Source organism: Pantoea sp. JZ29 (assembly GCF_035190385.1).
GTDB classification, from domain to species: domain Bacteria; phylum Pseudomonadota; class Gammaproteobacteria; order Enterobacterales; family Enterobacteriaceae; genus Pantoea; species Pantoea stewartii.
The window spans coordinates 2,247,735-2,709,107 of sequence record NZ_CP045241.1 but is presented as its reverse complement, the minus strand read 5'-3'; the positions used below and the strand labels follow the sequence as shown (position 1 = coordinate 2,709,107).

At 53.6% G+C, this 461,373-nt stretch carries 411 protein-coding genes, 3 tRNA genes, 1 other RNA gene, 14 pseudogenes and 1 other annotated feature (2 of these 430 running past the window's edge); of the genes and pseudogenes, 242 read left to right on the top strand and 187 right to left on the bottom strand.

All coding sequences use genetic code 11. The features are described 5' to 3' along the window. Together GC090_RS12575 and GC090_RS12570 are read right to left on the bottom strand one after the other, a co-directional pair. A protein-coding gene (locus GC090_RS12575; protein ID WP_133745147.1) for a hypothetical protein crosses the window boundary here: on the bottom strand, positions 1-52 show its start. 131 nt of this gene lie to the left of the window's left edge; the window shows 52 of its 183 coding nt (coding positions 1-52); it begins with the start codon at positions 50-52; its stop codon lies beyond the left edge, outside the window. Positions 53-135: 83 nt separating this feature from the next. After that, entirely contained in the window at positions 136-2,055 is a 1,920-nt protein-coding gene (locus tag GC090_RS12570; protein WP_324019971.1) for a methyl-accepting chemotaxis protein, read from the bottom strand. A gap of 1,782 nt (positions 2,056-3,837) precedes the next feature. Between GC090_RS12570 and GC090_RS12565 the strand changes: the two genes are divergently transcribed. From GC090_RS12565 to ycgZ (GC090_RS12550), 4 genes and pseudogenes are all read left to right on the top strand, one after another. Then, positions 3,838-4,005: a con-10 family general stress protein gene (locus tag GC090_RS12565; protein WP_033738455.1), complete on the top strand. Its 168-nt coding sequence runs from the start codon at positions 3,838-3,840 to the stop codon at positions 4,003-4,005. Positions 4,006-4,131: 126 nt separating this feature from the next. Continuing rightward, positions 4,132-4,390 (top strand): annotated as a pseudogene (locus GC090_RS12560) (hypothetical protein). Between the two features lie 240 nt (positions 4,391-4,630). Further along, positions 4,631-5,470, top strand: coding sequence for an MBL fold metallo-hydrolase (locus tag GC090_RS12555; RefSeq protein ID WP_324019969.1), 840 nt, complete (start codon positions 4,631-4,633; stop codon positions 5,468-5,470). Positions 5,471-5,835: 365 nt separating this feature from the next. Next, positions 5,836-6,057 carry a regulatory protein YcgZ gene (ycgZ, locus tag GC090_RS12550; protein ID WP_162835474.1) on the top strand — a complete coding sequence of 74 codons (222 nt, stop codon included), beginning with the start codon at positions 5,836-5,838 and terminating at the stop codon, positions 6,055-6,057. A gap of 327 nt (positions 6,058-6,384) precedes the next feature. On the opposite strand, the gene GC090_RS12545 is transcribed toward ycgZ (GC090_RS12550), so the two are convergent. Together GC090_RS12545 and GC090_RS12540 are read right to left on the bottom strand one after the other, a co-directional pair. After that, on the bottom strand, positions 6,385-7,194 hold the full coding sequence (locus GC090_RS12545; protein ID WP_324019968.1) for a Brp/Blh family beta-carotene 15,15'-dioxygenase: 810 nt from the start codon (positions 7,192-7,194) through the stop codon (positions 6,385-6,387). Next, positions 7,191-7,904, bottom strand: a complete 714-nt coding sequence (locus tag GC090_RS12540; RefSeq protein WP_039340894.1) for a bacteriorhodopsin — start codon at positions 7,902-7,904, stop codon at positions 7,191-7,193. Before GC090_RS12540 ends, GC090_RS12545 begins: the two co-directional genes overlap by 4 nt. 912 nt (positions 7,905-8,816) lie before the next feature. Here GC090_RS12540 and GC090_RS12535 point away from each other — a divergent pair. Next, positions 8,817-9,224: a nuclear transport factor 2 family protein gene (locus tag GC090_RS12535; protein ID WP_324019966.1), complete on the top strand. Its 408-nt coding sequence runs from the start codon at positions 8,817-8,819 to the stop codon at positions 9,222-9,224. 221 nt (positions 9,225-9,445) lie between these two features. Here GC090_RS12535 and GC090_RS12530 read toward each other — a convergent pair whose 3' ends face one another. Further along, positions 9,446-10,189 carry an SDR family oxidoreductase gene (locus GC090_RS12530; RefSeq protein WP_205956347.1) on the bottom strand — a complete coding sequence of 248 codons (744 nt, stop codon included), beginning with the start codon at positions 10,187-10,189 and terminating at the stop codon, positions 9,446-9,448. Positions 10,190-10,349: 160 nt separating this feature from the next. Next, positions 10,350-11,201 (bottom strand): LysR family transcriptional regulator, encoded by an 852-nt coding sequence (locus GC090_RS12525; RefSeq protein WP_162286851.1) that lies wholly within the window; start codon positions 11,199-11,201, stop codon positions 10,350-10,352. A 174-nt stretch (positions 11,202-11,375) separates the two neighbouring features. On the opposite strand from GC090_RS12525, the gene GC090_RS12520 reads away from it, so the two are divergent. Further along, the gene (locus GC090_RS12520) at positions 11,376-11,780 is read left to right on the top strand and encodes a TetR family transcriptional regulator C-terminal domain-containing protein (protein WP_239001196.1); all 405 of its coding nucleotides are present in this window, start codon (positions 11,376-11,378) and stop codon (positions 11,778-11,780) included. A 159-nt stretch (positions 11,781-11,939) separates the two neighbouring features. Here the strand turns inward: GC090_RS12520 and GC090_RS12515 are convergent, their stop codons facing one another. The 8 genes from GC090_RS12515 to GC090_RS12475 form a co-directional block, all read right to left on the bottom strand. Then, positions 11,940-12,434 carry a GNAT family N-acetyltransferase gene (locus tag GC090_RS12515; protein WP_072209163.1) on the bottom strand — a complete coding sequence of 165 codons (495 nt, stop codon included), beginning with the start codon at positions 12,432-12,434 and terminating at the stop codon, positions 11,940-11,942. 278 nt (positions 12,435-12,712) lie between these two features. Continuing rightward, positions 12,713-13,987 carry an MFS transporter gene (locus GC090_RS12510; RefSeq protein WP_324019960.1) on the bottom strand — a complete coding sequence of 425 codons (1,275 nt, stop codon included), beginning with the start codon at positions 13,985-13,987 and terminating at the stop codon, positions 12,713-12,715. Then, the gene (locus GC090_RS12505; RefSeq protein WP_324019958.1) at positions 13,962-15,032 is read right to left on the bottom strand and encodes an amidohydrolase family protein; all 1,071 of its coding nucleotides are present in this window, start codon (positions 15,030-15,032) and stop codon (positions 13,962-13,964) included. Before GC090_RS12505 ends, GC090_RS12510 begins: the two co-directional genes overlap by 26 nt. A 609-nt stretch (positions 15,033-15,641) precedes the next feature. Beyond that, positions 15,642-16,586: a cytochrome d ubiquinol oxidase subunit II gene (locus GC090_RS12495; RefSeq protein WP_324019957.1), complete on the bottom strand. Its 945-nt coding sequence runs from the start codon at positions 16,584-16,586 to the stop codon at positions 15,642-15,644. Next, complete coding sequence (locus tag GC090_RS12490; RefSeq protein ID WP_324019955.1) at positions 16,583-17,944, bottom strand: cytochrome ubiquinol oxidase subunit I; 1,362 nt, start codon at positions 17,942-17,944, stop codon at positions 16,583-16,585. Before GC090_RS12490 ends, GC090_RS12495 begins: the two co-directional genes overlap by 4 nt. After that, positions 17,944-18,297, bottom strand: a complete 354-nt coding sequence (locus GC090_RS12485) for a DUF1641 domain-containing protein (protein ID WP_110267641.1) — start codon at positions 18,295-18,297, stop codon at positions 17,944-17,946. The genes GC090_RS12490 and GC090_RS12485 overlap by 1 nt, the downstream gene beginning before the upstream one ends. An 858-nt stretch (positions 18,298-19,155) precedes the next feature. Beyond that, positions 19,156-19,482 (bottom strand): four-helix bundle copper-binding protein, encoded by a 327-nt coding sequence (locus tag GC090_RS12480; RefSeq protein WP_110267640.1) that lies wholly within the window; start codon positions 19,480-19,482, stop codon positions 19,156-19,158. A gap of 327 nt (positions 19,483-19,809) precedes the next feature. Continuing rightward, complete coding sequence (locus GC090_RS12475) at positions 19,810-20,868, bottom strand: SDR family oxidoreductase (protein ID WP_324019953.1); 1,059 nt, start codon at positions 20,866-20,868, stop codon at positions 19,810-19,812. A gap of 98 nt (positions 20,869-20,966) precedes the next feature. On the opposite strand from GC090_RS12475, the gene GC090_RS12470 reads away from it, so the two are divergent. Further along, positions 20,967-21,857, top strand: coding sequence for a LysR family transcriptional regulator (locus GC090_RS12470; RefSeq protein WP_324019952.1), 891 nt, complete (start codon positions 20,967-20,969; stop codon positions 21,855-21,857). A gap of 155 nt (positions 21,858-22,012) precedes the next feature. Beyond that, positions 22,013-22,963: a bifunctional helix-turn-helix transcriptional regulator/GNAT family N-acetyltransferase gene (locus GC090_RS12465; protein WP_324019951.1), complete on the top strand. Its 951-nt coding sequence runs from the start codon at positions 22,013-22,015 to the stop codon at positions 22,961-22,963. A gap of 107 nt (positions 22,964-23,070) precedes the next feature. On the opposite strand, the gene GC090_RS12460 is transcribed toward GC090_RS12465, so the two are convergent. After that, entirely contained in the window at positions 23,071-23,493 is a 423-nt protein-coding gene (locus GC090_RS12460) for a MarR family winged helix-turn-helix transcriptional regulator (RefSeq protein WP_324019950.1), read from the bottom strand. 198 nt (positions 23,494-23,691) lie between these two features. Between GC090_RS12460 and GC090_RS12455 the strand changes: the two genes are divergently transcribed. From GC090_RS12455 to GC090_RS12435, 5 genes are all read left to right on the top strand, one after another. Then, the gene (locus tag GC090_RS12455) at positions 23,692-24,255 is read left to right on the top strand and encodes a non-oxidative hydroxyarylic acid decarboxylases subunit B (protein ID WP_033738417.1); all 564 of its coding nucleotides are present in this window, start codon (positions 23,692-23,694) and stop codon (positions 24,253-24,255) included. 33 nt (positions 24,256-24,288) lie between these two features. Then, entirely contained in the window at positions 24,289-25,716 is a 1,428-nt protein-coding gene (locus tag GC090_RS12450; protein ID WP_205950050.1) for a non-oxidative hydroxyarylic acid decarboxylases subunit C, read from the top strand. 9 nt (positions 25,717-25,725) lie between these two features. Beyond that, positions 25,726-25,953 carry a non-oxidative hydroxyarylic acid decarboxylases subunit D gene (locus GC090_RS12445; RefSeq protein WP_072021682.1) on the top strand — a complete coding sequence of 76 codons (228 nt, stop codon included), beginning with the start codon at positions 25,726-25,728 and terminating at the stop codon, positions 25,951-25,953. An 846-nt stretch (positions 25,954-26,799) separates the two neighbouring features. After that, a complete protein-coding gene (locus GC090_RS12440) occupies positions 26,800-28,323 on the top strand; it encodes a diguanylate cyclase (protein ID WP_324021597.1) in 1,524 nt (507 codons plus the stop codon). Between the two features lie 465 nt (positions 28,324-28,788). Further along, positions 28,789-29,946 carry an epoxide hydrolase family protein gene (locus tag GC090_RS12435; RefSeq protein ID WP_324019949.1) on the top strand — a complete coding sequence of 386 codons (1,158 nt, stop codon included), beginning with the start codon at positions 28,789-28,791 and terminating at the stop codon, positions 29,944-29,946. 353 nt (positions 29,947-30,299) lie between these two features. On the opposite strand, the gene GC090_RS12430 is transcribed toward GC090_RS12435, so the two are convergent. Both GC090_RS12430 and GC090_RS12425 read right to left on the bottom strand, forming a co-directional pair. After that, positions 30,300-30,749: an NUDIX hydrolase gene (locus GC090_RS12430; protein WP_033738410.1), complete on the bottom strand. Its 450-nt coding sequence runs from the start codon at positions 30,747-30,749 to the stop codon at positions 30,300-30,302. A gap of 45 nt (positions 30,750-30,794) precedes the next feature. Then, positions 30,795-31,376, bottom strand: a complete 582-nt coding sequence (locus GC090_RS12425; protein ID WP_185199849.1) for a DUF6886 family protein — start codon at positions 31,374-31,376, stop codon at positions 30,795-30,797. Positions 31,377-32,236: 860 nt separating this feature from the next. Between GC090_RS12425 and GC090_RS12420 the strand changes: the two genes are divergently transcribed. The 3 genes from GC090_RS12420 to GC090_RS12410 all read left to right on the top strand — a co-directional run bounded on the left by GC090_RS12420 (position 32,237) and on the right by GC090_RS12410 (position 34,442). Further along, positions 32,237-32,509, top strand: a complete 273-nt coding sequence (locus GC090_RS12420; protein WP_054633985.1) for a hypothetical protein — start codon at positions 32,237-32,239, stop codon at positions 32,507-32,509. A 528-nt stretch (positions 32,510-33,037) separates the two neighbouring features. After that, positions 33,038-33,508 (top strand): DUF1203 domain-containing protein, encoded by a 471-nt coding sequence (locus tag GC090_RS12415; RefSeq protein WP_205951758.1) that lies wholly within the window; start codon positions 33,038-33,040, stop codon positions 33,506-33,508. Between the two features lie 37 nt (positions 33,509-33,545). Further along, the gene (locus tag GC090_RS12410; protein ID WP_324019948.1) at positions 33,546-34,442 is read left to right on the top strand and encodes a DMT family transporter; all 897 of its coding nucleotides are present in this window, start codon (positions 33,546-33,548) and stop codon (positions 34,440-34,442) included. A gap of 151 nt (positions 34,443-34,593) precedes the next feature. Here the strand turns inward: GC090_RS12410 and GC090_RS12405 are convergent, their stop codons facing one another. Further along, positions 34,594-35,190, bottom strand: a complete 597-nt coding sequence (locus tag GC090_RS12405; RefSeq protein ID WP_324019947.1) for a TetR/AcrR family transcriptional regulator — start codon at positions 35,188-35,190, stop codon at positions 34,594-34,596. A 53-nt stretch (positions 35,191-35,243) separates the two neighbouring features. On the opposite strand from GC090_RS12405, the gene GC090_RS12400 reads away from it, so the two are divergent. Then, positions 35,244-36,140, top strand: a complete 897-nt coding sequence (locus tag GC090_RS12400) for a DMT family transporter (RefSeq protein ID WP_324019946.1) — start codon at positions 35,244-35,246, stop codon at positions 36,138-36,140. 193 nt (positions 36,141-36,333) lie between these two features. Here GC090_RS12400 and GC090_RS12395 read toward each other — a convergent pair whose 3' ends face one another. Further along, the gene (locus GC090_RS12395; protein WP_324019944.1) at positions 36,334-37,167 is read right to left on the bottom strand and encodes an oxidoreductase; all 834 of its coding nucleotides are present in this window, start codon (positions 37,165-37,167) and stop codon (positions 36,334-36,336) included. 102 nt (positions 37,168-37,269) lie between these two features. Between GC090_RS12395 and GC090_RS12390 the strand changes: the two genes are divergently transcribed. Continuing rightward, positions 37,270-38,190, top strand: coding sequence for an AraC family transcriptional regulator (locus tag GC090_RS12390; RefSeq protein ID WP_054633979.1), 921 nt, complete (start codon positions 37,270-37,272; stop codon positions 38,188-38,190). Positions 38,191-38,276: 86 nt separating this feature from the next. Here the strand turns inward: GC090_RS12390 and GC090_RS12385 are convergent, their stop codons facing one another. Next, a complete protein-coding gene (locus GC090_RS12385; RefSeq protein ID WP_033738408.1) occupies positions 38,277-38,828 on the bottom strand; it encodes a GNAT family N-acetyltransferase in 552 nt (183 codons plus the stop codon). Positions 38,829-39,136: 308 nt separating this feature from the next. Between GC090_RS12385 and GC090_RS12380 the strand changes: the two genes are divergently transcribed. After that, entirely contained in the window at positions 39,137-39,712 is a 576-nt protein-coding gene (locus tag GC090_RS12380) for a YceI family protein (protein WP_324019940.1), read from the top strand. Positions 39,713-39,740: 28 nt separating this feature from the next. Here the strand turns inward: GC090_RS12380 and GC090_RS12375 are convergent, their stop codons facing one another. Genes GC090_RS12375 through GC090_RS12360 form a run of 4 tightly spaced genes read right to left on the bottom strand, consistent with a single transcriptional unit; the run spans position 39,741 to position 42,231 of the window. Beyond that, positions 39,741-40,547: an anti-sigma factor family protein gene (locus tag GC090_RS12375; protein WP_058702771.1), complete on the bottom strand. Its 807-nt coding sequence runs from the start codon at positions 40,545-40,547 to the stop codon at positions 39,741-39,743. Further along, positions 40,544-41,101, bottom strand: a complete 558-nt coding sequence (locus tag GC090_RS12370; RefSeq protein ID WP_033738459.1) for a sigma-70 family RNA polymerase sigma factor — start codon at positions 41,099-41,101, stop codon at positions 40,544-40,546. The genes GC090_RS12375 and GC090_RS12370 overlap by 4 nt, the downstream gene beginning before the upstream one ends. Further along, entirely contained in the window at positions 41,082-41,633 is a 552-nt protein-coding gene (locus tag GC090_RS12365) for a tetratricopeptide repeat protein (protein WP_054633976.1), read from the bottom strand. The genes GC090_RS12370 and GC090_RS12365 overlap by 20 nt, the downstream gene beginning before the upstream one ends. Positions 41,634-41,646: 13 nt before the next feature. Next, on the bottom strand, positions 41,647-42,231 hold the full coding sequence (locus GC090_RS12360; RefSeq protein WP_324019937.1) for a cytochrome b: 585 nt from the start codon (positions 42,229-42,231) through the stop codon (positions 41,647-41,649). A 220-nt stretch (positions 42,232-42,451) separates the two neighbouring features. Between GC090_RS12360 and GC090_RS12355 the strand changes: the two genes are divergently transcribed. The 4 genes from GC090_RS12355 (at position 42,452) to GC090_RS12340 (ending at position 45,692) form a co-directional block, all read left to right on the top strand. Continuing rightward, positions 42,452-43,420, top strand: a complete 969-nt coding sequence (locus GC090_RS12355) for a D-2-hydroxyacid dehydrogenase family protein (RefSeq protein ID WP_324019935.1) — start codon at positions 42,452-42,454, stop codon at positions 43,418-43,420. A 314-nt stretch (positions 43,421-43,734) separates the two neighbouring features. Next, on the top strand, positions 43,735-44,064 hold the full coding sequence (locus GC090_RS12350; protein ID WP_162286869.1) for a DHCW motif cupin fold protein: 330 nt from the start codon (positions 43,735-43,737) through the stop codon (positions 44,062-44,064). Positions 44,065-44,278: 214 nt separating this feature from the next. Then, positions 44,279-44,734, top strand: coding sequence for a GNAT family N-acetyltransferase (locus tag GC090_RS12345; protein ID WP_324019932.1), 456 nt, complete (start codon positions 44,279-44,281; stop codon positions 44,732-44,734). 391 nt (positions 44,735-45,125) lie between these two features. Then, positions 45,126-45,692: a hypothetical protein gene (locus GC090_RS12340; RefSeq protein WP_039340829.1), complete on the top strand. Its 567-nt coding sequence runs from the start codon at positions 45,126-45,128 to the stop codon at positions 45,690-45,692. Between the two features lie 780 nt (positions 45,693-46,472). Here the strand turns inward: GC090_RS12340 and GC090_RS12335 are convergent. The 5 genes from GC090_RS12335 to GC090_RS12315 form a co-directional block, all read right to left on the bottom strand. Continuing rightward, the gene (locus GC090_RS12335; protein WP_133745163.1) at positions 46,473-46,778 is read right to left on the bottom strand and encodes a hypothetical protein; all 306 of its coding nucleotides are present in this window, start codon (positions 46,776-46,778) and stop codon (positions 46,473-46,475) included. 19 nt (positions 46,779-46,797) lie between these two features. Continuing rightward, positions 46,798-48,342 carry a methyl-accepting chemotaxis protein gene (locus GC090_RS12330; protein WP_324019930.1) on the bottom strand — a complete coding sequence of 515 codons (1,545 nt, stop codon included), beginning with the start codon at positions 48,340-48,342 and terminating at the stop codon, positions 46,798-46,800. 374 nt (positions 48,343-48,716) lie between these two features. After that, entirely contained in the window at positions 48,717-48,896 is a 180-nt protein-coding gene (locus GC090_RS12325; RefSeq protein ID WP_324019929.1) for a hypothetical protein, read from the bottom strand. Between the two features lie 170 nt (positions 48,897-49,066). Next, positions 49,067-50,611: a methyl-accepting chemotaxis protein gene (locus GC090_RS12320; protein WP_324019928.1), complete on the bottom strand. Its 1,545-nt coding sequence runs from the start codon at positions 50,609-50,611 to the stop codon at positions 49,067-49,069. A gap of 632 nt (positions 50,612-51,243) precedes the next feature. Then, on the bottom strand, positions 51,244-52,410 hold the full coding sequence (locus GC090_RS12315; protein ID WP_324019926.1) for a methyl-accepting chemotaxis protein: 1,167 nt from the start codon (positions 52,408-52,410) through the stop codon (positions 51,244-51,246). A 391-nt stretch (positions 52,411-52,801) separates the two neighbouring features. Here GC090_RS12315 and GC090_RS12310 point away from each other — a divergent pair, with 391 nt between their 5' ends. Then, positions 52,802-53,377: a histidine phosphatase family protein gene (locus GC090_RS12310; RefSeq protein WP_324019925.1), complete on the top strand. Its 576-nt coding sequence runs from the start codon at positions 52,802-52,804 to the stop codon at positions 53,375-53,377. Between the two features lie 152 nt (positions 53,378-53,529). Here GC090_RS12310 and GC090_RS12305 read toward each other — a convergent pair whose 3' ends face one another. Beyond that, on the bottom strand, positions 53,530-55,104 hold the full coding sequence (locus GC090_RS12305; protein WP_324019924.1) for a methyl-accepting chemotaxis protein: 1,575 nt from the start codon (positions 55,102-55,104) through the stop codon (positions 53,530-53,532). A 659-nt stretch (positions 55,105-55,763) separates the two neighbouring features. On the opposite strand from GC090_RS12305, the gene GC090_RS12300 reads away from it, so the two are divergent. From GC090_RS12300 to GC090_RS12280, 5 genes are all read left to right on the top strand, one after another. Next, complete coding sequence (locus GC090_RS12300; protein WP_324019923.1) at positions 55,764-57,008, top strand: sensor domain-containing phosphodiesterase; 1,245 nt, start codon at positions 55,764-55,766, stop codon at positions 57,006-57,008. 933 nt (positions 57,009-57,941) lie between these two features. Next, positions 57,942-59,075, top strand: a complete 1,134-nt coding sequence (locus tag GC090_RS12295; RefSeq protein ID WP_033741031.1) for a glutathione-independent formaldehyde dehydrogenase — start codon at positions 57,942-57,944, stop codon at positions 59,073-59,075. A gap of 715 nt (positions 59,076-59,790) precedes the next feature. Continuing rightward, complete coding sequence (gene fdhF, locus GC090_RS12290) at positions 59,791-62,757, top strand: formate dehydrogenase subunit alpha (RefSeq protein ID WP_394514797.1); 2,967 nt, start codon at positions 59,791-59,793, stop codon at positions 62,755-62,757. Continuing rightward, positions 62,757-63,239, top strand: coding sequence for a helical membrane plugin domain-containing protein (locus tag GC090_RS12285; protein ID WP_039340755.1), 483 nt, complete (start codon positions 62,757-62,759; stop codon positions 63,237-63,239). The genes fdhF and GC090_RS12285 overlap by 1 nt, the downstream gene beginning before the upstream one ends. Before the next feature lie 814 nt (positions 63,240-64,053). Further along, complete coding sequence (locus GC090_RS12280) at positions 64,054-65,637, top strand: APC family permease (protein WP_039340752.1); 1,584 nt, start codon at positions 64,054-64,056, stop codon at positions 65,635-65,637. 219 nt (positions 65,638-65,856) lie between these two features. Here GC090_RS12280 and GC090_RS12275 read toward each other — a convergent pair whose 3' ends face one another. The 4 genes from GC090_RS12275 to GC090_RS12260 all read right to left on the bottom strand — a co-directional run bounded on the left by GC090_RS12275 (position 65,857) and on the right by GC090_RS12260 (position 69,445). Continuing rightward, positions 65,857-66,105 (bottom strand): DUF2543 family protein, encoded by a 249-nt coding sequence (locus GC090_RS12275; RefSeq protein ID WP_006119678.1) that lies wholly within the window; start codon positions 66,103-66,105, stop codon positions 65,857-65,859. A gap of 107 nt (positions 66,106-66,212) precedes the next feature. Then, entirely contained in the window at positions 66,213-66,905 is a 693-nt protein-coding gene (locus tag GC090_RS12270) for a haloacid dehalogenase type II (protein WP_324019920.1), read from the bottom strand. A 160-nt stretch (positions 66,906-67,065) separates the two neighbouring features. Further along, the gene (locus GC090_RS12265) at positions 67,066-68,544 is read right to left on the bottom strand and encodes a SulP family inorganic anion transporter (protein ID WP_324019919.1); all 1,479 of its coding nucleotides are present in this window, start codon (positions 68,542-68,544) and stop codon (positions 67,066-67,068) included. Positions 68,545-69,184: 640 nt separating this feature from the next. Further along, the gene (locus GC090_RS12260) at positions 69,185-69,445 is read right to left on the bottom strand and encodes a hypothetical protein (protein ID WP_006119675.1); all 261 of its coding nucleotides are present in this window, start codon (positions 69,443-69,445) and stop codon (positions 69,185-69,187) included. Positions 69,446-69,800: 355 nt separating this feature from the next. Between GC090_RS12260 and GC090_RS12255 the strand changes: the two genes are divergently transcribed. Continuing rightward, a complete protein-coding gene (locus tag GC090_RS12255; RefSeq protein WP_072209174.1) occupies positions 69,801-70,004 on the top strand; it encodes a hypothetical protein in 204 nt (67 codons plus the stop codon). A 257-nt stretch (positions 70,005-70,261) separates the two neighbouring features. Here GC090_RS12255 and GC090_RS12250 read toward each other — a convergent pair whose 3' ends face one another. Together GC090_RS12250 and ycgZ (GC090_RS12245) are read right to left on the bottom strand one after the other, a co-directional pair. Beyond that, entirely contained in the window at positions 70,262-70,537 is a 276-nt protein-coding gene (locus GC090_RS12250; RefSeq protein ID WP_039340736.1) for a hypothetical protein, read from the bottom strand. Positions 70,538-70,627: 90 nt separating this feature from the next. After that, positions 70,628-70,861, bottom strand: coding sequence for a regulatory protein YcgZ (gene ycgZ, locus GC090_RS12245; protein ID WP_006119672.1), 234 nt, complete (start codon positions 70,859-70,861; stop codon positions 70,628-70,630). Between the two features lie 499 nt (positions 70,862-71,360). Between ycgZ (GC090_RS12245) and GC090_RS12240 the strand changes: the two genes are divergently transcribed. Beyond that, positions 71,361-71,858 (top strand): glutathione peroxidase, encoded by a 498-nt coding sequence (locus GC090_RS12240; protein ID WP_205955235.1) that lies wholly within the window; start codon positions 71,361-71,363, stop codon positions 71,856-71,858. Between the two features lie 103 nt (positions 71,859-71,961). Here GC090_RS12240 and GC090_RS12235 read toward each other — a convergent pair whose 3' ends face one another. Together GC090_RS12235 and GC090_RS12230 are read right to left on the bottom strand one after the other, a co-directional pair. Then, positions 71,962-73,386 (bottom strand): alpha,alpha-trehalose-phosphate synthase (UDP-forming), encoded by a 1,425-nt coding sequence (locus GC090_RS12235; RefSeq protein ID WP_054633963.1) that lies wholly within the window; start codon positions 73,384-73,386, stop codon positions 71,962-71,964. Positions 73,387-73,504: 118 nt separating this feature from the next. Next, positions 73,505-74,056, bottom strand: a complete 552-nt coding sequence (locus tag GC090_RS12230) for a GNAT family N-acetyltransferase (protein WP_054633930.1) — start codon at positions 74,054-74,056, stop codon at positions 73,505-73,507. Positions 74,057-74,743: 687 nt separating this feature from the next. Here GC090_RS12230 and GC090_RS12225 point away from each other — a divergent pair. Further along, entirely contained in the window at positions 74,744-75,862 is a 1,119-nt protein-coding gene (locus GC090_RS12225) for an alkene reductase (protein ID WP_054633929.1), read from the top strand. 14 nt (positions 75,863-75,876) lie between these two features. Then, a complete protein-coding gene (locus GC090_RS12220) occupies positions 75,877-76,191 on the top strand; it encodes an ArsR/SmtB family transcription factor (protein ID WP_006119667.1) in 315 nt (104 codons plus the stop codon). 308 nt (positions 76,192-76,499) lie between these two features. Here GC090_RS12220 and GC090_RS12215 read toward each other — a convergent pair whose 3' ends face one another. Then, positions 76,500-78,044, bottom strand: a complete 1,545-nt coding sequence (locus GC090_RS12215; protein ID WP_033741048.1) for a methyl-accepting chemotaxis protein — start codon at positions 78,042-78,044, stop codon at positions 76,500-76,502. Positions 78,045-78,630: 586 nt separating this feature from the next. Between GC090_RS12215 and GC090_RS12210 the strand changes: the two genes are divergently transcribed. From GC090_RS12210 to GC090_RS12170, 9 genes and pseudogenes are all read left to right on the top strand, one after another. After that, positions 78,631-80,595, top strand: coding sequence for a methyl-accepting chemotaxis protein (locus GC090_RS12210; RefSeq protein WP_324019907.1), 1,965 nt, complete (start codon positions 78,631-78,633; stop codon positions 80,593-80,595). 616 nt (positions 80,596-81,211) lie between these two features. Continuing rightward, positions 81,212-81,376: pseudogene (locus GC090_RS12205) on the top strand (Arm DNA-binding domain-containing protein); the annotation flags it as partial. Positions 81,377-81,390: 14 nt separating this feature from the next. Next, a pseudogene (locus GC090_RS12200) lies at positions 81,391-81,718 on the top strand (GNAT family N-acetyltransferase); the annotation flags it as partial. Between the two features lie 153 nt (positions 81,719-81,871). Continuing rightward, positions 81,872-82,957: a DNA cytosine methyltransferase gene (locus GC090_RS12195; protein WP_039079238.1), complete on the top strand. Its 1,086-nt coding sequence runs from the start codon at positions 81,872-81,874 to the stop codon at positions 82,955-82,957. A gap of 9 nt (positions 82,958-82,966) precedes the next feature. Further along, positions 82,967-85,732 (top strand): hypothetical protein, encoded by a 2,766-nt coding sequence (locus tag GC090_RS12190; protein WP_324019906.1) that lies wholly within the window; start codon positions 82,967-82,969, stop codon positions 85,730-85,732. Between the two features lie 44 nt (positions 85,733-85,776). Beyond that, a complete protein-coding gene (locus tag GC090_RS12185) occupies positions 85,777-88,557 on the top strand; it encodes a kinetochore protein (protein WP_324019905.1) in 2,781 nt (926 codons plus the stop codon). Positions 88,558-88,571: 14 nt separating this feature from the next. Next, complete coding sequence (locus GC090_RS12180; protein WP_324021593.1) at positions 88,572-94,520, top strand: DEAD/DEAH box helicase; 5,949 nt, start codon at positions 88,572-88,574, stop codon at positions 94,518-94,520. 7 nt (positions 94,521-94,527) lie between these two features. Next, positions 94,528-95,676 carry a PD-(D/E)XK nuclease family protein gene (locus GC090_RS12175; protein WP_324019904.1) on the top strand — a complete coding sequence of 383 codons (1,149 nt, stop codon included), beginning with the start codon at positions 94,528-94,530 and terminating at the stop codon, positions 95,674-95,676. A gap of 81 nt (positions 95,677-95,757) precedes the next feature. Continuing rightward, positions 95,758-95,880: pseudogene (locus GC090_RS12170) on the top strand (IS3 family transposase); the annotation flags it as partial. A 242-nt stretch (positions 95,881-96,122) separates the two neighbouring features. Here the strand turns inward: GC090_RS12170 and GC090_RS12165 are convergent. From GC090_RS12165 to GC090_RS12155, 3 genes are read right to left on the bottom strand one after another with little or no spacing between them, the layout of a single operon-like run. After that, positions 96,123-96,458: a hypothetical protein gene (locus GC090_RS12165; protein ID WP_039079234.1), complete on the bottom strand. Its 336-nt coding sequence runs from the start codon at positions 96,456-96,458 to the stop codon at positions 96,123-96,125. 35 nt (positions 96,459-96,493) lie between these two features. Continuing rightward, on the bottom strand, positions 96,494-96,853 hold the full coding sequence (locus GC090_RS12160) for an acyl-CoA dehydrogenase (protein WP_105685859.1): 360 nt from the start codon (positions 96,851-96,853) through the stop codon (positions 96,494-96,496). A 14-nt stretch (positions 96,854-96,867) separates the two neighbouring features. Continuing rightward, positions 96,868-97,395 (bottom strand): hypothetical protein, encoded by a 528-nt coding sequence (locus GC090_RS12155; RefSeq protein WP_079497751.1) that lies wholly within the window; start codon positions 97,393-97,395, stop codon positions 96,868-96,870. A 177-nt stretch (positions 97,396-97,572) separates the two neighbouring features. Between GC090_RS12155 and GC090_RS12150 the strand changes: the two genes are divergently transcribed. From GC090_RS12150 to GC090_RS12130, 5 genes are all read left to right on the top strand, one after another. Further along, positions 97,573-97,950: a type II toxin-antitoxin system RelB family anti-toxin gene (locus tag GC090_RS12150; protein ID WP_370447805.1), complete on the top strand. Its 378-nt coding sequence runs from the start codon at positions 97,573-97,575 to the stop codon at positions 97,948-97,950. A 238-nt stretch (positions 97,951-98,188) separates the two neighbouring features. After that, positions 98,189-98,608: a DUF2787 family protein gene (locus tag GC090_RS12145; protein WP_039079231.1), complete on the top strand. Its 420-nt coding sequence runs from the start codon at positions 98,189-98,191 to the stop codon at positions 98,606-98,608. Positions 98,609-98,728: 120 nt separating this feature from the next. After that, a complete protein-coding gene (locus GC090_RS12140; RefSeq protein WP_324021591.1) occupies positions 98,729-99,190 on the top strand; it encodes a hypothetical protein in 462 nt (153 codons plus the stop codon). Positions 99,191-99,192: 2 nt separating this feature from the next. Then, complete coding sequence (gene radC / locus GC090_RS12135; protein ID WP_253458924.1) at positions 99,193-99,645, top strand: RadC family protein; 453 nt, start codon at positions 99,193-99,195, stop codon at positions 99,643-99,645. Positions 99,646-99,691: 46 nt separating this feature from the next. Further along, positions 99,692-100,624, top strand: coding sequence for a tyrosine-type recombinase/integrase (locus GC090_RS12130; protein ID WP_324019903.1), 933 nt, complete (start codon positions 99,692-99,694; stop codon positions 100,622-100,624). Positions 100,625-100,664: 40 nt separating this feature from the next. On the opposite strand, the gene GC090_RS12125 is transcribed toward GC090_RS12130, so the two are convergent. Continuing rightward, on the bottom strand, positions 100,665-101,192 hold the full coding sequence (locus GC090_RS12125; RefSeq protein ID WP_324019902.1) for a hypothetical protein: 528 nt from the start codon (positions 101,190-101,192) through the stop codon (positions 100,665-100,667). Positions 101,193-101,467: 275 nt separating this feature from the next. On the opposite strand from GC090_RS12125, the gene GC090_RS12120 reads away from it, so the two are divergent. The 3 genes and pseudogenes from GC090_RS12120 to GC090_RS23270 all read left to right on the top strand — a co-directional run bounded on the left by GC090_RS12120 (position 101,468) and on the right by GC090_RS23270 (position 104,398). After that, on the top strand, positions 101,468-101,674 hold the full coding sequence (locus tag GC090_RS12120) for a helix-turn-helix transcriptional regulator (RefSeq protein WP_071957260.1): 207 nt from the start codon (positions 101,468-101,470) through the stop codon (positions 101,672-101,674). Further along, positions 101,671-102,549 (top strand): hypothetical protein, encoded by an 879-nt coding sequence (locus GC090_RS12115; RefSeq protein ID WP_324019901.1) that lies wholly within the window; start codon positions 101,671-101,673, stop codon positions 102,547-102,549. Before GC090_RS12120 ends, GC090_RS12115 begins: the two co-directional genes overlap by 4 nt. 68 nt (positions 102,550-102,617) lie before the next feature. Beyond that, a pseudogene (locus GC090_RS23270) lies at positions 102,618-104,398 on the top strand (DUF927 domain-containing protein). A gap of 54 nt (positions 104,399-104,452) precedes the next feature. Here the strand turns inward: GC090_RS23270 and GC090_RS12100 are convergent. Further along, positions 104,453-105,175 (bottom strand): hypothetical protein, encoded by a 723-nt coding sequence (locus GC090_RS12100; RefSeq protein ID WP_226052492.1) that lies wholly within the window; start codon positions 105,173-105,175, stop codon positions 104,453-104,455. A gap of 45 nt (positions 105,176-105,220) precedes the next feature. Further along, complete coding sequence (locus tag GC090_RS12095) at positions 105,221-105,673, bottom strand: hypothetical protein (protein WP_017460037.1); 453 nt, start codon at positions 105,671-105,673, stop codon at positions 105,221-105,223. Between the two features lie 1,050 nt (positions 105,674-106,723). Between GC090_RS12095 and GC090_RS12090 the strand changes: the two genes are divergently transcribed. Further along, positions 106,724-108,196 carry a hypothetical protein gene (locus GC090_RS12090; RefSeq protein ID WP_324019897.1) on the top strand — a complete coding sequence of 491 codons (1,473 nt, stop codon included), beginning with the start codon at positions 106,724-106,726 and terminating at the stop codon, positions 108,194-108,196. A 407-nt stretch (positions 108,197-108,603) separates the two neighbouring features. Here the strand turns inward: GC090_RS12090 and GC090_RS12085 are convergent, their stop codons facing one another. After that, the gene (locus tag GC090_RS12085; RefSeq protein WP_324019896.1) at positions 108,604-109,767 is read right to left on the bottom strand and encodes an alpha/beta fold hydrolase; all 1,164 of its coding nucleotides are present in this window, start codon (positions 109,765-109,767) and stop codon (positions 108,604-108,606) included. 51 nt (positions 109,768-109,818) lie between these two features. Between GC090_RS12085 and GC090_RS12080 the strand changes: the two genes are divergently transcribed. Then, on the top strand, positions 109,819-110,775 hold the full coding sequence (locus GC090_RS12080; protein WP_324019895.1) for a LysR family transcriptional regulator: 957 nt from the start codon (positions 109,819-109,821) through the stop codon (positions 110,773-110,775). A gap of 644 nt (positions 110,776-111,419) precedes the next feature. Here GC090_RS12080 and GC090_RS12075 read toward each other — a convergent pair. Both GC090_RS12075 and chrA read right to left on the bottom strand, forming a co-directional pair. After that, entirely contained in the window at positions 111,420-112,250 is an 831-nt protein-coding gene (locus GC090_RS12075; protein ID WP_324019894.1) for a hypothetical protein, read from the bottom strand. Positions 112,251-112,594: 344 nt separating this feature from the next. After that, the gene (chrA, locus tag GC090_RS12070) at positions 112,595-113,806 is read right to left on the bottom strand and encodes a chromate efflux transporter (RefSeq protein ID WP_324019893.1); all 1,212 of its coding nucleotides are present in this window, start codon (positions 113,804-113,806) and stop codon (positions 112,595-112,597) included. A 454-nt stretch (positions 113,807-114,260) separates the two neighbouring features. Between chrA and GC090_RS12065 the strand changes: the two genes are divergently transcribed. The 4 genes from GC090_RS12065 (at position 114,261) to GC090_RS12050 (ending at position 115,837) form a co-directional block, all read left to right on the top strand. Beyond that, positions 114,261-114,428, top strand: a complete 168-nt coding sequence (locus GC090_RS12065) for a hypothetical protein (protein ID WP_186369852.1) — start codon at positions 114,261-114,263, stop codon at positions 114,426-114,428. After that, complete coding sequence (locus GC090_RS12060) at positions 114,425-114,724, top strand: S-(hydroxymethyl)glutathione dehydrogenase (RefSeq protein WP_324019892.1); 300 nt, start codon at positions 114,425-114,427, stop codon at positions 114,722-114,724. Before GC090_RS12065 ends, GC090_RS12060 begins: the two co-directional genes overlap by 4 nt. Positions 114,725-114,868: 144 nt before the next feature. Next, positions 114,869-115,132 (top strand): S-(hydroxymethyl)glutathione dehydrogenase, encoded by a 264-nt coding sequence (locus GC090_RS12055; protein WP_324019890.1) that lies wholly within the window; start codon positions 114,869-114,871, stop codon positions 115,130-115,132. An 18-nt stretch (positions 115,133-115,150) separates the two neighbouring features. Beyond that, positions 115,151-115,837, top strand: a complete 687-nt coding sequence (locus GC090_RS12050) for a hypothetical protein (RefSeq protein WP_324019889.1) — start codon at positions 115,151-115,153, stop codon at positions 115,835-115,837. 232 nt (positions 115,838-116,069) lie between these two features. Here GC090_RS12050 and GC090_RS23265 read toward each other — a convergent pair. The 4 genes and pseudogenes from GC090_RS23265 to pth form a co-directional block, all read right to left on the bottom strand. Next, positions 116,070-116,165 (bottom strand): annotated as a pseudogene (locus tag GC090_RS23265) (hypothetical protein); the annotation flags it as partial. 180 nt (positions 116,166-116,345) lie between these two features. Next, entirely contained in the window at positions 116,346-117,539 is a 1,194-nt protein-coding gene (locus GC090_RS12040; RefSeq protein ID WP_088237658.1) for a tyrosine-type recombinase/integrase, read from the bottom strand. Between the two features lie 214 nt (positions 117,540-117,753). Further along, positions 117,754-118,845, bottom strand: a complete 1,092-nt coding sequence (ychF, locus tag GC090_RS12035) for a redox-regulated ATPase YchF (protein ID WP_033741049.1) — start codon at positions 118,843-118,845, stop codon at positions 117,754-117,756. Positions 118,846-118,952: 107 nt separating this feature from the next. Next, positions 118,953-119,540, bottom strand: coding sequence for an aminoacyl-tRNA hydrolase (gene pth, locus GC090_RS12030; protein ID WP_033741051.1), 588 nt, complete (start codon positions 119,538-119,540; stop codon positions 118,953-118,955). A gap of 258 nt (positions 119,541-119,798) precedes the next feature. Between pth and ychH the strand changes: the two genes are divergently transcribed. Next, entirely contained in the window at positions 119,799-120,074 is a 276-nt protein-coding gene (gene ychH / locus GC090_RS12025) for a stress-induced protein YchH (protein ID WP_033741052.1), read from the top strand. On the opposite strand, the gene GC090_RS12020 is transcribed toward ychH, so the two are convergent. The 4 genes from GC090_RS12020 to lolB form a co-directional block, all read right to left on the bottom strand. After that, a complete protein-coding gene (locus GC090_RS12020) occupies positions 120,075-121,223 on the bottom strand; it encodes a GGDEF domain-containing protein (RefSeq protein WP_324019885.1) in 1,149 nt (382 codons plus the stop codon). 220 nt (positions 121,224-121,443) lie between these two features. Next, positions 121,444-122,391 carry a ribose-phosphate diphosphokinase gene (prs, locus tag GC090_RS12015; RefSeq protein WP_324019883.1) on the bottom strand — a complete coding sequence of 316 codons (948 nt, stop codon included), beginning with the start codon at positions 122,389-122,391 and terminating at the stop codon, positions 121,444-121,446. 136 nt (positions 122,392-122,527) lie between these two features. Continuing rightward, positions 122,528-123,385, bottom strand: coding sequence for a 4-(cytidine 5'-diphospho)-2-C-methyl-D-erythritol kinase (gene ispE / locus GC090_RS12010; RefSeq protein WP_324019882.1), 858 nt, complete (start codon positions 123,383-123,385; stop codon positions 122,528-122,530). Beyond that, on the bottom strand, positions 123,382-124,008 hold the full coding sequence (lolB, locus tag GC090_RS12005) for a lipoprotein insertase outer membrane protein LolB (RefSeq protein ID WP_324021589.1): 627 nt from the start codon (positions 124,006-124,008) through the stop codon (positions 123,382-123,384). Before lolB ends, ispE begins: the two co-directional genes overlap by 4 nt. A gap of 216 nt (positions 124,009-124,224) precedes the next feature. Between lolB and hemA the strand changes: the two genes are divergently transcribed. Genes hemA through kdsA form a run of 6 tightly spaced genes read left to right on the top strand, consistent with a single transcriptional unit; the run spans position 124,225 to position 129,563 of the window. Beyond that, positions 124,225-125,481 carry a glutamyl-tRNA reductase gene (gene hemA / locus GC090_RS12000; RefSeq protein ID WP_033741057.1) on the top strand — a complete coding sequence of 419 codons (1,257 nt, stop codon included), beginning with the start codon at positions 124,225-124,227 and terminating at the stop codon, positions 125,479-125,481. Between the two features lie 42 nt (positions 125,482-125,523). Next, the gene (gene prfA, locus GC090_RS11995; protein WP_006118903.1) at positions 125,524-126,606 is read left to right on the top strand and encodes a peptide chain release factor 1; all 1,083 of its coding nucleotides are present in this window, start codon (positions 125,524-125,526) and stop codon (positions 126,604-126,606) included. After that, positions 126,606-127,448 carry a peptide chain release factor N(5)-glutamine methyltransferase gene (gene prmC, locus GC090_RS11990; RefSeq protein WP_006118904.1) on the top strand — a complete coding sequence of 281 codons (843 nt, stop codon included), beginning with the start codon at positions 126,606-126,608 and terminating at the stop codon, positions 127,446-127,448. Before prfA ends, prmC begins: the two co-directional genes overlap by 1 nt. A gap of 30 nt (positions 127,449-127,478) precedes the next feature. Then, complete coding sequence (locus tag GC090_RS11985) at positions 127,479-127,877, top strand: SirB2 family protein (RefSeq protein WP_039340706.1); 399 nt, start codon at positions 127,479-127,481, stop codon at positions 127,875-127,877. Then, on the top strand, positions 127,874-128,683 hold the full coding sequence (gene sirB1 / locus GC090_RS11980; RefSeq protein WP_033741062.1) for an invasion regulator SirB1: 810 nt from the start codon (positions 127,874-127,876) through the stop codon (positions 128,681-128,683). The genes GC090_RS11985 and sirB1 overlap by 4 nt, the downstream gene beginning before the upstream one ends. Before the next feature lie 25 nt (positions 128,684-128,708). Beyond that, complete coding sequence (gene kdsA, locus GC090_RS11975; protein ID WP_324019879.1) at positions 128,709-129,563, top strand: 3-deoxy-8-phosphooctulonate synthase; 855 nt, start codon at positions 128,709-128,711, stop codon at positions 129,561-129,563. 65 nt (positions 129,564-129,628) lie between these two features. On the opposite strand, the gene chaA is transcribed toward kdsA, so the two are convergent. Further along, entirely contained in the window at positions 129,629-130,720 is a 1,092-nt protein-coding gene (gene chaA, locus GC090_RS11970) for a sodium-potassium/proton antiporter ChaA (RefSeq protein WP_006118908.1), read from the bottom strand. Positions 130,721-131,085: 365 nt separating this feature from the next. Between chaA and chaB the strand changes: the two genes are divergently transcribed. Beyond that, complete coding sequence (gene chaB / locus GC090_RS11965; protein WP_006118909.1) at positions 131,086-131,316, top strand: putative cation transport regulator ChaB; 231 nt, start codon at positions 131,086-131,088, stop codon at positions 131,314-131,316. Between the two features lie 427 nt (positions 131,317-131,743). After that, entirely contained in the window at positions 131,744-132,418 is a 675-nt protein-coding gene (locus tag GC090_RS11960; protein ID WP_162835475.1) for a gamma-glutamylcyclotransferase, read from the top strand. 29 nt (positions 132,419-132,447) lie between these two features. Here GC090_RS11960 and GC090_RS11955 read toward each other — a convergent pair whose 3' ends face one another. Genes GC090_RS11955 through icmH form a run of 7 tightly spaced genes read right to left on the bottom strand, consistent with a single transcriptional unit; the run spans position 132,448 to position 140,826 of the window. Next, positions 132,448-133,854 (bottom strand): serine/threonine protein kinase, encoded by a 1,407-nt coding sequence (locus tag GC090_RS11955; RefSeq protein WP_039340703.1) that lies wholly within the window; start codon positions 133,852-133,854, stop codon positions 132,448-132,450. A gap of 44 nt (positions 133,855-133,898) precedes the next feature. Further along, positions 133,899-134,840 carry a hypothetical protein gene (locus tag GC090_RS11950; RefSeq protein ID WP_324019875.1) on the bottom strand — a complete coding sequence of 314 codons (942 nt, stop codon included), beginning with the start codon at positions 134,838-134,840 and terminating at the stop codon, positions 133,899-133,901. 10 nt (positions 134,841-134,850) lie between these two features. Next, a complete protein-coding gene (locus GC090_RS11945) occupies positions 134,851-135,630 on the bottom strand; it encodes a PP2C family protein-serine/threonine phosphatase (protein WP_006118913.1) in 780 nt (259 codons plus the stop codon). Then, positions 135,627-136,754, bottom strand: a complete 1,128-nt coding sequence (tagH, locus tag GC090_RS11940; protein ID WP_039340694.1) for a type VI secretion system-associated FHA domain protein TagH — start codon at positions 136,752-136,754, stop codon at positions 135,627-135,629. Before tagH ends, GC090_RS11945 begins: the two co-directional genes overlap by 4 nt. A gap of 34 nt (positions 136,755-136,788) precedes the next feature. After that, the gene (gene tagF, locus GC090_RS11935) at positions 136,789-137,487 is read right to left on the bottom strand and encodes a type VI secretion system-associated protein TagF (protein WP_006118915.1); all 699 of its coding nucleotides are present in this window, start codon (positions 137,485-137,487) and stop codon (positions 136,789-136,791) included. 13 nt (positions 137,488-137,500) lie between these two features. Continuing rightward, entirely contained in the window at positions 137,501-139,609 is a 2,109-nt protein-coding gene (tssM, locus tag GC090_RS11930; RefSeq protein ID WP_033741079.1) for a type VI secretion system membrane subunit TssM, read from the bottom strand. Further along, a complete protein-coding gene (gene icmH, locus GC090_RS11925) occupies positions 139,609-140,826 on the bottom strand; it encodes a type IVB secretion system protein IcmH/DotU (RefSeq protein WP_033741082.1) in 1,218 nt (405 codons plus the stop codon). The genes tssM and icmH overlap by 1 nt, the downstream gene beginning before the upstream one ends. A 109-nt stretch (positions 140,827-140,935) precedes the next feature. Here icmH and GC090_RS11920 point away from each other — a divergent pair, with 109 nt between their 5' ends. From GC090_RS11920 to cobA, 8 genes are all read left to right on the top strand, one after another. Continuing rightward, positions 140,936-141,133 carry a hypothetical protein gene (locus tag GC090_RS11920; RefSeq protein WP_155489648.1) on the top strand — a complete coding sequence of 66 codons (198 nt, stop codon included), beginning with the start codon at positions 140,936-140,938 and terminating at the stop codon, positions 141,131-141,133. Positions 141,134-141,777: 644 nt separating this feature from the next. Further along, positions 141,778-143,001 (top strand): nitrate regulatory protein, encoded by a 1,224-nt coding sequence (locus GC090_RS11915; RefSeq protein WP_039340692.1) that lies wholly within the window; start codon positions 141,778-141,780, stop codon positions 142,999-143,001. A 260-nt stretch (positions 143,002-143,261) separates the two neighbouring features. Beyond that, entirely contained in the window at positions 143,262-144,524 is a 1,263-nt protein-coding gene (locus tag GC090_RS11910; RefSeq protein WP_033741083.1) for a CmpA/NrtA family ABC transporter substrate-binding protein, read from the top strand. Continuing rightward, complete coding sequence (gene ntrB / locus GC090_RS11905; protein WP_006118920.1) at positions 144,524-145,396, top strand: nitrate ABC transporter permease; 873 nt, start codon at positions 144,524-144,526, stop codon at positions 145,394-145,396. Before GC090_RS11910 ends, ntrB begins: the two co-directional genes overlap by 1 nt. A 10-nt stretch (positions 145,397-145,406) precedes the next feature. Then, positions 145,407-146,195 carry an ABC transporter ATP-binding protein gene (locus GC090_RS11900; RefSeq protein ID WP_033741085.1) on the top strand — a complete coding sequence of 263 codons (789 nt, stop codon included), beginning with the start codon at positions 145,407-145,409 and terminating at the stop codon, positions 146,193-146,195. A gap of 10 nt (positions 146,196-146,205) precedes the next feature. Further along, a complete protein-coding gene (gene nirB / locus GC090_RS11895) occupies positions 146,206-150,279 on the top strand; it encodes a nitrite reductase large subunit NirB (protein WP_324019873.1) in 4,074 nt (1,357 codons plus the stop codon). Then, on the top strand, positions 150,276-152,897 hold the full coding sequence (locus GC090_RS11890) for a nitrate reductase (protein ID WP_324019871.1): 2,622 nt from the start codon (positions 150,276-150,278) through the stop codon (positions 152,895-152,897). The genes nirB and GC090_RS11890 overlap by 4 nt, the downstream gene beginning before the upstream one ends. Continuing rightward, positions 152,894-153,724 (top strand): uroporphyrinogen-III C-methyltransferase, encoded by an 831-nt coding sequence (cobA, locus tag GC090_RS11885; RefSeq protein ID WP_324019870.1) that lies wholly within the window; start codon positions 152,894-152,896, stop codon positions 153,722-153,724. The genes GC090_RS11890 and cobA overlap by 4 nt, the downstream gene beginning before the upstream one ends. 33 nt (positions 153,725-153,757) lie before the next feature. Here cobA and GC090_RS11880 read toward each other — a convergent pair whose 3' ends face one another. After that, positions 153,758-154,570 carry a DeoR/GlpR family DNA-binding transcription regulator gene (locus GC090_RS11880; protein WP_006118925.1) on the bottom strand — a complete coding sequence of 271 codons (813 nt, stop codon included), beginning with the start codon at positions 154,568-154,570 and terminating at the stop codon, positions 153,758-153,760. A 342-nt stretch (positions 154,571-154,912) separates the two neighbouring features. Between GC090_RS11880 and GC090_RS11875 the strand changes: the two genes are divergently transcribed. The 8 genes and pseudogenes from GC090_RS11875 (at position 154,913) to GC090_RS11840 (ending at position 163,423) form a co-directional block, all read left to right on the top strand. Then, positions 154,913-155,710, top strand: a complete 798-nt coding sequence (locus GC090_RS11875) for a GolD/DthD family dehydrogenase (RefSeq protein WP_006118926.1) — start codon at positions 154,913-154,915, stop codon at positions 155,708-155,710. A 55-nt stretch (positions 155,711-155,765) separates the two neighbouring features. Next, the gene (locus GC090_RS11870) at positions 155,766-156,701 is read left to right on the top strand and encodes a D-ribose ABC transporter substrate-binding protein (RefSeq protein WP_033741095.1); all 936 of its coding nucleotides are present in this window, start codon (positions 155,766-155,768) and stop codon (positions 156,699-156,701) included. A gap of 44 nt (positions 156,702-156,745) precedes the next feature. Next, positions 156,746-157,357 carry a DUF2291 family protein gene (locus GC090_RS11865; RefSeq protein ID WP_324019866.1) on the top strand — a complete coding sequence of 204 codons (612 nt, stop codon included), beginning with the start codon at positions 156,746-156,748 and terminating at the stop codon, positions 157,355-157,357. Positions 157,358-157,367: 10 nt separating this feature from the next. Further along, positions 157,368-158,894, top strand: coding sequence for a sugar ABC transporter ATP-binding protein (locus tag GC090_RS11860; RefSeq protein ID WP_058701713.1), 1,527 nt, complete (start codon positions 157,368-157,370; stop codon positions 158,892-158,894). A 16-nt stretch (positions 158,895-158,910) separates the two neighbouring features. After that, the gene (locus GC090_RS11855) at positions 158,911-159,978 is read left to right on the top strand and encodes an ABC transporter permease (protein WP_006118931.1); all 1,068 of its coding nucleotides are present in this window, start codon (positions 158,911-158,913) and stop codon (positions 159,976-159,978) included. Positions 159,979-159,990: 12 nt separating this feature from the next. Next, a pseudogene (locus tag GC090_RS11850) lies at positions 159,991-160,784 on the top strand (SDR family oxidoreductase). Between the two features lie 164 nt (positions 160,785-160,948). Next, on the top strand, positions 160,949-162,421 hold the full coding sequence (locus GC090_RS11845) for a YchO/YchP family invasin (protein ID WP_324021587.1): 1,473 nt from the start codon (positions 160,949-160,951) through the stop codon (positions 162,419-162,421). Positions 162,422-162,517: 96 nt separating this feature from the next. Further along, positions 162,518-163,423, top strand: a complete 906-nt coding sequence (locus tag GC090_RS11840) for a bestrophin family protein (RefSeq protein ID WP_033741099.1) — start codon at positions 162,518-162,520, stop codon at positions 163,421-163,423. A gap of 68 nt (positions 163,424-163,491) precedes the next feature. Here GC090_RS11840 and GC090_RS11835 read toward each other — a convergent pair whose 3' ends face one another. Further along, a complete protein-coding gene (locus GC090_RS11835) occupies positions 163,492-164,583 on the bottom strand; it encodes a porin (RefSeq protein WP_033741100.1) in 1,092 nt (363 codons plus the stop codon). Between the two features lie 877 nt (positions 164,584-165,460). Between GC090_RS11835 and GC090_RS11830 the strand changes: the two genes are divergently transcribed. From GC090_RS11830 to spy, 6 genes are all read left to right on the top strand, one after another. After that, the gene (locus tag GC090_RS11830) at positions 165,461-166,681 is read left to right on the top strand and encodes an aspartate aminotransferase family protein (protein WP_324019862.1); all 1,221 of its coding nucleotides are present in this window, start codon (positions 165,461-165,463) and stop codon (positions 166,679-166,681) included. Beyond that, positions 166,678-167,709 (top strand): arginine N-succinyltransferase, encoded by a 1,032-nt coding sequence (astA, locus tag GC090_RS11825; protein ID WP_033741105.1) that lies wholly within the window; start codon positions 166,678-166,680, stop codon positions 167,707-167,709. Before GC090_RS11830 ends, astA begins: the two co-directional genes overlap by 4 nt. Further along, a complete protein-coding gene (astD, locus tag GC090_RS11820; RefSeq protein WP_324019860.1) occupies positions 167,706-169,175 on the top strand; it encodes a succinylglutamate-semialdehyde dehydrogenase in 1,470 nt (489 codons plus the stop codon). Before astA ends, astD begins: the two co-directional genes overlap by 4 nt. Further along, positions 169,172-170,497: an N-succinylarginine dihydrolase gene (gene astB / locus GC090_RS11815; protein ID WP_324019859.1), complete on the top strand. Its 1,326-nt coding sequence runs from the start codon at positions 169,172-169,174 to the stop codon at positions 170,495-170,497. The genes astD and astB overlap by 4 nt, the downstream gene beginning before the upstream one ends. A gap of 49 nt (positions 170,498-170,546) precedes the next feature. Further along, positions 170,547-171,542 (top strand): succinylglutamate desuccinylase, encoded by a 996-nt coding sequence (astE, locus tag GC090_RS11810; protein ID WP_054633910.1) that lies wholly within the window; start codon positions 170,547-170,549, stop codon positions 171,540-171,542. 290 nt (positions 171,543-171,832) lie between these two features. Further along, entirely contained in the window at positions 171,833-172,321 is a 489-nt protein-coding gene (gene spy / locus GC090_RS11805; RefSeq protein WP_006118940.1) for an ATP-independent periplasmic protein-refolding chaperone Spy, read from the top strand. Between the two features lie 199 nt (positions 172,322-172,520). On the opposite strand, the gene cho is transcribed toward spy, so the two are convergent. From cho to GC090_RS11785, 4 genes and pseudogenes are all read right to left on the bottom strand, one after another. Then, positions 172,521-173,384, bottom strand: a complete 864-nt coding sequence (gene cho, locus GC090_RS11800) for an excinuclease Cho (protein ID WP_006118941.1) — start codon at positions 173,382-173,384, stop codon at positions 172,521-172,523. Between the two features lie 67 nt (positions 173,385-173,451). Next, a pseudogene (yddG, locus tag GC090_RS11795) lies at positions 173,452-174,333 on the bottom strand (aromatic amino acid DMT transporter YddG). A 51-nt stretch (positions 174,334-174,384) separates the two neighbouring features. After that, on the bottom strand, positions 174,385-175,209 hold the full coding sequence (nadE, locus tag GC090_RS11790; protein WP_033741113.1) for an NAD(+) synthase: 825 nt from the start codon (positions 175,207-175,209) through the stop codon (positions 174,385-174,387). Positions 175,210-175,337: 128 nt separating this feature from the next. Next, the gene (locus GC090_RS11785; protein ID WP_324019854.1) at positions 175,338-176,528 is read right to left on the bottom strand and encodes a multidrug effflux MFS transporter; all 1,191 of its coding nucleotides are present in this window, start codon (positions 176,526-176,528) and stop codon (positions 175,338-175,340) included. A 244-nt stretch (positions 176,529-176,772) separates the two neighbouring features. On the opposite strand from GC090_RS11785, the gene osmE reads away from it, so the two are divergent. Continuing rightward, entirely contained in the window at positions 176,773-177,108 is a 336-nt protein-coding gene (gene osmE, locus GC090_RS11780; protein ID WP_006118944.1) for an osmotically-inducible lipoprotein OsmE, read from the top strand. Between the two features lie 53 nt (positions 177,109-177,161). Here the strand turns inward: osmE and GC090_RS11775 are convergent, their stop codons facing one another. From GC090_RS11775 to hxpB, 4 genes are all read right to left on the bottom strand, one after another. Continuing rightward, on the bottom strand, positions 177,162-177,572 hold the full coding sequence (locus tag GC090_RS11775) for a DUF6515 family protein (protein ID WP_277281936.1): 411 nt from the start codon (positions 177,570-177,572) through the stop codon (positions 177,162-177,164). Between the two features lie 192 nt (positions 177,573-177,764). Beyond that, positions 177,765-179,156, bottom strand: a complete 1,392-nt coding sequence (locus GC090_RS11770) for an L-cystine transporter (RefSeq protein ID WP_006118946.1) — start codon at positions 179,154-179,156, stop codon at positions 177,765-177,767. A gap of 149 nt (positions 179,157-179,305) precedes the next feature. Further along, entirely contained in the window at positions 179,306-179,896 is a 591-nt protein-coding gene (locus GC090_RS11765) for a metal-dependent hydrolase (protein WP_033741117.1), read from the bottom strand. A gap of 130 nt (positions 179,897-180,026) precedes the next feature. Further along, a complete protein-coding gene (gene hxpB / locus GC090_RS11760; protein WP_039340657.1) occupies positions 180,027-180,695 on the bottom strand; it encodes a hexitol phosphatase HxpB in 669 nt (222 codons plus the stop codon). Positions 180,696-180,848: 153 nt separating this feature from the next. Here hxpB and GC090_RS11755 point away from each other — a divergent pair, with 153 nt between their 5' ends. Then, positions 180,849-181,385 carry a YniB family protein gene (locus tag GC090_RS11755; RefSeq protein ID WP_039340653.1) on the top strand — a complete coding sequence of 179 codons (537 nt, stop codon included), beginning with the start codon at positions 180,849-180,851 and terminating at the stop codon, positions 181,383-181,385. A 4-nt stretch (positions 181,386-181,389) separates the two neighbouring features. On the opposite strand, the gene GC090_RS11750 is transcribed toward GC090_RS11755, so the two are convergent. Together GC090_RS11750 and ghoS are read right to left on the bottom strand one after the other, a co-directional pair. After that, positions 181,390-182,283 (bottom strand): fructosamine kinase family protein, encoded by an 894-nt coding sequence (locus GC090_RS11750; protein ID WP_324019852.1) that lies wholly within the window; start codon positions 182,281-182,283, stop codon positions 181,390-181,392. A gap of 79 nt (positions 182,284-182,362) precedes the next feature. After that, positions 182,363-182,665 (bottom strand): type V toxin-antitoxin system endoribonuclease antitoxin GhoS, encoded by a 303-nt coding sequence (gene ghoS / locus GC090_RS11745; RefSeq protein ID WP_006118951.1) that lies wholly within the window; start codon positions 182,663-182,665, stop codon positions 182,363-182,365. Positions 182,666-183,016: 351 nt separating this feature from the next. Between ghoS and GC090_RS11740 the strand changes: the two genes are divergently transcribed. The 15 genes from GC090_RS11740 to GC090_RS11670 all read left to right on the top strand — a co-directional run bounded on the left by GC090_RS11740 (position 183,017) and on the right by GC090_RS11670 (position 196,710). Continuing rightward, a complete protein-coding gene (locus tag GC090_RS11740) occupies positions 183,017-183,778 on the top strand; it encodes a DUF481 domain-containing protein (RefSeq protein WP_006118952.1) in 762 nt (253 codons plus the stop codon). Between the two features lie 247 nt (positions 183,779-184,025). Then, positions 184,026-185,954 (top strand): threonine--tRNA ligase, encoded by a 1,929-nt coding sequence (thrS, locus tag GC090_RS11735; RefSeq protein WP_006118953.1) that lies wholly within the window; start codon positions 184,026-184,028, stop codon positions 185,952-185,954. A gap of 3 nt (positions 185,955-185,957) precedes the next feature. Further along, positions 185,958-186,509, top strand: a complete 552-nt coding sequence (gene infC / locus GC090_RS11730) for a translation initiation factor IF-3 (RefSeq protein ID WP_006118954.1) — start codon at positions 185,958-185,960, stop codon at positions 186,507-186,509. Positions 186,510-186,609: 100 nt separating this feature from the next. Beyond that, positions 186,610-186,807, top strand: a complete 198-nt coding sequence (gene rpmI, locus GC090_RS11725; RefSeq protein WP_006118955.1) for a 50S ribosomal protein L35 — start codon at positions 186,610-186,612, stop codon at positions 186,805-186,807. A 44-nt stretch (positions 186,808-186,851) separates the two neighbouring features. Beyond that, on the top strand, positions 186,852-187,208 hold the full coding sequence (rplT, locus tag GC090_RS11720) for a 50S ribosomal protein L20 (protein ID WP_006118956.1): 357 nt from the start codon (positions 186,852-186,854) through the stop codon (positions 187,206-187,208). A gap of 116 nt (positions 187,209-187,324) precedes the next feature. After that, positions 187,325-187,450: a sequence feature (Phe leader region), on the top strand. Further along, complete coding sequence (pheM, locus tag GC090_RS11715) at positions 187,330-187,374, top strand: pheST operon leader peptide PheM (RefSeq protein WP_106120997.1); 45 nt, start codon at positions 187,330-187,332, stop codon at positions 187,372-187,374. (Overlaps the previous feature by 45 nt.) A gap of 71 nt (positions 187,451-187,521) precedes the next feature. Beyond that, the gene (gene pheS / locus GC090_RS11710; RefSeq protein WP_033741123.1) at positions 187,522-188,505 is read left to right on the top strand and encodes a phenylalanine--tRNA ligase subunit alpha; all 984 of its coding nucleotides are present in this window, start codon (positions 187,522-187,524) and stop codon (positions 188,503-188,505) included. Between the two features lie 14 nt (positions 188,506-188,519). Beyond that, the gene (gene pheT / locus GC090_RS11705; RefSeq protein ID WP_324019845.1) at positions 188,520-190,907 is read left to right on the top strand and encodes a phenylalanine--tRNA ligase subunit beta; all 2,388 of its coding nucleotides are present in this window, start codon (positions 188,520-188,522) and stop codon (positions 190,905-190,907) included. A 4-nt stretch (positions 190,908-190,911) separates the two neighbouring features. After that, positions 190,912-191,214 (top strand): integration host factor subunit alpha, encoded by a 303-nt coding sequence (ihfA, locus tag GC090_RS11700; protein WP_006118960.1) that lies wholly within the window; start codon positions 190,912-190,914, stop codon positions 191,212-191,214. A 98-nt stretch (positions 191,215-191,312) separates the two neighbouring features. Beyond that, positions 191,313-192,320 (top strand): vitamin B12 ABC transporter permease BtuC, encoded by a 1,008-nt coding sequence (btuC, locus tag GC090_RS11695; RefSeq protein ID WP_039340645.1) that lies wholly within the window; start codon positions 191,313-191,315, stop codon positions 192,318-192,320. A gap of 15 nt (positions 192,321-192,335) precedes the next feature. Then, positions 192,336-192,881 carry a glutathione peroxidase gene (locus GC090_RS11690; RefSeq protein WP_039340642.1) on the top strand — a complete coding sequence of 182 codons (546 nt, stop codon included), beginning with the start codon at positions 192,336-192,338 and terminating at the stop codon, positions 192,879-192,881. Beyond that, positions 192,882-193,631 (top strand): vitamin B12 ABC transporter ATP-binding protein BtuD, encoded by a 750-nt coding sequence (gene btuD, locus GC090_RS11685; RefSeq protein ID WP_058701725.1) that lies wholly within the window; start codon positions 192,882-192,884, stop codon positions 193,629-193,631. A gap of 66 nt (positions 193,632-193,697) precedes the next feature. Then, a complete protein-coding gene (locus GC090_RS11680; RefSeq protein ID WP_033741136.1) occupies positions 193,698-194,156 on the top strand; it encodes an NlpC/P60 family protein in 459 nt (152 codons plus the stop codon). 291 nt (positions 194,157-194,447) lie between these two features. Then, complete coding sequence (locus tag GC090_RS11675; protein ID WP_006118964.1) at positions 194,448-195,182, top strand: EAL domain-containing protein; 735 nt, start codon at positions 194,448-194,450, stop codon at positions 195,180-195,182. Between the two features lie 91 nt (positions 195,183-195,273). Then, positions 195,274-196,710: a protein adenylyltransferase SelO gene (locus tag GC090_RS11670; protein ID WP_324019839.1), complete on the top strand. Its 1,437-nt coding sequence runs from the start codon at positions 195,274-195,276 to the stop codon at positions 196,708-196,710. 1 nt (position 196,711) lies between these two features. Here GC090_RS11670 and GC090_RS11665 read toward each other — a convergent pair whose 3' ends face one another. Together GC090_RS11665 and GC090_RS11660 are read right to left on the bottom strand one after the other, a co-directional pair. Beyond that, complete coding sequence (locus GC090_RS11665) at positions 196,712-197,758, bottom strand: 3-deoxy-7-phosphoheptulonate synthase (protein ID WP_033741140.1); 1,047 nt, start codon at positions 197,756-197,758, stop codon at positions 196,712-196,714. Between the two features lie 151 nt (positions 197,759-197,909). After that, positions 197,910-198,737 (bottom strand): posphoenolpyruvate synthetase regulatory kinase/phosphorylase PpsR, encoded by an 828-nt coding sequence (locus GC090_RS11660; protein WP_006118966.1) that lies wholly within the window; start codon positions 198,735-198,737, stop codon positions 197,910-197,912. A gap of 439 nt (positions 198,738-199,176) precedes the next feature. Here GC090_RS11660 and ppsA point away from each other — a divergent pair. Next, positions 199,177-201,560 (top strand): annotated as a pseudogene (gene ppsA / locus GC090_RS11655) (phosphoenolpyruvate synthase). Positions 201,561-201,764: 204 nt separating this feature from the next. On the opposite strand, the gene rprA reads toward ppsA, so the two are convergent. Both rprA and ydiK read right to left on the bottom strand, forming a co-directional pair. Then, positions 201,765-201,874: antisense sRNA RprA (rprA, locus tag GC090_RS11650), an RNA gene on the bottom strand. 259 nt (positions 201,875-202,133) lie between these two features. Continuing rightward, a complete protein-coding gene (ydiK, locus tag GC090_RS11645; protein ID WP_006118968.1) occupies positions 202,134-203,228 on the bottom strand; it encodes an AI-2E family transporter YdiK in 1,095 nt (364 codons plus the stop codon). Between the two features lie 207 nt (positions 203,229-203,435). Here ydiK and GC090_RS11640 point away from each other — a divergent pair, with 207 nt between their 5' ends. Next, a complete protein-coding gene (locus GC090_RS11640; protein ID WP_033741143.1) occupies positions 203,436-206,489 on the top strand; it encodes a D-2-hydroxyglutarate dehydrogenase YdiJ in 3,054 nt (1,017 codons plus the stop codon). 30 nt (positions 206,490-206,519) lie between these two features. On the opposite strand, the gene GC090_RS11635 is transcribed toward GC090_RS11640, so the two are convergent. Further along, on the bottom strand, positions 206,520-206,924 hold the full coding sequence (locus GC090_RS11635; protein ID WP_006118970.1) for a hypothetical protein: 405 nt from the start codon (positions 206,922-206,924) through the stop codon (positions 206,520-206,522). Positions 206,925-207,315: 391 nt separating this feature from the next. Between GC090_RS11635 and sufA the strand changes: the two genes are divergently transcribed. Genes sufA through GC090_RS11600 form a run of 7 tightly spaced genes read left to right on the top strand, consistent with a single transcriptional unit; the run spans position 207,316 to position 213,915 of the window. After that, a complete protein-coding gene (sufA, locus tag GC090_RS11630) occupies positions 207,316-207,690 on the top strand; it encodes a Fe-S cluster assembly scaffold SufA (protein ID WP_006118971.1) in 375 nt (124 codons plus the stop codon). 7 nt (positions 207,691-207,697) lie between these two features. Beyond that, complete coding sequence (gene sufB, locus GC090_RS11625) at positions 207,698-209,191, top strand: Fe-S cluster assembly protein SufB (protein ID WP_033741147.1); 1,494 nt, start codon at positions 207,698-207,700, stop codon at positions 209,189-209,191. Between the two features lie 46 nt (positions 209,192-209,237). Further along, the gene (sufC, locus tag GC090_RS11620) at positions 209,238-209,984 is read left to right on the top strand and encodes a Fe-S cluster assembly ATPase SufC (RefSeq protein ID WP_006118973.1); all 747 of its coding nucleotides are present in this window, start codon (positions 209,238-209,240) and stop codon (positions 209,982-209,984) included. Continuing rightward, positions 209,959-211,236 carry a Fe-S cluster assembly protein SufD gene (sufD, locus tag GC090_RS11615; RefSeq protein ID WP_006118974.1) on the top strand — a complete coding sequence of 426 codons (1,278 nt, stop codon included), beginning with the start codon at positions 209,959-209,961 and terminating at the stop codon, positions 211,234-211,236. Before sufC ends, sufD begins: the two co-directional genes overlap by 26 nt. Further along, positions 211,236-212,459 (top strand): cysteine desulfurase SufS, encoded by a 1,224-nt coding sequence (gene sufS, locus GC090_RS11610; RefSeq protein ID WP_054633960.1) that lies wholly within the window; start codon positions 211,236-211,238, stop codon positions 212,457-212,459. The genes sufD and sufS overlap by 1 nt, the downstream gene beginning before the upstream one ends. A gap of 21 nt (positions 212,460-212,480) precedes the next feature. Then, the gene (gene sufE, locus GC090_RS11605) at positions 212,481-212,897 is read left to right on the top strand and encodes a cysteine desulfuration protein SufE (RefSeq protein ID WP_006118976.1); all 417 of its coding nucleotides are present in this window, start codon (positions 212,481-212,483) and stop codon (positions 212,895-212,897) included. A gap of 55 nt (positions 212,898-212,952) precedes the next feature. Further along, on the top strand, positions 212,953-213,915 hold the full coding sequence (locus GC090_RS11600; RefSeq protein WP_324019829.1) for a L,D-transpeptidase family protein: 963 nt from the start codon (positions 212,953-212,955) through the stop codon (positions 213,913-213,915). Positions 213,916-214,159: 244 nt separating this feature from the next. Here GC090_RS11600 and GC090_RS11595 read toward each other — a convergent pair whose 3' ends face one another. From GC090_RS11595 to GC090_RS11570, 6 genes are all read right to left on the bottom strand, one after another. Then, the gene (locus GC090_RS11595) at positions 214,160-214,396 is read right to left on the bottom strand and encodes a major outer membrane lipoprotein (RefSeq protein ID WP_006118977.1); all 237 of its coding nucleotides are present in this window, start codon (positions 214,394-214,396) and stop codon (positions 214,160-214,162) included. A gap of 306 nt (positions 214,397-214,702) precedes the next feature. After that, positions 214,703-216,115, bottom strand: a complete 1,413-nt coding sequence (gene pykF / locus GC090_RS11590; RefSeq protein WP_033741152.1) for a pyruvate kinase PykF — start codon at positions 216,113-216,115, stop codon at positions 214,703-214,705. Positions 216,116-216,459: 344 nt separating this feature from the next. Next, positions 216,460-216,536: transfer RNA gene (locus tag GC090_RS11585), tRNA-Val, on the bottom strand. Positions 216,537-216,546: 10 nt separating this feature from the next. Beyond that, a tRNA-Val gene (locus GC090_RS11580) sits at positions 216,547-216,623 on the bottom strand. 3 nt (positions 216,624-216,626) lie between these two features. Then, positions 216,627-216,703 (bottom strand) — tRNA-Val (locus GC090_RS11575). Between the two features lie 152 nt (positions 216,704-216,855). After that, positions 216,856-218,229 carry an MATE family efflux transporter gene (locus GC090_RS11570; RefSeq protein ID WP_006118979.1) on the bottom strand — a complete coding sequence of 458 codons (1,374 nt, stop codon included), beginning with the start codon at positions 218,227-218,229 and terminating at the stop codon, positions 216,856-216,858. A gap of 193 nt (positions 218,230-218,422) precedes the next feature. On the opposite strand from GC090_RS11570, the gene GC090_RS11565 reads away from it, so the two are divergent. Then, the gene (locus tag GC090_RS11565; protein ID WP_033741155.1) at positions 218,423-219,091 is read left to right on the top strand and encodes a riboflavin synthase; all 669 of its coding nucleotides are present in this window, start codon (positions 218,423-218,425) and stop codon (positions 219,089-219,091) included. 186 nt (positions 219,092-219,277) lie between these two features. Here GC090_RS11565 and cfa read toward each other — a convergent pair whose 3' ends face one another. Beyond that, entirely contained in the window at positions 219,278-220,426 is a 1,149-nt protein-coding gene (cfa, locus tag GC090_RS11560) for a cyclopropane fatty acyl phospholipid synthase (protein WP_033741158.1), read from the bottom strand. 284 nt (positions 220,427-220,710) lie between these two features. After that, a complete protein-coding gene (gene punC, locus GC090_RS11555; RefSeq protein WP_324019824.1) occupies positions 220,711-221,913 on the bottom strand; it encodes a purine nucleoside transporter PunC in 1,203 nt (400 codons plus the stop codon). A gap of 108 nt (positions 221,914-222,021) precedes the next feature. On the opposite strand from punC, the gene punR reads away from it, so the two are divergent. Then, on the top strand, positions 222,022-222,927 hold the full coding sequence (gene punR, locus GC090_RS11550; RefSeq protein ID WP_110267577.1) for a DNA-binding transcriptional activator PunR: 906 nt from the start codon (positions 222,022-222,024) through the stop codon (positions 222,925-222,927). Here punR and purR read toward each other — a convergent pair. Continuing rightward, positions 222,924-223,949, bottom strand: a complete 1,026-nt coding sequence (purR, locus tag GC090_RS11545) for an HTH-type transcriptional repressor PurR (RefSeq protein WP_006118983.1) — start codon at positions 223,947-223,949, stop codon at positions 222,924-222,926. The two genes, punR and purR, sit on opposite strands and share 4 nt — an antisense overlap. A gap of 282 nt (positions 223,950-224,231) precedes the next feature. On the opposite strand from purR, the gene GC090_RS11540 reads away from it, so the two are divergent. Further along, the gene (locus tag GC090_RS11540; protein ID WP_324019823.1) at positions 224,232-224,321 is read left to right on the top strand and encodes a cytochrome bd-I oxidase subunit CydH; all 90 of its coding nucleotides are present in this window, start codon (positions 224,232-224,234) and stop codon (positions 224,319-224,321) included. Between the two features lie 283 nt (positions 224,322-224,604). Here GC090_RS11540 and GC090_RS11535 read toward each other — a convergent pair whose 3' ends face one another. Continuing rightward, the gene (locus GC090_RS11535) at positions 224,605-225,423 is read right to left on the bottom strand and encodes a C40 family peptidase (protein WP_324019821.1); all 819 of its coding nucleotides are present in this window, start codon (positions 225,421-225,423) and stop codon (positions 224,605-224,607) included. A gap of 364 nt (positions 225,424-225,787) precedes the next feature. Here GC090_RS11535 and GC090_RS11530 point away from each other — a divergent pair, with 364 nt between their 5' ends. Further along, positions 225,788-226,123 (top strand): Grx4 family monothiol glutaredoxin, encoded by a 336-nt coding sequence (locus GC090_RS11530; RefSeq protein ID WP_170317969.1) that lies wholly within the window; start codon positions 225,788-225,790, stop codon positions 226,121-226,123. Positions 226,124-226,161: 38 nt separating this feature from the next. On the opposite strand, the gene rnt is transcribed toward GC090_RS11530, so the two are convergent. The 4 genes from rnt to GC090_RS11510 form a co-directional block, all read right to left on the bottom strand. After that, on the bottom strand, positions 226,162-226,833 hold the full coding sequence (gene rnt / locus GC090_RS11525; RefSeq protein ID WP_006118986.1) for a ribonuclease T: 672 nt from the start codon (positions 226,831-226,833) through the stop codon (positions 226,162-226,164). A gap of 122 nt (positions 226,834-226,955) precedes the next feature. Then, a complete protein-coding gene (gene gloA, locus GC090_RS11520; protein ID WP_033741163.1) occupies positions 226,956-227,363 on the bottom strand; it encodes a lactoylglutathione lyase in 408 nt (135 codons plus the stop codon). Positions 227,364-227,476: 113 nt separating this feature from the next. Next, positions 227,477-228,574, bottom strand: coding sequence for an alkene reductase (locus GC090_RS11515; RefSeq protein WP_039340582.1), 1,098 nt, complete (start codon positions 228,572-228,574; stop codon positions 227,477-227,479). A 46-nt stretch (positions 228,575-228,620) separates the two neighbouring features. Further along, the gene (locus GC090_RS11510; protein WP_006118989.1) at positions 228,621-229,223 is read right to left on the bottom strand and encodes a TetR/AcrR family transcriptional regulator; all 603 of its coding nucleotides are present in this window, start codon (positions 229,221-229,223) and stop codon (positions 228,621-228,623) included. Positions 229,224-229,347: 124 nt separating this feature from the next. Here GC090_RS11510 and GC090_RS11505 point away from each other — a divergent pair, with 124 nt between their 5' ends. The 4 genes from GC090_RS11505 to GC090_RS11490 all read left to right on the top strand — a co-directional run bounded on the left by GC090_RS11505 (position 229,348) and on the right by GC090_RS11490 (position 231,811). Beyond that, positions 229,348-229,638 carry a DUF1289 domain-containing protein gene (locus GC090_RS11505; protein ID WP_191091045.1) on the top strand — a complete coding sequence of 97 codons (291 nt, stop codon included), beginning with the start codon at positions 229,348-229,350 and terminating at the stop codon, positions 229,636-229,638. Positions 229,639-229,703: 65 nt separating this feature from the next. Beyond that, positions 229,704-230,600 carry an aldo/keto reductase gene (locus GC090_RS11500; protein WP_324019817.1) on the top strand — a complete coding sequence of 299 codons (897 nt, stop codon included), beginning with the start codon at positions 229,704-229,706 and terminating at the stop codon, positions 230,598-230,600. Positions 230,601-230,682: 82 nt separating this feature from the next. Further along, complete coding sequence (gene sodC, locus GC090_RS11495) at positions 230,683-231,201, top strand: superoxide dismutase family protein (protein WP_058702003.1); 519 nt, start codon at positions 230,683-230,685, stop codon at positions 231,199-231,201. Between the two features lie 142 nt (positions 231,202-231,343). After that, positions 231,344-231,811 (top strand): hypothetical protein, encoded by a 468-nt coding sequence (locus GC090_RS11490; protein ID WP_039340576.1) that lies wholly within the window; start codon positions 231,344-231,346, stop codon positions 231,809-231,811. Here GC090_RS11490 and GC090_RS11485 read toward each other — a convergent pair whose 3' ends face one another. From GC090_RS11485 to GC090_RS11475, 3 genes are read right to left on the bottom strand one after another with little or no spacing between them, the layout of a single operon-like run. Then, the gene (locus GC090_RS11485) at positions 231,812-233,812 is read right to left on the bottom strand and encodes an FUSC family protein (protein ID WP_324019816.1); all 2,001 of its coding nucleotides are present in this window, start codon (positions 233,810-233,812) and stop codon (positions 231,812-231,814) included. Then, complete coding sequence (locus GC090_RS11480; RefSeq protein ID WP_203232187.1) at positions 233,809-234,666, bottom strand: efflux RND transporter periplasmic adaptor subunit; 858 nt, start codon at positions 234,664-234,666, stop codon at positions 233,809-233,811. The genes GC090_RS11485 and GC090_RS11480 overlap by 4 nt, the downstream gene beginning before the upstream one ends. Before the next feature lie 5 nt (positions 234,667-234,671). Continuing rightward, positions 234,672-234,914: a DUF1656 domain-containing protein gene (locus GC090_RS11475; protein WP_324019814.1), complete on the bottom strand. Its 243-nt coding sequence runs from the start codon at positions 234,912-234,914 to the stop codon at positions 234,672-234,674. 143 nt (positions 234,915-235,057) lie between these two features. Between GC090_RS11475 and slyA the strand changes: the two genes are divergently transcribed. Further along, positions 235,058-235,495 carry a transcriptional regulator SlyA gene (gene slyA / locus GC090_RS11470; protein WP_006118997.1) on the top strand — a complete coding sequence of 146 codons (438 nt, stop codon included), beginning with the start codon at positions 235,058-235,060 and terminating at the stop codon, positions 235,493-235,495. Positions 235,496-235,541: 46 nt separating this feature from the next. Here the strand turns inward: slyA and slyB are convergent, their stop codons facing one another. Continuing rightward, positions 235,542-236,009 carry an outer membrane lipoprotein SlyB gene (gene slyB, locus GC090_RS11465; RefSeq protein WP_006118998.1) on the bottom strand — a complete coding sequence of 156 codons (468 nt, stop codon included), beginning with the start codon at positions 236,007-236,009 and terminating at the stop codon, positions 235,542-235,544. A 282-nt stretch (positions 236,010-236,291) separates the two neighbouring features. Between slyB and anmK the strand changes: the two genes are divergently transcribed. After that, positions 236,292-237,413, top strand: coding sequence for an anhydro-N-acetylmuramic acid kinase (gene anmK, locus GC090_RS11460; RefSeq protein WP_006118999.1), 1,122 nt, complete (start codon positions 236,292-236,294; stop codon positions 237,411-237,413). A 49-nt stretch (positions 237,414-237,462) separates the two neighbouring features. Here the strand turns inward: anmK and GC090_RS11455 are convergent, their stop codons facing one another. Together GC090_RS11455 and GC090_RS11450 are read right to left on the bottom strand one after the other, a co-directional pair. Continuing rightward, positions 237,463-237,696 carry a DUF4060 family protein gene (locus GC090_RS11455; RefSeq protein WP_006119000.1) on the bottom strand — a complete coding sequence of 78 codons (234 nt, stop codon included), beginning with the start codon at positions 237,694-237,696 and terminating at the stop codon, positions 237,463-237,465. Between the two features lie 228 nt (positions 237,697-237,924). Beyond that, complete coding sequence (locus tag GC090_RS11450; protein ID WP_006119001.1) at positions 237,925-239,136, bottom strand: diguanylate phosphodiesterase; 1,212 nt, start codon at positions 239,134-239,136, stop codon at positions 237,925-237,927. Positions 239,137-239,837: 701 nt separating this feature from the next. Between GC090_RS11450 and GC090_RS11445 the strand changes: the two genes are divergently transcribed. Further along, positions 239,838-240,113, top strand: a complete 276-nt coding sequence (locus GC090_RS11445) for a hypothetical protein (protein ID WP_058708763.1) — start codon at positions 239,838-239,840, stop codon at positions 240,111-240,113. Between the two features lie 171 nt (positions 240,114-240,284). Here the strand turns inward: GC090_RS11445 and GC090_RS11440 are convergent, their stop codons facing one another. The 6 genes from GC090_RS11440 to GC090_RS11415 all read right to left on the bottom strand — a co-directional run bounded on the left by GC090_RS11440 (position 240,285) and on the right by GC090_RS11415 (position 251,054). Beyond that, positions 240,285-241,049, bottom strand: coding sequence for a meso-2,3-butanediol dehydrogenase (locus tag GC090_RS11440; protein WP_033741178.1), 765 nt, complete (start codon positions 241,047-241,049; stop codon positions 240,285-240,287). A gap of 138 nt (positions 241,050-241,187) precedes the next feature. Next, positions 241,188-243,260 (bottom strand): glycogen debranching protein GlgX, encoded by a 2,073-nt coding sequence (gene glgX / locus GC090_RS11435; protein WP_324019809.1) that lies wholly within the window; start codon positions 243,258-243,260, stop codon positions 241,188-241,190. Positions 243,261-243,319: 59 nt separating this feature from the next. After that, positions 243,320-245,851, bottom strand: coding sequence for a malto-oligosyltrehalose synthase (gene treY / locus GC090_RS11430; RefSeq protein ID WP_324019808.1), 2,532 nt, complete (start codon positions 245,849-245,851; stop codon positions 243,320-243,322). After that, positions 245,848-247,635 (bottom strand): malto-oligosyltrehalose trehalohydrolase, encoded by a 1,788-nt coding sequence (gene treZ / locus GC090_RS11425; protein ID WP_324019807.1) that lies wholly within the window; start codon positions 247,633-247,635, stop codon positions 245,848-245,850. The genes treY and treZ overlap by 4 nt, the downstream gene beginning before the upstream one ends. A 465-nt stretch (positions 247,636-248,100) precedes the next feature. Continuing rightward, positions 248,101-250,365 carry a catalase HPII gene (gene katE, locus GC090_RS11420; RefSeq protein ID WP_033741189.1) on the bottom strand — a complete coding sequence of 755 codons (2,265 nt, stop codon included), beginning with the start codon at positions 250,363-250,365 and terminating at the stop codon, positions 248,101-248,103. 512 nt (positions 250,366-250,877) lie between these two features. Further along, a complete protein-coding gene (locus GC090_RS11415; protein ID WP_072021692.1) occupies positions 250,878-251,054 on the bottom strand; it encodes a con-10 family general stress protein in 177 nt (58 codons plus the stop codon). Between the two features lie 326 nt (positions 251,055-251,380). On the opposite strand from GC090_RS11415, the gene GC090_RS11410 reads away from it, so the two are divergent. Then, the gene (locus tag GC090_RS11410; RefSeq protein ID WP_039340548.1) at positions 251,381-252,349 is read left to right on the top strand and encodes a UV damage endonuclease UvsE; all 969 of its coding nucleotides are present in this window, start codon (positions 251,381-251,383) and stop codon (positions 252,347-252,349) included. Positions 252,350-252,395: 46 nt separating this feature from the next. Here the strand turns inward: GC090_RS11410 and GC090_RS11405 are convergent, their stop codons facing one another. After that, entirely contained in the window at positions 252,396-253,253 is an 858-nt protein-coding gene (locus tag GC090_RS11405; protein ID WP_039340546.1) for a manganese catalase family protein, read from the bottom strand. 237 nt (positions 253,254-253,490) lie between these two features. Continuing rightward, positions 253,491-253,748 (bottom strand): biofilm development regulator YmgB/AriR family protein, encoded by a 258-nt coding sequence (locus tag GC090_RS11400; protein WP_033741464.1) that lies wholly within the window; start codon positions 253,746-253,748, stop codon positions 253,491-253,493. 589 nt (positions 253,749-254,337) lie between these two features. Between GC090_RS11400 and GC090_RS11395 the strand changes: the two genes are divergently transcribed. Then, entirely contained in the window at positions 254,338-254,562 is a 225-nt protein-coding gene (locus GC090_RS11395; RefSeq protein ID WP_110267569.1) for a hypothetical protein, read from the top strand. 248 nt (positions 254,563-254,810) lie between these two features. Here the strand turns inward: GC090_RS11395 and GC090_RS11390 are convergent, their stop codons facing one another. Next, the gene (locus tag GC090_RS11390; protein ID WP_324019802.1) at positions 254,811-255,599 is read right to left on the bottom strand and encodes a BPL-N domain-containing protein; all 789 of its coding nucleotides are present in this window, start codon (positions 255,597-255,599) and stop codon (positions 254,811-254,813) included. A gap of 228 nt (positions 255,600-255,827) precedes the next feature. Beyond that, a complete protein-coding gene (gene bla / locus GC090_RS11385) occupies positions 255,828-256,709 on the bottom strand; it encodes a class A beta-lactamase (protein ID WP_052133179.1) in 882 nt (293 codons plus the stop codon). A gap of 271 nt (positions 256,710-256,980) precedes the next feature. Between bla and GC090_RS11380 the strand changes: the two are divergent. Further along, a pseudogene (locus GC090_RS11380) lies at positions 256,981-257,846 on the top strand (LysR family transcriptional regulator). A 213-nt stretch (positions 257,847-258,059) separates the two neighbouring features. On the opposite strand, the gene GC090_RS11375 reads toward GC090_RS11380, so the two are convergent. Continuing rightward, entirely contained in the window at positions 258,060-258,347 is a 288-nt protein-coding gene (locus GC090_RS11375) for a helix-turn-helix transcriptional regulator (RefSeq protein WP_110267565.1), read from the bottom strand. A 663-nt stretch (positions 258,348-259,010) separates the two neighbouring features. Between GC090_RS11375 and umuD the strand changes: the two genes are divergently transcribed. The 5 genes from umuD (at position 259,011) to GC090_RS11350 (ending at position 262,800) form a co-directional block, all read left to right on the top strand. Beyond that, the gene (umuD, locus tag GC090_RS11370; protein ID WP_033741198.1) at positions 259,011-259,430 is read left to right on the top strand and encodes a translesion error-prone DNA polymerase V autoproteolytic subunit; all 420 of its coding nucleotides are present in this window, start codon (positions 259,011-259,013) and stop codon (positions 259,428-259,430) included. A 2-nt stretch (positions 259,431-259,432) separates the two neighbouring features. After that, positions 259,433-260,698 carry a translesion error-prone DNA polymerase V subunit UmuC gene (gene umuC, locus GC090_RS11365; protein WP_033741199.1) on the top strand — a complete coding sequence of 422 codons (1,266 nt, stop codon included), beginning with the start codon at positions 259,433-259,435 and terminating at the stop codon, positions 260,696-260,698. Between the two features lie 127 nt (positions 260,699-260,825). Beyond that, on the top strand, positions 260,826-261,671 hold the full coding sequence (hchA, locus tag GC090_RS11360) for a glyoxalase III HchA (protein WP_033741201.1): 846 nt from the start codon (positions 260,826-260,828) through the stop codon (positions 261,669-261,671). 140 nt (positions 261,672-261,811) lie between these two features. Next, positions 261,812-262,453, top strand: a complete 642-nt coding sequence (locus tag GC090_RS11355) for a TetR/AcrR family transcriptional regulator (protein ID WP_369974372.1) — start codon at positions 261,812-261,814, stop codon at positions 262,451-262,453. A gap of 143 nt (positions 262,454-262,596) precedes the next feature. After that, the gene (locus tag GC090_RS11350; RefSeq protein WP_033741206.1) at positions 262,597-262,800 is read left to right on the top strand and encodes a hypothetical protein; all 204 of its coding nucleotides are present in this window, start codon (positions 262,597-262,599) and stop codon (positions 262,798-262,800) included. A 144-nt stretch (positions 262,801-262,944) separates the two neighbouring features. On the opposite strand, the gene ycgZ (GC090_RS11345) is transcribed toward GC090_RS11350, so the two are convergent. The 4 genes from ycgZ (GC090_RS11345) to GC090_RS11330 form a co-directional block, all read right to left on the bottom strand. Further along, the gene (gene ycgZ / locus GC090_RS11345; RefSeq protein ID WP_033741208.1) at positions 262,945-263,184 is read right to left on the bottom strand and encodes a regulatory protein YcgZ; all 240 of its coding nucleotides are present in this window, start codon (positions 263,182-263,184) and stop codon (positions 262,945-262,947) included. 227 nt (positions 263,185-263,411) lie between these two features. Beyond that, entirely contained in the window at positions 263,412-263,681 is a 270-nt protein-coding gene (locus tag GC090_RS11340; protein ID WP_324019795.1) for a hypothetical protein, read from the bottom strand. A 563-nt stretch (positions 263,682-264,244) separates the two neighbouring features. Next, positions 264,245-264,472, bottom strand: a complete 228-nt coding sequence (locus tag GC090_RS11335) for a YgdI/YgdR family lipoprotein (RefSeq protein WP_033741210.1) — start codon at positions 264,470-264,472, stop codon at positions 264,245-264,247. Positions 264,473-264,503: 31 nt separating this feature from the next. Next, positions 264,504-264,737 (bottom strand): YgdI/YgdR family lipoprotein, encoded by a 234-nt coding sequence (locus tag GC090_RS11330; protein ID WP_033741212.1) that lies wholly within the window; start codon positions 264,735-264,737, stop codon positions 264,504-264,506. Positions 264,738-264,957: 220 nt separating this feature from the next. On the opposite strand from GC090_RS11330, the gene uraH reads away from it, so the two are divergent. From uraH to pdxY, 5 genes are all read left to right on the top strand, one after another. Beyond that, positions 264,958-265,374 (top strand): hydroxyisourate hydrolase, encoded by a 417-nt coding sequence (gene uraH, locus GC090_RS11325; protein WP_006119009.1) that lies wholly within the window; start codon positions 264,958-264,960, stop codon positions 265,372-265,374. A gap of 275 nt (positions 265,375-265,649) precedes the next feature. Next, on the top strand, positions 265,650-265,964 hold the full coding sequence (locus GC090_RS11320; RefSeq protein WP_006119010.1) for an MliC family protein: 315 nt from the start codon (positions 265,650-265,652) through the stop codon (positions 265,962-265,964). Positions 265,965-265,987: 23 nt separating this feature from the next. Then, complete coding sequence (gene pdxH, locus GC090_RS11315) at positions 265,988-266,644, top strand: pyridoxamine 5'-phosphate oxidase (protein WP_033741468.1); 657 nt, start codon at positions 265,988-265,990, stop codon at positions 266,642-266,644. Positions 266,645-266,780: 136 nt separating this feature from the next. Then, a complete protein-coding gene (gene tyrS, locus GC090_RS11310) occupies positions 266,781-268,055 on the top strand; it encodes a tyrosine--tRNA ligase (protein WP_324019790.1) in 1,275 nt (424 codons plus the stop codon). A gap of 56 nt (positions 268,056-268,111) precedes the next feature. After that, a complete protein-coding gene (gene pdxY, locus GC090_RS11305; protein ID WP_324019788.1) occupies positions 268,112-268,972 on the top strand; it encodes a pyridoxal kinase PdxY in 861 nt (286 codons plus the stop codon). Between the two features lie 29 nt (positions 268,973-269,001). On the opposite strand, the gene gstA is transcribed toward pdxY, so the two are convergent. Beyond that, complete coding sequence (gstA, locus tag GC090_RS11300; protein WP_324021579.1) at positions 269,002-269,607, bottom strand: glutathione transferase GstA; 606 nt, start codon at positions 269,605-269,607, stop codon at positions 269,002-269,004. Positions 269,608-269,760: 153 nt separating this feature from the next. Further along, complete coding sequence (gene dtpA / locus GC090_RS11295; RefSeq protein WP_033741223.1) at positions 269,761-271,245, bottom strand: dipeptide/tripeptide permease DtpA; 1,485 nt, start codon at positions 271,243-271,245, stop codon at positions 269,761-269,763. 597 nt (positions 271,246-271,842) lie between these two features. Here dtpA and GC090_RS11290 point away from each other — a divergent pair. After that, the gene (locus tag GC090_RS11290; RefSeq protein WP_324019786.1) at positions 271,843-272,547 is read left to right on the top strand and encodes a CTP synthase C-terminal region-related (seleno)protein; all 705 of its coding nucleotides are present in this window, start codon (positions 271,843-271,845) and stop codon (positions 272,545-272,547) included. Between the two features lie 43 nt (positions 272,548-272,590). On the opposite strand, the gene nth is transcribed toward GC090_RS11290, so the two are convergent. The 9 genes from nth to ydgT all read right to left on the bottom strand — a co-directional run bounded on the left by nth (position 272,591) and on the right by ydgT (position 280,170). Next, a complete protein-coding gene (gene nth / locus GC090_RS11285) occupies positions 272,591-273,223 on the bottom strand; it encodes an endonuclease III (RefSeq protein ID WP_006119017.1) in 633 nt (210 codons plus the stop codon). After that, entirely contained in the window at positions 273,220-273,924 is a 705-nt protein-coding gene (locus GC090_RS11280) for an electron transport complex subunit E (protein ID WP_054633871.1), read from the bottom strand. The genes nth and GC090_RS11280 overlap by 4 nt, the downstream gene beginning before the upstream one ends. Continuing rightward, entirely contained in the window at positions 273,917-274,549 is a 633-nt protein-coding gene (gene rsxG, locus GC090_RS11275; protein ID WP_006119019.1) for an electron transport complex subunit RsxG, read from the bottom strand. The genes GC090_RS11280 and rsxG overlap by 8 nt, the downstream gene beginning before the upstream one ends. A gap of 3 nt (positions 274,550-274,552) precedes the next feature. Further along, the gene (rsxD, locus tag GC090_RS11270; protein ID WP_164481876.1) at positions 274,553-275,611 is read right to left on the bottom strand and encodes an electron transport complex subunit RsxD; all 1,059 of its coding nucleotides are present in this window, start codon (positions 275,609-275,611) and stop codon (positions 274,553-274,555) included. Continuing rightward, on the bottom strand, positions 275,612-278,128 hold the full coding sequence (gene rsxC, locus GC090_RS11265; RefSeq protein ID WP_324019779.1) for an electron transport complex subunit RsxC: 2,517 nt from the start codon (positions 278,126-278,128) through the stop codon (positions 275,612-275,614). Continuing rightward, entirely contained in the window at positions 278,121-278,699 is a 579-nt protein-coding gene (gene rsxB / locus GC090_RS11260) for an electron transport complex subunit RsxB (RefSeq protein WP_033741239.1), read from the bottom strand. Before rsxB ends, rsxC begins: the two co-directional genes overlap by 8 nt. Continuing rightward, on the bottom strand, positions 278,699-279,280 hold the full coding sequence (rsxA, locus tag GC090_RS11255) for an electron transport complex subunit RsxA (RefSeq protein WP_013025663.1): 582 nt from the start codon (positions 279,278-279,280) through the stop codon (positions 278,699-278,701). The genes rsxB and rsxA overlap by 1 nt, the downstream gene beginning before the upstream one ends. 123 nt (positions 279,281-279,403) lie before the next feature. Beyond that, entirely contained in the window at positions 279,404-279,847 is a 444-nt protein-coding gene (locus GC090_RS11250) for a DUF2569 domain-containing protein (RefSeq protein ID WP_033741245.1), read from the bottom strand. A gap of 107 nt (positions 279,848-279,954) precedes the next feature. Continuing rightward, positions 279,955-280,170: a transcription modulator YdgT gene (gene ydgT, locus GC090_RS11245; protein WP_033741248.1), complete on the bottom strand. Its 216-nt coding sequence runs from the start codon at positions 280,168-280,170 to the stop codon at positions 279,955-279,957. Between the two features lie 665 nt (positions 280,171-280,835). On the opposite strand from ydgT, the gene ytfQ reads away from it, so the two are divergent. From ytfQ to yjfF, 4 genes are read left to right on the top strand one after another with little or no spacing between them, the layout of a single operon-like run. After that, the gene (gene ytfQ, locus GC090_RS11240) at positions 280,836-281,792 is read left to right on the top strand and encodes a galactofuranose ABC transporter, galactofuranose-binding protein YtfQ (RefSeq protein WP_033741249.1); all 957 of its coding nucleotides are present in this window, start codon (positions 280,836-280,838) and stop codon (positions 281,790-281,792) included. Between the two features lie 54 nt (positions 281,793-281,846). After that, positions 281,847-283,367 carry a sugar ABC transporter ATP-binding protein gene (locus GC090_RS11235; RefSeq protein ID WP_205950115.1) on the top strand — a complete coding sequence of 507 codons (1,521 nt, stop codon included), beginning with the start codon at positions 281,847-281,849 and terminating at the stop codon, positions 283,365-283,367. After that, the gene (ytfT, locus tag GC090_RS11230) at positions 283,360-284,376 is read left to right on the top strand and encodes a galactofuranose ABC transporter, ATP-binding protein YtfT (RefSeq protein WP_324019775.1); all 1,017 of its coding nucleotides are present in this window, start codon (positions 283,360-283,362) and stop codon (positions 284,374-284,376) included. The genes GC090_RS11235 and ytfT overlap by 8 nt, the downstream gene beginning before the upstream one ends. Beyond that, complete coding sequence (gene yjfF, locus GC090_RS11225) at positions 284,373-285,356, top strand: galactofuranose ABC transporter, permease protein YjfF (protein WP_033741251.1); 984 nt, start codon at positions 284,373-284,375, stop codon at positions 285,354-285,356. Before ytfT ends, yjfF begins: the two co-directional genes overlap by 4 nt. Positions 285,357-285,567: 211 nt before the next feature. Here the strand turns inward: yjfF and GC090_RS11220 are convergent, their stop codons facing one another. The 5 genes from GC090_RS11220 to GC090_RS11200 form a co-directional block, all read right to left on the bottom strand. Then, a complete protein-coding gene (locus tag GC090_RS11220; protein ID WP_324019774.1) occupies positions 285,568-287,220 on the bottom strand; it encodes a methyl-accepting chemotaxis protein in 1,653 nt (550 codons plus the stop codon). 490 nt (positions 287,221-287,710) lie between these two features. Further along, a complete protein-coding gene (locus tag GC090_RS11215; RefSeq protein WP_033741252.1) occupies positions 287,711-288,214 on the bottom strand; it encodes an Lrp/AsnC family transcriptional regulator in 504 nt (167 codons plus the stop codon). A gap of 15 nt (positions 288,215-288,229) precedes the next feature. Further along, positions 288,230-289,591, bottom strand: coding sequence for an aspartate aminotransferase family protein (locus tag GC090_RS11210; protein WP_324019772.1), 1,362 nt, complete (start codon positions 289,589-289,591; stop codon positions 288,230-288,232). 14 nt (positions 289,592-289,605) lie between these two features. Next, on the bottom strand, positions 289,606-290,655 hold the full coding sequence (locus GC090_RS11205) for a phosphotransferase (RefSeq protein WP_324019771.1): 1,050 nt from the start codon (positions 290,653-290,655) through the stop codon (positions 289,606-289,608). 24 nt (positions 290,656-290,679) lie between these two features. Next, a complete protein-coding gene (locus GC090_RS11200; RefSeq protein ID WP_054633862.1) occupies positions 290,680-291,345 on the bottom strand; it encodes a haloacid dehalogenase type II in 666 nt (221 codons plus the stop codon). A gap of 267 nt (positions 291,346-291,612) precedes the next feature. Between GC090_RS11200 and GC090_RS11195 the strand changes: the two genes are divergently transcribed. After that, positions 291,613-292,095, top strand: a complete 483-nt coding sequence (locus tag GC090_RS11195; RefSeq protein WP_033741260.1) for a cold-shock protein — start codon at positions 291,613-291,615, stop codon at positions 292,093-292,095. A 243-nt stretch (positions 292,096-292,338) separates the two neighbouring features. Next, positions 292,339-292,878 (top strand): DUF2058 domain-containing protein, encoded by a 540-nt coding sequence (locus GC090_RS11190; RefSeq protein WP_033741262.1) that lies wholly within the window; start codon positions 292,339-292,341, stop codon positions 292,876-292,878. A 75-nt stretch (positions 292,879-292,953) separates the two neighbouring features. Here GC090_RS11190 and GC090_RS11185 read toward each other — a convergent pair whose 3' ends face one another. Together GC090_RS11185 and GC090_RS11180 are read right to left on the bottom strand one after the other, a co-directional pair. Continuing rightward, complete coding sequence (locus GC090_RS11185; protein WP_324019769.1) at positions 292,954-293,640, bottom strand: RluA family pseudouridine synthase; 687 nt, start codon at positions 293,638-293,640, stop codon at positions 292,954-292,956. 118 nt (positions 293,641-293,758) lie between these two features. Then, on the bottom strand, positions 293,759-293,890 hold the full coding sequence (locus GC090_RS11180; RefSeq protein ID WP_269751026.1) for a hypothetical protein: 132 nt from the start codon (positions 293,888-293,890) through the stop codon (positions 293,759-293,761). 287 nt (positions 293,891-294,177) lie between these two features. Between GC090_RS11180 and GC090_RS11175 the strand changes: the two genes are divergently transcribed. The 3 genes from GC090_RS11175 (at position 294,178) to GC090_RS11165 (ending at position 297,232) form a co-directional block, all read left to right on the top strand. After that, positions 294,178-294,852 (top strand): hypothetical protein, encoded by a 675-nt coding sequence (locus GC090_RS11175; RefSeq protein ID WP_324021577.1) that lies wholly within the window; start codon positions 294,178-294,180, stop codon positions 294,850-294,852. Positions 294,853-295,029: 177 nt separating this feature from the next. Beyond that, positions 295,030-295,653: a protein phosphatase CheZ gene (locus GC090_RS11170; RefSeq protein ID WP_033741267.1), complete on the top strand. Its 624-nt coding sequence runs from the start codon at positions 295,030-295,032 to the stop codon at positions 295,651-295,653. A 511-nt stretch (positions 295,654-296,164) separates the two neighbouring features. After that, complete coding sequence (locus GC090_RS11165) at positions 296,165-297,232, top strand: mechanosensitive ion channel family protein (RefSeq protein WP_172912632.1); 1,068 nt, start codon at positions 296,165-296,167, stop codon at positions 297,230-297,232. A gap of 317 nt (positions 297,233-297,549) precedes the next feature. Here the strand turns inward: GC090_RS11165 and GC090_RS11160 are convergent, their stop codons facing one another. Continuing rightward, positions 297,550-299,094 (bottom strand): methyl-accepting chemotaxis protein, encoded by a 1,545-nt coding sequence (locus GC090_RS11160; protein WP_324019768.1) that lies wholly within the window; start codon positions 299,092-299,094, stop codon positions 297,550-297,552. A 286-nt stretch (positions 299,095-299,380) separates the two neighbouring features. On the opposite strand from GC090_RS11160, the gene GC090_RS11155 reads away from it, so the two are divergent. From GC090_RS11155 to GC090_RS11135, 5 genes are all read left to right on the top strand, one after another. Beyond that, on the top strand, positions 299,381-300,811 hold the full coding sequence (locus GC090_RS11155) for a purine-cytosine permease family protein (protein WP_324021575.1): 1,431 nt from the start codon (positions 299,381-299,383) through the stop codon (positions 300,809-300,811). A gap of 585 nt (positions 300,812-301,396) precedes the next feature. Continuing rightward, positions 301,397-302,941 (top strand): methyl-accepting chemotaxis protein, encoded by a 1,545-nt coding sequence (locus GC090_RS11150; protein WP_162285660.1) that lies wholly within the window; start codon positions 301,397-301,399, stop codon positions 302,939-302,941. Positions 302,942-304,198: 1,257 nt separating this feature from the next. Continuing rightward, entirely contained in the window at positions 304,199-305,854 is a 1,656-nt protein-coding gene (locus GC090_RS11145; protein ID WP_324019767.1) for a methyl-accepting chemotaxis protein, read from the top strand. A 427-nt stretch (positions 305,855-306,281) separates the two neighbouring features. Beyond that, on the top strand, positions 306,282-306,980 hold the full coding sequence (locus GC090_RS11140) for a hypothetical protein (RefSeq protein WP_324019766.1): 699 nt from the start codon (positions 306,282-306,284) through the stop codon (positions 306,978-306,980). Positions 306,981-307,824: 844 nt separating this feature from the next. Further along, the gene (locus GC090_RS11135; RefSeq protein WP_324019765.1) at positions 307,825-309,081 is read left to right on the top strand and encodes an MFS transporter; all 1,257 of its coding nucleotides are present in this window, start codon (positions 307,825-307,827) and stop codon (positions 309,079-309,081) included. Between the two features lie 359 nt (positions 309,082-309,440). Here the strand turns inward: GC090_RS11135 and GC090_RS11130 are convergent, their stop codons facing one another. Continuing rightward, positions 309,441-310,514 (bottom strand): LacI family DNA-binding transcriptional regulator, encoded by a 1,074-nt coding sequence (locus tag GC090_RS11130; protein WP_033741281.1) that lies wholly within the window; start codon positions 310,512-310,514, stop codon positions 309,441-309,443. Between the two features lie 196 nt (positions 310,515-310,710). Between GC090_RS11130 and GC090_RS11125 the strand changes: the two genes are divergently transcribed. From GC090_RS11125 to GC090_RS11110, 4 genes are all read left to right on the top strand, one after another. Continuing rightward, positions 310,711-311,880, top strand: coding sequence for a Gfo/Idh/MocA family protein (locus GC090_RS11125; RefSeq protein ID WP_058709183.1), 1,170 nt, complete (start codon positions 310,711-310,713; stop codon positions 311,878-311,880). A 10-nt stretch (positions 311,881-311,890) separates the two neighbouring features. After that, positions 311,891-312,955 carry a Gfo/Idh/MocA family protein gene (locus tag GC090_RS11120; RefSeq protein WP_324019764.1) on the top strand — a complete coding sequence of 355 codons (1,065 nt, stop codon included), beginning with the start codon at positions 311,891-311,893 and terminating at the stop codon, positions 312,953-312,955. A gap of 99 nt (positions 312,956-313,054) precedes the next feature. After that, positions 313,055-314,605, top strand: coding sequence for an MFS transporter (locus tag GC090_RS11115; RefSeq protein ID WP_058709181.1), 1,551 nt, complete (start codon positions 313,055-313,057; stop codon positions 314,603-314,605). 400 nt (positions 314,606-315,005) lie between these two features. Next, positions 315,006-317,336 carry an FdhF/YdeP family oxidoreductase gene (locus tag GC090_RS11110; RefSeq protein ID WP_324019762.1) on the top strand — a complete coding sequence of 777 codons (2,331 nt, stop codon included), beginning with the start codon at positions 315,006-315,008 and terminating at the stop codon, positions 317,334-317,336. Positions 317,337-317,761: 425 nt separating this feature from the next. Here the strand turns inward: GC090_RS11110 and GC090_RS11105 are convergent, their stop codons facing one another. Both GC090_RS11105 and GC090_RS11100 read right to left on the bottom strand, forming a co-directional pair. Beyond that, positions 317,762-318,421 carry a hypothetical protein gene (locus tag GC090_RS11105; RefSeq protein ID WP_324019761.1) on the bottom strand — a complete coding sequence of 220 codons (660 nt, stop codon included), beginning with the start codon at positions 318,419-318,421 and terminating at the stop codon, positions 317,762-317,764. Between the two features lie 141 nt (positions 318,422-318,562). Then, positions 318,563-318,730, bottom strand: coding sequence for a con-10 family general stress protein (locus GC090_RS11100; protein ID WP_006119050.1), 168 nt, complete (start codon positions 318,728-318,730; stop codon positions 318,563-318,565). A 1,182-nt stretch (positions 318,731-319,912) separates the two neighbouring features. On the opposite strand from GC090_RS11100, the gene GC090_RS11095 reads away from it, so the two are divergent. Then, complete coding sequence (locus GC090_RS11095) at positions 319,913-320,080, top strand: con-10 family general stress protein (RefSeq protein ID WP_006119054.1); 168 nt, start codon at positions 319,913-319,915, stop codon at positions 320,078-320,080. Positions 320,081-320,319: 239 nt separating this feature from the next. Here the strand turns inward: GC090_RS11095 and GC090_RS11090 are convergent, their stop codons facing one another. The 3 genes from GC090_RS11090 to GC090_RS11080 form a co-directional block, all read right to left on the bottom strand. After that, positions 320,320-321,348 carry a methionine synthase gene (locus GC090_RS11090; protein WP_324019760.1) on the bottom strand — a complete coding sequence of 343 codons (1,029 nt, stop codon included), beginning with the start codon at positions 321,346-321,348 and terminating at the stop codon, positions 320,320-320,322. Positions 321,349-321,374: 26 nt separating this feature from the next. Further along, the gene (locus GC090_RS11085; protein WP_033741287.1) at positions 321,375-322,358 is read right to left on the bottom strand and encodes a DUF1852 domain-containing protein; all 984 of its coding nucleotides are present in this window, start codon (positions 322,356-322,358) and stop codon (positions 321,375-321,377) included. 502 nt (positions 322,359-322,860) lie between these two features. Beyond that, entirely contained in the window at positions 322,861-323,763 is a 903-nt protein-coding gene (locus GC090_RS11080; RefSeq protein ID WP_039340470.1) for an AraC family transcriptional regulator, read from the bottom strand. A 114-nt stretch (positions 323,764-323,877) separates the two neighbouring features. Here GC090_RS11080 and GC090_RS11075 point away from each other — a divergent pair, with 114 nt between their 5' ends. From GC090_RS11075 to GC090_RS11060, 4 genes are all read left to right on the top strand, one after another. Next, positions 323,878-324,762: an SDR family oxidoreductase gene (locus tag GC090_RS11075; protein ID WP_324019759.1), complete on the top strand. Its 885-nt coding sequence runs from the start codon at positions 323,878-323,880 to the stop codon at positions 324,760-324,762. 73 nt (positions 324,763-324,835) lie between these two features. Then, positions 324,836-325,663 (top strand): MBL fold metallo-hydrolase, encoded by an 828-nt coding sequence (locus tag GC090_RS11070; RefSeq protein WP_324019758.1) that lies wholly within the window; start codon positions 324,836-324,838, stop codon positions 325,661-325,663. Between the two features lie 62 nt (positions 325,664-325,725). Then, entirely contained in the window at positions 325,726-326,163 is a 438-nt protein-coding gene (locus GC090_RS11065) for a bifunctional diaminohydroxyphosphoribosylaminopyrimidine deaminase/5-amino-6-(5-phosphoribosylamino)uracil reductase RibD (protein WP_416381885.1), read from the top strand. A 240-nt stretch (positions 326,164-326,403) separates the two neighbouring features. Beyond that, positions 326,404-327,399: a hypothetical protein gene (locus GC090_RS11060; RefSeq protein ID WP_324019755.1), complete on the top strand. Its 996-nt coding sequence runs from the start codon at positions 326,404-326,406 to the stop codon at positions 327,397-327,399. Between the two features lie 262 nt (positions 327,400-327,661). On the opposite strand, the gene araA is transcribed toward GC090_RS11060, so the two are convergent. Together araA and GC090_RS11050 are read right to left on the bottom strand one after the other, a co-directional pair. Next, positions 327,662-329,152 (bottom strand): L-arabinose isomerase, encoded by a 1,491-nt coding sequence (gene araA / locus GC090_RS11055; RefSeq protein ID WP_033741297.1) that lies wholly within the window; start codon positions 329,150-329,152, stop codon positions 327,662-327,664. A 12-nt stretch (positions 329,153-329,164) separates the two neighbouring features. Further along, entirely contained in the window at positions 329,165-330,850 is a 1,686-nt protein-coding gene (locus GC090_RS11050; RefSeq protein WP_324019753.1) for a ribulokinase, read from the bottom strand. A 365-nt stretch (positions 330,851-331,215) separates the two neighbouring features. On the opposite strand from GC090_RS11050, the gene GC090_RS11045 reads away from it, so the two are divergent. The 5 genes from GC090_RS11045 (at position 331,216) to GC090_RS11025 (ending at position 336,946) form a co-directional block, all read left to right on the top strand. After that, complete coding sequence (locus GC090_RS11045) at positions 331,216-332,199, top strand: arabinose ABC transporter substrate-binding protein (protein ID WP_006119064.1); 984 nt, start codon at positions 331,216-331,218, stop codon at positions 332,197-332,199. Between the two features lie 118 nt (positions 332,200-332,317). Next, positions 332,318-333,838, top strand: a complete 1,521-nt coding sequence (gene araG, locus GC090_RS11040; protein ID WP_324019750.1) for an L-arabinose ABC transporter ATP-binding protein AraG — start codon at positions 332,318-332,320, stop codon at positions 333,836-333,838. 12 nt (positions 333,839-333,850) lie between these two features. Further along, positions 333,851-334,837 (top strand): L-arabinose ABC transporter permease AraH, encoded by a 987-nt coding sequence (gene araH, locus GC090_RS11035; protein WP_324019749.1) that lies wholly within the window; start codon positions 333,851-333,853, stop codon positions 334,835-334,837. A 72-nt stretch (positions 334,838-334,909) separates the two neighbouring features. Beyond that, positions 334,910-335,827, top strand: a complete 918-nt coding sequence (gene araC / locus GC090_RS11030) for an arabinose operon transcriptional regulator AraC (protein ID WP_006119067.1) — start codon at positions 334,910-334,912, stop codon at positions 335,825-335,827. Positions 335,828-335,905: 78 nt separating this feature from the next. Continuing rightward, positions 335,906-336,946, top strand: a complete 1,041-nt coding sequence (locus GC090_RS11025) for an oxidoreductase (RefSeq protein ID WP_039340457.1) — start codon at positions 335,906-335,908, stop codon at positions 336,944-336,946. Positions 336,947-336,994: 48 nt separating this feature from the next. On the opposite strand, the gene add is transcribed toward GC090_RS11025, so the two are convergent. From add to manA, 3 genes are all read right to left on the bottom strand, one after another. Then, positions 336,995-337,990, bottom strand: a complete 996-nt coding sequence (add, locus tag GC090_RS11020; RefSeq protein ID WP_039340455.1) for an adenosine deaminase — start codon at positions 337,988-337,990, stop codon at positions 336,995-336,997. Positions 337,991-338,217: 227 nt separating this feature from the next. Continuing rightward, positions 338,218-339,717, bottom strand: a complete 1,500-nt coding sequence (locus tag GC090_RS11015) for a YdgA family protein (protein ID WP_006119074.1) — start codon at positions 339,715-339,717, stop codon at positions 338,218-338,220. Between the two features lie 121 nt (positions 339,718-339,838). After that, on the bottom strand, positions 339,839-341,014 hold the full coding sequence (gene manA / locus GC090_RS11010; RefSeq protein WP_058701959.1) for a mannose-6-phosphate isomerase: 1,176 nt from the start codon (positions 341,012-341,014) through the stop codon (positions 339,839-339,841). A 191-nt stretch (positions 341,015-341,205) separates the two neighbouring features. Here manA and fumC point away from each other — a divergent pair, with 191 nt between their 5' ends. Continuing rightward, the gene (fumC, locus tag GC090_RS11005) at positions 341,206-342,603 is read left to right on the top strand and encodes a class II fumarate hydratase (RefSeq protein ID WP_006119076.1); all 1,398 of its coding nucleotides are present in this window, start codon (positions 341,206-341,208) and stop codon (positions 342,601-342,603) included. A 34-nt stretch (positions 342,604-342,637) separates the two neighbouring features. Here the strand turns inward: fumC and tus are convergent, their stop codons facing one another. The 4 genes from tus to fetA all read right to left on the bottom strand — a co-directional run bounded on the left by tus (position 342,638) and on the right by fetA (position 346,265). Beyond that, complete coding sequence (gene tus, locus GC090_RS11000; RefSeq protein WP_226376250.1) at positions 342,638-343,540, bottom strand: DNA replication terminus site-binding protein; 903 nt, start codon at positions 343,538-343,540, stop codon at positions 342,638-342,640. 353 nt (positions 343,541-343,893) lie between these two features. Continuing rightward, positions 343,894-344,511 carry an undecaprenyl-diphosphatase gene (locus GC090_RS10995; protein WP_006119078.1) on the bottom strand — a complete coding sequence of 206 codons (618 nt, stop codon included), beginning with the start codon at positions 344,509-344,511 and terminating at the stop codon, positions 343,894-343,896. A gap of 328 nt (positions 344,512-344,839) precedes the next feature. Continuing rightward, positions 344,840-345,610: an iron efflux ABC transporter permease subunit FetB gene (gene fetB, locus GC090_RS10990; RefSeq protein WP_058709169.1), complete on the bottom strand. Its 771-nt coding sequence runs from the start codon at positions 345,608-345,610 to the stop codon at positions 344,840-344,842. Beyond that, positions 345,588-346,265, bottom strand: coding sequence for an iron efflux ABC transporter ATP-binding subunit FetA (gene fetA / locus GC090_RS10985; RefSeq protein ID WP_262959174.1), 678 nt, complete (start codon positions 346,263-346,265; stop codon positions 345,588-345,590). Before fetA ends, fetB begins: the two co-directional genes overlap by 23 nt. 246 nt (positions 346,266-346,511) lie before the next feature. Between fetA and GC090_RS10980 the strand changes: the two genes are divergently transcribed. The 3 genes from GC090_RS10980 to GC090_RS10970 all read left to right on the top strand — a co-directional run bounded on the left by GC090_RS10980 (position 346,512) and on the right by GC090_RS10970 (position 348,637). Then, complete coding sequence (locus tag GC090_RS10980) at positions 346,512-346,784, top strand: hypothetical protein (protein WP_324019743.1); 273 nt, start codon at positions 346,512-346,514, stop codon at positions 346,782-346,784. After that, entirely contained in the window at positions 346,771-347,955 is a 1,185-nt protein-coding gene (locus tag GC090_RS10975; RefSeq protein WP_324019742.1) for an MFS transporter, read from the top strand. Before GC090_RS10980 ends, GC090_RS10975 begins: the two co-directional genes overlap by 14 nt. Before the next feature lie 187 nt (positions 347,956-348,142). After that, on the top strand, positions 348,143-348,637 hold the full coding sequence (locus GC090_RS10970) for an RrF2 family transcriptional regulator (protein WP_006119082.1): 495 nt from the start codon (positions 348,143-348,145) through the stop codon (positions 348,635-348,637). A 127-nt stretch (positions 348,638-348,764) separates the two neighbouring features. On the opposite strand, the gene oqxB is transcribed toward GC090_RS10970, so the two are convergent. Beyond that, a complete protein-coding gene (oqxB, locus tag GC090_RS10965; RefSeq protein WP_058701955.1) occupies positions 348,765-351,920 on the bottom strand; it encodes a multidrug efflux RND transporter permease subunit OqxB in 3,156 nt (1,051 codons plus the stop codon). A 12-nt stretch (positions 351,921-351,932) separates the two neighbouring features. Continuing rightward, the gene (locus GC090_RS10960) at positions 351,933-353,045 is read right to left on the bottom strand and encodes an efflux RND transporter periplasmic adaptor subunit (RefSeq protein WP_416381884.1); all 1,113 of its coding nucleotides are present in this window, start codon (positions 353,043-353,045) and stop codon (positions 351,933-351,935) included. Between the two features lie 359 nt (positions 353,046-353,404). Here GC090_RS10960 and GC090_RS10955 point away from each other — a divergent pair, with 359 nt between their 5' ends. From GC090_RS10955 to GC090_RS10945, 3 genes are all read left to right on the top strand, one after another. Further along, positions 353,405-353,752 carry a helix-turn-helix domain-containing protein gene (locus GC090_RS10955; protein ID WP_006119087.1) on the top strand — a complete coding sequence of 116 codons (348 nt, stop codon included), beginning with the start codon at positions 353,405-353,407 and terminating at the stop codon, positions 353,750-353,752. A 90-nt stretch (positions 353,753-353,842) separates the two neighbouring features. Continuing rightward, positions 353,843-354,280: a ribonuclease domain-containing protein gene (locus tag GC090_RS10950; protein WP_006119088.1), complete on the top strand. Its 438-nt coding sequence runs from the start codon at positions 353,843-353,845 to the stop codon at positions 354,278-354,280. Positions 354,281-354,282: 2 nt separating this feature from the next. Beyond that, positions 354,283-354,546, top strand: a complete 264-nt coding sequence (locus GC090_RS10945) for a barstar family protein (RefSeq protein ID WP_033741324.1) — start codon at positions 354,283-354,285, stop codon at positions 354,544-354,546. Here GC090_RS10945 and GC090_RS10940 read toward each other — a convergent pair. The 4 genes from GC090_RS10940 to GC090_RS10925 all read right to left on the bottom strand — a co-directional run bounded on the left by GC090_RS10940 (position 354,543) and on the right by GC090_RS10925 (position 362,562). Beyond that, complete coding sequence (locus tag GC090_RS10940; protein ID WP_324019735.1) at positions 354,543-356,918, bottom strand: virulence factor SrfC family protein; 2,376 nt, start codon at positions 356,916-356,918, stop codon at positions 354,543-354,545. The two genes, GC090_RS10945 and GC090_RS10940, sit on opposite strands and share 4 nt — an antisense overlap. After that, on the bottom strand, positions 356,915-359,878 hold the full coding sequence (locus GC090_RS10935) for a virulence factor SrfB (protein ID WP_324019734.1): 2,964 nt from the start codon (positions 359,876-359,878) through the stop codon (positions 356,915-356,917). Before GC090_RS10935 ends, GC090_RS10940 begins: the two co-directional genes overlap by 4 nt. Positions 359,879-359,880: 2 nt before the next feature. Further along, positions 359,881-361,224, bottom strand: a complete 1,344-nt coding sequence (locus GC090_RS10930; protein ID WP_324019733.1) for an SrfA family protein — start codon at positions 361,222-361,224, stop codon at positions 359,881-359,883. A 162-nt stretch (positions 361,225-361,386) separates the two neighbouring features. Beyond that, the gene (locus GC090_RS10925) at positions 361,387-362,562 is read right to left on the bottom strand and encodes a benzoate/H(+) symporter BenE family transporter (protein WP_324019732.1); all 1,176 of its coding nucleotides are present in this window, start codon (positions 362,560-362,562) and stop codon (positions 361,387-361,389) included. 92 nt (positions 362,563-362,654) lie between these two features. Between GC090_RS10925 and GC090_RS10920 the strand changes: the two genes are divergently transcribed. Both GC090_RS10920 and GC090_RS10915 read left to right on the top strand, forming a co-directional pair. Then, the gene (locus GC090_RS10920) at positions 362,655-363,200 is read left to right on the top strand and encodes a helix-turn-helix domain-containing protein (RefSeq protein ID WP_033741332.1); all 546 of its coding nucleotides are present in this window, start codon (positions 362,655-362,657) and stop codon (positions 363,198-363,200) included. 194 nt (positions 363,201-363,394) lie between these two features. After that, positions 363,395-363,952, top strand: a complete 558-nt coding sequence (locus GC090_RS10915; RefSeq protein ID WP_039340433.1) for an isochorismatase family protein — start codon at positions 363,395-363,397, stop codon at positions 363,950-363,952. 107 nt (positions 363,953-364,059) lie between these two features. Here GC090_RS10915 and GC090_RS10910 read toward each other — a convergent pair whose 3' ends face one another. Beyond that, complete coding sequence (locus GC090_RS10910) at positions 364,060-364,311, bottom strand: PIN domain-containing protein (protein ID WP_185199467.1); 252 nt, start codon at positions 364,309-364,311, stop codon at positions 364,060-364,062. A 76-nt stretch (positions 364,312-364,387) separates the two neighbouring features. Continuing rightward, positions 364,388-364,750, bottom strand: a pseudogene (locus GC090_RS10905) (TonB-dependent siderophore receptor); the annotation flags it as partial. A 457-nt stretch (positions 364,751-365,207) separates the two neighbouring features. Here GC090_RS10905 and GC090_RS10900 point away from each other — a divergent pair. Together GC090_RS10900 and GC090_RS10895 are read left to right on the top strand one after the other, a co-directional pair. Beyond that, positions 365,208-366,059 carry an NAD(P)-dependent oxidoreductase gene (locus GC090_RS10900; RefSeq protein WP_226375699.1) on the top strand — a complete coding sequence of 284 codons (852 nt, stop codon included), beginning with the start codon at positions 365,208-365,210 and terminating at the stop codon, positions 366,057-366,059. Then, positions 366,056-366,838, top strand: coding sequence for an AraC family transcriptional regulator (locus GC090_RS10895; protein WP_324019730.1), 783 nt, complete (start codon positions 366,056-366,058; stop codon positions 366,836-366,838). The genes GC090_RS10900 and GC090_RS10895 overlap by 4 nt, the downstream gene beginning before the upstream one ends. Here the strand turns inward: GC090_RS10895 and leuA are convergent. Continuing rightward, entirely contained in the window at positions 366,759-368,474 is a 1,716-nt protein-coding gene (leuA, locus tag GC090_RS10890) for a 2-isopropylmalate synthase (RefSeq protein ID WP_324019729.1), read from the bottom strand. The genes GC090_RS10895 and leuA overlap by 80 nt on opposite strands. A gap of 185 nt (positions 368,475-368,659) precedes the next feature. On the opposite strand from leuA, the gene GC090_RS10885 reads away from it, so the two are divergent. From GC090_RS10885 to GC090_RS10795, 19 genes are all read left to right on the top strand, one after another. Beyond that, entirely contained in the window at positions 368,660-369,682 is a 1,023-nt protein-coding gene (locus GC090_RS10885; RefSeq protein WP_324019728.1) for a dipeptidase, read from the top strand. A 139-nt stretch (positions 369,683-369,821) separates the two neighbouring features. Further along, entirely contained in the window at positions 369,822-369,893 is a 72-nt protein-coding gene (gene pqqA, locus GC090_RS10880) for a pyrroloquinoline quinone precursor peptide PqqA (protein ID WP_009090272.1), read from the top strand. A gap of 52 nt (positions 369,894-369,945) precedes the next feature. Then, positions 369,946-370,872, top strand: a complete 927-nt coding sequence (pqqB, locus tag GC090_RS10875; protein ID WP_033741347.1) for a pyrroloquinoline quinone biosynthesis protein PqqB — start codon at positions 369,946-369,948, stop codon at positions 370,870-370,872. After that, positions 370,866-371,621 (top strand): pyrroloquinoline-quinone synthase PqqC, encoded by a 756-nt coding sequence (gene pqqC / locus GC090_RS10870; protein ID WP_033741349.1) that lies wholly within the window; start codon positions 370,866-370,868, stop codon positions 371,619-371,621. Before pqqB ends, pqqC begins: the two co-directional genes overlap by 7 nt. A gap of 2 nt (positions 371,622-371,623) precedes the next feature. Then, positions 371,624-371,902: a pyrroloquinoline quinone biosynthesis peptide chaperone PqqD gene (gene pqqD, locus GC090_RS10865; protein ID WP_033741351.1), complete on the top strand. Its 279-nt coding sequence runs from the start codon at positions 371,624-371,626 to the stop codon at positions 371,900-371,902. Continuing rightward, positions 371,889-373,031 carry a pyrroloquinoline quinone biosynthesis protein PqqE gene (gene pqqE, locus GC090_RS10860; RefSeq protein ID WP_058701944.1) on the top strand — a complete coding sequence of 381 codons (1,143 nt, stop codon included), beginning with the start codon at positions 371,889-371,891 and terminating at the stop codon, positions 373,029-373,031. Before pqqD ends, pqqE begins: the two co-directional genes overlap by 14 nt. Beyond that, positions 373,031-375,292 carry a pyrroloquinoline quinone biosynthesis protein PqqF gene (gene pqqF / locus GC090_RS10855; protein ID WP_324019725.1) on the top strand — a complete coding sequence of 754 codons (2,262 nt, stop codon included), beginning with the start codon at positions 373,031-373,033 and terminating at the stop codon, positions 375,290-375,292. Before pqqE ends, pqqF begins: the two co-directional genes overlap by 1 nt. A 118-nt stretch (positions 375,293-375,410) precedes the next feature. Continuing rightward, on the top strand, positions 375,411-375,995 hold the full coding sequence (locus GC090_RS10850) for a YceI family protein (RefSeq protein ID WP_039340419.1): 585 nt from the start codon (positions 375,411-375,413) through the stop codon (positions 375,993-375,995). Positions 375,996-376,519: 524 nt separating this feature from the next. Then, on the top strand, positions 376,520-377,500 hold the full coding sequence (locus GC090_RS10845; protein ID WP_058709155.1) for a 6-phosphofructokinase: 981 nt from the start codon (positions 376,520-376,522) through the stop codon (positions 377,498-377,500). A gap of 9 nt (positions 377,501-377,509) precedes the next feature. Further along, positions 377,510-377,824: a PTS sugar transporter subunit IIB gene (locus GC090_RS10840; RefSeq protein WP_033741363.1), complete on the top strand. Its 315-nt coding sequence runs from the start codon at positions 377,510-377,512 to the stop codon at positions 377,822-377,824. Then, entirely contained in the window at positions 377,817-379,184 is a 1,368-nt protein-coding gene (locus GC090_RS10835) for a PTS sugar transporter subunit IIC (RefSeq protein ID WP_033741366.1), read from the top strand. The genes GC090_RS10840 and GC090_RS10835 overlap by 8 nt, the downstream gene beginning before the upstream one ends. Continuing rightward, complete coding sequence (locus GC090_RS10830) at positions 379,171-380,013, top strand: class II fructose-bisphosphate aldolase (protein WP_058701942.1); 843 nt, start codon at positions 379,171-379,173, stop codon at positions 380,011-380,013. The genes GC090_RS10835 and GC090_RS10830 overlap by 14 nt, the downstream gene beginning before the upstream one ends. Before the next feature lie 63 nt (positions 380,014-380,076). Next, positions 380,077-380,346, top strand: coding sequence for a hypothetical protein (locus GC090_RS10825; protein WP_039340416.1), 270 nt, complete (start codon positions 380,077-380,079; stop codon positions 380,344-380,346). 9 nt (positions 380,347-380,355) lie between these two features. Further along, the gene (locus GC090_RS10820) at positions 380,356-380,793 is read left to right on the top strand and encodes a PTS sugar transporter subunit IIA (protein WP_033741369.1); all 438 of its coding nucleotides are present in this window, start codon (positions 380,356-380,358) and stop codon (positions 380,791-380,793) included. After that, the gene (locus GC090_RS10815) at positions 380,790-381,431 is read left to right on the top strand and encodes a P-loop nucleotide/nucleoside kinase family protein (RefSeq protein WP_039340414.1); all 642 of its coding nucleotides are present in this window, start codon (positions 380,790-380,792) and stop codon (positions 381,429-381,431) included. The genes GC090_RS10820 and GC090_RS10815 overlap by 4 nt, the downstream gene beginning before the upstream one ends. Then, on the top strand, positions 381,382-381,813 hold the full coding sequence (locus tag GC090_RS10810; protein WP_033741374.1) for a thiol-disulfide oxidoreductase DCC family protein: 432 nt from the start codon (positions 381,382-381,384) through the stop codon (positions 381,811-381,813). Before GC090_RS10815 ends, GC090_RS10810 begins: the two co-directional genes overlap by 50 nt. Before the next feature lie 151 nt (positions 381,814-381,964). Further along, a complete protein-coding gene (locus GC090_RS10805) occupies positions 381,965-382,372 on the top strand; it encodes a DUF2231 domain-containing protein (protein WP_006119106.1) in 408 nt (135 codons plus the stop codon). A gap of 12 nt (positions 382,373-382,384) precedes the next feature. Beyond that, on the top strand, positions 382,385-383,686 hold the full coding sequence (locus tag GC090_RS10800; RefSeq protein WP_110267525.1) for a PQQ-dependent sugar dehydrogenase: 1,302 nt from the start codon (positions 382,385-382,387) through the stop codon (positions 383,684-383,686). Positions 383,687-384,314: 628 nt separating this feature from the next. Then, positions 384,315-384,944, top strand: coding sequence for a DapH/DapD/GlmU-related protein (locus GC090_RS10795; protein ID WP_324019723.1), 630 nt, complete (start codon positions 384,315-384,317; stop codon positions 384,942-384,944). A 49-nt stretch (positions 384,945-384,993) separates the two neighbouring features. Here the strand turns inward: GC090_RS10795 and GC090_RS10790 are convergent, their stop codons facing one another. Next, complete coding sequence (locus tag GC090_RS10790; RefSeq protein ID WP_324019721.1) at positions 384,994-386,460, bottom strand: catalase; 1,467 nt, start codon at positions 386,458-386,460, stop codon at positions 384,994-384,996. Positions 386,461-386,839: 379 nt separating this feature from the next. Here GC090_RS10790 and GC090_RS23260 point away from each other — a divergent pair. The 3 genes and pseudogenes from GC090_RS23260 to GC090_RS10780 all read left to right on the top strand — a co-directional run bounded on the left by GC090_RS23260 (position 386,840) and on the right by GC090_RS10780 (position 388,016). Then, a pseudogene (locus GC090_RS23260) lies at positions 386,840-387,274 on the top strand (STM2901 family protein). Between the two features lie 4 nt (positions 387,275-387,278). Then, positions 387,279-387,602 carry a DUF1493 family protein gene (locus GC090_RS10785; protein WP_263758014.1) on the top strand — a complete coding sequence of 108 codons (324 nt, stop codon included), beginning with the start codon at positions 387,279-387,281 and terminating at the stop codon, positions 387,600-387,602. Positions 387,603-387,617: 15 nt separating this feature from the next. After that, positions 387,618-388,016, top strand: a complete 399-nt coding sequence (locus GC090_RS10780; RefSeq protein WP_324019717.1) for an N-acetyltransferase — start codon at positions 387,618-387,620, stop codon at positions 388,014-388,016. Positions 388,017-388,097: 81 nt separating this feature from the next. Here the strand turns inward: GC090_RS10780 and GC090_RS10775 are convergent, their stop codons facing one another. From GC090_RS10775 to GC090_RS10750, 6 genes are all read right to left on the bottom strand, one after another. Beyond that, complete coding sequence (locus tag GC090_RS10775) at positions 388,098-389,129, bottom strand: NADPH-dependent curcumin/dihydrocurcumin reductase (protein ID WP_033741384.1); 1,032 nt, start codon at positions 389,127-389,129, stop codon at positions 388,098-388,100. Positions 389,130-389,488: 359 nt separating this feature from the next. Next, positions 389,489-390,610, bottom strand: coding sequence for an NAD(P)/FAD-dependent oxidoreductase (locus tag GC090_RS10770; protein WP_375124032.1), 1,122 nt, complete (start codon positions 390,608-390,610; stop codon positions 389,489-389,491). A gap of 28 nt (positions 390,611-390,638) precedes the next feature. Beyond that, positions 390,639-391,712 (bottom strand): Gfo/Idh/MocA family protein, encoded by a 1,074-nt coding sequence (locus GC090_RS10765; protein WP_205955287.1) that lies wholly within the window; start codon positions 391,710-391,712, stop codon positions 390,639-390,641. Continuing rightward, complete coding sequence (locus GC090_RS10760; protein WP_039340407.1) at positions 391,712-392,458, bottom strand: amino acid ABC transporter ATP-binding protein; 747 nt, start codon at positions 392,456-392,458, stop codon at positions 391,712-391,714. Before GC090_RS10760 ends, GC090_RS10765 begins: the two co-directional genes overlap by 1 nt. 1 nt (position 392,459) lies before the next feature. Beyond that, on the bottom strand, positions 392,460-393,266 hold the full coding sequence (locus tag GC090_RS10755) for an amino acid ABC transporter permease (RefSeq protein ID WP_058708169.1): 807 nt from the start codon (positions 393,264-393,266) through the stop codon (positions 392,460-392,462). A gap of 75 nt (positions 393,267-393,341) precedes the next feature. After that, positions 393,342-394,163: an ABC transporter substrate-binding protein gene (locus GC090_RS10750; protein ID WP_324019711.1), complete on the bottom strand. Its 822-nt coding sequence runs from the start codon at positions 394,161-394,163 to the stop codon at positions 393,342-393,344. 194 nt (positions 394,164-394,357) lie between these two features. Here GC090_RS10750 and GC090_RS10745 point away from each other — a divergent pair, with 194 nt between their 5' ends. From GC090_RS10745 to GC090_RS10735, 3 genes are all read left to right on the top strand, one after another. Next, entirely contained in the window at positions 394,358-395,467 is a 1,110-nt protein-coding gene (locus GC090_RS10745; protein WP_050504965.1) for a LacI family DNA-binding transcriptional regulator, read from the top strand. Positions 395,468-395,761: 294 nt separating this feature from the next. After that, positions 395,762-397,084 (top strand): methyl-accepting chemotaxis protein, encoded by a 1,323-nt coding sequence (locus tag GC090_RS10740; protein ID WP_324019708.1) that lies wholly within the window; start codon positions 395,762-395,764, stop codon positions 397,082-397,084. A 116-nt stretch (positions 397,085-397,200) separates the two neighbouring features. Continuing rightward, positions 397,201-398,997: a sensor domain-containing diguanylate cyclase gene (locus tag GC090_RS10735; protein WP_324019706.1), complete on the top strand. Its 1,797-nt coding sequence runs from the start codon at positions 397,201-397,203 to the stop codon at positions 398,995-398,997. A gap of 76 nt (positions 398,998-399,073) precedes the next feature. On the opposite strand, the gene iraP is transcribed toward GC090_RS10735, so the two are convergent. Together iraP and GC090_RS10725 are read right to left on the bottom strand one after the other, a co-directional pair. Further along, positions 399,074-399,418: an anti-adapter protein IraP gene (iraP, locus tag GC090_RS10730; RefSeq protein ID WP_033741400.1), complete on the bottom strand. Its 345-nt coding sequence runs from the start codon at positions 399,416-399,418 to the stop codon at positions 399,074-399,076. Between the two features lie 167 nt (positions 399,419-399,585). Beyond that, positions 399,586-400,080 carry a MarR family winged helix-turn-helix transcriptional regulator gene (locus tag GC090_RS10725; RefSeq protein WP_033741402.1) on the bottom strand — a complete coding sequence of 165 codons (495 nt, stop codon included), beginning with the start codon at positions 400,078-400,080 and terminating at the stop codon, positions 399,586-399,588. A gap of 250 nt (positions 400,081-400,330) precedes the next feature. On the opposite strand from GC090_RS10725, the gene GC090_RS10720 reads away from it, so the two are divergent. The 8 genes from GC090_RS10720 (at position 400,331) to GC090_RS10685 (ending at position 408,700) form a co-directional block, all read left to right on the top strand. After that, entirely contained in the window at positions 400,331-401,875 is a 1,545-nt protein-coding gene (locus GC090_RS10720; protein ID WP_324019704.1) for a methyl-accepting chemotaxis protein, read from the top strand. Between the two features lie 263 nt (positions 401,876-402,138). After that, positions 402,139-402,423, top strand: coding sequence for a hypothetical protein (locus tag GC090_RS10715; RefSeq protein ID WP_134814917.1), 285 nt, complete (start codon positions 402,139-402,141; stop codon positions 402,421-402,423). Positions 402,424-402,447: 24 nt separating this feature from the next. Next, on the top strand, positions 402,448-402,648 hold the full coding sequence (locus GC090_RS10710; protein WP_033741409.1) for a hypothetical protein: 201 nt from the start codon (positions 402,448-402,450) through the stop codon (positions 402,646-402,648). 150 nt (positions 402,649-402,798) lie between these two features. Next, positions 402,799-403,074, top strand: coding sequence for a hypothetical protein (locus tag GC090_RS10705; RefSeq protein WP_133745223.1), 276 nt, complete (start codon positions 402,799-402,801; stop codon positions 403,072-403,074). A 369-nt stretch (positions 403,075-403,443) separates the two neighbouring features. Continuing rightward, on the top strand, positions 403,444-403,638 hold the full coding sequence (locus GC090_RS10700; protein ID WP_033741481.1) for a con-10 family general stress protein: 195 nt from the start codon (positions 403,444-403,446) through the stop codon (positions 403,636-403,638). A 697-nt stretch (positions 403,639-404,335) separates the two neighbouring features. After that, a complete protein-coding gene (locus GC090_RS10695) occupies positions 404,336-404,470 on the top strand; it encodes a hypothetical protein (protein WP_324019703.1) in 135 nt (44 codons plus the stop codon). 285 nt (positions 404,471-404,755) lie between these two features. Continuing rightward, positions 404,756-406,420, top strand: coding sequence for a methyl-accepting chemotaxis protein (locus GC090_RS10690; protein WP_282498773.1), 1,665 nt, complete (start codon positions 404,756-404,758; stop codon positions 406,418-406,420). A gap of 222 nt (positions 406,421-406,642) precedes the next feature. Then, positions 406,643-408,700, top strand: a complete 2,058-nt coding sequence (locus GC090_RS10685; RefSeq protein ID WP_033741412.1) for a putative bifunctional diguanylate cyclase/phosphodiesterase — start codon at positions 406,643-406,645, stop codon at positions 408,698-408,700. A 97-nt stretch (positions 408,701-408,797) separates the two neighbouring features. Here the strand turns inward: GC090_RS10685 and GC090_RS10680 are convergent, their stop codons facing one another. Further along, a complete protein-coding gene (locus GC090_RS10680; RefSeq protein ID WP_033741414.1) occupies positions 408,798-409,361 on the bottom strand; it encodes a DUF4142 domain-containing protein in 564 nt (187 codons plus the stop codon). 767 nt (positions 409,362-410,128) lie between these two features. Here GC090_RS10680 and GC090_RS10675 point away from each other — a divergent pair. Continuing rightward, a complete protein-coding gene (locus tag GC090_RS10675) occupies positions 410,129-410,764 on the top strand; it encodes a DUF2268 domain-containing putative Zn-dependent protease (protein ID WP_324019702.1) in 636 nt (211 codons plus the stop codon). A gap of 266 nt (positions 410,765-411,030) precedes the next feature. Beyond that, a complete protein-coding gene (locus GC090_RS10670) occupies positions 411,031-411,270 on the top strand; it encodes an XRE family transcriptional regulator (RefSeq protein ID WP_033741417.1) in 240 nt (79 codons plus the stop codon). A 274-nt stretch (positions 411,271-411,544) separates the two neighbouring features. Here the strand turns inward: GC090_RS10670 and GC090_RS10665 are convergent, their stop codons facing one another. Together GC090_RS10665 and GC090_RS10660 are read right to left on the bottom strand one after the other, a co-directional pair. Then, on the bottom strand, positions 411,545-411,886 hold the full coding sequence (locus GC090_RS10665) for a hypothetical protein (RefSeq protein WP_235318765.1): 342 nt from the start codon (positions 411,884-411,886) through the stop codon (positions 411,545-411,547). Next, positions 411,879-413,423, bottom strand: coding sequence for a methyl-accepting chemotaxis protein (locus GC090_RS10660; protein WP_058701927.1), 1,545 nt, complete (start codon positions 413,421-413,423; stop codon positions 411,879-411,881). The genes GC090_RS10665 and GC090_RS10660 overlap by 8 nt, the downstream gene beginning before the upstream one ends. Before the next feature lie 825 nt (positions 413,424-414,248). Between GC090_RS10660 and GC090_RS10655 the strand changes: the two genes are divergently transcribed. From GC090_RS10655 to GC090_RS10645, 3 genes are all read left to right on the top strand, one after another. After that, a complete protein-coding gene (locus GC090_RS10655; RefSeq protein ID WP_324019701.1) occupies positions 414,249-415,145 on the top strand; it encodes an alpha/beta fold hydrolase in 897 nt (298 codons plus the stop codon). Between the two features lie 445 nt (positions 415,146-415,590). Continuing rightward, on the top strand, positions 415,591-415,881 hold the full coding sequence (locus GC090_RS10650; protein ID WP_324019700.1) for a glutathione S-transferase N-terminal domain-containing protein: 291 nt from the start codon (positions 415,591-415,593) through the stop codon (positions 415,879-415,881). Then, entirely contained in the window at positions 415,881-416,219 is a 339-nt protein-coding gene (locus GC090_RS10645) for a glutathione S-transferase family protein (protein WP_324019699.1), read from the top strand. Before GC090_RS10650 ends, GC090_RS10645 begins: the two co-directional genes overlap by 1 nt. Before the next feature lie 52 nt (positions 416,220-416,271). Here the strand turns inward: GC090_RS10645 and GC090_RS10640 are convergent, their stop codons facing one another. Both GC090_RS10640 and GC090_RS10635 read right to left on the bottom strand, forming a co-directional pair. Continuing rightward, positions 416,272-417,861 (bottom strand): rhamnogalacturonan lyase B N-terminal domain-containing protein, encoded by a 1,590-nt coding sequence (locus GC090_RS10640; RefSeq protein WP_324019698.1) that lies wholly within the window; start codon positions 417,859-417,861, stop codon positions 416,272-416,274. A gap of 24 nt (positions 417,862-417,885) precedes the next feature. Beyond that, the gene (locus tag GC090_RS10635) at positions 417,886-419,103 is read right to left on the bottom strand and encodes a pectate lyase family protein (protein ID WP_054633787.1); all 1,218 of its coding nucleotides are present in this window, start codon (positions 419,101-419,103) and stop codon (positions 417,886-417,888) included. A 723-nt stretch (positions 419,104-419,826) separates the two neighbouring features. Between GC090_RS10635 and GC090_RS10630 the strand changes: the two genes are divergently transcribed. Further along, positions 419,827-421,488 carry a methyl-accepting chemotaxis protein gene (locus GC090_RS10630; protein WP_324019697.1) on the top strand — a complete coding sequence of 554 codons (1,662 nt, stop codon included), beginning with the start codon at positions 419,827-419,829 and terminating at the stop codon, positions 421,486-421,488. Positions 421,489-421,657: 169 nt separating this feature from the next. On the opposite strand, the gene GC090_RS10625 is transcribed toward GC090_RS10630, so the two are convergent. Together GC090_RS10625 and GC090_RS10620 are read right to left on the bottom strand one after the other, a co-directional pair. After that, positions 421,658-422,119 (bottom strand): helix-turn-helix domain-containing protein, encoded by a 462-nt coding sequence (locus GC090_RS10625; RefSeq protein ID WP_233255757.1) that lies wholly within the window; start codon positions 422,117-422,119, stop codon positions 421,658-421,660. Positions 422,120-422,194: 75 nt separating this feature from the next. Then, positions 422,195-422,428 (bottom strand): annotated as a pseudogene (locus GC090_RS10620) (AraC family transcriptional regulator); the annotation flags it as partial. Positions 422,429-422,527: 99 nt separating this feature from the next. Between GC090_RS10620 and GC090_RS10615 the strand changes: the two are divergent. Then, a complete protein-coding gene (locus GC090_RS10615; protein WP_324021568.1) occupies positions 422,528-422,914 on the top strand; it encodes a nuclear transport factor 2 family protein in 387 nt (128 codons plus the stop codon). A gap of 187 nt (positions 422,915-423,101) precedes the next feature. Here the strand turns inward: GC090_RS10615 and GC090_RS10610 are convergent, their stop codons facing one another. After that, entirely contained in the window at positions 423,102-423,398 is a 297-nt protein-coding gene (locus GC090_RS10610) for an NIPSNAP family protein (protein WP_039340383.1), read from the bottom strand. A gap of 342 nt (positions 423,399-423,740) precedes the next feature. Further along, a complete protein-coding gene (locus tag GC090_RS10605; RefSeq protein ID WP_172912474.1) occupies positions 423,741-424,472 on the bottom strand; it encodes an SDR family NAD(P)-dependent oxidoreductase in 732 nt (243 codons plus the stop codon). Positions 424,473-424,571: 99 nt separating this feature from the next. On the opposite strand from GC090_RS10605, the gene GC090_RS10600 reads away from it, so the two are divergent. The 9 genes from GC090_RS10600 (at position 424,572) to GC090_RS10560 (ending at position 432,486) form a co-directional block, all read left to right on the top strand. After that, a complete protein-coding gene (locus tag GC090_RS10600; protein ID WP_033741436.1) occupies positions 424,572-424,952 on the top strand; it encodes a winged helix-turn-helix transcriptional regulator in 381 nt (126 codons plus the stop codon). Between the two features lie 290 nt (positions 424,953-425,242). After that, on the top strand, positions 425,243-425,776 hold the full coding sequence (locus GC090_RS10595) for a GNAT family N-acetyltransferase (protein WP_324019696.1): 534 nt from the start codon (positions 425,243-425,245) through the stop codon (positions 425,774-425,776). Positions 425,777-426,268: 492 nt separating this feature from the next. Then, positions 426,269-427,126 carry a MurR/RpiR family transcriptional regulator gene (locus GC090_RS10590; protein ID WP_039340377.1) on the top strand — a complete coding sequence of 286 codons (858 nt, stop codon included), beginning with the start codon at positions 426,269-426,271 and terminating at the stop codon, positions 427,124-427,126. Between the two features lie 129 nt (positions 427,127-427,255). Beyond that, entirely contained in the window at positions 427,256-428,584 is a 1,329-nt protein-coding gene (locus GC090_RS10585) for an aspartate aminotransferase family protein (protein WP_324019695.1), read from the top strand. Continuing rightward, positions 428,584-429,135, top strand: coding sequence for a carboxymuconolactone decarboxylase family protein (locus tag GC090_RS10580; RefSeq protein WP_324021566.1), 552 nt, complete (start codon positions 428,584-428,586; stop codon positions 429,133-429,135). Before GC090_RS10585 ends, GC090_RS10580 begins: the two co-directional genes overlap by 1 nt. Before the next feature lie 125 nt (positions 429,136-429,260). Continuing rightward, positions 429,261-430,013: a glutamine ABC transporter substrate-binding protein GlnH gene (glnH, locus tag GC090_RS10575; RefSeq protein ID WP_324019694.1), complete on the top strand. Its 753-nt coding sequence runs from the start codon at positions 429,261-429,263 to the stop codon at positions 430,011-430,013. 50 nt (positions 430,014-430,063) lie between these two features. Next, positions 430,064-430,720, top strand: a complete 657-nt coding sequence (glnP, locus tag GC090_RS10570) for a glutamine ABC transporter permease GlnP (protein ID WP_324019693.1) — start codon at positions 430,064-430,066, stop codon at positions 430,718-430,720. A gap of 2 nt (positions 430,721-430,722) precedes the next feature. Continuing rightward, positions 430,723-431,445, top strand: coding sequence for a glutamine ABC transporter ATP-binding protein GlnQ (glnQ, locus tag GC090_RS10565; protein ID WP_039341571.1), 723 nt, complete (start codon positions 430,723-430,725; stop codon positions 431,443-431,445). A gap of 21 nt (positions 431,446-431,466) precedes the next feature. After that, a complete protein-coding gene (locus tag GC090_RS10560) occupies positions 431,467-432,486 on the top strand; it encodes an acyl-CoA--6-aminopenicillanic acid acyl-transferase (RefSeq protein ID WP_039340373.1) in 1,020 nt (339 codons plus the stop codon). Between the two features lie 406 nt (positions 432,487-432,892). Here the strand turns inward: GC090_RS10560 and GC090_RS10555 are convergent, their stop codons facing one another. Together GC090_RS10555 and GC090_RS10550 are read right to left on the bottom strand one after the other, a co-directional pair. Beyond that, a complete protein-coding gene (locus GC090_RS10555; protein ID WP_324019692.1) occupies positions 432,893-433,870 on the bottom strand; it encodes an alpha/beta hydrolase in 978 nt (325 codons plus the stop codon). A gap of 12 nt (positions 433,871-433,882) precedes the next feature. Continuing rightward, the gene (locus tag GC090_RS10550) at positions 433,883-434,764 is read right to left on the bottom strand and encodes an MBL fold metallo-hydrolase (RefSeq protein ID WP_039340371.1); all 882 of its coding nucleotides are present in this window, start codon (positions 434,762-434,764) and stop codon (positions 433,883-433,885) included. A gap of 116 nt (positions 434,765-434,880) precedes the next feature. Here GC090_RS10550 and GC090_RS10545 point away from each other — a divergent pair, with 116 nt between their 5' ends. Then, positions 434,881-435,792: a LysR family transcriptional regulator gene (locus GC090_RS10545; protein WP_324019691.1), complete on the top strand. Its 912-nt coding sequence runs from the start codon at positions 434,881-434,883 to the stop codon at positions 435,790-435,792. A 506-nt stretch (positions 435,793-436,298) separates the two neighbouring features. Here GC090_RS10545 and GC090_RS10540 read toward each other — a convergent pair. After that, a pseudogene (locus GC090_RS10540) lies at positions 436,299-436,747 on the bottom strand (GNAT family N-acetyltransferase). 343 nt (positions 436,748-437,090) lie between these two features. Between GC090_RS10540 and GC090_RS10535 the strand changes: the two are divergent. Then, positions 437,091-438,755, top strand: coding sequence for a methyl-accepting chemotaxis protein (locus GC090_RS10535; RefSeq protein WP_324019690.1), 1,665 nt, complete (start codon positions 437,091-437,093; stop codon positions 438,753-438,755). 262 nt (positions 438,756-439,017) lie between these two features. On the opposite strand, the gene GC090_RS10530 is transcribed toward GC090_RS10535, so the two are convergent. The 3 genes from GC090_RS10530 to GC090_RS10520 all read right to left on the bottom strand — a co-directional run bounded on the left by GC090_RS10530 (position 439,018) and on the right by GC090_RS10520 (position 440,904). Next, on the bottom strand, positions 439,018-439,467 hold the full coding sequence (locus tag GC090_RS10530) for a DUF6386 family protein (protein ID WP_033741444.1): 450 nt from the start codon (positions 439,465-439,467) through the stop codon (positions 439,018-439,020). 663 nt (positions 439,468-440,130) lie between these two features. After that, positions 440,131-440,691, bottom strand: coding sequence for a cytochrome b/b6 domain-containing protein (locus tag GC090_RS10525; RefSeq protein ID WP_172912485.1), 561 nt, complete (start codon positions 440,689-440,691; stop codon positions 440,131-440,133). A gap of 54 nt (positions 440,692-440,745) precedes the next feature. Beyond that, positions 440,746-440,904 carry a hypothetical protein gene (locus tag GC090_RS10520; protein ID WP_164481930.1) on the bottom strand — a complete coding sequence of 53 codons (159 nt, stop codon included), beginning with the start codon at positions 440,902-440,904 and terminating at the stop codon, positions 440,746-440,748. A 128-nt stretch (positions 440,905-441,032) separates the two neighbouring features. Here GC090_RS10520 and GC090_RS10515 point away from each other — a divergent pair, with 128 nt between their 5' ends. Both GC090_RS10515 and GC090_RS10510 read left to right on the top strand, forming a co-directional pair. Continuing rightward, positions 441,033-441,653 (top strand): hypothetical protein, encoded by a 621-nt coding sequence (locus GC090_RS10515; RefSeq protein WP_324019689.1) that lies wholly within the window; start codon positions 441,033-441,035, stop codon positions 441,651-441,653. Between the two features lie 998 nt (positions 441,654-442,651). Next, positions 442,652-442,894 (top strand): hypothetical protein, encoded by a 243-nt coding sequence (locus tag GC090_RS10510; RefSeq protein WP_033741624.1) that lies wholly within the window; start codon positions 442,652-442,654, stop codon positions 442,892-442,894. A 125-nt stretch (positions 442,895-443,019) separates the two neighbouring features. On the opposite strand, the gene GC090_RS10505 is transcribed toward GC090_RS10510, so the two are convergent. After that, complete coding sequence (locus tag GC090_RS10505) at positions 443,020-444,210, bottom strand: sugar efflux transporter (protein ID WP_164481933.1); 1,191 nt, start codon at positions 444,208-444,210, stop codon at positions 443,020-443,022. A gap of 407 nt (positions 444,211-444,617) precedes the next feature. Between GC090_RS10505 and GC090_RS10500 the strand changes: the two genes are divergently transcribed. Further along, a complete protein-coding gene (locus tag GC090_RS10500; protein WP_205956441.1) occupies positions 444,618-445,436 on the top strand; it encodes an AraC family transcriptional regulator in 819 nt (272 codons plus the stop codon). Between the two features lie 74 nt (positions 445,437-445,510). Next, positions 445,511-445,873 (top strand): cupin domain-containing protein, encoded by a 363-nt coding sequence (locus GC090_RS10495; RefSeq protein ID WP_164481935.1) that lies wholly within the window; start codon positions 445,511-445,513, stop codon positions 445,871-445,873. A 525-nt stretch (positions 445,874-446,398) separates the two neighbouring features. On the opposite strand, the gene GC090_RS10490 is transcribed toward GC090_RS10495, so the two are convergent. Further along, on the bottom strand, positions 446,399-447,982 hold the full coding sequence (locus GC090_RS10490; RefSeq protein ID WP_324019688.1) for a methyl-accepting chemotaxis protein: 1,584 nt from the start codon (positions 447,980-447,982) through the stop codon (positions 446,399-446,401). A gap of 1,174 nt (positions 447,983-449,156) precedes the next feature. Here GC090_RS10490 and GC090_RS10485 point away from each other — a divergent pair. From GC090_RS10485 to GC090_RS10455, 7 genes are all read left to right on the top strand, one after another. Then, complete coding sequence (locus tag GC090_RS10485; RefSeq protein ID WP_324019687.1) at positions 449,157-450,776, top strand: methyl-accepting chemotaxis protein; 1,620 nt, start codon at positions 449,157-449,159, stop codon at positions 450,774-450,776. Then, positions 450,773-451,798: a substrate-binding domain-containing protein gene (locus GC090_RS10480; RefSeq protein WP_324019686.1), complete on the top strand. Its 1,026-nt coding sequence runs from the start codon at positions 450,773-450,775 to the stop codon at positions 451,796-451,798. Before GC090_RS10485 ends, GC090_RS10480 begins: the two co-directional genes overlap by 4 nt. A gap of 255 nt (positions 451,799-452,053) precedes the next feature. Then, a complete protein-coding gene (locus GC090_RS10475) occupies positions 452,054-452,317 on the top strand; it encodes a hypothetical protein (RefSeq protein ID WP_324019685.1) in 264 nt (87 codons plus the stop codon). Positions 452,318-452,710: 393 nt separating this feature from the next. Next, positions 452,711-453,733, top strand: coding sequence for a LacI family DNA-binding transcriptional regulator (locus tag GC090_RS10470; RefSeq protein ID WP_324019684.1), 1,023 nt, complete (start codon positions 452,711-452,713; stop codon positions 453,731-453,733). Positions 453,734-453,946: 213 nt separating this feature from the next. Next, entirely contained in the window at positions 453,947-454,870 is a 924-nt protein-coding gene (locus GC090_RS10465; RefSeq protein ID WP_110267507.1) for a TIM barrel protein, read from the top strand. Positions 454,871-454,881: 11 nt separating this feature from the next. Beyond that, positions 454,882-456,051, top strand: a complete 1,170-nt coding sequence (locus tag GC090_RS10460; protein ID WP_185199444.1) for a Gfo/Idh/MocA family protein — start codon at positions 454,882-454,884, stop codon at positions 456,049-456,051. Between the two features lie 115 nt (positions 456,052-456,166). Further along, positions 456,167-457,057 carry a sugar phosphate isomerase/epimerase family protein gene (locus GC090_RS10455; RefSeq protein ID WP_039340362.1) on the top strand — a complete coding sequence of 297 codons (891 nt, stop codon included), beginning with the start codon at positions 456,167-456,169 and terminating at the stop codon, positions 457,055-457,057. A 207-nt stretch (positions 457,058-457,264) separates the two neighbouring features. Here GC090_RS10455 and GC090_RS10450 read toward each other — a convergent pair whose 3' ends face one another. Beyond that, entirely contained in the window at positions 457,265-458,161 is an 897-nt protein-coding gene (locus tag GC090_RS10450) for a LysR family transcriptional regulator (protein ID WP_033742190.1), read from the bottom strand. Between the two features lie 376 nt (positions 458,162-458,537). Between GC090_RS10450 and GC090_RS10445 the strand changes: the two genes are divergently transcribed. The 3 genes from GC090_RS10445 to GC090_RS10435 are packed head-to-tail and all read left to right on the top strand — an operon-like array spanning position 458,538 to position 460,802. Next, positions 458,538-459,221 (top strand): nucleoside recognition domain-containing protein, encoded by a 684-nt coding sequence (locus tag GC090_RS10445; RefSeq protein ID WP_324019683.1) that lies wholly within the window; start codon positions 458,538-458,540, stop codon positions 459,219-459,221. Further along, positions 459,214-459,681: a YjiG family protein gene (locus tag GC090_RS10440; protein WP_033741638.1), complete on the top strand. Its 468-nt coding sequence runs from the start codon at positions 459,214-459,216 to the stop codon at positions 459,679-459,681. The genes GC090_RS10445 and GC090_RS10440 overlap by 8 nt, the downstream gene beginning before the upstream one ends. Positions 459,682-459,698: 17 nt before the next feature. Beyond that, on the top strand, positions 459,699-460,802 hold the full coding sequence (locus GC090_RS10435; protein ID WP_324019682.1) for a M20 peptidase aminoacylase family protein: 1,104 nt from the start codon (positions 459,699-459,701) through the stop codon (positions 460,800-460,802). Positions 460,803-460,922: 120 nt separating this feature from the next. Here GC090_RS10435 and GC090_RS10430 read toward each other — a convergent pair whose 3' ends face one another. Beyond that, on the bottom strand, positions 460,923-461,373 hold the final stretch of the coding sequence (locus tag GC090_RS10430; RefSeq protein WP_324019681.1) for a GlxA family transcriptional regulator. Its footprint extends 521 nt past the window's final position; the window shows 451 of its 972 coding nt (coding positions 522-972); the start codon falls outside the window, past its right edge; it ends in the stop codon at positions 460,923-460,925.

The window sequence follows — 461,373 nt, the reverse complement described above, 5'->3', positions numbered from 1 at the left end:
CGGCTGCCTCACCAACGATAATGTGAGCGGTATGCATTTTATTTTCAGTCACGTATCCTCCCGATGCCGTCAGGCGCATCAACCCTTGCTGAGGCGCGTCACACACAGCGCCCCAGCACGGCCTTGCGTTATGCCTTAAAATGTCTCCCAGTTGGCGTCTGAGGTTTTCACTGAAGCCGGAATGTGCCGACTGCGCGCGATCACCGGAGCGCTGGTCACGGTCATTGAAGAGGGCGCCGGTAACCGAAATACGGCCACGGTTTTTTCAAGTTCCAGCGCCTGATCCTCCAGGCTGCTGGCCGCCGCAGATGACTCCTCAACCAGCGCAGCATTCTGTTGCGTCGTGGTATCCATTTCCGTCATCGCCTGCGCTATCTGGGTAATGCCCCGGTTCTGCTCGTCAGACGCGGCAGCGATTTCGCCCATAATATCTCTGACCTGCGTGACGGATTTGACGATATCTCCCATGGTATTACCGGCACGGTTAACCAGTTCGGTACCGTTGTTTACGCGCTCCAGGGATTCCCGAATGAGTGCCTCAATTTCTTTTGCCGCAACAGAGCTGCGCTGTGCCAGGCTACGTACTTCACCTGCTACCACAGCAAAGCCGCGTCCCTGTTCGCCTGCCCGTGCCGCCTCGACCGCGGCATTCAACGCCAGAATGTTCGTCTGGAAAGCAATACCGTTAATGACAGTGATGATTTCTCCAATTTTGCCCGAGCTCTGACTTATCCCACCCATCGTGGCGATCACGTCGCTGATAATTTCCCCGCCACGGCTGGCGTTATGTGATGCTTCGGTAGCCAACTGGCTGGCATGATGGGCGTTCTCAGCATTCTGTTTTACGGTTGAGGTCAGCTCTTCCATACTGGCAGCGGTCTCTACAACGGCTGCGGACTGCTGTTCTGTTCGTGAGGAAAGGTCAGTATTACCTGCTGCAATTTCAGAGGAGGCGCGAGCTACGCTGTTCACACCGTCACGGACTTTCGAAATGATAGTGCGCAGACTGTGATTCATGGCACCGACGGCGGTCATCAGTTCGCCCAGTTCATCAGTACGCGAACTGGTTATTTCTGACGTCAGGTCGCCTGCTGAAATGCGTTTTGCTGAAGAAAGCGTCTCTTTCAGGGGAACGGTAATGCTACGGGTCATTCTCCAGGCGACAACAAGGCTAAGAATAATACAGGTAATCGTGGTGAAACCTATCTGCCAGAGGGCGGTATGTATGTACTCTTCAGCCATCTGAGACTGGAAGAAAGCCAAATCTGTCATGGACTGATTAAGTTTGCCTGCGGCGGCCGTCATGTCGTCTGAGGCGTGTTTCTCTGCGTTAACGGCAAGAAGATAGTTGTTCAACAGCACAGGGCCGGACGTTGTTTTTTGCTCCACTTCGGCTAACAAGGTAGTGAATTCTGAAGCGGACGGACCGGACAGCTGGGTCTTAAGCGATGACAGGGTATCCCTGATGCCAGCAAATTTATCCAGCGATGACGAATCTGGCGTTTTAATAAATGCCTGCACATAAAACGCGGCCTGTTCGATCTTCAGGCTCAGCGTGAGCAGTTGAGCAGCAGCGTCAGCAGGAACGGACGTCTGTCGGGCAGCCAGTTTTTCTGACAGCGCGGCCAGTTCCAGGCGGTTCAGTTCATTCAAGGAGAGGACGGTTTTGTCTGTACTCGCAAGAAAAGTCTGCCGTTTCTCCCGATACTGATTCAGGGCAACGCTGAGAACAGAAAGCTTTTCACGCCCGGCCGTGGACCAGGAGTAGTGCTCAAGGCTTTGCCGTAAACCCGAAAGCTGGTTCATTGCCTCGCCATTGATTTCGATAAACTTCGTCTCACGAGTATACTGAAAAAGTGTGCGGTTAAGCCGGGCTTTAGCCAGTGAATCCAGCATTTGTACGGTAATGTCACGTTTGGCAGAGTTCTCTTTGATATTTAAAAAACATTTGAGCGCCAGCGAAGAGATAATCAGTGAGGCAAGAATAACTAACAGAAAACCCAGAACCAGTTTCCCGCCTATCTTTAAATTGTAAAAGCTTTTTATAATTTTCATTTAATTAACCCTGTGTTGAACGTTACCCCGAGCCTTAGGTTTTCTCAGGCGGTAATCGTATATCGGCACAAAAGATACATTCCTTATGCTTCTTTTGTTTTTTATCTGCCATTTTTAACTTTCTATGATTTTGATCAATTTTATTGTTCTTTCTCCACAGGTTGAAAATCATGGCGTTAACTATTGCTCGCGTTACCATCTGTATTCTAACTGTGTTTTTTAAACGAGGCGGGATATCGCTGGGGCACGTATTACCTTTACAGGTAAAAAGGGCAGTGTGCTTTTTTGAGGTTGAAATACAGGCTAAGCCTTTTCACACGAAACAGAGTAGAGAAGGTGTCAATGGTGCCGGAAAAGGCGTAGTAAAGACAGGCTAAGTGCGTGTACGGTTATTTCTGTTAAATAAATTTCAAAAACATCCTGACTCGCTTAATCATTCCCACGTCAGCTCTTTTTAACCAAAGCAATTGCCCGTTTACTTTTCAGGAGCATTTAATATTGCAGTAGACTTGTAAAAAGTCCGGCAGATAATCCTGAGTGGTATTACCGCCTCGTTTGCAACGCTCAGGCATCAGTACAATAATAATTTAACGTGGGTGCCTGCTGGCGCCTACAGCTAAAGTAGCCTGGAACTGTTTAGTTGGTTCACCCCCGCTATTGAGTGGGGGCGTTTTTTTACTTCGGCCCAGGGCTGGCGCAGCATCTGTATTATCTTTGCGATGAAGAAGCTGACGCGCAGGATGAATAATATCCGCAGGAATGTCTGATTAAATTCGCTGAAGCAGGAATCTCACAGGGAGGCTTATGATGTTACCTATAAATAAAAATCGCAGTTTTCAACCAGACATGGGCGATTCTTAGTGAAATCACAAGCCAGCCTCAGTGGGCTTAAACCGAAACTGCCGATATGTGGCAATAGCATCGTCTGGGCGTGAGCCCGTGACTCAGACATGGCAGGTTTCGTTTCGGACGGGTAAAGCGTTAACCCCCGATTACGCCTGATACAGGGCGGCCAGCGTCAATCGTTCTGTAAAAGGATGTTAACGTTAAATGCCACTCTCTTTTTGTCGAGCCCCGAACGTCTTTTTAGGATGTGTAGCTGAATGTCCGCCACCGCCACGGCGCTTATCTCTATTTTCTTAACCCCTCTCCGCCAGTCCTTGCCGGCTAAGAATAGCGTATAAGGTTTTTTAAAGTACCAGTGAGAACTATTTTTCATGACCGCTACTTTTATTCGCATCGGATAGCGCTTTAACTTTACCCGGTAATAATTCTTTTATTGAAGACGGTTAATGGGCAAATTTGTACAACAATCCTGATTCCTGTACAAAATAATGGCGGCGGCTTTTGAGAGTAATCTTATAAACGTGTCAAGCATCCGGAAGAAAGCGAAAACCTAACGGTAAAGCACCATAAAACATCGGGCGTGTCATGCGTGTATGACAATGAGCATAAGTGAGATGGAAAAAGGGTTAGCAAATAATTGTCTGGATTTTTTCAGGCGGGAAAATTTCCTTAAGAAATAATTCAGGAAGGTGGGTAATAATCAATGATTCACAACCCGCTGTTCTGTTTGTTTTTTCTTTAACCGTGGGACGAAGTGAGGGTAAGAAACGGAGAGAAAGCGTTAAGCCGGATGCGAGATTTGTATAAGGTTGCCCCGTAAAATCCTCAGAAAGAATTCCCGTCACGCTTGCAGTATTAAAAAAGTTTTATAGCCTTACAATGCCATGCTTAGCATGGAAATGAAGCATGTAACTTTTACTTTTAGGAGGAAATATCATGACTGAACATCGTGGCGGTTCCGGTAATTTCGCTGAAGATAAAGAGAAAGCTTCTGAAGCCGGCAAAAAAGGCGGCCAGCATAGCGGCGGTAACTTCAAGAACGACCGCGAAAAAGCCTCTGAAGCAGGTAAGAAAGGTGGACAAAACAGCCATCGTGGCTCCTGATTCACTTTAATTAAAGGACAGACTGGGGAGCAGGGAGCGCTCCATGAACAACGCCCGTTGAACGCTGCTGTTATTCGTAGAGATCCTTCTTTTATGTTTATCACTGGCCGCAAGGGTGATTAATCTGTGAAAGTAAAAACGTTACTTGATCTGTTTATTCATGACCTCTCTGACGTTTACAGTGCTGAAAAGCAAATTTCGCGCCTTGATCAGATTATTGATGCCCGCGATAAACGTCGCATTGTTCATCTGAAATGCCACGCTCTGGAGGGAGTGGTTGCAGACGCGCATTGCGCTTGCCTCTCCACTCGGCCTGAAAGAAGCATCACAACGGCGTGAGGAGAGGCTTGAAGAGGAAAAATCCACCGATGTAAAACTCAGCTGAGCAACACTAACGATAGCCAGGCCGGAGGCGCTTCGTTCCCCATGCACTGCTTATTCCTCATGTACGTTCTGAGCGCCAGGCATCGTGCATTCCGACGGCTGTCTGCCTGTGCTTCTTTTGTTTCAAACACGTGCGTTATCAGGAACAGCCATTCATCTCATGCTCTCAGAGCCTTCAGTCATACAGGTTTCCAGATACCGCCTGTCTGAACGTTTACAACATTTTAAAGCTGGGTAAATTATGAAAATTCATCATCTTAATTGTGGATGTATGTGCCCGGTGGGCGGAGCGCTGTTTGATGGTTTCAGTAAAGGCCTTTATGCCCATCTGGTGTGCCATTGCCTGCTGATAGAAACAGATCGACACGGTCTGGTCCTGGTCGATACCGGTTTTGGACGGGATGATATGCGCCACCCAGAAAAACGTCTTTCTGGCTTTTTTCGGTTGCTGAACAATATTCAAAGGCGGGAAGCCCTCACTGCACGCTCCCGCATTGAGGCGCTGGGATTCAATACTAACGATGTGCGTCACATCGTTCTTACTCATCTTGATTTTGACCATGCTGGGGGGCTCACTGATTTCCCTGGCGCTCAGGTACATCTGCTACAAACCGAGATTGATACATCACAACAGCGGCACAGTTGGCTGGCCCGCGAACGCTATCGGCCCGGTCAGTGGACCGGCCTTTCTGGCTGGACAGGCTATCAGGTTCAGGGAGAGCAATGGTACGGCTTTGATGCCGTAACCGCACTCAAAGGCCTTCCCGCTGAAATTCTGCTTGTGCCACTGCCCGGCCATACGCAAGGCCATGCCGGTATTGCAGTCAGTCGGTCGGAAGGGTGGTTGCTTCACGGCGGCGACGCCTGGTTCTATCGGGGCGAGATGGCGCTGCAGGATCCTCATTGTACGCCAGGGCTACGTTTCTATCAGTGGATGATGGCCATGGATAACGAAGCCAGAAAGCGTACACAACAGCAGCTTCGTGCGTTGTTGAGTCAGCATCACCAGGATATCACCTTCTTTTGCAGCCATGATGCGAAACAACTTAATGCCCTGAATCCCGGGCCGGAAAAAGAGTGATCATTCCCGATCACCTTTAACGTGTTAAGCAGGGCATTTTCAATGTGAAAGAGAAAATGTCGCTGCGATTAGCGTGTCGGTAACATCATTCTTTCTCTCATCTCGCAGAATTCAGAACCAGTTCAGGAATGCTGTGGTGTCGGTGGTGAGCCCACCCGGGATCAGGACTGAAAAGCCTGTCAGATTCTCGTGAGATCAGCCAGGATGGAGGCAAAAGCACGTTTTGCAAAAGAAAACGAGCGTTTCCAAAAATACACCTGTACAGCGGACCATCAAGTCTATAACTTTACCGACACGTAATAGTTAACTCATTAAATATTTCCCCAGAGCCGACATTGTATAAAAACTCGTCCAGACCCGACGCCATGAGCGCCATTGCCCGCTACTTTGAAAGCGCGTCACTGCCTACGCAGCAAGAAACGCTGGGCAGCATTGCATCCGAAATACTTCGAGCAGGAAAAAGCCTGAACCGCACGGCTATTTGCAGCAAACTCGTCCGACGCCTGGAGCTGGCAGGAAGTGCAGAAGAAGAACAGCATTACCGTGAACTGCTGGGTCTCTTGTTCGGTCGTAAATCAGGTAACTGATCCGTTAAGGTTGCCAGGCCAAACCTGAATATCTGTCCTTGCCTGCTGATTCCTTGTATCACCTTCACTGCCTGTGCCGCTGTAAACCCCTGGCGGCATTGGCGTCATTCTGACTGAAGCGCACCGCTTCACATGCGGCTCTCCCGGAAAGCGAACAGTGATCCTCGCGTGATAGCGGTATTGCGTGCGTGCAGCTATGCAGCGATTTTCAGCGGAGCCTTAAACCGGTTTGCTGGGAAGCCACAGTAACTGTCTTTCGCGGGGGCATCCTGCAAGAGGAGGGACGCTTCTGCGTGTTTCCGGCGGGGACTGCGCACATTAAGTTCACTATTCATGGCTACCTGGCTCGAAGTAGGGCGTAACCAGCATATGGGGAATAGCGAGTGAAGCGAGCGCAGCAAACAGCGATTTAATGTCTGCGTCACTGGACGGATACATCATACAGGTTGTCACCGCCGCCAGCAGGATCGCTCCTGCAAACACCGGCCAGGTCGCATAAAGGTAGCCTGTGTAATGCGCATAGCCCAGCTGAAGACGGCGTAACCGGGTTTGTGGCAGGGCATGCAGAATCAAAAATCCCATAGAAAAGCCGACAAAAGGCGGAAGGAGCAGCAGCGCCAGCGTCCCGGTCATGAGCCGCACATCGTGACGACTCACGCCGGTAATGAGCAGGCTAATGGCACAAAGTGCGCCGGCAATCGCCATGCATAACGTCACTGAGCCGGGCAGAGTGGGTGCCAGCCCTGCATGGTGAAGAATGATGTTGTATTCTCGCGGGTGAAAGAGGGCCGGCGTCGCTATCATGCTGACGCCTCTGGCCAGACGTTCGGTTATCGCTCCCTTTGGGGCATCCTCAAGGGCAAAATGCAGCGCAGATGCCAGCAAGAAACCGGGTAATGCCAGTGCCGGAGACCAGTGCCACCAGAACAGGCAAAGCAGAATGATCACGCCATAAGCAGCCAGAAAGGGCACCTTACGTCCGCGTTTTACTACTGCCAGATCGCTGGCACCGTGAGCCATGCCAATAACACCTATTGCGACAATGGCAAAAATCAACTGCACGGGCATCGGACTGAAAGAGGCAGCCAGCGCTGCCCCCCAAAGTCCTGTCCAGCCGGCAATCTGCCGCAGAGTCATACCCGCACAGCACCATCAAAGGTGGTATGGCGCAGCGCTTTTTCAAGACTGGACGCCGCGTAAAAGGCGTAAAACACCTTGGCGATGATATCAAGAACCAGGAACGCCCATACGGACGCAGGATCGGTGATGATTTTTAATCCTTCCGGACCGACAAGGAAAACGATGGGGTAGATGAACCAGACCACCGTCAGCAATGCGACGTTTTTGTTGTAAGCCTCTGCCATCGCCCTGCCGCGCTCAGCGGCAATCGTGCGTAACGGTCCCCAAAGAAGGTAAACCACGCCAAGAAACGCAGCACATGACCAGAGATACCAGACCCATTTAGCGGCGAACGTTTCCGCCAGCGAAGAGACCAGACCGGTGATAATCATCATCACATCCAGAATGATGATGGCTGTTAAAAACCCGCCCATTTCACCCGGTTTACTCTGCTCATGAAAGGCAACCATAACAAGCCCTGCCAGTAAAACAGGCGTGGTGACAGACCAGTCAGCATAGCGGGCGAGATAAACGATGCTGCCACTCTCTGTGGCCAGATTTCCGAAACCAAAGGCCATGGCCAGATAAGCGGTGGCGGCAATAAAAGGCACTGAGGCATGCATTAACGTGTGATGTCGAAAGGGAAAGGTTTTTTTGCCTGTGGCATAAATTACCAGTGACGCAATTGCCATGACCGAAAACCCGATCAAAAATGCGGTTTGATCCATAATACTGTCTCCTTGCACAGACGCCTTTACAGGACCGTTTGTGCTGCCATAAATTGAAATGAGTCGTTATATTCCGAATGAGAATATGCCTGAAGTATATGGCAACCTGTTCAAAGCGCGAGTGACTGAAGCGTATTTCAAAAACGGCTGGAGAAACAGGTTGAATAAATGCTTTTATATTCGGCACTGGCCAGGCGAGAAATGTAAAGAGCTGTTTCACCGGTTTTCACTTTTAACAGTTTGCGTCCATCAATAAAAGATTTTCAGGTATTTTTTGCCTTTATTATTAATGGTTTATTTGTAAATAGTGATTTTGTGGAAAAGGAGAATAAATAACCCGAAAGGAACAGAATTATATTTTTCGCTAGAGAAAATAGAATGGTGTACTAAGCGCGGGATAAGATTTTCAGAGGGCGTTAACCTGCCGCTATTAAAGAGCTTGTAGTATAATCACTGTTAGTGACTATATGGCTGACGCAATCCCCTTTCTCTGTGACGGAATACGCTGGCATTACATTGCTGTTAAGTCAGTCAGCTCACTATTACAATAAGCTGCATTTCATCTCAGAGAGAGCGGTAAAAGCGATTATGCGGCGTTACCCTGTGGAGGGATTATCCAGAATAACTCGCCCGGCATGACTAAATGTTTTTTCAGAACAAAGCGAACAGGTCTGGAAAGCGGTTCGTCTTCATTTTGCCTGAATAAAACCGCGTTAATGATCGCGACATTATCTCAAGTGACGAGGTAAAGGGGAAACCGCCCGCGTTATGCAACATGCTCTTCGAAACACGATCACGTCAGTGACCCGAGTTTTGACCTGCACCATATAACCGCATCTGCAGATAAGCCGCTTGCCGGAACACTAAATTAATCTTGAGGGCCTGGGCTTCAGTTAACGGGAGTGACACTTTATGACGACGCCAACACCTCAGGCTGTAGTCGAAACCTTCTTTCATCGTATCGCCACCTCAGAGGCGGTGAGCGAGATCGCTGAACTGGTCAGTGAAAAGGTGGACTGGCTTATCGCCGGTAATACACAAGTGGTTCCCTGGATTGGGCGTAAAAAAGGCAGAACAGGTGTGGCCGAATTCTATGCGCAAATCCGGGAGCAGACGACGTCAGAAAAGTTCGACATCAACGACATTCTTATCAACGGCAACCACGTCGTCGCCACGGGCGAGCTTGCCACGCGCGTTAAAAAAAACGGTAAGTTAATTGAGACCGAATTTGTACTCGATATGTACATCGAACAGGGGCTCATTACGCGTTTCCGTATGTTTGAGGACAGCTACGCCGTGTCGGAAGCCTGTCGTGAGTGAGAAGCCTCATCCGGTACGAGGAGAGAGAGGCGGCACGACCAGCAGGCGCAATACGGATGAGACCGGACGCAAAAGCGCCCCGCAGCATTCGCGGGGCTTCTTCCTTTACGGTGAAGGATGCGCATCTTTCATGGGCCCACGGCTTCCGTCAGGGAAGCAATGGAGAAGATGGCATGTTTCTTGTGCCCCTGCCGACATTCCAGCTTGTCTCAGGGCAATGGTCAAAAGTCTATTGCGGTGGGACGTATAACGATTTCGTTGATGTCGATGGCTTCTGGCTGGCTGATTGCAAACGCGATGGTTTCAGCCAGTTTTTCTGCCGGGATAGCCGTTTCGTGTATCTTTCTGACCTGCTCTGCTACGGCAGGATCTGTCACGCTTCCCGGTAAATCCGTATCAACCGGTCCGGGCGAAATAATCGTGCTGCGAATATTGTATGGCGTCATTTCCATACGCAGGCCCTCTGATATAGCCCGTACCGCAAATTTAGTCGCTGAATAAACAGCCGTAGTAGGGCGAACACGCAGGCCAGCTACAGAAGACACGTTAATGATATGGCCGCTTTTCTGGTCTTTCATAAAGGGCAGGGCTGCAGCAATGCCATACAGCGTGCCTTTAAGATTGATATCAATAGCCTTTTCCCAGTCCTCTACCCGCAACTGGTCCAGTCGTGAATTGGGCATAATACCCGCGTTGTTAATCAGCACATCAATCCTGCCGAACGTGTTTACAGCTGTCTTAATCAGTTTTTCGGCATCCTGACGGTTTGACACGTCCATCTGCACGACTTCTGCTTTTCCGCCCGCCCGAGTCAGTTCATCCGCCAGAGCAGTCAGCTTTTCAAGACGACGGGCGCCCAGCACGACACTCGCGCCTGCGGCGCTTAAAAGCCGGGCAGTGGCTTCACCAATACCGCTGCTGGCACCGGTGATAACAATGACTTTTCCACTCATATTACTGTTCATAGAAGATTACCTTTACTGGGTTACCGGAAATGACGAGAGAACCTGAACGGGTCGGGTAATAAACACCGGGTTTATTACCCGTCTTCAGAGTCAGGGAGAGTATAGGAGGCTGCAACGCTGTGTGATATTCCAGATTATCACCTGCTCAGTATGCAAAAATTCACAAGCTACAGGCAGGCTCAAGGCAGCCTTTAAGGAAGTCAAGGACAGTACTGATGCGTCTCGCATACCGGACATCTTCATGAACGCTCAACCAGATGTCCTGAATGAGAACCGGGCCATCGGGATCTGTCGGCACAAGGTGATATTCTTTCGCCAGGTATTCGGGTAACAGCGCTATACCGGCATGGCCAGCCGCCGTAATAGCCTGTATACGTAAATCATTACTGAAGAACACAACTTTCAGCCCCGCGCACTGCGCTTTAAGCCAGGCCTGCTGTGGCGTCTCTGTCACGTCCTCATCGTAAGCGATGACGCTCCGTTCTCCTGGTGCGGCGAGATATTCTGCACTGCCGTAAAGCCTGAACTTAACCTGGCCAACGCGCTGCGTACGAACGGCAGACTCAATGGGGCGGACCATACTGATGGTTATGTCTGCCTCACGACGGGTAAGTGAAAGACGTTCTTTGGTCACCAGGAGACTCAGGCGAAGACCCGGGTGATCCTGACGGAGACTTCCAACGTAAGGGGCTATAAAAGCACCAATGAAAGCCGGAGGAGCAGCAACCACTACGTCACCTTCTGCAACATCCTGTTCAGCACTGGAGTAACGTTCCAGTGAGTAGGCTGCCGCATTCATCTGTTCTCCGTAACGTGCTATCTGATGCCCGTCTTCCGTCAGAACATAGGCCCGCGGCCGACGGTCAACCAGCCTGAGATTAACCGACGCTTCAAGTGAGGCTATCCGTCGGGCAATGGTTGCATGATCGACGCCCAGTTTTTTTGCCGCAGAGGCAAGCGAGCCAGTCTGGGCAAAGGTTGAAAAATAGCGCAGATCTTCCCAGTCAAACATAAGGCCTCTCAATACCGGTAAATCAAACTAAGGGTAAAAAGCGATAACTTGCGACATGCCTTTGCTGCAAGGCAAGACATCGTAACGGTGCATAAGACGGCCCCTGCAACTGAAAGGTAGCCGGAAAAAGCGTAAAAAACAGCGTTGTTAAACGGTTTTTTTGCCTCTGGTCAGATGAACGATTGTCTGTGGGACGACAACCTCGCTCCGCGCGAAGCCATTGAACTGGCGTTGCGCCGTTCGGTAACTATGCAGACAGAGCAGGGGCACCCAAGCGGTTGCCTTATCGCGTTATCCGTCAATACCTGTTCGCCCGGGCATGAGCATATCCGTAAGCTTCTTGAAGCACGCCGCAACCGTATCCGCGAAGGGTTCCTGAAATGCGTTCTCAAAGCAACAGGCTCGGGCGAACTGGCTGCAGACACGAATGCACAGGCACTGGCCAGGTATCTGCACAGCGTTGAAACAGGTCTGTCAACCGAAGCGCGTGATGGTGCAACAGGCGAGGAACTGAATGCCGCAGTAACCTTCGCGATGAAGGCCTGGGACGCCAGTCGTTTGCAGCATGTTAATGAGTGAGGGCGTGAGGTTGTTTTAGTCTGCTTTTGGTACAGCGCGGACATCTGCATCCTTCATCGACTGCTATGCGCGGAAATGTGACGTTCGCAGTTGCTCTTTCAGGTGACAGTGAGCGTTGTTCAATTGATGGCAAGTGTATCAACTAAGGGAGCGATCTGGTTATGCTGTATCGCTTAATGCCAGCTGGCTCAGGCTCGCCCCATGCAGATAGTAATTTACGATCTTGTCATTTATTCTGCCGCCCAGAGACTGATAAAAACGGTTAGCGTCAGAATTAGATTTCTCAGCGTTCCAGCTGAGGCTATGGCATTCGTGTTTAAGCGCAAGCATGGCTATAAAGCGCATCATCGATTTACCGATACCTTTACTTCGAGCGTCCCTGGAAACATAGAGCTCTTTAATGTGCAACTGACTGCTGTATCGGGGAGAAGGGAAAAGCAGGCTGCAACAGGCCAGTCCAGTAATGCTATTGTCGCTGTGAGCCTTGATTACCATGGTTCCGGAAAGCGGGTTAAACAAAAAATTACGGAGATAATCCTTCATCAGCGATTCATGAATTGTTCCCTTGCCATAATAATGTTCTTCCATTTCAGTAAAAATGGTTACCATGGATTCCCATTCCTCAGGTGGACATAATGCTACCTTTACTTCCATGTTTATTCCCTTTCGTTAATTCAGTATCGTGGTCGCCAGGGGACATTTTCGCGCATCAATCTGCATTATTACCAGAACTTCAGGCTGGCTGGCAGATTTGCAGGGGCGGCTTTGTCATTCAGAAAGGCCCGCTCGTTTCTCTCTTGATTGTCCCGATGTGTCGATTGTGGCTCTTTCTCAGTTGTTTAAAAAAGTCTTTAAAGAGCGAGGAGAGCCCATTACATACTAAAAAAAGCACGACCAAAACAGTCGTGCCTTATCAGGCTTAAAGAAAAGGGCTATTGCAGCTTAATGCCTTTCGTTTCGGGTGCCATCCACACCACAACCATTGCGGCGATAAAGGCCAGAACCGTGGTCGCCAGCCCTGCGGTAAATCCCCCTATGCTGGCAACATAGCCAATAAGTAGCGGTGCAATAAACCCACCTAAGCGACCACCGTTATAAGCCAGGCCCATTAAAAAGCCGCGTGACTGTGTGTCGCCAATAATCTCGGCAAGGAAGGGCCCGGAGCCGGCAAAAATACCGTTTACACCAAACCCCGCCATAAAGATGGCTGCCATCAGAACCAGTGGCTGGCTTGTCGCCAGATACAGGCCGACTGCCACAGCGCCGATAAACAGGTAGAGCAAAAACATGGGCCTGCGCCCCCATTTATCTGCCAGGAGTGAAAACACAAGGAAGCCGGCAATCGCACCTGTTTGCAAGGCCAGTACAAATTTCAGGCTGTGCAGGAAATCAAGGTGCTTCACTTCACGTAGATAGGTGGGCGTCCAGGTAAAAACACCCCAGAACAGGTACTGAATGAAAAAAATAAAGGTAAAGGCCAGCAACAGTCCCTTTAGATTCGTTTTGCCCGACCGCGCCGTCTGGGTCGGTCTGTGAGCCCGTTCCCGCTGGCGTGCCAGCCACACTGGCGATTCAGGCGTGATATAGGCAATGACCATCATGATAAAAACCGGCAAGGCGCCAATCATGAAAAGGTATCGCCATCCGCCGTTTTCCAGTTTGCCTGTCATCGCCGTGACCAGTGCCGTCAGCCCAATCGCTAAAATGGCCCCCACCGGCAAACCCATTTGCATCAGTGCACCACCCCGGGCACGGCGTTCAGGGCGCCACGTTTCGGCGATGAGCGCTGCCCCCGAGGTCCACATCCCACCCATTCCCAGTGCCCCGCAAAATCGCAGCAAAGCAAAAGTTTGTTGATGATGGGAAAAGGCCAGCAGTCCTGAGAAAAGCGAATAGATCGTAATACAAACGAAAGCGGTTCTGACTCGTCCGATTTTGTCGGCGACCATCCCGAACAGAATGCCGCCAATGATCTGTCCGCCAGCCGTGGTGCTGATAAACAGACCCAGTTCAGTTTTGCTGACAGCAAATACCACGCCAAGCACAGGCAATAAAAGCGAGAGCAAAAATGAGTCATAGCTTTCAAAAGCCCACCCGAGCCCACCCAGCGCGAGCGTTCGTTTTTCTGCCGATGTTTGAGAGAGCGTCAGGCTGGCTTCATTCTGTTCCAGTGGATGAGCCTCATGCGGTCTTGATTTGATATTCATCAGCATTCTCCAGGGAAGATAAGCGATAGCTCAACGCTGCGGTGCGCCAGAAAAGGTGTGCTTTTTCGTCGGCAGACACGTGTTCAGCCAGCCGTTTGCAGGCGTTCCAGAGCACGCCATAGCTGAACATGCCTTTGTCGACCGGGAAATTGCTGGCAAACATACAGCGTGTGACGCCGAACGTTTCGACCAGCGTTTCAAACAGTGGCCGCCAGGCGAGAGAGAGCGTCAGCGAGTCCGGTGGTGTGGCGTTTTGTGCGAAGGGAAAGCCCATGACAGTCATGCCAAAGCCGCTGATCTTCATGCTGACGTTTGGTCGTTCAGCCAGAGCGGTAATAGCGTTTTGCCACGCCTGAAAGGCGGTATCCCTTTTGCCAGCATAAGGCCCCGTGCCGATCGGCCCGCCGCAGTGGTCCACAATGATATGAAGATCGGGTAGCGCATCTGCCAGCGCAATAATGTCATCAAGCTGGGTGTGGTAAACCCAGACATCCAGCGAGAGTCCGTTCCGGACAAGGCAGGCTGCGCCTTTGCGAAATGCGGTAGTGGTGGCAAGGCCAGCATGCGGTGTGACAGGGCTTGATACGACGCGGGGATCACTGTGCCAGGCAAGCGGATTACGCATTCCTCGTAAACGTCCCCCTGAGCGCGCCATCATGAATTCAATGACGGGTTGCAGGTCATCTCCTGCCAGCAGACTGGCACCACCTACAATCGCTTCGCAGCCTGCTGCCTTACCATAATGGCCACTGTCAAACATAGCGGCAGCGCCGCTCGCGAACTCAACCTCACCCACGGGCCTGAAAGCTTCAGGTCCGTTACAGCGCAGCATAGAACGGCACTGCACATAAACCGTTGACAGAACCCGGTGTCCGGACTGCTCAATATCGTGGCTGAACTCAGGAACCAGATAACGTCCTGACTGGCGATCCCATAAGTGGTGATGAGCATCCACTATCGTTAGATCGGGCATCAACGCGTTTTCGTGATGCCGTGCCAGCCAGTTTTCTCTGACAGGCAAATGCGGTGCGTTAACTGTCTCCATCGCTTCCCCTTATGCTTTGTAACCGAACCCAATCTGACGTTGCTGACAGGGCTCGGGAGCCAGTCTGCACGCAATGCGAGGTTTACAGAGTAAAACTGTGTTTTACAGAATAAATTGACTATAGAGTCATCGCCCAGCGGCAAGCCAGCAAAAAGAGGATGTTAATTGTGTAAATAAGATGTTAATCACAAATAGCCTGTCTTAACGTCAAAGCCGCGTTTTTAGCGCGTTGTTACCGCGCAATGTGTACGGGTCAATCAGTACACGTGATAACCCTGTCAGCTGCAGGTTTTAGGCAGAACATCGCGAAGGAGCGCCTGCACCGGGCATAAAGGGAGAACCGACACTTCCGGGGGCATTACGATGCTGATAGCTACACGCGTCTGGCTGGAATACTGTATTTAACCGGAGGGTTATGTCATGCCGCGTACTTATAAACAGGTAAGACGGGATAGATGGGCGTTTTTCGGTAATGGAAACGGCAAGAAAGCGAATCGATGAAATCGATAGTGCACCGGTTAACCTCATCGCGCAACGCAGCGAATGTGTTAAGGCTGCCGCAGCGTTCAGTTCGTGCGCCAGAACGTATCCATCAGGTTATCCGTGGGATCATTTGACCCGTCCCCGAAAAACCCAGAAAGCCCAGCTATTGTAGGCCAGTGTCAGGGGCATAATGATGGCGATGCCTGCCAACAAGAAATACTGGCCGGAGGCACCTGACGAGGCGTCAGACAGCGTTAACGTACCAGGAATCAGCCATGGATACATGCCGGTCATCAGGGTGATAAACGTGAACGTCACCATCAGCAGCGCAAAAATTAACGGCGATAAAGCGGCGTTACTTTTCAACTTCACGATCAGCCCTGCCCAGCAGAGTGCGACAAGCGCGAGGCTTATTTTTCCGGGAAGCGTTGAGAGGGCTTTCTGCCAGGGGGCAGGTAAATACGCTATGTTAAAAATGAAAAACAGGAAAGTCAGCCCCAGTAACCACCCACTCAGTTGCCTCGCACGTATGTTTGCCTGATCGCCCACGCGCCAGCGTATCCAGCAACAGGCCAGCAGGCTGTTAATCCATACCATGCCCAGGCCACTGATTAATGCATATGCCGACAGCCAGCTAGATTCGGTTTGACCCGGTAAACCGCTCACCAGTAAGCCGGCCATGTAGCCCTGCAAAAAACCGGCCGCAAACGATGCGATAAAAAGGACGAAATCAAGCCAGCGCTTAACGCGAGATGAAGCCTGACCGCGGTATTCCAGCGCCAGCGCACGGCCAAAGAGGGAGAAAAACATCAGAAACAGCGGAACATAGATAGCATTAAAGATCCGACTGTAGGCCGCGGGAAATAATGCTAAAAGCGCACCCGCGGTCAGGACAAGCCAGGTTTCATTAGCATCCCACACAGGCAGGATGGACTGGACCAGGCGGCGGCGATCCTGCTCATTATCAAAAAAAAGAATAACGGAACCGACGCCCAGATCGGTTCCGTCCAGCAAGAGGTAGATGAGTAACGAAAAGGCTACCGTGGCGGCGGACAGATCATCGAGACTCATGAAGAGGCCTCCGTGCTGATTTCGTCGCTGAGCGCATGACTGTCGAACGAATTAACGAGGCGTAAGAAATAGTAGATTCCCAGGCCAAAGACCAGAGAATACACCCCGATGATGCCGGTGAAAGAGAAGATGACGGTCGATAAGGAAAGGGGAGCAATACTTTGGTCGGTACGTAATAACCCGTAGATCGTCCAGGGCTGACGGCCCACCTCAGTCACGATCCAGCCTGCGAGCAGGGCAATAAAGCCAGCGGGCGTCAGGCACACAACCCACTTCATCAACCGGCGCGGCCACAGCGCGCGCCGGTAACGCAGCCAGAGCGCGGTCAGGCTGGTCACAAAAATAATGAGCCCCATACCTACCATCACGCGGAAGGCAAAAAAGACCGGCCAGACCGGCGGCTGTTGATCAGGCTGGAATTCGCTCAGGCTTTTAATGTGCCCGGTGAGGTTATGGCGCAAATAAAGTGAGGCCACTGTCGGGATCGCCACTTCTGTGTGGTTAACCTGCGCTTTTTGATCGGGCAGGGCGAAAAGGCGTAAAGGCTCCCCCTCACCCTGAGGCGGCCTGCGCCAGCTGCCTTCAATTGCAGCCAGTTTAGCAGGCTGGTAGTCACGGGTTTTTTCGCCCTGCAGATCGCCCGTTACGATTTGCAGCGGCATAGCAATCAGCAGCAGCCAGAGGGACCATGACATCACACATTTCGCGGCAAGGTCGGCGGGTTGCTTAAGTAACCGCCATGCACTGGCCCCGGCAGTCACGCAAAAACTCGCAATAAGAGAGGCCAGCACCATATGCGTAAACCGCAGTGGAAACGAGGGAGAGAAGACGATGCTTATCCAGCTCCTGGCATGGAAAATGCCATGCTCATCGCGGAGATAGCCAACAGGCGTTTGCATCCAGGAGTTGGCGGCAAGGATCCAGAATGCGCTGAGGAAAGCCCCTAACGCGACCAGGCAGGTTACAACGAAGTGCAGTTTTGGGTTTATTTTACCCATACCAAATAACATCACGCCGGTCAGGCCTGACTCCAGGAAAAACGCCACCAGGATTTCATAAAACATCAGCGGGCCCATGACGCCACCCACTTTATGAGCAAAGGGGCTCCAGTTGGTACCAAACTGGAATTCCATGACCACACCCGAGACGGCACCCACTGCAACCGTGAGCGAAAAGACACGCATCCAGAACTGAAGCGCCTGCCAGTGGTGTGAACGGCGGTAGCGTAACCAGGCTCCTTCCAGCAAAACAATGATCAGGCCAAGCCCCAGGGTAAACGCCGCCAGCACAATGTGCATGCCTATCGTCAACGCAAACTGCGCGCGCGATAGCAAGAGTACGATTTCGGATTCAGGCATCAGCTTCGCTGACCACGGTAACGGCTGACACCGTTTCCAGACGATTGTCGGCTCTCCTGGCCCGACGCGCACATGTCTTGCCGGGCCGGTTTTATCTCCCGCCGTAACGTTTCGTCTTTCATTAACCTGATGATGTGCTCATCAGCCCGTCCTGCCATCTGCGCCGTTTTTGCGGCATGAACGATGACTAACACCACCGGATTAAACGCCCCGGACGGAATCGTTACCTGCGGCTCAAAGCGCCGTAACCGCTTCTGCACGGCATTGCGCACACCAGGCGGATGCGGGTCGTTGACTGGCTGCGCATAAATCGATGTGTGGCTATCGGCCTTGCCCGTGACAGGACGCAGCAAACCCTGTCGATGTCTGCTTCCCCGCAACCAGACAGAGCATCTGCTTGCCGTATGCCCGGTGCGGGAAAATTCCGCGCCAGGTCTGGCGGTTCGGCGATAAGAATGTCGCTGGACAGGCCGCCTGTTCAGGGGGCAGGGGGTAACACGGCCGACGCCTGACGGCTGTTCCGCATCGCAGACAGAGGAGTATGTTTCCATCGTATTCGCCTTTCTGACCAACAGGCCCGTGCGCTGAAAGGGTGACTCGCTGTTGCGCATAAACGGACCGGGTAATTTACTCAACGTTTTTTAAATTAGCTGTCAGACGGGAATAAAGCAGGCGAACCGGCAGACTGAATGAATGAAAAACCGCCGTCAAAGATAACAGTCAGAAATTTTTAATAACTGTAAACAGTCAGTTAGCGCAGCTGGATAGACGCTCGGGAATAATCTTAATTTTAGTCATGAGTGGGATGATCACGTTACCGCTTACTCCTGAAATAACAGGCTGCAATAAACGAAGCGCAGACGCTGATCTATTCGTTTGCCGCTGTGCTCTGAATGGTTATTCCAAATGGATTTTGATTCATAAAAGAATACATGTGCTGTAGAAAGTCAGGTAATGACAGAATTTCAACGCTACAGCTTACAACTCCTGTATCCTGTGCCAGTCCTTTTAAAATGATTTTATGCACGCATTAAACCTGTCACCGTGCAGAACGTATCAGACAGGGCCTGGCAACCGGTAAACTGAGTCGGCGAGTCATGCAGGATAGCGTTGGCGCGACTTGAGCGAGGTGACATCAGCTTCAGGCTGAATATTCACTCTGATCCTTTACCTTTATAAAAACCCGCCAAAGCGGGCCTGATAATCTGTCCTCATGCGGCCATCTTCCTGCAGTGTTCAGCACACTGGTGACAGGCTCTGGCGCAGTCCTGACAATGGTCATGTTTGTGCTGACCACATTCATCGCTACACCGCTGACAGACCTCCGCACAGAGCTGACAAAGCGCTGACGCAAATTCGCTATTAAGCGTCATAAACTGCGCGGCAAGACGACATATATTGGCACATTGCATATCCAGTTTTATGCACGTGCGCATCATATCGACATTTTCTTCTTCAAGGCATGAGGCGGCACAATGGTCGCATGCGGCTGCACACAAATAACAAGCCTCAATACAGCTTTTGTATTCATCACGCATAATATCTCCTTAGTTAAGGTGGATTAATAAGCATGAAGAAGATGGCTGTTTATTCAAGGCTGAAATGACGCAATAACCGGTTATACAGGCTACATGGTTGACTTCCGGTGAATTATTCATGGGTGCTTAATTCCGTTATGCCGCGACGGACATAAAACGACGATTAACGTCAAAGAGGGGATAACGCCCGTGCGTCATAATCAACGCACAGGCATCATCAGCGGTTTGCTAAGCCCGCATTTTTTATACGACGGATCTGTTCCCGCGCAAGGGCGTCCCGACTGCCCACTTTTGTTTATTCCGGCCGGAACCCGCGGCGGTCAGCGATTAAGGAATTATGCGGGCAGCTCTGAACTGTCTGAACAGACGGAAGAACATCTCATCTGTTGCCTGCATGCCCCGAAATCCTGCACGGCGCAACTTACTGCCATCGCCGAACATGTCGTAATCCCAGCTAAAAACAAAGTCTGCGAACTGCCCGTCGTTCAGCTTCAGAATGTCAGATTCTGCCAGACGCTTGCTCAGCGCAAGTTCACGCCAGACTGAGCGGTAATCTTTGAACATACGCTCAAACGACACTCTCACGGGCGGTGCGCATTCAATCTCAAACCAACGCGCAATCAACGGCCAGAGTTCAGCCCAGCGCCAGACATCGCCGTTGTTGACGTTGAACGCCTGGTTTGAGGCAGCGGGTGAGGTGGCTGCCCAGAGCGTTGCATCAGCGAGTAAACCTGCATCCGTAAAATCAACGATGCTGCCCCAGGTCTGCGGTGATCCCGGAAAACGGAGCGGGAGATTCAGCGACTGACAAAGTGAAGCATACAGCGCGATGCTCAGTGCAAGATTCATGGTATTACCGGGCACGTTACTGCCTACTACGCCCGGCCTGACAGCATTCCATCGCCATAACCGTCCACGTTGATAATCGCTGAGCCACGTCAGTTGAGCCGCATTGAATTCAGCGCCAGCAACGCCAGGATCGCTTTCACGCGCAGGCGTTTTAAAGGGACCAAGATGTGCGCCATACACTTTATAACCCTGCATCAGGCTTACCGTTTTTAACGATGCCACGGTATCAATGTTGGACACCAGATTACGCAGCATGGTGACGTTGGGTTCCACCATTTCGGCCCAGTTGGCCGCGTTAAGCCAGGCACTGTAAAAAATATGCGTGACATGCGTTAACGGCTGCAGCGCACGTGCGGCCTGCCCGGCATCCCGTAAATCTACGGTGACAACGTGTAGGTTTTGGAGATGCGGCGATGGGTTACGGCTCAGGCCAATCACCTCCCAGTCATTTTGCAGCAGCGTGTTAACGAGCTGACGCCCGACAATGCCACTGGCTCCCGCGACCAGCGCGACGTTTTTCGTTTGCAGCGTATTCATGCATTTTCTCCAGATAAGGTGACGGGAGAGAGTGTGATATATTCATTTTTTTGCGCATATCCCCCTTAACTGATGGCACTTATAAGTGAAATCATTAAATGAACAACAAGCTTAACGCGATGGCGACGTTCCTGCGGGTCGCTGAGGCAGGCTCCTTTTCCGCCGCTGCACGCCTGATCGGCATGAAACAGTCTGCCGTGAGTCAGCAGATTGCCGCACTGGAAGCAGAGCTGGGTGTGGTGTTATTTCGCCGGACAACGCGCGTTATGATGCTCACTGAGCAGGGAGAGAGGTACAGACGCGACATCAAACCTTTGCTGGATGCCATACGGGAAGCAGAGAGGGCGCTCAATCCCGGGGATCAGCAGTGGCAGGGCACGGTGCGCGTGCAGTTGCCCAGCGGCTTAGGGCGCCTTTTTCTTCCCCATCTTCTGGCGCTCCAGAAATCGCACGCCGGATTACATCTTGAGCTTTCCCTTGATGATCGTATTGCCGACCTGGTCAGTGAAGGGGTAGATGTTGCGGTGCGGCTGGCGGGCAAACCGCCAGACTTACATGCGGTACGCATGCTGGGCCGCGTGACATCCGGGCTTTATGCGGCGCCGGGATTTAAACAAATTCATTCAGTTGATGAGCTGACGCAGTTGCCTCATATCCGGTTCAGCGGTCTCGCGCTGGACAGGCCTCTGCAGTTAGTTTCAGGAGAGGAGGCAATCGAATTAGAGGTGAACACCGTTTTTCGGGCCAACACCAGCGAAGGGCTCATCGCTGCTATTCAGGCAGGTATCGGGATCGGGGGCATTCAGCATCCGCTGGCAACGGAAGGGCTGGCGTCGGGGTTACTGGTTCCTGTCCTGCCGACATGGCGACTCCCGGACAGGTTTCTTTATGCGATTTTTCCTGATGCTCGTTTTATTCCCCCGAGCGTCAGGGGCGTTGTGGATGTGATCGCGCAGTTACTTCCTCAACTGGTGGGTATACACAGTTAAGCCTGGTCCGTTCAGACGAGCACTGAGCGGGTCAGAAAGCGTTTTAGTCTGCGCCAGCCGCACAGCCGCACAGCCGCACAGCCGCGTAGCAAGATTGACAGGATCTCCCGCCATATGGTTGTATAATACAACTATATCGTAAAGGGTCTACGCTGATGAACATAGCCTCAAACACCATTAACACTATCCGCGTTGCATCACGTCTGATGGTGCGCGAACTGGGCTTTATGAATCAGACCCTGGCGGCAACCGATTATTCAGCGTCTGCCATTCATACCTTACTCGAAGCAGAAGCAAAAGGGTGCGTGACCGCGTCCCAGTTGGTAGAGACGCTGGGGCTTGAGAAATCCAGCGTGAGTCGCCTGCTCACTAAACTCGTCGAGGCCGGTGAGCTGGATGAAGCCCCGTCCGCGTATGATGGCAGAACGAAATACCTGCGGCTCACAGACAATGGGATAAAGACCGTGGGGGCGATTAATCAGTATGCTGATGAGCGGGTCGCCGCTGCGCTGAGAAAGCTTGACCTTGCGCGACAGCACACTGTCTCACTGGGGCTGTCATCCTACGCCCGCGCACTCAAAGCCTGTCGTGAAAACACAGAGCTTGATGAACACAGCCATGTGAGCATCGTCACTGGCTACCAGCCGGGCATGGCAGGCCGCATTACGGAGATGCATGGCCGTTACTATGCCAGAGAGCACAATTTCGGTGCCTTTTTCGAAGCAAAGGTCGCAGCGGGCCTTGCCGATTTTACGGGACGTCTCGGTAATGAAGGCAACCAGATCTGGCTGGCAGTCATGAACGATCGTATCGTTGGCTCTGTGGCCATTGATGGTGAAGATCTCAGGAACAATGAGGCGCATCTGCGCTGGTTCATTCTTGACGATGACTGCCGGGGCAGCGGCCTCGGTCGAAAACTGATGGCAACGGCGATGGCGTTTTGCGATGAGCAGAAGTTCTCTGCGGTGCAGCTATGGACCTTTAATAAGCTAACGGCGGCAAGGCGCTTATACGAGTCATTCAGGTTTGAATTATCGAAAGAGTGGGAAGGGGATCAATGGGGCAGCACGATTACGGAACAGCAATTTACCCGCAAAATCCGCTAACCGCGCCGTAAATATTCCCAGGCGGCGAAGATGGCCCTGGTGGTTTGTCATTCCGCTGCGGGTACGACCCGGCGGTTAAACCTGTTTCTGAAAAGGAAAGGATGCTTTCAGGAAACAGGATTTTTTAACATGATCTTCAGAAGGCTGATGACGTCGTTTTGTTCATTTTTTTCTAACCTGTTCAGAAAATGGGAATCAACGCGTTCAGCTATCGGTGCCGCAGTTTTAAGCATCTCTTCGCCCTGAACCGTCAGCGTAATAAATCTACGACGTTTGTCTTTTTTTCCCTCTGCACGATTGATCAGTCCCTTACGTTCCATTCGAACAAGCAGTTCTGCCAGCGTAGCCTTTGAACTCAACGCCGCCTCCATTAAGTCCAGTTGTTCGATTCCTGGTTGAGCATGAACGGCTGACAGAACAGCGAACTGCTGCTTTGTCAGAAAGGGCATCTTTTCCTGCCATAAGGCGGTATGTTCCTGAAGAAGTTTCCGCGTCAGATGAAAGAAAAGGTTGCTCAAGTCTTTGTGCATTAAGGTTTATTCCTGATTTTTTACCCGCAGTGTCCTGCTAATGTTAAATCATTATTCCCTCCGTTCAACACTCTTTGTCGGCAGACATAAAAGATAACGCTGATAATAGTAACTATAGAAATCAATTGACTTTCAGGGCGTGCCTGGCGTACCGTCAATTTCATTCGTACACGAACATTATTTTAATGAGGCAGTCAGATGAGAATTGTCATCGGTATGACGGGAGCCACAGGCGCGCCTTTAGGGGTTGCGCTGCTCAGGGTTTTACAGGAAATCAGCGAGGTTGAAACGCATCTGATCTTGAGCAAGTGGGCTAAAACCACAATTGAACTTGAAACGCCTTTTTCATCGCGTGAGGTGATGAATATGGCTGATGTCGTGCACGGTCCTGCCGACCAGGCCGCTACCCTCTCGTCAGGCTCTTTTCACACCGATGGGATGGTGATTATTCCCTGCAGTATGAAAACGTTAGCTGGCATTCGCATCGGATACGCGGAAGGGCTCATTGGACGGGCTGCTGACGTCATCATTAAAGAAGGCAGAAAACTTGTCCTGGTTCCCAGAGAGACGCCTCTCAGTCCTCTTCATCTTGAAAATATGCTGGCCCTCTCCCGTCTTGGCGTCGCTATGGTTCCGCCAATGCCCGCTTTTTATAACCACCCCAAAACTATTGATGATGTGATCGATCATGTCGTCGCCCGCGTTCTCGACCAGTTTGGAATTGCCTCGCCAAAGGCAAATCGCTGGAAAGGCCTCAACTAGTCTTTAGAAATTTCTGAGTATGGAGAGTGAATAATGGCGTTTGATGACCTACGTAGTTTCCTGAAGGCGCTGGACGAACAGGGCCAGCTTCTTGAAATTGATGAAGAGGTGTTGCCCGAACCGGATATCGCCGCCGCGGCAAATGCGACAGGGCGAATGGGTGAAGGCGCACCGGCCCTCTCGTTTAAAAAAATTAAGGGTTACCATCATGCTCATGTCGTGATGAACACCATCGGTTCCTGGCAAAACCATGCCATTTCGCTGGGCCTCCCACTGAATACACCAGTGAAACAGCAGATAGACGAATTCATTCGCCGCTGGGAAACGTTTCCTGTGGCTCCAGAAAGGCGCGCCAATGCGCCCTGGTCAGAAAATACCGTTGAGGGTGAAGAGATCAACCTCTTCGACATCCTTCCACTGTTCCGCTTAAACGATGGCGATGGCGGTTTCTATCTTGATAAGGCCTGCGTAGTTTCACGTGACCCACTTGACCCGGAACATTTCGGGAAGCAAAACGTTGGAATTTACCGGATGGAGGTGAAAGGTAAACGCAAACTCGGGCTGCAGCCCGTGCCGATGCACGATATTGCACTTCATCTTCACAAGGCGGAAGAACGTGGCGAAGATTTGCCCGTGGCTATCTCGCTGGGCAATGACCCCGTTATCACGCTGATGGGAGCCACGCCGCTGAAATACGATCAGTCAGAATATGAAATGGCAGGTGCATTACGCGAAAGCCCGTACCCCATCGCGACGGCCCCTTTGACAGGCTTTGATGTGCCATGGGGATCGGAAGTCATTCTTGAAGGCGTGATTGAGGGCCGCAAACGTGAGATTGAAGGACCGTTTGGCGAATTTACCGGTCACTATTCCGGCGGTCGCAAGATGACGGTTGTGCGGATTGATAAAGTCTCCTACCGCACTAAGCCCATATTCGAATCCTTGTATCTGGGCATGCCCTGGACCGAAATTGACTATCTGATAGGCCCGGCAACCTGCGTCCCTCTGTATCAACAATTGAAAGCGGATTTCCCCGAGGTGCAGGCTGTAAACGCCATGTACACGCACGGTTTACTGGCCATTATTTCTACTAAGAAACGCTATGGTGGGTTTGCCCGTGCGGTAGGGCTACGGGCGATGACGACGCCGCATGGTCTGGGCTACGTCAAGATGGTGATCATGGTCGATGAAGATGTCGATCCCTTTAACCTGCCTCAGGTGATGTGGGCCCTGTCTTCCAAGGTCAATCCAAAAGGCGATCTCGTTCAGTTGCCAAACATGTCCGTACTGGAACTGGACCCGGGCTCTAGTCCCGCAGGGATAACAGATAAACTTGTGATCGATGCGACGACACCGGTCGCACCCGATATACGCGGCCACTACAGTCAGCCGGTAAAAGACCTGCCAGAAACATCACTCTGGGTTGAGAAGTTAACGGCCCTGTTATCAAATCGCGGTTAAGGAGAGAGTATGATTTGTCCACGTTGTGCTGATGAGCACATTGAAATGATGGCAACATCGCCTGTTGAGGGTGTATGGACGGTACAGCAGTGTCAGCATTGCCTGTACACATGGCGCAGCACAGAGCCGGCCAGAAGAACGGAGCGGGAACATTATCCTGACGCTTTCCGGATGACCCAACATGATATTGATACGGCGCCGGAAGTCCCGTCTGTACCTCCTCTGTTAACCCGGTAATTTCCTTTATGGCGGGCCCAGGCCCGCTATGAATGATTTGCCACGTTAAACCTGCTTCATTTCTGTTACTGAATCAAAAAATTATTTGATGACATGACGTTGTACTGCGGTGATATTAAGTGGGTGAAATTAATAATCGGCAGGCGCAAGCAGTAAGCTTAGGGCACGTTAACAGTAATCGTCACCGGGGCCGGTGTCAGCTTCACACGGCAGTAACGATCACAGGAATATAAAGCGGCTGGTTCACATGACTAAATTAAAAAAGGACTATTTTGCTGTGGTGTTACCGTGTAGCTGACGAAGACCAAAAGGGTGCCCGAAGGCTTCCCAGCCTGAGAGGGTTATCTTCAGCGCTCTGGATTTACCCAGACGGCTCAGTCATCTCCATGAGATAAAAGCCTCCAGAAGAGCGGAACCGAGTGGACATGAAAGGTGATACTGACGCTCGGTCAAGTCGAGGCACATACGATGATTCCCTTCCCATTAGTCCGGAATTTCTGTTCCCTGTTGTTCTAACCAACGATGCCCTGTGTCTGTCAGCACATCGCGCTGGCTTTCCCCGCTGGCAATCAGTCCACGGTTAAGCATCCCTTTTCGTGACTCATCTGCGTTTCTGGCTTTTTGACAAACAGCCTGGACTCTCTCCAGTCCGGCGGGCAATACAGGGGAGACTCAAATGATAAAAGCCTTGCAAAGGCAGTTGAGATGTTCGCCCGCCCAGGGAGGTCTGGTCAAACCTCAGAAAGCTTTTAAAATCGTCCACCTGCTATATCCTTAAGTGTTTCTAATACCTTCCGGAGTCATGCCTTCTTGAATCAGTTACCCGATAACGTATCTTCCCCGCTGATGCGGACATCGCTTGGCCGTAGCCTGGCTGTATTTTTACTCGTTACGGCCCTGTCGGTTGTCGGTATTAACGCGTGGTCTCTCTGGAATGACTGGCGCCTCAAACTTTCTGAGCGGGAGGAAGGCGCGCGTAATCTTTCCGTCTCACTTGCCAGGCAGGCCGAAGACGCGTTTCTTCAGGTGGACATCACTCTTAGCGACGCAGTGAGGCAACTTACGCTGAACGGACCGGAGTATGCTTCCACGTCAGCATTTAAAGCGCAAATCCACGAGCAGCAGGGAAAGCTTCCCCAACTGCACGGTTTGTTTATCTATGACAAACAAGGTAACTGGGTCGCGACGTCAGGCAGCTTCGTGCCGGTAAAGGCAACTAATGCTGACCGGGACTATTTTATCTGGCACCGCACGCATGCTGATACAGGGATTCATATCAGTCACGTAATCCGAAGCCGCTCAACGGGCGATTTGGTCATACCGGTATCGGTCCGGCTGAATGATGCCGCCGGCAATTTTGCAGGGGTTGCGCTGGCGACCGTGAAGGTGGATTATTTTCGGCAGTTCTACAGTTACTACAGCCTGGGCAAGCGGGATATGCTGGCGCTTATCCTTGCCGACACGTCCGTGCTTTACATTCGTCCTTTACCCGATTCCTATATCAACCGCAGCCTTTCCTCAAGCCCGCTGTTCAGGAGCGTGCTTAAAAATTCTGACAGCGGCAGTGCGTCATGGCGCTCTGCGCTTGACGGTGTGGAGCGGATATTTGGTTATGCCCGGCTGGAGCGGTATCCACTGATTGTGACGGCAGGATATGACCGGGACGAAGCCCGGGCTGAGTGGATATCTGAAAACCTGATCGATTTAGCACTCAATGTCGTGCTGCTGTTTGTCATCACCGGGATGGGGTTATTTATGCTGAGACAGGTCAGAGTCAATGTAAAAAACCAGCTGGAGCTGACGCTGGTCAGGGATGAACTTACCGGCATTAACCATACGCTCCAGTCACTGGCACTGGTGGATGGCCTGACGGGACTGGCTAACCGCAGGCAGTTTGATGTGCTGCTGGAAAGGAATCTGAAACGCTCGGCTGAGTCAGGTGAACCGCTGTCGCTGATTATGGTGGATATTGACTACTTCAAGCGCTACAACGATACGTACGGGCACGTGACGGGCGATGAATGTCTGAAAAAAGTAGGTGTTGCCCTTAAGAGCGTTATTCATCGCAGTGACGATATCGTGGCCCGTTACGGTGGAGAGGAGTTTGCTGTCATCCTGCCAAATACCAGTCAGGCTGATGCACTGAAAGTGGCGCAACGGGCGGTGCAGGCCGTGTCCGATGCCGGACTGGTGCATAAAGCAACCGCTGTAGAGGGCGGGACCGTAACTGTCAGCGCCGGGTGCGGGACGATAACCGCCAGGGGAGACGCCAGTGAGGCAGAAAGACTAAAAGAGCAGGCTGATAACGCGCTTTATCAAGCCAAGCGAAACGGAAGAAACCGCGCCCACAGTGGAAACAGTCAGTCCTGAAAGTATGGGGTTTAAGTTGTTCAGCGTCGATCGTCTGCCTGAGCCACGCAAAGACATATACGGGTTATTTCAATCCGGCAGCGACCAGAAATCCACTGGGTTACAAACCTGTTTCCACACAACGCAGCCCAGACTTCGCTAAAGAAACTATGAAAATCTTTCGTTATCCAGAAAGTCCGGTGCACATCCATTAATTCCTGAAGTGACAACGTCTGCTTCTGACACAAAGCGGAAAGGCTGACTGAGATGAGGGTCCGCTTTGAGCGAAAAGCGGACACGCGCAGTCAGCCGACAGTAGAGAGTTTGCTAATGAAGCCGCGTATTCATTTACAGGGAGCAGGTCAGCTAATTGAGTTGAACGTCCGCTATGCTCCTGGAGCAGGCAGAAAGATATCGGCAAATATCTTTAGCAGTTAAAATTTTACTCTCAGGGTCAGCGTGCATACCTTAAGGAGACTAATCTTTATGAAAGCAGAACGTTTCGTAATTGATATCCCTCAGAGTCAGCTTGATGATCTCGACCGAAGGCTTACAGAGACCCGCTGGCCACGTACAAGCAATGATGATAGCTGGGGAAAAGGTGTACCTTCGCAATTTTTAAAACCGCTTATAGAGTACTGGCATGACCGTTTTAACTGGCGTGAACAGGAAGCTTCCCTGAACCAACTCCCTCATTTTTGCGCAGAAATTGAGGGGCACCGTATCCACTTTATTCATGTTCGTGGGAAGGGAAAGTCGGCCATTCCGCTTATAATGACACATGGCTGGCCAGATTCATTTACCCGCTACACAAAGTTAATCCCCTTTCTGACAGATCCGGCCCGATATGGCGGGCTGGAAAGTGATACCTTCGACGTTATCATTCCCTCCGTACCGGGATTTGTTTTTTCACAAACTCATTCAGGCCAGAGCCTTAACAATGCTGAAGTTGCCCGTCTCTGGTTCAGACTGATGACCGAAGTCCTTGGCTATCAGTCCTTCTGTGCTGCTGGTGGCGACATCGGTTCCGGTATTACGCGCTACCTGGCCTCTCTCTATCCTTCCCACATCAGAGCAATTCATCTGACTGACGTTGGGATCCTTCGGGAACTGTTATCGCTGAAAGATACGGAATACCTGACGGAGGAGGAGCAGTTATATCGAAGCAGAGCCTCAGCATGGTTTGCTGAAGAATCAGCATATATGGCACTTCAGGCGACGCGGCCCCGCACGCTTGCATACGCGCTTAACGATTCACCAGCAGGTCTGGCTGCATGGATTACGGAAAAGTATGTCGCCTGGAGCGGGGGTGATGGGGACCTGTTCAGTCACTTTAGCCCTGAAGACATCCTCACCAATATTTCGTTGTACTGGCTGACCGACAGTACAGAAACGGCTGCGGCGATGTACAGACAAAATGCGCGAACACTTCCAGCTTTGACTACTACGTCTGTTCCTGTAGGGCTATGCTGTTTTCCATCCGATATATTGCCACCACCAAAAAGCTGGGTAGAAAAACATTACAACCTATGCCACTGGACTGAAATGCCGCGGGGAGGCCATTTTGCAGCGATGGAAGAACCTGCGCTTTACACTGAAGATGTAAAACTCTTTTTCCGTACTTACAGAAGCGCCATTGGTTGAATAACAGAAGAGCTGGCCAGCAAAAAAACAGTAAGCAATGACCGTTAAATCTGAAGGGTGTCACCTCAGACAAAACCCAAACTGTTTCCGGAAGACTTACCCTGGCTATCTTCAAGTGCAAAAGCTTTTGATTGGAATTTTCATTATGGCAGATGAATCTGACCCAGACTAAGGGGAGCTGGATGCCCACTTCTGGCACGAAGCGGGATATTCCCTGCTTCTTGCTTAGCCTTCAGTCTACCCGTTCTTTTCCAACGCTAACCATCCGGGGCTTAGGGCAAATGCTGAACTCTCTTCCCTGACGCTTTGCTGTACCAGCTTTATCTGACTAAGTACTTAATCAGTCTTTAAAGTCAGTTGCCGCGATTCACAAAGTAGTTTATGTACGTTAAATATTCGTTGTTCATCGGCGAAGGCAACTTTCTTGCAGAGAAAAATTCAAGCGCAAGTCCTTCTCTGGGGTCGTTGACTAACTCCCCGGACCAACTGTCAGTGAAGTAAAGTGCGGTAATGACATTAATTTCGTCCCGGTTGTGCAGAATGAAACTATAATTCTGCCCTGAAAAAACTTTCAGAAAGTGAAGGCAATGAATATCAATATTGGTCTCTTCTTTTACTTCCCTTAACGCAGTCTGTTCAAGTGATTCTCCCGGTTCAAGCAAGCCGCCCGGCAATCCCCAGGTAGAGTCTTTGCGCTGCTGAAGTAAAATTTTGCCATCATTCCGGACAATGATGACGTTGGCACCCGCAAGCAAAAGCATACGATGGCCGATGATGCTGCGCATCTCAGAGACATAGTCCATATAAACTCCATAATGAGAAAAACAAGCCTGACTGCACAGGCAGCGTCACACAATTACCTGACGGCCTGGTTTTGAATGAGTCCACCCAGGCTTCCCCCAGTCCTGGGCGTTCCTGAGTCTTATGCCGCTCGCGTGCAGCGTGGATTGCCAGATACTTTTCAGGGGCGTCAGCCTGTCCATAACGCGAAGACCAATATTCCTGTCCGTAAGTTCGGTGGGAAGGCTTGAAAAGCATTTAAGGCCGACAGGTACAACTTCTTCAGGACATACCCACATCCCGACCTCACCTGTAGGTTCAAAACCTGCGGTAGGCAGTTCATACCTGAAAATCTGTCCGAGGTTAAACCGCGAAAGCCATGTCTGCTCTATGCAGGCTATAGCCGATGAGCTGATCATATTACCCATCCACAATTCTCTGTCCTCGCGTGTGGTTTCCGCGACAGGCCAATAAACAATGCGAGGGCATTCGCGTGGAAACAGATACAAAAGCTCATAAGCTTCGGCGGTAGCCCATATGAGTGAACCGTTCAGCCATTCCTGACCTGCCGGTCTGTCAACACGAACCTTTAAGGGGCGAGGTCTGAAGACAGCGATGTCGGGGTTATCACTGAAATGAAACAGGCGCATTCAGAAGTCCATTTAAAGTAGACGATGTATGATGAATTCATCATTCTATGTTGGAAAAGTTTTATTTAGATGAATACGTCAATGACGGTTTAAGCCACAACTTCTGAAAGATGTGCTGCATTTACCGTGAGAAATTGTGCTGCTACGTCCAGATCCTCTTGTGCAATGCCTGAGTAACTAAACTGAACTTCAGTCTGAAGAGGGATGATGAATCATAAGGTTAATTAGGATAGTTGGCTTAAGGTCCGCTTTGAGCGAATAGCGGACGCGCGCAGTTAGCCGAGAGTAGCTGAAGAATTTGTGAATGAAGCCGCGTATTCATTTACAGGAAGCAGGTCACGGTGATTCTGCAATAGAGACATAATCCTTTCCTTTTTTAAGGAGTAACTGAGGGAACAGGCTTCAGATCTGATACGGGGTTGTTGCCCGGCGAAGCAAAATACATTTTAAACGTTCGCTTCTGACGCCGTGCGGACCACACAGGTGAATGCACAAAGGACAGGACTTATCTGAATTTAATCCGGTTCAAAGGGGATAGTGATGCTCATCTTAAAGAGAAGAACTCACCTTATCGAAAGCACAAAGCCTTTATGAGAGCGCTTTTATCATGGCCCTGAGTTGATGTGCCTGATCACTGTCACCATTTGATTGCTACCCGTTAGCAACATATTCTTACTGTCTTTAATAACCCGTATTATCAAACTGACATATAAGCATTCTTGAATAACAGAGGCGCATCGGAGCCTGACGCTGAGAGCGTGCCTACTGTGTTTCTGAAGGTTTTATGATGATGTTTCTGGATTCGCTGAGCGCTGTCAGAGCCATCAGCATTCTGTTTACTTTAGCTGAGAGGAATCGTTATGCCTGTATCTGTCATGAAGTCTGCCGTTAAAACCGCAGCGTTAGCCGCAGTCGTACTGGCTGGCCTGCAGGGCGCTACGTTTGCAAAAGATCTGCCTTCCCGCGCGATGCCTGGGCTCGATTCAGTCAAAGATACGTCTGCTCAAAAAACCGATGTCTCGACCAGTGAAAACGCGGTTAAACTGGCTGCGTGGCATCACCATCTGGAAATTAACCCAGGTTGTAATGATCCTTCTTCAGGTCTGGGTTGTACTGACGATGACAACGCATAACGCATAAAATCTGCAGGCACCCTTTACCATTGTGGTGTCTGCACCCTCTAAAAAAATTCAGCCTGCTTTACCCTGCGTTCATCTCATCTCATCTCATCTCATCGCATCTCATCTCATCGCATCAACTGCGCCTTTGTCAGTTCATGGAGGATTTTTGCGTGTTCAAACAAATTCAGGATGTCAGCTGACCGTACCGACAATGCGTTTTCATACTCCGGGTGGCATTACCATGCTTTTGACCTGGCGGACAGTCGCAATCACTGTGAGCCTGCCAGGCAGCTGCCTGCACTTGATGATGTCGTTTGTGATGCGTCAGGTTACCGACCGGCTGACCAAGCCGACCTGTGAGTGGCTTGTAGCAGACACATGCGTTTGAATGCCAGCATTCCCTCTGATTCCTTCGCCTTTTACCACGGCTTTAACGTAACCCTTCCTCAATCCTGTATGCAGTATTTCCCTGTCCGAAAACAGCGAGCAGTTCCCGTCAATAAAAAGGTACTGTCATTCTGACCAACACGGGAGGCGAAAATGAACTACAAAATTTCGGGGCTGGATGCGGGACAGTTCGTCCATCTTTTTGGCCAGGACGAACACTATTTAACTTTCCACGGTGCTGTAAGAGTCAAGGTCGAGAGTTGCCCAGGGTATCCCGACAGAATCTCGCTGCGCGATATTCCTGCCGGTGAAACAGCGATTCTGATCAACCATACCTATCAGCCCGCAAATACACCTTACCATGGCTCTCATGCCATCTATCTGTGGGAGGGATGTACGGAGCAGGGCATATATCTCAATAACATACCGGAAGTGATGAGCCACAGACTTCTTTCCCTCAGAGCCTATAGTGAAAACCATCTTATGGTAAAAGCTGAAATCTGTCAGGGCGATGCAGCGGAACAATGGCTGAATCATTTTTTCGACGATCCTGTCGTAAGTTATATTCATTTCCACTACGCAAAACGGGGATGTTACGCCTGTCTTGCCGAACGTGTTCTGTAAATGAGCATGCCGTTTGGGATCGGTCAGGGAAAACCAGATGAAGATTTCTGATGTTGTCAGGCTTGTTTTACTGGCCGCGGTGTGGGGTTCAAGTTTTCTGTTTATGAGAATAGCTGTGCCCGCCTTTGGGTCCATTAACGTGGCTTTTTTACGCGTACTATTAGGATTTACGGGGCTTGCCGCCGTCGTCCTGTTCAACAGGCAATTACAGACGTTCAATGGGAAACTGAGGGCAACGCTGGTGCTCGGCATCATCAATTCCGGTCTTCCTTTTCTGATGTACTGTATTGCGGCGAGATGGCTCCCGACGGGCTACTCCGCATTGTTTAACGCGACAGCGCCGATGATGGGAGCACTTATCGGGTACTGCTTTTTTGGGGAAGTCATCACCGTAAGAAAATTGATGGGAATATTAACGGGTCTGGCGGGAATAATGCTTATAAGCAGTCCTGCTTTCTCTGGTTTAGGCGGAATGTTTATAGCAGGCGCGCTGGCCTGTCTGGTGGCGACAACCTGTTACGGACTTGCGGGTTATCTTACCAGACGATGGATTACCGAGCGGGGAGGGCTCGATCCGCTTCTGGTCGCACCTGGAAGTCAGGCTGGGGCATCCGTTTTTTTGTTCCCCTTTTTTGGCTGGAACCTGTTTTCAGCAGTTACCGTTAACTGGTTTCAGCCTTGGGTATGGAGCAGCGTAGTCGCGCTGGGCTTAATCTGTACTGCGCTGGCGTACATTTTGTATTTCAGGCTTATTGCAGATACGGGGCCTCTGAAATCTCTTACGGTCACATTTATTATCCCTCCCTTTGCCTGCTTGTGGGGCTATCTTGCGCTTAACGAGAAAATTGGAGAGAAATTTATTGCAGGCGCCTGCCTCATCGGCATTGCGGTCTGGATGGTGGCGTTTTCGGGCAGAAAGAGGCAGACCTCATAACGGGAATATTTCTGCAATGCCGTACAAAGTGCCTGGCGGCGTAAACCGGCTTTTACCGCAAGGTGCCTTTTGTGAGAGTCCGCCCTGTATCAGGCCCGGCGATGCGGTTAGCCATACTGTCCCGTCAGCTGTTTTGACGGACTGTAACGCTTTAAACAGCGTCAGGTTCAGCAAAAAGAAGGTCTGGTAGCGTTTGCATCAAAAAATCATAAGGAGAAAGGCTACGCGCTATGCGAATACGGATCATCACGCCTTCATAACTGTGAATAACCAGCATTGCCGCGCTTTCCGGAGACATGCGTGGCGATAATGTCTGAGACTGCTGAGCGTCAGTAAAGATGTTAATCAGATCGCGCTCCCAGGCGCTAAAAATTGCCAGCAGCTTCTCACGCATTTTTTCACTGTGTACAGCGCCCGTCTGACCTATAATTCCTGCCAGACAGCCGCCTGCTTCGGGTTCACGCTCAATATATTCCTTGTGTCCGCTCAGCCAGTTTATCAGACGCTGGCGGGGAACAAGCGCTGTATTCAGCAGTGTATTTTCCCGGAGTGCGTCAAACGTCTTGATATAGACGTCAAGGGCGGCACAGGCAAATTCTTCTTTGCTGGAGAAGAGATTATAAAATGATCCTTTAGGCATTCCTGCTTCACCAAGAATAGTGGTAATACCACTACCTTCATATCCTTCCCTCATGAAAACCCTTACACCGGCATTTAAAAGACGTTTGCGCGTATCACTCTTTGCCATAATAATTAGACCGTTCTACTTTTTTCTAAAACTATAGCGAACAAGGATAAGAGATGCCACTGTTTAAAACCGCCAGCAGGCACAGTCTGGGGATAAGCATGGTGTGCCTTTCAGCCGTCATGTGGAGTTCAGCAGGTTTCTTCGTGAGAATGCTCGATATGAACACGTGGGCAATGGTCGCATGGCGGTCACTGTTTGCTTTTCTGTCACTGGTTCTTCTGCTGGCGTTGGGTGGGTATTTGCGCCGTTTTGCATTTCGTCATGATGTGGGTATAAAAGGTCTGATCACGGCTGCCATCATGGCGGTTTCTATGTTTTGTTACGTAGCGGCATTGAAACTCACCAGTGTTGCTGGTGTGATGACGGTTTATGCCACCATTCCCTTTTTTGCCATGGGGCTGGGTTGGCTGATACAGAAGAAAAAAATAACAAAGCGCGCGCTTATTTCTGCGGCACTGAGTCTCATGGGGGTCATTGTTATGGCGACCTCTGCCTCAGGTACGGGCGATATGGCGGGTAACGCACTGGCACTCATGATGACGGCCGGTTTTGCCGCCAGCATCGTGATGTCCGGGACATGGCCGGATATGAATCTGCCGGCAGTTACGGCACTGGCGTGCGCACTCTGCGGTGCATTCTGTTTTATAATGATGCCGCAGGGCCTTCCACTTCCCGGTTTACGTGACATGGTATGGTTATGTGCTTTTGCGCTGGCCACGCAGAGTCTGAGTTATCTCCTTTTCATGGCAGGTAGTCGGTATATTAACCCCGCTGAAGCCAGCCTTATTGCGCAAACTGATATTGTGCTGGGGCCTTTATGGGTCTGGATCTTCTTCAGTGAATTACCGCCCAGCAATACATTACTGGGCGGGGCAATAACCTTCATTGCGGTAACGGGTTACCTTGCAGGTGAGTATTACCTGAAGACAAGAGCAGCTTCGAAAAACTAATCGTTTTCGTATTTAACAGCGCCTCATTTTGGATTCCAGGTCTGATTCTGGCACAAAGCTATAGAACAATATCAACGCCCGGGAATAATGGAAATTATCTTCACTCCCGGGTAACCCCTTTATCATACGCACCATCCATCTGTGATGGCTGACCGTCTCAACAGCCACCACAGGGATGTGTTTCAGCAACGAATTAGCCATCTGTTGAAAGTGTCAGGGATTCCCACTGTTCGATTTCATGATGCAAAGCGGCGAGCTTTTGCCGCACCAACGTTAATGCATCACTGCCTAACAACAAGTGCGCGGGTGGGCTCTGGCTTTCAATCAACGTCAGAATCGCCTGCGCTGCTTTTACGGGATCGCCGGGCTGATTTCCGCTTTTTTCCTGGCGCGCCTGGCGAATGGGGTCAAATAACGTGTCATAGTCCGGGAGGGTGCGGGCACTGCGTGACATTGAGCGACCGGCCCAGTCGGTGCGAAACGAGCCGGGTGCGACCGCGGTGACTTTTACATTAAACGGGGCCAGTTCCTTACCTAAGGTTTCTGATATGCCTTCCAGCGCAAATTTGCTGCCGCAGTAATAGCTGATACCGGGCAGGGTGATAAAACCACCCATTGACGTGATATTGATGATGTGACCGCAGCGTCGCTGACGCATCTCTGGCAGGACGGCTTTTATCATCGCCACTGCGCCAAACACATTTACGTCAAACTGGCGGCGCATTTCTTCCAGCGAGGATTCTTCCAGAATGCCTTCATGACCATAACCAGCATTGTTTACCAGGACATCAACAGGACCAACGGTAGCGACTATCTCCTTAACGGTCTCAGCAATTCGCTCAACGTCTGTCACGTCAAGCAGGCGACCAAATGCCCGCTGCGCATCAAGCGCTTCAAATGCCTGTAATGCGTCAGGGTTGCGCACGGTTCCGATGACCCGATGGCCCGCAAGCAGGGCTTCCTTCGCCAGGGCAAGACCAAAGCCACTACTTACACCGGTGATAAAAATCGTTTTTGCAGATGTCATAATTTATTCCCATGCAGTAAAAGCTGCATGATATTCTCTGCACCGATGGATTTTCAGGCCATATCTTCTGGTTTTATTGCCTGATTTTATGAGGGTGCGATAATGTCCGACATGATTACACGGGTAAAAACACTGGCCGTTCAGGAAGGGTACAACCTTACTGCGCTGCCCGATGTGAGAATTTTGCGCGCCAACCGCCCGCTTGCCAGAACCCCTGTGCTCTATGATCCCGGCCTTGTCATTGTCTGCCAGGGCCGTAAACGCGGTTATTTCGGTCAAAAGACTTATCTGTACGATGAACAGCACTATCTTGCCGTCTCAGTCCCCGTGCCCTTTACCATGGAAACTGACGCATCGGCAGACCATCCGCTACTGGCTATATATATTCATCTGGATTTTCAGCTTGCTGCGGAACTGATGCTGCAGATTGAGCAGCATGGTGCACCGCAACTTTCCGCCGCGCCTGAGAGCATGATATCGAGCCCGATGGATGACACGATAAAAACGGCTGTGTTACGTGTGCTTGACGTGCTGGAGAATCCCGCAGAAGCCGCCATTCTGGGGCACGGGAGGATGCGCGAACTCTATTTTCGTGTATTAACCGGCGCGCAGGGCAACGCAATGCGCGCGGCGCTGGCTTTACAAGGTCAGTTCGGCAAAATCGGCAAAGCCTTACGGCGTATCCATGCTACTTATGCTGATCCTTTAACGCTCACGCAACTGGCGGCGGAAAGCGGTATGAGCGTGCCGACCTTTCATCACCACTTTAAAGCCATAACCCAGCTGCCGCCGATGCAGTATGTAAAATCAGTTCGCCTGCATCAGGCGCGAATGCTGATGGTCCGTCAGCAGCTCACTGCCGCCGCCGCGAGCTACGCCGTTGGCTACGAGAGCCCGTCGCAGTTTAATCGCGAGTTCAAACGGCTGTTTGGCCTGCCACCGGCAGAAGAGATAAAGCGTATGCAACGTAATTTCGCCTTTCCGCCTTTGCAGCAAAACTCTGCATTTGTGTCATCGCACTGAAGCTGTGATGGCATCGCTGACGAGATGCAAAATGAGCAGGTAGAAAACCGCTCTTTTTCTGATTTATCAGTCATATTTAAGCCGTGCTAATACCGGTAGATAACCGTATCATCAATCCGCCCCAGACTATCGAGGCGTTCGTTAACCAGTCTGGCTTCGGGTTTGAAACCGCACTTTAACGCAACAGACTGACTGCGTACGTTACGTCCTGCCGTACGAATTTCGATTCGCTTTGCCTGAAAAAAATCGGCGGCCATGTTTGTGACCAGCTTACAAGCTTCAGACATAATGCCTTTACCCCACATATCAGTGGCGAGCCAGTAGCCGATTTCATAATAAGGAATCGCGCGATTCCTGATAAATAAGCTAATACAGCCTGAGAGGTCATCTGACTGACGATCAATGATTAAAAACTTATATTCAACGTTGTCATTCAGGAAATTCCCGGCCGCCTCCGCCATATTTTTCTCAACAGCATTCAGAGAGTGAAAACCGGGAGACCAGAGCAGGAATTCATGATGAAGGGAACTAAATGCATTCAGTTTTTGCTGCATTTCTTCCGTACGACTCATGTCCGGGGCGATCAGATAAAAGGTTTCATGCTGCCGAAAATTAAGGGGAATATCATCCAGGTACATAACTCATCTCCTGAACTCAGATTAATTTTCTTTCTTATCACAAGCGATGAAGATCTGCATCCGCTTCAGATAACAGGTTGAGCAACCTCCACGCCGGACGCCGCGCCAACAACCCGCTCACAGCGGAAAGACGCTCGCGCATCGCAAAAAACCGCCGCACTATCCTGCATCTACCTCACATAACCGTGCCGCTTCCCCATCCAAATGCGATCTCCGGCCTCACGAATGTTATATAACTGTAAGTATTAATCGAATAACGTTGTCACCTGGCGCGTTAACGCGTTATCTGTTTACTGGAGAAGCCTGCTATGACGCGCGCTGTTTCTTTTTTGGTTGCTGGAGTACTGCTGAGTCCGTTCGCCCATGCGGCCCCGCTTTACTACACGATTTCCACGCCTGACACGGCAATAGGGCTGTCATGGCATGCCTTTGGCGGGATGTCGCATGCGAAACTGACGGGTGTGACCGGCGAGGTGACGCTGAACCCGGCGAATGAGCTGGATAATCATGTCCGGGTCACCATTCCGGTTTCCACGCTAATCGCCTCAAACAATCTGCTGACCTATCAGCTTAAAAGCAGCATGTTTTTTGATGCGCCGCGCTATCCCAATATCGTCTTCACCAGCACCCGCATCGTGGCGCGCGGCAACGGTAAATACCAGCTTTTTGGTGCGTTAGCGGTGAAGGACGTCCAGCGACCGGTGATCCTTGACGCGACGATGGAAGAGCATGATCGCACCGCAGAGACTGGCGACAGGATCTCGCTGCATGCGATGACCACGATCTCGCGCTCGGCCTACCATATGGATCGCTTTACCTCGCTGGTGGATGACAGGGTAACCATTACTATCGATATTCAGGCAGAGGCCAGCCATGTCCCCTGAACGCGCCTGGCTAACTGCCGCGTGGTGGTCAGGCGTTAAGCGCGGTTTTCAGGGCACTGGCGCTGGCGGATAACTCCCCGGCCGGATTGCGGCCAATCAGAACAAACTGGTAGCCGCGGTGATGCCACCACACCAGGCGCATATCATGGCGCTGTTCGCGCTCAAGCCCGGTTGAGGTCGGATGCGCATCGGGGGAAATGCACAGCGCCATCGGGCCATATTCCGCATGGATCCAGGCAATCTGCGCAATTGACGTACTGTCATAGCGTAGCATGCGCACCATTTTTAACTCTGCGTCGGGCAGCGTGAGCTGCTGCGTATTCAAATGCAGACCGATATCCTGTGCCGTGCGGGCCAGGCCATGCTGCAAGGCGGCAGGGGAGTTATCGGCATCCAGCAGGGTTTCTGCGCTGTAGAGCGACATGTACTGCGCTTCAAGATCGCGAATCTTCTCACTCTCACTCAGCGCGGTTTTGCCGGGGCGCGCCAGATAACCCAGTCCCGAGCCGATCAGCAGAAAACTCAGCGAGGCGGCGATCAGTGAACGACGACTGACGCCCGTAGTGGACGTCATTTTGGGTTCAGGCGTGGGGGGAGCTGAGAGCGCATCCAGCTGGCGCCGCATGTTGGCTTCCGGGGCTTTGTCCAGTAACGGCGCAAAGGCCGCCTCAAAGTCGAGCTGGCTTTTCATCAGTTCATCAATGCGCTCAGCCAGATCAGAATCCGTCTCCAGCAGCGCTTCGAGCCTGCGCGCGTCAGCCGGATCCATCTCGCCATCCAGCCAGGCGACCAGGGCTTCGTCGCTGTACGGAGGCGTAAATTGCGACGTGTTCATGAGCGTTTCTCCTTTGCGGCATCCCTATCATCAAACGACCTGGCCAGCGCCGAACGCGCGGTGGCCAGCCTGCTCATGATGGTGCCGACAGGCACGGCCAGCGTCTCTGCGGCTTCCTGGTAGGTAAAGCCTTCTACATAGACCAGAAACACGGTATTACGCTGGGCTTCCGGTAGCGCACTGACGCGCTGCATGATTTTCTGAAAATGCAGGCGTTTTTCATCACGTTCCTGCGCGTCCGGGGCCAGCAGTTCGTCACTGTCAACAAAGCCCTGTCCCAGCCGCACGCGGCGGGCGCGCAGATCAGAAATCCAGATGGAGTGAAGGATCGTGAACAGCCAGCGATCGATGCGCGTGCCGGGCGTATACTGCGCGCTCTTTTCGAGCGCGCGAACGCAGGTCGACTGTACCAGCTCTTCGGCAACGTCGTGGTTTCGGGACAGCACCAGGCCGTAGCGCCACAGGCGCGTCAGATGGGCAGCAAGCTGCTGACGAACTTCGCTGGTCGTAATATCACTGTCCTCGCATTGCGTATCAGGATTCCGGATGGCCAGCAATGGCGGCCTGCAAATCACGATACTCCTCGCAGCCCGTTCCGCACAGGCGGGCGAGAGTATTTAACTGCGCTTTCGCCAGGTCGGGACGACCTTTAATCAGCCACGCTTCGCCGAGATATTCACGTACTTTGGCATAGCGTGGATTGAGCGCCAGCGAACGCTGATAATACCCGATACCTTCATCGGTTCGCCCGAGTTTTCGGGTGGCATAGCCGCGGTAATTCCAGGCCTCGGCGGTGTCAGGCTGTTTCAGCTTGTCCAGCAGCGTCAGCGCGGCCTGGTACTCGCCTTTTTTCGCCAGATGATAGGCATAACGGGTTTTGTCTTCGTCAGTCAGACGCGCCGATTTATCGGGGACGCACTGTTTACGCTTGCTGTCATAAACCTGCCCATGCGGACAGTCCGGGATCGTACTGTTGGTGCTGTCATCCCCTGCGGCCAGCGCGGGTGCGGTGTGGATAACCAGCAGCAGCGCCGGAACCCATAGTTTACGGCCTGTATTATGCAGTATCGATGCAATGTTTTTCATGGCAGAGCTCCAGTTAACAGAACGGGCGAACGGGCAGCATGCGACGCAGCACGTTATCGCGGAAAACAAAGTGATGAAGCAGGTCGGCCAGGGCATGAAACGCGGCCAGAACGATCAGCGCCCAGGCGATGGTGTTATGCCATTCCCTCAATGAATGTTTAAACAGGGGATCGACATGGACCCGCCCGCTCAGCCCGAAGAGGCCGAAAAAGTGAAACGGCTCCTGCTGTGCCCAGCGGAACAGAAAGCCCAATACAACCTGCGTGAACAGCAACAGACAGCGCGCGCCGTGCACGCAGTGAGACAGAATGGATGCCGGACGGGATATCGACGCCGCAGGCAGGGCATAACGCAGCGAGCATTGACTCATCACCCGCCAGACCGGACGAACCACCATCACCATCACCAGCGCCAGCAAAATACCGCAGGACATGTGCACTGACTGTAAGCCTTTCCTGAGCGGCGTGCCGCGCTCCAGCCATTGCCAGATGTGGGCGCTGGCGAATAAAAAGAGGAGGCTGGCGGCGGTGATCCAATGCAGCGCCAGAGTCAGCCGGTCATCGTGCTGTCGGGGCTTTACGGGTTGAGCATGAATCATGACGTGGGTTCTCTCGTTCAGGTTTCTGCTGAGTAAACGTGCGTCCTGCGATTTCTATTCACTCTTTTTTTCGCAACCCGTTGGCAGGGTCCGCCTTGCTCAAAAGCGTGGACAGAATGCGGCGAAGCCGATTGACGAAACCCTGTTGATGTTTTAATGATGTAAGACTGCTTACAGGCGGCAGTGAAAAGCGAATCCGACTCTTGAGGCGCGCGTAACGATGACGATACCGGTATGTATTCCCGACGATTATCAACTGGCTACGGCAGGACTGGACTGCCTGAAACGCCATCCGGCCTTTCACTGTACCGCCGTTGGGGATATCCATTGCGATCCCGCCACCGCTGAAGCGCTGGCAAGTGCTCAGGCCCTGATCCTGATTCGCGAGCGCACCACCATTGACGAGGCGTTCTTACAGCGCACGCCCCAACTGAAGCTGATCAGCCAGACCGGCAAGATCGCCCGCAATATCGATCTTGCAGCCTGTTCCCGGGCTGGCGTGGCGGTGGTGGAAGGCGTGGGTTCGCCCGTTGCGCCGGCAGAGCTGACATGGCTGTTAATCATGGCGGCCCGAAGGAAGTTCGTACAGGCCGTTAACGCTATGCGTGCCGGACACTGGCAGGCAGAACTGGGGCAGGGTGTACACAAACAGACGTTAGGGATTCTGGGCTACGGCAAAATCGGCAAGCGTATTGCGGCTTACGCCCGCGCGTTTGGCATGCAGGTGCAGATTTGGGGCAGCGATCGCGCCCGACAGGAAGCGCAGCAAGAAGGCTTAATCGTGCCAGCCAGCCGTGAGGCGTTTTTTGCGACCAGCGATGTGATCACTGTTCATCAGCGGCTGGTGGCCGCCACCGAGGGAAACATCACGCTGAGCGACCTGGTGCAGATGAAGCCCGATGCGTTGTTTGTGAACACCAGCCGGGCAGAGCTGGTGGCAGAGGGCGCCCTGCTGAGCGCGCTCCGGCAGGGCCGTCCAGGATTTGCCGCACTGGATGTCTTTGAGGCAGAGCCCCTTTACGAGCCGGCGCATCCAGTGTTATCGATGCCCAACGTACTTTGCACGCCCCACATCGGCTATGTTGAAAAGGACAGTTACACGCTTTATTTCCGCACCGCGTTTGACAATGTGGTGCGTTTTTTCCAGGGTGACACAAGCCACGTGATCAACCCTGAGGCGCTGGATTAAACGCAATTTGCTGCGCTAAACCGTTACGTGGACGCAGTGTCAATACGTGCGGGTGTTCAGGGAAAAGATAACACGTTTAAGAAAGCTAAACAGAAAGCCGGAAAGTGATAAAGCCATCCGCTGATCCGTTTAACTATCGCCAGGTTTGTCATCGATTCCACTCGTATTCACGGCTCACATACCCGAGCGCGGTAGGAAATGTTTTAATGGCCTGAAGCTGAAGCGTCGCGTTTACTGAGCCAGCCGTTATCTGCCTGCTCCACTTTAAATACCCCAGGTGACGTCACTCACCCTCGCGAATAAGGCATAAAAAAATGAAGATGGAAAATATCCCTTTTGGCACAACCGACTGGTCACAGATCGAGGAAGAACGCCATGAAGGTGAATGCGGCTTCGCGCTCTGGCGTGTGGCAAAGTTTGGCGCTATCCGGGTCAGAATGGTTGAGTACTCTCCGGGTTATGTCGCCGATCACTGGTGTTTAAAAGGTCACATTCTTCTGTGCCTGAAAGGCGAAATGACCACGGAACTGGACGATGGACGAGTGTTTGTCTTGACGCCTGGCATGAGCTATCAGGTGGCGGACAATGCCGAAGCGCATCGCTCGACGACAATGCAGGGCGCAACGCTGTTTATCGTTGATTGAAGGGAGGTAGGGTGATTTTCTTGTTGTACGCCAGTAAAGGGGGAAGCGCGTTTTTTAAACGTGAGACCGGTTGTTGAAATAATGCGCCAGAACCCGGCATGGAGCACAACAGGTGATGGCCTGCGTCATTAATCATGTGCTGAGTCAGACAAACAATATAAACAGGTCTGAAATATCGTGATGATTTCATCAGACGAAAATGAAAAGGACTATCATGTTCTACCTGTCAGAAATAAATAAAGATGACGCTGCGTTAGCCTGCCTGGTAAGTGAACTTGATGCGTTTCAACGCGCGCTTTATCCTGCAGAAAGTCATCATTGCCTGGACCTTTCCCCCGTCAGTAATAAGAAACTGCGCTGCGTCATTGCGCGTGATGCTAATGGGCTGCCCGCTGGTTGTGGCACTTTACTTCTTCAGGACGGCAACGTAGGCGAAATTAAACGGGTTTACATTCGTCCAGAATATCGGGGGCGCCAACTCGGCGAGCAAATTCTGGCCTCACTTGAAAAATTCGCGTCAGAGAACAGCTGTTATCAGCTACGCCTTGAAACCGGCATTCATCAACAGCCCGCTATAGCGCTGTATCGTCGATGCGGCTACAGGCTTTGTGAGGCTTTCCCTCCCTATATCAGCGATCCTTTAAGCGTGTATATGTGCAAGGACCTGTAGAAGTACGGCTTACACTTCATCTCTCCGCTTTTATAACGCGCGGTGACATCTTGAGCGTTTGTCGAGGGAACGGCGTTGCAACTGAGGGTAAATAATTCAGGGAAGACGGTGCAGTAACCGATTTGTAACCCCGCCATGTTTGCCTGTAAAGGTGGTCGTTCCCCTCTGCCGGGGTAATATCTGCTGCTCTGGCACTGTATCTAATACAAGGTTCGCGAGGAAGGTGTCGCTTGTCTGACGCATAAATGTTTGTGCGGTGGCAGAAGCGGACGTTTCTGACCTGCTTATGTAGTTGTTTGGGGCGCGCAGTCTGCTCACCCTGTCCCGGTTGCCTTGCTCACCCTCGCTCTGCGTCTATGCTTTTTCATTTAAGCTTTACAGGTAAAGTAAAATGCTTCCTTCTTCCGATCCTCAGATGTTGCTGCTGCTCTACTTTGTTTTGCCTGTCTGGCTTATTGCTGGGTTTGCGGACTGGCTTTGTCACAGAGCCACTGATATCGAAACCACCACCGGTCTGAAAGAAACCTATATTCATATTCTGATGTTTCTGGAGATGGGCCTGCCCTTACTCGCGGCCCTCTTTTTAGAGGTAAACGCGTTAGTCATTGCGTTTATGATAGTGCTGTTTTTCTGCCATGAGGCAACAGCGCTGTGGGATGTGACTTATGCTGTGACCGCCAGGCGGGTCTCACCGGTTGAGCAGCATGTGCACAGTTTTTTGGAAATGCTACCTTTAGTGGCGCTTCTGCTGGTGGTTTCCCGTCACTGGCCGCAGTTTTTGGCACTGTTTGGTTTCGGTGAAGAATCTGCACGATTTGAACTTAAACTCAGAGCAGACCCGTTGCCAGGCCACTATATCGTGGCTGTGCTTACAGGAATAGTGGTGCTTGAATTGCTGCCTTACCTTGAAGAGTACTGGCGCGGCAAAAAAGCAAAACAGCGCACACGAAACATCTGACCTGCCATCTGATACATCAGTCGTCCTGATGCACTAAGCGGCGTCCGCTCAGACGCTTAAAGCCGTCGTTTGTTTAATCCTGCCTTGTCGGTATCCGGGGTGCCGATAAGCGTGGCGCAACCGTTATGACGCTGACGTGTTTCGTTGCGCTTCAGGGGGAATTTCACTGGGGTTCATGTGGGGTGCAAAGAGGAGCGGGAAGTCACAGTGTAAGGAAGATGAGCAGCAATGCGCGCGCTTTATGTTTGAAAAATGCCCGGCCAGCACGGGAGTCAAGGTGCTCATACCGCTATTGATGACGATGCCGCACGGAGTCTTGATGTAGTCAAATCTGGAAGCGTAATGCGCCCACAGGGAGGGATTCACATGCTGGTGCTGTACAGCGGGGGCAGGCGCCTGGCGCAAGCAGAGACAATGCCGTGTCATCGTCAGCCACGGCAGGCTTCGGTGTACCCGACTGTCAGCGAATGCTGCCGGTCCGGAAATGGCGACTAACGCAAATGATAAGAATAGTCCGCCCGGTGAGCCGGTAATGTCTGTTTATTCAGTCCGGTCCAGGGCGTCTTCTGACCGTGAAGAAACACACTACAGGATCGGACAGGCCGGAGGCAGGAAAGGGCAGGGGAAGTCAGGTGCGGGGGCTGTCTGGCAGACATTATGCCTGTAAAAAAAAGCCCGTCGGCATAAACGCGACGGGCCAGCCCGAAGGCGATAAGTATCTTTCTGACAACAACCACATCATCACATCAGAGTTAACTCGCACTTCATGACAGGCATATTTCAGCCCGCGTCAGGTTTCGGCTTCTCCGTTGTTTCTTTTGCGGCCTGACGGGAAAGACAGTGAATAAAGTTTCCCAGTATGGCGACTGAACTGACGATACCCAGCAGATCTGCCGTGAGCAGCAAATCAGTACGCGCCAGGCGATCAATAAGACCGGACTGTGCCAGAAAGGGCTCAATGTCCTTAACCATTCGCAGCAGATGATGGAGATTGTTGGCAAAGGTATCCGGGCTGCTGTAGTCACCACTTTTCAGTTGCGTAAAAAGTACATCAACATCTGCTTTTAGTCTCAGGACGAGAGTCATGTACTCGATGTCATCCTTTTCAGACACGGAATGCCTCCACCATGCTGCGCAGGGCATGCGCCTGCTCAGAGAGGGAGCGGGATGCCGACGATGACTCCTCGACCAGCGCCGCGTTGTTCTGCGTCACGCCGTCCATCTGGCTCACCGCCACGCTGACCTGCGAAATCCCCTGCATCTGCTCCGACGAGGCCAGCGCAATCGTGTCCATGGATTCAGCCAGTTCACCGACCATATCCACGATTTTCAGGATGCTCTGCCCGGTGCCAGTGGCAACCTCCACGCCGCTTTCCACCTGGCTCACGGCCTGTTCAATCAGGGCCTTGATGTCCTTCGCTGCCGTGGCGCTGCGCTGCGCCAGCGTACGGACCTCACCGGCCACCACGGCGAAGCCGCGACCTTCCTCCCCGGCGCGCGCCGCTTCAACGGCGGCGTTCAGCGCCAGGATATTGGTCTGGAACGCGATGCTCTCAATCACCGATGTAATATCCCGGACCTTCAGCGCACTTGCCTGAATGTTATGCATCGTCTCCGTCATGTCAGTGACCTTTGCCTTGTCGGCGTCGACCGTGCGCGCGGTTTCGCGGGCGGACTCCGCAGTCTGCTGCGCACCGGCAGTATTGCTCTTCACTGTGGCGGTCAGCTGCTCCATGCTGGCGGCGGTTTCCTGCAGCGCGGCGGCCTGTTCTTCGGTGCGGGATGACAGTTCGGTGTTCCCCTGAGCAATTTCGTCGGCGGCCAGGGCCACGGAGGCGGCGGCATCCTTGATCTGCGATACCAGGCCGCGCAGGTTGGCCTGCATGCTGTCCAGCGAGGCCAGCAGGCTGGTTGTGTCGTTGCGGCGAAGGGCGACGGGGGTGGTCAGGTCACCTGCGGCGATGCTGGCAGCCAGCGTCTGCGCCTGAGCGGGCTCACCGCCGAGCTGACGCATCAGTACCCGGATAATCACCAGGCAGGCGCCTGTCCCCACGAGCACAGAGGCTGTAGCGAACACTATCAGCATAAGAGAAGAGCGTGCGGCTGAGGCGCTGCTTTCTTTTACGGCGCTCTGGCTGTTGTGTTGCTGTATATCCGTCATGTCGCTGAGAGCACTGAGCAGCTTGTTTTGTACAGGCCGGACATTATTGATAAGGAAGGCAGCTGTCTCTCTGTCGTGGTTAGCGACCGCCATCTGGGCGGCCTCATCAAGAATTTTAAACGTGGGTGGGCTCGTGTCAGAAATACGCTTCATCGCCTCCCGGCCAGCCGGCGTAGAATCGGACTGCATTATGTCGCTCAGCGCCTGCTGGTTGGCCATAAACAGATCCTTTTGCTTTTGCAGGCGAGCCAGCTCAGGTTTCATTGCGTCAGGCGTGCTGAGGAGGGCGATATTTCTGACCGCCACGCCCATGTCCCGCACACTGGTGAACATCGCCTGGGCAAGCTGGTATTTCTTCATCTTTATGTTGACGGTGTCCTCCATACGATCGCGCGCGGTATAGAGCGCATGAACGCCAATTCCTGAGCAAAAAATAAACAGAACGATGAGCAGGCCGAAGCCTGCGGCAAGGCGGGTTGATATTTTCATCGGTTTTTCTCGTTATGTAGAGTAGCGCTGGTGTGTATTAGTCTTTTCAAAACGTAAAGTAAAATCGTGAACATTTTATATTTATTTGATCATTAGTGCTTATTTTGTGCCAAAAAAGATAAGAAAGATCTGAAATTTTGAGAGGCTGATCCCTTTCTGACCGGTAATCTGGCTTTTCGCGCTGACAGTTACAGTGGTGCTACGCTGTCGATGAGGCCGTGCAACCATGAAGTGACGAGTCAATCATCCCGCACGTCTGACAACAAAAGCCCACCGGCATGAACAACGGCGGGCCAGGCAAAGACGATGTACTTTTTTCTGGCAACGATCATGCCACGCAGCGCCGTGAACTCGCTCTGGGTGACAGAGGTCTTTCAGACTGAGTCAACGTCACCCGGGTCTTTTGGCGACTGTCTGGCGTGACGAGCCAGACAGTCCATAAAGTTCCCGATTATCTCCACGGCATGTGTGATGGCCAGCAGGTCCGCCATCAGCATGACATCCGTATGCAGCAGCATCTCCGTGACGCCGGGCTTGCTGAGCATGGGTTTCATCTCTTTTACTTTGTCTATCAGGTACCCCCCAGTTGTTAACGAAGGTATCCGGACTGGCGTAACGACCGCTTCTGAGCTGCGTTAATATGACGTCAACATCAGCCTTCATCGCCCTGATGGCAGCCACACAGGACTGTTCATCCTGCGGCGAGGGGGAAGATAAATCATGGTCAGACACGGAACGCCTCCACCATGCCGCGCAGGGCGTGCGCCTGCTCAGAGAGGGAGCGGGATGCCGACGATGACTCCTCGACCAGCGCCGCGTTGTTCTGCGTCACGCCGTCCATCTGGCTCACCGCCACGCTGACCTGCGAAATCCCCTGCATCTGCTCCGACGAGGCCAGCGCAATCGTGTCCATGGATTCGGCCAGTTCACCGACCATATCCACGATTTTCAGGATGCTCTGCCCGGTGCCAGTGGCAACCTCCACGCCGCTTTCCACCTGGCTCACGGCCTGTTCAATCAGGGCCTTGATGTCCTTCGCTGCCGTGGCGCTGCGCTGCGCCAGCGTACGGACCTCACCGGCCACCACGGCGAAGCCGCGACCTTCCTCACCGGCGCGCGCCGCTTCAACGGCGGCGTTCAGCGCCAGGATATTGGTCTGGAACGCAATGCTCTCAATCACCGACGTAATATCCCGGACCTTCAGCGCACTTGCCTGAATGTTATGCATCGTCTCCGTCATGTCAGTGACCTTTGCCTTGTCGGCGTCGACCGTCCGCGCGGTCTCGCGGGCAGACTCCGCAGTCTGCTGCGCACCGGCAGTATTGCTCTTCACCGTGGCGGTCAGCTGCTCCATGCTGGCGGCGGTTTCCTGCAGCGCGGCGGCCTGTTCTTCGGTGCGGGAAGAGAGTTCTGTATTACCTTTGGCGATTTCGTCGGCGGCCAGGGCCACGGAGGCGGCGGCATCCTTGATCTGCGACACCAGGCCGCGCAGGTTGGCCTGCATGCTGTCCAGCGAGGCCAGCAGGCTGGTTGTGTCGTTGCGGCGAAGGGCGACGGGGGTGGTCAGGTCACCTGCGGCGATGCTGGCAGCCAGCGTCTGCGCCTGAGCGGGCTCACCGCCCAGCTGACGCATCAGCAGCCGGGTAATGAAAACACCGGTGCCTGCCGCAACAAGCACGGATGCGACAGCGAGCAACATCAGGATGAGTGAGGCATGTGCGATGGCGGCACTGTTTTGTTCTCCGGATGTGACGCTGACCTTCTTCTGTATTTTTACCAGGTCAGTAAGGGCGCTGAGCATCCTGTCCTGAACCGGATTGACCTCTTTTGCAAGATAGTCAATAAAGGCCTTGTCCTGATTGGCGAGTCCGAGCTGTCTGGCATTTTCAAAAACGGTAAAAAAAGCGTTCTGAGCGTCGTTCAGTCTTTTCAGCGCTTCCTGACCCGCTGGCGTTGAGTCTGCTTCCATGATCTGATGCATTTCTGCAAGGCTGGTCAGAAAGTCGGCTTTACTCTTCTGCATGAGTACATCAGCAGGTTTCATGTCTTCAGGAGCGCTGAGCAGGCCGAGTGTCCTCACCGAGATGGCCATGTCTTTCAGTTCACTGAGCATGAGGGTGGCAAGCTGGCTTTTTTTCATTTTGTAACGAACAACATCATCCAGGCTTTCACGCGCTTTAATCAGGGCATGAAGCGCAGTGCCAGTACATAGGGCAGACAGGAGGATAAGAAGGCCGAAACCGGCAGCAAGGCGGGTGGAAATTTTCATGCGCTCTCTCTGTTAAGTTTTTATTTTGTTGTGTTTTTAGTTACTAACCACAATTTACTATCGGCACACCGCTCCGCTTGCTCCACACTTGTTTTGTTAAATTAATATTTCACTTTCCACCCGCAGCCCTCTGACACAGGACTGAGCGAACGTCGCTGGGCGGCGTGCTGTAACGGATCACGCCTTCGCCTGACGCTGTGCTCTTTAACCCTTCTGCGTCCGTTTTCCGGGGACTGAACCCTCTCTGTACGTTAATGCCTGTGCCACATTTGGCGCGTCGAAAATGTTGGCGCACTGTAGGCTGAACGCTCTCCTGCTCCCCGCCAGCGTCTGACAGGCTGTCTGGCCGGACACCGGAAGCGCCGTGAAGCGTAAGCGCTCTTCCTGCCTGCACGCCCTTTGATACAGCCCATAAAACAAGCAAAATCCAGTCCATATTTTGTCTCATCGCGCGTTAACACATATTCACCGATGACCAGGCCCGGTTTTGGACCCGTAGTAGAGGCAGTAAAGGGTATGATGCGCAATTCAGTCCGAGCCCGGCAAAATGGGATGTTGTGTTGAGTAGTGGGCACACTCCCCGGAAGCCAACCAGAAAGTGTGCGATGAAACTGAAGGGTGCAGTGGTGATTTTAAAGGCGCGAAGAGGCATCCAGCCGGATCTGCAGACGGCTTATGTTTTCGGTTATCTCCGCGGTTCTGTCGGCCAGCTCGCGGATTTCGCTGGCAATAACAGAAAACCCTCGTCCCTGCACGCCGGCTCTGGCGGCCTCAATGCTGGCATTCAGTGAGATGAGTTTGATCTGAGCGGCAATATTGGCATTTTCAGAGACTAAATCAGCGATCTCACTGACAGAGGCTGATGCCTCATCTCTTCGCTGGCGTTCATGCTCAGCCTGAACCTCCTGGTCTTTCAGCGTCTGTATATCGATCAGCGCCCCGACCGCCCGCAAAGGTATACCCTCTTTGTCCCGTCGGGTCTGCCCACGTGCACGGAACCACCGGTAATTGCCGTTTTTGAGTTTAACGCGGTATTCAACGTCATAACCTGTTGCGCCCGAATGGTCGTTAAGGTGTTTGATAAAGGCATCCAGCGTGTGCTGACTGTCGTCGGGATGGAGACGGGAAGCCCAGCTGTCAATCACATCAGGAAACTCTTCAACGGTTTCGAATCCAAGCAGTTTTCTGAACTGTGGGGACCACCAGAAAACGTTATTCGGATGTAAAGGGTCACCATTGATGATCTGCAGGTCCCAGAGCCCGTCATTCAGCATTTCACGCGACAGGTTGAAGCGGGTCATGACAATGTCATATTCGCTTTCGTGCGCCACGTCCTCACTGATGTTCAGCAACGTACCTGTCAGCCTCTGGTTATGGCCGTCAGCGCCGCGCTCACGTTTAACGGCTACCTGAAACCATTCGTAGCTGCCGCCTGCCGTCATAAAACGGCATTTATGGGTCACACCGGAAGCGGCAGATGGCTGAACGGTTCGTAAAAGCTGTCTGAAATGACTTTTGTCTTCATCATGAACAAGCGAGCAAAGCGCCGAGAGAGTCAGGATATTGTTGCCCCCTTGCGGCAAACTAAACGGCGTGGCAGATGAAATCCAGAGCGGAGTGCTGTCGGTGATGTCTTTCCCCTCACAGACCCACAAGAACTCTGGCAGCAGAGTCAAAAAACTGTCCAGACGATCGGATAACGTCCCGCATGGCGGCGCTTCTTCGACGGGCACTTCCTGACGTGGCGGTAAAATGACTTCTGGCGCGGGCGGGGATTTCCTGAATAATTTGCCTAACATAACTGCTCCCTGTGATTAAAATTAATTACAGACAGGTTATCGGCCATGTTGCAGGATGCATAAGTCAGCTAAATGATTAAATTTTCTACTGTTTAGCCGGGCAGCTTTGTCTGCAGATCATGTATGCTAACGCCTGAATGAGGCTTTTTTTCGCGGGCCGGTCTCTTACAACGCAGAGAAGGGAAACGGGGCAGGCCTTATAATCACAGACCGCCGCCAAAAAATATTCGCGCCTGGCAGACGCAATACAGCCGATAAATCTGACCACATCAACCGCGATATTTCGCCAGTCTTTTGCTTTTGCCGTCTTACCCATCATTTACCCCTGGTTATTACAGGCCCACGTGAAGTAGGTTATCCACTCCGCCATCATCGCCAACAGGAAACCCGGATGAAAAACGTTTTCGCGCTGTTGTTTGGTCTTGCAACACTTATCCCGTTGAAGGCTTCGGCTGACAATACATTTGTGTTTTTCCGTCATGGCGAAAAGCCCGACAACGCCAGCGGGCAACTGACCTGCAAAGGGCTGAATCGCGCCCTGAAACTGCCGAGGGTATTGCTCAGCCGCTACGGCAATCCCGATGCGCTTTATGCCTCGGCACCAAAAGAGGATAAAACCGGCAGTTCACTGCGCCCGCTTTCAACCCTTATTCCTCTGGCGGTACAGGTTTCTCAACCCGTCATACTGCGTTTTCACGCCGACAAGCCCAATAAGCTGGTCGCGGATCTGCTGGCAGAAAAAGCGGTGCCTCTGACGTTTATCTCATGGGAACACAAAAATCTGGTGACCGCTGCGCGCAGGCTGGTTGAAAAAACGGGTGGGGATGCCGGGCAGGTGCCGGACTGGTCAGCAACCGATTTCGATTCTGTCTATGTGGTGAAAATTGACGACAATCAGCATTTTAAATCCTTTAAACAGGATGCCGAGGGACTGAATGGCGTTTCATCTGACTGTCCTGACCGGTAGAAATGAATGCGCAGGTGGTTTGACATGAAAGCCTGTAACGAAGCCGCTAAAAGACAGCGATGCCTGATGGCTGAGAAACGGGAAAGGGGAGAGCTGAGAGCGGCGCGTTGAGCATGAAAGAGGCCAGCATCTGCATCTGGCCTCTGTCGGGGTCAGACCCTGAACGTTTCCACAATCGCCTGGAGCGCATGCGCCTGATCAGACAGACCGTGAGACGCGGTGGAAGATTCCTCAACCAGGGCCGCGTTATTTTGCGTGACGCCATCCATCTGACTGACAGCGATGCTGACCTGCGAAATACCCTGCATCTGCTCAGTCGATGCCAGTGAAATCTCATCCATGGCGGACGCCAGTGAGCCGACCATACCGACAATCTTCAGAATACTTTCCCCCGTTCCCTGTGCGACGCCCACGCCGCTTTCCACCTGCGTAACCGCCTGCTCAATGAGCTGCTTGATGTCACGGGCTGCCGTCGCACTGCGCTGCGCCAGTGTTCTGACCTCCCCCGCAACGACCGCAAAACCCCGGCCATCTTCACCGGCGCGCGCGGCTTCTACGGCGGCATTGAGCGCCAGAATATTAGTCTGGAAGGCGATGCTTTCAATCACGGCGATGATGTCGCGAACTTTAAGCGCACTGGCCGAAATCGTGTGCATAGTATCCGACATTTTCTGCACGTCAGTTTCCCCCTTACGTGCCAGCAATGCGGTCTCACGGGCAGACTCGGCGGTCTTCTGCGCACTGGCGGCATTGTTTTTCACCGTTGTCGTCAGCTCCTCCATACTGGCGGCCGTTTCCTGTAACGCGGCGGCCTGCTGTTCGGTTCGGGAAGACAGCTCGGTATTGCCTCGTGAGATTTCATCGGCCGCCAGCGAGACGGAAGCGGATGAGGCTTTAATCTGCGATACCAGGTCACGCAGGTTGTCCTGCATGCCTGCCAGTGAGGCCATCAGGCTGAAAGCATCATCGCGGCGAAGTTTAACCGGCGTACTCAGATCGCCGGCGGCAATGGCGGCGGCCAGCGCCTGTGCCTGGGCGGGTTCTGCGCCCAATTGTTTCTTGATACGGCGCGTAATCAGCCAGCTCATGACAAAGCCCAGAGCGATAAACACCACGGTGAGTACGCTCAGCGACAGGAACACGCCTGCGAGCCCCGTTTCGGTCTTCACTGCCGTACCGCCGGTCACACGATCCTGATAAGCCACCATATCGCTGACGGCTGAGCGGTAGTTCGCCAGGTCCGCCAGTAGCGCGTTGTCGATATGTTCACGGAAGGCATTGCCGTCCTGTTGCAGGGCTCGCGTCGCACTGGCCTTGAAAGACGGCGATGACGTTTCGATTTTTTTCAAAAAGTCAGAGGCTTCATCCACTTCGCTGAGATTAATACCCGGAATGGTACGCGCTCCGTTAATCAGCGTGCGGAAGTGGGCGGTGGTGTCATCACTGTTTTGTTGTAATGCCGCAAATTTTGCAGCGATATCCTGTATGGATGCGTGCCTGTCACCCGAGGATGCCGCCAGAAGCAGCGTAGTTTGCTGTGCAACGTTGTCCTTAATGGTCTGTAAGGTGCGTAAATCATTCAGTCGGGCCACCGTCAGCTTCTGCTGATCTCTGACCGTACTGAGCTTGATACCGGCAAAAAGGGTAATACACACGCCGAGCATGATGACGGTCAGGAAAGCCGCGTTGAGCATCATGTTGAGTGACATTTTTCCTGGTCTGAACATAAGGTTCTCCATAAGAATTGTTTCCGATAATGCTGCAAAAAGGTTATCGGCAGGCCCGGCCAGACAAGGAATAATTTACATAGTCAGTCTCTGTCTTTACAAAACCTACCTGCGTGCCGGCTTGTTCAGGATGAAGCAAGGTAGCGGTAGCACCGCGTTTTTGCTGCGGGGACAAGCCAGTCTGCCGTGACGGTGTCCCTCGTCTTCCCGGGGCGTTTGTCAGTGACACGCCACGCAGGACGAAAAAATTTCGCCCCAGCCCGATCATCACGGTCAATGCGCCGCCTGGCTGCGGCTCTTCAGCTGCCTGTCAGCAAGGCAGGGCAGGGGCTTAGCGGGGATCATGCGAGGTGATTCGCAACTGAAAAGCATAAATCACTACGGTTCGCTTGTTTAATGCCGATAACACGATCACAGCGCAAGTGCTGGCAGAAGAATGAAAGGCAAAACGTCCGGCGTTTCCCGACGTGCAGCAATATGATGCGGCCGTCTCACGGCGGCTCAACCTTTCATGACTGACTGAAAGAGAGGGTGACGGCAGACATTCCGCCAGCGCGCCTTTTTCAGATATGAAACCTCGTCATTTTATGAGGACTTAACGACTAATCGATCACCCATAACGGCCGGATGAAAACACGCGGCAGGTTGCAGACACCTGAATGAACACGAAAAGAAAAAATGCGACATTGCATACCTGCTTTAAGAAACGGCTTCAGGCCGGTGAATTTACGCCTTATTTTCAGCCGATTGTGTCGCTCGAGGATGAGCGGGTAGTCGGCTTTGAAATGCTGGCCCGCCGCGTTTTACCGGACGGGCTTATTATCCCGCCCGATCAATTCATTCCCGAAATGGAACGTCAGGGCCTGCTGAATGAACTGACCGCCGTCCTGTTAACTCAGGGCATTCTGACCGCAGGCACCTGGCCCGAACAGCAGTTTTTATCGGTTAATGTTTCGCCTTCCCAACTGAAGGGCCGTCATCTGCCTGACATCATCAAGCACGTGGCAAATCAGTACGCCTTCAGTTTGCCCAGGCTCAAGATAGAAATCACCGAAACGGCCCTGATAGATGATGTGGATTCTGCGCGTGCGCAGATTGATTACCTTTCAGAGATGGGCTGCATGATTGCAATGGATGACTTTGGCACCGGCTTCTCAAGCCTGGCCTGGCTCATTCAGCTTCCTGCCACCACACTCAAAATCGACAGCAGTTTCATTCGCTCAATGCTGCACCAAAAGGACAGTCGCAAGATTGTTTCCAGCGTTGTCGGCCTGGGACGCAGCCTGGATATGGATGTGATCGCCGAAGGGGTTGAAACAGAGGAAGAAGCGGAAATGCTGCGTAAGATAGGCTGCACCTATGCGCAGGGCTATTTATTCGGCAAGCCGCTGACCGCAGATGAGACGCATGCGTTGTTACTCACCCGACCGGGCAAAAAATTTCATCGCAGGGTACAACGCATGTCTCTCGATCAGCGTGCGCATCAGATCTCGTCCATGTACGCTGCGCCCGGGACCTCCATCTGTTTCCTCAACACGGATCTCCGGATCGTGGATGCCAGTGAGACCTTCGCCGAACGCGTCTGCTGGGAGCTGGACGATCTCATCGACCGTTATATCTATGAAGTCATCCCTTCGGAGGCGGATAAACTGTTATGGCTTCAGGACTTCCGCGAAAAAGGGCTGCCTTACCCGCCTTATGAAGTGACGCTGCCGGGCGGTCGAATTGATCTGGTTATCATTACCCGGGTGGAAGATGAAGCCAAAGACTTGCTGGGCTTCTGTGTGTTCGGTATCGACATCAGTAGCCGGATGGGCACAGAACACCCTGTGGAACAGGATTTTTCCGCTAAACAGCAGGGCGCGGAAAGTAAGATATTGCCGGGACGTTCAAAACCCAGCTGAATGGGCACGCTGCCGCATCGTAAAAACCTGCGCCCCCGCAGGCACCTCATCGGATGGGGCAGGCCGGAGATCACTTACCTGCTGTCATCTCTCTGCCTGATAGCGTTGTGCACGTTTATGTCTGCACACCGGTCTGACCCGCCAGACCGGCTCAGCACCGAAGGAAAAAACCGTTAGCACACAGGCAGGATCAGTGTATTGCCTGAATCTGTATTGACAGAGTAAGCATCCGGCAGTCTGTAATTAAAGCCCGGCGGGAACGGGCCACAAGCGCGAATACTGCCATGATAAATTAACACGCAGAAAGGTAATATAAGCCAGGCCGTGATAATCCCCTGCCGGGCATAATGCGCAACCTGTGAAAAATAAACACGATTTTCTGTCAGACATAAGGAATTCATGTTTTCGGATACCGTCTGTAATTAATCTGTTCAGGTTTACGGCATTGCTGTGCATTAAATCAGCAGGCGGCTTCGCTTTTCTCCTTTGTAACTTCCGTTCACATAATCACCTTCTCAGATAAGTCATTGTAAAAAAAGTCTAAGTTATTTTTATTTGAATTAATTTTCACGATGAGCAGCAATTTTATTTATCTCAGTTACGCTTTTAAGACTGATTTAAAAAGAACATGAAGGCAAATCTTAACCACGAAGGAGAAATGTATCGCAGGTCATTCCAGAGGGAATCTGTCATTATTCCGCCGTAGTTAAATTTGTCGGAAATATCCGAAAACATTGCGCAACCCTAATTATTTTAAAAACAGGGCAGGCAATCACGCTTTTTAGTCACGCGTATTTTAAGCGAACGGCCTCTTTCCACAGCGAACGCACGATTAGCGTCAGGCTGATTAACCAGCCCAGAAAATCCGATGCCGCTCGCCGTCCCGGTCAGGGCCGGTGGGCGCCAAATCATCCATGACCCGAGGGGAAAAATATGAAAGCAGTCGTTTATAACGGACCATACGATGTGTCAGTAAAAGACGTGCCCGATGCCAAAATTGAGCGTCCCACGGATGTTCTGGTTCGTATCACCACCACCAATATTTGCGGATCTGATCTTCATATGTACGAAGGGCGTACCAGCTTCGAACAGGGCCGTATCCTGGGCCATGAAAATCTGGGGCAGGTGGTAGAGATCGGCAGCGGTGTGGAGCGCGTGAAAGTCGGAGATTATGTCTGCCTGCCTTTCAACGTCGGCTGCGGATTCTGCGAAAACTGTGAAAAAGGGCTGACAGGCTTCTGCCTGACGACCAATCCAGGCACGGCAGGGGCGGCGTACGGCTTTGCCGAAATGGGGCCCTGGTCTGGTGGTCAGGCAGAATTATTGCGCGTACCCTTTGCCGATTTTAACTGCCTGGTGCTGCCACCCGATGCGGTTGAAAAGGAAGACGATTACGTCATGCTGTCTGATATTTTTCCCACCGGCTGGCATGCCACTGAACTGGCGGGGCTCAAACCCGGTGAAAGTGTGGCTATCTATGGCGCTGGGCCGGTAGGACTGATGGCGGCGCATTCGGCGATTATCAAGGGTGCCTCCGAAGTGTACGTCGTGGACACGCACGCCGACAGGCTGGCGCTGGCTGAAAAACTCGGTGCCATTGCCATTAATGCCACCGGGGCCGATGCGGTAAATAAAATCCTCGACCTGACGGATGGCCGGGGCACCGATTGTGGCTGCGAATGTGTGGGATATCAGTGCTGTAACAAACATGGGGTTGAAGATAACGCCGACACCATGAACAGCCTGGTGGCCTCCACCAAAGCGACGGGCGGCATTGGCGTGGTGGGCGTGTTTGTGCCACAGGATCCCGGTGCTGCCACCGATCTGGCGAAAGAAGGTAAAATGCCTTTCGACTTCGGCAGCTTCTGGTTTAAAGGCCAGTCTGTCCGCACTGGTCAGGCAAACGTCAAAGCCTATAACCGCCAGCTGGCGCGTCTGATCGCGCAGGACAAAGCGAAGCCGGGACAAATCATTTCCCACCGACTACAGCTGACAGAAGCCGCAGAGGGCTATAAACATTTTGACAACCGCGACAGCGGGTGGACAAAAGTGATTTTAAAACCCTGAATAATTCGCAGTTAACCGGGCCGCCGCAGTCTGGGATCTCGTCTGAGTACGGGGGACCGGACTGTTGGCGGTTAAAGACGGCCCCTGTGGTTAGCTGACTGACCGATGACGTTTTATCTCAACAGCATGGCTGGCAAAGTACGAGGCCGCCTCGCCTTCACCGTGCCAGCGTAAGTCACAGCCCATACCTGCTGTGGAAAGGTCTGGTACAGAGCGGCGTTTATAACGCGAGAGAAACGTGAATATAATCGTTTGGCATCCGAAAGTGTGCACCGAAAAAACGCGGGTCTGTTATATGATGGCGCTACGTCATTTTACTGGCTTTATTTTAGCGAAAAAAAACCGCCGGCGCGGCGGTTAAGTGAAACAGTGAAATTCGGTTTGGGGGAAACCTGTCGCTAAGTTAATTTCACAAAATATTTTTTCGCAAGCGTAAGCGGCAACCAAAAACTATTAGGAAGGGAGCAAAAAAAATAATTTAAGAGTTTTCCTGGTGGCTGGCTGCCTGTTTCATATTCCGTTGGTATAAGAATCCTGTTTCCGATATTGCGCTTACACTTTGTTACCCCTTTTCCCTCAAATTCTCCTGCCGTCTCGCCTGATTTATCGACTGTGCACAACTAGTTTTAACAGGAAATAAAAATTACCTGGCCTTTATACAGGCAGAAAGCCGATGACCGCGTATCCCATCCGCGAAAAGAAAAAAGGTAAAATCATGGAAACATGCACCATTGTCTACAACGGGGAACGGCTGTCAGGTCAGGCAGGTTTGCCCCTGATTGATTTTCTCGAACTGCACGGCAAAAAACTGCCGCATGTCTGTTATCACCCCGCTCTGAAGCCACTGGAAACCTGTGATGTCTGTTGGGTAGAGCATGCGGGCAAACTGGTGCGGGGATGTACGCTAGAAACCGTGCACGACATGGTGGTGAGCAGTGTAGATCCGCAGGCGCAGGCGGCGCAGGAAGAGGGCATGGACCGCGTTTTAGCGCGCCATGAACTTTACTGTACGGTATGCGAACACAATACCGGCGACTGCACCTTACACAACGCGGTCAGCGATATGGCGATACCGATTCAGTATTATCCCTATGAGCGTAAACCTGCGGAAAAAGACCATACCAACCCCTTTTATACTTACGATCCTGACCAGTGTATCCTCTGTGGTCGCTGTGTAGAGGCATGCCAGAACGTCGAGGTAAACGAAACGCTGTCTATCGATTACACCGCCGACCATCCCCGCGTATTGTGGGACGGTGGCGAGCGCATAGCCGGATCAAGCTGTGTGAGCTGCGGCCATTGCGTTACCGTTTGCCCCTGCAATGCGCTGCTGGAAAAAACGATGCAGCCCAATGCCGGTCCCTTCACCAATATGCCGGAAACCGTTAAACGTCCGCTGATTGACGTGGTTAAAAAACTGGAAAACAGCATCGGCGCGGGACCCGTTACCGGTGTTTCACTGATCGATATGGCGATGCGCCAGTCTGAAATTAAAAAAACGAAAACGGTCTGCACTTATTGTGGCGTAGGCTGCAGTTTTGAAATGTGGACGCGTGATCGCCACATCTTAAAAGTGCAGCCGGTTGCAGATGCACCCGCAAACGGCATTTCAACCTGTGTAAAAGGCAAGTTTGGCTGGGATTTTGTGAATGATCCGCACCGCCTGACTACCCCGCTTATCCGTGAGCAGGGGCGCTTTCGTCCCGCCAGTTGGGATGAAGCGCTGGCGGTTATCGTCCAGCGCCTGACGCAGATTCATCGACAGTCGGGCGGCAACAGCATCGGCTTTATCGGTTCCAGTAAAGCCAGTAATGAAGAAGCCTATCTGACACAAAAAATCGCCCGTTTAATCTTTGGCACCAACAATGTCGATAACTCCTCCCGCTATTGTCAAAACCCTGCCACCCAGGGATTGTTCCGGACCGTCGGCCATGGGGGCGACGCGGGAACCATCAAGGATATGCAGCAGGCGTCGCTGATCATTATCGTCGGCAGCAACATTGCAGAAAATCACCCGGTCATTGCCTCCCATATCAAACAGTCCCATAAACATCACGGGCAGCAGCTTCTCGTTGTGGATCCCCGTCGCCATGAAATGGCTGAGCGCGCGGATCTGTACCTGCGGATTAAGCCGGGTTATGACATGGTGTGGGCATCGGCGATGGCGCGTTACATGTTCGATCACGGCTATGCCGATGAGGCCTTTCTTGCCGAAAAGGTCAATAACGTCGCCGAGTTTCGGGCGTCGCTGGCACCTTTCACGCTCGACTATGCCAGTCAGTTAACCGGTCTGAGCGTGCAGGAACTGACGAACGCGGCAGAAATGATAGGCCAGGCCAAAAGCGCCTGTCTGTTGTGGGCGATGGGCATTACGCAGCACAGTCACGGTTCGGATACCAGCACCGCACTCTCGAATCTGCTGCTGGTGACCGGCAACTATGGTAAGCCAGGCACCGGCGGGTATCCCATGCGCGGCCACAATAATGTGCAGGGGGCCAGTGATTTTGGCTGCCTGAGTAATGTCTATCCCGGCTATGAAAGCGTCACCGATCCGGCCGTGCGGCAAAAATGGGCGGCGGCCTGGGGCGTCGATCCGGAAGCGCTTTCGGCGGAAGAGGGCGCAGATAATTACCGGATGATCGAGCAGGCGCATCAGGGCACGCTGAAAGCGATGTACATCATTGGTGAGGAAACGGCATTTGCGGATGCGCATTCCACAAAAGTCCATGAGGCGTTCAGTCGTCTCGATTTTATGGTGGTGCAGGATATCTTTATGAGCCGGACGGCAGAATTTGCGGATGTCGTGTTGCCTGCCTGCCCGAGCGTCGAAAAAGAGGGGACGTTTGTGAACACCGAACGGCGTATTCAGCGCTTTTACGAGGTGCTACCGCCCTTAGGCGACAGTCGTCCCGACTGGCGGATACTGACCGAACTCGCCAGCCGTCTGGGCCATCCCTGGTATTATCAGCATCCCGCCGACATTATGGCGGAAGCGGCGCGCATCGCCGGTATCTTTGCCGGCGTCAGCTATGACCGGCTGGCGGGCTGGCAGTCACAGCTCTGGCCTGTCAGCGCCGACGGCAGTAGCACGCCGTTGCTCTATACCGACGGTTTTCACTTCCCCGATGGCAAAGCGCGGCTTTATCCGTTGCAGTGGGAAGCGCCTGCCGAGGAGAGCGATGCCCATTATGATCTGCTGCTTAACAACGGCCGCATGCTGGAGCATTTTCAGGCCACCAACCAGACGGGGGCGGGGGGACGAATCACCTCGCTGTCGCCTCACTGGTACGTTGAAATCAGCCCCGCACTGGCGCAGGAGCGTCACTTGCAGGAAGGCGACTGGGTCAGACTGACGTCACGGCGCGGTGCGCTTGAGGTGCCGGTGATCATTACTGAACGCGTGGCAGGTAATATCCTTTTTATCCCGATACATCATGGTAAGCCGGGCGTAAACGGACTCACGGGGGATCATCACGATCCAGACGTGCAGACGCCAGCCTATAAAGAAATTGCCATTCGCCTGGAGAAGCTGGCGCGTCCTCCTCACGCTTCACCGCTGCCGTCGCACAATTTTCGCCATGGGCACCGCACGCCGCGCGATCATCTGCCCGTTGAGGATAAATGGCGTCAGCCAGGTTATACGCTGCCGCCTGAACACACCGCCCATCCGGAGAAGTTTTAATGGCTGAACCGCTAAAGTATGACGTGCCGCCCACGCGCACCGAGCCCACAGCAAACGAAGCCCTTGCCACGCTGCTGGAAAGCCTTCACCAACATGGCTTCCTGCGTCTGGCTACAGATATCGTCAATGCCAATACCCAGATTGCCGGAGTGCTGGTTGACGGCCTGAACCAGCCTGGAGCGCTTAATGCCATGCAGAATCTGTCCCTGGTCTTTAAGGCGCTGGCAACGATTCCCCCCGAAGAGTTCAATCCTGTGCTGTTGGGGATCGTTAATGCCGCAAAAGCGATGCGGGGGGCCGGACTGGCCGGGGAAGACAAAAGCGCACCCGGCATCCGCGGCATCATCCGATTACTGAAAGATGAAGAGTTATGGCGCGGGATTAAACCGGCTCTGGCAGGCGTCCGCGCGTTTGGACGTGAGATGAAACAGCCGTCTGAAAAACCGATCAGCCGGTATAGTGGGAAGCCTACCCAAAGTTGAGTATCGGGTAACGGTGGCTTTCCCGGGAGCCTGTTGTGCCGGTAATCCAGCCCGGACGGGCTGGATTACCGGATCCGTTCAGGACGCTGGCAACAGGCGCAAAATGTGCCCGTTTAATAAAGATGATTCACTGACATCCGCTGTTTAAATAAGGGCACCGCACTGCGCCATTTTCTCACTTATTCTCCCTTCATGTTGCGGACAGGGTATTAACACACCATCAGCGGGCCAGATAAAAAAGTTCTGTGCCGCCTGACCAATCTGTTTTTATTCCCGGCAGGCCAGAACACATCTTTACGTGTCGGCCTGGTGCAAAAAACGCCGTCTGTGACTGCCCGCTCTTATTGATCGTATTAATGAGGATGAGGAAAGCCTGTTTTTGCGTCTGACGTTCCCGGATCGGATGGCCCGGCAAAATGCGAACGGCGGGCGTACAAAGCCTGACTAAGGCAGGGCAAGAAGGTAGGCGCGTCAGTTTCTCAGGGGGCTGTTTCACCGGCTTTCAGGCTCAGAGGCGTCCAAAACTGTGTCATGACTTTTTTACCGGTGACGGAATGTTTCAATTACCTTCACAATATATTTTTCGGATCATTGCAGTGCGCCTTGCACCGTGATCTCCTGCTTAATTTTGCCCTGATTGTCGACAGATCTGTTTATTTCCGTAGAAAGCATCGCCTGAAACCCTTTATCGCCTGCTTATGTGAACCAGAATGTTTCTTACATAAACCATCACGACAGTAAAATAGTGCTGGCACACAATATGCTTTATTCCCACGCACAACATCTAATAATCAAAATCATACAGGGGCATATTATGGCGTCCACGGGACTTAAAAAGAAATTAGGATTGGTCGATCTGTCGTTACTGGGCATCGGCTCCATGATCGGGTCGGGCTGGCTGTATGCCGCCCTTAACAGCTCCGGTTATGCAGGCAGCCATACCGGCTGGGCCTGGGTGCTGGGTGCGGTGATTGTGCTGATGATTGGCCTGGTTTACGCCGAGCTCTCCTCGGCGTTGCCGCGCGCAGGCGGTTTTGTGCGCTATCCCAACTATTCGCACGGCAATATCGTCGGCTTTGTCATTGGTGTCAGTTCTCTGCTGGCGTATACCAGCACCGCCGGAGTGGAAGTGGAGGCCGTTCGTCAGTACGCGATTTACTGGTGGCCTGCCCTGGGGCATACGGACGGCAGCCCAACGGGATTAGGGTTTGTGGTGCAGATTGGGCTACTGGTGGTATTTTTCCTGCTTAACTACTGGAGCGTGAGTTTCTTTGGTCGTGTGAATACCATTGTTACCACCTTCAAATTTATCGTGCCGGTACTGACCATCATTACGCTCCTGCTTTACTTTCATGCGCCGAATCTTGACGTTCCGCCAGCACCGCCGGGCGGGGCGCATGGTGTTTTTAGCTCGCTGACGGGGGCAGGGATTGTCTTTGCCTATCTTGGTTTTCGCCAGGCCGTGGATTTTGCGAGTGAAGCCAAAAACCCACAGCGCAACGTACCGCTGGCGATTGGTATTGCCATTGCTGTCAGCTTCGTGATTTACCTGGCCCTGCAGTATGCCTTTATGGGCGCGGTGCCGGCCGATTTACTGTCACAACATGGCTGGGCCGGGCTGAAGCAGGTGTTCCAGTCGCCCTATGCCGATTTAGCGCGCAGCCTGGGACTGACCTGGCTGATTAACCTGATTCTTATCGACGCCGTGATTTCTCCGGCCGGAACCGGCAACATCTATCTGGCGGGGGCTGCGCGCGTGCTGTTTGCCTGGGCGCGTAACGGTCATCTGTTTAAAGTGTTTGGTGAAGTGGATGCAAAATCGGGCGTACCACGCGGCGCATTGTGGTTATCGCTGCTGCTGGCCATCGCCTGGACGCTGCCTTCTGAGTTTCAGGTCTGGGGCGGATTAATCGGTGCGGTCACCTCGGCCACCGTCTTTACCTATATGCCGGGCCCGATCACGCTGGGCGCATTTCGTCGTCACCTGCCGGACATGCAGCGCCCGTTTCGCCTGCCGATAGCCGGGCTGCTCAGTCCGCTGGCGTTTGTAGCCAGTACGCTCCTGATTTACTGGAGCGGCTGGTCGGTCAATGAGATTCTTATCCCGATCCTGATTATTGCCTGGGTCGCTTACGCCGTCTTTGGTAAGAAGAACAGCGAATTCAGTCAGGATCTGCGTTGCGCCTGGTGGCTGCTGGCTTACTACATTGTGGTGATGGTGATTTCCATGCTCGGTACCTACGGCGGGAGCGGCGTGATTAGCACGCCATTCGACATGATCCTTATCATTGTCGCATCCCTGGTCTGCTACTTTTGGGGCGTAAGCGCCAGCCTGGCGAAACCTAATATTACCAATGAGGAGGAGGAGTCGGTATCCTTCGGCAAACACGCGTCCTAGCGTTTATCGTCTGCGCCTGTGCCCGGCACAGGTGCAGTTTTTCATGACGGCGCTCCGTGTGACATTCACTTTCTTGACCGCCCACATCAGGCATTGTGCCGTTCCTCTTGCTCCTGCTGAGTGTGAAAAATCCTTTTTTTGAGTCCATATATTAAAAGAAACAGAAAGCGGACAGGCAGCCCATAAAACTGATGCACGGACGTGCATCAGTTATCGACATTAGTCCTCATTGCCCCATTGATTCAGAAAGGTGGCGATCTCGTCAATACGCGCCGCATCAATGCCTGCCTCGGCGGCCATCTCCTGCTGCGCGTCTTCGCTGATCGCTTCGTTATTCATCAGCCGGGTAATCAGTAACTGGAAGTAGTGCGCCAGCGCATCATGTTCTGACTCGCTGACCGGCGTTGCTGTTTCTGCCGCGTATTCTTCAGCAATGTCATAATACTTGAGTGGAACATCAGGGGTCATATCAGGTCCTCAGGGAAAGTGCTTACTGCTTTCAGGCGGCGATCATAGCAGGGTTGCGTGGGTTTTTCTGCCCTGCGGGCTGTCGTTACCGCGGGGCAGGTTCTGTTTCACCGGTGAGTGAACACAGCGGCAAGCGCGCCAATATCCCTGACGATCACATCGGGTTCAGGCGCCAACGGGAAAGGCGTTTGTCCCGGCCGCGCGATAAAGGCGGTTTTCATCCCCGCGCGCTTCGCACCGCCGACATCCCAGCCGTGCGCGGCTACCATCATGCATGATGTGGCTGGCTGTTTCATTTCATCCATTGCCCAGCGATAAACGCGCAAATCCGGCTTATAGACCTGTAATGACTCGACGCTGAGCACCCGGCTGAAAAAAGAGCTTAGCCCCGCCTGACTGAGTTGTTTTTCAGCCAGCGCCTGTGACGAGTTCGTCAACGCCACCAGCGACAGGCCGTGCGATTTTAATGCGGATAAACCCTCAGCAACGTCAGGAAAAGCCGGCATGGCCGATAAGGCGTCAGCCAGCGAAGTAGCGTCAGGTAAAGGCGTGATCCCATAGCGTTCGGCGGTCATCTGCAGCACGGCTTCTGCGATATCACCAAAGCTGTGCCAGCTGCCTGTGACGGATTCCACCAGCGAGTAATGCAGCAGCGAAGTGAACCAGGCTTCTGCGCGTTCGGGTTTATTGCCCAGGCGACGCACCACACAGGCTTTTAACGGCGCGGTATCCAGGAGGGTTTCATTGACATCAAAAAAAAGCGTGTGGGTATCTTTACGGGTGACAGTCGTGTCTGTCATTTGACCTCCGTTAACCGTTGAATATAAACAGACGGTACAGTAACGCCCATCTGGTCAGGCTTAAGCGTAGAAGGCCCATCCGAAACACTCAACTGCGGGAAAGCGTGGCGCGTCTGGCCACGCCTCCAGTGGCTGGGACCCACAGCCCCAGCCCTGTTTCTCAGTGACCGTTCATCAGTCTTTCAACCTCGTCAGGTTTGTCATGCACGCCGAAGCGGTCAACCAAAGTTTGCGTTGCCGCATTCATTCCCCGCAGCCCGACCTCCGTGCCTTCCCGCCGGAACTTGATCACGATGCGGTCCAGCGCGCTCACTGACGTGATGTCCCAGAAATGTGCATGGGTGACATCAATAATGACGCGTTCCACCTCTTCGCTGACGTCAAAATGGCGGGTGAAGCGATCGGACGAGGCAAAAAAGACCTGGCCCGTCACGGTATAAATTCGTGTGTTGCCTTGCCGTTCAGAGGACACCGCCATAAAGCGCGCCACTTTAGTGGCAAAGTTCAGCGAGGCAATCAGTACGCCGATCAGCACACCCAGCGCCAGGTTGTGAGTGGCGACCACAACGACGACGGTGGCCAGCATCACCACGCTGGTGGACATGGGATGGGTGCGCAGGTTGGCAATCGACTGCCAGGAGAAGGTTCCTACAGATACCATAATCATCACGGCGACCAGGGCTGCCATCGGGATCTGAGACACCCACTGGCGCAGAAAGACTACCATCAGCAGTAACACCACGCCCGCCGTCAGGGTGGACAACCGTCCCCGGCCGCCTGACTTCACGTTAATCACCGACTGACCAATCATGGCGCAGCCCGCCATACCGCCAATAAAGGCGGTACAGATGTTGGCGATCCCTTGCGCTTTGCACTCGCGGTTTTTATCGCTGCCTGTATCGGTCATGTCATCCACGATGGTGGCGGTCATCATCGACTCCAGCAATCCCACCACAGCCAGGCCTGCGGCGTAAGGCAGGATGATCAGCAGGGTGTGAAAATTCAGCGGAATGTCCGGGATCAGAAACACGGGCAGGCTGTCGGGCAGCCTGCCCATATCGCCGACGGTGCGCACATCCAGATGGAGCCATACAGAGATTGCAGTCAGAACAATAATGCAGACCAGGGGGGAAGGGATGGCTTTGGTGATCCGGGGGAAAAGATAAATGATGCCGAGCCCGGCAGCGGTCAGGGCATAAACCTGCCAGCTCACATGAGTCAGTTCCGGCAACTGGGCCATAAATATCAGGATGGCCAGCGCGTTGACGAAGCCGGTCACCACCGAGCGGGAAACGTAGCGCATCAGACTGCCTAACCTGAGATAGCCTGCCAGCAACTGCAGAAGGCCGGTCAGCACGGAGGTCGCCAGCAGATACTGCAAGCCGTGCTCTTTAACCAGCGTGACCATCAGCAGCGCCATCGCACCGGTGGTCGACGAAATCATCGCCGGTCGGCCACCGAGAAAGGCCATAACGAAGGGAATACAGAACGCGGAGTAGAGTCCGACCTGGGGATCTACGCCAGCAATAATCGAAAAGGCGATCGCTTCTGGAATAAGGGCGAGCGCGACCACAATACCGGCAAGGACGTCACCCCGGACGTTACCCAGCCAGTCCTTACGCGTCGAGGACAGCAACATATTGATTTCTCAGTTTTTTAGATGAAAGTAAGCCCATGCGGGCAAAATTTAGTGATGCAAAAGCACATCCGCAGTCGGGATGTTATTGCGTGCGCGATCGGTTAAGCCGGTGCGCCAGGGAAGGGGGAAAACTCAGGGTGGCGTAAGACGCATGATGGTAATTCTCCTTTACGGCCATAAGGGGCTTTAAGGAAGGACATTCCTGCCCGGACGCGATGTCCGGGGCAGACGGCGATGCCTGTCAGGGGGCAAAATGGTGCTTTCCTGAGCAGAACAGCGACTCACTATAAACAAAACGACACGCAGGTCAACGTTAAATCGTCCTGCGTATTTCTGACAGGCTGCAAAGTCAACCCGAAAGTGAGTGTCAGGGGAACACAGTGAGGAAAGGGGGCGGTCGTACTTGAAAGAAAGCGCCGCGCGTCGTCAGCCGGCTGTATCCGCGTGTTTGACGCGATCGTTTCGTTTACAGAACGTGTTTTGACCGCACGAGGAGCAAAAGACAACACCGTGGTTATGCGCAACATGCCGTGAAGTGTCATCCCTGACAGTATCTCCGGCCGGTACGCGCTCGCGCGAGACCGATGAGGTTATCTCGTATCGTCGTCTTCCGGCCGGGGCCGGACTACGTCCATTGGCGTTATTTCTTTTCTTCGTTCAGGCCTGCAAGTGTCTGCAGGTAGGGCACTGGCTGCTTTACGAGACCGGGCGTTAAAAATGCTCTTAGCCATGTTCTGGCTTCCAGGATTTTACTCAGGCGATCGTCGCTGCAATTGTCTGTTGCCATGCGTCTCAGTTCATTCATCAGAGAAGTAATGTTTATTTCCCTGTCAGCCAGCGCCAGGTGCAATGCTGCTTCGCCAATAATGACGTGGCCTTTCTCGTCGTCTTGAAGTAACACGGTCAATCCTCCATAAGTACGATTTATGACAACCTCACCACTGACTGTAGTCGTCCCCGCAGATAATGCCTGCTTAAAATATTCAGCACTTACTCTGTTCTGTCCTGATGCGCTCAAAAACAGGTACGCGTAACCCAGGCCAGGTCTGTTATTCGTGCGTTAAAGGGAACATAATGGCACTGCGACCGGAAGGGAGAAAATCTTTTTCATTTAAAGTTATTACGGTTAGCGTAATCTCTTCGGGTGTTCAGTTTCATTTGCACTGTCTTAACCTGAAAGCGCAAGAAAGAGCCAGGGTTGGGTGGTGGGGTGAAAAGTGATAAACTGTATGTTTATACACCTGCCGGGAGGACGATTGAAAAACAATGAGCACGATATTTCACAAGAGGTGCTTGCTCTGGTAGGCAGAACCGTCAGCCAGCTCCTGAGACGGGAGGGCACTGTCATGCCTGAAGACCTGACGAGGGCCTTGCAGACGATGAGTGAACATAGCGTAGAGGCAAAAACGCGCGCGGACTGCGGTGAACTCATTATCCGGCTTATGAAAAAGATGCATTAATATCCGCTTCACGTCAGGCATCTTCTTATCTGCGTCGCAGTTGGGCCTGTCCCCGTAAGCTACGTGCGCAGAATATCGGGCCTTACTCTCTCTGGTGTCGTTCTGGTCACGGTAATACGAAACGTTTTGTCTTCCAGAAAGCCTTGCCTGGCAGGGATAGCGCTTCAACGCTGTTTTCATCCCCAAACAGACAGCCTGCTTGTGTCGTTAATCGTAAATGACTTGCTTTGACAGACGTGTATAACGCTGAGACACGATCAGTTCCGTGAGGTTTCATCGGCATCTTGTGACAGATGGGCGGCATGATCATCGTCCCTGTCATCAGGAGAGCGACGGGCGGCCATATCGGCTTTAATTTCACTGATGGCCATGCTTACTGCGCGGCTTTTCTCTTCGCTGTCAGAAGAACGCATGATGGCATCAAGATTTTCCAGCACGCTCTTGAATGTGACGCTGCCCTGATCCTCAAGGGATGCCAGGGCAGCCTCTCCAATGAGTGTGTCACGGAGTTTTTCATCTTTACTGTATGTCATTATTACTCTCTGAATAAGTTTTGCCTGCCCGGCTGTCGTGTATATCAGCCACTGTGCCGCAAAGTCCCTTTCAGAAGGTTCCAGCCAGTATCAGAACAGAAGGCGCAACAGTTCCTGCAGGTGTTCTTCTTCCTGAGGAGAAGAAACATGGCTCATACGTTCAATGAGCGACTTGCAAAGCGCTTTGCGGTTCAGCGTACGACCTGCTCTGAGTATTTCAACCACAACAACGCCCAACGTTTCCTGCTGAGAGGGCAGTGATGCGCGGCTGAAGAAGGATGAAACATCTTTACTTACGCCAGTTACGGGCAGTCTGTGTTGCATAAGTTTCTCCATTGTACAGTTATTATGCTGAGTGTATAGATCTAAGTTATACAACAAATCAGTCATTGTACAGGTTTATTTTGGGTTCTGATTTTTAGAGGTCAAATCATCAGGTTTCAAAGTAACTGATCGCCCAATGACGTTGGGAGAAACGGACAGGATGAGCCAGACAGCCGCTCTGATGGGACAGTCAACAAACGCCTGTAAACATGGGGGCCGGGCCTTTTTTCTTCTTAACGCGACATCGTTCCGCTGTACATCGCTGGTTTAATGACAGGCGTATTTCTCTGTTATGCTTTGGCCACGTCTTTTTAAATACCCTGGCCAGTGTTATCCCTGGCTAAGCGCGAAGAGGGTGTGCCATAAAACGGGTTGGCCGGGTCACATCCTGTTGCCAGCGCCTTCGCCGCCGATCAAAAGTCGGCTTGCCGGGCCCCTGTGTTGTTATGTACGGCGCGCCAGTCCTGGCGGTAAATGTTTTTTCTCTGAGGATTACACTATGACGGCCTTTTATCAACTCAGTGCTACCCGTTTACATGGCGAGCGCATTACGATGGCCGACTACGCTGGCAAGGTGGTGTTGGTGGTGAATACCGCCAGTCATTGTGGCTTCACGCCCCAATATGCAGGCCTGGAAGCGCTTTACAAAAAGTATGTCGATCAGGGGCTGGTGGTACTGGGCTTTCCCTGCAACCAGTTCGGCAGGCAGGAACCCGGTAATGCCGACGATATCGCACAGACCTGCCATATTAACTATGGCGTGAGCTTCCCGATGTTCGAGAAAGTCGAGGTCAACGGCGCCGCAGCGCACCCGGTGTTTCGTTTCCTGAAACAGGCATTGCCTGGTGTGCTGGGTGGACGGATTAAGTGGAATTTCACTAAGTTTCTGATCGCGCGTGATGGTAAACCGCTCAGACGATTTGCCCCCATCACTTCTCCTGAAAAAATGGAAGCTGCGATTGTTGCCGCGCTGGAAAGCACAGCGGCTGTGATTTGAAGCGTTGATCTGAGTGCCAGCAAAGGACAGCGACCCTGTCAGGTTGTCTGCCGTGCCGCAACCGGCGCCAGGAGGCTGACTGGCGCAGCGTTTGCCTGTCACCTCAGTAGCGCACCCGGCTGCTGCTCAGACGCAACGCGGGCGCGGCTGCCATAACCGGGCCCGGAAGGACCGGCATGCCGCCCAGCACAGACAGAAATGCCTCTGCCCAGTGATGGCTGTCATGCAGATGTAACCCCTTCATCAGGCGCGCGTGCAGGTGTCGCCGTTCACGCAGCGGCATCAGCAGAGCACTGTGAATGGCATCGGCCATGGCATCCGGATCGTAGGGATTGACGATAAGCGCGCCGTCCATCTGCTCCGCCGCGCCCGCGAACTGTGACAGGATCAACACACCCGGGTTTTCCGGATCCTGCAGGGCCACATACATCTTCGCCATCAGACTCATGCCTGACATCAGGGGCGTGACCAGCGCGACGCGTGAGGCACGATAAATACCCGCCTGCTCCTCACGGCTGTAGGCATGCGTCAGGCAATTCACGGGATACCAGTTCATCATGCCATGCACGCCATTACATTCTCCGCACAGGGTTTCTAACGTGTGCGTGACAGCCGCTGCCCGGTCCGCGTAGCCCGCAGCAGGCGGGGCCAGTTGCAGCAGGGTAATATTTTTTTGATAGACGGCATGTTTGCGCAGTAACACTTCTACCGCGCTGATGCGGTAAGGCAGTCCGGCGCTTTCATCAAGATGACCGCCGCTCAGAACGGTGTTTTCCGGTAAGCTTTCACGACACTGCATTTCCATAAACGCACAGCTGTTGCTGTCACGCAGGCAGCGCACATCATCCAGATCGATCCCGACAGGAAAGACGCCGAGCTTTACAATCCGCCCCTGCACGCGAACGCTGTCTACGCTCAGGCGCTCGGTGCGGAATTCGCTTTCCAGCCAGACGATAAAGTTGTTCAGGTCCTGAACGGTCTGAAAGCCGAGCAAATCACAGCACAGCAGCGACTGTGTGAGCCAGCGCCAGTCGGGTATCGCCTCAAACATCGTGCCTGAGGGAAAGGGCTGGTGCAGGAAAAAGCCCACAGGATTAGTCAGTCCGGCCTCACGAAGGTAATGGGCGCAGCCCAGCAGATGGTAATCCTGTATCCAGATGGTGTCATCGGGCATAGCGTTATCACAGATGACCCGCGCATAGGCTTCGTTAATCTTTTTGTATTCCCGATAGCCGTCAGCAGAAAAGCGGGCCAAATCCGGACGCTGGTGGAAAACCGGCCACAATCCCTGATGAACATAATGGTGATAACCCTCTTTCACTTCGGCGGAAGACAGAGGAAAGGTCAGCGTTTCATAAGGGCCTTTCTGCTGAATGCTCAGCGGCCTTGGTGCATCAGAAGGCAGCACTGTCGTCTCACCATCCCAGCTTATCCAGAGTCCGCCGTGGCGGGAAAGCAGGCCTTCATAAATTGCAGACAGCGTGGAACGTTGTGAATGATTATGTGATACCAGGATAAAACCTGACATGGTGTTTTCCTTATGGGCGGGCAGGGCATCAGTTGCCGTGCCCGGCGTCCAGCCGTTATCGGGTTGAGGTCGGATGAAAAACTGCAGCAGGCCACACATGGCAAAGCGTCCTGTCCGCTTAATGGTGGTGGGCGCGGTCAGCGCTCAACGAGTCGCTCAGGCCGTAAGGCGCAACCGCCCTGAGATAAAGACCCGGCAGAGAGGCATGGCAAATGAATCCGTTGCGTTCAAGAAAGTCCTGGGCGCTGTCGCTCAGTGCAATAATGCGATGACAGCCACTGGCGCCAGGGTGGGTCAGACAGCAGTGGAGCAGCCAGGATCCCAGCCCGATATAGCGATACTCTGGCGAGATAAACAGGTCCTGTATAACCCAGGTTTCGGCCATATCGGTAACGACCCGCGCAAAACCGATCTGCCGGGTATGACGATAGAGGCCAAAGCAAAGACTGCTGTTCAACGCCAGCGTCAGCAGACGTGCATCGGGAATAGCCGAACCCAGCCACTGGGCAATCAGCCGCGGATTGAGCATGGACGGATCGGTGTTGACCTCCATCGTCTCTCTGAACCATTTACGGGGAGAAAGCAGGCGCAGCCGCTGCTGCTCGGCAAGATCCGCAATCACGGCATCACCACAAACCGGCAGGAAAGAGGCCGCATTCACACATTTCATCAACGGTTTCCTTTTACATGGGCGCCTCAGCGCCCGGTGCCGTTGATTTAAGCGCCCGGCGTGTAAAAGTGGCGTAAAAAAGATCGGGTGCGGTGTAAAAAGGGTGCAAAGGAAAGGGTGAAGACATGGGGGCATGAGCCAGTGAAGAAGCCCCCGTGGCGCAAAGATTACGTGCCGTCGTATCCCCAGCCTGATATATCCCTGTCTTCTCTCCTGAAAAGGGCGGCATGCATACGCTGAGGACGGGACAGACAAGCAATGTTATGTGAAGGCGACTCGCCTTCGTCTCTGCCCGAGCTGTACCGCAGGTCGCGTTTCAGGTGACCGGTTCTGACGATTTAACAGGGTATAAAGCGGCTATCTTCTGCTTTACGCGCCGATCTGCCATTGTTTTGCTGCGTTCATCATCCAGGCTGCTGCACGCGTTCATACTGCGCTGATAAAGGGCAGTGAGGGATTTTCCTACCGGCGGAGTGATGCTGATTTTTGCCGCAAAAAAGCCGAAACAGCCACCATCAGCCCGGTCGTTCCGCCGTGAGGATAACGGTAACGCTTAGGTGAAGGGCGCGGTGAAGGCAATCTGGCAGAGTCATCATGACAACGGGAGATAACCGCACACATTACATATTTACAAATTTAAATGTGTAAATATAATGCCGACCCTGTTTCTTTTTAAGGATGTTAATTATGTCGTCTCTTTTCACGCCCCTGACGCTGGGTGATCTCACGTTGCGTAACCGCATTGCGCTTCCACCCCTGACCCGTTGCCGTAGCGAGCAGCCGGGCAACATTCCCGGCACGATGATGGTGGAGTACTATCGCCAGCGTGCCAGCGCGGGCTTCATGATTACCGAAGGTACGCAAATTGAACCGCGCGGGCAGGGCTATGCCTGGACGCCTGGCATTCACAGCGACGCACAAATTGCGGGATGGCGAAACGTCACCGACGCTGTGCATGCAGAGGGCGGAACGCTCTTTTGCCAGCTCTGGCACGTGGGCCGCGTATCGCACAATGCGTTGCAGCCCGGTAAACAGCCGCCTGTTGCTCCTTCCGCCGTTGCCGCCAGCGGCGTACGGGTCTTTATTGAAACCGGACCTGGTGCCGGTATGCTGACGGAACCCAGCATGCCGCGCGAACTGACCACATCGGAAGTCAAAGCGATTGTGGCGATGTACCGCACGGCAGCAGAGAACGCGAAAAAAGCCGGTTTTGACGGTGTCGAGCTGCATGCCGCCAACGGTTATCTGATCAATCAGTTTATTTCTGAACACACCAATTTCCGTACCGATGAATATGGCGGCTCCCTTGATAACCGCCTGCGCTTCCTGCGTGAAGTCACCGAAGCGGTGAGTGCGGTATTTGGCAGTCACCGTGTCGGCGTACGTTTCGCGCCATTGTTCTCAAGCACAGAGGAAGAACGCGTTTATCTGGGGCTGGTTGAACGCGATCCGCATGCTACCTACATTCGTGCTGCGCAGATGCTAAACGAGCTTGAAACTGGCTATCTGTCTATCGCCGAAGCGGACTGGGACAACAGTCCGGAGATGCCCGAAAGCTTCCGTATTGCGTTGCGTGAAACCTTCCGTTCCCCCATCATGTATTCCGGACGTTATACCAGGGAAAAGGCCGAACGTATGCTGGAAAAGGGATGGGGCGATCTGTTTGGCTTCGGGCGCACGTTTATCGCTAACCCGGATTTACCGGCGCGTTTCAAAATGGGCTACCCGCTGAACAACGCGGATCCTGCCTCACTGTATGGTGGAAGTGAGAAAGGCTATACTGACTACCCTTTCTATTCTGCTTGAGGTTCTGAGACGGCATGACACCTGAAAATGCCATTAAATTACTGGCTAACCCGACACGGGTTGCGGTGCTCAAATGGCTTAAACGCCCTGACGAAGCCTTTGCTGACTATTCTCAGCTGTATCCCTTCGATCAGTACGGTGTCTGTGCCAGTCTTATTCAGGACAAAGCGGGCCTCTCGCAGCCCGCCACCTCGTTATGTCTGAAAGCGCTGCATGATGCCGGCCTGCTTGAGGCAAGCAAGGTCGGTAAATGGACATACTATCGCCGGCGTGAAGAGGCGGTTCATGAGATGAATACGTCAATTATCCAGGCCCTGCAGGATCTGTAGGCGGCTTGTCAACGACAGTCATACGGACGTCCGGTAACGCTGCGTTGTGGCACATCAGGACATGCATGAAAATCAGCGCCAGGCTCACGCATTTCGCTGGCGAGGAAGAGAGGGCGCATGAGCGCCACTCTCTTTTACCGTTGCGACGTTTAGGGCAGCCTGAATAAGTCACGATACAAAGCGCCATCCCTTCGCAACACGCGCCGGAATTTGTCGCAGATACCACAGCCTGTGAACCTGCGCCAGGCGGATGTGATTGCCCCTGTACCTTCCTGATGAAGCCTGGAACGCGGGCGTTACCTGAATGTTCAGACGCTAAACGATCCAACAATCTGTCGTAATGTTTGGGCCTGTTCAGACAGCGAACGGGAGGCCATTGACGATTCCTGGACCAGCGCCGCGTTATTCTGTGTGACGCCGTCCATCTGATTCACTGCCACGCTGACTTCTGAAATTCCCTGCAGCTGTTCAGAAGAGGCCCGGGCAATCGAGTCCATCCCTTCAGCCAGGTCGCTGACCATACTCATGACCTTCAGGACGCTCTGCCCGGTTAGCGCGGCAATTTCTACGCCGCTGTCAACGTGTGCGACGGCCTGTTCAATCAGACGCTTGATGTCTTTCGCGGCCGTGGCACTACGCTGGGCAAGTGTCCGCACCTCACCAGCCACGACGGCGAATCCGCGACCATCTTCACCTGCACGCGCGGCTTCCACGGCGGCATTCAACGCCAGGATGTTGGTCTGAAAAGCGATGCTTTCAATCACGGACGTAATATCACGGACCTTGACTGCGCTCTCATGGATGTTGTGCATGGTATCGGTCATGTGGCTGACCTTGGACTTGTCGGCGTTAACGGTCTCTGCTGTTGCCCGGGCAGATTCAGCGGTCTGCTGCGCACCGGCTGTGTTGCTCTTCACCGTGCTGGTGAGCTGCTCCATGCTGGCGGCGGTCTGCTGCAGTGCGGCAGCCTGCTGCTCGGTTCGTGATGAGAGTTCTGTATTTCCCCGGTCGATTTCATCGGCCGCCAGCGCAACGGACGCGGAGGCGTCTTTAATCTGCAACACGATCCCGCGCAGTCTGGCTTGCATCGCGTCGAGAGACGCCATGAGGCTGCGGTCATCATTTTTTCGCAGTTGAACCGTTGAGGTCAGATTCCCTTGTGAAATAGCGTAAGCGAGCCGTTGCGCTGTAACCGGCTCACCGCCGAGTTCACGCATAATCTTGCGAATCAGGTAACTTCCCGTCAGCAAGCCCAAAATGACCGCAATGCCCAGCAGAACCAGCAAAATAATATAGGCCTGCTCCGTTGTCTTACTGTTCTGACTGACGGCATTATCAGAGCGCTGAGTGAGCACTTCGCCCATTGAGGTGAGTCCGTCAATCAGGGGGTTCTGGGCTGGTCTGACGGTATCAAGAAGAAATTTCACTGTTGCTGCGTTATTTTTCCCCAATGCCAGAGGAACAGTATTACTGAAGGAGTCCAGGGCATTTTTTTGACTCTTTTCGATTGCCTCAAACGCTTTTTTTTCCTCGTTACTGCCCGACTGGTCAATCATCTGGCCCAGTTGAGAACTGCTGTCAACAAACCGGGCTTTTAATTTTTCAAGACGAGCGGATTGCTCTTCAAGACCTTTTTCATCTGTAAATAAGGACAGATTCCTTACCGTGATTGCCATATCACGCTGAATAAGTGTCAGGTCTGTGATTAATTTTGTTTTCTTCATATCACCCTGAACAATGGCTTCAAGGGTGTTTTTAGACTGGTATAAAGAATGAATGGCTACCACTATGCACAGGGAGAAAAAAATGATTAACGTGCCAAAACCCAAACCGAGCCGTGTTGCGATCTTCATAAATCTATCCTGATAAAGGGAGAGGGGGACGGTGATCTTTCGGCACAGACAGACCAACCTTTATCGAAACCAGGACAATTAAATGTAAGAAAACACGTCATGGGAATTTCAGGAAAAATTAAATTCTGTCAACGAGTTAAGACGCATTATTCATAGGTTTTTCTTATATCCCTCCCGTCATCAAAGCATCGGCAAATCGCAGTAAAAAAGTCATGTCTTCCCCTCTGTCGTACGGCGTGACGGGTTTTAGAATGACTAAACAGAAGGGCAGATCACTGCGCTGGCCATGAAGGCGTCCGGGCGGAAAGGGCGCGGCGGTTCTGTGCGCATCTTAACTGCGGGCAGGCATCCCAATGAAAATGCAGAGAACCAGCCTGTCGCAACCGTCGCCCTGTCCAGCACTGACCCATCAATAACAATAATCGCAGTAATTGTTGAAGCAATTGCCTCCTGTGTCGATAACGCATGCTCAGCTCAATGTTGGGGCTGAACCTGAAGCGTCAAAGCTGATTATTACTCAGTCATTTGTGTGCTTTTTTACGACACCAGTACGTGCATTCCTTTTAATTACAGTGGAAACAACAATATGTCTGTCATCAAGACAATGACCAGAAGCTTAACCGGTTCACGTTTTGCGGGGGGATCTCAGCCCGCCAACGGGATCTTTAACTGTGAAAGCTTACCCACTTCGCTCTCTGCAGCAGGCCTCAGCAGTCGTGCTGCGGGTATTTTGCTGACGTTTGTGCCGCCAGAGGCCGATTTTCATAAGGTCAGTCAGGCATGGCAACGCTTTACATCAACAGATTTGACCGTCATTACGCTCTCCTCTAACGGAGCGCTCAGCGCCAGCGGCAAGCAAACAACGTACTGCAAAGGCGACGGGCAGGAAGGCAGCTGGCTCTGGTTACCCCGCAACCTGATTGCAGAGCATGAAACACATGTGGTCGATCTGCACCTTCACGATACCCACACGGCGACGGACCGCATTCGTGCCATCCAGGATGAGCTGGCTGCGTTGAGGCTGAGCATGCCGCTCTCTGCTGACCGTACCTTTGCCATGATTTACTGTGACGGGCTGTCTGCATCGGAAGGGTTTTTAATGCAGGCCTGGTATAATACGGGCCGCTTTCCCTGCCTGGCAATCGGCGGATCCGCCGGTGGACGCGTCACCTTTGACGGGACATGGATTGGCGCTGGCGGGCGTGTACTGCAAGGGAAAGCCGTTATTGTTTTCTGCAAAATGGCGGCGGGTAAGTCCTTTTCACCCTTTAAGAGTCAGAACTTCGAGCCACTGAACAAGAGCTGGCTGATTGCCGAGGCGGATCCGGTTAAGCGTACCCTGACTTCCGTGTTCAACCCACAGGGGCAGCAACAGCCCTTCACCCAGGCACTGGCTGAACATCTGGGCTGCAATGAACAGCAGCTGACGGAGCGTCTGAAAGGTTTAACGTTTGCGGTGAAGGTAGGTGACGCGTATTTCATTCGTTCTGTAGCGAAGATGGACAGCCACAGTGTACATTTTTTTTGCGATCTGGAGTTTGGCGATCGGCTTTACTTAATGCGTGAAACCGATTTTAAACAGGCTACGCTGCGGGACTGGCAGGCCTTTACGCAACGTCACGGCAAACCGGCGGCGGTCCTGATGAATGACTGCATACTGCGCCGACAGGGCAATCCCGATAAGCTGCACGATGCGCATTTCTTTAAAGGCATCCCGGCGGCCGGGTTCTCCAGCTTTGGTGAAATTCTGGGCGTACCGATCAATCAGACTTTGTCTGCACTTGTATTCTTCAATCATAACGTAAACGCCATGGCGCAATTTCCGGTGGAATATGCCAGCTATGCCGCGCACTATGCGCAGCGCGCGTTACGTCGCTGGGAAGCGCTAAACCGCGTCCAGTCGGGCGTGCTGGCTCGCGTGGTGAACTATCAGCAGGAGTTGGCACCTATCGTTCAGGCGCTGCCGGTACTTGAGGCGGCAACCCAGAGCCAGAGCGAAGCGTTGTCGATGGCCGAAAGCAGCATTCGCGCTATCAGCACTCTCGCCAAAGAAAGCCAGCAGGCACAAGGGCGCTTGGGGGGCGGGCTGGACGATCTGGAAGCGATATCTAACGGCATCAACGTTATTACGCACGGCATCAGCAATATCGCTTTCCAGACCAATATTCTGGCGCTCAATGCCGCTGTCGAGGCTGCACGCGCGGGGGAAGCTGGCAGAGGATTTGCCGTTGTGGCAGGGGAAGTTCGCCGTCTGGCGCAATCCTCGAAAGAGCAGGCTGAAGCGACTGCAAGCAACATTAATGATGCGGTCGACACGATCTCGCGTATCCGCGATGTCGCGACAAACACGGTACAAACCGCGACGGACATGGCAGACCGCAGTATCCAGGCTGCCGATGCGATTGCCGCCATGAGCGATCGAAGCCGTCATGAACGGGCAGGGATGGCGAAACAGCTGGATAATCTGCGCACCTTAACGGCAGGTATGGATGCGATGCAGGAAGCGGTCGCCGAGCTGAAAGTGCTGCAGACACTTTCAGCGTCACGGTAAATCACTGCTGGCGCCGCGACCAGGAAGGCCCTGCGCCAGTCTCTGTTAAGCAGGGATAACAACTGAGGTGATGGCAACGTGAACCTGGGCTTTCTTGTTGTTATTTATCACACCTCGTCAGGTTGCTTATTAGCCGCCTTATTTTCAAGACGGAAAATTCAGCCTACGTTGCGTTTGATCCTCAATGTCTTAGTGGCTTTTTTCAAACCTGTTCTGTGAAGCTTTAAAACGAAAAAGCCACGCATTCGCGTGGCTTTCACAACCTTGTTCACTCACGTGCAGTTTGTTTTAACTACAGGGATTAGACGTTGAACTGTGATTGTGTTTTTATGCTGTTGATTTTTATTGTTTTATGTTATTTAATTTTTATTTGTACTCATTTTTATACTCATTTATGTGTTGGCTCACATTCGTAATGCGAAGGTCGTGGGTTCGGCTCCTATTATCGGTACTATTTCAAACTCTTCTCAAGTCAATTGAAATCAACTAAAAGCCCGTATGATGCGGTTTATGGCCCGTACCTTATCTCTGTTATCAACTGGACTCAACCGAAATCAAATCATAGTTGGGGGCATAAGTGGCGATATTCTGTGTTCGGTTTTGGGAGATGCCCCCAATGAAGCTTAATGCTTGACAAGTCGATACCACTAAATCTAGAGACAAAGCCTACAAACAATCGGATGGCGATGGTTTGTATTTTGAGGGTGTCCCCTCTGGTTCCAGATACAGCCGCATGAAATATCGCTTCGACGGGAAAGAGAAGCGCATGGCCTTTGGTGTGTAATGGCTTACTAGTCGCTGGCTTCCTGCGCTGTAACAATAAATACTGCCCCCGTGCGCCTTTGTCGCAATATGTCTTACCCGATTCCCCTTCTGGTGCTGGGACGCCTGGAGATGGATAAATCGCTACATGGGCAAGGTATGGGGCTGGCACTGATATGTAACGCCGAGTTGCGGGTAATACAGGTGGCGGAACCATTGGTATTCACGGGACGCTGGTTGATGCGTTGTCTGACGAAGCGCGGGAGTTTTATCTGCGGGGAGGGGCTGAGCCGTTGCCGATGGATCGATGTTGCTGATGGGGGATTTGGTGGGAAGCGCTATCAGAAGAACGGCCATTTAGTAATACCTTAACAACAAAAACACCACTTCCCCCTCAAAAGCTAAGTATATTGATGTAAGATTCTTTACACAGGGGTATAATCTTTCTCTATGATTTTATGGAAAATTAACAACCAGTTACGGTTTGTTAGATGAAGATATTTGGTATGGGCGTATGAGCAGTGTTTTTGAGAGAGAGAACGATAATATTCGGGTACTTTCACTTTTCTCCGGTTGTGGTGGTATGGATTTTGGAATTACCTCAGCTGGTGGAGACATCGTCTTTGCCAACGATGTTGTAGAGAATGCCTGCAAAACATTAGTGAACTATTTCCCCGATAGTGATATCAGGCATAGTGATATCTCTCAAATTCTGTCTTTTCCGGATGTTGATATTGTTGTTGGAGGCTATCCCTGCCAGTCATTTTCAATGGCAGGTAACAGAAAACCTAACAATGACGACAGAACAAACCTTTATAAACACTTTCTACGGGTATTAGAGACTGTTCAGCCGAAGTATTTTGTTGCTGAAAATGTTTCGGGCTTGAAACATTTAGGGGCAGGTAGCTTTCTGGAACAACAGCTCACGGCATATAAAGCTGCCGGGTACCAAGTCAGCTATCATATGGTAAACGCCAGGGCTTACGGCGTGCCTCAGTCGCGCAAGCGTTTGTTTATTATTGGCGTCAGAAACGATCTGGGGCAATACTTTGAATTTCCTGCTGAAACACATGGCAAAGCGACAAAAAAGAATCCTCATTTAAAACCCTATGTTTCACATGGTGAGGCTATTAAGGATTTACCACTATGGCCTGAAGGTGAGTTTTACGAACGACCACATGATCCTGAAGGGCATTTCTCATGGTATTTCATGTCCCGAAATCGTAAAGCTCTATGGGACAGCCCTGCTTACACCGTCGTAGCTAACTGGCGTCATGTGACACTACATCCTGCCAGCCCGGTGATGAAGTTAACATGGTCAAACCTGGAGGATGGCTGGAAGCAGCGCTGGGACTTTTCTGATGAATATGAGCATCTAATTGTTGATACTTCTCGTCCCAAACTGGAACAGGCAAGGCGGTTATCATGGCGGGAATGTGCACGAATACAAACTTTTCCACAGGGTTTTGAGCCTGTAGGAGACGTCGAGTCAAAATTTACCCAAATTGGTAATGCTGTTCCTCCACTACTGGCTGAGGTACTTTTTCGGCATTTATTTTCTGGTGCTGGTTTGAAAAAGATGACAGCGAACGGTAATTAGGTGGTGAGTATGGATGATTCTTTCCCGGTTACTTTAGAAGAATGGAATGCTGAACTAGTAAAGATCGTCTTTCTTGAGTCTTCGCATACGGGCTCGACTTTAAGCCGAATTGATACTACGGGACGCATTTTTGAGCAACTTGCAGGTCCACGTAGCAAAGAGGATGCTAAGCGAAGTTTCCTGATTTCGTTTGGAAAAAAAGCGTCTAAAATCCAGGATGCTCTCAGGGATGAGTCACAATTAGACATTTTAGCGCAAATAAAAGGATACCCTACTTATTTTGCAATTTTATATTTAACATTACTTGCTGCCAGTGCTGATGATGAAACACATGACGAAGGAGATTTTCGGGTTCGATTTTCTGTGCTGCTTGGCTTTGATAGAAATAAAAAATTTGTCTTTACTGAATTACCCAACTTATGGGAAAGGTTAGAAAGATGGAGTAGTAAAAGACAGAACTGTACCCGTTTAATCTTGCCAAGGCCATCAAAACATGAAAGATTGATTGGGTATTCCAAGAGAATTGCTTTTCCCTGCTACAAAGATGAAGTCTTTTTACGGAATATACTCATCGATAATAACTTAGATAACCATTCAACTTTTGAAGCAGTTAATAAGGTAGTACATCAATATATATCTTATTTTAGTGAAGTTTTTAACCAAGAATTTATTGAGTTCAGAACATTACTTTCAAAGGCTGCCATGCGGCAGGCCTATGATTCTCCTTTTTGGGGTGCTGTTCGTGATATCACTGTACATACAGAGAGAGAACAACTCAAAGAGAATGGTAAGTATTGTATTCACATGGAGTTTAATGATTCAGGTAATCCAGAGATTTATCTTCTCATGGATGACGCTGCTGCTACAGCCTCAGAAATCCAGCATTATTACTCCTTGTCTAATGAAATAGAGAACTATGATAATATATATTACGAACGAGATATAGGCACCACATTAAACTCCCTAGATTTATTATTAAAAAAACGGAAGGGTTATTTCTATAAGTCACGAGTGGGAGTCGCACTGCGGTCTGGGTGTTTGCCGCTTTTTCGTGATGATTTTTTTCATATTAGTTCAGAAGGAGAATATTATGATAATTCTCCAATCTATTTAATACTTCATCATAAATATGCAGACAGTATTTTCACTGTCTTGAAGAAGGTTGGCGAAAGAGTACAACGTCGGGATATTAAATCTACCAAATGGTCGATAGTTTCTTCCGATGAAGTTGGCAGGCAAACGCTGGATAAGATAGCCCGTTTGTTACCAGAAGAAGCCCGTCGTTTTCTAATACAGGGATGGCAGCCTGCTCGACCTCGTATGTCAGGTGCAGCGCGATTTGGGCAGGCTATACTGCTTAACCCTGCCAGTACACCGATAATTCATATGCCTGAAGTACTAAGAGGATGCTATGTCATTAGCAATAAAGACGGAGAAGAATTAACTCATGGCTCTCTATCTCGGGGGGCTGAAGGATTATTCATTCCACCAGAGAAGTTGATGGAAATATCTGGTCAGGCATTTTGTCGCTATGAACTTACGTTAGAGCATTCAGATATCCCAGTAAATTTAGATGTACACGTGTTAGATCACGCGCCTTACGCCACCTATTGTAAAATTACAGAGCCACATGATTGGCTTACTGATGGACCATCGGGAGTATTAATGGCGTTAGGGGATACGGCAGTGATCCCCCCACTGAAACGCGAAGAAATAACACTATTGAGTGGTGCTCAGATGTTATGGCAGTATGAAAATTGCCTTCCTGTAACATGTCAGTATACCGAGTTACATGATATACCCGCAGCATTTGACTGGCTCGCTGAGGCGCTGGCCTTGCGTTTTCAACGTCGTAGCACATTGCCTTTTAGTGAATTAAAACAACATATTGGAACCCTGTCACAGGTAACGAGGATACCCGAGTGGCAATTGCGTCGCATGCTCTTTGCCGCTGGCTGGCTTTGTGTAGTACAACGACGCCATGCGCCATATTCGTTAGTCTCATTGGCTGAAAGAACCATTTCCATTGATGTCACTGAGCAGGGAATTGTTGCCCGAATTCTGGGGATGTTTACAAGAAGTGAACGTAATCTTCTCCAAGAAGCACTTAATAACGATGAGCGAATAGGGCGTCGGTTGGTTGAGGATAAAGGTTGTTCAATGGGTTGTATTGAATTGCATCTATCAGCCAGAGAGCGGGTTCATGCTTTCATTGAACAGTTTGGGTTACGTTTGGTTAGTCACGACGATTTCCCCGTAAATGCTTTGAGCGGAGTATTGCTGCCGCTGTCTCAAATGCAGTTTATCCCGGCTTTACCCCCGGAACTCCATGTGTCGCTATGGCAAGCTGAAAAATACCAATGGTCAGAAGAACAGCGGCTTACTCAAACGGCTAATAATCTATTGATACGGTGTCAGGAAAAACAGCGTTATCGTTATTTTATTCGGCAGAACACCGGATACTGGCAAACCGATAGCTTCTCCTGGGCATTAATGGCTCAGATGATATGTTCAGGAGAAACGGTTGGCGTGCAAAAGGGCGATACTGACTGGTGCTGGTCAACGAAAATCTTTGCGTTACCGCCCTCCATTTTACAGTGGTGGATCCATGTTGCCCGTGGATGCTTGTCGATAACAGATAATGGTGGTTACTTATTTGCAGGAGGGAAATTTCCACTCTGGGACAATGTAATGGTCTTCCCTTCCTGCCAACGCGCGTTGGAACGACGGAACAGAGCGCTGACAACACGCAAGCTGCGTAGAACCTTACAGTAATTTTACAGAATCAGGTGGTTCAGGTGGTAAGGAGAACGTTTAACATGGCTAACAAGAAAAGTATTATTAGCGACCGGCTGGGCCAAATGTACAGCTTCGGTACAGAATCCCATGAATTGATCAGATGCTTGCAAGAGTGCAAGCAAAGGCTCACCAGAAATGGCGCTAAAGCAGATAATTTACCGAAAGGACCAGAGAAAAGGTTACATTTTCTCCGTACGTTACCACCTAAGGCCAAACTTGTTGTGTCTGATTGGCTTCGTGAAAATTTAACGTTTTCTGAACAAAATGACCCACAAATTGTTCTTAGAGATCTGCTAGAAGCAGAAAGTAATGCGGAAGATATTGAACTCTGTAAACCGTTATGGCGCACTATTCTAGGATTCTATATTTCTTCTGACTGCCCTGAAATTATAACGAAATTCCTGAATGGTGAAGAAATAGATTTACCCCAACATGGTGTATCTGACTCTTCGACAATTAATTTCATTGATGAAGACATTGAACATTGTGCCTTAATTAGTCAGGGTAAAGAAATTCCTAAGCCAGAGCGCACTATTCCGCTGTTTGTTGGGGGATTGGTTGACGCACTCAGGGGAACGCGAACAGCCGATAATCGATGGCGGACAAAGCTGTCAGAACATTCTTTACCGATGGCGCGAAAATTGGGTGAACTTATCGATCAGTTTGAAGCCAGTTACGACCTTAAAACAATGGATGGTACCAGTGTAATACAGGCTCCTCCCGTTGTTTCCAAAGAAATCGACAGTTCGATGGACGAAGTTATATTCATTGGAAAAGTGTTAGCGTTAACCGCGACCGGCGCTTTTTTTGTTATGCCGATTAGTCTGTTAATTAATGGCAACCTACGAGACCTCCCGGAGGAACTGGTAAAAGATCTTTTCCCCCATGGAGGTGAAGCCATTGGTTTTGAAAGCTATTTCAGTAAAAAATTTACTCGTGGTGAAATAGCAATATGGAAAGCCCGATATCAGCCGTCTGATAAACCCGCGCAGTATGTTATTACTGACTACCTGTCGCGCGTTTATCCTGTCGTTGCGCTGCCTCATGCCTCTGATGAGCCTGATGCTGTCAGAGAATGGTTACTGACCCGCTACCAGCCGCAAAACGATACGGCGGTCATTTTTCACCTAAGTGATGGTGTATCCCTAAGATTACCGGGTGACTTGTCTGATCCTAAAAAATATGACTTTGATATGCCACTAGAGAGTTATCGTCAGGTTCCTCAGACACTACTTGGTACTCATGCCCTCAGGGTGATCACTGAACTCCCTCAGGTGAGTAAAAAATATGATTGCGCTGAAGCCAGCACATGGATCAAACGCCTGCTTAAACGAACTGATTCAGCAAAAGATTTCCCTCAATTCAGTAAAGGGCAGCTACAAAATTTAACCCATTTTATTGCTGAACATGAGTCTGATAATGAGGCATCCTATCTTCGTGCAGTATCTCACCTAGAACAGATAGCAGATACAAGATCCTTTCTTAACGATACGACTCAACAGTTATTGGCTTTACCTGAAGTTGAAGCGCAAATTAATATTGAGAAACAAGAAATACTGACTCGTTACGAAGAAGAACAGTACCAGATTAAACAATCAATAAAGGTATTATCTGAAAAGAAAATACAGCTTGAAAATGAAATCGACGACCAGAAGAAAAAACTGAAAAAAGAGACCGATCGTATTAATAAAGCGCTACGTCAGCAAGAAAATGAACTGGAACAACGGATTAAAAAGACCTTCGAAGCTGCATCTCAAGCGGGAATTGAAACGCTGGCCCAGACAGCGTTACTGCGGGCGATAATCAAAAATGAAACAGTGCAGGAACAAGCTGCCCAACGACGAATAGCACCAGAATCTGTAGCCGAATCAGCAAATTCTAATTTTCCATTAGCAGAGACGAATGCCCTGACTCGCAAACATCAACTATCATCGGCTATCGAAAAACAGGCTCTGGCGACGGGACTAAGTGAATCTTTATTATCCAGCCTGATTGCTGCTGCGAGTGTTACACCCGCAGTCGGATTGATGGGAAAACAGACGAAAGAGACTATCGCCTCACTAGCGAACCTCTTAGCCGGGAATGTTTGGGGAGAAGTATCGGTACATAGCGATCATTTTAGCTTCAGTGATTTAATGAACTCCCCCACATTGATCCGCTTATCCGGCGATACTAATACCATGACGCTAGGCGATTTTTTGACCCATCAACAAGAGGCAGGGCTGGCGAGCATCGTTGAATTGCGTGGTTTTAACCGCACTCCTCCAGAAACGCTGCTACCTGAACTCCAGGAGTGTTTATTCAGAACTCGCCATCCTGCCGCATGCAGTTGGACGGATCGGCGGCAGGCTCTACGACATTTGCCCATCCGACACCCGATACTTTTTTTACTCACATTCACCACCGGGAAAAGCACGTTTCCATTACAGGCTCCTCTTGCTTACCAGTTACCCCTGTTTCTTGCAGAAAATATATGGTCGGATGAGCGGACATTTGAGCAAAATACTGACATCACGCCTTCTCGTATTACCCTTGAACTATGGAAGACAATCTATGTGGACAAGCCCCAGCCAGAGTACCAAGCTTGTGCGCCAAGGGAAGTACTAAAAGCAGCGCTACTCTCTTTACTTCCTGATGAACAAGCACAAGCTGTTGCCCGTCTGGCTTATGGCCTAGGCCGTAGTACGGCACAAGATATTGCGACCACGATTGACGCTCTTGCCCCGGAGTTAGGGCCATATGTTCAGGAAATGACTACCGGTGAATCTGCAAGCGTACTTGAGACCCTTTTCCAGTTATAAGCAAAGGATTAATGATGAATAACCCACTGGAAACATTTGAATCAATAAGAGATTTTTATATTTCGTACCTTGAAACGGCCTTCCGTATTGGTTCATCAGACATACAGACTGAACGGCGAGCGTTACTGGAACAGCAAGGGACATTATGCGCCGATCTATTTCTTGAGCCGATGCCCCGATATCAGAACTATGGCTTAACTATCAGTGAATTACGAAATGATGCTCATGGTCAGACATGGTTGCCAGGGTTTAATGTGCAACAAAGGGCGGCATTCATCGACCTCTGTTTAGGTGGACTTCTGCCCCGCAATAAAACGGATTCAACTAAGGGACGTTTTAATCTTTATACCCATCAACTGGACATGCTGAAAAGAGGGGTACAGCCAGGGAAACCGGGCATTGTCACCTCCGGAACCGGCTCCGGTAAAACCGAATCATTTTTACTGCCGGTTCTGGCACAAATCGCGAAAGAAGCCACCGGTTGGCCTCAAAGTCCTGCGTTGAAGCACTGGCAACCGTGGTGGCATAAGGTAGCGGATAAACAGCCCAGCTTCATGCGCGAGCATGAGGCCGCTGCACGTCCGAAAGCGGTACGCGCGCTGATCCTCTACCCGATGAATGCCCTGGTAGAAGATCAACTGGTACGTATGCGACGGGCACTGGATTCTAGGGAAGCTCATGGTGTCATGGATGAGCATTTTGGCGGCAACCGAATCTTTTTTGGGCGTTATACCAGCGCAACTAAAGTAACTGGCTGGCTCAAACATCCCCGACTCAGTGAAGAAAAAAATGAGAAAAAGCGCGTGGCTAAAAAAATCACTGAGCTACGTGAGTATATGCACTTAACGGAAGAGACCCATCAGGAGGCGGTACGACAAGCGCAGCAGGACAAGGATAACGAATTATCGTTTAATTTCCCCCGAACCGCTGGCGGAGAGGTTCTCAGCCGCTGGGAAATGCAAAAGACACCGCCCGATATTCTGATCACCAACACCAGCATGCTCTCAACGATGTTGGTTCGCGAGGTGGATGATCCTATTTTTGAGCAAACTCGACAGTGGATTGAGCGCGATCCTGATGCCTATTTTTATCTTATTCTTGACGAACTTCATCTACAGCGAGGAACCGCCGGTACTGAAGTCAGCTACTTACTTAAACATTTAATCAACCGGCTAGGGCTGGATCAGGATAAACACCGACACAAATTGCGTATTCTGGCCTCCAGCGCCTCTTTACCCGTTGAAGGGTCTGAAGGTGATCAAAGCGTCGAATATTTATGGGGGATGTTTGGTCAGCGGGGATTATCTTCAGGTGCCTCTTCCAGCGACTGGAAAGAATGTATTATCAAAGGTGACACCCTTCCCCCGGGCAATATGTCTCTTTTCCAGGGGGATCTGGAGGTGTTTTATCACGCAGTGCTTAAGTTACAGCAAGCACCACTTACCTCATTACAACACTGGCAGAATGTCGCCCGCAGCATGGGAATGACAGCCAGTGATGCCTCTACAGAACAACTAGCGCAACGTGTCGTTTTACAGGCAGCCAACCTGCTTGAAAGTGGCTGCTATACGGACGATCATTATCCGAGAGCTACGTCAATCAAAATGCTTAGTTCACGCCTTTTTAACGCCCAACCCCATAGTGACAAAGCGCTCCAGGCATTAATCTGGTTACGCTCGACTGAGGGAGACTGGCCGCAATGGTTTTCACATGCCTTTCCTGATGATATCGGTGCGCCACGTTTCCGCGCTCATGCTTTTTTGCGCGCTCTTGAGGGGTTATATGTCGCGCCATTGCCCGTCCCCAGCGCTGCATCTGCGCAAGAAATTAATCACAGATATTTTGGCGATCTTACCGTGGAGTCTGGCTTACGTTACGGCAAAGATAAAAAATCACGGCGTGTCGAATTACTCTATTGTGAATGTTGCGGTAATCTCTTTTTGGGGGGTAAACCTTCGGTCTTTTCCGGTTCAGAAAGTCGAATTGAACTTTTACCCAACGACCCTGATACGGAACAACTGCCGGAACACGCAAAATCAGTCATGGTTGAACGCCGATCTGCTGAAGAATACGCGCTATTTATGCCCGTGGTCGAACGTTTCTGGCCGAAAGGAGATGAGGAGCTAAACAGCGACAATGACAATACTTTTGGTACTTGGGTAAAAGCCAGCTACGATCCATTTACCGCCACTATTCAACACCCAGTATCGCTCTTAAAACCGCTACCGGAAAACCATATCGCGGGCTGGTTCTATTACGTCAAACCCGGTGAATTTGCCTCCTCGGAAAGAGGCCAGTCATCCAGCCAGTCACCGGGAACGGCACTACCTTTTCAGTGTCCGGCATGTGGTACATCCTACAAATACGGCAAAGGTAAGCTCTCCCCTATCCGTAGCTTTCGCGTCGGTTTTTCGAAAACGACACAGCTACTGGCCAGCTCGCTAATGGCGGAACTACAGCGATCGGGTAACCGTGAGCAACTGGTAACGTTTTCAGACAGTCGTCAGGATGCTGCCAGGGCGGCGCTCGATCTGGAATCGGGTCATCATGACGATGTCAGACGAGAAATTGTTGTCCATTCGCTACAGTCCATTGCGGCTGATAAACTGTCCCATAGCCAACTAAAAATACGCCAGGCAGAGATAGAGAACCGGAACAAGACACTGATTAACCTCAACGTAAGGTCGGATGAGGAAGAAGATGAATTGGATCAACTTGCTGATGAACGCAAGAAAATAAGAGGGTTATTATCAAAGCCTGAAGCTGACAGCATACCTCTACGTGAAATCCTCGAACCTGAATCACCGGATGCAGGTCAACCTCTTGGCCTGCTGTTAAGGGCGCAGGTAGATGCAGGTATTCACCCTTCCGATCGTACTGGCATCGCGCCTGTTCCCGATCCTGAAAAACATGAAGAAGGCACGCTGACCTTTGCATGGCAACAGCTCTTTGAAAAGAACGCGCAGGGGACGTGGTGCTGGAAGGCGCTTCCATCCTATGAAGAGAACCTGCTTGTGGCACGACAGGAGATTTCACGCGATTTAAAACGGCTGGTGGGGGAAAGCGTATTCAGTAAAACCTACTTCGCGCTTGAAGAGTCCGGTTGGGGTTATCCCTGCCTTCCCATTACCGGAAACGACTCACGGGAACATCTCGCGATTTATGACGCAATGTTTCGTGTGTTGGCGGACGCGTACCGGGTTACCCCTTCACAATATACAAAGCCAGAAACCCCATGGAGTTCAGCGCGCGATGTCAATCGTAGAAACCGTCTGTACCGCTTTACGCAGGAGATATGCCAGCGTTCAGGAGGCGAGCCTTTATCTTTAATTGATAGTTTTCTCCGGCGACTGGAGCTGGCGGGTCATCAGGGCGGTATTATTGATATTGGCAAAATGCACTTTCGGCTGGCGGAACCTACCGATCGCGTCTGGCGCTGCTCTCGTTGTGGACGTATACACATGCACACCGGCGCGGGAATCTGTACTCGCTGCTACTCTCCTTTACCAGAAACGCCGTGCAGCGAGGCAAAAACGCTCCAGATGCAACACTATCTTGGCAAACGTCTCTCACATTCTTCTGGTATTCACCGGATGCGCTCAGAGGAACTGACTGGAATGACCGAAAATCCGGCGGCAAGGCTACGCCGGTTTAAAGGTATTCTGATTGCCGATGACGATGATATTTTACCGGAAGGAATGAAAGATTTTGAGCCCGATCGAGATCTTGACCGGGCAGCTCGCGTAGTAGATGTGCTTTCCGTAACCACAACCATGGAAGTGGGCGTGGATATCGGTGATTTACGTGCGGTATTTCAGGCCAACATGCCGCCACAGCGCTTTAATTATCAACAGCGTGTCGGACGTGCCGGACGACGTGGACAAGCGTTTTCATTCGTATTAACCGCCTGTCGCAGCAAGAGTCACGATCTGTTTTACTTCCGCTATCCGGAAAAAATTACCGGCGACCTCCCTCCGCCACCGTTTCTGACCACAAAGCTGGAAATGATCTGTCAGAGACTGGTACGAAAAATCTGGCTGGTGTCGGCATTCAAATGGTTAAGGCAGCAAACGGAAAAAGCCGATCACCCATGGCCGGTTGACGACTACGCACACGTCCCTGATAACCACGGTGAGTTTTTCCCGGTGCACTGGCTGAAAGACAACCAAACGGACTGGCTGCCAAAAATCCGGCAGGCTATCGAAGCAACCATCCTGGCGCGCGATGAATTTGCCCGGACCAGCACACAGCAAAACCCCCATTTGTTCCAGAAAATTATTCAGCCTTTGACGCCGGAACAGCTGATTCAGGATATCAAAGCCGTACTGAACGACAGCGCGATGGAGGCGAAAGGGCTGGCAGAAGCGCTGGCGGAACACGGTAAATTCCCAATGTATGGCATGCCGACCCGATCACGCCTTTTGCTGACAAGGCCTGTCAGCACAGGTGAAAAAGAAATTGAATTTGCCAGCATGGATCGCGATCTGGATATTGCGATACAGGAATTTGCCCCCGGAAAAATTCTGGTTCAGGATAAACGACGCTACTTTACAGCAGGTTATAGTGGAATGCTTAAACAGAACAGAAAAAATCCACGATCATTTTATTCAAATGCCTGCGAACCGGGTGAACTCAGAACAATGACCGCCTGTCCGGTGTGCAACATCTGGGCACCGGCAAACTCTCTGGCCACCGAATGTACTATCTGCGGTGCCCTTATGGAGAAGGCAGAGCGCTATCAATGCTATGTTCCTTATGGATTTATCACCACGCTGGAACCAAAATCGGCCAAAGAGGATTTTGATCAGATCCTGACCACAGCCAGTCGTGTATCAATTGCAGAAGCCTACACTTTTTCTGCAACGCCAGAGCCTGATGTTAATGTGGCGATACAGCTTCAGCCACAAACGTGTCTGCACCGCCTGAATCGGGGAATTTATACCGATAAAACATGGCGTGGTTTCAGCGCAACACAGGGGAGCCTATCGGTCCCTTTCAGAAAGGAGGGGACTTACCAGCCGCTTTGGGCGAACCGGGTTTGGATGGATAGTCAAATTATTGAGGCCGACTTGTTAGTTAAAAACCGCTTTACCGATCGGGGAGAAACCCGAAATACATTTTATCTTGCAGCGCCTAAAGTGACTGATCTACTTGCACTGATGGTTGCCCAAACCCCGCCGGGTCTCCGGCTACAGTATTCCACTCTAACTCCGGCATTCAGAGCTGCTGCGCTCTCGGCGTCTTTTATCATTGTTAACTATGCATCAAAAGAGCTACTGGATATTGATCCTGAAGAAATCGAAATTCTGGAACCCCGCGTTCAAATGCTGAAAAACGGTAAGTCGGTACCGGTTCTGCAAATGGCCGATCGCCTGGTTAATGGTTCAGGGTTATGTGAACGGCTACAGCAGAAGGGCGCATCCGGTTCTCTCATTATCCTTGAGGTCATGAAGAATATTTTAAATAACAAAACGGCCTACCCGCTGGCTGAGTTCCTGCAATCCGATCATCGCGAACGATGCTTTCAAGGGTGTTATCACTGCCTGCACCGATACGGAAACCAGCCGTATCACGGATTGCTGGACTGGCGTCTGGGACTGGATGTTATTCAACTTCTTCTGGATCAAACCTATAGCGCCGGGCTTAACGGTGATTTTACCTCTCCGGGCGTGGCTGACTGGCCGGTAAATGCCCTACGATTAGCCAAAGAGGCCGCTTCGCTATACAGCGACAGTGACGTAAAAGTGATGGGGAATATACCCTTGATACGCACCGGGGCCGAGCGCTGGGCCGCCGTACTACATCCCTTCTGGGACCCCGATGCTGCATTTGCTGCAAACCCCGAACTTGAGGCATTTTCATATGAGGTGGACGTAGACGCTACGAATACTTTTGCATTGTCCCGCCGAATGGGGACTGAAATGGCAAAATTACGGACTCAGGCGTCCTCATTTCAGGAGTGATGATGCAATGAATGAAATGACGCTATCGCGTACTCGTCCGGTACTTCCTTCGCTGTTGGGGTGTTTCGCCGTTTGCCCGGCGAAATACCTGCTGGAAAGTGAAGCCCATTCTTACGCTCGTTTACCGCTGCATCCGGGAGTGATTCTGGGCCAAGTAATACATCAACGCGTCAATTCAGTGATTCACAGGGAGGCTACTTTCGAGAATTATACTCTCAGGCAACTGGAAAATGATTTTACGATCGCGCTGGCAGCCAATCGACGCGCCGGGCCGGTAGCAAACTGGATATATGACCGTCACGGTGTTGCCGGGCTGGTGTCGCGCCAAATGCTTGTTACCCAGATCCGCTACGTAAGATCGCTTCCGCCGCCTGTTTTCGTAAAAGGGATTCCTGCACATGAAAAAACATTACCCGTTGGCCGGGAGGTTATGCTGACCAGCAATGATTTCGATATGCATGGGCGGGCCGATCTCATATATCAGGAGCGACCCGATCGGTTAAACGTAGTTGATTTTAAAACCGGAAAGGTAACAGACGAACAAAACCAGCCGAAAGAAGCAAACCTGTTACAGGTTGCGGCCTATGGCATAATGGTAAAAGAGCGAGCACCTGATATAAACATTGGGTTAGTTCTGACGGGGAGCCGTGATAGCTGGGAAGGGACACTGAATACAGACCTGATTGAAAGGGTCACTATGATTATCAAAAATATTAATCGACTTTTGCCACGAAATATCCCACTTTCAGTATATCAGCTTGCTTGTCCTGGCACGTACTGCTCCCATTGTTCCTGCCGTTGCTCGTGCCCCGGTTGGACAGAACAGCTACGCAAGCAGATGCAACCGTCTCTTTCTGATTATCAGCATGGCGGAATCGATATCAGCGGGAAATTACTTGAAGTGGAAAGCGACGAGCATTTTCTTACGCTGAAGATCCTACTACCCGATAGTTCAGTTGTTAAGGTCTTTCGTGTGCCTTCCAGCATCATCTCAGAACCAACGGAAATAACAGGAAAAAAAATCGCACTGTACGGATTAAATACCTTTAGCGAGACATCAAAAGAATATTTTCCCCGCAACTTCTATGTCATCAATATGCAGGATACAAGAAGATCGGCGTTTCAGTTTCACTGGCAAAGTGAAGGAAATAATTAAATCTGGGGAAAACGCTTACCTTAAACAACGCTTGCTGTTCCTACCCGTCATATATTGACGTTCGGCCAGCGGTGATTACTCATGACAAAACCAGCATCGACCAGCAAAATGGCCCGTAAACAGTACACACCCTAATTCCTCGATGAAGCCCTGAAACCGGCTGAGCGTATTGGTATCGCTGCCTCTGCCCGTGAACTCAGCCTGTGACCTTGCTCCCTTTTGATTGATACTTAATGTCTGTATATAGCACGTAGCGCACATATAGAGTTAATTAAGTTAGCGCGTCGGAACAACGGCGGTCATTGATTGGGCATAGTCCCCAGCATTCCTAGTGTATAGCATGAATGTCTTCGGCAGTTGTGCCCATCTGAATCAATCCCATCCACCGGTCCAATTCTAAAAAAAGATCCTCTTCTTTTCGCTTGGCATCCTTTGCCGTTTAACTATCATAAGCCATATACATTTATATAAAACTGCCCTTTGCCATCTTCTACTTTTTGTACCCGATACGTAATAGGCAATGAGTCTTTCATATTTGGTTTGGCGAAAGTCAAATCAGCGGCGCACTGGTAAACATCAAGACTCGACTCATGGCTTACCGTTCTGACGTTTTCGACTGAAATCCGCACATCCTTATCAAGTGTCATTCCTTTCTCTATCGTTTTCCGTGCTATATCTACGACCAGGTTCTTAGCGTCATCACTGTTGCATTTTGGCGTCTTATCACCGCAACCGACCATTAAACCAGCTGCTATCAACACCAGAAGTATGTTTATTTTCATTTATTGTTTCCCTTCAATTCAAAGTGGTTGTCTTGTTACTTTTTCTTGTATTGGCCATCCATTAAACCCGACGCAGAAGCTCCGCAGTAACCTTCACAACCACGAGTCATAACGCTGGCCTTACCGTTATTCATTTCACTGAGCACAGCAACACACTGGCTGGAACTATCATTCCAGATCCAACGGCGTTTCTGATCCTCACCAGCAGCTATTTGTTGTACTGTACCTTCCATGTTGCAGGTTCCTGACCCATCTTTGGCTGATGCGTTGATGCTAAACTCCGCATTACCGTTCCCTGGCTTTAGCGTTAAAACTGCACCGGGCTTAGCGTATTGAGCTGCGATAACCGGGAGGGCTAAGGTTGTCAGTACTAATGCAGCCACTATTCTCTTCATCATTAAATTCCTTGTTAGCTTATACGAATGTTTTTGGTTATTTTCCCCAGTGCCAGCGGCCTGCGTTTTTCCACAAAGAAATACACAACGTTGAAAGCTGATTTACGGTGATTCCCCCGACCCAGGGAGGGCCAGTTACGGAATGATTCGATCTGTTCTTCTGAATAGGGCGTGTCAGAGAAGTCAAACAGTACAAGCAGTGCTTTGCCGTCGTGCTTCATCAACTTCTTCACTTCCGTGCTGTTTACGGTTGCGGAGACATTGGAACGAGCTGCTGTTGGCTTACGGACTGCAAACTCAACGGCCACATCGTCAATCACAAAGTCAATGAAACCATGCCCGGATACCGTTCCAGGTAGCCTGCTTTTAACTTCTGGCGAGACGTTATCCGCAAACCAACCCAGTAAATAGCAACGTACTAATGGCAGTAATTCCCGCTCGCTGCATTCATTCAGACGCAGTGTTTTGACAAATTCACGCCGGTAAAGGGAGCTGAAAAAGTACTCAAAGCAATCCGTTATCTCAGTAATGGTGGTTGCCACAATGTTCCCCTTTCTATCCATCTTTGTTCTAAGGCTCATCTGCTGGTCACTCAGCTCGTCAGTCTTAGTCTTGTTTGGTCTGTAAGTGAGTATTTATTGGATTTTAAGGTCATTAGTGATGTTCATGCAAGAGTAAAAAAGACCCAAACTTCCGCTTATGGACGGACGGGAGAATAAATGATGGTTAAACTGGTGGCAGATTCAGCTGATAAGCTGGTAGGACAGCGTATTCAGAGCAGACGTAAAGAAGCCGGGTTAACCGCAGCTGAACTTGCAGAAATTATCGATATATCTCAGCAACAACTTTCCCGCTATGAACGAGGAACGAATAAGATCAATGTTGCGCATTTAGTAAAAATTGCAGTGTCTCTAAAGACACCAATAAGTTGGTTCTTTATTGATTGCATGGATGATCTGAATGTTTCTAATATCCCGTCTGACTATCTATCTGGGCTTGATAAAGAATTAAAACAACGCCTCGATCAAGTCTGGAACAAATTGGATTACGGCAAAAGGAAAAGCCTTCTCCTGTTTTTAGATGAATTCATAAAATAAATTTAGAATTGGTTTCTGAGTGAAACTAATTGCTTTATAAGTATATTCCTGGTAAAATGTCATTACTGGATAGTGTCATATTATTCAGTAACTGATGCATAAACTAATAGCCAACTTAGCTTTTCAATTTATATCCCTTCTGGCGGGAGGACGTCCATCGTCTGAAAAGTCAGTGCGGGTTAGGGTTAATTAGTGTTTGTGTCATCAACCCAAACGCATATTTACCGGAATAAATACAATGAATATTATCCGTCAGGAAGGGCTGTCCATGCCCGTAAGTCAGGAACTTATTAATATTATACTGGCTGAACTCAGTAAAAAGCCGCCAGTTAAACCGAATATTCGTGCTGTCACATTGCTGTTCAAAGATATCAATTACAGTGCTGAGAATGGTGGTTTTCACCCGGTCGAAATAAGGCTTATCTCCCGCAACGATGAATGGTATTTCGATTACATCACTGACTTCAAATATATGGGGACAGACCCGGAGCTCGAAAAGGAAATCGATATCAGCTGGAGCCAGCGCTATGTCTTCCTGTCCTATGCCGGTGATTTACCCCCAGGGGAAGGGCGCGACATTTTTGCACTCTGGCAGAGAAATTTCGTTCATTACCACTTCCTGAATATCTACACCCTCACCGTTATGTGGGAAAGCTAATCCCGCCACACTGACAGCTAATTATTGATGGAGACATTATCTGTGACTGCTAACAGAGGGATACACGCGTCTGTACAGGGAGAGCTTGACTGTCTTTGCGGCGCGTACTGTGTGGTGAATATGCTGAGCTGGCTGTATGACGGTCGGGTGAAGCGAAAACCACTCATGAACCGACTTCTTCAGACCTATCAGCAACGCTGGCCTTTGCATGAATGGCTGACCGAAGGGATAGATGAAAACCGGCTCGACTGGCTGATTACGCAGGTACTCCGTAAAGGCCACTACCACCGCCAGTTTCCGGTCCAAATCAGCAAACCTTTCGAGGGCAGTCGCGGCCTTGTGGAAGGGCGGGTTTTCAGTGAAATGAGGCGGTTTCTGGCGGTCACAGACCACTCCCGTCTTATTATGCTCAGCGACCAGTTTCACTGGTCCCTTGTCACCAGAATGGACGAAGAAACGCTCTGGTTCTTCGACAGCAACGGGCGAACCTCCATGCCCCGCAAAGCCTTCTCCTTACGTGCTGGCGCCGCGCGGCGCCAGTTGTTTCCCGAAGCCATTTACTTCATCGAACGGGAGTTCTGAACATGACGACGTTTACCCTCCGTGAAACCCGCATCCTGGACCAGGCCCGCGACATTATCAGCCGGTGCTACCAGCGTGGCGTTCAGCTTTGCTCCCCTGATGATGTACGGCGGTGCGTGATGTATGAAATGGCCCTGCTGGAGCATGAGGAGTTTGGCATCATCCTGCTCGATAACCAGCACCAGTTTCTGCATCGAGAAATGCTGTTCAGGGGCTCGTTAAATACGGTCAGCGTTTATCCCCGTGAGGTTATTAAGCGGGTACTCAGGCATAACGCTGCTGCTGTCATCCTTGTGCATAACCACCCCAGCGGCGAGGCTGAACCCAGTAAGTGCGATATCCAGATAACTAAGCGGCTACAGGAGCTACTGCAAATGCTGGATGTACGGTTACTTGACCACTTTATTGTGGCCGGGACGGAGACGGTGTCACTGGCTGAGCGAGGGCTGGTGTGATGCAGACAGTTACCTGGTTTAATACATGTTATAACAGGTTAAACGCATGAGAAGGGCTGCGCTGCACCAGGTCGCGCCGGTGGTCGAAACCACCGTGCTGGACGCCTATATCAGCGGTCTTGCCCCGTCGGGACGGAGGGGAATCACCAGCCTGTTAAACCGCAGCGCCAGCATACTTAAACGCGGTGCGGATGCGGCCAGTTATCCCTGGGAGCAATTTAGCTTCGCTGCCGTCGCTAAAGTACGTGCGGCACTGCTGGATGACGGTTACGCTGTGTCGTCGGTTAACATGGCGTTGTCAGCACTCCGGGGCATAGCGCAGACGGCCTTTAACCTCAGTTGCCTGGAGGCGGACACCCTTGCCCGTATCCGGGCAGTTAAGCGCGTTAATGGCGATAACCAGCGCAAGGGAAGGGCACTCAGCCGGGAGGAGGTTCGTGCACTCGTTCAGGCCGCTAAACGGCATCCGCAGCGTATCCGCTGCTGCCGTGATGTCGCCATTGTAATGACCCTATGCGGCGCGGGTTTGCGGGCCGGGGAACTGGTCAGCCTTGAGTGCCGGGACTATGACAATGGCATTCTTACAGTGAGGCAGGGGAAGGGGCGTAAATACCGGGAGATATACGTTGCGGCAGCGGTAGATAAAGCCATCCGCGCATGGATTAAAGCCAATGGCACGAAAGAGGCCGGGGATGCATTGTTTAACCGCATTCAGCGCAACGGCAGGGTTGCCAGCCAGCCGCTGACAACGACCGGTTTAACCGGCATCCTGGAGCAGTTACAGCATGATGCTGGCATAGCGTGGTTTACTCCTCACGACATGCGGCGCACCTTCATTACACGCTTGTTAGAACAAGGCGTGGATATTAACACCGTACGCCAGCTGGCAGGGCACAGTGACATATCCACAACTACCCGTTATGACTGCCGTGATGAAAGGATGAAAACACATGCAAGTCAGCAACTGAAATGCTGTTAATAGCTAATATAGTTCGTCCTGTAACTGGTGCCGCGCGAAACTAACGCACACTTTTAGCTCCCGGCCTTCTTTTTCGTTGTCCGCGCTCGTTCAGTTCCACCAGGTGTTCTCTCAGCAGTTGGGTGGGCTGCCCATCACGGGTAATAAGTGCAGTCACATCACGGTTAAGCCAGCGTGATGGCTTCCGGACTGCGGCAGTCAGAGGCTTATCTGCGAACAGGTCATCCGGGGTGGGAAATTGCGCCCGATTGAAATAAGCCACCATCTGTGCTGTTGTGCTGCCGTTATTTTTTAGCGTAGTTATGCGCTGGTAAATGCCATATAGGGTCTGGGCTTTAACCGTTTTTGGGGGAGGCAGGATATCGTACAGGGGATGGTTTTCGAGGGACTTTTCAAGCAGGTTATAGGCCAATTCAATGCAGTAGCTCACGGTTATATTCAGCGGTTCACCACTCTTTTTATCTTCTTCTGCCCAGTCAGGATAGAGCTGCGAAGCAATTATTCTCAGCTTTCTTAGGGAATCTGCTCCAATTTCAGGATAAATTGGTATTAAATTCTCCTCGGACATAATACTAGCCCCTTCATTAGTGGGTTATTCTGATTTTATTTTTCAACAATATGCTGCATCAATCACCAAGTGGCCTGAGAAAAAAATTATAAATATTTATTCATAAAAATCAAATGATTAACTTTTTGGATTTTTTACCTGATTTTTTCTCAAAACATTGATGTTTAATCCGCAAACGATTGCTCTGGATGGGATTGATCTATTCTTACTTTTTACCTACGGAACCCCCTAAAAACCATGGTTTAGGATACTCCCATCAGATTTCAGGAGGAACCATGGCAATAAAACGTGTTTTGAAAATTCATGATGTCTTGTACCGCTGTGGCATTTCAAGATCATCTGTTTATAGATTAATGTCTAAAGGACACTTTCCTTCGCAGCTTCGTCTGTCACCAGAAGGTCGTAGTGTCGGTTGGCTCGAAGAAGACATAGAAACATGGATTTCTGGCCGTAAGTCTGTCAACGATGGAAAATTCATATGAAAATTCTATCAGCGAAGAGAAAAGGAGCGGTGATTCAGCATCCAGATAACCTGCGATTTAAGAAGCTTGAAAAAGAGATTAAAAGGCTGCTTCCTAAGTTTGAGACTATCAATGATGCCTGCGAAGAAAAATCAAAGCGTATTAAATCATTACGAAATACTGGAAGGCGGCTGGATAAAAGGGTCTATCTAAAACTGGCAATAAAGCTTGAAAATTGTTGGCCTGGAGAACCTTGTGGAAGTGCTGCATGTCCCGAATGCTTTAGACGACACCGGTTGGAAATAATTGGAGAGGTACTTCGTTTATGTAATAAACACAAGAAATGGCGAAGTGCGACCCTGATTTTCTATCAGGATGCGTTTAGTGATGATCAATTATTAAAATGGAGACTCGATACATTAATAGCACGACTTAAACGTTGGTTAAAAGAGTGCGGTTTTTCTGCAATGGTGATTGGCGGGTTTGAAATGGATTTTCATATGGATATTAATAAATGGGTGCCGCATTTTCATCTCATTATTCAAAATGACAAACAGGCTATTAGAAACCTTCGTGCCAGGATGAAAAATAAGAGGAATATGAATACGCGTAAAAATGTAATAAACCGCCCTATGCTCGTGAGTAACTTAAAAAACCCTGTACGACAGGTGAGTTATCGGTTTAAAGCTATCTGGTGGCGAGTCGAATCAATACAGTATGATGATTATTATATACAAGGGGGTAAGGAAAGAAAAAGGAAGCGCTGGACAAAAAAGTATCGTCTGCTGAGTAAGCAACATGCTGATTCTCTTCTTATGTTAGATTCTCTTGGGATCGCAGAGTTAACCTTTATGTATAAGGTGAGGAAGTATGGTGATCATTTGATAATGAAGTGAGAAAATAATTTATTGGCGAATGAGCCAATTGCATAATATTTCGGTCGTTATTCAAAAAATAATCTCGTATGAAAAATCATACTGGGGATCCCGTTCGCCATAATTATGATTCTAATCATAGTAATGGTGAGGGGGTCTTTAAATACAATATAGGAAAGCAAATGAAAAAATATAAAGAGAAATTAAATCAAAAAGAAGAAGTGTTATTTGTTAAATTACTGGCGCGCACAAGGATTTCCGAATTATGCCCGGTTGCATACCGGCTTATTAAGGTAACTGATTCGCAAGGGCTGGAGTCAACTCGTGTACTTATCCCTTCGGCAGCGTTAGTGAGTGTTCTGGAGTTGAAAAAAAACTTACTAAAATTTGGACACAATCCTGATGTTAGTAAAGAATATTGGGTTCGGGCCCATCAAGAAATTGTCAAGGAAACAGATAAAATAATCACATTGTGTTATAAACCTGGTTTTTATGGTGATGCTTATTTACGCGCTAATGATAAAATTATTGGCAACGTTAAAGGGGATAAACCAATATTACACCCCAACGCGAGAAATCATTTACCAGCCGAAGAAAAACTGGGAACATTAAAATTATGGAAAATGAATGTCGCTCCATATGCACTATATAGCTCGCGTATTATGTTGGCTGTGTGCTGCGGATTTTCAGGTTTTCTCCTTAAGCTTTCAGGTATGGAAGGGGTGGGTTTCATTTGTGGGGGATGAGTAGTATAGGAAAAACGTCCAGTGCCTACATGCTGGCATCATTAGCAGGATCACCTAAAGATGTTGTCGTACTGTGGAACAATACGGATAAAGGGCTTGAGGAGATTGCCGTGGCCCATAACGACAGCTACCTAGTTCTCGATGAGTCGAAGCTGTTAGATAAAGACGTACTGGCAGCTGCTAAGATTATGCAAAACCGTGTGTATACGCTTTCCGGAGGGAAAGGGAAAACACGCTCTGCAATGTATGAGAACAAAGTTGCTGAATGGCAGGTAAGTATTTTCAGTACGGGTGAGTGCAGTCTTCAACAACTTGCTGCTTCCGGGAACGTTGAGCGCCTTGAAGGCGAAAATGTGCGTGTAATCGACGTTAATGCAGATGCTGGTGCTGAAATGGGGATCTTCGAATCACTGCCAGATGATGTCAATTCCAGTAACGAACTTGTTCATGCGATCAAGGATGCAACTCACCGCTATTATGGCAGTGCCAAACCTGCCTTTCTCAAGCGCCTGGTGGCTGATATTCGGGACGATCGTGAAAACGTGAAGCGGAAGCTTGAAAAAGGGATTGAGTTCTTTCTGGATAAGCACAAGGTAGATCGTAACTCCGGCATTCAGGTGCGTATCGCCAAACGTTTTGCAATCGCTTATGTAGCAGGTTCCATTGCTGTGAAATATGGTGTTTTGCCCTTTACAAAGCAGGAGATCATGAAAGGGATCTCAACCTGCTACCAGGATTCTCTTAAGGTAGTTTTGTCTGAACCTGAAATAACCAAACCCCTAATGGGTAACTCGTTGAATGCAATTATTGATTTTTGCAAAAAGGGTGATCTTTTAAATCTGATTGGAAATGATCGCGTAACCCAAACGGCGATTAAAAAGTCACCGGTCATTATCCATAAAGTTAAAGGTCGGGCCGTATATGCAGTTGATAAGTATCTGTTACATAACTGCTTGCCGAAATCTCAGCGCAAAGGCATCCTGATGCTATTAACAAAGCAAGGGGTATTATTATCCGATGCGAATAAGGATTACAGTACTATTCAGATTGTCTATAAGCGTAAGCAAGTTGGTCGTCGCTACTGTTTTATCTGCAAAAAGCTTGATAAGCTTATTGAAGAATAATTTTACAATATGGTAAGGGCTTAAAGGAGTGGCTTATAACCACTCCTTTTTACCTCAAAGCATTTCTTCGCCATCACGCAAAGCTACGATCCCCAGATACAGGCAAATTGGCACGGTTTTGCGATAGGCTGGACCTTGCAGATCATAAGCAATCCATGCTCCAGATATAGCCCATAGAATGGGTCCTAAGCTATTAATCCATGGGTTACGCTTGAGTAACTCTTTGACGAGTTGTTTTGCCGCCTCCCTTCCAATCATCTGAGCGATGAGACTGACGATAATGGTTTCTACGATCCCAAGTGCAATTTTAGGACCAAGGATCTGAAATACAATAGGCAAAATTGCCACTTTGCCATTCTTTTTGATATGGGAGATTATCTCCTCTCTGTCAATATCACCTACCCCCAGCTCATTGAAACATTTTGATAATTCTTCTGGCGTCTTGCTTAATAGTTCCTTCTCAACAACGGAGAGCACCAGCTTTTCAAGTTTTGATTCTATCGAGCCGCCGACTTTAACATTGACCTTTAGTTTTTTGCATACATCATCAATGATCTCCGTGGCTGGAATAGAACCTTCCCCATTAATTAAATGCCTCTTCAGATAAGCCAAATCGGAAGAACCGAAGTATTTTATTTGTGTGTCAATAAGTGATATTAATTCAGCATGCAATGCTGGATTGTTTTGATATGCAGATAATAGTGTTTTTCTGCGCTTATCGTTTGTGAAAGATACATAGCTATCCAGAGTGGCTGATATGTAGTTAAAGTCTTCCAAAGTACATTTCTCTAAAACTCCCTTCATATTTGCTCGCTTTTTAAGTTAAAAATCTTTCAGGTTGATATCGAAATAGGGCGTCAATATCAGCTCTTCAAATAAATTATATTCGTGGTGCGGAACCTTAACAAAAGTTGAGTTGTGATTAGGTGTCCACCATTTCTCGACGCCATAATACGCCTCTCTGGCATTGGCTTTGTGGATCAGCCGGAATGGTCTGTCCATCCAACCATCACTGTGTTTTGTGAAATAGTTAACCGGGCCAGTGAACTGACCAAGCAGGTATACACCCTGATTACCGTGAGTCAGGTAGAAGTAATCACCAATCGGAGCGTTTACAAACTCCTCTGCTTGGCTGACGGAAGACTGCCCTTTACCAGCGGTCGTGCGGTGAATGTAGACGAGCTTTTCATCAATACATTCGACCATATCCAGGAATGAGAACTCCTTCCAGCCATGTGACAGCTTCCAGAAATTGGGCATCAAATCGGTATTCATAGGCCTCTTAACCTGACGTTGTAAGTGATCGCAATCTGTTGAAATACGCGTTGATCATGATGACCATTCTGACGCTGAATACCCATGATCGCAACAAGGTTTGTTGATGAGCTTTTCACTGAAATCGTTCAAAGAGGATATCGGGAGGGTATGTAGATGCGTTAACTCGCCTAGTTGCTGAAAATGGGTGATCAACACTACTCAGCACTGGCAGGCCAACCATGGCGAAAACATTTGGCGCTTTGGAAAAAGTGATTGAGTGATTTAGTGATTGCGGCTTTGTAGGCGAACCTGGTCTCTGACTGTGCAATTCTGCATTCAGCGCTGAGCCGGGTTGCGGTTCTTCAACAGTAATTCATAAGCAAGGGGCTGTATTCCGCTTCGTCATCAGTCTGTTGTATGGCGACCAGCCCGGCAGATTCACAGGCCAGTTACTTCGCTGATTGATTGTCTAACAGGCAGAACCGAAATGAGTGATCTGCAAAAAATCATCCTTCCAGACCGTCCAACGTTGTCGAATTTTGGTGTGGCGGATCGGCAAACTACCGGTATCGTTTTGGGTCAGATCTACACCTCGTATAATGGTAGGGGAAAACCGACGATGGCTTTCCCTGACTCTGACAGTTGCAAGGATCAGCGGTTTAGAGCAAATTCGAGGTTTCAAAAGAATAAAATCCAGAAAATAACATGTATCAACAACCGCTGTGGAATAGTACCGGGAGGAAGTTGCACCGCTTAATAACCGGTAACGTTTTACGTATCCGCTAATCCCATTCTGGCTAAGCTGATATTTATTCGCTATTTGCGTCTACAAGGTATATAGACGTATCTATTATGCTCTATATACACTCTATCTCTGTATTATTGTATATATGTCATTACATACTATAGCCATTATCCAGTATCAGCTATCATGAGGCTCCAGCCTCCAATATTATTATCATCTAATAACCATCTGAACCTTGTTGGGTTCACGTAAGGTTTGAGTAATTCAGCTGTAAATAAATGGGGGCAGGGCATGGGGCTTTGATCTCTATATACAGGTGAATTATGAAGCCATACATTACGTACAACAATATTCTTGTCACAGATTCAACGCTGAATTATTTCAAAGAAGTTGTTTTCAGTATCCCTTATAATGGTGTGCCAAGTCTACGGCGCCCTTTTTATCGTAATATTGCAGCATTTCTCCAGCACGTTATTTGTGTTGCTACCTGTAGTCGCAAGAACAGGAAAAAAGCAAAGATTAAGGCCAATAAAAAATGGTCTTATTCTGTGCCAGTACCCTTTGAGCTGGGTAGGGCGAAACTCCCTGGAGTATTCAAGAAAAGTGGGCCGACCAATGAGCGTGCAATGGAGGCACTGGCAAGCGCGGGAATTATCAAACTAACCGGGTATTCCAATGCTCAACGCTCATGCCGGGAATATGCTATTTCTCAGCGTTTTCTGCGTAAATTGTTTGGCAACGACCGCGAGGCATACCTTAGCCGTCAGGATCGTTTCCATTACCTGACGGATATTTTTACCAAACGTAAAAGTTACTCATTTGATGAACTGATTGGGATTGCCATTGATCGTGGGCAGAACGCTAAACATCAGCAGTCTAAACGCGATATCCCTAACGCCGCCTTCAGGGAGCTGATAGTGAGTGTCTGGAACAACCTTGAGCCGCTTGAAATCAATCTGGATGAACTGCTGGATTACTATAACGAGAATCCCACGAAGAAGAACAAAATTTTCATTTTCAACTTCCTATCGCGACTGGCTGAAACAGGCGTGGATTTGGTGAAGGAATCGCCGTTAACGGTTTCTTACAGGCAATCGTATAAAACCGCGTACATCGGCGGGAGATCCTTTGAGGTTGGCACAGGCTTCCAGACTCTACCGTCTAAAATGAAGTGGGCGTGTCTGGCTCGTGGTCACAACTATGACATCAAGGGATGCCAGCTTGAGATACTAAGGCATGAGCTGCTTAGTATTGGCATTTCGGCCAAGTCGCTGGAGGTGCTGAAAACTCAATATATCTGCCGGGTATTGCGTATTGCGGAAAATCTGGTGAAGCAATTTCGGTTTTCCAGTGTATTCAATGCCGGTGTTGTTACCCTATCACTTAGATCCAGCACAAGACGCTTGTTGAATCGTGAATTAGGTGAGGCAGAAGCTGAAAGAGTACTTAAACGCTGGAAACGCCTTCTGAAGCCTTTAAGAAATGATCTGGCTTTATTACTGGATCATTATGAAGGCACTGCTAAAACCAATCATTACGGTAAATGCGTTACCAATGCGGTAGGGCAGCCCTTCAACATCACCTGGAAAGATATGGCGTCACATAAACGTTGGAAGTCGGATGTGATGCGCCGGAAGTTGTTGTCGCACATGTTACAGGGGCTGGAAAGCCGGGCTGTATACGATTACGTCATCAGCCACAAGGGGGTATGTGCACTGGAGCACGATGGGTTTGTTTCATACGAAGAAGTAACTGACTGGTCTCATCCATATCTTTTGATTGAGAAAAAACATTAAAGGGCCATTCAGTTAGCTGAGGCTCATCACCGGTTGATAAATTCAGCGTGATGACCTCTTGCCCAAGGATCAGCATAGTCAGATACAAGGAACGTCTGCTCTGAGCGATCAGCGGACGTCCGGATCAGAATACTAAGAAGCTGAACGCAGGTCTTCTGACGAGGCTCTGGTATCCTCCACCATTACTCGTCTGCTCATATATCTTACAGGCGTCCCGACAGATCGTGATTTCAGCCCTATTTAGCAAAACGGCAGAGCTGATAGGCTCTGCCGAACCGTCAGGGGCGGTGTTCTGAGCCTGTGGCTGGAGCCAATGACAAGACTGCATCTACAACCGGCCCTGACTTGTTATGTTTTACTGCATATGAATATCTTCATCAGTAAGTTCTATCCATCTTTAATAGCATTCAGACAATCCCTGATGGGTTTGAAATGCGTATCCGCCAGCCCTTGTCCGCACCCTGCTCCATAACCTGCGTGGCGATACCGTGCTCAACGCGTTGAGTGCCGTCATCTGAAGTCGTCGTCAGCGACCAGTCGATGAGAGCGAGAACGAGATCACCAGCAGAGATGAGAGTACGTATCTGGTTCCTGATAACCGGCCGTGATGCTGTGAGCGTGATTAAAGCCATCCGTAGTGCTTCAGGATTACTTTCAATGACAGCACCATCAGTCATTTTCATGGTGGCGCGGTTACTGAAAACAGACATTAAGTTATCAATTTTTCCCTCATTAAATGCTTCATCAAAGGCGGCGATGGTTTCACCAGGTGAGTGATAAACCGCGGCACTCTTTTCAATCGATGCAGCGAAGGCAGATATGCAACTGGCGATCTCACCGGGTGATTCAAGCGGTGAAAGGTGTCCCGTACCGGGAATAATATACATCGCTGCGTGAGGAATACGGGGTAGCAACTCTCTTTGCAAAGTTTGCGGGGTATCGACCCGGTCCAGTTCTCCTGAGATGACTCTGACCGGAACATTAATGGAGGCGACTTCCCGGGTGATGTCTTCGCTGATCGCTACACCGGGCCAGCCTGCTTTGGCTCCGGCTGACGCTCTTAAACTGTCCTCGATGACCTGCTCTCGAAGCGCGGGTCTGAGCGGCCGCGCCGTCAGGACATTGTCGATGACAAACCCGACTGATTCGCGGCTGTTATAGGCGCTGGATAGTCTGTCGCGCTCCTCTGAGGAAAGCAGCATGGGGGAAGGTGGGGAGGGTGCAATGAGAACCAGACCCTCAAGCCCTTCGGGCTGGCGCGATGCCATCAATTGGGCGACCTTTCCCCCCATCGAATGGCCTACCAGAATGTAGCGTTTAAGCTCAAGCGCCGAAATAACGCCTTCGGCATCCCGTGCAAGGTCTTCAATCCTGTATCCGGATTCGGGAGCATCTGACAAGCCCCAGCCACGATGATCGATGGCAACCGTGCGGTAGCGGTCTGGTAAATGACCTGTCACGCTCTCCCATGTACGGGATGAGCCGCCATAATAGTGTAAAAAAACCAGCGCAAGTTCACCGCTGCCCTGTAGCTGTACATTGATACCCGTATTGTTCACGTTAATTTTCATCGTTTCACACCTCCTGAGGAATGAAAACAATGTTAATTACAGCCTCAATTAATGATAATCCGTGAAATTATATCGATAGACGATACTCAAATTATCGAATGGCGGGATTTAATGGACAGATTTATCAGCATGCAGATTTTCATGGCGGCAGTGGAAGAGGGAAGTTTTGCGGCGGCCGCAAGACGTTTTAAGCTTTCAGCGGCAATGGCAGGAAAACATGTCAGTGCTATCGAATCCGATTTAAATGCCCGGCTTATTCAGCGTTCAACGCGCCGTCTGAGCCTGACGGATGTGGGGCAGCGATATTATGAACGTTGCAAAGTTATTCTTGAGGCTGTGGAAGATGCGAACAGAGAAGCGAGAGATGTCCAGGCGACACCGCGAGGGTTACTTCGCATTGCTGCGCCGGTCGCCTTCGGTGCAATGCATCTTGGAGCGATCGTGTCACGCTATCTGGAACAATTTCCGGAGGTCAGTCTGGATGTTGTGCTTGAAGATAAATTCGCAGACCTGCTTGAAAATCGAATTGATGTTGCCATCAGGGTTGGGAGACTTGACGATCCGTCGCTGGTTACCCGGCGGCTGGCGCCCTGCAAGATGGTTTTATGTGCATCACCAGAGTATCTGAAAAAACATGGCACACCAGAGACGCCGGAAGATATTTCCCACGCGCCGCGTCTGGCGTTCAGCCAGGCGGTTTCAGCGGGAGACTGGACAATTTGCGACCCTGCGGGCAGTTTGCACCGTATCGAAAGTGCATGCCGAATCACGTCCAATAATATTCAGTTGCTTCTGGAATCCGCCCTGGCCGGAACAGGCATAGCATATGGTCCCAGTTTTGTTTTTTGTGAGCATATAAAACAGGGCAGACTAATTGAGCTGCTGCCAGGGTACAAGACAACGGAACTTACCATTCAGGCAGTGTATCCCAGTGCGATCCGCATTCCTTTCAAGGTTCGTAGCTTTGTAGATTTCATTGCCGAAGCTTTAAGAGATACACAGCTGTAAAGAGAGAAAAAATGAAATATACGTTCAGTAATGTCAGCTATTGGCACAAAGCAGACTAACGCCAAGCTAATGTTCGCAAAGAGCGAACAACGGAGATTGCTAACAACGCTCTATGTGAAATTACAGGGAGCAGGTCACACCGATGAGACAATCGTCGATAGATTTTACAAATGATATGGACGGCCAAGACGCTATTGTGGATGACAAATACTTTGGCGAACACTAGGATTTATCAAACAGTTTTAGGTTAAACATGCAAAACTCGCTTACAGGCCTTCCCTACTGAAGATAACCCCTTGTGGCGTCGTAGACAACCAACTGAGAAGAAATCCCAATGATATGAGGCCGAAAAAAAGATATTCGATGTGATCAAAACTTTTTGGAAAATTTTTGGGTAGTGGAAAGAGCTTCAATGGCATGATAAGTATAGGAAAAGGTAACTGCATGAAGTTGAGCGAGGGAGTAACTTACTCAGTCACGATAGTTAAAAAATCTGTAGATATGAATAAGTAGAGGTTTTTTGTCAAAAAATTGGTGGCCGGCGAGGATTCGAACCTCATATCCCCTTCCAATAGATTCAGCATCTAAACCTATTGGAAGGCCCTTCAGAATTGCTTCTGAAGGGACCCAGGGAGCTTTACCGATTAAGCCAACCAGCCATTATATGCGACTCTTAATCTATCAACTTCCTTCTTATCTTGCAAGTAATTATTTATTAGTGTTTTTGTAATTGCGTTGTCTTTCCGAGGGTTATTAATATGCTTATATTTTTTGCAAAGTGATTCCACTACTTCTTCAATATCTAACATTTTTTGACAGATATCATGCGCGACCTGTTGGCACGCTTGAGAATAGAGAATTACGTCTCGTATAGTTAATTCAAATTCCTTGTTGACTTGATGATTGTATTTTATTTTCATTTTTTTTAAATCAGATTCTGAAAACCTGCCTTCCCAAATGCTCGCCTCAGTCATACCATGAGCATTAATATTACGGACAAGCCTAAAGTAATCCAGTAATTTCAAGTCTAGTTCATCTATATAGATTGATAGATCTCTTTGATTTAAATTGGGGTGTGTGACCTCCCCTTTTATTTTATTCACATGCGCATGTTGGATGGCTCTACGTAGTAAATCTAACCCATTAAAATTAAATGATCGATCATCGTCATATATTTTTTTTGATAATGAAATGTAGTCATTCAAAAATGATTCCAGACAACTATGGATAAATGCAATGTGGCTCTGCGTGACGAAGAGAGAGGTTCTATCTATTTCTAAATGCGCTATTTTTAGCTTGGCGTTTTTATGTTTTTTACATAAAGATTCAATTCGATCAATGTCAGTGCAGCCAGATTCATTCTTGCAAAGAAGTTCCTTTACTGCTACATCAATCAAAATTAAATGAGGGTTTATTGTACCTAAAAGCTTCCTGAACTTTGTTTCGATAAATCGTGGCTGAATACTTTCTTTCATCGTTAATTCTTCCTGTGTCGAGATTAATTTAAAAGTGAACTATAAAGGTAAGATTCGTCAAACGTACGCAATAATGGCCAGTAAGTATGGTTGGGGCAGCCGTAATCAAGCTTGACAGAAGGTACATAATGCATTGGCACTTTCCTTGTTTCGCTTTAACTCGCGTTGGACCGAAAAATAATACGGGTAGGGTTTCATTAATACTTATCAACACGCCGCAAATTTTGCAACGTCCGCTTCTGGCACGGAGCGGACAGAAAGCAAGTTTATAAGGTCTGCTGCGAGCGCGAGGTAGGCGTTATACTGAGGCGCTTCTCACTCACCCTGTCAATCCTCTCGGAACCTTAAAGCGAAAGCGTTCCATTTAACAACCAGCCCGTGAGACCACTGCACACTACGACGAGCCATGGCGGCATCTTCCAGAACAGCAGAGCGACCAGTGCCACGAGTGCAAGGCCGAAGTCTTGCGGTGTGTGAATCGCACTAGTCCATACTGGTTGATAGAGAGCTGCCAGCAGCAGGCCAACCACAGCCGCATTAATACCCATTAAGGCCGCCTGCGTACGGGTATTACGGCGCACACTTTCCCAGAACGGCAACGCCCCCACAATCAGCAGAAAGGACGGAGCGAAAATTGCCATCAGACAGACTATCCCTCCTAACCAGCCTGAAGGGAACTGGTTCATTGAAGCTCCAAGAAAAGCCGCAAATGTGAACAAAGGACCGGGAACCGCCTGAGCAGCGCCATAGCCTGCAAGAAATGTGTCATTGCTAACCCAGCCGGAAGGCACAACTTCAGCTTGCAGCAATGGAAGTACAACATGCCCACCGCCAAAAACCAGAGATCCGGTTCGGTAGAAAGTTTCCACCATTAACAGAGTCTGATTTGGGAATATCGCAGTCAGCAATGGCGAACCTGCCAACAGCACAAAAAACAGCATGAGCCAGAACAGTCCAACGTGACGTCGTATGGATACAGGCAACGGGTTATGTTCCATTAGTTGTAGTGGCCTGAACAGCAACAAGCCAATGACAGCTGCAATAACGATGACACCCACCTGTCCCCAGACCGAAGGAACAAGAAGGACAAAGCAGGTCGCCGCCACCATGACAGTAATACGAGGTGCATCAGGACAGAGATTACGAGCCATACCCCATACAGCCTGCGCAACCACCGCTACAGCCGCAACCTTAAGTCCGTGCAACACACCAGTTGGTATCGCATCACCGTAATGGGTAATTCCCAGCGCAAAGAGGATGAGCGCAACTGCGGAGGGCAGAGTGAAACCGGCCCATGCTGCAAGTGCACCGGTATAACCGGACCGGGACAAGCCGAGTGCAATACCGACCTGGCTGCTTGCCGGGCCGGGAAGGAATTGGCACAGAGCGACCAAATCTGCATAGCTGCGCTCTGTCAGCCACTGTCGTCGCGTGACAAACTCATCACGGAAGTAACCCAAATGGGCAATCGGGCCACCGAAGGAGGTCAGGCCTAGTCGGAGGAAGATCAGAAACACAGCCCATGAGTTGCTGTCAGTTTTGATATCATCAGTCATTGCCGCATCCGAATCTCTGTTTCTGATTTAGTCGATTTATCATAATCGGACTAAGATCTCGAAACAGTATAATTAATCTAAGTTATTACCTTCATCCATTGATTTATGCTTCGTACATTTAAAACGTCCAGTTCTGGCACTGAGCGAACCAGCCCGAAGATCGATGTCCGCTGTGAGCGAGAAGCGGAAGTAGTCACTTTTATTGTCTGTGGACTGCCCCCACAACAGTGACTACAGAAACAGTTGCAATTCACCTCGCACTCACTGACCAGCAGCGCTGTGTTGCAGCTAATGCAATCAAAGCCTGAAAAAATTTCTGAGAAATGCAAATAACTTCAATGATATTATATACAAAGAAAAACGTCGGGTAGCCGGGGTAAAGTCCGGGTGTCACTGACCCCCGAACCGCTGCGCGGTACAAAGCATAAACATTCGGTATTCCAAAGGGTAAATTATGAACACAGAAAAAAACAAACAACCCAACCAAAATAAGAAGCATGAAGGTTTTGCTCAGGATGGGCTGGATACATCTAAAGCAAAAAGATTGTTAGAAACAGTACAAAAGTCATCGAATGAGCAAAGCGGTCAACAAAAAAGCAGCAATAAAGGTGATGATAAGTGAATAAAGAAAATCTGCTTTACCTAAAAAACAGCCTCGAAATAATAATGGGGATAAGTAGCTGGCAGCCTACTTACCTACAGCTTGAACAAATACAAATAGAACTCATCGCATCATCCGAAACGTTGGATGCAAGAAACATATCAAAAATCGTACACAGAATTTATGATAAGCCAATAGAATTAATCATCATTAAAGGCCTAAATACAGCCGCAGCAATGTCGGCTCTTCTAAAAATACAAGAACTCGAAAATGAGTTAAAGAAAATAAAACACCAAAATGATAAAAAAACAAAATAACCAATTTGGTAAAGATATGAATCCGCGTCTTCATATAGAGGTATCTCTAAATGATGGACTAGATACATCAAAAGCCAAGCGATTATTAGAAGAAGCACTAAAGAAACCAACAGTTATAGATAGTAAAAAACAGGACGACAAATAATGCATATATCATTCAATTTATTTCTTTTCAAGAAGGTGATTGAAGAAGAGCTTAATATCGTTGAGTGGAACCCAAATACAGAGCAACTTGGGGAAATGAGGAACGAAATTTTAAAACTTAATGGAGATGAAGATATTTTTGAAGTAGAGAAAATAGTTTCCAGTATATACAAAAAACCAATAAAACAGATGCTTTTCAATGGCTTAGATACATCAAGGGCTAGCTCACTTCTTGCAAAGATAAATGCTCTTCCAAACAAATAATAAAAGAGAAAAACATGAATGCATGAGATCATTGAAGGTCAGAAAAAGGAAATTAATGAGCTATATAGTAACTACACTACTATGCTCATCTCCTTCTTAAATGAAGAATGTCTCTTTGATGATGTTCACTCTGCCGGAGAGTCACTTTTTAGTTATCTTGAACAATGTACAGCACAAAATAATTCAACAGAAAACCTCAAGGAATCCACTTGGAATCAATGGCTTGCGGAAACATGCATTGATGTTCTTGAGTTAATATCCCAGCATTATAAGACCTATAGAACGCAAAAGAATGATAACACGTTATCACCGAGTTCAACGGCTTTTGCGGCGATGCAACGACTGGTCAAAAGTTATGATCGTGAAAAAGCGAAACTAATTCGCGAACAATTTAAAAAAATGAATCTGCCAGTCTATGGATTCGATAAAAATGGAAAAAGCCATATGACAAAAACACATGAAAGATGGGCTGCATTTTGTTTTGGGATATTTTTCATTGTATTTTTACTAGTTGTAGCAATATTTATTCCAACCCCTTCGCAATTTCAATATACCCTTTTCAGAATTGTACTATCGCTGGCTGCCGCAGGGTTCACAACTTTTGTCCCTGGTTTTATTGAAGTTAAGTTTTCAACCTGGTTAAGAGCCGGTGGCGCCCTTGCAATATTTGCTGTTGTGTATTGGATAGCTCCAGCTGCGTTATAAAATATGGTTCGCATAATGACGTTATGCTAAAGAGGCCGCTGCGGGAGAGATTTTCGCAGTGGCCTTTTCTACATATGGACATTTCTAACAAGCCAGTAATTAGACATTTTCACTGAGCTTTGACAATCTATGTAGTAGTAAAGTTGTAATGTCCGTTCTGGGCTAAGTTAAGATGTCCGTCAGGTAGATTTACCCTCAAGGGATTCTGATGACGGCTCATGCAGCGGAGTTTTTTACTTTGGATGAAGTTAACCGACTCAAAATCATTCAGGATGTCGTCGACCGGCGTCTGACCACGCAGATCGCCGCGCAGCACTTGGGTATCTCTTGTCAGCTATATCAAGCTAGGGCATGTGAAAATTTCGGCGGCTTGATAGTGATGCTTAATTGAGGTTAATCAACATCTGTTATTTATGCTCTACATGCAATGTAGGTAGAATTATAGATTATTTTAAATAATCAAAAATTTATTATATTAATCAATGATGAAACACCAATGCATCAGCGTTTATGAAACATCAACATCGATGTCAGTGCTGCTTACCCATCCATCAAGCTTATCAGCCCATTCCTGCATCATCACTTTACGCTCATCAAGATACGTCGCATGGTTGTAAGTGCGGCGAACATTGTTGGTATCAGCGTGCGCAAGCTGAGCCTCGATAGCATCAGGCCGATAGCCCATCTCGTTTAAACGGGTACTTCCTGTAGTTCTGGTTGCATGTGGACTATAAGTTCCGCTCCAGCCGAGGCTTTTAAGTAGCTGACGCAGCGAGTGTGATGTCATCGGGCCACGTGGGTTATCTCGTCCCGGAAAAAGGTGCTGTCGATGCCCGGTTAATCCCTGTAGCGTTTTGAGCATGTTGACGGCTTGAGAGGGGAGGGGAATAACATGTTCCCTACGAGCTTTCATGCGCGTCGCCGGTATGGTCCATAGCGCATTATCGAGATCGAATTCTGCCCATTCAGCTTCGGTGACTTCGGCTGGCCGCGCCAGCGTCCACCACATTAGCCACATGCAATAGTTAACCTGATATGAGCCGCGACTGTTATCAAAACAGCTTAATAGCTTCCCGATTTGCTGTGGATTCAATGCCTGTTTATGCTGTGTCTTATTCGCCGGAAGCGCCTTGCGTACAGGCCAGACAGGATCGCTGTCAGCTCTAAGCGTTGCCACTGCCAACTCGAAAACCGATGAAATGGTACGTCGGGCTTCAGCAGCAACAGTCGGAGCGCCGCGTTTAGCGGTTTCCTGAAGAATTTTAAGAATGTGGTGTGGTGTGATCTCTCTGACAGGGAGCTTACCGATTGCGGGGAAAACCACACGTTCAAGCATATCCAGTCGGCGTGTTTTGGTAATTTCGGCCCAGTCTTTCATCTGCAACCACTCTTTGGCGATCAGCTCAAAGGTGTTAGAAGCATCATTGACCTTGCGGATCTTATCTAACTGACGAGCCTGTGTCGGGCTAACTCCATCTGCGACTTGCCTACGCGCTTGCTCGCATTTCTCGCGAGCTTCGGCGAGCTTTATCGCTGGATACTCACCCAACGCAAACATGCTTGATTTACCGTTGAGTTTAAATCGATAGCGCCATGCCTTTTTGCCATTGGGTTTCACTTCGAGGTAGAGACCATTAAAGTCATTGAGTCGATAGAGTTTTTCTTTCGGCCTGGCAGTGCGGCATTGCGTATCAGTGAGCATAGCGGGTCCTTGACTATTTCTTATACCGTTATTGTACTCACCTAAAATGATAATGGAAACGGATTGTACTCATCTATGTACTCATTTTAGACTGCGCTCTCATGAGATCACATGAGACAATGTGGAATAAAAAATCCACGCAAGTGCGTGGATTTTAGAGGGTTTTGTGAGCTTCATGAGATGTTATGAAACCTCATGAGACAACAAAACTTATTTAGACGTTAAACAAGAAATTCATCACATCGCCATCTTTAACGATGTACTCTTTGCCTTCTGAACGCATCTTGCCCGCTTCTTTCGCGCCTTGCTCACCCTTATAGGTAATAAAGTCTTCAAACGCGATCGTTTGTGCGCGAATAAAGCCTTTCTCGAAGTCGGTGTGGATTTTACCGGCGGCCTGTGGGGCGGTGGCGCCAACAGGGATAGTCCATGCGCGTACTTCTTTGACGCCGGCGGTGAAATAGGTCTGCAGATTCAGCAGTGCGTAACCGGCACGAATCACGCGGTTCAGGCCTGGCTCTTCGATGCCCAGCTCGGCCATAAACTCGTCACGATCTTCGTCTTCCAGTTCGGCGATATCAGATTCGACAGAGGCGCAGACTGGCACAACGACAGAACCTTCTTTGGCGGCGATTTCGCGCACTTTATCCAGGTACGGGTTGTTTTCAAAGCCATCTTCATTGACGTTAGCAATGTACATCGTGGGCTTAAGCGTCAGGAAGCTCAGATAGCGCAGGGCGGCTTTGTCCTCATCGGTCAGATCCAGCGCGCGCAGCATGCCCGCGTTTTCCAGATGAGGCAGACATTTCTCCAGCGCCGCCTGTTCCGCTTTCGCGTCTTTATCGCCGCCTTTAGCTTTTTTCTGCACGCGCTGCAGTGCACGTTCACAGGTGTCCAGATCCGCCAGCGCCAGCTCGGTGTTGATGGTTTCGATATCATCAGCCGGATCGACTTTATTATTCACGTGGATAATATTGTCGTTTTCAAAGCAGCGAACCACGTGGCCGATCGCTTCGGTTTCACGGATATTGGTCAGGAACTGGTTGCCCAGGCCTTCACCTTTTGATGCACCTTTTACCAGACCGGCGATATCGACGAATTCCATGGTAGTCGGAACCACGCGCTGTGGCTTGACGATCTCGGACAGCTGATCCAGACGCAGGTCAGGCATAGGTACAACGCCCGTGTTGGGTTCAATGGTGCAGAAGGGGAAGTTCGCCGCTTCAATACCCGCTTTTGTCAGCGCGTTAAACAGAGTGGATTTACCGACATTTGGCAGGCCCACGATACCGCATTTGAATCCCATGGTTTAATACCCTTTATAGCTGGATGGGCAACGCCTGAACGCAGGCGCCGCCGGAAACGTAAGATAATTTTCGCGCATTATACACAGATTCGCGACAATCGGGGCGATTAGACAGGCTTAAAGGCATGCAGGCGGTTCATTGCCTTAATGCGATCTTCCTTCAGCCACAGTTCGGTGCAGCGCGCTGCTTCATCAATGGCGTCATCGATCAGCTTTTGCTCGCTGGCGGGCGGTTTGCCTAACACAAATCCGGTCACTTTGTTGCGGTCACCGGGATGGCCGATGCCGATGCGCAGACGATGAAAGTTATTATTATTGCCCAGCTTGCTGATGATGTCTTTCAGGCCGTTATGACCGCCGTGACCGCCGCCTTGTTTGAATTTCGCAATGCCCGGTGGCAGATCGAGTTCATCGTGCGCCACTAAAATTTCTTCGGGCGCAATACGGTAGAAGGTCGCCATCGCCGCGACCGCTTTGCCGCTGAGGTTCATAAAGGTGGTGGGCACCAGCAGTCGGACATCTTCGCCCGCCAGCGCCAGTCGCGCCGTATAACCGAAAAATTTGGCTTCTTCTTTTAACGACTGATTGTGCCGCTCAGCCAGCAAATCCAGATACCACGCACCCGCGTTATGGCGCGTGGCGGCATATTCCGCACCGGGATTCGCCAGGCCGACAATCAGTTTAATGCTGCTCACAAGGAATATCCTGCTGTTATCACCAAAGGGCAGTAGTTTACTGTGCCAGGCTGCGGATCACAAAGTGTGAGCCACGAATTATTAGTGTCGGTGATTAATTGTTTTTCATCTAAATCAATAAGCTGTAATTATGCTTTGGTCACACTTATCCTGTTCTGAGTGTGACGAAGTGCACAAATTAGCCTGCTGTCATTGCCTAAACTACTGACAGGTTAACATTGTGTGCGCTCATCGGACCGCACCGTCAGGAGGTGAAAGATGAAACGTCATCACTCACGTATGGCAGGAAATGCCTTAATGGCACTGGGCTTAGTGACCATGGTACTCGGCGTTGGTTTTTCGATTATTAACCAACTTCCCTCTTTAAATCTGCCGCAGATACTGGCGCAGGGGGCGATGTTTGGGATTTTCTTTGGCGCACTGTTATGGCTGGCTGGTGCCTGTATTAGCGGTCGTGAAAAAGTCGAAGATCGCTATTACTGGGAGCGGCATTATGGCGATAAACGCTGCCGCCGCAGCCACCACTCGTCATAATCACGTTCCCGGCAACGTCAGGCAGGGTTGGGTTCGGTTTCTGCCTTTGGCTTTTGCCTGATAGAGCGCTTTGTCAGCCAGCGCCATCAGTTCGCCAAAATCAATGTGGCGATTGTCGGCGGTAGAGAAGCCAATGCTGACGGAATAGGGAATCTGCCCCGGTCGGGAAAGGTGGATCGCCTGGCGCACCTGCTCGCACCAGACGTTAGCCTGCGCTGACATCATCGGCAGAAGGGCGGCAAATTCTTCGCCGCCCAGTCGCGCAAAGCGCGCCCCTTCAGGCAACATGCCGGACACACGGTGACTGAAATCAATCAGAACCTGGTCGCCCTGATGATGCCCGTAGCGGTCATTAATGCCTTTAAAATGGTCCAGATCGAATAACACCACCGTCAGCGCTTTATTCTGCTTCTGACAGGCTTTAATCATCACCTCGGCGTCGGTAAACAGGGCACGACGGTTCCAGATATTGGTCAGGGGATCGTGCAGTGAAGCCGCTTTCAGCGCATTGCGCGTCCGCTCATTGACCATCGCCAGAATCGTCACGGTAAACCCAATGACAAACAGCATGGATTCCATAATCACATAGACGGAGAAATTCGATCCGCTTATCGCGCCCTGAACGCCAACCGGGCGGGAATTATCCAGAAATATGCGAGCCACATGGAATATCAGGTGAATCCAGAGCAGGAGCTGGGCAGGCCAGAACGTTGCATCCATATTGCGCCGCGCCAGCCAGAGAAAATAGATAAGCGCTCCGGTATACCCGATGCAGAGCAGGCAGAGCACCAGTACGCGCAGCGATAAGCTGTAATAAAATCCCGGAATCAGGCAGAGCAGTGACCAGATCAGCGCCCCGACCAGACCACTCATCCCCGGCTGCTTACCGCAAAAGGTGCGAAACGCGCTGAACAATCCCCCGTAAGCCAGCATAAGCAACACGTTGCTCATGGCCACCGGTAAAAACTGATAGCCCTGGCTGCGCAGGCTACTGAGAATAAAGGCGACCAGCGTCAGTAAAATGGCCACGCAAACATAGCCCAGCGTGCGATCGTAATGCGAACCGACCCAGGCAAATGCCAGGATCAGACTCATAAACCCCAGTACGTAGAGTTCGCAAATAAATAACGTATAGACGTCGAGGTTCATAGTGGAAAACGATCGCAATAAAAAGTGCGGGCAAAGTACCACTCAACGCAGAATGGCAAAAGAGCAGATAAGATAATTTCAGCGAAAGAGTTTTTCGTAGTAAGCGTGACAATAACGGCGGTGACTCATAACGAAAATTTCTGTGAATCAAGCAGCTTTGTCGGAAGGGGAGAGGTACAGACAAAAGAAAAGGCCGGACAGCGTGTCCGGCCTGCGAAGATTAGTGTTCGAACATTGCCGAAATGGACTCTTCGTTACTGATGCGGCGAATGGCTTCGGCCAGCATGCCTGACAGCGTCAGGGTACGGACGTTTGGCAGCGACTTCATCTCTTCGGATAACGGAATGGTGTCACACACGATAACCTGATCGATGACAGATTTACGTAAGTTTTCCACCGCGTTACCGGAGAAGATAGGGTGCGTCGCGTACGCGAACACGCGCTTGGCACCGCGCTCTTTCAGCGCTTCCGCGGCTTTGCACAGTGTGCCGCCGGTGTCGATCATGTCATCGACCAGCACACAGTCACGGCCCGCAACGTCACCAATGATATGCATGACCTGAGAAATGTTCGCACGCGGGCGACGTTTGTCGATGATGGCCATATCGGTGTCGTTCAGCAGTTTCGCAATAGCACGGGCACGAACCACGCCGCCAATGTCAGGCGAAACAACAATCGGGTTTTCCAGGCCAATCTGTAACATATCCTCCAGCAGAATGGGACTGCCGAAGACGTTATCAACCGGGACGTCGAAGAAGCCCTGGATCTGCTCAGCGTGCAGGTCAACCGTTAAAACACGGTCAACGCCGACGCTGGAAAGAAAGTCAGCCACGACTTTGGCGGTAATAGGCACACGCGCAGAACGCACGCGGCGGTCCTGACGGGCATAACCAAAGTAGGGGATAACAGCGGTAATACGACCAGCTGAAGCACGACGCAGCGCGTCGACCATCACGACCAGTTCCATCAAATTATCATTGGTGGGAGCACAGGTGGACTGGATGATGAAAATATCACCACCGCGTACATTTTCATTAATTTGTACGCTTACTTCGCCATCACTGAAACGACCGACAGCGGCGTCGCCCAGGCTGGTGTAAAGGCGGTTGGCAATACGTTGTGCTAGTTCCGGGGTGGCGTTACCAGCAAAAAGCTTCATATCAGGCACGAGAAGAACCTCAGGCTTTGCGTCCAGAGAATGAACGTCATGACAGTAACCGGCGAATACTGTCGTGATCGTTCACACGGGTATGTGAGTGCGAAACGTGCTGTATCTGGAACAGGGTGACACAGTCACGCTATCGCTAATCGCCTTGCAGAGTGCGCTGTAACGGCGAGACGTTAACGCCTCGGGCTACAAAACCGCGCACCCATGACGGGGCAAGTTCCAGCACCTGGCGAGCAGCGTACTCGGTGTCAAATTCAGCAAACACACAAGCACCTGTCCCTGTCAGGCGCGACGGCGCGTATTCTAGCAGCCATGAAACAAGCTCATCAACCTCACGAAAACGTTTTCTTACTACTGATTCGCAATCGTTAAGAAAGGGGGCCTGTAAAAGTGCTGATAAAGTGCGCACGGGCGTGTCACGGGGGAGTGCCGGATCGTTAAAGACCACCGGCGTGGCCACGCTGACGCCGGGATGGGCAACAAGATACCATTTTTCGGCAGGCGATGCGGGAGAAAGCACCTCGCCGACCCCTTCGGCGAAGGCGGCGTGCCCTTTAACGAACACCGGGACATCCGCACCCAGTTTCACGCCCATCTGTGCCAGTTCCGTCGGCGAAAAACCGGTTTTCCAGAGATGATTAAGCGCCACCAGAACCGTAGCGGCGTCAGAAGAACCGCCACCCAGTCCACCGCCCATTGGCAAACGCTTTTCAATGGCGATCCGCGCACCCGCCTGCGCCGGCAGCGTTCCCTTCTCGCGGGCAGCCGCCTTAAGCATGTCGGCGGCACGCACGATCAGGTTTTCAGCATCCGGCACGCCGGACACGGGCGTGAGAAGGGTAATGGCATCGCTCTGATCGGGAACAATCTCCAGACTGTCGCCATAATCCAGAAACTGAAACAGGGTTTGCAGGTTATGGTAACCGTCCGCCCGGCGCCCGGTGATGTACAAAAAAAGGTTCAGTTTTGCCGGAGCAGGCCAGGTGGTGATCATTTCAGCGTCCAGCTATCCATACGTAACTTGATGCGCTGATCGCCTTCTTTCAGCTCCAGGCTGGCGGGCAGCGCAGGGGTGACGTTGCTGTAGTAGCCGGCGATGGTCACCTGCCAGGTCTGGCCATCATGCTGATAGTTCAGGCTGCGCAACTGATACTGATCGTTAAGCTGGTAGTCGGTCGCATCGCCCGGCAGGCCCATCATCCACTGGCGCAGGTTGGTCAGCGGAATATCCATGCCGGTCAGCTGCGAGATCATCTTCTGCGCATCGTTGCTGACATAGCGTTTGCCCTGGCTATCCACGATCTGCACCACAGAACCCTGCGCATCAAGCTGCAGTTCTGTGCTGCCTAACGGGTTGGTTAACAGCAGACGATAACGGTCAGGTGCGGTCTGCTGCCAGTTGAAGCGGGCATAGACTTTTTGTTTGTCCGACAGATAGGCGAACGCGCCGCGCGTCTGGTACTGCGTCACTTTACTGACCGCTTGCTGATGATGTTGCCATTGGGGTGCAGTGGCGCTCGGGCCGGGACCTTGTGGTTTATTGATGCTACAGGCAGCCAGCAGAACAGCACCGGCCAGGGGTAAAAGGCGCAACAGATTGCGTGGGGAAGTAAGCATCAAGTGGTCATCTCCTCGGACTCATTTTTCATTGGTAACAGGTAACGCTAACCATCCGCATTTTAACCGTCAATGCTGTTATACGGCAAAATCGCTATGATCGGCTTAATCTTATTACAGTCATAGCCTTTGTATGGCTTTTCTTGATCTGCTGCATCTTGTAGAATGCGCTTCACAAAACCCTGACATTATTGGGACAACCCAACCTAAATCGCCATGACGCTGCTCGCTCTCGGAATCAATCACAAAACTGCACCCATTGCTCTGCGCGAACGCGTCGCGTTCGGGCCGGAGTCGCTGGAACAGGCCTTAGACAGCCTGTTATCCCAGCCCATGGTGCAGAGTGGCGTCGTGCTCTCCACCTGTAACCGAACCGAACTCTACCTGAGTGTAGAGCAACAGGTCGATCTGCAGGAACGTCTGGTGCGCTGGCTGTGTGACTATCACCAGCTTGATGAAGAGGATGTACGTAACAGCCTCTACTGGCATCAGGACAATGAGGCCGTCAGTCATCTTATGCGCGTCGCCAGCGGGCTGGATTCGCTGGTGCTGGGCGAGCCGCAGATTTTAGGTCAGGTGAAAAAAGCCTTTGCCGATTCGCAGCGCGGTCATGCACTGAGCAGTGAACTGGAACGTATGTTCCAGAAAACCTTCTCGGTTGCCAAGCGCGTGCGTACGGAAACGGAGATCGGCGCGAACGCCGTTTCCGTTGCCTTTGCCGCCTGTACGCTGGCGCGGCAGATCTTTGAGTCCCTCTCCACCGTCAACGTGTTACTGGTTGGCGCGGGAGAAACCATTGAGCTGGTGGCGCGTCATCTGAGCGAACATCAGGTCAAAAAACTGATTATTGCCAACCGTACCCGCGAACGCGCGGACGCGCTGGCGAAAGAAGTGGGCGCGGAAGTGATTGGCCTTGCGGACATCGACGCGCGCCTGGCCGATGCCGACATCGTCATTACTTCCACCTCCAGTCCCTTGCCCATCATTGGTAAAGGCATGATGGAACGGGCGCTCAAAGCGCGCCGTAACCAGCCAATGCTGCTGGTGGATATTGCGGTGCCGCGCGACGTAGAGCCGGAAGTGGGCAAGTTAGCGAATGCCTATCTCTACAGCGTTGACGATCTGCAGGCCATCATTGAGCAGAACCTTGCCCAGCGCAAAGCCGCTGCGGTGCAGGCCGAAAGTATCGTGGTGCAGGAATGCAGCGATTTCATGGCCTGGCTGCGTTCCCAGGGCGCGGTCAACTCTATTCGTGAATACCGTGCTCAGGCGGATGATATCCGCGCTGAACTGGAAGGCCGTGCGCTGCAGGCGCTGCAGCAGGGTGCCGATCCGCAAAAAGTGATGCAGGAACTGGCCCACAAGCTGACCAACCGTTTGATTCATGCACCGACCAAATCTCTTCAGCAGGCCGCGCGCGACGGCGACAGCGAACGCCTGCAGATTTTACGCGACAGCCTGGGTCTCGATTAGGCACACTGCTGTCGTCTTCTGTTACGGGAATCCCACAGTTAAATGAAAACCTCTATTGTTGCGAAACTGGAAGCGCTGCAGGAGCGCCACGAAGAAGTGGAAGCGATGCTGGGCGATGCAGGCGTCATTGCCGATCAGGAACGCTTTCGTGCTTTGTCGCGTGAATATGCTCAGTTGACCGATGTCACGCGCTGCTTCCGCGACTGGCAGCAGAACCAGGATGATATCGAGACGGCTAAAATGTTACTCGACGATCCTGAAATGCGCGATATGGCGCAGGAAGAGCTGCAGGCGGCACGTGAGAAAACCGACGCGCTGGAGCAACAGTTGCAGCTGTTACTGCTGCCGAAAGATCCGGACGATGAGCGCGACTGTTTTGTCGAAGTCCGTGCCGGTACCGGCGGCGACGAAGCGGCCATTTTTGCAGGTGACCTGTTCCGTATGTACAGCCGTTACGCCGAGTCACGTCGCTGGCGGGTGGAAATCGTCAGCGCTAACGACGGTGAGCACGGTGGCTATAAAGAGGTGATTGCCCGTATTATGGGTGACGGTGCCTATGGCCGACTGAAATTTGAATCCGGCGGCCATCGCGTACAACGCGTACCCGAGACGGAATCCCAGGGCCGTATTCATACCTCTGCCTGTACGGTGGCGGTGATGCCTGAACTGCCGGAAGCGGAGCTGCCCGAGATCAACCCGTCAGATTTAAAAATCGATACTTTCCGCTCCTCCGGTGCCGGTGGGCAGCACGTTAACACCACCGACTCCGCGATCCGTATTACCCACTTGCCGACCGGTATTGTGGTGGAATGTCAGGATGAACGCTCTCAGCACAAGAACAAGGCAAAAGCCTTATCGGTGTTGGGCGCGCGTATCCATGCGGCCGAAATGGCAAAACGTCACGAAGCTGAAGCCAGCACCCGCCGTAACCTGCTGGGCAGCGGTGACCGTTCCGATCGTATCCGCACCTATAACTTCCCGCAGGGCCGTGTGACCGACCATCGCATCAACCTGACGCTTTATCGTCTGGATGAAACCATGGAAGGTAAACTGGACAGCCTGATCGAACCCATCGTTCAGGAATACCAGGCTGACCAACTGGCGGCGCTGGCCGGTCAGGATTAATGGATATTCGCCACTGGCTCAAACAGGCGGTTGCCACGCTGTGTGGGGGCGACAGCCCGAAGCGTGATGCGGAAATCCTGCTGGGTTATGTCACAGGCAAACCCCGCAGCTGGCTGGTGGCTTTTGATGAAACCCTGCTCAGTGACGCGCAGCTACAACAGTTGACGGCGTTGCTGGCACGGCGCGCCCGGGGAGAACCGATCGCCCATTTAGTTGGCGAGCGCGAATTCTGGTCGCTCCCGCTGAGGGTTAGCGACGCCACACTTATCCCGCGGCCGGATACCGAGATCCTGGTTGAACAGGCGCTGGCCCGATTGCCTGCCGCACCTGCGCGCGTGCTGGATCTCGGCACGGGCACCGGTGCCATTGCCCTGGCGATTGCCAGCGAACGGCCCGATTGCACCGTGATCGGCGTTGATCGTGTCCCTGCTGCCGTTGCGCTGGCGCAGGATAACGCTGCGCATCTGGCGATAGCTAACGCGACGTTTGTGCACAGCCACTGGTTTGCACAGCTCACCCCGACCCGATTTGATCTTATCGTGAGTAATCCGCCTTACATTGATGCCAGCGATCACCATCTGGAGGAGGGCGATGTGCGTTTTGAACCGCGCAGCGCACTGGTGGCAGATGAGGCGGGCATGGCCGATCTCCGGTGGCTGATCGCACAGTCACCCGCCTGGTTACAGCCGGGTGGCTGGCTGCTCCTGGAACATGGCTGGCAGCAGGATGAGGCGGTGCGTCAACTGATGTGCCAGCACCACTATCAGGCGGTGGACACGGTGAAGGATTACGGTGGCAATCCCCGGGTCACATTTGGGCAGACCGCGCCGATACCGGTATAGTGCCGCAACGTAAAATCACAGGGATGAATGATGTTTACTTATTACCCACTGCTAAAAAACCTGCATCTGCTGACCGTGGCGATCACGGTTTCGCTGTTTCTGCTGCGCTTCTACTGGCAGCGCGTTGGCGCAGCCATACTGCAACGCCGCTGGGTCCGTATTCTTCCACATGTCAACGACACGTTGCTGCTGCTGAGCGGCGCAGCGCTGGTAATGCTGACCCACTTCTATCCGTTTTCACCTCAGGGAAGCTGGCTGACGGAGAAGCTGTTAGGCGTTATTATCTATATTGCCCTTGGGTCCGTGGCGCTGAGCCGCCGCCCTCGTTCTGATCGCACCCGCTGGATGGCCTTTGTGGTCGCCTTAATCGCGCTGGTGACGATCATTAAGCTGGCACTGAGTAAAATGCCGTTATTGGGGATAGTATGAGCTCCACCGAACAACTCGATTACAGTGAAACACCGCTCTGTGAGGCGGTGATGGGTGCAACCAAAGCCATTCGCACCGATTTTCCGACCCTGTCGGTCGAACAACAGTTAGCGGCGTTAGTGGCTGAAGCCCGGGATTACGTCAGCGACCAACAGGATGCGGATTTAAAGCTCGAAAAGCTGCTGGAGCTGTTTTACAAGCAGTGGAAATTTGGCGGTGCCAGCGGCGTGTATAATCTGTCTGATGCACTCTGGCTGGATAAAGTGCTGAAAACCCGTCAGGGAACCGCCGTGTCACTGGGCGTGATTCTGCTGCATATTGCGGCGGAACTGGAACTGCCCCTGATGCCGGTGATTTTCCCGACGCAGTTGATTCTGCGCGCCGACTGGCTGGATGGCGACAAGTGGCTGATTAATCCGTTCAACGGGGAAACCCTGGATACGCACACGCTCGAAGTATGGCTGAAAGGCAATATCAGCCCGCTGGCGCGTCTGTATGATGACGATCTCGACGAAGCCAAAACCGTCAGCGTAATGCGCAAAATGCTGGATACGCTGAAAGCGGCGCTGATGGAAGAGAAGCAGATGGAGCTGGCCCTGAACGTCAGCCAGGTGTTGTTGCGCATTGACCCGGACGATCCCTATGAAATTCGCGATCGGGGATTAATCTATGCACAGCTTGAGTGCGATCATATCGCGTTAACGGACTTAACCTACTTCGTTGAACAGTGTCCTGAGGATCCGGTCAGCGAAATGATTAAAGTCCAGATTCACGCAATCGAACAAAAACGCGTGACGCTGCATTAAGCGTCACCCCAGATAAGGAAAGGGCATGACACAGAAAGTTGTCAGTATTGGTGATATCAGGGTCGCAAACGATCTGCCATTTGTTCTCTTTGGCGGCATGAACGTGCTGGAATCCTACGACCTCGCGATGCGCATCTGCGAGCACTATGTAAACGTGACCGATAAACTCGGCATTCCTTACGTTTTCAAAGCGTCTTTTGACAAAGCCAACCGCTCCTCCATCCACTCTTACCGTGGCCCCGGCCTGGAAGAGGGCATGAAGATTTTCCAGGCGCTGAAGCAGGCCTTTGGCGTGAAAATCATCACCGATGTGCACGAAGCGGCGCAGGCTCAGCCTGTGGCGGATGTTGTTGACGTGATTCAGCTGCCGGCCTTCCTGGCGCGTCAGACCGACCTGGTTGAGGCGATGGCGAAAACGGGCGCGGTGATTAACGTCAAGAAGCCCCAGTTTGTCAGCCCCGGCCAGATGGGCAACATCGTGGACAAGTTTGCCGAAGGCGGAAACGACAAGGTTATTCTTTGCGACCGCGGCAGTAACTTTGGCTACGACAACCTGGTAGTGGATATGCTGGGTTTCAACGTCATGAAGAAGGTGACGAATAATTCGCCGGTGATTTTCGACGTGACGCACGCGCTGCAAACCCGCGATCCTTTCGGTGCAGCCTCAGGCGGACGCCGTGCTCAGGTGGCCGAACTGGCGCGTGCCGGTATTGCGGTGGGCATTGCGGGCCTGTTTATTGAAGCCCATCCGGAGCCGGACAACGCCAAATGCGACGGTCCGTCGGCGTTACCGCTGGATAAACTGGAACCGTTCCTGGTGCAGATGAAGGCGATTGACGATCTGGTGAAAAGTTTCCCGGCACTGGACACCAGCAAATAAGCCGCAGTGCAGACGAAAAAAAAGAGCGAATTCTCGCTCTTTTTTTTCGTCTCAGTTTTGTGAGATTACAGCATGATGGTCATCAGATAGCCGACAAATAAGGCCAGGTGCGCGGCACCATTCAGCACATTCGTTCTGCCGGTTGAGAAGCTAATCTGACACAGGATCAGAGAGGCAATCATAATAACCATCTGCGGCGGTTCCAGGCCGAATATCAATTCCTGGCCTGTCAGCGTTGCAATAATAGAGACCGCCGGTACGGTCAGCGAAATCGTGGCCAGCACTGAGCCAAAGAACAGGTTCATCGCGCGCTGTACCTGGTTCATCAGGACGGCCCGGATGGCACCCAGACCTTCCGGTGAGAGGATCAGTAACGCCACCAGGAAGCCGGTGAACTGCTTCGGTGCGTTGAGGTCGGTCAGCAGATGCTCCAGTGGGTTAGCATTCATCTTGGTGACGGCAATCACCGCAATCAGATGCACAATCAGCCAGATGGCGTGCCAGAGGCTACTGTGCGCAGAAGGTTTACCGTGGTGAGGATCGCCATCATCACTGTCATCTTCGTGCTCATAGACAAACAGGCTCTGGTGCGTTTTGGTCTGAATCAACAGGAAAACGCCATACATCGCGGCAGAAATAGCGGCAATCAGTAAACTTTGCGCAGCGGTGAAATTTCCGCCCGGCAAGGCATTCGGAAACACCAGCACCAGGATGGCTAACGGAAAAATAGCGATCAGGTATTGCTTTACCCCGGCCAGATTCACGTATTGCGTCGCAAACTTTCTGCCGCCCAGCAGTAAGGCAAAGCCCACCAGCCCGCCGGTCACGATCATAATGATCGAGTAGAGCGTATCGCGCATCAGCGCAGGTGCCGCATCGCCGGTGGCCATCAGTGCCGAAATCAGGCTGACTTCCAGAATCACGACAGACAGGCTGAGGATCAGGGAACCATAGGGTTCGCCCAGGCGGTGAGCCAGCACATCCGCATGACGCACCACGCTGAACGCGCTGCTGAGAATAGCAACCAGCGCCAGTAAATTAATGCCGACGACGAGCGGGAGTGAGGTTTGTGCACCAAAAAAATAGAGTACACCCAGGGCAATAAGGGGAAGTATCAGTGAAAACTCTTTGTGACGTGTTTTTTCATGTAAAGGCATTCACTCTCCTCGCTGCTGAATAAAAGGGGTAATTCATTTACCCACCCTGACAGGGAAATATATAAGTCAGGCAGTGTAACTTTTCAATCGAACAGCAGGTGAAAATTTACCGCTTTTTACTTTCACACACATTCAGCCTGAAAAGGGGTTTATAAAAATTTATTCCCGCTTTTGTCCGATAAATCAGTCATAAAGCAAATCCTCTTTCGCGATAATCTTCCGCATTATTGCAAAATACATCCCAGTAAGGTGATCGTTAATGCCGGAACAGAGAAATAACAAGCGGAGAGGCGCAGAAACCACAGTTTGCATTTTGGCTTATCTGCGCCAGACTTATAAACCATCATGTTAGAGGAGGATAAACGATGCCTTATGCTAAGCGAAGCGACCTGCCAGAAAGCGTTAAGCACGTCCTGCCAGCGCATGCCCAGGATATCTATCAACAGGCCTTTAACAATGCCTGGTCACAATATAAGGATCCCGATGACCGGCGAGGCAATGAATCACGCGAGGAAGTGGCCCACAAAGTGGCCTGGTCAGCGGTGAAACATGACTATGAAAAAGGGGATGACGATAAATGGCATCCCAAAAAATAGTGTGTTGCGTTGTGGGCCTGAACAGCAGGCCCGTTTATATGTCCCGTCCCGCCAGCATCATGTCCGTTCTCACGCGCATTTCTTCCCTCTGATCGCCCACGTTTCAGGCTTCTTTTCGCGCCCACGTTACGCATGTTTACTTCACGTTGCGCGAGCAGGGGTTATCCTGAACGCCAGGATGCCGTGAAGAAACTCATCAGCCCTTACCGTTTTACGCGCTGTAAAACACCTTTTTGCGGTGTTATAGCTGCCGCTTTTAATAGTTAAATAAAGGCTATTTTTTAGCGGATATTCCCACTCTTACTTGAAACTGATTTTGTTAATAATTAATGTCAGTTTAATGAATACAGCGTAAATTTGTGAATGTTCACGCAACAGAACCGAGGAGTGTCTTACACAGGACGTGGTGAAAGTCGAGGAGGTCGCATTGCTTACCCGGGAATTTTTATTAAAAGCGGATTGTAAAACATCATTTGGTGATATTGAGGAGACATTACTGTGGAGTTGTGAACAGCGCGCGGCGTCGCTGGCGGCAACCCTGGCATGTCGGCCCGATCACAGCCCGGTATGGATCTTCGGCTACGGTTCTCTGATGTGGAACCCGGTATTTGAAGCCGATGAAGTGGCATCGGCCTCGCTGCACGGCTGGCACCGTGCCTTTTGCTTACGCCTCACAGCCGGGCGCGGCACGGCTTCCCATCCGGGGCGCATGCTGGCGCTGAAAGAAGGCGGCATCACGCAGGGACTGGCATTTCGCCTGCCGGAATCACGGCTGCACGACGAACTGGCATTACTGTGGAAGCGTGAAATGATCACCGGCTGCTATTTGCCGACCTGGTGTGAGTTGGTGCTGGACGATCAACGCCGCGTGACGGCGCTGGTTTTTATTATGGATCCGCGTCATCCGCTTTATGAACCGGATACCTGTCCTCAGGCGGTTGCGCCCCTGATCGCAGCGGCCAGTGGACCGTTAGGCTCGAACGCCCAGTACCTGTTTTCGCTGGAAGAAGAACTGACTAAGCGCGGGATGCAGGAGGACGATTTGATCCGCCTGGCGCACCAGGTGCGTGAACTGCAGCAGCACTGGCCAAGACAGGCGTAATCCGCGCCCGCCAGGCCAGCAGCATCCGGTCACTGAGTTGGGTTAATCAGCCAGGTGCCCGGTCTGTCAATCACCACGGACTGACTGCGCGTCGTATTCCCGGCATGCACATCAATGCGGTACTGGCCTGCCGCCAGGTTCAGCACGGCAAAACCGTTGCTGCTGGCGTGCAAGGCCACGGGCTGACCGTTCAGGACCACCTGTTCATCACCGGCCAGTTTCAGGTAAACCATCGCCAGGCCCGCGGGCACCGTGCCGGTCGCTGGTGCAGCACTGCGTTTCGCCACCTGTGGCACCGAAGCGGTTTGCGAGTTTTCAACCCACACCACCGCGCCGACGGCAATAACGGCAACCGCGGCCAGCGCCAGAAGCCCCGGTGACGGACGACGCACTGTGCGTCCGGTCAGCGGTTCCGCCATCGTCGCCCCGTGATTCATCGCCAGGACCACCGGTGGGACCGTGTCGGCCGCGGCTGCGTCCAGTTGGTTTTGCGCGTCATTGCGCTGTTGCAGACTGTTAACCACCGCCTCCACATCGCTGACCGGTAAGGCAATGAGGGCAGCAAACACGTCGATGCTCTGCGGACGATCGTGCGGTTTCATCAATAGCGCACAGTCAATAGCATGCAGCAGCGGCAGCGAATAGCCTGAAGGCTTACGCACCACCAGCGGTTGATAGTTGTCTTCAATGCAGCGTACCACGCTGACCGGCGGCGGGGAGCCGGTAATCAGCGTGTGCAGTACCGCGCCCAGCGCATAGATGTCTGTCCAGGGGCCTTGTTCACCTTCGCCTTCTTCGCTGTATTGCTCAATGGGCGCAAACCCCGGCTTCAGCATGATTTCGGTTTCATCAGAGAGATTGCCTATCTCTTTGCGGGCGGAGCCAAAGTCGAGCAGCACCGGCAGTTGATTTTCCTGAATCTGAATATTATCCAGCGAAATATCACGGTGCAGATAGCCAGCCTGATGAATGGTATTGATAGCCCCCAGCAAGGGCGGCAGTAAGCGGCGAATCCAGTCTTCGGTGATAGACTCATGGCTGGTTAACTGCCACTCTTTCAAGGTCATGCCGTTGTAGTAAAGTGTGCCCATATAGGCGGTGCCGTTTTGTTCCCAGAAGCGCAGGACATGCAACAGGCCCGGATGATTGAAGCGTGCCAGCAGTCGGGCTTCCTGAATAAAGCTGTTCAGACCGGCATTAAACAGTTTCTGAAAACGTTCACCGCGCAGCTCCAGCGACATATCCGCCGTCCTGACCGCCAGCGAAACAGGCATGTATTCTTTAATGGCAATGGTGCGTTCAAGTTGATGGTCCCATGCGCGATAGACAATGCCGAAACCGCCGCCGCCAATCACTTCTTTGATTTCGAACTCGTTAAAGCGATATCCGTCAGGCAAGGCATTCGGTACTGCTTTCTGATTGTCATTAGCCGACATAGTGGACTCTCTGAACTGGGCCTGCTTGCCAGGCAACGCGATAATTAATGGATGTTACGCCAGGCACCTGCGCCGGGATCAACCTGATCCGCGCGCAAGGTGTCCACAAGTAACACATTCACTTTCTGTTGTGACGGTAAACTGCCTGACCACCGGCTACGCACCATGTCGAGCCGTGCAGACAGGGCGCTGGCATTCTGCTGCGCAGTGGCTTTATCCGCTCTGACCAGAAGGGTGCCCTCAAAGCGCCACAGATGTTGCGTATCGTCGAAAGGCAGCACCAGCCAGCTGTCAGGCGCATCAGCACGGGTCATAATCATGCGCTGTTTATTGACGCTAACGATTTGCAGAGCGTTACCGGCAATGGCCAGACTGGCGATCGGGTAACCCTGGTAAAACGTGACGGCAAGCGTCTGCGGTTGGCCGTGTCCACTGACGGTAATATCACTGTTGCCTTCGAGCCAGCCTTCCGACGAGCAGCGCAACCGACCGCCTTGCGGGACAAAGATCGACAATCCGTTTTCGTCCCATGCGGTGCGAAAGCGGCAGCCATCAGGTAACGCAAAATGCTGTAACGGGGTGCTGTCTGCTGGCCGCGACGCGACAACCGGAACGTTACTGCTTGTGGCGGCATCAGCGTTCACAATCAGACGCCAGTTCTGCAATTTACTGGCGCTGCCGGAAGCCAGCACGCTGCCCTGGCTGTTGGTCATTTGCCAGGGCAGAACGTCCAGTTCATTGCACTGATTCGCTAACAGTGTCCCGACGCGCGGCAGGAACGATTTAAGGATCTCTGCATTCTGGCTCTTACCCGAGACAATACGCAGTGGCAGTGTCTCCTGGCACCAGTCGTCGGGCGTTTTGCCTTCAACGTTGTCGATATACACTTCCAGTTCGAGGCTGGGTGAGTACACCACGCGATAATTTTCCGCCTGCGCAGTAAAGGCCATCAACAAGGTAGCCAGAGCGGGCAACCACACTTTCATAGCGTTTCTTTCATCCATCACGAGAGGGCAGAAAACGGGTTGAGTCAGCCAGCGAATAAAGCAGCGTGGCCTCCTGCGGTTCGCCGATCCACACGGCCAGCGCACTCAGATTATCTTTCTTTACTTCACGGCTCACGGCATGTTCCATCAACGTCAGCCACTCTTCACAGGCATTCACCATGCGCAAGGTCTGCTCCATTTCCCGGGTGGTCAGATTGAGCCAAAACCCGTCGCTACAGACTAAAAACGCATCGCCGTCTTCCAGCAGTATTTCGTCAGAAAAGCTCACAGGATGGGCAGGTTCTGTGCCGAGCGCATTATAAAGTAAATTACTGTTAATTCCGGTATTTTCATAGCCTGCCTCGCTCAGTTTTTGCACAAGGCTGTGGTCGCGGGTGACCGCATTGAGCACGCCATGCCGAAAGTGGTAAACCCGGCTGTCGCCCGCGTGCGCCCACCATGCGCGCTGTCGGGTGCGGTCGATAAACAGGCCCGCCAGCGTGGTGCACATCGTGGCAAAATTCGGATTATTACCCTGTGCGATTTCAAGCACAGAGCGGCACGTTTCTATCGCCTGCTGTGTGAAGGCGAGAGTAAGGTGCGGACAGGTGTGCAACTGAGTCAGCAGGCTGTCGCATACCAGTTGTGCCGCCTGTTCCCCACCGGGCAGTCCCGCTACGCCGTCGCATACCACGAAGCTGGCCTGATGGGCATCCAGTACCACACCGGTGCGATCCGCATGTTCATCACGCTGACCTTGCTGACTTCGCTGGGCAAACGCGATATTCATGCATCATCCGTACGCGTCTGGGAATCTTTGTACTGATTCACCTCCATGTCGTAAGCATGAAGGAAAGCTTCACCAAACAGCGTATGGAAATCGTCTTCGATTTCACCCGCAGTGCGCTGATAGCGGCGAGTGAAATAGTCCCACAGTGCGGCTTTTTGATAAGGCGTAAACGGGACTTTTGACACGGCACCATCTGACTTCGCCTGCTCCTCCAGCCCCTGCGGATTAAACGACTGCAACATGGCGGCGATGATGGCGCGGATCCCGGCGATCATGCCCAACTGATGTGCCTGCAGATCCACCAGCGCATCCCGTACCGCCTGTTCAGGCTGCATAAAGCCCGGCATCTGGCTCTGGTACATCTGCATCAATACGGTTTTGCCCGAGGGCAGAATCTTGAACGGGTTATTTGCTTCGTTCAGGATCATCGTCATTTCCGCTTTGACGCCCCGTTTAAGGATAGAGCGCGACGACAGCAATGCCACCGTGCCCTGCGAAAACAGACTTAACATGCGGCCAGTGGTCCGCATCTGTTCTTCGTTAATCACCGTATTGTGGCCGTTGCTTAGTCCCATACCGTCAAGCAGCGCCGCGACCAGGTTATCGTGATCGTGTGCGGCGGGCGAGGGCGCATATCGGGACTCACCGGCCTGGGGATCGATGGCCAGTCTGGCATCGCCCCTGTGGTCGTGGCGTCTGGCGACAGGTTCCTGAGCGACCTCTTCGACTTCAGTAAATTCGGGGATATCCAGCGGATTCGTCTGCGGGCCCGCATGGCTAAAAAACGCCAACGGATCGCTGTTGATGCCCTGTACCGCAGGGTCACGTACGTCGATGGCATAGTCGCCGATGCGCAGAGCATCCCCGTGTTTCAGGCTCACCTGCATCCCCCGGCTGAGCGGCACACCGTTGTGTTCGACCGGTGTCACGCTGCCCTGATTAGTCAGGCGGCACTCCCCGTTACAGGACAGGTGCACCAGCGCCTGCAGACGAGAAATAGAACGGGCTTCATCCGGTAACACCAAATCGTTATCCTGACTGCGGCCGATCGTGCCGCCCGGCGGATGAAACGTGACGGTTTTCACCGGCACATCAGACGTGCATTGAACGATGGTAAATTGCATGAGCTATCCCGTTATGAAGGACAAAGGCAACGTCTCACTCGAACATCGGTGGATAGAGGCCGTTGCGTCCCGGCTGTGCACCTGCTGCCGGATTAAACAGTAATGAGAACAGTTCTGCCGTGAGGGTACCGCTATGCTTGTGTGTCGCATGTACGAAACCGTCACTGCGGTTGCTCCACCAGTAACTTATGTGTTGCTGCGGGTCGAAATGTTCGGCGACGTCCTGCCAGCTCAGCGTGCAGGGCAGGTCCGCGAAACCGATTACATCCATAATATCTGACGGCTGCTGCACCGGGACCATCAGCGGAGCCAGGGCCTGGATGTGCTGATCGAGCTGGTCCGGGCTCAGGCCGTGAGTCACGGCATTCAGCAGCGTGGCCCCCAAATCCTGATACCAGTCTCCCGAGATCGTTAACTGTGCCGGATGCCACTGACTGAGCGGAAAGCTCAGCAAGGCCAGCAGCGGCCAGGCGCGCCCCACACGATCGCATGACGGTAACAGGCAGCCCATCTGTACCTGCTGACGCGTTGGCGTGATCGGTAACACAAAATTCCACACCGGCGCGCGCAGAAAATCGGCGCTCACGGCCGCGTCCTGCTGATGCCAGTGAATGAGGCCCTGCTGAAACCAGTGATTCCACGGCGTGATGACCTGTTCAGTGAGCCGATGATGTATAAAGTCCCCTGTTGAGGGCAGTTTGCCAAACCAGCCAGGGGCCAGAGATACAGACATGTTCACCTCGCCATTATGGATTATGCGTTGTCGGGCGCTGTGCCTTCGCGGGGGCAATAGCCAGTACCGCGCCGCCGCGGCCCGCATTGTTCAAATTATCAGCCAGCTTGCGCATCATCAGCGCATTGTCACGCGCATAAGGTGAAGACTGAATTTGCTGATCGAGTAGCTGGCTTAAATGCCAGTCAAGCTGCTGCAAATCCCGCGCGCTGACCTTTTCAGGTAACGAACGCTGCAGATTTTGCAGTAGCCAGGCCCGTAGAAATTCCCCATCGTAGTTTCTGGGCTGATACAGCATCTGATAAGCGCGGAGCGCATTACGACTGTATTCATTGTCATCACCGGGATCGTTACGCAGCAGGTTGGTGATCTGCTGAGCGACCCGGGGCAGCAGTAAAGACTTAAGCGCATTTTGATAAAGCGCCCAGGCGGCATCGCTGACCTGATTGCCACGATATAAGCCTGCCCGCATAGTAAGCGGCGGATTATCGAGAGAAAACTGGTCGGACACCGGTAACTTCACCAGGTTATTCAGAAAGGGTAGCAGATCAAAAATATTATCAGCGGGCTGATGTATCACTTGCTGACTTTGTGCAGAAATTGCCGGTACGCGCGCGGTAACCTGCTGCAGATAATGCTGGTTCTGATAGTAGCTGATCAACCACAGTCCGCTCATGATCACCAGCGCTCCGGCCAGCATGCCATAGCCAATCCAGTGCAGGAGCTGATTACGGTATTCCCAGCGACGATTGCTGCCCGCCAGGCCACTTTCTTTAAACACCAGATTGCTCAGCAAATCACGAATAAAAAAGCTCTGGCCTTTATTGCCGGGAATAGGGCTGTTGCGGTTGACCCGATCCCAGGCGGCAATCGAGTGTGCCCCCGCCTGACGCAGTTGCAGTTTGCGGCTCAGCTCGCCCATCACGCGGTCAAAAGGCAAACCTTCCTGTGTACCGCTGGTAAAGAACAGCCCACGAGGATTCCAGGCCACGGTCTCAGAACGCGGGGAAAAAATGCTGTCCAGGTATTCGCTGAGCAGGGGACGCAGCGAAGCAAACTCCTGCGGAAACAGAAAACATTCTGCCCGCTCATTGAGGTCGCGCTCATGGGTCATTTGCCCGGCCAGTTGCTGCTGCAGTTGCTGTTCTAACTGCGTAAACTGCCCCTCGAAGTGAAGATGCCAGTCCTGCTTGTGTGGCTTACCGGCTTCCCAGGGAAACGTGAAGCCCCAGATAGCATCGCGGCGGGCCTTCTCCATGCTGCCGAAATAACTCATAAAGCCTTTCAGCAGGTCGGTTTTGGTCACCATGACATAGACGGGAAAATGAATACCGGTGTGCTGATGCAGTTCGTTCAGCCGTTCGCGCAGCGCATTCGCCTGTTCGTAACGCGCCTCAGCCGAATCGCTGAGTAAATCCGCGACGCTGATGGTCAGGATGACGCCGTTGATCGGCTGCCGCGCCCGATAGCGCTTCAGCAGATTGATAAAACTCTGCCACTCGCTGGCATCGCGTGCCCGCTGGCTTTCCTGTAACGCATAGCGCCCGGCGGTATCGATCAGCACGGCGCTGTCGGTGAACCACCAGTCGCAGTGCCGGGTACCGCCGACGCCGCGAACGGCCTCGTTGCCGAACGTATCGGTCAGGGGAAATTTCAGGCCGGCATTGAGCAGAGCGGTGGTTTTACCAGCACCCGGCGCACCAATCATCAGATACCAGGGGAGCTGATAGAGGTAATTGGCGTTAATCCGTGCCCACAGGCTGCCCTGGCGTCGGCCAAAATGGGTGCGCTTGAGGCGCATGGCCGCCTCACTAAAGCGCTGGCTGAGCAGCGCCTCAGTGGCCTGCCGTTCCGCCGGATCGTCGCTCTCTGCGACCTGCAACCGGTCAAGCAGGCGACTGTTGAACCAGGCACGGTACAGCGCAGGAATTAGCTGGAAACCAATCCAGAGAAGATAAAGCAGACTGACCACAATCTTGCGGTGTAGCGCGGGTTCAAGCGGGCGGGTTTCATTCCACGCGATAAGCGGTCCCAGCATCCACAGCAGGCAACTCAGTGCCGTGACGCCAATAAAGCTCCACAGCAGCCGATGCGTTAAGAATAAGCGGAAAGAAGCGCGCATCAGGGTGTTCCTTGGTGAGTACTCAGTGTTTCAGGTGCGGCAAACAGCGTAATTTCAACACGGCGATTACGGGTACGGTTCTCGCTGCTGTCGTTGGGCAGCAGCGGATCGCTGTCGCCGCGGCCTTCTGACCGGAGCACGTGTGAATCGGCCAGTTGCACCTGCAGTAACTGGCTAATCGCACGGGCACGGGCGAAAGAGAATTCATAGTTTGAGGCAAACCGACTGCCGTCAACAGGCTGATCGTCGGTAAACACCGACACCAGAATGGTGCCTTTGACGTCTTTCATCGCTGCGGAGACGCGCGCCAGAAGCGCCCGGCCCACCGGATTAATCACCGTGCCCTGTTCGGCAAACAGCTTGTCTGCCGGGATAATCACTTTGCTGCCAAACGCACCGTCGCTGACTTCGAGCTGGCCGGCGGCGATCACGTCATTTAACCGCTGACGTAAGTCGAGCAGCGCCTGTGGCGAAGAAGGGCGACGATTCATCATGATTTGTGGCAACGGCATATTATACAGACTGCGCAGCAGGGGCTCAGCCGCGTTGCCGAGCCGCCAGTTGAGTCCGCTGTAAATCAGGCAGCCGATCAGGGCGACCAGCATGGCACAGGCCCAGAGTGGCACCATCGGACGGGCCAGCGTATTAACCAGGGGATGTACCTGCACCAGCGGCGTGGACTCCGTGGTTTGCTGCGCACGGGTTTCGTCGATCAGCGCTTTTAACCTTGCCCGCAGGCTGTCGCACTGCGCCCGGCCTTTTTCACTGCCCCGGTAACGCCCTTCATAACCCAGCAGCAGGCAGTAATGAATAATTTCCAGCAGCCAAAGGTGCTGCTGAGGGCTTTGTGAAATGCGTGAAAGCAGCTGGAAGAACTTTTCGCCGCCCCAGCTTTCATTATGGAAGGTCACCAGCATGCCGTTGCCGGACCAGACGCCGCGCGTGCCCCATGGCGTTTGCGCGGCGGCTTCATCCAGGGCACTGCACACACAGTACCGTGCACCGATGATCATCTCAAACGGCAGGCCTGCCTGCTTGCAGCGTTGTTCAAACAGGCGGATTTCATCAATCAGAGACTGACGTAAACCTGCCGGGTCATCGTGGGTAGCAGCCTGACGAATTTGCACCACCGCATTCAGCAGAGGCGCGGCCGCTTTAAGTAACAAATTTTCGCGACCAGAGGTCGTCACCTCACGCGGTGAAGATTCCACGCTCATGGCTGTGTGTACTTCCCGCGTTGCGTTGCGCGTCCGGCAGTATGCGCAGGACGGCAGGGGTTAAATTTCATCAGTTCATGATCCAGGTTGCCGTCGTGACAGGACCGCAGTGTCTGCTGTCGCCACCCACGTCAACGCACAGGGGTTAAGTTATCTGGCCATGCAAATGCGTGCTGCCTCGCGTGTCACCGTCAGGACGATGGTTCACACCGGTGGTCAGCTCAACCTCGCCGGGAGCCTGCCCGCGGACATCACCGCAATGGCATATCCGTATCGGCAACGTCAGGGTGGACCGGGGCTGTGTTGAGCCTTTGCCCGCGCGGCCTGACTCAGGCAAGGGCGGTGGGCATGTCCCGAACAGGGCGCGCGCGTTCCACTGCACGTCACCGGCGAATCGGCATTGACCGAGGAGGGGGCGTTTTGCTGCCGGACAAAAAATGTGCAGCTAACGGGCAAAACGCTAAATGATTTTTCACCCTTTTCCTCACGTCAGTGTCTCTGCCTGCACCATGTTTATCACACGTATCGCGCCTCCTCATCGGGAGGCGCACAGCCGGGCAGGTGATCTGTTCAGAGACAAGGCCGCTCATGGTCACTCTTTACAGCGCTCAGTCTACCTAAGACTTTTGAGAATTCAAACCATTGCACCCAATGATATAGCATGGTAATGGCCGTTTAGCCCGTTCCTTGTGCAGGGGCTTCAGGGATGGCACCTCCGGGGCAGTATCGGGCGCATTACTCGCGACATTTCGCCTCAAAAAAGCGGGTGATCCCATCCCTGCCACGGCCCGGCGGCCTGGGTAAAAGAATAAGCCGCGTTAACCACTTTACACCGCAGTGAGAAACGGAAAGGGCGGAACGTGCGGCACAAGCCGTCAGGCTAAGAAAAGATGGGGCGGAAACGGCACGGCTTTTGCTTGACTCCTTTTTTGTACGAAAAGGGGATGAGCAATGGATGACGCACTGAGCTGGGTGCAGGCCTCACGGCAAAGCGATATTGCCAGCCTGCAACGCCTTCGCCAGACCGGTAAACTCATTACCACCGTCAGCGAACTGGTGCATCAGCTTCAGCGTGAGCGGGGGGCGAGCACTCTGTGGATTTGTTCTGAAGGCCGGCTTTACGGTGAGCAGCGGCTCGCCAGTGAGCAGGATGTGACGCGCTGCCAACGGGATTTTTGCCAGGCCTTACCCAAAGCCGAAGCCCAGCCGGGATACAGCCGGTTCTGTAACCTGATCGCCGCCGCGCTGCAGGCCCTGGCCGGGTTACCGGCGTTGCGCCAGCAGATTACGCAACAACAGATTGCGCACGCGCAGGCCGTTGCGGCATTCAACACCATTATCCGTAGCTTACTGAACCTGGTCTTTGAAGCCGCCGACACCGCCAGCCATCCTGACATTACCCGCGCGCTCATTGCGCTGTTCAGCTTTATGCAGGGCAAAGAGCTGGCGGGACAGGAACGCGCTCTGGGAGCGGCCGGCTTTGCCGCCGGCCAGTTCAGCGCAGAGCAGCGCAGCGCCATGGTGGCCTTAATTGAAGCACAGGAGCAAAGTTTTTCGACGTTCCAGCAGTTTGCCGATGAGGCGGTTTTGCACCACTGGCAGCCGCTGGCGCAGGCCAGTCGCGAGATTGAACGACTGCGGCGCATTGCCTGTACCGACGGGCGGCGGGATGACAGCGGCGCACCGCACTGGTTTTCACTGCTGTCACAGCGTATCGATCAAATGAAACTGCTGGAGGATCAGCTGTCAGCCACGCTGATGTCGCGCTGCCGCGAGGCGATCGCACTGGCACAGCATCAGGCCGCTGAACCCCTGCATGTGGCACAGTCGGGCTGCAATTTTACGTTATATGTCTCCGGGGCGGACTGGCTGGCTGCCGAGTCCGGTGCGCTGAACAGCGACGGGCTGGCGCCCCAGCTCGGTCGCTCGCTGCTGTCGTTGATCGCGGAGCAGTCCCAGCGTTTGCAGCATCAGGCCAATGAGCTGGCCACTCTGCGCGCCACGCTGGAAGAGCGCAAACTGCTCGACCAGGCTAAAAACTGGCTGATGCAGCAGCATGGGTTGAGTGAAGAGCACGCCTGGCAACGGCTGCGTAAAAGCGCGATGGATCAGAACAAACGGCTGCCGGAAATCGCTCAGGCGATCGTCACGGTGGCCGCCACGATGAAGAGGTAACTCGAAAGCGTTAGCTGCACAATGCTTGTGCGTGATCTGCGTCACCAATGTGCAAAATCGGTTAAAAACTCGCCAGAGGAAACCCTGAAGCGCCACGCGCAGGACCGTTTCAAAGCTGGCACGCGGTTTGCTTTACCTTACTGAGTGTGTGCATTTGCTTTGCCAACGGCGGTAAAGCGAGTGCTTTGGATAAAGGCGTCCATCTCCCTGTGAAAGCAGTGGAGAGGACGCCTTTTTTTATTTCCTGAGGGTGGCAAAAAATGAGCAAATCGCCAGTTTCACTGTCTCGTCGTCAACTGCTGTTATCCAGCGCCGCCGTTGGCGGGCTGTGGCTGTTGCCGGGATTGCGCAACGCCGTATGGGCGGCGGGTTCCGATGCGCCAGAAAAAGCCACCGTGCGGGTGGGATTTATTCCGCTGACCGACTGTGCGCCGGTCGTCATGGCCTCGGTGAAAGGCTTTGACAAAAAATATGGTCTGACGCTACAGCCCAGTAAAGAAGCCAGTTGGGCAGCCGTCCGCGACAAGCTGATCTCCGGTGAGCTCGATGCGGCACACGTTTTGTACAGCCTGATCTATGGCCTGCAACTGGGCGTTGCCGGCCCGCAGCATGCGATGGCGAACCTGATGACGCTTAATAACAATGGCCAGGCGATCTCCCTGTCGAACCAGCTGAAAGCGCAGAAGGTTACCGATGCCGCCAGCCTGAAAAAGACCATCGACAGCCAGGCCAAAGGCAGTCTCACCTTTGCCCATACCTTTCCGACCAGCACCCACGCGATGTGGCTGTACTACTGGCTGGCGAATGCCGGTATCAATCCGTTTGATGACGTGCGCACCGTCGTCGTGCCGCCGCCGCAGATGGTGATGAATATGAAGATTGGCAATATGAGCGGCTTCTGTGTGGGCGAGCCGTGGAACCAGCGCGCCATCAGCGACGATATTGGTTTTACCGTCGCCACCAGTCAGCAGATTTGGCCCGATCATCCCGAAAAAATTCTCGGCACCCGCGCCGCGTGGGTGAAAGAGAACCCCAATACGGCGCGCGCGCTGACGGCGGCTGTCCTTGAGACGGCACGCTGGATCGATGCCTCCGATGATAACCGCCGCGAAACGGCGCAGGTGCTGGCCGGGCGCGCCTGGATCAACACCAAACCTGAGATTCTGCAAGGCCGCATGCTCGGCCAGTACGAAAACGGGCTGGGACAGAAATGGCAGGATCCGCATGCGATGCGCTTCTTCCATGACGGCAGCGTCAGTTTCCCGTATCTGTCCGATGGTATGTGGTTCCTTACCCAGCTTAAGCGCTGGGGAATGCTGACCCAGGATCCGGACTACCTGGCTGTCGCAAAGCAGATCAACCAGATCGATATCTACAAACAGGCTGCCAGCGCTGTCGGCAACGTCACGTTGCCCGGCAGTGAGATGCGCAGCAGCACCCTGATGGACGGCAAGGTATGGGATGGCACGAATCCTGCCGCTTACGCCGCCAGCTTTGCCATTAACCATAAAGAGAGGTCGTGATGAAAACCCAGACTCGCTCGCTGGCGCAGCCTGAGACGCTGCCCACCCACGCCACCGTGGTGCCCCTTCAGGTGACGCCGAAAAAGATGCGTTCACCTGCGCGCCTGCGTCCGTTTTTGCAGCGTGCCATTCCCGCGCTGTGCGGTGTGCTGCTTCTGCTCCTGATCTGGCAGATCGCGGCGCTTTCCAGCAAAGGCTTTCCCGGCCCGTACGCCACCTGGGAGGCGGCGAAAGTCCTGTTCGCCGATCCGTTCTATAACAACGGTCCCAACGATCAGGGCATCGGCTGGAATGTGCTGGCCTCGCTGCAGCGCGTGGCTGTCGGCTTTGGTCTGGCCGCGCTGGTGGGGATTCCCGCAGGCTTTCTGCTGGGGCGTTTTACCTTTGTAGCACGCATGTTCAATCCGGTTATCGCGCTACTGCGCCCGGTCAGCCCGCTGGCCTGGCTGCCTATCGGCCTGCTGCTGTTTCAGCGGGCCGAACCGGCCTCCAGCTGGACCATTTTTATCTGTTCCATCTGGCCGATGATTATCAATACCGCAGAAGGCGTACAGCGCATTCCCCAGGATTACCTCAACGTGGCGCGCGTGCTGCAACTGTCGGAATGGACCATCCTGCGCCGCATCCTGTTTCCCGCCGTTCTGCCAGCGGTGCTGACCGGGGTCCGCCTGTCGATTGGCATCGCCTGGCTGGTGATCGTGGCCGCCGAAATGCTGACGGGCGGCCTGGGGATCGGATTCTGGATCTGGAACGAGTGGAACAACCTCAATGTTGAAAACATCCTGATTGCCATTTTGCTGATTGGCGTCGTCGGCCTGCTACTGGAGCAGGGACTGATGCTGCTGGCGCGTCGCTTTAGCTGGGATAAATAAGGGGAACACTATGCAACCTATCATTCGTGTACAGCAGGTCAGCCAGCGTTTTACCACCTCCGGCGGCGATTTTCTGGCGCTCGATAATGTCAGTTTTGATCTTCATCAGGGGGAAACGCTGAGCCTGATCGGTCACTCTGGCTGTGGTAAATCCACGCTGCTCAACCTGATCGCCGGTTTAACCCGGCCTACCAGCGGTGTCCTGTTGTGCGATAACCGCGAAGTTACCGGCCCCGGCCCTGAGCGCGCCGTTGTGTTCCAAAACCACTCTCTGTTGCCCTGGCTGACGGCGTATCAAAACGTTGAGCTGGCGGTCGAGCAGGTGTTCAAAGGCAAGATGAACAAAGCCGAAAGACGTGACTGGATCGAGCACAACCTCAACCAGGTGCAAATGAGTCATGCCATGCATAAGCGCCCCGGCGAGATCTCCGGCGGCATGAAGCAGCGCGTCGGCATCGCCCGCGCGCTGGCAATGAAACCTCGCGTGCTGCTGCTGGACGAACCCTTCGGTGCGCTGGATGCCTTAACGCGCGCGCATCTGCAGGACAGCGTCATGCGCATCCAGCAGGCGCTGAACACCACCATCGTCCTGATTACCCATGATGTGGATGAAGCCGTGTTGCTGTCCGATCGGGTGCTGATGATGACCAATGGCCCGGCGGCGCAGGTGGGCGACATCCTGACGATTGACCTGGCCCGGCCGCGTTCACGCGTGGCGCTGGCAGATGACGTGCGTTATCACCATCTGCGCCAGAAAGTGCTGCATTTTCTCTACGAAAAACAAACCTCGGCGGCATAAGGACGACACCATGAGACAACGGTTGCTGGTTGTGGGTAACGGGATGGCGGGCATGCACATGGTGGAAACCCTGGTGCAGCTGGCGCCGACGCGTTACGACATCACCGTGATTGGCCGTGAGCCGCACGGCAACTATAACCGTGTGCTGTTGTCGCCACTGCTGGCCGGAGAAACCACCGTTGCGCAAACGCTGATCCACGATCGTGACTGGTATCACCGTCACGGCATGACCTTGCTGGCGGGAGAGACGGTGGAACAGGTGAATGTCGCTGAGCGGACCTTACGCACCGACCAGCGCCTGCTGCACTGGGACCGCCTGGTACTGGCGACCGGATCGCAGCCCTGTCGGCCGTCTGTCCCAGGCAGCGACCTGCCGCATGTCAGCACCTTTCGCACGCTGCAGGATGTAGACACTTTGCTGGCGGGGCAGGGTCCGGTCGTGGTGGTCGGCGGCGGCTTTCTGGGTATTGAAGCGGCCGCCGGCCTTCAGGCACAGGGGCGTCAGGTTACGCTGCTTCATCGTCAGTCGTGTTTGCTGGACAAACAACTGGACGCCAGGGCAGGGGAATTACTGCTGGCTCAGCTCCGGGCGCGCGGCATTCGCTGTGAACTGAATACCAGCCTTGCGGCGATCCGGACGGATAGCGTGATCCTCCACGATGGCCGGGTGCTGGCGGCGCGGCAGGTGGTGATGGCCATTGGTGTCCAGCCGGCAATCGCCCTGGCGCAGGCCGCCGGGATTCCCTGCCAGCGCGGCATTCTGGTGGATCGCCAGTTGCGCAGTGCGCACGCGGGAATTTATGCCGTAGGCGAATGTTGTGAAATCAGCGGCGAGACCTTCGGTCTGGTCGCGCCCTGTCTGGCCCAGGCGAAGATTCTGGCGGCGCAACTGGCCGATCGGCCTCAGGCGGATTTCTACAGCGCGGCCACGGGCACCCGTCTCAAAGTCAGCGGCATTTCCCTGTTTAGCGCCGGTGACGTTCGCGAAGCCCCGTCTGTCACTAGTTTTGACCCGATCGCCGGGCACTATCGCCGCCTGTTCCTCAAAGACGGCCGGCTGAACGGCGTGCTGCTGTATGGCGACTGCCAGCAAAGTGGTGCGCTGCTGAACCAACTCCATAATGCCGGACCGGTTTCTGTGAATACGCTGTTCGGCCTTGATGAACCTGAAACGCAGCCGCTGGCTGCAGGAAACCCTGTGATGAGCCAAACGAAACCTGTATTAGCCGTGGTGGGTCACGGCATGGTCAGCCACCATTTTCTGGAGCAACTGGTCGATCGTAACCTGCATCAACATTATCACGTGGTGGTTTACGGCGAAGAGCGCTATCAGGCTTACGACCGGGTTCACCTTTCCGAGTATTTCACCGGTAAAACGGCCACGCAGTTGTCGCTGGTAAGCGAGGAATTTTTTGCCCAAAACGCGATTGAACTGCGTAGCGGTTGCCGGGTAGAGGCGATCGATCGCCAGCAGCGCAGCCTGCGCGACAGCGCGGGCCGTGAGCTGGCCTGGGATAAGCTGGTGCTGGCCACCGGCTCGCGCGCCTTTGTCCCCCCGGTACCCGGCCATGACGGCGAGCGCTGCTTTGTCTACCGCACGCTGGACGATCTGGATGCCATCGCAGCCTGTGCCCGCCAGAGTCAGCGCGGCGTGGTGATCGGCGGCGGGCTGCTGGGCCTGGAGGCCGCCAACGCGCTGAAGCAGCTTGGGCTGGAGACCCACGTGGTTGAGTTTGCGCCGCGCCTGATGGCCGTGCAACTGGACGAAGGCGGGGCGCTGATGCTGCGGCAAAAGATCGACGCGCTGGGCGTGACGGTACATACCGCGAAGCAGACCGAACAAATTGCCAGCCAGCCTGACGGCAGTCTGGTGCTGCACTTTGCCGATGGCGGCGAGCTGGCCACCGACCTGGTGCTGTTCTCTGCCGGTATCCGTCCGCGTGATGAGCTGGCCCGCAGTGCCGACATCAGCGTGGGGCCGCGCGGCGGCATTACCATCAATGACCATTGCCAGACCAGTGACAGCGACATTTATGCCATCGGCGAATGCGCGCTGTGGAACGGGCAGATTTTTGGCCTGGTAGCGCCGGGCTACCAGATGGCGCGAGTGCTGGCCGGGCATCTGGCGGCCGAACCCGCGCAGTTCACCGGTGCCGACATGAGCACCAAACTGAAGCTGCTGGGCGTAGAAGTCGCCTCCTTTGGCGATGCGCACGGCAAAACACCGGGCAGCCTGAGCTACCACTGGGCCAATGGACCAAAAGGCATTTACAAGAAGATCGTCGTGAGCGCCGACAATACACGACTGCTGGGCGGCGTGCTGGTGGGAGACAGCAGCGACTATGCCACCCTCCTGCAAACGATGTTAAATGACATGCCGCTGCCGGCAGCACCGGAAGCGCTGATTTTGCCTGTATTAAATGGCGCGCCGGCCAAAGGGTTGGGCGTCGCTGCGCTGCCGGACAGCGCCCAGGTGTGCTCCTGTCATAACGTCAGTAAAGGCGATATCTGCCAGGCGGTGCAAAGTGGCTGTGGCGAGATGGCCAGTATTAAAAGCTGTACCAAAGCGGCAACCGGCTGTGGCGGCTGCGCCGCGCTGGTAAAACAGGTGATGGAGTTTCAGCTGGAAAACCAGGGCGTCGCCGTTAAAAAAGACATCTGTGAGCACTTCGCCTATTCCCGTCAGGCGCTGTATGACCTGATCCGTATCAATGGCATCAAAACCTTTGACGAGCTGCTGGCCAGCCACGGACGGGGCTGTGGTTGCGAGGTATGTAAACCGCTGGTGGGTTCGCTGCTGGCCTCGTGCTGGAACGATTACCTGCTGAAACCGGCCCATTTACCCTTACAGGACACGAATGACCGTTACTTTGCCAATATCCAGAAAGATGGCACCTATTCGGTAGTGCCGCGCGTGCCAGGGGGCGAGATCACGCCACAGGGCCTGATCGCCATCGGCGAAGTGGCCGCGCGTTACGATCTCTATACCAAAATCACCGGCGGCCAGCGTATCGATCTGTTTGGTGCGCGATTGGACCAGTTGCCTGCTATCTGGGAAACCCTGCTGGAAGCCGGCTTTGAAACCGGTCATGCCTACGGAAAATCCCTGCGTACAGTGAAATCCTGCGTTGGCTCGACCTGGTGTCGTTATGGCGTGCAGGATTCTACCGCCTTCGCCATCGCGCTGGAGAACCGGTATAAGGGCCTGCGCGCACCACATAAGATCAAGATGGCCGTGTCCGGCTGTACCCGCGAATGTGCGGAAGCGCAAAGTAAAGATATCGGGGTCATCGCCACGGAAAACGGCTGGAACCTGTATGTCTGCGGCAATGGCGGCATGAAGCCACGCCATGCGGAACTGTTTGCCAGCGATCTGGACGATGACACGTTGATCCGGTACGTCGACCGGATTCTGATGTTCTACGTGCGCACGGCGGATCGCCTGCAGCGTACCAGCGTCTGGATGGATAACATGGAGGGCGGGCTGGACTACCTGCGTGAGGTGGTGATTCATGACAGCCTGGGGATCGCCGCCACGCTGGAACAGGACATGCAACAGGTGGTGGACACCTGGCAGTGTGAATGGCAGACCACGCTGGCCGATCCTTCGCGACGTGCGCTGTTTACCGCCACAGTGAACAGCGATCACCCGGACGAAACGCTGCACTATGCACGCGTGCGCGGACAACGCCAGCCCCACAAGGCCAGCGGTATTCCCCTGATGCATCTGCCCGCCGAACCCTGGAGCGAAATCTGTCCGCTGGAGGCCATCCCGCCAGAGGCCGGCATCGGGGCCCGTCTTGGCAGCGTCCGTATTGCTTTATTCCGTCTGGGTGATGACTGTTATGCGCTGGAGGATCGTGAGCCAGGCAGCGAAGCCAGCGTGCTGTCACGCGGCATCCTTGGCGATGTTGCCGGGGAGCCGGTGGTGATCTCTCCGCTTTACAAACAGCGGGTGCGCCTGCGGGACGGACAGAGCCTGGATAACCCTCAGCATCAACTGCGCTGCTGGCCGGTCAAACTGGAGGACGGCCAGGTGTGGGTCGCCAACCGTCCGCTTAACCTGATGGCGCAGGCATCATGAAAACCACCTGCGCTTATTGCGGTGTGGGCTGCGGCGTCGAGGTCACGCAGTCGCAGAGCGCGTCGGCTCAGGTCCAGGGCGATGCCAGTCATCCGGCGAATGCCGGGCGGCTGTGCGTGAAGGGCGCGGCGCTGGGCGAAACCCTGACACAGGCCGGACGGTTGCTGCATCCTCAGCTTCATCACCAGCGCGTCAACATGGAGACGGCGCTGGATGCCGCGGCTGACGGACTGCGCAGGATTATCGATACGTACGGCCCGGAGGCGGTGGCTTTTTACGGTTCCGGCCAGTTGCTGACCGAGGATTACTATGTGGCGAACAAGCTGATGAAAGGTTTTCTCGGCGTCGCCAATATCGATACCAATTCACGCCTGTGTATGGCCTCAGCGGTGACGGGCTATAAACGGGCGTTCGGCGCGGATGCCGTGCCGTGCTGTTACGAGGATCTGGATCAGGCCGAGGTGGTTATCCTGGTCGGCTCGAACGCCGCCTGGGCTCATCCGGTGCTGTTTCAGCGCCTGAAGCAGGCAAAAACGCAGCGCCCTGAGATGCAGGTTGTGGTGATCGATCCGCGCCGCACGGCCAGTTGTGAATTCGCCGATCTGCATTTACCGCTCCGGCCGGGCAGCGATCCGGCCCTGTTTTCGGGCCTGTTGCACTGGCTGGAACAGCATAGCGGCATTGACGCCACGATGCTGCCGCATCTGGACGGTGTAGACACAACCATACAGGCCGCGCGGCAGTGGGATTGTGCGACGGTGGCAGCCCATTGTGATATCAGCCACGACATGATCGCCGCGTTCTACCGGTTGTTTACCCGGCATGAGCGCGTACTGACCTTATGGTGTATGGGCATCAACCAGTCACAAAGCGGCAGTGACAACAACAATGCCATTCTCAATGCGCATCTGCTCAGCGGCAAGATAGGCCGACCCGGCTGCGGCCCGTTTTCGCTGACCGGACAGCCGAATGCGATGGGCGGGCGGGAGGTTGGCGGACTGGCCAACCAACTGGCGGCTCATATGAGTTTCACCGCGGAAGACTGCGACCGTTTACAGCGTTTCTGGCGCAGTCCGCGTATGGCGCGTCAGCCCGGCCTGACGGCGGTCGATCTGTTCGACGCCATTGAGCGCGGGGCGATCAAAGCCGTATGGATTATGGGCACCAATCCGGCGGTTTCGATGCCAGAAGGCAATCGCATTGCCCGGGCGCTGGCTGCCTGTCCGCTGGTGATTGTGTCAGACGTACTGGCGCAAACGGATACCACCGCCTTTGCGCATATTTTGCTACCCGCGCAGGGCTGGGGGGAAAAGAACGGCACCGTGACCAATTCTGAACGCCGGATTTCCCGCCAGCGCGCGTTTATGCCCCCGGCCGGAGAAGCGAAACCGGACTGGTGGTTACTCGCCCAGGTCGCCCAGCGTCTGGGTTTTCATGAAGGCTTTGCCTGGACGCACCCGGCAGCCATCTTCCGCGAACACGCGGCGTTGTCGGGGTTTGAGAACAATGGCCAGCGCGCGTTTGATATCAGCGGTCTGGCCGGGATGAGCGACGCACAGTGGGATGCGCTGACGCCGGTGCAGTGGCCGGTCAACGCCCGCTATCCCCAGGGTTGCGCGCGGCTGTTTAGCGACCGGCACTTTTACCATCCTGATGGTAAAGCCCGCCTGTTGCCACCGGCCACGCCGCAGCCCGTCACGTGCAGGGCGGCGTATCCGTTATTGATGAACAGCGGACGGATCCGCGATCAGTGGCACACCATGACACGCACAGGCCTGGTTCCCCGGCTCATGCAGCATTGTGATGAGCCGTTTGCAGCACTGCATCCGCAGGACGCACAACGCTATGGCCTGTGCGCGGGGGCACTGGCACGGGTGCAGTCCGACGCGGGCTGGATGACGGTGCGCGTGACGCTGGACAGCGGTCTGCGACGCGGTGAGATCTTTGTCCCTATGCACTGGAACCGACAGTTCAGTCTGCAGGGCACGGTCGGCGGGCTGGTGGCCTCAACCCGCTGTCCGGTCTCGGCACAGCCTGCCTTTAAACAAACCGCCGTACGTATCCAGCCGCTCCACACCCGCTGGCAGGGCTGGCTCTGGCAGCGCGACGTAAGCCCGCCTGACGGGCTGCGCTACTGGGCGCGTACACCCTATGAGGGCGCGCAACGTTTTAGCCTGGCCGGAGACGGTTCGCCAGAACAGTGGCTCACGGCAACGATCCCGCTGGACGGGCTGCAACGGCAAACCGCCCACGCGGCGGAACCGCATTACCGCCTGCTGGCCTGGCGCAACGGTGAGCTGCAGCTGGCCTTTTATGCCGGCGCGTCGTTACCCGCGATCGATCATGACTGGGTTGCGCAGGCTTTTCGCCAGGCGCCGGCGAATGCGGCGGAACGGCATGCTCTGCTGGCGGGACAATCGGCACAACGTGCCGTGGCTGGCCGGACGATCTGTAGCTGCTTTGGCGTCGGAGAAAACACGATCTTACAGGCGATTAAACAGGGCTGTCACAGCACCCAGGCACTGGGTAACGCACTCAACTGTGGTACTAACTGCGGCTCCTGTCTGCCGGAGCTAAAACACCTTTTGCTTTCCGTTGCTGTACCGGAGGAAGAATGACGATCGCGATCAACGCTTTAGATAAACTGCTGGCGCCGGAAAACGCGTCTGGCCCGGGCAAGGTCTGGCTGGTCGGGGCCGGGCCGGGGGATGTGGAGCTACTGACAGTCAAGGCGCTGCGTCTGCTACAACGCGCGGACGTCGTGGTTTATGATCGCCTGGTCAGCGAAGCGGTGATGGCGGAAGTCGCCAGCAGCGCGCTCTGTATCGACGTTGGTAAACAGCCGGGTCATCACGGCCTGAAGCAGGCACAGATCAATCAACTGCTGGTGGATCTGGCCGCCAGCGGGCGCAATGTCGTGCGGTTAAAAGGCGGCGATCCCTTTATCTTTGGCCGTGGCGGCGAAGAGATGGTCAGCCTGCAGCAGGCGAATATTGTCTGCGAGGTGGTACCCGGCATTACCGCCGCCGTGGGCTGTGCGGCTGCCAGCGGCATTCCGCTGACGCACCGTGACTGCGCCCAGTCATTGCGCTTTATCACCGGGCACGGGCGCAGCGGCGAACCGCAGCTGGATGCGGCGGCGCTGACCGCCACCAATCAGACGCTGGTGTTTTACATGGGGTTAAGCTGGAGCAGCGTGATTAGCGCCCGGTTACGGGAATATGGCCGCAGTGAGGCGACGCCGGTGGCAATCATTGAAAACGGTACGCGCCGGGACCAGCGGGTGCTGATCACCACGCTGGCCGGGTTGCCTGATACGGTCGAACAGCAAAAACCGGTGTCGCCGTCGTTACTGATTGTAGGCGACGTGGTGCGCTATTACCGTGCCGATCTTATGGCTGCCCAATCGCGCGAGGCGGCGATGAGCGTGACGGCATCGCACTGACGATGACGGCGTCGGGGGAAAATCAGGGACAGGCTATCCTGACCGGCGGGTCGGAGTGGGCGCAACCAGCACCCTGACGCCCAGCGCTTCAAAGGCCGCAATATGCGACGGGCTGATCCCACTGTCGGTGATCAGATAGTGGATGTGGCTCCAGTCGCAGGGCAGGGCAAACATCGAGACCTTGTCGATTTTGCTGGAGTCCGCCACAACATAAACGGTACTGGCGGAGTTAATCATCGCCATTTTCACTTTAATATCGGTTTCACTGGGAAAGCTCAGGCCCAGCCGCGGCGAAATACAGGCGGTGGCGAGAAACAGCTTTTCCGCCAGCACATTTTCAAAAAAGCTGGCCGCTTTCTCGCCCGACGTTGACAGCGTCGGAAACTTAAAGGTGCCGCCTGTCAGCAACACATTAATGCCCGGCTCACCGCCCAGTTTCAGGGCGATGTTGACGGCGGTGGTCACCACGGACAGACGGCGAATGTGGCTGATGGCATCGGCAATCGCCGTCGTTGTCGTACCGGAATCGAAAATCACCGTATCGCCATTTTCGATGTGCTGCGCGGCCAGACGACCAATGGCGTCTTTCTCTTCCAGATGCGTCTGACGTTCAAGCTGCAACAGGCCGGTGTTCTGCTTGCCGGTCACCAGCGTTGCGCCACCATGATAGCGTTGTACAAACCCCTGTTTTTGCAGCATGCGCAGGTCGGTCCGCAGCGTGGCCTCGGTAAGCCCAAAGGTTTGGGTTAACGCTTTAACCGTTACCGTGCCGTCTTCCCGAATCATCTCTAAAATCTTTTCACGCCGCTGCTGCATTTCAGCTAACTGCTCAGTTTTGCTTTTCAATCGAAATGCTCCCTCTTTTACTTGCATCGGGCTTCGTGCATTCACGCGCTGTGAAAGAGTTTACCTTGCCGGTTTCGCGTTGGCGAGTGAGTCCCGAATCTCTGTGTGTTTTCGAACGAAAATGAATATGACTTATTGTCGCCTCCTGTCTCTCAGCCTGTCACCGTTTGCACCGCCTGTTTCACGGGATCTGTAATCTGGATCACGGGATTTTAACGGGCTGTCGCTGCCTGAAGGGCATTTTCGCGAAATTTGATCTTAGCCACATTAACCATCAATTCGATAGCATATATTTTTGTTCGAAAATGATTGTGGGGAATTAAAACCTGAGAGGACAGTCGGATGAGCAGTGAATATGACGTTAACCTGCGTTATGGCGTAGACAACAACATGGATCTCAGCGGCAAAGTAGCCGTGGTGACGGGCGGCCTGGGCGGCATTGCCATGGCCAGTAACGAGATGCTGTTGAAGAAAGGGGCTCGCCTGGCGCTGCTTTATCCGCCTTTTGAAGCCGAAAAGGCGGAACACCTGCGTGAGACGTTCGCGGGTCAGCCGGTGCAGCTGGTGTGCTGTGATGTGACGGAACCTGCCGACGTTGAACGGGCGTTCGGGGAGGTGGAAAACCACTACGGACATATCGACATTCTGGTGAACTGCGCGGGCTATGTGATGCTCCAGCCGGTGCTGGACACCGAATTTGCGGAATGGCAAAAGCAGATCGCCGTCAATCTGACCGGGCCTTTTCTGTGCTCGCAGGCAGTGGCGAAACGCATGGTCCGGGCTGGCAACGGCGGCAAGATTATTAATATCGCCTCTCAGGCGGCCTCCATCGCTATCGACAACCATGTGGCCTATACCTCGGCGAAAGCTGGCCTGCTGGGTATGACAAAGGTGATGGCGAAAGAGTTCGCCCCGCACCGCATTAACGTCAATACCTTATCACCGACGGTGGTACTGACGCCCATGGGCGAAAAAGCCTGGCGCGGTGAGAAGGGCACAGAAATGAAAAAACTCATCCCCTTAGGCCGCTTTGCCTATACCGACGAAATTGCCGCCGCCGTCCTGTTCTTTGCCAGCAATGGCAGCGACATGATCACCGGTGCTGACCTGATGATCGACGGTGGATTCACCATCTGGTAAGGCGACCGGCCCCGTCATCTTTTCCCTGCCACAACGATAATAGCGAGACATCACCATGAAAAAAACGACGTTGCTCTGTACTTCGATTGCCGCCTGCCTGTTTTCCCACGCGGCGCTTGCCGTGGAAAAGGGCACCATCATGATTTTGGTTAACTCCCTGGATAATCCCTATTATGCCTCAGAAGCGAAGGGGGCCAATCTGAAAGCGCAGGAACTGGGCTACAAAACCTCGGTGCTGTCTCATGGTGAGGATGTCAAAAAACAAAATGAGCTGATCGATGCGGCCATCGGCAAAAAAGTGCAGGGCATCATTCTGGATAACGCGGACTCGACAGCCAGCGTCGCGGCCATTAAGAAAGCGAAAGACGCCGGGATACCGGTGGTGTTAATCAATCGCGAAATCCCGGTAGACGATGTGGCGCTGGAACAAATCACCCATAACAATTTTCAGGCCGGTTCGGATGTGGCCAACGTGTTTGTCGAGAAAATGGGTGAGAAAGGCAAGTATGCCGAGCTGACCTGTAACCTCGCAGACAACAACTGCGTCACCCGTTCAAAATCCTTCCACCAGGTGCTGGAACAGTATCCCGATATGCAAAGCATCGCCCGTCAGGATGCCAAAGGCACGCTTATCGACGGCAAACGCATCATGGACAGCATTTTACAGGCCCACCCGGACGTAAAAGGGGTGATTTGCGGTAATGGTCCGGTTGCGCTGGGCGCGATTGCCGCACTAAAAGCGGCAGGCCGCAACGATGTGGTCGTGGTCGGGATTGACGGCAGCAATGACGAGCGTGATGCGGTGAAAGCCGGGACCTTAAAAGCCACCGTCATGCTGCAGGCCCAGGCGATTGCCGCGCAGGGCATGACTGACCTGGATAACTACATCCAGAAGGGCGTCAAGCCGGAGAAACAACGTGTGATGTTTCGCGGCATTCTGATCACGCCAGACAATGCCAAAAACGTACAAGATTTTAACTACAAGTCGTAATTCACGCGTATTGCGCCCGTCTTTACGGGCGCCAGGGAGAATGTATGTACAACCGACTCTGTCTGATACTGGTGACCGCCGCGCTGAGTGGCTGCCGTATTGTCTCGCAGCAGGAACTGGCCGATCTCAAGAATCCCCCCAATCCGCACATGGCCAACATCCACGCCCTCTGGCAGCAGAAGCTGGTTCCGCAGATCGTCGCTCAGGCCAGACCGTTGGGCGAGTTGATGCAGCGGCTGCAGGCAGAGAAGGATCTGGACAGCGCCTGTAAGGCGCTCGGCTATCGCTCACAAAGCGAAAACCCCTGTGTCTTTAGCGTCAGTGTCAGCGGCGATGTCACGGCGCTGGAGACCACCTCGCGCAACGGCAAAATGAAAGTCAAAGATGCATCAGGTGACACTGTCACTATTCAGACGGGCCCGATCATTCGTGGTACGGCGCTGCGGGATGCGTATAAAGGCACCAGCTATCAGGACTTCAACAATCAGGATCTGTTCAGTGATTTTGGCAAAGCCATTAATCAGCAGGCCGTCAACATGATGAAGGACAGCCATATCAAAACCGGTGATCACGTCCAGGTGGTAGGGGTGTTCAGTAGCTGGGATATTCCGCGCGCCCTTCCTGCTATCACGCCAGCCCAGATTACGCGTCAGTGAGGAGGTGATCATGCCTGAAGCGCAACCGCAAGACGACGTCATTATTGAAACGCGTGGCCTGTCACGCGTGTATCCCGGTGTGACCGCGCTGGATCAGGTCAATTATCGGGTCTATCGCAACAAAGTAAATGTGCTGATCGGGGAGAACGGCGCAGGCAAATCCACCATGATGAAGATGCTGGCGGGGGTTGAAACGCCCTCATCAGGTGAAATCTGGCTGGATGGCAAGCCGGTTACGCTCAGTTCCACTCATCAGGCTGAGAAGTTGGGCATCAGCATTATTTTTCAGGAACTGAACCTGTTCCCCAATATGAATGTGATGGACAACATCTTTATCGCCAACGAATTCTTTCAGCGCGGCGTCATCAATGAAAAGTACCAGTATCAGCTGGCCCAGGCGCTGCTGGAGCGGCTGGAGCTGGACGTCGATCCCTGTGCGCCGCTGGATGAGTTAGGCATTGGTCATCAACAACTGGTAGAGATTGCCCGGGCGCTGTCAAAGGACACGCGCGTGCTGATCATGGACGAACCCACCAGCGCCCTGAGTCAGTCGGAAGTCAAAGTGCTGTTCAACGTGATTGAGCAACTCAAGCGACGTGGCGTCACCATCATTTATATCTCCCATCGGCTGGAAGAACTGATGGAAATTGGCGACCACATCACCATTTTCCGGGACGGGCGCTTTATTGCGGAACGGGAGGTGCGCGAGGCCAGCGTGCCCTGGATCATTGCGCAAATGGTGGGCGACAAGACAAAACATTTCGACTATCAGCCTGCCGTACAGGGCGAAACGGTACTGAAAGTCGACGGGCTGACGGCGCTGCATCAGAACGGCGGTTACCGCCTGAATGCAGTCAGTTTTAGCCTGCGCAAAGGCGAGGTGATTGGGATTTATGGTCTGCTGGGTGCCGGGCGAACGGAGCTGTTTAAAGGTCTGATCGGGCTACAGCCCTGTCAGGACGGGCATATCTGTCTGGGTGAGCAGCGACTGGATACCTGTAATTTTCAGCAGCGGCTCAGGCGTGGTATTGCGCTGGTGCCGGAGGATCGCAAGGGCGAAGGCATCGTGGGGTTGATGTCGATCACCGCCAACATGACGTTGTCCGATCTCAGCCTGCGCGGGTTTCGACGCGCGCTGGGCCTCGTAAACCCTGAACGGGAGCAGCAGCGGGTGAATGAGATGATTCGGCAACTGGCCATTAAAGTCAGCGACAGCGAACTGCCCATCACCTCGCTGAGCGGCGGCAACCAACAGAAAGTGGTGCTGGGCAAAGCGCTGATGACCGGTCCTCAGGTCGTCCTGCTCGATGAACCCACGCGCGGCATTGATGTGGGCGCCAAAACCGATGTGTACCACCTGATTGGTCAGCTGGCGCAACAGGGGCTGGCGGTCATGTTTTCGTCGTCTGAACTGGATGAGGTCATGGCGCTGGCCGATCGCATTCTGGTGATGGCCGACGGCCGTATTACTGCCGATCTTCCCCGCGCGGATGCCACGCGCGAAAAACTGATTAGCGCGTCAACCCCGCAAGCCTGAGGTGCCGGAGAACTCCATGAACCAAAAATATCTGCTTTATATGTATATGCTCAAGGCGCGTACCTTTATTGCCTTACTGATCGTCGTCGGTTTCTTTAGCGTCATGGTGCCGAATTTTCTGACGCCCTCTAACGTACTGATCATGACGCAGCATGTGGCGATTACCGGCCTGCTGGCGATTGGCATGACGCTGGTGATCCTGACCGGCGGCATTGATCTCTCGGTGGGCGCGGTTGCCGGTATCTGCGGTATGGTCGCGGGGGCGTTGCTGACCGCAGGCATCCCGTTATGGGACGGGAACCGGCTCTTTCTGAACGTGCCGGAGGTGATTCTGGTGGTAGCGCTGTTTGGTGTGCTGGTGGGCATGCTTAACGGGGCGATGATTACCCGGTTGGGCGTCGCCCCCTTCATCTGTACCCTGGGCGTGATGTATGTCGCCCGTGGCGCGGCGCTGCTGTTTAACGATGGCGCGACCTATGCCAACCTGGTGGGCCTGCCTGCGTTAGGCAACACCGGCTTCGCGTGGTTAGGATCGGGCACCTTCCTGGGCGTGTACATTCCGATCTGGCTGATGATCGGCTTCCTGCTGCTTGGCCTTTATCTCACCCGTAAAACGCCGCTTGGTCGCTACATCTATGCGACGGGCGGCAATGAACCGGCCGCAAGGCTGGCCGGTGTGCCGATTATCAAAGTGAAAGTATTCGTCTATGCCTTTTCGGGCCTGTGTGCCGCACTGGTCGGCCTGATCGTTGCCTCCCAGTTACAGACTGCGCATCCGATGACCGGCAATATGTTTGAAATGGATGCTATCGGTGCCACGGTGCTGGGCGGTACCGCGCTGGCGGGGGGACGCGGTCGTCTCTCCGGCTCAATCATCGGGGCCTTTGTTATCGTCTTTCTGGCCGACGGCATGGTCATGATGGGCGTCAGTGATTTCTGGCAAATGGTGATCAAGGGCGTGGTGATAGTGACCGCCGTGGTGATTGACCAGTTCCAGCAGCGCCTGCAGAGCAAAGTGATACTGCTGCGTCGTCATGAAAAAAAGCAGCCGGTCACGCCACGGGCTGATATCAGTCATGGATAACAGGGGAGCAGCATGAACCGCAATTTTAGTGGAAAAACCGTGGTGATCACCGGTGCCTGCCGCGGGATTGGTGCCGGCATCGCCGCCCGCTTTGCCCAGGACGGCGCAAACCTTGTGATGGTCTCCAACGCTGATCGGGTATTTGCCACGGCCGACAGTCTTCGCGCCACCGGGGCCGCTATCCTGGCCCTGCAGGCGGATGTCACGGATGAAGCGCAGGTACAACGCCTGTATCGGCAGGCCGCAGAACGTTTTGGCGGCATTGACGTGTCGATTCAAAACGCAGGGATTATCACCATTGATGCGTTTGATGCGCTGCCGAAAAGCGATTTCGAGCGCGTGCTCGCCGTCAATACCACCGGTGTCTGGCTGTGCTGTCGTGAGGCGGCCAAATACATGGTGCAGCAAAACGGCGGCAGCCTGATCAATACGTCCTCCGGCCAGGGACGCAAAGGCTTTATCTACACGCCGCATTACGCCGCCAGTAAAATGGGGGTAATCGGTATTACACAAAGTCTGGCACTGGAACTGGCGCGCTGGAACATTACCGTGAATGCGTTTTGCCCGGGCATTATTGAAAGTGAAATGTGGGATTACAACGATCGGGCCTGGGGGCCATTCTCAGCAGCGATAAGAAAACCTATGGCAAAGGCAAACTGATGGCGGAGTGGGTCGACACAATTCCGTTGAAGCGCGCCGGACAGCCGCAGGATGTGGCCGGGCTGGTGGCGTTTTTGGCCTCGGATGATGCGCGCTATATTACCGGGCAAACGATCAATGTGGACGGCGGATTGATTTTCTCCTGATCTTTTCCCCGGCGCGTTACGTCGGTGAAGGGTTATCTTAACCCCGTTTCATGCGGGGTTTGCCGCTTCGCTGAGCACAAATATCGCTTCAAATCATTAATCTGTGTCACATTATGCTAAAATAGTCTGCGCTGGTTTTGTCATTCTCGTTGAGAAACCACCTGATAATGTTTATGCCCGGACCTGATGATGTGATTTACAGACCTGTTCTCCTCGCGTTGACTGTCATGACGGCCATCGCCGCCGCCCCTGTTCGTGCGCTGCAAGCCGACAGTCAGATTCCTGCTACCCTGTTTGGCGATCCCGCTCGTTTCCGGCAGTCGCTTGACGATCTTCCGTCGCTGGGGCATGTCGAGGAGGATCATCAGTGGAGTGAAAAACTGGCGAAGGCGGCGAAAAGCATTGCAGAAGCCAGTGAAAGCAGCAGCGATGTGACCTTTGGTCAGCAGGCCGGGCAGTGGGCGTTTAATCATCTGCGTGACGAAGTTGCGACGCGGGTGGAAACGGAAGGGCAGTCGCTGCTCTCTCCCTACGGTAATGCAGAATTCGACGTGAAAGTTGACATGGACGGCAATTTTGACGGGACCGGCGGTAATCTGTTTAGTCCGCTGGCCGATGAAAACCGCTATCTGACGTTTAGTCAGCTTGGTCTGCACGATACGGTGGAAGGGGTGGTCGGTAATGCGGGACTGGGCCAGCGCTGGGATCTGGGCAACTGGCTGTTAGGCTACAACAGTTTTATCGATCGCAGTTTTCGCAGCGGCCTCCAGCGCGCATCGGTGGGAACGGAAGCCTGGAGCAACAACCTGCGGCTCTCCGCTAATTACTATCATCCGCTTTCAGGATGGCGCAATCGTGACAGCAGCCAGCAATACCGCATGGCCGAAGGTTACGACATCACCACTCAAAGCTATCTTCCTTTTTACCGTCAGCTGGGCGTGTCATTCAGTTATCAGCAGTATCTGGGTGAAAAGGTTGATCTGTTTAACAGCGGTAATCGCTACCACAATCCGGCGGCACTCTCGCTCGGGCTGTCTTACACGCCCGTGCCGCTGGTGACCTTCACGGCCAGCCACAAAACCAGCAGTGCCGGCGAGACCCAGGATCAGGTTGGGCTGAAACTGAATTATCGTTTTGGCGTGGCTTTAAGCCGCCAGCTGGATGCCAGTAACGTCGCCGAGATGCGTTCGTTGCGTGGCAGTCGCTACGATACCGTCACGCGCAGCCAAACGCCGGTAATGGCTTACCGGCAGCGCAAAACCCTCTCCGTGTTTCTGGCGACGCCGCCATGGCAGCTTAATCCGGGCGAGAGCGTTCCACTTAAGCTGCAGGTACGCGCCAGTCATGCGATTAAGGGGCTGAGCTGGCAGGGCGACACGGCGGCGCTGAGTCTGACTGCTCCTCCGAACAACAGTGCAACGGACGGCTGGAGCGTGATTGTGCCGCCGTGGGACAGCACGCCAGGAGCCAGCAATACTTACCATCTGTCGGTTACGGTCGAAGACAGTAAACAACAGCGCGTCACGTCCAACTGGATCACCCTCAGGGTCCAGCCGCCGTTGTCGCTGGATGAGCCGCCCGCGGAACAGGGGGACGCGCGCTCGCCGGTTACCGATCCGCTGAGCTTCAGCGACTAACGTCACAATAAAGTGTGATTTTTGTCACACTTTTTCACTGGTAAAAGCACACGCACACTCGCAGAATCGGCAAAAATATCCATTCATCTGCACACCATGATTCTTCGACCACCTAACCATTGGTTTATCCGCCTGTTTGCCTGGCATGGCTCTGTTCTGCCCGATATCCTGTTCCGCCTGTTTCTTAACCTGTTAATGTCGCTGCTCGCCCTGGCGTTGCTGGACTGGTATGAAACCCTGGGCATTAAGCTCACGCTGGCGCCGTTCAGCCTGTTGGGCGTCTCCATCGCTATCTTTCTGGGTTTCCGTAACAGCGTTTGCTATGCGCGATTCAGCGAGGCCCGCCTGTTACTGGGGGCGTTGCTGATTGCCTGCCGTAATATTTTGCGTCAGGTTATTGCCTTCTGTCCGGCAGATGCGGAGCGGGTGCAGGCCATGCTGCTGGCATTCTGTGCCAGTCTGAAACATCAACTCCGTCATACGGATGCACGTGACGACCTGACGCGCCTGCTGGGCAGCGAGGCCGAGGTGCTGCTGGGCCAGCACTCGGCGGCAAATATGCTGCATCTGCAATTGTCGCAGTGGCTGGCAAAGCAGCGACAAATAGGGGTAATCAGCGATATTGTCTGGAGCACGATTGACAACAACCTCAACCAGATTGCGGCAGTGCTGGGAGGATGTGAACGGCTGGCCAGCATGCCGGTGCCGTTTGCCTATGGCTTGCTGCTACGGCGTACCGTTTATCTGTTTTGTGCGTTGCTGCCGTTTGCGCTGGCGCCGGACCTGCATGCGATGACGCCGCTGGTGTCGATGTTTATTTCCTACACCTTTTTGTCACTCGATACGCTGGCGGAAGAGCTGGAAATGCCGTTTGGCTATAAGAATAACCATCTGCCGATGGATGCTATCTGCATCAACATAGAAATCAATTTGCGGGAAATGTCGGGAGAGAAGGATCTGCCCCAACCGATGCAGCCGGACTGTCACTATCGCCTGAGCTGAGAGGAAGGGGTAAAGAGAAACGGCCCGTCAGACACAGGCCGGGCCGTTTAACAATGAGGGGGTAACGCTTAGAACTGGTAGACCAGACCTACCGCTGTAATGTCATCTGTTGCCAGACCCAGCGGATTATTTTTCTTCAGCAGGTTAATACGGTATTCGCCGTACACCGACATGTTTTTATTGAAGTAGTAAGTTGCACCCACAGAAGAGTATTTATACAGATCGGCATCACCGATGCCTTCAATGTCTTTGCCTTTTGAGGTGACGTAGCTTAATGAAGGGCGTAAGCCATTCAGGAACTGGTATTGCGCAACAAATTCCATGTTCTGTGCTTTGTTAGCGAAACCGGTCGCACTGGAAGGCATCGGTGTGGCGTTAAGCGTTTCACCGTACATTGCTGCCAGGTAAATCTGGTTAGCATCATACTTAACAGATGTTGCCCATACCTGTCCTTTGTCACCGCGACCAAAAGTCGCTGCGTTTTGTGCCTGAGTACGTTGCAGGCTTGAGTAAGCGCCAGCAAAACTCAAACCAAAATCAAAGTCATATGAGGTAGATAAAGCAAAGCCATCGCCATTCGCACGGCTCACCTGCAGACCGGCATTGTTGGTCGAGGTACGATCGTTCTTACCTTCGTACTGTGCCGCAATGTTCCAGCCCTTCACCAGACCAAAGAAGTCTTTATTGCGCCAGGTCAGTACACCACCTGAGCGAGCAGTCAGGAAGGCGTCGTTATAGGCAGAGTCTCCACCCCATACCGGCAACATATCGGTGTAGCTTAATGCGTCATAAACCAGACCGTAGTTACGGCCGTAGTCCAGTGAACCCAGTTCGCCATATTTCAGCCCGGCATAACCCAGGCGGGTTTTGTTACCGGTGTTGGCATCTGCACCTTCAGAGTTTTTGACGCTGAACTGGTACTGCCAGAAACCATAGCCAGTGAGTTGATCGGTGATGGCGGTTTCGCCTTTAAAACCGATGCGGGCATAGGAAGTGAGATCGCCATTATTTGACGGATCATCTGAAAAATAATGCGAAACGTTAACCTTGCCTTGTAAATCCAGCTTATTTCCGTCTTTATTATAAATTTGTGCGGCCTGAGCAGTCGGCAGGCCGATCAGTAACGGCATTAATGCCGCCACTAAAGTGCGCTTCATCATTTATTATTTACCCTGTGGTTGTCTTATTATTTGCCCCTCTGGTGGGGTGAAAAGAAAATGACACAAATTGTTAATTCAGCCTAGCGCAATAAGTGTAACTAAATGTGTATTTCAGGGAACTAAACGATAAAAACGCCTTTGCTGACTGGCTTGTGGCCGGTGTTATTGTTTTTTCTTATGAATTATCTGGCAATAAAAAGAAGAAAATCTCATATATAACAGTCATTTGATTTATATCATTAACGTGCCCTGTTCAGACCAGTAAAAAAACGAAAGCGCTAGCGACCGTGGTGAAATAATCAACCTTTTATGACTAAAAAATAATCTAAAAAGGACAGGTTTCATATCATTAGTCTGCGTAGTAATTGTAATTCTGGCTTGGTACAGGTTATTAAATTCCTGATAGTCACCCTGGAAATAAAATAAAAAAACAGATGAATAATTATAAATTATGAAACCAGGAGTGATTTATTCCAGTTCATTCTTTTGTCTTTTATTTGAGTTAATTCATCCCGGTCATAATAGTTTTCTTTTGTTTTGCACAACAACCATGCAAGCGCCCCATTGTGAGGCGTACTTTGCACGCTTTTAAACAAATAATTTATCAGCGATCACAAAAGCAATATTTCATATCGCCGTTGCATAATTCCGCTTTAAAAAACGCTACTATCCCGTCTCTCTCAGACTATTATTCACTATTTATGCATTTTAAGTGAATAGATGCTGATCGTAAGTTATTGATAATTGGTTATGCGCTCCATTTTATGCATTTTAGTCCTTGGCTGGCACGCTATCTGCAATCTATCGTAGGACGAGTCTTTACATTCTTAACATTTAACAAACAAACAGATTACCCCTGGGGTACAGGAGAAGGACTATGCCACTGCAGGTTTCGCGTCATGATTTTGATCACTGGATGATGCCGGTTTATGCACCCGCCAGTTTTGTACCGGTCCGCGCAGAGGGCTCAACCGTCTGGGATCAGCAGGGAAAAGATTATATCGATTTCGCCGGCGGTATCGCAGTTAATGCGCTGGGCCATGCGCATCCCGCGCTTCAGCAGGCGCTTCAGGAGCAGGCTTCACGTCTGTGGCATACAGGCAATGGATATACCAATGAACCCGTTTTACGTCTGGCGAAACACCTGATCGATGCCACCTTTGCTGACCGTGTGTTCTTTTGCAACTCCGGGGCAGAAGCAAACGAAGCGGCGCTGAAGCTGGCCCGAAAAGTGGCACATGACCGGTTTGGTAACCATAAAAGCGGCATCGTCGCATTTAAAAATGCCTTTCATGGCCGCACGCTGTTTACCGTTTCTGCGGGAGGGCAGCCTGCCTATTCAAAAGATTTTGCGCCACTTCCGGCAGATATTCAGCACGCGGAATTTAACGATCTTGCGTCTGCTGCCGCACTGATTTCCGATCAGACCTGTGCCGTCATTGTCGAACCTGTTCAGGGCGAAGGCGGTGTTGTTCCGGCAGAGCCCGCGTTTCTGCGCGGCCTGCGTGAACTGTGTGATAAACATCAGGCCTTGCTGATTTTCGATGAAGTGCAGAGCGGCGTTGGCCGGACCGGCTCGCTGTACGCCTATATGCACTATGGCGTGACGCCGGATGTCCTGACCAGTGCCAAGGCGCTGGGCGGTGGGTTTCCCATTGGTGCTATGTTAACGCGTGAAGACCTGGCGCAGGTGATGGGCGTGGGCACGCATGGCACAACCTATGGCGGTAATCCCCTGGCGGGCGCGGTGGCAGGGAAAGTCATGGAACTGATTAACCGGCCTGAAATGATGGACGGCGTGAAGATGCGCCATGACTGGATTGTGGCGGCGCTGAATGACCTCAATCAACGTCTGCATCTGTTTAAAACGGTGCGCGGGTTAGGGTTATTGATTGGGGCCGTACTGAACGACGACTTTGCGGGGAAAGCCAAACAGATCAACCTCGCCGCTGCTGAACAGGGCGTTATGGTGCTGATCGCCGGGGCTAACGTGGTGCGTTTCGCACCGGCGCTGAATATCAGCGAACAGGAAGTAAAGACTGGTATGGCGCGCTTTGCCCAGGCCTGTGAACAGCTGTTTAAGGGCCAGGCATCATGATGGTGATTCGTCCGGTCGAGCGGGATGATCTGAGTCAGCTGATGGCACTGGCGGCAAAAACAGGCGGCGGACTGACCTCCTTGCCGGTTGACAGCGCCACGCTACAGGCCCGAATCGAACGCTCGCTGCATACCTGGCAGGGCACGCTGCCGCGTGCTGAACAGGGCTATGTGTTTGTGCTGGCTGACAGCCAGGACAATCGCGCGGTGGGGATCTGCGCCATTGAGGTGGCTGTAGGTCTACAGGAACCCTGGTACAACTTTCGGGTCGGCACACAGGTGCATGCCTCAAAAGAGCTGAACGTGTACGCCACGTTGCCGACACTGTCATTAAGCAATGACCATACAGGCAGTAGCGAACTCTGCACGCTGTTTCTGGATCCCGACTATCGTGACGGTAAAAACGGTTATCTGTTATCGAAGTCCCGTTTTCTGTTTATGGCGAACTTTCGCGACTGCTTTATGGCGCGGGTGGTTGCCGAAATGCGCGGCGTCAGCGATGAACAGGGGCATTCCCCGTTTTGGGACAGCGTGGGCATTCACTTTTTCTCGATGGAATTTCGCAAAGCCGATTTTCTGAGCGGTACCGGGCAGAAAACGTTTATTGCGGAACTCATGCCCAAGCACCCGCTTTATCTGCACTATTTAACCCCGGAAGCGCAGGCCGTCATTGGTCAGGTCCATCCTAAAACCGCGCCCGCACGTGCGGTACTGGAGGCGGAGGGTTTCCGCTACCGCCAGTATATTGACATCTTTGATGGCGGGCCGACGCTGGAATGTGACATTGATGACATCCGCGCCGTGCGGGACAGCCGGTTACTGACGGCACGAAAAGGCGAGGCCCGGCAGGATGCGCCACTTTGTCTGGTCGCCAACACCGATTATCACCGGTTTCGTGTCGCACTCATACCGGTCGATCCGAGCGCTGAACATATTCAGCTTAATGACGAACAGTTACAGGCGTTGCAGTGCCAGCCCGGTGACAGCCTGCGCGTAGTGACGCTGTGTAGTGAGGAGAAAAAGGCATGACGCACCTGATTAACGGACAGTGGCTCGCTGGCGAGTCAGATCACTTTTCCAAACAGGACCCGGTCAGCGGCGACACGCTGTGGCAGGGGTGCGCGGCTTCATCGGAGCAGGTTACAGCGGCCTGCCAGGCGGCCCGGTCGGCCTTTCCGGCGTGGGCAAGACAGCCTTTTGCCGCCCGTCAGGCCATCGTTGAACGTTTCGCGGTACAGCTCGAGAACCATAAAACCGCCCTGGCCGACTGCATTGCGCAGGAAACGGGGAAACCGCGCTGGGAAGCGCTGACGGAAGTGACCGCGATGATCAACAAAATTGCGATTTCCGTTAAAGCCTATCACGCTCGCACCGGGGAGCAGCAACAGGGCGAAAATGCCCTGCGTCATCGTCCTCATGGCGTGCTGGCGGTATTCGGCCCGTATAATTTCCCGGGCCATTTACCGAATGGTCACATTGTGCCCGCCTTGCTCGCCGGTAACTGTGTGGTGTTCAAACCCAGCGAGCTGACGCCGGCCACCGCTGAGAGAACGGTACAGCTGTGGCGGGAGGCGGGCCTGCCAGATGGCGTCATGGGACTGCTGCAGGGCGGACGTGAAACCGGCCAGGCGCTGGCGGCTGAGCAGGGCATTGACGGCCTGCTGTTTACCGGTAGCGCACATACCGGTTATCAGCTTCATCGCCAGTTTGCCGGGCAGCCTGAAAAAATGCTGGCGCTGGAAATGGGCGGCAACAATGCACTGATCGTGGACGACCCCGCGGATATCGACGGGGCGGTGCATATTGCCATTCAGTCGGCCTTTATTACGGCAGGCCAGCGTTGTACCTGCGCGCGCCGCTTACTGGTCAAACGGGGCGCGGCCGGTGATGCCTTCCTGACACGGTTGGTTGAGGTGGCCGGGCGGTTGCAACCCGGCGCCTGGAACGCCGATCCGCAACCTTTTATGGGCAGCGTGATCTCCTGCGCCGCTGCCGAAAAAATTTATGCCGAATGGCAGCAGCGCGTCGCGGCGGGCGGCAAGATACTGCTGGCAATGCGCTGGCCCAACCGGCAACAGGCGCTGTTAACGCCCGGCATTATTGACGTGACCGCGGTAGACAATTTGCCGGATGAAGAAGTATTTGGCCCGCTGCTGGCGGTGATGCGTTACGACGATTATCCGCGGGCGATTCAACTGGCTAACCAGACGCGTTACGGCCTGTCGTGCGGGTTAATTTCACCGTCCCGCGAGCAGTTTGACCAGCTGTTGCTGGAAGCGCGTGCCGGTATTGTGAACTGGAATAAGCCGCTGACTGGCGCTGCCAGTACGGCACCGTTTGGCGGGATTGGCGCCTCGGGTAACCATCGCGCCAGCGCCTGGTATGCCGCAGACTATTGTGCCTGGCCGATGGCCTCGCTGGAATCGCCGCAGCTTACGCTTCCGGCAACACTGTCACCGGGCCTGGATTTTTCACCGCAAGGAGGTCGTCCATGAAAGCCACAGAAGCCAACTTTGATGGGCTGGTCGGACTGACGCACCATTACGCGGGGTTGTCATTCGGTAACGAAGCCTCGACGCGCCATCAACACCAGCCGTCGAATCCGCGGCTGGCGGCAAAGCAGGGCTTACTGAAAATGAAAGCGCTGGCCGACATGGGATTTGTTCAGGGCGTGATCCCGCCGCATGAGCGGCCCGGCATTGCCGTGCTGCGTCAGTTGGGTTTTAGCGGCAGCGATGCGCAGGTTCTGGAAAAAGCCCATAAAACGGCCCCCGCGTTACTGTCAGCCGCCAGCTCGGCCTCGGCGATGTGGGTGGCCAATGCGGCAACGGTATCACCCTCAGCCGACAGCGCTGACCGTCGGGTGCATTTCACCGTCGCGAATCTCAACAACAAATTTCACCGTTCCATTGAAGCCCCGCAAACGGCCGCTCTGCTGCGAGCGCTGTTTCGCGATCCGCGACATTTTGTTGTGCATGATGCGCTACCGCAGGTGGCCAGGTTTGGTGATGAAGGGGCGGCCAACCATAACCGTCTGGGCGGCGACTATGGTGACGCGGGTGTACAACTGTTTATCTATGGTCGCGACGGCCAGTCTGATATGGCCCCCCGACGCTATCCGGCCCGGCAAACCCGTGAAGCCAGTGAAGCGGTCGCCCGCCTGCATCAGCTCTCGCCTGAAAAAGTCATTTTTGCGCAGCAAAATCCGGCGGTCATCGATCAGGGCGTTTTCCATAACGATGTCATTGCCGTGAGCAATCAGCAGCTGCTGTTTTGCCATCAGCAGGCTTTTGTTGATCAGCCCGGTTTACTGGCGCAACTGCGCGACCGTGTGCCGGGTTTTGTCGCCCTGGAGGTGCCAACAGCCCGGGTCTCCGTGCAGGATGCCGTCAGTACCTACCTGTTTAACAGCCAGCTGCTGACGCGCCCGGATGGCAGCATGATGCTGGTGCTGCCGGAAGAGTCGCGCCAGCATCCCGGCGTCTGGGAATACCTGCGTGAACAGGTTGAAGGCGGCGGTCCGTTACAGTCCCTACAGGTGTTTGACCTGCGGGAAAGTATGCACAACGGTGGCGGCCCCGCCTGCCTGCGGTTGCGCGTGGTATTAACCCCCGAGGAGCGCCAGGCCGTTAACCCGGCGGTGCTGATGAACGATCACGTGTTCGCCACGCTGAACCGGTGGGTCGATAAGCACTATCGCGACAGGCTGACGCAAAGCGATTTAGGCGATCCGCAATTACTGGAAGAAGGGCGGGTTGCCCTTGATGAATTGACCAGGCTGCTAGACTTAGGAAATGTGTATACATTTCAGCAGTGAAGCAGGTGGTGCCGTCAGGGTTGCCCGCTTCCGCTTTTAAGGAGAAACGATGCAGGACTTTTTGCAGCAAACGCTGTCGGGTGAAGCGCCACGTTTGCGTAGCGGTGAGACGGCGCATCTTCGCTGGCAGTGGTTATACCATGGTCTTTTGCTTATGGAGCCAAAGGCACCGGTTAACCAGGCGCTGGTACTCTCTGCGGGCATTCACGGAAATGAAACCGCCCCGGTTGAAATCCTTAATCAGCTCATCACGCCTTTACTCCGGGGCGAAAAACCACTTCAGCAGCGTATGCTGGTGGTGTTAGGTAATCCTTCGGCGCTGCGCGCGGGGAAGCGTTATGTGACCAGTGACATTAACCGACTGTTTGGTGGCCGCTGGCAGCAGATTGATGATGGCGATGAAGCGCGGCGGGTGCTGCGGCTGGAACAAACGCTGGAAAACTTCTGGCAGCGGGGGGCATGTGACGAAACTCGCTGGCACCTGGATATGCATACGGCACTGCGCGGCTCTTACCATCCCCGCTTTGGCGTACTGCCGCATAATCCGCGTCCCTGGCCGGACGCGTTTTTGCACTGGCTGGGCGCAGCCGGTCTGGATGCGCTGGTATTTCATCGTTCGCCGGGGGGCACCTTTACCCATTTCAGCTGCGAACATTTTGGCGCAGCCAGCTGCACCCTGGAGTTGGGGCAGGCGCGGCCGTTTGGCGAAAACGATCTGTCGCAGTTCAGCGCCGCGTCTCAGGCCCTGGCTGCTCTGCTGTATGGTGAAACATTGCCTGAGCCCGCCGGTCGCCCGCGCCGTTATCGGGTCTGCCAGCAGATCACGCGCTTAAGTGAGGCGTTTCAGCTGCATATGCCGGATGACACGAAAAATTTTACCGCGTTTCCGCAGGGGGCGTTGTTAGCTGAGGATGGCGAGACGCGCTACTTTGTCCAGCAGGCGCGGGAATACGTGCTCTTTCCCAATCCCCATGTCGCGCTGGGATTGCGGGCGGGTTTAATGCTGATTGAAGAGAGCGAGCAGACTCAGGCGTTACCTCTCTGAACGGTCTCACCGCGCAGTTTAAAAAAAGAGCGGAAGAGACCTTCCGCTTTACTGCTAAAGGCATTACAATTCTCCACGATTTATCCGAAATTTCCTGATTATTCATACTCTTTTGCAATTCCTGACGCCATTCTTCTTATTCCCTCCATGATCGGCTGAAATATGACTTTTGTGCTTTCACGCTTTTACGCTCACTCGCAGTAGTTGACGTTCAACGTCGTATGCTTGTTTCCGAAGACGCGACAGCGCGCTGTCGTAACGAAAGTGAACAAGTAAAAAAGGACACTGTTATGCGTAAACTGACTTCTCTGTTACTGGCTTCTACCCTGGCATTTGGTGCGGCATCTGTAGTGCATGCCGAAGCGGATAACCTGACGCCACCGCCAGCAGGCAGTGAGAAACCGATGCACAAGCCGATGCACCGGGGTGGGATGGACATGATGTTTGGCGGACTGAATCTGACGCCAGAACAAAAAACAAAAATGCATGAAATTATGAAAGCGGGCCGTGGCGAGATGCAGCGCCCGTCAATCGAAGAGCGTCGCGCTAACCATGCGATTATCGCCTCTGACAGCTTCGACAAAGCGAAGGCCGAAGCCCAGGCGGAGAAAATGACCGCCAACGCCAAAGCGAACGCGGTGGCAATGATGGAAACCCAGAACAAACTGTACAACGTACTGACGCCAGAGCAGAAAAAGCAGTACAACGCGAATTTTGAAAAGCATCTGACTGAAAAACGCCCGATGCATGACAAAGCGGCTCCGGCCCCTGCTGAATAAGCTTCGGGTTAATCACTAAAACCGGTCTGAGACCGCCGGCCTTGTCCACGTTGCGTGGGCAGTGCCGGCGGTTTTTTTATGCACGCGCGCCAGCGGGAAGGCGGTTAAGGGAAAGGGCGGTTCTGTCGCGTCATGCGGTCAACTCAGTGTTGCGTTGCAGGTCGCCATCTGTCCGCCTTTTGCGCCGTCAGCAGGCGGTTCAGAGCGGAATGACCGGATACTGGCCGGACAGCACCGGACGGCACAGGATCTTATAACCATCGTGGTCGAACCCGCCTTTACCCCGTTTCAGCCGTCTGGCTTCTTCAAGCGAGTCAACTGAGCCCAGATAGAACCAGTGGTCAATGACATGAATCTGCGTCATCTGTTTCCCTTCTTCCACCAGCGCCACCGCACCCTGCCAGGGCCAGCAGAAGACGCGGACGTTTTCCAGCGCCGCCAACAGTCGGTCCTGATGATCGCTCACGGACTCTTTGCCGCAGCAGGCACCCGCACAGCGGCGTAACGCTGAGCGGAAACAGCCCCGGCTGGGGCTCAGTGCTTCCAGACCTAATAAGCCGTGGCAAAGCTGATACTCATCGGCCAGCTGTTTCAGCCGTTCCAGGGCAGCGAAGCGACTGCGGTATAAACCAAACAGGTTGGGCGACTGACTGAAATCGACATCGCGCGCATACACGACCTGTGGTTTCCCTTCGGGCGTAATTTGCAGCGAGCAGAGCTGTCGATTTTTGCGCAGGCGTTTATTGAAGAGCGGCTGCTGAGTTTTAATCATCTGCGCTTCCAGTAGCAACGCGCCGAGATCGCCCGCCGTGGGGATCCAGCTAACGCGTCGCGACTGGCGTAACATTTTGGCTTCATCAGGTGTTCGGAAATGAGACATGACGCGCGAACGCAGGTTAACGCTTTTGCCAATGTATAACGGCAGCGTGTCGCTTTCGCCATGAAAGGTATACACGCCGGGCAGGTTGGGCAAGCCTTCCAGCCATTCACGCAAATGTTCCGGGTATTCATAAATCGCTGCCGCATCAAATTCGAGGCGGTGGGTTGCTGCACGTCTTGCCAAAACGAACTCCCTATACTGGTTGTTCATACAGCATAACAGGCAGGTTAAATGATCGCCAGCCTCAGATTCATAACCGGTATGTTGCCCGCCAGCCGATCAGCGAGCCTGCGGTGATCAGGGCAACACCTTGCCAGAAGCTGGCGGGCGGTGTCAGGCCCAGCCATAAGCTGGCCAGCAAGGCGGACAGCACGGGCGTAAAACAGGAGGCGGTCGCCAGCAGGGGCAAATTTCCCTGCTGAATGCCGTCGTTCCAGGCAGAGTAGGCCACGGCGGTAGAGGCACCCACGAACAGCACTTGCGCCAGCGCGGCTGCGCTGACGTGCATCGTTTCCTGCTGTGTGCCGAACGCAAATTTAAGCCAGCGCGGTGACGATAAAAAACAGTGAAACACCGTTGCTACCGCATGCATAACGGCGTGTCACATTGTTATAAAGCGCCCAGGCCAGGGCTGCCGCCAGTGCCAGCAGATAAGCCAGCGGGTTATGGGCCATATTTAAACCATCTGCGTGGCCACGCTGTCATGTGTGCCTTTCATGACCCAGACAATGCCGCACAGAGAGAGCAGCAGGCCGGGCCACAGCCAGTGGCGGAAACGCTGCTGATTAAACGGAATGGCCAGCACAATGGTCAGGGATGGCCAGAGGTAATTAATCATGCCCAGTTCCAGTGACTGTGTCCGATCGTGGGCAAGTCCAATCGCCAGCGCCAGACAGATTTCATATCCCACAAACAACCCGCCGCCCACCAGCAGATAGCGACGGGGCAGGACACGCGGATCGGGCAGGCCTCTTGTCAGGCACAACAGCAGGGCGATGATGGAATAGATCAGGGCGGCACCGCCGGTGGGGCCAAAAGCCTCACTGACGCTACGCAGCAGACCCAGGGTCGTACTCCAGAGTAAAATTGCGCTCAGCCCGGTCAGGGTGGCGCGAGGTAACGTTACGGACATGGGGTTTCAGCAGTTAAGGCAACCCTTGCCGGGCGGCAAGGGTCGGCGGCGTTATTTCCAGAAATCGTCGAAAACAGTGATAGGCGGTCGACGTTTGTGCTCGGTTTTCAGATACCAGCCTTCAATGATTTTCGCGCTGTCCGGATCGATCGTTTTCCCTTCAAGGTAGTCATCGATCATGTCGTAGGTGACGCCCAGTGCGACTTCATCCTGCAGACCGGGGCGATCGTCTTCTAAATCGGCGGTCGGTTTTTTCAGATACAGATGTTCCGGGCAACCCAGCGTTTTCAGCAGCAGTTTGCCCTGGCGCTTATTGAGGCGGAAGATAGGGTTAATATCGCTGCCACCATCGCCGTACTTGGTAAAGAAGCCCGTGACGGCTTCTGCGCCATGGTCGGTGCCCACCACCACGCCTTTGGTCATACCGGCAATGCTGTACTGCGCTTTCATACGCTCACGGGCTTTCTCATTGCCGCGGACGAAATCCGACAGCACAATGCCGGCGTCTTTCAGCGCGCGCTCACTGGCCAGCACCGCTTCTTTAATATTGACCACCAGCGAGCGGTCTGGCTGGATGAAGGCCAGCGCATCCTGGCAGTCCTGCTCATCAGCCTGCACGCCGTAAGGCAGACGCACCGCGATAAAGGTGTAGTCGTTATCGCCTGTTTCCTGGCGAAGCTCCGTGATCGCCATCTGGGCCAGCTTGCCCGTCAGGGTAGAATCTTGTCCGCCGCTGATACCGAGTATTAACGCCTTCAGGCCGCTGTGGCGCGTTAAATACGCTTTGAGGAAATCCACGCTGGTACGAATTTCCTGCTGCGGATCGATAGTGGGTTTCACACCCAGTGCGGTAATGATTTCCTGCTGCAGTGACATCAACATCTCCTTAAGTCTTTAGCCAGCCGGCACAATACAAAGCCTGTCTTAAAGCTAACGCGCATCCCCGAAAACAACAAGCCAAAGCGGGTGATGTTTTCTTTTTGCTGGTCTGAATCCGACAAGTTTTACCTCAGCGGAGGTTTTTTTGCCAAAACGATAAAGGTCAGTATAGCCAGCATGAAGCAACCAAATATCGTCAACGTCATACTGATTACTGATGTGCCGCCCATCCCGGTTACCGGCACGGCGAGTGCGCCCAGAGTGAACATCGTCACGCCAATGACAGCCGATGCGCTACCGGCGCGTTGCCCCTGACTTTGCATCGCCAGTGAGGCGGCGGTGGTGGCAATGACACCATTGCTGGCAATCGAAAAGAACAGCGCAACCAGCAGCAGCGGGAGCGGGGCGTGCGTTAACCCGGCGGCCAGCAGCGCGCTGGAGGCCACGAATGCCAGCATCAGGCCGCCTTTCAGGACGCGATATTCACCCCACAGCGGGCAGAGGCGGGCGCTGGTCTGTGAGGCAATCACTAAACCGATACCGTTGGCGGCAAAGCAAACGCTGAACGCCTGGGGTGACAGACCGTAGATTTCCTGCAGCACGAACGGCGATGCGCCGATATAGGCGAACATGCCCGACATCATAAACCCTTGTGTCAGGCAGAAACCCATAAAGGCACGGTGGGTGATGACCTGCCCCAGCGCAGCATAAGCAGCAAAAACCGAGCCCTGACTCCGCCGATCAACGGGCAGACTTTCATGCAGTTTCCCGCGCGCCAGCAGGATGAGCAAAATGGCGATGCCGCTCAGCACAACAAAAATACCGCGCCAGTCCAGCACGGTCATCAGGGCTCCGCCCAGTACGGGGGCGCCAATAGGGGCAAGGCCGTTAACCAGCATCAGCAGCGCAAAAAAGCGCGTCAGTTCATGGCCATTGTACATATCGCGCGCTACTGCCCGTGACAGCACCGCACCGCCCGCTCCCGCTAATCCCTGAAACAGACGAGCCAGTAACAGTTGATCGATAGTCTGGGCAAGGGCGCAGCCCAGCGACGCGATAAACAACAACGTCAGTGACAGGGTCAGAGGGCGCAGACGACCAAATTTGTCGCTCATGGGACCAAACAGAAGCTGACCGGCGCCCAGTCCCAGCAGGCCAGCGGTAAGGCTGAGCTGTGCCGTAGACGTTGGCGTAGCCAGGTCACTGGCTAACTGCGGCAGGGCGGGCAGATACAGATCGATGCACAACGGTCCCAGCGCAGCCAGTAATCCCAGGGTGATGGCGTAAACCAGCCGGTTGGGTGAGGAAAGCGTCATTTGGCCTCTGATGATAATGTTTAAGTGACGTTGTCACAAAAGTGCATTCAGCGCGTCTTTTGTGCCTGTAAAAACGGCACTGGCCAACACGCAATGGTGCAGTGAGCCAGCATGCCTGGTCTGTTCTGGCGCATTTTAACAAATCCCGCGAGACAGATTGAGTTTAAGTCTGTCATTAACTTGATAAAAACCGTTTTATGTTCCAGGCTTTTCACCACATGGACAAAAAATGAGGAACAACAAGATGAATAAAGTGATGGGATGTATCGCTGCAGCGCTGACGCTGGCTGCGCTCTCTGGTTGTACGACTTACGATCGTGCGGAAAGCTACGTGACTAAGCCAGTGGTTAAGGACGTCAAAAAAGGCATGACCCGCCAGCAGGTCCGTCAGATTGCTGGCCCTGCTTCAACTGAAATCACCATGGTGCATGCGCGCGGTACCTGTCAGACCTATGTGATTGGCGAGCGTGACGGTAAAGCACAAACTTACTTCGTGAGCTATAACGATATGGGTCGCGTGATGAACTACGGCTTCCAGAGCTGTGCTGAATACGATACCGATCCGCAGGTTAAGCAGTAAATTTTCGCTGACCTGAGAAAACGGCTCGCTTATGGCGAGCCGTTTTTTTATCTCTACAGTCCAGCCGGACGCGGCACTTCAACGTAGCTGCCGTTAATCTCCCGCTGATAGTAATGCCCGTCCTGCACGTAGAACCGTCGGCCATTAAAATCCAGCACCCGCATACCGCCGACGCTGCTGACATAGGTCGGAGCAGGCGGCTCAACAACCACGTACTCATCACCGTGTCGCTGATAATAACTGCCATTCAGCAAATAGTAGGTTAATCCCCCAATCAGAACCGCCGTTGCCGCCACTGGCAGAACGTGGAAATGGTCAGGACCATGCCAGCGCGGCGCAGGACCATGCCAGCCCGGGCCGGGCCGGTACCAGTGAGGGCCGGGCCCCCAGTCGCCGGGGCGCGCAAACACTGCGCTGGGCGTAATCATCGCTAACGCGAGGAATGAAGCGATAACCGTTTTCATGTGCATTCTCCTGCTGTGACTCGCTGCAGAATTCTCCTTTTAGCGTCCAAAAACAAGCAGAAAGCGCACGTATTATTGCCCCTTTACCACGCTTAACGTTTCCTTAACGTGAATGTAAAGAGAGAGGGGAATAAGGAGAAACAGGCAGGGAAAAGGGAGAAGACCTGGCACCGGGTGCCAGGTCAGCTGTGATTAGCTGTGCTCTAATTCACGGTGTTCGTCTTGCTCAAGAACGCGTCGGTCTGTCAGGCCCAGCCAGCGACTGGTCAGGGAACCTGCGGTCATTGCACCATTCACGTTCAACGCGGTTCTGCCCATATCGATCAACGGCTCGATCGAAATCAGCAGTGCGACCAGCGTGACGGGCAGGCCCATCGCGGGCAGCACGATTAACGCCGCGAAAGTCGCGCCACCGCCGACACCGGCAACGCCCGCTGAGCTCAACGTCACAATGCCCACCAGAGTGGCAATCCACAGCGGATCAAACGGGTTAATGCCCACTGTCGGCGCTACCATCACGGCCAGCATGGTCGGATAAAGACCGGCACAACCGTTCTGCCCGATCGTAGCGCCAAACGACGCCGAGAAACTGGCAATGGATTCCGGCACGCCCAGACGACGGGTTTGCGCTTCCACGTTCAGCGGAATGCTGGCGGCACTGGAGCGGCTGGTGAAGGCAAAGGTCAGCACGGGCCAGACTTTGCGGAAAAAGCGCATAGGGTTGATGCCATTTACGGACAGCAGCAGACCGTGTACCACAAACATAATGCCCAGGCCCAGATAGGATGCGACCACGAAGCTACCCAGCTTAATGATGTCCTGCAGGTTCGATCCGGCAACCACTTTAGTCATCAGCGCCAGCACGCCGTAAGGCGTCAGTTTCATGATCAGGCGCACCAGCTTCATCACCCATGACTGCAGCGTATCGATCGCCGTCAGGACACGCTGCCCTTTCACTTCGTCATCTTTAAGCAGGTGCAGGGCCGCCACGCCCAAAAAGGCTGCGAAGATGACGACACTGATAATCGAGGTGGGGCTGGCACCGGTTAAATCGGCAAAGGGGTTTTTCGGGATAAAGGACAGGATAAGCTGCGGCGCCGTCAGATCGGCCACTTTGCCTACATAGTTATTCTGGATGGCGCTCAGACGCGCCGTTTCCTGGGCACCCTGTACCAGGCCGGTTGCATTAAGATGGAACAGCCCGGTCACGAAAACCCCGACCAGCGCCGCAATCGCGGTCGTAAACAGCAGCACCCCAATGGTCAGGAAACTGATTTTGCCCAGCGAAGAGGCGTTATGCAGGCGCGCCACCGCGCTCAGAATTGAGACAAAGACCAGCGGCATCACGATCATCTGCAACAGCTGGACATAGCCGTTACCGACCACGTTAAACCAGCCAATTGACGCTTTGACCGTATCGCTGTTACTGCCGTAAATAAACTGCAGCGCCAGGCCAAACGCGACGCCAAACACTAACCCGACCAGCACTTTTTTTGACAGACTCCAGTTGGCGCGGCTCAGGCGTGACAGCAGAAGCAGCAGCACCACAAAGGCAATGATATTAAGCGTTAAAGGGATATCCATAGAAACTCCGAATCATGCAGCATTCCCCTGGTAAGGAAAGCAAAAGTAGTTATTGTTCATACAGGTGTCCGGAAATGGTATCAGGTGAATTTAGTGCGATCTTATATCCAAATGGAATAGCTTATAACGTTGCCTGAGCGGCCAGTGGCTCAGGAGCCGGAATGCCCGGACAGGAGGCGGCTGACGCCGTTTTGCAAGGTATCAAATACCTGAGTGGGCCAGCCATTTTCGCCAAACGCAGGCATCCCTGGCGGGAACCACAGCGCGTAAGCCATCAGGCACAGGCACAGAGCGCGCTCCAGTTGATTGCCTTTTTGGCTGTTCAGAATGGGCAGACGAAAACGCCAGCGACAGGGCCAGAGCAGAGGAACGCCGGCCGGAGTGAGCATATCGGCCACAATGTGGCTCAGGTAACCCAGCGTCATGCCCTGCAGAACATCGGCGGGCACCGGCCAGCTTTTCGGCACGTTAATCTGAAACAGCCACAGGCCAGCCGCGACGGCAAGCAGGCTGTGGGTGAACCCGCGATGACCAAATGCCCGGGCAATGGGATGCGACAACCAGCGCAGGCGCTGGCCCAGCAATGACTTAGGATGATCGATGTCAGGCAGCAGGCAGGTCAGCAGGCTGGCGGGAATTAAATGCCACCAGTCCGCCTGAGCCATCACCGGGGTGAGCTCGGCCCGTTTCGCAAAAATGGCGCTGGCAACAGCAAAAAAGATATGGCCTTCGGCCGTCATGATAAACCTGGCTGCAAAAGAAACTGTCAATGCATCCAGTATAGGGATTTATCCAGTAAATGAGAACCTGTGACGCTGTAACGAAGCGTTAATTTTTAAGGGGATGCAACAGGTTACAGCGCCTTTGCCGTTAAGCCTGCAAATGCTCCCGCGTTAACTGCGTCAGGCTGCTCAGCTTCACGTCGGCAAGCGCCCAGCGGGCATCATCCTGATGGCTGGCTGCCGGAATCACAATTGATCGCATTCGTGCGGCTTTGCTTGCTACCATGCCGTTCACCGAATCTTCCAGCGCGACGCAGTGAAGCGGATCAATGCCCAGCGCCTCGGCGGCGTTGAGGTAGACCTGCGGATGCGGCTTGCTGTAGGGCAGATGTTCGGCGGAAGACAGCACATCAAAATAGTGATTCAGGTTAAACATCGCCAGTACCTGTTCCAGCATGAAGCGGGGCGATGCGGAAACCAGGCCGGTCTTCAGGCCGTGCTGTTTGCACAATGAGAGGGCGGACTCAACGCCGGGCAGAAGCGGGCGGTTTATCGCAATCAGTTCCATTGCACGGGCGATGATACGCTGTGTGACCGCTTCCTGACTCGGTCCCGACCAGGGCAACGTTTCGTACCACATGCGCACCGTCTGATCGATACGTAATCCGAGCGTATCGGGTAATTCGTGGCGTCGGGTCAAATCGATATTCAGGGTTGAGAAGATGTCCATTTCAGCCTGATCCCAGAGAGGTTCAGAATCAATCAACAATCCATCCATATCAAATAAAGCTGCAAAAACAGGGCGGTGGTAAGACATGTGTCGCTCCTTAAAAAGTTCAGGCTACCTTAGCATGAACACAGGGTTGGTGCGCAGATGAGGCGAAACGGGCGCAGGCCGCTCTTTTTTTTGGGAAAATTCTGCAAGGGCAGGTAGACTGAAGCAAATGGGATTTTGGGTTCAGGAGATATCATGACCTATCAACAGGCTGGCCGCATTGCCATCCTTAAGCGTGTCGCTGGCTGGGTGATTTTTTTACTCGCGTTGCTGTCTACCATCATTTCACTGCTGAGCTTTTTGTTTAAGCACAGTGAAAAGAAACCCGGTATTGATGCCGTGATGCTGGATTTCATTCATGTCATGGTGGATATGATTCGCTTTAATACGCCGTTTCTGAATGTGTTCTGGCAAAACTCACCGGTGCCCGAGTTCAATGGACAGATGAATCTGGGCTTCTGGCTTATCTATATTTTGATTTTTGTCGGGCTGGCGCTGGAAGCGTCCGGTGCGCGCATGGGACGTCAGGTGCGCCATGTGCGGGAAGGGATTGAAGATCAGATGATTCTTGAGCAGGCAAAAGGCAGCGATGGCCGGACCCGGCAGCAGCTGGAAGAAAAGGTACGGGTCCCGCGCCACACCATTTTTCTGCAGATTTTCCCGCTCTACATCCTGCCGCTGGTGATTGCCATCGCCGGTTACTTTCTGCTTTCTCTGCTTGGTTTTCTCTAAACGATCAGGCCGGTTTCACCTGACCGGCTGCCCGTGCATCGTCATCCAGCAACTGGCCCACGGCAAACTGCGCCGCGCCCAGCCAGTTGCCGCCAAACACGTTGGCCCGGTTCAGGAGATAGTAAAGCTGATAAACCGGCTGACGCTGCGAAAAGCCATCGGGTAATGGCCAGCTCTGGTGATAACCGTCAAAGATCGCCTTCGGCAGATCGGTAAACCAGCTCAGCATCGCCAGGTCGCATTCCCGGTCGCCCCAGTAACAGGCAGGATCGAAAATCCAGGGGCCAGTCTCGCTGCCCGCACAGTTAGCTGGCCACAGATCGCCGTGGAGCAGGGAAGGTTGAGGGTGATGGGACGCCAGGGTCCGTTGCACACAATCAATAATCCGTTCGGCATCGCCGTACAGAATGCCTTTCTCAGCGGCAATCTGCAGTTGCCAGCCGATTCGTTGCTCCGCAAAGAAAACTGACCAGCGCCGCAACCAGCTGTTGGGCTGTGGTGTAGAGGTCAGATTATTATCGAAATCAAGCCCGAACTGAGGTTGCTCGCTCCACTGATGCAGACGCGCCAACTGCTCGCCTAACTGGTAGGCGCTCTGCGGATCCAGGGGCTGAGGTTTGATATATTCCAGCAGCAGGAAACTGTAGTCACGATCGCTGCCAACGCCATAAACGTCCGGAACGCGGACCGTCTGGGTACGGCGCAGCAGGGCGAGTTGATCGGCTTCCCAGCTAAACAGGGACACTTTATCGCGGCTGTTGCACTTCACAAACACATCCTGCTCACCATAGCGGATGAGCCAGGCGGGATGCACATCACCCCCGGGGAGTTCGTGACGTTGGGTAATTTCGGCGTTGCCAAATTGCTCGTTTAACAGACGACTAATGGCTGACCACATCGGGTTATCCTCTTTATTCGCTGCCTGAGTTCAATTGTAACGCGGACGCACGCGATAAAAACCTGCGCGTGTGCACAGACTAGTCTGCGGCACCTGTTGCTTGGCGCAGAAAGTCGTCAAGCGTGGTCAACGTCACGTCGGGTTTCTGGCCCAGCGCGCTTTCGCCCGCGGCAAGAGCCTGCTGTTTTAGCGCGGCCTCATCCAGTGTGGTGACAATGCCAAAACTGTTGGTGCCAAGCTCATGGGCGGTGCCACTGTCATCCATTAACGTGGTAGAGAAGCCCCCTGATGTCAGAGCACCGGTCAGGTTCAGAACGTCACTGAGTCCGGCTTCCTGATAATGAAAGGTCACGACATAGCGATGTAGATCTCCACTGCTCATTTTGCACCTCGAAAGGGTTAAATATCACACAGCGTAGTACAGGGTGAAAAAACAGGCGAATAATGAAGGGGATGAGCCAACAATTCGGACTAAACTGTTTACCGTTTGTGCGGATGCTGGCGACCCGAACGTATGTAAATCTTGTAAACGAACAGATGTTATTTGGCAAAAACAACTCTATAATGCGCGCCGAACTCAGGTTAACGTCCAGCAAATACGGGACGTTACGCTAATGCATGATGTTCTGAGCGAATTCATATCTCTTTACAAAAGTTACGGTAAAGGGGATTGATCGCACCGGGAAACCCTTCAGAATCTTCGTTTTCAAAACTGTTGCACGGATCACACTTAATGAACGCCTTTAACAAGCTGTCTGCTGTTCTATTGCTCTCTGCCGGAGCGTTTTGTCACCAGGCGCTGGCCGATAACGCGGTCTTCACCGCGATGGATGACCCTTCAACGGCGAAAAAGCCTTTTGAAGGATCGGCCTCTGCAGGTTACCTGGCGCAAACCGGTAACACCACCAGCTCATCGTTGACCGCACAGACCAACATGACCTGGTATACAGAATCAATGGCCTACAGCTTGTGGGGCAATGCCGCGAATACCTCTGCAAACGATGAGCGCTCGTCCGAAACCTATAACGTAGGTGCGCGTTCGCGTTACAACATGAGCGCCTATGACTACCTGTTTGGTCAGGCAAGCTGGTTAAGTGACCGTTACAATGGTTATGACGGACGCGATGTCCTGACCGCCGGTTATGGTCGTCAGATCCTGAATGGCCCGGTGCATTCACTGCGTGCGGAATTCGGTCCTGGTGTCCGTTACGACGATTACCGCGAAGGTGGCCATAAAACGCAGGCGCTGGCTTACGGTGCGGTGAGCTACCAGTGGCAGCTGACAGATACCACCAAATTCATTCAGGGTGTTTCCGTGCTGAGCTCACTGGGTGACGATACGACAGTGAACTCTGAAACGGGCTTACAGGTAGCGATTAACGACCATTTCGCCCTGAAACTGGCGTATAACGTCACCTGGAACAACAATCCACCTGAGTCTGCGCCCGACCATACGGATACCAAAACCACGGTCATGCTGACGTACGCGATGTAATCCGCGTTAACTCTGTCTGACGGAGAAGCGGTCTGGCCTGGGGCCTGGCCGCTTTTTTTTGATCTGTCTGAGAGTTAGCGGAAAGGCATGGGTTTTGCTCACGTCTGAAAACTGCTATTATTCGTGCCGCATCAACTTCCTGGCGACATTCCGACAATGTGGGTCTGATTTCACGCCAGGTGAATCAAACTACTCAATTTTGTATGTAGGCTTTCGTGTGGCTTACCACTGCAACTAAGGACATTCTATGCCTGTAATTACGCTTCCTGATGGCAGCCAGCGCACTTATGATCGCCCTGTCAGCGTGATGGACATCGCGCTTGATATCGGCCCCGGTCTGGCCAAAGCCTGTATCGCCGGACGAGTGAACGGTGAACTGGTCGATGCGGTTGATCCCATCACCGACGACGCGTCTGTCGCCATTATTACTGCAAAAGACGAAGCGGGTCTTGAAATCATCCGTCACTCTTGCGCGCACCTGTTAGGCCATGCCATTAAGCAGCTGTGGCCCGACACGAAAATGGCTATTGGTCCGGTTATCGACAACGGTTTCTACTATGATGTCGACATCGATCGCACGCTGACCCAGGAAGATATTGAGCTGCTGGAAAAACGCATGCATCAGTTGGCTGAGACCAACTACGATGTCGTGAAGAAGAAGGTCAGCTGGCAGGAAGCGCGCGATGTCTTCGCGGCGCGGGGTGAAGTCTATAAGACCACCATCCTGGACGAGAATATCAGCCATGATGATCGCCCTGGGCTGTATCATCATGAAGAATACGTCGATATGTGCCGCGGTCCGCACGTACCGAATATGCGTTTTTGTCACCATTTCAAACTGCAGAAAATTTCAGGCGCCTACTGGCGTGGCGACAGCGACAACAAAATGTTGCAGCGCATCTACGGCACCGCCTGGGCCGATAAAAAGCAGCTGTCTGCCTATCTGCAGCGTCTGGAAGAAGCGGCGAAGCGCGACCACCGTAAGATCGGTAAACAGCTCGACCTCTACCATATGCAGGAAGAAGCGCCGGGTATGGTTTTCTGGCATAATGACGGCTGGACAATTTTCCGTGAACTGGAAGTGTTCGTCCGCAGTAAGCTGAAAGAGTACCAGTACCAGGAAGTAAAAGGTCCGTTCATGATGGACCGCGTGCTGTGGGAAAAAACCGGTCACTGGGAAAACTACAAAGATGCGATGTTTACGACCTCTTCGGAGAACCGTGAGTACTGCATCAAGCCAATGAACTGCCCGGGTCATGTGCAAATCTTTAATCAGGGGCTGAAATCCTATCGCGATTTGCCACTGCGTATGGCCGAATTCGGGAGCTGCCACCGTAATGAACCCTCAGGTGCGTTACATGGTCTGATGCGCGTTCGTGGCTTTACTCAGGATGATGCCCATATTTTCTGTACGGAAGATCAACTGCGCGCCGAAGTGAACAGCTGTATCCGCATGGTTTACGACATGTACAGCACCTTTGGCTTTGAAAAGATCGTGGTGAAACTGTCTACCCGTCCTGAAAAACGCATCGGTTCTGATGAAACCTGGGATCGTGCAGAAGAGGATCTGGCTGCGGCGCTCAATGAAAACAACATTGCGTTTGAATACCAGCCGGGTGAGGGCGCCTTCTACGGCCCGAAAATTGAATTTACTCTATACGATTGCCTTGACCGTGCCTGGCAGTGCGGAACAGTTCAGCTAGACTTTTCCCTGCCTAAACGTCTGGATGCCACTTACGTGGGTGAAAACAACGATCGTCAGACGCCCGTGATGATTCACCGTGCGATTCTGGGGTCGATGGAACGCTTTATCGGTATTTTGACCGAAGAGTTTGCCGGTTTCTTCCCTAGCTGGCTGGCACCAGTGCAGGCTGTCGTCATGAATATTACCGACGGTCAGGCAGAATATGTTGAGACTTTGACACGTAAATTGCAGAATGCTGGCATTCGTGTGAAAGCGGACTTGAGAAACGAGAAGATAGGCTTTAAAATCCGCGAGCACACATTACGTCGCGTCCCTTATATGTTGGTCTGTGGTGATAAAGAGGTGGAAGCTGGCAAAGTGGCCGTTCGCACCCGCCGTGGTAAAGACCTTGGGTCGATGGATGTCGATGTGTTTGTTGAGAAGCTGCAGCAAGAGATTCGCAGCCGCAATCTTCACCAATTGGAGGAATAAGGTATTAAAGGCGGAAAACGAGTACAACCTACGCGTCCGAATCGCATCAACAGTGAAATTCGCGCAACAGAAGTGCGCTTAACAGGCGTTGAAGGCGAGCAACTTGGTATTGTCAGTCTACGCGAAGCTTTGGAAAAAGCTGAGGAAGCGGGTGTAGATTTAGTTGAAATCAGCCCGAACGCCGAACCGCCGGTTTGCCGCATTATGGATTACGGCAAGTTCCTCTATGAAAAAAGCAAATCTTCTAAGGAACAGAAGAAGAAGCAAAAAGTTATTCAGGTTAAGGAAATTAAATTCCGTCCTGGAACCGATGATGGCGACTATCAGGTCAAACTACGCAACCTGATTCGCTTTCTGGAAGAAGGCGATAAAGCCAAAATCACGCTGCGTTTCCGCGGTCGTGAGATGGCGCACCAGCAGATCGGTATGGAAGTGCTTAACCGCGTCCGTAAAGACCTGTGTGATGATCTGGATTTGGCTATTGTCGAATCCTTCCCTTCGAAGATCGAAGGCCGCCAGATGATCATGGTGCTCGCACCTAAGAAGAAACAGTAGGCATTCAAGTAGCAATGACCGCGCAGCGCTCGCGTTGTGCGGTTTGTTGTTCGCCTGTCTGGGTCATGTTATCAACAATGCGAAGTGGATATTTTTTAAAATGCCAAAGATTAAAACTGTACGTGGCGCGGCTAAGCGCTTCAAGAAGACCGCTTCTGGCGGCTTCAAGCGTAAACACGCGAACCTGCGTCATATTCTGACTAAGAAATCTACCAAGCGTAAACGTCACCTGCGTCCGAAAGGCATGGTGTCTAAAGGCGATCTGGGTCTGGTTGTTGCCTGCCTGCCGTACGCATAAGTAAATTTTTTTAATTAATTCAGAATATTAAACAGGAGAGCTAAATGGCTCGTGTAAAACGTGGTGTAGTTGCTCGCGCACGTCACAAAAAAATCTTAAAACAAGCTAAAGGTTACTACGGTGCACGTTCACGTGTTTACCGCGTTGCATTCCAGGCTGTTATCAAAGCTGGTCAGTATGCTTACCGCGACCGTCGTCAACGTAAGCGTCAGTTCCGTCAGCTGTGGATCGCGCGTATCAACGCAGCGGCGCGTCAGAACGGTATGTCTTACAGCCGTTTCATCAATGGTCTGAAAAAAGCAGCCATTGAAATTGACCGTAAAATCCTGGCCGACATCGCTGTATTCGACAAAGTGGCATTCACTGCACTGGTAGAAAAAGCGAAATCAGCTCTGGCGTAAGTCAGTTGAAAAAGGGAGCTTGCTCCCTTTTTTATTACCTGTAACCTGAGCAAAAGATTGACTTTTTCGCCTCTGCGCTTTTCAATAGTGCCGTTGAGTATCACGACAAGGTAACGCAAGCATGAATGCTGCTATTTTCCGTTTCTTTTTTTACTTTAGCGCCTGACAATCAGGGGCTTTTGCGCATAAGAAAAGAAACGAAAAATCGCGCTGAAAGCCTCCCACGTGGAGGCTTTTTTATTTTTGGCGCTGGCATATTGGACCGGCAGGTCCCAACAAGTACTAACCAGCCTGACTGGAAAAAGAGGAAAACATGTCCCAACTAGCAGAACTGGTGGCGAACGCCACGGCGGCCATCGACGGGGCGACCGATATCGCCGCCCTTGACGCGGTGCGCGTCGAATATCTGGGGAAAAAAGGGCATCTGACTTTGCAGATGACCACGTTGCGTGAGCTGCCAGCAGAAGAGCGTCCAGCAGCCGGTGCCGTGATTAACGAAGCCAAACAGCAGGTGACAGATCGTCTGAATGCCCGCAAAGAAGCGATGGAGTCGGCGGCGCTCAACGCCCGTCTGGCGGCGGAAACCATCGATGTCTCGCTGCCGGGACGCCGTATCGAAAACGGTGGGCTGCATCCGGTTACCCGTACTATCGATCGCATCGAAACCTTCTTTGGTGAACTGGGCTTTGCGGTGGTGACCGGCCCGGAAATTGAAGACGATTACCATAACTTTGACGCGCTGAATATCCCCGGCCATCACCCGGCACGTGCCGATCATGACACCTTCTGGTTCGATGCCACTCGCCTGCTGCGTACGCAAACATCCGGAGTACAGATCCGCACGATGAAAAACCAGCAGCCGCCGCTGCGCATTATCGCCCCGGGCCGCGTGTACCGTAACGACTACGATCAGACGCACACGCCGATGTTCCACCAGATGGAAGGCCTGATCGTCGATAAGAACATCAACTTCACCAACCTGAAAGGCACGCTGCACGATTTCCTGAACAACTTCTTTGAGGAAGATTTGCAGATCCGTTTCCGTCCGTCTTACTTCCCGTTCACCGAACCGTCTGCGGAAGTGGATGTGATGGGGAAAAACGGCAAGTGGCTGGAAGTGCTGGGCTGCGGCATGGTGCATCCTAACGTGCTGCGCAACGTCGGTATCGATCCGGAAGTCTACTCGGGCTTCGCCTTTGGTATGGGCATGGAGCGTCTGACCATGCTGCGTTACGGCGTGACCGATTTACGCGCATTCTTCGAAAATGATTTACGTTTCCTCAAACAATTTAAGTAAGGGCAGGTTATCCAATGAAATTCAGTGAACTCTGGTTACGCGAATGGGTAAATCCAGCCCTTGACAGCGCAGCGCTGTCAGAACAAATCACCATGGCGGGTCTGGAAGTGGATGGCGTTGAGCCAGTGGCTGGCGCGTTTCATGGCGTGGTGGTCGGTGAGGTCGTAGAGTGCGGTCAGCACCCGAATGCCGACAAGCTGCGTGTGACCAAAATCAACACCGGGGGCGATCGTCTGCTGGACATCGTGTGCGGTGCGCCGAACTGTCGTCAGGGCCTGAAAGTAGCCGTCGCCACCGTGGGTGCCGTTCTGCCGGGCGATTTCAAAATCAAAGCCGCAAAGCTGCGCGGTGAACCCTCGGAAGGCATGCTGTGCTCGTTCTCGGAGCTGGGTATTTCCGATGATCACAATGGCATTATTGAACTGCCTGCCGATGCGCCTGTGGGCACCGATATCCGTGACTATCTGCAGTTAGATGACAACACCATCGAAATCAGCGTGACGCCTAACCGCGCTGACTGTCTGGGCATCATGGGCATCGCTCGGGATGTTGCCGTCCTGAACGGCCTGCCGCTGAATGCGCCCGCCATCGAGCCGGTCACTGCCACGATTCCCGATACCTTCCCGATTCGCGTTGACGCGACCGATGCCTGTCCTCGCTATTTAGGCCGGGTGGTCAAAGGCGTGAACGTTGCCGCAGCAACGCCGCTGTGGATGAGAGAGAAACTGCGCCGCTGCGGTATTCGCTCTATCGATCCGGTCGTGGATATCACCAACTACGTGCTGCTGGAGCTGGGTCAGCCGATGCACGCCTTCGATCTGGATCGTCTTGACGGCGGGATCGTGGTGCGCATGGCAGAAGAGGGCGAAGCACTCACGCTGCTGGACGGTACAGAAGCCAGACTCAGCAGCGATACGCTGGTCATTGCTGACCACCAGAAAGCGCTGGCGATGGGCGGCATTTTTGGCGGTGAGCATTCCGGCGTAAACACCGAAACGCAAAATATTTTACTGGAATGCGCCTGGTTTGAGCCGCTGGCGATTACCGGCCGGGCGCGTCGTCATGGTTTGCATACGGATGCTTCACATCGTTACGAGCGTGGTGTGGATTCGGCGCTGCAGCACAAGGCGATGGCGCGGGCGACGCAGCTGCTGCTGAGCATCTGTGGCGGCGAAGCCGGTCCGGTTATCGATCAGACGGTAGAGGCCGCGTTGCCGGTGCCTGCCACTATCACCTTACGTCGTGAGAAGCTGGATCGCTTAATCGGTCATGTGGTCAGCGATGCCCAGGTGAACGACATTCTGACCCGCCTCGGTTGTCAGGTGAACGTAGGCAATCAGGAATGGCAGGCGGTCGCACCGACCTGGCGCTTCGATATGGCTATCGAAGAAGACCTGGTGGAAGAGATTGCGCGCATCTACGGTTATAACAATATCCCGAACGTGCCGGTGCAGGCCGGGCTGGTAATGACGAAGCACCGTGAAGCCAACCTGTCGCTGAAACGCGCGAAGATGCTGCTGGTGGATAAAGGCTATCAGGAGGCCATTACCTACAGCTTCGTGGATCCAAAAGTCCAGCAGTTGCTGCATCCCGGCGAAGAGGCATTGCTGCTGCCAAGCCCGATTTCCAGCGATATGTCCACCATGCGTCTGTCGCTGTGGACCGGTTTGCTGAGCGCCGTGGTCTATAACCAGAATCGTCAGCAGAGCCGCGTGCGCCTGTTTGAGAGCGGCCTGCGTTTTGTGCCTGATACACAGGCAGATTTAGGTATCCGTCAGGATTTGATGCTGGCCGGCGTACTGAGTGGCAATCGCTTCGAAGAGCACTGGGATCTGGCGCGCCAGGCGGTTGACTTCTATGATTTGAAAGGCGATTTAGAGTCATTACTGGATTTAACCGGTAAGCTCGACGCCATCACTTTCCGTGCAGAAGCGAATCCGGCGTTACATCCGGGACAAAGTGCGGCAATTTATTTGCATGATGAACGAATCGGATTTATCGGAGTGGTTCATCCCGAACTTGAACGTAAGCTGGATCTCAACGGTCGCACCTTAGTCTTTGAACTGCTTTGGAATAAGGTCGCAGACCGCGTCCTGCCTGATGCGCAAGAGATTTCGCGCTTCCCGGCAAACCGCCGAGATATCGCCGTTGTTGTGGCGGAAAACGTGCCCGCAGCAGATATCATCGCAGAGTGTAAGAAAGTTGGCGTAAATCAGGTAGTTGGCGTAAACTTGTTTGACGTGTACCGAGGTAAGGGTGTTTCCGAGGGCTATAAGAGCCTCGCAATCAGCCTGATTTTGCAGGATACCAGCCGGACACTCGAAGAAGAGGAGATTGCCGCGACGGTTGCCAAATGCGTTGCGGCATTAAAAGAGCGATTCCAGGCAACCTTGAGGGATTGAACCTATGGCGCTTACAAAAGCTGAGATGTCAGAATACCTGTTTGAGAAACTCGGGCTGAGCAAACGTGATGCAAAAGAGTTAGTGGAGCTGTTTTTCGAAGAGGTTCGCCGCGCTTTGGAAAATGGAGAACAGGTTAAACTGTCGGGGTTTGGTAATTTTGATCTGCGTGACAAAAACCAACGTCCGGGCAGAAACCCAAAAACGGGAGAGGATATTCCTATTACTGCACGTCGCGTAGTCACCTTCCGTCCAGGGCAGAAGCTTAAAAGTCGCGTTGAGAACGCCACACCCAAAGACAGTGACTGATCCCAGTGTTTTAAAAAGGCCGCGCAAGCGGCCTTTTTCATTTCTTTTTTCGCAATCCTTTTACAATCAATTCCCTGTTACCCAGATCAATTCCGCTTATGTCCCAGCTTGAACAACTTGCACGGCACAGCACACGGCAAAATCAAAAATGGCTGATGGGCCTGAGTCTGCTGCTGCTGGCGCTTTTTACGGTCAGCCTGTGTGCAGGCGAGCGCTGGATAGGGCCTGCCGCCTGGTGGAGTGAGAGCGGCAGGCTGTTTGTCGGCCAGTTACGTTTACCCCGTACCGTCGCGGTGATGCTGGTGGGGGCGGCGCTGGCGTTGAGCGGGGTGATGATGCAGGCGCTGTTTACCAATCCGCTGGCCGAGCCCGGCCTGCTGGGGGTGTCCAGCGGGGCAGGCATTGGCCTGGTGGCGGGCGTGCTGTTCAGCGGCGGCGCATTATGGAGCCTCTCGCTTTCGGCGATAGCGGGCGCGTTGGTGATTACGCTGATTCTGCTGCACTTTGCCCACCGCCATTTATCCGTCAGCCGTTTGTTGCTCACCGGCGTAGCGCTGGGCATGATTTGCAGCGCGATGATGACCTGGGCGGTGTATTTCAGCAGCAGTCTCGATTTGCGCCAACTGATGTACTGGATGATGGGCGGATTCAGCGGCATCGACTGGCGTTATGGCTGGATGATGCTGGCGTTATTGCCGGTGATTCTGGCCAGCATGACGGCGGCCCGCGCGCTCAATCTGTTGGCCCTCGGTGAGACCTCCGCGCGCCAGTTGGGACTGTCTCTGGTCTGCTGGCGTAATCTGCTGGTGCTGGCCATGGGCTGGCTGGTCGGGGTAAGCGTTGCGCTGGCCGGGGCGATAGGATTTGTCGGGCTGGTCATTCCTCATCTGTTACGCCTGGTGGGATTGCACGATCATCGTGCGTTGCTGCCGGCCTCCGCGCTGGCAGGGGCCAGCGTACTGCTGGGGGCAGATATTATTGCCCGTCTGGCACTGGCCTCGGCTGAGTTGCCTGTTGGCGTGGTCACGGCCACGCTGGGTGCGCCATTGTTTATCGTTCTGTTAGTCAAATCGACACGTCAGCCTGCGCTGACAAACAAGTCTTAACCACAGGAACCCCGTATGAGCATTTATCAAACTGAACTGGTTACGCTGGATGGTGAGAAAACCACGCTGTCTGCCTGGCAGGGCAACGTCCTGCTGGTGGTGAACGTGGCCTCGAAATGTGGTTTAACGCCGCAATACGAAGCACTGGAAAATATCCATGAAGCCTGGCATGACCAGGGCTTCAGTGTACTGGGTTTCCCGTGCAATCAGTTCCTGGAGCAGGAACCCGGCACCAGCGAAGAAATCAAGACGTTTTGCAGCACCACCTACGGTGTGACCTTCCCTCTGTTCGAAAAATGTGAGGTGAATGGTGAACATCGTCATCCGCTTTATGCGCAGCTGGTGGCCGCAAAACCGGATGCCGTTCGGCCGGAAGAAAGTGGCTTTTATGAGCGTATGGTCAGTAAAGGCCGGGCACCAAAAGCGCCAGGGGATATTTTGTGGAATTTTGAAAAATTCCTGATTGGACGTGACGGCAGCGTGATCCAGCGTTTCTCGCCCGATATGTCGCCAGAAGACCCGATTATTCTGGAAACGATTAAGGTCGCGCTGGCGAAATAGGTGTTACTCAGCCTGCAAGCGGTCGCCGTTGCCGGACGGCTGCAACCGGTGAGCGGTGCGCTTCATGCCGGGCATCTGATCCATCTGGTGGGGCCGAATGGCGCGGGCAAAAGCACCTTGTTGTCCGCGCTGGCCGGTCTGGAGCCGATAACCGGTCAGATGACTTTACAGGATAAAGCGCTGGCTGACTGGCCCGGACCGGCGCTGGCCCGGGTGCGCGGCTGGTTGCCTCAACAGCAGCTGCCACCCGGCATGATGCCGGTTTATCACTATCTTCGTCTGCATCTGGCGTCTTCAGGGCCACACAATGATGCGCGGTTAATGAGCTTACTCGCCCGGCTGCAGTTGACAGAAAAACTCTCCCGACCGCTGAATCAGCTTTCCGGGGGCGAATGGCAGCGCGTCCGACTCTGTGCGGTCATGGCACAAATCGATCCGCAGATTAATGCGGACGGTAAACTGCTGATTCTTGACGAACCCATGACGGCGCTGGATGTGGCGCAGCAACACGCTGTCGATAATCTGATTCAGGAACTCTGTCGTGCAGGGGTTTGTGTGATTGCCAGCAGCCATGACCTTAACCACAGCCTGTGGCATGCCGATCGGGTCTGGCTGTTGCATCAGGGCGCGGTTGTGGCACAGGGCAAACCCTGTGAAATCCTGCGCCCGGAACAGCTCACGCCACTCTACGGTATCCCTTTCCGACAACTCACCCTGGAAGGCCGTCCGCTGCTAACGGTTTTACCCTGAGACTTGCCACGTAGCGGGCTTTGCCGCTACATTTACCCCGTTATAACTGATTAAGGATGAGCTGTGATGCGCATGGGGTTGCTGTTCGTGGTGTTACTGTTGGTGGGCTGTAGCCATCGTGCACCGCCCGTCAATGGTCGCCTCTCTGACTCCATTACCGTTATCGCGCAGCTCAACGATCAACTGGGGAGCTGGCGGGGAACACCGTATCGCTATGGTGGCATGAGCCGCAAGGGCGTTGACTGCTCGGGTTTTGTCTATCTGACATTTCGGGATAAGTTTGATTTGCAGCTCCCACGCAGTACCGCCGCCCAGAGTGATATCGGCACGCGTATCAGCAAAGAGGACCTTCTGCCCGGCGACCTGGTGTTCTTCAGGACCGGCAGTGGCGAAAATGGCTTACATGTGGGCATTTACGACACGGATAACGCCTTCATCCATGCTTCAACCAGTCAGGGCGTCATTCGGTCCTCGCTGGATAATGTCTACTGGCGGAAAGTGTTTTGGCAGGCGCGACGCATATAATTTGTCAACCTAAGCCCGCCCGGTTAGTGCGGATTAATTCAGAAAATGACCGGATCTAAAAAATATTCCTAATTTGGCTTTAACCAACTCATTTTATTTATAACATTGGGAGCGGGAATCTTTTTCATACTTTACAGAATTGTCCCAAAAATTATTTGGCTTAAAGTTTATTTTCTTAAAACTAAAGCCAGTAATGGCCTAAAAATATCTATCTCATCAGTCCTTTGCTACTATTGCCAGTAAGTTTTTAATCATATACGATGCACTATCGCCACATATACTGGCTGTAAAATGAAAATTCATCTGTCGGCCGACTATGAGTCGGAAATTTGGTTTTATGCCGCCTGTTCTCAGGAAGGGCACTTAACCGCTATTGAGCTGGCTACCCAGTTCGTCCACGAAAGTGCGCCTATCACGTTGCCGCAGGATGTTCTGTTGCCGCAGCTTGATGAGACACAGCGCCTGCGCCTGCTGCAGCGGCAGGTTTCGTTACTGGAAAAGCATCAGACCTTTTTCGAAACGCACAATCTGCTGGCCTTTATGCCCACAGACGAGGGCATGGCAAGCACCCTGCTCGAAAGTGAGTTTCTGACGCGTAAAATAAAACAACTGCCCTTTTTAAGGTTGGATATCAGCGAAACGTTTCTCTCGCTCCATTTGGGAAAAAATAATCCGCTTCTCGCGGCGTTATATGGTGAGTTTAAATTGTCTCTGTCGCATTTTGGCGCGGGGAAATCGTCGACGACTGCCGTTTACGATAATCTGTTTAGCTGTATCAGGCTGGATAAACACTTTATTCAGTCGCTTGCTAAACGTGCTTCTTTTTTACCATTTATGCAAAGCATCATTGATAATTTCCGTAGCCATTGCGATCGGATGATTATTTGTGGCGTAGATGACGAAATTTTACTGGATAAAGTTAGCCATCTAAGTAATGTGCATCTGCAGGGGGCCTTGTTCCCGGTGGTGAAATCTGATGCGTTTGAGTCCTTGATCTACTCCGAGCAATTCCTGCACTCTCCCTGATATTTGCACGACTGTCGCCTGTTTAATCCCGGCTATCAACGCTACACTGTGGGTTTTATCATACGATACCCGGTGTCGTTTGGGAGTAGACATGGTCTTTGACAACAGCTGGTTTCGAGAGCTTTCGGGTACTTATACCGCCTTACATCCCACCCCGCTTGCCGGTGGCAGACTGTTATATCACAACGGTCCGCTGGCGCACGAAATGGCGCTGGAGAGCGATCTGTTTACCGGGCAGGGGCACGGTGTCTGGTACGGTGCGTCACTGTTGCCGGGTATGCAACCGCTGGCGCAGGTATACAGTGGCCATCAGTTCGGCGTCTGGGCAGGTCAGCTGGGTGACGGGCGCGGCATTCTGCTGGGTGAGCAGCGCCAGCAAGACGGCAGCCGTCTCGACTGGCATTTAAAAGGAGCAGGGCTGACGCCGTATTCGCGCATGGGCGATGGTCGTGCTGTGGTGCGCTCGACGGTGCGTGAGTTTCTGGCCTCGGAGGCGCTGCACCATCTGGGGATCCCGACCACGCGCGCGTTAACGATAGCCATCAGCGATGAGCCGGTTTACCGTGAAACCGCTGAGCGCGGTGCAATGCTGATGCGGATCGCGCCGAGTCATCTGCGCTTTGGCCATTTCGAACACTTCTTTTACAGCCAGCAGCCTGACAAGGTCAAACAGCTGGCGGAGTATGCCATTCGTCATCACTGGCCGCATCTGACGGAGGACGCCGACCGTTATTATCTGTGGTTCGCCGATATCGTCCTGCGCACAGCACGCCTGATTGCGCAGTGGCAGAGCGTGGGCTTTGCGCATGGTGTGATGAATACCGACAACATGTCGATCCTTGGCCTGACGATGGATTACGGCCCTTACGGTTTTCTGGATGACTACCAGCCGGACTTTATCTGTAATCACAGTGATTACCAGGGGCGCTACAGCTTCGAGAATCAGCCGATGATCGGTCTGTGGAATCTTAATCGCCTGGCGCATGCCCTCTCAGGATTACTCAGTGCAGAGCAGCTAAAGCAGGCGCTGAGCGGTTATGAAAACGAACTGATGCGCGTCTGGGGCCAGCGGATGCGGGCGAAACTGGGCTTTCTGACCGAAGAGGCAGGGGATAACGCGATTCTGACCGGTCTGCTCAGCTTAATGAGTCAGGAACGGCGCGATTATACGCTGACGTTCCGCCTGCTCAGTGAAACGCAGCAGTCAGAACAGCGATCGCCGTTACGGGATGAATTTATCGATCGCGCTGCCTTTGATCGCTGGTATCAGGATTACCGCACCCGTTTGTTGCAGGAGCAGGTCAGCGATGCGACGCGCCAACAGGTGATGAAAGCGGCCAATCCGGCGCTGGTCTTGCGAAATTATCTGGCACAGCAGGCGATCGAGGCGGCGGAGCAGGGTGAGAGCGGGGCGCTGGCCCGTTTACATCAGGCGCTTCAGCAGCCCTTCAGTGACGCGACGGCCGCTGAGTATCGTCAACGGCCGCCGGACTGGGGCAAATCACTGGAAGTCAGTTGTTCCAGCTAAGTTATAAACGGTGAGAAACTGCCTCAGCTAACAGGGCCAGTACAGCTTCGCTGTCTTGCCAGTTGAGGCAGGGATCGGTGATGGACTGACCGTACGTCAGGGGCTCACCGCTCACCACTTTCTGATTGCCTTCTTCGATAAAACTTTCGATCATCACGCCCGCTACCGCGCGTGAACCTCCTTTGATCTGTTCAGCCACATCAGCAGCAACGTCGCGCTGACGACGATGCTGTTTCAGGCAGTTGCCGTGGCTGAAATCAATCACCAGCTGTGGCGCTAAGCCGAATTCATTCAGGCAGGCAGTCGCCTCGGCGACATCGGTGGCATGATAATTGGGCTGTTTACCGCCACGTAAAATCACATGGCCGTGCGGGTTGCCGCTGGTCTGGTAAATGGTCATCTGCCCCTGTTTATCCGGCGACAGGAACATATGACTGGTTCGGGCAGCGCGAATGGCATCCACAGCAATACGCACATTGCCATCGGTGCCGTTTTTGAAGCCGACAGGACAGGAGAGCGCAGAGGCCATTTCACGATGGATCTGGCTTTCAGTGGTGCGGGCTCCAATGGCCCCCCAGCTGATCAGATCGGCAATAAACTGCCCGATCACCATATCCAGAAATTCCGTTGCTGTGGGTAAGCCGAGTGCGTTGATATCAATCAGTAGTTTACGGGCAATGCCGATGCCGCGGTTCACATCAAAGCTACCGTCCAGATCCGGATCGGAGATCAGGCCTTTCCAGCCGACCACCGTACGTGGCTTTTCAAAATAGGCCCGCATCACGATTTCCAGCCGGTCCTGATACTGCTCGCGCAGCGCATTTAAACGCCGGGCATAGTCTAAAGCCGCCACCGGGTCATGCAGGGAGCAGGGACCAATCACGACCAGCAGACGGGGATCGTCGCCCGTGAGGATGCGCGCAATGCGCTTGCGTGCTGCGGTGATATTATCGGCCATGGCGGAGGAAAGCGGATATTCAGCTGCCAGACTGGCAGGAGAGATCAGGCTGCCAATGCGCGCCGTGCGCAGTTCGTCAGTTTTATTCATGGTGTTCTCTAAATGTGTTCTTCGCAGCGGTGGAATACCGGGAAGTGATGAGGGTCACAATAAACCATTAGCTTGTGAATTCAAGCATCAACGTGACAATGGCAGGCAAAATTACGGCAGCGCCACGTTACAGGGCGCTGCCGGCGGCGAATCAGTACATGCGGCGCGTCAGGCCCATAATATCGAGGATCTTGGTGGCGATCTCTTCCACGGAATAGTTGGTACTGTTGAGATAGCGAATCTGGTGGGTACGGAACAGCGCTTCCACTTCGCCCACCTCCAGCCGACACTGACGCAGGGAAGCATAGCGGGTATTTTCCGCGCGTTCCTGACGTATGGCCGCCAGGCGTTCCGGGTCAATTGTCAGGCCAAACAGTTTATGCTGATGCTGGCGCAGAGCGGGCGGCAGTTTCAGGTTATCCATATCATCGGCAATAAACGGATAGTTCGCGGCACGAATACCAAACTGCATCGCCAGATAGAGGCTGGTGGGGGTTTTACCACAACGGGAAACGCCTAACAGAATGACCTGCGCGTCTTCCAGGCCGCGCAGTGAAATGCCGTCATCATGTGCCAGGGTGTAATCAATCGCCGCAATACGCGCATCGTATTTGCCCAGATTGCTGGCATCCAGTCCGTGCGTTCGGTGTGCGACCGGTGCCGGTGCGAGACCAAGCTCCTGCTGAAGCGGAGCGACCAGCGCCTGAACAATGTCCTGACAAAACCCGTCACTTTGCAGAATGATGTCGCGCACTTCCGGCGTGACGATAGAAAAAAAGACCAGTGGACGCACGCCGCTTTGCTGAAAAAGGGCATTGATCTGCGCTTTAACCGCCTGCGCGCGCTGAACATTCTCAACAAACGGCAGGGTGACACTGTTGGTGTTAACGGGAAACTGCGATAGCACAGCGTGGCCTAACACTTCGGCGGTAATCGCAGTGCCGTCGGAGATATAAAAAACGCTTCTGTCGGTGGTCATGGGGCTTGCCTCGTGCAAGGAAGTCGTGAAAAGACGGAGCAGGGTTAAGTTCAGGCGCGCGAATCCCAGCGGGGGCATGTGAAGTCTGGCTTAACCATTTGTCGTACAGTTTTAGCATAACCGACAGAAAATATTCTTTTTCTCCGCCACAGATTTGCCATGAAAAGCGCGCCTGAAGCTGCCTTTTCCACCCGCCTTGTTGCGCAACAAAAACGACGCTTCAGGCGGCACTGAAATGAAAAACACTTTTAAATGAGTGGGTTGTGATAAAAACAATCCTTTGCGCAACGTCTTAAAAAAGCGGGTTATAGTCTGAAACTGCCGCGCAGAATCTGCTTTAACGATTCAACAGATCGTGTTTGCCAAAACCTTATGCCAGGCTGATTGTGTTAATAGCAGGATTTTCCATGTGCCCATTCATTAATAAAGGATCAGTTCAATGTCCAATAAAGGCGAACAGCCGTTAGTACTCTGGTACAACCAGCTTGGCATGCATGATGTTGATCGGGTAGGAGGCAAAAATGCGTCTCTGGGTGAGATGATTACCAATTTGTCCTCTCTGGGGGTTTCGGTACCCAATGGTTTCGCGACCACCTCCTGGGCCTTTAATCAGTTTCTTGAGCAGAGCGGTCTGAACCAGCGTATTTATGCATTGCTGGATGACACCAATATTGATGATGTTGATCAACTGGCGAAAGCAGGTAAGCAGATTCGTCAGTGGGTCGTCGAAACGCCCTTCCAGCCTGAACTTGAAGCCGCCATTTTGTCGGCCTACGAACAGCTCTCAGCAGACGATGCCGAGGCCTCTTTTGCCGTACGCTCCTCGGCCACCGCAGAAGATATGCCCGATGCTTCCTTTGCCGGACAACAGGAAACCTTTCTGAACGTGCAGGGCATCGAAGCTGTGATGGTAGCGGTGAAACATGTTTACGCATCCCTGTTTAACGATCGTGCCATCTCTTACCGTGTTCATCAGGGCTACGATCACCGGGGTGTTGCCCTGTCGGCAGGCATACAGCGTATGGTCCGTTCCGATCTGGCCGCATCAGGCGTGATGTTTACCATTGATACGGAATCTGGCTTCGATCAGGTGGTGTTTATCACGGCGGCGCTGGGTCTGGGCGAAATGGTGGTGCAGGGCGCTGTCAACCCGGATGAGTTTTACGTGCATAAACCCACACTGGCCGCGAAGCGTCCGGCAATCGTGCGCCGCAACATGGGCTCGAAAAAAGTGCGGATGGTGTATGCCGATTCACGTGAGCACGGCGAGCAGGTGCGAATCGAGGATGTGCCGGAAACGGAACGCGACCGCTTCTGCCTGAACGACAGCGAAGTTCAGGCGCTGGCACAGCAGGCGGTACTGATCGAGCAGCACTATAAGCGCCCGATGGATATTGAATGGGCAAAAGACGGGCATACCGGCAAGCTGTTCATCGTGCAGGCGCGACCGGAAACCGTGCGCTCAAATGGTCAGGTGATGGAGCGTTACACCCTGCAAGGCCAGGGAAATGTGGTCATTGAAGGCCGTGCGATTGGCCATCGCATTGGTGCCGGGCCGGTTAAGGTGATTCATGACATCAGCGAAATGAACCGTATCGAAAAAGGTGACGTGCTGGTGACCGATATGACCGATCCTGACTGGGAACCGATCATGAAAAAGGCCTCCGCTATTGTCACCAATCGCGGGGGCGTACCTGTCATGCCGCGATTATAGCGCGTGAATTGGGGATTCCGGCGGTGGTCGGGTGCGGCGATGCCACCGAGCGCCTGAAAGAAGGTCATACCGTGACCGTGTCCTGTGCGGAAGGCGATACCGGCTATGTTTACGACGAACTGCTCGATTTTGACGTGACCAGTTCGCAGGTCGATACCATGCCGGACCTGCCGCTGAAGGTGATGATGAACGTGGGTAACCCGGATCGCGCCTTTGATTTTGCCTGCTTACCCAATGAAGGGGTTGGGCTGGCGCGCCTGGAGTTCATCATCAACCGCATGATCGGTGTGCATCCTAAAGCGCTGCTTGAGTTTGACCAACAACCGCCGGCGTTGCAGCAACACATCCGTAAGCTGATGAAAGGCTTTGACGATCCCGTCGAGTTCTATATTGCGCGCCTGACTGAAGGTATCGCGACCCTGGGCGCGGCATTCGCACCCAAACGGGTGATTGTGCGATTGTCCGACTTCAAAACCAATGAATACGCCAATCTGGTCGGCGGGGAACGGTACGAACCGGAAGAAGAGAACCCCATGCTGGGCTTCCGCGGCGCTGGCCGTTACGTGTCAGAAAGCTTCCGCGACTGTTTTGCGCTTGAGTGTGAAGCGGTGAAGCGGGTGCGAAATGACATGGGACTGACCAATGTCGAGATCATGGTGCCGTTTGTACGTACGGTGGACCAGGCGCAGGCGGTGGTCGAAGAGTTAGGTCGCCAGGGCCTGAAGCGGGGTGAGAACGGACTGAAGGTCATTATGATGTGTGAAATCCCGTCAAATGCTCTGCTGGCGGAGCAGTTTTTACAGCACTTTGACGGCTTCTCCATTGGCTCGAACGACATGACGCAGCTGGCGCTGGGGCTCGATCGTGATTCCGGCGTCGTGTCTGCCCTGTTTGATGAACGCAATGAGGCGGTGAAAGCCTTACTGTCCATGGCGATCAAGGCGGCGAAAAAACAGGGTAAATACGTCGGTATCTGTGGACAAGGGCCTTCGGATCATCAGGATTTTGCGGCCTGGTTGATGGAGCAGGGCATCGACAGTTTGTCACTTAACCCGGATACCGTCGTGGAAACGTGGCTGAGCCTGGCGGCCCTGAATAAGTCTGTCTGACGCGACGTTTACACTGTTACTTTAAGGCCAGCGCAAGCTGGCTTTTTTATTCCCGGCGGAAAAACAGACGGGGTTGATCAGTGCTGACCCGCTCCGGTTGTCGAGATATCACTTGCGCGGAAAGCGTATAAGGGACGAGGTTGCTCTTCGGCCTGTTCATACAACCTGACCGGTAAAAAGAGGGCGCAACCCCTTTTCGACAGGCAAAAAAAAAGCCCATCACAGGGGATGGGCAAAGACTACACACAGCAATTCTTTACGCTACTCAGGGGAAATAAGGGTCTTTAGAAATCAGTGAGTTGATTTCAAACTTGTTAAATATGTTATTCATACCGCTTGCTGGCGTCTTTAAGAATCCTCTTATTAGTTTAAAGGAAATAATATTTTGACCATCATTAAGAGCGTTCAGGAGAGTTATTGTGTATGAAAAATAATCATTTCAGGCCGAAAAATGGGATTAAAGCGCTAAATATGCGTTTTATCTTAAAAACTACTAATGAAAAAAAGGCTGGTGATATCTTAATCAGCCAGCCTACTTAACCACTACTAATCATATGAAATGCAGAACAGGGCCTATTGATCCGTCTTTTCGTCCAGGGCTTTGAGCGGATCGACCGGTGGTCTGGGCACTTCATTCATCCAGACGGACACCAGGCGATAGGAGACAGCCAGCACGACGGGGCCGATAAACAGTCCGATCATGCCAAACGCGATGAGTCCGCCAATGACACCGGATAAAATAAGAATCAGCGGCAGGTCGGCACCCATACGAATCAACACGGGACGCAAAATATTGTCCAGTGTTCCGACGACGCAGCTCCACACCAGCAGCACCGTGCCCCAGGTCGTATCGCCGCTCCAGTAGAGATAAACGATGGCGGGCACCAGCACCAGCAGGGGACCAATCTGGACCAGACAGCAGAGGATCATCAGGACGGTCAGCAAGGTCGCATAAGGAATGCCGGAGATGGCCAGCCCGATACCGCCCAGCACGCCCTGTACCAACGCAGTCACCACCACGCCCAGCGCCACCGCACGTACGGCTTGCCCGGCCAGCAAAACGGCGGCATCACCGCGACGGCCCGCCATGCGCACAGCGAAATGGCGAATTCCCAGCGCCGCCTGTTCACCGCGCCAGTAGAGCAGCACGCTAAACAGCAGCATCACGGCCAGATGAATCATAAACCGGCCAAAGTGTCCGGCCTGCGCAACAAAGAAGCCTGTTGTACGACCGACGTAAGGCTGAAGCTTGGCCATGATGGCCGCACCGCCGCCGGCCACCAGTTTCTGGTAGCTGGCATACAGTTTTTCCCCGACCACAGGAATGTCATTCAGCCAGCTCAGCGTCGGCAGCATATGGCCCTGCGTCGCCCAGGCAATTACCGGAGCACTGTTATCAATCAGGCTGTTCACCAGCAGGGCAACCGGAATAATAAACAGCAGCAGAAGCAGAATGGTCATCACAATGACGGCCAGAGAACGCCGGCCCCAGAGCAGTCGCTGAATTCTCAGCATCAACGGCCAGGTCGCAATCACTACCATGCTGGCCCAGGCGAAGCCGAGGATAAAAGGTTGCACCACCCATAAGCAGGCGGCAATCAACAGCAAAATGAATATCAGAGTGAACAACATTTGGGGAAGGTCTATCTGCCGTTCCAGGCTTTTCATCTTAAGCATTACCTCTTTGAGATCCGTCAACGCAGGGGATGACAGTGACCCGTCATCATGAGCTATTTGAGGGCGTTTAAACAGGCTTGTAAAGAAATGGTTTCAGCCTTTCCTGAAAAAACGACAGGGCTGACAGAAATGTGATAAAACAGGAGATTAACGCACGCGACAGACGCAAACCTACACAACATCTTTGGTCACAGAATCATGATCCCACAGATTTCTCAGGCACCGGGTCTTATCCAGCGGGTGCTGACATTCCTTGAAACCCTCAAAGAACAGGGCTTCACCGGCGATACCGCCACCAGTTATGCCGACAGGCTTTCTCTCTCAACCGACAACAGCATCTATCAGCTGCTGCCCGATGCGGTGCTGTTTCCGCGCTCGACGGCTGATGTCGCGCTGATTGCCCGCGTAGCGGGGGACCCGGCGTTCTCGAGTCTGGTTTTCACCCCGCGCGGTGGCGGGACCGGCACTAACGGCCAGTCACTGAATCAGGGCATTATTGTGGATATGTCCCGCTACATGAACCGCATCCTGGAGGTTAACACCGAACAGGGATGGGTGCGTGTAGAAGCGGGCGTGGTTAAAGATCAACTTAACGCGTATCTGAAACCGTTTGGTTACTTTTTCTCGCCAGAGTTGTCGACCAGTAACCGCGCTACGCTGGGCGGCATGATCAATACCGATGCCTCTGGCCAGGGATCGCTGGTGTATGGTAAAACCTCTGATCATGTTCTTGGGTTGCGGGCCGTCCTGCTGGGGGGCGATATTCTGGATACCCGGCCCATGCCCACGGCGCTGGCCGAAAGCCTGGCGCAAACACCCACGCCAGAGGGCCGCATCTATCAGCAGGTTCTGACGCGATGTCGCGAACAGCGTGACCTGATTCTGGAAAAATTTCCCAAACTGAACCGCTTCCTGACCGGCTACGATTTGCGTCATGTCTTTAGCGACGATATGCAAACGTTTGACCTGACGCGCCTGCTGTGCGGCGCAGAAGGCACGCTGGCCTTTATCAGTGAAGCCCGGCTGGATATTACGCCCCTGCCTAAAGTGCGGCGCGTGGTGAATATCAAATACGACTCCTTTGATTCTGCTTTGCGCAATGCGCCTCTGATGGTACAGGCGCAGGCTCTGTCCGTCGAAACGGTAGACTCGAAAGTGCTCAATCTGGCACGGGAGGACATCGTCTGGCACTCGGTGAAAGCGCTGATCACCGATGTTCCCGACAAAACGATGTCAGGGCTGAATATTGTGGAGTTTGCCGGGGATGACGAAGCGAAAATTGAGCAGCAACTGACGCAACTGTGCAGCCGACTTGATGCGCTGATCGCGCAGCAGGAAGGCGGCGTCATTGGCTATCAACGCTGTAACGACCTGGACAGCATCGAACGCATTTATAACATGCGTAAAAAAGCGGTGGGATTATTGGGCAATGCGAAAGGGCGGGCGAAGCCGATTCCGTTTGTCGAAGATACGGCCGTCCCGCCGGAACACCTTGCCGACTACATCGTCGAGTTCCGGGCGCTTCTTGACAGCCATGGCCTGAGTTACGGCATGTTTGGCCATGTGGACGCGGGCGTGCTCCATGTCCGTCCGGCGCTGGATATGTGCGATCCGCATCAGGAAATGATGATGAAGCAGATTTCTGATGAGGTGGTCGAACTGACCGCGCGCTATGGCGGTCTGCTGTGGGGCGAACATGGCAAGGGCTTTCGCGCGCAATACAGTCCGGCCTTCTTCGGGGACACCCTGTTCAACGAACTGCGCCGTATCAAAGCGGCGTTCGATCCCGGTAACCGGTTGAACCCCGGCAAGATCTGTACGCCTTACAACAGCGATGCGGCGATGATGCAGGTGGATGCCATTAAACGCGGCAGCTATGACCGCCAGATTCCTGTACAGGTGCGTGACACCTGGCGTGGCGCGATGGAATGTAACGGTAATGGCTTGTGTTTCAATTTCGACGTGCGCAGCCCGATGTGCCCCTCGATGAAAATCACGCGCAACCGCATTCATTCACCTAAAGGGCGCGCCACCTTAACACGCGAATGGCTGCGCTTGCTGGCAGAGCAGGGCGTGGATCCGGTGATGCTGGAGAAAAAACTGCCGGAGAAGACACTGTCGTTGCGGGGGCTGGTTGGCCGCATGCGGAACACCTGGTATGCGAATAAAGGGGAATATGATTTTTCGCATGAAGTGAAGGACGCCATGTCAGGCTGCCTGGCCTGTAAGGCCTGTTCAACCCAGTGCCCGATTAAAATTGACGTGCCGGCTTTCCGCTCGCGTTTTTTGCAGCTTTATCATACGCGCTATCTTCGTCCCCTGAGCGATCATCTGGTGGCCGCGGTGGAAAGCTATGCGCCCGTGATGGCAAAAGCGCCTACGGTCTTTAACTTCTTCCTTAAACAGCCCTGGGCCGCATCGTTCAGCAAAACGCACATTGGCATGGTGGATTTGCCCTTGCTTTCCTCACCTACACTCAAACAGCAGCTGAGCGGCCATCCGGCAATGCAGATGACGCTGGAACAGCTTGAAGGGCTGACGGAGGCGCAGCGGGCGAAAACGGTGCTGGTGGTGCAGGATCCCTTTACCAGCTTCTATGAGGCCCGGCTGGTCAGCGACTTTATCAGGCTGATTGAGAAACTCGGCTATCAACCTGTTCTGTTGCCCTTCTCGCCAAACGGTAAGGCACAGCACGTTAAAGGCTTTTTACAACGCTTTGCCCGCACGGCCAGTAAAACCGCCGATTTTCTCAATCGCGTCGCCCGACTGGGCATGCCAATGGTCGGCATCGATCCCGCCACGGTCCTGTGTTATCGCGATGAATATCGTCAGACGCTGGGGGAGGCGCGGGGCGATTTCAATGTGCTATTGGTGCATGAATGGTTGCAGAATGCGGTGCAGGAACGTGACGTCCAGATTGCCAGCGGCGAAGCCTGGTACCTGTTTGCGCACTGCACCGAAGTCACCGCCTTGCCTGCAACGCCCGGTCAGTGGCAGGCGATTTTTTTACGGTTTGGTGCAAAGCTGGAAAACATCAACGTGGGCTGCTGTGGCATGGCGGGCACTTACGGACACGAGAGCAAAAATCTGGACAATTCGCTGGGCATTTACGCGCTCTCATGGCATCCGCAGTTGCAAAAGCTGCCGCGTCAACGCTGTCTGGCAACCGGTTTTTCCTGCCGGAGCCAGGTTAAACGTGTTGAAGGCAATGGTATGCGCCATCCGCTTCAGGCTCTGCTTGAGCTGGTGTAAAAAGGCAGGAGACGTCAACCGCAGGCTGGATTAGAATATCCAGCCTGCATGTTTGACAAAGTTACTCTGGAGCACCGTCGCCTGTTCCCATTCACCTGTAATGGCCAGCTGGTGGCATAGCCGGGTGAGTGACAGTCTTGCCAACTGGTAAGCCTGAATGCGAAACAGCCGATCCCGGTCGGGGTTTTGCATTTCTACGACCAGTCGGTGATGAAGCTTACCCATGGCATGCAAATAACTCTGGTCGTCACCGTTCAGTTGGCAAAGTTCTGCCATATCCAGACAGGTATCATTGAACTGACGTAACTGCTGAACGGTACACTCAGCCCGGTCAAGTCTGGCCTGCGCCAGGTAAAAATCGACAGTGAGATCGCGAACCGAAAAACGGTATTCATCAAGTTTGTGCTGAAGCCAGGCGGAAACCGATAACGACATAACGCATCCTGATGCTGAATGATAATAATTATCATATTCAACTGAACAGCGATTGCAATTGGCAAATGAGAATTTTTTTCCGATTTATTTCACCTGTCGGTATAATCGGAAATAACAATCTGTTTACAACACAGAAAGGCGTAACCTATCAATAAAGGGTTTATCATAAAGTGATGATTTTAAAATTCACCAGTTATTAACAGGTTACGAGGTCGTGCTTCCTGCCTGTTTTGCGAATGCAAGCCTGGCTGAAGACGCTATGCTTAATAAATGCGCTGTTAAAAACAGCACCTAATGATTATCCCTGCAAAACAAGAGGTTGAAGTGATCAGTGAGATCACTACCATAGGGGGATAGCCTGAAAAGGTCCGGACTCACAAGAGGTAGCAACATGTCATCCGTGAATGCAGACTCTTTCTCACCTGACGAATATGTGTGGAAAGGGTTAACGCTGACCGAAACCGCAGCGAAACAAATTCTAAATCTGGCCGCAGAAAACCCAGAAGTCAAGGGGCTGCGTTTAGCGATTAAACAATCCGGTTGTGCCGGCTTTGGTTATGTCATGGATCTGGTGAAGCAACCAGAAGATGACGACCTGCAGTTTACCTACTACGGCGCAACATTGTTTGTACCGCTTCAGGCGATGCCATTTATCGATGGCACTGAAGTGGATTACGTCCGTGAAGGCCTGAATCAAATTTTTAAATTCAATAACCCTAAAGCTCAACACGCCTGCGGGTGCGGTGAAAGCTTTGGCGTCGAGTAAGTGAAATATGTCACGACACAGCGAAACATCTGACGATGTACAAATGTGGGAAGGCAAGCTCAATTATAAAGAGGGCTTCTTTACCCAGTTGCAAACCGAAGAATTTGCCAACGGCATCAATGAAGATGTCGTGCGCGCAATTTCGGCTAAGCGTAACGAGCCAGAGTGGATGCTGGAGTTTCGGCTTAAAGCTTTTCGTGCCTGGCTGGAAATGGAAGAGCCACACTGGCTGAAAGCGCACTACGAAAAGCTCGACTATCAGGATTACAGTTACTATTCCGCGCCGTCGTGCGGCAATTGTGACGATACCTGTGCGTCGGAGCCGGGAGCCACGCAGGCTTCAGGCGCGGCGCCTGCCAACGATTACCTGACGCAGGAAGTGGAAAACGCCTTCAACCAACTGGGTGTACCGGTGCGTGAAGGCAAGGAAGTGGCGGTTGACGCCATTTTTGACTCGGTGTCGGTGTCCACCACCTATCGTAGCAAGCTGGCGGAACAGGGCATTATCTTCTGCTCGTTCGGTGAAGCCATTCACGATCATCCGGAGCTGGTGAAGAAATATCTGGGCACGGTAGTCCCACCCAACGACAACTTCTTCGCTGCCCTGAATTCAGCGGTTGCGTCAGACGGTACCTTTGTTTACATCCCGAAAGGGGTGCGTTGTCCGATGGAGCTGTCGACCTACTTCCGTATTAACGCGGCGAAAACCGGTCAGTTTGAACGCACCATCCTGATTGCTGATGAAGACAGCTATGTCAGCTACATTGAAGGCTGTTCTGCACCGGTCCGTGACAGCTATCAGCTGCACGCAGCGGTGGTTGAGGTGATCATCCACAAGAATGCGGAAGTGAAATACTCCACCGTGCAGAACTGGTTTCCGGGCGGTGAAGGCGAGGGCGGTATCCTTAACTTCGTGACCAAGCGTGCGCTGTGTGAAGGCGACCACAGTAAAATGTCCTGGACGCAGTCGGAAACCGGGTCGGCCATTACCTGGAAATACCCGAGCTGTATCCTGCGTGGCGATCACTCCGTGGGCGAGTTCTACTCCGTCGCCTTAACCAGCGGACGCCAGCAGGCGGACACCGGTACCAAGATGATTCACATTGGTAAAAACACCCGGTCGACCATTATCTCCAAAGGTATCTCTGCCGGTAAAAGCCAGAACACCTACCGTGGCCTGGTGAAAATCATGCCGACGGCCACCAACGCACGTAACTTTACCCAGTGTGATTCCATGCTGATTGGGCCAGATTGTGGTGCACATACATTCCCATATGTTGAAACCCGCAACAACACCGCCCAGCTGGAGCATGAAGCGACCACTTCACGTATCGGCGAAGATCAGATGTTCTACTGTCTGCAACGTGGCATCAGTGAAGAAGATGCTATCTCGATGATCGTGAACGGCTTCTGTAAAGACGTATTCTCTGAGCTGCCGCTGGAATTTGCAGTGGAAGCACAAAAACTGTTAGCCATCAGCCTTGAGCACAGTGTGGGCTGATTGACGCCGTCACACGCGTTGCCGGAAGCAATGTGAAGGAATAAGTATGTTAAGTATTAAAGATTTACAGGTTAGCGTTGAAGACAAAGCGATCTTACGTGGTCTGAACCTTGAGATTAAACCGGGCGAAGTTCATGCCATCATGGGACCGAATGGTTCAGGTAAAAGTACGCTGTCTGCGACCTTAGCTGGCCGTGAAGACTATGAAATTACCGGCGGTTCAGTGACCTTTAAAGGCAAAGACCTGCTGGAGCTGGAGCCGGAAGAGCGCGCGGGTGAAGGGATCTTCATGGCGTTCCAGTATCCGGTTGAAATTCCTGGCGTCAGCAACCAGTTTTTCCTGCAGACCTCCGTGAACGCAGTGCGCAAATACCGTCAGCAGGATGAGCTGGATCGTTTTGATTTCCAGGATTTCATCGAAGAGAAAATTAATCTGCTCAAGATGCCTGAAGATCTGCTGACCCGTTCTGTCAACGTCGGTTTCTCCGGCGGTGAGAAGAAGCGTAACGATATTCTGCAGATGGCTGCGCTTGAGCCCGATCTGTGCATTCTGGACGAAACGGACTCCGGTCTCGACATCGATGCCCTGAAAATCGTGGCTAACGGCGTAAACAGCCTGCGCGATGAGAAGCGTGCGTTCATCATCGTCACGCACTATCAGCGTATCCTGGACTATATCAAACCTGATTTTGTGCATGTGCTGTATCAGGGCAAGATCGTGAAATCTGGCGACTTCTCGCTGGTGAAACAGTTGGAGGAGCAGGGTTATGGCTGGCTTACCGACGAAGAGTGATACTGCGCTGCAACAGTGGCACCACCTGTTTGAATCGCGCGGTGAACTGCGCTCCATGCAGGCACAGCAGCACTGGCAGCAGTTAATGCGTCTGGGCTTGCCCACGCGCAAGCATGAAAACTGGAAATACACGCCGCTGGATGGCCTGCTGGCACAGCACTTTGTGTTGCCTGAGTCTCAGGACGTCAGTGCTTCACAGGTTGAAGCGCTGGCTCTGCCGCTGGATGCTATTCGTCTGGTGTTTGTCGACGGCAAATTCCAGTCTGCGCTGAGCGCGACCGGGACTGATTTTTTCGAGATTCAGCACAGCGTTGCCGCTGAGCGTCGCGATCTGCCTGCGCCTGTTCAGCCCGAAGTCTTTCTGCATCTGACGGAAAGCCTGGCTGAAGAAGTGACCCATATTCGTCTGCCGCGCGGTAAGGCGGCTTCACGTCCGCTTTACCTGCTGCACATCACCAGCGGCAAAGATGATGGCATGAACACCGTTCATTACCGTCATCATCTGCAACTGGAAGAGAGTGCAGAAGCGGAAGTCATCGAGCACTATGTCACGCTGAACGACAGCGCGCACTTCACCGGCGGTCGCTTTACCTTTGCTGTCGCTGATAATGCTACGCTGAAGCACACCAAGCTGGCCTTTGAAAGCACTAAAAGTTATCACTTTGCCCATAATGACATCGTGATTAACCGTGATGCGCAGGTGACCAGCACCAGCTTCTTACTGGGTGCGGGTTTAAGCCGTCATAACACCAGTACGCAGCTCAATGGTGAAAACACCCAGCTGTCTTTGAACAGTCTGGTGCTGCCCGTGAATCAGGAAGTGGCGGATACCCGCACCTATCTTGAGCACAACAAAGGCCACTGCCTGAGCCGTCAGATGCACAAAACCATCGTGCGTGACAAAGGGCGTGCGGTCTTTAACGGCCATATCAAAGTGGCGCAGCATGCGTTAAAGACAGATGGTCAGATGACCAACAACAATTTGCTGTTAGGTCGCCTGGCCGAAGTGGATACCAAGCCGCAGCTGGAAATTTATGCCGATGACGTTAAATGCAGCCACGGTGCGACCGTAGGCCGTATTGATGACGAGCAGATGTTCTACCTGCGTTCGCGCGGTATTGAGCAGGATGCCGCGCAGACTATGATCATTCACGCCTTTGCGGCTGAGTTAACCGAAACGCTGGAGAACCCCGTTCTTCGCCAGGCGGTGCTCCAGCGCATTGCTCAGCGTTTTCCAGGAGACAACTCATGATGAACTTCGATCTCGAGCGTATCAGAGCGGATTTTCCGGTTCTGAAGCGTGAGGTCAACGGTCATCCGCTGGCTTACCTTGACAGCGCGGCCAGCGCACAGCGTCCTTTGTCGGTCATCAATGCCGAAAGCCATTTCTACCAGCACGGCTATGCCGCCGTGCACCGCGGTATTCACACGCTCAGCCAGCAGGCAACCAGCGATATGGAAAACGTTCGCGAACAGGCGGCACGTTTTCTGAATGCGGCTTCTGCGGAAGAAATCGTTTTTGTTAAAGGTACGACGGAAGGCATCAACCTGGTTGCCAACAGTTGGGCGGGCAGTCAACTGCAACCCGGTGATAACCTGATTATCACGCAGATGGAGCACCATGCGAATATCGTGCCCTGGCAGATGGTGGCTGAACGCTGTGGTGCGGAAATTCGGGTACTGCCCCTGACCGACAACGGTGAGCTGGCGCTGGATCAACTGGCGGGGCTGATTGACAGTCGCACGCGCCTGCTGGCGGTCACCCATGTGTCCAATGTGCTCGGTACGGTGAATCCGGTCAAAGCCATCGTCGCGCAGGCCAGGGCAGCAGGTGTGGTTACCCTGATCGACGGGGCGCAGGCCGTGATGCACAGCGCCGTCGATGTACAGGATATCGGCTGCGACTTCTATGTGTTCTCCGGCCATAAGCTCTATGGCCCAACGGGCATTGGCGTGCTGTATGGCCGTAAGGCGCTGCTGGACATCATGCCGCCCTGGGAAGGGGGCGGATCGATGATTGGCGAAGTCCTGCTGCCCACCGGCACCACCTGGAATACGGCACCGTGGCGTTTTGAAGCCGGAACGCCGAATACCGGTGGCATCATTGGTCTGGGCGCCGCGCTGGAGTATGTTGAGGCGCTGGGACTGGATACGATTCATCAGCGGGAAACAATCCTGATGAATTATGCGCTCGATAAGCTCGCCTCCGTGCCGGATATCCAGATCTACGGTTCGCAGCAGCGTACCGGTGTGATTGCCTTTAACCTGGGCAAACATCACGCCTTTGATGTCGGCAGCTTCCTTGATCAGTACGGTATCGCGATTCGTACCGGCCACCATTGCGCTATGCCGCTGCTGCGCCATTATCAGGTCCCCGCGATGTGTCGCGCTTCTTTCACGTTCTACAACAGTGAAGACGAAGTGGATCGGCTGGCGGCAGGTCTGACGCGTATTCATCGCCTGCTGGGCGGCTGAACAACGTAAACGGAGTGATTCATGGCCACGTTGCCAGAAAAAGAGAAACTGGTGCGCAACTTTAATCGTTGCGCTAACTGGGAAGAGAAGTATCTGTACATCATTGAATTAGGTGCCAAACTCCCGGAATCGTCTGAAACACTGCACCAGCCTGAAAATGCCATTACCGGCTGTCAGAGTCAGGTGTGGATCAAGATGACCCCGCAGGCAGACGGTACGATCGCCTTTGAAGGTGACAGTGATGCAGCTATCGTTAAGGGACTGATTGCTATCGTATTTAGCCTTTATCAGAACCTGCAACCCGCTGAAATCGTGGCACTGGATGTTCGCCACTGGTTCAGCGAACTGGCCCTCGTTCAGCACCTCACGCCGACGCGCTCGCAGGGGCTGGAGGCGATGATTAAGTCAATTCGCCATACCGCTCAGAACCTCAGCTAAGATACACTCCAAAGACGCCATCCGGCGTCTTTTTACTGTCTGATGAGAACATCGCATGAAACCTGCTTTTTATATAGCCGGTGCATTGCTGCTGACCTGTTTTGGGCTCTCTGCACCCGGTTTTGCTACCGAATATCCCTTGCCGCCGCCTGGCAGCCGCCTGACAGGTGAAAATCTTGTTACCCAGGTGCCAGATAATAAACGCCCGCTGGAAGATATCGCTGCGCGTTATCAGGTTGGCCTGCTGGGCATGCTGGAAGCGAACCCAGGCACCGATCCGTGGTTGCCCAAGCCGGGTACGCAGCTGACCATTCCGCTACAGATGATTCTGCCGGATACGCCACGCGAAGGCATTGTGGTAAACCTGGCGGAACTGCGGTTGTACTATTACCCAAAAGGTGAAAACAAGGTCATCGTGTATCCGATTGGTATCGGTCAGATGGGGATCATGACGCCCGTGATGGTGACCAGCATCAGCCAGAAAATCCCTAATCCCACCTGGACGCCTACCGCGAATATTCGTAAGCGCTACGCGAAAGAGGGCATTACCCTGCCTGCAGTGGTGCCCGCAGGCCCGGATAACCCTATGGGGCTGCATGCGTTGCGTATGGCGCGGGGAACCGGGCAATACCTTATCCATGGTACTAATGCCAATTTTGGTATCGGCATGCGCGTGAGTTCGGGTTGTATTCGCCTGCGCACGGACGATATTGAAGCGCTGTTTAATGCGGTGCCGGTAGGAACGCGTGTGCAGGTGATTAACCAACCGGTGAAATATACCGTTGAACCCGATGGCAAACGTTACGTTGAAGTCCATCAGCCCTTGTCGCGCAGCGAGAAAGACGATCCGCAAACCGCGCCTCTGGCCTTAAGTGCGGGCTTCAGGACGTTTATGAAGAGCGAGAAAAGTGACCAGGCCTTAATTAACGCTACGCTGACGCGCCGTTCGGGCATGCCGGTGCTGGTCAGTGCCGGTGAGCCGGTGCGGGATGAGGCAAGCGTCCTGTCGGCACACTAATTAATGCCGGACAGGGCGCGAGTCCTGTCAGTGCAGTAACCGAAGCAGATTGAGGCGACAGGCCTGCCTGGACATAACCGATGCGGAATGGGGCTAACGGACAGTCGCGACAGTAAACGAGGCAGGACAGGGCAAACGTGCTGTCGACGAACGACGCGGCATCAGTGAAAGAGAAGGCGTTAGTTGCGGATCAGCAGACAAAAAAAATGGTGCCACAAGGGCACCATTTTTAAAACCAGAACTCTTACTTACGGTAAGAGTGAGCCTGGTTGTCCAGACGCTGGTTAGCGCGAGCTGCGTCATCTTTAGCAGCCTGAACGTCAGAACGCACTGCGTTCACGTCGTTGCTCAGCTGGTCAACTTTAGCGTTCAGAGTCTGAACGTCTGAAGACAGCTGGTCGATTTTAGCGTTGCTTGAGCAACCAGCCAGCAGAGTTGAACCCAGGATTACCGCGCCCAGTACCAGTTTAGTACGATTCATTATTTATACCCTCTAGATTGAGTTAATCTCCATGTAGCGTTACAAGTATTACACAAAGCTTTTTAAGTTGAGAATAATTTTTTGATAAGAACATGCTTAAACATGATCGTTCGCTCAAAGAAACAGCGGATCAAAGAAGAAGATAAAAAAATTTAGCTAAAACAGAGAGATTTAATCGGATTAACCTTAATTTCAGGGGCGTTTTTATTGTTGTTTTGGGCTGGCGTTTTCAGGAATCTGTATTACAAAGCCCATAAAAAAAGCGCCTTTTAAGGCGCTTTCGATAATAAAGCCATAAACCCCGTATTACAGCACGTGTACCGATGCGGTATTCGTGGTTCCACTTGGCACCAGCGCGCCAGAAACCAGCACAACAACATCGCCTTTTTGAGCAAAACCGCTTTCCAGCGCCGCTTCTTTACCCAGACGATAGAAATCGTCGGTTGAGGCAATTTCGCTGACCATACGCGTCTCAATACCTTTGCTCAGAATCAACTGACGCGCTGTGGTGGCATTGGTGGTTAAGGCCAGGATGGTGGCGTTAGGGAAGTACTTACGCACGGCCTTCGCTGATTTACCGCCTTCTGTTGCGACAACGATAAGTGGCGCTTCCAGCTTCTCGGCGGTTTCAACGGCACCACGGCACACCGCTTCGGTGATACGCAGTTTGCGGTTGTCATTCTGCTCATCAATGCGCGGCTTCATCACGCGGTCGGTACGCTCACAGATGGTCGCCATGATGGTGACCGACTCCAGCGGATAACGGCCTTTCGCACTTTCGCCCGACAGCATGACGGCGTCCGTCCCGTCCAGGATGGCGTTCGCTACGTCGCCGGCTTCTGCGCGAGTAGGGCGTGGATTCTTGATCATGGAATCCAGCATCTGGGTGGCGGTGATAACAACCTTACGCGCCTTATTACATTTTTTGATCATCATCTTCTGCGCGAAGATCACTTCTTCAACCGGGATTTCAACGCCCAAATCGCCACGGGCGACCATGATGCCGTCAGACGCATCCAGGATCTCGTCGAAGTTGTTCAGGCCTTCCTGGTTTTCAATTTTAGAGATGATCTGAATATTTTCGCCGCCGTGCTGCTTCAGGTGCTCACGGATTTCCAGCACGTCAGAGCGCTTACGGATAAAGGACGCGGCAACGAAATCAACGCCTTGTTCACAACCAAAAATCAGGTCGCGTTTGTCTTTCTCGGCCAGCGCAGGCAACTGGATAGAAACACCTGGCAGGTTAACACCTTTATTCTCACCTAAATCACCGTTGTTCAGGACTTCACAGATGACGCTGTTTTCGGTGACTTCAGTCACTTTCATGCCGATCAGACCATCGTCAACCAGAACGGTATTGCCGATTTTCAAATCGTTGGCAAAGCCAGAATACGTCACCGCAACACGTTCGCTGTTGCCAATCACGCTCTGGTCAGTGGTAAAAGTAAAGGTCTGGCCAGCTTTCAGTGACACATCATTGCCACCTTCCAGCTTCATGGTGCGGATTTCCGGACCTTTGGTATCCAGCAGAATAGCGGCAGGAATGCCAGTTTTTTGGGTGACAGCACGCATATTGGTGATGCGCTGACCGTGTTCTGCATAGTCGCCGTGCGAGAAGTTCAGACGCATCACGTTCATGCCTGCTTCAAGCAGCTGGGTCAACATCTCTTCGGATTCGGTTTTTGGGCCGATAGTACAAACGATCTTAGTCTTTTTCATGACGGGTTATCTGTAAGTTGTGATGGATGATAAATAGGGTTTCGATGACAGCGCACCGAAATGAAAACGCTGGTTGAAAGAGAAAAGGGTGATACAGGATAAGAATAGGTGACGAAGGCCAGGCGTGCAGAGAAGTTGCGTGGTTAGTTGGCTTAACCACCGGGACGTTGTTGCGCAAACAATCTTAATTATCGTCATAAGCACGTAGTCGCTGAAACCTTTCAAGTAAACAACGCGGCCAGTATAATCACTAAGTATGCGAAAACCAATCGAAAAACAGTACGTAAAGGCAATGTAAATCAAGAAATGGGTTGTTGCGCAAGTGAAGAAAGGAAGTAAAAGAGTGGTGCGCTCTAATGGACTCGAACCATCGACCCCCACCATGTCAAGGTGGTGCTCTAACCAACTGAGCTAAGAGCGCAAAATAAATTTGGTGCGTCCGAGTGGACTCGAACCACCGACCCCCACCATGTCAAGGTGGTGCTCTAACCAACTGAGCTACGGACGCACTTGGTGCGCTCTAATGGACTCGAACCATCGACCCCCACCATGTCAAGGTGGTGCTCTAACCAACTGAGCTAAGAGCGCAACATGCTGTCAGGGCGACAGCGGGGACGAATATTAACGACAGCGCAGAAGGCTGGCAAGGAGAAAAACGCAAAATTGCAAATGAATGAACATCATCTGTGCGAAGCGTCGTTTTTTTGAACGTAACGGGCCTGTTACGGCCCGTTCTGCTTTTAACGCGATGCGCGCGAAAGGATTAACGCGGCCGGGAGTTGCTGCAAACGCCGAACCCGCCACAGCATCATGACGGCGGCTGAGGTCAGGCCGACAATAAACCCACACCAGAATCCTGCCGGGCCCATGCGCGGCACCACCCAGTCGGTCAACGCCAGGATATACCCTGAAGGCAGCCCCAGTAGCCAGTAGGCGATAAAGGTTATAAAGAAAATAGACCTTGTGTCTTTGTAACCGCGCAGGATACCGCTGCCAATCACCTGAATGGAATCCGAAATCTGGTAAATGGCGGCCAGCATCATCAGTTGAGCAGCCAGCGTCACTACGTCGGGGTTATCGTTATAGAGCTGCGCAATGTGATGGCGGAAGGTCACCGTAAAGATCGCCGTAAGCACGGCCATACTCACGCCCACGCCCTGCGCGGTCCAGGCGGACACGCGCGCCTGTTCGGTTGATCCCTGACCCAGGCGATAGCCCACGCGAATGGTTGTCGCGACGCCCAGTGACAGCGGCAGCACGAACATCAGTGAGCTGAAGTTCAGGGCAATCTGGTGACCAGCCACATTCACAATGCCCAGCGGGGAGACTAACAGCGCCACCACGGCAAACAGGGTCACTTCAAAAAACAGCGCCAGGGCGACAGGCAGGCCCAGACCGGCCAGACGTTTCAGAATGGCGGCCGAGGGCGATGACCAGCGCTGTTCAGGCCGGATATCCTGCATGCTGCGCATGCGCCGCACCCAAAAGCGCATACAGATAAACATCGCCCAGTAAACGGAGGCGGTGGCGACGCCACAGCCCACACCGCCCAACGCGGGCATACCAAAATGCCCATAGATAAAGACATAGTTGAGCGGAATGTTGAGCATCAATCCCAGAAAGCCCAGCACCATGCCGGGCTTGGTTTTAGACAGCCCTTCGCACTGGTTACGCATCACCTGAAAAAACAGGTAACCCGGCGCGCCAAACAGCAGGGCATGCAGATAACCTTCCGCTTTTTCAGCCAGCAGCGGATCGATATCGTGCATCGAGCGAATAAAATAGCCCGCGTTCCACAGGACCAGCATGATGAGCAATGAGAGAAAAAACGCCAGCCAAAACCCCTGACGAATCTGTTCAGCGATGCGCTCGCGGCGACCTGAACCATTAAGTTGCGCAATGGTCGGCGTCAATGCCAGTAAAACACCATGACCAAACAGGATGGCGGGAAGCCAAATGGACGTGCCAACAGCGACGGCGGCCATATCCGTGGCGCTGACGGCGCCGGCCATAATGGTATCTACAAATCCCATCGCGGTTTGCGCCACCTGAGCCAGGATAACGGGAATCGCGAGGGCCAGCAATTGACGCGCTTCTGTTAAATACTTCTGCACGTAAACACCTGACTTGTGTGATTAATAAGGAAATGAGGACGACTTCAGGCGAAGTCGGCACTAGTGTAACTGCCGCAGCCGATTTCTCCAATCTTTGTCACGCTTTGCGGTTGCGCATCTCTCAGCACGTTGAAATCTAAAAGTTAAGCGCGCCTGTGATAAACTGGAGGCAAACGTCACAGAGGCAAAGATTATGTTTACCGGTATTGTGCAGGGCACCGCAGAAATCGTGTCCATTGAAGATAAAGGTTTATTCCGTACTCATGTTGTCCGGCTTCCCGCTGAACTGGTGCCAGGACTGGCACTTGGCGCATCCGTGGCCCATAACGGCTGTTGCCTGACCGTTACCGAGATTAACGGTGATTTGGTGAGTTTTGACCTGATCAAAGAAACCTTACGCGTGACCAATCTGGGCGACTTGCGCCAGGGCGACGTGGTGAATATTGAACGCGCGGCCAAATTCAGTGATGAGATTGGCGGACACCTGATGTCGGGCCATATCATGACCACGGCAGAAATTTGCAAAATTATCCGCTCTGAAAACAATCGCGAAGTGTGGTTCAGGATTCAGGATCCTCTGCAGATGAAATACATCCTGCACAAAGGATTTGTCGGCATTGATGGCATCAGTCTGACCGTGGGTGATGTGACAAAAACGAAGTTCTGCGTCCATTTGATTCCTGAAACGCTGGAGCGCACCACCCTGGGAGCCAAAACCTTTGGCGATCGGGTCAACATTGAAATCGATCCCCATACACAGGCCATTGTGGATACGGTAGAGCGCGTGCTGGCGCAGCGTGAAGCCGCTGCCGTGAAGGCGCTTGCGGAGCAGGCCGATCAGCCGGAAGCCGATCACGAATAAGGCCCGCCTGGCAACAATCTTGTTGTCATTCGCACGCGGTTATTGCAAAAAAGCAGCCCTGTTATCAGGGCTGCTTTTTTATCGGGAAACTGCTGACGCGCCGTCGCGTTTCGTCGCCCCGGCATCTCAGCCAACCGACCTGAGCCGGTTCGGGCAATGCGCGGCGCCAAACCGCAGCGCGTCCTGTTACCGTGCTACGCGCAATCCCCCCTCTATGCCTCGGCTAAACACCACCTGCCATAGCTGGATCTCGCGGGCGCGAAACGCACCCGCGCAGGCATTCAGATAGTACGTGAACATGCGGCGGAAGCGTTCGTCATAGCGCCCGGCAAGCTGCGGCCAGGCATGTAAGAAGCGTTCGTGCCAGGCCATCAATGTCGTGTCATAGTCCGCGCCAAAGTTATGCCAGTCTTCCATAATAAAATGGGGTTCGCTGACGTCGGCGATATGGCGCAAAGAGGGCAGGCAGCCGTTCGGAAAGATATATTTGCCAATCCAGGGATCGACGTGCATATCCGTTTTGATCGCGCCTATTGTGTGAAGCAGGAAAATCCCGTCAGGCTTCAGGTTGCGATCGACCGTAGCAAAATAGGTGGGGTAATTTTTAGGCCCGACATGTTCAAACATGCCCACGGACACAATGCGATCAAACTGCTGATCGAGATCGCGGTAGTCCTGCAACAGGATTTGGACATCCAGCCCCTCACAGCGCTGTTGAGCCAGTTTTTGTTGCTCTGCCGAGATGGTTACGCCCTGAACGCTCACGCCATAATTTCTGGCGGCAAAGGCCGCCAGGCCGCCCCAGCCGCAGCCGATATCCAGCAGGCGCATTCCCGGTTTGAGTTGCAGCTTGCGGCAAATCATATCGAGTTTGGCTTCCTGCGCCGCCTCAAGCGTGGTGGCGTCTTTCCAGTACGCGCAGGAATACTGCATGTAAGGATCCAGCATCAGGCTGAAGAGATCGTTGCCTAAATCGTAGTGGGCTTTACCCACCTGCCAGGCCCGCTTTTTGGATTGCAGGTTCACCAGACGCGCCAGCGCAATACGCAGGATGTCCTGAATATGATGCGGCAGTTGCTCGTCGAGTTTATGCTTCAGCGCCCGATGAAAAAACATATCCAGCCGCTCGCATTCCCACCAGCCATCCATATAACTCTCGCCCAGGCCGAGCGATCCTTTCTGCAGAACGCGTTTGAAAAAATCGGGGTGTTTAACCTGAATATCCCAGGGCCGCGAACCGTTAATTTCAATATCGGCTTTTTGCAGTAACTCCTGAACGATGCGATACCAATGGTTACGTTCGATGCCTACTTCTTCTACACATGATGAACTCATAGCCACTCCATCACCAGAACCGTCAGAACCTGAGAAAAAGCAGGAGCTGTTTCTCAGGATTATGAGAAAAGTCACAGATGACGCCTTGCGCCAGACAACAAAAAGGGTACAGAGAAGAGAAAACGTCGGTATCCATGCAGCGTTGCTCACACAGATGCCGTCACAGCCTGAAGGCTGTGTGAAACATTTTTATTATGATGACAGTGCGAGTGGGTCTGGCAGAGGAGGCACACTGGCAGACCCTGATTCAGTCAGTGAAAACGGGTAACACGCAAATCGTTGCCTCAGTGATTATCCTGGCAGGGATGTGCAGATGAGGCAATATCAGTTTGTGCGCCGGCGCGGCGCTGTAACTGATAGCCCATCCATGCCAGACCAATCGTCACCATCATAATTAGCGTGGTCGTAAACAGAGCCTGGATCAAGCCTGCGGACACCGCAAGGCTGGCGGCAAAACAGAGTCCGAGCTGAAGCGTGTTCTGCAATGCCGCCGCTTTCCCGGTGGCATTTGGGAAGGGCAGCAGCGCACTGGACACCACAATCGGATAAATCGCGCCATTTGCCAGCGCCATGCCGCAGAACGGCACCAGTAACGCCGTGAGTGACGGGCTTCCCGAAAGCGCGACGGCAAACAGCGCCCCGACACTCAGGCTATAGACGCCGAGCAGCCACGGCAGCAGCGTTGCGCCAGAAAACCGGTTGAGCAGCGCACGGCAGCCAAACCCGCCGATTAAAAAGGCGATGGTTTGGGGAATATAACTGAGCCCGATATCCGCAGGAGACAGACCAATATCAGCCAGGATAAACGGCGAACCCGTCAGCCATGCAAAAAAACTGGCTGAGCAGGCGGAATACATCAGTACGTTACCGCTGTAGGCACGTGCGCGCAGCAGCGTCAGAAACCCAGGCTGTGGAGCAGGGGAACGTTGCTTTTTTTGCGGCGAAGGCAGGCGCAGCGTGACCAGGATGAGCGCCACAGCAATTCCCGTCAGCACCGCAAAAATGGCGCGCCAGTGAAAATGGCCGATCAGCCAGGCGCCCAGTAACGGCGCCAGGGCGGGAGACAGCGCGACGAGCGGCATAATGGTAGCAAAGACTTTATTGGCCTGTGACTGAGGATAGCGATCGACGACCAGCGCCTGCCAGCTGACGGCCGCCGCGCACACGCCGATAGCCTGTACAAAACGCAGTACCAGCATCAGGATCACATTATCTACCCACAACATACCCGCACAGCCCAGAGCAAACAGGACGAGGCCTGCCAGCAGCACCGGCTTACGCCCCAACCGATCAGATAAGGGACCCCAGACCAGTTGACCACAGGCAAAACCGGCCAGAAACAGGCTCATGCTGGCGCTGATCATCCCGGCTGACGTGCTAAAACTTTGCTGCATAGCGCCGAAGGCGGGCAGGTACATATCGGTTGCCAGAAAGCCCAGCATACTGAGCACGGCAAGATAGGGAATAAAGCCTTTTGAAGCGGACATCGGGTTCTCATCAGTTGCAGAATAAACGCGGGGCAGTGTAAAAGCTGTACTTCACGCTGTGAAACGGTAAAATTTGCCTGTTGCTGTTAAAAATTTTGAAGGCAAATTATGTGGTCTGAATATGCGCTGGAAGTGGTGGATGCGGTCGCACGCGGTGGCAGCTTTAGCGCGGCCGCCCAGGAACTGCACCGTGTGCCTTCTGCCATCAGCTATACCGTTCGCCAGCTGGAAACCTGGCTGGCTGTGCCGCTGTTTGAACGCCAGCACCGGGAGGTGATTCTCACCCCGGCGGGCGAGCATTTTGTGCGGGAAGGGCGCAGCGTTATCAAAAAAATGGATGCCACACGACGTCAGTGTCAACAGCTCGCCAACGGCTGGCGCGGTCAGATTGGTATTGCCGTCGACTGCATCGTCAAACCGCAGCGGACCCGGCAGTTTGTCAGGGATTTTTACCGCCATTTTCCCGACATGGAGTTGCACATCAGCTATGAGGTCTTTAACGGCGTCTGGGATGCGCTGGCAGACGGGCGAGTGGATGTGGCGATAGGTGCGACACAGGCGATTCCGGTGGGGGGGCGTTTCGCCTTTCGCGATATGGGCACCCTGAACTGGCGTTGCGTGGTGGCGCGTCAGCACCCTCTGACGCAGGTTGCTACGCTGGATGATGAGGCGTTGCGCAACTGGCCTTCTCTGGTGCTGGAAGATACGTCGCGCGCGTTACCGCGTCGTATGACCTGGGCGCTGGATAACCAACGCCGGCTGGTGGTCCCGGACTGGCAAACCGGTCTGGACTGTGTGCGCGCCGGTTTGTGTGTCGCGATGATACCGGGCCATTTAGCGCGGCCCTTACTGGACAGCGGCGAGATGGCAGAGCTGAACTTACCGCAGGCGTTTCCGGAAAGTCCCTGCTGCGTCAGCTGGGCGGAAGATCGCGCATCACCGGCGCTGGGGTGGTTACTCCAGTACCTGGGCGATGCGCAAACGCTAAATCAGGAGTGGTTGAGCGAGGATTAACGGCGATAATCGCGATAAGGACCATAGCCCACCGAGCGTCGCTCAATAAGCGTCGGGTGGACTTCAATCGTCTGCGACTCTTCCCGCTTACTGGTGATGCGATCTAACAACATCTCCAGCGCCTTCTCACCCAACTGGGCTTTAGGTTGATGCACCGTGGTCAGTGCCGGAGTGAAATAGCGCGCATTGCGCACATTGTCGTAACCAATGACGGAGATATCCTGCGGCACGCGCAGGCCCATTTCGTCGGCCGCGCAGATTGCGCCCATCGCCATGATGTCGCCCCCACAGAATACGGCACTTGGGCGCTGCTTCTGTGACAGAATCTGCTGCATGGCCTGATAGCCAGATTCGGGTTCAAAGTCACCCTGCACAATCCATTCGGCACGTGGCTGAATACCCGCTTCTTCCAGCGCCTTGAGGAAACCGGCATGGCGACCGCCTCCCGTGTTACGCTCCATCTGGCCGGGAATGGCACCAATATCGCGATGACCACGCTCAATCAAATAACGTCCTGCCAGATAACCGCCCTGGAAAGCATTGTCCAGTACGGTATCGGTAAAGTCGGCACGGGATTCGCCCCAGTCCATCACCACCATCGGAATATTGCGGTTCGCTTCCAGCATTTGCAGCAGATCATCCGGATACTCTGAACACATCACCAGAAGCCCGTCAACGCGCTTTTGCGCCATCATCGACAGATAGGCGCGCTGTTTTTGCAGGTCATTATGTGCGTTGCCCAGAATCAGGGTATAGCCTTTATCGAAGCAGTGATTCTCAATGGCTTCGATAATTTCAGCAAAGTAGGGCGCTTCACTGGACGTGGCGAGCAGGCCCAGCGTTTTGGTGTGATTCACCTTCAGGCTACGCGCGACTGCGCTGGGAGAATAATGCAGTTCCCGAATCGCTTCCCACACCGCTTCGCAGGTATTTTCTGCGACAAAGCGCGTTTTATTGATGACGTGTGAGACGGTCGTGGTGGACACGCCCGCACGCTTCGCCACATCTTTAATTGTTGCCATGTAAATCGAACTCCCGGGCCTATCTAAATTATTGATAAGCATATTGTTAAACGTTTGCGTCAGCGGACGGTTATTTCTGCGAAAAACATCGCTTTTCTGTCCGGTATTGAGTCATCAGGGCAGGAAATAACGTCTGAAAAGGGCGCGGACGCAACCGATATTGCGCGCTGTTGCGCAACAAAGGGGGGATTCTAACAAGGCTGTGCGGATAAAACGAGATTTTTACCCACGCGTATGTGAAAATGCTTTCACCTTACAAACGTCAGGGTTAAAGGAGAGGGGATGAGTACCGATTTAAAACTGTCATTAATAACGACGGCAGCCGCACTGTTAATGATCATCGCGTTTAGCTTCACCGCTATTCTGCACTAGTCGCATTCGTTTGCAGCGACGCTATACTGGCTGACTGGCTGACTGGCTGACTGGCTGACTGGCTGACTGGCTGACTGGCTGACTGGCTGACTGGCTGACTGGCTGACTGGCTGACTGGCTGACTGCGCGTCCAGCCTTGCTGGTGATACGTCCTGTCTGTCAGACCGTATCACCGGCAGGTGCGGCATTTTCGCCCGGAACACCCCGCTGCACAATCGGGGCGATGTGGGCAATAAAAAAGCCGGGAAAGTTTCTTTACCCGGCTTTTTTGTATGAAGGACGTTTAGCGAACGGTCTTTGGCGTCATAACGCGACGCGCACCAATATAATGGCGCTGCCAGTAATCTTCGCTCAACGCACTGATTTGAATATCTTTACCGGTACGCGGTGACTGAATGAATTTACCGTTGCCCAGGTAAACCCCGACATGATCTGCGGTTCCACGCCCGTTGATGCGGAAGAAAACCAGATCGCCTTTTTCAAGGGATTCGCGGTTGACCGGTGCTGCATCCCGCAGATGGTACATTTCGTTAGCGGTACGGGGGATCTTAAACTTCACGACGTCTTTGTAGGCGTACCATACGAGGCCACTGCAATCAAAACCCGTATGGGGCGATTTGCCTCCCCACTGATAACGCTTGCCAAGTTGCCCCATCAGTTTTGCCATCGCCGTTTCACGCGCTTTCTGGTAACGCTGGCGATGCGCTTTACTCATTTTAATGGTGCCGGTTTCGGTATTGTCTGCCGTTAACGCCTTCGCAGCACGTTGATGACCATACCGTTTTTTGCTGGCGGCATTGGCGGCGACTTTTTTGCTCAGCGTCTTGTGCGGGGCAGTCGTTTTAGCGAGCGTTTTGTGCGTGGTGGTGTGAGAGGTCGTTTTGCTGGTTTTCGTGGTCTTACTGACTTTCTGAACAGCGGAGGCGCGACTTTTTTTAGATGAGGCTTTAACCGCGCGTCGTTTGCGCCGATCATCGTCGCGCGCACTTTTTTTCTCTACCTTATGCAAGCTGGCCTTAACCGTCGCATGCGGGGAGGCAGCAGCGATGTTAAAGAAGAGTTGCGCAAAAGCCAGAATAAGAAGCGTAATGATTGAACGCATAGTCCGTTTACTGGTTAAGCTGTCAGATCAAACAGGTCTCTGACAAAGTTAAGAAAAATCTGATCACCGATCAGCGCCGAAGTCATTCTAGTCCAGTTTTTTTTAAAAGAGTAAGTCCTTTTTTTATTAATTGATGGCCTGGATAAAAATCAGGCATAAATCAGGAATTTCAGTCTCTTATAACAGCAAATTCATTGCAAATTATGAATACATTCATAGTCTTTGTCACAGTTTCCTGCGAATGCCTGACCAGCCTACTTAGCAAACATGGCGATTTAACGTCGGACGAGCCAAAATCTCGTTTTCAGTCCTGGCGTGAAGTCGCTACAATAAAGAAACACGAAGTGACGAATTAAGGAAGGCAATAATGAGTACTGTAGAAAAAATTCAGCGCCAGATCGCAGAAAACCCGATCCTGCTGTACATGAAAGGTTCGCCGAAACTGCCAAGCTGCGGTTTCTCTGCGCAGGCGGTCCAGGCGTTGTCTGCCTGTGGTGAGCGCTTTGCTTACGTGGATATTCTGCAGAACCCGGATATTCGCGCAGAGCTGCCAAAATACGCCAACTGGCCCACGTTCCCGCAGTTATGGGTTGATGGCGAACTGGTCGGCGGCTGCGACATTATTGTTGAAATGTTCCAGCGCGGCGAGTTGCAGCCGTTAATCAAAGAAACCGCTGAGAAGTTTAAAGAAGCGGAATAACTGAAAAAGGCCGACCTCGTCGGCCTTTTTTACGCGCGTTACTCGGTTGTTTCTCCACCCGTCGCCGACGCTTCCGTTACAGCTAACGGCCAGCCTCCCAGCCTTTTCCAGCGGTTAACCAGCTCACAAAATAAGGTCGCCGTTTGCTGTGTATCATAGAGTGCGGAGTGCGCCTGACTGCTGTCGAACGCCATTCCTGCGGCTTTGCAGGCTTTCGCCAGCACGGTCTGGCCCAGCACCAGTCCGCTCAGCGCGGCCGTGTCGAAGGTCGCAAAGGGATGAAAGGGATTGCGTTTCAGGCCCGCACGTTCCGCCGCCGCATTCATAAAGTTCAGATCAAACGTGGCGTTGTGAGCGACCATGATGGCGCGGTTGCATCCGGTCTCTTTGATGCCTTTTCGCACCATTTTAAAAATGGCATGCAGGGCCTCATATTCGCTGACTGCGCCGCGCAAAGGATTCGTGGGATCGATGCCCGTAAACGCCAGCGCTTCAGGGTGCAGGAGCGAACCGACAAAGGGTTCCACATGAAAATGCAGCGTCTCGTCGTGATGAAGCCAACCCTCATCATCCATTTTCAGGGTGATGGCAGCAACTTCCAGCAGCGCATCGGTTTGCGCATTAAAGCCCGCCGTTTCAACATCGATCACGACAGGATAAAAACCACGAAAGCGTTGATTGAGTGCGTTGGGGGAAGACGATTCAGACATCAGGATCTCATTGCAGAAAAAGGGCAGCGCGTAGTATGCCAAAAAAGCGCACTCTCTGCAGCAGATGTGGGCGAGGGAAGTAAGAATCAGCCTGCAGGAGGCAGGCTGATAGGCGGTAACGGTTAGTTACCGAGGCCGTGACCGGCATGTTTGTTTTCGATCAGCTCGATCTTATAACCGTCAGGATCTTCAACGAAGGCGATGATGGTGGAGCCGCCTTTCACCGGGCCCGCTTCACGGGTCACGTTGCCGCCGTCGTTACGGATACGTTCACAGGTTGCCGCGACATCATCAACGCCCAGCGCAATGTGGCCATAAGCATTCCCCAGGTCGTAGCTGTCTACGCCCCAGTTATAGGTCAGTTCAATCACCGCGCCTTCGCTCTCTTCGGTGTAGCCGACGAACGCAAGCGTATATTTATATTCAGCATTTTCGCTTTGACGCAGCAGGCGCATGCCCAGCACACGGGTGTAAAAATCGATCGAGCGTTGTAAATCGCCAACGCGCAGCATGGTATGAAGTAAACGCATAGTTTCCTCTTTAAAAAAACGTCATCCCCGGATGACATAAATACGCAGTATAGCGACGATCATCGCCAAACAATAACCGCAGCCGTGACACCTTCTCACGGCTGCCTGCTGTTTTACAGCGCAGGATAATCAGTATAGCCCTCTGCGCCACCGCCGTAGAACGATTCGGGACGTTGTGGGTTAAGCGGAGCGTCTTTTTGTAAACGCTGCGCCAGATCCGGGTTGGCGATGTAGTCACGACCAAACGCAACGGCATCGATCAGGCCACGGCTGATCAGGTCATCGGCTTTCTCGACGGTGTAGGCGCCGGCACCAATGATGACGCCCGGGAAGGTATCCCGCACTTTCTGGCGGAACGCATCGCTGTAAGGCGTGCCGCCTGCCCAGTCCGGTTCGGACATGTGCAGATAAGCGATGTTGCGTTTCGCCAGCTCAGCGATAAACCACAGCGCATCTTCTTCTTCGTTCGGACCGTTATCCAGGTTCTGGAAACTGCCAACAGGCGACACGCGAATACCTACGCGGTCTGCGGACCAGTTAGCAATGGCGGCATCGACGACCTCCAGCGCAAAACGGCCACGGTTTTCCACGCTGCCGCCGTAGGCATCGGTACGATGGTTAGACGACGGCGACAGGAACTGATGCATCAGATAACCATGAGCAGAGTGCAGTTCCAGCAGGTCGAAATCAGCTTCACGCGCATTGGCGGCTGCCTGACCAAAATCCGCCACAATCTGCTGGATTTCACTGACGCTCAGCTCGCGCGGCATCGAGGTATCTTCGCGATACACGCTGCCGTCTTCAGCACGTAATGAGGTGCGGGTGCCTGCCGGAATGGCGGACGGTGCAACCGGTGCCTTACCTTCAGGCTGAACGCTGTTATGTGAAATGCGGCCGGTGTGCCAAAGCTGGACTGCGCTGTGGCCGCCTGCCTGATGAATGCCTTCATTGATGACTTTCCACGCGGCAATTTGTTCCTGCGTGTGCAGGCCTGGCGCGCCCGCATAACCTTTCGCCTGGAAGGAGACCTGAGTCGCTTCAGTGATAATTAACCCCGCACCCGCACGTTGGCGATAGTATTCGGCCATCAACGGCGTCGGGATATCGCCCGGTTCGATGCTACGTAAACGTGTCAGTGGGGCCATAAAGACACGATGAGGAACGGTAATTGCGCCCACTTTTAACGGACGAAACAACTGAGTACTCGCCATAACAACTCCTTTCAAGTAGACCGGTCGTCTACAAATGGTGGTTTTTTTAAACCAGCGGTTTTGTTAGCCACTGTTCGATGGTAATTAAGGCCAGCCGCATGGGCTGTGCATTACGGGATAGCTTGCTCTGTAAACTTGCACCCAGCCAGAGAACATACAGCAGTTCAGCCAGTTGCTCCGGAGGCGAGGGCAGAGATAAATCCTCTTCGTGCTGTGCCTGCGTCAGCGCCTTAGCATAGGCGGCGATAACGTGGCTGGCTCCCTGCTGCAAGGCTATGCGCATAGGCTCTGACAGGTCGCAGACTTCGGCTGATAATTTTACGCTCAGGCAGCCCACAATATTGCCCTGCCGTTCAAACAGATCGAGCGCATGGCGAAAATGGGCCAATAATCGCTCACCCGCCGATCCCGCAGGCTGGAAGAGCTGCTGCTCAAGGTTCTGCAGGTAACGGACAAAGTACCGCTCAAGCAACGCCACGCCAAAGGCTTCTTTAGAGGGAAAATAGTAATAAAACGATCCCTTAGGGATCTGCGCCTGGTTCAGTAGCTGGCTCAGGCCCATGCCGGTAAAGCCCCGTTGCAGGCAAAGCGATTCGCCTGTCGTCAGCAGGTGTTCCCGGGTTTCATTACGTTGCGGCATCTTATTCATGGGGTTCATCCTGGTAGACCAATCGGTCTAATGCAAACTTTTATCGCGCGCCAGGCACGCAGTGTTAAATTGAAAGCGATTTAGAGTGAATAAATTGTTCAAGTTATGATTATTTCTTGCACAAATGCCTGACTCTGGGTTCAATAGACGTATCACCGTTTCAGTAGAGGCCGTTGTGGCAGAGCAGCTTGAGTTTTTTCCGGTACCCAGTCCCTGCCGGCGTATTTGCGAAACCGATTCACGTGGCTACTGCAAAGGCTGCCTGCGTAGCCGTGAGGAACGTTTTAACTGGCTGCAATACAGCGACAGTCAAAAGCGTGAGGTGCTCCGCCTCTGCCACCAGCGCCGTTTGCGCCTGTTACGTCAGCAGCACAAAGAAGAACCGCAGGAACCGCAACAACCCACCTTATTCTGACCGCATGGTGATTTCCGTTATACTCCCTGACACACATCCAGCCTCAAGGCCACAGGGAGAACACTATGCTACAACCGCAAGCCATCGCGCCACAGGGCCCCGACTTTTCACCGCTGATTATGGGCTATTGGCGTTTGATGGAATGGGGCATGACACCACAGCAGCTGGTGGGGTTTATTGAGCACCATCTTTCACTGGGCATTTCGACGGTCGATCATGCCGACATTTATGGTGATTACCGCTGTGAGGCTGCATTTGGTGAGGCGCTCAGACAGGCCCCAGGATTACGTGATCGGCTGCAGATCGTCACCAAGTGCGGTATCGCGACCCGCGCAAAACCTGAACACCAGATTGGCCATTACATTACGGAAAAAGCGCATATTGTGGCCAGTGCCGAACGCTCGCTGGGACATTTCAATACCGATCGCCTTGATCTGCTGTTGATTCATCGCCCCGACCCGCTCATGGTGGCCGATGAGGTTGCCGAAGCCTTTCTGCACCTGCATCAGGCAGGCAAAGTGTTGCATTTTGGCGTGTCCAATTTTACCCCCTCGCAGTTTGCCCTGCTGCAGTCTCGTTTGCCGTTTAGCCTCGTGACCAACCAGCTTGAGATCTCACCCGTTCAGCAACATGTTCTGCTTGATGGATCGCTGGATCACTGCCAGCAGCAGCGTTTGCGCCCAATGGCCTGGTCGTGCCTGGGGGGCGGACGTCTGTTCAGCGATCCGCATTTTCAGCCGCTGCGCGACGAGCTGGAAGCCATTCGTCAGGAGATCGGGGCATCAAGCCTTGAGCAGGTTGTCTATGCCTGGGTGATGCGTCTGCCGAGTAAACCCTTGCCTATCATCGGGTCAGGCAAAACCCATCGCATTACAGAAGCGGCAGGGGCGGCCGGGCTGACGCTCAGTCGGCAGCAGTGGTTCCGCATCCGCAAAGCGGCACTGGGCTATGACGTGCCCTGAGCGTAAACATTCGTCAATTTGCGGCAATCTTTGCGCTACGGGGCCAGGCTTAAGCTGAACCCCAGAGCAAAAAGGAGCCACAATGAAAGTGAACGCAATTGCGATAGCGACGCTGTTAGCCTGCGGTGCCGTGCAGGCGGCCAGCGAACAGGTGACAATTCATGCCGTTTCGGCGCAGGGAATCGGCAATGCCATCGGCACGGTAAATATTGAAGAGACGCAATACGGTTTGCAACTGACGCCCATGCTGGAAGGACTGAAGCCGGGCATTCACGGTTTTCATGTCCATGCGAAAGGCAGTTGTGAACCCGGCGAATCGGAAGGAAAAAGGGTGGCCGCGGGGGCGGCAGGGGGGCATCTTGATCCGGCGAACACCGGCAAGCACCTGGGGCCCTATGCTGAGGGCCATTTAGGCGACCTGCCTGCGCTCTATGTCGATGCGCAGGGTAAAGCCACCTATCCGGTGCTGGCACCGCGCATTAAAACGCTGAGCGAGGTGAAAGGCAAAGCGTTGATGGTGCATGTGGGCGGGGATAACCATGCGGATCACCCACAACCTTTGGGCGGTGGCGGGGCACGGTTTGCCTGCGGTGTTATCTGACGCTGAGTGTCGCTGATGGCGGCAGATTTTGCCGCCATCACGGCTTTTCGCTTGTTGACAATTTGTTGTAGCATCATCGTCTTATTCCCCCCTATGATACTGATTCCCGTTACAAAGCCTGACAAACTGAGGAGCAGTGCAAATGAAATGGAAGGGCGCCTGGCTACTGTGTCTGTTGCTGGCAGGATGCGATAAACCCAATGATACGCAACTGATCACAGAAACAGGACGTGAACTGCAGCGCACCATTGATACCAGTTCAGCACGCCTTCGCTGCGAAGAGATTGCGAAGGGCCGTGAACGGCTCAGTCGGGATGTGCGGCAAAAGCTTGAAGCGCAGCATTGCCAGAATGTTCTGCGCAGCGCCACGGAAACCAATTTCACGGATACCACCATTTACCGGCATAACACGACAATGATTTGTGGTGGCATCCTGGGCAAAAGTTTTACGGGGTCGATGATTTACCGGCGTTTTATCTATTCACCCGACGAAAAAGCCCTGGTGATTGAGCCTGTTTCCGAAGCCGATAAAACCCGGTTCGAAGGGCAAAAAACCGTTCAGCAACTTCAGGATGATTTTAACCGGCAGCACCAGCAGTATTGCCAGTAATCAGTCGGGAATCGCCTGTTTCAGCTGCGCCAGTGAACAGCGCAACCGCCACAGCAGGCCGGCCAGCGTGCCGGCGTCGGCACTGTTGACACTAAGCGCCTCTTCTGTGAGGCCCTGAAGCGCGTCCAGCGCGGTGTCAAGGTGGCGATGCTGCACACCGTGTAAGCTCATAATATTCTGCAGATTGTGCAATGCTTCGCTCCGGTACTGGTTCAGTAGCGGTGTGTCTGTTTGCCAGTCACGCAGTTGCCAGACGAGATGGGAACAGTTAAGCAGAACGACGCCCCAACGCAGTAGCCAGACGCGCGCCGTTTCATCTTTACTGTTACTGAGTTGACCAATTTTATGATAAATCAGCGACTCAAAACGGTTCTGATCCCGGTGGGGATGCTGACGAAGCTGATCCAGAAACGCCAGCCTCAACGCCTGGATATGGCGACGGCTGCGGCGTGAATCGGAGCTGGGACGCAGGATCTGGAAAGCCAGCCAGGCCAGCAGCACACCGCAGACTTTTGCTATGTTATCGTTCACGAACCCCTGATAATCCCAGTCGGGCGGATTGGTGACGGCCAGAAACGACCCCAGAAAAACAATAAACTGGCCCCACATCGCCGCCCGCTGTTTTTGCTGTACCCGGAACAGTTGTAGCGTCAGCAGCAGCGGAAACAGGATGGCCAGCAGTTGCCACAGCTGATTAAACTGCACCATCACACCAAATTTAAACAGCACGCTAAAAGCAAACAGCCAGAGCAACGTTTTCAGTAACAGCGTAATGCTGCCTGTGGGCGAAGGGGCCGAGGCGTAAAGGACACAGGCAATCGCCGTAAACGTCAGGGCCGAGGCACCCGAGGTCCATTGTGTCGCGATCCAGATTGCGCAGCCTGCCACGATGATGCTGAATGTTCGTAGCGCACTCCAGCCGGCTTCGGCGCTGTCACTTTCGCTGGCCAGCGCAGACACTGCGGGCGGCTGAAAGCGGGTATCGGCATCAGCCTGTTCCAGCTGCCTTATCCAGCGCAACACATTGAGGTACATCCAGCAGAAGTAGCGCAGCCGCTGACAAAACGCCCGTTGCCGGTAATCACCATCGCTGGCAGGGGTGATGCTGCGTAACAAGGCTGCCAGCCGGTACTTATCACAGTCCGGTTTTGCCAGCTCCTGCGTAATGCGTGTTAAGGCCAGATACAGCGCTTCCGGCGCGTCTGACCAGTTCAGCAGCATGCGCCGCAGGCTGGACAGGACGCTGGTCAGACGAAGCTGCTGATGCAGGATATAGTTCAGGACGTTATTTTGGCGACGAAAGCGGTAATGGCTCCAGAATGCCTGGATACGCAATAAATTCATGGTCAGGATCTGGCCAATCACCGCTTCGTGAGCGTGACGGATCTCGTCGTTCCGGGTGTCCTGCAAGAGCAGCGTGGCGTGATCCAGCAGACGCGTGTGCATCTGCTTCAGGGCGGTGATAAGGGCTTCACCGTCTGATGTACTGGGCAGGATCATCATCATTAAACCCGCACAGAGCAGCCCGGAAATCACCTCACAGACGCGCGCCTGGGCAATGTCCCACAGGCCACTGATATCGGTCAGATTGACACAGCTGAAGGCAATGATCGCCGCAGTGTACCCGGCCAGCGAAAACCCATAGGCGACATTATTTTGATAGTGGTTGGCCACCCAGGTACACAGCGCCAGCCAGCCTGCGATAAAAAAGGCAAACAGCCAGGGTTCATTAAGCGTATGGCCCGCAATCAGCAAGGCGGCCGTTGCCCCCAGCAGGCTTCCAACAATACGTCCCAGACTCTTACTGATCACACCGCCGATTGTCGGGAAGCTTACCACCGCAGCGGAGGTCATGGCCCAGTAGGGTTCGTTAAGATCCAGTCCATAGGCAATGCTCAGGGCCAGGCACATGGCAGTCGCGTTACGCAGAGCATAACGCCACTGATTGCTGTCCGCTTTCAGCCAGGGCAGGTTTTGCCAGGCCAGTCCGTTGAGGTTCATGGCTGTATCGTAATCGTGCAGGTCGTACCGGCGATTAACAGAGCGTTATCCGGGAGAGCAGCGAGACGAATGCGTACAGGAACACGTTGAGCAAGGCGCACCCAGGGCACGTTCGGTTTGATATCGGGCAGCAGCCCACTGTCGGCGTCCAGACTCTGATCGTAAATCGCGCGCCCTATGCTCTCAACCTGACCGGATAACTGCCGGCCCGTACTGTAGAGCGTCACCTGAGCGGCCGCACCCGGACGAATATGGCGCAATTTGGTCTCTTCAAAGTAGCCCACGACATAAAAAGCGTGACTGTCCACCAGCGCAAAAAGCGGAGTGCCAGCCGTGGCGAAATTGCCGGGACGTAGTGTCAGATTGCTGACCCAACCGTCCGTGGGGGCGTTCACGGTGGTTTGCTGTAAATTCCATGCGGCCTGTTCACGCGCGGCCTGCGCGGCCTTGACGTTGGCCTGCGCCGCCGCTGCATTCAGTCGGGCGACATCCAGATCTTCGCCCGAGATGGTATTGCGCGGCAGTTTACTGCGCCGGTTGAATTCATTTTGGGCTTTCGCCATATCGGCCTGCGCCTGGCTCAGCTGTGCGTCGGCTTTATGCAGAGCGATTTGCCAGGGCACAGGATCCAGCGTCAGTAACCGATCCCCTTTATGTACAAACTGATTATCGACCACGTTCAGTGCCGTGATCCGTCCCGAAATTTGCGGGGTGATCGTGACCAGCTCGGCACGTACTTTGCCGTCGCGCGTCCACGGTGACTGCATGTAGTAGTTCCAGGCCCACCAGGCGCTGAGAAGCGCCAGCGTGAAAACAATCAACGTAGAAAAGTACTTTAATCCTGAAAGGTTCATCTTTTTCATCCGTGCGCCATTAACCAGAGTGCGCCTGTTACACACAACACAAACAGCGAGAGATCGAACAGGGTGGGATGCCAGACCTCACCCGACGCAAGCCAGCCGCGCAGAAGCGGGTGGATAAATAACCAGATAACAAAACCGGCCAGCACCGCTTTAAACAGGGGAGGGAAATAGAGTGAGGCGCCGAAAATCAATTCGGAAAGCGGGCTGATGCTGAAAAATCCTTGGCGAATGATATCCATTGCAGTGCAGTATCCTGGAACCTGTGCGTGAAACAATTTCAGCCGAAACTGTTCACTTGGTTATTTGTAATTTAAACTTCGGGCTTGCAAAATGCTATACAATGCAGCTTGATAGCTGCGTACATACATTATAAGGAGATAGCATGGATACCCCTCTCGGCACGGATCTGTCCAGGCTGGTGCGAATCTGGCGAGCACTGATTGATCAACGTTTGAAGCCGTTAGAGCTGACTCAAACGCACTGGGTAACACTGCACAATATCCATCAACTGCCGCCTGAGCAGTCGCAAATCCAGTTAGCGAAAGCCATTGGTATCGAGCAGCCTTCTCTGGTCAGAACCCTGGATCAACTTGAGGAGAAAGGGCTGATTACCCGGACCACTTGCGCCCACGATCGCCGGGCCAAACGCATTAAGCTGACACAACAGGCAGAGCCAGTCATTCAGCAGGTTGAACACGTGATTGATATTACCCGGGATGACATTCTCTCCGGTATCAGCCGCGACGAAATCAACCAGATGGTGACGCTGATTGCGCGTCTTGAAAAGAATATTCTCGAACTGCAAAACAAAGAGAAATAAGACCGACGCGCAGTGCGACCGGCACCGGCGTCGGTTGGTCACTGCGTTAACGCGGAGAAACGGTAACCTGACTACCGTCGGTGGCCAACGCAACACGTTGTCCGACTGAGTAACGGCTGGCTGCCTGTTTCTGCACCACCATAATGGTGTTGCCGTCATCCTTACGGATTTCCAGCTCAACGCCGTCAGTTTTGTTCATTGCGCCTTGTACGCCCTGACCTGCAACGCCACCCAGCACCGCGCCTCCCGCTGTTGCCAGGCTACGTCCTGCACCACCGCCGATGGTATTACCCAGGAATCCACCCAGTACGGCGCCGCCAATGGCCCCAATGATGTTGCTGTCGTCTCCACCCTGGATTTTAACCGGGCGAACTGAGACTAAGGTACCGTAAGAAACACTTTGTACCTGCTTGGCCTCACTGGCACTGTAGGTATCGCCCGATAACGTATCGGTATTGCTACAGCCCGCCAGCATCGCACCAGTCAAAGCGACCACAATTAAACGCTTAATCATTTGAAACTCCTTTATTCAAGAATGCGCCATCTCTATCGCGAAATCCTGTAAACAGTATAAGACAGAAAACTGGCGAATTAACCTTCTGCGGAATAAAACATGGCTGTCGACAGCATAGACCGCAAATTTTTAACAATGATTCAATCAATCATAAAAATACCCGGGACGTTAACCACCAGACAGTTTATTGATTTAAAACAAAGTAATCGTGGATTCAGGGCCGATATTTTGTCAGGCTACAGGCAGCGTATTCACTTTTTCATCCCGATGAAAGGAACGGCTATGAAATCAGGACGCTACATTGGCGTGATGTCGGGTACCAGCCTTGATGGGGTCGATGTCGTGCTGGCCGCCATCGACGAAAATATGGTGGCGCAGCAGGCGAGCTACTGCCATCCCATGCCGCCCGATCTGCGCCAGAGCATTCTGGCGATTTGTCAGGGCCAGGCAGTGACGTTGTCGCAACTGGGGCAACTGGACACGCGACTGGGCCAGCTATTCGCTGACGCAGTACTGACGCTTATGCAGCGCGAGGCGCTGGAGATGAGCGATGTGGTGGCGATTGGCTGTCACGGTCAAACGGTATGGCATGAGCCGCACAGCGCGGCACCCAATACCTTACAAATTGGCGATAACAACCAGATAGTGGCGGCAACAGGCGTGACGGTTGTCGGGGATTTCCGTCGGCGCGATATGGCGCTGGGTGGGCAAGGCGCGCCGCTGGTGCCTGCCTTTCATCAGGCCCTGTTAATGGATGCCACGGAACGGCGCATGGTGCTGAATATCGGCGGTATTGCCAATCTCTCCCTGCTGATTCCGGGGCAGCCCGTGCGCGGCTTTGATACCGGGCCGGGCAATATGCTGCTGGACGCATGGATATGGCGTAATCAGGGGAAAGCCTATGATAAGGACGCGAACTGGGCGCGAAGCGGTAAGGTCAGTCCTGCGTTACTGGAAGCGCTACTGCGTGAACCCTGGCTGGCGCGGGTGCCGCCCAAAAGTACCGGACGTGAACTGTTTAATCTGGGCTGGCTTGAACAGCATTTGCGCCACTTTCCCGGCATCGCTGCTCAGGATGTGCAGGCCACGCTAAACGAGTTTACCGCCGTGACCATTGCGCAACAGGTACAACTCAACGATGGCTGCGATCGGTTGCTGGTATGCGGGGGCGGCAGCCGAAATCCGTTGCTGATGGCCCGCCTGGCGGCGCATCTGGCCGGAACAGAAGTCACGACAACCGATACCGTCGGGATTAATGGTGACGACATGGAAGCGCTGGCATTTGCCTGGCTGGCTTACCGCACACTGTCTGGTTTGCCGGGCAATTTACCTGCGGTGACCGGGGCGCGGGAGAAAAGCATCATCGGGGCGATTTATCCGGCGAATCCGCGCTTTTACCGCTGAGAGAAAGGGGACAGGTTTGTCCCCTGAGCAGAAGGCGCGTAAAACAACATCAGGCCACGCCGGGCAGGTGCGTCAGTTTACGCACGCCGGTAATGACGGTGGCGACGATCGTTTCACGTCGTGTAATGACTTCAACCTGGTAGTATTTGCTGCGATAGGCAATTGAATAGATAACCGGATGGTATTTGTTTCCCTCACCATAGCGGGACATATGGGCTTCAAGCGCGCGCGAGGCGGCTACGATATGGACGGGTTCTTTATCACCGCGGATGATTTGCTTCATTCAGTTCCTCAAATGCTGTACCTGTGGGGCGCGCCTTAAGACGGCGCGTGACTTCGGCCTTTAACACTGAACATCTGACTGCTTAACATCTTTGATAATTTAAAAACAGCGTGCACGTCGACTATTGCAATGCGATGACACAATCTGAAACGCGCTTCTAATATTTAGCAGCGCGTTTTCAGTCCGGCAAGGAAGAACGAAAAATTCACTTTCCTGCGGATAACCGTCTTATTTTAACTCAGGCCAGGTAACAGAGGAGACGCCGTTGACTTTCGGCCAGGAGAAAAGAAACCCCTGGAATTGTGAAACGCCGGCCGCTTCCAGCCACATCCATTCTTCGGGCTGTTCAATGCCCTCTGCAATCACGGTAATTTCCAGTGACGAACAACAGGCTAAAATAGCGTGCACAATAGCCTGCTTCGGGCCGCTTTTATGCACATTGCTGATAATGCTGCGATCAATTTTTATTTTGTCGGGCTGAATCTGCGTCAGTAAGGATAGCCCGGCATAGCCCGCGCCAAAATCATCCAGTGCCACGCTGATGCCCGCTGCTTTGAGCTGTTTCAGCGCCGCTGCAAAGTCGTCAGGACGGGAAATGATTTCATTTTCGGTAAACTCGACCACGATCTGCTCAGGAACCAAATCGTGGGCGTAGATTTCAGTAAGCAGAAACGTTACGGCATCCGGCACCAGCACCAGCGACATGGGCAACAGGTTGACTGACAGCATAATGCCGTCTATCCCCAGCGCCTTCGCCTGTGCAAAAGCGATGCGTTTGGACTGCAGATCGTCGCGGTAGATGTTCTCCGGCGGGAGGCGTGAAAAGTAATCCTGTTGTGTTTCGCCCTGCGAGCCCCGAAGCAGGGCTTCCAGCGAGACGATTTTACGTGCAAGGGGATCGATAATCGCCTGAAAAGCAAAATTGACGCCTTCGTGATTAATCAGCGCGTCGTCACCTTCGCGCACTTCCTCATCATCACTGATAAAATCCCAGCTTTCCGCTGAGGGAATTTCAAAATAATTCTCTTTTTCCCGTGCTTCGACAAAGGTGCGCAAAAATTTAAGCGCTCTGTCTTCATAGGTCAGCTGATATTTGGTTGTGCCTTTTTCAAGCACGGCATTAAGCACAGTGGTTTTATCGTATTCACGCAGATCAAACAGCTCCATGCCCACGTTACCAAAACGGCGGGAAGGCGCATAATCCCGCATTAATTCCACAATATTATGGTGGCTGGTATCACGGCAGATACGTTCGTAAACCGCCAGTACATCATTCTCTGGACCTTCAAGAACCTGAAAAAAATGGGTGCCATTAAATAATAAGATGCCGGTAACGCTTGATGACTCATTAATTTTATTGGCTTTAGCGACCAGGCCTTCCAGCATTTTCAGTGGAACATGATCAGCGATGTGACTGCGATAGATAATTGTCGACAACATAACGTCTTCCAGATTCTTGTTCTTTTTACCGCACACATTGCCAAAACCCAGACCGGGCGGCCCCGAGCCTGCGTGAATCCCGTTGCAAAATGTGTTTGAGCCAGGCGTTTCCAGCATGGCGCAAGGAGGGTGCTTACCTGTGAGGTTCCGTTGTCACAGACGGGTTAATAGCGTTCAGATCACGCTGTCGGGCATCAACCGATTTGCTCTGGTTTTTTCTTTACCAGCGTGGTATCGCATCGTTTCCATTATATCAGTACTTCGACGTCCGGCGAGGAAATCCTGGTGTCTTTTTTGCAGTTTATGAACGGTTAATAAAGCGGTTTCTCTGCCTTAGCAGTCAGGTTACGCGGGGTAATCAAATTTTTCCTTTCATCTTCTCCTGCACGGGATTTAAAAAGGGTAGTGCCTTGATTTGGTATGATTTTCTCAGCGGGAGGCCAGACGATAAGGCCGAACGTAATGATTAAGACGGCGAACCGAACTTTCCGTATAAACCGTTTTGTAAAACAGGATGCTGATACAACATTAACGGAAGGGCGAAGATAGGTTGCGAATAAATCTCAAAACCACCGTTTTATAATTGCCTGCGTAGTTTTAGGCATAATTCTCAGCTAGTGTTAATGACGCTACATTATTAAATAAAATCATACTTTGTTTTTTCTCACCTGATTGATACAGCAACCACCGGGGGCAGTACCATGCTTAAATCAAGCTACTATTATGTGTGTCCATACAACAGAAACGGATGGATCATTCATAAAGAAGGCTGTGTTCATCTTTATAACAGCCGTGGCCGGGAATTTATTGGTTCACTGTATAGCCGTCAGCAAGCGCTGACAGTGGCAAAAATCCATCATCCCGAAGCGATTCTGTGTACGGTCTGTCTGAGCCACTATGTCTGTCCCACAGCCGGCAACCGTCTCACTTCCCGTGGCCGTCCGCTGCCGACACGACATACGCCAAAATCATCCTGAATAAGGCTGAGTGATAAAGCAGGGACTATGATGTCAGAAGGCGGAGGGCGCCGGTCAGCCCGACGTAAATGCCAGAAGTTGAAATGGCAGTTGCTGAACCCGTGAAATAACGGGCAGCGGCGCTGTCGTGCAGTCAATAAAAAAGCAGCTGCGAACAGCTGCTTAAGTCGGTTAAGCCTGTTTAGGCTGACCGTTTGAGGCGGTCAGGCCGCCATCGACAGGCAGATTCGCCCCGGTAATGTAGCGGGCGTCGTCGCTGGCAATAAACGCAATCGCATCAGCGATATCTTCCGGCTCCCCGGCGCGACGTAGCGGAATACGGTCGTAGAAGCGTTCAAGCAGTGCCTGATCGTTCTTAACGCCTTCGGTCAGGTCGGTAAACGTAAAGCCAGGACAAATGGCGTTGACCCGCACGCCATCGGTGCCGTAGTCCATCGCCAGTGAGCGGGTAAAATTGGTGATTGCGCCTTTCGCCGCGTTATACACACTCATGCCCCAGTCGCCGCCCAGGCCTGATACTGACGAAATGTTCACGACGTTGCCCCGGGTTTTCAGCAGGGCAGGCATAAAATAGTGCACGCAGTGGAAGACGCCGTCGAGATCAACGCTCATCAGCTTTTTCCAGTCAGCGAGTTCAATCTCGTGAATGCGGCCCTGCACAATGATCCCGGCGTTATTCACCAGCACATCAACGCGGCCATATTTTTCTTCAACTCGGCTTGCCAGGGCCTGAACCTGGTCGGCTTCAGCGACATCACAATCGGCAACCATATGGTCCTGACCCGACAGTTGTGCCGCGACCTTTTCCAGTTTATCCCGGGTACGTCCCACCAGCACAACAGACGCGCCTTCCTCCGCAAAGCGTTTTGCACTCGCTGCGCCAATTCCTGATCCGGCGCCTGTCACTACAACGATTTTTCCTGTAAATCTGGACATGTTGCCTCCTTAATGGCGTTGCTTTTCTGTTGATACGCGTTTAAGCCTGGCAGCCACCAGGCTCAGGTCAAGCGCAGCGCGTCCGGATGCGCAGAGTTTAACCTGAGCAATCGCGGTACGCGTTGCGCTAACGCCGGCCTACGGCCTTCTGAACAGCGCCATACTGCGGCCTTCCAGTTCGAAGTCCTTTTCCTTGGTAATCACCAGACCGCGTTTATCCACATCGCTGGTGGTCAGCTCCAGCACCCAGCCGCCGTCACCGAACTGCGGAATACGGAAGGGCACATTACCCTCGAAAGGATTAATTAACATCAGCACGTCATACCAGATTCCTTCCTGATTCTGCAGGTCGGGCCGACCGATATAAACGCCAAGGGTTGAGCCTTCATCCCACTGTTCAGCCTGTTGCAGACCGCCGCCCGCATTGAACCATTTAATTTCCATGCCATCGCGCCAGCTTTCGCGCCGCAATAACGGCTGGGTTTTACGTAAGGCGATAATGTGACGGGTAAATTCGCGTAACGCTTCGGCGGAAGGGGGCAGATTGTCCCAGTGAACCCAGGAAATTTCACTGTCCTGACAATAGCCGTTATTGTTGCCCATCTGGCTACGGCCAAACTCATCGCCTGCCAGCAGCATGGGCGTACCGTGCGAGAAAAACAGGGTGGCCAGGAAGTTACGCTTCTGACGCTCACGGACGGCATTGATGCCTTCGTCATCCGTCGGCCCCTCAACGCCATAATTGTACGAACGGTTATCGTTATGCCCGTCGTTATTGTCTTCACCATTATCGGCATTATGCTTCTCGTTGTACGACACCAGGTCGTTCAGCGTGAAGCCATCATGCGCCGTGATAAAATTGACGCTGGCCCAGGGGCGGCGACCGCGCTGGTCATACAGATCGCCGGAGCCAAGCAACCGCGCCGCAAAGTCGGTAGAGACATTATTGCCTTTCCAGTAATCACGCACCGTATCGCGATACTGATCGTTCCATTCCGCCCAGCCCGGCGGGAAACCACCAACCTGATAACCACCCGGACCAATGTCCCATGGTTCCCCGATCAGTTTTAATCGGGAAAGCAGCGGATCCTGAGTAATGGCGTCGAAGAAGCCGCCGCGTGGATCGAAGCCTTCCGGTTCACGTCCCAGAATTGTACCCAGATCGAAGCGGAAGCCGTCGATATGCATGGATTCTGCCCAGTAGCGCAAGGAGTCCGTGACCATCTGCAACACACGTGGATGCGAGGTGTTGACCGTGTTACCGGTTCCGGTGTCGTTAATGTAGTAACGATGCTGGTCCGGTAATGTACGGTAGTAGGAGAAGTTATCGATGCCTTTAAACGACAGGGTTGGACCGAGCTCATTGCCCTCGGCCGTGTGGTTATAAACCACGTCCAGAATCACTTCGATACCGGCATCATGGAAGGCGCGCACCATATCGCGGAATCCCTGAATACCACGCGGGCCGAAATAGCGTGTGGCCGGGGCAAAAAAGTTCAGTGAGTTATAGCCCCAGAAGTTTTTCAGCCCTTTATCCAGCAGGTGTTGATCGTCGGGAAACCAGTGCACCGGCAGCAACTCTACTGACGTAATGCCCAGACTTTTGATATAGCCCACCGTCGACTGATGGCTCATGCCGTCGTAGGTGCCGCGCACCTCCGGGGGTAACGCCATGTTCAGTTGGGTGAAGCCTTTCACATGGGTTTCATAAACGATGGTTTCTGACCAGGGAATCTGCGGCCGGTTCTGATCCTGCCAGTCAAATTCGTTCGGATCGATGACGCGACATTTCGGCGTAAAAGGCGCACTGTCGCGATCGTCAAACGTCAAATCTTTATCGTCGTGATACAAATCATATGCGAAGTGCGCCTCATTCCAGGCAATATCGCCGGCCAGTTCGCGCGCATACGGATCGACGAGTAATTTGTTAGGGTTGAATCGGTGACCGTTTTCCGGGTCGTAAGGGCCATACACCCGGTAGCCATAAAGCGCACCTGGCTGTAAACCCGGCACGTAACCGTGCCAGATCTCATGCGTAAACTCTGGCAGCTCCAGACGGGCGATCTCCTGCTTGCCGCTGGGATCATAAAGACACAGCTCTACGCGTTCTGCATGCGCAGAAAACAGCGCAAAGTTGACGCCTTGCCCATCATAATTTGCCCCAAGCTGATGGGCCGATCCCGACGTAATTTCAAAACGATGATTTGACATCTGTCCCTCTCAATTAACGAACCCAGTAACGGCGTTTTAGTCCTTGTACCAGCCTGTTTCTAGCAAGCTAACAGTGCCAGTGCCCAAAAGTTATTTAACCTGTCCAGCGCAATATGGTCGGTCAGGGTGATTTCCTCGCCGCTCAGCAGATCGCGGTAGCGTCGATGCGCCAGCGCCTCAGGCAGCGGGATCGCGGTGTCATCCCAGCGTCCGGCAGGCGGGGACGTCAGCGTCTGTAGCGTGTTAAAAATCAATCGCGGCGTAATCACAATAATCGCCTCGTCACCCTGCGTGCGGGCAAACGCCAACAGCGCGTCCTCATGGGCGCCCTGTGCCGTCAGCGGCAGGTACGCGCCCCGGGCAAACAGCGCGGGGTGCGACTGCCGGGCGTTCAGCAAGGCCTGCGTGGCATACTGGTTCACGTGACCACTGAGCCAGCCCTCAGGCGTATCGGGCAGCGCGGTGATGCCAGCATGCAGCATCTTGTCCAGCGCCGCGTAATCGGGCTCACGCCGGTTGTCCGGATCGACCAGGCTGAAGTCCAGCGCTTCACTTCCCTGATAAATATCCGGCACGCCGGGTGCGGTAAGTTTGATAATTCGCTGGCTCAGACTGTTTATCAGCCCGGCCTGAATAAACGGCTGTAATGCGGCGACAAAATTCTGCAGAAAAGCCTGATTATCAGGGGAGAGCAGATGATGAGCGTAATCCAGTACCGCCTGTTCGTAATCCGTATTGTTTTCCGTCCAGTCGGTACGCAGCTTGGCTTCACGCAGGGCTTTTTCAACGTAGCCGGCAAAGCGCTCGGCCAGGGCGGCCAGTCCGGCCCGATCATCCGGTTGCAACGTCGGCGGCCAGACGCCCGCCAGTGCCTGAAAGAGTAGCCATTCCACGGTGGCTTCGGGTGCCGGACCTTCCGCAAGCGAGCGGACCGCCGGGCGATTCAGCTCACGCCAGCGCGCGACACAGGCTGCCCACTGCTGCGGTGCTTCTGTCAGGGTATAGAGACGGGCACGGGCATCTTCGCCACGCTTGGTATCATGGGTTGAACTGGCGGAAAGAGCATCGGGCTGGCGCGCAAGGCGGTCCTGCATTTCCTCATGAAACTGCGCCGGTGAAAACTGCGCCTGCAGCGGTTCTGCGCCCACTTCATTCAACGCCAGCGCCATGTTTTGACGATAAAACAGCGTGTCTTCGATGGATTTCGCCATCAGCGGGCCGGTCAGTTGCTGGAAACGTGTACGGAAGCTGTTTGCCTGCCCGGTCACCGCATGCGCCACATCACCCTGCATAATGCGCAGCAGGAAATCCAGCGCGTGGCTGTCCGGTGCATGGGCTGATGCCTTGACGTCTGCGGCGACCGCCTGCAACCGTTGCTGGTCATCGGCGGTCAGGCCCTGCGTATTGCCATAGGTACGATAAACCGGAAACGCCACCAGCAGCTCACGCAGCGCGTTGCGCAGATCGTCCGGGCGCACGGCGACGTGTTCATCTTCGGCAATAGCCGTGGCCAGCTGCAGCAGACGTGAAAACTCGCCGGCAAAGTTACGGTCTGCCATCAGGCATTTCGCTTTACGCAGTTCCTCTTCCATCTGCACGTCAGCGCCGCTGACGTCTTCCCAGGCCTGACGCAGTGATCCAAGCGTTTTATTATCCACCAGCACATGAGACAACGCGCTGATAAATTCATAGCCCGTGGTGCCTGAGATGGGCCAGTCGGCCGGAAGGTGTTCTCCGGCGCCCAGGATTTTCTCAACGGTGAGATAACAATCTGGTCCGGCGGCCTGGCGGAGCTGCTCCAGATAGCCTTTGGGATCGGCCAGCCCGTCAACGTGGTCAATGCGCAGCCCGTCAACCGCACCGCTGTGTACGAGGCTCAGAATAAGCCGGTGCGCATCTTCGAACACCGCCGGATCTTCCACCCGCACGCCCACTAAACCGGTGACCTCGAAAAAGCGACGATAGGAGAGGTCGTGTGCAGCATCGCGCCACGACATCAGCCGCCAGGGCTGCTGCTCATGCAGTGCCGCCAGGTCGCCTTTGCCGCTGAGCTGGAGCACCGCCGCTTCTCGGCCTGCCCAGCTTGCCGGGGTCAGCGGATAATAGCTTTCGAAATAGGCCAGCGCGGGCTTGCCTGTATCGGGATCGCGCTTCACGCTGATCTCGCCATTTTCCAGCACGGTATCGATATCGTCACCCAGGAACGGCAGCGTTAAGCGCCGTGACCAGTCAATATCAAAGTAACGTGCATAGCGGCTGTCCTGACCATGCTCAAGGACGTCGCGCCACCAGCCATTTTCCAGCGAGGCCGCCATGTGGTTGGGTACGATATCAATAATCAATCCCAGTCCGGCGGCTTTCAGGGCGCTGACCAGACGATCAAAGCCCGCACGACCGCCAATGGCCGGATCGATCGCGTTGACGTCGGTGACATCGTAGCCGTGGGTGGATCCCTTTGTAGCGGTAAAAATGGGCGAGGCATAAAGATGGCTGATGCCCAGGTCTTTCAGATAGGGCACCAGCGCCGCAGCACGATCAAACGTCATGCCGTTACGAAACTGAATACGGTAGGTAGCGGTTGGAATACTCATTTGCTGTCTCCCGCAGCCAGACGAACCACGATGGAATGTTGGGGCAACCGATCGGCCGCTTTCGGCCAGACAAAGAGGGTTTCACCGGGCATTTCAGGCAGCGGCTGGGCCTGCTCACCTATGTTCAGCGCCATGGACAGTGTCCCCGCAGGAAAGGTCCAGCTCACGGCAACAAAGCCCTCGGCGGTCGCCAGCACCTGACCGCTGTGACCGCCTGCGGTGGCCAGCAGCGGGACAATGGACTGCTGTCGGATTGCCAGCAGTGACCGGGTCAGCGTCAGCCAGCGTTGGCCTTCCTCACTTTCCAGCTTGCGCCAGTCCAGCTTTGAACGCACAAACGTCGCTTCGTCGTTTGGATCGGGCACGCTTTCGCCCTCATGACCGGCATGGCCTTCAAACTCTTTTGCCCGGCCTTCACGCACGGCTTTAGCCAGATCGCCATGAAAATCGGTAAAGAACAGGAAAGGGTGGGTTTCGCCATACTCTTCCCCCATAAACAGCAGCGGGATATGCGGTGATAACAGTAATGTCGCCAGTAGCACCTGTGTGCGTTCAGCGCCGGCCAGCGAAATCAGCCTTTCGCCCTGCGCACGGTTGCCCACCTGGTCGTGGTTCTGAATAAAATCAACAAAGGCCACAGGCGGCTGTCCCGTGCTGTCTACACCGCGTTTCTCACCGGACTGAACGGACACCTCACCCTGATAGACAAAGCCCTCGGCCAGCGCGCGCGCCACGCGTTTTTCAGGCTGATCGGCAAAGTCTTTGTAGTAAGCGTGCGTTTCACCGGTGGCGAAGACATGCACGGCATTATGGAAGTCGTCATTCCACTCCGCCGTAAACAGCGGCACGCCGCCGTTTTCCGTCCTGGGGTGCAGGAAAATAACGTTACGGCAATCTTCGGTGGTGAGGTGAATCTGGCGGTCAGGAATGTCCGCCCGGATCCGCTCAGCAATCTCCGTTAGCACGTGTTTGTCAGCGATATCCTCAATCTGATCGATGGCATCAAAACGCAGGCCGTCCAGACAATACTCCTGCAGCCAGAAAAGGGGCGCTTCCGCGATATAGCGGCGAACGGCGTCAACATCATAGGCAATACCCGCGCCCCACGGCGTCATGCGATCTTTGTGAAAGAAGTCGGGTGACAGCAGCGGCAAATAATTTTTGTCCGGACCAAAGTGGTTAAGCACGATGTCGAGTACAACTGCAATGCCATAGCCATGCGCGGCATCAATAAACGCTTTGAAATCGTCGGGCGTACCGTAGGCGGCATGCGGTGCGTAAAGCAGCACGCCATCGTAGCCCCATCCGCGCTGGCCGCCAAACTGCGAGACCGGCAACACCTCAATCATGGTGATGCCGGTCTCAGCCAGATAAGGCAGTTTTTTAATTGCGGCCTGGAAAGTACCTTCTTCCGTGAACGTGCCGATATGCATTTCATAGACCACGCTTTCCTGCCACGGACGACCACGCCAGTCGGTGTTCTGCCAGCGATAGTGTGTCGGATCGATAACCAGCGACGGTCCACTGACATCATCCTGCTGCGCGCGTGAGGCGGGATCGGGGATAACGGTGCCATCGTTCAGCACAAAGTTGTACGCTGCGCCCGCCTGAATGCCGCTGGCATGATATTCAAACCAGCCGTCTTCGGCGGGTGTCATGGCACTATCCTGACCGCCCAGTCGCAGCGTGACCTGCTGCTGGCCGGTCGCCCAAACGCGGAAACGCACGCTCCCGTCGGCCAGAAACTCCGCCCCCCAACTCTTACAAAATGCTGTCGATCCCATTCCGTTGCCTCTTTAATCAGAAAGTACGCAATAAGCACCCTCACGCTGTCGGTCAGCCGAGGGTACGGGTTGAAAATGTTGTTAACGAGATCAGGCACCCAGGAGAGGGGAACGCCTTCATCACCTCTGCCTGCGTTACTATTCAGAAAGTGTTATGTGTCATACCGCTTCAGACGCCAGGCAGCGTCTGATTCACACCATGCTTAAGCCCTAATCATAGACTACGTTGCCGCATTTACTGCGCGTGCCCGCCTTTGTACACGATTTATTCCTCAGCGAGGCTGATACGCACCGCCATCGGGCCCGCCCTGGTTTTCGCTGAACTTTATGGAAAATCAGATAAAACCCTGTGCCGTTATGCACAAAAAAACCGCCGTAAACAGCGGTTTCGCGGTCAAACAGGTGAATTTATGTGACGTTGTCACGATATCGTCAGCCAGACCCGAAAGCCTGGCTGACGCGCCATCAGGCCGGGATGGTTTCCGCCTTTTGGCTACGTGACCAGACGCGGTGTTCGGCCATGGCCGCCGTGAAATCATTCATCAGCGCGATTTCAGCATTGTCGGCTTCCACGATGCCGTCTTCCTGCTGATTCTCATCCAGGTCAAACTGCGCTTTAAAGCGACGCGCTTCCCCACTCAGACCAATGACTTTCAGGTGCTTGTACGCTTCCAGCAGGAAGTAGCGCGCATCACCGCTTTTCAGCAGCGCATCCATGTTGCCATTGGGGACGATCACGGCGTCGAACGTAAGGGAAGGCAGGCCGTTAAAGGTGGCATCGATGGGTAACTGTGATCCATCGTCGGCACTGACCTGGCCCATGTGCGCCGCCAGCAGTTTCGTATGCACGCCGGCCGTTTTCAGGTGTTGCAGGATATGCAGCACATCATCGGCGTTAACGCCCTCGCTGACTAACAGCGCCACCTGGCGGCCTTTGATATCCCCATCCGGGATCGCGTACAGGCTCAGGCTGTCATCTTTTTGCAGGCCGTTAACCTCTTTTGGCGCGGCGGTATTCAACTGGTCGTCGCTGAGCGCAATTCCCAGATTGGCGGCAACACCCTGCGCCAGCGTGACGTCAATGCGCAGCAGATGATCGAGCACACGCTCACGAATGTAAGGGCGAGCCACTTTACTCAGTTCAAACGAATACGCGCCAATAATATGTTGCTGTTCGATGGCAGTCTGGCTGTTCCAGAACAGTCGCGGCTGTGAATAGTATTCGCCGAATGAAGGGCTGCGTTCGCGCACTTTATGTCCTTCAATGCGCTCCTGATAGCTTTCAAAGCCGCCTCCTTTTGCCGCCGGTGGGGTTTCCCGTGGCCAGTTGTCATTGATCGAGTTCGGCTCGTAGTTGGCCGGATTGGTATCAATGTCCATCCGGTGCATGCCCTGACGCTGAAAATTGTGGTAAGGGCAAACCGGGCGGTTAATCGGAATTTCATGGAAGTTAGGCCCGCCAAGACGGCTGATTTGCGTATCGGTGTAGGAGAACAGACGGCCCTGAAGCAGGGGATCGTTGGTGAAATCCAGGCCGGGAACGATGTGACCGGGATGGAAGGCGACCTGCTCGGTTTCGGCGAAGAAGTTGTCCGGGTTGCGGTTCAGCACCATTTTGCCGACGCGCACCACAGGCACCAGCGCTTCAGGAATCAGTTTGGTGGCGTCCAGAATATCAAAGTCAAACTTAAACTCATCCTCTTCCGGAATCATCTGCAGGCCAAGCTCAAACTCAGGGAAATCACCCGCTTCAATCGCTTCCCACAGATCGCGACGGTGGAAGTCGGGATCGCGGCCTGTCAGCTTCTGAGATTCGTCCCACAGCAATGAGGCTTTACCGGCCAGCGGTTTCCAGTGGAAACGCACAAACGTGGCTTTACCTTCGTCGTTGATCAGGCGGAACGTATGAATGCCGAAGCCTTCCATCGTGCGGTAGCTGCGTGGGATACCGCGGTCGGACATCGCCCACATAACGTTGTGCAGGGTTTCGGGCTGCAGCGAGACATAATCCCAGAACGTGTCGTGCGCACTCTGGCCCTGAGGGATCTCATTGTGCGGTTCGGGTTTCACCGCATGCACAAAGTCCGGGAACTTATGCGCATCCTGAATAAAAAAGACGGGCGTATTGTTGCCCACTAAATCAAAAACGCCTTCCTCGGTATAGAACTTGGTGGCAAAGCCACGAATATCCCGCACGGTATCCGCCGAACCGGCACCGCCCTGAACGGTAGAGAAGCGCACAAAAACCGGCGTGATCTGCTCAGGCTCGCTCAGAAAATGGGCTTTGGTCACGTCCTTCAGCGAGCAGTAAGGCTGGAAGTAACCATGGGCGGCCGAGCCGCGCGCATGGACGATGCGCTCAGGGATGCGTTCATGATCAAAATGGGTGATCTTCTCCCGCATAATAAAATCTTCAAGCAGCGTCGGACCGCGTGATCCGGCGCGCAATGAGTTCTGGTCGTCTGCAATACGGGTGCCCTGGTTGGTGGTCAGCGCGCTGCCTGTGCCGCCTTTGCGGTTCACCTCCAGCTGATCCAGCTTTGCATTACGCGTCTCAGGGGCTTTAAGGCTGCCGGGCGCCGTTGGTTGTTTCCCCGGTGGTGTGGGTTCGGCAGGAGGCTGATGTGAACCGTCTTTGGGGGCTAATGATCCCAGGCCGGGCTGTGAGGATTCGGGGCCGGTGGTTGGGGCACGGTGATTCAGGGGCGTAGTAGATTTCTCATTCGACATGACACATTGCTCCAGCTTTTTTTATACGACGTGAGGTGGCTGTAAATATAGAACACCTCACCGATTACGCCTGAAAATATTCTGTTTAACCGGTGCGCTTAAATATCGCACGGTGTGTGATGCCTGTTTTTTTATTTTCAGCAAAGCACAGGCGGAAATAATTTATTAGCGAAATTAAATGGCGAATTTTTGATGGTTTTTCTTTGTTTTTCATCTGGTTGATTGTTTTCTGTAAGGGCGGGGAAGGGCCGGGGTAATCGCCGCACGTTTATTTTTCATGCGGTATTTTCTGAAACAGGTCGCCTCTCGTGATTAACGCACTTTGCTGGCGATACGGTATTTTACGCATAGCGTTATACTGCTGCGCTTATTAAGGTAAAGGGCGATGTGATTGAGTCAGACAAAAGACAAAGCAGAGCCGGTGATAGTGTGCAGAGCGGATAAAAGGGGAACTGACAGAGGAAAAGTGCCAGTCCATGGCGTCGTCCTTCCTTAAGGCGCCTTACTCAGAACTACTTAGACGTGCGTCGGCTGGTTTTGCCGCCTTTCCGACCGGCCTCCCTGGCTCTTTCAGGATCGTTCCTGAAATTACCTCCGCTGGCTTTGCCTCCTGCACTGCCAGCTTCACTGGCGCGATCAGGATCGTTAGCAAAATTTCCGGCTCCACCTCTGTATTTCTGTTGTGTCATAGTCAGACCTCATATCAGTGTTCCGTAAGATAAAAAGGACTAGCTAGTCACACTGTCATTTTAGTTGTTACAGGAAATTATGCCACTCTGCACGCGCAGACTTTTTGCGGCTTTCGTAAGTTATTTCCCGAAAAATCAGTAAGTAATATTCTGTTACGGGTGAGCGGCTGTGACGGGATGAGTGACGCTTATCGTTCACCCACTGTCAGAATGGGTTTAATGAAGCATTACCTGGAAAGATGGTCATTAACCTATTGATAAAATTGGTCAAAATGGCGAGTTAAAAATTAGCTGTTACACTTTCTGAATACCTTTCAGGAGTGACTATGAAATTAGGCTTTGCATGCAAGTACTTAAATGCGGACGGCAAGCAGTTCTTTCCCTTTCGCGCCACCACCCGGACACGTTTTCTCAGCCTGGATAAGGCGCAGGGCAGCGCACTGCTTTATGAGATCGCGCAAACTAATTTGCAGAATCTGTATTTAACGCTGGAGGCGATAGCGACACAGCCTGATGCGTTAAGAATGATGCGCATTGGCAGCGATTTACTGCCGCTGTACACCGTGCCAGAAGCAAAACCCCTGTTTGCCCGTTTTTTGCCGGAACTGTATCCGCTTTTTGCCCGCTGCGGTGAACTGGCCAGACAGCATAACATTCGTCTGTCATTCCATCCGGGACAGTACAGCGTGCTGGCGTCAGACAATCCTGATGTAGTAACCCGCGCGCTGGAAGATGTGGAATACCATGCCCTGTGCGCCTGCCTGATGGGCTACGGCAAAACCTTTCAGGATTTTAAAATCAACATCCATATGAATGGCAAACGGGGTTTTGACGGGTTTAAACAGGCCTTTCACCGTCTCAGTCCCGAAGCCCGCCTGATGCTGACGGTAGAAAATGATGAGATATCCTGTTCGCTGGACGACGTGCTTCAGGCCCGTGCATTGTGTCCCGTCGTGTTAGACATTCATCATCACTGGGTGAAAGAGAATCAGTTTATTCAGGCCGATGATGTTCGTATTGCCCAAATTACAGAGTCCTGGCGTGGGGTACGGCCAGTATTGCACTATTCCATTTCGCAGGAGGGCCTTATCCCTGAGAAGGGGTTCCCCGATCAGCAGCAACTGGCGGTGCCAAAAACCAAACTGCGGGCGCACTCCGATTATTATTTCAACGCGACGCTCAATGACTGGGCATTGTCGTTTAGCGATTTCGACATTATGTGCGAAGTGAAAATGAAGAACCTGGCCAGAGAAACGCTTTACACGCAGGCAAAAAGTCACAGGCTGGTGGCCTGACAGGGCCGGCGGGCAAAAAAAGAAGGGCCGGTGGCCCTTCAGATCATCACAATCCCTTTTTCAGTGGCGGAACGCCACCTTCGATTTGTGCCTGCTGAGCACCGGAACCGGGGCGGGCATTCCCCAGCAGCGGCTCTTCTCCTAAAATATCCGGCTGCTCTTTCGCGCTAAACTCACCGCGACCGTCGAAGGAGGGGCCTTCACTCCAGCGGCCTTTCGGCAACGGTTTATCCAGTGAGGTATTCAGGCAGTAGTAAGCATGTTCCTGCGCTTCCCCTTCCTGTGGGAAACTGTCCGGGATGGGCAGCGACGCATCCAGGCCGCCTAAATCTTCGATTACCGCCAGCCACTGCTGCTGGTGCATCGTGTCGCGGGCAATCAGGAAAGACAGGAAATCCTTCATGCCTTTATCCTCAGTCAAATTGTACAGGCGCGTCGCCAGTACCCGGCCAGTGGCTTCAGCCGTCACGTTTGCCAGCATATCGGCCGCCACATTGCCGGACGCGTATATATGGCTCATGTCAAAAGGCATGCCGTTCGCATTCACCGGCAGGGCAGCCAGCCCTGATGACAGGATATGACGGGGATTCATTCCGCCGAGAATCGCATTCACCACGGGATCTTTTGCCGAGGCTTCCTGATAAGAAAGGGGTGCGCCCTCCAGGTTGAGGGCCACCGCATGGCCCAGCATCTCAATATGGCTCAGTTCTTCAGTTGCCGTAGAGATAAGAAGATCTTTGATCCGCGCATCGCCGCGTGCGCCCATGGCCTGGAAGAAGTACTGCATTGCCACACGTATTTCGCCTTCCACGCCGCCAATGGCTTGCTGGAGTAACATGGCGAATTCAGGATCGGGTTTCTCTACTCGCACGGGGTACTGCAGCTTTGATGAGTGATGAAACATGGTTATCTCCTGGTTAGTGAGGAATCGATCAACAGCCAAAAGCCTGGTCATGAATGCCAGAGAAATAAAGCGCAGCGAGGTAGGTTTTCTTCATCGCCGCTGCGTTTAACCTGTTGATTTACCGCGAAAGGAGAGGCGAGGTAAGCTGAAAAAAAATAAAAAAAAAGCCCCTGAATCAGGGGCGAATTTTTAGGGAAGGCAAAGCATCCATGCTAATTAGCGTTTCATCACAACTTATCAAAAACGGACATCGCCCGGCGTACGCTGAAGCACAATCTCCAGGGCCTGACGATAGATATCCTGCATGGTCACATCGGTTTCACATTCGAGTTTGTGGATCAAACCCAGCACGATGTCTTTTTCAGAAACGTGAGCCTTATAGGCAGCAAGCTCTGACCAGGTTTCGGCAATCACATCTTTTTCGCTGGTGAAATGGGCACCCGCGTTCATGAAATAGTCTGAAATCTGAGACTCAGTATTCGTTGTCGTTTGCATCATGGCCTCAAAATCGTTAGAAAGAAAAATTTTGCATCTGAAGGTGGAAATCCACTCACCTTCAGATGCGGTGCAAAGCACCTTTCGTTACAAGTGACTTAACATCACGCCGTAAAGTTATACAAAAAAACCAAGTTTGTACAATTTTTTGTATAAAATTTTAAGTGGTCGGATGACTTTTCGGCGCTTATTGCAACATAAAATCTAAAAGCATTAACATTTGCTGTTGATTTTTAAGGGATTATTGAGGGTACCCTCTGCGCGGCGCCTCTTTGGAAAGTTGTACAACCTTGTACAAGATGACTTTTCTGAGCGGGCCGGGTTGTACAGGCGACGCGGGAACGGATCACTGTCACGCGTGCTGTGTGCGGCAGCGTCCTCCCTGGCGGCAACGTCGACATGGCAGGCCAATAACCCCTGAGCTCAGACGGGGAACCGCGTCTGGCAGGTGAACTCTGCAAACAGGCCGGGGCGGGCGCGTTGCCTGGAAGCGCCGTGTGAATCTGTCGGGAGCCGTGGTCATAATTTACTTTCTTATGAACGCGCAGGGCGTTAAGGTTTACGCCTCTTGAATCACAAGGACATGATAATGGTTAACGACTATTTTTCACTGCCGCCCGCGGGCATGACGCAGGAACAACACAAACGTACGGTCGCCGTTGCGGCGGCGCTGGCAGTGGCAAAAGAGTCAGTCAGCGCCTCGACGTCAGCGAATGGCTCTAAAGCAGCCTGGGATTTGCAGGCCGTGGCAAACGAAATTGCCAATCTGGCGGATGCGATTCAGGATGCGCTGGAGGCCGACAGCACCGTGTAATCTCCCTGCCTGACGGGATGCGCGACGCTGATTGCCTTCACGTGCCAGCCGTCAGGCTCGGCGACCTGGCGGGCGCAGGGCGGATTAAGGAACGTGAGCGTCAGCTGTCCGCCAGCCGGATCTCCCGGTTATATTCACGACAGACAGCTACGCAGCGAGCCGGATGCCGCTCACATCGCGTACAGGAAAAGCGGTACCGCCACGACAGGACCACGCCGCCCGGCCACGGACACTCACGCAGTGCGGGCTTAAGGCACGCGGCGGGTGTTATCAAACCCGGCCAACAGGCGGGACATTTTTGCCTGGGGCGTGGTGTCAACGCCGTCTTTACCGCCGTCTGCCTGGCCCATCCAGCTCTCGTCGGCTTCCGGATGCGGTCCGGTTAACACAACCGTGCCTTTTCCATACGTATAGCGGGCGATAGCGACGTCACCATTCCGGTAAAAGGCCAGAGGGGTAAAACCATCCCGGGCTTGATTGCCCTCAAGGTACGGACCGTCCTGATAATAGAACCGCGTTGGCTGACGCTGCCAGTCAACGCGAATCGTGTAATCGCCCTCATCAGCAATGCCCGAGCCTGGACGGCCCACTTCCGATTCCAGCGGTGAGCTAATCAGCCCCAGCCACTGACTGTCTGCCAGGTAGGCCCCCATGCAAAGGCCCAGAAACCCCTTGCCGCTGCGAACAAACTGTCGAATAGCCCGGACGCCTTCCTCTCCCAGTGCGGCATAAGCCGCGGGAATATCCTGACCGCCGCCAGGCTGAATATAGAGATCAAACTGACGCAGGTTCTGTGCCGTCAGCCTGAGCGTTTCATGCTCGCCGATGTACGTTGTGCGAACCGGCCGGGTGAGGCCGTGGAGCGATTTCATCACCATTTCCGAACAGCCGTCACATCCTGCCGCGCCGCGATAAACGGCGATGTTCAGCGGCGGCGGGACAGCCAGCACCGCGCCGGGCACCAGGCTTAAGGCAAGCAGCAGGGCGGTCAGTCTTCCGTTACGGGGGCGAAGGATTGCATGATAAGCCAGCCTCATAGGTTATTTCCTGTCGGTTAAATAACGTGGGTATGCACGGCGTAATCCCGGCCAGTCGCCTGTGCTCAGGCAGGCGTACTGGCGGTAAACCGGCGACTTGAGCAAGCGCTCAATTTAGGGAAGTGACGGATGCCTGTCAACGGGTTTATTAACCTGACAAAGCTTTTCAGCGGCGTGATACAGCCCGTACAGACAGGCCATATCACGTGTTAACGCCGTTACGGTCGCTTAGTTTTCATAACCTGAGGCGATAATTTTTGCGGCGCTGGCCAGCACATCCTTACGCGAGGCCGCGTGTTTGTCGGTCTGCGTGTAGTAGGTCACCAGCACCAGCGGGGCATGATGCGGTGGCCAGATCACGGCGATGTCGTTGGTGGTGCCGTAATCACCGCTGCCGGTTTTATCCGCGACCACCCAGTCAGCAGGCAGACCCGCACGTATGCTGTAGGTGCCGGTTGTATTGCCCTTCATCCAGTCGGCTAACTGCTGGCGTTGAGCAGGTGCCAGCGCCGTGCCTAAAACCAGTTTTTGCAGGCTCTGCGCCATCGCTGTCGGTGAGGTTGTATCACGTGTATCACCCGGAATAGCGGTATTAAGCGTGGGCTCGGTTCGATCGAGACGAAACGTGTTATCGCCGATGCTGCGGGCGAAGGCGGTCACGGCATGCGGCCCGCCAAGGTGCGTCAGCAGTTTATTCATCGCCGCGTTGTCGCTGTACTGCAAGGCCGCCGCACTGAGTTCTGCCACGGTCATCGTGCCGCCCACCTGTTTTTCGGTCACGGGGTTGTAATTCACCAGGTCGGCGTGACGAATCGCGATGTTTTCATTCAGCAGGCCTTGTGCGGTTTCCGCTTTCTTCAGAATGGCCGCCACCGTAAAGACTTTACTGGTGCTGCAAAGGGGAAAACGTTCGTTACCACGATAAGTAAAAACAGAACCATCACCGGTGTCGATCGCCGCCACGCCTAAGCGTCCGCCTGCGGCGTGTTCCAGCTGCCGGACAGGTTGCGCTAACAATGCGTCATTGAAATGGGCCTCGGCGACAAAAGGGACCGCCAGCGCCAGTAGGGTTGCCGCTGCACAGATGCGCAGCCGGGGAGCCGTAGCCATATAAACCTCCGTTAATGTGTATCTGCATTCAGACATACCCGGCACCTCACCGCCTCAGGAAGCGGCGCGTACTGAGCGAAACGTGTGAAATGCGCCCCTCGTGAAACTTATGTCAGTTTCTGCCACCTGATGCCCCCGTTATTACACGAAGGTCGCGTTATTGCGGGACATATCGCCTGTCAAAAGTGTGACGAGGGAAAGAGTAAGGGATTTCAAATTATCGACAAGCGAGATAATTTGAGAGAAGCCAAAAGAATTTCTGGGGTTAACAATGAAAAATGATGTTCCGCTTAATGCACTCCGGGCCTTTTATGCTTCGGCCCGGTACCTGAATTTTACTCACGCAGGTATGGCACTTTTCGTCTCGCAGGCAGCCGTGAGCCAGCAGGTCAGGCTACTTGAAGAGCGGCTGGGCGTGACGTTATTCCGGCGCTTACCGCGTGGACTGGAGATGACGGACGAGTCCCGACTGCTGTTTGCCGAGGTGTCCGAGGCGTTCACCCAGCTTGAAAAAGCCTGGCGCCGGTTTGAAGGGGGTGAATACCGCGAAGTGATGACCCTCGCCTGTGTCGGGACCTTTGCGCTGGGCTGGCTGCTGCCGCGTCTGGATGCCTTTCATCAGCAGCATCCTGCGCTGGAAGTGAACGTGCGCACCCATAATAACGTCGTGAATCTGGCGGGCGAAGGCATTGATTATGCCATTCGCTTTGGAACGGGGGCCTGGCCTGCAACGCACAACGAACCGCTGTTTACCGCACCGCTGACTGCGCTTTGTCGGCCGGATATCGCCCGTCGGCTGCAGCAGCCCGGCGATCTGTTACGGGAAACGCTGCTGCGTTCTTATCGCGCGGATGAGTGGGGCAACTGGTTCACTGCGGCAAACATCACGCCCCCAGAATGACTGGTCCGGTTTTCGACTCCTCGCGGCTGATGGTCGAGGCAGCTGTTCAGACGGGCGGTGTCGCGCTGGTGCCGTTCTGCATGTTTCAGCGGGAGCTGGAGGCGGGCATCCTGGTGCGGCCTTTTGACATTGAGATTGATGTCGGTGGCTACTGGTTAACCTGGCTGCGATCAAAAACGCTGACGCCATCGATGGAGATATTTCGCGAATGGATAAGGCAGCAGGTAAATGGCTGACCGGATCGGTCACAAGCCCATGCGCCCCACACGCCGCTCAGGTTACGGTTGCCGGCGGAAAGCGCAGGGCGAGTCAGGCGCGCGGTGACGTTATCCCGGCATGATGACGGCGCAGGGTTAACCGATGATGCCTGCGCGGACATTGTGCGTATTCATCACGCGGGCGGAGGCAACGTATTATCCTGCCATGCGGGCAAAACAGCGCGACGTTTTTTATTTTCTGAGATGAATCAGCCAGAGGATAAACTCACTGTTATTTCTCACGCCTACTTTCTGCATGATTTTTTGCTTAAGATAATAGATGACGTGTACAGGTGAAGCCATCTGGTACGCGATCTGGTTAACCGTCATACCGGTCATAAAAAGCCAGCTTAAAGAAAGTTCCTGCTCGGTTAAATAGACCTTTTTTCCCTGTGTACTTTTCAATTCCATTTTTATTCTGCCTCTCAATGCTTTTTTCAATGCCATGGTGATAGCCGTGTTCGGCGGTAATGCAGGCATGATAGGCAAACGTGTTGGATATCACAGTATAAATCATTTCACGTTATCTTATTTTTTTAATTATATGATTATTATCGCTTTTAATCCAGATGAGACACGTTCACATCACAAAAGATGAACGTTGTATCCGGCGATCCTGTCTTCATTTTTGCAAAAAAGATCGGCTGTAGTGATTTTCCCGTCATAAAGGGCGAGCGTGCAGCGTGAAACAGCGCTGGCAAATCAGACCCCGTTTATCGCCTGCTATTTTGACGCCTTTTTCGGACTTGCTTAGGGCTATTTTTATCACTATGCACGGTCAGGCGGTTGTTTATTTCCGTTATCGTCTGCGCGCCGCTTGTACGCTTAGCCGATTGATGTTGCTAACGCTGTCAGCATTATTTCCGCCCGGATTGTGCGGCGAATAAATACGCGCCGCTAACGGGCAGCGTTCCGTGCTTTTTAAACATCCGTTCAGCGAAGAGAAGAATTCTGCATGCGCCGGCGAAAAAACAACCGGTACGGTTAATGGCTGCACAGGCCTGTCATAAGGCGGTGAAAAGGGCAGAAAAAAATATCCATCCACATCAACTGGTTTACATAAACCTCTCCGGTTTCGCTTGATCGCACTGGCAGATCGCGATTACTGTAATTATATACAGTAATTTGGCGTGAGAGGTGAATATGGAATTTATCAGGCCAGCAAAAGTGAGCACGCCTTTGCAATTACCGCTGTTTGTCGAGCGGGTGCCGTGCGGTTTTCCGTCTCCGGCGCAGGACTACGTTGAGCAGCGGATTGATTTGAACAAGCTCATCGTTCAGCATCCCAGTTCGACATACTTTGTGCGCGTCAGTGGAGAATCGATGTCCGGAGCGGGCATTAACGACGGCGATATGCTGGTGGTGGACAGCGCACTGGTGGCTTCTCATGGCGATATTGTGGTGGCCGCGATTGAGGGCGAATTTACCGTCAAGCGGCTTCAGCTTCAGCCCTGCCTGCAACTGATGCCAATGAACCGTCAGTTCAAACCCATTGTGATTAGCACAGAAGACGCGCTCGAAGTGTTTGGCGTTGTGACCTATGTGATCAAGTCGGTTTATTAATCATGTTTGCGCTGGTCGATGTGAACAATTTTTATGCCTCCTGTGAAACGGTGTTTCGACCGGATCTCAAGGGCAAGCCCATTATTGTGCTCTCCAACAACGATGGCTGTGTGATTGCGCGTAATGCCGAGGCCAAAGCCCTTGGCGTCACCATGGCCGTGCCGTTTTTTAAAATGAGAGAAATCATTGCCCGCCATAACGTGCAGGTCTTTAGCTCTAACTATGCGCTGTATGCGGATATGAGCACCCGGGTCATGACGCTACTGGAGGAAATGGCCCCGTCGGTAGAAATTTATTCGATTGATGAGGCCTTTCTGGATTTAACCGGCGTCAGCCACTGCATGTCGCTTGATACCCTGGGGCACCAGATTAAAAAACGCATCAAAAAAGAAATTCATCTTAACGTCTGTGTCGGGATTGCCCCTACCAAGACGCTGGCGAAGCTGGCGAATTTTGCGGCCAAAAAATGGGCGGGCTACACCAACGGTGTGGTCGATCTGTCCGATCCGGTGCGCCAGCAAAAACTGCTGGCGAAGGTGTCGGTCAAGGATATTTGGGGCGTTGGCCGCCGTCTCAGCCAGCGGCTTGAGGAGATGGGGATAACCTCGGCCGCAGACCTGGCGCGTCAGCGTCCCAGCCTGATTCGTAAGAATTTCAGCGTGGTGCTGGAACGCACGGTCAGAGAATTATGCGGTGAACCCTGTCAGGATTTAGAAGCCCTCGAACCCACCAAACAGCAGATCATGTGCTCACGTTCTTTCAGTAGCCGTCTTTCAGACTATGCACAGGTGCGTGAGGCAGTCTGTACCTATGCCGAACGTGCCGCCGAAAAACTGCGGAAAGAAAAACAGTACTGCCGACAAATCGGGGTGTTTCTGCGCACCAGCCCCCATGCCGTTGGTGAAAACTTTTACGGCAATCAGGCCACTGGTCAGTTACTGACGCCGTCGCACGATACGCGCGACATTATCCGGGTGGCGACCGACATGCTGGACTACATCTGGATCGCGGGCCACCGCTATATCAAAGCGGGCGTTGTCCTGAGCGACTTCTTTGACCACGGCGTGACTCAGTTGGATTTGTTTGATGAGCGACCGGTCAACCCGGGCCGTAACGATCTGATGCAGGTTATCGATCAGATCCACAAAGCGGGCAAGGGGAAAATGTGGTTCGCCGGACAGGGGACAGAGAAGCGCTGGGCGATGAAGCGCGAAATGCTGTCGCCGGCTTATACCACGCGCATCAGCGATCTGCCGGTGGTGAAGTAAGGCGCGGTCAGGGATGACAGCAACAGAATGCTCTTATAAGGGGGCCGTTTGGGCTGCCGCTCGGTTTAAATCTGGCGTTGTGGTCTAGGCTAAAACAGGTATCCATCCCCTTAAGGAGAGCTTTGTCATGTCAGAACTCAGTAAATCGCCGGTGGCAGATCGGGCCGAACATAACGCCTTTTTTCCTTCTGCCTACTCACTTGACCAGTTCACCCGCCCCACATCTGATCTCGGTGATGCCGACTATCCCCAGCCGTATTCAGGGAATAAAAAGGTCCTGGTGATCTGCACCGACGAGCGCTATCTGCCGCTTGATAACGACACCCTGTTTTCCACCGGTAACCATCCGATTGAGACGCTGCTTCCGATGTATCACCTGTATCAGGCCGGTTTCCAGTTTGATGTGGCGACGTTGTCCGGACAGATGGTGAAGTTTGAACACTGGGCGATGCCCCAGCAGGATGAGGTGGTCATTGGCTTTTACAATCACTGCCTGTCGCTGTTTCGTTCCCCGCTGACGCTGAACGCTGTCGTTCAGTCACTGACGCCCCGGTCAGAGTACGCAGGCGTCTTTATTCCGGGCGGTCACGGCGCGCTGATAGGGCTGCCCGAAAGTGAAGCCGTCGCTGAGGTGATCCGCTGGACGCTGGCCAACGATCGTCACCTGATTTCGCTGTGCCATGGCCCGGCCGCCTTTCTTGCTCTGGACAAAGGCGACAATCCGCTTAATGGCTATAAAATTTGCGCCTTCCCCGATGCGACCGACAAACAAACACCAGATATCGGCTACATGCCGGGACAGTTAACCTGGTTCTTCGGAGAGAAACTTCAGGCCATGGGACTGACGCTGGTGAACAGCGATATTAAAGGGACCGTGCATAAAGATCGCCGGGTACTGACGGGCGACAGTCCCTTTGCGGCGAACGCGCTCGGTAAACTGGCGGCAGACGAGCTGCTTAAAGCCAACGCCTGATCGGTCTGCTTTTTATCCCACCACGGCATCGCCTGCACCGCACTTTGTGCAGACGATGCGCCGGGGTGGGATTCGGGTGTACTTGCACCCGGTGCCTGAGATACAATCGTTCTGCCTATCGTTTCCGGGTAATGTCGGAAATGCAGCCTCTCAAACTGGTCGTCATGAGCAGCCAACAATCCACAGCGAATAAACAAAAAGAACGCGGCAGGCCCAGAGAATTTGATATCGAACAGGCTCTGGACCAGGCGATGATCGTGTTCCGGCAGAAAGGATATCATGCCGCCTCGCTTAACGATTTGAGTGAGGCAATGCAGCTTTCTGTCGGTAGTATCTACAAAGCGTTTCAGGACAAGCGATCGTTGTTCCTGCTGGTTTTTCAGCGTTACATCACGGTCCGCAACGAGGATCTGCGCGGACGCCTGGCCCGCTTTTCGACCGGCCGCGCAAAGTTAAGTGAACTACTCCAGTTTTATCTGGATTCTTCCCGGTCAACGGAAGGGCGCACCGGCTGTCTGGTCGTAGGCAGTGCTATTGAATTACAGGTGCTGGATGCGGAGCTGTCCCAACAGGTTACACAGGTTATCTTCCGCAATAAGGCCTTTCTGATGTCACTTTTGCAGGAAGGGCAGCATGATGGCTCCATCAGGCGCGACCTGGATGTGGAGACGGCTGCAGGACTGATTTTGCGTATTGCCTTTGGTATGCGTGTTACCGGCAAGGTGGCGGATGTACACGATGAACAGGCTACGATTGCGCTGGCCCTGAAAATCCTGGATTAATCTTTGCTCATTTAGGAAGTAAATATTCCCTTATGTCATCCATGCAGGGCGGCCGGTCACCCATGGGCTGCCAGACACAGGCACAGTGTGCCTTCTCTAAAACACTTTGCTGTTACAGAAAAAGTAAAATTTGAGGATTATGCGTGAAACATGACAGGGCAAACATCGGTGAAGAGATTCACGCGCTTTTAGGGCGCGTTGTGTCAGGCATCCTGCAGCCGGGTAAAACGCTCACACTGCAGGAAATTATTGGTGCGTTGCACCAGCAAAGTCTCCAGACAAGCTGTAAAACGACCCGACAGACCTGCGAAGAGGCTATCCGTATCCTCGCGCATAAACTCCATTAATGACGATGGGCTGAAGCAAGGAAGCCTGTATGGCCGTCACGTCACAGTAACGACAGCAGCAACAATAATGCCAGCAGCAGCAGCGAAAAGGCCGCAACGGCTTCGCAACGATGCCCCGTCCCGTCACGGCAGTCACTGGCCGTCTTAACGACCAAACAGCAACCCAATCAGTTCACGGCAAAGGCGCTCTTCTTCCTGACTGGCTGACAGCTCAAGACGGCGCAGCAGTTTAGTGCAGATAGACTTACGGTTCACGTTCTGGCCGGCGCGTAAAATATCTACCACGATTTGCCCCAGCATTTCCTGCTGTGAAGGGAGACCCGCCGCAGAAAAATAGCGGGAGATATCGTCGGCGCTCTGCGGTAAGCGATGATTGCGTTGCATAGAGGTTCTCGGGTGGTTCAAAAGTAGTCAGTTGAAAGTAGCGTAAAGTTATACAATAAAATAAAACTTGTACAGCTATTTTCGCAGAAAAAGCGTGCGGCGCGATTCAGGCGGGGACAGAGAGAAGGGCGGAAAGCGGACACAGAGAGAATACAGACAGCTGGCACGCAGTAAACGCGGACGCATCCGGCGTCCGCGAAGCGCGGTATCGCATTAACCTGTCAGCGTTAATGCTCGATCACATTGGCGGGAACCTGGCCCGTTACTACCATCCAGTTGAGTTCGGCCCGCTCGCGCGTGGCCACGTTAATAAAGCTTTTCAGCCATTTACGCGCATCGGCGATCAGGAGCACGCGCTCATCGTCGCTTTCATGGTCCGCCATCGTGCTGAGCTGGCGAATCAGTGAAACCACCGTGATCTCCTCATTCTGTAGTGCCAGGTTCACCGCAGCTTCACCAATAATCTTATGACCGGTAGCCTCATCGTGAAAATTCATATGCACCTCCTGAGAGTGAGTGAGAATGTCGTCGACCCAGTGATTAGTTTAGTAAAAGGAATGAATAGCGATAGTGTGATTTCATTCGGTGATACCTATCAAAGAAAACATTAAAAACAGTGAACTTTCATACCGCAGGCTAACACCTTAATAAGCGAGCGAAAATTTATACAGACCCGTTTTATCCGCCAGAATTGAAGTGATTAAACCACTAGATAGTGGCAAACTGGCCTGAAATTACGATAGGTCCCTGACACGGTGACCTGGCCGTCAGCGGCATTCCGGACCGCAACCTGACGCTGTAAATAAAATGTACATAAGAAAGAGATGCTAATGTTTTTGTGTTGTCACAAAGCAAAGTGAGAAGGAACGAAAAAGGCCATAACAGGCGAGCGCCTGCGTCAGAAAGACAAAAGGATATATGAGCCATGATCATGCCGTGTAAGTCGTTATTACACTGTTTACGACGAACCGTTATTTCCGGATAAAAAGATATTGAGAGGGTGAAGCAATGAAGAGGCGGCAGGAAATAAAAAAGCCGCCCTGATCAGGCGGCAACGCTGTTATTTTGGCACTTCGGAAACGGCTTTAACGTCCGCTTTATTGATCTGCTGTTTCACACCATTGGCATCGGTATAACCCAGTAAACCGGCATCAGATTCAGACGGCTTACCGTCGCTGATAATAGTGCGGCCATCGTTGGTATGAATAGCGTAGCTTGTGCGGGTACAACCTGTTAATGCGGTCATGCCGATCAAAACTGCCAGCGGTAAAATCAGAGTCTTCTTCATATTATCCACCTTATTTCTGTGATTGAGTCCGTTAGTTATCAAGTTCACTCATATTGCTGATCTGATCGCGATTAATTTGTTCGGTTTTGCCTGTCTGGGCGTCACGATAGGACACCAGCCCCGTATCGCTGTCAATTTGAGGCTTACCATCGGTCACTATTGTACGGCCATCTGACGTTTTAATGGACTGGTTGGAAGAACAACCGGCTAACGTTGCCAGAGAGAGGGCAAGCAAAACGGCAGCTGACAGGGATTTAGTATGCATTTCATCTCCTTGAAGTGGACCTTGAATTAAACAGCATAGTCGCTTTTGAGAATTTTGCAGGGCGGTGAGCGAAACAATAAACGCACTTGCGCAGAAAAAGCGCGAATAGCTAAAGCGTATTTATGCCTCTCAGAAATTTCACATTTAGCGCCTGCGGTTTGGTATTTAGTCTGCGGCCCTTTACGCTCGTTGACAGGTTAACGAAAAAAAGGAATCGAGAATGAAATGGCAAATGGGTGCAGTTGCAGCGTTATTAATGGGTTCCGTTGCTTGTGCGGCAGAAACAACCGCGATGAAGAATCCGCTGAGTGTACACGTATTAAATCTGGAGACCGGCACGCCGACTCCCGGTATTTCTGTTGACCTCGAACATAAAGAACAGGGCAAGTGGGTTAAGCTTTCCTCAGGGGTAACCGATAAAAACGGCAGAATTAGTGCACTATTCCCGACAGATAAACAATATGAAACGGGCGATTATAAAGTTGTATTTAAAACGGGAGATTATTATCAGAAGGTTCAGCACGCGTCCTTTTTCCCGGAAATTCCGGTGATATTTCACATGGACAAAAGTGAATCGCATTACCATATTCCATTGCTGCTGAGCCCGTACGGCTATTCTACCTATCGCGGTAATTAATCCTCACCGGCAACGCCTGAATACCCGGGTGTTGCCGGTCTCTTTCGCCCCCTCCGCCCTGGTCATCGCCGCGCGATGTCGCGTTTTCCCGACCAAACCCTGGCTTTGCAGTCTTCACCTTCCCACGCCCGGACAAAAAAACTTTTGCTGCTACGGGTGCGATCATCGGTTAAATTGCCCCTCTGTGCCGGAACGGTTAACCTGCCGGTGCCGGAACCTTCATACCGAACAAAGCAGGGCGCGCTGTGCCTGCTTTACGTACAGGAGAATCGCTGATGCGAAAAGGATTAACTGTGGTTGCCATGGTCATGCTGTCAGGCTGCAGCCTGATGCACAAATCGTCGCCCGCGCCAGAAACGTTACACTATCGCTGTGGCACCTTGCCGCTCACCGTCACCCTGGATAACGCTAAAGATCAGGTCAGCTTTATCATGGATGGCAAACCGCTGACGCTGACGCAAACCGTTTCTGCCTCGGGGGCCCGCTACAGCGACGGACAGTATGTTTTCTGGTCTAAAGGAAACGGTGCTTTTATTGAGCGCAACGATAAAATCGTCGTGAATGACTGCGAGCTGCAACCGGCTGGTTAACGTTATCTGAGTGAGTGTGCATGATGAGTGACAATGAAATGCTGCAAAACATTGCCCACCTGCGTCGTGAATACACGCGCGGTGGTCTGCGTCGTAACGATTTGCCGGATAATCCGCTGGCGCTGTTCGAAAGCTGGTTAAAGCAGGCCTGCGAGGCACAATTGCCCGATCCTACAGCCATGACGGTAGCCACGGTCGATGAGCAAGGCCAGCCTTATCAGCGTATCGTGCTGTTGAAGCATTATGATGAACAGGGCATGGTGTTTTATACCAACCTCGGCAGCCGTAAAGCACAACATCTGGCCAACAATCCGCGTATTTCGCTGCATTTCCCGTGGCATTTTCTGGAGCGCCAGGTGATGGTGCTGGGCGAAGTCGAAAAACTGTCGCCGCTGGACGTCCTGAAATATTTCAGCAGCCGCCCGCGTGACAGCCAGATCGGTGCCTGGGTTTCGCGTCAGTCCAGCCGGATTTCTGCCCGCGGTGTGCTGGAAGCGAAGTTTCTGGAACTGAAGCAGAAATTCCAGCAGGGCGATGTGCCGCTGCCCAGTTTTTGGGGCGGCTATCGGGTAAAATTTAACACCATGGAGTTCTGGCAAGGGGGTGAACATCGCCTTCACGATCGTTTCCTCTACCAACGGGATAACGACGGCTGGAAAATTGACCGACTCGCCCCGTAAAACTGCGCTTTCCCCTTATCAGCGCTGGCACAGAAGCCGTCAGCGCTTTATGCTATAGCCCTCATTTTTTTCTTCCGCAACTCAGCGGAAAGCTGTGTACCAGCCTAGGTGCAGTCTGATCAATTTGGAGTCAGTGATGACCAGCAGTAACCTGATACAACAATTGCAAGAACGGGGCCTGATCGCCCAGGTGACGGATGAAGACGCGTTAGTCGAGAAACTGGCGCAAGGGCCAATTTCGCTCTATTGCGGCTTTGACCCCACTGCTGACAGCTTGCACTTGGGCCATCTGGTACCGCTGCTCTGCCTGAAACGTTTTCAGGACGCCGGACACAGGCCGGTGGCGCTGGTGGGCGGCGCAACCGGTCTGATTGGCGATCCCAGTTTTAAAGCGGCAGAGCGTAAGCTCAACACCAGCGAAACCGTTGGTGAATGGGTCGAAAAAATCCGTAAACAGGTTGCGCCATTCCTGGATTTTGACTGTGGTGCGAACAGTGCGATTGCGGCCAACAACTATGACTGGTTTGGCAATATGAACGTGCTGACCTTTCTGCGTGACATTGGTAAACACTTCTCGGTTAACCAGATGATCAACAAGGAAGCGGTCAAACAGCGTCTGAACCGTGACGACCAGGGGATCTCGTTTACCGAATTCTCCTACAACCTGTTGCAGGGCTATGATTTTGCCTGCCTGAACGAACTGCACGGCGTAGCGCTGCAGATCGGCGGCTCGGACCAGTGGGGCAACATCACTTCCGGTATCGATCTGACACGTCGTCTGCATCAGAACCAGGTGTTTGGTCTGACCGTTCCTCTGATCACCAAATCGGACGGCACCAAGTTCGGTAAGACCGAAGGCGGCGCGGTCTGGCTGGATGCTAAGAAAACCAGCCCGTACAAGTTCTACCAGTTCTGGATCAACACCGCCGATGCGGATGTTTACCGTTTCCTGAAATTCTTCACGTTCCTGAGCATTGAAGAGATTAATGCCCTGGAAGAAGAAGATAAAAACAGCGGAACCGCGCCGCGTGCACAGTATGTACTGGCCGAGCAGGTTACGCGCCTGGTTCATGGCGAAGAGGGTCTGGCAGCCGCGAAACGCATCACGGAAAGTCTGTTCTCCGGTGCGCTCAGTGACATGACCGAGGCCGATTTCGAACAGCTGGCGCAGGACGGCATGCCCACCATCACGCTGTCTGCTGAGGACGATCTGCAGCAGGCACTGGTTAAAGCGGAGCTGGTACCGTCACGCGGCCAGGCGCGCACCATGATTGGCTCAAATGCCGTATCGCTGAACGGTGAGAAGCAGTCGGATGCGGAATACCGCTTCCGCGACAGCGACAAGCTGTTTAACCGCTTCACGTTATTACGCCGCGGTAAAAAACATTACTGCCTGATCAACTGGCAGTAGCTTTTCAGGGCCGGTTTCCGGCCCTTTTTTATGGCAAGGCACGACAGGGTAAAAAAGTGAAAAACGTTTTAGCAATTCAGTCGCACGTGGTGTTTGGTCATGCAGGCAATGCGGCGGCAGAGTTCCCGATGCGCCGTATGGGCGTGAACGTCTGGCCGCTGAATACCGTGCAGTTTTCCAATCATACGCAGTATGGGCACTGGACCGGCACCGTCATGCCGGCGTCGCATCTCACCGACATTGTCAAAGGCATCGCCGATATCGACCGCCTGAAAACCTGTGGTGCGGTGTTAAGCGGCTATCTGGGATCGGCCGAACAGGGCGAAAAGATTCTGGACATCGTGCATCAGGTAAAAGCCGCCAACCCCGAGGCCTGGTATTTTTGCGATCCGGTCATGGGGCATCCGGAAAAGGGCTGCATTGTGGCACCGGGCGTGGCGGAGTTTCACTGCAAAATGGCGCTACCGGCCAGCGATATCATCGCGCCAAATCTGCTGGAGCTGGAAATGCTCAGCGAACGCACGGTAACCAGTGTCGAATCCGCCGTTGAGGCTGCCCGCCTGCTGATCACGCAGGGGCCAAAAGTGGTGCTGATTAAGCATCTGGCACGGGCAGGACGCCGCAGCGATCGCTTTGAAATGCTGCTGGTCACCGCCGACGAAGCCTGGCACATCAGCCGTCCGCTGGTGGACTTTGGCGTTCGCCAGCCTGTAGGCGTGGGCGATTTAACCAGCGGCTTATTGCTGGTCGATCTGCTGCACGGACAGTCGCTGCAGGCGGCGCTGGAGCACGTCACGGCCGCCGTCTATGAAGTGATGCTGAAAACGCATGAGATGGGGGAATATGAGCTGCAGTTGGTTGCCGCGCAGGACGCTATTGCCCGGCCAACGCACTATTTTCCGGCAGAGAAGCTGTAAAAAAAGGGCCGGTAACGGCCCTGATCGTGTCAGATAAGGCCTTCCGCTTTTAGCGCGGCCTGAACCGATGACCGTTCTTCAACGCGCGCAAACCACTGTTGCAGGTGGCTCAACGCGCTGACATCCAGGTTCAGCGCTTTCGCCCAGCGCGTCACCACATACAGATAAGCATCCGCAACGCTGAAATGCACGCCCATCAGCCACGGCTTGTCCTGCAGTTCACCGTTTACCCAGGCAAATTTTGCCTCCAGCTGACGGCGCACCAGCGCTTTGTACTCGTCGGGCGCATCGTTGCGGAACAGCGGTGAAAAACTCTTATGTAACTCACTGCTGATGTAGCCGAGCCACTCAATGGTGTGATAACGCGTCAGGCTGCCGACGGGGGCCAGAAGATGACGATCGGGCTTGAGATCGGCCAGGTACTGCACAATCGCCGCGCCTTCAGTCAGGACATTACCCTCACTTAATTGCAGCGCCGGTACCTGACCCTTGGGGTTGATTTGACGAAAATCATCCCCGCGCTCGGTGAGCTTGGTTTGCAGGTCGACATTGACCTGAGTGAAATCCAGACCACATTCACGCAGAACAATATGGGGTGAAAGAGAGCAGGCACCAGCTTTACAAAACAGTTTCATCATGAAGCCACCATGTTGCGAGTCGTGTTTGCATAGTAATCCCCTGTGGCAGAATTACCAGTTATTAGCATGAGTAATCTACCAGGAACCGATCGGCGACAAAAACAAAAAAACCGGGCAAGGCCCGGTTTTTGCTGCGTGTCAAAATCGCACTCAGGCTTTTTCCGCTTCCGTCGTCTGCGTCATACGGTTCAGCAGCGGGGCCGTCACCAGCATCAGCACAGCGATGACGGCGGTGGCAATCCCGATCTGCTGGAACACTTTGCCGTACGTGACCAGCGAAATCAGCGGATCGGTAACGTTTTCAGGCACCGCCATCAGGTTGGCCACTTTACCGGCAATGACGGCAGCACCCGCGGTGGTCAGGAACCATGAGCCCATGATAAAGCCCATCAGGCGCTGTGGAACCAGCTGTGCCACCATCGCCAGGCCCAGTCCCGAAATCATCAGTTCGCCGATACTTTGCAGGCCATAGCTGAGAATGAGCCAGTTCAGGGACACGATACCGGCATCGCTGGCAAATTTCGCGCCGACAGGCAATACCAGGAACGCGGCAGAACACAGCACCATGCCGATAGCGAACTTGTGCGGCATCGGCAGCTTGTCGCCCAGCTTGTTATACACGGCTGCCAGAATGGGGCTGGCCAGCATAATCCAGAACGGGTTCAGCGCCTGGAACTGCTCTGGCGCAAAGGTAATGCCAAAAAGGGTGTGCTCAACGTTACGAATCGCAAAGAAGTTCAGCGACGTAGGCATCTGCATGTAAAGCACGAAGAAGACGATGGCTTCGACCATCAGCAGGAAAGCGACAATCATACGGCGACGTGCCGCGCCCTTCAGTGCGAAGGCTTCTTTGGCAAAGATCACCATAATGCCCAGCGCAATCAGGCCCAGCAGAATACGGGCAATGGCCTGATGGTGCAGCATCCAGTTAGCCAGGGCGATCAACACCACAATACCTGCCAGCGTCATCAGCAGTTTGCCGAACTGGAGTGGGGCAAAGTCCGGTTTGGAACCAAAGTCTTTCACCAGGCGCTTACAGAACAGGAAGTTAAGCAGCGTGATGACCAGGCCGATCACCGACAGCGAAAACGCCACGTTATAGCCATATTTTTCGGCTAACCACGGCGTCAGCATCATTGAGAACAGTGAGCCGATGTTGATGGACATGTAGAACATGGTAAAGGCGCCATCAATGCGCGGATCGTCTTTCTCGTAGCAGGTGGAAAGCAGGGAAGAGGGGTTCGCTTTAAACAAGCCGCTGCCCACCGCAATAGTCGCCATACCGATATAGACGACGCTGACATTATGACCGGAGAAGGCGACAAGCGCGTAGCCGATGGCCAGCACCAGTACACCCAGCACGATAACGCGTTTGGTGCCCAACACTTTATCGCCCAGCCAGCCGCCGATAGCGACCAGACCATAAACCAGTGCGCTAAAGGACGAGAACAGAGTAATGGAGTCGGACTCCGACATGCCCAGCTGTCGAACCAGATAGACGGCCATAATGGCCTGCAGGCCGTAGTAGCCAAAACGTTCCCATAATTCGATTGAAAAGATCAGGTAAAACGCTTTGGGCTGTTTAAAAGCATTAAGGCTGACGGCCTCGTCGGTGTGTTTGTTTGCAGTTGACACTTGTACCTCTGTTATTTCATATCCTGCGTCGTGACAGGCATTCCGTCCGCGCCATGTGATCACACCATGGGCCAGATTTTTATTAGATGGGAAAAACGGCGACTAATTTGGCTGAATAAAGGCGGCAGGGCAAGCGTTTTCTACCTTCTGCCAGACAGGGTCAATATGGTGTTAAAACCTAAATAAATATTACTGATTGAAATTTTGTCATGTTTTCAGGTTTTTTATTGGTTCAAAATACCTGCGTGGAGCTTTTCAGATCGTCAATAATGACATTAACCACTAAACGGCGGTTGCGTAGAGCTTTGCTTTGGAAAGTGATCTTTCACCAGAATAAAGCGCCGGAAATGCGGCTTTTGACGTCGTTTTGCTGAAATAATCTGCATATTATGACGCAAAATGACGTCGGGTGCGCAATAAAGTTGATTAAACTCACATTATTCGCTGTTATTTCAGCAGAAGAAAAATGGTTTCATCAGGAAATAATGCGTCCGGCCCTTAATTAACAGGCGTAAAAAACCAGCAAAAATGCGCTCACCTGCTCGACAGCGCACGCGCACTCACGTAGCCTCTTTATTTCCTAAAAAGGATGTTGCTATGTCGTTATCTTTACGTCTCGCCTTAGTGGGTGACTACCGCCCGGACGCTGTTTCGCATCAATCCATTCCCCTGGTGCTGGCGCGCGCCGCGGCGCACCTTGCCATTCCGATTGAGCCTGACTGGATTCCCACCCCGGATTTAGATGATCTGTCCGCCGTTACGCAGCATGATGCCGTCTGGCTGGTGCCCGGCAGCCCCTATAAAAACGATGACGGCGTGTTTAGCATGCTGCGTTGGGTACGGGAAAACGGTAAGCCCTTTCTCGGCTCCTGTGGCGGGTTTCAGTATGCGGTTATCGACTATGCCCGCCACGTATTGGGCTGGGAAGATGCCAGTCATGCCGAAACCAGCGAAACCGGTCGGATGGTGATTGCGCCGCTAAGCTGCTCACTGGTCGAACAGCGAGGGGAGGTCACGTTTGCACCCGGCTCGCGTATGGCCAGCGCCTACGGTGCGCTGACCAGCGATGAAGGTTATCATTGCAATTTTGGCGTGAACCCGGCTTTCAGTGCGGCGCTGCAGGGTAAAAACATGCGGATCACGTCCTGGGATCTGAACGGCGATGTGCGCGGCATTGAACTGACCGATCATCCTTTCTATGTCGCCACCTTATTCCAGTCCGAACGGGCGGCATTACAGGATAAGGATTCGCCGCTGGCGATGGCCTGGATGCGGGCGGCGCTGGCGCAGCGTCAGCGCTGAACAGTAAAACAGCCTGTGACCGGTCACAGGCTGTTATCCGGGCTTACTCGACCTTATCGGGATATTCACACAGGTCTTCAATCAGGCAGGACCCGCAGCGCGGTTTGCGCGCCACGCAGGTGTAACGACCGTGCAGAATCAGCCAGTGATGGCAGTCGACTTTAAACGCCTTCGGCACGACTTTTAAGAGTTTCTCTTCGACCTGCTCGACGTTCTTACCCGGCGCAAAATTCGTCCGGTTGCAGACGCGGAAAATGTGCGTATCCACCGCAATGGTCGGCCAGCCAAAAGCCGTATTCAGCACCACGTTAGCCGTTTTACGGCCGACGCCAGGTAAGGCTTCGAGCGCGGCGCGATCTTCAGGCACCTGACCGCCGTGCTGGTCCAGTAAAATACGGCAGGTCTTAATCACGTTCTCGGCTTTACTGTTGAACAGGCCGATCGTTTTGATGTACTCCTTCACGCCGTCCACGCCCAGCGCCAGCATCGCAGCAGGTGTATTCGCCACGGGGTACAGCTTTGCTGTAGCCTTGTTAACGCTCACGTCCGTCGCCTGAGCCGACAGCAGAACCGCAATCAGCAGTTCAAACGGCGAGGTGAACTGCAGCTCGGTCGTAGGGTGAGGGTTGGCCTGCTGCAGACGACTGAGAATCTCAATGCGTTTCGTCTGGTTCACACGGCTTTTCCCGTGTTGCCCTGCGGCGCATCAAGCGCCGCGTCTTCTGCGCGACGCGCTGCGCGCTGCTTCATTTTCTGATCGATCACATATTTCCCCGCCAGCATCATGCCCAGACCGATAAAGGCACCCGGCGGGAGCATTGCCAGCAGCATTGGCGAGTTAAAATGAATCACGTCAATACGCAACACTTTAGCCCAGGGACCCAGTAACTGATCCGCACCGTTAAACAATGTGCCGCTGCCGATGATTTCACGGATCGATCCCAGTACCACCATTGCGCAGGTGGCGCCCATACCGATAGCAAAGCCATCCAGTGCGGCAAGGGGAATACTGCTTTTCGAGGCCACGGCTTCAGCCCGGCCCACTACGATGCAGTTGGTCACGATCAGCGGAATAAAAATACCGAGTGACTGATACAGACCGTAGGCGTAAGCGTTAATCAGCATCTGCACGCAGCTTACGACAGAGGCGATGATCATCACGTAGATAGGAATACGGATCTCAGAAGGCACCCAACGACGCGAGGCCGAAATAAAACTGTTTGTCAGGGTCAGCACCAGCGTCGTGGCAAGCCCCAGCCCCAGAGCATTGGTGGCCGTGGCGGTCACCGCCAGCAAAGGGCACAGGCCCAGCAGCTGCACCAGCGCCGAGTTATTTTTCCACAGCCCGCCGACCAGCAGGTTTTTCGCTTCACTCATTGGCGTCTCCACATTCGGGTAACGAAGAGAGTTTCCCTTTCAGGGATTCAATTAACAATGCCGTACGTTTGGTGGCATTCACGACGGCGCGCGGGGTAATGGTGGCACCGGTAAACTGGTCGAATTCGCCGCCATCTTTTTTGACGGCAAACGCTTTGTCATTCGGCCCGGTTACCACTTTGCCATTAAAACTGTTGATCCAGTCAGAAATCCGTAACTCGATTTTGTCCCCCAGGCCCGGCGTTTCATGGTGCTCAATCACCCGCACGCCGAGTACCTTACCGTGAAAATCCGCGCCGACCAGCATCTGAATCGCGCCAGAATAGCCATCCGGGGCGGTGGTTTCCAGTGCGGCGGCCACAGGTTCGTTGCCTTTTCGCGCCAGATAAAGATGATGAGGACTGGCATTACCCAGCGCCGCATCAGTGACAACGTAACATTCCTGCTGAATGTGGTTATCGTACATATCGGTCGGCACCACCTGATCCAGCAGATTTTTTTGCTGTAACTGCGTCTGGTGCTCGACGGTGGGTTTGGTCACGGTATTTACAACAGCAGTAACGCCGGTGGTAATCGCGGCAAAGAGAGCCAGGGTCACGCCATTCTTGCGTATGGTGTCCAGCATCATTTAATCCTTTTGATGACCGTAAACGCGCGGCTGCGTGTAATAGTCAATCAGCGGTACGCATATATTAGCCAGCAGAACGGCGAAAGCAACGCCGTCCGGATAACCGCCAAAACTCCGAATGAGCCATACCAGCAGACCAATAAGGGCACCATAAATCAGACGGCCACGGTCAGTGGTGGAGGCGGTAACCGGATCGGTGGCGATAAAAAATGCGCCCAGCATCGTCGCCCCGGAAAACAGATGAATTAGCGGACTGTTCAGCGAGGCGGGAGCCAGTAACCAACCAAGCGTGGCGCAGACGGCCAGCGACAGCAACATCGCGGCCGGAATATGCCAGCGAATGGTGTTTTTCCACAGCAGGAATACCCCGCCAAGCAGGTAACCCACGTTGACCCATTGCCAGCCCAGACCGGCCAGAACGCCGCTGTAAATGGGCTGGGCTAACAGTTGCTCTGCACTGTGGCCTGCGCGCAAGCCGGTTTTAAAGGTATCCAGCGGTGTAGCCTGGCTGACACCGTCTACGCCCAACTGCAGTTGCTGTAACGTATCGCCCGCCAGGGTATGACCCGTAAAGATCATGCTCAGCGAGTCCAGCACGCCGGGTTTAATCACCTGTAAGGCTTCTGGCGGCATCCAGCTGGTCATCTGAACCGGAAATGAGATCAGAAGAACGACATAGCCGACCATGGCCGGGTTGAAGGGGTTTTGTCCCAGGCCACCGTACAACTGTTTGGCAATAACAATCGCAAATACCGTACCGACCACCACTAACCACCAGGGGGCCAGAGACGGGATGCTGATCCCCAGCAGAATTGCCGTCAGCAGGGCGGAGTTGTCGGCCAGCTGAGGGGCGACCGGTGTGTTACGCAGGCGCAGGATAGCCGCTTCTGTCAGCAACGCTGTCAGCGAGGCCAACACAACCTGCAATAAGGTTCCCACGCCAAAAAAGTAGCACTGCGCGGCAAAACCAGGCAGCGCCGCCAGGATAACCAGCATCATGATGTTGCCGGTACTGCGGCGGTTATGAGTATAAGGTGAACTTGCGATACGGAACGCCATTTAATCCTCAGGTGTCAATGTCGATTGCGCTTTACGCGCTTTGGCACGGGCGACAGCCGCCGCAATCGCGGCTTTACGCGCATCGGCGGGGTGATCGAGTTCAGGTGCCTCTTCGGCTTCGGCATTGGCATGATTAGCCTGCTCCTGCGCCCTCTCTGCCTGCTCAACGTCCCTGTGCGCTTCGGCCGCCGCGACAGCCGCCTCACGGGACGCGTCTTCTGCCTGCGCCTGTGCGGCAGCGCGCTTTTTCGCTTTGGCACGTTCAATGGCGGCGGCCACCGCAGCTTTACGTGGATCTTCAGATGCGGTGTCGGCAGCCTCAGCGTCAGCCGCCGCCTGGGCGGCTTTCTTCGCTTTGGCTCGTTCGACGGCAGCGGCCACCGCGGCCTTACGCGGGTCTTCGGGTGCGGTGTCGGTAGCCTCAGCCGCCGCCTGGGCGGCTTTCTTCGCTTTGGCACGTTCAATGGCGGCGGCTACCGCAGCTTTACGTGGATCTTCAGATGCGGTGTCGGCAGCCTCAGCGTCAGCCGCCGCCTGAGCGGCTTTCTTCGCTTTGGCTCGTTCGACGGCAGCGGCTACCGCGGCTTTGCGCGGATCGTCGGATGCGGTGTCGGCAGCCTCAGCGTCAGCCGCCGTCTGGGCGGCTTTCTTCGCTTTGGCACGTTCGACGGCAGCGGTCACCGCGGCTTTACGCGGATCGTCGGATGCGGTGTCGGCCGTCTCAGCGTCAGCCGCCGCCTGGGCGGCTTTCTTCGCTTTGGCACGTTCGATGGCGGCGGTCATCGCGGCTTTGCGTGGATCCGCCACCGCCGTTTCAGTCGTGTCCGCACTGTCAGGCGTCATCGGTTTCTTCGCTCTGGCACGCGCAATTGCCGCTTCAACCGCAGCCTTGCGTGGATCGGTCGTCTGACGACTCAGCGCCTGGGTTTCCGCCTGTGCCTCAGCCTGCCGTAACCGGGCCTGCGCATGACGTGCTTCGGCAGCGGCATCTTCATTCTCTGCAGATTGTTTCGCTCTGGCGCGGGCTTTTGCCGCAGCCAGTTCTCCGCTTTCGCTGCGGGCTACGCGCTGTTTGGCTTCAGCATGACGTGCTTCACGCGCCTGCTTTTCCCGCTCCAGTCGTGCCTGGCGTGCCTCAAAACGCGCTTTCGCTTCCAGCGTGCGTTTGGCTTCCAGGTCGATGGCGCGCAGCTCAGCTTTTTCCTGGCGATAGTACTGCACCAGCGGAATGTTACTCGGGCAGACGTAGGCGCACGCACCACATTCAATGCAGTCATCAATGTGATGGGCACGGGCTTTATCGTGATCGCCCCCCTGGCTATACCAGTACAGCTGCTGTGGCAGCAGGTTGGCCGGGCAGGCGTCAGCACAGGCAGAGCAACGAATGCAGGACTGTTCCTGTTGCGTGTTGCCCATCTCAGTGCCGGACGGGGCCAGAATACAGTTGGTGATCTTCACGACCGGCACATCCAGCGACGGCAGGGTAAAGCCCATCAGCGGGCCGCCCATAATGACCATTTGTCCTGGTGAAGGGTGAAAACCGACCTGGTGCAACAGGTGGCTGATTGGCGTTCCTAAGCGGCTCCACACGTTCCGGGGTTGCGCGATGGCTTCACCGGTGAGTGTCACCACGCGCTCGGTGATCGGTTCGCCATTGATAATGGCGCGCTTCACGGCCCATGCCGTACCGACGTTTTGCATCAGCACGCCAATATCCGTAGAGCGACCACCATGCGGCACTTCCATGCCGGTAAGTATTTTGGTCAGCTGCTTAGCGCCGCCGGACGGATATTTCGTCGGGATAACGCGGATCTGTAAATCCCGCTCACCACCCAACGCCTGCTTCAGGGCGGCGATAGCCTCGGGTTTGTTATCTTCGATACCAATCAGCACGCGCTCCGCCTGAAGCACCCAGGCCAGAATGCGGCATCCTTCCAGCACCTCGGCGGCGTAGTCCTGCATCAGACGATCGTCAGCGGTGATGTAAGGTTCGCACTCAGCCGCGTTAATGATCAGCGTGTTGACGCCCTGCAGGCCGCCTTTCAGTTTGGTGGCCGTCGGGAAGCCCGCGCCGCCCAGACCGGCGATGCCGGCATCATGTATGCGTTTAAGAATGGCGCTGCGTTCATGCTGACGGTAGTCCGGAAGCGGGGAGAGCGGCATCCAGCGATCGTCACCGTCAGGCGTCAGAAAAATACACAGCTCTGACAGGCCAGACGGGTGCGCTGTCATGTGCTGAGCGATAGCGTCAATGACGCCCGAGGTGGGCGCATGTACAGGCAGCATTCTGCCCTGTCCAAACGTAAGCGGCTGGCCGCGCAGCACCTTATCGCCAGGGGAAACGCAAATTTCGCCTTCGTGGCCAATATGTTGCTTCAGGGGAATGATAAACCGGTGCGGCAGCGGCAATTCAGCGAGCGGCGTGCCGTTGGACTGGGTTTTCATCTCAGGCGGATGAATCCCGCCCTGAAAATCCCAGATCTTCTCTTTTTTAAAGAAATTAAGCAGATTAAGCATGACTCTCTACCGGGATCACCCGAACAGGAATGGTATTCAGATCCCACTTCCAGTTGGCCGTGGTGGTGGCAACCGGACGCATTTCAATGCAGTCGGTAGGACAGGGGGCAACACACAGATCGCAGCCGGTGCAGACATCGCTCAGCACGGTATGCATGGCGCGCGTGGCACCGACGATGGCGTCAACCGGGCAGGCCTGAATGCACTTTGTGCAGCCAATACAGTTTTCTTCGTCAATCCACGCGACGGTACGCACGGGCGCTTTGGCCTCGTCATCGCCATCGATCGGTTGTGGCTCAACATTGAGCAGGGCGGCCAGCTTAAGCATGGTCTGCTCACCACCGGGCGCGCATTTGTTAATGGCTTCGCCATTGTTGCCCACGGCGTCAGCATAGGGACGACAGCCGGGGTAACCACACTGACCGCACTGGCTCTGCGGCAACACGGCGTCAATCTGCTCAACAATGGGATCTTCTTCGACTTCAAAGCGGCGTGACGCGTAACCCAGCAGGGCACCAAAGACCAGGCTCAGGGCGCTCAGTACCGCCACCGCTATCCAAATTGCACTCATCAGAATTTCACCAGACCTGTAAAGCCCATAAAGGCCAGTGCCATCAGCCCCGCGGTGATCAACGCAATAGAATTCCCTTTGAAGGGGGCCGGGACATTCGCCAGCACCAGACGCTCACGCATCCCGGCAAATAACACCATCACCAGCGAGAAGCCCAGCGAGGCGCTGAATCCATACAGCGCCGCCTGAAGAAAGGTGTGATTGAGGTTAACGCTCAACAGGGGGACGCCCAGTACCGCACAGTTTGTCGTGATCAACGGCAGGAAAATACCCAGCAGGCGATACAGCGATGGGCTGGTTTTGCGCACCACCATTTCGGTGAACTGAACGACAACCGCGATCACCAGGATATAAGCCATGGTCCGCAGATACACTAAGTCCAGCGGAACCAGAATGAGGTGATTCACCAGCCACGCGCAAATGGAGGCCAGCGTAATCACAAACGTGGTGGCGAGGCCCATGCCAATGGCCGTTTCCAGCTTTTTGGAAACGCCCATAAACGGGCAAAGGCCGAGAAACTTCACCAACACGAAGTTGTTCACCAGCACTGTGCCAACAAAAAGGAGAAGATAATCGGTCATTTTTTCGCCTGAATACCAGAAAGCGGCTTATTATCATTGATAAAGCGCTGCATCACAACTCCATCGCATTATTGCCAGCCGCCAACCGCACTCAGAATTAAACTCTTGACGAAAACAGCAGCGTTATCGCTGAGTAAATGTCGCTTTTACCCGCGCGGAACGTTTGAAATAGGGAACAAAAACGGCGGCGGCGGCCAGTGAGAGTAGCAAAGTCTGCAACGCGCGTGCATCAGACACCGGCGTAAAGGCAAAGGTTTTCAGCGCCAGCAAAACGGTGATCAGCAACCACACGATATAGTGACGCGGCAGACGGTGCGAACGTTTAAAGAACATCCACACAACCCACATGCTGTAAGCCCACAATGCGGTGGCGGTCAATAATGAAATGGCCCAATAGCCCGTCACCAGCGAACGGTGGTTAAACAAGGTTTCGCGCCATTGCGCATCAAACAGTGGCGTCAGATACATGGCCATCACCAGCGCGGTGGTCAGCAGCGTCATCAGCAACCATGCCAGTGGCAGTAAAAGCCAGCCGCCAATACGTGGGGCTGTCATCGGGGTCGTCATTGCGGTTCATCCTGTTTCAACGTCGTCAGCGGGTCAGAATAGCATGTTAAGACAGACGCAAACCAACAGTGAAAACAGGAGGGCGGGAACAGGGGAGATGCGCGGGATTACACCACGTAGCGCCAGACTGACTTTGGTACGCAGCCCAGGTCGAACAAGCGGCCACCCGATGCGAGTTCAGCACGACGATGGTCGGCTGCCCGGTACATATTGATAATGTCTTTGTCGTCCGACAGCGAATAATTCAGATGGTCATACAGTTTTTCAAGACTTTCAAGGTTATTCACTTTGCGAAATTTTAACAGGTAATCGTGCGCAGTCATTTTTGTCATAACGAATCAATAAGAAAGAAGGCCAAGTATAGGGAGCCGCTTAACGCTGTCCAGTTCCGCGGATGAAAAAAAGCAAAAATCAGACAAACGTGGGGCATAGCTCGCTAAAGGTGAATTTTATCAGGTTTTGAATAGTCGCCATAATCCTGTCGCTGTAAAGCGGTGCATCCAGACCCAACCTAAAAGAATCATTTCTGAGTCACAAGTCACTTTTTATCTGCTTTTATGTACGAATCGATTGTGTATAACTGCGATTCAGGGCCGGATAACAAAATAACCAGGATAAACCTCAGGCCAGTGCGGTCAGCGGAATCGTTTCATGCCGGAGACAGGGGATTTCTGTGTGTGCTGGAAATCACAAAACAGACTTTTCCCGGGGCTGAAAACGGGATGGCTCATTCTGTACGCCTGGCTGTAATCGTTTTCAGCAGTGTCACACTTAAGCGATTCTGTTTATTACATTTATTTAACGTAAGTTGAAAAAAGACACAGGCGTTTTGTCCATAAGCCCGCGCTGAGAGCATTCCGTTAATCAACGTAACCCCTTTAAATCGCTCAGTTTTGTGAGGCGTGTCGCCCTAATCTGCCCTTTTTTACGTCAGGCTACACAGGCACTTTACCCTGTACAGCAAACGCCCTTCAGAGGAAGAAAAACTATGTGGAAACGTTTACTCCTGACGACAATGGTCAGCGCCGCATTAAGTGGCTCAGTGTTAGCGGCGGAAATGACAGTGGGATTCTCACAGGTAGGCTCAGAATCCGGCTGGCGTTCGGCTGAAACCAATGTCGCAAAAAGCGAAGCCAAAAAACGCGGCATTAATTTAAAGATCGCCGATGGTCAACAGAAACAAGAGAATCAGATTAAAGCCGTGCGCTCCTTTATCGCGCAGGGCGTGGACGCCATCTTTATTGCGCCTGTTGTGCAGACGGGCTGGGAGCCGGTATTAGAAGAAGCCAAGGATGCCAAAATCCCGGTATACCTGCTGGACCGCGCCATCGTCGTAAAAGATAACTCGCTGTATCAGGCCGTTGTCACCGCCGATAACGTTCTGGAAGGCAAGCTGATTGGTGACTGGCTGGTAAAAACCGTCGGCGATAAAAAATGTAATGTCGTAGAGCTGCAAGGCACGGTCGGCGCGAGCGTCGCCATCGATCGTAAAAAAGGCTTTGCTGAAGCGATCAGTGGCCACCCGAATATTAAAGTGATTCGCTCTCAGTCTGGCGACTTTACCCGCAGTAAAGGGAAAGAAGTCATGGAAAGTTTCATCAAGGCCGAGAACAACGGCAAAAATATCTGCATGGTTTATGCCCATAACGACGATATGGCCATCGGGGCCATTCAGGCGATCAAAGAAGCCGGTCTGAAACCGGGCAAAGATATTCTGACCGGATCGATCGATGGTGTGCCGGACATCTACAAAGCGATGCTGGCCGGGGAAGCCAACGCTAACGTCGAGCTGACGCCAGATATGGCCGGCCCGGCCTTTGACGCGCTGGAAAAATTCAAAAAAGACGGCACCCTGCCACCCAAAATTATCAGAACCGAATCAAAACTCTTTTTACCTGCTGACGCGCAGGCCGAGTTAGACAAGAAAAAGAACATGGGTTACTAAGCCGCAGGCCGCCCTTCGGGGCGGTCTTCTTTGATGTAGGGCGGAGTTGACAGCATGACGACACACAATGAATCACCTCTTTTAGCCATCAACGGCGTCAGTAAAGGTTTTCCCGGCGTGAAAGCGCTGGACGATGTCTCTTTCAGCCTGCGCAAAGGCGAAATCATGGCGCTGTTAGGTGAGAACGGCGCAGGCAAATCAACCCTGATCAAAGTGCTGACCGGCGTGTACACCCGCGACAGCGGCACGATTACGTTAAACGGTCAGGCCATTTCGCCGCGCAGTACTGCTGAAGCACAGAAAATCGGTATCGGCACGGTCTACCAGGAAGTGAATATGCTGCCGAATATGTCGGTGGCCGATAATCTGTACATTGGGCGCGAGCCGCGTCGGTTCGGCATGATTGATCGTAAGCGCATGGTGCGCGAGGCGGATGCCCTGATGCGCAAATACGGTTTTGCACTGGATGTCACGCGGCCGCTTGGTCATTACTCCGTCGCGATGCAGCAGATTATTGCGATCTGCCGGGCGGTGGATCTCTCCGCCCAGGTATTAATCCTCGATGAACCCACCGCCAGTCTGGATGCCAGCGAAGTGGAAATGCTGTTCACCCTGATGACAGAGTTAAAACATCGCGGGATGAGCCTGATCTTCGTCACCCATTTTCTGGACCAGGTTTACCGCATTACCGATCGCATTACCGTTCTGCGCAACGGCAAGTTTATTGCCACGCACGACACCGCTACGCTGCCGCAAATTGATCTGGTCAAACTGATGATTGGCCGGGAACTGATGGCGACCGCGCTGCAGCGTCAGGGCAATACGCTGAAGAGCAACCAGCCGGTCGTGTCATTCGAAGATTATGGTAAGAAGGGCACGATCGAACCCTTCACGCTTCAGGTCCGGCCGGGTGAAGTGGTCGGGCTGGCAGGCTTGCTGGGCTCGGGGCGGACCGAAACCGCAGAGGTGCTGTTTGGCATTCGCCGCGCCGATCGCGGCACGGCAAAAATCAAGGGCAGAGTTGAACCGATCCGAACGCCCGCGCAGGCTTCCCGTCTGGGGATGGGCTTTTGTCCGGAAGACCGAAAAACCGACGGAATTATCGGGGCGGCTTCTGTCCGCGAGAACATCATTCTGGCGTTACAGGCGCAGCGCGGCTGGCTGCGCCCGATCAAGAAACGCGAGCAGCAGGCGATTGCCGAGCGTTTTATTAAAAGCCTGGGCATTCGCACACCGCACGCGGAGCAGCCCGTCGAGCTGTTGTCGGGCGGAAACCAGCAAAAGGTGCTGTTGTCTCGCTGGCTGGTGACAAAACCGCAGTTCCTGATTCTGGATGAACCCACGCGCGGCATTGACGTGGGCGCACATGCCGAAATTATCCGCTTAATTGAATCGTTATGTGCCGATGGGCTGGCGCTACTGGTCATTTCCTCGGAACTGGAAGAACTGGTGGGCTATGCCGATCGCGTCATCATTATGCGCGATCTGAAACAGGTAGCAGAAATCCCCCTCGAGGCGCTTTCTGTGGCGGCAATCGTTAACGCCATTGCTGATGGAGGTACGCAGCATGCTTGAATCACCGGTTACCCCGACCCGGGCGACACGTCGCACGTTCAGGCTGCCGCCAGGCATGCCGCAACTTATCGCGCTGTTGCTGGTGCTGTTGGTCGACAGCCTGGTCGCCACGAATTTCTTCGCCATCCATTTACAGGATGGCCGGCTGTTTGGCAGCCCGATTGATATCCTCAACCGGGCTGCGCCGGTAGCCTTACTGGCCGTCGGCATGACCTTAGTGATTGCCACAGGCGGGATCGATTTATCGGTCGGCGCCGTTATGGCGATTGCCGGCGCGACGGCGGCCACGCTGACCGTGGCGGGCCACAGCGTGCCGTTTATTATCCTGGTCACGGTGGCCAGCGGGCTGGCCTGCGGGCTGTGGAACGGCATTCTGGTTGCGTTGTTACGTATACAGCCATTTGTGGCGACCCTGATTTTGATGGTGGCCGGGCGCGGCATCGCCCAGTTAATTACGCAGGGACAGATCGTGACGTTTAACAACGACAGCCTGGGCTGGTTCGGCAACGGCGCGCTCTGGCTGTTGCCGGTGCCGGTCTGGATCACGATTGCGGTCGCGCTGCTGATCTGGCTGCTGGTGCGTAAAACGGCCCTTGGGTTGTTTATCGAAGCCGTCGGGATCAACCTGCGCGCTGCGCGTAATGCGGGCGTGAATGGCTGGCTGGTTGTGATGTCCACCTATGCCATCAGCGGAATCTGCGCAGCGGTGGCGGGGCTGATTGTGGCGGCCGATATTCGCGGGGCCGATGCGAACAACGCGGGGCTGTGGCTGGAGCTGGACGCCATTCTGGCGGTGGTGATTGGCGGTGCCTCGCTGATGGGCGGGCGATTTAACATTCTGCTGTCGCTGATGGGGGCACTGATTATTCAGGCGATGAATACCGGTATTTTACTGTCGGGCTTTCCGCCGGAACTTAATCAGGTGGTGAAGGCGGTGGTGGTGATGTGTGTACTGCTGCTGCAATCTCCGCGCTTTATTGCGATGTTTAAACGGAGACGTGCATCATGATTAAACGTCATCTGCCTTTAATGATTACGCTGCTGGTGTTTGTGCTCGGCTATCTGTTTTGCCTGAGCCAGTTTCCCGGTTTTGCCTCGACGCGGGTCATCTGTAATATTCTGACGGATAACGCGTTTCTGGGCATTATCGCGGTGGGCATGACCTTTGTGATTCTGTCGGGCGGCATCGATCTGTCTGTGGGGGCCGTCATCGCGTTTTCTGGCGTCTTCCTGGCCAAAGTCATCGGCGATTATCACCTTAATCCGCTGGTGGCCTTTGCCCTGGTCCTCTGCATGGGGGCGCTGTTTGGTGCGATGATGGGCTGGCTAATCGACGCACTCAAAATCCCTGCGTTTATTATTACGCTGGCGGGCATGTTTTTCCTGCGTGGATGCAGCTATCTGGTCTCCGAAAACTCCATTCCGATTGATCATCCGCTGTACGCCACGCTTTCCGGCCTGGCCTGGAAAGTGCCGGGCGGCGGGCGGCTCAGTTTGCTGGCGTTGATCATGTTGCTGGTGGTTGTAGGCGGGATGATTCTGGCGCACCGCACGCGGTTTGGCAATCAGGTGTACGCCATCGGGGGCAATATGACTTCCGCGCAGCTGATGGGCGTTTCAACCCGCGCCACGACTATCAAAATTTATATGTTGTCGACTACCTTAGCCTCGCTGGCGGGTATTGTGTTTTCCATCTACACCTCTGCGGGTTATGCGCTGGCCGGGCTGGGCGTTGAGCTGGATGCCATCGCCTCTGTCGTCATCGGGGGAACCCTGCTGTCCGGTGGTGTAGGGACCCTTCTCGGCACGTTATTTGGCGTCCTGATTCAGGGGCTGATTCAGACCTGGATTAACTTCGACGGCACGCTCAGTTCCTGGTGGACCAAAATCGCCATCGGCATCCTGCTGTTTGCCTTTATCGCCCTGCAACGGTTACTCACCGTAATGTGGGACAGGCAGCAGAATGCACCGGTGAAGCGGCTGAGTTGACGTCAGGCAGGTGCATGAGAAAGCGGCGCGGCGGCGCCGCTTTTGTCGGTGTCGGGCAGGGAAGAGGGACGCGACGAACCAGCGGCAACCTTATCGTCATCTCAGGCGCGGGCATCAACGATGAGGGCTCGGGCGCAGGGGGAATAAGCCCGCACGGCCGCCGGGCTCTGTCTTTGAAACCGCCGCGCCGGTACCCGACGCGGTAAGGTTATTAAAAGCTCGTCCAGCCGTCGTCGGCATTGTCCGCCTTCGTGGTAACCGCCTTCGTCTGGCGTGGAGACATGACCGTGGGCGCGACACCGGCCGTCACCACCGTGGTCGCCGGAGAACCCAGGCTGAACACGGAAACGGCCTGTAACAGCATGTCGGCCTGTTCTTTCAGACTGGATGCGGCAGACGCGGATTCTTCCACCAGTGACGCATTCTGCTGTGTGGTGCTGTCCATTTCCGTCACGGCGGTGCCCACTTGCTCAATGCCACGCGCCTGTTCGGCACTGGCAGTGGTAATCTCTTCTACCGTATCTGTCAGTTTGCCCACAGCAGACAGAATGCCTGACATGGTTTCAGACGCGTGAACGACCAGTTCATTTCCCTGGCCTACGCTTTGGGCGTTTGCCGCGATCAGCTGGCGAATTTCACCGGCTGCGGTGGCGCTGCGCTGTGCCAGCGATCGCACTTCACTGGCGACGACCGCAAAGCCTTTGCCGTGCTCGCCTGCACGGGCGGCTTCCACCGCGGCGTTAAGCGCAAGGATATTGGTCTGGAAAGCGATCCCGTCGATAACGGCGGTGATTTCAGCGATACGGCCGGAGCTGTTGCTGATGGATTTCATGGTGCCGGTGATCGCCTCTGTCGCGTCACTGCCTTTATTGGCCACTTCACGCACACTGACCGCCAGTTGCCCCGCCTGACGGGCATTGTCGACGTTATTTTTGACCGTCATACCCAACTGCGTCATCGTTGCGGCGGTCTGTTCCAGCGAGCTGGCCTGTTCTTCGGTACGTTGTGAAAGCTCCGCATTACCCTGAGCAATCTGTGTGCTGGCCGAGGCAACACTCTCCGCGTTTTTCCTGACCAGGCTGACCGTATTGATTAGCGAATCCTGCATTTCGCGGATGGCGGACAACAGTTTGCCCGTTTCATCTTTACCCGTGGTTACGACGACACCACTCAGATCGCCGTGGGACACGCGATAGGCGGCCTCAACCGCTTCTTTCAGTGGATGTGTAATACTGCGGGTGATAATCGCGGCGGATATGGCGGCCAACAGCAGCGCAACAATCCCGGCAATAATGAGTATCATCAGCGCATCGGCGCGATCTTCCCCCGATTTGTCGGCCGCGTATTTCATGCGCGCTTCCTGAAACGTCTGCATCTCTTTCAGCGACGCCATGAAGTCACCCTGCGTCTGGTAACGCGGGCCAAAAAGCAGCTGCGTCGCCTCATCACTTTTTCCCTGCTGAGCCAGCGCGACAACCTCATCGATAAAAGGCAGGAACAGGGCTGAGCGGGCGTTCAGTTGGTCAAAAATCGCTTTGCCCTGAGACGTGCTGACCTGATTGCCCATCTGCGCGATCAGCGTATCCACTTCATGACGTTCCCCACGGTAATCACTTATGGCTTTCTCTCTTTTCGTCACGTCTTTAAGAAGAATGGCATTACGTGCCAGACGGCTCATATCAGAGGTGTAATAGCGCAACGCAGCAGACGAGGAGGATTTGCTGTAGAGCGCGCCCGAGATCTCATCATTGGCGTTGCCGAGTGAGTTAATTTTTATCACGCCGATCAGGACCATAAAAATAACCAGCAGCGCCATAAAGCCGAAGGCGGCCCCAAGCCGTATTCCAATTCTGATGTTGTTCATATGCATTCCATAGTGTCAGGCCCCGGCATGAACGAGCCCGATGGGCGAGCTGATGCGAAGATGTTTTACGTAAAAGTCGGAAGGTGATCGGTATAAAATTTTGTAAGGTTAACTATCGCCAGTCGTTGTATCGGCATTATGCGGCAAAGGCTTTAGGTGAAATATTCACGTTGAGTAACATTTACTCATGTGAATAATTTGTTAAATAAAGCACGGCTGAGTGGTTGTCTTATGGCCTCGTGCGGCGCATCGTCAGAACGAGACCGCTAAAAGCCGTGACAGGCGTAAACTGCCAGGTTCAGAAAGGGCGTAACCCGTCGGGTGAGGAAAAAACGTATCTGTGTCGATATGGCCGCCAGACAGCAGCGGTAGCGGGCGCAAAACGGCCGGACAGGGCGCGGACCCACACCGCAACGAAACAGACGGAAAGGCGGTTCAACGGTTGATGTCTCAGGTAACGCCCGTCCCCGTGCACAGGCCCGTTACTTGCCTATTCCCAGCTGCAGTTTCCGTTGGCAATTTCGCTCAACGGTTCTTCCCGCCACGGCCAGGGGTGCCTGAGCACCACGCGGCTGGCGAATTTGGCAATGCCGATTTCGTCGTCCAGCAGCCGCGCCATTAAATCCTGAAACCGGTAAAGGTTGGGGGCGATGATTTTCAACAGATAATCGTAGCCGCCGCTGATGTTGTAGCACTCGACAATCTCCCGATACTGACGGGCACCGGTTTCAAACCGCAGGAAATCAGCAGGGTAATGACTCGCCAGGGTGATCTCGGAGAACACCACCAGATTGCAGCCCAGTTTATTCAGTGAAATCCGGGCGGCATAACCGGCGATAATGCCGCTCTGCTCCAGACGGCGGGTTCGCGCCAGACAGGGACTGGGGCTGAGGTTTATTGCCTCAGCCAGTTCGACAATCGAACAGCGCCCCTCGCGTTGCAGATGCTCAAGTATCCGGATATCGGTGCGGTCAGGGAGCCTGGCATGTGACATAGATGGCGTATTCTCTCAGGTTGAATGGCCCATGCGTGCTGCGGTGGCGTCCGTCAACGCCTGGTCGAGCACGTCGATTATTATTTCCGCCTGTTCGGCCGTCAACACCAGAGGAGGACGAATCTTCAATACGTTATGGCCCATGGCGCAGGCACTCAACAATACGCCTTTTTGCCGCATCCGGTTCACCACCTGACTGGTCAGCCAGCGGTCGGCTGCGCGGCTCTGCCGATCAGAAACCAGTTCCACGCCGACAAACAGGCCCGCCCCCCGGACATCGCCGATGGCTTCGTGCCGGTGGCTCAGGCCGCGAATGCCTTCCAGCAGCCTGTTCCCGGTTTCACGCGCATGCGCAATCAGTCCCTCTCGCTCAATGGTATCCAGCACCGCCAGGGCCGCCGCGCAGGAAACAGTATTACCGGCAAAGGTATTGAAGTAGCGGGAGCGCTGCCCAAACTCCGCCAGCACGTCGGCTGTGGCCAGTAAACCGGCAACAGGCTGACCGTTGCCCATGGGTTTGCCCAGCGTCACGATATCCGGTCTGAGTCCGTGACGTTGAAAACCCCACATGTTTTCGCCCGTGCGGCCAAAGCCGGGCTGGACTTCATCGGCGATAAACAGGCCGCCAGCCTGCCGGATGGCGTTCACCGCGCCGTGCAGGAAGCCGGTCGGGCCGGGCAGGATCCCGTCGCTGGTAAAGAGTGAATCCACGATCAACGCGGCAGGCTGAATGCCGTGACGTTGCAGATCGGCAATGGCCATTTCCACATCCTGGGTAAAACGTTCGCTCAGATCGACACCGTCGGCGTGATAGGCGCGCGGGGCAGGGACCAGCCGAACATGCGGCCCCAGATCGACGCTTTTGCCCAGCGAGGGTGAGAACTGTGAGACGGCGTCCGTAATGCCATGATAAGCGGTTTCGGTCACAATAATTCCGGTGCCACCGGTCCGGATTTTGGCAATACGAAAGGCCAGATCGTTGGCTTCACTGCCCGTGCAGGTCAGCATCAGGTGAGCCAGGTGAGTTTCAGGTACCGTCGCCAGCAGGCGCTCAGCCAGGGTCAGAATCGTGTCATGCAAATAGCGCGTGTTGGTGGCCAGCGTTTTGACCTGATTGCAGATGGCGCCCGTCACCGCCGGATGGCAGTGCCCCAGCGAGGTCACGTTGTTATACACATCCAGATAGCGGCGCCCTTCGGGATCGAACAGCCAGGCACCCTCACCGCGCACGATGTGCAGAGGATGTTCATACATCAGGCGATAGGCCGGGCCCAGCAACGCATCGCGGCGGTCAATCATCGCCGCGGTCACCGGATCAATATCGGCCTGTCCGGGGATATAGGCATTAACCATATTCAGGTCGGTGGTGCTTTTCATGGAAGTCTCCCGTATCAGAGTTCGGCCAGCAGGCGATCACGTGCCGTGTCGCGGGTCAGGTCTGCCAGCATCGACAGCGCCTCCCAGGCGGCAGGATTGTGACGCATGATGTAAGCGCGGTTATGTGGATAGCGGGCCGCGCGCCATTCGGTAATCAGGACTGTAATCAGATGACGCGTCGCCATCAGGTCGGTGACAATAGCCTGTTCCAGATCGGTGAGCGGCAGGGTTTTGTGGTAGGCACCGACGAACTGCGCAGCTCCTGCGAAGGGATCGTCACAGCCGGTCATCTGAAAGGCCGCAGCAGTGGCCACTTCGCCTACCAGCGGTGCATAGATCATGTCGCCAAAGTCAATGATGCCGGTGAGACGATCCTGTGCATCTGGCGCAACCAGCACGTTATACAGGTGATAATCGTTATGGATCACCTGCGCCCGCAGCGAGCCAAGACGCGGCAATACCTGGGTGGTGAAGCGCATCATAAATTTTTCTGCGAGGCGACGCCGTGCCGGATCGATGACTGCCTCCAGTTTGTCCATCAGGCGATGCGCGGCGGAAACATTCCACAGCAGATCGTGGCGGGCGGCCGGATGTGAAAAACCCTGCAACGCCAAATCCAGCCGGCCCAGACAGCACGCCATGGCCCGACGCTGTGCGGGGGTAGGTTGGGTATCCCTGACCTGAGTGCCCTCCAGCCAACTCAGCATACGAACCAGCGTGGTGCTCCCTGCTGGTAACGTGACAACGTCACATTCCTTGCCCGCTGATGTGCGCACGACGCGCGGTGTGGGCAGATCCGGTGCCACCTCGGCGATATGCTCAAGCGCGGCGATCTGGAAATCGACAATCGCCTTCGCTTCGGCGGGATTACTGATTTTCAGGACAAAACGCGTACCGGTCGGGGTTTCAATGCAGCAGTTCTGGTCGCGTTCGCTTGCCAGTGGCTGCACAACGGTATCCGTCATACCGTACCGCTCTGCCACTAACGCCTGTACGGCAGATAACGACAGCGCAGGCGCGGCGGTATTCAGGGCGACAGCCTGATGTGTCTCAGTTTCAGACATGATGTTTCCCTGCCGTTGAAGAGATTACAGGCCCAGCAGGCCGGGAAGCTGGCGGAAGTCGGTCAGGCGGTTCACACCGTAACCGTCAATGGCCGGCTCATGACCGCGATCGATAAACGCCCTGGCCATAAAGCCCAGATCGCACGCTGTCATCAGGTCATAACGAAAACTGGATGAACAGTGCATCATCTGTTCGGGGCCGCAGCCCAGTTGGTCGAACATATACTCAAAAATCCGGGCACGCGGCTTGTAGGCCTGGGCTTCTTCGGCGGTGTACACCGCATGAAAGGGCGCGCCGAGACGGGTAACGCTGTGCGGGATCAGGTCGATCATGGAATTGGATAAAATCACTAACGGAATATGCTGTGCTATCGTCGTCAGCGTCTCAACCACATGCGGATGAGGTTGCCAGCTGGCCACGGCAGCATAAAGCGTCTGCGCATCGCTTTCCCGATAGACGACGCCATGGGCATGACAGGCGCGCTGAAGCGCATTTTCAATCACCTGGTAAAACGGTTTCCAGGCACCCAGCACCTCATCAAGCCGGTAGAAACGAAAATGCGCCAGGAAAGTCGCCATGTGCGCTTCGCTGACCCGATCGGCATAAATGCCCTTTGCCGTCGGGCCCATTTCGAAATTGATTAGCGTGCCATAGCAATCAAAGCTGATAAATTTTGGCCTGAAAATCATTTGCTTAACCTCTTTCATGTGGATGAAAGAAGTATATCGCGCGACACAAACACATAATTTCTTATTACCGCGACAAAGAAGGGGTTTTTGCTCAATTGCGGCCGCTTTACGGCATCGGGCCGGGTGGTGGGGAAGATCCTCACTGACGGGGCAGGCTGAAACGGCGGGACCGGACGTAATGATGCCCAAAAACGTAGTGCGTACGGGCATTGTGTTTTACACTGCGCGCTGCAAAAATTAAGGTGATAAACGATTAAACAGGCGACAATGGCGATGAACGGTACAATTACTACCTGGTTTCAGGATAAAGGCTTTGGTTTTATTAAAGATGAAAACGGCGATAACCGTTATTTTCATGTCATCAAAGTTGCCAATCCTGACCTGATTAAAAAAGATGCCTCGGTCACGTTCGAACCTACGACGAATAATAAAGGGCTGTCAGCGTTTGCGGTGAAAGTCCTGCCGGAGAGTAAATACATTTATATTGCGGGTGAGCGCATCAAACTTACCGCGATTAAATCTTACGTTGTTTTCAGTGAAGACGTTCCGGCGGATGCAGGGATTGATAAAGAAAACACGGTGCTGTCGGTGGGAATACTGATGAATAATATCCGACCCAAATCAGCGCAAAAGACGAAAGCGATGCGCACCCTGAAAAAACTGGCGATCACGACCTTTCAGGGCGCAACCTTAATCTTCACGGAAGATGAGATTGATATTGACGCTACCGTCAAAATGCTCAAAGTCTGATGCCTGATAACGCCGCTGGCCCGCTGGGACGACGGCCTGGCCGACAAGGCGATGCCCACGGAGCGAGGTCATGCGCCGCCAGCAGCCCATCCGGCAGCGCGGTTATGACGATGTACCGCCTGCCACGTGCCGCAGATCCGCACCTGACCTCGCGCTTTCCGCCTGTCTGCCGACGCAAAAAGGCGGGGCGGTAACGCTTCAGGCTCACTTCTACACCCTAATTTCACCGATGCAGAGACGACAATGACAAAACTCACTCTTCAGGAGCAGTTATTAAAAGCGGGACTGGTAACCAGTAAAAAAATGGACAAGGTCCAGAGAACCGCGAAAAAATCACGCGTGCAGGCGCGCGAAGCGCGAGAAGCCGTAGAAGAAAACAAAAAAGCGCAGATCGAGCGGGACAGGCAGCTCAGCGAACAGCATAAACAAGCGGTGCTGGCGAAAGAGTATAAAGCGCAGGTGAAGCAGTTAATTGAAATGAACAGAATCGTCGTAGCAAAAGGTGAGATCGGTTTTAACTTCACGGATAACAACCTGATTAAAAAAATCATGGTCGATAAACCTGTGCAGACCCAACTGATTAACGGTCGCCTGGCCATCGCCCGTCTGATGGCAGAAAACAGCGACGAGCCGCACTACGCGATTATTCCGGCCAGCGTCGCGGATAAGATCGCGCAGCGCGATCCCGGCAGCATTGTCTTAAACAGCGCACTCAGTCAGGACGCGCAGGAAGAGGACGATCCCTATGCCGATTTCAAAGTGCCAGACGATTTGATGTGGTAATCCACGCGACATCAGCCGCTTCAGACCGCCTCCGCCTGGTCGCGGGGCGCAGAATAACCGCATGGCGTTTTACCCCTAAAACGGACTGTCATGACGGGCCTGAATCGCGTCTCCGCTGACAGGATGGGTAAAATGCAGCTCGCTGGCATGCAGCATCAGTCTGGGTGCCCGTGCGCTGTGCGGCGGCAGACCGCCATACCACTCACAGCCTAAAATAGGGTGCCCCAGGTGCTGACAGTGAATACGCAGCTGGTGAGTGCGACCGGTTTCAGGACGTAACTGCACCCGCGTGACCGGCAGAGACGGCCCGTCATCTGGGACATACGTAAAACGCGCCAACACCTGATAGCGCGAGCGCGCTGGTTTGCCGGTGCGTGCGCAAATCGTCATCAACGGAAACTGCTTCGCAATCGGCGCATCCACTCTTCCCTCATCGTGTTCAACGTGGTCGCAAAGTAGCGCGGTGTAAACTTTGCTGACGCTTCGCTGACTGAACTGCGCGCACAGGGCGGCATTGATCGCCTTATTACGGGCAATGACCATCAGCCCGGAGGTGCCGAAATCCAGCCGGTGAACCAGGGTACAACCGGGAAAGCGCGCTGCCAGCCGGAAATGGACCGAGTCCTGATTTTTCGGGTGCCTGCCGGACAGGCTCAGCAGCCCGCTGGGTTTGTTAATCAGCAGCAGGTGCGCGTCCTCATAGAGGATCGCGATCGCCTCATGGCAGGGCGGCGCAATAAAATCGTCGAACAGGGCAGACATCAGGCAGCCTCAAAGGGAAGCGGGCGCGGATAGTAACCCATTTTCCGCCCGTAGGCGAATCACGCCAGGCGCAGGATAAGCCCGCGCACGCTGCGTTAGTTAATGCCGGTCACAGCGGCTAACGGCTGATAGCCAGCGCGGTGATCGCTGGCGTGCTTACCGGCAGGCCGAACGTCATCAGTTCACTGCGGGGATCTGACCAGATCAGCACGGTTGCGGGCACCGGGCCAGTAAGCTCCGGGCGTGACACGCTGTTCACCGCCTTGTTGCAGGCGGGAACAGACATCACGACAGGGCGCGACAGACCAGGCGCATCCTGCCAGATAACCGGGCCCGCGCCACAACAGGCTGCATTATCTTTCCGTCTTTCCCTGGCGCTGGCAGCGACACAGCCGGTTACGGGGCGTCAAAAAAGGTTAATAAAAAATACCTAAAGGTTTTTCATGAATACCCGTTATAGATAAATGCAGTGTGATCATTATAACTGCATAAAAAATAAAGATTTAGGGCGGCTGAATAAAGGGAATGGCATTCATGATGAACAAAATTATCGTTACGGGCACGCTGGCTTTACTCTTTCTGACGGGATGTGCGGAGAATAAAAATACGCATTTGATCAAGGCGGAGAACGGTAGTTCACTAACCGTCAACACGATTTTCGCACCTACCGATATGAATAATAATACCTACGCGGATGTTAAACTGCGCCAGGTCACGCCGGCCCGAGCCGGGAAAGGAATGGGAATAGCGGTACTGAGTGCCGTGCTGGGGGGCGGCATCAGCACGGGTTCATTTGATAAGAATAACTACAAGGGCAGTGATATTGACAGCATGCCGGAACCCACCGCCGCGTATTTCACGCCCAAAGCCGACGTCAAAATCCAGCAATGGCTGAATAAAAATGGCGGGGGTTATGCTTACACACAACCCTTGTTCATTGCTGCCTCAAAATGGTCGCTGGTGTACACCGATATGTCGTCCGGCAACAGTAACTACGATTTAACGTATCGGGTTCTGTTTTATAAACGTCCGGAAGGCGGCACGATCCTGAGCCCCTATGTGGTTGCGGAATGTGAACCCGCGCATGTCACCGCACCGCTGAATGACTGGACGGCCAACCATTACGCCAAAGTCACGCAGGTGACGCAAAAGATGATGGATGCCTGCCTGCTGGAGCTGGATAATCAACTGCCACGCTTACTGAAAAAATAGTGAGCAGTACGGCCTGTTTTAACCGGCAGGCCGTGCAACAAGCGCCTCAGTCTCCGCTGTAAATCCGCCTCCCAACGTCCTTTATCCGCTGCGCCATAAAGATAATGACCACAGCAATTAATTTTCAGGCCGCGCCTGCCGATAATCTAATCACAACTCTGAACGGAGGGCGTTTCGATGTCTGAACTTAAACTGTCTTTATCTGCGGATGATACGCGCACACTGATCATTCGTGCAGGTTTTATGCTGCGTAATTTACGTAACAGCCTACGTGAACTGGGCTACGATCAAACCCTGTCAGAGGTCGCAGGCGGGATCCCGGATGCCCGCGCGCGTCTGGGCTATGTGGTGACCATGACCGAAAATGCGGCCAGTGAGGTACTGGGCTGCGTGGAGCTGACACAGCCTGCGCAGACAACGCTACAGGATACGGCGGAAAGTCTGCTGGCGCGCTGGAACAGCACGGCTATCACACCGGAAAACGAGGGCGCGGCACGGGCGCTGGCGGAAGAAACGCGCACATGGCTTGGCACAGTGCCGCAGTTAACCGGTTTCACCCGTCAGCAACTTCAGGCGGTGATGATGGCTCAGGGTTTCCAGGACCTGACGGGCCAGATTATCCAGCGCATGACGAAAATGCTGAACGAGCTGGAAGTCCACCTGGTTCAGGTGCTGAGGGATAACGTGCCCGCACAGCCTGTGGCCAAAGTGGCCAGTCCACCTGCTGCTGCACAGCCATCAGAGAGCCCGTCAGCCTCGCAGGATGACGTGGACGATTTGCTCGCCAGCCTGGGACTCTAAGGCTGGACTCGCTCTCTTTAAGACCCATCTCTTCCGGCATACTAAAGGGTTGCCTGCGCCATTCGTCAGGCAGGGGGGCGACCTCTCAGCGATACCGCCCACCGGTGCCTTTTTCGCAACACCGACGGCACAGCGGGACAGATTTCTTCTCCCGTTTTGCCAGCCGCACCGCGCATCCTGGCGCGGTACTGTCAACGGCGGCAGTCGCGTATGCCTGCCTGGCCGTCGGCTGTCAGGGCTTGCGCTGACATAAACATCCCCACACAGAACGGCGATCCGCTGCTTCGCGAAAGAATAAAAATGCTATAAATAACAGTAAATTGCATTCGGCTGTCTCAGGCCGTATGCATGCTGGCAGGGCTTTTTTACCGACAGGTCAGTCAATTGTTAAAAAATTTCATAAACTAATGTGCGCAATGACTTCATTCGTAGATAACCGGGAACACAACGGTTACTGATTTTAGTGACTTATCCGACAACTCAGGTTGCTGACGGACTATAAGGGGAAATGATGCCATTACTTATTGGGGAGTTATCGGGTGCGCCAACATGGATACCTGCTGTATTGCTCGTCACGCTTTCATTTATCGTGGGCTTTCTGGCCCGGTTTATTTTTCTCAGGTTCATCCGCTTCTGGCAGAACCGGGACCGAAAACTGTTCAAATCACTGGAAAAGCACCTGCGCGGTTCGCTGTTTCTGTTTATCCCCTTGGTGTTGATCAATATCGGCATTAACTACATCGATCTGCGTCCTGAAACCGTGGCGTTTATCACCTCCACCGCCAATATCTTTATCATTTTATCGATTTGTTCCATTTTGATTCGGTTGACCAATGTGGCGCAGGATATGCTTTTCATTCGCTACGATATCAATCTGTCGAACAATCTGCGTGCCCGCAAGATTCGCACGCAGTTAATATATGTGAAAAAAGTGGCCATCGTGATCCTGGTCTCGCTGAGTCTGTCGATGATCTTGCTCAGCTTTCCCGGCGTGCGTAAATTCGGCACGACCATCCTGGCCGGTGCGGGCGTCGCAGGCATCATCATCGGTTTTGCGCTGCAAAAGTCGCTGGTTAACCTGTTTGCCGGTATTCAGATTGCCTTTACCCAGCCGATCAAAATTGATGACGCTGTTGTGGTGGAAAAAGAGTGGGGCTGGATAGAGGAGATCAATCTGACGTATGTGGTCGTGCGTATCTGGGATCTCCGTCGGCTGGTGCTGCCGATTACCTATTTCACGGAAAACGCCTTCCAGAACTGGACGCGCAACAACGCGCAAATCCTGGGCTCGGTGTTTCTGTATGTGGATTACTCCCTGCCGCTTGAGCCGCTGCGCCAGCATTTCGAGAAAGTGCTCAGTGAAACCAAACTCTGGGATCAGCAAACCCAGGTGCTTCAGGTCACCGACACCTCCGAAAAAACCATGACAATCAGGTTATTAATGACCGCACAAAATTCGCCCACCGCCTGGGATTTGCGCTGCTATGTGCGGGAAAAAATGATCGAATTTATTCAGCAGAACTACCCGCAGAGCCTGCCGCATGTCAGGGCAACGCTGACCGGTACGGACTCGCGCTGACGCCAGGGGTTCTCACGTCTGTATTGAGGCAGGAGGCTAGCTCACCCGTGTGGGGCAAACGGGCGTGAGGCAAGGAAAGTGTGGCGTTCAGCCACAGGCGGGCGCGACGTCTGGACTGCATTGACACGCCGGTCTCAGGGACGGTCAGAGGCACCGCTGCGTGCGGGGCGGTGGCGTTCCTGGCGCACAGCGTGATTGAGCAAGATAACTGCCGCTGTCGACAGTCCGCCAGGGACAGGCTTTGTCGTGACGACGCCCACCTGTTCCTGGCGGTTTGTGCCGAATTTATTGCTCTCTGGCGGCGGTTGCCGCCTTTTTTACACCTGGAATGCCGCGACCATGCCGCGCAGCGCATGCGCCTGTTCTGACAGTGAGCGTGACGCCGAAGACGATTCTTCAACCAGGGCGGCATTGTTCTGCGTCACGCCATCCATCTGGCTCACCGCGATACTGACCTGCGAAATGCCCTGCATCTGCTCGGAGGAGGCCAGAGAGATATTATCCATGGCGTCAGCCAGTTCGCCGACCATTCCAACGATTTTCAGGATGCTCTGACCGGTTGAGGAGGCAACCGTCACGCCGCTTTCCACCTGTTCAACGGCCTGTTCTATCAGCGTTTTAATGTCACGTGCTGCTGTAGCGCTGCGCTGGGCCAGCGTGCGCACTTCGCCCGCGACCACGGCGAAACCGCGTCCTTCCTCGCCGGCACGGGCCGCCTCAACAGCCGCGTTCAGGGCCAGGATATTGGTCTGAAAGGCAATGCTTTCGATCACGGCGGTAATGTCGCGCACTTTAGTGGCGCTGACCGAAATGTCATGCATGGTGTGCGTCATGCGCTGCACGTCAGATTCGCCCGTGCGGGCAAGCTGTGCGGTTTCACGTGCCGAATCGGCCGTCCGCTGTGCACCGGCCGTATTGCTTTTCACCGTGGCCGTCAGCTGCTCCATGCTGGCGGCCGTCTCCTGCAAAGCCGCCGCCTGCTGTTCGGTACGTGAGGACAGTTCGGTATTGCCCTGCGCGATTTCATCGGCAGCCAACGCAACGGAGGCCGAAGCCTCTTTAATCTGGGAAACCAGCGCACGGAGCCTGGCTTGCATGACGTCAAGGGAGGCCAGCAGGCTGGTGGTGTCCTTGCGGCGCAGTGACACGGTGGCGGTCAGATCGCCGGCTGCGATGGAGGCGGCCAGCGCCTGCGCCTGCGCCGGTTCACCGCCCAGCTGGCGCATCAGCACGCTGATAGTGACCGCACAGGCACCGACCGCGACAATCACGGAAGCGGTAGCCAGTAGCATCAGAATCAGCGAGGCGCGGGCAGTAGAATGGCTGTTTTGTTGCACAGCAGCCTGGCTGTTTTTCTCCTGAATCTCTGTCATATCGCGCAGAGCATTCAGTAATTTAGTCTGAACAGGGCGCACGTCCTTTAACAGATAGTCCGTGGTTTCTTTATCAAGATTGGCCAGCCCGAGTTTGGTTGCCTGATCCAGGGCGGCAAACGTTGGTACTTCGCTGTCGGTAATTCTTTTGAAAGCCTCGCGGCCCGCCGGCGTAGAATCGGTTGCCAGGATAGCGCCGAGCGCCTGACGGTTAGCAAAAAAGAGCGCTTTCTGTTTCTGAATCCGCGTGACTTCAGGCTGCATCGCCTGGGTGTCGCTGAGCAGCGCGATATTCCTGACGGCAATGCCCATATCTCTGACTTCACCGTACATTGATTGCGCTAACTGATACTTTTTCATCTTGATGTTGACGGTATCGTCCATGCCTTCACGGGCATGATGCAGGGCCTGTTGGGCGATCCCGGTGCACAGGATGAACAAAAGAATAAGCAGGCCAAAACCTGCAATAAGGCGTGTGGATATTTTCATTATTGTCTCATTATGTAGGTTAAATTTGCTGTGTTTGCGTTCGTAGCAAAAAGGACATTACTTTTTACGGCTACGTTTAAATCGTATCAGAAATAGGCAGTTTTGCTTTTTCGTGCGCACATTTTGCCGAACAGGCCTCATCACATTTTCCAATGACGCATGGCCTTGTCACTTCAGCGTGAGCATGACACTACCCCTGCCTGTCTATACATGTACTGTCACCCTGCGTTGGCGTCCGCCGGACGTAAACAGCAACGCACCCCATACACTGCCCAGTGAGGAAATGATGCCAGCCGAAACATCTGCAGCAGGTTATTCAGGCGTTGAGAAACCGCGCCTCTCTGAAAGCCGTTCCATTGATTACATCCCACTGCGGGAGCGACATGGTCATCCTTTTAGCCAGTTCACACTGTGGTTTGGCGGAAATCTGCAAATCACCGCGATAGTTACGGGTGCGCTGGCGGTGGTGTTGGGGGGCGATGTGGTCTGGTCACTGGTGGGATTACTGGTCGGACAGATCCTGGGCGCAGGTATCATGTCATTACATGCGGTTCAGGGGCCGCGCCTGGGTTTACCGCAAATGATCACCAGCCGCATGCAGTTCGGCGTCTATGGGGCAGTCATTCCGCTGCTGCTGGTATGCATGATGTACGTCGGTTTTTCGGCCAGCGGTACCGTGCTGGCCGGCCAGGCGCTGGCTAAGCTGGTGCATGTCAGCCATGCGACGGGCATGATCCTGTTTAGCGCGCTAATCATCGTCATTGCGGTGCTGGGTTACCGGGTGATCCATCAGCTTGGCAAACTGGTCAGCCTTGTTGGTGTACTGGCTTTTGCTTATCTGTTTATCACATTGGTGGTAACGCATGACTTAACGCCTGTCTGGCAGAATCAGCACTTCACGCTGGCTCATTTCCTGTTGGCGGTGTCGCTCTCCTCCTCATGGCAGATCGCATTTTGCCCTTATGTCTCCGACTATTCGCGCTATTTGCCTGCGAATGTCTCCGCGAAGACGTTGTTCTGGTCAGTGTTTTTCGGCACCGTAACGGGGACGCAGGCGTCCATGACGCTGGGTGTGATTGTCGCGGCGCTGGCCGGAAAGGCGTTTGCGGGCAACGAGGTTGGCTATATTGTCAGCCTGGGCAGTACGCCCACGATGGCGATGGTGATCTATTTCGCTATCTGCTTCGGCAAAATCACGTTCACCACCCTGAACGCTTACGGCAGTTTTATGGCACTGACCACTATTGTTTCGGGTTTCCGCCAGCAATCCGCAATGGGTCGGGGTGCACGCATTCTGTTTGTGGTCCTGATGGTCAGTGTGGCCTGTGTGATTGCCTTGCTGAGTGAACCCGCTTTTCTGAAAACGTTCACCCATTTTCTGCTGTTTTTACTGGCGTTTTTCGTGCCATGGAGCGCGATTAGCCTGATCGATTTTTATGTGATCACCCAGGGCAAAGTGGATATTCCTGCGCTGTCACAGCCAGACGGACGTTATAGCCGCTGGAACAGGGTGGGGATTACCGTTTATGTCCTGGGTGTGCTGGTACAACTGCCGTTTATCGACAATCCACTTCACCATGGTTCACTCACCTGGCTGTTTGCCGGTAACGATGTGTCGTGGTGTATTGGCTGGTGTATCACGGCACTGCTGTGGTGGATGGCCCGCCGCTGGGATCGCCGGGGCACACCCGTCCATTCAGTCTCCCCGGCAGAATAGCCGTTGCCATGCTTTCTGGCGGCAGGTAAGACGGGTTAACGGGGGAATGGAAAAGCGTTTTACGGCATCTTCCCCGTCTGAACAACGGACAACATCGCGTCACAGGCATTTCCGAAAGGGACCCGATGAATCATCCTGACCGTGTCGATGCTCATCGCAAACCGGGCACAGAACCGCCTCCGCCCGTACAGAATTCATGAGGTTACGTCTGGCCTTCGGGCGTTGCCGTCAACGTAACACACTGCTGTTCACAGAAGCTGGAGATCGCATTCGAACAGCATGATCCCCCTGTGTCGGGAGGTGTCTGATACGCCGCGTTTTATCGTGACATGTTTACTAACAATATTCTGAAAAAAGAGTTTTCGCCCTCCCAGCCGCGCTATGCGCGACTTTGCCGTATTGGCTTTGCTTTCTGTCCGCTCTGTCCCACCCGAATTCCATTTTGTCATCTATATAGATTTCCCTGTCAGCCGTTACTGACAGGTGAAGGAAACACACATTTTCATTTGCAGAGATCTTTCCGGCAAATGTATTCAGCAAAACCGGACTACACACAGCAGTAGCAACATTATCGGGGAAAACACCATGAAAATTGCCACACGTCTCGCTGCAGGCTTCAGTCTGCTCATCCTGCTTTTTGTGCTCTGTACAGGCATTGCGCTTCACGCACTCTGGCAGGCACGGGACGACATGGATAATGCCGTCAACAATAAAATGTATCGGTACAATCTGATCCAGGATATGCGCAGTGCTGCCCGGGATATGTCCGTTGCGGTAAGAAATATTGCCTTACTGAGCGATGCAAAAGAGAAGCAAACCGAGTGGGAGCGGGTGCAGAACCAGAAAGCGAACTACCTGGCGAAACGCGAAAAACTGGTCAGCAGCATGTCGCAGAATGTATCAGCCGAAGGGAAAAATGCCCTGGAGAACCTGCTCGCTAAAGATGACCAGGCGCTGAACCTGATCACCATGGCAGGCCAGAAGGCGATGCAAAGCGACCAGGCGGCCACAATTGATTACCTGCTGAAAACGGTACGGCCGGTACAGCGGAAAATGCTGGACGCCCTGGATCGGCTTTCCGAGATTCAGATGGAGGTGAGTCAAAAAACGGTTTCTGATGCCAGAGAGTCAGCGTCACGTACGGCCAGTCTGATGGCGATAATGGTCTTTTTGTCTCTGGTTGTTGCTGTGATGGCCTGCGTTATCATTATCCGTACGCTGATGCGCCAGCTGGGCGGCGAACCGGCGCAGGCACAGGCGCTGGCAGCATCGATTGCGTCCGGAAATTTAACGTCACCTGTCACACTTCGTCGCAACGACACGACCAGCCTGCTGGCTTCCCTTCATGTCATGCAGGCCAACCTGCGCAACATGGTCGCGAATATCCGGGATACGTCGAACGCTGTCGCGTTAGCCGCCGATGAAATTTCTAAGGGGAATGCCGAGCTTTCTTCCCGCACCGAACAGCAGGCGGCAGCTTTACAGGAAACGGCCGCCAGCATGGAGCAGCTGACGGCCACGGTGAAAAGCAACACCAGCGGCGCACGGCAGACCGCCGAATCTGCCCGCGAAACCGCCCGTCTTGCCCGAGGCGGCGAAGAGGATGTGCAGCGGATGGTCGATACCATGCAGGACATATCCATGAGCGCAACGAAAGTGCGTGATATTACGACCGTCATTGAAGGCATCGCTTTCCAGACCAATATTCTGGCGCTCAATGCTGCGGTTGAAGCGGCACGCGCAGGCGAAGAGGGCCGGGGATTTGCGGTAGTGGCCGGTGAAGTCAGAACGCTTGCGCAGCGCAGCGCTACGGCTGCGCGCGATATCAAACTGCTGATTGAAGAGGCGGTAGGTCAGGTAGAAAACGGCACCACGGTGGCGTCTACGACCGGACAGAGCATTGTCAATATTGTGGGGAGGGTGAACGAGCTGGCTGAGGCTATGGATAATATTTCTCTGGCTTCCTCTGAGCAAATGCAGGGCATTTCGCAGGTCAGCATCGCGGTGAGCCAGATGGATGGCGTAACGCAGAACAATGCAGCCCTGGTCGAGGAGTCATCCTCTGCCTCCCATTCGTTGTCAGAACAAGCGCATGCGCTGCGTAACATGGTGGAGGCATTTCAGGTCTGACAGATCACCGCCCGCCGGGCTATCCGGGCGGGCGGTGCAGTAACCGGATGAACCCTGTTATCTGATGCAACGTCATGAATGTTGAGGGGGATATCCTCACTGTCTCAGCTGACAGCGAGTCATTATCAGCATGACACGGGTGACTAACAGGATGCGCCTGGCTGCGAAAATCAACGCCCGGTGAGGCGCAGCCCCTGTCAGGGCTTTCTGATGCGCGCTGACCGGCTGATGGCGAAAGCCGCCTGTGAGACACTTTTCTGTTAACGTAAATATGTCCCGCGCCTGCGTCGTAAAAAAATAACCTCATGTTCACGATGCCGTTTAAAAAAGCAGACAGCAGCAAAGCGTTTATATGGCTGCAATGACACAGCATTGCAGAAAAGAGAAAAATGATATAAGGCTATTAAAATAGTGCGGCGCTTAATTGAGTTTTGCGAAAAAATAACATCTGATTACATCTCTTATGGTATTCCCTACAGTAATAATGCGGCGCTCAACTACACTTCCTGCGCTGCGCTATACAGTGTCGGCCTAAAGGTGGCAGTTTATTGATTGGTGTTAGCCCGGCATGCCGGGCTTTTTTTATGGCTATAAGTAATGAGTTATCGCTTAAGGATAAATTAAAAATAGGGTTTTATGCGTTGCCGGTTCATCACTGTACAGGCATTCAGCGTGGCTGATGACGTGAAATGTTCCCGTATTGAAAACGACAGGGTAACGGTTTAATGGCACGTGTCGCAACGCGATTTTGCCATAATTTTTTGTTTTAACAGTATTTTTATGGCGTTTTCGTGTAGTGAGGCTGGCTGTCGCATCAGAAAGCAGCAGGACGCCGCTCTGCAATGTGAGGACGCGATGCAGGATTCCCCCCTTACAGAACAGCGCTCCCGCGTAAAGAAAAAATATTTAAATATGTCATTTAAAATACTGCTTTAATTTTCTTGATGGTTTTTCCCTTTTAACAGGAAAAATGAATGATAAAGGCGGGGGCTTAACGTCAGGCACAGAAAAAGGGGGGTTATTACGTTTTAAATGCGCGGCATTAAATTTTTAGAAAACAGCGTTGCAAAAATAACTGAGGCCTTTCAGTGAGTTGTTTTTTCAGGAGGGAGGCATGTATAAATGGCGTGTAAACAGAGCGGGAACTCCGTTTGATTATTTTTTTATGGCGCCGATATTTTATTTGACTGTCTGTATGTCGCCTCTTTTCTGAATCATATCAGACGTATTTCTTTTCTCTTTTACCAGGTAAAAACAATGACTATAACTCAGCGTCTTTTATTCACGTTTTCGCTGCTTTCCGCAGCGCTGGTTGCTATGGTTGTCGTATCTGTCAGCGTGTCGCAAGGGTTTCAGACCCGCTTCAAATACGTTAACGAAAATACGGTCCCGTCAATCACCGGTATTTCAAAGATGATTGAAGGCAGTAATGCCGTCATCATCGCCCTTTATCATCATCAGAGCGTGACTGACCTGGCCAGGCAGGCTGTCATCGAAAAAGAAGTCAACGACACAATCAAACATATTCGTGCGCTTAATCAGCACTACCTTGCAGAGGACACGTCCAACGAGCAAGACAGGCAAATGACGGAAAAGGCGTTTACTATGATTAATAAAATAGAACGCGACCTGCCGGCCTTTCTGGCCGCCTCACGTGCTCAGAATGATGCTGTGTCTCTGGGAATGTTGCAGGGGACAACAGGGATTGGCGCCGAAGCCCGACAGCTCATTGCGAATTATCAGCAGCAACTTCAGCTCAATACCAATCTCGCCAATGCGCTCAGCAGAGAAAACGACAGAACCTATTATCATACGCTGTTAACCCTGATCACCGGCTCAGCCGCCGCTATTTTGCTGCTGGGGTTCTTTACCGTTAAGACAATTTTAGCCATTCGCCGCCAGCTGAATGCCATGCGCCTGACGATGGAGCAGGCCAGCGAAAACCTCGATCTCACTCTCAAAGCAGATGACACACGCTCTGATGAAATCGGCCTGACGGCAAAAGCGTTTAACCATCTGATTCAGACTGTGTCGCTGTCACTGAACGCAGTAGAAAGTGCCGCGCAGTCTGTCAGTACAGCGTCATCGCAAATGTCAGCGGGTAACGAGGATTTATCGGCAAGGACTGAAGAGCAGGCGGCATCACTTGAGCAAACGGCTGCCAGTATGTCAGAGCTGAGTGAAACGGTGCGTCAGACGGCAGAAAATACCCGACTGGCCAGCCAGTTAGCGAAAAATGCGCGTGAGATTTCAGAAGACAGCGCAGATCGGGTGAAAACAATGCTGACGACGATGGGCGATATACGCGAAAGCTCGGCCAAAATTACCGACATTATTTCTCTCATTGAGGGGATTGCCTTTCAGACCAATATCCTTGCCCTGAATGCGGCGGTCGAAGCCGCACGGGCAGGTGAGCAGGGCCGTGGTTTTGCGGTCGTGGCTGGCGAGGTGCGCAACCTGGCGCAGCGTTCGTCATCATCAGCCCGCGAGATTAAAGCGCTGATTGAATCGTCAATGGGCTTTGTGGAAGCCGGTGCGGTACAGGCTGAAGGGGTGGGTACAAATATGCACAAAATGAACGATGCCGTCCGGCAGGTTACCGATTTGGTCGATGAAATCTCTGTCGCCGCCCAGGAACAGTCTCAGGGAATTAGCCAGGTCCATCTGGCCGTCAATCAAATGGATGATGTGACGCAGCAAAATGCGGCCCTGGTGGAAGAAGCATCCTCTGCGTCGCGTTCATTAATGGAACAGGCCTCAGCATTAAACCGCCTGGTTGCCACGTTTGTTATCCAGCGTGCAGGACCTGACGCGCTTAAGGAAGTGAAAAGCGCGATAGCTCCGCCCGCCATGACGCGCCCTGTCAGCAATATTGTTCCCGCTGCAGCGGAGACCAACTGGCAGAGTTTTTGAAAATCAACACAAACGCCTGTGCTGCTGAAAACGGGCGCAGGCTCTGAACGGGCAGGGGTCACCACAGATTCTCCGTGGTGACCTTGCGGTTCTTACAGAACGTGACCCTTGCAAAAAAACCACCTGCCGGAGTAAGTTGAAATCCGCCTGACGTGTCACGTCACCGAGGCACGCCACGACCGGGCGTGCGATGACAGAAACACGCAGGCTGTTCGCCGCTTCAGGCGGGAAACCCGGAAGGCAGAGCTCAATTCGTCATGCAGAAACCCAACCCTGAAGATGTGGCAGAGGCGTAAAGTAAAGGTGCAGGCAGGCGCGATGGGTCAGGCGCTTCACCGCACGGAATGGCGGGCGAAGGGTCGCGCGCGTGCGCTTCCTGAAGAAGCCCTTTCAATGACGAACCTTAATTCTATACAGTCAGGTCACTATGAAACCATCACTGAGCAGATATGCGTTGGCCGTCTTTGCGAGTGCGGCTTTTCTCTTCCCGTCCCTGTCGGCTGTCGCCAGCCCGGTTCCGGCTGGCAACGTCCAGTCCGTGCCGCCGCAGGATGCGCCCTGTTGCGGCGCGCTCACGCCCAACGCGCAAAAGATTCTTGCCGTGCTTGACCATGCGGACGTGGAGCATTTATGGCTGAATCATCATCACGTCAACTGGGAAACGGGCAAGCCTGACAGACCGGATAACTATTCTGGTCCCGGTAATCATACGCACTGCAGTGCGTTTGCGGCGGCGGTAGGCGCACGCCTGGGCGTCTATATGCTCAGGCCGCCTCAGCACAGCCAGATTTTCCTGGCGAGCGCACAAACGCGCTGGTTTGACAGTAGTGAAGGGCGTCAGTCAGGCTGGATCAGGGTCAGCGATGCGTGGCACGCTCAGCAGCTGGCGAATAAAGGCATGCTGGTGGTGGTCGCCTATGAAAGCCCCGATCAGCACAGACCGGGTCATATCGCTGTTGTCAGGCCGTCACGTATCTCGCTGGCAAGATTACGCGCTGACGGTCCGGATATCACCCAGGCAGGCAGCCGAAATATGACGATCGGTCACGCCGCTGCCGCCTTTTCAGGCCATCGGGGCGCCTGGCCTGATGGGGTTAAATTTTTTGCGCATGCACTACCGCAATAAGGGTATTCGGGGCGCGCTTAGCGCCTTGTTATCACCAGCCTGAGGGGTGCCATATTATGCTAAACAGGGTCCGTTATTTCCGGTCTGAAAACACAAGCACGTGGTGAAACAGCCAGCCTGTAGCGCTGTTCGCTTCATGCAACCTGTTAAAGCTTTCTGCTGGCAGCAACACCTGGTACGGGCAGACCTGTCTCCATTTCCTCTGAAACCGCCCCGCTGTATTACGACCTGTAAGCCGTTCCCTGTTATCCGGTGTAACCGGTCTTATCACCTGAACGACGGCGATCCCGGCTTCTTCCCGGAGCACATAATCCCTGCTATTCACAATCGAGTGGGTCTTTGTCGGGTAACCACTGACAAGACAGTGTCTGATTTCAGGCAGCGTCCGGGCCTGCATGATGTACGGATAAAAAAACGGCTATCTCTGCGCGGCGTCCCTTTTAGTAAGGAAACAGTTAAAAACCGCTGCGTTAGGAGAAAAAATGGCCGCCTTACATTGATGGGATGGCGAACTTTAAAGAGTGGGTAAAACCCATCCTGCGCATTCAGGCTGACGTGAGAATCAGGCGTAATTTTCCAACGATGCGCAATATCGCCTTGTTTCTCGCCTGCGCCCCTGGCGGTCTTGGTGTTTGTTTCAGGATTAACGCCTGACGTTATAAATCACTAACAGGCTTTTCATTACATTATCCTGTGGCGAGGGTTGAATACGTCATAACCCTGTGAATCAAAGAGTTAGCGTGATTTTATATTGCATCGTGTCAGGAATACTTATATTACTAATTGACAAGCCGTGCGATTCTCTGACGCTTCAGTGTGCAACAGACCCATCATAAGGTGACGTATGACAACAAAGCCCGCCGCTGAAATCAGGGTAGAGCCCGGTGTATTTAAGACGTTAAAAACCTTTCCGGCGACAGTTCACGCGCTGCTCATTTTTACCCTGATTATTCGGTTCAGCTATTTTATGGCCTGGCCATTTATCGCAATGATCATGACACAGAACTACCACATGTCGCCTGTTGCCATCGGTTGCGCGATGACCAGTAGTGCGCTGGTATCCGTGGGGCTGGGCATGTATGGCGGCCAGATTTCGGACAGGTTAGGACGACGGATTATTCTGCTGATGGGCTGTGGATTTTCGGCAGTCGGCTATATCCTTCTGGCGCAGGCGACGGGAGTCGGTCTGTTTATTACCGGCCTGATGATTATCGGCGTTTGCTTTGCGTGGGTTGATCCGCCTTTGCGTGCGTTAATGAGTGATTTACTGGGCGATCGTCGCCGCCGCGCACTGGCTTTACAAGTGCGCTACTACCTGGTCAACGTCGCTGCGGTGTTGGGCCCCCTGGTGGGCATTGCTTTTGGCCTGACGTCTCAGAAAGGCACATTTCTGATAACCGGCCTGAGCTATTTCCCTTTTTTTATCTACGTGCTCCTGTTTATCCCGGCGGGTAAACCGGTGAACACGCCGCCGGCCGACAAGGTTTCCGCTGTTAGACTTCACCAGGTTATGGGAATTATTATCAGAGATAAAATTTTTGTGGCCGGGCTTTTGTGCAGCACATTGTGCAGTATCGTTTTTATTCATTTTGAAGCGGTACTGCCCCAGTACCTTCTGTTACTGAACAGCGACGCGGCTGTAAAGCTGGTGACGTTAATACTGGTCACGAATGCCTCGACCGTGCTGGTATTTCAAACCTTTCTGGTCCGCATTATGGCGAGGATGCATTTACCTCAGCGAATTCTGTTGGGTGCAGTGATTTTCTTTTTCTCACAGCTGTGTTTTTTCTCCCTGCGAACAGCGGATAGTTGGCTTTGGCTGTCTGTCACCGTGTTGTTTAGTGCAGGCGAAGCGATTCTGATGCCGAACCTGAATATTTTACTCGACCAGTTGGCACCCGCCGAACATCGAGGTGCCTACCTGGGCGCCTCAACATTGTCAACGCTCGGTATTGCTGCCGGGCCGCTACTGGGTGGTGTGATGCTGGCCATGACCGGGCCGGGCGTATTTATAAGCACGGCCATGCTGAGCCTCCTGCTCTGCGCCATTATTTATGTCAACAGGCAACGTATGCTGGCACGTTTGCAGGCGAATTCGTGAAGGCACCTGTATAGCGCAAACGGGAGGCGGTCACGGCAACTGACATGCGCAGCAACGAACCAGAAGATCGGGTCAGGCGTGATAACTGTCCGGCGGGGAGGTCAGGATGCCGAACCGGCAAGAGCGTCGGCAGGGCAGGTCTACGATGCAAACCGGTTTACAAAGCACGATGAGGTGAAGAGGGAAGCCTGTATTCAGCTATGTGGGCAGGAAAGGCAGGCTGTTTTGCACAGTTTGCCTTGTGGGCTCGGTGAGAATTCACGCCTATTGTGCCCGTGTCAGCCGGCTAATCACAAATGCTAGCGTTGAGCGGGGCCTGCAACAGATGACTTGCCTGCTGCAAACCCGCATCCCTCTGTTCAGGCCGGTGTCTGATCGTCCCGTATTTCCTCCCGCGCCGCATGGCGAGTGGCATTGGCGACCGTGCCGTGGTCGATCAGTTTTGCCTGTAACAGCAGATTATACACGGGCGCATGGGGCCGGTTTAGACGGTTCTGCAGAAGCTGGATGGCTTCGTAGCCCAGCTCCCGACACGGGACGGCAAAGCCTGTCACCGGCCTGCCGGCCGCGCCCGCCAGCTGACTTGCCAGATCGGTCGTCATCAGTGAGATATCCTCGGGAATACGCAAGGAACGTGCCGCCAGCACAGTCTGAACGCCGGTAATAATCCCTTTGCCCACCGGCACTATCACATCGGGCCACTCCTCACGCGGATGTTCGTCCAGCCAGCCATTCAGGGCGGCTTCGGTTTCATGCTCAGAATAGGCTTCAACCACAATCAGGTCCTTTTGCGCGCTAAAGGGCAGGTGAAAATGGCGATACGCGTCTTTAATTCCCTCCAGCCGCAGAAACAGCGTTTCACGGCGCAGACAGGTGACGGTCAAAACCCGGCGGTGCCCTTGCTCAAACAGGTGCTGCATGGCGCTGAACCCAATCGCATGGTGATCGGGGGAGACCGCATCCAGTTTCATGTCTTTATCGCGGGAATTTATCAGGACGCAGGGTTTATTCAGCGAGGCTGCCAGGCTGAATATCGCCTGATCGTCGGTGCCGATGATGATGATCGCATCGTTGCTTTTTGCGCCCGCCTTCTCCAGAAACAGTTTCACATCGGCACGCTGTTCCTCCAGTGGGCAGTAACTGATGTGCACATCATGGCTGGCACAGGCTTCGGCAATCCCGCGCGTCACTTCCAGATAGAAGTGATCGCCGCGCGGCGCAAAGGTCCGGGCGGGCGCAAAGACCACCAGACCGTTAATTAACAGGCGGCTGCTGACCATGTCGTGCAACACACCCAGTTGACGTGCACAGCGCACAATCGCATTACGGGCTTTTTCACTGGTATAAGCCTTGCCGCTCAGTACGCGCGAAACGGTACTGACAGAGTACCCGGTTTTTGCCGAAATTTCGTCCATCCTGAGCTTGCCCGCCATAGTGTGATCCCCGTCCCAATCAATTTTTGCAATTTTTTGCAGCCGTAGTGGCTTGATAGTAATGCGGTTTTACATGCTGTTCACAAACTACCTTGCCGCTCTGCGAACATTCTCACAAAAACAGTTTGTCCCACGACAGCCGCTTTTCTATGTTCCTCGCAAAGACAACAGCGACGGTCAAAGACGGAGAAGTGGCATGTTAAAAATTGCGATAGTAGGTATGGGTAATATTGCCAATTTACATATTCAGGCGTTTTTGCAGTTTCCCGAACGCGGCAAAATTGTGGCGGTAGTGGATGTGTACCCGGACAAAGCCCGCGATAAATTGCAGCGTTACGGCCTGAAGGATGTACGCGTGTACAGCGATCATCTCGCCATGCTGGCGGATGGCGCAGATATCGATGTGGTGGATGTCTGCACGCCGCCTTATGTGCATGCCGAGAATACGATAGCGGCGCTACAGGCAGGCAAACATGTGCTGTGCGAGAAGCCGATGGCGGCATCGCTTGAAGAGTGCGATGCCATGATTGCGGCGCAAAAGGCCAGCGGCAAAGTGCTCTCCGTGGTGGCGCAGAACCGCTTTACCGATGCCTTCTGGCGGTTAAAAGCGGCCGTGGATTCCGGCCTGGCAGGAAAGATTTGTCACGCCCAGGTTGATTCATTGTGGTGGCGCGGTCATGCCTACTACGACCTGTGGTGGCGCGGGACGTGGGAAAAAGAAGGTGGGGGCTGCACGCTCAATCATGCTGTGCACCACATCGATGCGCTGCAATGGATGCTCGGCGCACCGACGGACGTGGTCGCCATGATGAGCAATGTCGCCCATGACAATGCGGAGGTCGAAGATCTCAGTGCCGCTATTTTCCGTTACCCGAACGGCACGCTGGCACAGCTGACGGCCTCGGTGGTGCATCACGGTGAAGATCAAAAAATCATTTTACAGGGCGAGAAAGCGCGGCTCTCTGCGCCCTGGCAACCCGTTGCTTATCAGGCGGCGGAAAACGGCTTTCCGGAACAGGATCATCACATCGCGCTGGAAAACGAACTGGACCAGCTGTATGCGCAGATCCCGCCCTTGACATGGACACTGCATGCCGGTCAGGTGGATGACTTTTTCTCGGCCATTGAGCAGCAGCGTGCGCCGCTGGTAGACGGTGAGCAGGGCAAGCAATCCCTGGCGTTAATCACCGCCATCTACAAGTCGGCTATAACCCATACCACCGTCACACTGCCGATTGCCAGCAACGACACCTTCTACCGTACCGGTGGCCTGATTGCCAGCGCACCGCACTTTTATGAAAAACAGGCCTCCGTGGAAAATTTCGCGGATGAGGATGCGATCCCGTTAGGCAAAAACTTTGCGTGAGGACAACACCATGAATCAAAAGGATGGCATGAACTACGCGCCGAAAGGCAAACCCCAGCCGGTTGTGAACCCAGGCGAGTTTATTATCGCTGCCGCCGGGCTGGATCATGGGCATATCTATGCGATGTGCAATGGCCTGACTGAAGCCGGGGCGACGCTGAAATGGGTTTATGACCCGGACGCGACCAAAGTCGACAGGTTCCTGCAACAGTTTCCGCAGGCTCAGGCGGCGGATTCCCTGGACACGATCCTCGCTGACACACAGGTGCGGCTGGTGGCAGGGGCGGCCATTCCCTCGGAACGCTGTGCGCTGGGACTGAAAGTCATGGCGGCCGGGAAAGATTACTTCACCGATAAAGCCCCACTCACCAGCCTGGAACAGCTGGACGATGCCAAAGCCATGTGCGCCAGAACCGGCCGCAAATATGCGGTGTACTATAGCGAGCGTCTGCACGTTGAGAGCGCGGTTTTCGCGGGACAGCTGGTGGAACAGGGCGCGATTGGTCGGGTGGTGCAAACGCTGGGCACGGGCCCGCATCGCGAAGGAACCGGTCGTCCGGACTGGTTCTATCAACGTCGCTACTTTGGCGGCATTTTGTGCGATATCGGCAGCCACCAGATCGAGCAGTTTCTCTATTACACCGGCAATAGTCAGGCCCGTGTGGTTGCCAGTCAGGTGCGCAATTTTCACCATCCGTACCATCCGCAGTTTGAAGATTTCGGCGAGGCGATGCTGGCAGGGGAAAATGGCGCAACCGGCTATTTTCGCTGTGACTGGTTCACCCCGGAAGGCTTATCGACCTGGGGCGACGGGCGAATGACGCTGCTCGGAACCGACGGTTACATCGAAATTCGCAAGTATACCGATCTCACGCGTGACGAGCAGGATGTGGTTTACCTGGTGAATCAGGACGGTGAGTTTCGCTACAGCGTGGCGGGCACGGTGGGTTTCCCGTTCTTTGGCCAGTTGATCACCGACTGTCTGCATCGCACCGAGCACGCCATGACGCAGGAACATGCGTTTAAAGCGGCTGAACTGTGTATCAAAGCCCAAATGTTAGCTAACGCGGTGTAGTCAGCCCGCACGCCCATTCTTTTCCAATTCTGTTGATAACAGCGACGGCAGGCACTGGCTTGCCGTTATAAAACACCGACCAGAACAGGAAGCAGATAAATGGTTAAACCGACTGAACGTCGCGTCGGGTATGGCGTAGCAACAGGCTACGGCATTACCGACTTATTTGGGGGCGGTGCCTTTGCAGTGATAGGTGCCTGGTTACTGTTTTTTTATACCACCTACTGCGGGTTATCGGTGCTGGAAGCCGGATCCATCTTCGCCATCGCCAGGGTGATTGATTCCGTACTGAGTCCGATCATGGGGTATATCACGGATAATTTCGGCCATACCTGGGCCGGGCGCAAATTCGGCCGTCGTCGTTTCTTCTTGTTAATTTCCTCGCCTCTGATGCTGCTGTACGGCGCATTATGGGTCACAGACATGAGCTACTGGTATTATCTTGGTACCTATCTCACCATCGAATTGTTATCTGCCATGGTGCTGGTGCCGTGGGAAACCCTGTCGTCAGAAATGACCAACCGTTTCAGTGAACGCACTCGCCTTTCCGGCGTGCGGATGATGTTTTCCTCGCTGGGAAGTTTTCTTGCGGTCTCGGTACCGGGCGTCATCATGACGTACACGGGCAAAGACAACGCCATCACCTATACACTGACGGGCGTGATTTTCTCAGTGATTTACTGCGTCGCGGTATTTATTACCTGGTATACCACCTGGGAAGCGAAAGATATTCAGGATGCAGACGAGGTTCAAAAGCCACCGGCACCCGCGCGTCATTTTCTTTCGCATGTGAAACACATGTTTGTGGATCTCGCCTCGTCATTTAAAATTCGGGCGTTTCGTCAGCACCTGCTCATTTATATCTGCTCGTTCACAGCGATGGATGTGTTTCTTGCCGTTTTTACCTATTTCGTTATTTATGGGTTAAAACAGGATGCCTCATTAGCCTCGCTGCTTCTGAGTAATATGATGTTTATGTCTATCCCCGGCACCTTTTTATTTATGCTGTTGCTGGGCAGATTTTCTATGACGCCCTCTAACGCCTTGAGACTCTCTTATATATCTATTGCCGTCGTGCTGCTTTTTCTGTATGCCGTTTATCTCTGGCAGTGGCATGTACCCGTGCTGTTATTTAGCGCCGCCTTCCTGTTTATGGGGATAGCGCGCGCGGGGCTGTATTATATTCCGTGGAATATTTACAGCTTCATTCCCGATATTGATGAAATGGTAACCCGTCAGCGCCGGGAAGGCATCTTCGCGGGGGTCATGGTGCTTACGCGCAAAAGTTCGGTCGCGATTGCCATCTTTACTATTGGCGTGGTGCTCCAGGAAAGCGGGTTTGCCAAAGGGAACGGCGCTCAGCCTGATAGCGCAATCACCGCCATTGTCCTGCTGATGGCAGGCGTGACAGGCGCGCTTCTGGCCGTGAGTTTCTGGCTGACGTTCCAGTTCAAACTGACCCAGCGCAGCCACAAATTGCTGATTAAAGAAGTCGCACGCCGTAAGCTGGGCGGTTCACCTAAAGACTGTGATGCCGAAACCCGTGAGGTGATCAAAGCGCTGACCGGTTATGCCTATGATGATGTCTGGGGGGCCAGTAAAAAAGAACCTCTACAGGATGCTGCTGTAAAGTCAGAACTGAAAGGGTAAGCGAACAGGCCGTTGGCGTGACTCACCGGAGAAATATAAACCGCCAGAAGCGTCAATGGCCAGCCAGAAATAAGCAGAACGGATAAATGAATATCATGCGACGCGAGTGGATATGATTTTCGTCGTCATTTTCCCGCTATTTGGCGGACGCTGCCTGCTCATGATTATGCAAATGAAAAGTGACGTCGGCTCGCTATTTACGCGTGATTTAAAATTCTGCCTTTTAAGCGAAACACGGCGGGTAACGCCGTTGGGACACAAAAAGCGCATGGGCTGCAATTAACCGCAGCGAGGTAACATTTTGCAAAAATTAAATCAGGCTTTGCGCCCTGCTTAACAGGCGTGTTCCCAATCCTGTACCAGGCTTAAGCAAAAGCCATTGATACAGGTTGGGATAAAAATGAAAGAAACGAATCGTACTTTTGGGGTCAAACCGTATGGCGGCTCAGCGGGTGGCTGGGGCGCATTAAAAGCTGTAGCGGATGCGATTCGGGGACAAATGGCGGTGAAACAGGACGTCATTGCCCTGTTCAGGGTGAACCAGCCCCAGGGGTTTGATTGCCCCGGCTGCGCCTGGCCTGATCCGCAGCATACGTCTTCTTTTGAGTTTTGCGAAAACGGGGCCAAAGCGGTGTCGTGGGAAGCCACTAGTAAGCGTGCCACGCCCGATTTTTTCGCGGCTAACAAGGTCAGCGATTTGTGGGCGCGCAGCGCGTTGGATCTGGAAGGCGAAGGGAGGCTGACCCATCCGATGAAATATGATGCGGCCAGCGATACCTATCAGCCCATCGCATGGGAAACGGCCTTTCGTGAAATAGGTGAGCGGCTGCGCAGCTATAGCGATCCGAACATGGTTGAGTTTTATACCTCTGGCCGCGCATCGAATGAAGCCGCTTTTCTCTGGCAGTTGTTTGCCCGCGAATACGGTACCAATAACTTCCCAGACTGTTCCAATATGTGCCACGAGCCGACCAGTGTGGGGTTGCCGGAATCCATCGGCGTAGGAAAGGGCACCGTCGAGCTGGATGACTTTGACCATTGCGACCTTGTCTTATGTATTGGTCATAACCCGGGCACCAACCATCCGCGCATGTTGGGCACGCTCAGAGAGGTGTCAAAACGTGGTGCGACGATTGTTGCGATTAATCCGTTACGCGAACGCGGGCTGGAGCGGTTTACCTCACCGCAAAGCCCAATCGAGATGCTGTCGATGGGCTCAACCGAGCTGGCGTCAACCTATTATAAAGTGCGCGTAGGCGGTGACGCGGCCATGTTGAAAGGGATGATGAAATTCCTGCTCGCTATGGATGCGACGGCCAGAGAACAGGGCGAACCGGGTGTGCTGGATGAGGCCTTTATTCATGAACACACTGAGGGCTTCGAGGCGCTGAAGGCCGATCTGGAGGCGACCAGTTGGGCGCACATTCTGAAAGTTTCAGGGATGGAGCGTGAAGAGATTCAGCATCTTGCCCGGCTGTATGCGGAGGCGGATCGCACCATTATTTGCTACGGCATGGGCATTACACAACATCAGTACGGAACACAGAATGTACAGCAAATCGCGAATCTGTTGCTGATGCGCGGCAACATGGGCAAAAAGGGGGCCGGCATTTGTCCGCTGCGCGGCCACTCCAATGTTCAGGGTGATCGCACGGTTGGGATTACCGAAATCCCGTCTGACAGTCTGCTGAACAGTCTGGAAAAAGTGTTTGGCTTTACGCCGCCCAGACAACACGGTCACGGCGCGGTTGAGGCAATTCGCGCCATCCGTGACGGCAGTGCTAAAGCGCTGCTGTGCCTTGGCGGCAACCTGGCTGAAGCCATGTCTGACCCACAGGTCACCTTTCCTGCCATGCGCAATCTGGATTTGGTAGTGCATATGGCGACGAAGTTGAACCGTTCACATCTGTTGATGGCAAAGCACAGTTATCTTTTTCCGGTACTGGGACGCACGGAGGTGGATGAGCAACCCTCGGGTGCGCAAAGTGTCACGGTTGAGGATTCCATGTCGATGGTACATGCTTCACGAGGCACGCTCGATCCCGCCTCGCCGCACCTGAAGTCAGAGCCGCTGCTGGTGGCCAGCCTGGCGAAAGCCACATTGCCTGATACGGTTGTCGACTGGGACAAGATGACGCGTGATTACAGTAATATCCGCCAGGCCATTGAAGCGGTGTTTCCGGGCTTCGAAAACTATAATCAGCGCATTCAACAACCGGGTGGTTTTCGCCTGCCCAATGGCGCATCCGAGCGCATCTGGCACACGCCGTCAGGAAAAGCGCAGTTCCTGGTGATGGCGGGCATCAATGAAGATCCACGCTCACTGACCTGCCACGATCTGGTGCTGACGACATTGCGCAGCCACGACCAATACAATACAACGCTCTATGGTCTGAACGATCGCTACCGGGGCGTAACAGGACGCCGGGATGTGCTGTTTATCAACCCGGATGAGGCCGAAAAACGGCAGTTACGCGTCGGCGAGCAGGTCAACGTCATCGCCCTGGACCCGGACGGTAACCCGACCTCAAGGCGCATGGATAAGCTGACCATCGTGGTGCACGATATGGCCTATGGTTCGGTCGCAGCCTATTATCCGGAAGCGAACGTACTGGTACCGCTGGACAGCCATGATACCAAAAGCGGTATACCGGCCTATAAAAGCACCCCTGTCAGGCTCGAACGCATTCAGCCTGAAAGCGCACTGGCCGGCTCTGCCACGCGTCGTTAGCCGGTATTCACAGAACGTGTGCGCCCTCTGAGAGAAGCGGTACGCAGCGGGCGCAGACTCGCGTCGCCGCCGCATTGTGCGCCGCCAGTGGCATTGAGTTGTATGGGGCGCATCACTGGGGGCATGAACCGCCGCGGATGCGTAACCGGAAAAGGCGGCCCGGAACTAACCTGTCCGGCGCAATCACCGCCATGCTATGGCCCGCGTTAGTCCACGGTCTTTCATAAAACGTCAGGATTGAAGGATAAATGAGTGCGTTTACTGTAAGGCTGGGGTCACGCGTATCCACACCAGAACAGCACGCAAGAGGGTGTCAGAACGCAAGGGAAAGCGCCGGAGAACATACCGCAGCCACGCGGAGTGCAGAGAAAACGCTAACCTGTTTGCGGAATGAAGAGGGGAAGGGCAGCATTAACGCGAACCGGCTACTGAACGCTGATTTGGCTGGCCTGCCAGATCAGATGGTGATCGTAAGACTTACGCTGATGAGCTGGCAGCGGCACAGAGGTGTCCACGCAGACATCCACACTAAAGCCCTGTGCCGTTAACCGGATGGCCTCAAGCAGCACATCTGTGTTCTGTACTTCACCTGCAATCTCAAGCAACAGCGGTACGCTGGCCGAGCGAGAGGCTGCGCGGGTCACACAGGCGTGATGATGCTCCGTGACATGTTCAAAGCGGGCAAGCCTGCGCGCAGCGCCACGACGCTGGTCCTCGCGCAGCCAACTGCAGAGTGGACGCATTAAAGACCGGACAAAATCGTCACCGGCAAAGTCACGACTCAGGCTACGGATAACCCGGATCAACTGCCTGTCTGAACCAAACTCCAGGCTGGTCAGGATTTCGCCACGGCGGGCGGGCCAGCCATACGTCATTACGCCCTCTGATTGCCTGCGGCCATCGTGCATTTCCTGCGCCGTTGCGCCGTGGGCATTGGCTGACATGACTTCGCGGATTTCTTCGAGCTGGGCTTCTGTCCAGTAGTCTGTCACGGGATCTACAGCAACAAGTCCATACCGTTGCCAGCGTCGTACATTGGTCAGGGAGGCGCCTGTGAGCGCACAAAGCGTGTCGGATGACAACATAAAAACTCCTGTTTATAAAAAATCAGATGTGCGCCAGCGCCAGGAAGATAAGCGGCCTTCCTGGCGTTGCGCGTTTCGGTGGAGATATAAAGAGATGCTCGCCAGCGCGGCAAAGGCAGACGGGCGAAATTGCAAAGGGAACTAGCCCGTACGGCGGCTGACTTTTCCCCCTTTACGGCCCGCCTCTACTGCACGCTCGGGGTTGTTCCTGAAGTTTCCGCTACTGTTTTTGCCGCCTTTCCGACCCGCTTCAGAGGCTCTCTCGGGGTTTGCTGCAAAATTTCCTGCGCCGCCACGATATTTGACCATGGGTCTATCCTCTCTCATTTCATCATTAACAGTGGAAAGCCTCATTTTGGTCGATGGTTTCTGATAATTCCAATGCGAAACAATACAATGGAAAAAAATAAAAAACGGTTTTTTTAATACCGCTTCGTCTTGAAAGGTTTTTTACTCTTTGAAAATGAGGATTATTAGCATTAAATTTGTACGAAAGTTTCATTCCATGTACAGCTTTACTGCCCGATTTTTTTTTGACGAATCTTAACTTTTTTATAGCCTGTCGGCCTGACGGCGACATATTCATGCTGCCACGCAGCGATCTCATTTTCTTTTTTCACCTAACAGAAACGCTCAATCCGCTTATCAACACACAGGGCGCGATAGCATTTTTTGATGTCAGTGAATGCCACTATTTTCATAGCTGGCGTTGGGGGCGTCCTGTTATGTTTTAACCGACGAAACGGGAGGCTGTCTTTTTAAACCGCCAGGCGAGAAAATAAAGCGGTATATTCACACGCGCGACAGACACGGGGAGCCTTTTTTAGGCGCAGGGTTTTATTTAGAGCGCGATGAGTAATGAATATTCACAATCGCCGTGGCTTTTCCTGAGCGCGCGCTGTTGCCGCTGACGGATGACTGAAATACATTACCTGCTCCTGACGACAGACCACTCTCTTTTATTTCCAGGCAGCGTTAGTGTGCCCCTGATCAATAAGGCCGTTAACACGTGGCCGACGCCAACAGGTAAAGCTTAATGGCAGAGCACGGTATTACAGGGCAGGCGTCAGACGTGGTAGCGTCGTTTTCTGAGGCTGGCAAAAGGTTGAGTGGGATGCTGCGGAAGCACGTGGTGGTGCGTAAACAGATTGTCTTTTAACCGTGAAGGGATGTCAGCCTAAGGCTGAGTATTTATTTTGCCTGAAAATTGCCGTTCTACACGCCTAAATGTAACCTCTTGTTAATTTTTTGACGAATGAAAGCAGTCGCATTTAACCAAGAGAAGCGAGTTTTATGGTGATTATCTTGTTGTTTTTCGCTTTTATTTTCCGCCCTCCGTTGCGGTTGCGCGGCAGTATTAAAAGCGCTAAACAAAGCGGCGAATGTTTTATCCGCCACGCTTGCAGATTAACAGGCGCGTTATAACCTTAACAGTGCCATGCAAATGGTGAAGCAAAGAAGCAGACAACTTTAACCTGAAGAGGAAATATTATGACTGAACATCGTGGCGGATCAGGTAATTTCGCGGAAGATAAAGAGAAAGCTTCTGAAGCCGGTAAAAAAGGCGGCCAGAACAGCGGCGGCAATTTCAAAAACGATCGTGAAAAAGCCTCAGAAGCCGGTAAGAAAGGGGGCCAGAACAGCCATCGTGGCTCCTGATACCGGCTTATAAGGGACTGAACAGCGGAGCAGGGACTGCTCCATGATTGCATTATGTCCCACCGTTTCCGCAGGCATGATCAATGCCCACGCTAATTCATCAGATACGGCAGCGGCCCCCGCACGAAAAAGCCCGGTCAGTGCCAGGCTGTTCTTACACAAAGGGATGATAACGACAAGGCAGGGATGGCAGGCGAGTCACGTCAGCGCGCTCACCTGCTGCAGATTACCCGCGTGAATTACGCTGAAAGCTCCTGACGAACAATAGCCGCACCCGCGCTTAAGGCATGGAGCTTGCCACGCGCCACCTCACGGGATAATGGCGTCATACCGCAGTTGGTTGACGGATAGAGTTTGTCGGCATCCACAAACTGCAACGCCTTACGCAGCGTCGCGGCCACTTCTTCCGGCGTTTCAATGGTATTGGTTGCTACATCAATGGCACCCACCATGACTTTTTTACCCCGAATCAGCTCAATCAGCTCCATCGGCACGCGCGAATTCTGACATTCCAGCGAAACGAAATCGATTTTTGATTTTTGCAGTTTCGGGAAGACTTCTTCATATTGACGCCATTCCGTCCCCAGCGTCTTCTTCCAGTCGGTATTGGCTTTGATACCGTAGCCGTAGCAAATATGCACAGCGGTTTCGCACTTCAGGCCTTCCACAGCGCGTTCCAGCGCGGCGATGCCCCAGTCGTTGACTTCATCAAAGAACACGTTAAAAGCGGGCTCATCAAACTGAATAATGTCGATGCCAATCGCTTCTAACTCTTTGGCTTCCTGATTCAGAATTTTGGCAAATTCCCAGGCCAGTTTTTCACGACTCTTGTAATGGCCGTCATACAGCGTATCAATCATGGTCATCGGACCCGGCAGCGCCCATTTGATCGGCTGCTTAGTCTGCTGACGCAAGAATTTCGCATCGTCAATAAAGACGGGTTTCTGACGGCTAACCGCGCTGATCACCGTCGGTACGCTGGCATCATAACGATTACGGATACGGACAATTTCGCGCTTCTCGAAATCAACACCATTCAGGTGCTCAATAAATGTCGTCACAAAGTGCTGGCGCGTTTGTTCACCGTCGCTGACGATATCAATACCGGCCTGGATTTGATCGTCCAGAATTAAACGCAGCGCATCTTTTTTCCCTTCAGCCAGTTCTGAGCCTTGCAGCTTCCAGGGCGACCACAGCGTTTCAGGCTGAGCCAGCCAGGATGGCTTCGGTAAACTGCCTGCGGTTGAGGTAGGTAACAACATTTTCATAATAGGTGACCTTGTATTTCGGTTAATCAAAGCGCGTAACTGGCAGACCACTCTTCAAGAACGGCTTTATAAGGTTTAATGAATTTCTCTTCGGTAAATTTCCCTTGTTCTACCGCTAACAGGCTACGCTCTTCGCGATCGTAAACAATGCGCGTTAATGAATAGTCCAGATGGTTCAGGCTTGGCTGATAACACTGGCCAGCCGGTGAATTAGCATTGTAAATCTCAGGACGATAAATTTTCTGGAACGTCTCCATCGTACTAATGGTGCTGATCAGCTCAAGATTGGTGTAATCACTCAACAGGTCACCCGAGAAATAAAACGCCAACGGGGCAACACTGTTTTCCGGCATGAAATAGCGCGCCGTCAGGCCCATCTTGTGGAAATACTGGTCAGTCAGGGAATAGGCATCCTGCTGGTATTCAATACCCAGTACCGGATGACGGTTTCCTGTGCGGGTATAAACGTTTTTGCTGGACACGCTCAGGCAAATGACCGGCTGTTTTTTAAAGTTCTCTTTAAAGGCCGAAGAGTTCACGAAGCACTTGAAAATATTGCCGTGCAAATCGCCAAAGTTAGCAGGTGCGCTGAAGCCGGTGTTGTTTTTATTGTGCTCAGACAGCAGCACGCTGAAATCATAATCGCGCACGTAAGAGGAGAAGTTATTGCCAACAATACCTTCAATACGCTGCTGAGTTTTTTTATCGACGATATGGGTTTTCAGAATTTCAATTACAGGAAACGCGCCGCGTTGCGTCTCGTTTTCGATATTTAACTCAACCGAGATAATTTCAAGTTCCACACCATAACGATCGGCCTTTGGATTATCCCAGTGCGCCAGCGAGTTGAAGCGATTATCAATCATCGTTAAGGCATTGCGCAGGTTTTCCTGACGGTTTGTCCCGCGCGCCAGGTTAGCAAAATTGGTGGTGATGCGCGTATTTTCAGACGGGTTGTAATTCTCATCGAAAACACTGCTCTTAATCGTAAATGTGAATTCTTTTTTCATCGTGATGCACCCTGCGTTCTGATGTGAAAAACGGTCTGTGGCTGTTAGTTATCCAGACTGGCCTGCATTCTGGTTTTTCGTTTAACCGCTTTCACGTTGTGTGTTTGTCAATAAAGCATATTTTATGCCAGAGCCGCGGAGGAAGGGAAAGCGACTTAATTTCAACACAACATGAGCCATCTTCATGGTCAACAGAGGTAAAGCCTCTGTCATACGCGTAATGGAGACAAACGGACAGAGTGTGCCGTGGTGCAATGCGCCCTGAACCCTTGTAGCGTAAGGCCTGCCGATATCCGGATTTCCGTCTCCTCATGAAAACGGCTCATGTGAAGGTTTCTCATGTTTCGGGAAAAGCGGTGATATTTATTCAGGTTAATGAGCCTCTTTCATGAGCGTTGTACAGGCCCGCAGCAAGCGCTACCGTACTCACGCAGGGATTTTCAGCCCCGCGCAGCCATATTCCCCTGAAGCCCGCCATCATCCCTGGTTTCGGGCCGCCCGATCAGGCGTTTTCTTTACTGAACTTGCCTGGTGAAACACCGATGACACGCTTGAAGGCTTTTGCAAAGGCGCTCTCAGATTCATAGCCCAGCCCGGCAGCAATCGCGGTAAGCCCGCCATTCCCTTTTTTTAACTGGTCGCAGGCAAGATGCATGCGCCATTGCGTGAGATAGTCGACGGGCGCGATGCCCACCGTTTGCTTAAATCGTTCAGCAAAAACCGCGCGTGACATTCCCACCCTGGCTGCCAGTTCCGCCAGCGTCCACTTGTGTTCGGGGTGCTGGTGCATGCAGGCCAGCGCCGCGCCCAGCTTTTTATCCTTCAGGGCCGCAAGCCAGCCTGACTGCTGCGGGTCATTTGCATACAGCCGTAACGCCTGAATGAGCAGCATAAATGCCAGCTGTTGCACGATGAGGACGCTGCCGGGCTGCGCTTCACGGACTTCCTGTGACATTCTTTCCAGCGCCCATTGCATGGCGGCTCTGTCTGCGCTGCGCCGGATATGCACCACTGGCGGCAGCGTACCTAACAGCATCTGTGCGGGCCGTCCGGTCAGCAGGAAATGCCCGCCTACCAGTAAACAGGCGGAGGTTTCATCAAGCTTTGCCGCTGTCACGGCAACCATCTCAGACCGCACCGTCTGGAAATCGACAGTCTGCGCGTCCGGGTTTGTGGCCAGCCTGAAAGGTGCGCCTGGCGGGAGCAGATAGCACTCGCCGGCGTTAAGGCGCAAGGGTTCCGCAACACCGTCAACGGTCAGCCAGCAGGCACCCGCTACGACGGCATAGCACTTCACGCCATCATGAGCGGGCCATTGTACCGACATCTCCGGCGTCAGTATCACACCACCGGAAACGTAACGTTGTGGTTCAAGCAGGGCTAAGAGCTGTGAAAGCGGGTCCATGATCATCCCAGACGGTCAGACATAAAAAAGCGACGTTATCACATAGAGCGCATTCCTTCTCCACCGTAAAGTAGACAACCACGGTTGCGAAGGCTGACAAGAGGACGAACAGACATGCGGCTATTTCTTACAGGAGCAACGGGTTTTATCGGGTCGGCGATTGCGGCCGATCTGATCGCGGCAGGGCATGAGGTGGTCGGACTGACCCGACATCAGCAGGGTGTCGACAGGCTCAGCAAAGCAGGTGTCGAGCCCTTTTGGGGTGATATTAACGATCACAATAGTTTGCAACGGGGCGCGGCAAGCTGCGAGGGAGTGATCCATACCGCCTTTAACCATGATTTTTCGACGTTTCTGACAAACTGTGAAGCCGATCGGCAGGCAATCGCCGCGATGGCCACGGCACTGGCAGGAAGCGCACGGCCCTTAATCATCACCTCGGCGGTGGGACTGGGCTCGACGGGGCAGGGAAGACCTGCCGTAGAAGACTATTTCAACCCGCTTCATCCTAATCCGCGCCGGGCATCCGAGCTGGCCGCAATAGTGGCACTGGAAAAAGGGGTCAACGTTTCCGTTGTGCGGTTATCTCAGGTACATAATCCGTTGAAGCAGGGCCTGGTTACGTCGTTGATTGAGGTGGCGAGACAGACAGGCGTTTCCGCTTTTATTGATGAAGGCCAAAACCGCTGGTCAGCAGTGCATCTTGACGATGCGGTTTGCCTCTACAGGCTGGCGCTGGAAAAAAACAGACCAGGAAGCCGTTATCATGCGGTCGCCGAAGAAGGCATTACGCTGCGCGTGCTTGCCGACGCCCTCGGGCGGATCCTCAACCTGCCGGTCATATCCCTTTCAGCCGCTGAAGCTACCGATCATTTTGGCTGGCTGAGTCATTTCGTTGCGCAGGATATGTCCGCCTCAGGCAGGCTTACTCGCGCGCAACTGGGATGGCAGCCCACAGGACCGGGATTGATTGCCGATCTTGAACGCATGCCGGGCTAAGCGTGCTTAACGGCTGGGAAGATGGCAAGATGCGACGAGTCAGTATCATTTTCCCCCTGATTTGAGAGGTCATATGTCTGTGACGCCGGTTTACCGCGTGGGTGAGTGCGAGGTCTTTAAAATTCCTGAACTGGACGCGTCTCTGTCCACGGAATGGCTGTTTCCCGCGCAGGCGTTAGCGAGCGGAACGCCGGAAACGATTACGCTCTCTGTTCACAGTTGGGTGGTCCGCACGCCTGACAACCTTATTGTGATCGATACGGGCAGCGGCAATGGTCGCGAGCGGGCAGGCTCTCCGCTCTCCCATCAGCTGAATACGCCGTATGCGCAGCGCTTACGTGACGCGGGCGTCGATCCTGACGCGGTGGATATCGTGCTGATCACCCATCTGCATGGCGATCATGTGGGCTGGAATACGCACTGGATGGACGGTAAATGGACACCGTTTTTCAAACATGCCCGCTACTACTTTTCGGATAGCGGGTTGAAAGGCTGGCAACACGATCCGGCACGCAAAACGCTGTTAGAGGACAGCATTAATCCGGTTATCGCGGCGAGTTTGCTGGAGACGTTCGATGTGACGCAAGAGCCGGTGTTTGCTGATGTGCTGCGCTATGTGCCCACGCCCGGCCACAGTCATGACCACGCGTCGATTATTCTGCACAGTGCGGGCGATTATGCGCTGTTTTCCGGTGACCTGATGCATAACGATTTGCAGGTCAGTCAGCCCCAGCTTGCCTCGCGCTTTTGTGCTGATGCCGCGCAGGCCGAAGCCCAGCGGCGCTGGGCAATGACGTGGGCGAGTGAGCATCAGGCACGCTGGTTTAGTTCGCATTTTCCGGGCTCGTCGGCAGGTCATGTCAGCCAGACCTCTGCGGGATTTGAATGGCAGTTTATCTGAGTTTTACGTTCTGTAGCTAAGCTCACGGACGTAAAACGGTAATGAGACGAGTCCTGTTAATGATGCAAAAATCACAACAATTTATGCTGTTAGCGCTGGCGCAGTCCCGCCATGCGCTGCCGCATTGCAGACCTAACCCACCGGTAGGGTGCGTAATTGTTCACAATGGTCGGGTTGTCTCGACCGGATTTACCCGTTCACCGGGTCAGTACCATGCTGAGGCTGATGCACTTTCCACACTTACGTTACCTGTAGAAGCGTGTGAAATTTATGTCACGCCAGAGCCCTGTGCCTTTCAGGGCAGAACCCCGTCCTGCGCACTAACACTGGCCCGGCTCAGGCCCAGACATATTTACATCGCCATTGAAGATCCGCATCCGCGTAATCGCGGAGAAGGGATTGCGATCTTAAAGCAAGCGGGCATCGGCGTGACGCTGGGGGTGGCGAGAAATGACGTTGAGTGTTTTCTGGCGCCCTATTTAATTCGCTCGCTTGCGTAAAATGTAGGTGAGAAGGCGTGCTGTTAGCCAGACATCGGCATTTACATCCCTGAACCGCTGGTGAAACATCGTGAGATTCCCTTTCAAAGCGTAACGACTGGAAATGAACTTCTGTTTTATCTCTGCTCCGGGGCATGTGATGTTAGGTGTGCGGTGAGGCCTTTTGCCCGCCAGGGAGCAAAACGTTTCCGCGACATCCCGTAAACAGACCACCAACGCGCACTGAGTTAAGGGTAAAAAATGGAAAAACCATTTTTACAACAGCCATCTCCTGAGTCGTCCCGCGTGGCCGCGGCTGGCGGCGTTTCCTCTGCCTCACTGTTTGTGCGGCGTAATCTGTTCTCGCTGGTGGTGGGGACGGTGAGCCTGATCTGTTTTGTCGACAATCATGCGTCCGCTCTGCGCCAGGTGCTGTCCAGCCGGCACGCGTCCGCGCGTCCGCTCAGCGCCGCTACTGCACCCAACCCAACCGGACAAATCGCTGCCGTCAGTGAACATTTGCCGCATGCCTCCGTGCCTTCAGTCGTTATGATCGCCGAGGCAAACCGTCAGGCACTCAAAGGCATGCAACTCGTCAGCGATCAGTTGAAGCTGGAGCAGGGTAGCCTGCTGCAGGACATGGCCCACACGCAGCAGCTGGCACTGCAACAGGTCAGTGATAACCACTTCCAGGCCGCTATGCTGAACGGACAACTGGCGCAACTTGATCAGCAAATCAAAATCGAGTCCGCGCAGGTTGGCATGGCGCAAAACCTGGTCAACAAATGGCGACCGCTGCTGAACAAAGGCTATATTTCGGCGTTGCAGTTTGCACAGGAGCAGTCGGTGGTCTGGGGCTATGAAAGCCAGTACCGCGCGTTGCTGCAACAGCAGTATGCGACCCGTCAGCAGTTAAGCGTGCTGGAGGATCAGGAACGTCAGATTCCGCTGGCGACCGCAGTGAAACTCAATGTGCTGCGGCGGCAGCTGGCGCAGGTGAATGAGAATCTGGCCCAAAATACGCTGACCGAGGCGCGGATAGCCTGGCAGCCTTCGGCAGCGCCCGTGAAGCCGCTTCTGGTCAAGGCAGACAAGGCCGCCGGGACGCCCACGCAACAGACAGAGCAAGACAGCCGCTTCCTGTCTGACAGGCCCGCGCGCGTCAGCCACAGCGACGTTCACTATCAAAACATTAACGATCAGACGGGCAGTCATAGCGTGACGCCGCGTCACACTGCCCTCACGCACAACGTCTGAGCCGCATGACAGCCATGTAACGGTGCCTCGCGGAGGGGAAGGTTAACGAAGATAACCTGTCCCGTTATCGGGCGGTCATATCGCCAGGCCGGCAGCGGCTTTTGCCGATCGACTGGCAAGGGAAACAGACAGCGGTCAGGGGGGATTATTGCCCGATATCAGGGCAGTAACGCTGTGCCTCAGGTTGAGCGCGACGCATAAAAAAGCGGGCCGCCAACGGGCTGACCCGCCGCTTTTTTGTTAAGGCGTTCGCTAGCGGTGCTTAACGCTTCATATGGTAATAGGCGTCATTCCAGCGCAGCGCATCTTTAAAGGCCGGAAGCCGGGTGTGCTCATCAATCACCAGCACTTCAATGCCGTGCATCTCGCCGTACAAATACATATCGTCCAGCGTCAGGGCCTGACTGAACACCGTATGGTGCGCACCGCCTGCCAGAATCCAGGCTTCAGAGGCGGTCGCCAGAGACGGCTGCGCTTTCCACAACGCGCGGGCTACCGGCAGTTTTGGCAGTGGTTTAGGCTGTTCAATCGCGTCCACTACGTTAACCAGCAGGCGGAAACGATCGCCCATATCGATCACGCTGGCGTTAATGGCACGACCGGCCGGCGTGGAGAAAATCAGCCGCGCCGGATCGGCTTTGTTGCCGATGCCGAGGAACTGCACGTCGATCAGCGGCTTCTCTTCTCGCGCGATAGACGGGCACACTTCCAGCATATGAGAACCCAGCACTAAATCGTTGCCCGGCGAGAAGTGGTAAGTGTAATCCTCCATAAAGGAGGTGCCGCCGGGACGGTCACCCGCCAGCACTTTAAAGATGCGCAGCAGCGCTGCGGTCTTCCAGTCTCCTTCGCCCGCAAAGCCATAACCCTGGCCCATCAGGCGCTGTACCGCCAGGCCGGGCAACTGCGTCATGCCGTGCAGCGTCTGGAAGTTGGTGGTAAACGCCTGGCAGCCTTCGTCGTCCAGAAAACGCTTCAGGCCCAGCTCGATGCGTGCGGCGTCCAGTACGTTTTGCCGTTTTTCACCGCCTGCGGCGGCCACGTCGGAGAAACGATACTGGCTTTCATATTCGTCAACCAGCGCATTGACATCACCCTCGCTGACGCTGTTGATCACCTCCACCAAATCCCCCACGCCCCAGCCATTAACCGCATAGCCGAACTGGATTTGCGCCGCCACTTTATCGCCTTCGGTGACCGCGACTTCACGCATGTTGTCACCAAAACGCGCGACTTTCAGATGCTGACTGGCCTGTTTGGCCAGCGCCGCACGCATCCAGTTGGCGACGCGCTGCTGGCTGTGTTTATCCTGCCAGTGGCCGGTCACCACGCTGTGCTGCAGGCCCATGCGCGCACCAATAAAGCCAAACTCACGGCCACCGTGCGCCGTCTGATTCAGGTTCATAAAGTCCATGTCCATGCTGTCCCAGGGGATCTCGGCATTGAACTGGGTATGAAACTGTAGCAGGGGCTTCGTTAAGACATTCAATCCGCCGATCCACATTTTGGCCGGCGAAAAGGTATGCAACCACGTAATGATACCGATACAGTTTTGATCGTGACTGGCGTCACGGCACAGCGACAGCGCTTCATCAGGCGATTTGACCAGCGGTTTCAGCGTCAGACGTACAGGCAAACCCGCCTGATTTAATCCGTCCACCACCTGCCGGGCATTGTGTTCAACCTGACGTAACGTTTCCGCGCCGTAGAGGTGCTGTGTACCAATGACAAACCACACGTTGAACTGTTGCATAAAACCACTCCTTTACTTAGCGGAAGCGGAACGGGCGGCATAATGGGGTTCTGCCGTCTCGCACCATTGTTGATAGCGTTGATAAAGTGCCTGATAACGCGCAACGCGCTGCGGATCGGGCTGCAGCGTCACGTCAATCGGGCTGGCCATGACGTCCTGTGCCTGCTCCACATCGCGGTGAACGCCCGCGGCGACGGCAGCGAAGATGGCAGCGCCCAGCGCACAGCACTCATCGGAGGCGACGATATCCAGCGGCCGGTTCATCACGTCGCAGCAGGCCTGCATAATGGCGGGGGATTTACGGGCAATGCCGCCGAGGGTAAGAATGTTTTCCACCGGAATTGCCTGCTGCTCGAAGCACTCCATGATGGCGCGGGCACCAAAGGCGGTGGCCGCAATCAGGCCGCCAAACAGGGCCGGAGCATCCGTGCCGAGATTCAGGTCGGTAATAACCCCTTTCAGGCGCTGGTTGGCATTGGGCGTACGGCGGCCGTTGAACCAGTCCAGCACTACGGGCAGGTGATCCAACTGCGGACTGGCGACCCAGGCCTCGGTCAGACGGGTGATCAGTGACGTTTGCATCTCAGCCAACTGCGGTTTAAGTTCGGGATGGTGCTGCGCTGCCAGCTGCAGCGGCCAGCCCAGCAGGCGGCTGTACCAGGCATAAATATCGCCAAACGCCGACTGGCCTGCTTCCAGACCAATCGCGCCCGGCACGACGCTGCCATCAACCTGACCACAGATGCCTTTGATGGCGCGGTCGCCGACTTTCCCGGTGTCAGCAATCAGGATGTCGCAGGTCGACGTGCCAATCACTTTCACTAAGGTATAGGGTCGCGCACCGGCGCCGACCGCGCCCATATGGCAGTCAAATGCGCCGCCCGAAATCGTAACCTGCTGCGATAAACCCAGGCGTTGCGACCATTCCGGGCTCAGCGTGCCCACCGGGATATCCGCGGTCCAGGTCTCGCTGAACAGGGGAGAATCCAGCTGTTGAGTCAGCGCCGGGTCCAGCGCGTTAAGGAAGTCGGCGTTGGGTAAGCCGTTCCAGTCAGCATGAAACAGCGCTTTGTGGCCAGCGGCACAACGCCCACGACGGAGTTTGTCCGGGGCGACGGTATCGCTGAGTAAGGCGGGCACCCAGTCACAGAGTTCAACCCAGGATACGGCCGCATCGCGCACGGCAGCATCCTGGCGGGTAATATGAAGAATCTTGGCCCAGAACCATTCCGACGAGTAGATCCCGCCGATATAGCGGCTGTAATCGGTAAAGCGGCCGCTGCGACACAGGCGGTTAATCTCTTCCGCTTCTTCAATGGCCGTATGGTCTTTCCACAGCACAAACATCGCATTGGGGTTTTCCGCAAACTCCGGTCGCAGGGCAAGTACCTTGCCGTCACGATCGATCGGAGCGGGGGTGGAGCCGGTGCTGTCGACACCGATGCCGACGACGGCGGCCCGTTGCGTGTCGCTCAGCGCCGCGAGCACACCCAGCATGGCCTGCTCCATAGCATCAATATAGTCCTGAGGATGGTGACGAAAGCGGTTGCTGTGAGGATCGCTGTAAAGTCCCTGCTGCCAGCGTGCATAGTTGGCCACGGCACTGCGCAGCTCCTGACCAGTGTGACAATCCACCGCCAGCGCACGCACCGAATCACTACCAAAGTCCAGCCCCAGGGTGATGGCTTCAGTACGCATTTGACTCTCCTGTTGTGAATAAACCTCCTTATCCTGAGAGGTGTAAAAAAGAAGGGTTAGTCACGGCTGGCTGAGAATATGCACTTTTCTGCCACACGCAGTGAATTTGTGATCCATTGCAAAAGTTAACAGACGGTTAAATTTGCTGAATATATGGATCATTCTGTCGTGATTTTAAGATGTGATACCGCTCTACATTTTTCTTCTTCATTCCCGCTAAAACTAGGCCAGCGTTTAAGCAGGCTACCCACATGGCTCCCGCTAACGTGCTGATTTACATCTGTACCTACAAAAGAGAGTGAACTGGTAGCGTTTACACCGATCCGTATTTAACAGCGATAAAACCACTAGCGCCGGAGAGCATCATGCATAAATTCACTAAAGCGCTGGCAGCCATCGGGCTGGCAGCGGTTATGTCACAATCAGCTATCGCCGAGACCATGAAGCTGGGTTTTCTGGTGAAGCAGCCGGAAGAACCCTGGTTCCAGACCGAATGGAAATTTGCGGATAAAGCCGGTAAAGACCTGGGCTTTGAGGTGATCAAAATTGCCGTTCCGGACGGCGAAAAAACCCTTAACGCTATCGACAGCCTGGCCGCGAATGGCGCAAAAGGCTTCGTGATCTGCACACCGGATCCCAAACTCGGCTCCGCCATCATGGCAAAGGCGCGCGGTTATGGCCTGAAGGTGATCGCCGTGGACGATCAGTTTGTGAACGCCAAAGGCAAGCCGATGGACAGTGTACCGCTGGTCATGATGGCCGCGACCAAAATTGGCGAACGTCAGGGACAGGAACTGTATAAAGAAATGCAGAAACGCGGCTGGGATGTCAAAGACACCGCCGTGATGGCGATCACCGCTAACGAACTGGATACCGCGCGTCGTCGTACCGGTGGTTCGATGGATGCCCTGAAAGCGGCCGGCTTCCCGGAAAAACAGATCTATCAGGTCCCGACCAAATCGAATGACATCCCCGGCGCATTTGATGCCGGTAACTCCCTGCTGGTTCAGCACCCTGAAGTGAAGCACTGGCTGATTGTCGGTATGAACGACAACACCGTGCTGGGCGGCGTGCGTGCGACCGAAGGTCAGGGCTTTAAAGCCGCTGACGTGATCGGTATCGGTATCAACGGCGTCGACGCCGTCAGCGAACTGTCAAAAGCCAACGCGACCGGCTTCTATGGCTCACTGCTGCCAAGTCCGGACATCCATGGCTATAAGAGCAGCCAGATGCTCTACAACTGGGTAAGCAAAGGACAGGAGCCACCGAAATTCACCGAAGTGACAGACGTCGTGTTGATTACGCGTGACAACTTTAAAACCGAGCTGGCGAAGAAAGGGTTGATGTAATAACAGGCAGTACGGATAACACCATCGGGTCATCAGGAAAGCAGGGCTGAACACCGCGACGATGTTCAGCCTGAGCGTCAGGTGCCCCGATTCCTCACAGCCATCTATTGGAGACACCATGAACACTGATTCAGCCTTTCTGTCGTTTCATGGCATTAGTAAAACTTTTCCCGGCGTGAAAGCGCTGCAGGATATTTCATTTGAATGCCATGGCGGTCAGGTGCACGCGCTGATGGGGGAAAACGGTGCCGGTAAATCGACACTGCTTAAAATCCTCAGCGGCAGCTATCTGCCCAGTGGCGGCGAGATTCGCATCAAAGGCAAGCCGATGAATTTCCAGCACACCACGGATGCGCTGGATGCGGGTGTCGCCATTATCTACCAGGAACTGCATTTAGTGCCCGAAATGAGCGTGGCGGAGAATATCTATCTGGGCCAGTTGCCGCATAAGCATGGCCTGGTAAACCGCAAGCTGCTGCGTTACGAAGCCGGGCTGCAACTGAAAAATTTAGGTATGGATATCGATCCGGACATGCCGCTGAAATACCTGTCGCTGGGCCAGTGGCAGATGGTTGAGATTGCCAAAGCGCTTGCCCGTAACGCGCGCATCATTGCCTTTGATGAGCCAACCAGCTCGCTGTCCGCACGCGAAATCGACAATCTGTTTCGGGTGATCCGCCAGTTGCGCGCGGAAGGGCGCGTGGTGCTGTATGTCTCGCACCGTATGGAAGAGATTTTTGCCCTCAGTGACGCCATCACCGTGTTTAAAGACGGGCGCTATGTGCGCACCTTTACGGACATGGCCAATACGCATCATGACGATCTGGTACAGGCTATGGTCGGACGTAATCTGGGTGATATCTACGGCTACGTGCCGCGGGAAAAAGGCCCGGTACGGCTGGCGCTACAGGACGTGGAGGCGAAGGGCGTCAGAGCGCCAATCTCGCTGAATGTGCATGCCGGGGAAATTGTCGGCCTGTTTGGTCTGGTGGGCGCGGGACGCACCGAACTGCTGAAAGGGCTGTTTGGCGCTACGCGCCTGCGCGGTGGCCGCATTCTGCTGGATGGGGAACCCCTTAACGTGACGGCGCCAATTGATGCGATTCGGGCGGGCGTGATGCTGTGCCCTGAAGATCGCAAAGCCGAAGGCATTATTCCGGTGCATTCGGTGCGCGACAACATCAACATCAGCGCCCGCCGTCATAACCTCACCGCCGGTTGCCTGATCAAAAACGGCTGGGAGGTGAAGAATGCCGACAGCCATATCCGTTCCCTCAAAATCAAAACGCCCAGCGCTGACCAGTTGATCATGAACCTGTCCGGCGGTAACCAGCAAAAAGCCATTCTTGGCCGCTGGTTGTCCGAGGAGATCAAGGTGATTTTGCTGGACGAGCCTACCCGCGGCATTGATGTCGGGGCTAAACACGAAATTTATAACCTGATTTACCAGCTGGCGAACAACGGCATTGCGGTGCTGTTTGCCTCCAGCGATCTCCCGGAAGTGATGGGCCTGGCCGACCGCATTATCGTGATGCGCGAAGGGGCGGTCGCCGGGGAATTACTGCATGACGAGGCCACAGAGCAGCTGACGCTGAGCCTGGCCATGCCTAAAACGACACATGCGGCCGCCGTGGCCTGACAGGAGAGTACCGTGACTTCTTCCACGACATCAAATACGCCGCCAGCCGCCCCTCGCCGGGGTGTGCATTTTGGGCGCGTCTGGGACAACTTTGGCATGCTGGTGGTGTTTGCCCTGCTGTTCATCGCCTGTGCGGTCTTTGTTCCTAACTTTGGCTCCTTTATCAACATGAAAGGCCTGGGGCTGGCCATGTCGATGTCCGGCATGGTGGCCTGCGGTATGCTGTTCTGCCTGGCCTCCGGCGATTTTGACCTGTCGGTGGCCTCGGTGATTGCCTGCGCGGGCGTGGTCACCGCCGTGGTGATCAATATGAGCGAGAGCCTCTGGCTGGGGGTGGCGGCCGGGCTGTTACTCGGTGTCATCACCGGATTTATCAATGGGTTTGTTATCGCCCGACTGAAAATCAACGCCCTGATTACCACGCTGGCGACCATGCAGATTGTGCGCGGTCTGGCCTATATCTTCTCGGACGGTAAAGCGGTAGGCATCGAAGACGAGCGCTTCTTCGTACTGGGCTTCGCCAACTGGCTGGGCGTGCCTGCGCCCATCTGGATCACGCTGGGTACCATGGTGATCTTCGCCTTCCTGTTGAACAAAACCACCTTTGGCCGCAACACGCTGGCGATTGGCGGGAATGAAGAGGCTGCACGGCTGGCGGGCGTGCCGGTTGTGCGTACCCGCATCATTATCTTTATTCTCTCTGGCCTGGTTTCTGCGGCGGCGGGCATCATCCTGGCGTCACGTATGACCAGCGGTCAGCCCATGACCTCAATTGGTTATGAACTGGTGGTCATCTCGGCCTGCGTACTGGGCGGCGTGTCACTGAAGGGCGGCATCGGCAAAATCTCCTATGTGTTCGCCGGGGTACTGATTCTGGGCACCGTTGAGAATGCGATGAATTTATTAAATATCTCGCCATTCTCACAGTATGTTGTGCGGGGTTTGATACTGTTGGCAGCGGTGATATTCGACCGCTACAAACAAAAGAATAAAGTCTGATTTGGCGTGAAACCTTCCCGCGGACGCGAAAGGTGTCCGCGCGTGATCAATCAACGACGAAGTGAGGACAGTATGTATCACCGTGAATTACCGGCAGAGCAGCAGAACCCTTTGCTGCCCGGATACGCGTTTAATGCCTGGCTGGTGGCGGGATTAACCCCGATCACCGCGGATGGTCCGCTGGATTTCTTTATTGATCGCCCACACGGCATGAAGGGCTATATTCTCAACCTGACCATTAAAGGCAAAGGGCGGGTGTTCGACGGCGAAAAGGCCTTTGACTGTGAACCGGGTGAAATGCTGCTGTTCCAGCCAAAAACGGCTCACTATTATGGTCGGGCGCCCGACAGTCCGCAGTGGTTTCACCGCTGGGTCTATTTTCGTCCGCGCGCGTACTGGCATGACTGGCTGCGCTGGCAGGATGAACAGGAAGGCGTCGGTCGGCTGCGCTTACCGGAGTCACTGCGGGGCGAATTTGATCGCCTGTTTGCCACCATTGAACAAACCCACAACTCATCGCGTCGTTTTGCCGAAGAACTGGCAATGAATTTGCTGGAACGGCTGTTGTTACGGGCGGTGGAAGAAGATCCACGTAACCATCAGCAAATCCGCGATCCCCGTATCATCGAAGCCTGCCAGTATGTGAATAATCATCTGGCCAGCGAGGTCAAAATCGAGGAAGTGGCGCGCCATGTGTGTCTGTCACCTTCGCGGCTGGCGCACCTGTTCCGCGAGCAAATGGGCGTGAACCTGCTTCGCTGGCGGGAAGATCAGCGCGTCATTCGCGCTAAGTTGCTGCTGCAAACCACGCAGGAACCCATCGCCAGCATTGGGCGTGAAGTGGGCTACGACGATCAGCTTTATTTTTCGCGCGTCTTCCGTAAGCGCGTCGGCGTCAGCCCGAGTGATTTCCGCCGCCGCAATCAGGACGTACACGATAATCTGGCCAGTCAGAGCGCCTGGAACGGTGCACGGCGCTCAGTCTCCTGATTTTAAGGGGAATCCTCCTTGTCCTGACCCGACTATTAGTCTTAAATCAGTCTGGTTAGCGATTAATGAGGAAAAGGAATGAGCGAGAAACTGCGAGTAGGACTCATCGGCTATGGCTTTGCCAGCAAAACCTTCCACGCGCCCCTGATCGCGGGCACGCCGGAGGTTGAACTGGCTGCCATCTCCAGCAGCGATGCCAGCAAAGTCCATGCCGACTGGCCCGCCGTGCAGGTCGTCGCCGAGCCCCAGGCCCTGTTCGACGATCCTACGTTAGATCTGATTGTTATCCCTACACCGAATGATACGCACTTCCCTCTGGCTAAAGCCGCACTCAACGCAGGCAAGCACGTCGTGGTGGACAAACCGTTCACCGTGACGTTGTCACAGGCGCGCGAGCTGGATGCCTTAGCTAAAGCCAAAGGGCTGCTGTTATCCGTATTCCATAACCGCCGTTGGGACAGTGATTTCCTGACGCTGAAAGGCTTACTGGCAGCGGGTGAGCTGGGTGAGGTGCGTTATTTTGAATCGCACTTTGACCGTTTCCGTCTGGAAGTACGGCAGCGCTGGCGCGAGATGAAAGGGGCGGGCAGCGGCATCTGGTACGATCTGGGACCGCACCTGCTGGATCAGGCGCTACAGCTGTTTGGCCCGCCGGTGGCGATTAACGTTGATCTGGCGGAAATGCGGCCGGGTGCCCAGACCACCGACTATTTTCATGCGACGCTGACCTATCCACAGCGCCGGGTGGTGCTGCACGCCAGCATGCTGGTGGCGGCCGAATCCGCACGCTATACCGTGCACGGTACGCGGGGCAGTTACGTCAAATACGGTCTGGACCCGCAGGAAGATCGGCTGAAAGCGGGGGATTTCCCGCCGGGCGAGAACTGGGGTTACGACATGCGTGACGGTACGCTGACCCAGGTGGAGGGCGACGCGCTGAATGAAAAAACCGTTCTGACACAGCCGGGCAACTATCCCGCCTATTACGCTGCGATTCGTGATGCCATTACCGGGCGCGGGGCGAATCCGGTGACGGCGGAAGAAGCCATTCAGGTCATGGAACTGATTGAGCTGGGGCTCCAGTCGGCGGAAAAACGCCAGACGATGTCGCTGAAATAAGCGCTTTCAGCGCTAAAAAGGCCGCGAATAACGCGGCCTTTTTTATGCTTACTGCACTTTCGCCCGGATGGCGGCTTTTTCTGCCGCGCTCAAGAACGCGATAGTCAGGCCGTTGTCCTGTGCCTGACGCATTTGCGCCTGGCTCAGTCCCGCAGCCGGGGCGGCATGCAGGTACTCATGCGCCAGCTCAATGCCCTGTACGGCGGGATCGTCGGTGTTGATGGTCGCCAGCACGCCATGCTCCAGGAACATTTTCAGCGGATGCTGCGCCAGCGAGGCGACGGTGCTGGTCTGGATATTGGAGGTCAGGCAGGATTCGATACCAATACCGTTTTCCGCCAGATAGTCCATCAGCGCGCGATCTTCAATAGCCTTCACACCATGACCGATGCGTTCAGCGCCCAGATCACGAATCGCCTGCCAGATACTTTCCGGGCCTGCGGCTTCACCGGCATGCACGGTAATGTGAAAACCGGCATCCCGGGCGCGACGGAAGTGGCTCAGAAAACGGTGACCCGGCGCACCGAGTTCATCCCCGGCCAAATCCACGGCGGTAATATGGTCGCGATGGGCGAGGAAGCCGTTCAGTTCATCCAGACAGGCCTGTTCGCCAAAAGTCCGGCTCATGATGCCCGTTAAGCGCACGGTGATATCATGCTGCTGGCAGCCGGCCTTTACGCCATCAATCACCGCCTCAACCACACCGGCAATGGGCAGATGGTGGGTCATCGCCATATAGCCGGGTGAAAAGCGCAGCTCGGCATAGTGAATCCCGGCGCGGGCGGCATCCTCGACGTTCTCACGCGCGATACGCTGACAGGCGTCAAGATCGCCCAGCACTTTCACGCCCCAGTCCAGCTTTTGCAGAAAGCTGACCAGATCCGGTTGCGTTTCGGTGACCTGAACATGCGGACGCAGGGTGTCCAGCGTATCCGCCGGTAAGGTCAGGTTAAACTGGCGGCCTAAATCAAGGATGGTTTGTGCACGGATGTTGCCATCAAGGTGGCGGTGAATGTCGGTAAGGGGAAGCGTTGAATCAATCATGGAGTGCACTCGTCTGGATATCTGTAAAGTGCAGAGCATTATAAAAATATCTTGCGCAACAACGCCAGTGATTTGCGCAACAAGTGTGAAAGGCAGGGGTTAACTGTTCACTTTATAAACGGGAACGCGGCGCAGGCCGCCTGGTGAGAGCGAATCGGGAGAGAAAAGAGGGCGGTGCAGTGACGTAAAAAAGGCGGCCAGGGCCGCCTTGATCGAAAAGGTTGACCTTATTGCGGCATGCCTTCGTTTGTCGGGACGCCGAGCATATAGCGTGACATGAACTGCTCCAGCGACATCTTATCGCCGTTCATGTTCACCTGACCGTTGGCATACTGCAGGCTGGTAACGATGTTGTTGTCCTGCGTTTGTGTCAGACGGAACATCTGGCCCATCGCTGCCAGCCCTTTAACCTGCTGATCGGCCAGTTTCTGCGCGTCGTCAGCCTGATAACCTTCAGCCAGGCCAATATGGCGCATGGTTTCCGTCGCCATCGGCATGTTGACAGACAGCTTCAGATCCAGCGTTTTCAGCACGCGATCAACGGATGCCGCCAGCGTCTGCGGTTCGCCTGTCACCGTGGACGGATCGTTAAAGTGGGCGTTCAGGTTGAAGGTGCTCTCGCCTTTATCGTTCTTCCAGCTCAGTGGTGCGATGCTGATGGACGGGGCCCCTTTCAGCAGGGTCGGCAAATTGTTCAGCAGGATCGCGCGCACACCGTTCTGGAAACGCACCGGATCGTCTTCCACGCCAGGCTGGTTCATCAGGGTGGTCAGCTGAGCGTTGTAGTTATCCGAGAAGGCTTTAACGCTTTGCGCATCAAACTGTGACAGCTTCATTTTTAATGCGAACTGACCCAGGTTCTGCTTTTGCACCTCAACGCCGTCAATTTTGTAATTAATGTCGCCATTGATTTTGCCGGACTGATTATCAAAAGAGGAATCACCGACCATCTTGTTAAGAATAACCGCGTCCTGACCGCTGACTGCGGCGGCCACTTTATCCACGCTGATGGACTGATCGCCAATGCGTACGCCTTCGTTGGTGAGATGCGTATCCGCTTTCAGCTTCAGGCCGTTCAGCGTAAACATCACCGGCTGATCGACCTGATTTTTGGTGGTGATGGCAATGCTGTCGATGTCACTGTCCAGGCCCACTTTATCGCCTTTGTTGTCTGCGCTGATATTCAGCGTGCCGCCGCTGGTGGCTAAGCGTTGCGCTGTTTGCGCATTTTGATAATCGATGGGCAGAATTTTTATTGCGGTGTCGGTGCTGCCGCTGTAACCCACACGCGTTTCGGCGTTGATAAACGACTGATTGTTGGTCAGTTCAAACAGCTTTTTGACCGCATCGGTATTGGTCAGCGTGGTATGCACGGACGCCATGCTGGGGATCAGGTTGGCTTTTTTCAGCTGTGCGAAGGGGAACGGGCCGTGGTCGATCTGCTCATTCAGGATGATGCTCTGGCCGGGCTTGAGCAGAGGATTATCTTCGGTCTGAGAGCTGGCCTGGATAACCACATTCATTTTACTGCTGAAAATGCCGCGTTGATAATCCTGATAGCTGACTTTCAGACGACTGTTGGGCGCCAGGGTGGTTAACTGAGCGTTAGCATTTTGAATCATTTGATCCATATTGCTTTCCAGCTTTTTGCCGGTAAACCACGCCGCGCCTGTCCAGACTACGCCCAGAGCGACTACCACACCAACGGCAACTTGAGTCTTTTTCATTGCTGAATCGTCCTTATCCTTGATTTCACCCGTGTCACAGACAGCGGGTGAAGAAGCGCCCGCAGGCATTTTAGCTAATAGTTTGAAATAATAGCAGTTAAGCGCAATGGCGTCAGCCGTCTCAGTTAAACGTGTTATACACGCGCGCCACCCGGCCCTGGCCGGTGAGTGACACTGGCGCATCGGTGGCGGCCACGAAACAGGACTCGCCGGGTTTTAGCACCAGTTGCTGCTGGCGATTGGTGACGGTGGTCTCACCTTCAATACAAAACAGCAGTGCCGCGCTTTCCTGATGCAGGGTAAGCGGCTGCGCATTCACCGTATGAATGGAGAAAGCAAAGTCGTCTACCGGAATGGGAAAATACTCGCCATCCTGCTGTATCTCCGGTTGTGTAAGAAGCTGGCTGGCCGGCTTTTCGTCAAATTTGAGGTTGGCCATCAGTTCCGGAATATCAATATATTTTGGCGTCAGGCCAGCGCGCAAAACGTTATCGGAGTTGGCCATGACCTCCAGCGCCACGCCATGCAGATAAGCATGCGGCGTTTCCGCAAACAGGAACATCGCCTGTCCGGGCTGCAGAGTAATCACATTGAGCAGCAGCGGCGAGAATAACCCGCTGTCATCCGGATAGTATTCCGCAATCTCATGAATGGTTTGCCAGGGTTCGCCTGTCTGCTGACTGACGACGTTTTTCAGTACGGTTAACGCCTGCGCTTTTTCGTCCTGTTGAAGCGACAGCAGGGTTGAAAACAGTTGCGCCAGGTTGTCGGGGCTCGGTTGGCGCAGGAAATGCGCGATCTCAGGATGCGCGTCCGCCACTGGGGTGAGCAGTGTCACCATCTCGTTGCGCTCGCGAAACCCATTGATGGCTTTAAACGGCGTTAAGGCGTACACCAGCTCCGGTTTATGGTTGGCATCTTTATAGTTACGCTCAGGCGAACTGAGCGGTACAGAGGCGGCATTTTCACGCGCAAACCCCTCTTCGGCGGCGGATTTGCTGGGGTGCACCTGAATTGAGAGCGGCTGATCGGCACACAGCACTTTAAATAAAAAGGGCAGTTCGCCAAAGCGTTTTGCCACGGCATCGCCCAGCATCTGCGACGGATGGGCCGCGATGACATCGCGTAACGAGCGGGATTGCCCCTCAACGTCAACGGCGGACGGGCTTTTAGGATGCGCCCCCATCCACAGTTCCGCCATCGGTAAGTCTTCAGGATTGGCGATGCCATACAGGGAGGTTAATGCCGTCTTGCTCCCCCAGGCATAATATTGCACCGCATTACTCATCTTTTTCATTTCATTGCCTTTCTGGCATGGGAATATTGCGCTTATTAAAGCAGAAACTGGCATGGAAAATACATATCCAGCGCAAGAAGGATGCTAAGCTCGGATGATGTTAAAAATTTGTATGAGTTTATCTGCTTCATGCGTAGCGAACACCCGCGCGTGAACGAAGGGTTTATTTAAAACGGTGAAAGGAGAAAGTCATGGCAGCCAATCGCGTTGAAAAAGATTCAATGGGGCCAATTGATGTACCGGCTGATAAACTTTGGGGCGCACAGACACAGCGCTCCCTGGAGCATTTCCGTATCTCAACAGAGAAGATGCCGGTGGCGCTGGTGCACGCGCTGGCGATGACCAAACGCGCGGCCGCCAGCGTTAACCGGGATTTAGGCTTACTGCCTGCGGAGCGGGCGGAGGCGATTATTCAGGCCGCTGATGAAGTGCTGGCGGATAAACACAGCGATGAATTCCCGCTGGCGATCTGGCAGACCGGCTCCGGCACCCAGACCAACATGAACATGAATGAAGTGTTGGCCAACCGTGCGAGTGAGCTGCTGGGCGGTGAGCGCGGCATGTCCCGCCTGGTGCATCCCAACGATGACGTTAATAAAAGCCAGAGTTCAAACGATGTCTTCCCGACGGCGATGCACGTTGCGGCGGTCATTGCGGTACGAGAGCACCTGATTCCCCAACTGAACGTCCTGAAGCAAACCCTGCGTGCCAAATCTGACGCCTTTAAAGACATCGTTAAAATTGGCCGTACCCATCTGCAGGACGCCACGCCGCTCACGCTTGGTCAGGAGATCTCCGGCTGGGTCGCCATGCTGGAGCACAACCTTAAACATATTGAGCAGAGCATTCCGCATCTGGCCGAGCTGGCGCTGGGCGGCACCGCGGTGGGAACCGGCCTGAATACCCATCCTGAATATGCCGTGCGTGTGGCGAAAGCCCTGGCGGAACTGACAGAGCAGCCGTTTGTGACCGCCCCTAATAAGTTTGAAGCCCTGGCCACCTGCGACGCGCTGGTGCATGCACACGGTGCGCTGAAAGGCCTGGCGGCTTCACTGATGAAGATTGCTAATGATGTCCGCTGGCTGTCATCCGGTCCGCGCTGTGGTATCGGCGAAATTGCTATCCCGGAAAACGAACCCGGCAGCTCCATCATGCCGGGCAAGGTTAACCCCACCCAGTGTGAAGCGATGACAATGTTGTGCTGTCAGGTCATGGGTAATGACGTGGCGATTAACATGGGGGGCGCATCAGGCAACTTCGAACTGAACGTTTATCGTCCGATGATTATCCATAACTTCCTGCAGTCCGTTCGTTTACTGGCGGATGGGATGGACAGTTTCAATCACCACTGCGCTGTCGGTATCGAACCGGTGCGTGAGCGTATTGATCAGTTGCTCAACGAGTCGCTGATGCTGGTCACCGCGCTGAATACGCACATCGGTTATGACAAGGCCGCTGAAATTGCCAAACAGGCCCATAAACAAGGCTTAACGCTGAAAGCTTCGGCGCTGAAGCTGGGCTATCTGACGGAAGCGGAGTTTGATGCCTGGGTGCGTCCGGAAGACATGGTAGGCAGCATGAAGTCGTAAGTCAGGTCTGTCAGGGCCTGCACAGGCCCTGATATCACACCGGGCAGTCCACCCAGAGATGCAGCCGTGGGATCAGCAAATGCAGGGGTTCTGCGGCGGGTTTATAGCGATGCGTAATCGCCTCCGCATCGTAATTCAGCAGCTCACCTAACTTTGGCACCTGGGTGCGATCCCGGCACAGCACAAGAATCGGTGACGGGCAGGCAAGCTGCGTTTGCTTTTTCTCTTCCGCACGCCAGATGCGCGCAACCGGCTGCACTTTCACCGGACGTTTAATCTTCAGGCGCGCGGATGCGGGCAAGGCGCGTACATCCGCCAGTTCCTGCTGCACTTTTTCCGCCCACTGCTCGCGTGTCCAGGGAGCCTGGGCACGGCCAGCCTTCAGACTCTTTTCCAGTTGGGCGATGATCTCGTCCCGTTTAACGTTCTTAATGACCTGCTTGTTTGCCCAGCCAAAGCGCACACTCTCTGGCGCGGGAAGGGCGGTGATGGTCCGGTAAGCATTCAGGGTAATTAAGCCACGCAAATGCTGATGCACAAATTCGAACCGGGCTTCGGAAGGCAGACCGGACTCCACGGTGATCATGTGCTCAAGACGGGCTTTCAACTGGTTGATGCTGTTGATAAACGCGGTAAGCTGCTGCGCGTCCTGCTCGTTGCATTCGATGCAGAGCGCACCCGGCAGGCGGACGGCGGCTTTAGTGCTGAGCTTTTCTGACTGGTGCTGCATGAACAGACGGCAATAGTGGTTGAGCGCCCGCTCCCGCGCCTCTGTGCCCAGGTGCTGCTCCACGGCAATCTGAGTAATCGCATCGTGTTCATGCCCTTTTTCAATCGGGGGCAGACTGAAGACCCGGGCGATTAACAGCGGCTGCGCCTCAATCTGCTGCCGTAATGCTCCCAGGGCTTCTTCGAGATCCTTGACGCACTGCTGCATATCTGTGACTAAATCATAACGCACCGCAGTCTCTCCTGTAGTTACAACATGCTCAATGTGGCAGAAAGATCGCGCTGCTGCAAACGTCTTTATAGTTACAACATACTATAAGTTTTTTGACATGGTGCGGCCTGTGGCATGAGCAGACGAAGGTGATACAGGGTGCGATGAGGCCCATCAGAAAAAAGCGAGTGACAGCTCCACGCGGGACAGGGTGCATTACCATCGTCACCAGCGTAGACAGAACCGGCGGGAAGCGGCTGGTCACCGACGGTGACAAAACCAAAAAAGGTTATTCGGTGCCTGGCGGGCGCTCTCGCCGCCTTCAGGCACCGGGGTTAAGCGGCGCAGGATTAGGGATGTCGGCTGAACAACTGATAAATCCGTTCCGGGAGCAGGCTGAATAAACATATTGATACGGCTTCGCAACATGACAGCAGCGTTTCGCCTTTTTTGCGCCAGAACAGGGTTACGATGATCACGGCTACGGCCGCTACACCGAGCGCGCCTGCCATATCCAGTGGGAAGTGAACCCCGAGAAAGATGCGTGACCAGGCAACCAGCAGTGAGACGAGCGTGAGAATGCCACCGGAGCCCCAGTTACCCCTGGCCCATAATGCCAGCGTGATACTGAAAAACAGCGTGCCGTGGTCGCTGGGAAATGACGTATCCGCAGCGTGATCGATCCACAGATGACCCAGCCGAATCATAAAAGGGCGCGGATGAAAATAGAATGCTGAACAGAGAAAATTCAGTGTCAGCCCTGTGATGGCCGTTACGATGGCAAACAGGGCGGTTTCGCGTTCTGCGCGCCCACCTGTAAACCAGTAAATCAGCAGCATAAGCGGCAGCAGAAAGATCAGATACTCTGCGCTGAATGTCGCAAAATCGATGAGCCAGCCGGGCGTGCCGGGAAGGGCATTAATGGTAAGGAACAGATCCTGATTATAGGTTTCCAGCAAAGTATTCATCAGCGCGTGGGCTCTGTGGTAAGAGAGGACAAGGGCCATTTTCCCCGCGCAAGATTAATAAAACCTTAATCGTCATTCGCCGCGTTCATCTGTTCAGCCCGCTGAATGAGTGGAAACACGTTCTCAAGAAAGAGGCCCGCCTTGCGGCTGCCATAAACACCACAGCGGTAAGCGCAGGGTATCCTCAGGCGGGCATGATATGTCAGCGGCAACGCGCATTTTCTCCCTCACAAACAGGGGGGATCTCGTTCAGTCAGTGCCTGACCGTTAACCCCACCCATGAATGAAGAACACACCGCATCGGTAACGTGACGTGGTGCCTGAAACATCACTTCGCTAAGACTTTCAACTGCGATCGGGCCGTGAAAAAACGACGATACGACAAATAGACGGCGATGATGGTCGATAAACTGGCTGTGCCAAGCAGCATAAACGTAACCATAATCTGGTACTTAATCGCCTTAAGTGGGTCAACACCCGCAAAGATCAGCCCGGACATCATGCCGGGTAAACTCACCAGACCAACAGTTTTGGCGGCATCAACGGTGGGGATCATCGCGGCGCGAATGCTGTCGGCAAGGATTCGCTGCGAGGCCAGTTTGACTGGCGCGCCAAGGCTCAGCATCTCCTGAATTTTTTGGGCATTGTCGCTGAAGCGCTGGTTCAGGTTGCTGTAACACAGCCCCACAGCAACCATGGCATTGCCGGCAATCATGCCGGAAACCGGAATGACCTGCATAGGCAGAAAGGCGATTGCACCGCTCATGACCAGAATGGTCAGCGTAATGGCGGTGCCACTCGCGATCGCAACGAACGAAATCACAAAGGCATTACCGATGTTACGGCTGCGCTTACGGGCATTAAGCGCCGCATTGACGCAGATAAACAGCACCATCAGCACGGTCAGCCCGCCGTTATTCACATCAAAGACCGACTTGAGGACATAGCCTACGATGGCCAGTTGAACGATCGCGCGGCTGACGCTCCACAGAATATCTTTGCTCATGCCAAGCTTCTCTTTCTGGCTGATAAGCAACGCAATCAGGACCAGAACCAGCGACAGCAGTAGCGAGTTGTCACTTATTGTTGTCTGATGCATTCATCTTCTCCCTGTCAGGTGACGTGAGGCGAAGCACATGCTCTGCCTGCTGTATGTCGTTAATATCGTGACTTATCCAGACGACGGCCATCGGGTGTTCTGCGACAAGCCGCCTGATCAGCGACTGTACCGTCAGGCTGTTTTCTTCATCAAGCGCGCTGGTCACTTCGTCAAGTAACAGCACGGTCGGCACAAACTGCAGATGGCGCAGCAGCCCAATACGCTGCTTTTCGCCGCCAGAGAGGGGCTCAATCGCAGCATTCAGCATATCCGGCGAGAGATTAACGCTCTCCAGCGCCGCCTTGAGTTTCGCCTGTGGCGGCGTCTGGCGGCGAAGTTGCCAGGGCAGGGCAAGGTTGTCATAAACCGTCTGACCGAAAAGCTGTGGCGTCTGAAAACAGTACGATACCTGCTGACGGTATTCCTCGGCCCTGAGCGTGGCGATATCGCGGCCCTGAAAGCGGATCTCTCCGGTCGTTGGCGTTAACAGAGAGGCAAGGATCTTCAGGAAGGTACTTTTGCCACTGCCGGAGGCACCGGTGAGCACGACAACGTCGCCCGGCGACAGCTGTAAAGAGACCGGCTGCAATAGCTGTCTGCCGCCGTGTGAAAAGGTGACATCCTGCGCATCGAGCAGGGGCAGAGAAGGGGCCATCGTTGCTTCCTGGATAGGGGTTAATAAGTCCGGTTCGTCGATATCTGAAAGGCGGTGCATTCAGCCTTTTACTCCTTGCGTGGCTTTCCAGCCCGGCCTGGCATCTTCCTGTTTATGCCGTGTCCTGTCAGGCCATGAGTCAGAATAGCCGAATTCACCACCGGTGCTAACGGAACGCACAAGCCGGTTCAGACGGGCAACGACATCACGCCGCGCGTCCCGCTTCGGCTCAGGCCTGAGCGGGACATGCCTTTTTTCATTTTGGTTGCTGATTTTTTCACACCCTGCCGGGCGATTAACTGTGCGGCAGGGCAACAGCACATTTTGGATGTCCTTATCGCCTTAGCTGCGTGTGCTCTACCACCACAGGGAGAAGAAATCCCGCTGGGGCGCGTTGGTAACCGGACCGTTGGGGGGCGTAAAAAAGCGGTAAAGCCAACGGCGGCATTTTTCCTTTTAGCTGAACATGTTATAAAAACACTTTGTTTGCTAACGGATCCTCAACATGGACGTGATTAAAAAGCCGGGTGTCACGCAAATTGTCACGCTGGGCCTGGTTCAGATCCTCTCCTGGGGCGGTTCGTTTTATCTGATGGCGGTCATGGCCGCGCCTGTTGTAACAGAAACCGGATGGTCGCAACAGTGGGTTTACGGCGCGTTATCGCTGGGCATTTTAGTGTCTGGGTTGCTCGCTCCGCGCTGTGGCCACCTTATTGCACGCACGGGCGGTCGCCTGATGCTGGCACTCAATGGCATCGTGATGGCGGCAGGGCTTACCCTTATGGGATTCAGCCATCACTTACCGGTGTTTTTACTGGCCTGGGTCATCATCGGTATCGGCATGGCGATGGGGCTGTATGATGCGCTGTTTGCGACGCTGGGCACCCGCTATGGTGGGCAGGCACGCAGCGCCATTACCGGCATAACCCTGATTTCCGGTTTTTGTACCAGCGTGGTCTGGCCTGCCACCGCGCTGCTTATTCACTGGCTGAACTGGCGGGGCGCGTGTTTCGCCATCGCCGCGCTGTTGCTGGTCAGCGTCTTACCGGCCTATTTTTATGCTTTGCCCAAAGGCCATCTTATCTCACCCGTCAAACGTAAAAGCGCACCCGGCACAGCGCCGGATTTGCCCGCAGTCTTGTTTTACCTGTTGTGCGCCATTTTCACGCTGGCCTCGGTGATTATGACGGCCATTTCGGTGCAGCTTATCACCCTGTTGCAGGCCAGTGGCTACAGCATGGCGGCGGCGCTGGCAATCAGTACGCTGCTGGGGCCGTGCCAGGTGGCATCCCGTCTCATTGATATGGCCTTTAAAGGGGGCCATCCCATCTGGACCACTTTTTTTTCGGTGGGGCTGGTGGCGCTGGGGTTGTTGTTGCTGGCGCTGTTTCCGCAACTGGCCCTGTTAAGTATGATCTTTTACGGTGCGGGAAACGGCTTACGTGCCATTGTGCGCGGCACTTTGCCGCTGATGATGGTAAAACCTGAAGCGTACGCGGTACTGGCAGGCCGGATGGCGCGTCCGGCGTTAATGGGGCAGGCGGTAACGCCGTTAGGCGTGGGCTATGTGTTTGCGACGTTGGGGCCCAAAGCCACGCTGTGGTTACTGTGCACACTGGCAGTAATTAACTTGCTGCTGGTGGTGGCACTGAAAAAGCGGCTTCCAGCGCCAGCGCCATCTGTGCGCTAATGCTGTCCGCTACCGCTGGGCAAATAAGCACCTTGTGCGGTCGCGGGCTTCCGGGTGGGGAATATGTGCCTTGTGGCGGGTGGGTTGCTTCTAAAAAGTGACAGTGTTTGTTATATTCATCCCTGTTTGTTGGTTCACTTAGGCGGCTATATAACAACAAGAATGCACCGCAATTCAGGATACAAAGATGCTTGATTATCGCTTCCCGACAGCTTTGCAAATGGTTCTGAGTGTGGCGGTGGCGGAGCAAATGGGAAAACGCTCTACCAGCGCGATTCTCGCTTACGGGCTTGAAGCAAACCCGAGCTTTATACGTAAGTTAATGGTGCCATTAACCCGTGATGGCATTATCGTGTCCACGCTGGGTCGTACGGGTTCCATTCATTTGGGCAGACCCGCAGCCGAAATCACGCTGCGTGATATTTATGTCTCTGTGACAGATGATAAAAAACTCTGGGCGGCTCGCCCGGATGTGGCACCGCGTTGCCTGGTCAGCGCCAACCTGTGCTGGTATTTTAAATCGATTGCCGAGGAAGCCGAGCAGGCATCACTGGCGGTACTCGCGAAGCGCACCGTCGCCGACGCGTTAAATGAGCTGAAAACCCACGACACCAGCAACTGCACCGCCGTGCCTGAGCCTGAGGTGACGGAACCGGATACCGACTGCAAAAAAAGCCGCTGATGCGGCTTTTTTTACGTCTAAATAAAATAAACGCTAACCGGCTCTGCCAGGGCACGGGTCGGGCGTTGTATATACTGACGTTGAGAGGTAGTGCCCCGACGTCCGCAGGATCGTCGGGGCACACGCATTACTGCGCGTGTTCCGTAACCGGGCGCGCGGCGTTACGCGTCACCAGCTTACGCAGCGCCACATAAAACACCGGCGTTAAAAACAGGCCAAACAGCGTCACGCCTAACATACCGGAGAACACCGTGACGCCCGTCACGCCGCGGACTTCCGCGCCTGCGCCTTCCCCCAGAATCAATGGAATAGTTCCGGCGATAAAGGCGATAGAGGTCATCACGATAGGGCGCAGACGTAACCGACAGGCCTCAAGCGCGGCGTCGACAATCCCTTTACCCTGCATCTCCAGTTCGCGCGCAAACTCCACAATCAGAATGGCGTTCTTACAGGCCAGGCCCATCAGCACCACCAGACCGACCTGCACAAAGACGTTGTTGTCTCCGCCTGTTAACCACACGCCCAGCAGGGCCGACAGCATGGTAACCGGCACAATCAGGATCACCGCCAGCGGTAACGTCCAGCTCTCATACAGCGCGGCCAGCACCAGGAAGGCCAGTAACACCGCCACCGGGAAAACAATCAGCGCGGTATTGCCCTGCGTCGCCTGCTGGTAGCTGAGGTCGGTCCATTCGATGTTCATGCCATTCGGCAACAGCTGGCCGGACATCGCCTCAAGCTGGCGCATCGCCTGGGCGGAGGACAGTACCCGAGGGTCCGCATCACCGATCAGGTCCGCCGCCGGATAGCCGTTGTAACGAATAACCGGATCGGGCCCGTAAGTGGTGGTGATATGCACCATGCTGCCGATGGGCACCATCTCGCCACGATCGTTGCGGGTACGCAGGTTGGCAATGTCCTCCACGCTGTCACGAAATTCGCCATCTGCCTGTGCCATCACCCGCCAGGTCCGACCAAAGCGGTTAAAGTCGTTAACATAGGATGACCCCAGATAAGTTTGCAGCGTACTGAACAAATCCGTCAGCGCCACGCCCTGTGCCTTGGCCTTATCACGGTCAACCTGCACATCCAGTTGCGGTACGTTGGCCTGATAAGACGAGATTGGGAAGTGCATGCCTGGCGTCTGCATTACCGCGCCGGAGAGTGTATTAATCGCGGTTTGCAGTGCGCCATAGCCCAATCCGGCCCGATCCTGCACGTAAAGCGAATAGCCCGAACCCTGGCCCAGACCCAGAATCGGTGGCGGCATAATGGAGAAGCCAAACCCCTGCTGAATACGGGCGATTTTTGCATTGATGTCCGCGTTAATCTCCGCCGCCGTGCGCTTACGTTCACTGAAAGGTTTCAGGCCGAAAAACACCGTGCCGCTGTTCGGCGTATTAGTAAACTGCAGCGCATTCAGGCCCGGGAAGGCAACCGCATAGGCCACGCCTTCCGTTTGCAGACCGATTTCACTCATCTGCCGGATGACCTCATCCGTGCGCGCCAGCGACGATCCTTCCGGCATTTTCACGCCGCCAATCAGGTAAAGCTTATCCTGCGTGGGGATAAATCCGCCCGGTACGGCATGGAACATCCAGCCGGCACCCGCCAGTAACACCAGATACACGCCAAATACCGCGCCGCGCCGCCGCAGGGTTTTCGCCACCATCGACTCGTAGCCATGGGCCGTGCGGTGAAAGAAACGGTTAAACGGGCGGAAAATCCAGCCAAACAGCCAGTCGATCAGGCGCGTGGGCCTGTCTTTGGCGGCCTGGTGATCCTTCAGCAACATCGCTGCCAGCGCAGGCGATAAGGTCAGCGAGTTGATGGCAGAGATGACGGTCGAAATGGCAATGGTGGTGGCAAACTGCTTGTAAAACTGACCGGTGACGCCCGACAGAAACGCCATCGGCACAAACACGGCACAGAGCACGAGGGCGATAGCGATAATCGGCCCCGATACTTCGCGCATGGCCTGATGCGCCGCCGCTTTGGGTGACAGACCCATCTCAATATTGCGCTCAACGTTTTCCACCACCACGATGGCATCATCCACCACGATACCGATGGCCAGCACCAGACCGAACAGGCTCAGGGTGTTAAGCGAGAATCCGAGCAGGTAAAGCACGCTGAACGTGCCCACCACGGAAACAGGGACCGCCAGCAGGGGAATGATCGAGGCCCGCCAGGTTTGCAGGAACAGAATCACCACCAGCACGACCAGAAAGACTGCCTCCAGCAGAGTCTGGACCACGGCCTTGATGGAGTCGCGCACAAACACAGTGGGATCGTAGGGCGCTGCCCATTTCACATCGTCAGGAAAGCGGGTGGCCAGCTCATCCATTTTGGCTCGCACCGCGTTGGAAAGATCGATCGCGTTGGCCCCGGGGGCCTGAAAAATACCAATGCCGACGGCATCTTTATTGTTCAGCTGCGAACGCAACGCATAGCTGCCCGCACCCATTTCGATGCGTGCCACATCGCGCAGCCGCACCAGCGAGCCGTCCTCAGCGGTTTTTAAAATGATATCGCCGAACTGCTGCTCATTTTCGAGCCGGCCCTGCATGTTGATCGACAGCAGAAAATCGCTCTGCTTTTTCAGCGGTTCCGCACCAAGCTGCCCGGCAGAAACCTGCACGTTCTGCTCCTGCATTGCGCTGACGACGTCGGCGGCGGTCAGGCCGCGTGCGGCCACCTTATTGGGATCCAGCCAGACGCGCATGGCATATTCGCCTGCACCAAAGATCTGGATCTGCCCGACGCCTGGCAGGCGGGCCAGTTCGTCTTTCACTTTCAGCGTGGCGTAATTCCGCAGGTAAAGAGAATCATAGGTACTGCCCGGCGAAAACAGATGCACCACTAAGGTCAGCGTAGGCGACATTTTTTGCGTCGTAATGCCCAGCCGGCGCACGTCTTCAGGCAGTCGCGCTTCCGCCTGAGCGACACGGTTTTGTACCTGAACCTGCGCCTGGTCCGGATCGGTGCCGGGACGAAACGTGACGGTGGTCACCAGCACGCCATCCGAACCGGCGACGGACTTCATGTACATCATGTTTTCGACGCCGTTAATCGCTTCTTCCAGCGGGGTCGCCACGGAATCGGCAATGACCTTTGGGTTCGCGCCGGGGTATTCGGCGCGCACCTGCACGCTCGGCGGCACCACGTCGGGATACTCACTGATGGGCAATAACGGTATGGCGATCAGGCCGGTCATGAAAATCAATACCGACAGCACGGCGGCAAAGATTGGCCGATCAATAAAAAAGCGGGAAAAATCCATATCAACCTCGGGTTATTGAGCGGCGGTAGCGGCCATATCGACAGTTTTGGCCGTCACCGGCATTCCGGGCATAAACACTTTTTGCAGTCCGGCAACGATGACCCGGTCGCCCGCCTGCAAACCGGCCTCGACGATACGCAGTCCGTCAGCCATGGCACCAGGCTTAATGTCGCGGCGCTGCGCTTTCCCCTGAGCATCAACGATATAAACATATTTGCGATCCTGGTCGGTCAGCACGGCTTTATCGTCAATTAACAGGGCGTTGAAGGTTGCACGACCCGGCAGGCGAACGCGCGCAAAGAGGCCAGGCGTAAAGATACGCTGATGGTTATCCAGCTGCGCACGCATGCGAATGGTGCCGGTGCTGGCGTTGAGTTGGTTATCCAGGAAGTCGACGTTACCCCGGTGCGGGTAACCCTGTTCGCCTGCCAGCGCAATCTCGATGGGCAGGGCATGACGTTGCTGGCCCTGACGCGCCATGGCCTGGTAGTGCAGGAAGGTGGTTTCATCGACGTCGAAATAGACCACCATCTTGTCTTGCGAGACCAGCGTCGTCAGAACGCTGGCGCTGTCCCCGGCGGTTACCAGGTTTCCTGCGGTGATCATGGCCCGGCTAGCGCGGCCGTCAATGGGCGCCGTGACGCGGGTAAAATCCAGATTCAGTTGGGCCATGGCCACAGCCGACTCGGCGGCCTGCACATCGGCCTGCGCCTGGCTGGCGCTGGCGCGTCGCTGCTCCCACATCTCACGTGATACCGCCTGAGTACCGAGCAGTTTTTCTGTGCGCGCCGATTCACTGCGGGTCAGGCTGGCCTGACTCCGCGCACGCGCCAGCGAGGCTCTCGCCTGATCCAGTGCGGTGCGGTAGCTACGGTCGTCAATGGTGAACAGGACCTGACCCTTTTTCACCTCATCCCCTTCATGGTAATTAACCGTGGTGATGTAGCCTGAAACCCGTGGGCGCAGTTGGACGCTTTCAACCGTTTCTATGCGGCCATTAAAGCTGTCCCACTGACTGACCGGTTTTGTCACCACCACAGCCGCACTCACCTCGGGCGGCGGCGGCGGGGCGCTGTTCGCCTGACCCGTGTCACATCCACTTAACTGACTGATGACCAGTCCCATCCCCAGCAGGGTAACTCCCTGACGAACCCAGTTGCTTATCATTGTTGTGATTCCGCGATGAACAGTGAAGTAAAGCCCGCAGGCCAATATTTGCAACTTCTATGGTTGCAATTTATCGCGAGGAGTGTAGGCTTGTGTGTCTGAGAACTGCAAGAATAACTGATACACTTTATGTGCGGTCTGATGAGCGATGATTTATCGGCCAGCATCCAGCCTGACAGGGCATGAGGTAAGTCCCCATAAAATGTGCGGCATTTAATGTATTAATTAAACTTGCATTAAATGGCATTGTCAGTCACGCTTTAAGTGTAACTGCAACTGATACTAATACTGTTCGCTGGCGCGACCGGAGAAGACAAATGATGAGTAACGCTTTTATTCACGATCTGATTAACTGGATTGACAACAATATTGAAGCACGCCTCGATCTCGATACGGTTTCTGAGCGCGCGGGCTACTCAAAATGGCACCTGCAACGGATGTTTAAAGAGCACACAGGCTATCCACTGGGTGAATATATCCGTATGAAAAAATTAAAAAAATCAGCGGATCGCCTGACCAGCACCAACGAACCTATTCTGAACGTAGCCATTTCGCTGGGCTTTGACTCGCAGCAGTCGTTCAACCGCAGCTTCAAGCGTCAGTATGGTGTTGCTCCGGGTGCGTGGCGCCGTCACAGTGTGCCGTCGCAGGCTGCAATGCAGTAAACCCCGCCAGGGCCAGGTCATCTGGCCCGCGCTGTTTTATCCGCTGAGAAAACTGCTATTATCTGCATCCTGTTTTCCAGGGATGTCATCATGTCAAAAAAACTGTGGTTAGGATTAGTCCTCATCCTTATCCTCTCCTGGATAGGTCTGCGACCCTATCTGACGTCTGCACCTGCCAAAACCTCTGCCGCAGACATCGCCGCCTTAACGGATGTGCGAACCGTCGCCCGCTGGGTGCTACAGCATCAGCAGTTGCCCGATTACTACATCACAAAGAAGCAGGCCCGCCGTCTGGGCTGGAATCCTGCGAAGGGCAATCTGTGTGACGTGCTGCCGGGCCGGGCGATTGGCGGCGATCGCTTTTCCAACCGCGAAAGAAAGCTACCTGAACGTTCCGACCGGCAGTGGTATGAGGCGGATGTGAACTACCGCTGCGGCCATCGTGAGGCGGATCGCCTCGTGTATTCGTCAGACGGGCTGGTGTTTCTTTCCACTGACCACTATCGCAGTTTTAAGCCGGTGCAGTAACGATGTTGCGCTTACGGTTTGATCTCGGTGAGCTGGCGGATCGCGATGCCTTTTACCGGCAGTTTGCCGCGCAAAGCGACTGCTCCGGCGACTTCGGCAATAACCTGGACGCGCTCTGGGACTGGCTGACAGGTGGCATGGCCCTGCCGGCGGAGATTTATCTGCTGAATGCCGATCGGCACGACGCGGATCTGGCTCCGGTTCTGGCGTTGCTGGAAGAGGCGGCGCAGTCGCTGAGTGGCGAACTGCGCCTGATATACGCTTAGTTACGCAGTGGTTTGAGCAGGTCGGCTAGCGCTTCGCGCGCGCTGACCGGCAGATCGCCCCCACCGGTATAGCCGTTGTTTTCGATAATGACCGTGTTCAGGCCCACCAGCCAGTCATATATGTAGTACGCCGTGTGGTTTGCTGGCGTAGCCGACAGTTTTGTCAGTCGCTGACCGGCGCTGAAATTCACACTCGGCGCAGGCGGACGTGAGAAGATCGACTGGCCACGGTTAACCCGGCTGGCCGGACGTTCTGTTTCCGGACGCTGCAGGAAGCCCAGCCACGCGACGAAATCCCCCAACACCGTCATGGCACGCGTCACCTGACGATCGGCGCGCGACTCATGCGACATGCTCTGCGCGTCCGGTTCATGCAGGGCGGTTTGCAGCGACTGCAGGATACCGGTGCGGAAACTGGCGGTGATCAGTTCTTCTATTAACCATTCCATCGTGGCTTTGTCGATATTCAGCAGCGTGAGCAGGCTCTGATTTTCCGGCAACTGGCGCAGATGGTTCAGCCACAGGCTGAAGACCTGGCGCGGGAACTGAGTCAGGCCCTGGCCAAAGCTGGACTGCTGAGGCGCGGGCTGTTCAATTTCAGCATCGCTGAACAGGTCGAACTCAAAACCGATACCAAACTGGTTCTCCGGTGCCTGAATACTGGTGGTGGCGGCAGGAACGGATGAGCCCGACTGATTCAGCCACAGCTGACGCAGGGCTTCGCGGGAAGGCTGCAAACGCTCCAGCAGTTCTCCATGCAAACCGGTGCGATGTTGCAGGCATTTCAACAAGGTATCCGCGATGTTCTGCTTGCGCACCGCCTGATCGGGCGACGCACCGGCTTCGGTCCAGGGCTGTAGCCGACGTTCAACGACCATGTGCTGAATCTGCGCCAGTTGCGCGATAAGCTGATCGCGGCGGGCCTCTGGCTGCATCTCATCCTGTAACCATTCGGACATGCGATCCACACCGGCGCGATCCAGTGCCAGCATGGAACCCCATTGCTGACCCGGCTGGCCGACCTGACGCTGTACCGCCTCATCCACATTCACCTGCTGATGGCGCGCATCATAAGGCGTGATTGCCCAAATCAGACGCGGTTTTTCACCCGCGTCGTTTTTCGGCTGAAGGCGTTGCCATTCGCGCAGGGCGCGGCTGGCGATATCCACATCCTGACGCTGGCTGGCGGCGGTGCAGATCAGCAGCAAATCGATGCCCTGGCGGGCGGCATAGATGCCGGGGAGCAGTGTACGTTTGTGCTCCAGCAGCCGTGCGCGCAGCGCATCCTGCTGCTGCAGGCGCTGGCGTTCTTCCCGCAGCGCCGCATCACTCGGCGTACCGGGTGCAGGCAGCTCCAGCATGTCCGCTTCGTCATAAATGGCGGTGCGCGGCGTGGAGCTGAGCGGAATCGTCACCTCCAGCGTCAGCAGCGCCAGTAATCCCAGCGCCACATGTTGCGGCTTGGCCAGGCGGTTTCCGTTTAACGGGCAGATCTCAATGTGCAGCGAGAGATCCTGTTCGCTGGCCGGGACGATAAGCTGTTCGGCAGGCAGCAGAGACGAATCGGTTAACAGGCTAAGCGGCCCCAGCACGCGTGTGCTGTTACGCAGTTGGTGGCGCAGGTGCAGCAAGCTCCGCACCAGCTCATTCAGGGCCGGTTCGGCGGGCCAGAGCAGAGAGAACAGCTGGACCCGATCGTCGACGCTCAGCCACGGGGCCAGTTCAACCGCCTGAGGCCAGAAGTGCCGATCCAGTTGTGCATCATACAAATGATGGCGGCGGCACCATGACCAGAGCGTAACCAGCGCATCGCTCTCCAGGCCAGGCAGTGGCGTCGTTAAGCGGTGACGCTGCAGACGTTGTATCACGCTGTCGATGTTTGCGGTATCGGGCTGGCTGACGCCTTCGCCACACGAAATCGCCAGGCGTAGCACCTCGGCTTCGCTCATCAGGGCCAGTTCAACCGGCCACTCCGACGACAGCGGCTCGCGCTGATGGGTAAACCGCGTCGCCGTGGCGAAATCAAGGTTACCTGGGTTGATATGCTGAAAATAGTTAACCGGCTTGTCGCTTAGCGCGGTGATTAACTGTCCCTGGGCATCGGCGACCATCTCCGTTAACAACCAGGCTTTGCCTGCCTGAGACTGCCCAAACAGGGCTAAGGTGACGGGGCGGGCCACCTGCTGCGCCAGCGCCTGCGTTTGCACACGGGCCTGACGTAACTGCAGGGTCAGGGTTTCGGCTTCCAGTGCCAGACGGGGCGACTGTTCGCGGGTGTTTTCAATCCATGCCAGGCTGCCATTCAGGGCGTCCTGCAATAAACTCAGGCGTTTTGCCAGCGTTTGCGGCTGGCGGGGTTTAACCGATCTCATCGTTTACATACACTCCCGCTGTCAATCCAGTATTGCGCATTGGCATTGCCAGTGGCGGAGAGAGTATTCAGTTTGAGGCTCAGATGTTCAAGCGGAACGCGCGTACCATCGTCCAGTCGGGCTTCGCTTAACACCAACGTCTCGGGGCCAGGCGCATCCGGACCGGCTTTCACCGCCAGCTTCACGCGCAGCACGCTTTCACCCGCAACCTTGCGCGCCAGCGCGGCATCATTGAGCGTCAGGCTGTACAACGGCGACGCGGGCCAGCGTTCATTATCCAGTTGGCGGAAGCCCAGACAGACGTTGCCACGAATCCGGAAGCTGCTTTTGCGATCCAGCGAGAAAGCGGGATCGTCCAGGTCGATGTCGCTGTAGCACAGGTTCTCATCGGTCAGGGCCTGGTTTTCGTCCAGCATGCCGAGATAACGGATCGTGGAATAGGGTTCGAAATCGCCCGCGCGGAACCAGAAGCTGCTCAGGCGCAAATCCAGGGCCAGCAGGCATAACATCGCGCCCACGGCGGCCGTGGATTTCGGGTTATCGATACGGCCATGTTTGTTAAACGGATACCAGTCACTGGTGTGATAGCCTTCCAGCGACAAAATTCGGCTGCCCGGCAGCGGTTGCAGATGACGCACCAGCGCCTGGATGCCGGGGAAGCGTGAGGGCCGTCCGGTCAGCAGCAGGACGTCACACTGATACAGTGAGACCACTTCACACATAGATCGCAGTGCCGGAATGATCGCCATGCGGTGCTGCATAAACTCGCCGTGAAGCTGCGCCATGCTGACCACCAGCGGCACCTCAAGCAGGTCAAAGCGGCTGTTGCCGCCTAATTCACGCTGGATTTCGCCATTAACAAACGCCAGCACCGCGTCTGCCGGACGTTGATCGACCAGCTCACCAAACAGCGCATTCATTTCGGCATGGCTTTCCAGCGGATCCCAGTTCTCGTAACGTTCAAGCACCGCCTGCGCCAGGGGAATAAACACCTGCAACGTGGCTTGCTGCCGCAGCGTCGCCTGACCGTCCATCCGGCTGTCGTGGCCAAACAGTTTGTTGATCAGCGGTTCGGCCAGCGTCAGGCCGGCTTTCTGCAGGCTCTGTTGCAGGGCCGGCAACACCCACAGCTGAATCACATCCAGTAATATATCGTCGCCGGCCACTTTAAAGCCTTCACGGAACAGCAGACGCGGCGTAATTTTGACGTTATTGCCCTGGCCGTCATCGAGACGGTACTGGGTAATCGCCAGGTCGGTAGTGCCGCCGCCAATGTCGATAGAGGCAATGCGCAGGCTCTTGCCGGGCTGCTCATCGGCTTCACGCGGACGATCCGGACGCGCCATGCTGCTGAAGAAGTCTTCTGCGCGGCCGGCAAAGTTCACCTGGGTTTCGTTAAACAGCCACACCATCTGACCGCAGGTGGCTTCATCCCACTCCATCTGTACGTCCGGCACGGGTTTACTGCTTTGCGCCTGCGTCTCCGCCGTAAATTCCTCGTCGGCCGGATGCCAGCCTTCGGCTTTCCACACCAGCGCAATCGCTTCCTGCATGCGACGACGAAAGATTTCACGTTCAGGTTTTGGCATGGCGGACGGAAGCGTCAGAATCACATGACGCAGCTGGCGCGGTGCATGGCTTTGCGGCATGCGCTGACGCTGTGCCGCGCTGTTCATTTGCATCAGTGCCTGGGCCAGCAGCTCACACAGCATAAACGTCATGAGTGAACTGCGGCTGTAGTGAGCGGAGAACACCGGCAGGCGTTCATCCAGCGGCAGCGCATACAGCGGCTGACCTTCGTCATTCATCAGTGAGGTGAAAGGGGCGGCGCAGGCCTGCGGTTCACCTTGTGGGCTCTGCTGATTGAAGCGCCAGCCCGGCTGATAGCGGGCTTCGTCCCACAGGTAACGCCGCGGGCTGGACAGCCCGGTGCTGCCTTCCAGACCGGCACGCTGCAAGGCCAGCCGGCTGGCTTCGCGTCCGACGCGGGTCAGTGAAGGCCACATAAAGGCCTGCTCACGGCCGCTTTCCAGCGAAAAGTTGGCTTTACCAAAACGCGCCTCGGCAAATTCCAGCCGACTGTCGAACAGCTCGTTATACACACGATGTGGTTGAGACAGATCGCGCATCTGCAGCTCGTAGGTCTGCTTCAGGCCGTTGCTCTCTTCCGGATGGTCTTCCACCAGAATACCGCAGGTGTGCGAGTTGCCGACGTCAAGAATGATATCCACGTTGACGGCTGGCGTTTGCAGCGTGGCGGCCTGGATGTGAATCTCCGTGAGGTTAAGCTGTTCGCCCAGCAATTCCAGCAGGTTGAGGTAGTGCGCCTGATATTCAAACTCACGTAGCGCCTGGCTGATGGCCTGTTCACGGCGATCGGACACGCGGTCGGTGAAGGATTCGCGCAGCCAGCCATCTACCCAGGTGTGATCAAGAAATTCCCCCAGCTCGTAGTTGTGCCAGGCCAGGGCAAAGGTAACGCCGTTCTGTGCGTCGGATGGCGTCAGTCCCAACTGTTCGCCGCCATCTTCTTCCGCCACGCAGCGCGTATCAAACGCCAGCGTAACGCGGTGCGTGTTGCCTGCGCTGTCAGGTTTCTCCAGCGCCACTAACCGCATGCGCGCCCAGTTTTCCGGGCCGCCGATAAAGCGACGACCTGAGGCGCAACGCAGCATTGGCAGCGGCAGCCAGCAGGCTTCCAGTAAGGTCAGGGAGTCGGACAGCGCGATATCGGTTTCGGGACGCACGACTTCCGGTGCGCCACCGTCCTGCGGGTAAAGTAAAAATTTACCGCTGTTACCGTCCATATTCAGACGCAGTAACGGGCCATTTGCGGTCTGGCGCACAAACTGACGGCGCGCCTGGGTTGCGGAGAGTTGCAGACCAAAATCCAGGAACTGCACGCCGCTGTTCTCAATCAGAGAAATTTTTTGCTTATCATCGATCAGGGGAGCCAACATAGTTACTTACTCTCACGCTTAATCGTAATGGGATACACACGATCCCCGGAGTATTGCGCTTCGCAGGCGGCGGCGCCAATGCTGGAATGACACACTAACATCGGCATACGGTAACGCGATTTGTCCGCGCACCGGGCGGTAAAGCGGCTTTCTATCACCATGTTACCCGCGCTGGTCATCGCCGCCGTGACATCGGCCTTACAGGTGGTGTTCCCCTGGTTGATCTGTACGCTGCCCTTGCCATTGTTAAACTGGAAGTGCATGACAGGAGGTTTACCGGTCGGCGTTTTGATGTTTTCGATCTCCACGCGCCAGCGTCCGTCAATCACCTGAACCTGACCATCACGGACGGCATCCGGTGTCACCACCAGATCGTCGGGTTTCGCGGGCACCGCAGGCGCAACCACGTTGGAAAGCGTCGCAGACGGTGCCGCTGCAGGCACAGGCGCAGCGCTGGCGGCGGTTTGCGCACCCGCTACCACGGCGGCCGGTTTCTGCGGCAAAGTGTCAGCCAGTTTTTCAGCCGGCACCATGGCTGCCGGCCTGATAGCGGCAACAGGGGCGGTATTTTGGGCGACCGGGGCGGACGGCGTGACGGGCTCCGATTGCGGCATATGCAGGATAACCGCCGTCGCGGCCGCTGCGGCAACGGCCAGCGTCGGAATCAGATACCACAGACGGAAAGCCGGACGACGCGCGGCCTGAGCGGGCACAGGCTCTGGTACAGGTTCCGGCTCAGGCGCGGGCACCTCTGCGACCGGCGGTACCACCGCGGCGGTTTCGGGCACCACCACCGGTTCGGGCGCAGGCGGCACAACAGGCTCGGGTGGCAGTTCGACCAGCGAAGCAGGCAGCGACTCCTCCAGGCTTTCACGCAGGCAGGCGAGTGCATCATCACGGTTGCGCTCCTGCGCATCCACAAATCCCCAAAAGGTGATGACAGGTTTACCGTTCACCAGATAAACATATTGCTGATTGGGGAATTGCAGGCTCTTGCCGAGTAGCGCGCCAAACAGGCGCATCGCCGGATTGGCAGCCTCGCGGGCGCGGGCGCTAATGGCTTGCAGATCCTGCTGGCAGGCGGTGAGATGTTGCAACGCCTGACGGCGTTCATAATCGCTCGCGGCCATCCAGGATTTGACTTTGCCGGAAAAAGGCGCGTACCAGTCAAGCCGGTCGCCACGTTCATTGGTTTGCGGAATCGCCAGGCAGTCTGCCAGTGCGCTTTGGCGGCGCAAACGCAGGGTCTCACGGATTTGCAGGGCGGACGTAAATACCGGCTGGCCGTTCTCACCTAAAGCCAGAACCGCATCCAGATTGCCGCTGCGCAGAAAAGTTTTTGCCACCTGTTAGGCCCTTATCGGTCGTTGTCTGAGGCAGAAGATCGCGTGTTATCGTCAATTACGGTGATTTTACGTGGGGCAATGGCAAATCAAACCGCAGAAAAAGAGGTCAAATGCGTGGTTTTTTCGCCCGCTGCCGGGAAAATAACCAATGCCCAGATGATGTTACGCTGTTTTACGTTTTAATAACAGATGCGCGATAACGCCACCCACTAATCCCCAAAACGCCGACCCGATCCCTAAAAGCGTCACGCCCGACGCCGTGATTAAAAAAGCCAACAGCGCGCTGTCGCGGTCAGCAGGCTCTGCCAGTGCCCGTTGCAGACTGCCGCCCAGGGTCGTCACCAGCGCCAGGCCCGCCACTACGTGCACCATTACAGCCGGCAGTGCGCTGAACAGCACCGCAATCAGCGCACCGGACAGGCCAGCCAACAGATAACATCCGCCGGCCACTGCCGCGGCAATCCAGCGACGACGGGGATCGGGATCGACCTCTTCGCCCATACAAATCGCTGCCGTAATGGCCGCCACACACACCGAAAATCCGCCGAACGGCGACAGAACCAACGCCAGTAATCCGGTCCAGCTCATGAGCCCGGATACCGACGGACGATAGCCGTGTGCCTGTAGGGTGGCGACGCCGGGCGCATTTTGTGACGCCATGGTGACTAAAAAATAGGGTAGACCAATACCGATAAGCGTGTGCAGTGAAAACGACGGCCAGACAGGCGCAGGAAGGCTGAAACGGGCAGCCTGCGCCGGAAAATGAAGACTGTTCTGGGCTACCGCCAGGGTAACACCGACCAGAAGCGTAATCAGAATGGCATAACGGGCCAACCAGCGGCGCGCCAGTAACCAGCTCATACACATCGTGGCGGCGAGGGGAAAGTTCACGGCGAAGTCGCTAAACGTCTGCAAGCCAAAGCGCAGTAAAATGCCCGCCAGCATGGCAGCCGCCAGCGACGCCGGGATATGATTCATCAGGCGGGCAAACAGGCCCGTGACCCCGCATAACACAATCAGGACATTGGCAAAAACAAATACGCCCACAGCCTCATTGAGAGACGTGCCCGGCAGGCTGGTGGCCAGCAAGGCCGCCCCCGGCGTGGACCAGGCGGCCAGCACCGGCATGCGGTAAGCCAGGGAAAGCCCCGTTGAGGCGATTCCCATTGCGATGCCAATGACGGAGAACCAGCCTGCGATCAGCGCAGGCGGCGCGCCAGCCGCCTGGGCGGCCTGATAAACAATCGCACCTGTGCTGCTGTAGCCGACCAGCACGGCGACAAAGCCTGACACCACCATAGGCAGGGTAACGGGAAACGGTGGATGGCGCAGTGACATGGTCTCTTCCTCTTGTGCGTTATAGCGCACATCGTCGCATAGTGCGCTATAACGCACAAGTGCTACACTGATGCGCTTATGCAGGAGACAATATGGAAAATTTGCATCACTATCTTGGCGAGGCGCTGAAACAACTGAGGCAAGCCAATGGCTGGAGCCTTACGTTAACCGCCGAGAAAACAGGCGTCAGTAAGGCGATGCTGGGGCAGATTGAACGCGGCGAGTCCAGCCCGACGATTGCCACCCTGTGGAAAATCGCCACCGGCTTTAATGTCCCGTTCTCGTTTTTTGTTCATCAGTTGCCCATCGCCGAAGGGGAAGTGGCCCGTTATCGCCAGCACAATGCGCAGATGGCGGTGACGCCGTTGTTACCTTATGACGATCGGCTACGCTTTGATTTGCTTGCCGTTGAGCTGGCACCAGGCGCGCAGAGTGATTCTGCCGCGCATGAAAAAGGCGTGATCGAGCAGGTGGTGGTGCTGGAAGGCGAGCTGTTGCTGGGCATTGCTGATACCTGGCGGCGGCTGAAGCGGGACGAGGCCTTTCAGTTCCGCGCGGACGTGGCCCACAGTTATCGCAATCCGCTGGATACGCGCCTGCGCTTTCACAGCCTGATTCACTATGTCGAGCGACGCTGAGCACCGGCTCGGGTTTGCCCATTAATCAGCCTGACTTACAAATTGAAACGACCCGCGCCTGTTCAGCGCTGCCCGGCACGCTATAATTGCCTCCCCCTGTATGGCGCGCCTGTTCGGGCACTGGCGGCGAACCGGCGGTGCGTAGCGGCATCAGCCTGCGCCATACTTCTTATACTGTTTCCAGAGGACTCACCATGGCTTTAACCACACTTGATGCGAAAACCGCTCTGATTGTTATCGATCTGCAAGAGGGGATTGTTGCGCTGCCGGTTGTGCATGAGCCACAGCCGGTTATTGAACGCTGCGCAGCCCTGGCGGCCGCCTTTCGTGAAAAAGACCTGCCTGTCGTGATTGTGAATGTCGCGGGCGGCGCACCGGGCCGAACCGAATCCCCCCGGCATCAGGGCGAATTACCGGCAAACTGGGCCACACTGGTACCGGCGATGACACCGCAACACAACGATATCACCGTCACTAAGCACACCTGGGGCGCGTTTAATCAAACCACGCTTCATGATCAGCTACAAAAACGCGGTATTACGCAGGTGGTTATCTGCGGTATTGCCACCAGTATCGGCGTAGAGTCGACGGCACGTCAGGCTTACGAATTAGGTTACAACGTCACGTTAGCGGTCGATGCGATGACGGATTTAAATAGCGATACGCACGAAAACAGCATTAAACGCATTTTTCCTCGCCTGGGGGAAACCGGCAGTTGTGACGATGTGCGTGCAAAACTTAACGCCCTGTAAGGGTTAAGCGACTTGCCAGGGGATGAGCAGCATCACGCTCATTCCCTGGACGTCTTTCGGCTGACGCGTCGCCAGAATGAGATCAGGCTGCATCGCCGTCGCTGCAATCAACGCATGGGTGTCAGCACGTCTAACGGGCATATACAGCCGTGCGCAGTTGCGTGCAATCCTGCCAGCGTCCGCTCATGATACACCGCCAGCACCTGGGTCTGGTACGCGTGGCGTAAGCGCTGCGCCTGTTCACTGTCCCGCCTCGCCAGGCGCGCGATGCCGCGTCTGGTTTCCAGCCATGTCACGGCCGAAATAAAGGTCCTGTCAGCCTCAGCACCACCGGCCCCCGCGAGAACGCAGGGATCCATTCGCGGCGTCCCGCAAAATTATCCCGGCATGTAACAACGTCATGCCTGAAAAATAAGGGAAAGAGCGAGTCAGCGGTCACGAAGCACCTGCGCAGCCGCCTGCGTTTACTGGAACTGTCAGGCCAACGCTGTAGTTGCGTCCCGGTACCGATTCGTAATAACGGCCATTGCTTTCGTTGACGATGACTGAGCCCATATAGTCAACCAGATTATCGACCCGGCCAACCAGATCCTGTGTTTATGCATCAACCCGCCATTTGTAGCCGCTGTTTACCACCGTTACGGCATACGAAGGTGCACGCACTGTGTTGCTGTCATCTGCGGCAATATTGCTCATATAACGCCATTCCGCGACCGCATAAAAGCCCTGTTCAGGGGCTGATTCTAAGCCGGTATCGACCCGGTTGCGCACGATACCGGGCATCCGCTTGCCGTCGCAGTCAGCGGCAGAGAAAAGATGGCAGGCAGCACAAAAAACGGCAGGCTTTACCGGCGTAATCGCTTAATATCCCTCTGTATTTGGCCTGAAAGCGGCTATCCCAGGGGAGGTCGCCAGCCCGATGCGGGTCGAACGCCATGACGACTGGCGGCAGGTCGCAGTATACGGGGATAAACGAACCCACGGGCACAATCGCCCTTATGTTAATCGTTTTGTCTGTTGTCTGGAAAAACGTAAATGTTCAGCCGATGGATGTAACCGTGAGACGGGCATCCTGGGTAGATCTCTCCCGCGTTTGGCCCGGTTGCGGGCCGAACGACAGGCGGCGTTGTCAGTAACTGGTTTGGGAAGCCACAGCGGACGTTAACGGAAGGACGAGGTAACCGATGCTACCTTTTATCTTACGCCAACCCGTATGAGCAACACGGGCCTGACTATTCACTACAAGGAAATCAGCATGAACGTAGCGGTTTTAGGATTGGGTGCCATGGGGCACGCCTTTGCAGCGAATTTACTGAAAAAAGGGTTTGAGGTTCACGGCTGGAACCGCACGCGCGCACGGGGCGAAGACCTGGTTGACGCCGGGCTGAACCTTGCGGATTCGGCATCTGAAGCAGTAAGCGAGGCTGATGTCGTGATTGCGATGTTATCCGATGGCGAAACGACAGCGCAGGTGCTGCATGAGGTGAACGCGGCTCTGAAGCAGGACGCCACGCTGTGTCAGATGGGGACCATTGGCGTTGAAAAAACCGATGCGCTGATCGCCTTCTTTGCCCAAACGCGCCCGGATGTGGTGTTTATCGATGCACCGGTTTCCGGCACCAAAGCGCCTGCGGAAAACGCCCAGATTCTGGTGCTGGCCAGCGGCGACCGTTCGCGTGCCCAGGCTGCTGAAGCGGTGTTTGCCGCGATAGGTAAAGGCACGCAGTGGCTGGGCGAGGCGGGCAAAAGTTCGCGTATGAAACTGGTGATCAACAGCTGGTTAATCGGCCTGATGCAAAGTCTGGCGGAGAGCAACCGGCTCGCTGAACAGTTTGGTTTTTCAACCCACGATCTGTGGCAGGTGCTGGACGGCGGTCCGCTGGCCGCGCCGTATGCCAAAATGAAGCTCGCCATGATGGAAAGCGAAGATTACACGCCGCAGATGCATCTGCAGTGGGCGCTTAAAGATGCCCGGCTGGCGCTTGAGGCGTCGGACAGCACACTGCCCGCGCTGGAAAATATCGCCCGCGTCTGGCAGCAGGCCGTGGAGGCCGGGCACGGCGAAGAGGATTTAGCGGTGATCTATAAGTACCTTAAGTCGCAATGAGTGCAACGATCCGTTTCGATTTCAGCACGCGTCCGCTGGTGCCGCTGGCGCACGATTATCCGCATGGGGCAACGGAGCCCTGGCATTTTCATCGTTGTGCGCAGTTGATTCATACCTTAAGCGGCGTGGTGCGGGTTGAAACCGAACAGGGCAGTTGGGTGGTACCGCCCAGCCGCGGCGTCTGGCTGCCAGCCATGACGCGCCATAGCTTACAGATTACCGGCGCGGTCGCGGCCCGGGTGCTATTTGTGGACCCGCTGGCCAGGGCCGATCTGCCTGCCAGTTGCCAGGTCGTACAAATTTCGGCCCTGCTGCGGGCGCTGATCGTCAGCGCCATGGATTTACCGGTTTCCTATGCGCCCGCCAGCCGGGCGGAACGGATTTACGAGCTGATCCTGGATGAAATTCGCGGCATGGATGTGCTGCCCTTTGCCTTGCCCGTGCCCGACAGCCCGCGTTTACAGGCATTGTGCATGCAGATTCAGGCGGAGCCCGCCGGTGACTGGACGCTGGCCCGCGCCAGCGAATGGCTTAATGTGTCTGGCCGGACGCTGGCCCGTCACTTCGAACGTGAAACCGGGCTTTATTTCAGCGAGTGGGTGCGCCGTGCGCGCGTGGCCATTGCCCTGACCCGGCTGGCACAGGGCGACCCGGTTCTACAGGTCGCCCTCGATCTGGGCTATGAGAGCCCCGGTGCGTTTAGTGCGATGTTTCGTCGTGTGCTCGGTGTGGCACCGACGGACTACTTTCCGGCGGCAGAAAGTGACCTGCCGCGTTGAGGAGGGCCTGCAGGGCGGCACGTGACGTATCGCTGTCGATGCTGACGCCCCATGCGCGCTCTCCCTGAAGATTGATACAGCTGACATAGGCAACCGATCGGCTGTCGCTGCGTTTTCCCAGCGTGTGTTCATGGTAATGTTCGATCGTTAACGTCAGATCGCAGGCGTGACGCAGCGCGTTGACGGCGGCGGACAACAGCCCGTTACCGCAGCCTGTCAGCAGGAGAATGTGGTCGTGATGGCGGACGTGGGCGCGCAGGCGCGTTTGCTCGCCTTGTTCGCTTTCACTCTGGGCATCCATCAGACGCAGCGTGGGCCGATCAATCTGGTAGTGACGACAGAACAGTTGCCAGACCGCGTGCTGCGTCATTTCTTTTCCGTGGGTATCGGTTTCCTGTTGTACACACCGACTGAAATCCTGCTGAAGGGCGCGCGGCAGTTGCAGACCGTGGTTCTGCTCCAGCAGCCAGGCCGCCCCACTTTTCCCCGACTGGCTGTTAACCCGAATCACCGCTTCATAACTGCTGCCGATATCCGCCGGGTCGAGGGGCAAATAGGGCATCTGCCACACGGTTTCCTGCTGCTGTGCGCGCCAGGTAAACCCCTTTTTGATCGCATCCTGATGCGAACCGGAAAACGCGGTAAACACCAGTTCGCCGGCATAGGGATGACGCGGATGGACGGGCAGTTTATTGCAGGCGGTGACGACCTCAATCACGCGGGCCATGTCACTGAAATCCAGTCCGGGGGCAACACCCTGGGTATAAAGATTTAACGCCAGCGTCACCAGATCCACATTCCCCGTGCGCTCTCCGTTACCCAACAGGCAGCCTTCAATGCGGTCCGCACCGGCTAACAGCGCCAGTTCCGCGCAGGCAACGCCCGTGCCGCGATCGTTATGCGGATGAACGCTAATGCACACTGCCTGTCGACGACTAAAGTGACGACAGAAAAACTCAATCTGATCGGCATACACATTGGGCGTGTTAACTTCAACCGTGGCGGGTAAGTTGATGATCATGGGGCGCTCAGGCCCGGGTTCCCAGACGGCGGCCACCGCTTCACAAATGTCGAGGGCAAACGCTGGCTCGGTAAAGCAGAAGGTTTCCGGCGAGTATTCAAAGGTCCACAGTGTCTCGGGTGCGGCCTCGCAGGCGGCCCGGATTTGCCGCGCGCTGTCGGTAGCCAGCGCTACAATCTGCGCTTTACTCTGGTTAAATACACGTTCCCGGAACAGCGGTGCGGTGGCATTGTACAAATGGATAATGGCGCGCGGTGCGCCTTTCAGGGCGCAGAAGGTCGTCTCAATCAGATCGTGACGCGCGGGGGTTAAAACCTGCACCGTCACGTCTTCAGGAATGCGCTGCTGTTCAATCAAATCCCGTACGAAGTCAAAGTCGGTTTGCGAGGCTGACGGGAAGGCGACTTCGATTTCTTTGGCCCCGCAGTCCAGCAATAATTGCCAGAACTGCAGCTTTTGCGCGCGACTCATCGGTTCAGCCAGCGCCTGATTGCCATCCCGCAGGTCGGTAGACAGCCAGCGCGGCGCACGGCTGATTGACCGCGAAGGCCACTGACGGTCAGGCAGGTCAACCAGGGGGAAAGGGCGGTATTTCTCGGCGGGATTCGTTAACATTGCGTTCTCCTTTTCGGTGTCAGCTCAGTGTGGCGAAAGCGCAGCCATGCGGCGCGCGCAAAAATGACAACCTGATACGCAAAAGTGACAACCGTGATTCATGGGCTGTGGCACGGCGTGCGCTGCCATTTGCCGAAGCGGGGCGACAGCGTTAGCATAACCCGATGTTCTTGAGGGGGTTTTCTATGCAGATTTTCGACGGGCACAACGATCTGTTACTGAATTTGTGGCTGCACCATCGTGATGCGCCTGCTGAGGCGTTCTTTGCCGGCGTGCCTGAGGGCCATCTGGATTACCCTCGCATCCAGCAGGGCGGATTCGCAGGTGGGCTGTGCGCGATTTTTGTTCTGCCGAAGGATTACCTGGCGCAGGTCGCGTCCACGCGTGCTGCAGAAGAACCTTATGATCCCCTGACGATAATGTGGCAGCAGCTTGACCTGCTGCAGCGTATCGTGGCGCACGCGGAGGGGCGGGTAAAACTGTGTCGCAGCGCGGCAGAAATCGACGCCTGTCGCGCAGAGGGCGTTTTGGCGTTAGTCGCCCATATCGAAGGCGCGGATGCGCTGGATCCCGACGGCGAGGCGTTGACGGCGTTTTATCATGCCGGGGTGCGCTCGATTGGGCCTTTCTGGAATCTGAAAAACCGCTTTGGCGAAGGGGTTAGCGGCAGCTTTCCGGGATCACCCGACACCGGTCCCGGCCTGACGGCAGAAGGGGAAGCGCTTATCAGGCAGGCGGCCGCGCTGAATATGATGATTGATGTGTCCCATATGAACGAGAAGGCATTCTGGGATACCGCGCGCCTCGGCCTTTCCCCACTGGTCGCCAGTCATTCCAATGCGCATGCTCTCTGTCCGCAACCCCGTAACCTGACGGATGATCAGCTTCGGGCGATTCGCGACAGCGGCGGTGTGGTCGGGATTAACTTTGGCAACGCTTTTCTGCGTGCTGACGGAAAACGTGACAGCGACACCAATTTGACAGAAATCGTCAAACATTGCGATCACCTTATTAACATAATGGGCAGCGATCATGTGGCCTTCGGGTCAGACTTTGACGGCATTTCGGTGCCCGATGCGCTCGGCGATGTCAGTGGGTTGCCCCGGTTGCTCGCTGTTTTTCGCGACAAAGGCTATGATGAAAGCGTGCTGGAGAAATTGACGTGGGGAAACTGGCTGCGGGTTTTACACCTTACCGGCATCCGTTAACACGTTTTCTTACGGGCTTTTCGTTGATTTCACCCCAGGGTCTGCGAGAAAATAGCGTGACAAGGTTCGCATTTTAATCCCTGTTACGATGCTGTCTTGCAGTACGTTCTTTGTCTGTTTATTTATAAGGAAGAAAATTATGTGGAAAAAACCAACATTTGTTGATCTGCGCCTCGGTCTGGAAGTAACACTGTACATTTCCAACCGTTAATCCTTTGCCCGCCGCTTGTGCGGGCATTTTGTTTCAACACCTGGTCCCTTTCATGTTTATTAAAGTCCTTGGTTCGGCGGCAGGCGGCGGATTCCCGCAATGGAACTGCAACTGTCCCAACTGTCAGGGTGTCCGTAACGGCACCGTTCAGGCGACGCCGCGTACGCAGTCCTCTATTATTGTCAGCGATAATGGCGAGGACTGGGTGCTGTGCAATGCCTCCCCCGATATCAGTCAGCAGATTTTGCACACGCCAGAACTCATCAAAAAAGGTGTGCTGCGCGGTACGGCGATCGGCGGCATTATCCTGACTGACAGCCAGATAGACCATACTACCGGTCTGCTCAGTCTGCGTGAAGGTTGTCCGCATCAGGTATGGTGCACGCCGGAAGTCTATGACGATCTCACCACGGGCTTCCCGGTGTTCACCATGCTGAAACACTGGAACGGCGGCTTACAGCATCGGCCCATTCGCCCGTTAGCGCCGTTTAGCGTGGACGTCTGTCCGGATCTCCAGTTCACTGCGATTCCAATCCTCAGTAACGCACCACCGTACTCGCCTTATCGCGATCGGCCGTTACCGGGCCATAACGTGGCGCTGTTTATTGAAAACCGCGCAAACGGCCAGAAACTGCTGTATGCGCCCGGACTGGGCGAGCCGGATGCGGTGATTCTGCCGTGGCTCGAACAGGCGGACTGCCTGCTGATTGACGGCACGGTCTGGCAGGACGATGAATTACTCTCCGCGGGCGTGGGCAAAAATACCGGCAAGGCCATGGGCCATCTGGCGCTGGCCGAAGAGCAGGGGCTGATGGCGTTACTCGCCCGTCTGCCCGCAAAACGCAAAATCCTTATTCATATTAACAACACCAATCCCATCCTTGACGAACAGTCGCCTCAGCGTCAGTACCTGACTGAACAGGGCATTGAGGTGAGTCAGGACGGAATGGCGATACAGTTGCAGGACGAAAGATGCTGATTACGGAAACCCTGTCGCCTCAGGCCTTCGAACAGGCGCTGCGTGATAAAGGCGCGTACTACCATATCCATCACCCTTATCACATCGCGATGCACAATGGCCAGGCCACACGCGAGCAGATTCAGGGCTGGGTGGCGAACCGCTTCTATTATCAAACCAGTATCCCGTTGAAGGATGCGGCCATCATGGCCAACTGCCCGGACCCGGCCACCCGGCGTAAATGGGTACAACGTATTCTGGATCACGATGGCAGCCAGGGCGCTGATGGCGGCATTGAGGCCTGGCTGCGGCTGGGCGAGGCGGTCGGGCTGACGCGTGAGGCATTGCTTTCTGAACAGCATGTCCTGCCGGGCGTGCGTTTTGCGGTAGATGCCTATGTCAACTTTGCCCGCCGCGCTAACTGGCAGGAGGCGGCCTGCAGTTCGCTGACGGAGTTGTTCGCGCCACAGATTCATCAGTCACGGCTCGACAGCTGGCCTCAGCACTATCCGTGGATTAAAGAAGAAGGCTATTTTTACTTCCGCAGCCGTCTGAGTCAGGCTAACCGCGACGTGGAACACGGTCTTGCCCTGGCGCTTGAGTTCTGTAATACGGCGGAAAAACAGAACAGGATGCTGGAGATTCTGCAGTTCAAGCTGGACATTCTCTGGACGCTGCTGGATGCCATGACCATGGCTTACGAACTTCACCGCCCGCCTTATCACAGCGTGACCGATAAGGCCGTCTGGCACACAACCCGACTGGTATAATGATGAACGAACACACAATTGTCGCCTTTCGCCGTGGCTACCGTATGCAATGGGAAGCGGCACAGGACAGCCATGTGGTGCTTTATCCCGAAGGCATGGCGAAGTTAAATGAAACCGCAGCGGCCATTCTGGCGCTGGTGGACGGCAAACAGGATATCGCTTCCATTATTGCCACGCTGGATGCTCAGTTCCCGGACGCGGGCGGCGTGGGCGAAGATGTGAAAGAATTCCTGCAGTCAGCTTATGAACAGAAGTGGATACAGTTCCGTGACCCAGCTTAAACCCGGCGTCAACCCACCGCTATGGCTGCTGGCAGAGTTAACCTACCGCTGTCCGCTGCAGTGTCCGTACTGTTCGAATCCCCTGGATTTTGCCCAGCAGGCGCGCGAGCTTACCACCGCACAGTGGATCGAGGTCTTTCGCCAGGCCCGTGCCATGGGCAGCGTGCAGCTGGGCTTTTCGGGCGGTGAACCGCTGACGCGTAAGGATCTGCCCGAACTCATCAAAGCGGCGCGTGATTTAGGGTTTTATACCAACCTGATCACCTCCGGCATTGGTCTGACGGAGAAAAAACTCGACGCATTCAGCGAGGCCGGTCTGGATCATATTCAGATCAGTTTTCAGGCCAGTGATGAAACCCTCAACGCGGCGCTGGCCGGCTCGAAAAAAGCCTTTCAGCAGAAGCTGGAGATGGCGCGCGCAGTGAAAGCTCACGGCTATCCGATGGTGCTGAATTTCGTACTGCATCGCCATAACATCGACCAGATCGATAAGATTATCGATCTGTGCATTGAGCTGGAGGCGGATGATGTTGAACTGGCGACCTGCCAGTTTTACGGTTGGGCACAGCTGAACCGCGAAGGGTTATTGCCGACGCGTGAGCAGATTGCCCGGGCGGAGGCGGTCGTTAACCGCTACCGCACGCAGATGAACGAGCGGGGCAGCCTCACTAACCTGCTGTTCGTTACGCCAGATTACTATGAAGAACGACCAAAGCCGTGCATGGGCGGTTGGGGCGCGATTTTCCTGAGCGTCACGCCAGAAGGCACGGCGCTGCCGTGCCACAGCGCGCGACAGTTGCCGGTGGCCTTTCCCTCGGTCCTGGAGCAGTCGCTGGAAGACATCTGGTATCACTCGTTTGGTTTTAACCGCTACCGGGGGTTCGACTGGATGCCGGAACCCTGCCGCTCCTGTGATGAAAAAGAGAAAGACTTTGGTGGCTGCCGCTGCCAGGCCTTTATGCTGACCGGCGATGCCGATAATACCGATCCGGTCTGCAGTAAGTCACCGCATCACGGCACAATCCTTGAGGCGCGCCGTCAGGCAGACTGCAGTGATATCAAAATCGGTCAGCTACAGTTCCGCAACCGCACCAATTCTCAGTTGATCTATAAAACGCGGAATCTGTAATGCACACACGCAGCCTGACCCTGAACGGACTCCGCGTGACGCTCGTCCACCAGCCGGACGCAACGCAGGCGGCGGCGCTGGTGAAGGTGGCGGCGGGCAGTCACGATGAACCTGATAACTGGCCCGGCCTGGCGCATCTGCTTGAGCATATGCTGTTCAGCGGTGGCCAGCGCTGGCCCGACGAAGGGCGGCTGATGAGCTGGGTGCAGGCGCAGGGCGGGCAGGTGAATGCCACCACCCTGGCGCGCCAGAGCGCCTTTTTTTTTGAAGTCGCCCCGGACAGTCTGGCTGATGGCCTGCTGCGCCTGCAGGATATGCTGAGCGCGCCGCGGTTAACGCCAGAGGCCATTACTCAGGAAATTGCTGTGATTGATGCCGAGCATCGGCTGCTGCAGCATCACGCTTCGGCCAGAGCAGAGGCGGCTATATTCTCAACGGTCATCGCACCGGCCAGTTTCCAGCGCTTTCAGACCGGCAACAGGGCGGTTTTTGGTGACAACGTCACTGAATTGCAGGCCGCGCTGCGGGCGTTTCATCAGCGTTTTTATCACGCCGGCACGATGACGCTGTGGCTTCAGGGGCCGCAGCCGCTGGACGAACTGGCAACGCTGGCTGAGATTTTTGCTGCTCCTTTTGCCCTTCGCGATGCGGGCAGTCTTCCGGCACCAGACGTTGAATTATCGGCCGACAGGAGGCTGATGTTGCAGCAGGACGGCCCGTCCGAAGTGACGCTGAGCTGGCTGTTACCAACGGCGCTAAGTGACAGTGTCACGCTGTTGCGCGAGTTTTTGCTGGATGAAGCCCCCGGCGGCTTGCTGGCCGCCTTCTACGCGCGCGGGCTCGCCAGTCAGCTACAGATAAAATGGCTGTATCAGTCCGCAAAAACGCAGTGGTTGATGATGACAGTGACGGGTGAGCAACCCGCCGTGGTACAGGCATTGCTGATGTCATTTTTCACCGCCTTGAGTCATACCACAGCGACGCAGCGGCAACACTACTGGCACCTGGCGCAGCGGCGGCTGGCTGCATTGTCGCCCTTAATGCAGCTTCAGGCGCGGGCTTTAGGGTTTGCCGCCACGGACGACTGCCCCGAACTCTCGCCCTTATTACAGACGCTGGCCGGCGTGCCAGCAACCACCCTGGTTTGTGCCGCTGACGTGGCTGGCGAATCACGCAGCGTACAGGGTTATGCGCTCACCCTGGCGCGCTGGCAGTCGCCCGACGTCAGTGTTCCCCCTGTTAAGTGGTTTTTTTATCCCGGCCCTAATCCTTTCCCGCCCGCCAGGCTGCCCACCACCGCGGTGACGTTGCCACACATTCACCCGGATGAAACCTCCGGCACGCTGATACTTCGTCCCGAACTGTACAGTACGCTAGCGGCAGGTCAGGCCTGCGAAAGCGCCTTGCGGCCGGTGTTTGCAGTACTGCGTCACTTTGGCGGCGGTGGGGAATGGTGTGAAAGGCAGGGCGTCTGGCAACTGACGCTGGACTTACCCGCCGACGAGGCGCTGCTCAGCGCAGCGCTGGCGCAACTGTTATCCTGCCTGATACCGGGAACGGAAGAGGCCAGCTCTGCCGTTCCCGGTATTGCAATACGCGAACTGCTACGACAATTGCCTTACTGCCTGGCGTCATCCGTGCAGCCGCAGCGCTGGCGGGCCATCCTTCTGGGCGGTAATGCCCGTCGACATCAACAACTTGCGCAACAGCTCAGCGTGCTGAAGGTCAATTCTGCTACATTACCCGCGCGGGCATGGGTGAGCGGCGAAAGCAGGATACCGCACCCCTCGGACGACAGCGCCATTCTGCTGTTTATACCACTGGCCGATCCTCAACAGCTGGCCGCACTGCGCGCGCTGGCGCTGCTATACGCGCCGCGTTTTTATCAGCGCTACCGTGTTGAACACCCCATCGGTTATGTCGTCAGCTGCCGTTACCAGCGTTGTGTGGATATCGACGGTATTCTTTTTGCGCTTCAGTCACCGACCCTGTCTGCCACAACGCTGATTCAGTATTGCGACGATTTCCTGCAGCAGATGACGTCCGTGACAGACGCGGCCAATCTCGACGGGGTGAAAACACAGTTAGCCGCAGCGCAGGAAGAATCCACCATCGAGGCGCTGCGTCAGGCTAACGGACTGCCCACACTGACTTCACAGGATATTGCTGCCCTCAGCACTCAGCAGTTAACGCAGTTGCATCACCAGTTATGCAGCCAGAAATCAGCGTGGCGCATCTTACGTACAGACGATAAGCAGTAGAATAATTACTCGTCGATATTGTTGAATGATTTTGATTGTTTACGCCAAATCTCTTCACTTTTTATTCCTGCCGCTTTGCACCAGACTCAATGTGACGCCATAAAAAAAGGAATGAAAAGTGAAAGATGTTAAACGTTTTACACTGCCACTGATCGCAGTTGCCGCGCTGTATATCCCGGTTTCTCAGGCTGAGACAATGCACTACCAGCTGGATCCACAGCATACGTCGGTCGTTATGAGCTGGGAACACTTCGGCTTCTCGCATCCTACCGCCGATATTCCGGATGCCACGGGTTCACTGGTGTTCGACAGCAGCAAACCCGAGCAGTCGCGTGTTGACGTGACCTTGCCTGTCACCAAAATTGACAGCCATGTGCCTGCACTGACGAAAGAATTTAAAGGCGCCGACTATTTTGACGTCGCCAAATACCCGAGCGCGACCTTCCGCAGCACCAAAGTCATTGCTAAAGGCGATAACAAATTTGACGTAGAAGGTAATCTGACGCTGAAAGGCATCACCAAACCGGTTACGCTGCACGCCACGCTGAACAAGCAGGGTGAGCATCCGATGGTGAAAAAGCAGGCGATTGGTTTTGATGCGACCGGCACCATCAAGCGTTCTGACTTCAAACTGGATAAATACGTGCCTGCGGTCAGCGACGATGTCAAACTGACCATCTCCACCGAAGCGTACGCAAAATAACGCTTTCAGCATGTTTTCCAGCCCGGCACATCCGTTGCCGGGTTTTTTATGCCCGCTTCACCCAACGTCACCGGTACAACACAGCCCGCTTTGCGCAAACGTTCATCATCGTGCCGCGCGTGTAAGAAAACCCGGTGAACGGTTAACCGGACAAGATGAATCCTTTTTCGCTGCCGAAATAACCGGTATCTGTGCTGCCGCCAAAATAACCCGTCAGCATCACAGTGAAAAGTGAGGCGAAAATCACAAATCTGCATCGCGGTTTTTTTGTTATCCGGACACGCGCCAGAAATAACGGTTTCTCTTCGCCTGATGATATTTAACCCGTTGTTTTATCAACCGAAGCTCACAGACCGGGCGCGCTTATTAATTGTGATTTAATTCACATAAACACCTGTTTTAACCCTGCTGTCAATCTATCCACCCGGCAAAATACTCTCGTTTTTGTGATCTCACTTGCAAATATAAGGCTTGTATCCCGAAACAATAGCCCGCAGACGCATTGAGCCAGAGAGGAATGGAGAATGAGAATCGGGATGGTAATCAGCGGCGGCGATGTTACCGGCATAAATAATTTTATTTTTCAGATTGCGAGAATGACGCAGGCGGAAATGGTGTTATTTAATGGCGGTATTCCGGGGCTTCTCGATAATGTTTGTCAGGAAATTGCGCAACGCGATTTAGTGGATTTCTCTGTTACCTCGATTCCGGTTATGCAGTCGGGAAGGACCACGCGAAAATTAATTCGCAGCGAATACGAAACCATCACCCGACAGCTTAAGGCATTGCGTATTGATGTATTAATTATGGCCGGCGGAGATGGCTCACTGCAATTTTTACATACGCTGAGCGAATTTGGTGTGAACTGTTTTGGCATCGGCATGACGATTGATAACGATGTCTTCGGCAGTGATTATACCGTGGGCTTTTCCACTGCCTGTGAGCAGGTACTTAAAGAGGTGGCAAAACTGCGGAATACGGGGCGCGCATTAACCGGCCGGGTATTTATGGTCGAGTTGCTCGGCGGTTACTGTGGTGAACTGACGCTGCAATCGGCAATAAAATCGAATGCGGATTTTGCGTTAATCCCCGAGTGTCAGATTCCGACGGCGACGCTGGCCGGGCGCATCACTCAGCGCCTCAGTGAACAGAACAGCGTCATTATCCTGTGCTCTGAGGGCTATACACGTGAATATTCACCGGGCTTTCAGGGCGCAATCGATACCTTAATTAAGCAACTTGAACCGTTGATCGGTGTGCGCATTCGCAAAACGATTGTCGGTTATGGACTGCGTAATGGCGATCCCACCTGTGAAGAAATTTATCAGGGTACCATTATGGCAAGTGAAGTGGTTCGTTGTATTCAATCCGGAATGCGCAATAAAGCCGTCATTATTAACGGCAGCAATAAGCCTATTCCGATTGACTTAATAAGCATGAAAAAACGCCTGGTCGATACAGAAGGGCACCATTATAAACTCGCTAAACAACTGCAAATAGTGTGAGGAGAAAACATGCTGAAAATTTTATGTGTTTGTGGTTGTGGTCTGGGTTCAAGTTTCGCCATCGAAATGAGTGCGAAAGCCGTTTTAAAAAAACTGGAAATTGAAGCCGATATCGATCACACCACAATTTCAGAAGCTAATGCATTTAAATCCGACATGATTCTGACGCAAAAAGCGTTTGCGGATGTTTTAAATGCTGACGCCACACCAGAACAGATTAAACGGGTCATTATATTAAATAAACTTACCGATAAAGCCGAAATTGAGCAAAAGATCGTGGCTTTCTTAAAAGAACGTAATATGAAGGTTGCTAATCATGAATAGTGTAATCAATTTTCTGGTTAAAGATTTACTGGGGCAGGCATCCATTCTTATCGCTTTTATTGCGCTGATTGGGCTGGTGCTGCAAAAGAAATCTGCGGGAAAAGTGGTGGAAGGGACGTTTAAAACCCTGCTCGGCTTCTTAATTATGATGGCGGGCATCAATATTATTGTCGGCGCACTGACCTTCCTGAACAGTATCTTCACCCACGGCTTTGGGATGCAGGGCTACATCACTGATGTGGCTGCCATCGCCGGGCTGGCCAACCGTGAACTGGGCTCCGAAGTGGCCATGACGCTGCTGGTGATCTTTATCGTCAATATCATCATTGCCCGCCTGACGCCGTTTAAATACATCTTCCTGACCGGACAGGCGTTGTTATGGATGGCCACGATTGGTGCGGTCATCGGCTATAAAGCAGGCTTAACCGGCTTACCGCTGATTCTGACCGGCGGGATTTTTGGTGGCGTTATGGCTGTCGTGATGCCCGCGCTGGCCCAGCCGGTGGTACGGCGTATTACCGATTCGGATGATGTCGCCCTGGGCCACTTCTGTACCATCGGCTATCTGCTGACGGCGGCCGTGGCGAAGGTGGTCGGAAAAGGTTCACGTTCGACGGAGGATCTGAAGTTACCGGACAACTTCAAATTTTTACAGGACACCTACCTGTCAATGGCGGTGGTGATGGTGCCAATGTACCTGATCCCTGCGCTGGCAGCCGGTCCCGCCTTTATTGCGCAGTACAGCAGCGGCACCAACTACCTGATGTATGCCTTTATGCAGTCCATTCAGTTTGTCGCGGGCGTGTTTGTCCTCTACAGCGGTGTGCGACTGCTGCTGAATGAACTGGTTCCGGCATTCCGTGGCATTGCCATGCGGCTGGTGCCGGATGCGAAGCCTGCACTCGACTGCCCGGTCATGTTTCCTTATGCGCCTAACGCAGTCATTGTCGGTTTCCTGGCGACCACGCTCGGCTCCGTGGTCGGCATGCTGGTGTTCCCGATGTTTGGTCTGGCAATGATTCTGCCGGGTCTGCTCACCAACTTCTTTGCAGGCGGCACGGCAGGCGTGTTTGGTAATGCGCTGGGGGGGCGGCGCGGAGCGATGATCGGGGGCTTCGTGCACGGCTTATTCATTACCTTCCTGCCGGCCATTCTGGTGCCGATGCTGGAAAGTTATGGCTTTACCGGCGTGACCTTCAGCGATTCCGATGTCATCAGTACCGGCCTGGTTTTGGGACATGCTTTCCAGAATAACTGGTTGTTCGTCGCCGTATTCGTCGCCTTTGTTACCGCTATCGCCTGGTTTGTTAACGGAAAATCCACTTCATCCCGTGAGGAAAACGTGCATGAAACTTTATAATTTCACTGACCTGCTCAAGATTGCCAAAGAACGTGATTTTAAAGCGGTGGGATCGTTTAATTTACATTGTCTGGAAATGCTGCCCGCCTTTTTTAAGGCGGCAGAACAAACCCACAGCCCGTTAATGATTCAGATTTCTACCGGTACGGCAAAATATCTCGGACACGAATTACTGGTCGATGCCGTTAAATCTTTAGCGAAAAGTAAAAATATTCCAACCTGTCTGCATCTGGATCACTGTTCTGATTTAGAGGCGATTCAGACAGCGATTAACGCCGGATTCAGTTCGGTCATGTACGATGGCTCACATTTACCGCTTGAGGAAAATATTGCTAATACCCGACGGGTTATTGATATGGCGCGCCCGCTAAATGTCTCCGTGGAAGCTGAACTGGGCGCAATCGGCGGATCGGAAGATGGTAAATGCGTGGAGATGGATGAAATTGCGTTTACCCCTGTAGAGGATGCCAGGCGCTTTGTGCACGAAACGGGCGTCGATATGCTGGCGATTTCCATCGGCACCGTGCACGGCCTGTATACCGGGAAAGCCCATATTCAGCACCAGCGCCTGGCCGCAATCACCGACGCCACCGCGACGCCGCTGGTCCTGCACGGCGGAACGGGCGTGAGTGATGAAGATATGCGCCTGGCTGTCAGCAGCGGTATCGACAAAGTGAACGTGGGCACCGAGATGAATGTCCAGTGGGTGGCGCAGTGCAAAACCACGTTCGAAAAAGGCAAAGTAAACGACAGCGTGCGTAATTTCCTGGTGCCCGCTAATAATGCGGTAACCAATGTATTAGTGGAAAAAATGCAGTTATTCCGCTAACCCCATTTATCCCGACGTAAATAAACCTGAAGTGCCCGCGCGCTTTTCGGGGCAGGAGTCGCTATGTTTGGATTCATGAAAAAGAAAGTGGAAAATCAACCGCAGGATGCGGCCGAACAGGATCGCCTGGCAGAATCCGTCAGCGAGAAAATAAGGCAGCTGGAAGCGAAGCTGGCCAGTAATACCGCCGATACCGACACGCAAAAACAATTAATGCTGGAATATAACCGGGCATTATCACTCTATGCAAAAAGCCGTCGTTACCGGGATCACATCGATCCTCTGTTTGTGAAAATTGATGAATTACGCAATCTGGTGCGAAAATCAGTTTAAGGAGCAGTAATGACCATTAAACAGTTATTACAGGAAGCCAATGCCATTCAGGTCGGGGTTGCGGCCAGCGACTGGCAACAGGTGATCGCCATGGCGGCCAAACCGCTGGTGGCGGGCGGCTATATTCGGGCCTCGTATCCTCAGGCTGTCATTGATAACACGCTCACGCACGGTGCCTATTATGTGTTTGAAGAAGGTATCGCCATTCCTCATGCCCGCCCGGAAACGGGCGTTATTCGCGACTGTTTTAGTCTGATTGTGCTGGCAGAACCGATCTCGTTTGAGGGCAGTGAAAAGGCCGATATCGTCATCATGTTCGGTGCCCGTGACAGTAATGCCCACATTGAAGAGGGCATTCGCGCGATTGTCTCGCTGCTTGACGATGACGCGACGCTGGTCAAACTACGCCAGGCCAGTAGTGTGGCGGACGTCATGGAGATCTTATGACCAGACAGGCGGAAAGTAAGCGAGTAGTACTGGTTAACGGAATTCCCGCCTCGGGCAAAAGTACGCTGACCCGGATGCTGTCCGGGCGTTTCACCTTACCGGTATTAACGCTGGACAGCATTAAGGAGCCCTTCATGTCCAGCTTCGCCCCGGTCGATCGTCAGCGTAACCGACAGCTCGGCTGTGCGGCTTACCAGGCGATCTGGAATATTGTGGGCCAGTCACCGGTGAACACGGTTTTTCTGATTGATGCCTGGTTTGGGTTTCAGTCGAAAAGCGTGCTGGAGCAGGGTTTGCAGCGAGCGGGCGTGGATGAGGTGCTGGAGATCTGGATGCAGATCTCACCCGATGAGGCGGTGGCGCGTTACCAGGCTCGCCTGGCGCAACGCATGCCGGGTCACCCCGGCGCGGAGTATCTTCCGGAACTGCGTCGTCTGGCGGAAGAAGCACAACCCATGGCACTGGGGCCGCTGCTGCGGGTTAATGCCAGGGCCATCGATGAAGCGGCGGTTTGTCAGTGGCTGGCTCAGCATACGGGAAAGAAGGACTATACTGCGTCTGTTGAGGATGAAACAGAGGAGCCGCCCCATGCCACAGCCCCCTTATCTGCAAACGGGCGAGAGCGTCGTGCTTTATGATGGTGTATGCAAACTTTGTACAGGATGGGTGCGTTTCCTGTTGCGCCACCGGCTGGCGCGGCAGGTCCGTTTTGCTTCCGTCCAGAGTGAGGAGGGCAAAGCACTACTGAGATGGGCCGGCCTGCCTGACGACAATATCAGCACGATCGTCTACATTCGGGATGAACAGCACTGGCTTCGGGCGCAGGCTATTTTTCGCGTTTTTCAGCAGTTGCCGCTGCCGTGGCGCATCATGAGCGTGCTGCGCTGGTTGCCGAAACGCCTCAGTAACCTTTTTTACGACGCCATTGCGCTGAACCGCTACAGGCTGTTTGGCCGCTATGCGACGCAACAGCCCATTCGCGCCGATTATCCAGGCCGGTTCCTGTCGCATCAGGCCTGACGACACCGCTTTACCCGTCATCGCCTGCAAAGGTGAATTAAAACCATCATTTTTCTTCAGGTTTACTAATATTTTACAGGCAGGTTAACAACGTAATGGGAAGGTAATACGTTGTGCCTGGGCTGTATAACTATTGAAAATGGAGAAAATCATGCGCAACACCTCTGGACGATCGGCCATCGCCGTGACGCTTTACGCTCTCCTCGAACCTCTACCGGTGGGCTTTTTTGTAGCGGCCTGGCTGTTCGATATCGTCTATATGAAGACGACTGTCATCTTCTGGTCTGTCAGTGCCAGTTGGTTAATCGCAATAGGTCTGGTCATTGCTGTTCTGCCACGAGTAATTAGTCTTATTTATCTGTTCCGCGGCAGCAGCGCGCCAGAGAAAACCCATTTCTGGATCTCGCTGGTGGCTATCCTGCTGGCTATCGCTAACGCCTTTATTCACAGCCGTGATGCGTACGCCGTGGTGCCCACGGCGGTGATTCTCTCAACGCTGGTGGTGATACTGCTACTGCTGGCGAATGTGCAACTTGCCCTTCGTCAACGCATCGCTTAAGGAGAAGCCCCAATGAAAATGCCACAATATTCCCTGATAGCGTTGGCGCTGACGGCCCTGTTAGCCGGGTGTGATAACGGTGCGTCGGTCGCGCCTGAAAAACAGATTGGTGCGAATCCTGAGCTGCCGGAAGCCAAAAATTTTATGGTACCGCCGATGCAGGTGCCCAAAGGTGTTCCGTGGAAGAACGGCGAAATGCCCAAGGTCGCCGAGGGGCTGAAGATAGAGAAGATTGCCGATAAGCTTCAGCATCCGCGTCAGGTCTACGTGCTGCCGAACAACGATATTTTGGTCGCGGAATCCAACGGCACACCCAAACCCACGACCAAGCCGAAAGAGCTGATTACGGGTCTGGTAAAAAATGCCTCAGGCAAAGGGGGCAAAGGCGGTAACCGCATCACCCTGTTGCGTAATGTGAATGGCAAGTGGGAGCAACACCGCTTTATCGAGAATCTGACCGCGCCGTTTGGCATGCAACTGGTCGGGAATACCCTGTATGTGGCAAATGCAGACAGTCTGGTGAAATTTCCCTACAGCGAAGGACAAACCGAGATTCGCACCGCGCCGGAAGAGGTGACCGAATTACCCGGCGGGCCCATTAACCACCACTGGACAAAAGCGCTGTTAGCCAGTCCTGATGGCAGCAAACTGTACGTCGGCGTCGGGTCGAACAGCAACATCACCGAAAACGGTATTGGTGCGGAATACCGCCGTGCCGCCGTGCTGGAGGTCGATGCCGCCAGCGGTGCCAGCCGTATTTATGCCAGCGGCTTGCGTAACCCGACGGGGCTCGACTGGGAGCCGCAGACGAAGCAGCTGTGGGCGGTTGTCAACGAGCGTGACGAAATTGGCTCGGATCTGGTGCCCGACTACCTGACGTCTGTTAAAGAGAAGGGCTTCTATGGCTGGCCCTACAGCTATTTTGGTCAACACGTTGATGTACGCGCTCAGCCGCAGCGACCGGATCTGGTCAAAACAGCCATCAAGCCTGATTACGCTCTGAGCTCGCATGTCGCCCCACTGGGCCTGTTGTTTTATGGTGCAGAGAATATGCCGCAGTACCGGGGCGGTGCCTTTATCAGCGAACACGGGAGCTGGAACCGTAAGCCACTGAACGGCTACAAGGTCATCTGGGTGAAATTCGAAAACGGGAAACCGGTGGGGCAACCGCAAACCGTGGTGTCCGGCTTTTTGACTGAGGATGAAAAAGAAGTGCACGGCTTACCGGTGGGCCTGGCCAGCGATAAGCAGGGCGGGTTAATCATCGCCGATGATGCAGGTGATACGATCTGGCGCGTCAGTTCAGCGAAGTAATTGCGACTGCGCAGGCATAAAAAAAGGATTTGGCATAACGCCAAATCCTTTTTTCTTTTGTTCGTCCTGCGGCGGGTAACCGGAGGACAAACGAGGTGCTCAGCACTCTCCACAGGTTGAGTGTAAAGAGTGACAGCGAAGACTTCAAGTTTGGCCAAAATACTGTATATTTATACATGTGCTGAGCGTCGGGCATCGCACCGTGGTTAACTGATTGCTTCCAGGGGAGCACGGTTATGTAAATCCCGGCAGGTCCCAGGTGGTGCTGGCCTGTGGCTTAAACCATGAGTGCCGCTCAGCCCTCTCCACAACGTTGTGCTCAGGCAGTCGGCGGGTAATGTCAGAGTCCTGGCTGCTGAACAGCGCGCTCCCTAAGCAGGAGAAGGAAAGTGATGGAACTGACTAAGCTGATTCTGGAGATTATCCGGGTCATCTTGCAGATCATCGTTGCCCTTTTGCAACTGACCGGTCATGCAAAATAACCGGAACTTTGACCAAGGCGGAGCTAACCACTCCGCCTTTTTCGTTGTCAATTGTCTGTCATGTTATCCGGCTACAGTGGCGCGGCAGTCAGGCGCCTTACGGGCATCACTTATCCAGACCTCAGACCAGAGCCGGGAGCGTTTCCATGTCACTTGCCGCGGTAAAACCCGCCAAACTTCAGCAAACCGAAATCGATGCCAGCGTACGCATGCGTGAAACGCAGATTGGCGCGCAGTGTGAAATTCTGGCTCACAGCTATCTGGAATACAGCACCCTGGGCGATTTCTCCTATGTAGGTGAACATTGTTGCATTGCCGACAGTGAGATTGGCCGTTTCACCGCGATCGCTAATCAGGTCCGGATTGGCGCGCCGAATCACCCGATGAATCGCGCGTCACAACACCGCTTTACCTATTGTCCGGAGTATTACGACGCGACCGCCACGCGCGACCACGGTTTTTTCACCGCCCGGCGAGAAGACAGAGTGATCGTTGGCAATGACGTCTGGATCGGTCATGGCGTGATCGTATTGCCTGGCGTCACGGTGGGCGACGGGGCGGTGCTGGCGGCGGGCGCGGTGGTGACGAAAGACGTTGCAGCCTATACCGTGGTCGGTGGCGTGCCCGCCAAACCGATTCGGGTTCGCTTCCATCCGGCGATTGCCACGCGCTTACAACACATCGCCTGGTGGAACTGGCCACGGGAAAAGATCATGGCAAACCTTGCCGATTTTCAGTCAGAGGATATTGAGCAGTTTTGTGCAAAGCATGGCTGAATGCGACGGGGATAAAACGGTGGCGGATGCCACCGTTTGGCAGGGCGGTTTAGCGTTTAGCCCGCGCGTCCAGTACGGCTGTGGCGATGCGGTCGCCAATGGTTTTGTCGATATTGCGCCAGTACGCAAAAGCCCGCGACAGCACTGGCTCTTCCACGCCGTTTAACAGATGACCCGTAACGTTGTTGACCAGCCGGTCACGCGCGGCGTCATCCATCACCTTATTGATCAACGTATTCGCCTGGCCTACGTCGTCGTCGTCACGGCGCAGAGAATAGGGTGCCCGTACCATATCGCCGCTGGCAGACCAGACCGAGTCGGTTGGATAACGTTCACCATCGGCAACCGGGCCGCCTTTGCTGTTGGGCGCATAAACCGGGTCGGATACCGGGTTAATGCGCATCGCACCGTCTTTGCTGTAGCTGTTGACCGGCGACTGCGGGGCGTTAACCGGAATCTGCTTGTAATTTACCCCGAGTCGGGCGCGGTGGGCATCCGCATAGGCAAACACGCGCCCGAGCAGCATCTTATCCGGGCTCAGACCAATACCGGGCACCAGATTGTTAGGCTCAAAGGCAGCCTGTTCAATCTGCGCATGGTTGTCGGTAGGATTGCGGTTCAGCGTAAGTTTTCCAACCTTGATCAACGGGTAATCGCTGTGCGGCCAGACCTTGGTGAGATCGAACGGGTTGTAGCGGTATTCATCTGCCTCCGTAAAGGGCATGATCTGCATATAGAGCGTCCAGCTCGGAAAGTGGCCGTTTTTAATGGACATGAACAGATCGCGCGTATGGTAATCGCCGTCCTCACCTGCCAGCTTATCGGCTTCCTGCTGCGTCAGGTTTTCAATGCCCTGATCGGTATGGAAGTGGTATTTCACCCAGAACTTCTCGCCCTGTGCGTTTACCCACATATAGGTGTGACTGGAGTAGCCGTTCATATGACGCCAGCTTTTGGGAATACCGCGATCGCCCATCAGCCACGTGACCTGGTGCGACGATTCCGGTGACAGCGTCCAGAAATCCCACTGCATATCGTTGTCACGCAGATTGTTGTCCGCACGGCGTTTTTGCGAGCGAATAAAATGCTGAAACTTCATCGGGTCGCGAATAAAAAACACCGGCGTATTGTTGCCCACCAGGTCGTAATTGCCTTCGCGGGTATAAAACTTGATGGAAAAACCGCGTGGATCGCGCCAGGTATCCGGGCTGCCGCGCTCACCGGCTACGGTTGAGAAGCGCATCAGCACATCCGTTTTCGTGCCGGGCTGAAAAACGTTGGCTTTGGTGTAGCGACTGACATCTTCAGTCACCTCAAAAAAGCCAAAGGCACCGCTCCCTTTTGCATGTGGCTGCCGTTCAGGAATACGTTCACGGTTAAAGTTCGCCATCTGCTCAATCAGATAGTGATCGTGCAGTACCAGCGGGCCGTCCGGTCCTACCGACAACGAGTGCTCATCGCTGGCAACCGGAATGCCTGCGTCGGTGGTGGTGGGTTTACGCGCATCGTGACTCATTCAATTAGTCTCCATGTTTATACGGGTATTGCATGGAGTAAGCGTAGCGTAAAACTGAGAAGCGCAACGGTGAATCGTTCACCTCGTTCGCTGTTTATCACACGGCCTGTTTATGTTTACATCTCTATGTTGTCTTTTATTCGACCCATAGCAGATAGCCAGTGAGGATGGCTGCCAACATGTTTTGGCACCGTTGTCATCGTCATAGCCGGGCCCCGTTGGGAATGCGCTGCCCGGACAGGATTAACGCAATCTCGTATGCCCCAAAGCAATAAAATTTTTAGGGTTTTCTTAAAATAAACGTAGTTCACTTCTGGTGAAAACCGCGTCGGCGAGGCGATGCTGAAATAACAGTATTTAAAAATGGATCGACGGGAACATGGACACGATCGAAAAGCTGGACGGGAAGTATTATTTTAACGGTATGGGCGTCGATAAAGAGGAACTGCTGATGTGGCTTATCCTTGACGAGTTGACTAAAACTTTGGGGGCATCACGGATATTCTTGCCGTCGCCTCTATGCTGGCCAGCCTGCCCTTTATTCCCGTCTCAGGAAAGCTGAATGGCTATAACCCGGCACCCGTCCACTCTCAATGATGATGAACACATTAATGAGAAAACGGTTTGCGAACCGCCGCAGGATGCTGAAACTGAGTAGCATGATGCGGGGAAAAGGGGTCTACACGACAAGCGTAGGGCCTGGGTAGGTCGCAGGGTGCCCTGAAACGGTGCAATGATAACTGCGCATGACATCTGTATCATCACGAATAACGTCATACATCGCTACCGCCTGATAACGGGTGAAAAGGATTAGGCTTATGGATACGGCTGTTCAGGTTCGGAATCTGCTTAAGAAATACTTTTGGGAAATGACGGATGATGTCTCACTCAGTACTGGAAATCAGAGCGTCCTACCCGAGGAGGCAATGGATTTCTTTGAGGAATATGCCGGGAAGTTTGGTGTCGACATGACGCATTTTGTGTTCAGAAAATACTTTCCTAATGAGGGCATCCGTTTCCTGCCCAATGCCATACTGCCAAAGTTCATGCGAACAGATCATCATAAACCCGTCCCTCTTACCGTCGGAATGCTGATTGATTCTGCAGAAGCTGGACGCTGGCTTTTCCCTAATAACTTTTAAGGCAAAAATAACCGTATGAATTTACTACTACGCGAAGCCAGGCTGTCTGATGCGTCGCTCCTGAATAAACTGGGTGTCGAGACCTACACGCATCATTTTGAGCAATACTGGACCCACAGAGCGGAATTGGACGACTTCCTTTTACAGGAGTATTCGTTGCAGGTCATCGAGAGCAGCCTTGCTGACCCGTCCGCTGGCTGGTATGTAGTCGAAACATCGTCACCAATTGGATTTGTTAAAGTTATATGGCGCTCAAGTATGCCGGGAACGGCCTTGCATGGAACGTTTCTTAACAAACTTTACCTTTCAGAAGGCGCAACGGGGAAAAACTACGGTAAATATATTTTTAAGGACGTTTTGGCCGGTACTGGGTCAGACAGCTCGCTGTCGGTCGTGCTCTGCCGCAGGCATTGAAGGCGGCAATAACTGTTTTACCGTCCGGCAGATAAAAAAATGCAACGTCAGTGACGTTGCATTTTTAAGTGACAGGTGGGGTTACGAGGCCACTTTCACGACGGTTTTACCGAAGTTTTTACCGTTAAGCATATCGATAAACGCTTTGGGTGCGTTCTCCAGACCGTCAATCATGTGCTCGCGATAGTGGATCTTCTTACTCTCTACCAGCGGCGTCATGGCTTTCAAAAACTCAGGATAGCGGTGGCCGTAATCCTGGAAAATGATAAAGCCCTGCATGCGAATGCGCCGGGTCAGAATACCGGCCATGATGCGGGAGGTACGGTCAGGGCCTGGCGGCAGCTCTTTTTGGCTGTAGGCAGAAACCAGTCCGCAAACCGGCACCCGCGCCGCCGGGTTCAGCAGCGGGAAGACCGCATCGAACACCTTACCGCCCACGTTTTCAAAATAGATATCAATGCCATCCGGGCAGGCATTTTTGAGCTGCTCTTCAAAGTCCTGGCTGTGGTGATCGATACAGGCATCAAAGCCCAGATTTTCCACCGCATGACGGCATTTTTCTTCACCACCCGCGACACCTACCACGCGACAGCCTTTCATTTTTCCTAACTGGCCCACGGTCGCGCCCACCGGACCGGTTGCCGCCGCGACAACCAGGGTTTCGCCTTCTTTCGGCTGACCGATATCCATTAATCCCATATAGGCCGTAAATCCGGGCATGCCGAGAATTCCCAGCGCCCAGGAGGGATGCGGGAGGTCGCTATTCAGACGGGCAACGTCTTTACCATCAGACACGGCATATTCCTGCCAGCCGCTCTGGCAAAGCACCCAGTCACCCGCTTTAAATTCACTGTTTTTGGATTCGGCGACCTGACAAACCGTGCCGCCAACCATCGGCTTATCCAGCTCTGCCGGTGGCGCGTAAGATTTCCCTTCATCCATACGTCCGCGCATATAAGGGTCGAGTGACAGATAAATCGTACGCAGTAAGATCTCGCCATCTTTGATTTCAGGTGTCGGCTGCGCAACATAACGGAAGTTGTCTTCCGTTGGTTCACCCTTGGGGCGTGAAGCCAAAAGCCAGGCGTGATTTGTTGTCGATTGTTCAGTCATAAAGTCGTCCTTTGCATGGGCAAACCGCTCAGGGTTGCCGGGAATGAATGGCTAAGTGTAGATGACAGAACAAAGCATGCTTAACCGTGCTGGCGGTCAACGGGCAGGGCAAACAGGACTCGCCCGGCGTACCACTACGCACAGCGCGCGCCACGTGGCCCGTTCAGATTGCTCCGAATCCAGCGCGTCGTGACGGTGTCACACGGGGAACAACGTTATACCGGTCGTCACGGAGTCTGAAGGGGGCGGTGACGCTGAAAGCCGCGTCAGGTGGCGGGAGAAAGGGGGCAAAGATGCCCCAGCGCATAACCATGTCGCAGACGGTTCCCGCGCCGTCGGGCGACGGCGCGGGGGCGGGCTTAGTTAAATCGTTCCGGCCGGAAGGTCGCGAGCATGGGATGCCGGACATCGTTGAGGATCTCCTCCGTCAGCAATTCGCCCAGAATCAGTGCCAGCGTCGCGCCCGAATGGGTAAAGGCCACAAAGCAACCGGGGACTTTTTTCAGCTCCCCGACAACCGGTTCACCATCCCCCGGCACGGGTTTCAGGCCAATTTTCCAGCTGTCTGCTTCCAGTGGTGCGCCGTCGCCAAGCAAGTGACCCGCATCCGCCATTAACTGGCGAATAACGGCATGATCGATGCTGTACTGACCATCAGCATGCGCAACGATATCCTCTTCATACCAGTCATGATCGACCGCCAGCGTACGGCCAGGGTTGGGACGTATCGCCGCGCGGGGCGTATTTAATACCACGTTAAGATCGCGTTCCTGTGCGGTAGTGGTAACCAGCATGGACACCGGCGACCCGTTGGGAATGCGCACACCAAGCGGCGCAACGACATCGGGCGTCCAGGGACCACAGGCGACAAGCACCCGATCGGCCATGATGTCGCCCCGTTTCGCGCTGCGAATGCCTGTGGCCCGCCCTCCTGCGGTCAGCACACTGGCTTTGCCTGCCTGTTCAATCACTTCGCCGCCTGCGGCTTTGAAATCCTCAACCAGTTTTGCGGCCAGATGCGGCAGGCTTACCCAGCCCTCACCAGGGTTGGCAATAGCGACGCTGGCCAGCGCGCTGGGGTTAACCTGCGGATCCACCTCATGCACCGTGCGCGGATTAACCAGCCGGGAAGCATAGCCAAGGGCGTTTTCATAATCATGACGCGCTTTGGTGCCCGCCTCGTCATCCGCCGCCCAGAACAGCGCGCCGTCAAAGCGCAGCCAGCTGAGATCGGGATGGCGGGCAAACAGGGTGCGGTAACGGTCAATGCCCGCCATTCTCAGCGCATGGTAAGGCGCGGAACGCTCCCCGGCAGAGTTAAGCCAGGAAAGTGAACGTCCTGATGCGCCAGAGCAGAGTTCGGCTTCGGTGACCAGCGTCACTTTCGCGCCAGCCTGTGCCAGCTGGCATGCCGTGGAAACGCCTAAAATGCCGCCACCCAGTACAACAACGGTTTTGGCCACAGAGTTGTCAGTCATCATGGATTCCTTCTGTCAGAAAATACCCCATTCAGGCAAGGCGTACGCGACTTTGCCGATGGAGTTGCTCAATAAGTTTCAGCACGCCCAGCGCCTCGCTGGCGTCCACTGGCGGCGGGCCGCCGTGTACCAGGGCACGGGCAAGACGGTGATAAAATTCAGGGTAATTGCCGCGCTGCAGCGCCACCGCCTCAGTTTGCTCCACGGTGCCCAGCCGGGCTGCGCGTTCAGGCGGCGTTACGCCGTAGGCGCTGTCAGTCGGGGACATGCCCGCGGCCAGCTGCGGCTCCTGGTTATCCAGGCCCCAGTGCGTAAAAGCTCGCTGGCTGCCCAGCAGATGGAAGCGGGGAGCATTAAGCGCGGCCTGGCCATTCATCCACAGCCGCGAACGCACGCCACAGGTATGCAGTAAAGAAACGAAGCAATCCTCATCGCTGTCGGACTGACTGCCGGAATAGCGTGCCAGCTCGGCGCTGGCCTCCTGCACCGGACCAAACAGCTGTATCGCCTGATCGATCAGGTGGCTGCCCAGATCCAGCAGCAGGCCGCCCCCTTGCGCAAGCGAAACGCTGTCGCGCCAGTTACCAAATCCGTCAGGTCGCCACCACTCAAAGCGCGACTCAAAGCTTCTGACGGTGCCAAATGCCTCGTCCTGCACCAGGCGTTGCAGCGTCAGAAAATCGCCGTCCCAGCGGCGATTGTGAAAGACCGTTAACAGGGTGCCAGCCTCTCGGGCGGCGTCAATCATCGCTTCCGCCGCGCTGACGTCAGGAGCAAAAGGTTTATCCACCACCAGATGGATACCGCGCAGGCTGGCCTGGACAGCCTGCTCACGGTGCTGAGCGGGCGGCGTCGCCAGCACAATAAGATCCACCGCGATGTCGCCGTTGTCGATCAACTGCAGCAGTGACGGCCAGTCCGGCACAATTCGCGCCTGGGGATAATGCGTTTTTGCCGCGGCGACGCGTTGCGCATTACCGGTCACGATCACCTCAAGACGGTAAGCGGCATCGTGTGAAATCAGTGGGGCATGAAAGACCTTGCCGGCAATGCCAAATCCCACCAGCGCCGTGCGGATGGGACCTGTCACCTTATGCTGTGCCATCAGAGCACCTCCGATAAAAAACGTTGTAAACGGGCAGATTGTGGACGTTCAAATAACTGATCGGGTGGCCCTGCTTCGACAATCTCGCCCTCATCCATAAACACCACCTGGTCGGCCACGCGGCGGGCAAATCCCATCTCATGCGTGACCACCACCATCGTCATGCCGCGCTCACAGAGTTCGGCCATCAGCGTCAGCACGCCTTTCACCAGTTCGGGATCGAGCGCCGACGTGGCCTCGTCAAACAGCATCACCTCGGGCTCCATCGCCAGCGCCCGGGCGATCGCGACACGTTGTTGCTGCCCGCCGGAGAGATCGCGCGGACGATGGTCGGCGCGCTGTGCTAAGCCGACCTCAGCCAGACGTTGCCGGGCAATTGTCTCTGCCTCCGTTTTCGAGCGGCCTTTGACTTTCCAGGGAGCCAGCGCGACGTTTTCCAGCGCACTGTGATCGGGGAACAGATTGAAGTGCTGAAAGACCATGCCAATGCGCAACCGCAGCGCATCGGGTTTGTCCTTCAGTACCGAACGCCCGGCCAGCAAGACGTCGCCGCTTTTGGGTTCATGCAGGCGATTGATACCGCGCAGCAGGGTCGATTTTCCCGATCCGGAAGGGCCGATGATGCAAGTAGTGGTGCCGGGCGCGATGGTCAGTGACACATTGCGCAGCACCTCAATCGGGCCGTACGCCAGGGTCAGATTACGCAGCTCCAGGCTTGCGCCGTGAAATGCAGTGGACGTTGCCATCTCAGTGTCCTCGTTCGCTGGTCAGGGAGGCCGTGGGCGTGACGGCGCGTTTTACCGCCACCTCATCAATTTCTTTCAGTCCGCTCTGCGGCGCCGTTGCCCGGCGGCGTCCGGTGCGGTAACGGATGTCAATATGGTTCACCGCATGGGTTAAGGGCACGGTAATCATCAGGTAGAACAGCCCCGCCAGCATCAGCGGTGACAGATTGCCGCTCAGCACCGCGGCATCCTGGCCAACCCGGAACAGTTCGCGCTGGCTGGACATCAGCCCCAGCAGATAAACCAGCGAAGAGTCTTTAATAATCGCGATGAACTGATTCACGATGGCAGGCAAGACGCGGCGGATGCCCTGAGGAATGATCACCAGCCGCATCGCCCGACCATAGCTCATGCCCAGCGCCCGGCAGGCTTCCATCTGGCCTTGCTCAATGCTCTGGATCCCTGAGCGAAAGATTTCGCCCATATAGGCGCTGGCAATCAGACTCAGGGCAAAAATGCCCAGCGGATAAGGTGAGGGGCCAAACAGCTGATAGCTGAAGCGCGCCAGCCCCTGACCAATCAGCAAAATGGTCAGGATAGAGGGCAGGCCGCGAAACAGATCGGTATACAGCCGGGCCGGTACACGCAGCCAGCGCGAAGGCGAAATCCCCATCAGCGCCAGAATCAGGCCGAAAAAGGTGCCCAGCAGCGTGGCGGCCAACGAGATGATCAACGTGTTGACCAGGCCCGTTGCCAGCAGCTGCGGCAGGACGTCCTTCATTGCAGAAAAATCAAAGAAGGTACGGGAAAGAATAGTGATCAGATCCATAGCCGATTCTCTGTTGCGGGTGACGGACAACGCCCGTCACCGAATGTATTCACTCGCACACCGGTTGCGCGGGGACTAATTGTGCTGAGGCAGATACTGTTCAGGCATAGGCGAGCCCGGAAACCACTTCTCATAAAGCTGTTTCCACGTCCCATCCTGCATCGCCGCTTTGATGGCTTTGTCCAGCGCCGCTTTAAAGGCCGGTTTGTTTTTCGCTATCGCCACGCCCGCCGGGGCGTCGAAAGAGGGGATGTTGGCTGCCGTCACCAGTTTGAAGCGGGTGGCATAATCTTTGGCGGCTTCGTAATCAAGGAACATGGCATCAATAGTGCCGTTGTTCAGCGCGGAAACGGCCGCGTTGTTATCGGGAAAGCGCACCAGATCGGTCTGTTTGAAGTTGGCCAGCGCATAGCTTTCCTGCAGCGTGCCCTGAATGACGCCCAGTCGCTTGTGCGCCAGCGTTGCCACGTTTTTCACGCCGGAATCGCTGCGGGTGAGCACCGTCAGGTAACCCGCCAGATAGCCCGTGGAGAAATCAACGGTTTTTTCACGGGCCGGTGTGATTCCGATCGCGGCCACGCCTGCATCATATTGTCCGTTGGCGACGGCGGGCAGGATGGCGGAAAAATCCTGTCCGACAAAATCCACCTTATCAATGCCCATGCGATGGGCGACATTTTTGAAAAATTCGACGTCAAAGCCGGTGAAATTTCCGTCTTTGTCCGTAAAGGTATAGGGTTTCGCGTCGCCCAGGCTGGCGACACGCAGATGGCCCGGTTCAATCAGCCCATAGGGATTGTTGTCGCTGGCTGCCCGTGCACTGACGCTGGTTGAGAGCATTACCGCGAGGCCGAAGACAAAGGCGGTTATTTTGGTTAAACGTTTATGCGATGTCATAAAGCTCTTCCATTTTGCAGGTGAAACGTCGAAGGTCACTGAGCCAGTACTGTCTGATTGAGACCGGTCTCAATGCGGGTCAAAATGAAACCGGTAGTTGTTGTGAGACCGGTCTCAAGTGGATACAATGATATTAAGCACACGCTTTCAGCAGCGTCAATTACGATGTTATCAACTTGTGATTCAAAATAATTATGACCAGCAAAAAACAGCAAGTACGCGGACCCACTGTGGCCGATGTGGCACGTCAGGCGGGCGTGTCAAAAGCCCAGGCGGCCAGAGCATTGGGCGGCTATGGCGCCGTAAGTGAAGAGGTGCAAATCCGCGTCACCCAGGCGGCAGAAACCCTGGGTTACCGGCCCAATGAGCTGGCGCGCAGCATGAATACCGGGCGTTCGAACACGATTGGCGTGATCGTGGGCGATATTGAAAACCCGCATTTCGGCCTTGCGCTGCGTGGCATGGCGGATGTGGCGCGCCAGGCGGGGTTTCATTTGCTGCTCAGCAACAGCGATGAAACCGTGGAAGAGGAACGGGAAGCCGTGCGCGTCATGCTGGACAAGCGCGTTGATGGCATCATCGTGGCCCCCTGCAGCTCGCTGGCGTGTGATAACGACCATCTTAAACAGGTGCTGACGGAAGGCCGCGCGCTGATGACCTTTGACCGTTCCGTCGAAGGGCTGGACGTGGAAACCATTCAGGCTGACTTTCTTAACGTGGCGAGGGATGCGACGCAGCTGTTGCTTAACGCCGGTCATCACCGTATCGCATACCTTTCCAGTATGCGTATTGCCGCGCCTTACACTCACGCGATGAGCTTAGGACCCACGCCGGTGGCGCAGCGGGTGAAAGGGATGATTGATGCCCACCACGATGCCGGTATGGCACTCGACCCGAATCTGGTGCGCCTGAATGCCCTTAACGAAGCGTGCATCGAACAGATTCTGACGGAGCTTCTCTCGCTTCCCGAACCGCCCAGTGCGCTGATTGCGTCCGACAATTTGATTGCAATGGGAATTCTACGTGGACTGGCCAGACGTGGGTTGCGTGTGCCCGAGGATATTTCGTTTGTTATGTACGATGATTTTCCCTGGACCGAACTGATGACGCCCGCGCTTACGGTCGTGGCCCAGCCGGTTTATGAGATGGGCCGCGAAGCCGCACGCCGGTTAATCTGCCATATCCGGCAGCAGCCCGCCGGCGCGTTACCGGCATTCGACAGCTGGATGGTGGTGCGGGGATCGGTCGGGCCAGTGCGGGCAGGAGGAAAGCCGGTTCCAGCCGCCTGGGCGCTGAGCAAATAGGGGATTGTTCTTACAGCGGTCTTACTGCCGTGTCCCGTCATTATCCTCAGACGAGCAGGCCCGAGCGGTCAGTCAGGCTGCCGAGGTTGCCTGCATGACGCAGTTTGCGCAGCAGCATGCCTTTTGCAGCGGAGTCGTTTACGCATCCTGTTGAAGGTCATACAAAAAATTTATTTTTTATTAGTGAATTAATTTCACCCGGTAATAATCAACGGAAACTATCACAACAATACATAATGCCAGGGTCTTAACAGCCGATAACCAGATTAGTCAACTCAGATTACGGTCGTGGTTATGCGCTTTAATGTATTAAAAAATGTCTTTTCCTTTCTTAACGATCTTCGCAGCGGGCGTAGATCGGCGCCGTTCAGGGCGCTTAACAGCGCGATGCCGGTTATTGAATTCAGTCCTGACGGAACGATTCAGAAAGCCAGCCCGCTTTTCCTGACCGCAATGGGCTACGAGGCGCACGAAATAATTGGGCAACATCACAGCATGTTCTGCCCGTCTTCCCTGACGGATTCACCTGAATACCGCCATTTCTGGCAGCGCCTTGCCGCCGGTGACGTTCGCAGTGGTAAACATCTGCGGCTGGCTAAAGGAAACCGTCCTGTCTGGCTGGAAGCCAGTTATATCCCGGTCAGGAACCGCCGTGGCAGGGTGTGCAAAATCATTAAGATAGCGGCGGACATCTCAGAACGCATAGAGGCAGGGCTGGAACAGGAATCTGTGATCAACGCCATCAACCGGTCAATGGCTGTGATTGAGTTCAGTCCTGACGGTCGTGTCCTGGATGCTAATGACAATTTCCTGAAAACGACCGGTTACAAACGTGAGCAGGTTGTGGGTCAACATCATCGGATGTTCTGTTCAGAACAGCTTTCTGCAAGCGACGCGTACCGGCAGTTCTGGAAAAGGCTTAATCAGGGCGAATTTTTTTCGGGGCAGTTTCCCAGACTCAATCATCACGGGAAGCCACTCTGGCTGCGCGCGACATATAATCCTGTTTTTAACAGCAATGGCGAATTATATAAAATCGTCAAGTTTGCCACGGATGTGACCGAACAGGTTTTGAATAACCAAAAAGAGCACGATGCCGCCGTACAGGCCTGGGAAATGGCTGTACAGACGCTGGGAAATGCGCAGAATGGGGCGAATGTAATTGAGAGTAGTATTGAAGTTGTGGACCGGATCGCGCAGGACATGAACGCGATCTCCGCTGACATCGCGCGCCTCAACAGCCAGTCAGGAAGCATTGACGGCATGGTAGAGACCATCAGACGGTTTGCGACACAAACACGGCTTATTGCCCTTAACGCCGCGATTGAAGCTGCCAGAGCAGGGGCGTCCGGCAGGAGCTTTGCGGTTGTGGCCGCCGAAGTGCGCGCGCTGGCGGCAAGCGTCAGCGGGGCCACAGAAGAAATAGAACAGGTGGTATCAAATAATAATCAGCTGGCCCGGGAAGTGCTGAAAGGTATGGAACTCAACCAGAAAAATACGGAGCAGGGCGTCATACTGATGCGCGAGGCCGGCGAGGTCATCGCCATCATTAAGAAAAACTCGGAACGCGTGGAAGGGGCGGTCAGGGAGTTTACGCATACGGTTGAAACTGAGTAACGAATCCGCTTTAGCCGTTTTATCATTCAGCATTATCCTGCTTTCTGAGCACAGGGATGTCCTTCAGTGCAGCGCCTTGCTTTTTTAACTTTTGCCTTTCAGGGAAAGGATACGCCATGTTGATAAACATTCGTCACGGAGCGCAGTCTTCGCCACGCTCCGCAGACATTCTGCGATTGCCCGATCAGGAGCGTGATGAGGTACTCAACCACTTCGCCGCCCTGACCAGCACGTTGCTGGGCATACCGACCAGCTTTATATCCGTTCTTGATGAGCAGCATCAGACGTTTCGCGCAAAGTACAACACGACGCTGTGCCAGACTGATCGCAAGGATGCATTCTGCCGCTTCGTCGTGGAGAGCGCGATTCCGGTCATTGTGCCGGATACCTTGCTGGACGCACGTTTCGCCACGAATCCGCTTGTCACGGGGGAGCCTTACCTCCGCTTCTACGCGGGCGTGCCGTTGATCAACGCGCAAGGAAAGGTTATGGGGACGCTATGCGTCACAGACAGTCAGCCACACGCCTTTCCGGCTGAAAAGGTCAGGTTGCTCAGCCGACTTGCCGCGATGGTGACGGTCTTTCTGAAGGCCTGGCAGGTCGCGGGATTAACGGATGCGGTAACAGGCTTGCCTAACCGTCAGCAACTCATCCGCCATCTGGATCAACTGTCTGAGGCGGGGCATTCCGACGTCCTCAGGCTCACCGTTATCGACTGCATTGATATGCCCCGAGCCTATGAACTGGCCCGGGCACTGGGCATGCCGCCAGTGGAAGCGCTCCTGCGGGACAGCGGGCGTCTGTTGCAAAACAAGCTGGCGCTGGGGCCTGAAAAAATTTTTTACACGGTAGCCACTGGGCGCTTTGCCTTCCTGTCCCGCTCAGATGAGCCGTTTTCGGCGGATGCTGTTCTTGAAGCAATGCGCGACGTGCGGCCTCTCGCGCCCGAAGGTCTTGCTATGGACCTGACATTGTACGCGGGCGATGTCTGCTTTACGCCAGCGGCGCTACCGGCCCAGGAAGCCCTGCGGCGCGCGGTCAGCGCACTTCACGAAGCCATCAGCATCAATGGTGGCGCTCGTTCGTTTAGTGAGGTGAGTGACAGCAGGCGCAATGGCGATTTCATGTTGATGAACGATCTGTCGGCAGCCCTTAAAACCGGTACAGGCGGGCTGTATCTGGTTTATCAGCCCCGGCTTTCCTTATCTGATGTACAACCGACGGGGTTTGAGGCGCTGATACGCTGGTGTCATCCCGAGCGGGGCGAGCTTTCGCCCGCCGAATTTCTGCCCGCAGCGCAGTTAACCAGCCTGATGAGCGATATCACTGACTGGGTGATCACGGAGGTGATCCGTCAGCTGCGCGTCTGGTTATCCGAGGGCATCAGTCTGCCGGTATCCGTTAACGTCAGTGTCAGCGACCTTGCACGAAGTGGCTTTATTGACCACCTTGACGCGAAGATGGCGCAGGCCCAACTGCCACCCGCTCTGCTGGAGTTCGAATGTCTTGAAACGGAGCTGGCCACGGAAAATCCTGCCGCCCTGGCAATGATGGCGCAGTTAAGACAACGAGGATATCGTCTTTCGCTGGACGATTTTGGTGCCGGTTACAGTAATATTGGTTATCTGCGCAGGATGCCGGTGGACGTTATCAAGCTTGACAGGGCGCTGATAGCCGATTTGACCTCGAATGAAGCAAGCCGCATTATCGCATCGAGCGTGATAGGTATGCTGAAATCTCTGAACTATGTTGTTGTGGCTGAAGGCGTTGAAATACCAGAGGCTCTGGATATGCTCGCTTCATGGGGATGCGATCAGGCACAGGGTTTTTACATTTCTCATCCCTTGCTTCCGCAGGCACTAAAAAGCTGGCTCTCCACCTTTAAATACGGTCAGCTGGGCCACGCAACGTAAATAACGTCCGGTTGCTGGCCCGTTGGATAAAGGATGACGGGCGGTAAGGTGTGGCCTGGCGCTTAACCAAGCCGGCTTATTCCACAGAGGGGGATAATCCTTTAAGTTTAGTCATTCCTTCATGATTAATTTCGTCATCCGCGCCATCGACAGCCCTCGAAATGGTGAGCAGGCTCTGAAATTCACTGAGCAGGAGCGCGGCGTCAGACTTCAGCAGATCATCGCATTCAGCAGAGTCGATGACGGTGTTAATGGCTTTGTTAGCACTTTCAATCATTTCAGTCACGCCGCCTTCTTTACTCACCGCCAGCACAAGTGCGCTGATGAGCAGAGACTGCGCCTCAACACGGGCTGTTAACTGCTTCATCCCTGCGTCGATATGCGATATTTTAGCCAGCATGCTAAGTACAACGTTTTTCATTATCGTCCCTCTTAAACTTTCAAACGGAATCGGTCAGCAAGTTGCTCTCAAATTAAAACCGGTCTGTCCGGTTGGCCATAATCAGTGCCATTGTGCTTCTGTGGATAAGATGGGGCACTCTGCCGCCAGCCCCAGCCTGTCATCCCGTCTGAGATAATGACAAAACATCAGGCGTCAGGGTTCCGCTGTTCCGGCAATGCCTGGATAATTTTTTCCTGAACCTGTCTTATCCCGTCGCGCAGGCTGGCCAGGGTTTCAAACGGGATGCCCATTTCACAAATCATCGCTGCAGGTACGCCTGTGGCCCGCCTTTCAAGTTCACGGCCTGCTTCAGTCAGGCGAATAATCACTCTGCGTTCATCATGACCGGTATCGCGCAGGCGACTGATAAAGCCTGCCTGCTCAAGTCGCTTGAGGAGATGGCTGAGCGTGCCGGAGTCCAGTTGCACGCGCTGACCTACCTCAGAGACCGTGATGCCATCCTTTTCCCACAAGACCAGCAGCGCCAGATACTGTGGATAGGTCAGCCCCAGCGGTTTCAGGTGAGGCTGATAAAGCTTTGTCATAGCCAGCGAGGCCGAGTAAAGCGCAAAGCAGAGAAACTCCTCCAGACACTGAGGTTGGGTGTCTTTACTCGCGCTGGCGTCATTAATCTCTTTCATGCCGGGGCTCCAGATAAGGGGGAAGCCGGCAAGCGTTCTGTGAATCGTGTGATGCGACAGACGTCAGGAAGCCGGAAACACAAGATATCACGGACACGTCATGGATGCTTTAAACCGCGGCCAAACTGAACGTGACCGCAATCATATCGACGTCAATTAAGTTGTGTTCAATTTATTTTGTAAAGTCTGTGCAGTTGACGCGTCTGCGGCCGATAGAACCTGACAGTGACATAACATTCGGGAAAATATAATGAAGGTTTCGACGCGTCTTGCTACAGGCTTTGGTTTACTTGTTCTGCTTTTAATTATCTGTACGGGCACTGCGTTACATGCGCTGACCGATGCACAGCGCGGCATGAATGACGCGATAAACAACAAAATGAAACGGTTTGCGATCGTTCTGGATATGCGTGGTGATATCCGTGATATGGCCATCGCCGCACGCAATCTGGCGTTACTGACGGATGAGAAGGAATCCAGGCCCGAATGGGACCGTATGACGACACAGCGGGAAAAATATATCCACGAGCGGGAGCAACTGGTTGAAAGCATGACACACAGCGTCAGTGCACAGGGTAAAACCGTGCTGGATGAAATACTGGCAGCTGAAGATGACGCCATGCAAACCCTGATGACCGCGGCCAAAATGGGGCTGGAAAACCGTCAGCAGGACGCGACTGTCTACCTGATGAAGACTGCGCGACCGGCTCAGCAAAAGCTTCTGAAACTGCTCAACCAACTGACAGAGATTCAGAAGGCGCAGACCGTTCTTACGGTTGGCGAGACCAGCGAGACCGTTTCCCGCACAAGAGCAATGCTGATCGTGCTGACCCTGCTGTCAGTGCTGACTGCCGTAGCGGGCTGCATGATTGTCAGCCGCAGCCTGATGCGCCAGCTGGGTGGCGAACCGGCTCAGGCTCAGGCGCTCGCCGCCGCCATCGCCGCCGGAGACCTGACGGGACCGGTCGTGCTGCGCCGCAATGACACAACCAGCCTGCTGGCCTCACTGGATGGGATGCAGGCGAACCTGCGTGGTCTGGTGTCAAAAATTAAGGATTCGTCCGCCTCCGTTGCGCTGGCCGCCGATGAGATTTCACAAGGCAATACGGAACTGTCATCCCGCACCGAGCAACAGGCCGCGGCGCTGCAGGAAACCGCGGCCAGCATGGAGCAGCTTTCCGCCACTGTGAAAAGTAACGCGGCGGGTGCCCGGCAGACAGCCGAGTCCGCCCGTGAGACCGCGCAGCTGGCCCGCAGCGGCGAAACGGATGTGAAGCGTATGTCAGACACGATGCACGACATTTCCATCAGCGCCACCAAAGTGCGTGACATCACCTCCGTCATTGAGAGCATCGCGTTCCAGACCAACATCCTTGCCCTGAACGCCGCTGTCGAAGCGGCGCGGGCAGGCGAGGACGGACGCGGGTTCGCCGTGGTGGCGGGCGAAGTCAGAACGCTCGCACAGCGCAGCGCCACGGCCGCAAAAGACATTAAAACGCTGATCGAGCAGGCCGTTACGCAGGTGGAGAGCGGCGTCACGGTGGCCTCCTCAACCGGTCAAAGCATCCTGAAAATCGTCGGCATGGTCGGCGAACTGGCTGAATCCATGGACGAGCTTTCCCTGGCATCATCTGAACAGATGCAGGGCATCTCGCAGGTAAGTATCGCCGTCAGCCAGATGGACGGTGTGACGCAAAACAACGCGGCGCTGGTGGAGGAATCCTCCTCCGCCTCACAGTCGCTTTCTGAGCAGGCGCATGCCCTGCGCACGATGGTAGAAACCTTTAAGGTATGACACCCGGTAAATCAGACGCCGCGTAACGGCTCAGATGTATCCCTCTGAATGACGGCGTGGGAGGTCAGGGAGAATCAGCGGAGGTGGGGAATAACCCATTCACTTCCGCTTTCGCCAGCAAACTGCGTCATATGGGCCGGGCGTTAAGCCCGGCCCATCCCAGTGCTGTGTTAACGAGCGGCGCCGGGCAGAGGGGCTGCCTGCGGTCAGGATGTGCGACTGCGAGGGTGAACAATATTTTATGCTGTATGACAGGCCATAACGTGATTGGGCAGCTTCCCGTCAATCACGACTTCAACGTTTCTTATTATCTGCTTCATCTGAACCCCGCCTCAGAGCCTGTTCAGGCGCGACAGATCGCCTTCTCCATGGGGACGTTTTGCTTGCCGCTGGGTTCGGTTGCGGTGATGAATACGCTGCCGGCGGGAAGGGGCCGGACGGCCATCGAAAACGGAAATCATCCTGTTAACCGGGCCGTTTTTTGCGTCCTGCAGGAAGCGGTCCAGCAGGCGCTGCCGGGCCGCTTCGGTCAGGATGCTATACTGTAAGAACGTTTGCTTTACGGAGGCTTCATGGGGTCCAGAGAAGATACCGAAGAAAAAGCGCTTGAACTGGCGGGTAAAGTTATCTCGCAGTTGCTTAGCGAAAAAGCCAGTGTAAAGAAAGAAGAGATTATCTGCGCGCTACACCGCCTGGGGCAGGAAACCGGAGACTGGCGGGTGCGGGCAGGCTGTGAGAAGGCCGTGCTGATGATGAAACGCAGAGTTCACTGACCTCTGCGACACGCTCTGCCACGTGTATCAGCCGATGCTGTCAGGAAGTTAGTGGCCGTTTCCCGCCCATAACTGGAGATGTCTTTCTCCGAAAAAATTGCTGTCTTCACTGGCTGCACCGCTTAAAAGTCTGCGGGTCTGGCGCAAAGCGTGATCGATAAGCTGACGCCGGGCATCATCAGTTTCCGTTTCGAGCATCCTGTTCAGCTGCACGCGCAGCGCCTCAGAACTTATGTCTGCATCATCTTCAAGCAGCGTCAGCAGGGCTTCGCCGATAACAATGTTTACCTTTTCTTCTTCACTCCTGAACATATCAACCTTCTTGTTGCTGGCAGTAAAAGTCCGTTGCGGCGGACAAGCGGTATTGCGCTAAAGCATCATTTTTGTATGTTTTTCGAGTGTAGTCCCGGCCACCCGAAACTGTAAAATCAGAACATGCCTTGTCCGCCCGGGAGCCAGCATCGTTAATAAGCATACGCTGCGTCAGGTCCCGCAGGCTGACTCCTGCAAGCGCTGTCTCGTAAAGAAGAAGACAAGCAGCAAACCTGTTCGGGATGGTGGTAAGAATCTTCTTAAAAGACCGGGTGTGGAAACTGTACACGACCCAATCATGGTGTACAAATTTTATTTTGTTAACGCTGTTTTAAATAGATAAAAAATCTGTAGAAAGCGAAGCGGTGAATCTAAAACCCTTTATTCTTCCGACGTAAATCTATGTTTATTCCTGTTTTTATTCAAAATTACAGCCATGCTTATATCCTCATCAACATTTTACACAATCAAAAGGTAACAGATATGAGCAACAGACGTGGTGGCGCGGGAAATTTCGCGGAAAATCCCCAGCGCGCGGCGGAAGCCGGAAGGAAAGGCGGAGCCGCCAGTAGCGGTAATTTTAAAAATAACCCGGAAAGAGCGGTTGAGGCCGGACGAAAAGGGGGTAAGGCAAGCCGCCGGGGCAGCGCACAGGAAACCGCTTCCCGGCCTGGTTGAGGGGCCGCCTTTGCGACTTGCGGGCTTGCGGCTTTCCCCGCCTGTTTTAAAGAGGACCTTAGCAGTACTGGATTAACAAGACGAAAGGGCTGTAAATCAGTGGCCCGGTAAGCCTGCCGGGCCGTCTCGTTAACAAGTTTTATACGCTGTTGGCCCTGTTCTTCAGGGCGGGCTCATGATTTTCAGTGAGGATACGCGAAAAACGCCTGAACGGCTCATCACCCCTGATGATGTTGATTCTTCTCTGTTTTATCGGGATAAAAAAAACCGCCCGTAGGCGGTTAAGTCATCTTCCATGCAACAAGATCTTTCCTTAGAGGGATAGCCTCAATCAGCCTGGTCCTGCAGGCACCTCCCTGCAAGCGTAAACGGCAAAAAACTTCCGCATTGATATTTCATCCCGCCCCCCGGTCATCACGCTTTTGTTATCCGTCAGCGTCCGAATGGTCCGGCTTTACGTCATGGTCAGAACTCTGCGCCTGACGGAGGCTGGCGCGAACGGCCGCTTTTTGCGCGTAGCGGAACCGTTACGCGCTCGGCCTGGCTGTGTTTCTCTCCATCGCCGTACATTAAGAGCGAATTAAGATGCGTGTAATAACGCTTTAAAATAATTGATGTATGTCACAGTTAAAGAAAGTAACTACAGTGACGATAACTTTAAAACGGGATAAACGCGCTTTTACCAGAAGGATTTAACATGACCGTTAGCCACATAACCAGGCTGTCATGGGTTACCCAGACTAACCTCACGCTTTCACCGTCTTCACTGCGCAGGGCGATTGTGCGCCTGTCTTCTGTGCTGGCGCAGGCCATGCTGTCACAACTGCGTTAATCAATGCGGAGGGACAGCCTGCGATGCCGTCTGATGCCGTTCCTCACGTACTTACGTCATGAGGAGGCCACAAACACGTATTTCTCTGTGCGGCCAGTCCCGTTAAACAGGGTGTTAAAACGGCACCTGATTATAAATTGCGCGCAGCTTGTTCCCGAACAGTTTAATCATCCTGATCGCTGTTTGCTGAAAGAGAGCGGTAAAACGCGCGCGGGATTAGGCTCGTCAGGTCTGAACCCTGGCTCTGAATAATTTTAATTTTCATATTTTAACCGAGGAAAGGTAATGAACAACATACGCATCGGCATTCGACTGGGTGCCGCTTTTGGCTTTATTCTGCTTCTTCTTATCGGTATTGCGCTGGCCGGTTTAATTCGTATCGACTCCCTAGGCGACACCGTGGATAAACTGGCTGGCGATCGTTTTGATAAGGCGACCGCTGCCAGTAACCTGCGCTTTTACGTTACGGATATGAGTCGTATGGTCCGCAGTATCGCACTGGTCGATGACCCGGCTCAAAAAGAAAGACTGAAACAAAACTATGAGCAGTCCCGCGCCCGGCTTGAAACGGCTTTTAATAAAGTCGATCAGATACTTCATGCGCCCAGAAGCCGTGAGCTCATCGCCGTGATGAAACGGGCCGGTACGCAGTATCTTGCCTACTCTGAACAGGCGGTAAAACTGGGCATGGAAGGTAAGCGGGATGAGGTAACGCGGCTGCTCACCGGACCCGCTTATGAGGCGCAGGACGAATACACAAAGGCTATCACAGACCTTGCGACCTTTCAGGGCCAGCAGATGAAGACCGCCGGTGCCAAAGCAGCGGCAGAACAGCGCAGCGCTCAGGTTGTTCTTGTCTCCCTCAGCGTGGCGGCTATTGTGCTGGCAGCAACCCTGGCCTGGTTTATTACCCGCAGCATTGTCAGGCCCGTAAACATCGCGCTGCAGGCCGCAGAGCGCATTGCTGACGGCGACCTGACCGCAGAAGTGCCGGTCAAAGGACGTGACGAAACCGGAAAACTCCTTATAGCGATTCGTGGGATGCAGCATTCACTGGTACAAACCGTCAGCGCTGTCCGGGCGAACGCGGAGAGTGTTGCCGCCGCGAGCCTGCAGATAGCTCAGGGAAACACCGATCTGTCACAGCGCACTGAAGAACAGGCCAGCGCGCTGGAACAGACCGCCGCCACAATGGGTGAACTGGGCGTCACGGTCAGGAATAACGCAGACAATGCCAGCCAGGCCGCGATGCTGGCGGTAACGGTGCGTGACGTTGCCCGCCAGGGTAATGACATCACCACAGATATCACCGGTACCATGAAGGGAATTGGTGAGAGCTCAGGACGCATTGCGGATATCACGTCAGTGATTGACAGCATTGCTTTCCAGACCAATATTCTGGCGCTTAATGCTGCTGTCGAAGCCGCGCGGGCAGGCGAGCAAGGGCGTGGCTTTGCCGTGGTGGCTGGTGAGGTCCGTTCGCTGGCGCAACGCAGTGCAACAGCGGCAGGGGAGATTCGTCAGCTCATCGAAGCCAACGCACAGCGCGTCAGCGAAGGGACTTCACTGGTGGCGCGTTCTGCTGACACCATGTCTGCCGTGGTTTCGTCAGTCGGTCAACTGACTGACAGGGTGGAGGAAATCACCGCCGCCACCGCAGAACAGGCTCGCGGAATTGAACAGGTCAGCATTGCCGTGACGGAAATTGATGATGTGACGCAGCAGAATGCTTCCCTGGTGGAAGAGTCCGCTTCGGCGGCAGCAAGTCTGCGCGAACAGGCCGATATATTGCTGCAGTCCGTCTCTGTTTTTACGCTGTCAGAATCGTTATCGCCCGTCGCTCAAACCGCACTGGTTGAAGCGCCGGTCACGGTTTCCGCCTCAACGACAATGCCTCACTCCAGCCGACCAGCCGGGAAAGATGCGGAAGAAAACTGGACAACATTCTGAAACCGCCCCCGGATTTGAGGGGGCTGATTTGAGCCAGAAGCGGATAACGTTGTGACCGTCTTGCATGCATTATTTTGAGACAGGTAGAAATACCTGTCGCTCTTTTTTCTCTGACTAAATTTTTACAAAATTGTGTCACTGTTTTAGGCCACCGGCGCCGATACTCATCTGTAAAGCAGGATCATCTCCGAACAGGTCGGTGAACTTTTCAAGGACAGCCGCATGAAATCCGTAACCAATGACCAACTGGGGGCCGCCGTGGCCAGAACGTCTCTTTGCGCAATATACCTGCTGTCTTCAACCGGAGAAGTCATGAGCTGGAATCTGGGGTGCCGCGAGATTAAGGGCTGGGACAGCCGTGATATCAGAGGGCAACATATTTCGGTTTTTTACGATGAAGATGAACAGGCCAGGAACATCCCTGAGGCAAACCTGAGAGAGGCCCGCGAGCATGGCAAGTTTACAGGCGAAGGCTGGCGGCTGCGGAAAAACGGCAGCGCATTTCGTGCATCCGTAGAAATTGAATTCCTTAATCCCTCCGATCAGGAACATGCGGCATTTATTAAAATCGTGCGCGACGTCACGCATGATTATCAGGAAAGGGCGGCATTACGCATCGCTCAACAGGTTATCCTGAAAAGAGAAACGGAGTTGTCAGACACCAATAAGGTGCTTGACGCGGTTTTCTGTCACACGCCCTGTGCGCTTATCCTGTGTGACGCAAAATCCGGCGACATTATACGCGCCAACCCGACTGCCAGAAATTTGCCCTGTTTGCAGGAACTGGTGCTGAGCGGTAACACGCAAACCTCGCTTCACGCGGATTTGCCAGACGATCTGGCGGGTGTGTTCAGGCAAGCCTTTACGCTTCTTCCTGATGAAGGTTTCAGTGAAACGGTCTCGTCGACGGCGACAGAGCCGGCCTTTTCACTCCGCATCACGGCTGAAAGGCTTAATTCGGGCGGGGGAGAAGACTATCTCCTGTATACCATCCTGGACGTCACCGCGGAGTTTCAGGCTGCGGCAAGGGCGAATCACCTCGCCCTTCATGACCCACTGACAGGGCTCCTTAACCGGCGGGGCCTGATGCCCGAACTGGAGACGCTTCTTAGCGGTGACAGCCCCTTTGCCGTCATGGTGTCCGACATCGATCGTTTCAAAAGTATCAATGACGTGCTGGGACATCCTACCGGAGATGCACTGCTTATTGAGGTTTCCGCGCGGCTGCAATCCGTCCTGCGCCCTGAAGATATACTGGCCCGTACAGGCGGCGACGAGTTTGTTGCCGTCCTGCCAGGTATCAGCTCAGCCTCTGAAGCCAGCGAAACGGCATCACGCCTTACGGCCGTATTGCAGGAGCCGTTCATGCTGAAGGGCAGGAAAGTTACGTCGGGTTGCAGCTTCGGCGTCTGCCTCTTTCCCGGCTATGCACGGGATGCTGAAAGTATGTTATCGGCGGCGGATATTGCCCTGTATGCGGCCAAGTCAGCCGGACGTAACGGCTGGGTCATCTTTACCGATGAGCTTGCCCGCTCTGCGGCAGAGCGCTTCAGCCTGGAAAACGACCTGCGTGGGGCACTGGAAAACGGTGAGCTACAGCTATTTTATCAGCCTGTTGTCTGCAGCGTCAGTGAAGAGATTGTGGCTTATGAAGCCCTGCTGCGCTGGCATCATCCTGTGAGAGGAAGTGTGCCGCCAGATATTTTCATTCCTCTTGCTGAAAAAACCGGACTTATCCATGATATCGGTGCCTTCGCGCTTGCGCGCGCCTGTACGGATATGGCGGGCTGGTCAGGACAGGAGCGGATAGCCGTAAACATTTCCCCCCGACAGTTCAGGGACCCGCAACTGTCTGACAGGGTGAAAAACGTTCTCATCCATAGTGGGCTACATCCCAACAGGCTCGAACTGGAAATTACCGAATCGGCCTTGTTCGACAACCCGGATTTCAGTTACGAAGTGATACGGAAGTTTCGGGAGACAGGCATTAATGTCGTTCTGGATGATTTTGGCACGGGGTTTTCTTCACTGAGCCACCTCAGTTCCGGGCTTTTCAGCAGAATAAAGATAGACAGGTCATTCATCAGCGATCTGCACCAGGATGCCGGCGCGGCAGCCATCGTCAGTGCTGTTCTTTCACTGTGCCGTCAACTGAACGTAGAAGTCACTGCAGAGGGCGTGGAAACGTTGGCTCAGGCGGCCTGGCTCAGGACATATGAATGTCCTTTAATGCAAGGGTATCTTTTTGGCAGGCCGGGACCGTACTGGATTCAGACGTAAACGCGTTACCGTCCTGAAAAGCTGAATAAGAGGTTGCCCGGGCGGCATGACAAAAGTTCACCGGACAACCTGTTTAGTTAATTGCTGGCACAGAGCCTTACATTGACGCGTCCTGGGCGGACTTCAGGTGCTGCTCAACAACCGGAGTATGGGCGTCTGCCAGCGCCTTCACATCGGGATCTTTTATCTTTTTCGCGTCACTTTCCAGCGTCGACAACACCATCTTGTGGTCTTTGACGCCGGCATTTTCCATATACATCTTGTCAAAAGCCTTACCGCTCTGTTTTTCCAGTTTAGTGGCCATGGCTTTATGTTTAGCATCAGGCGCGGTCGGCAGCGTAACCCCTTTTTGCTGGGCGACGGTCTGCACTTTGGTCAAGGCACTGGTGTGATCATCGATCATTTTCTGCGCGAAGGCTTTGGTTTCGCTGCTTTCAGCCTTACTCAGCGCGATTTTAGCGGCAGCGATTTCATTGATATTTGCCTGCGCCATGTCTTTGATTGCTTTTTCGTCACCGGAACTAAGCTTTGTCCCTGTTTGTCCAGCTGTGGTGCTCTGCGCCGCGCTCGTTGGCGTCTGCGCCTGCACGCTCACGCTGCTGAACATCGCGACGGCAGCTGAAACGGCCAGCAGGCCAGTTAACATCTTACTCTTTTTCATTTCGTTCTCCTGAAGCTTACAGGGAGGCTGACGACAGGGGATTTTCTGTGTACAGCCATGTAGGGAGATAACAAGTGCACTGGTCAGTATAGTGGAGTTTCGGATTTATCCAGCAATTTTTTTTATGTTTTAGGCGGTTGCAGAGAAGCGGAGCTGATATCTTTTTTCTTTTTGTTGTGTATTTAAGCCAAGCGAGACGTTGGATTAAGCCCCCTTTGTACAGCATGGTGACATCCTGGTGACCTGGAAGGTGAAGTGGTTAATATAAATTTAATTAAAGTTTTTTTAGCTGGGAAACGCCCCGGTGATGTTTTCTCGCCGGCTGCATTTTTGCCATAAAGCGTTAAACGCGGCAGCGCGGTAAGCGGGACGTGATGCTGATTGTGTGCTGCCCGTTCTTAACGGGAAACGGAAAACCCCCAGGAGTCAGCCTGTTTTCGCGTTGACCCCGTAAAGGGAAGAGGCGATAAAGTCAGCACCTTTCCACGGTAAAGACACAGGCTGCTGTCCTCCAGACTCAGGGTGCATGTAAAGCCGGTCAGCAGCTTATCAACGTCAAAAACACGTTCCCGCATGGGGAGAATAGAATCAAATCCCGCCTCTGGTTGTGACCGTAAACCCGGTGTGAGCGGGGCCCATTAAGCCAGCGGCAGGCACACAAATGAAAATCCACCCTGTGCGCGATGCAGGCGCGGGGCGACAGTTTTTTCAGCACAATAAGATCTGACAGAAGAGTGTCATTTCCTGACGGGCTGGGGGGTAAGACGATGTCTTATATGATGCTGCACTTTCTGGATGCGCAAAAGACACTCACCGCACACAGTGACTGGATTAAGGACTGCCTGACGGCGACGCACAGACGTGCGGATAGCCTTATGTCTCTCCCGGCGCTGGATGTGGTGGTTAAAACGGGAAACAGAGTTGTTCCGGAAAAAGGGCATAGCGGATTTTGCCCCGAACCCGGGATCGTGTATGTGACGGTTGATCCTGACAATCCTGCATTCTGCCAAAATGCGGCACAATCGCTTGAACGGATGTTCGCGCATGAACTTCATCATGCCGCGCGGTGGGCAGGTCCCGGCTATGGCACCACCTTGGGCGAAGCGTGTGTTTCTGAAGGGCTGGCCGGGCATTTCGTGCTTGAGCTTTTTGGCGGAGAACCTGAACGGTGGGAATGCATCAACGCCGAACTGATTCACGCTTATCTGCCACAACTGCATCAGGACTGGCTGTGCACCGATTACGATCACAGCAAGTGGTTTTATGGCGCCGGCGATATGCCGCGCTGGCTGGGCTATACCCTGGGTTTTAATCTGGTGGCCAGCTATCTTGCTGCCAGGCCGGAACGTCGGGCTTCGCAGCTGGCCCATACAGAAGCCGATTCGTTCAGCGTCTTTATTTAGCATAACGCCGACATATGTATTGGTCTGTGTTCTGCCGCTGAGGGGGCGGGGCAACAATGAGCCCGTCTTTATAAAGCACACGCCTTTATCCGGCTAAATCCTGCCGCTTTTTATCAGGCGGTGTGAAGCCTGCGGAGCAGGGGAATCTGCCCGTTTACGCGCCCTCGTTTAGCGTTTCGCTTATCCCAATAAGATATTGCATGTGTATTGAACAGGGCTGATGAGTGTTTTATGCTCGGGGGAAACCATGGAAGAAGTGAGGCTTTATGGACGAGCATTCAGTCGGACGCTTTCTGGCGTCGTTGTTAGCCGAATACAATATGAGCGTAGAGCAGCTCTGCCGCCGTTCCGGGCTGCAGATGCATGAGGCCCGGTTCCTCCTGCGCGGCACGCTGACTGTTACGCCAGCCGTGGCTGAAAAACTCGGTCGGGCGTTTTATTCCCCTGGCTTCTGGCTGGTTCGTCAGGCGATGTCTGAGCTTAATAAACTCAGTCGGGAGACTTAAAAAACAGGGCAGCATAGCCCCAAAAGCCGGGCTGGCTCGTCTGCATCACAATGCCTGCCTGGCGGAAGAGGGTCAGCATATGGCGTGAAGGAATATTCAGTTAACAAGCTCTTCGCCCGACCAACACGAAAGTGCCGTTGAAAAGGGGATTCACAGCCGAAATCAGCACCTGATTCAGGCAAAAAAAGCCCGCCTTAAAAACGCGGCGGGCCATGCCCTGTTGCATGCAGGTTGAAGGCAATCGCGCGGCACCCCTGAGTGTCCGCGCCATCGTTTATCCCTGTCGGTCTTTCCCGTCTTTCGCCTGCTGTGCGGCGCAGGCCATGAAATTTTCAATGATTTCTACGGCATAACTGATCGCCATCAGATCTGCCGTCAGCCGCACATCCGTGCGCAGCAACGTTTCGGTGACGCCGGGCCGACTCAGCAGGGGCTTTATGTCCTGAACCCGACGTATCAGATGCGCCCAGTTATTGGCAAAGGTGTCCATACTGGCGTAGCCACCGTGCCTGAGCTGAATAAAAATGACATCAATATCGGCCTTCAGCGCACTTATCTTCGCGATGTTAAGCGGATCGTTCTCTGGCGCATCAGGCTGCGGATGGGGCTCAGACACGGAACGCCTCCACCATGCCGCGCAGGGCATGCGCCTGTTCAGAAAGCGAACGCGAGGCCGTAGAAGACTCTTCAACCAGCGCGGCGTTGCTCTGCGTCACACCGTCCATCTGACTCACCGCCACGCTGATCTGCGAAATACCCTGCATCTGCTCTGAAGAGGCCAGAGAGATGTTATCCATCGCCTCCGCGAGTTCGCCGACCATTCCCACAATTTTCAAAATGCTTTGTCCGGTGGAAGAGGCCACGTTCACGCCGCTTTCTACCTGTGTTACGGCCTGTTCAATCAGGATTTTAATATCCCGCGCGGCCGTGGCGCTGCGCTGCGCCAGCGTGCGTACTTCGCCTGCGACTACCGCGAAACCGCGCCCTTCCTCACCCGCGCGAGCCGCTTCTACTGCGGCATTGAGGGCCAGGATATTAGTTTGAAAGGCGATGCTCTCGATCACAGAGGTAATATCACGCACTTTGGTGGCGCTGACCGAAATGTCATGCATGGTATGTGTCATGCGTTGCATATCAGATTCCCCCTCGCGCGCCAGTTGCGCCGTCCCCCGTGCCGCGTCGGCTGTCTGCTGCGCACCCGCCGAGTTGCTCTTCACCGTTGCGGTGAGTTGCTCCATGCTGGCGGCGGTTTCCTGCAGGGCGGCGGCCTGTTGCTCGGTGCGGGATGAGAGTTCGGTGTTACCCTGGTCAATCTCATCAGCCGCCAGAGAAACGGAAGCCGAGGCATCCTTGATCTGCGAGACCAGCCCGCGCAGGTTCGCCTGCATACTGTCGAGCGAGGCCAGCAGGCTGGTGGTATCATTACGACGAAGCACGACAGGCGAGGTCAGGTCGCCAGCCGCAATGGTCGCAGCCAGTGCCTGGGCCTGGGCGGGCTCACCGCCCAGTTGACGCATGAGGATGCGGATCACCACGACGCAGGCACCCACGCCCACCAGCACCGAAGCCCCGGCGAGCAGCAAAAGAAAAAGGGTATCACGGGCGGTAGCCGCGCTGTTTTGCTGCACCTCGGCCAGACTGGTTTTCTGCTGAATGTTAGTGACGACCAGCAGATCTTTCAGCATCTTATCCTGGACAGGTTGTACCTCTTTTGTCAGGCACTCGAAAAATTCTTTATCACGGTTGGCCAGCCCAAGCTGACTGGCTTTGGCGAAGATGCTGAAGAACTCGCTCTCGGTGTCGGTCAGTCTTTTAAAGGCCGCGCGACCCGGCGGAAGCGAGTCAATCTGCAACAGATCGCCCAGTGCCTGACGATTGGCAATGAAGTCAGCTTTATTTTTTTCCATCTGCGCAGCGACGGGTTTCATAGCAACCGGATCGCTAAGCAGGCCAAGCGTTCTGACATCAATAGCCATCTCCCTTAACTCCCCCAGCATATCCTGCGCAAGCTGATATTTTTTCATCTTGATATTCACGACGATATCCATGCTTGCCCGGGCTTTATGAAGGGCATTGAGCGCCGTGCCTGTGCAGATAATAAACAGAAGGATAAGCAGACCGAAACCTGCAGTCAGACGGGTTGAAATTTTCATTTTGTTCTCGTTATAAAAGTGAATTTTGCTGTGTATCTTTCCCCGGCAACATTTAATGATGCCTGTCAAAGCGATTAAATTATAATTCGCCTTGACAATTTCGTATGTTTCCTGGTTATACCGTTCCTAAACAGACCTCAGATAAGGGGGCAGAATAACGGGATGGCCTTGGAACGACGGAATGCGCCATCCTGACATCCCTGTTACGGCTCGTATTCAGCCCGCCTCGCGTTGTCGCCAGGTACCTCAGCTAGCGTGTTATGAAGTGAAGCATTGAGCTTGACATGATAACCGCTGCAGATTTATATAGGAAATGATCATTTCCTAACTCTAGGCCCTGACAGAAGCGGGCGAACAGGACGGCTCTGTGGCGGCAACGGCGAATGAAACCGCTGCGGCAGAGAGCTTTCTGGCGCTTCACCAGGGAATGCGAGGAGTAGGTAAAGCATCGATTCTTACGCACGATACCGATCTATCGGCCGGACGCTGAAAATACTGGCGTACATCCAACGCTCGCGACGAGGTGTTCTTCCGACTGGAAGCCGGCTTCGATCCCGTACTCTGCGGACCTGACAGCGTACTGCCGAGCCGTTTCCCGACGTTGAGTCCGTTGCTGACCGGGTTAATGAACGTGTTCAGGTCACACGAAATGAACAGGCCGCTCAGGAAGCTGTGTGCGAAAACGGGGCGGTTATCACGATTGTGCGGGCGACTGCCGGTCGGGTTGGTTCACCAGAAAATGGCACAAGTCCGTCCGTCGGGTTTGTTTTCATTCACGCACCTGTCGGTTGCCGACGAGTGATCGTATGACAAGAGGAACAGGTTATGTCTGCTTCTGTGATCCCTGATGCGCCCGACGGTTTTCGTCACTGCTTTGCACGTGTGGAAGGGTTGCGTTTTCATTATGTCACCGGTGGCCGACCGGATGGCTTTCCGCTGGTATTGCTGGCCGGTTTCCCTGAAAGCTGGTTTGCCTGGCGAAAGGTTATGCCCGGTCTGATGGCGCACTTTCGCATTGTGGCCGTCGACTTACCCGGCCAGGGCGATACCGATAAACCGCTTGCGGGCTACGATACTCAAACGGTTGCCAGCCGACTGCACGCCTTCGTCGCATCGTTAGCATTAGGCCGGTATTTTCTGGCTGGACACGACGTCGGTGCCTGGGTCGCCTTTACTTATGCGATGCTTTACGGCGAGGAGATCCGGGCGCTGACCCTGATGGACGCCGGTATTCCAGGTATATCGCTGCCGGATACGTTGCCCACAGATTCCCGTCAATCCTGGAAGACCTGGCACTTCGCCTTCAATGCCGTCGCGGATCTTCCCGAAGCCTTACTGACGGGGCGTGAGCGCATTTATCTGGAATGGTTCTTTCGGGAGAAATCGGCTGACCACCGTTGTTACGGCGAGACGGAAATTAACGAATATGAACGCCTGCTCAAAGCCCCTGGTGGATTGCGCGCAGGACTGGCGTTTTACCGCGCCCTGTCACAGTCAGCAGCACAGAATGCTGCGCTTGCACAGCAAACACGCCTGACGATGCCGGTACTGGGGCTGTCAGCCGATCAGGGTTCTATTGCGGATATGGCCGCCACCCTGAAAGCGTATGGGGACGATATTCACAGCCAGCGGCTGGCGGATTGCGGCCATTTTCAGCCGGAAGAGCAACCTGAAGCGACGGCCAGGGCACTGATTCAGTTTTTTGGACATTATGCCCATTAACGCCGACTCCTGCATACAACGTCCTGGCGCAAGCTGAAGGGGATTTCTGTCACGGAAGTCCCTGAACCTGTCTGTAACGATGAGCGGGGAATTCGCTGTCACTTTCTTTTTATTAAGGAAGTGACAGATAACGCCACGAGAAGAGTGATAAATATGACCGTGTTTCGTCATCAATGGCGTATATGAAGACGCTGAGCAACATCAAAACACGCGCTGTTATTTCAAAAAGAAACCTGTTTAAGACATGATGTAATTCTTTTCGCGTCGATAACATGCCTGATTTTGTCCGATGCTTATTACGCGATTACTCAATACCGCCTTTATTCTCATCTGTAGCAGGGAGTCATGCTACTTCTGGTACCACCCTGATGAACGTCATCACTGCTGGTAATATGTATGCAGGCTCGCCTCAGGGCGCGGGATTAACGCATACAGGGTATCTTATATGTACACACTCTATGGAAGCGCACGTTCGGGCGCCGCCGCGATTGAGATGGCGCTCAGTTTGGCCGGGGCGGAATACACAACGGTTGAGGCGAGTTCATGGCACAAAGACAGTGGGTTTGAAACCTTAAAGCGGTTGAATCCGCTGGTCCAGATCCCCACGCTCATCCTGCCTGACGGGGCCGTGCTGACTGAAAGCGCAGCCATCATGATTTATCTGGTATGGCCTGTCCTGATGCCGGCATCCTTTCAACTGACGCTGACGTTCGTGCTCAGCAATTACGAGGGCTAGTGTATATAAGTGCAAACTGTTATGCCGCCATCGGCATCATTGATTACCCGGAAAGATGGCTGGACACAGGCTCGCCGGATCAGCGTAAGCAGCTGGCCGAGGGGGCGGTCAACAAACTCTATAAGCAGTGGGACATGTTCAGCGATCTCTTTTTTGACACGCGCGCATGGCAGCCTGCTAACCCCGGCGCGCTCGAAATGCTGGCCTGTGTGGTGAGCCGCTGGAGCAATGCGCGTGCGCATCTCAGCCGCACCAGACCCGCTTTCTGTGCTTCGCTGGAGGAGGCAGAAACGCATCCTGTCATCAAGGCTGTTGTGCGCCGTCACTGGGGAACCTGACCGCGATGGAGACAGCGTTTTCTCCGCCTTTTCAGGTCTGATAACGCGCCGCTCATCGTACTAACTGAATACTGTCATAGACGAAGCCTGGGCTCAGAAATCCTGTGCCTTTTTGCCCCGAGGCCACATTAATATCCAGTGTGTTAATTCCTGCCTGCAGGGCGGAAGCCGGCAGGACAAAAGTAAAAAGCGCATTATTGCCCCGGAAAGTGCCGCGGGTGATCCCCCGACTCGCAGGCTGGTCAGAAGCCGGCGGAATCGGCGCGGTCCAGCGCTGATTGACGCTGACCTGAGGGCGTCCTCCAGACTGCGCCAGAGTAATAAAAATTCGTAAAGTTAAATCATGTACATCGTGACGAGACAGCATGAAACGGATGCGGGTTGGCGAGTTAATATCCCGCCACTGCGCGGCAGGAAAGTCGCTTTCTGATGCGGTTCCCACAAGGTAATCAGCGGCTGTCCAGGGCGACATACGCCGATCGGACGGGTGAGCGGACATCAGCAAACGGGCGTTACGAAACCCCGACGGAGTGCCATCCGGTGAACCCGTCTGCCAAATAACCTGACCCGGTAAGGTCTGGGCGGCTAACGCAATCTGAGTTTGTCTGCCGGCCTGGATATCTGCTGTACGTTGCGCGACTTCCCGTTCCTTATCGTACAGCGTTATCTGATAGTGCCCCTGACGCACGCCCGTCAGTGTAAAACGCCCCTGGCTGTCCACGCGCGTCCAGTATTCGGCGCTGGCGTTTCGCAGGCCGACAACGGCGTCAGGACGATCGCTCATTCCTGTCACCACACCTGACAGCGTGCCGCGTTCAGTCTGATCGACAAACCCTTTCAGCCCCAGTGACGTATGAATAAATCCCACATCGATTAACGTGGCGGAGGGCTTCTCTCCGGTCGTAAACAACAGCCCATAGATACCATGCAACCCCGGTCGAAAGGGTTCTGTCTGGGTATGACTGGAATACATATAGTTGTACAGCTCGTGTGTCATCTGCGTTTTTTGCGTCGCGATGTCCTTAAAGAACGGGCCACCTGAACTGAGCTCATGATTGCCCGTCAGCATAAAGACCGCTACGCCCGGACCGTGGACGCCGTGCAGATCGTCATCAATCATGGGACGGGCAGAGTAAAACTTGGAACTGGTCCGTCCGTCAGGCAACAAAAAGACGTCGTTGCCTTCAATCGCTTTTCCGACGTTTGAATCGTTGCCCCAGTCGGCCTTTGGGAATTTTTTGACATCCAGACGCGTCACGAAACGCAGTTCCCCGACCGGCAGAAGCGCGGGCGCGTAGGTCGCCATATACAGGGCATTACGGCCTTTTTTGGCGAGGTAGTAGTGGATAAGTTCACCCGCCTGCGCACTGATGACAATGACATCGCCTGCCGTTTTCACTGCAACCTGCGCGTGCCCCAGTCCGGAGGCGACTTGTGAGGCCTTGTGCTCTGGTGATGCCAGCTCACTGCCATGAAACCGCATTGATGTCAGATCACCGTTGCGGTCATCGATGCTAAACACCAGATCGGCACCGGTATCCACCACCAGAGTGTTGCCGGAGTGTGTCACGCCGAAGGCACTGGCAACGCCCAGCCTGCTGAACAGACAGAAGACAAAAATGCGCAACAATAAACGTGCCATCGGGGAAACCCTCACATTAAAAACTTACCGCACCGGACTGTGAATATGGCCCACGCCAGCTTCACGGGGCACCTGGACGCTGGCCACCTCTGCGGAAACAGGCGAGACGAGCCAGGCGCGATCGTATCTGAAAGCCTCCAGGACCGTGATATCTTGTGGGCGATAGTCGGTGCCGCTCTGGGTTTGCAGATTACTGACACAGCGCCTGCCCAGATTTTTCAGACAGGCGTTTTCCCCAGCGGCGGCGTTCGTATCAAAAAGCGCGAAGGCATTACCGGGCTGTCGGATGTCGTTAAACAGCGGATGAGCCACATTCTCAAAGGCGTTACCTTCCACCAGCAGACGCGAAGAGGGTGTTCTGGACATTATCGCGCCCTGATACGTCAGATTGACAAAGACATTGTTAACCAGCTGCGCCAGGACACTGGCATTGCCCATCCCACCGGCATGCGGGGCACGCCCGGAGGTATCATGAACATAATTGCGCGCGACCGTTAATGTGTCATGCTGCCCCAGAAACAGCCAGACCCAGTAATGGTGACCGTCGCAGGTTGCGGAATAGGGTGTTCTGCCGTCAAATTCGTTATCGGAAAGCGTGACATGGGACGCGGAGCCCCAGCCCGTGACAATCATCTGTCGGCCAATGCGGGCGAAAGTATTGTGATCAATCCACACACCCTCCGCATTATCAACGGTAAGGGCATCCCCTCCCCAGACCAGCTGCGGATTGATATCTGACAGTGTCAGATTGCGGATAATCACGTTGTGAACGCCGCCACCGACGTAAAGCCCGATGCCCTGAATCCCCGCATGTGCCCCTACACCAATCAGCGTCTTGTTTGATCCCACCTTAAGACGGTCTAAACCGGCATTATCATAGGTCACCGAAACCGGCGCTTTGCCCTGACAAAACTGGTTGGCACCGTTGCGCGCCAATTGACCACCGCCTCCTGGGCAGGCATTTGCCATGCAACCCCTTTCCGTGGTCGTGGCTTTGCCGTTGACCATGACCGTTCCACGAAAATCGACGGTATGATCCAGAGCGATGATCCGGGGACGATCATCCGTACAGTTTCCGTGTCGGTCATAGGTGGCGCACAACGCCTTCACCAGATCATCAGTGCGGATGGGATGAACAACCGCGCCACCGCTACCGCCCGTCACGCCTTTGGCAAAGCCGTCCGGCAGATCGGCAGCGCGCGATAACGCGGACGTCAGGCAAAGAACCGCAAGGAGGAACATCGTGAACAATCCGTAAAAAGGGCGGAAAACAGCCTGTCTACAGAGCGTGTGAACTGAAAACCTGAAGCGACAGTGCGGGCTTTTCATTCCTGTCCTCTCAACGACGCCGTGTTGCGCTGACATACCGGGCCCGCATCGATGTCGAGCGGGGGAAGAGCCTGTCGAACCCACCAGGCCACTCGCATCGTACAGGAAAGTCGAAATGAACGTACAGCCGTGACCCGCAGGTGCGTCACAGGACGATCATGGGCATACAGGCAACGTAAACATGTCCCTGCGCATCAGACCGTCGCGCTCAGGGCTGATCGCGTCAGCCGAAAACTGCGCCGTTACCGCGTTGTTCCGCTGCCTGCCAGAAGTGGATGCAAATACAACAGTTTCTACTGTAAATAAGGACGCCATCCTGCCGATGTAAGGTTAAACCTGTCGCAACAACTGGAGCGAACATAAAGACATATGCGTCGTATAATTTATACTTCGCGTAGTGTGAAAAGTGCCGTTTGTCATGTCTGCCTCAGGCTTTTACTCACCGAATCTGAACCATGTTGAACGTGCTGTTTATGTCCCCGGCCCAACTTTGTTTTCATCACCTGTCACAGTAATAGGTCATTCTCTGATCATTTTTATTAAATGATATTTTTCTCCCGCCGATAAATCGTCTGAATGTTTGAGTTAGTACTGATATTCATCAGTCATCAGAATCCCTTTATGGCAGGAAATAACATGACCATTACACAGCGTTTACTCTTTACCTTTTCACTCCTTTCTGCTGCCCTGGTGACAATGGTTATCGTTGCAGTGCTGGTGGCGGGCGGCTTTCAGTCCCGCTTTAACTATGTTCAGGAAAATACGGTTCCGTCCATTCTGGACATCGGCAAAATGGTCGACAGCAGTAATGCGCTTGTCATCTCACTTTACCGCCACCAGAGTGCAACAGACCCGCGCCGTCAGGCTGTGCTGGAAAAGGAAATCGAGGGGGCGATTAGCCAGATTAAGTCGCTCAACCAGTATTATCTGAAGAATGATATTTCAAGCGATGAGGACCGTCAGTTAACGGAAAATTCGTTTGCCGCTATCAAAAAAGTTGAGGACACTTTACCGGCTTTTCTGGCCGCCTCTCGTGCACAAAATGATGCGGCTTCACTTGGCTCCCTTCAGGGTAACGACGGTATTGGTGCCGCTGCGCGTCAGCTTAATGCCGGTTTTCAGAAGCAGCTGAAACTCAACGTAGACATTGGTAATGCGCTGCGCAAACAAAATGATCACACTTATAACGTAACAGTGTGGAGCCTCATCGGCGGTTCTGCCATAGCCATTATCATTCTCGCATTCTTCGCCCTCAGAACCATTTTTGGCATCAAACGTCAGTTGAACGGCATGCGTCATGTAATGGAAACCGCCAGTGAACGCCTTGACCTGACGCTGCGTGCAGATGTGAGTCGCCGGGATGAAATTGGCCTGACCGCCAGCGCCTTTAACCATCTGATTGAGAATGTGTCAGACTCACTTTCTAAGGTTGAAGCGTCGGCTCAGTCTGTCAGTTCAGCATCGGCGCAGATTTCGGCCGGCAACGAAGATCTGTCTTCGCGCACGGAGGAGCAGGCCGCGTCGCTTGAGCAGACAGCAGCAAGCATGTCTGAACTCAGTGAAACCGTTCGTCAGACCGCAGAAAACACACGGCTTGCCAGCCAACTGGCCAAAAATGCACAGGACATTTCAGAAGACAGCGCAGGCCGTGTCCGCACACTGCTGTCGACGATGGGCGATATCAAAGACAGTTCCGCAAAAATTACTGACATCATTGCGCTGATTGAAGGTATTGCCTTCCAGACCAATATTCTTGCCCTCAACGCCGCTGTTGAAGCGGCTCGGGCAGGGGAGCAGGGGCGCGGATTTGCCGTGGTGGCAGGTGAAGTCCGTAATCTTGCACAGCGGTCATCCTCTTCAGCCCGTGAAATTAAAGAGCTGATCGAATCGTCTATGAGTTTTGTCCAGGCAGGCTCCGAACAGGCTGAGGGCGTTGGCAGTAACATGTCACGCATGAATGATGCCGTCAGGCAGGTTACCGATCTTGTGGATGAAATCTCTGTGGCCGCCAGTGAGCAGTCACAGGGGATCAGCCAGGTGCATCAGGCCGTTAACCAGATGGATGATGTCACTCAGCAGAACGCCGCGCTGGTTGAAGAAGCCTCGGCTGCCTCAAATTCGCTGATGGAGCAGGCCGCATCACTGAACCAGTTGGTCAATAACTTCACCCTTAAACCGGTTTCACACGTCCCTGCGGTGGTCCGCAGCAAGGTGGTAACTTCTTCACACGCGCCATCGTCTTTTCGTTCAGGTCCTGCCGTTGCAGCAGCAGATGAAAACAACTGGCAGAGTTTCTGATCTTTACGTTAACAGCGTTTCATTTAATTAAGGGCTGACACCGGCCCTTTTACTTTTTTATGCAGGAAACTTTTTCAGCATAAAAGCCTGAATCTGCTTATTAGTGCGTTTTATCAGAAGCACCGTCTGCTTTGATCCAGAAGCCGATGCTTAATGCGGGCCTGCATATTTAAATTCTGAATCGTGCAGGAGTGGTGCCAAATACCCTGCGAAACATGGCGATAAAGGCACTCACGTTGTCATATCCAAGTTCCAGTGCAACTGTCGTCACTTGCTTGCCTGCGGCAAGAAGCTCAAGAGCTTTGAGTAACCGTATGCGCTGTCGCCATTCATTAAAGCTAAAACCGGTTTCGGATCTGAAACGCCGTGTCAGTGTGCGTGACGATACTCCCGCCCAGAATGCCCATTCTTCAAGTGTGCGACCGTCATCTGGACTCTCAGACAGCACCTGAGCAACTTTTAAGAGCCGTATATCCTGCGGCATTGGCAACCCAAGATTAACGCTGGGAAGCGAACCGATTTCATCAAGGATAACGTCAGATAAACGTTTTTGAGGCGCATTAAGCTCTGCAACCTTCCAGGAGGCTGCTCGTGTTATCGCTTCGCGTAGCAGATTTGTAACTGAGAGCACAGCAGGCTTATCAGATAATGCGCCACAGGCCGCAGCAGATATATAAACACTCCATCCTGAATATGGGCCGTGCGAGCGCAGACCATGCGGAATATTTGGAGGTATCCACACGGCATGCGTTGCCGGTACGACCCAGCGACACTCTTCCGCATCGATCGTAAGCAGCCCATGCTCAGCGCCGAGTAACTGTCCGCGAATGTGATGGTGACGTGGTGTTTCCCTTATTGCATCCGACTGGCGGGCCGCGACAATCAAAGTGGGTCCATCAGAAGAAAAAGCCCGGGAGAATGGAATTAACGGGTCGGTCATATTGGCTTATTTGAGGTATTTATTGTCTTTTATACCGTACCGAAGCCATCAGGTCGATTGTAGAGTACTGATAACTTATGATGAGGACTGACCATGAAAATGATTTCTATTGCTAACGTATTGGATGAGATTATTAACCAACAGGAAATCCCCCTGGAAGAGATACTTAATCGCCACTTTAGTCCCGGTTATCGGCAGCGCACTGATAATGAGTGGGGAAGTTTAAATAGCTTTGCTCATCATGCTCGTAAACTTCGCGAAATAATTTCTTTCGGCAAAATTGATGTGCATGACGAACTTCGTGAAGGCAATCTCTATGCTACCAGACATCGTGTATTGTGTACTAAGCGCAATGGGGAAGAGGTTGAGATGGAAGTTTATATGTTTGCTGAAACAGATGATTCAGGGCTATTTGTTCGTATTGAAGAAGCCACACTTATGCTTAAAGGTCTGGAAAGTGACCGGGACCTGGGTAGCACCAGGTAACAGGGGTTTAAATGTCCGCTTCTCGCTTATAGCGGACAAAGGAAGAGATTTTAGCGTCCGCTTTGTGCCAGAAGCGGACAGGCCAAATGCGCTTTGTATGACCCCGCCTTAACGGCCGGTTAATTGCTGTGTATCAATTTAAGTGACTGCGACAGGAATGTTCCTGCTGGCTGAGAAAGTCGCAAAGTCAGAAAAGTGTTTCCTTAATAATGATTTCATCCACCCGAAGGATTGAAGACATATCGAAACCTTCCATGTCTGACATGAACTCCTTGCTGGCCATATATTTCTGATTTATAGCTTGTATTTCGGCATCCTCCTGATAGGTAACTGTTGCAATGACCTGACATTCTTTCCCCAGATAAACATGATTTACATATATACCAAAGGCTGGGAGAGAGGCCATATGTCTGGGCCAGTGTCGGTGAAAATAAATTTCTGCTGACTGTTTGTCTTTGAGTGTATAAATTCTGACCTGTTTCATATTTTCAATCCTGCTGTTAAGGCTTTCATACAGAACAAAGTCAAAGCATACCTATTCTATTTCTGAGAAATTAGCAAAAGACCACTTTTCGCGCATAGCGGACCTTCAGCTCAGTCAGCCTGTCCACTTTGTGCCAGAAGCGGGCCTTGCTGAAATGATGTCGGATTCATTAACGGCGAGCGCGCCAATGCCGCAATAAGCCGCAGCATATCGCCTGCCGGACACCGATACTAATAAACGGGAATTTGAGCACAGCCATCTGGCTAAAGAAAAACCGGGTCGTCGCCCGGTTCGTTTCTCGTACAGCTTTTCTCTGATCTTAGTAAAACTGAACGGCATGCCTCATACCTGTGTCATGCCACCATCCACACAGATTTCTGCTCCGGCTATATAACTGCTTTCATCACTTGCAAGGAACAGGGCGGCACTGGCAATTTCTTCAGGTCTGCCCATTCTTGATAAGGGAATGGTGCTGATTATCTCATTTCGTAGCTCTTCAGAGGCTGCACGCATCATCTCCGTATCGACAGGGCCGGGGGCGACAACATTAACGCGGATGCCACGGGCGGAGAGTTCACGTGTCCATGTGCGGGCAAAAGAACGAAGTGCTGCTTTACTGGCACCATATACGCCATATCCCGGCGTGCCAATCACATCGGCAACCGAACCTATCAAAACGACGCTCGCTCCCTCCTTCATCAGAGGAAGGGCTGCCTGCAGAGCAAAAAGCGGTGAGCGCACATTCAGGCCAAAAACAGCATCAAAATGTGTCGGCGTGACGTCATCAATCGTCGAGTATTCGGCCATGCCGGCGTTGATGACCAGCACATCTATCTGGCGGGATTCTGTCTTGATTAAATCGACTATTCGCGTCAGTTCACTTATCTGGCTGACGTCAGCACGGACTGGCCTGGCAGTGCCCTTTATGGTCTGACTGGCTGCTTCTAACTCCTCATTACGGCGTGAGGTCAGCCAGGTTGTGGCACCTTCACTGGCAAATCGCTGGCTGATAGCCAGACCAATGCCTTTTGCACCGCCGAGTATCAGGGCAACTTTATTCTCTAATCTACTCATCTGCTCTCTCCTGTCAGGGTGGAAAACAGATGATATAATTTGTAAACTTAATAACAATTACGCACTTTATTTATATCAGGTATCGGGGAATATATCGCCATGTCTCAAACTGATTGTAATGACCTGAAAGAAATAGGGAAAACGCGGCCGGTTCTGGAGAACATAACCAATAAATGGTCAATTTTAATTCTCACTGTGCTTTGTAATGAACCTGTGCGCTTCAACGAACTCCGTCGCCGGCTGGAGGGTATTACGCACAAAGCATTGTCTGATGCGCTGAAGCGGCTTGAGCGCAATGGATTGGTGCTGCGAAAGGTGCTGCCTACTTCACCAGTGAGCGTGGAGTACAGCCTTACACCACTGGCACAGACGCTTCAGGAGCCATTCAGTGCGCTGTATGGATGGGCGCTAAAACATGGAGCGGAAATGGAACGGGCTCAGTTGATGTACGATACCAGACAGGCGGAAGAGATTTGCTGAAGAGTCGTAATGTTGAATCCTGTTGCGATGCGCGCTCAGTTTTACAGGCCAGCATCGAAAAATGTTGATTACTGAAGCCCGACGTTTCCTGACAATGCTTTATGTGGATGTCCGCTTTGCACCAGAAGCGGACATTTACGTATGAGGTAAGCACTCTGTCACCATGAGTTTTCCAGATTCATTTTCATCCTTGCGTAAGATGTGATGTATGGTTTGAACCAGGTAAGCTGATTTTCGACTGAATGTGATTTTGCTAACATGAAACGCCATTGCGTTTGTGAGAGGTAACAGTGATTCACTTAAGACAGGCTCAGCGCAGTGATGCCGATGCAATAGCACATCTGCACACCGCAGGATGGAGAGATACCTACACGAAAGTGATGTCTGCGGATTTCCTTGAAAATCAGGCGCAGGAAGATCGACTTTCACACTGGCGCTCAGCACTGAATCAGAGCAATGAAAGCGAAACAGTGTTTGTAGCTGAATATGATGGAAAGGTTGAAGGCTTCATATGTATTAAGCTCCACTATGATGCGCAGTGGGGCTGTTATATAGACAGCCTGCATGTAAGCTCTTCACTACGTGGTCTCGGTGTAGGAAAACAACTTCTCTGGCGCGCAGCCGAATGGGTCAAGAGCAGGGATGATGAGTCACCGCTCTATTTGTGGGTGTTTGAAGATAACACCCAGGCAACAGCTTTTTATCAGCGCCTCGGGGGCACCATTGTGGAGAGAACATTATCCGATATGCCTTCATCAGATCATGCCCCGGTATTCAGAATCAGCTGGAAAAATGCCGGTCAGCTTCTGATATCTGCTTGCTGAAAAATTAGCCAATGCCTTTTCTCTCTAAAATCGACACCGCTGCCGGCCTGCTTACCGATTACCTTTTCAGGTAGTGTAAGGAACGAACGGGCGATTTTATGTCTCGATCGGTTCCCGTTAAACCCAACACGGCTGTGTAAGTAAAATTTCCACCTGCTGTGAACACCCCAAACGGCCGCTCCTCACTCACAGCAGACACTACCTTTCCCCTGTCTGTTCAGGACCAACTACGGCTTAACGAAAAGATGAGTGAACGGCAGGTCATCGGTACGAGGCAGCCAGTATTCCCTGGAGTTTCAAATTATTATAAGAAAAGGGAAATCAGCAAAATTCAGAAAGTGCTTTGCAAGACAGCGATGAGCGACAAACAAACGTTGACCCTGCTGTGAAAAGTATAATGAAGCCGTAAAACCAGGGGATGCTTCCCGTTTATAGAGTCTCTTAAGCAAATGTGTTTAGATACCTGAACTTTAACGCCTGTGAAGAGTGGCTATGAATCCAAGAGAAAACATTCTCAGTGAGTTCAGTACATTGTCTGCGGAACTGCAACGCGCTGCGGAATACTCCCTGCAGAATACCAACCAACTGGTCGTGCAATCGATGCGCACCTTTGCCTTTCAGGCTGGAGTTAAACCTGCCACTCTGCTCCGTCTGGCAAAACGGCTGGGGTATAGCGGTTGGGGTGAGCTAAAAGACGCGTTCATCGATGATATTGGGCTGCGTAATGATACATATGTATCCAGGGCTGAAAAGCTCGTTGCGTCGGGTCCACAGTCTCAACTTTACAGTGAGATGTTCCAGGCGCATCAAAGTAATCTCGAATTCACACATAATGAAAACCGTCCGATGATGGAGCAGTCCGTGTCCCTGCTGGATGCGGCTGAGAATGTCTATATCTGCGGTTTCCGTGCCAGTTTCCCTATTGCCTGGTCGCTGTTCTACATTTATCGCTTGTTTCACCGCAACGTATCCTTGATCGATGGCCTGGCGAGTAATATCGAAGTCTTTACACGAGAATTCAGTTCAGACGATTGTGTCTTACTTATCAGCTTTGCTCCGTATTCTCGCGAGTCTCTGGCGGTATTGCAGGCCGCACAACGGGCGGGCGCGAAGATCATTGCGATTACCGATTCGCTGGTGTCACCGTTAGCCCAGGCCGCCGATTGTAAAATGTTGTTTTCCATCGACAGTCCGTCCTTTTTCCCTTCCGTCGTTTCTGGCATGGGGCTGGCAGAGTGCCTGCTCGCGATGCTGGTTGCCCGTCATGGCCGCGATGCGGTGAGTAAAATCGAAAATGCTGAGCGCTATTTGATGGAGTCGGGCGCTTATGTGGTACAGGGTAAACCCTGACAGCATGAGGCAAAGGGATCGGTCATAAGAAAACAGAATGCATTTGAATCATAATTCCATTGACGTGATTCAAATGAATCCTGCAAGATGCGCTGAGTCTATACAGCGTATTCAGGAGCAGGATCCAGCATGAGTCATATCATCCACCGTAGCTTGCGTAGCACACCCATCGTGGCGGCGCGCGCGCAAGGCGCGTACATTTATGATACGAAGGGGAAACAGTATCTCGACGCCTGCGGGGGAGCGGCCGTTTCCTGTTTAGGACACGCCCATCCGGATGTTCTGGCCGCGATGCATCGCCAGATCGATCAGCTGGCTTATGCGCACACCAGTTTTTTCACCAGCGATACGGTCGAACAGCTCGCCGACCACCTGACGCGTAACGCGCCGGGCGATCTTAACTATGCCTATTTTGTCTCCGGCGGTTCGGAAGCGGTGGAAACCGCCCTCAAGCTGGCCCGTCAGTATTTTGTTGAAATCGGTCAGACGTCACGCACGAAGTTTATTGCCCGTAAGCAAAGCTATCATGGCAACACGCTGGGGGCGCTGGCTGTCGGCGGTAATGAATGGCGTCGCCGCCAGTTCGCGCCGCTGCTCATCGACGTGATCCGGGTTTCTGCCTGTAATGAGTATCGCGATCGCCTTGAACATGAAACCCAGCAGCAATACACCGATCGCCTGCTTAACGAGCTTGAGCAGGCGATCATTGAGGCTGGCCCGGAAACTATTATCGGTTTTTGTGCGGAAACGGTCGTCGGTGCCACCACCGGCGCCACACCGCCCACGCCCGGCTATCTGAAAGGCGTGCGTCGCCTGTGTGATAAATACGGCATTCTCTATATCGCTGATGAAGTGATGTGTGGAATGGGCCGCACCGGCACGCTGTATGCCGTTGAACAGGATGACGTGGTTCCCGATTTGGTGACCATCGCCAAAGGCCTGGGCGGCGGTTATCAACCCATTGGTGCCGTGCTGGCGAGTGAGAAAATTGTGTCAGCACTTCAGGCCGGTAGCGGGCTGTTCCAGCACGGCCATACCTATATCTGTCATGCGACCGCGGCGTCGGCCGCACTGGCGGTTCAGCACGTGATTGAGCGCGATAACCTGCTGGACGCGGTAAAACAGCAAGGGGCTTATCTGCACAATGCCCTGCGTGACGTGCTGGGCGAATTACCGCACGTGGGTGATACACGCGGGCGTGGTCTGTTTGCCGGCGTTGAGCTGGTCTCTGATAAAGCAGCTAAAACGCCGTTCGATCCGGGCCTTAAGTTCCATGCGGCTGTCAAAGCAAACTGTATGGCGCGCGGACTGATGGTCTATCCCATGGGCGGCACCCTGGACGGTCAGTATGGCGACCATATATTAATTGCGCCGCCGTTTATCGTGACGACCAGCCAGCTGGATTTTGTTGTGGACACACTGAATATCGTCATCCGTGAAGAGACGGCAAAATTATGATGAACCGTTTACCCCCGCTAAAAGCGGATGAGTGGGACGATGAGCAGCGCGTACTGGCGCAAGAGATTATCAACGGTCCGCGCGGCGCACTGCTCCCGCCTTTTGAGCCGCTGTTACGCAGCCCCGAGCTGATGGCGCATGCACAACGCATGGGGGAATATTTACGCTATCGTAGTGCGCTGGGCCAGCGCTTATCTGAGCTGGCGATTTTGATGACGGCACGGCACTGGTCGCAGCCTGTTGAGTGGGCCATTCACGCACCCATAGCGCGTGAAAAGGGGATTTCAGCGGCGGCTGTGCAGGCTATCAATGAAAAACGCCCTCCCATGGATTTAAAGCCGGATGAAGCGATCATTTACGCTTTCTGCCAGCAGTTACATCAGCAGCAAAACGTCAGTGATATCACCTGGCAGCAGGCCATCGAGTTATGGGGCGAAAAAGGCGTGGTCGATCTGATAGGTATTAATGGCTATTACAGTTTTCTTTCGATGGTAATGAACGGCGCGCAGACGCCGGTGCCCGACACGCAGGATCACATTATTCCTGCGTAAACTTTGGGTTTAATCAGGGCACGTCCTGACCTGTCCTGAATAATCAATATTCTCTTTTTTATATCCCGATGGACGCCATCGGGTGACATGCACTGCACGCTATTTCACTGACGCTGAGGGTTATTATGTCTGGATTATTTACTAAGTTAAACATTGCATTCGCGCTGGTCGCCTGTTCCGCCACCTTTGCTGTGGCAGCGCAGGATAAATTAGTGGTCGGCGTTGATACGGCTTTTGTGCCTTTTGAATTTAAACAAGGCGATAAATATGTTGGCTTCGATATTGATTTATGGAATGCCATCGCGAAAAAAATGAATGTCAGCTATGAATTACGGCCGATGGATTTTGGCGGATTAATTCCTGGCCTGCAGTCGCGCAACCTGGACGTTGCCATGGCGGGCATTACAATCACTGAACCTCGCAAGCAGGTCGTCGATTTCAGTGATGGCTACTACAACGCCGATTTATTAATCGCCGTCAAAAGCAACAACACGTCAATCACGAAGTTCAGCGATTTAATGGGCAAAAAAGTCGGCCTGAAACAGGGTACGGCTGCCGCCACGTTTATGAAAGGCAAATACAAAGCCGACTACGTTGAATTTCCCAATATCGATAATGCTTATCTCGATTTACAGGCCGGAAACCTGGATGCGGTTGTGCACGACTCGCCGAACGTCCTCTACTACGTAAAAACTGCCGGCGATGGCAAGATTAAAGCCGTCGGTGAAAACGACAGCATTCTGCCTCAGCAGTACGGCTTTGCGATGCAGAAAAACAGCCCTCTGACACCCAAAGTCAATGCCGCCCTTAAGGCACTGCGTGCTGACGGTACGTACAACAAAATCTATGTGAAATGGTTTGCTAAAGAACCGAAATAATCCCGCCAGGCCGGCGTGAGCTGGCCTCGTTTCGCTCCATGGGTCGAATTATGAATTTTGAAAGTAAATATATTTGGGAATCGTTGCCGATTCTTTTACAGGGATTGCAACTGACGCTGATTATTTCACTGTCAGGATTGTTAGGCGGTTTTATTATTGGATTACTGGCCGGCACCTGCCGTGCCTTAGGTGGCAAAATAGCCAAAACACTTTCGCTGATTTTTGTCGAAGTGATTCGTGGCACACCGATTATGGTACAGGTGATGTTTATTTATTTCGCGCTGCCGATGGTGCTGCCCATTCGCATTGAGCCGGTCACGGCAGCCATCGTAACGATTGTGATTAACTCGGGTGCCTATATCGCGGAAATCACGCGCGGAGCGATTCTTTCTATTAATAAAGGCTTCAAAGAAGCCAGTCTGGCAATGGGACTATCGCAGCGAAGTACATTGTGGCATGTCACCATGCCGTTAGCGCTGCGCCGTATGATCCCTGCCTTAGGCAATCAATGGATTATCAGTATCAAAGATACCTCACTGTTTATTGTCATTGGCGTGGCCGAATTAACGCGTCAGGGCCAGGAAATTATTGCCGGTAATTTTCGGGCACTTGAGGTATGGACCGCCGTGGCGATGATTTATCTGGCCGTCACGTTGTGCCTGAGTTTCCTGCTTAAGCAACTGGAGAAAAGGATGCATATTCTATGAGCATCGTTGAATTTAACGCGGTATCCAAAAACTTTGGCACAACGCAGGTCCTTCACGATATCAACTTAAAGATTGAAACCGGTGAAGTGGTGGTGATTATTGGCCCGTCAGGTTCCGGCAAATCCACACTTTTGCGCTGTATCAATAAACTTGAAGAGATATCTGGCGGAACGTTGCTGGTTGCGGGAAAACACATTACGGATCCGCATGCCAACGAGTGTGACATCCGCCGCGAAGCCGGCATGGTGTTTCAGCAGTTTCATCTGTTCCCGCATCTGACCGCGCTGGAAAATGTGATGTTCGGTCCGATTCGCGTACGCAAGCAGAGCAAAGCGGCCGCCCGTGAACAGGCAATGGCGTTACTGGAGCGTGTCGGGTTACGCGAACGTGCCGATCACTATCCTTCTGAACTCTCAGGTGGTCAACAGCAGCGCGTAGCCATTGCCCGGGCGCTGGCCGTTAAGCCTAAAATGATGCTGTTTGACGAACCGACATCGGCACTGGATCCTGAACTGCGCCATGAAGTATTAAAAGTCATGCGCTCGCTGGCTGAAGAAGGGATGACAATGATCATTGTGACGCATGAGATTGGCTTTGCCCGCGATGTGGCCTCGCGCCTGATCTTTATTGATGGTGGCACGATTGCCGAAGATGGTTCACCTGACAGGTTGCTTAACGCCAGCAGCAACCCGCGTCTTAAAGAATTTTTGCAGCATGTCTCCTGAACATAAGTGAATAAATACACAATGAAAGCACTTACAATCACGGGTTCCGCTTTTGCAATCGGTCAGCAGCTTGGTGAATTTGGCCGTGAGGCCTGGCACAAAAAGCTCACCGTAACGGCGCTATGGCAAACCGTAACGGCAATGAAAGAGGCTGAACCCACCCAGGCTATGCGTCAGCGTGTTCAGCAGCAGTTCCCGCTTATCTGGCAGGAGCTGGAAGGGCTTGCTGAAGGATTACAGGCACCGCTTGATGAGGTCTTCGCATGGAACTGCCGTGGCGATCTGGTGCGGTCTACGTCGGATGGTTGTACCACCGTGGCGGGAAGCAATGCGAACGGTGAGCGGATTATTGCGCATAACGAAGACGGTTTTCCGCAGTTACGGGATGACTGTGCGATCGTCTCTGTGGTGCCGGAACAGGGCCTGAAATTTATCAGCTTCGCCTATCCAGGGTCGATTTGCGGCCATACATTCGCTGTGAATGAAAAAGGGATTGTCAACACGGTGAATAACATCCGCGCAGTGGATCGCCCGGCGGGGGTTCCTCGTCAGGTTCTGGCCCGTGCAGCGCTGGATGCGACAACTCTGGATGAGGCTATCGCGATTCTGACAACAGGACCGCGTGCGGGGGCATTCCACCATACATTAGGGCAGCGGGGCGACAGCCGCCTGTTTAGCGTGGAAGCAACCGGTTCCGGTTGTTCTGTCACGCCATTGCGTCATGTCTTCGCCCATGCCAACCACCTGATTCATGCGAAACTTGATACCACTGAGCAAGTGATTACCGAGAGCTCCGCTTCACGTCAGCAGCGCCTGAACGACTGGCTGGACACACAGACGCAACTTGATGGCGCGTCGGCTAAAGCTATCCTCTCGGATCAGCATGATCCTGTGTTGCCTGTTTATCGCCTGTCGCCGCATGACCCGGATGAAGAAAACACGCTTGCGACAGCCATTTTCACGCTGGAAAGCGAGAAAACGACATTGCAGGTTTTCACACTGGATCGGCAACATGCAGCGCAACAGTACTGCATTGAATGACAAACGGAATCCGGTTGTCACCGTGATGAAACCTTTGGTTCTGTGTTTTACCAATATTCACTGGGCTGGTCAGCGGCAGGCTTCTGTCAGGGTTTGTAACCGCGTCGTGGTCAGGTGAGAAAGCGGGTGCTGTGCAAAACGCAGGCCCGGGGGCGCGCTCAGTGATGGGCGCTATAAGGGGAAGACATAGCGCGCCGACTTTGCGCATCTGCTCAATGCACTGATGGCGCGCGCCAGTCCCGGTTTGCTAAAATTTTAAGCGTGACGTTCAACAGCGGGCAGGGCGAAATTCCCCTTTTCGCACCTGACGGACCTTAATCTGTTTCAGAGGTTGCTTTGTACCTGAAGCGGATGTTGTCTGGCACGATACTTTTCTGAACATGAGGCTTGAGTGATACAGGCCTCATTACATATCCAGAACCTGACTGATAAAATACCGGGTAAGCTCAAACACCTGACGTCGGTTTTTCTCCAGCACCATCATATGTGTGGCTTCACCAATTTCTGTCCAGCGCTTCCAGGGGGTGCCTGTCGCTCGCAGGAACCAGTCCTGGATTGCATTCACAGGTACATCACGATCCCATTCACCATGTAAGAGCAATACGGGGACGCGGATGTCGGCGGGATCGTAGACGCCTTTATTTTTTGCCCAGTAACACCGTGTATCCTGAATCGGACCGGTGCTAACCCGGATTTTGCGCTGGGCTCTCAAAACCGGATCGGGTTCCTCATCCACTGTTTGCCGGGCCCACTGCATAAATCCGCCGGGACAAATAAGGCTGTTCTTTTTATTGTCTGGCGCGGCCTGAAGCCAGCGTGATTCCACTGCATCAATGTCAATATCGCGCCATGCGCCCATTTCGCCGCCGGGATCGAGCGCGTATTTACCGTCCTGAATCCACTGTGGCGCAATAAGCGTCAGACGCCGCACGTTAGCGGTATTCCGTGTGGTGTAAAGCGACGCCACCGTTCCTCCCCATGACATCCCGATGAGGTTCAACTGCGTCAGTCCATGATGTGCAAGAACGTAATCAACCGCGCTTCCTAAGTCCCTTACTGCGGTTTCAGCACGCGCTGACGGCGGATTTTCCCGCGCAGGCAAAGAGAAAGAAGGTAGTCTTGATGCGCGGCCGTATCCACGCACATCCACTGCCCAGACATCCAGACCGGCTGCGGCAAGGTAATCAAGGAAAGATTCCCCCTCAAGCGGTGTATCAAACAGACTTCCCGATGAGAAAGTGGCGCCGTGCATCAGCAGAACCGTCTGTGCCGCATCAAAGTCGGTGGTATCAGCGCGCCGCCTGTGACGCAGCCACAATGAAATGTCTCTGGTATCGGAGGGGATGGCGAAAGCTTCGCTGAACAGCGGTGGTGTGTTTGTCATGATATTCTCCTGTCAGGCGTGCTGCCAGGTTAACTGGCCGTTTGTATTGAGAACCCGTCCTGCCGAGCTGTCCGGAAAGTGAGAGGTAAAAACCAGCGCCCGGGTCTGAGCAGCAAAATTCATCATCACTGTCCGGGATTTTTTTGCCGTATCGGGAAATTCGCAGTAGCGGCTGTTCCACTCGGGGAGGAATATCTGAAGCGGGCTGTGCACGACGTCACCCCAGAACAGGGCCGTCTCACCGCCGTCTGAGAAACTGAATGCCAGGTGATCAACGCTGTGCCCCGGTGTTCTGTGAATCTGCAGCCCGGCAACGACCTCTGTCTCGGCGCTGTCCAGAAACACGGCCTGCCCTGAAGCGACGACCGGATACACACTGTCATCCATTGCACCTGTGCTTTCCGGCATGACATTAAGTGGGTTCTGATAAAAATGGTATTCATCTGCGGAGAAGTAGTAGCGGGCGTTCGGAAAAGTGGGGCGCCACTGACCTTTCTTCAAGACAGTATTCCAGCCGACGTGATCGACATGAAGGTGCGTTAAAACGACCGCATCCACCTGCTCAGGCTCAACGCCTGCCGCTCGCAGCGCATGCAGCCAGTGGCTGTTCATTTCATGAAACTTTGCATTGCCAGGGCGTTTTTTGCCGTTACCCGATGCGGTATCAAGGATGATGACCTTACCGTCTTTTTCAATCAGCCAGCTGTGTGTGCTGAGCGACACGGTCTCGTCTGTAAAATCCAGATCATGACGTTGAATGTGTCCAGCAAAACGCAAGGCTGACTGACGATCCCACTGTGGAAACAGAGACAACACGGGAATGCCGTTGCTCTGTTGCTCTGGAATCTTTGTGATTTTTGCACCGGCGACATGCCAGGTTAACAGCTTGCTCATGTGCTTTTCCGTTGGGGGAATGGACTGGATGGCCGTATATTCAGGATTGTGGGCGTAATGAACAATCGGGCGCCGGGCAAACTTAAATTGCAGATACAGCAACAATAAGGCGGGGCATGGATAAATTTTCTGCGATACGCAGCTTTCTACAGGTCGTTGAAACCGGAGCCTTCACCCGTGCTGCGGAAAGCCTTGGGTTACCGAAGTCAACGGTGACACGGCAGATTCAGGCCCTCGAAAATGAGCTGGGTGTAAAACTCTTACATCGTTCTTCACGACGGCTAAGCCTCACAGAACAGGGCGAGATTTACCACAAGGGCGCGCAGGCATTACTTATGCAGGCGGAAAAACTGGACAGCAGCGTTTCGGGAGCGGCTGGAACGTGGCGTGGCCAGCTCAGGGTAGACATGCCGGGCGCGCTGGCATACTGCCTGATTATTCCGAGGTTGGGGGATTTCATGGACCGCTATCCGGATTTACAGATCATCACAAGCGTGGGCAACCGAACCAGCGATCTCATTGAAAATCAGTTTGACTGCGCGATACGCATAGGACGACTTCACGATGACTCGCTTGTTGCCCGCTCTCTGGGAGCACTGCCCATGGTGGTATGCGCCGCGCCCGCATACCTTAAAAGACAGGGTAAACCCTCCCATCCCACGCAGTTAGTGCACTTTCATCATATTCAGGTGCGTTCCCCACAGAGCGGGAGACGTTTTGAGCATCAACTGATGAAAGCCAGCGAATCGTTTCCGCTTAGCGGTCCGTTTCAGATATCCGTCAACGACGCTTACGCGGCATTCAGTGCGGCGCGCGCGGGCCTGGGCATCGTAACGACCTATGATTTTCTGGTGGCAGACGCGCTGAGAAAAGGGGACCTTATCAGGCTGTTTGATGACTGGCTGGTTGATGAACTCCCGGTTCATATTGCCTGGCCGGAGAACCGCCAACTGGCTCCCCGTATACGATTATTTGCGGACTGGGTCAGGGAACAGTTTTCAGAAACAGGTATGACAGGACGCCCCTGAGGCAATGGGTGACGCTGACTATTCTGCAGGCAGTATATCCGTATTCGCTCCCTGCTTTATGACATCAGCAGGGCACTGAAATATACCTGAACTAAACACCGACGGGTCTGATAAAGAAAGCGGTGCAGTTGCAAAAATACGCAGGTCATTCACAGTGCCAGTGATGATGGTAAGCATCAAGGCTCATCAGGCTGGTGGAAACGCTCGGGAACAGCTTAGCAGGTGACAACAGGGCGCTCAGGCATTCGCTGGTAACAGGACTCAGGGAACAGACAGACCCCGGATAAGATTATCCTTCCTGATGAATGATGATTTTCCTTAACATCCCTTATGTCTTTTAACCTGTCTTCACATGGCTCACTTATCAGGTGAAAAGAGGAATTGTCCGTTCTGTGGCAGGAGCGGACATCGTACAGGAAGGGATTTATCGGGTTAAAGGGGAGTGATGCACACGATGTTGAACAGGACACTTTTTTTCAAAGCGCCATAATAAAATCCGACGTTCGTTATATACCCGAGCGTTTTTGGGTAAAAGCCCTGGCGTAATTATCTTTATTTATGGGCACGTAACCAAATTTTTGATAAAGCTATGGGGCTGTCGATGTGAATAAAATAATACTTCTCAATTTTTCACAAACCGGATGGTTGTGAATACATTCCATTAGCCATCTCCCCAGACCTTTACCCTGGTATTCATCGAGTATATAAACATCACAGAGATACGCAAACGTAGCGTAGTCGGTTATCAGACGGGCAAAGCCTGTCTGTGATTTGTCGAGATAAACACCAAAATTAAGGCTGTTCGCCGTCGACATTTTAACTGTGTCAAAATCGATTCCTTTCGCCCACGTCGACTCTGTTAAATAATGATGCACGGCGTGCAAATCCAGTTTCATGCTGTCTGTACTTATCAGACAATCGTTTTACGCCATTCATATATTGCTGAAAGATCCATTTTGATTATTACCCTTATAATTCATTGAGAACGGGTCTGCTGATTATATTCTTACAATTATGGTGCCAGAATAAGGTTAACCTCTCAGAAATCTGAATAACCGTCAAGCCCGCCCATGGCGTTCATCCAGCCGTGTCGGGCTTATTTTAGAGCCCATGGTCCCAGCCCATACTGCCAGGGGAAAGTTTAAATATATTCACGTATTAAAGCTGTCACTGATTTATCTCATCCGTTTTGCTTCCGCTCTTCGTGACGAGCTGTACTCGCAACATAAAAATCAAGTTTTCCCTTTATTCGACGATTTAAATATAGCTATGCTTTTTTTTACTACACAGGGTGAACTATGACTATTACACAGCGACTTTTTCTTACATTTTCTCTTCTCTCGGCATCACTGGTTTCCATGGTTATCATTGCCATCGTGGTCGTCAGCGGCTTTCAGTACCGCTTTCACTACGTACAGATTAACGCCATTCCCTCAATCATCGATTTGAACGTGCTTATTGATGAAAACAATGAACTTATTATTAAGTTGTACAACTATCAGAGCGCAAAAGAGGCTGACAAACAGGCTGAAATTGCGGTGTATATGGATAAAGCGGTCGAACGCCTTAATAAGCTAAACCAGCATTATCTGGAAAACGACATCTCCAGTGATGAAGACCTGCAACTGACCAAAGATGCATTTGTCATGATAAAAAACATTCATGATAAATTGCCTGCTTTTCTGCAGGCCTACAGGCTTCCGGCGTCTTCACTGAGTGCGGATGCCGCTGAAACCAGTCAGAGCCTTAATGACGCAATCCGTACCCTGACCACCAGCTACCGCAAGCAACTGCAGATAAATATCGACATTGGTACACAGCTGGATGAAACCAATACCCGTATTTACTTCATGACGCTCTGGGGACTGAGCGCAGGCTCTGCCGTTGTCATCTTTATCCTGGGCTTCTTTACGGTCAAAACCATCTTGTCTATACGCAAACAGCTGAACGGCATGCGGCAGACCATGGAGCAGGCCAGCGAGAACCTGGACCTGACCCTCAGGGTTGATGCGTCGCGTCGTGATGAAATCGGCCTCACGGCAAGTGCTTTCAACCATCTGATTGAGAATGTTTCAGACTCACTGTCAAAAGTCGAAGCGTCTGCCCAGTCGGTCAGTTCCGCTTCGGCACAGATATCAGCCGGTAACCAGGATCTGTCCTCGCGTACCGAGGAGCAAGCCGCCTCACTGGAACAAACGGCGGCCAGCATGTCTGAGCTCAGTGAAACCGTCCGCCAGACGGCAGAAAACACGCGCCTGGCCAGCCGGTTGGCCAGAAACGCCCGGGATATTTCAGAAGACAGCGCTGGTCGCGTGCGCACTCTGATGAGCACAATGAGCGACATCCGTGGAAGCTCTGCCAAAATTACGGACATCATAGCGCTGATTGAGGGCATCGCCTTCCAGACCAATATCCTTGCGCTCAACGCCGCCGTCGAAGCGGCCCGTGCGGGTGAGCAGGGGCGCGGCTTTGCGGTTGTAGCCGGCGAAGTCCGCAACCTGGCACAGCGTTCATCTTCTTCCGCCCGCGAAATCAAGGAGCTGATAGAGTCGTCAATGAGCTTTGTGCAGGCTGGTTCGGAGCAGGCTGAGGGCGTGGGTGCCAATATGTCCCGCATGAATGATGCGGTGAAACAGGTTACCTACCTTGTGGATGAAATTTCAGTCGCTGCCAGTGAGCAGTCGCAGGGCATCAGTCAGGTTCATCAGGCTGTGAATCAGATGGATGATGCCACCCAGCAGAACGCCGCCCTGGTTGAAGAAGCCTCAGCAGCAACTCGCTCTCTGACGGAGCAGGCCTCAATACTGGGCAGGCTGGTGAGCGCCTTCACTGTCAGCGTGTCAGGAATATCATCTGTTAATAAGCGGGAGAACCGTCGCCCCGAAGTGATTTCTGCGCCTGTCGTGAAAAAAACACAAACTGCTGTGGCTGGCGGACAGGATCAGAACTGGGAACAGTTCTGATAACGCAACTCCAGTCATACACTGAAAGGTAAATACTGCCAGACGCCTGACGTTCTGCGTCAGACGTCTTTTAACCGGAGTATAAGTCCGCCTGATGGTGCTAATGTCCGCTTTGTGCCATTAGCGGAAGTAGCTAGAACCACTCTGTTATGATTAACGGGGAGCAGGTCACAATCATGTCCCGCAACTGCTCCCTGCGTCAGCCCGTTTTTTATATCTCATTAAACTAACAATGGGCATAAGGCTCAATGTTTTTATCTTTTTATATCCGGACAGACTCTTCTATAGAATTATATTTTTCCGTGGTCGGTTCAAAGCAGAGTTCGATTATATTTTCTGAGCGAGAAAACTTCATGCGGTAGTAGCCAGGAGCAAAGTTTAAGGTTTCTCCTTCTCCATCGTTTACATCAAGGTCAATTGGTTCCAGATCCCCTCCAGACGTGAACTCTCCCGCTCCAATAAAAACGTTGCCTGACGGGAAGTGCAGATTTAGTGTACCTGCTTCACCTTCAATAGTTTCCGACACCTTAATGGTATAGTCACCATCAACTCCTAACCCAAGAAAAGCGATGTTGCCCTTGTTTACTTCAAGGATCTCATTCTCCTCCTCGCTCCACCAGTCACATAAATCTGCAACTCTGTGCTTAATCGCATCAATGTCAAATATTGAAAGAGTTGCAGTATCAGTGAAAATTGAAAATTCTTTTAACATACAGACCTCTTTTAAATATTTACGAACGAGTTTTATAGCTGATGTTTGTGCCTGTTGTTATCGCAGCCAGGCAACCCCAGAAAATCACCTTGCGCCTGCATGAAAAATGTCATGCTATGGTTTTGCAGCAGCGTATAAATTATCGCCATTTCAATTATCTCAGTCAAACGTAGCGCGAAAACGGGTTAGCTGAAGGAGATCCAACATGAATGACCAGCTCCGCGTTAATCAACACACGCAAATGTTAGTCCTACATCCCTGCGGTTATGACAAATGCGAACTTCCGCTTTTCGCTCAAAGCGGATAATGTCTGATGAAGACCAGAAACTTGTTTCATTAACCAACGCTGACGAGACTTACTGCAGGATTTTCACGTCGTACCACGCCAGTCAGCAGCGCGGTACTCCGATCAGAAATGCGTCCAGCCTTCGTCCTCATTCGTTACGCCGGTGCCTGTTCCCGGTGTACCTGGAAATAAGAGAGCGCCTGTGTCCGTTTAATGACGTATATGAAAAAACAGATTTTTCCTGTGCGGGCGGGCCGTATTCGGGACCAGGTGGCTGTCAGCGTGATTAAGAAAAGTACAGGCCGCTAATGGTGTACGCAGCCCGGGGTGATGTTTTTAGCCCACGCCACACTTTTCTGATTCCGGTAAGGGCACTCTTATTTTTCAAAGCGCGAGAGCAGAATATGCAGCACGCCCATTGCACCGTGGAAGTAGAAGTAGATTTCGACAAAAGTGGTCAGGAACGTATGCCAGGACAACACCGTGTCCGTCAGGTCGGGCGATGCGAAGGATGTGCTGTTAAGTAAAAACCATAGCGCGCCTGAGCATGCAACCAAAAGCAGTGAGATAACGCCCAGACCCTGTATGGTGGCAGCGATGCCGCCACTGTGTGCGTCGGGTAGTTTCATGCGCGCCAGGCAGGCAAGATCATCCCGAATGCCCCGAAAGTCCAGTGTCAGCCACGAAAAGTACCAGTGTAATCCACGCTGCACTTTCATCCAGAACAGCATAGCGAATCCGGCGACAATCAGTAACAGGCCAGAAAGGATATGAAACCAGGTGATTACCGTTTCCAGACTGTGCCCGCCCAGCGCCTCACTTTCAATAAAATTGGAGTTGATGATCTGGGAAAGGATAAGGACGGCGACGAGCAGATGGAGCCGACGAAAAAAAGGTGCATCATTATGAGGGAGCCAGTGCCTGTAAGAAACGTTCATAGCGATCCTGTAACTAAAATATGAAAACGCTATATTTTCATACGGAGATTAGGTTTACCTTAAGCGCTTTTCAGGACGTCCGGCGCTATATTCTCCAAACAAGCGAGATGAAGCTTCGATGAGGCTGCCGGGTAATGTTTCAACTGGCTGAAATGCACTTTTGACAGATTCTTTGTCCCAGCATCCTGTAACAGGGAATTCACTGAAAATCATTATTATTTCCTTTGTAAAGGGCTTCATTTGATTTTGTTATCTGGTTAAAGGTTGTTCAATATGCATGCCATGCACAACACATCATTATGTTGACAATTGGTACATTCATCACTCAGGAGAGTAGTGACATGATGCTTCATCATATTTTCGATAAAATGCGTTCCGATCATGGTTTCCTTACAATCAGCCAGATTGCGTTACTGTGCGAAAAGGGAAATATGATATTTGACCCGCTCTCCGTTTTAATTTCCGTTCATGCTGAAATTGGTACGGGCAATGTTTTTTACTCAGGAGTCACGCTAATCACAGTCCTGGGGTATGGCCTGACTGTGGGGAATCATAATTTTTTTCACAGCAATACTTTCATTGAAGCGACAGCCGGGTCTGTACATATCGGTTCCGAAAATCAGTTTGGCGAAGGTGGATGTACGCTCAAAGCTAATCGCAAAGGCGCACGAATAGAAGTCGGTAACAAAGGACGATATCTCGGCGGCGTTTCAGTTTCAGGACAGACACAGCCTGAAGACGGCAGTCAAATTCTTGGGCCGATAAACGTGGACAACTGTTGTCTGAAAAATGGCAGGAGTTGGCAGGAACCGGTGGCTGACGAGCGTGCAGGGTTATTGAAAGGCTATGGGACCGCCCGAAATCTGACAGTTGGAAGAGGGCGTGTCATTAACGGTAACGAAGCATTCAGCGAGTCAATGATTGAGGCTCAGTCCCGGTACCATCCTGCATCACCTCTGTGACCGATCCGCTTTGTGCCAGAAGCGGGCGGTACTCTTTCGATAGAAACAGCTGTTGAAACGAAACTGTTTAATGATAAAACTATAGAGATGATAGTAAATTCGGTGTAAAGTTTATTGGAAAATCACAAAGGAAAGTGAAATGAACGAGTATTTTCATTCATTTAACGAGATCTTTAAATTTATTATTGAGCATTATGGTTTCGAAGCTAAACCAGTTGATGATAGCAAGATTTTTTAATAAAAGAAAATTATCAAACAGAATTTATAATGTGGAGAGAGGCTGTTGAAGTCAGCTTCTGTCAGGCTTGCTCAGATACAGAAATGTTAAAATATGATGTAAGGGATTTTATCATTACGCATATGACTGATGAGGGTAGGGTTATTTCTGATAGTATTTCTTCCGTTAACGGGACGTCTGTCTATAGAAGAAATGTGAAAAGTCTTCACTATTTCACTATTTCTCTAATGCTCTAAAAAAATCACTTTTCCTCTATGCTTGAAGGGAATATGGATTGGCTTCAGGCGTATGAGAAATCAGATTGGTATAGGCAACCAAGAATAAAAAAAATGACGAGAGCCATTCAGTAACTCTTTGTAACTTCTAATAGATCACAGGTGGTTGCTCAGGCTGCCTTCGAACTCGATAATAAAACGGCTCATTAAGAGTCGCCAATTCTGGATCGGCGTAATCTTTAGTACAAGTGATATAAAGTACGATAAAGAAGACAATTTTTCTCTCTCAGGCTGAAAGAGTTTATAATACTCAGCCACCTAAACGTCCGCTTTTCGCTCACAGCAGAAATTGGCCTGCATATAGTCCGCATTGTGCCAAGAGCGGTTGTTGGCGTGTTATAACGATTTCAGGATTATCCTTAGAATGGCTTTGTAGTTGAGATTAACGTGATCGGAATATTATCTCGCTGTATCCTGACAAAATTGTTTTTGATATCACTCACGCAAAATGTTTTGCGTAGTTGAAAAGAAGGAATTCGTATAATATGTCTCAAATTAAATTTGAACTGAGTCGTGGAGGCGACATATTACGTGATGGCATGTTTCTGGAATTATCTGTCAGCGAGACATCTCCTTTACGGCAAATTGCTGAAGTTTTCTATTCTGATGTTACACACGAATTCTTTTTGACCTGCTACGAAGAGAATATCCCTCTTGAAGCAGTGGAAAAACTGATTTCGGAGGCGAGGATATCTCTCCCGCCAGTGAAGCAAGAACAATCCACATAGCACAGACCACATATCAATGTCCGCTCGTCGCTCATAGCGGACATTGGTCTTTTCATGATTCTGATTTGTGCAAAAGTGGACGTTATAAACGCAACAGTAAGGTAATCAAACGGCGCTGGCCACGGTTACTGACGCTTTTTCATAAAGCGGCTATTGTTGATACAAAGCATTATCAAAGCTGCGCAACTGACTGACAAAAAAGGAATAATCAGTGTCATTCTGAAACCCGTCAGTTGAGCCATCAGTCCGGTAATCCCGTTTCCGGCAATCATTCCTGTACGCATGGCATTGAAGTAGAACGCTGATGCAAAACCGCTGCGTTCAGGCAACGCATCCTGAATAACTGATATGCCCAGAGCGGTAAAAATACCAAAGGACACTGCGTTTAAAATCTGTAATGCAATGAGTTCAGCCCTGTTACTGGCCAGTAGAAGCAGGCAGTAGTAGGCGGAGGCAAAAAGAAAGCCGGCCATAAAAAGCAGCTCTTTACCTGTCTTGTCTGCTAATCGTGAGGCAGCAAGCATAACGGGAATTTCTATGATTGCTGCAGAACCCAGCAAAAAACCGGGGAAAGAAACAGGTAAATTAAGATCCTTCACCAGATAAAGTGGCATAACAGTCATGTAAATTTTATTTGATAAGTTTGCCAGTATAATTACTGCACCTAACGCCCAGATATCACTACTGATACGGGGTTTCCTGACCTCATCTGATTTGGCAATCCCGGGGCCACTTGTTTTTTCCCCTACGGGAAGCATTAAGTGACACAGTAATATTGTCATTCCTGAAAGCAGGGCTGATATCAGGAAATCAAAGGCGAATCCAAATCTGTCAGCGAAGATAAATGCCAGCGTCGGGCCTGCTATCCATACAACAGACACACATGTACGCATCTGGGTATTCAGCCGCGTTGGGTTGATTCCTGCCTCCAGCGAATGCTTACGAATTATCGAAAGAAACAGCGTAACGCAAGCATTACCCGGCCCCAAAAGGAAAATGCCAATGAGCAGTGCCTGGACAGGATAACGGCAGTAAGCGAAAGCGATACCGGTCAGGGAAAGGGCCAAAACGGAAAGAATGAAAAGACGCTTATCCGGATAACCTTTATCCGAAAGGGAACCCATTAACTGGCAAAAAAACAATCCAGACAGTGAAGTTCCGAGGCTGTAAAAGGTAAGAAAAACCGGCGAGGCGTGTAATCCGTTTATCAAAAATATGCTCATCACTGGCAGGATAAACGTATAGGAAACGGCAACCGTTATATTTATCAGAAAGAGTCGCCAGGTAGAGCCGCAGAAAAATGCCATAGCAGTCATGCCTTCATGAAGTTTACTCCTGCGTTCTGAGAAGAATAACTTCATAAGATGCAGGAATAAAGAGAGATCCCGTACCCGCCTGCGCTGCACTAAGTTTTACTGTCATAGCTTTGTCAGCCTGATAATGTTTCCTTACCGGAAGCTGTGTCTCCATTCATCTGCTCTTTTCTCATAGTGTACCTCCATTTAAGTCAGCCTGTCCGCTTTGTGCCAGAAGCGGACACGGGAGCAGGAGTGACATTTTTACTAACGGTAGCACTGAACTGGAAAAGGTTGCTGGCAGTTTTTGCGGCACCGGGCATAACGAACCCGAATGTTAGACTCACGCTCTTTCATCTACTTCTTTTGAAATCTGGCCCGGTAAGGTTATGGTGAGAATTCAACTTAACTGGAAACAGGTGTTGCACATGTCAGCAGTACACTCAAATAAAGACTGGGTCAGAGTTGCACACACGCCGGGAAAAATTGAACGTCTGGAGGCCTTCTTCAGTGGATATGGTTATGAACCCCATCGTCATGATACCTATGCGATCGGCAGGACACTGTCTGGAGTACAAAGCTTTCGTTATCGAGATAGTAAAAAACATAGCTTACCAGGCGGGACAATAGTCCTGCATCCGGATGAAATTCATGATGGAGAGGCAGGAACGACAGAAGGGTTTCAGTACCGGATGGTCTATATCGAACCTGCGTTAATTCAGAAAATTTTGGGCGGAAAACCATTACCCTTTATTCCAGATGGAATATCAACGGATCCCCGGCTTTTTGCCGCCACTGGACCGCTGTTAAAAGCGTCAGAAGATGCTATTGATGTCCTTGAAGAGGAGGACGCCCTTTATGACCTTGCCCAGACTTTGGCCGTCGTGGGAGGGCAACGCTTACGTCGCTGCCTTTTGGATTATCAGTCTGCGGAGCGCGCGCGAGAATATATACAATCTGAATTCAGCCAGAACATTACGCTGGAAACCTTATCCACCGTCTGCGGTAAAGATCGCTGGAGCCTGAGCCGGGATTTTCGGGCACTTTTCGGCACGAGTCCTTATCGCTATGTAACAATGCGTCGTCTCGCATACTGCAGACATCTGATTCAGACAGGTCTGTCACTTGCAGAATCTGCTTTTGAGGCAGGGTTCTCAGATCAAAGCCATATGACACGGCAGTTTATAAAGGCATACGGTATTTCTCCGGGCCGTTTGCAAAGTTTCATTCACACCAACCGTGCCTGAGTTGCACGATCGTTCAAGACGGTCACAGCGACTTTATTTATTTTTGACGTTTCTTAACATTAAGGAATGTCATCATGTCTTTACCGGTAAATCTGGAACACAAATTCTCTCTTTTCGATGACCACTGGCAGCCAAGAGTCATTGCGCAGATGAACGATTACCAGTTCAAAATCGTGAAAATAGCGGGCGACTTTATCTGGCACTCGCATCCTGAAACTGATGAGGCCTTCATTGTAGTAGAGGGAGAATTGCGTATTGATTTTCGCGATAGCCACGTTCTCGTTCATCCGGGAGAAATCTTCGTTGTTCCAAAAGGTGTAGAACATAAAACGTCAGCTCAAACGACAGTAAAAATGATGATGATAGAACCTTGTGGTGTCCTGAATACTGGACACGAAGGGGGGGAACGAACCGCTGAAAACGATATTTGGATCTAGCCCGGTGGTATCAGACAGCCCGGCTGGCCTGTCTGATATATCACGACTACACAGATAACCTCAGGCTCACTACGGGCATGAACTTCCGCTCCTCGCTCATAGCGGACTACGCCTGGTTACCATTTTGATCGCTTAAGTCAGCAAAGTTGCAACTTAACCTGAAGTAGGGCATCCACATTTTTAAACCGTTCCAGACTGAGGCGTTGCTTTTAGAATCGCACGGCGGCAAGACCATTTCGCCTTATCCGCTCCTGCTTGCGAAAAAGAGCTGACCCGCTTTACGTCCGTCTGAACTGGCGCTGGGCCGCCTTGACCCGTTTCTGGATGATAATCCCGACCAGTCTGTGTATCCGCGTCGGAGTGACCGTTAAACTGCACCTCTGGCCGGGCGCGTTTCATGGTTTTAACAACAGCGACACGGCGGCGGTGTCGCTTCAGGTCTGAGAACTGACTCAGAACTCGCTGCACCGCTTCAATCCGAGACAGGGCGGTATTATTCGGCGGTAACCATAGTCAGCACTGGCCCTATGCTGTGACCGAAAGTTCTTTTTCGGCTACCTTAAACGAATCCACTACACGATTAAGGTTTATAGTCTCATCCTCAACGACAGCAACCACCGATGAGGTCTCCTCAGCCAGGGCGGAGTTTTTCTGTGTGACAGTGTCGAGTTCAGAAACAGCAATATTAATCTGCTCAAGCCCCTTACTTTGCTCGTCCGAAGCCGTTCTGATGCTGTTCATGACATCATGTATTTCAAGTACAGATTCATATATCCCTGTAATCGAATCATGAGCGACATCAGACAGTCTGGCACCATCCTGAATTTCCGTTACTGAATCAGAAATAAGATTACTGATCTCCTTTGCCGATGATGAGCTTTTTTGGGCAAGGTTCCTGACTTCTGCCGCAACGACTGCGAAGCCTTTTCCGTGTTCGCCCGCCCTGGCAGCTTCAACGGCAGCATTAAGTGCCAGGATATTGGTCTGAAAAGCAATACTCTCAATGATGCCTGTGATATCGCTGATTTGTGATGATTTTTCCTGCATATTTTTTAACAGGTCTGACAGGGATAAGACTACAGATTTACCCTGTTCAGACTTGTCTCTGGTATGGTCAATCAGTTCAGATACCGCAGCGGAGTTTTGCGCATTGTTTTTTACAGCCACAGTAATTTCTTCCATACTGGACGCTGTCTGAACGATTGATGCTGCCTGCTGCTCCGTGCGGGCTGAAAGTTCGCTGTTGCCGGCACTGACCTCACTGATACCTTTAACAATATTCTGTGCTCCCTCTTTAATCTCGGAAATCACCCTGATCAGTCCCGACTGCATCTCGCTGAGTTTCGCGAACAATGCCCCTATTTCAGTTTTACGATGGAATCCTGTCATCACCGCGCTGGTGAGGTCGCCTGACTCAATGCGTTCCAGTTGCGCATAAACCTGTGAAAGAGGCTTAATGAGCACATTTTTAAAAACACCGATGAGTCCGAGGATGAAAAGGATATTAAAAATTATCGTGCCGTAGAAAAACACGGTTACATTATTATAAGTTTCGCTACTTTTTGAGGAAATATCACCACTGATATCTGCAAGCTTGTTTCGCCATTTGTCATAATCGTTTTGCATTTTCTCCTTATAAGGGCCGGCATTTAATGAGAACATAAGGTTTACGTCCTTCTTATAGCCATTTTTCAGCGACTGCTGCAAAAGGGATGAGTAGGCCTGATAGCTTTCCTTTAACGCTTTCTGTATGTCTTCAGGCATTCCCTTAATATCGGCAAGTTGCTGATAACTGTTGAAGTCATCCCTGGCTTTACTGAGCGTTTTTTCTCCATGATTAATGAAGAAGTTTACTTTTTCGCTTTCCGTTCCCTCTTTGATTAACCAAAGAGCAATACGGTTAGTGTCCGCCCGCGCCTCGTTTAACTGCGTCCATACGTCAGCGATAAGATGGACTTTTTTACTTACAACTTCAGCATTTCTGAAGTTATCCCTGTCAGAACGTAAGTAATGGAGAAATATCAACCCAACCATCAATTGAATGATAACGATAAATACTGCGCTGATAAGTAATAAATTAGAAAGCCTGGTTTTTCTGATAACGGACATTTTTATCTCCTCTTATACAATAAAAGGGTTATCGGCAGCTTTACCGGTAACATTAGCATGTGAATCATGATGGGATATCTTGTTTTCTTGGTTAAATATATGATTTTAAATGTTAATTTATTTTTCACTTCGATTCTTTATGTCACTTATTTTTTTTGGAAAAGAAAGTAATACCTACTTACTGCTCAGTTGGGCAAGATTATGTCCTTACGGTTTTGTTTTCTGCAAAACCATTTTTCCATAACAAAAGAATTAAGATGCAATAATAAGCAAGCAAATTCATTATTTCATTTGATGCTTATTTTTAGAGGCGTTTTCCCTTAAAGTGGTAATGATGAGTAAACAGGGGGTATAATGAAATTTCAGCATTTATTTTAATGCCGCGACCGGATTCCGCTAGCTCAGAATAAAAACACTGTGTTTCTCATATTCTAAACTATTCATCGTATAGTGATGGCAGGAAGCTTATTTAAGATGTCCGGGAAAAAATTATGGGCGGCGGGCTGATCTGGGATTCAGCCAGCGCCACCACAGTGAAAATCCAGACAGAGTTCAGGAATATCGTAACGGAGCGGAGAGCCGTCATCGATAATAATAAATTCTGCCCTGTCAAGCAGGCTGGTCTGATAGTTTTCCTGTTACCGAAGTAAGCTGGTTACGGATGCAATCGTCTTTTGATTGCCGTAGAAATGCGTCACACACGTTATGTCAATGTGAGATTTATCCTCAGTATGCCGACTCACTCACTGCCTGATTAAAAGATTTAAAACGCCATCCATTTTCCGTGTCCACACTCAGCATGGAAATCTCTGAGTTCTCAAAGCTGCCATAAAAAAGTAATAAAGATCGCATTAATTAATTTTATACCTACCAGTAATTGTTTAAATCCCTTTGTTTACATCAAGTTATCTCACATCAGGTTTTTATTATATTTTTACGGTGTTTGCCAAGTCTCATCATTTCTTTAGCCACACACTGTTGTTTTGTGATCCATGCAACATTTGAAAGCTTTAGCCGGTGTGCCTTGTAAAGGCTCCCTGATAATCAGCCGATATCTGTGAGTAGGTCTGAGCGCGTTCTTGACAGGGCACAGGCGCGTTTCAGACGACAGATACGTTCCGCCTTCCGTTGAACATCCTCTTCATTTAATTAATTAAGCACGGGAAACATACTCATGAAATTCAGTCGGGCGTCGGTACGTATGCAGCTTACGCTGGGTTTTGCATCACTCGTCATTATGGTTCTTCTTATCGCCTGCCTTTCTGTCAGGGCTTTGATGAACGCAAATGACACATTCCGAAACCACGTTGAGCAGGTTTCGGCCAGAGAAAGCCTGGTGAACACCATACTCGGGGATATTAAAACCAATTCTCTTGATATTTACGGTCTTGTTCTTGTCAGTGAGCCCGCTGACATTTTAGCGGGCAGGGAACAGGTCAGTCGGGCGGAAGCCAGCATGACGGCGGCGACGGAAAAACTGGCCCGTGCTGTTAATTCACAGGCGGATATAACGGAGCGCGACAGACATTTTGTCCAGGCTATCGTTGATGCTGAGAAAACTTATCGTCCCGTGGCTGACCATATTGTTTCACTGGCGCTTGAGGAAAAGAAAGCTGAAGCCATAGACCGGCTTAACCGTGAACTCAGGCCAGGTTTACAGCGACTCATCAGCGCTGCGAATGACTATCTGGACTACAGCAAACAACAGTCAGAAAACCGGGTGGAAGTTGCGCAGAAAACTTATCTGTCTACCCGGCTCGTCTTCATCTCTGTCACTCTTGTTTCGCTGGTTCTGTCAGTACTGTTGGGTGGAATAATCATCCGGACACTTTTGCGCGCCCTGGGTGAAGAGCCGGGGACATTGAAACATCTTGTTCAGCGGATTGCGGAAGGCGATCTTAACCCTGTACCTAATGCCTCGCAGGCACCGCAGGGCAGTGTTCTGGCCGCGCTGGGGCTGATGCAGAAAAACCTGGCGCAACTGATCAGTCAGGTAGCCCATTCTGCCGACAATATTCTCAAGGCAGCGGAAGAAATTCATCAGGGTAATGAGGACCTCAGTCGCCGTACTGAAGCGCAGGCATCCGCACTGGAGCAAACCTCGGCCAGCATGGAACAACTGACGGCCACGGTAAAAAATAACGCTGCGAGCGCACAGGAAGGCAATGAAAAGGTTTCAGGGGCCGCTCACACAGCACAACGCGGCGGCGATGTGGTGGCACGCGTCGTATCTACTATGCAGGATATCTCCAGTAGCTCAGGGCATATCTCGCAGATTATCAGTGTCATTGAAGGTATCGCTTTTCAGACCAACATTCTTGCGCTGAACGCGGCGGTTGAAGCGGCGCGGGCAGGGGAGCAGGGGCGTGGATTTGCGGTGGTGGCCGGTGAAGTTCGTAACCTTGCGCAGCGCAGCGCCCTGGCCGCGAAAGAGATTAAAACGCTTATCGACGAATCTGTACAGCGTGTCGATACGGGGTCGGGTCTGGTCAGTGATGCAGGTGAAACCATGTCGGAAATTGTGAGCGCCGTAAACAGCGTCAAAACGCTGATGGCGGAAATTACCATAGCTTCGCGCGAACAGCATGCCGGCATTGAGCAGATAAATAAAGCTGTAACACAAATGGACCAGACCACCCAGCAGAATGCCGCGCTGGTTGAAGAAAGCAGCGCGGCTGCAGCAAATCTTGAGCAGCAGGCCCGGTTAATGCTGCAGGAAATTGCTGCTTTTGACATCTCAAATACAGTCCCGGACGTGGCTGCTACAACGCATCTGTCAAGGAGTCTCCCGTGAACAGCCTTCGCTTTTATTTAGTTGTCACAGTTCTGGCGTTGCAGACAGGGTTTACCGGGTACGCTGCAGCAGCGACGGCACCCGTTACGGTGGGGCTCATCACAAAAACGGACGCCAACCCTTACTTCGAAAAAATGAAGGCCGGTGCGCAACTGGGAGCAACGGTTCATAACATCAGGTTACTTACTGCATCCGGTAAATCAGACGGGGATGTGGCTTCGCAGATTACTGCTATTCAGTCCATGGTCGCAGCCGGTGCTACCACACTACTGATTACCCCCAGTGATGCAAAAGCCGTTGTGCCTGCCATTGAGGAAGCACGAGCCAGAGGGGTACAGGTCATTGCTCTGGATTCGCCAACGGACCCGGCCAGCGCGGTTGACGCGCTTTTTGGCACGGATAATTACCAGGCCGGAGAGGCCATCGGCAAATATGCCAGGGCCGTCATGCCCGTCAGATTCCCCGGGCAGTCATTGAAAATTGCCATGCTGGATTTGTCTCCGGGTAATCTGGTCGGGGCAAGACGTCACAATGGATTTATGAACGGTCTGGGGCTTAAAGCGGCGGACAGCGAGTCTTACATGCTTTCAGGCTCCCCGGAGGTGGTCTGCTCTGGCAGCACCGGTGGGGCGAAGCAGCAGGGGCACGATGTGATGGCTACCTGCCTGAAAGATCATCCTGATATCAACCTGGTTTACACCATTAACGAGCCGGCAGCGGCCGGTGCCTATGAGGCACTCAGGGAGGCGGGGAAAGAAAGAGCCGTGTTACTGGTTTCCATAGACGGGGGATGTGAGGCAATCAAAAGTATTGGCCGCGGAGAGATAGCAGCGACAGCTCAGCAGTATCCCCTGACGATGGCGGCCATGGGAGTAGATGCGGCCGTTGCCTATGCGAAGCACGGAAAAAAAGCGAGTGGGTTCGTAAATACAGGCAGCCTGCTGATAGCGGCCAGACCGGTTCAGGGGGTGCCCGGGGGAACCGTTACGGATGGCATGAATGCATGCTTTGGTGCTAAATAATGTAGCCATTTATGCAAGCCAAAAGGGGGGCTGTATAGTCTGGCCCCCCTGATTTAACGTGAGGTCGATGTATACGTCACTCCCTGGCACACCTTCACCGGCACGTAGCAGGTACTCCTCATCAAGGGCTGTTTCTGTATATTTTGACTTCTGCGCCTCAGGAAGAGGAGTGAGTGGCGATAAGTCATACCAACATAAAAAATCAATTTAACAACCTAAGGCATTACTGATTAACGATTATTCCGGAAGGCGTTAATGAAAGAAGAAAAGGAAGTGGCTGACCCTGACCACGATTTGCACCATATGAATGAAGAACAGTTGCTACAGGAGATAAAGCGACTGAGGGCAGCCATACGCGCGCATCGTGACGCTACGGGACACGACCTCTGCTGGTTTCATCCTGAATTGTGGTCACTTCTACCTGAACAAAACAATTCACCGATACAGGTTCCTGACTGGCCGCAATTTATGGAGGGATGTGTGATATACCGCCAGTCGCTGGATGAAAAACCAGATTAAATCGTCTGTTCTTCTGGCCCTTATTCTGGAGAGGGAATACATATCTTCAGAGAAAGGTTATGCAGACTAAAAAACTGTAGGCACTTTGCTTTTTATTAAAAACAGTACGGTTTGCCAAATCAGGCCAATCGGTGGCAAAGCTTTGCATCGTTTACTGAATCGACCATGACTATAACGCTCACGTTGCGCCAGAAGCGATCATTCCTATACTGGAATTAATCACGCATTCTGCTGAATAACCTACATCCACTTTTTCATTGCCTGCTGTCATGCGGCGGTCACTTTCTGCCAATGCGTCATCCTGTAAAAAACGCCGTAAAGCAGCAGAAGTATTTTGCTGCTGCACACTTTTTGTGTTTAAGATGATAGAAATCTATCATCTCGGGCTGTGTAATGAAAAAAATATCCATGTCAGCGGTTGCCAGAGCGGCGGGTGTCGGGGTGGCTACCGTTGATCGTGTTCTAAATAACAGAGCGTCAGTGAAGCAGGAAACCCGGGACCGCGTTCTGCGCGCAGCGGAAGCGCTCGGTTACCGGGAAGATCTGCGTAAGGTGATGACGCCAGAAGCCACGGCGGTTAAGAGCGCGGTGCGCACCGGGTTTATTCTGCTGCCCAGTGATTATTCGTTTTACCAGGTGCTGTCAGAGGAAATCCGCCGGTATGCGGACGGAAAACTGGCGACAGAGCCGGCGTTTGTGTGGGCTGATATACATGATGTGGAGAAAGTCGTGTCGTCTCTTGAAGCTCTGGCAAAACGCGTCGATATCATTGGAGTAGTTGCGCTCGATCATCCTCTTATACGGCACACCATTAAGCAACTATCCGCATCAGGCGTGCAAATTTTCACTTTGTTTTCCGATCTTTCTCCCTGTGGTCAGGCGGGCTATATCGGTCTCGATAATCTGAAAGCAGGGCGTACAGCGGGATGGTTTGCTGAGCGCATGATGGAAAAAGACAGTGTTATTGGTGTGCTGCTCGGCGATCACCGTTTCAACTGCCAGGAAAGCTGTGAAATAAGTTTTCGTTCGTACCTGCGCGAGAACAGACAAGATGCGGTGGTGCTTGAGCCGTTACAGACGCGGGAAAGCATCAGTGGGGGCTATCTGGCTGCCAGCCAACTGCTAACAAACCATCCCAGTGTGGCCATGATTTATGCGCCGTGCGGTGGCATAGAGGGCGTAATCAAGGCGGTCTGTGAAAGCGCGCGACATGATATAAAAATTCTCTGCCATGGCCCGTTCATCGGCGATGAAATGGCGCTTATCGCGGGGCATGTCGATGTGATGATGCGCCACCGTATCGATGTTGTGGCTGAGACGATCGTCTCTGTTTTTATCCGCAGATATCAGGAAACCGACCGCAATCCTCTCTCTGTTACCGTTCCCTTCGATCTGGTTACCCGGGAAAATATCTGACGTCTCACGACGTATCACGCAGAGGGTTGCGCTGTCTGTATTTGATGTAAATCTATCAATAATATGATTTAAAAAAATCATGATCTCTATCAAATAATCCACGAAGGAGGGTTGCTGGTATCAAAAAACCGGCGCAATACTGCGCGCACTGAGTCAGGCATTTGTCGCCTGCATGTCAGTGCTTACCTGTGTTGCCGCATCCGGAGAAAAACCATGACCATTTCCATCGCGACTGCACCCTGTAGCTGGGGAGTGGACGACCCGAAAAACCCGTTTCTTCCCCCCTGGCAGAGCGTGCTAAAAGAGGCCGCGCTCGCCGGATACAAAAGTCTGGAGCTGGGACCATGGGGATACTTGCCTGTTGAGCCCGAAGCCCTGACGTCTGCACTTGAGGAACATCAGCTGTCTGTTATTGCCGGCACCCTTTTCGACGATTTAGTCAGTGAAGAAAACTTCCCGGCAATGATCGATCTGACCCATAAGATCTGCCACAACCTGAGCGCCGTTACCCGGCAGGCTGACGCTGTCAATGAGGGGGCATCGCCACCTTATCTTGTCATCATCGACTTTGGTGATCCTGAACGTGCCGCCACAGCCGGTCAGTCAGAAAAGGCCCCGCGGCTTAATCCCAGTGACTGGCAGACGATGATAAGACATATCACCATTCTGAGTGAGATTGCCTGGAAAGCGTACGGTGTCAGGCCGGTCATTCATCCCCATGCTGGTGGCTGCATTGAGTTTGCCGATGAACTGGAAAAGCTGGTCCACGATATTCCCCATACCGTAGCCGGGCTTTGCCTGGATACCGGCCATCTGTATTACGCTGGCATGGCGCCGGTGGCTACGCTGGAACGTTACTGGGACAGGATTGATTACCTGCACTTCAAGGATGTTAACGAGGCTGTCTGGCGCCGGGCAGTTAAAGAAGGGCTGGATTTTTTCACCGCCTGCGCCCAGGGCGTCATGTGTCCTCTTGGCAGCGGTGCCATCCACTATCCGGACGTTCATGCATTTCTGCGCCAGCGTCGTTACAAGGGCTGGATAACCATTGAACAGGAAAGAGATCCGCGTGATGCGGATACAAGCCTGCGTGATGTCACGGCCAGTCTGCATTATCTGCATTCCGTCGGTTTCTGAGGAGAATAATCATGATTAACGGCATTAAACCGCTCGAAAAATCACTTCGGTGGGGCATGGTCGGCGGTGGCGGGACCAGTCAGATTGGCTACATTCACCGCTCATCGGCACTCCGTGATCATACCTTTACGTTAGTCGCCGGCGCGTTCGATATTGATGCCGCACGTGGGCGCGCCTTTGGTGAGGCACTGGGCCTTTCACCAGACCGGTGCTATGCCGATTACGAAACCCTGTTTGCTACAGAAGGACAACGCGAGGACGGTATTCAGGCCGTCTCCATCGCCACACCAAACAACACGCATTTTGCTGTCTGCTGCGCCGCGCTTGAAGCGGGACTTCATGTGATATGTGAGAAGCCGCTGTGCTTCACGGTCGAAGAGGCTGAGCATCTGGCGAAACTGAGCCGGGAGAAAAACAAGATCATCGGCGTGACATATGGTTATACAGGTCATCAGCTCATTCTCCAGGCCAGAGAAATGATTGCGGAGGGGCTTCTTGGCGACATCCGCATTGTTAACATGCAGTTTGCACACGGTTTTCACAACGAATCCGTTGAACAAAATAACGCCAGTACCAGCTGGCGCGTTAACCCGCGCTTTGTCGGACCCAGTTACGTGCTGGGGGACCTGGCAACCCATCCGTTGTGCATCGCTGAAACTATGGCTCCCGCCTTAAAAATCAGGCGACTGCTGTGCTCGCGTCAGAGCTTTGTTAAAAGCCGCGCTCCCCTCGAAGATAACGCGTTTGTCCTGATGGAATATGAGAATGGCGCGGTCGGCAGTCTGTGGGCCTCCGCCGTTAACTGCGGCTCCATGCATGGGCAAAAAGTGCGCATCGTCGGCGCTAAAGCCAGTATCGAGTGGTGGGATGAACAGCCGAACCAGCTCCGGTTTGAAATTCAGGGCGAGCCGGTACGCATCCTAGAAAGGGGCATGGACTATCTTCACCCGGCCGCGCGTGCAGATGACCGTATCGGAGGGGGACATCCGGAAGGTCTTTTCGAAGCCTGGTCAAACCTCTACAGACGTTTCGCGCTGGCCATGGATGCCACCGATCGGGGTGACGACGCCTTCCTGAAGGATTTCTGGTATCCCGATGTGCATGCGGGGCTGGCGGGCGTCAAATGGGTGGAAAACTGTGTCCGTTCAGCCGAATCCGGCTCGACGTGGGTGGAATGCTGATATCGACTGTAGTGGATGAGCGCATCAGTCTGTTGAGGATGAGATTTGCGATGAAGTGACTTTCTCTGCCTGAAACCCGACTCAGGCAGCATGAGATAACGTAAAGGTGGCATCAATGAAAATTGCATTCGACGTAGATGTAATCAAAGATCTGGGTATCACCAAAATGGTCCGTCAGGTGTCGGAATGGGGCTACAAGTACATCGAGCAGTCTCCGCATCCGGAAATTAATCCGTTCTATAAGCATCCCCGCGCAAGCCGCGAAATCATTGCGGAGTATAAGAAGGCCCTGCGCGAAACGGGCGTTGAAATTTCCTCTTTCATTTGTGTTTACCGATGGTCTGGCCCGGATGAACTGCGCCGACAGGCGGCGGTAAAAAACTGGACACGCCTCGTTGAAATCGCGGTCGAAATGGGGGTTCAGGTTATTAATACCGAACTGGCGGGCGATCCTAATCAACCTGAAATCTGCGATGAGATGTTTTACCGCTCGATGGAAACACTGCTTCCGTTGTTCGAACGTGAAGGCATCCGTGTAGAAATACAGGCGCATCCATGGGACTTCTGCGAAGAAAGCGACGAAACCGTTAATATGGTCAGGTCATTCAGGAGTGATAACGTTAAATACGTTTACAGCGTCCCGCATACCTTTTTTTACGATAAAGGAAAAGGGGACGTAGAGAGGATGCTTCGTCATGCGGGGCACGATCTCTCTCATGTTCTCATTGCCGATACGATGAATCACACCAAACATTGCCGCTACATTGTCAATCCACCCGGTGTCGATGCGACCATTCATCAGCATGTTGGCATCGGAGAAGGCGAGGTGGATTTTGAGACGCTGTTCCGCACCCTGCGGGAAATGAAGTTTGCAGAGCAGACGTTCAAAGTGGGTGGCGAACCTATCGTGGCCGCTTCGCTGTTCGGTTACCCGGAAAAAATGAAATATCAGGCCGTTGAGACCCGGGAGCGGATAGAACGGGAATTGCTCACGCCGTCTCGCTGAGTCATCTGCCCGGCAACATGGGGAAGGTATTTCCGCCTTCACGCCGGGCTTTTAAACGATACCTCTCTGACTGTTACTGCCTCAGTACTGACTGTCTGACCCAACGGTTTATCGCTTCTCCTTGCTCACCGCTGGCTTCAGCCATCTTCGCTGTCCATTTGTTTCTGCATTTGGCATGACATCCAGCCCTTACGGCTGTCTCTGCTTTTATCTGTCGCGAAACGCATTATGCAGCAGTCGCCACATATGATGGGCTGCCGGGGTAAAGCGCCTGTCGGAGTTCCGTAACAGGTGACACTGAGCGCTACTGGCAATCGGGTGATCGATTGGCACGGCGACAAGTGTGCCCTGGCGAATCGGGTCGGCGGCGGCGTGGGCCGTCATAAATGAGACGCCGAGCCCGGCCTGACTGAGGTTCATGGCGGTCGAGAAAAGGTTACACCGGTAAGCCGGATGAAACTGCAGGCCCTGGCTTTTAAACATCGCGTTCATATGCCGCTGCAGGCCGAAGTTCTCTGTGAGGGCGATAAGCGGGTGAGCAGTCAACGCTTCAATGGTGATGCTGGCAAGACTGGCGACAGGATGCTGCGGCGCGACGACGGCACAGATCGGCCCCCACTTAAAACTGTGCCGCTTCAGTTCCGGTGTGCCAATCGGACCAAACGCCAGCGCCATATCCGCTTCGCCGCTGACGATATCGTTCATCATCTCCTGCATGCTGCCGACCACAATATCGACAAACACCTGCGGGTAAGACTGGGCAAATTCGCGCATAACCCCTTCGATAAACGCCGTGATCAGTCCGCCGCCAATGCGCACCGAAAGCGTTCCGCCGCGCATATGGCGCAGATCTTTAAGCTGGCTCTCCAGCTTTTCGCGACGCATACGGCTGACAAAATAGTCCTCTGCCAGCAGGCGTCCCGCTTCGGTCAACACCACGTTACGCCCACGCCGTTCCAGCAAGGGAAGCTGTAGCGCGCGCTCAAGTTGTGCGATTTGACGGCTGACGACCGACGCATTAACCCCGAGGATATCTGCCGCGCGGCGAATGCCGCCCTGGTTACCGACTTCATACAGATAGCCCACCTGTTTATCCTGGAACATCTGCCACATTTCCCCGTTACTGTTGACCTTAAGGCAACAATAACATCACTCCACGGCTATTTATCAAGCTCTTTAAATAGTGATAATCAAATTAACCGTTAATTTTCGCTCGTCAGAAAAGAAAAAAAGCGAACAACATCGTACTGCACCAAAAGCGCGCCCAAAAACGGTGAGAAATTATTTGCCTGCGCCTTTAGGCAGGCAGAGAAAAATACACTTCTCCGAAAAGGGATATGACGTTCTCATGTTTTTTTGGGAAGGGGTTTTACTGCACTAAAAATCTTAATAAAAGAGGTTTATTTCACGGCTGGGCTATTCAGGCATGGATCCTGCTTAGTATCAGGACTTTTCCATTACAGATGTAAAGAGAGATGATATGAGCGAATCAAAAACACTGAAGCAGCCAGATAAAGAAGCGACAGAGGAGTGGAAAGTGGGGCCGGGCGCGTGGATTTCACTGATCATTGTGCTGCTGGTCTTTTCCGGCTTCTTTTTTAAAGTTGACGGTATGGCCTGGCTGGGTGCATTCGATTTTACCACGTTAGGTGGCGCGTTCGGCACCATGAAAACGCCGGAAACCAATACCTTTATCGGCAGCGGCGGCCTGAGCGCCAAAGCCGGCTTTCTCTTTGCACTCTCGCTGGTGCCCACGGTAATGCTGGCACTCGGCCTGCTGGAAATCTTCACTCATTACGGCGCGATCCGCGCGGCACATAAATTACTTACTCCGCTGTTAAAACCACTGCTCGGGATTCCGGGTTATACCGGTCTTGCGTTGATTACCGATCTGCAAAGCACCGATGCTGGCGCGGCATTAACCAAAGAGCTCTATGACAGCAAAAAAATCACCCGTAAAGATGTGGTGATTATGGGCTCGTGGCAATACTCGGGTGCCGGGTTGATTAATAACTATTTCTCTATCGGCTCGGCGATGTTCGCTTCATTAACGCTCCCCATTATTATTCCGCTGATTTTAATGTTTGTCCTTAAATTCGTCGGTGCCTCCGTGGTTCGCCTGGCATTAAATACTGTTTATAAGCGAGATTTCGACAATGAATAATCAGGCAAAAGTCTCCGGTAATCCGTTTGATATTTTCGTTATTGGTGCGCGCAAAGGCTTTAATATCGCCATTAATAATCTGATGCCAAATGTATTAATGGCCTATGTCATCGCCGAAATGCTCAATTTGCTGGGCGTGATGCAGATTATTGGGCACATTTGCGCACCGCTGATGGGGCTTTTTGGCCTGCCGGGCGAGGCGATCACCGTACTGTTAACCGCCTGGCTCTCTTCCTCTGCGGGCACCGGCGTTGCCGTCAGCCTGCTGAGTAAAGGCCAGCTTGATATGGCCCAGATTACCATTCTCGCGCCCGCCATCTTTTTGATGGGCTCGCAACTCCAGTACATGGGGCGCCTGCTGGGCGTGGCCGATGTGCCGAAGAAGTACTGGCCGTTACTGATGGCGGTCAGCATTCTCAATGCCGTAATCGCCATGCTGATTATGCGCGTTATTGCCTGAGCACTAAGGAGTAAGACGTGTCGCGTACACTTGAGCACTTTAATTACCTGCACCAAATCCCGGAACTGGGGTTCGAAGAGTTTAAAACCTCCGCCTATATCGCGGGCGTACTGGAGGCGGCGGGCTACCGGGTCACTCGCCAGGTAAATAACACCACCGGTATTGTCGCCGTTCTGGACAGCGGTAAGCCTGGCCCGACATTAGCGCTGCGCGCCGATATGGATGCGCTGGGGCATATCATTGACGGCCAACATGTGGCGCGTCACACCTGTGGGCACGATGGCCACTCCACCGTCGTACTGACCACCGCCCAGGAGGTGATGGCTGAAGGATTGGTGAAAAAGGGTAGGTTAAAATTCATCTTCCAGCCTGCGGAAGAGCTGGGCACCGGGGCGATTGCCGTGACCGAAGGCGGCGTGCTTGATGATGTCGACATGTTGCTCGGCTTCCACCTGCGCCCGTTGGAGGAGTGCCCGATGGGCCAGGCCGTGCCGGCGATGTACTACTCAGCGTCCGCTACCGTGGAAGTGATGTTCCACGGCAAAGCGGCGCACGCCGCGCGGCCACATTTGGGCGTCAATGCACTGGATGCCGCTGCGCACGCGGTGCAGGCGGTGAACGGCATTCATCTTGCTCCGTCGCTGACATGGAGCGCAAAAGCGACACGGTTTCTCTGTGATGCGGGCGTGACTAACTCGATCCCTGATAAAGCGCAGGTGTGCTGGGATCTGCGTGCGGCAGAGAACGAAGCAATGGCTACCCTTAAACCGCAGGTGGTACGCGCGATTGAGAGCAGCGCCGCCGCCTATGGCGCACGCGCAGAGATCCGCATTCTGAAAGAGATGCCCGCCGCCATTATCCATGACGAGGCCACAGACGTGATCGCACGTGGTATTCGCAGCGTATTTGGCGAAACCGGCCTCACTGCGCCGAAGTCGACACCCGGCAGTGAAGACTTCTTTCACTATCTGCGTCTTCGTCCACAGATCAAAGGCGGCTTCTGGGGACTGGGGGCTAACCTGACGCCCGGTCTGCATCATCCGGAGATGCATTTTGACCGTGACGCGCTGGCGCTTGGGGTGAAAGTGTTTAAAGCCTGCGTGCAGGATGTGCTTGGCTGATTATCACGGATGCCCGTGGCGCAGGGATGTGCCATGCCCGCCGGACATTAGCGACAGATAAGAGAGCCGACGAGGCTGTCTCACAGTGCCGCCTCAGCAAAAGTGAAGGATAAATATCGTTTACCCTCGATGAGCAAACAGTGCCCGCCATGCGGAGGGTGAGGTATTAAACGCTTTATTAAAATATTGGCGTAGTGATACGGCGCTGCCGAAGCCTGATAACTGCGCCACATATTCTACAGAATGGGGCGTGCTTTCGAGTAAGCGTTGCGCATAGGCCAGCCTTTGTCCCTGTAACCACTGACTGACCGTCATACCTGTCAGGTCGCGAAAACGGCGGGTGAAATTACGTCGGCTCATTGCAACCCGCTGCGCCAGTGAATCCAGAGAGTGCTGCTCTGCAAGATTGGCCACCATCCAGTTCAGCAGGTCTGACAGACGATCGCCTCCCGGCTGGCTATGGAGAGGCTGTTCAATGTACTGGGCCTGTCCTCCCTGGCGATGCGGGGCCGTGACCAACCGGCGTGCAATCTTATTGGCGATATCGGCGCCGTGCCAGCGACGAACCAGG

Excerpts from the sequence above, each read along its gene's own strand:
- GC090_RS12570 (WP_324019971.1), bottom strand. The coding sequence starts at position 2,055 with ATGAAAATTATAAAAAGCTTTTACAATTTAAAGATAGGCGGGAAACTG.
- GC090_RS12565 (WP_033738455.1), top strand. The coding sequence starts at position 3,838 with ATGACTGAACATCGTGGCGGTTCCGGTAATTTCGCTGAAGATAAAGAG.
- GC090_RS12555 (WP_324019969.1), top strand. The coding sequence starts at position 4,631 with ATGAAAATTCATCATCTTAATTGTGGATGTATGTGCCCGGTGGGCGGA.
- ycgZ (WP_162835474.1), top strand. The coding sequence starts at position 5,836 with ATGAGCGCCATTGCCCGCTACTTTGAAAGCGCGTCACTGCCTACGCAG.
- GC090_RS12545 (WP_324019968.1), bottom strand. The coding sequence starts at position 7,194 with ATGACTCTGCGGCAGATTGCCGGCTGGACAGGACTTTGGGGGGCAGCG.
- GC090_RS12540 (WP_039340894.1), bottom strand. The coding sequence starts at position 7,904 with ATGGATCAAACCGCATTTTTGATCGGGTTTTCGGTCATGGCAATTGCG.
- GC090_RS12535 (WP_324019966.1), top strand. The coding sequence starts at position 8,817 with ATGACGACGCCAACACCTCAGGCTGTAGTCGAAACCTTCTTTCATCGT.
- GC090_RS12530 (WP_205956347.1), bottom strand. The coding sequence starts at position 10,189 with ATGAACAGTAATATGAGTGGAAAAGTCATTGTTATCACCGGTGCCAGC.
- GC090_RS12525 (WP_162286851.1), bottom strand. The coding sequence starts at position 11,201 with ATGTTTGACTGGGAAGATCTGCGCTATTTTTCAACCTTTGCCCAGACT.
- GC090_RS12520 (WP_239001196.1), top strand. The coding sequence starts at position 11,376 with ATGAACGATTGTCTGTGGGACGACAACCTCGCTCCGCGCGAAGCCATT.
- GC090_RS12515 (WP_072209163.1), bottom strand. The coding sequence starts at position 12,434 with ATGGAAGTAAAGGTAGCATTATGTCCACCTGAGGAATGGGAATCCATG.
- GC090_RS12510 (WP_324019960.1), bottom strand. The coding sequence starts at position 13,987 with ATGAATATCAAATCAAGACCGCATGAGGCTCATCCACTGGAACAGAAT.
- GC090_RS12505 (WP_324019958.1), bottom strand. The coding sequence starts at position 15,032 with ATGGAGACAGTTAACGCACCGCATTTGCCTGTCAGAGAAAACTGGCTG.
- GC090_RS12495 (WP_324019957.1), bottom strand. The coding sequence starts at position 16,586 with ATGAGTCTCGATGATCTGTCCGCCGCCACGGTAGCCTTTTCGTTACTC.
- GC090_RS12490 (WP_324019955.1), bottom strand. The coding sequence starts at position 17,944 with ATGCCTGAATCCGAAATCGTACTCTTGCTATCGCGCGCGCAGTTTGCG.
- GC090_RS12480 (WP_110267640.1), bottom strand. The coding sequence starts at position 19,482 with ATGCGTGATGAATACAAAAGCTGTATTGAGGCTTGTTATTTGTGTGCA.
- GC090_RS12475 (WP_324019953.1), bottom strand. The coding sequence starts at position 20,868 with ATGAATACGCTGCAAACGAAAAACGTCGCGCTGGTCGCGGGAGCCAGT.
- GC090_RS12470 (WP_324019952.1), top strand. The coding sequence starts at position 20,967 with ATGAACAACAAGCTTAACGCGATGGCGACGTTCCTGCGGGTCGCTGAG.
- GC090_RS12465 (WP_324019951.1), top strand. The coding sequence starts at position 22,013 with ATGAACATAGCCTCAAACACCATTAACACTATCCGCGTTGCATCACGT.
- GC090_RS12460 (WP_324019950.1), bottom strand. The coding sequence starts at position 23,493 with ATGCACAAAGACTTGAGCAACCTTTTCTTTCATCTGACGCGGAAACTT.
- GC090_RS12455 (WP_033738417.1), top strand. The coding sequence starts at position 23,692 with ATGAGAATTGTCATCGGTATGACGGGAGCCACAGGCGCGCCTTTAGGG.
- GC090_RS12450 (WP_205950050.1), top strand. The coding sequence starts at position 24,289 with ATGGCGTTTGATGACCTACGTAGTTTCCTGAAGGCGCTGGACGAACAG.
- GC090_RS12445 (WP_072021682.1), top strand. The coding sequence starts at position 25,726 with ATGATTTGTCCACGTTGTGCTGATGAGCACATTGAAATGATGGCAACA.
- GC090_RS12440 (WP_324021597.1), top strand. The coding sequence starts at position 26,800 with ATGCGGACATCGCTTGGCCGTAGCCTGGCTGTATTTTTACTCGTTACG.
- GC090_RS12435 (WP_324019949.1), top strand. The coding sequence starts at position 28,789 with ATGAAAGCAGAACGTTTCGTAATTGATATCCCTCAGAGTCAGCTTGAT.
- GC090_RS12430 (WP_033738410.1), bottom strand. The coding sequence starts at position 30,749 with ATGGACTATGTCTCTGAGATGCGCAGCATCATCGGCCATCGTATGCTT.
- GC090_RS12425 (WP_185199849.1), bottom strand. The coding sequence starts at position 31,376 with ATGCGCCTGTTTCATTTCAGTGATAACCCCGACATCGCTGTCTTCAGA.
- GC090_RS12420 (WP_054633985.1), top strand. The coding sequence starts at position 32,237 with ATGCCTGTATCTGTCATGAAGTCTGCCGTTAAAACCGCAGCGTTAGCC.
- GC090_RS12415 (WP_205951758.1), top strand. The coding sequence starts at position 33,038 with ATGAACTACAAAATTTCGGGGCTGGATGCGGGACAGTTCGTCCATCTT.
- GC090_RS12410 (WP_324019948.1), top strand. The coding sequence starts at position 33,546 with ATGAAGATTTCTGATGTTGTCAGGCTTGTTTTACTGGCCGCGGTGTGG.
- GC090_RS12405 (WP_324019947.1), bottom strand. The coding sequence starts at position 35,190 with ATGGCAAAGAGTGATACGCGCAAACGTCTTTTAAATGCCGGTGTAAGG.
- GC090_RS12400 (WP_324019946.1), top strand. The coding sequence starts at position 35,244 with ATGCCACTGTTTAAAACCGCCAGCAGGCACAGTCTGGGGATAAGCATG.
- GC090_RS12395 (WP_324019944.1), bottom strand. The coding sequence starts at position 37,167 with ATGACATCTGCAAAAACGATTTTTATCACCGGTGTAAGTAGTGGCTTT.
- GC090_RS12390 (WP_054633979.1), top strand. The coding sequence starts at position 37,270 with ATGTCCGACATGATTACACGGGTAAAAACACTGGCCGTTCAGGAAGGG.
- GC090_RS12385 (WP_033738408.1), bottom strand. The coding sequence starts at position 38,828 with ATGTACCTGGATGATATTCCCCTTAATTTTCGGCAGCATGAAACCTTT.
- GC090_RS12380 (WP_324019940.1), top strand. The coding sequence starts at position 39,137 with ATGACGCGCGCTGTTTCTTTTTTGGTTGCTGGAGTACTGCTGAGTCCG.
- GC090_RS12375 (WP_058702771.1), bottom strand. The coding sequence starts at position 40,547 with ATGAACACGTCGCAATTTACGCCTCCGTACAGCGACGAAGCCCTGGTC.
- GC090_RS12365 (WP_054633976.1), bottom strand. The coding sequence starts at position 41,633 with ATGAAAAACATTGCATCGATACTGCATAATACAGGCCGTAAACTATGG.
- GC090_RS12360 (WP_324019937.1), bottom strand. The coding sequence starts at position 42,231 with ATGATTCATGCTCAACCCGTAAAGCCCCGACAGCACGATGACCGGCTG.
- GC090_RS12355 (WP_324019935.1), top strand. The coding sequence starts at position 42,452 with ATGACGATACCGGTATGTATTCCCGACGATTATCAACTGGCTACGGCA.
- GC090_RS12350 (WP_162286869.1), top strand. The coding sequence starts at position 43,735 with ATGAAGATGGAAAATATCCCTTTTGGCACAACCGACTGGTCACAGATC.
- GC090_RS12345 (WP_324019932.1), top strand. The coding sequence starts at position 44,279 with ATGTTCTACCTGTCAGAAATAAATAAAGATGACGCTGCGTTAGCCTGC.
- GC090_RS12340 (WP_039340829.1), top strand. The coding sequence starts at position 45,126 with ATGCTTCCTTCTTCCGATCCTCAGATGTTGCTGCTGCTCTACTTTGTT.
- GC090_RS12335 (WP_133745163.1), bottom strand. The coding sequence starts at position 46,778 with ATGACTCTCGTCCTGAGACTAAAAGCAGATGTTGATGTACTTTTTACG.
- GC090_RS12330 (WP_324019930.1), bottom strand. The coding sequence starts at position 48,342 with ATGAAAATATCAACCCGCCTTGCCGCAGGCTTCGGCCTGCTCATCGTT.
- GC090_RS12325 (WP_324019929.1), bottom strand. The coding sequence starts at position 48,896 with ATGAAACCCATGCTCAGCAAGCCCGGCGTCACGGAGATGCTGCTGCAT.
- GC090_RS12320 (WP_324019928.1), bottom strand. The coding sequence starts at position 50,611 with ATGAAAATTTCCACCCGCCTTGCTGCCGGTTTCGGCCTTCTTATCCTC.
- GC090_RS12315 (WP_324019926.1), bottom strand. The coding sequence starts at position 52,410 with ATGTTAGGCAAATTATTCAGGAAATCCCCGCCCGCGCCAGAAGTCATT.
- GC090_RS12310 (WP_324019925.1), top strand. The coding sequence starts at position 52,802 with ATGAAAAACGTTTTCGCGCTGTTGTTTGGTCTTGCAACACTTATCCCG.
- GC090_RS12305 (WP_324019924.1), bottom strand. The coding sequence starts at position 55,104 with ATGTTCAGACCAGGAAAAATGTCACTCAACATGATGCTCAACGCGGCT.
- GC090_RS12300 (WP_324019923.1), top strand. The coding sequence starts at position 55,764 with ATGAACACGAAAAGAAAAAATGCGACATTGCATACCTGCTTTAAGAAA.
- GC090_RS12295 (WP_033741031.1), top strand. The coding sequence starts at position 57,942 with ATGAAAGCAGTCGTTTATAACGGACCATACGATGTGTCAGTAAAAGAC.
- fdhF (WP_394514797.1), top strand. The coding sequence starts at position 59,791 with ATGGAAACATGCACCATTGTCTACAACGGGGAACGGCTGTCAGGTCAG.
- GC090_RS12285 (WP_039340755.1), top strand. The coding sequence starts at position 62,757 with ATGGCTGAACCGCTAAAGTATGACGTGCCGCCCACGCGCACCGAGCCC.
- GC090_RS12280 (WP_039340752.1), top strand. The coding sequence starts at position 64,054 with ATGGCGTCCACGGGACTTAAAAAGAAATTAGGATTGGTCGATCTGTCG.
- GC090_RS12275 (WP_006119678.1), bottom strand. The coding sequence starts at position 66,105 with ATGACCCCTGATGTTCCACTCAAGTATTATGACATTGCTGAAGAATAC.
- GC090_RS12270 (WP_324019920.1), bottom strand. The coding sequence starts at position 66,905 with ATGACAGACACGACTGTCACCCGTAAAGATACCCACACGCTTTTTTTT.
- GC090_RS12265 (WP_324019919.1), bottom strand. The coding sequence starts at position 68,544 with ATGTTGCTGTCCTCGACGCGTAAGGACTGGCTGGGTAACGTCCGGGGT.
- GC090_RS12250 (WP_039340736.1), bottom strand. The coding sequence starts at position 70,537 with ATGACATACAGTAAAGATGAAAAACTCCGTGACACACTCATTGGAGAG.
- ycgZ (WP_006119672.1), bottom strand. The coding sequence starts at position 70,861 with ATGCAACACAGACTGCCCGTAACTGGCGTAAGTAAAGATGTTTCATCC.
- GC090_RS12240 (WP_205955235.1), top strand. The coding sequence starts at position 71,361 with ATGACGGCCTTTTATCAACTCAGTGCTACCCGTTTACATGGCGAGCGC.
- GC090_RS12235 (WP_054633963.1), bottom strand. The coding sequence starts at position 73,386 with ATGTCAGGTTTTATCCTGGTATCACATAATCATTCACAACGTTCCACG.
- GC090_RS12230 (WP_054633930.1), bottom strand. The coding sequence starts at position 74,056 with ATGAAATGTGTGAATGCGGCCTCTTTCCTGCCGGTTTGTGGTGATGCC.
- GC090_RS12225 (WP_054633929.1), top strand. The coding sequence starts at position 74,744 with ATGTCGTCTCTTTTCACGCCCCTGACGCTGGGTGATCTCACGTTGCGT.
- GC090_RS12220 (WP_006119667.1), top strand. The coding sequence starts at position 75,877 with ATGACACCTGAAAATGCCATTAAATTACTGGCTAACCCGACACGGGTT.
- GC090_RS12215 (WP_033741048.1), bottom strand. The coding sequence starts at position 78,044 with ATGAAGATCGCAACACGGCTCGGTTTGGGTTTTGGCACGTTAATCATT.
- GC090_RS12210 (WP_324019907.1), top strand. The coding sequence starts at position 78,631 with ATGTCTGTCATCAAGACAATGACCAGAAGCTTAACCGGTTCACGTTTT.
- GC090_RS12195 (WP_039079238.1), top strand. The coding sequence starts at position 81,872 with ATGAGCAGTGTTTTTGAGAGAGAGAACGATAATATTCGGGTACTTTCA.
- GC090_RS12190 (WP_324019906.1), top strand. The coding sequence starts at position 82,967 with ATGGATGATTCTTTCCCGGTTACTTTAGAAGAATGGAATGCTGAACTA.
- GC090_RS12185 (WP_324019905.1), top strand. The coding sequence starts at position 85,777 with ATGGCTAACAAGAAAAGTATTATTAGCGACCGGCTGGGCCAAATGTAC.
- GC090_RS12180 (WP_324021593.1), top strand. The coding sequence starts at position 88,572 with ATGAATAACCCACTGGAAACATTTGAATCAATAAGAGATTTTTATATT.
- GC090_RS12175 (WP_324019904.1), top strand. The coding sequence starts at position 94,528 with ATGAATGAAATGACGCTATCGCGTACTCGTCCGGTACTTCCTTCGCTG.
- GC090_RS12165 (WP_039079234.1), bottom strand. The coding sequence starts at position 96,458 with ATGAAAATAAACATACTTCTGGTGTTGATAGCAGCTGGTTTAATGGTC.
- GC090_RS12160 (WP_105685859.1), bottom strand. The coding sequence starts at position 96,853 with ATGAAGAGAATAGTGGCTGCATTAGTACTGACAACCTTAGCCCTCCCG.
- GC090_RS12150 (WP_370447805.1), top strand. The coding sequence starts at position 97,573 with ATGATGGTTAAACTGGTGGCAGATTCAGCTGATAAGCTGGTAGGACAG.
- GC090_RS12145 (WP_039079231.1), top strand. The coding sequence starts at position 98,189 with ATGAATATTATCCGTCAGGAAGGGCTGTCCATGCCCGTAAGTCAGGAA.
- GC090_RS12140 (WP_324021591.1), top strand. The coding sequence starts at position 98,729 with ATGCTGAGCTGGCTGTATGACGGTCGGGTGAAGCGAAAACCACTCATG.
- radC (WP_253458924.1), top strand. The coding sequence starts at position 99,193 with ATGACGACGTTTACCCTCCGTGAAACCCGCATCCTGGACCAGGCCCGC.
- GC090_RS12130 (WP_324019903.1), top strand. The coding sequence starts at position 99,692 with ATGAGAAGGGCTGCGCTGCACCAGGTCGCGCCGGTGGTCGAAACCACC.
- GC090_RS12125 (WP_324019902.1), bottom strand. The coding sequence starts at position 101,192 with ATGTCCGAGGAGAATTTAATACCAATTTATCCTGAAATTGGAGCAGAT.
- GC090_RS12120 (WP_071957260.1), top strand. The coding sequence starts at position 101,468 with ATGGCAATAAAACGTGTTTTGAAAATTCATGATGTCTTGTACCGCTGT.
- GC090_RS12115 (WP_324019901.1), top strand. The coding sequence starts at position 101,671 with ATGAAAATTCTATCAGCGAAGAGAAAAGGAGCGGTGATTCAGCATCCA.
- GC090_RS12095 (WP_017460037.1), bottom strand. The coding sequence starts at position 105,673 with ATGAATACCGATTTGATGCCCAATTTCTGGAAGCTGTCACATGGCTGG.
- GC090_RS12090 (WP_324019897.1), top strand. The coding sequence starts at position 106,724 with ATGAAGCCATACATTACGTACAACAATATTCTTGTCACAGATTCAACG.
- GC090_RS12085 (WP_324019896.1), bottom strand. The coding sequence starts at position 109,767 with ATGAAAATTAACGTGAACAATACGGGTATCAATGTACAGCTACAGGGC.
- GC090_RS12080 (WP_324019895.1), top strand. The coding sequence starts at position 109,819 with ATGATAATCCGTGAAATTATATCGATAGACGATACTCAAATTATCGAA.
- GC090_RS12075 (WP_324019894.1), bottom strand. The coding sequence starts at position 112,250 with ATGAAAGAAAGTATTCAGCCACGATTTATCGAAACAAAGTTCAGGAAG.
- chrA (WP_324019893.1), bottom strand. The coding sequence starts at position 113,806 with ATGACTGATGATATCAAAACTGACAGCAACTCATGGGCTGTGTTTCTG.
- GC090_RS12065 (WP_186369852.1), top strand. The coding sequence starts at position 114,261 with ATGAACACAGAAAAAAACAAACAACCCAACCAAAATAAGAAGCATGAA.
- GC090_RS12055 (WP_324019890.1), top strand. The coding sequence starts at position 114,869 with ATGCATATATCATTCAATTTATTTCTTTTCAAGAAGGTGATTGAAGAA.
- GC090_RS12050 (WP_324019889.1), top strand. The coding sequence starts at position 115,151 with ATGCATGAGATCATTGAAGGTCAGAAAAAGGAAATTAATGAGCTATAT.
- GC090_RS12040 (WP_088237658.1), bottom strand. The coding sequence starts at position 117,539 with ATGCTCACTGATACGCAATGCCGCACTGCCAGGCCGAAAGAAAAACTC.
- ychF (WP_033741049.1), bottom strand. The coding sequence starts at position 118,845 with ATGGGATTCAAATGCGGTATCGTGGGCCTGCCAAATGTCGGTAAATCC.
- ychH (WP_033741052.1), top strand. The coding sequence starts at position 119,799 with ATGAAACGTCATCACTCACGTATGGCAGGAAATGCCTTAATGGCACTG.
- GC090_RS12020 (WP_324019885.1), bottom strand. The coding sequence starts at position 121,223 with ATGAACCTCGACGTCTATACGTTATTTATTTGCGAACTCTACGTACTG.
- ispE (WP_324019882.1), bottom strand. The coding sequence starts at position 123,385 with ATGATCACCACCTGGCCTGCTCCGGCAAAACTGAACCTTTTTTTGTAC.
- lolB (WP_324021589.1), bottom strand. The coding sequence starts at position 124,008 with ATGCTTACTTCCCCACGCAATCTGTTGCGCCTTTTACCCCTGGCCGGT.
- hemA (WP_033741057.1), top strand. The coding sequence starts at position 124,225 with ATGACGCTGCTCGCTCTCGGAATCAATCACAAAACTGCACCCATTGCT.
- prfA (WP_006118903.1), top strand. The coding sequence starts at position 125,524 with ATGAAAACCTCTATTGTTGCGAAACTGGAAGCGCTGCAGGAGCGCCAC.
- prmC (WP_006118904.1), top strand. The coding sequence starts at position 126,606 with ATGGATATTCGCCACTGGCTCAAACAGGCGGTTGCCACGCTGTGTGGG.
- GC090_RS11985 (WP_039340706.1), top strand. The coding sequence starts at position 127,479 with ATGTTTACTTATTACCCACTGCTAAAAAACCTGCATCTGCTGACCGTG.
- sirB1 (WP_033741062.1), top strand. The coding sequence starts at position 127,874 with ATGAGCTCCACCGAACAACTCGATTACAGTGAAACACCGCTCTGTGAG.
- kdsA (WP_324019879.1), top strand. The coding sequence starts at position 128,709 with ATGACACAGAAAGTTGTCAGTATTGGTGATATCAGGGTCGCAAACGAT.
- chaA (WP_006118908.1), bottom strand. The coding sequence starts at position 130,720 with ATGCCTTTACATGAAAAAACACGTCACAAAGAGTTTTCACTGATACTT.
- chaB (WP_006118909.1), top strand. The coding sequence starts at position 131,086 with ATGCCTTATGCTAAGCGAAGCGACCTGCCAGAAAGCGTTAAGCACGTC.
- GC090_RS11955 (WP_039340703.1), bottom strand. The coding sequence starts at position 133,854 with ATGTCGGCTAATGACAATCAGAAAGCAGTACCGAATGCCTTGCCTGAC.
- GC090_RS11950 (WP_324019875.1), bottom strand. The coding sequence starts at position 134,840 with ATGAAAGTGTGGTTGCCCGCTCTGGCTACCTTGTTGATGGCCTTTACT.
- GC090_RS11945 (WP_006118913.1), bottom strand. The coding sequence starts at position 135,630 with ATGAATATCGCGTTTGCCCAGCGAAGTCAGCAAGGTCAGCGTGATGAA.
- tagH (WP_039340694.1), bottom strand. The coding sequence starts at position 136,754 with ATGCAATTTACCATCGTTCAATGCACGTCTGATGTGCCGGTGAAAACC.
- tagF (WP_006118915.1), bottom strand. The coding sequence starts at position 137,487 with ATGTCTGTATCTCTGGCCCCTGGCTGGTTTGGCAAACTGCCCTCAACA.
- tssM (WP_033741079.1), bottom strand. The coding sequence starts at position 139,609 with ATGCGCGCTTCTTTCCGCTTATTCTTAACGCATCGGCTGCTGTGGAGC.
- icmH (WP_033741082.1), bottom strand. The coding sequence starts at position 140,826 with ATGAGCGTGGAATCTTCACCGCGTGAGGTGACGACCTCTGGTCGCGAA.
- GC090_RS11915 (WP_039340692.1), top strand. The coding sequence starts at position 141,778 with ATGGATGACGCACTGAGCTGGGTGCAGGCCTCACGGCAAAGCGATATT.
- GC090_RS11910 (WP_033741083.1), top strand. The coding sequence starts at position 143,262 with ATGAGCAAATCGCCAGTTTCACTGTCTCGTCGTCAACTGCTGTTATCC.
- ntrB (WP_006118920.1), top strand. The coding sequence starts at position 144,524 with ATGAAAACCCAGACTCGCTCGCTGGCGCAGCCTGAGACGCTGCCCACC.
- GC090_RS11900 (WP_033741085.1), top strand. The coding sequence starts at position 145,407 with ATGCAACCTATCATTCGTGTACAGCAGGTCAGCCAGCGTTTTACCACC.
- nirB (WP_324019873.1), top strand. The coding sequence starts at position 146,206 with ATGAGACAACGGTTGCTGGTTGTGGGTAACGGGATGGCGGGCATGCAC.
- GC090_RS11890 (WP_324019871.1), top strand. The coding sequence starts at position 150,276 with ATGAAAACCACCTGCGCTTATTGCGGTGTGGGCTGCGGCGTCGAGGTC.
- cobA (WP_324019870.1), top strand. The coding sequence starts at position 152,894 with ATGACGATCGCGATCAACGCTTTAGATAAACTGCTGGCGCCGGAAAAC.
- GC090_RS11875 (WP_006118926.1), top strand. The coding sequence starts at position 154,913 with ATGAGCAGTGAATATGACGTTAACCTGCGTTATGGCGTAGACAACAAC.
- GC090_RS11870 (WP_033741095.1), top strand. The coding sequence starts at position 155,766 with ATGAAAAAAACGACGTTGCTCTGTACTTCGATTGCCGCCTGCCTGTTT.
- GC090_RS11865 (WP_324019866.1), top strand. The coding sequence starts at position 156,746 with ATGTACAACCGACTCTGTCTGATACTGGTGACCGCCGCGCTGAGTGGC.
- GC090_RS11860 (WP_058701713.1), top strand. The coding sequence starts at position 157,368 with ATGCCTGAAGCGCAACCGCAAGACGACGTCATTATTGAAACGCGTGGC.
- GC090_RS11855 (WP_006118931.1), top strand. The coding sequence starts at position 158,911 with ATGAACCAAAAATATCTGCTTTATATGTATATGCTCAAGGCGCGTACC.
- GC090_RS11840 (WP_033741099.1), top strand. The coding sequence starts at position 162,518 with ATGATTCTTCGACCACCTAACCATTGGTTTATCCGCCTGTTTGCCTGG.
- GC090_RS11835 (WP_033741100.1), bottom strand. The coding sequence starts at position 164,583 with ATGATGAAGCGCACTTTAGTGGCGGCATTAATGCCGTTACTGATCGGC.
- GC090_RS11830 (WP_324019862.1), top strand. The coding sequence starts at position 165,461 with ATGCCACTGCAGGTTTCGCGTCATGATTTTGATCACTGGATGATGCCG.
- astA (WP_033741105.1), top strand. The coding sequence starts at position 166,678 with ATGATGGTGATTCGTCCGGTCGAGCGGGATGATCTGAGTCAGCTGATG.
- astD (WP_324019860.1), top strand. The coding sequence starts at position 167,706 with ATGACGCACCTGATTAACGGACAGTGGCTCGCTGGCGAGTCAGATCAC.
- astB (WP_324019859.1), top strand. The coding sequence starts at position 169,172 with ATGAAAGCCACAGAAGCCAACTTTGATGGGCTGGTCGGACTGACGCAC.
- astE (WP_054633910.1), top strand. The coding sequence starts at position 170,547 with ATGCAGGACTTTTTGCAGCAAACGCTGTCGGGTGAAGCGCCACGTTTG.
- spy (WP_006118940.1), top strand. The coding sequence starts at position 171,833 with ATGCGTAAACTGACTTCTCTGTTACTGGCTTCTACCCTGGCATTTGGT.
- nadE (WP_033741113.1), bottom strand. The coding sequence starts at position 175,209 with ATGTCACTGCAGCAGGAAATCATTACCGCACTGGGTGTGAAACCCACT.
- GC090_RS11785 (WP_324019854.1), bottom strand. The coding sequence starts at position 176,528 with ATGACGCTTTCCTCACCCAACCGGCTGGTTTACGCCATCACCCTGGGA.
- osmE (WP_006118944.1), top strand. The coding sequence starts at position 176,773 with ATGAATAAAGTGATGGGATGTATCGCTGCAGCGCTGACGCTGGCTGCG.
- GC090_RS11775 (WP_277281936.1), bottom strand. The coding sequence starts at position 177,572 with ATGAAAACGGTTATCGCTTCATTCCTCGCGTTAGCGATGATTACGCCC.
- GC090_RS11770 (WP_006118946.1), bottom strand. The coding sequence starts at position 179,156 with ATGGATATCCCTTTAACGCTTAATATCATTGCCTTTGTGGTGCTGCTG.
- GC090_RS11765 (WP_033741117.1), bottom strand. The coding sequence starts at position 179,896 with ATGACGGCCGAAGGCCATATCTTTTTTGCTGTTGCCAGCGCCATTTTT.
- hxpB (WP_039340657.1), bottom strand. The coding sequence starts at position 180,695 with ATGTCTTACCACCGCCCTGTTTTTGCAGCTTTATTTGATATGGATGGA.
- GC090_RS11755 (WP_039340653.1), top strand. The coding sequence starts at position 180,849 with ATGACCTATCAACAGGCTGGCCGCATTGCCATCCTTAAGCGTGTCGCT.
- GC090_RS11750 (WP_324019852.1), bottom strand. The coding sequence starts at position 182,283 with ATGTGGTCAGCCATTAGTCGTCTGTTAAACGAGCAATTTGGCAACGCC.
- ghoS (WP_006118951.1), bottom strand. The coding sequence starts at position 182,665 with ATGAGCAGTGGAGATCTACATCGCTATGTCGTGACCTTTCATTATCAG.
- GC090_RS11740 (WP_006118952.1), top strand. The coding sequence starts at position 183,017 with ATGAACGCCTTTAACAAGCTGTCTGCTGTTCTATTGCTCTCTGCCGGA.
- thrS (WP_006118953.1), top strand. The coding sequence starts at position 184,026 with ATGCCTGTAATTACGCTTCCTGATGGCAGCCAGCGCACTTATGATCGC.
- rpmI (WP_006118955.1), top strand. The coding sequence starts at position 186,610 with ATGCCAAAGATTAAAACTGTACGTGGCGCGGCTAAGCGCTTCAAGAAG.
- rplT (WP_006118956.1), top strand. The coding sequence starts at position 186,852 with ATGGCTCGTGTAAAACGTGGTGTAGTTGCTCGCGCACGTCACAAAAAA.
- pheS (WP_033741123.1), top strand. The coding sequence starts at position 187,522 with ATGTCCCAACTAGCAGAACTGGTGGCGAACGCCACGGCGGCCATCGAC.
- pheT (WP_324019845.1), top strand. The coding sequence starts at position 188,520 with ATGAAATTCAGTGAACTCTGGTTACGCGAATGGGTAAATCCAGCCCTT.
- ihfA (WP_006118960.1), top strand. The coding sequence starts at position 190,912 with ATGGCGCTTACAAAAGCTGAGATGTCAGAATACCTGTTTGAGAAACTC.
- btuC (WP_039340645.1), top strand. The coding sequence starts at position 191,313 with ATGTCCCAGCTTGAACAACTTGCACGGCACAGCACACGGCAAAATCAA.
- GC090_RS11690 (WP_039340642.1), top strand. The coding sequence starts at position 192,336 with ATGAGCATTTATCAAACTGAACTGGTTACGCTGGATGGTGAGAAAACC.
- GC090_RS11680 (WP_033741136.1), top strand. The coding sequence starts at position 193,698 with ATGCGCATGGGGTTGCTGTTCGTGGTGTTACTGTTGGTGGGCTGTAGC.
- GC090_RS11675 (WP_006118964.1), top strand. The coding sequence starts at position 194,448 with ATGAAAATTCATCTGTCGGCCGACTATGAGTCGGAAATTTGGTTTTAT.
- GC090_RS11670 (WP_324019839.1), top strand. The coding sequence starts at position 195,274 with ATGGTCTTTGACAACAGCTGGTTTCGAGAGCTTTCGGGTACTTATACC.
- GC090_RS11665 (WP_033741140.1), bottom strand. The coding sequence starts at position 197,758 with ATGAATAAAACTGACGAACTGCGCACGGCGCGCATTGGCAGCCTGATC.
- GC090_RS11660 (WP_006118966.1), bottom strand. The coding sequence starts at position 198,737 with ATGACCACCGACAGAAGCGTTTTTTATATCTCCGACGGCACTGCGATT.
- ydiK (WP_006118968.1), bottom strand. The coding sequence starts at position 203,228 with ATGAAAAGCCTGGAACGGCAGATAGACCTTCCCCAAATGTTGTTCACT.
- GC090_RS11640 (WP_033741143.1), top strand. The coding sequence starts at position 203,436 with ATGATCCCACAGATTTCTCAGGCACCGGGTCTTATCCAGCGGGTGCTG.
- GC090_RS11635 (WP_006118970.1), bottom strand. The coding sequence starts at position 206,924 with ATGTCGTTATCGGTTTCCGCCTGGCTTCAGCACAAACTTGATGAATAC.
- sufA (WP_006118971.1), top strand. The coding sequence starts at position 207,316 with ATGTCATCCGTGAATGCAGACTCTTTCTCACCTGACGAATATGTGTGG.
- sufB (WP_033741147.1), top strand. The coding sequence starts at position 207,698 with ATGTCACGACACAGCGAAACATCTGACGATGTACAAATGTGGGAAGGC.
- sufC (WP_006118973.1), top strand. The coding sequence starts at position 209,238 with ATGTTAAGTATTAAAGATTTACAGGTTAGCGTTGAAGACAAAGCGATC.
- sufD (WP_006118974.1), top strand. The coding sequence starts at position 209,959 with ATGGCTGGCTTACCGACGAAGAGTGATACTGCGCTGCAACAGTGGCAC.
- sufS (WP_054633960.1), top strand. The coding sequence starts at position 211,236 with ATGAACTTCGATCTCGAGCGTATCAGAGCGGATTTTCCGGTTCTGAAG.
- sufE (WP_006118976.1), top strand. The coding sequence starts at position 212,481 with ATGGCCACGTTGCCAGAAAAAGAGAAACTGGTGCGCAACTTTAATCGT.
- GC090_RS11600 (WP_324019829.1), top strand. The coding sequence starts at position 212,953 with ATGAAACCTGCTTTTTATATAGCCGGTGCATTGCTGCTGACCTGTTTT.
- GC090_RS11595 (WP_006118977.1), bottom strand. The coding sequence starts at position 214,396 with ATGAATCGTACTAAACTGGTACTGGGCGCGGTAATCCTGGGTTCAACT.
- pykF (WP_033741152.1), bottom strand. The coding sequence starts at position 216,115 with ATGAAAAAGACTAAGATCGTTTGTACTATCGGCCCAAAAACCGAATCC.
- GC090_RS11565 (WP_033741155.1), top strand. The coding sequence starts at position 218,423 with ATGTTTACCGGTATTGTGCAGGGCACCGCAGAAATCGTGTCCATTGAA.
- cfa (WP_033741158.1), bottom strand. The coding sequence starts at position 220,426 with ATGAGTTCATCATGTGTAGAAGAAGTAGGCATCGAACGTAACCATTGG.
- punC (WP_324019824.1), bottom strand. The coding sequence starts at position 221,913 with ATGTCCGCTTCAAAAGGCTTTATTCCCTATCTTGCCGTGCTCAGTATG.
- punR (WP_110267577.1), top strand. The coding sequence starts at position 222,022 with ATGTGGTCTGAATATGCGCTGGAAGTGGTGGATGCGGTCGCACGCGGT.
- purR (WP_006118983.1), bottom strand. The coding sequence starts at position 223,949 with ATGGCAACAATTAAAGATGTGGCGAAGCGTGCGGGCGTGTCCACCACG.
- GC090_RS11540 (WP_324019823.1), top strand. The coding sequence starts at position 224,232 with ATGAGTACCGATTTAAAACTGTCATTAATAACGACGGCAGCCGCACTG.
- GC090_RS11535 (WP_324019821.1), bottom strand. The coding sequence starts at position 225,423 with ATGCGTTCAATCATTACGCTTCTTATTCTGGCTTTTGCGCAACTCTTC.
- rnt (WP_006118986.1), bottom strand. The coding sequence starts at position 226,833 with ATGTCTGAATCGTCTTCCCCCAACGCACTCAATCAACGCTTTCGTGGT.
- gloA (WP_033741163.1), bottom strand. The coding sequence starts at position 227,363 with ATGCGTTTACTTCATACCATGCTGCGCGTTGGCGATTTACAACGCTCG.
- GC090_RS11515 (WP_039340582.1), bottom strand. The coding sequence starts at position 228,574 with ATGGCGAGTACTCAGTTGTTTCGTCCGTTAAAAGTGGGCGCAATTACC.
- GC090_RS11510 (WP_006118989.1), bottom strand. The coding sequence starts at position 229,223 with ATGAATAAGATGCCGCAACGTAATGAAACCCGGGAACACCTGCTGACG.
- GC090_RS11505 (WP_191091045.1), top strand. The coding sequence starts at position 229,348 with ATGCCTGACTCTGGGTTCAATAGACGTATCACCGTTTCAGTAGAGGCC.
- GC090_RS11500 (WP_324019817.1), top strand. The coding sequence starts at position 229,704 with ATGCTACAACCGCAAGCCATCGCGCCACAGGGCCCCGACTTTTCACCG.
- sodC (WP_058702003.1), top strand. The coding sequence starts at position 230,683 with ATGAAAGTGAACGCAATTGCGATAGCGACGCTGTTAGCCTGCGGTGCC.
- GC090_RS11490 (WP_039340576.1), top strand. The coding sequence starts at position 231,344 with ATGAAATGGAAGGGCGCCTGGCTACTGTGTCTGTTGCTGGCAGGATGC.
- GC090_RS11485 (WP_324019816.1), bottom strand. The coding sequence starts at position 233,812 with ATGAACCTCAACGGACTGGCCTGGCAAAACCTGCCCTGGCTGAAAGCG.
- GC090_RS11480 (WP_203232187.1), bottom strand. The coding sequence starts at position 234,666 with ATGAACCTTTCAGGATTAAAGTACTTTTCTACGTTGATTGTTTTCACG.
- GC090_RS11475 (WP_324019814.1), bottom strand. The coding sequence starts at position 234,914 with ATGGATATCATTCGCCAAGGATTTTTCAGCATCAGCCCGCTTTCCGAA.
- slyA (WP_006118997.1), top strand. The coding sequence starts at position 235,058 with ATGGATACCCCTCTCGGCACGGATCTGTCCAGGCTGGTGCGAATCTGG.
- slyB (WP_006118998.1), bottom strand. The coding sequence starts at position 236,009 with ATGATTAAGCGTTTAATTGTGGTCGCTTTGACTGGTGCGATGCTGGCG.
- anmK (WP_006118999.1), top strand. The coding sequence starts at position 236,292 with ATGAAATCAGGACGCTACATTGGCGTGATGTCGGGTACCAGCCTTGAT.
- GC090_RS11455 (WP_006119000.1), bottom strand. The coding sequence starts at position 237,696 with ATGAAGCAAATCATCCGCGGTGATAAAGAACCCGTCCATATCGTAGCC.
- GC090_RS11450 (WP_006119001.1), bottom strand. The coding sequence starts at position 239,136 with ATGTTGTCGACAATTATCTATCGCAGTCACATCGCTGATCATGTTCCA.
- GC090_RS11445 (WP_058708763.1), top strand. The coding sequence starts at position 239,838 with ATGCTTAAATCAAGCTACTATTATGTGTGTCCATACAACAGAAACGGA.
- GC090_RS11440 (WP_033741178.1), bottom strand. The coding sequence starts at position 241,049 with ATGTCCAGATTTACAGGAAAAATCGTTGTAGTGACAGGCGCCGGATCA.
- glgX (WP_324019809.1), bottom strand. The coding sequence starts at position 243,260 with ATGTCAAATCATCGTTTTGAAATTACGTCGGGATCGGCCCATCAGCTT.
- treY (WP_324019808.1), bottom strand. The coding sequence starts at position 245,851 with ATGAGTATTCCAACCGCTACCTACCGTATTCAGTTTCGTAACGGCATG.
- treZ (WP_324019807.1), bottom strand. The coding sequence starts at position 247,635 with ATGGGATCGACAGCATTTTGTAAGAGTTGGGGGGCGGAGTTTCTGGCC.
- katE (WP_033741189.1), bottom strand. The coding sequence starts at position 250,365 with ATGTCGAATGAGAAATCTACTACGCCCCTGAATCACCGTGCCCCAACC.
- GC090_RS11415 (WP_072021692.1), bottom strand. The coding sequence starts at position 251,054 with ATGACACAACAGAAATACAGAGGTGGAGCCGGAAATTTTGCTAACGAT.
- GC090_RS11410 (WP_039340548.1), top strand. The coding sequence starts at position 251,381 with ATGAAATTAGGCTTTGCATGCAAGTACTTAAATGCGGACGGCAAGCAG.
- GC090_RS11405 (WP_039340546.1), bottom strand. The coding sequence starts at position 253,253 with ATGTTTCATCACTCATCAAAGCTGCAGTACCCCGTGCGAGTAGAGAAA.
- GC090_RS11400 (WP_033741464.1), bottom strand. The coding sequence starts at position 253,748 with ATGCAAACGACAACGAATACTGAGTCTCAGATTTCAGACTATTTCATG.
- GC090_RS11395 (WP_110267569.1), top strand. The coding sequence starts at position 254,338 with ATGGTTAACGACTATTTTTCACTGCCGCCCGCGGGCATGACGCAGGAA.
- GC090_RS11390 (WP_324019802.1), bottom strand. The coding sequence starts at position 255,599 with ATGAGGCTGGCTTATCATGCAATCCTTCGCCCCCGTAACGGAAGACTG.
- bla (WP_052133179.1), bottom strand. The coding sequence starts at position 256,709 with ATGGCTACGGCTCCCCGGCTGCGCATCTGTGCAGCGGCAACCCTACTG.
- GC090_RS11375 (WP_110267565.1), bottom strand. The coding sequence starts at position 258,347 with ATGCCTGCATTACCGCCGAACACGGCTATCACCATGGCATTGAAAAAA.
- umuD (WP_033741198.1), top strand. The coding sequence starts at position 259,011 with ATGGAATTTATCAGGCCAGCAAAAGTGAGCACGCCTTTGCAATTACCG.
- umuC (WP_033741199.1), top strand. The coding sequence starts at position 259,433 with ATGTTTGCGCTGGTCGATGTGAACAATTTTTATGCCTCCTGTGAAACG.
- hchA (WP_033741201.1), top strand. The coding sequence starts at position 260,826 with ATGTCAGAACTCAGTAAATCGCCGGTGGCAGATCGGGCCGAACATAAC.
- GC090_RS11355 (WP_369974372.1), top strand. The coding sequence starts at position 261,812 with ATGCAGCCTCTCAAACTGGTCGTCATGAGCAGCCAACAATCCACAGCG.
- ycgZ (WP_033741208.1), bottom strand. The coding sequence starts at position 263,184 with ATGCAACGCAATCATCGCTTACCGCAGAGCGCCGACGATATCTCCCGC.
- GC090_RS11340 (WP_324019795.1), bottom strand. The coding sequence starts at position 263,681 with ATGAATTTTCACGATGAGGCTACCGGTCATAAGATTATTGGTGAAGCT.
- GC090_RS11335 (WP_033741210.1), bottom strand. The coding sequence starts at position 264,472 with ATGAAGAAGACTCTGATTTTACCGCTGGCAGTTTTGATCGGCATGACC.
- GC090_RS11330 (WP_033741212.1), bottom strand. The coding sequence starts at position 264,737 with ATGCATACTAAATCCCTGTCAGCTGCCGTTTTGCTTGCCCTCTCTCTG.
- uraH (WP_006119009.1), top strand. The coding sequence starts at position 264,958 with ATGAAATGGCAAATGGGTGCAGTTGCAGCGTTATTAATGGGTTCCGTT.
- GC090_RS11320 (WP_006119010.1), top strand. The coding sequence starts at position 265,650 with ATGCGAAAAGGATTAACTGTGGTTGCCATGGTCATGCTGTCAGGCTGC.
- pdxH (WP_033741468.1), top strand. The coding sequence starts at position 265,988 with ATGAGTGACAATGAAATGCTGCAAAACATTGCCCACCTGCGTCGTGAA.
- tyrS (WP_324019790.1), top strand. The coding sequence starts at position 266,781 with ATGACCAGCAGTAACCTGATACAACAATTGCAAGAACGGGGCCTGATC.
- gstA (WP_324021579.1), bottom strand. The coding sequence starts at position 269,607 with ATGAAACTGTTTTGTAAAGCTGGTGCCTGCTCTCTTTCACCCCATATT.
- GC090_RS11290 (WP_324019786.1), top strand. The coding sequence starts at position 271,843 with ATGTCGTTATCTTTACGTCTCGCCTTAGTGGGTGACTACCGCCCGGAC.
- GC090_RS11280 (WP_054633871.1), bottom strand. The coding sequence starts at position 273,924 with ATGAGTGAAGCGAAAAACCTGCTGGTCGGCGGGCTGTGGAAAAATAAC.
- rsxG (WP_006119019.1), bottom strand. The coding sequence starts at position 274,549 with ATGCTGGACACCATACGCAAGAATGGCGTGACCCTGGCTCTCTTTGCC.
- rsxD (WP_164481876.1), bottom strand. The coding sequence starts at position 275,611 with ATGGCGTTCCGTATCGCAAGTTCACCTTATACTCATAACCGCCGCAGT.
- rsxC (WP_324019779.1), bottom strand. The coding sequence starts at position 278,128 with ATGCTTAATCTGCTTAATTTCTTTAAAAAAGAGAAGATCTGGGATTTT.
- rsxB (WP_033741239.1), bottom strand. The coding sequence starts at position 278,699 with ATGAGTGCAATTTGGATAGCGGTGGCGGTACTGAGCGCCCTGAGCCTG.
- rsxA (WP_013025663.1), bottom strand. The coding sequence starts at position 279,280 with ATGACCGATTATCTTCTCCTTTTTGTTGGCACAGTGCTGGTGAACAAC.
- GC090_RS11250 (WP_033741245.1), bottom strand. The coding sequence starts at position 279,847 with ATGACGACCCCGATGACAGCCCCACGTATTGGCGGCTGGCTTTTACTG.
- ydgT (WP_033741248.1), bottom strand. The coding sequence starts at position 280,170 with ATGACTGCGCACGATTACCTGTTAAAATTTCGCAAAGTGAATAACCTT.
- ytfQ (WP_033741249.1), top strand. The coding sequence starts at position 280,836 with ATGTGGAAACGTTTACTCCTGACGACAATGGTCAGCGCCGCATTAAGT.
- GC090_RS11235 (WP_205950115.1), top strand. The coding sequence starts at position 281,847 with ATGACGACACACAATGAATCACCTCTTTTAGCCATCAACGGCGTCAGT.
- ytfT (WP_324019775.1), top strand. The coding sequence starts at position 283,360 with ATGCTTGAATCACCGGTTACCCCGACCCGGGCGACACGTCGCACGTTC.
- yjfF (WP_033741251.1), top strand. The coding sequence starts at position 284,373 with ATGATTAAACGTCATCTGCCTTTAATGATTACGCTGCTGGTGTTTGTG.
- GC090_RS11220 (WP_324019774.1), bottom strand. The coding sequence starts at position 287,220 with ATGAACAACATCAGAATTGGAATACGGCTTGGGGCCGCCTTCGGCTTT.
- GC090_RS11215 (WP_033741252.1), bottom strand. The coding sequence starts at position 288,214 with ATGTCACATGCCAGGCTCCCTGACCGCACCGATATCCGGATACTTGAG.
- GC090_RS11210 (WP_324019772.1), bottom strand. The coding sequence starts at position 289,591 with ATGAAAAGCACCACCGACCTGAATATGGTTAATGCCTATATCCCCGGA.
- GC090_RS11205 (WP_324019771.1), bottom strand. The coding sequence starts at position 290,655 with ATGTCTGAAACTGAGACACATCAGGCTGTCGCCCTGAATACCGCCGCG.
- GC090_RS11200 (WP_054633862.1), bottom strand. The coding sequence starts at position 291,345 with ATGATTTTCAGGCCAAAATTTATCAGCTTTGATTGCTATGGCACGCTA.
- GC090_RS11195 (WP_033741260.1), top strand. The coding sequence starts at position 291,613 with ATGGCGATGAACGGTACAATTACTACCTGGTTTCAGGATAAAGGCTTT.
- GC090_RS11190 (WP_033741262.1), top strand. The coding sequence starts at position 292,339 with ATGACAAAACTCACTCTTCAGGAGCAGTTATTAAAAGCGGGACTGGTA.
- GC090_RS11185 (WP_324019769.1), bottom strand. The coding sequence starts at position 293,640 with ATGTCTGCCCTGTTCGACGATTTTATTGCGCCGCCCTGCCATGAGGCG.
- GC090_RS11175 (WP_324021577.1), top strand. The coding sequence starts at position 294,178 with ATGAACAAAATTATCGTTACGGGCACGCTGGCTTTACTCTTTCTGACG.
- GC090_RS11170 (WP_033741267.1), top strand. The coding sequence starts at position 295,030 with ATGTCTGAACTTAAACTGTCTTTATCTGCGGATGATACGCGCACACTG.
- GC090_RS11165 (WP_172912632.1), top strand. The coding sequence starts at position 296,165 with ATGCCATTACTTATTGGGGAGTTATCGGGTGCGCCAACATGGATACCT.
- GC090_RS11160 (WP_324019768.1), bottom strand. The coding sequence starts at position 299,094 with ATGAAAATATCCACACGCCTTATTGCAGGTTTTGGCCTGCTTATTCTT.
- GC090_RS11155 (WP_324021575.1), top strand. The coding sequence starts at position 299,381 with ATGCCAGCCGAAACATCTGCAGCAGGTTATTCAGGCGTTGAGAAACCG.
- GC090_RS11150 (WP_162285660.1), top strand. The coding sequence starts at position 301,397 with ATGAAAATTGCCACACGTCTCGCTGCAGGCTTCAGTCTGCTCATCCTG.
- GC090_RS11145 (WP_324019767.1), top strand. The coding sequence starts at position 304,199 with ATGACTATAACTCAGCGTCTTTTATTCACGTTTTCGCTGCTTTCCGCA.
- GC090_RS11140 (WP_324019766.1), top strand. The coding sequence starts at position 306,282 with ATGAAACCATCACTGAGCAGATATGCGTTGGCCGTCTTTGCGAGTGCG.
- GC090_RS11135 (WP_324019765.1), top strand. The coding sequence starts at position 307,825 with ATGACAACAAAGCCCGCCGCTGAAATCAGGGTAGAGCCCGGTGTATTT.
- GC090_RS11130 (WP_033741281.1), bottom strand. The coding sequence starts at position 310,514 with ATGGCGGGCAAGCTCAGGATGGACGAAATTTCGGCAAAAACCGGGTAC.
- GC090_RS11125 (WP_058709183.1), top strand. The coding sequence starts at position 310,711 with ATGTTAAAAATTGCGATAGTAGGTATGGGTAATATTGCCAATTTACAT.
- GC090_RS11120 (WP_324019764.1), top strand. The coding sequence starts at position 311,891 with ATGAATCAAAAGGATGGCATGAACTACGCGCCGAAAGGCAAACCCCAG.
- GC090_RS11115 (WP_058709181.1), top strand. The coding sequence starts at position 313,055 with ATGGTTAAACCGACTGAACGTCGCGTCGGGTATGGCGTAGCAACAGGC.
- GC090_RS11110 (WP_324019762.1), top strand. The coding sequence starts at position 315,006 with ATGAAAGAAACGAATCGTACTTTTGGGGTCAAACCGTATGGCGGCTCA.
- GC090_RS11105 (WP_324019761.1), bottom strand. The coding sequence starts at position 318,421 with ATGTTGTCATCCGACACGCTTTGTGCGCTCACAGGCGCCTCCCTGACC.
- GC090_RS11100 (WP_006119050.1), bottom strand. The coding sequence starts at position 318,730 with ATGGTCAAATATCGTGGCGGCGCAGGAAATTTTGCAGCAAACCCCGAG.
- GC090_RS11095 (WP_006119054.1), top strand. The coding sequence starts at position 319,913 with ATGACTGAACATCGTGGCGGATCAGGTAATTTCGCGGAAGATAAAGAG.
- GC090_RS11090 (WP_324019760.1), bottom strand. The coding sequence starts at position 321,348 with ATGAAAATGTTGTTACCTACCTCAACCGCAGGCAGTTTACCGAAGCCA.
- GC090_RS11085 (WP_033741287.1), bottom strand. The coding sequence starts at position 322,358 with ATGAAAAAAGAATTCACATTTACGATTAAGAGCAGTGTTTTCGATGAG.
- GC090_RS11080 (WP_039340470.1), bottom strand. The coding sequence starts at position 323,763 with ATGGACCCGCTTTCACAGCTCTTAGCCCTGCTTGAACCACAACGTTAC.
- GC090_RS11075 (WP_324019759.1), top strand. The coding sequence starts at position 323,878 with ATGCGGCTATTTCTTACAGGAGCAACGGGTTTTATCGGGTCGGCGATT.
- GC090_RS11070 (WP_324019758.1), top strand. The coding sequence starts at position 324,836 with ATGTCTGTGACGCCGGTTTACCGCGTGGGTGAGTGCGAGGTCTTTAAA.
- GC090_RS11065 (WP_416381885.1), top strand. The coding sequence starts at position 325,726 with ATGCAAAAATCACAACAATTTATGCTGTTAGCGCTGGCGCAGTCCCGC.
- GC090_RS11060 (WP_324019755.1), top strand. The coding sequence starts at position 326,404 with ATGGAAAAACCATTTTTACAACAGCCATCTCCTGAGTCGTCCCGCGTG.
- araA (WP_033741297.1), bottom strand. The coding sequence starts at position 329,152 with ATGCAACAGTTCAACGTGTGGTTTGTCATTGGTACACAGCACCTCTAC.
- GC090_RS11050 (WP_324019753.1), bottom strand. The coding sequence starts at position 330,850 with ATGCGTACTGAAGCCATCACCCTGGGGCTGGACTTTGGTAGTGATTCG.
- GC090_RS11045 (WP_006119064.1), top strand. The coding sequence starts at position 331,216 with ATGCATAAATTCACTAAAGCGCTGGCAGCCATCGGGCTGGCAGCGGTT.
- araG (WP_324019750.1), top strand. The coding sequence starts at position 332,318 with ATGAACACTGATTCAGCCTTTCTGTCGTTTCATGGCATTAGTAAAACT.
- araC (WP_006119067.1), top strand. The coding sequence starts at position 334,910 with ATGTATCACCGTGAATTACCGGCAGAGCAGCAGAACCCTTTGCTGCCC.
- GC090_RS11025 (WP_039340457.1), top strand. The coding sequence starts at position 335,906 with ATGAGCGAGAAACTGCGAGTAGGACTCATCGGCTATGGCTTTGCCAGC.
- add (WP_039340455.1), bottom strand. The coding sequence starts at position 337,990 with ATGATTGATTCAACGCTTCCCCTTACCGACATTCACCGCCACCTTGAT.
- GC090_RS11015 (WP_006119074.1), bottom strand. The coding sequence starts at position 339,717 with ATGAAAAAGACTCAAGTTGCCGTTGGTGTGGTAGTCGCTCTGGGCGTA.
- manA (WP_058701959.1), bottom strand. The coding sequence starts at position 341,014 with ATGAAAAAGATGAGTAATGCGGTGCAATATTATGCCTGGGGGAGCAAG.
- fumC (WP_006119076.1), top strand. The coding sequence starts at position 341,206 with ATGGCAGCCAATCGCGTTGAAAAAGATTCAATGGGGCCAATTGATGTA.
- tus (WP_226376250.1), bottom strand. The coding sequence starts at position 343,540 with ATGCAGCAGTGCGTCAAGGATCTCGAAGAAGCCCTGGGAGCATTACGG.
- GC090_RS10995 (WP_006119078.1), bottom strand. The coding sequence starts at position 344,511 with ATGAATACTTTGCTGGAAACCTATAATCAGGATCTGTTCCTTACCATT.
- fetB (WP_058709169.1), bottom strand. The coding sequence starts at position 345,610 with ATGCATCAGACAACAATAAGTGACAACTCGCTACTGCTGTCGCTGGTT.
- fetA (WP_262959174.1), bottom strand. The coding sequence starts at position 346,265 with ATGGCCCCTTCTCTGCCCCTGCTCGATGCGCAGGATGTCACCTTTTCA.
- GC090_RS10980 (WP_324019743.1), top strand. The coding sequence starts at position 346,512 with ATGCCTTTTTTCATTTTGGTTGCTGATTTTTTCACACCCTGCCGGGCG.
- GC090_RS10975 (WP_324019742.1), top strand. The coding sequence starts at position 346,771 with ATGGACGTGATTAAAAAGCCGGGTGTCACGCAAATTGTCACGCTGGGC.
- GC090_RS10970 (WP_006119082.1), top strand. The coding sequence starts at position 348,143 with ATGCTTGATTATCGCTTCCCGACAGCTTTGCAAATGGTTCTGAGTGTG.
- oqxB (WP_058701955.1), bottom strand. The coding sequence starts at position 351,920 with ATGGATTTTTCCCGCTTTTTTATTGATCGGCCAATCTTTGCCGCCGTG.
- GC090_RS10960 (WP_416381884.1), bottom strand. The coding sequence starts at position 353,045 with ATGGGACTGGTCATCAGTCAGTTAAGTGGATGTGACACGGGTCAGGCG.
- GC090_RS10955 (WP_006119087.1), top strand. The coding sequence starts at position 353,405 with ATGATGAGTAACGCTTTTATTCACGATCTGATTAACTGGATTGACAAC.
- GC090_RS10950 (WP_006119088.1), top strand. The coding sequence starts at position 353,843 with ATGTCAAAAAAACTGTGGTTAGGATTAGTCCTCATCCTTATCCTCTCC.
- GC090_RS10945 (WP_033741324.1), top strand. The coding sequence starts at position 354,283 with ATGTTGCGCTTACGGTTTGATCTCGGTGAGCTGGCGGATCGCGATGCC.
- GC090_RS10940 (WP_324019735.1), bottom strand. The coding sequence starts at position 356,918 with ATGAGATCGGTTAAACCCCGCCAGCCGCAAACGCTGGCAAAACGCCTG.
- GC090_RS10935 (WP_324019734.1), bottom strand. The coding sequence starts at position 359,878 with ATGTTGGCTCCCCTGATCGATGATAAGCAAAAAATTTCTCTGATTGAG.
- GC090_RS10925 (WP_324019732.1), bottom strand. The coding sequence starts at position 362,562 with ATGTCACTGCGCCATCCACCGTTTCCCGTTACCCTGCCTATGGTGGTG.
- GC090_RS10920 (WP_033741332.1), top strand. The coding sequence starts at position 362,655 with ATGGAAAATTTGCATCACTATCTTGGCGAGGCGCTGAAACAACTGAGG.
- GC090_RS10915 (WP_039340433.1), top strand. The coding sequence starts at position 363,395 with ATGGCTTTAACCACACTTGATGCGAAAACCGCTCTGATTGTTATCGAT.
- GC090_RS10910 (WP_185199467.1), bottom strand. The coding sequence starts at position 364,311 with ATGGATCCCTGCGTTCTCGCGGGGGCCGGTGGTGCTGAGGCTGACAGG.
- GC090_RS10900 (WP_226375699.1), top strand. The coding sequence starts at position 365,208 with ATGAACGTAGCGGTTTTAGGATTGGGTGCCATGGGGCACGCCTTTGCA.
- GC090_RS10895 (WP_324019730.1), top strand. The coding sequence starts at position 366,056 with ATGAGTGCAACGATCCGTTTCGATTTCAGCACGCGTCCGCTGGTGCCG.
- leuA (WP_324019729.1), bottom strand. The coding sequence starts at position 368,474 with ATGTTAACGAATCCCGCCGAGAAATACCGCCCTTTCCCCCTGGTTGAC.
- GC090_RS10885 (WP_324019728.1), top strand. The coding sequence starts at position 368,660 with ATGCAGATTTTCGACGGGCACAACGATCTGTTACTGAATTTGTGGCTG.
- pqqB (WP_033741347.1), top strand. The coding sequence starts at position 369,946 with ATGTTTATTAAAGTCCTTGGTTCGGCGGCAGGCGGCGGATTCCCGCAA.
- pqqC (WP_033741349.1), top strand. The coding sequence starts at position 370,866 with ATGCTGATTACGGAAACCCTGTCGCCTCAGGCCTTCGAACAGGCGCTG.
- pqqD (WP_033741351.1), top strand. The coding sequence starts at position 371,624 with ATGAACGAACACACAATTGTCGCCTTTCGCCGTGGCTACCGTATGCAA.
- pqqF (WP_324019725.1), top strand. The coding sequence starts at position 373,031 with ATGCACACACGCAGCCTGACCCTGAACGGACTCCGCGTGACGCTCGTC.
- GC090_RS10845 (WP_058709155.1), top strand. The coding sequence starts at position 376,520 with ATGAGAATCGGGATGGTAATCAGCGGCGGCGATGTTACCGGCATAAAT.
- GC090_RS10840 (WP_033741363.1), top strand. The coding sequence starts at position 377,510 with ATGCTGAAAATTTTATGTGTTTGTGGTTGTGGTCTGGGTTCAAGTTTC.
- GC090_RS10835 (WP_033741366.1), top strand. The coding sequence starts at position 377,817 with ATGAATAGTGTAATCAATTTTCTGGTTAAAGATTTACTGGGGCAGGCA.
- GC090_RS10830 (WP_058701942.1), top strand. The coding sequence starts at position 379,171 with ATGAAACTTTATAATTTCACTGACCTGCTCAAGATTGCCAAAGAACGT.
- GC090_RS10825 (WP_039340416.1), top strand. The coding sequence starts at position 380,077 with ATGTTTGGATTCATGAAAAAGAAAGTGGAAAATCAACCGCAGGATGCG.
- GC090_RS10820 (WP_033741369.1), top strand. The coding sequence starts at position 380,356 with ATGACCATTAAACAGTTATTACAGGAAGCCAATGCCATTCAGGTCGGG.
- GC090_RS10815 (WP_039340414.1), top strand. The coding sequence starts at position 380,790 with ATGACCAGACAGGCGGAAAGTAAGCGAGTAGTACTGGTTAACGGAATT.
- GC090_RS10810 (WP_033741374.1), top strand. The coding sequence starts at position 381,382 with ATGCCACAGCCCCCTTATCTGCAAACGGGCGAGAGCGTCGTGCTTTAT.
- GC090_RS10805 (WP_006119106.1), top strand. The coding sequence starts at position 381,965 with ATGCGCAACACCTCTGGACGATCGGCCATCGCCGTGACGCTTTACGCT.
- GC090_RS10800 (WP_110267525.1), top strand. The coding sequence starts at position 382,385 with ATGAAAATGCCACAATATTCCCTGATAGCGTTGGCGCTGACGGCCCTG.
- GC090_RS10795 (WP_324019723.1), top strand. The coding sequence starts at position 384,315 with ATGTCACTTGCCGCGGTAAAACCCGCCAAACTTCAGCAAACCGAAATC.
- GC090_RS10790 (WP_324019721.1), bottom strand. The coding sequence starts at position 386,460 with ATGAGTCACGATGCGCGTAAACCCACCACCACCGACGCAGGCATTCCG.
- GC090_RS10785 (WP_263758014.1), top strand. The coding sequence starts at position 387,279 with ATGGATACGGCTGTTCAGGTTCGGAATCTGCTTAAGAAATACTTTTGG.
- GC090_RS10780 (WP_324019717.1), top strand. The coding sequence starts at position 387,618 with ATGAATTTACTACTACGCGAAGCCAGGCTGTCTGATGCGTCGCTCCTG.
- GC090_RS10775 (WP_033741384.1), bottom strand. The coding sequence starts at position 389,129 with ATGACTGAACAATCGACAACAAATCACGCCTGGCTTTTGGCTTCACGC.
- GC090_RS10770 (WP_375124032.1), bottom strand. The coding sequence starts at position 390,610 with ATGATGACTGACAACTCTGTGGCCAAAACCGTTGTTGTACTGGGTGGC.
- GC090_RS10765 (WP_205955287.1), bottom strand. The coding sequence starts at position 391,712 with ATGGCACAGCATAAGGTGACAGGTCCCATCCGCACGGCGCTGGTGGGA.
- GC090_RS10760 (WP_039340407.1), bottom strand. The coding sequence starts at position 392,458 with ATGGCAACGTCCACTGCATTTCACGGCGCAAGCCTGGAGCTGCGTAAT.
- GC090_RS10755 (WP_058708169.1), bottom strand. The coding sequence starts at position 393,266 with ATGGATCTGATCACTATTCTTTCCCGTACCTTCTTTGATTTTTCTGCA.
- GC090_RS10750 (WP_324019711.1), bottom strand. The coding sequence starts at position 394,163 with ATGACATCGCATAAACGTTTAACCAAAATAACCGCCTTTGTCTTCGGC.
- GC090_RS10745 (WP_050504965.1), top strand. The coding sequence starts at position 394,358 with ATGACCAGCAAAAAACAGCAAGTACGCGGACCCACTGTGGCCGATGTG.
- GC090_RS10740 (WP_324019708.1), top strand. The coding sequence starts at position 395,762 with ATGCGCTTTAATGTATTAAAAAATGTCTTTTCCTTTCTTAACGATCTT.
- GC090_RS10735 (WP_324019706.1), top strand. The coding sequence starts at position 397,201 with ATGTTGATAAACATTCGTCACGGAGCGCAGTCTTCGCCACGCTCCGCA.
- iraP (WP_033741400.1), bottom strand. The coding sequence starts at position 399,418 with ATGAAAAACGTTGTACTTAGCATGCTGGCTAAAATATCGCATATCGAC.
- GC090_RS10725 (WP_033741402.1), bottom strand. The coding sequence starts at position 400,080 with ATGAAAGAGATTAATGACGCCAGCGCGAGTAAAGACACCCAACCTCAG.
- GC090_RS10720 (WP_324019704.1), top strand. The coding sequence starts at position 400,331 with ATGAAGGTTTCGACGCGTCTTGCTACAGGCTTTGGTTTACTTGTTCTG.
- GC090_RS10710 (WP_033741409.1), top strand. The coding sequence starts at position 402,448 with ATGGGGTCCAGAGAAGATACCGAAGAAAAAGCGCTTGAACTGGCGGGT.
- GC090_RS10700 (WP_033741481.1), top strand. The coding sequence starts at position 403,444 with ATGAGCAACAGACGTGGTGGCGCGGGAAATTTCGCGGAAAATCCCCAG.
- GC090_RS10695 (WP_324019703.1), top strand. The coding sequence starts at position 404,336 with ATGACCGTTAGCCACATAACCAGGCTGTCATGGGTTACCCAGACTAAC.
- GC090_RS10690 (WP_282498773.1), top strand. The coding sequence starts at position 404,756 with ATGAACAACATACGCATCGGCATTCGACTGGGTGCCGCTTTTGGCTTT.
- GC090_RS10685 (WP_033741412.1), top strand. The coding sequence starts at position 406,643 with ATGAAATCCGTAACCAATGACCAACTGGGGGCCGCCGTGGCCAGAACG.
- GC090_RS10680 (WP_033741414.1), bottom strand. The coding sequence starts at position 409,361 with ATGAAAAAGAGTAAGATGTTAACTGGCCTGCTGGCCGTTTCAGCTGCC.
- GC090_RS10675 (WP_324019702.1), top strand. The coding sequence starts at position 410,129 with ATGTCTTATATGATGCTGCACTTTCTGGATGCGCAAAAGACACTCACC.
- GC090_RS10670 (WP_033741417.1), top strand. The coding sequence starts at position 411,031 with ATGGACGAGCATTCAGTCGGACGCTTTCTGGCGTCGTTGTTAGCCGAA.
- GC090_RS10660 (WP_058701927.1), bottom strand. The coding sequence starts at position 413,423 with ATGAAAATTTCAACCCGTCTGACTGCAGGTTTCGGTCTGCTTATCCTT.
- GC090_RS10655 (WP_324019701.1), top strand. The coding sequence starts at position 414,249 with ATGTCTGCTTCTGTGATCCCTGATGCGCCCGACGGTTTTCGTCACTGC.
- GC090_RS10650 (WP_324019700.1), top strand. The coding sequence starts at position 415,591 with ATGTACACACTCTATGGAAGCGCACGTTCGGGCGCCGCCGCGATTGAG.
- GC090_RS10640 (WP_324019698.1), bottom strand. The coding sequence starts at position 417,861 with ATGGCACGTTTATTGTTGCGCATTTTTGTCTTCTGTCTGTTCAGCAGG.
- GC090_RS10635 (WP_054633787.1), bottom strand. The coding sequence starts at position 419,103 with ATGTTCCTCCTTGCGGTTCTTTGCCTGACGTCCGCGTTATCGCGCGCT.
- GC090_RS10630 (WP_324019697.1), top strand. The coding sequence starts at position 419,827 with ATGACCATTACACAGCGTTTACTCTTTACCTTTTCACTCCTTTCTGCT.
- GC090_RS10615 (WP_324021568.1), top strand. The coding sequence starts at position 422,528 with ATGATTTCTATTGCTAACGTATTGGATGAGATTATTAACCAACAGGAA.
- GC090_RS10610 (WP_039340383.1), bottom strand. The coding sequence starts at position 423,398 with ATGAAACAGGTCAGAATTTATACACTCAAAGACAAACAGTCAGCAGAA.
- GC090_RS10605 (WP_172912474.1), bottom strand. The coding sequence starts at position 424,472 with ATGAGTAGATTAGAGAATAAAGTTGCCCTGATACTCGGCGGTGCAAAA.
- GC090_RS10600 (WP_033741436.1), top strand. The coding sequence starts at position 424,572 with ATGTCTCAAACTGATTGTAATGACCTGAAAGAAATAGGGAAAACGCGG.
- GC090_RS10590 (WP_039340377.1), top strand. The coding sequence starts at position 426,269 with ATGAATCCAAGAGAAAACATTCTCAGTGAGTTCAGTACATTGTCTGCG.
- GC090_RS10585 (WP_324019695.1), top strand. The coding sequence starts at position 427,256 with ATGAGTCATATCATCCACCGTAGCTTGCGTAGCACACCCATCGTGGCG.
- GC090_RS10580 (WP_324021566.1), top strand. The coding sequence starts at position 428,584 with ATGAACCGTTTACCCCCGCTAAAAGCGGATGAGTGGGACGATGAGCAG.
- glnH (WP_324019694.1), top strand. The coding sequence starts at position 429,261 with ATGTCTGGATTATTTACTAAGTTAAACATTGCATTCGCGCTGGTCGCC.
- glnP (WP_324019693.1), top strand. The coding sequence starts at position 430,064 with ATGAATTTTGAAAGTAAATATATTTGGGAATCGTTGCCGATTCTTTTA.
- GC090_RS10560 (WP_039340373.1), top strand. The coding sequence starts at position 431,467 with ATGAAAGCACTTACAATCACGGGTTCCGCTTTTGCAATCGGTCAGCAG.
- GC090_RS10555 (WP_324019692.1), bottom strand. The coding sequence starts at position 433,870 with ATGACAAACACACCACCGCTGTTCAGCGAAGCTTTCGCCATCCCCTCC.
- GC090_RS10550 (WP_039340371.1), bottom strand. The coding sequence starts at position 434,764 with ATGAGCAAGCTGTTAACCTGGCATGTCGCCGGTGCAAAAATCACAAAG.
- GC090_RS10545 (WP_324019691.1), top strand. The coding sequence starts at position 434,881 with ATGGATAAATTTTCTGCGATACGCAGCTTTCTACAGGTCGTTGAAACC.
- GC090_RS10535 (WP_324019690.1), top strand. The coding sequence starts at position 437,091 with ATGACTATTACACAGCGACTTTTTCTTACATTTTCTCTTCTCTCGGCA.
- GC090_RS10530 (WP_033741444.1), bottom strand. The coding sequence starts at position 439,467 with ATGTTAAAAGAATTTTCAATTTTCACTGATACTGCAACTCTTTCAATA.
- GC090_RS10525 (WP_172912485.1), bottom strand. The coding sequence starts at position 440,691 with ATGAACGTTTCTTACAGGCACTGGCTCCCTCATAATGATGCACCTTTT.
- GC090_RS10520 (WP_164481930.1), bottom strand. The coding sequence starts at position 440,904 with ATGATTTTCAGTGAATTCCCTGTTACAGGATGCTGGGACAAAGAATCT.
- GC090_RS10515 (WP_324019689.1), top strand. The coding sequence starts at position 441,033 with ATGATGCTTCATCATATTTTCGATAAAATGCGTTCCGATCATGGTTTC.
- GC090_RS10510 (WP_033741624.1), top strand. The coding sequence starts at position 442,652 with ATGTCTCAAATTAAATTTGAACTGAGTCGTGGAGGCGACATATTACGT.
- GC090_RS10505 (WP_164481933.1), bottom strand. The coding sequence starts at position 444,210 with ATGACTGCTATGGCATTTTTCTGCGGCTCTACCTGGCGACTCTTTCTG.
- GC090_RS10500 (WP_205956441.1), top strand. The coding sequence starts at position 444,618 with ATGTCAGCAGTACACTCAAATAAAGACTGGGTCAGAGTTGCACACACG.
- GC090_RS10495 (WP_164481935.1), top strand. The coding sequence starts at position 445,511 with ATGTCTTTACCGGTAAATCTGGAACACAAATTCTCTCTTTTCGATGAC.
- GC090_RS10490 (WP_324019688.1), bottom strand. The coding sequence starts at position 447,982 with ATGTCCGTTATCAGAAAAACCAGGCTTTCTAATTTATTACTTATCAGC.
- GC090_RS10485 (WP_324019687.1), top strand. The coding sequence starts at position 449,157 with ATGAAATTCAGTCGGGCGTCGGTACGTATGCAGCTTACGCTGGGTTTT.
- GC090_RS10475 (WP_324019685.1), top strand. The coding sequence starts at position 452,054 with ATGAAAGAAGAAAAGGAAGTGGCTGACCCTGACCACGATTTGCACCAT.
- GC090_RS10470 (WP_324019684.1), top strand. The coding sequence starts at position 452,711 with ATGAAAAAAATATCCATGTCAGCGGTTGCCAGAGCGGCGGGTGTCGGG.
- GC090_RS10465 (WP_110267507.1), top strand. The coding sequence starts at position 453,947 with ATGACCATTTCCATCGCGACTGCACCCTGTAGCTGGGGAGTGGACGAC.
- GC090_RS10460 (WP_185199444.1), top strand. The coding sequence starts at position 454,882 with ATGATTAACGGCATTAAACCGCTCGAAAAATCACTTCGGTGGGGCATG.
- GC090_RS10455 (WP_039340362.1), top strand. The coding sequence starts at position 456,167 with ATGAAAATTGCATTCGACGTAGATGTAATCAAAGATCTGGGTATCACC.
- GC090_RS10450 (WP_033742190.1), bottom strand. The coding sequence starts at position 458,161 with ATGTTCCAGGATAAACAGGTGGGCTATCTGTATGAAGTCGGTAACCAG.
- GC090_RS10445 (WP_324019683.1), top strand. The coding sequence starts at position 458,538 with ATGAGCGAATCAAAAACACTGAAGCAGCCAGATAAAGAAGCGACAGAG.
- GC090_RS10440 (WP_033741638.1), top strand. The coding sequence starts at position 459,214 with ATGAATAATCAGGCAAAAGTCTCCGGTAATCCGTTTGATATTTTCGTT.